We start from the raw sequence: 461,373 nt of genomic DNA, 5'->3' as shown, positions 1-461,373 counted from the left end.
GATGTTCAAATACCCGCTGACCAAGTTTCAGAAACTCATAGATCTTTTGCCAGTCGGTAGTTTCAAGGGCGATAACGTCATCAATATGATCTGCTTCGCTAAACTCGTTGCCGCCAAGGTTGCTGTTGTTGTTAAGCCAGATAGCTTTTGCACCCAGGTTTTTTGCCAGCAGCACATCGTTTTTACGATCGCCGATGGTAAACGAATTTTTCAGGTCGTATTTATCCGCATCTAAGTATTGCGTTAACAGTGCAGTGCCCGGCTTACGGGTGGGGGCATTATCACGCGCAAAAGTACGGTCAATGATCTGGTTAGCAAATTTTACGCCTTCACCTTCAAAGGTTTGCAGGATGAAATTGTGGACAGGCCAAAATGTATCTTCAGGATAAACAGAAGTTCCTAAACCGTCCTGGTTGGTAACCATTACCAGTTCAAAATCAAGTTCTTTGGCTATTTTGGGCAGATAGGTTAACGCGCCCGGATAAAACTCCAACTTGGAAAATGAATCAATTTGCTCATCAGCAGGCTCTTTGATCAGGGTGCCGTCGCGGTCGACAAATAATATTTTCTGTAAACTCATTCTTTATAATTAGTGAATTAGCGAATTATTGAGTTAGTGATTTTTTTATTTAAAGTTTTGAAGCGCTTCGAGTAAAATAGTGTTCTCATCTGGTGTGCCTACAGTGATGCGCAGACAGCCCTCGCAAAGCTCAACTTTTGAACGGTTGCGCACTATAATGCCCTGTTTTACCAGGTAGTCGTAAATACCGTTAGCATTGGTGGTTTTTACAAGGATAAAGTTGGCATCTGAAGGGTAAATATCTACCACAAACTCAAAATCTTTCAGTTGTAAAACCAACCTGTCGCGTTGTGTAAGGGTTTCTTTAATCCATTCATTAACCTGACCAACGTTTGCCAGGGCAGCCAATGCCAGCTGTTGTGAGGACTCGTTAACGTTATAAGGCGGCTTTACTTTGTTCATCACCTCAATGATTTCCTCGCTGGCGAAAGCCATACCAACACGTAAACCGGCCAGGCCCCAGGCTTTGGAAAGGGTTTGCATTACCACAAGGTTGGCACATTCGGTCAATTCCTGTATAAATGACTTTTGACGGCTGAAGTTGATGTAAGCCTCATCAACCACTACAATTCCGCTGAAGTTGGCCAGCAGGGTTTGAATATCATCGCGGTTGATAGAATTGCCAGTCGGGTTGTTGGGCGAGCAGATAAAGATGAGCTTGGTGTTTTTGTCGATAGCTTCGGCAATTCCCTCTAAATTTAGCTGATAATCTTCCGTAAGGTTTACTTTGCGGGCCTGGATATCGTTGATATTGGCCGATACCTCGTACATGCCATAAGTAGGCGGCACCAATATCACATTGTCAACACCTGGGTTACAAAAGCTGCGGAACAGGATATCGATAGCTTCATCACTGCCGTTGCCTACAAAAATATTGCGCGGCGGTACGCCTTTAATTTCGGTAATGCGTTTTTTAAATTGTACTGTAAAGGATCAGGGTAGCGGTTAAACTGCTGATCTAAAGGAGAGCCAAAAGCATTTTCGTTGGCATCCAGGAAAACGCTTGCTTCACCCTGGTATTCATCGCGTGCCGATGAATAGGGTACAAGACGTTTTATATTTTCTCTGAGTATATTATTTATGTCGAACATTTTAATTGTAAGGCTTAAAATCCTTTGTGAATTTTCTTAATTTTTTATTCTCTCCGTCAAAATAGATGGTGTCATTTTTTAAATATGGCGCTGAAAAATAGTTGGCATCATCTGTTTCGATATAATCATCAACCAAATAATAATTCGTGGTTTTCTTGGTAACCGGATCATATTTAGCAGCCGATATACTGTTATTACCTGTTGTATCTATTTTTTTATTTGCCAGAAATAAATGTTGCCGTTTATTACAGATGGTGAAGAAAAATAGTCATTAAAGTCAGTTATAAACGCTGACAGATTTTGTTTTTTACCATTTACGACCATTATATAACTGCCCAAAGACCCACTGATTGATTTTTGAGATTTCTGTGTTTTCGAAGTATCATCTTCTCCCGACCCTGTACCTGTTATTGTTAGATACAAATAGTTATCGTTGCCAATTTTCTCAATTCCGTAATATTTGTCAATAGTATCGGCAAGCTTTCCGTTTCTTGTTACAACGGCATAGCTGCCTCCCATAACAGTTGCATCAAAAATACCTGTGTCAATTACAATGTAGTCTTTATTAAGCTGATAAGGCTTAAACGAGGTAGTGGTATCTCGTTTAACTGTATCAGATATTAATTGTTTATGATTACCGTTGTGACAAGCAGTGAGTGCAAACAAACTCAAAAGGTATGCAAGCTTTTTCATGATCAACTATTGTTTCTGACACTCACAGCATTCCTGTGTGCATGTAAACCCTCCAATTCGGCCAAAACTTCAACTGTTGGACCGATGTTTTGGATCCCTTCGCGAGTGATATGCTGAAACGTGATCTTTTTCACAAACGAATCAACTGACACACCCGAATAAGCCCTTGCATAACTGCTGGTTGGCAGGGTATGGTTGGTTCCTGATGCATAGTCACCTGCGCTTTCTGGTGTTAAGTTTCCTAAAAATACTGAACCCGCATTGATGATGTCTCCGGTGATCTGTTCCCAACTGTCGGTTGCCAGGATCAGGTGCTCAGGAGCATATTGATTGCTGAAACTCATTGCTTCGTTCAGGTTATCAGTGATCACCACATATGAATTATCGATGGCCATTTTGGCTATCTCCCCACGGGGCAATACAGGCAGTTGTTTTTCAACTTCGGCAATGGCTTTTTCGGCAACATCAACGGAGGTACAAACCAATACAGCCTGGCTGTCGATGCCATGCTCGGCCTGGGCCAGCAGATCGGCTGCAATGTATGCCGGAATAGCCGTTTCATCTGCAATAACCAATACTTCCGACGGGCCCGCAGGCATATCAATTGCCGTTGTGGTGGTTGACTGGATAATGGTTTTAGCTTTGGTTACAAACTGGTTGCCGGGCCCGAAGATCTTATCTACCTTAGGGATGCTTGCAGTTCCGTAAGCCATTGCCGCCACAGCCTGCGAACCACCTGCCAGGTAGATCTTATCGATCCCCAGCATCAGCGCTACATAAGCTATAAAGGCATTTACCCTACCGTTTTTTTGCGGGGGTGAGCAAACTACTATTTCATGGCAACCGGCAATACATGCCGGGATTCCCAGCATCAAAAACGTACTTGGCAATACAGCAGAGCCACCGGGGATATACAAGCCTACTTTTTCAATCGGCCTTAATTCGCGCCAGCAGGTTACGCCGGGCATGGTTTCAACTTTGTCCTCGGTTTTTAGCTGCGTTTGGTGAAACTTGTAAATGTTGTTATACGCTGTTTCCAACGCTGCTTTCTGATCGGCAGATATGGCTTTGGCAATTTCTTCCAGTTCGGCTCTATCGAGGTAAAGCTTGTTCAGCTCCACCTTGTCAAACTTTAAAGCATAATCAAGCAGGGCCTTGTCGCCATGCTGCTGCACGTTGGCAATCACATCTTCAACAATAGTCCTGATCTCATTGGCCGGGTCAACATTACGCTGAACCAGCTTCTGGATATCGGATGCAGTAAGTTCTGAATAATTGTATGTCTTCATTCCAGTTTGCAGTTATCAGTTTGCAGTTTGCAGTTTGCAACAATCAGCAATTTACCATAGTGCAAACTGCCAACAGCCACTGCCAACTACTATAAAATGATCTTCTCAATAGGCATTACTACAATGCCTTGCGCGCCGGCCTGTTTAAGCTGGCTTATACGGTTCCAAAAATCACGTTCGGGAATTACGGTGTGTACTGCTACCCAGCCATCTTCGGCCAATGGTACTACCGACGGGCTTTTTACGCCCGGCAATAAAGCAATAACGGCATCGAGGTTTTTTTCTCAACGTTAAGTACCACGTATTTAGTTTCTTTAGCGCGTAAAACTGATTGAATACGCTGGATCAGTTCCTGCACAAGGTCGCTTTCGGCAATGGCCTTGCTGCCTATCAGTACCGCTTCAGATGACATTACATCGGCAAAAGGTTTCAGTCCGTTGCTTTTAAGGGTACCGCCTGTTGATACCAAATCGCAAATGGCGTCGCTAAGACCTAAGCCTGGTGATATTTCAACCGAACCGGAAATGGTGCGGATATCTGAAGTAATATTTTGTTGTTTTAAAAACTTGCCTAAAATGGCAGGGTAGGTGGTAGCAATTGCTTTGCCGTGTAAATCGGCCAGTGAGTTGATATCGCTGTTGTTGGGCACTGCTATCTTGAGCGAGCATTTACCAAAACCAAGGCGCTGCAGATAGCTTACTTCAACTTCGGTTTCCTGGATCACATTTTCGCCTACGATACCTAAATCGGCAATACCATCCTGCACATATTCAGGGATATCATCATCACGGAGGAAAAGGATCTCTAAAGGGAAATTGGATACCGGAGAGATAAGCGAGCTTTTGTAGTTTTCAAAGTTTAAGCCGCAATTTTTTAATAATTCAACAGATTTTTCGTTGAGCCTACCCGATTTTTGGATAGCTATTTTAAGTGTTTTCAAAAGATTGAATTTAAGAGACTATGATAAAAAAGAATATAAACGGAGGTTGTTATTTCGCGTAGAAACATACATATTAGCTGATCACCACATGGTGGTGATGCAGATGAAGATGATGTAGTGCGATACCGTTCATTTTTTATATAGTAAAACTATAGATTAGCGGTGCAAATATAGACAGATGTTTTTTAAATCAAAATTTAATGTAAAAAAGTATACGGGTGCGTGAAATTTTCAAGAAGTTTTATGTCCGATTGAACGAGCTTTTAGAATTTAATTTTGTTAACCTTTGCCGTTGTTGGTGACAACAGCAACCGCAGATTGCAATGAGAGGGGGTTAACAGGGTTAAGATAAATTTGAATATTCGAAATTAAGTTACTAGCTGTCAATTACTTGATTTAGATAGGGGGTTACGGCAAAAGATTTGTTAAAATATTAAACTTGTGGTCAGCTTGTCATCACTTTTGCCGTTGTTGGTGTTGTCACCTACAACTTTTACGCTATGCATAGCGGCCTTATAGGTTCATAAAAAGATACGGGAACAAGTTGTTGGTGACAACACCAACAATGGCGGGAGCGTGTCATCACCAATAACGGTGGGAATGGAATTCATGGTAATCCTAAAATCCTATAAATCATGGTTCAGACTTATATTCATAAATCGCCCCTTCTTCGCCAAAATCCTTGATCTTTTTAAGGTTTTTAACTTTTTGAATATCCTTCAGGTTGATCAGTTCAGGGTTCTCCAATACATTAAACCAAATAAGATAATAATGTTTCACCTTATAAAACTTATCGATATCCTTAGTAAAGAAACGGTGCGGCACCAGGTATGATGACATGCCCGAGAAAAAGTAAACGGCTTCATGCGCGTCGGTATAGATTTTGACGCCGGGTTTAAACAGGCTGTGGTCTGTACCCCTTAAATAGGCTGCAAATTCCGAATCTATCCAGCTTTCGTCGGTATAGCCGGGGTTACCGTATTCGTCGGCTACCTGGTCGTTGTACCGGGCTTTATCTATCAAAAATTCGCTGGTGATAAAACCCAGCATCAGCATAATCATTACAGCACCGATAATGCGCCGGGTAGTGGTATTGTTTATTTTTTTCAGCAGGAGCAAAGCCCAACTGGTATATCCCCATAAAGCCGAAATGTACAATGGCGATAACAGGCGGTGATTGATCCGTTCATACCTTGAGAAAGTAGATGAGAGCACAATAAAAGCCCCGTAAACCAATGCGAAAGTAATGGCCAAATTTTCAAAGCTATCCAGCTTGCGGCGATAATAATTAAATGCCAGGGCAGCGATAAAGCCCAGGAAAATAATAATAGCTATAGGTGTAGCAGCCCAGTATTGATTGGGAGTGAGACCCATCCAGTCGCACATTACGGTGCCGAAGTAATACAGGTTTTTGCTAAACGGAGTGATAGATGGCTCCCGCGGACCGGTTGTTGTACCTGTCACAAAAGCATTGAATACGAGGTTACTTACCAATAGCGAGATACAAATTAGCCCGTAAACAATGATATGGGTAATCTTCTTTTTAAGGGGCAATACCCTGTCCAATAGCAAAAGTAAACCGCCTGTACCTACAATGGTAACTGCCGCATACCTGGTTATGCAACTTATTGCTGCTATAACGGCTGCCACTATAAGTGCTTTAAGCGTGTGTTTTAAAAGGTATTCGCGGAAAGCAACCAAAAAAAACAGGATCTCAAGAATGAACAAGGTCTCCGACCATAAGTATGAATATACCTGTAACAACGGTGGACTGAGGATAATTGCCGCCAGCATCAGCCATTTATAAATTCTTGAGGCAGGTACAAAGTGTTCCATGATCCAGCCGCTGGTGAAAATGAGTGTGGCGAACATGATGCCATTCAACATTGCGCCAAACTTAACAGGATCTATCTGGGTGATAACTGAAATTATACCAAGATAAATAGGATAGAAAACCGGAAAGTCAACAATAGGTACATGGTTAAACGTTAGCAGGGTACCGTGGTCTTTAAAGCTCCTGGCCGCGCTGGTATACATGATACTATCCGGAGAAACTCCTACACCGCTATACCTGAAAAACAAGCTTAATATAAACCAGCCGATTAAGGCGGCTATTACAGCATCAAGGTTTTTTAAGTAGCGGCTTTTTTGCATAGGATAATATAAATATTTGTAAAAAGCGGGAGAGAAGAAAATGTTTTAGGGAAAGGGCTTTATTTTTATGTCATTGCGAGGAGGAACGACAGAGCAATCTCGTAGCCAAGCAGATCGGAAATGCATTGGCTACGAGATTGCCGCGCTACGCTCGCAATGACATATGTTTTTGCTTTTACAGTATCAGATCCAGCACCGTACTGATCGGCTGGTCGCTGTCAATCAGGATGCCTTTTACCCCGGCAGCAGTTCCCGCTTCAACATCGCGTTCACGGTCGCCTATAAAGTAAGATTTTGACGGATCAATGTTATATTTAGCTATGCCTTGCAGCAGGAGCCCCGGTTTTGGTTTGCGGCAATCGCAGTCGCCGGTAAAGTTGGGGTGATGCGGGCAGTAAAAAAGTCGGTAAGTTCAACGCCGTGTTCATGATAAACCTGTTTCAGGTGAGCGTGCATTTTTGCCAGTTCCTCTTCGGTATACCAGCCTTTGGCCAAACCACCCTGGTTGGTAGCAACAAGCAGCATATAGCCGCGATCCTGCAGGGTTTTAAGGGCATCAAAGTTATCAAGTACATGGAAATCCTCAAAACGGCGAACGTAATCACCCATTTCCTGGTTTAACACACCATCACGATCTAAAAAAACAGCTTTAATTTTATCAGGCATCTATTTTAATTTTTTGGCGAAGGTACGTTTTTTAGTCCATAGTCGATGGTCTATAGACCATGGTTTATAGTTCATAGATCATGGTTGGTGGTTTAAGGAGCATGGGTAGTTTGCTTCGATTACTTAAATTGAAAACGGAGTTTGCGTTGGTTAATAGCGGATACCGGCTATGTTTCTGACCTGGATTAAACGGATTTTAGGATTTGCTCTTAATTCAGATATCATTAGCGATTGTATATGCAAAGAAACTAATCTCTAACCTCCAGCCACTAATCTCTGATCACAACCATTGATCTCAAAAAATAAAAACAGATATTTACGTAATATCGTTAACCATACTACATCTAAATAAAAATCAGGCCGGTTAAATTGCTGGCTAACAAACTTAAACTAAAAATGGATACATCACTTATTACTACCAGTACAGCCTTAGATGGCTACAGGGTTACCAGGCATTTAGGCGTTGTACGCGGCATTACGGTGCGCAGCCGCAGCGCCTTGGGCAATATTGCCGGCGGTTTTCAATCGCTGTTTGGCGGCAGGCTTTCAATTTATGTTGAACTGTGCGAAAACGCACGCGAAGAGGCTTACCAGCTTTTAATTCAGCACGCGCAGGCTATTGGTGCCAATGCCATTATTAACATGCGTTATGATGCCAACGAAGTAATGCAGGGCGTTACAGAAGTGCTTGCTTACGGTACCGCTGTCGTGGTTGAAAAGGTTTAATAAAAAAGGAAAAACCACCCTGGTATGATTTTAGGGTGGTTTTTCTGTTTTATAGAGTACTGCTTTACTTTATTTAAAATATGAAAGTGGGATGGTTTTCCACATGCCGTGGGCAAGGTGGCCTATCAACAGCTCATATATCAGGTAAACAGGCCAAAATATGTAATGGATAATAAGTAAAATAACACTGTGATTGTAATACCAGCTTATCATTAAACTATATAATCCTAAAACAAGATATAGTATACTGGTTTCGCGCTTTTCCATTTTCTTGACCTTTTATTTTTTAGCTAATTTATAAATTGCGTTTAAATTAACGGCAATTTTTCATGCTGTAAATTATTGTATAATCAGCTGTGCTGTTGGTTTGTTGCTTGCCGGTTTTGGGATCGTACCTGTAAGGCTTTTGGGCAAGCTGGTTACCCCTTAGCTGAAACTCTACGCTCAGCGTATCCGTGCGGCCTTCCTGCCCGTAAGTCCATAAGGCTTTAATAACATTGCCGTTTAAATTGCCCATCAGGCTGCCTTTGCGGGCATCTTTTTCTTTGGGCAGCCAGTCCATATCGCCGGTAACTTTATTGCCGTTAATATGCAGGTTAACTTTTGTAGTATCCTGGCTGGCGGTACCTTCAGTAGTATAAAAGCAATACTCCATATTTACAGCCGGCGCGTCGGGTGCATTAGCCATGGCAGTGTCTTCCTTTTTTATTGCCGTGTCGGCATCATTTGTTGAATGATTGCCCGAGCAAGAGGCAACCGTTATTGTGATAAGGGAAACAAAGCCTAATTGAAATTTCATAACTGTGGTTAATTTTTTTGTTATGACAATTAAAATACTAAAAGGTTCAATCACTCCGGGCTACCGCCACGAAATAGTTACAATGTAACGACTATATACTATTACGGGCCGGCAAGTTTAAGGGGTTGCATAATCCGATTAATTGTGATAGTAAAAAGCCTTGTGCTGTTTAATTAACTGTCACAATGACTATATTTAGCCAGTAAACCAACCCAAAAAACCTCATGAAACGCAGAAACTTTGTTCAAAGCTCGGTACTGGCCGGGGCTTCACTTTTTACCACAGGTGTTTTAAAAGCCTCCGCGCTTACCGGTTGCGCTCAACCTACAGGAGAAGTAGCTGCTGTAGTCGGCGATAAACCTTTTAATCTTAACTATGGTATTCATGACGGCATGTTTAAAAGCCATGCAGGCGATGATTTTATCGACCAGATAAAATTTGCTTACGATAAAGGTTTCCGCGCTATTGAGGATAACGGCATGAGCGTCCGACCGGTTGAGCAGCAAAAAAGATAGGTGATACGCTGGCGAAGCTGGGCATGGCAATGGGCGTTTTTGTGCAGCCAGGCTTGGGCAACGATAGTAACATGCTGGCAACAGGCAATGCCGACCAGGTTGAAAAGTTCATCGCCTCCTGTAAGCAGGCGGTTGAGGTAGCCAAACGCATAGGCAGCAAACTGGTTACTGTAGTCCCCGGCGATTTTGCGCGGAAACTCCCTATCGGCGTGCAAACAGGCAATGTTATTGAAGCCGTAAAAAAGGGAGCTGCTATACTGGAGCCGCACGGCGTTATTATGGTTTTGGAGCCGCTAAGTGATAATCCAGATCTGTTCCTGCGTACACCCGACCAGGCTTATGCCATCTGTAAGGCTGTGGGAAGTCCGTCATGTAAGATCCTGTATGATATGTATCACGTTCAACGTAACCAGGGTAATATTATCCCGACACTTGATTTGGTTTACGATGAGATAGGCTATTACCAGATAGGAGATAACCCCGGCCGTAAAGAACCGGGAACCGGCGAGGTTAATTATAAAAACATATTCAAACACATTTATAATAAAGGCTATAAAGGCGTAATGGGTATGGAGCATGGCACAGCCGGAACAGGAAAAGAAGGTGAGCTTGCATTAATTAAAGCGTATCGCGAAGCGGACAGTTTTATTTAAAATGCCGCTATTGCAGCCGGTTATTAACATTATTTATGCTTAGTCCCAACTTTAATCCGTTTCCTGTTTTGGTAACTGAGCGCCTTATATTAAGGCGTTTTACCCGTGATGACGCTGCCGATTTGTTTGAAATGAGATCGAACGAAACCGTGATGCAGTACATTCATCGGCCAATCAACAAAACCATTGATGATGCCATTTCGCTGATAGACGTGATAGAAGACCTGCTTGGCAAAAACGATGGTATTACCTGGTGTATCTGCCTGAAAAACAATAATAAATATATTGGGAGCATAGGTTTTTGGCGGATAGAGAAAGACAGTCACCGTGCCGAGATCGGGTACCTTTTAAACCCGGTATACCAGGGGCAGGGGCTCATGCAGGAGGCAATAACCGCCGCTATCGACTATGGTTTTAATGTGATGAAACTGCATTCTATAGGAGCTTATGTAAGTCCGGCGAATTTCGCATCAATTAAATTATTGCTCAAAAACAATTTTGTGCAGGAGGCTTATTTTAAGGAAGATCATTTGTATAACGGTCGTTTTGAGGATACGATGGTTTATTCGTTATTAACACAAACTTAAATCTGTTAACAAATTATTTATCCCAGCTATTTTTAATTAAAAAAAATGATGCATGTTTACGCATAGAAACCAATTATACCTGTGCTGAAAACAATTCAGTTTAAATGGGGTTAACATTAAAAAACAAAAGAAACTTATCATGGCAACAGAAAAAGGAAGTGGCATCACCGCTTATTCAGTGAAAACAAAAACTAAAAATGTACCGATGATCAATCCCGTTATCGACGTAAAATCGGGCAGGTACATTGCAACAGGAACTGACAGTGAAGGTAACAAAATGGCTGCCATCATGGGCAAAGCAACTGCCGAAGAGCATATCAAAAATGGTAATGCTAAAAAAGGCTCTGGCTGGTAAATAAAACTAAACATAAAAATGCCCTGTATTTGTTGAAAATGCAGGGCGCTTTTGTTTAGTAACCATTTGAAACTTTCTATTTATCCGAAGGATTCTTCTTTTTATTCTGCAGCATTTCCACCATTTTAGTTAAGCGGTCCTGGCGGGTTTTTTCCTGTTTGGCTGTAAGGATCCAAAGTACATACTCCTTTTTATGGCTGTAAGCCAGCGATTGAAAGTAGTCAAGCGTTGCCGGATGTTGCTCCAATGTTTCTTTTAAGTAATCAGGGAGGGTTACTATTTTATTATCCACGTCAATATAATCGCCGTACTCATTATTTCGTACAGCCTCATTTCGTCCTTCAGAAACTTTTACAGATTCAACCGGCCGAAAGCGTAATGCAGTCCATACTTCGTTAACAGCAGCTGATGCTACAGGCCGTAAGCCGTACAGAGCCGGGGCGTCCCAACTGCTCATCATTTCCAGATCTGTTTGGATACTTGAACTTTTCTTAGGGTAGATAATCCAGAAAACAGTATCGTCTTTAAGTAAGGGGGTGATTACCTTAAGTTCGGATGTCAGTTCTGTACTGTTGGTCACAAATAGCTGGATACCGTTAAATTCGCCTTCGGTGTTAAATACAAGGCTGGCATTATCCGGCAGGGGAGACAAGCTATCCTGGTAACCTGCGGGCGCATTTTGCAACAACCAGCGTGAATTTGGTTTGATCAGCAGTTTTTTAGCAAGGGCATTCATTGTAAACGTTTTATAATGGATAAAGCTAATGTAAGCAATAAATTAAAATTGAATGACAAGCCCAAACCCTGCTGCATGGTATTTTTAATAGCTTTGCCTTGATGGAACATGTACTTGATAACCCGGCCTGGAACGCCCTTAGCACCGGTAATAAAGCTTTTGCGGGCGGTAATAATATAGTTAAATATTTCCCGAAGAAGGTTTCGCCTTTTGTTGCTATTCCTGAAATATCTGCTGAAAATTTTAACCTGCTTTACGATATAATTCCTTTTGAGAGCCATTTTATCTTTATTGCCCCGCACGATATTGTGATCCCGGAGCAGTGGAAAATAGTACATTACCTGAAATGCCTGCAGATGGTTTTTGAGGGAGAAGTACCTGCTAATTTTGCTGATGAAGATTTGCTACCGCTTACAGCTCAACATGTGCCCCAGATGCTTGAACTTACCCAATTGACCAATCCTGGTCCCTTTATAGAGCGAACTATTGAGTTTGGACATTATCACGGCATATTTGATGGCGATAAGTTGGTTGCTATGGCCGGTCAGCGTTTAAACCCTGCACCTTATGCCGAGATTAGCGCTGTTTGTACACATCCCGATTATCTGGGGCGTGGTTATGCCGGAAAGTTGTTGTTAAATCAAGCTAAACGCATTAAAACTGCTTCTGAAATTCCATTTCTACATGTGAAAAGTGAAAATGAAAGGGCTATTAAAGTGTATGAAAAGCTCGGTTTTGTAACGAGGAAGGAAATGTCGTTTTATGTGCTGAGGAAGTAACCCCCTCTAAATCTCCCCCGAGGGGGAGACTTTAAGAAGCATTTTTAAGCCCTCTCCTTTGGAGAGGGTTTGGGTGAGGTTCTATATCGCCATTTTGGCAAAAAAATCCCAGAGCACTATCCCTGCCGATACTACAATATTAAACGAATGCTTGGTGCCAAACTGGGGGATTTCGATACAGGCGTCAATCGCTTGCATTACTTCGTCGCTTACGCCGTTTACCTCGTTGCCAAAAATCAGGGCATATTTGCCATCTTCGGCAGGTTTAAACTCGTGAAGCATGGTGCTGTTTTCGGCTTGTTCAATGGCTATGATTTGGTAGCCATCGTTACGTAATTGTTCAACAGCCTGCAAAGGAGTTTCGTAATAAGTCCAGTTTACTGATTGGGTTGCGCCAAGGGCTGTTTTTTCAATTTCGCGGTGAGGGGGCTGGGCTGTAATACCACAAAGGCAGATTTGTTCAACTGCAAAACCATCGGAGGTGCGGAAAATAGAGCCGATGTTGTGCATACTCCGCACATTATCCAGCACTACTGCTACCGGCAATTTATCCTGTGCTTTAAATTCATCAACCGTAGCCCGGTTCAGCTCGTCCAATTTTAATTTGCGCATACTCTTTAGTTCATGGTTCATAGACCGTAGTTCATAGCCAATATTTGTTTAATAACAGGCTATGAACCATGAACTATCAACTATGAACCAAATGCAAAAATACAAAAAAGCGGTTAGTTAGCTACTGAAGCCAGTTCGCCTACACCATCGCCAATAAGCGAGCTATAAACTGAAGGTGCATAGCCAATTTTTTGCGTGTAATATTCGGTTACTTCCTTGCTGAATTTGTCGAAAGCATCACCTTTTACCAATGCTATAGCACAACCGCCAAAACCTGCTCCCGTCATACGGGCGCCCGCAACATCAGGGTTGGTTTTGCTGTATTCGGCAACCGCGTCCAGTTCAACACCGCTTACTTCATATAAATCGCGCAGGGAATCATGTGAGGCGTACATCAGCCTGCCAAATTCGGTCAGGTTGTTATCTGCAAGGGCTGTTGCGGCCAGTTTTACACGGTCGTTCTCTTCAATTACGTGTTTTGCGCGTTTCAGCACAACCGGATCGGTTATCAGGTGTTTGTATTGTTCAAAAGTAGCGCTATTGATCTCGCAAAGATATTTAATGTCCAGTTGCTGTTGCAAGGCCATTAGGGCTGCCTGGCATTCTTCTACGCGTTCGTTGTATTTTGATTCGGCCAGTTTGCGGGGTTTATTAGTGTTGATAATGGCAAGTACATAATCGCCAAGATTGCTGTCAACCGCCTGGTAATCCAGGGTATCGCAGTTAAGCATCAGGGCTTTGTTCTTTTCGCCAAAGGCAACTGCAAACTGGTCCATGATACCGCAGTTAACACCTATAAAGTTGTTTTCTACATCTTTTGACAGTTTAACCAGGTCGAGCTTGCTGTAGCCGCTGTTAAACAGGTCGTTAAGTGCATAGGAGGTAACCACCTCGATTGAAGCTGATGATGACAAACCTGAGCCAATTGGGATATCGCCATAAAATAGCATATCCAGGCCTTTTAACGGATGACCATCCTTTATAAAGCGGTCAATAACACCGATAGGAAAGTTAAACCAGTTTTCACCGGTTTTTTCATAACTGATTTGCAGCGGAATATCTTTTTGCTCACTAAAATTTAAACTCCTGAACCGGAAGATGCCATCCTCATTAGGGGAGGTTAGTAAATAAGTACCAAAAGTAATAGCACATGGCATAACCAAACCACCGTTATAATCAATATGTTCGCCAATAAGGTTTACACGACCGGGCGAAAAGTACGCGTTGTCTGCTTCTTTGTTAAAGATCTTAATAAATTCCTGGTGCAAATTATTCTTCATTATTCAGGTTGGTTTTTCGGAAAACAAATATTGTAAAAATTGTCAACTTTACAGTTATAAATTTAATTTAATTTTTAATTCATTTTAATGGGATAGTTTTGCAGATATTCGGATCTGATAAAACATGCAGGCGCCAAAGCTGCAGGCATGTATTTAAGTACCAATTAAAATAGATATCCATGAAACAATACCTCGTTACCGCCTATGATTATACCGATGCCGAAGCATTTGAACGTCGGTTAGGTGCCCGCCCTCATCATCTTGATGGTGCCAGGGCTTTAAAAGCCAATGGTAATTTTGTGTTAGGAGGAGCTATGCTGAACGAAGAAGGCAAGATGATAGGCTCAACCATGATAGTACAGTTTGAAACCGATGAAGAGATGGAAGCCTGGAAACAAAATGATCCGTATGTTACTCAAAAAGTATGGGAAAGCGTTGATGTAAAGCCCTTTAAAGTGGCAGACGTTTAAGCCGGTTTGCAGTTATTAGTGTACAGTTTGCAATGACAGAAAGAAGCTCCGCTGTTCGAAGTCAGAGACTTCGGACAGCGAATATCACAGAATGTCAAACAGATTTTCACTGCAAATTCAAAACTGCCCACTGCCTACTGTTCCGACCATCTGCTCATTTGCCAGTATCCCTGAGCATCTTTGGCATAAAAAGCAGTATAACCCTTGCCCTGCATCGTAAAATTAAAATCAAACTGGTTTACCGAACTGTCTTCCGGCAAAAAATTGGCGACTACATTATCAGCTACCGCGGCTATCATAGCACCGAAGTCATCCTGTGCCTGTTCCTTAGCCTGGGTGCTCGCCATAAAATCATTAAAAGTTTCAAACTCGTAAGCTTCGTTGCGGTGTTTCCTTGCTGCATTAAAAGCCGCTTCGGCCCATTGTTGTTTGTAGGCTTCCATGGCGTTGAGCAGGTCTTCGGCTGATATTTCAGGCAGGCCATCCTTGCCTGTAGTGTTATAGTTGTTTAGTATTTCTTCTTTACTTTTCATTCAGGACTAATGTTTCATAATAGCTGCCGGTGTTCATCCTTTTCAATTTGATTCAAAATTAAAAGGATGCCAAATTAATGACATCCTTTTAATTTTAGCTCTTCAAATGTTTTATTTATACTTCAGACAGGCTGTTCAATACATCTATATCATCATCTGACAGCTGAATATCGGCGGTTCTCATATTCTCCTCCAAATGTTTAACACTTGATGTGCCGGGGATAAGCAGGATGTTTGGCGAATGATGCAATAACCAGCTTAATGCCACCTGGTGAATGGTAGCATCATGTTTGGCCGCAATACGGCTTAATATGTCTTCGCCCTGTACGTTGCCGCCGCCAAGCGGGAACCATGGAATGAAGGCGATGTTATGATCGCGGGTGTATTCCAGTTCGGCCTCCCATTTGCGGTTATCAACGCTGTACATGTTTTGTACTGATACTACTTCAAAGTATTGCTGGGCCAGCTTGATATCGTCGACGCTTACTTCAGATAAGCCTATATGCCTGATCTTACCTTCCTGCTGTGCTTTTTGCAAAAACTCAAATGATTTTTCGGCTGGAACTTTAGGGTCGATGCGGTGTAGCTGGTACAGATCTATACGATCAACCTGGAGGCGTTTCAGGCTGCCTTCAAGAGCTTCCTTCAAATGCTTTGGCGAAGCATCCACAGGCCATTCGTTGGGACCGGTACGTAATAAGCCGCCTTTGGTACCTATCAGGAGGTCGGTAGGGTACGGGTGCAGGGCTTTGGCAATTAATTCTTCCGATACATTTGGCCCATAACTATCGGCCGTATCAATGAAGTTTACGCCCAGCTCGACAGCGCGTTTTAATACACGGATGCTTTCGTCTTTATCTTTCGGCGGTCCCCAGATGCCAGGACCTGTAATACGCATTGCGCCGTAACCTAAACGATTAATGGTAATGTCGCCACCAATGGTGAATGTCTTTTCAAATGAACTTGTTGTGCTTGCCATGGTAATGTATTTTGGATTGACTACTGTAAAGTTCAACTAAAAATCACCAGTATTGTTCATAAAATGTATAACATCAATGTCATTTTGAATCTACACCAATTGCACTAATGGGTGTAAATAAATTACACGAATTAACGCTCGTTGACTATTTGTGTAATTCGCATAAAATCGTTTTCTATTAGTGAATAATCATCCTATCTCCAGGCACCTAATATCAACCCCATCAGGGTTAAAGACACTACGCTATAGCCGCCGTTTATGAATATCAGCCGCCAGCTTTTGAGCTCAAAAAGGCTGTGGATTGCAATAGCGCAGAATGTCCAGATACCGGCAAGGAAACCTGCTGTAGCTCCCCAGGCAAGATCGGTTTTTGCATCGGCTAAAAACATAGCAAGGTTAACAGCCATAATAATTGAAAAGAAAGCTGTGAAGCCAAAGGCCCTGCCTTTGTTGGAAGCCTGTAATTCGGCACTGGTTAGTTTATTATCTGCCATCCATGCATTGGCAAACAGGGCAGGAGAGTACCAGATACCGCCAACTAAAAACGCGGATAATGCTGCAACCATAACGGCCAGCCAGTTGATAAGTTGAAAATTCATGATGATAATGTTTAAATTAATTGGTTGTACTAATATAAACTATTAATAGGTAAAAGCTGAATGCACAAGGCTTAAAGCTTTTAAAAAAAACACTGAATAGGTATAAATGGAAAACCCTGATTGCTGCTTAAGCGATCAGGGTTTTCAAAATATAATAACCGGGGTTGTATCTTATTTTACGTTATAATGTATCACACTTCGGCCGATATTACCTTCGGCGTCAATCCCTTCAATTATAGCACGGTATGAGCCGCGCTGATCGCTGTTAAAGAAGCTGATGGTTGCAGTGCCGGTTGCTTTATCGGTAATTACGTTAGGTTTCCAATAAATAGTATTACGTAAGTCGCCGCCAAGTGTGCCTGCTTTGGTTACATCATATTTAGGCGAGTAAAACTCTTTGGCTTTAGTGTAACCCTGCACTGCAAAAGTGATCACATTTTGTTTGGGGATAAGTTCCTGTAATTGTGCGAGGGTTATCTTTTGTTTTTTAACAACCTTTTTGTTAATCACCAGTACGCCCTTGGTTTGGGTACTACGGTTAATGCCGCTTACCCCATCATTTAAAAAGATCTCCACAGATTCGACCTCGCTCGATGGGATGCTCGATAAAAAGTTGGCATCAACAGGCAGGCTGCCTACATATACCTGCACCGGGGTGCGGCCGCCGGCATTGTAATCGCGGGTAACGTAAAAATTGTTGTCGATATATGTAAGGCCCATTGCCATGGTTGATAAACAGTTTAACAACAAAGGGCAGCCCTGTAATTGCTGTGCAGATACTTCATGATCGGCCTGCATAGGTAAACCTGAGAACGTGCCATAATCAGCATGGCTGGCTTTTTTTACGATCTTGGTTGATTTTACAACAACTTCTTTTATGGTACGTGAGCTTTGATATTGCTTATAGCTGTTTTGTAAATAAGGGCGGAAAGTACTGTCAATGTTCAGGATCTCATCGGGAATGTTGTTGTTTTTGCTCAGTTTTTGATAAGCTTCGCCATTAACCGATATGACCATGTTGCGTCCGTTAGGATTGTTGCGGGCACTCAGTGTAATTTTTGATGTATCCGGCACATTCACGTTTGAGAATTTAAAATTGCCCGACATATCGGTAATTGTTTCTGCCGAAAAGTTTTTATCTGGAATCAGCAACCTTAAGCTGCCTTTGGCTACCGGGAGACCTGCATTGGTCCTCAATGTTCCTGTTATGTCAATGCCTTGCTCCGGCATAAGGTATATAGGCGGATTTTTGTCAGCCAGTATATCCTCATAATCAAAACGACGGTAACCCTGGGTAAGCATCAAAATATCCAGGTTGGCCAGTTTTTCATCATCGGTTTTATTGAAGTAATAGTTCGGTTTTTCGATGTATCCTTTCAGATCGGAGGTGAGCAGCATATTACTCAATATGGTTGATTCTGCATCTTCATTTGACGGTACTGTACCATCATCAACAACAGCTACCGAAAAGCTGCCTTCGGCCGGGGTTGTATTGTTTTTTGCCGATACAGTGATCTTAACGTTGCCCCTTGTAGTGTATGATGGTTTATCAGTTTTAAGGGCCAGGTTCATCTGGTCGTTATGCTGAATAAACACAATCCGTTCGCACAGAGCATATCCGCCCGATGAAAACAACGTTACCTGCACAATACCCGTAGGGAACTTACTTTTAGGGATATTGGCCGAATAAACCGTGCTTTGTAGTACAGTTTGCGCTGCATAGTAAATAACACCGCCGCTTTGCGCTACCAGGTAAAAACTTTTGTTTTGTTTGCGCTGAAAAAACAAATCGTTAGCCGATATTTTTACAGTGAGATTGGTTGGATCATTGTTGTAAACGGCAATATTTATTCCCATTGATTGTACGCGAGGCAAATTATAGGTAGCCTGTGATCCATCGGGGAAAGTAATGTTTGCTTTGTACGATCTTTCGATGTCAGGAGTGATAGCGAAGATGCCCATTCCTAAATGAGCACTGCTGATCTGGGCAACCTCAGCGCCTTTATCATCAACAATGGTTCCTTTGATATCTACGCCCAGTCCGCTTGAGGCTATAGCCTTAAAAGCAACTTTAGTGCGGATCCCGTTGGTTAGCTGCCCTCCTTCCGGAAAAAACTGCACATCATAGCCTTTAACGGCTGTACGCATAGAAAAGCTGCTGCTGATAGTTTTACGGTCGCCAACGTCAATGGATGTAACCAGGATACCGCCGGTAATTACATCGGCCTGGCTTTCGGGCAGGTCAACCTGCAATACGCCTTTATCGTCTGTAACGCCGTGGCCTTTGCTTACGGGGTCGCCGTTTTTCATCAGTTGCCAGTTTACTTTTTTGTTGGCATACGGACTGTTGTCCGGCCCTTTGTAAAGGATGGTGGCATCAACTTTAACGCCAGTTCTTTTGCTTGAACTTTTATAAGTGATGTTGGTGCGTACCTGGTTATCTATGGCATTGCCAACACTAAAAGTATGGTCATAAAAATAATCCGGGTCAAAATTACGCATCCAGTTGGTGTAGCTTCGCAGGCGGTAAGCTCCCTGTTTATAAGTATCGCCGTTAAGCACAATGTTACCACTTGCAAAACCGTTTGTAACTGCAATGCGCTGACTCTCAACTACGGAATCGCGGTTGTTAATCAGGTCGACGTAAACTATACGGCTTAGTGCTGATGGCTGGCGCTTTTCAATGGTTACATAGGCTTTAAACCAAATGGTATCACCAACAGCATAATAAGGTTTATCTGTATGCAGGTAAACTTTCTCGATAGGGTAGCTGCTGATAAACTTGCTTGTTTTTTCGATTATGGTTGTTAGGGGGATGCTATCCTGCTGGGCAAAAACAGATGCGCCAAATGCGGTTAACAGGCATAATAGGAGTAAAAATCGACGTATGATCATCAATATAAGTTAAAGAAGTAACAGGGGCTAATATAAACATTTAGCCGTATTGCATTTTTAGCGGCTGTTTATTTAACACTTTTTTACAAATGCTTTTTTTAGCCGCTTGCGAAAGTTAAACGCTAAAAGCTATACACTTGTAAAAAATAGCACAATTGTTACTTGGCTGCAGTTTTGGCCTTGCCCTCAACATGTACCGAGACGATGCTTGAGTGGATGATGCCCAGGGTAGTACCAGGCTTTACATTAAGGTAAAATTTAAAGTAGCTGTCCACAACCGCTTTTGAGGTATGGATATAATCAGCCTCTCTTTCCTGGTCGCCGTTAAATCCAACAAGCGGGGCGCCGTAGTACAACTTGCCCTTATCATCAACATACATGGTGAAGGAAAAATAGAAATCCTTATAGGCATTTTTGATCACAATGTCGTAAGTAGGGTCGAGGTAGTCATCAGAGTTGTCGAAATTATTAAGTATGTCCGGTTTGGTAGTGCGGCGGGACACTGTTACCAGCGGGCTTTTGCTGGTTATAATAGCCGGCTGTCTGGCTGCAAAAGCCTTGGTATAATCTGCGGTTGCTTTAGCGGCAAGCGAACGGATGAATACAGTATCGGCATGGCTTGGCCTTCTTAATGTAGTGGTATCGGTGTGCAAAACGTTTTTTACATAATTATCGGCAAAAAAGCGCATGAACACCTTGGTGCCTTTAACATCAAGTGAATCCCCTTTCTGGATCAGGATCTCCATGGTTATGCTGTCCTTATTGATCTGCCTTATCTTTAACCATGAACGCGCTGCGTTGAAGATTGAATCATAGCCACGTGTTAGCGGGAAATTAATAAAAGCATTTTTTGTTGGACTGAAAATGCTTATCGAATCTTCTGAAACAAATTTTAGCTTCCATTGTGGCTCCAATTGATAACCGTATTCGTTAAACGAAAGACCGTTTTTTTGACGCCTGGATACTTCGGAATAATTGATGCCATTGTAAGGTTTAAAGGAGATCAGCTCTCTTTTCTTTTACCTGAAGGACCGCTGCCGCAACCTGAAATAAAGGCAGATATGATGAAGAGCAGCCCAAATGCTGCCGTTTTTAACATTTTGAAATTGATAAGTAGCATTGCTGCTAAAGATATAGATAATTTGATAAATGGTTAAAAAATGGACCGATATCATTACAAGCTACTTTTGCCGGTAACGTTTACTGCAATCTCGCTGGTATGCACAATGCCAAGCGTACTGCCCGGCTTTACATCAAGATAAAACTTGAGGTAAGTCTCCATTACGGCTTTTGAAAGATGGGTATTGCTTACCCTTTGAGTTTCTTCGAAAAATACCCGTAGGGGTTTACCATAATGCATCCGCCCCACGGGGTCAACAAAAATTGAGAACGAATAGTAAAAGTTTGCATAGGCTTTATCAATGGTAATGTCAAACTCGGGTCGCATATAGTCGGATGGATTAAAATTGTTGAGCATGGTTGGCTCGGTATGGAGTTTTTTTATTTTTATCCGGTTGCTGCTGCTGCTAAGCTCGACCGGTTGCCGCGCTGCAAAGGCTTTTTCAATGTTTTTGTTGGCAACGTCGGCTAATCGCTTTATATATATCGAGTCTTTGCGGTTTGGGCTTTTACATTTACTCAAATCACCGTGAAGTGTGTTTTTAATATAATTATCGGCATAAAAAACCATATAAACCTTTGCGCCACGGGTATCAACCGAATCGCCGCGGGCTTTAAGCATTTCGATGATCATGCTATCCTTAGTCATGGTTTTAACTTTTAACCAGGTGCGGGCGGTATTAAAAACAGAATCATATCCGCGGGTAAGCGGAAAATTGATGAATTGTTTTTTAGCCGGGCTATAAATCTTTGTTGAGTCATCGGAAACGAATTGCATTTTCCATTGCGGCTCTAATTGATAACCGGAGTTATTAAATGACAGCCCATTATCTGATCTGCGCGCTATCTCTGTATAGCTGATACCCAATACAGGTTTAAAGGAAATCAGGTCTTTTTCGCCATTGTGTTTAACAATGTTACGTTGTTTGCAGCCCATGCAAAGCAAAGCCAAAACGATGCAGGTTAATTTTGCTATAGGTTTGTTAGTTATCATATAGGTATTTGTTAAATATATGACGTATTATGAACGCTAAAATGAGGAGGTTACATAACCCCGTGACTTAAATCTACACGCCCCGGTTTCCTGTAACATGAACGGCTATCTCGCTGGTATGCACTATACCAAGTGTTTTACCGGGAATAAAGTTCAGGTAGTATTTAAGGTAACTGTTCATTACCGCTGTAGAGAGGTGAATATAATTTTCCTCGTAGCTTTTTTCTGTAAATACCGTAAGGGGTTTTCCATAATGTATTTGCCCTGCCGGATCAATAAACATGGAGAATGAATAGTAAAAATTGCTGTAGGCTTTATCGATGGTAATATCAAACTCGGGGTTCATATAATCATAAGAAGTATCGAAGTTGTTAAGCATGGTTGGCTCTGTATGGCGTTTACTAAAAGTAACATGCGGGCTTTTGCTTTCGAGTTCAACAGGTTGTCTTGCGGCAAATGCTTTGGTAAAATCTTTATTGGCTGCATTGGTTAATGATTGTATGTAAACAGAGTCTTTTTTACTCGGGCTTTTGCATTTGCTTAAATCGCCATGAAGTACATTGTTTATATACTTATCCGCATAAAAAACCATGTAAACTTTAGCGCCGCGAGTGTCAACCGAATCTGCATAGGCCTTTAGCAATTCAATGATCATGCTGTCTTTTGTCATGGTTTTAACTTTGAGCCAGGTGCGGGCCGTATTAAAAATAGAGTCATAACCACGGGTAAGGGGAAAATTGATGAACTGTTTTTTTGTTGGGCTATAGATGCTGGTCGAATCATTTGAAACAAATCGCATTTTCCATTCCGGTTCTAACTGGTAACCAAAATGGTTAAATGATAGCCCGTTTTGTGAACGCCGCGCAATTTCGGTATAGCTGATGCCAAAGACAGGTTTAAATGAGATCAGATCTTTTTCGCCGTCATGTTTAACAATGTTGCGGTGTTTACAGCCAAGGCAAAACAAAGTCAATACAATGCAGGTTAAATTTGTAAAAGGTTTAGCAATTAGCATATAGGTTCGATATATTATAAATATATGATATTTACCAACTCCCAAATGTTAAATAATGCTAAAATTGCAGATTGTAAGTAAATCTGATATAAGCTGATGGCAATTGAAATAGAACGTAAATTTTTGGTAGATCAGGAGAAATGGCAGCTGGTAACAAAGCCTGAGGCAATGCATTTCAGGCAGGGGTACATTTTTAGTGATGAAAAGAAAACAATTAGGGTGCGGGTTACTGATACAGAAGCATATATCACTATAAAAGGGAGTACAGCAGGTTTTAGCCGGAGCGAGTTTGAATACACTATTCCCGCAACCGATGGCGTTCAGTTGCTTGATAATTTTGCCACTTCCGAGTTGGAAAAATACCGCTACCGCATTACTTATGCCGGTAAACTTTGGGAAGTTGACGAATTTTTAGGCGATAACCAGGGCTTACTGATGGCCGAAATTGAACTTGGCAGCGAGGATGAAGAGTTTGAACTGCCGCCATGGGTAACAACTGAGGTAACCGGCGATGATCGGTATTATAATGCCAGGTTGAGCATTTATCCTTTTAAAAACTGGTAGCAACTTTTCAGGCGCATTCCGGTAAGCCGAGCAGATAGTCGGGTTTCGATCTCGTCGTAAACGGTCTTAACATACTTGTTGCCCTTGGGACAAAGAGCAGGGATCAAGCTGGTTTTATTGCCTTTGTCATCAATAATGTAAGCCTCACCATCCTCATGTTTTATCCAGTCATAAAGTTTCGACCTTTCGGTGAGGCCTTTTACATTGATCCGCTCGTTGATCCATTCAAGTGAGTCGATGGCCACATACGGGTTATCGTGCGGTGCGCTGTCGGTTTTTATAGATACTATACGTACTGCCATTGTATTAAATTGCATTAAACATTCAGGTGGATAAAAATATGGTAAAAAGCAATACCCCGAAATAGGTATAATCACCCAATTTTCACTACGTAAAATTACCTATGGTATAGGCGCTGCCGCTTGCTAACCATATCGCTTATTTGGCGAATAATGAAATGATTTGAGGATAGGGTGTATTGCATATGCTTGTAAATAAGTATGTTGTAAGTAAAGTAGCACCCTGTAGGTGCGTGTTGCGTCTTTTTAAGAAAATTAAAATAAATATTGCGTAACCAAATGGTTTCATTTATATTTGTAACCGAACGGTTTCATGTTTCCGTTCTGTTACTATGCGAAGAGATGTTTTCCAGGCCATCGCCGACCCAACCCGTCGTGAGATCATTAACCTGCTGGCCAACCGGCAAATGAACCTTAATGCCGTGGCCGATAATTTTGATATCAGCAGGCCGGCCGTATCCAAACACATAAAAATATTAACCGAATGCGGTTTGCTCATTATTAAGCAACAGGGGAGGGAACGCTATTGCCATGCCGATTTGAAACAGTTAAAGCAAGTTACAGACTGGGCAGAGCAATACCGCCGGTTTTGGACGCAGAAACTGGATGCCCTCGACGCTTTTTTAACCAACGAACAAAATACAGATAACCATAAAAACAGCAAACTATGAGCACACAACCATTTGTAATTGAACGTGTATATTCGGCGCCCATTCAAAAGGTATGGGAAGCCATTACCGTTAAAGAAAAAATGAAAGAATGGTATTTTGACCTTGCCGAATTTAAACCCGAGGTAGGATTTGAATTTGAATTTACGGCGGGAGATAAGGATAATTTTCAATATCGTCACCTGTGCCGGGTAACTAAAGTTGTTGAGGGTAAAACCATTGCTTATACCTGGCGATATGATGGCTACGAAGGCGACTCGGAAGTTACGTGGGAACTTTTTCCTGAAGGGAATGGCACCAAATTAATCCTCACCCATAGCGGTCTGGAAACTTTCCCGCCATTGGATTCCTTCAAAAAAGAAAATTTTGTTGCCGGTTGGACACATATTACGGGTATTTCGCTTAAAGAATACCTTGAAAAGTAAACAAATAACGTAAAAACAACAAAGCCTGGCAAACGCCCGGCTTTGTTGTTTTTATGAAAAAGGAGAAAAGAAACTAACCTCTAATCTCCAACCTCTAATCACTAACTTAAAACACCTGGTCAAACTGGTTAACAGCGTCTTTACTTTCCAGCAGAGAGTGGCCCATTAAAAACTCGTCAACCTTGCGGGCAGCTTCGCGGCCTTCAGATATAGCCCAAACCACCAGTGATTGTCCGCGGCGCATATCGCCTGCTGTAAACACTTTGCTTACGTTGGTACGGTAAACACCTTCTTTGGCTTTAACGTTTTTACGGTCGTCAATTTCAACGCCAAGCTGGCTGATGAAAGTATCATGCTGTGGATGTAAGAAACCCATAGCCAGGAATACACGCTGACAAGGGATTTCACGCTCCGAACCTTCAACCACATGGAATTTTACAGGGCGACCCATAAAATCCTGTTCCCATTCAACATCAACTACTCTCAGGGCACGCAGGTTACCTTCTTCATCGCCTAAAAACTCTAAAGTATTAACACCCCAGAAACGGTCGGCACCTTCTTCGTGTGAGCTTGTTGTTTTCAGTACCATTGGGTAAGTAGGCCATGGCATATGTTGTGTACGCTGAGCAGGCGGCTGGAACATCACCTCAAATTGTTTGATAGATGCTGCACCCTGGCGGTTTGAAGTACCCACACAGTCAGATCCGGTGTCACCACCGCCAATTACTACTACGTCTTTACCGGTAGCTATGATATCTTCGGCAGTAACTTCAATATTGCTAACACGTTTGTTTTGCTGTTTCAGGAAGTCCATTGCAAAATGGATGCCTTTTAATTCGCGGCCCGGAATGTTCAGGTTACGCGGGATGGTTGAACCACCTGCTAAAATCACGGCATCGTTGTTACGTACCAGTTCATCAGCAGCTACATTTACGCCAACCTCGCTGTTGTATTTAAATACAACACCATCTTTTTCCATCACCTCAACACGGCGCTCAACAACCCATTTCTCCAGTTTAAAATCGGGGATGCCATAGCGAAGCAAGCCGCCTGCACGGTCATCACGTTCGTAAACGGTAACGGTGTGGCCAACTTTTACCAGTTGGGCTGCAGCGGCAAGACCCGCAGGGCCCGAACCTACAACGGCTACCTTTTTGCCCGTTTTAACAAGCGGTGCAGTTGGTTTTACAAGGTTTTTCTCATAAGCGATCTCGATGATGTGGCGCTCAATTTCCTCAATAGCAACAGGCGGCTTGTTGATGCCTAACACACATGCTGATTCGCATGGGGCAGGGCAGATGCGGCCCGTAAACTCGGGGAAGTTATTAGTTGATGATAATATATGGTAAGCTTCTTCCCAGTTTTTACGATACACGGCGTCGTTAAACTCAGGAATGATATTACCAAGGGGGCATCCCGAATGGCAGAAAGGGATCCCGCAATTCATACACCTGGCCGATTGCTGGTTAAGCTTCTCTTCAGTATATAAATTCACAAATTCGTTATAGTTCTTAACGCGTTCAGCAGCCGGAACTTTTGATGGAAGTTCGCGATTAAACTCCTGAAATCCTGTAGGTTTTCCCATTTCTTAGCCTATGGTTTGATATTGTAATTTCTCTAATACTTTTTTATACTCTCTCGGGAATACTTTCACAAACTGGGTTGATGCTTCATTCCAGTTGTTTAGTATCTTTTGCGCCAGCTTGCTGCCGGTTAAGGTGATGTGTTTACGCAGCAGGGTGAGGATCTGCTCTTCGTCTTGTACGCTTAGCGGGTCAAGGTCAACCATTTCGGTATTGCAATTTTCTGCAAAAGTACCTTCAGGGTTATAAACCCAGGCTATACCGCCGCTCATACCGGCTGCAAAGTTCCGGCCTGTTTTACCAAGAATCAATGCACGGCCACCGGTCATGTACTCGCAACCGTGGTCGCCAATACCTTCAACAACCGTGGTGGCACCTGAGTTACGTACCGCGAAACGTTCACCGGCCATACCGCCTACAAACAACTCGCCAGATGTAGCGCCGTAAAGGGCCACGTTACCGATGATGATGTTATCTTCAGGTACAAATGTTGCATTAGCTGCCGGATAAACGGCTATCTGAGCGCCCGAAAGACCTTTACCTACATAGTCGTTAGCTTCGCCTTCCAGCTCGAAAGAAACACCTTTAGTGGTGAAGGCAGCAAAGCTTTGACCAGCCGAACCTTTAAATTTGAAGTTAACGGTATTATCTGGCAGACCAGCCGAACCATAAACTTTAGAGATCTCGTTAGATAACAAGGTACCGATGGTACGGTCAACGTTGATCACATCAAATGAGGCAAATACCGGGGTTTTATCTTCAATAGCAGGCTTCGCAGCTTCCCATAGTTTCCAGTCGAGGATATTGGCCATGCCATGATCCTGTGATTCGCTGTTGTAAAGCGTCATGCCTTTAGTATTGGTAACCGGGTGCAGGATGCCGCTCAAGTCGATCTTTTTGGCTTTCCAGCTTTGCAGGTTATCTTTCACTTTCAGGAACTGTACGCGGCCAACCATTTCATGAATAGTACGGAAACCAAGCTCAGCCATGATCTCGCGCAACTCTTCGGCCATAAAGCGGAACAGGTTAACGATATGCTCAGGTTTGCCTGAAAATAATTTACGTAATTCAGGATCTTGGGTAGCCACACCTACAGGGCAGGTGTTCAGATGGCATTTACGCATCATGATGCAGCCGCCTGCAACAAGCGCAGCGGTAGCCACGCCCCATTCTTCGGCACCCATCAGGGCTGCGATTGCCAAATCGCGACCAGTTTTCAATTGGCCGTCTGTTTGTAGTACCACACGGCTGCGCAGTTTATTACGTACCAGTGTTTGGTGAGCTTCGGTTAAACCAAGCTCCCATGGTAAACCAGCATGTTTGATAGAGCTTATAGGCGATGCACCAGTACCACCGTCATAACCGGCAATAAGGATCACATCGGCGTGGGCTTTAGCTACACCGGCTGCGATTGTACCTACACCTGCTTTTGATACCAATTTAACGTTGATACGGGCAGCGCGGTTGGCATTTTTAAGATCGAAGATAAGCTGCGCCAAATCTTCGATAGAGTAAATATCGTGGTGCGGTGGGGGGAGATCAAACCTACACCCGGAGTAGAGTGACGGGTTTTAGCGATCCAGTCGTCAACCTTGTGGCCCGGCAGCTGACCCCCTTCACCTGGTTTTGCGCCTTGTGCCATTTTTATCTGTAACTCATCGGCGTTGGTAAGGTAGTTTGAAGTTACCCCAAAACGGCCTGATGCTACCTGTTTAATAGCCGAACGTAATGAATCGCCATTTGGCAATTTTTCGTAACGCATTTCATCCTCACCACCTTCGCCGGTGTTGCTTTTACCGCCAATGCGGTTCATAGCAATAGCCATGGTGCTGTGTGCCTCGTGCGAGATAGAGCCGAATGACATGGCACCTGTAGCAAAACGCTTCATGATGCTTTCTGCTGGTTCAACCTCGTCAATACTGATTGATTCGCGGTGGTGTGCAAAGTCAAGCAGGCCACGGATGGTGAAGTGTTTTTCAGTTTGCTCGTTTACTGCCTTAGCATAGTTTTTATATACCTCGTAGCTGTTGCTGCGTGTAGCATGTTGCAACAGGTGAACAGTAGTAGGATTAAACAAGTGGGCTTCACCTCGGCGTTTCCACTGGTAAATACCGCCTTCAGGTAACAGGTTGTCTGCCCCTTTGGCTTCAAAACCCATTTTGTGTTTACAAAGCGCTTCGCGGGCAATTTCGTCGAGGCCTAAACCGCCTATACGGGTAACTGCGCCGTGGAAGTACTTGTCGACAACGGTTTTGTTCAAACCAAGGATCTCGAATACCTGTGCACCATGGTATGACTGCAATGTGGAGATCCCCATTTTTGAGAAGATCTTCAACAAGCCATCGTTAATAGATTTAACGTAGTTATTGCGCAGCTTTTTGATATCGTAGCTGGTTTCAAGGCTGCCATTATCTTTAAGGGTTTCAATAGTTGAAAGCGCCAGGTACGGGTTGATAGCTGTAGCACCAAAGGCCAGCAAGCAAGCAAAGTGGTGTACTTCCCAGGCATCGCCGGTTTCAACAACCAGGCCAACAGCGCCACGGCGACCTTTGCGGATCAAATGGTGGTGTACTGCTGATACAGCCAGCAGGGTAGGGATAGGGGCATGCTCAGAATCAACCGCACGATCCGAAAGGATCAATACCTCAAAGCCGTCATCAACAGCATCCTCGGCGTAGCGGCAAAGGCGTGCAATGCCTTTTTCCAGTGAACCCGGCAGGCCGTCAGCCTTAAAGTATGTTTGCAGTGTTTTAGCGTGGAACAGGCCGGTATCGATACTGCGCAGTTTTTCTAACTGATGGTTTTTCAATATCGGGTGTTTCAATACCACGCAATGACAATGCATTTTATCCTCATCAAGCAGGTTGCCATTGTTGCCGATAAAGGTAGCAAGGCTCATCACCAAACGCTCACGGATCGGGTCGATTGGCGGGTTGGTTACCTGTGCGAAGAACTGTTTGAAATAGCTTGACAGGTGCTGAGGTTTGTCCGAAAGGATAGCCAAAGGCACATCGGTTCCCATTGAGCCTACAGGCTCTTTGCCATCAAGGGCCATCGGTTTAATGATGGTGTCGATATCCTCGCGGCTGTAGCCGAATACCTGCTGGTAACGATATACAGAGGCTTCAGACAGGTTGGCGAAAGCCAGGCGCGGTTCTGAAAGCTCGCTCAGGTTAATTTTATAATTCTCTAACCAACGGCCATATGGCTGTTGTGATGCAATTTGTTGCTTGATCTCTTCATCAGTGATGATGCGGCCTTTTTCAGTATCGATCAATAACATTTTACCAGGCTGTAAGCGGCCTTTGCGTAAAACAGTGCTTTCGTCGATAGTTAAAGTACCTGCTTCAGAAGCAGCTATTACACGACCATCATTGGTGATCACGAAACGCAGTGGGCGCAAGCCGTTACGGTCAAGCAAAGCTCCTACCAGTTTACCATCGGTAAAGGTAATTGCGGCAGGTCCATCCCATGGCTCCATCAAAGTAGCGTGAAATTCGTAAAACGCTTTTTTAAGCGGATCCATAGCTTCGTTGCCGTCCCATGCTTCAGGTACCAGCATCATCATTACATGTGGCAATGAACGGCCGGAGTGTAACAATATTTCAATGATATTATCCAGACAGGCAGAATCCGACTGGTTGTTATCAATCACCGGCAACAACATATCCATTTCTTCGGCAGTAAAGTACGACGAAGCGTATGATTTCAGGCCGGCATAAAACCAGTTTAAGTTACCTGTAAGGGTATTGATCTCGCCGTTATGCGCAATTAAGCGGAATGGTTGGGCCAATTTCCATGAAGGGAAAGTATTGGTAGAGAAACGCGAGTGGATCATGGCAAAGCCCGATGCAATACGCGGATCAGAAAGATCAGTATAGTATTTACGCAGTTGGTAGGTAGTAAGCTGCCCTTTGTAAATAATTGTTTTACAGCTTAACGATGTAAAATAAAAATTATCAGAAGCGCCGGCTACCGTTTCAGTAATGGTTTTGTTGATATACCTTCTGAGCACGAATAATTTGCGTTCAAAATCATCGGCGTTGGTAATATGATGTGGCCTTGCGATATAAATTTGCTCAATATCAGGCTCGGCCTGGCGGGCTGTTTCACCAATAACTGATGAATCAACGGTAAGCTTACGCTCGCCCAGCTTATGTAAACCTAATTTTTCAATAGCATTGTTAATAATGGTACGGCAGGCCTTTTTCTGGGCCGAATCTTTAGGTAAAAATATCATACCTACACCATACTCGCCGGGTTCCGGCAGGCTGATCTCGAGGTTTGAGCATTCTTCCATTAAAAACTCATGGGGCAATTGTATTAAAATTCCCGCACCGTCCCCGCTCTCGGGGTCGCATCCGCACGCACCGCGGTGTTCCATGTTTTCGAGCATGGTTAACGCGTTATCAATAATTTGGTTGGTTTTATGACCGTTGATATTGGTTATAAATCCCGTTCCGCACGAATCGTGTTCAAATTCCGGTCTGTAAAGACCCTGGTGGCTATCAGTTTGATCCATTGTTTAAATTAAACCGTTTACAATTTTATAAGGGGTGTAACCACGAAGTTACCAAAACTCAAATAAATTATAAAATTTACGGTAATTTTTAAAGATTTCTAAAAAATCAATTATTTAAATCATAATTATTTAACATTATCTCAACAAAAAGAGATAAATATTATGATGTACAAAATGAAAGTACGAAAAAAATTATTTAGAATCAATATAAAGTTATACCAAACTTGTGCAATACATTTATTAAAGCTGACTTTTTAGCTATAACCAAATTAAATTTTGTGGTGTTTCCCTATGTGATTAGTAGGATTTGGGAGGGGAAAAGTCCGGGGGCAGTAAGTCGGCAAGTCCAAAGTTGAATTTTGAACAATCTCCTATCAAGGTATAGATAAAGTTCTGGGAGTGGATAGGTCTATATAACTTTTGATTTCGAATTATTGTCTGAACTCGAATTTTTAGAATTTAAGGAATCAACATGATGCTATGCAAATTCTATAAATTTTCAAAATTCGTTCAATTCGAGTTCAGACAAAATCAACTATCTGTAAGTACACAAATACGAACTCTGCACTTCTGTTTTAACTTTAAATGAAGTATTTGCTTCAACCTCAAATACTTGTCCGTTGGTAAAAGTTTGCCATTGGCTTTGGCCTGGTAATAAAGCTTCAAGGCTGCCTTCAATTACGGTCATGGTTTCGTGGCTTGATGTGCCAAATTCATATTCGCCGGGTTCAATAACGCCGATAGTTGAGCGCCCTTGCGGAGTGGTGTATGCCAGTGATTTCACGGCACCTTCAAAATATTCGTTTACGTTGATCATGTTTAAAAATTTCGGCCTAATATGGTTAAATAAAATGAATTGTATTATAATTGGGGCTTAACTATTAAAAGCCGCCGTGCCGGCGAATGTTAAAATATGTGAAAAAAGTAATTTCGGTTGTGATTATTACTTCTTAAACATCGTTATTTGCATAAAATTTATATATGAGGAAAATCCAACTATTAATGCTGTTCGTTTTATCAGCTATAATATTCCAGGGCTGTAAAAAGGACGTTGTTACTTCTGCTTCCACTACTTCCGACCAAATACTTGCCGCAACTATAAATGGTACATCATGGATCCCGGATGATGTTACCGCTACTATAAATTATGATGCTACTGCTAAAACAAAATCATTTAATGTAGTTGGTACTGCTGACCTGAAAAGAGTAAAATGGACGATTACTTTAAGTGATGCTAATGCTACCAATGTCAATACTTTTCCGGTGGCTACTTATAAGGTTGATGCTACCAACAAGGTAAATATGGCTTACTTTACATCAACTGGCGGTACATCCTATAATCAGGTGGGTGTGGTTGAGCCAGGTTCGGGTTCTATCATAATTACCTCTATAGATCCATCAAAAAATGTGATAACCGGTACCTATAGCATGACCACGAAAAAAGTAAACTATAATGATGATGGTACCATTGCCTCTATTGAAACGTCGCAGATATTAGGTGGTACATTCACTAATCTACCTTATACCTTTACCCAGGTCAGTAATTAAATAAATTAGAAAATAAAACATGAACGCCCCGGGTTGCAATATCCCGGGGCGTTCATGTTTTAAAACCGATATATGATTATTGACCAGGGTTTGCTGGCCTGGTTGGGCTCGACGGATTAGGTGTCGGGCTTGGTGTTGTTGGGCTTGGCGTATTTGGTATAGGGCTTGGGTTAGGCGTATTTGGCTGCGGCGCCGGGTTAGGAGTATTAGGTGTTGGTGAAGGGTTTGGTGTTGGCGTTGGCGCAGGAGTTGGTACCCGAGTTGGATCAGTAGGCGTTGGTGTTGGACTTGGCACAGGATCTGTTGGTTTTGGTGTGGGCACCGGCGTTTTTGGTTTCTTTTTATTTTTATCTGGCACAGTATCCGTGGTCAATGTGTACTTTGTTACTGATACACCGTTATTTTGAGCTTGGTGTCCGTTAGCTAATGCCAAAGAGCCGGCTAATGACAGGGCGATAGCTGCGGCTGTTATTCTTAAATTTTTCATATTTTTTTCTTTTTATTTATGAAAAGTTAACTATTAATATAACTTGACAGGAAAGAAATAGTTTTTGAAATTTGAAATGAATCCAAGTCGAGTGCATTAACCACACCTATTGAAGTAGATGACCTGGGAATGCGACAGAATTATGACAGAGTTTGCATTGTTGATGAGTGGCCGGTTAAATATTACAGAAATTGAAATTTTAAGAGTATTTCAAGCCGACAGCAAGGGTAAAGGCTTTGTGCTGTCTTTTAATAATTTCAGTTCGGCAACAATGATAAAGCTTACAATTACCAGGAAGGCCCAGGAGCTTATTTTCTGATAATTTACCACTGTCCAGGCATGGTGCTGGTAGGCATAACGCCAGGCCCCAAGCCGGGTAGCTATATTTTCGGCAAGCCAGATGAAAAAGCCAATAAGCATAAATGATATTATTGTTGGTATGCGACAGGCTTTTCCTTGTAAATGAAAAACTACTACCGACCGCCTGAAAAAATAAAGGATCAGCACGCCTATGCCATAGCGGATATCGGGCATAAAATGATTGCTAAAAAAATTAAAGTATATCAAAATACCTATAGTGCGGGCAATATAACGGTTAGGCCAGTTTTGTATTTGCACGTTAAGCCTCCGCCACGCCTGGCACATATAACTGGCAACGCTGGCATACATAAAGCCGCTGTATAACGGTACGCCGCCTATTTTCAGATAAGCAAATTCGGGGTAAGTCCATGAACCATAATGAACCTTAAAAAGTTCCATCACGAGGCCCAGCAGGTGAAATATACAAATCACCAGCACTTCGTCTTTAGTCTCGATCCCTGTATAATATAGGGCTGCCTGGATAAACAGGCAGGCCATCAGCATAAAATCGTATCGGGGCAAAACACCGGTAAACAAATGAGAAAGTGCCAGCATGGTAAATACCAAAACGGGAAACAGGCAGGAAAACGCCTGCTGTTGAACAAAAATGCAGAAATGTTTAGCAGTTGTTTTCATAGATCAATTTAGGGCATATGCCTGGTCCATCCCCTGGATTTGGGTTTTATATTGCACCGGGAGCAGGGCATCCCTTAAAAACTTTCCGGGTTTTAGGTTTTTTACTGCTTTGTATACTTTTAAAATGGGCCACAGCCAGGCTGTTTTACCCAAAGGCAGTTGTTGACTTACCTGTATGGGCACGGTTAATAGCTGGGCTTGTTTCAGGATCTGGTAACGGATAAAACCAAGATGCTTTTTGTACTGATGATATAAATCGGCGGTAAAGGCGCTGTTAATTAAGTTGTTTTGAAGGTGTTCCTCGCGCATTTGCAGGTAGTGTTGATAATCTGTCGGCAAACCTGTTAACTGCATCCGTTTTCCAACTTTATTAAACACGTCAAATACTTCCGTTTTTTCGGTAATGCTAAGCGGCTTTTCCAATAGCTCATATGAACGAATGGAAAGATCGATCAGAAGAAATAGCACATCCCGGTAAGCCCAGTCGGGTATTTGAGAACCGCGTGCCGTTTCAACTCCTTTGTGTATAGCGTTTATTTTATCGATAGCCTTTAATGCTTCTTCCCGCTCCGAAAAAATGATCTGCCGGGAATAAGCTACGGTGCTAAACAATCGTGCCAATGGATCAGCCGGGAGTTTTCCGGTGAAATAAAGCCAGTCGACAGCCTTATTTAAAGCAAATTCGGCTGCGGCACCGGCAAAAATGAACAGGATGGTATCTGCCTTACCCCAAATCCTGCGCACTATCGAATGTTCATCTACAAAAAGATCCATGTTATATATTTTTAGCTGCTTTTATTTTGTTATTTATAAAAGTACTTTGTATTTCAAAGTTATTAGAATGATTTAAAGGTTGCAACAGAAATTGAAAATAAATTTCGGTTTAGGAAGGGAACTAAAGTCGAATGGAAACTAATATCCTAAATCTAATTATGTAGAAATTTAGTGATATTTATTAATTATTGTGATTTCATATGTTTAAGACGAAAAAAACGTTATAATTACACGTTTTTATACTTTTGCTATGTTGATAAGAATTGTTTTGGAGAACTTTCTCTCTTTTAAAGAGACTACGGAGTTTAATATGCTTACCGGCGATATTAGACGCCACTCTCATCATGTACATAAAAGTACAAATATTGATTTACTAAAATCAGCAGTAATTTATGGATCAAACGGAGCTGGTAAGTCCAACTTAATTCATGCTGTAGACTTTTTGAAGGATTTTATAATTGAGGGGGAAAACAATTTCTCAAATGAAAGCAAATTTAAGCTGGGATTGACTACTGAAAAACCGACCTTCATAGGTGTAGAATTCGTTAATAAGAATAAGGGGTATTACTATGGGATTGTATTTAACGAAGGCTCCATTTTAGAAGAGTTTCTTTATTTAGTTGGTTATGGTAAAAAGCCTGACGAATTGGTTTTTGAAAGAAAAGTATCTAAGAAAGGTAAATCTAAACTTAGCTTAAATCAAAAATATCTTAAATCTGAAAAAAATAAGATATTGATTGAGGTTTATGAAGACGATTTGTTAGATAAAAATGTCCCATTTCTTCATTTAGCAAGAGATAGAAAATTTAAAGATATATCAACCGCATATTTGTGGTTTGAGAAACAGATTTTAATAATTTTCCCAAGAGCTCGTTTTGTTGGATTAACAAATCTATTTATTGTAGATGATGATCTCAAAACTTTTACTAACGATATTATTAGGGAATTTCAAACAGGAGTAGACGAGATTGGAAATGGTAACATTGGATTTTGATTCTTTTTTTGGAGAAGACAATATCCAAGAGAAAGAAAGACTGTTGAAAAAAATCACATCTGGAACTCTTGAATCCATTGAAGGACACGGACCTAATACAGTAGCTTTATTAGAGAATGGAAAGCCTGTAGTAAAGAAGATTGTTTCGTTACATAATAATATTTTAGGTGAGAAAATAAAGTTCGAGCTTTTCGAGGAATCAGAAGGGACACTAAGGCTTTTGGATTTTATACCTGCTCTATTTCTAATAATAAACTATGATGTAACTGTATTTATCGACGAGAATAGATCAAAGCATTCATCCATCATTGTTGAAAGAATTTATAAGGAAAATTCTTTCAACTTCAGATAGAAAAGGGCAACTGATTTTTACAACTCATGAATCCAACCTTTTAGACTTAGACATTTTTAGGCAAGATGAGATATGGTTTGCAGAAAAAAATAAAGAGGGCGCAACATCTTTTTATCCTCTGAGTGATTATGAGATAAGAACCGACTTAGATATACGTAAAGGATATCTATCAGGAAGATTCGGAGCGATACCCTTTTTAGCTAATTTAAAAGATTTAAATTGGGCTAAAAATGAGTAGAAAAATTAATCGTGGATATAAAAAGGGTTTACCCTTTAGAGATTATAGAAAGTTTATTATTATATGTGAGGGGGAAAGGGAAGATGATTATTTTAAAGAGTTTAATAATATCAATAGACGGATTCAAATTCATGTTGTAGAAAGAGATAAGGGTAAGTCAGCAGTCAAATATCTATTGAACAGAGCTGCTAATTATGATGAGCAATATGGGATTGAACTTGAGGATTTTTTATGGTTTGTTTTAGATGTGGATCGCTGGCCAAAAGAACAAATTAATGAACTATTTCAAAATTGTGAACAAAAACAAAATTGGTTCATAGCAATTAGCAATCCTTGTTTTGAAGTATGGCTTCACTATCATATTTTAAAATTAATTCCTGCAGAATTGGATTCGCCCGCAAAATTGAAAAATAATTTATCTAAAATTATACAAGGTGGATATAATGTTAAAAAGGTCTATGCATTAATTGAAAATGCTATTTTAAATTCCAAGGCAGTTGACAGAAATGAAGATTATTATTTCCCGGAAATTTTTGTTACCAAGATTTACAAATTAGGTGAAATGATGGTCGCATTTCTGGGGAATAATTGGAAATAAAGCTATCCATAGAAAACATACACTTCCCTAAAAAACTAATTTTCCTCTCTCAACAATATTTAACATTCCGTTTTGCCAACCTAATGTCATTAAATCACCGTTGATTTCGTATTAAATAATTGTTATTCTATTTTTTTTACTTTCGCTTTTTATTAGCTCCCTGGGGTAAATTAGGTTTGATCAACTCCTGCCGGTCAAGCCTTTGGGGAAACTAAAGCAAAGCGTTTTTCATGGAAAGTAAATTGAGGTTGGCCGAATATAAAGTACTTTTATACAGGCTGTTTTTGGGGTATTTGTTTTATTTTATTGCCAGGGTATTGTTCTTTGCATTCAATACGCACCTGTTCGCTGTTGATAGCTTTTGGGCGCTGCTTAAATTGTGCTATTACGGTATGGCCTTTGATACCACGGCTTTACTGTACATCAACAGCCTGTTTATCCTGCTCAGCGTTTTGCCCTTAACTGTAAATACCCGGCCGGCTTTTCAAAAAGGTATGGCTATCCTGTACTTTGTTACCAATTTGCTTGCTTACGCCACCAACTTTGTTGATATCATTTACTATCGCTTTAGCCAGGTGCGTTCAACCAAGGCAACACTTGACGTATTGGCCGATGAAAATAACAAGAAACTGTTATTTACCCATTTTTCGGAAGCTTACTGGTATGTGATCATCATATTCATATTGTGTTCTGTTTGCTGGATCTGGCTCTATAACCGGGTGAAGCTAACACCTGCCGCAGCACGGGATAAAAAAGTATATTTCTTATCATCTATAATATCGTTCGTGCTCATTCTGGCGCTGGTTATCGGAGGCATTAGGGGCGATTTTGCACACAGTACCCGGCCTATTAATATGGTTGATGCTTATAAACACATCACGGTGCCCAACCAGGGTGATATTGTGCTGAATACCTCGTTCGCTATTTTCAGGACACTGGGCACCAACAACTACAAACTCCAGCACTGGACGGATGAGGCTTATATTAAAACCAACATCAAACCTATAAAACAATACAACACCAAGCCGGCTAATAAGCCTAATGTGGTGATCATTATACTCGAAAGTATGGCCCGCGAGTATTGGGGCAGTATGAACCGCGACGTTAATATACCGGGATTTAAATCCTATACACCTTTTTTGGATTCAATCTCCGGCAGCAGTCTTATATTTACCAATGCCTACGCAACGGGCAGGCAATCAATCCATGCCATGTCGTCGGTATTGGCGGGGATTCCCTCGTTTCAAAATGCTTTTACCTCATCGCCATATGCCAAACAGCAGATCCAGTCGATAGTGTCGGTTTGCGACAGCATGGGGTATCAGACTTCGTTCTTTCACGGGGCAGCCAACGGGTCGATGGGCTTCCAGGGCTTCGGCAGTATTTTGGGATATCAGCACTATTATGGCCGTACCGAATATAACGACGATAAAGATTTTGACGGCATCTGGGGCATTTGGGATGAATATTTTTTCCAGTTTATGGGGCATACGCTGAGCAATCAGACACAACCCTTTATGGCTACGCTGTTCACGCTGTCATCCCATGATCCATATCAGCTGCCCGAAAAATATAAAGCGAGGTTTAAGGGTGGTCCGCTGGCTATTGATAAATGTGTTCAGTATACGGATAATTCACTGCGGATTTTTTTCAATTATGCGAAGACCCAGCCCTGGTTTAACAATACCATTTTTGTGATCACGGCCGATCATACCAGTCAAACTTATTATCCTGAATATAGTAAGCAGGTTAACCGTTTTGCTGTGCCTATCCTGTTTTACAGCGCCAACAGCGCTTATAATCTGAAAGGTGTGCGTACTGATCTGGCATCGCAAATGGATATTTACCCAACTGTGGTGGATTTGATTGGTTATAACAAGCCCTTCAGATCATGGGGGAGGAGTTTGGTAGGCAACCATCCTGATGAGCAGCCAAGGGTGATCAACTCAACAGGTAACATCTACCAGTTTATGCAGGGTAACTATACCTACCTGTTTGATGGCAAAAACTTCACCGGCATTTTTGCCGTGGCCGACAAAGGACTGGAAAAAAACCTGATGACAGCGCAACCCAATGCCGAAATGCAAAAAGGCATGCAGGATTGTAAAGCCCTGATACAAGATTATACAGATAGGATTGTGAACGGGAAGCTGTTGGCGAGGTAGGGTTTCGATAGAAGCGGATACGCCTAATCAGTGTGGCAGGTACACTTATTTGCTACATATCCACACCACCCCAACTTTTCAACAATACCCTAAAACCCCCGCTAATGCATTAACTTTACCCGATTAACAGAAGGAGTAACCGCTTGGCTAAAGATACTACCAAAGAAACCCCCTTAATGCAGCAATATAATGCTATCAAAGTAAAGTATCCAGGTGCTTTATTGCTGTTTAGGGTGGGCGATTTTTATGAAACATTTGGCGAAGATGCCGTGAAGGCTGCCGGTATTTTAGGCATCGTGCTTACCCGCCGGGCAAACGGCGCCGCTACACATATTGAGCTTGCCGGTTTCCCCCACCATTCGCTTGATACTTACCTGCCTAAACTGGTACGTGCGGGACAGCGTGTGGCCATTTGCGATCAACTGGAAGATCCTAAAACTACCAAAACCATCGTTAAACGCGGTGTAACCGAACTGGTTACCCCCGGTGTCGCCACTAACGATAACATCCTTCAGCAAAAAAGCAATAACTACCTGGCCTCGCTGCATTTTGAAAAGAATACGATAGGCATTGCCCTGATCGATATCTCTACCGGCGAGTTCATGACCGCCCAGGGTAACAGCGATTATATTGATAAGCTGCTGCAAAGCTTTTCGCCCAGTGAAGTGATCTATCCCAAAAGCCGTACACGCGATTTTAAAGATACTTATGGCGATCGCTTTTACACCTATGCCCTTGACGAATGGCCATACAGCGGCGATTACGCCACTGAAACGTTGCTTAAGCACTTTGGTGTAAAATCGCTCAAAGGCTTTGGTATTGATAAACTGAATTTAGGCATCATCGCTGCCGGTGTTGCTATTCATTATTTGAATGAGACAGAACACCGTAACCTCGGGCATATTTCGGCCATCAGCAGGATTGAGGAGGATAGGTATCTTTGGCTCGACAGGTTCAGCATTCGCAACCTCGAACTGGTGGGTTCGGCCAATGAAAACGCCATGACACTGGTTGATGTGCTTGACCACACCTGCTCGCCTATGGGCGCGCGTTTGCTGCGTCGCTGGATTGTGATGCCTTTAAAGCAAATCAAAGCTATCAATGACCGCTTAGGCGTGGTTGAATACCTGATAGAAAACGAAGAGCTGAGGGAAGAGTTGCTCCAATATCTACGCCAGATAGGTGATTTGGAAAGGCTCATCTCAAAAATAGGTTTACAAAAAGCCAATCCACGTGAGGTTTGCCAGTTAAAAAAGGCCCTAACCGCCATAGCCCAAATTAAACGCATAGCCGAATCATCACAAAGTGCCCCGTTACGCGCCATTGGCGAGCAGCTTAACCCCTGTGCACTAATTTGCGAAAAGATAGAACGTGAATTAAACCCCGAGCCTCCGGTGATGCTGGTAAAAGGTTCGGTGATGAACGAGGGTATTAACGAGGAGCTTGACCGTTTGCGTAAGATCGCCTTCGGCGGTAAAGGTTACCTGCTGGAGATTCAGAAGCGCGAAGCTGAATTAACGGGCATCCCATCGCTTAAAGTATCGTTTAATAACGTGTTTGGCTATTATTTGGAGGTTACACACAGCCACCGGGATAAAGTGCCAACCGAATGGATCCGCAAGCAAACGCTGGTTAATGCCGAGCGGTACATTACCCCCGAACTTAAAGAATATGAAGAACAGATTTTAGGCGCCGAAGAAAAAATCTTCGCGCTTGAAACGCAGCTTTATAACGACCTGCTTTATTCGCTTGCCGAGTATATTAAACCTATCCAGTTGAATGCCCAACTGATAGCCCGTTTGGATGTGTTGCTCAACTTTGCAACCATCTCCATTAAAAACTACTACGTTAAGCCCGAGATTAATGAAAGCAAGGTACTTGACATTAAGGGCGGTCGCCACCCTGTTATTGAAAAGAACCTGCCGATAGGCGAGGAGTACATCACCAACAGCGTTTACCTCGATTCGGAAACCCAGCAGATCATCATTATTACGGGCCCTAATATGGCGGGAAAGTCGGCTTTATTAAGGCAAACAGGCTTGATAGTACTGATGGCCCAAATGGGTTGTTTTGTGCCGGCTAAAGCTGCGTCAATAGGCCTGGTCGATAAGATCTTTACCAGGGTAGGTGCCTCGGATAACCTTTCATCCGGCGAATCGACCTTTATGGTGGAGATGAACGAAACTGCCAGTATCCTCAATAACCTGAGCGACAGGAGCCTGATCCTGCTGGATGAGATCGGTCGCGGTACTTCAACGTATGACGGGATCTCCATTGCATGGTCAATTGCCGAGTATCTGCATAATCACCCTACGGCAAGGGCTAAAACGCTGTTTGCAACCCACTATCATGAGCTTAATGAACTCAGCAATTCGTTTAACCGCGTTAAAAACTTTAATGTATCGGTTAAAGAAGTGGGGCAGCAGATCATCTTTTTACGTAAACTGGTACCGGGTGGCAGCGAGCACAGCTTTGGGATCCACGTGGCTAAACTGGCAGGTATGCCTTCAAAAGTACTTTCCCGTGCCAATGAAATTTTAAAGAAACTGGAAAATGAACGCACCGGCGGCGAGCATATCAAAGAAAGTATCCGCAAGGTTCAGAAACAAGCTGTACAAATGCAGATGTTTTCAATAGATGACCCCGTATTGGTGAAGATACGCGATACCCTGAATAACCTTGATGTAAATACATTAACCCCGGTTGAGGCATTGATGAAGCTGGACGAAATCCAAAGGGTGGTGAAGAGTTGATTTTCGAAGTCCGAAAGTCCGATGTCCGTAAAGTCCGAAAGTTTTGACCTCTTGCCCGAAAGCCAGGAGCAGTTTTAATGAGTTATGCATTTTTACTTCCGGACTTTCGGACATCGGCCTTGCAGACTTCTTCCACCCATGTTAATATGTTAAAAACATCCGCATCCTCTCAATAAACATTAAAGTTAATTTTACTTTATGAGCATATACCTGCGTCGTAGTTTTTATTTGTTTATACTTTTCCTTTCCCCATTTATATTAAGTTCATGTCACTCGCGCAAGGCCGCTATGCGCGGCCAGCCGGGTGAGGTGGTTAATCCGTCACCTGATATCGCTTCAAAATATTCCGAAATTATGGAGGTTGATAAGGGCAGTATTCAAAATGGTCGCCTTTACGCTTTTATTGATCAATGGATGGGAACACCCTATAAATTTGGTGGATTAGATAAAGACGGGATCGACTGTTCAGGGCTGACTTTTTTGCTGGAACAGCAGGTTTATGGTATTACCATTCCCCGCATGACCAGCAAGCAGATATCCGTCATCAAACGAAAATATGAAGACGAGCTAAAGGAAGGCGACCTGGTGTTTTTTGATTTCGACGGAAAGCAGTTTAGCCATGTGGGTGTTTACCTGCAAAATGGCTACGTAGTACATGCCAGCTCACGTCGCGGGGTTATCATCGTAAAACTGCGCGATCCATCATTATACAAGTACTTTTCGAGGGCAGGTTCTATTGAAAATGTACCTACAAGCATGAATTAGGTAATACAAATTTTAGGAGGATTTTTGCGAACTACACCAATATAAAGTTTAAATCGCCTTCATGTAATTCGTTAAAATTTGAGCCAATTTGTGCAGTAATTTTCAATAATTTTGCACCATCATGGCCGACAAAAAAAGATTACTCATTCTGGACTAAGTACAAGCGGTTCGCAGGCACCGAGATCATGCTTTATGTGATCATGGTGCTTGGTATTATCCTCGGTATCGTGATATTTAGTTACCTTTAACTAAGGTAACGTTATCATTATCTACATCCGCAATTGACTGGTAAAAATCAACAAGGTCCTGATAGGTGTCTTTACTATATGTACCATCTATGATCTGTAGCTTGCGACTGTATACCAGCTTATCCCCATTTACAGTTGCACTTGATTCAAACTTTCCGAAAGGTTTTTCGATACTTACTTTTTTAGGGCGCATATCAACCTTGTATCCTGCGGGTAGGGTATAAGTGATCTCATCCTCATCGGTATATCCACGGTTAATGTAAACATCGTTATGTCGGTTACGGACCTCACGTAACGGCGAACTTACACGGTTGGCCGGGTTGGCCAGAAAAATTATTTTTCCGTCAGATACCGAGCCATAGTCTGTAGCCGAAATTTTTAACGTTTCGGTGGTGTATGGTTGTTCAACTTTAAACTGCTTCAGATCTGCACTTTCAATATCAAGGTTATTAATGGGATAAATCTTCTTCAGATCTTTGATCTGTTCTGTTTTCGATTCATAGATCACATGATCACGATCTTCATAATTAGTGCCCTTGAAATTGGTAACCATTGTGCCTGACAGGTTACCGTTGGCACTTAATGTAAAATTGGCTTTGCGTTGTTCAAGATTAGCCTGGGCCGTGTATTTTGGCGTATGCATTAATTTGCCACCTTGCGGTGTACAGGCCAGCACAATACGGTCATCAGTGAAATCGCCTAAAAAGCCAAACGGTATGTTCTGACTGGTACATTCTAAAAAGGTGGTATCATTTTTAAAAGGCAGGCACAAAATAACATGATTGCCCTGGTCCATGCTTGCAAAGTCGGGCTGAAAGTTTACTTTGGATGGTCCTGCTTCCACTACGCAGTAGTATGAATCAATGTTGATAGCCTTTAATAAGGCCTGCGTGTAGTTAACCAGGGCTTTGCAATCACCATAATTTTGAGCATCAACATCTGATGCCAGGAAGGGTTGATAACCGCCTATCCCTACTTGTATACTAATGTAATGCGTTTTGCTTTGCATGTATTCATAAACCTTGCGCGCTTTGGCTTTAGGGTCGGTTATTGAACTTGTAAGCTCTTTTACTTTCGCCACTGTTTGAGGCGAAAGCTGCTGGCGGCCTGCGTTAAGCTTGTCATATTGCCATTGCCCAAGTTCTTTCCAGTTGGTAAATGAGCCACTGATACCACGGTAAATGAATTTTTCGGGCGCTATTTCCAGCCTGGGCATTATTGATCGGTAAACAGGGCTGTAAGGTTCATGCTTTAAAGCTTTCAGGTTGCTAATTTGCCAGTTGTATGTTTGTAGCCCAAGCTTATTGGTGCCAATTGTTACCTTAACAGGTAAATTGGTTTGTTTGTATTTGATTTTAAAATCGGGCTTGCAGATAAATGTATACGAGCTTTTTTCAACTGCTATACCATCCGAAGGAATAGGTTGCCAGCTCTCAAGGTCAAGTGATTGTTTTGACTTTACATCATACTCATAACTTACGGTGTAAGGATAATCATTTACCCTGGGTTGATAATGTTTTATCTTTAGGTCGGTAAAAAGTGAAAAGCCATCGTGATTGCTGTCATCATCAAAGTCGCTTTCTGAAAATTTACCTGTGGGCTTGCCCCATTGGTTGTAAATCATTCCTTTTATATCCTTAATATAACGACTTTTGTCATGCCATATCGCTATATCAACGTCATCGTCACCATTTTTATTGAGTACGGTTATTACTTGTTTTACGTGACAAAGTGTGTTATCTAAGTCTTTAACCTCAACAGTAACTTCCTCATTACGCACTATTGAGCTGGCATAAGGCAAAAGGTCTTTTGAAATGAGCGATACGTCGTAGTTTTCCTGTGCTTTTACACAGGTTACCGCCAAAAAGATAAAAAGGGTAGTTAAAAATGCTTTCATTATTTTTTCTTGAAGATCATATCTCCTTTTTCCGTTAGAATGATCTTATTAAACAGCTCCTTAAGATAAGGGTATTCGGCCGAATCATAAACCGACTTGTTAAACTGGGTAATGTTTGAAAAGGTAAAACTGTTATTGTCCTGGCTCTCAAACGTGGTAGCAAACATGCCGCCTTTGTTTGGTAATGAAAACGCTACTATCTGGGGCGGGGTTTCAATGATATATTGCGCAGGCAGGTGCATCACCAAAACAAGCCTCTTGTCTGAGGCAAAGGCCCAGTCAACAGGATAATCACGTTCGGCAAGTTTGAACGGGTTGGTGGTGCGTTTTTCCCAAAAATAAGGGTTAAATGCAAGCTTATCATGATTGGTATTATCAAATGCATCTATCTCCACTTCAAAGGTTTCACGTAGCGGGTTGTCAAGACTGTCGAGATTTGCTATGTCTGACTTAAGTACTTTTAATTTAGGTTGTTTCTCGTCAAAATCTTCAACATATTCATCAACAGTATTAAACTTTTTAATGACTTTGCGTTTTTCGTAAGCGTCGTAACCTTTGTAGTAATTGGTTATTGTACCTTTTAGCTTTCCATTATCAAGCAGTGTAAGATCGAACATCCGTGTGGTGGCCGCTTTTTGCTGAGTGCTTAACTCTATCCAGTATGATGGTTTATTAAGGCTAATCACCCTTCCCTTATCGTTTATACATTTAAGAGGGAGTAAACCGAAGGACAATAACGGATCGGTAGCATCGAGCAGGTAGGTTTGATCGCCAATAGTTAACCTGGCTATAACGTAGTTAAAGTCGCTAAGTACCGGGTAAAGGTTATTCACCATTCCATGGTCGCGGGTTGAAAGCAATACGGCATCGGCGTTAAGGCCAGCAGCGCTTAGCGCGGTAATAAGTGTCAGATTAATATCGGCGATACTGCCGGTGTGAGTATCAAGGGCTTTCTTAATACCTTCGTTACTTTCTATACCGATATAATCGTTCCATTTTAACTGTTTTTGTACCCAATTGTAGATGGTTTCAGCTTTATCCAGATCATCCGTTTTACCCGCAATAACAGGGGCTATGCGTTCTTTAAGCAAGCTGGTCCGTTTTAACTGGGAGCCAAATCCGTCTGATATTTTTAACTGGCGGTCAACGTCACTCCATTCCTTGCTTATAACACTTTTAACATTGGTATAAGGATTTGTCCATTCAACCAGTTCGAAAAATATAGCTGACAGGAAATTTTTACGCGCCGTCATATAATCTTCTTCAACAAAGGCCGGGATATCTTTCATGGCATAAGTAATGTGCGAGCAATCGGCTTTGGAGCCTCCGGATGAGAAGCATTCGCGTTCAACTTCCGAAGTGCTTTTAGTGAGTTTCAGTGCTCCGCGTAATGACGCGTTAAAGTTCCAAAAGCCTGGGATATGTACTTCATATTGAGAGTATACTTTAGGAACATCATCCTGGAAATTCCATCCATGAAATAAATCCCAATACGGAGATACAACTTCGTATTTATATTCAATGACACAGCCGGGGCGTAAGGCAGGTAATACAAATTTTACTGTGCTGCCATACTTATAATCTTTTACGGTATAAACTTTTTTGGTGTCCAGTTCGACCTGTTGAATTATGCCGTTATCATCCTTGTAATAAGTTGTTCCGCTAATGTTTTGAACTTCTTCAAAACTATTATCGCCGTTATGGATGGGAATTGCGATAGTACCTTTGTTAAGGCCTTCTTTACTGAAGATCTTTATTTTGGTATGATAGGTAAATACCATCCTGATATGGTCACTGACTTCATCAATTCTGGTTTTGCCAAATTCGTTAAAAAAACGGCATTTGCCTGCGGATCTTTATCATATTTGGCCATTTCAATCTCCTGGTCGGTGATTCCGGTTTCAAAATCCTGTGCGGCAGCTTTGAGTGATAAGCTGATAAAAATCAAAAGAATAAGAGTGATTTTGTTCATACAAATTGTGATAATTAGGGATAATCAAATTAAATAATAAATTGGTATATTAAATAAATTAAAAAATTTATTCTGCTGATTAATTTTAGGACATTTGCGACCTTTGCATCTCTGAACACTTACAAATGAAATTAAATTTAAAACGGCCCCTGGCTTTCTTTGATCTTGAAACAACAGGTACCAATATCGGTGCCGACCGTATAGTTGAAATATCTGTTATCAAGCTTAATCCTGATGGCAGCGAAGAAGTGAGAACGTGGCGTGTTCACCCGGGCATTCCTATCCCGCTCGAGTCGTCGCTGGTGCACGGCATCTACGATGAGCACATACAAAACGAAAAGCAATTTAAAGAGCTTGGCCAGGAAATAGCCGATTTTATTGGTGATAGCGATTTGGCCGGATACAATTCAAATAAGTTTGATATCCCCATGATTATGGAGGAATTTTTACGTTCCGGAGTGGATTTCAACCTGGATGCCCGCCATTTTGTTGATGTACAGAACATATTTCATCAAATGGAGCAACGCACGTTAAAGGCTGCCTACCAGTTTTATTGCAATAAAGTAATTGAAAACGCCCATTCGGCCGAAGCAGATACCCGCGCTACCATGGAAGTTTTGCTGGCGCAGATTGAGCGTTATGAAAATGTAGAGTGGGAGGATAAAAAAGGTAATAAAATAATCCCTGTTGTGGGCGATGTTGAAGCGCTGCACGCATTTACTAACCTGAGCAAACCGGTTGATTTTGCCGGTCGTATGGTTTATAATGAACAGGGCGAGGAGTTGATAAACTTTGGCAAACATAAAGGCAAACGTGTTGAAGACGTGTTGAACGCCGAGCCAAGTTATTACTCATGGATGATGCAGGGTGATTTTCCGCTTTATACTAAACGCAAACTCGAAGAAATTTACACCCGCTGGAACGCCAAAAAAGCAGCCGAACGCCAGGCCAACAAAGCTGCCCAGCCAAAACCGGCAGATCAACAGCCCGCTGCTTCTAAACCTGAGTACCAGAAAAAAGAGTATACCAAGCCCGATCATACCAAAAATCAGCAGTATCAAAACAAACCTTTTAAAAAGAAGGATGAGCCAGCCCAGCCGGTTAACGATGATATGCTGGCCCAGTTAGCGTTGAAGTTTAAAAAAGGATAATATTTTGAACCCTGATTTTAGGATTAAAGGATTTTAGGATTTTTTATTGAAACCCTTGCATAAATAATTGCAAGGGTTTTTTGTTGATATTATTTTGAAACCAGAAAAGGAAGGATACGTTAACCTTTAACCTTTAACCTTTAACCTTTAACCTTTAACCTTCAAAAAATCGATATTTCGTTTCAATCCACTAAATTTTGTGCGCTTAACGGCCGAATTTTTAAATACTTTTTGAAAAATATCCTGTGTAATGTCCTGCCAGTCGGCGGTTTTCAAGTGCAGTAAATCAGGGTGCGGAGTAAAGGCTGGTTCGGTATTTAGCACCGAGAAGCGGTTCCAGGGGCAAACATCCTGGCAAACGTCACAACCAAACATCCAGTTATCCATCTTACCTTTAAACTCCTGTGGAATTTCGTTTTTAAGTTCGATGGTTAAATAGGAGATACAACGGCTGCCATCAACTACGTACGGCCCTACAATAGCATCAGTAGGACAGGCGTCGATACAATTGGTGCAGGTGCCGCAATGATCGGCTGTGGGAGCTATATCGTACTCCAGTTCAAGGTCAATGATCAGTTCGGCCAGGAAAAAGAACGAGCCGGCTTTTTTGTTGAGCAGGTTGCTGTTTTTGCCAATCCAGCCCATTCCTGCTTTACGTGCCCATGCCTTATCAAGTACCGGTGCCGAATCAACAAACGCACGGCCGCCTACTTCACCAATTTTATCATTAATGATTTGCAGTAATAGCCTCAGCTTATCTTTAATCACCGTGTGGTAGTCAATTCCATAAGCGTATTTAGAGATTTTGGGCGATAACGGATCATCCTGCTGCTGATCGGTATAATAATTAATGCCTAATGATATAACCGATTTAGCCCCGTCAACCAACAAACGCGGGTCAAGGCGCTTATCGAAATGGTTTTCCATGTACGCCATTTCGCCATGCATGTTTTTATTGAGCCAGGATTCAAGACGCGGGGCTTCGTCTTCTAAAAAATCTGCTTTGGCAATACCACAAAACAAAAAGCCAAGTTTTTGTGCCTCGTTTTTAATGAGTTGACTGTATATGGCTTTGTTTTGCTGCATTTATGCAAAGATAGTATAAATTGAAATTGGTGCGCGAACGGTTATGCTCTTCAATAAGGTTTAATCAATCATGGTATACTTGTATAAGGAGATTATTCGTTATTATAGTTTACTCCGTTTTGCTATAAGTTTACTATTGGTGCAGTTTTTGTATCTGATAAAAAAAGGGATTTATAGCATGCTTGAGCATATTAAATACTTGCCTGCGCATGTGTTAGGAATGCATGCAGCCGGCCACGTTACTATTGGCGATTATGAAAAGGCCTTAAGACCATTGCTTGAGCAACAGGTAAAACAAACTGGGCGAATAAACTTTTTACTGGTGCTGGAAACTAATATAAAAAATTTTACAGCAGGTGCCTGGTGCGGCAATATCAGGCTGGGCCTTAAATATTTTACCCGGTGGAACAAAGTTGCTGTTGTAACCGATCAGGACGGTGTTCGGGAGTTCAGTCATTTGTTTAAATATATTTTACCGGGCAAGTTTGCGGGCTATAAGCTGGAAGAATTGCACGAAGCCGTAAAGTGGGTAACAGAAGTTAAATAAATAACCATTATGGAAACAATACATAAAACAGCAGCGATGAATAATGATGATTCAGATCTGCACAATGATGAGTTAGGTGAAAATACCGGCGATGATACGATTATTGCTGAAATACTTCATTTGAAACCCGGCGAGAAAGATATCAGCAAAATGCCCTCATCAAATATGGGACAAGGCCCGGCGGGTGAGGATTTGTGAGCCGTCCGTCTTCTAAAGGGAAGATACGGGTGATATTAAACAAGAACTGCCCGCTCTTTGAGCAGGCAGTTCTTGTTTAAATGTGTTGAGATTAATAATGCTATCCAACCACACCCTTTAGGGGGCTAAAAGCTGTTCCTGATACTGTTGCTTAACGTTTTGGTGCTCCAGTATCCGCTATCTAAAATACGGCGCACAGTCATTAATGGATCGGCTTGATCACGTTTATCAGCTAATTGGAAAGCCATTTTAAAACCGCGTTTCCTAAGCTCAGGCAAAGCAGCTTTGTTCCAGATGCCAAATGGATAAGCAAAGTAGTCCATTTTTTTGCCGGTGATTTCTTCCAATGTTTTAGTTGGTTTTTCGATTTGGGTAACCCAGTCGTCCACCGGGCGATTGGTTATTTTACCATTTTTGCCAATGATCTTAAGGGTTGATGTATGTGAATAACGGTCAACACGGTGGTGGTCCCAGGTGTGGCTGGCAATAACGTTACCTTCGTCAGATAGTTGTTTTACCTGCTCTTTGGTCATGTAATGCGGACGGCCTAACGATACGGTCATCACAAAATAAACCGCTTTAAAACCATACTTTTTAAGGGTAGGATTGGCAATGGTGAACTGATCAAGGTCGGTATCATCAAACGTAAGCATGATAGGCTTTTTAGGCAGCGGCGCGCCCTTGGTAAGGTATGCATAAAGCTGATCGGGCAGTATGGTGTGGTAACCGCTGTCGGCCAGCATTTTGATGTGTTCTTTAAAAGCAGCAATTTGGACAATATAATCCTTGGCGTTTTTTGAATCGGTAGGCTTCCAGTCGCGAATTTGGTGGTAGCAGAGAATAGGGACTTGCTTGCGGGCTAAAATGGCAGCGGCATCACCTTGTGAAGCAGCATTGGCAGCCGGAACTTCAGCAACCGGGGTAGCAGTAGTTGATTTATCTGATGGCTTCGACTGGCATGAAACAGCGCCGAAAGCACAAAGGGCCAGCATGGCTAACGTTTGTTTTATCATATTATAGGTTGGTTTTATTCCTTAATTAACGGCAGCTAAAATAATAATTATATAACACGCAAGCCTTGCGATGTAAACAAAATTAATTAAGACTTTAAGTGTGATAACCGGATAATTATTCGCTTTTATTGATGATCTGCTTCAGGCCCGGCTCGCATGTAAGCAGGTGCCATCCGCCAAAAACTACAAACACTTTGTTATGGGTTTTAAGCAGATTGTCAATGGTGCGAAGCAGGCTTTGATCCCTGATCTCTTTGGAGGCTCTGCCAATTTCCTGAAATTTTCCTTTGGGGTCAAACGGATTGGTAGGTTCCAGCTCCTCGAGCTTAAAAGGGCGGTTAAGCAGTTTTTGATAGGCGGCTTCAAAATAATCCAGGGTTTGCTCAGCCGGAGAAAGCTTTACTCCACCTGTTTTCATGATATAGCCTTGTATAAATTTAGCATAATTTGCTTTAAATGTCGCGCTATCGGTAACAGGAGGCCGTTGGCCCCACATTAAACGTTCGGTAACTATATAAGCTAAAAATTCGCTGGTAGTGTATCTCTTCAATAGCTCTTTAAATTCAAGGCTATCGGTCATGTCGCCGTTAACGGTTATAATTTTAAGGCTATCTGCAAGGGTTTTGGTAAGCCCTATTTCACCATCTTTTTGAATGGCTTCTTTTTTTGAGGCGAAAACCTTTTTTGAAACATCTCCTCCTTCGTTAACACATACATCAGGTCTGAATTCAAAAAATGCCTTTTCGATCCCCTTAAACATCGGATTTTCGGTGTCGTTGTTATCTGGCAAATGGTTAACGCCACAAAAAACAATCTCCTTTTTGTCGTTTTTAAACCTTAAGATGTAGGGATTGGCAGGCAAGTGCCCGGCAGCATCAAGTTTGATCTTTAAGTAACTAACCGTTGGGTAAACCTCAGCGGATGCTTTGTCTTTTTTGGTTCCGCAGCTTAACAAGGCCGAGGAAAATAACAGTAATAAAGTTATGTATTTCATCGGCCCTGTTGTGTTTGTTATAAAACTATACGCTTTCCTTCTTTTATTGACCGCTTGGCGGCATCCAGGATTTGCATAACAATCATATTGTATTTTAATGATGAACGGTCATCCGGGTGCCTGAGCGGATTTGCGAGGGCTGAAGTAAAATAGGCTACCGGCGCATCAGCTGGTGCTACCAGTGGGGCAGCTTTATAACCTCTTACACGGTTATTAACTTTTATTTCAACACTATCCTTATCGAAGGCATGGATATAACCCTTAGCACCGAAAATCTCCATATCCTTGATACTGAAAGGCCAGTTCCAGGAGGCTTCAATCTGCCCGGTGGCATTGGCGTATTCAACCAATATGGTGGCATCATCCTCAACCTTCGGATATACGGTTGGTTTATAATGCCTTGCGATGGCGGTTACTGCTATCGGGCGCTGGCCCTTCATTAGCCAGGTCATCAAATCAGCGCCATAGCAACCAAAATCATTCAGTGCGCCCGCACCATTTAATACAGGATCTGTTAACCAGCTCAAAAATCTTCGCTGCAGCCAATTTCGCGTGGCCCCTGGTGCCCGTCATGTACCACCATTTTACGGATCAAACCTATGCTGTCCTGCTTAACGGTGTTATAAGCATCCTGGAACGATGGGTACCAGGTAGTTTCATAATTGGTTAATACTTTGACGTAGTATTTAAGGGCCAGAAACTCCATACGTTTAGCCTGCTCAAGGGTGGCGGCCAACGGTTTTTCAACCATTACAGAAATACCTAAGGGTGCGCAGGTCTCCACAATATCCACATGTTTGCCAACAGCGTTGTAACCCAACACAATAGCAGGCTTACGGGTGGTGCACATTTTCCTTAGGTCATCAAAAAACAGGGAATCGGGCAGGTTATATGCTTTGCCAAATTTTTCCCAAAGCTTTTTATCAGGTTCGGCAATGCCTACAATATTTACGTTCCCTTTTCGGTACTCACTTAATATGAGGTGGATATGGTCATGGTTTAAGCCCATAATACCTACTTTTAGTGTCGGTACGGGCTTGTGTATCACTGGTATGGTGTCTTTTTTTGCCTTGTTAACTGAATCGGCAGGTGCCGTAACCGAAGGGGCTGGTGCTGTACCCGGTGGCGGTGGTGTTGTTTGTGCCGATGCGATAGTTATGCAGCTTAAAAAGAGCGTAGTTGTAGTGAGCAGTTGTTTTAATTTGGTTTTCATGATTGGTGGCGATGTATACGTTTATCTCAAAATAAGGATGGATTTCCTCCCAGCTTTATCTTTCCTAAATGTTTGTAGGCAGCCTCAGTAGCTTCACGGCCGCGGGCCGTACGCATTAAAAAGCCTTCCTGTATTAAAAACGGTTCGTAAACTTCTTCAATTGTGCCCTCGTCTTCACCAACTGCTGTTGCAACGGTTTTTAAACCTACCGGACCGCCTTTAAACTTATCAATAATGGTAAGCAGGATCTTGTTGTCCATTCTCGTCCAGTCCGTGACTATCTACATTTAAAGCGTTCAATGCGTACTGGGCAATCTCCGTATCAATCTTGCCATTTCCTTTTATTTGGGCGAAATCACGTGTGCGGCGAAGTAATGCATTGGCAATACGGGGGTACCACGACTGCGGCGGGCGATTTCGTAAGCACCTTCATCAGTAATAGGTGTTTTAAGTATCGATGCCGAGCGTAGTACAATGGTGGTAAGCAGTTTGGCATCGTAATATTCCAGGCGCGAGTTGATGCCAAACCTGGCCCTTAGAGGCGCAGTAAGCAAGCCGGAACGGGTAGTTGCGCCTACCAGGGTGAATGGATTAAGCGAAATTTGTACCGAACGGGCATTGGGGCCGCTCTCCAACATAATATCTATCTTAAAATCCTCCATGGCCGAGTAAAGGTATTCTTCAACCAGCGGACTTAAGCGGTGAATTTCATCAATAAAAAGGATATCCCCGGTTTCAAGATTGGTAAGCAAACCAGCCAAATCGCCGGGTTTATCTAAAACAGGGCCTGAGGTGATCTTAATGCCTACACCCATTTCATTGGCGATAATGTGCGAAAGGGTAGTTTTACCTAAACCCGGAGGGCCATGCAGCAGCACGTGATCAAGCGCTTCACCGCGCTGACGGGCAGCTTGTACAAAGATCTTTAAATTGGCTAATATTTTATGCTGACCGGTAAAATCCTCAAATTGCTGCGGGCGTAATACTTTTTCAATATCACGTTCGGCCGGACTGAGACGTTCGCGTTCAGGGTCAAGATGCTCATTCATTGCCAACGAAATTAGTAATTTTTTAGGCTAAAGGTGAAAGGTTAAAGGTAAAAGGTTTGTTTCTTTTGAGGAAGCGAAAGGTTAAAGCTAAAAGGCGAAAGGTTTTTTTTCAGTCGATAGATTAATTTGCTTTAAATACAAAAAGTTAAAGTTTTGTTATGTAACCTTTAACCTTTCGCCTTTACCCTTTCACCTTTAAAAAATCACCCCTCCGGATATTTCCTGAAGATGCTGTTGATCTTCATTTGGATCACGCCCAAAAATGCCTCGCGAAAAATTCGGGTTGACATTTTAGAGGTGCCAGCCGTGCGGTCGGTAAATATGATGGGTACTTCTACCAGCTTAAAACCGTGTTTAAGGGTAGTATATTTCATTTCGATCTGGAAGGCATAGCCAACAAATTTGATTTTATCCAGGCTCACGGTTTCAAGTACTTTACGCTTGTAGCACATGAAGCCGGCGGTAGCATCCTGCACCTTCATTCCGGTTATAAAACGAACGTATACCGAGGCAAAGTAGCTCATCAGCACCCGGCTCATGGGCCAGTTAACCACATTTACACCGGTTACATAACGGGAGCCTATTGCCGCGTCGGCACCGTCGATACAGGCTTGCCTTAGCTTTAACAAATCATCTGGGTTGTGTGAAAAATCGGCATCCATCTCAAAAATATAGTCGTAATGATGGGTTATGCACCATTTAAAACCATGTATATAAGCAGTGCCCAATCCCTGTTTCCCGGCTCGTTCTTCCATGAAAAGACGACCTTCATATTCGGCCTGCAGGCTTTTTACTATCTGTGGCGTGCCATCAGGCGATCCGTCGTCAATGATCAGGATATGAAAATCATGAGGCAAAGAGAATACCTTGCGGATCATCCGCTCGATGTTTTCCTTTTCATTATAGGTGGGTATGATTACGACGCTATCAGGCACTGAACGTTATTTTAGAAAATGAGTTAAATGTTTAAGCTGCGAAAATAATCAATTTATAGAGCATCAAAACAAAAAAACAGGAAAGCACATGCAGTCCTGTTTTTTCGAAGTCATATTTTATAGGTTATTCGTGTCGGCGATAACCTCGTTTTCTATATAAGGGTCGGTGATATAGTTTCTTTCTTTAAGGCGAGGCGCAACAAACATGAAGATGATGATAAACACTCCAATAAAACTTACGAAAAACCACTCATAGTTGGCGCCCGCAAGATTTTTGGCCCACCAGCCACCGTCTTCAATAAGTCCGTTAACAAGAGCTGTGATCAGGTTGCCAAATGAAACAACCAGGAACCAGATTCCCGACATGGTACTTTTCATGGATTTTGGAGAATGGGTATAAGCGTATTCCAGCCCGGTAATTGACACTAATACTTCTGCAGCTGAGAGTATTAAAAAGGCCAGCACCTGCCACCACATCGATGGTGAGCCACCATGATCAATACTAACATGTGTAAAACCGATAACTACAAACGATAATGCTGTTAAAACCAAACCGGCACCCAGCCTGCGCAAAGGTGTTGTTTTTAACCCGATCTTATCTAAATTGGGATAAATTACATAGTTAAACAGTGGTATGAATAACAAAAGGAAAATGGTATTAAATGTAGACATTGAACCTGGTTCTATCTGGAATGAGGTAAAACCAAGATTGATGTTTCGATCCATTTTTGCGGCATATAGCGTCCATTCTGAAAGGCACTGGTCCCAAACAGCCCAAAATGCCAATGCAAAAAAGAATACGGAAATCACACGGTATACTGCTTTAACTCCTTCAACCCGTTCCGGATCATAGCTTTCTTTGGCAATATCAAGTAATGATTGGCCTGGTTTCTTTTTACTTAAATGGGTAAGTGCATACCATGTAATAAACACCAGGTTATTTCGGTTTACGCCCTGCGGAGGCACTTTTACATATTTTTTGCGGCCCATAAAAAATATAACAGTTGCCAAACCCATTAATATCCCGGAACACCAAAAGCCCATTTAGGGCCGTAATATTTGTAAATGGTAGGGATAGCAATCGTTGATAACATAGAGCCTGCATTGATGCTAAAGTAAAACCAGCCGTAAACTTTTGAGAGCAAATCCTGATTGCTGGCATCAAACTGGTCGCCTACGTTGGCCGAAACGCACGATTTGATACCACCCGCACCGATGGCGACAACAAGCATACCTATTTCAAAGCCACTAAGGCTTGTATCAAACATCGCCAGCAACAGGTGTCCAAAGCAATATACTACAGAAATATAAAGGATGAGCTTGTATTTGCCGGTAAACCAGTCGGCCACCATGCCGCCTACAAATGGTAAAGCGTAAGCCACCATAACAAATAAATGGTTCAGCTTATTGGCATGGGCATCAGCCTGTTGGGCTAACGCGGGATTACCTGCAGGGTTAAAGAATTGTTTTACCAAAAAAAGGGTAAGTATCGAACGCATGCCATAAAAGCTAAAACGTTCAGCGGCTTCATTGCCAATAATGTAAGGGACGCTCTTGGGGAATTTTGATTTTAGGGGAGCAGTTTTTTCTTGCATCAGTTAACTTAAAAATTTGCTAAAGGTAATATAAATCTTATAAACCGAAATTTAATACCGAAAATGAGATACTTTCTGTAACAAAATGGTTAATTTTTGATTATTGCTGTTATTTAATTTCTTAGTGCCTCACCGGTAACAGTGCCCGATCTTTTGCGGCTTGTTTTTTAGGGTCGATATATTGATTATCGGTACTGGTACCATCAGTAATGTTGCGCATATCGATGTTTTCTACATAAGTCCAGCGACCATCTTTTAATTTATAGCCGTCATAACTCAGGTCGGGGCCAAAGGTTTCAGGTTTATCCTTGCTCCGGCCGTCGGGAGCCGAAAGATGATCAAATACAATAATGTTTTGCTCGGGTACAAACCTTAACAGCATAGATACCTGCCGGGCGTATTCAAATATTACCCTGTTGCGGGTTTTGCTGTTACCATTAAATACTGGCATCCCAAACTGCGGTACGCCATTGTTAAACGAAATTACATCGATCACTTTTTTCGTCGATTTTACCGTATTGCCTTTCCAGCCTAATAATACATAATAAGGTTTGGGGCCATAAACAGGCATTATCTTATAGTATTGAGCGCCGTACCATTTATGACTATCGGTTACCGAATCTTCAGGGTTTTTCAATAATGGTGAATAATCCTCAAGCGGAAACATTTTAAGCGGGCCGCCGGTATTTATTTGCACCGTGCCGTAAAAACGGTAGCTGCCATCAAGGTTCATCACATGCCAGCTCAGGATGCGGAAGCGGTTGTCGGGCGAGTTAATAATACTGACACTCTTAACCGAATCAAACGGAAACAGGAAGGAATTGTTGATCTTTAACGCCTGTACCAATATTTTAATGAATTGGTAATTGGCATTTTTACGCTCCATATCGTTCTCATCATTTACAATCTTTTTGCCCAGGTGGGTAAGACTATCCTGGTATTCGTTAAGTTTTTTGAGCCTTGTACCTTCGTCATGGTATTGCGCAAAAGTTTGCATGCAAAGCAGTATGGAGAAGATAGTAAGAAGGATTTTTTTGTCACTATTTTAATTTAATTAGTTGAGCTTTTTTTTATGTCTTTGCGAGATGGCTTTGCAAGTTTCTTTGTATAGAATGAGATTGTTTCGTTTCTTATAATGACGTAATAGTAGACCGTTGGTTAGCGTTGTATTTTATAATCTATTTTATAAATACGGGCGTTGCCTGAGGCCCGGGCTTTCCGTTACAAGTCCTCGCGTTGCATGCCCGCGACCCAACCCGCGCTGTGGGCTTTTCACTGCAATCCCTAACGCGCCCCACGCGCAACATCACTAAAATACATTTTGCTTATAATGACGTTACTTATAAAGTACTAACGTAAATTTTCGATAACCATTGCGCTGGCACCGCCACCTCCGTTACAGATACCGGCAGCGCCGTATTTGCCGTTGTTTTGCTTTAATACGTGTAAAAGGGTAACAATGATTCGTGCACCCGAAGCGCCGAGAGGGTGGCCTAATGAAACAGCACCGCCGTTAACGTTTACTTTTTCCGGGTCGAGGTTCAAAAGCTGGTTGTTGGCTATTGATACTACAGAGAAGGCTTCATTGATCTCAAAGAAGTCGATATCGGAGTTTTGCAGGCCCGCCCTGTGCAGTGCCAGCGGAATGGCTTTTGACGGTGCGGTAGTAAACCATTCGGGCGCCTGCTGTGCATCGGCGTAGGAAACCACCTTAGCCAATGGGGTTATACCGAGTTCATCCGCTTTTTCGCGGCTCATAAGCACTACAGCTGCGGCACCATCATTCAGGGTCGAGGCGTTGGCGGCCGTAACCGTACCATCTTTTTTAAATACGGGTTTTAATGAGGGGATCTTGTCAAACTTAACTGTTTTGGGTTCCTCATCTTCAGTAAACATGGTGATATCGCCTTTTTTGTCTTTAAGGCCAACCGGGGTAATTTCGTCTTTAAATTTACCGTCTGCCTGTGCTTTTTGGGCGCGCTGGTATGATAATATGGCATATGCATCCTGTTCCTCCCGGCTGATGTTGCAGTCGGTAGCGCAAAGCTCGGCTGCTGAGCCCATATGATAGTCGTTGTAAACGTCCCAAAGACCGTCTTTTACCAAACCGTCGATGATTTGCCCATTACCTAAACGGTAACCGTTGCGGGCCTTATCCAGGTAATAGGGTACGTTGCTCATGCTTTCCATGCCGCCGGCAACAACAATATCGTTTTGCCCTATGGCTATGCTTTGGGCGGCTAACATAATGGCTTTCATACCCGATGCACAAACTTTATTAACGGTTGTTGCGGGCAAATAGGGGAGCCCGGCAAAAATAGCTGCCTGTGTTGCCGGCGCCTGCCCAACATTGGCCGACATTACATTGCCCATATAAATTTCCTGAACCTGATCGGGCCGTAACCCCGCTTTTTCAACTGCCGATTTGATGACTGCCGCGCCCAGCTGTGTGGCGCCGATAGCAGCCAGGCTGCCTCCAAAACTACCTATAGGTGTGCGTGTAGCCGCTACTATTACTACTTCTTTCATGTGTCCCTCATTAAAATTGGTGGCCAAATTTAGTGATTTGGATGAAAGAAAATACTATGCATGCATAATAAAATTAGTTGAGCAAGAGATTAGAGGTTGGAGGTTAGAGATTAGGGTTTTCGCTTATCCGAACCAGAATTAAAAGACTTAAGAATCTGGCATTTTGTCCATTTATATAATGGGTATTCAACTAATCTCTAACCTCCAACCTCTGATCACTCTTCTTCTTTTTTCTTTTTAACTCCTTTTTTCCTCGCATGCAGGGCTTGTTGCATGAGGTATTCGATCTGGCCGTTGGTGCTCCTGAATTCTTCGGCTGCCCAGCTTTCAATCTCCTTCAGCATGTCGGGATTAATACGTAATACAAATGCTTTCTTTTCGGCCATATCAACTTGCGGCCGCTGCCTGGGCCTGTTTTAACAAAACTAAATTTATGCCCAGTAACGCCAGCAAAGGCAGTTCTGGTATTTTTTTGATCATGTCGAGGTCCATTTTTACAATAAATGGCTTTTTCCGGCTCCATATTTTGGTTTCTACATTCAGGATATCGCCCAATTGCTCATTTACCCAGGTGCAGGTGCGTGAAAGGACCTTTTTATTATAAAAAGTAGCCACGAGCCCATTGTTTAAATTGAGCGTTATCTTACTGCTCCAGATCTCTGGTGTCACCAAACCTGTTTCTATGCCATCGGGTTGCTCAATAACAAGTTTTCGGCCTATCCAGTTCTTGCGTTTTACTACCCAGTCTCCATTTGCTGTTTCGAGTAAGCAAGTGCGTTTTAAAGCTCCGGTATAGGTAAGCTTCCCATAGCTAAACTGCCCGTCGGTAAGTTCGTACCATGGTCGCCAAAAACCATGCCTCAATACTGGTAATTCCGACACGCGGAGTTGGTCAAAGCTTCTGAATTGGTCCATGGTATTAATGGTATAAAGTACCGGTATTAACAACAGGGTTAACGGCTTTATCGCCGCAAAGTACAACCAGTAGATTGCTTACCATGGCTGCCTTGCGTTCCTCGTCAAGTTCAACTATGTTTTTTTCGGATAGCTTGTTCAGTGCCATTTCAACCATGCCAACGGCACCTTCAACTATCAGCTTACGGGCGGCTATTATGGCCGATGCCTGCTGTACCTGCAGCATGGAATGGGCAATTTCAGGAGCGTAGGCCAAATGGGAGATGCGGGCTTCTAATACCTCAATGCCGGCGCGGTCAAGCCTTTCGTTCAACTCCTTCTCCAACATTGAGCTTACCTGTTCGGCGCCACCGCGTAGAGTAATGGCTGCAGTTTCATCCTCCAGGTTATCATAAGGGAAAGAGTTGGCCAGGTGCCTTACTGCAGCTTCGCTCTGGATATTTACATATTGAATGTAATTTTCAACCGCAAATACGGCAGCGGCGGTATCTTTTATCTGCCATACTATAACCGCTGCGATTTCAATAGGGTTGCCAATGCTATCGTTTACTTTCAGTTGTTGGCCGTTAAGGTTAAAGGCTCTTAATGATACTTTTCTTTTTACGGTGAAAGGGTTCACCCAAAAAAAGCCATCTTTTTTTACAGTACCCAGGTACTTGCCGAAAAGGGTAAGCACTTTTGATTCGTTAGGATTAACGACAACAAGTCCCGGAGCAGAAAAACGAAGCCGATGATAGCTAACATAGCGCCAATAGGTTCTTCACCCGCCCAAAAGCAAAGGGCAGCTATTACCAGTAATGCAAGGAATACAATAAGCACAGCAAAGCCGGATGGCGGGTTGATGGTTTTTTCAGGATTCATGATTTAGTTTGATTTTAAAATGATATCATAAAGATATCAAATTTATTTTTACAAAAGCAAGAAAAACTGCATATAACAGAAACTTATATTATTTTTGACAGGTTAATCATTTAAATGGCAAAACTATCCACTTCGCGCCAAAAGGCTTTACTGCGCAAATACGCCCGTAATGTTAAGTTTTTGATGATGCTGATTAGTATCGTGCTTATTGTTTACTTTTTACCGAAGCAGGCAAAATTTAGCTACGAGCACGAAAAGGGGAGGATCTGGAACCAGAAAGACCTGGTATCGCCCTATAATTTCGCCATATTAAAAACACCTCAGGAAATCATGGCCGATCAGAAATCGGCCCTGGAAAGTATTACGCCTATATACCAGCTGGATGCCGCCATGCAAAACCAGCAGATTGATGGTTTTAAGGCCGACCTGGAAATTAAATGGCATAATGCCGGTATCAATGACAAACTCAAGTCGAAGTACATTGCTGTCGGTACCGATTTATTGACCGAAATTTACCAGACAGGGGTTTTTAAACCCAATGCCAAATATCAGCAAAGCTCCGAAAATTACCCCATACGGATCCTGGATAAGAATGTGGCCACTGATAAAAACACCAGTGAGCTGTTTACCAAAGAAAAAGCGCAGGCTTATTGTGATAAGGTATTGAGCAGGCACACAGATTTAGATAAAGCCTTCCTGCTCGATGTGATCAGTAACCGCCTCCAAAATAATCTTGCCTATGATAATAATCTTACTTCAAGGCTGGAGAAGGAAGTTATAGATGGCCTTTCGGTAACACGCGGAATGGTACAAAAAGGAGAAGTGATAGTTTACAAAGGCTCGGTAGTTAATGATGATGTTTATCAAAAACTTGAGTCATTTAAAAAAGCCTTTGAGGATAACGCCCGTGTTAACGGTAACAGGAACTTAGTGCTCTTGGGGCAATTTTTCCTGGTGGCTATAGCTATATCGCTGCTCATGATTTTCCTGTATCTTTTCCGTAAGGATATTTACGCCGATAACAGGTTGGTAAGTTTAATATTATTGGTAATTACTACCATGCTGGCCACTTTATCGCTGGCTATAAAATTGCAGTTTCCTACTAATTTATACTATATCCCTTATTGCATAGTACCCATCATCATTCGCATATTGTTTGATACCCGTTTGGCACTTAACATCCATTTATTGGTGGTGCTGATAGCAGGATTTTTGTGCCCAATAGCTTTGAGTTTGCCTATTATGAGATTACGGCCGGCATGGTATCAATTTATAGCATTAAAAACCTGGTACGGAGAGAGCAGTTCCTGATCTCGGCAGTGATTATCATTTTTACTTATTTCGTAGCATTTTTAGGGATTACCTTTATCCGAGAAGGCGACTTCCTGAACATCGACTGGATGGACTTTTTGCCGTTTGTAGTTAGCGTACTGCTTACCCTGCTGGCTTACCCGCTTATTTATTTGTTCGAGAAGGTTTTTGCCATCACTTCCGAAATTACACTCATCGAACTAACCAATACCAATGCGCCATTGCTGCGCGAACTGGCTTTTAACGCACCGGGCACCTTTCAGCATTCGCTGCAGGTAGCCAACCTGGCCGAAAACGCTATTTATGCAGTTGGCGGCAACGCCTTGCTGGTTAGGGCGGGGGCGCTTTATCATGATATTGGCAAAATGGAGAACCCTTTGTTTTTTATCGAAAACCAAAGTTCGGGCTTTAACCCGCATGATAAACTGCCTTATGAAGAAAGTGCCCAAATCATTATCCGCCACGTGAGCAGGGGGATTGAAATGGCACGCAAGTCCAACCTGCCCGAGGTGGTGATTGATTTTATCCGTACCCATCATGGTAATACCCGCGTGGATTATTTTTACCAGTCGTCATTGAAAAATTTTCCGGAAAAATTCATTAACGAGAACATTTTTCGCTATCCCGGCCCCATTCCTTTTACCAAAGAAGGTGCCGTTTTAATGCTTGCAGACTCTGTTGAAGCCGCATCGCGCTCATTAAAAGAGCCCGATGAAGAATCCATCAGTGTACTGGTAGACCGTATTGTGAAATACAAGCTTGATCAAAACCAGTTGAAAGACAGTAATATAACTTTGAAAGATATAGAAACAATCAAGGCTATTTTTAAGCGCATGCTGATGAGTATTTATCATGTTAGGATAGATTATTAAAAAATGTAATTTTTTTTGCGGGGATACTTGAATTACTATATTTGCAGTCCCTGAAAAAGGGATACAGTTAAAAAAACAAAACGGAGAGATGCCTGAGAGGCCGAAAGGAACAGTTTGCTAAACTGTCGTACTGGAAACGGTACCGAGGGTTCGAATCCCTCTCTCTCCGCCAGTTTCAATAACAAAGTGCATTAAAAGCCTGCAAATCAAATGATTGCAGGCTTTTGTTTTTGGGCTAAATGCCCATTTTATCCACCATTTCGCATATAAAAAGTGCGTTATTCGGTGAGTTAATTTTTGAAAATACTCACTCATCAATATCTACGTATTATTCTGGTAGTCAACCTGTTAAAAAGTTGAACATCTTGTACGGATCTGATTGCAAGCTTAATTTTGTTTCACTTTTTAATGTCAAAACATTATGAAAACTAACTTCAGCTTGCTTTTTTATTTAAAGAAGCCAAAAAACCATCAAAACGGCCTTGTGCCTATTTATTTGCGGATTACTGTTAATGGTAAACGGGCAGAAACCAGTACAGGCCGGGAATGTGAACCTACTCTATGGAACAGTACCGCAGGACGCTTTAAGGGAACTAAAGAAGAAATCAAATCTTTTAACGCCTACCTTGATAACCTGCAAGCCCAGGTGTACGAAGCGCATGGCCAATTAACCGAAACTGGCGGTATGGTTACTGCCGAAAGTTTAAAAAACAAGCTATTGGGTAAGAGCGAAAAATCCCGGATGCTTATCAGCTTGTTTAAAGACCACAATAAAAAGGTTTCGGCTTTGGTTGGTGATGAGTATGCTGCAGGGACATTGGAACGCTACGAAACCTCTTTAAGGCATACCCGGAGCTTTTTAGAATGGCAGTACAAAGTTTCGGATATAGACATTAAGCAGATTGACCATGATTTTATAACCAATTATGAATTTTATTTGCGATCCGAACGTAAGTGCGCCAACAACTCCGCTATCAAATACATTAAGAACTTTGGCAAGATCATCCGCATTTGTTTAGCAAGTGGCTGGCTTGATAAAGACCCTTTTGTAAATTACAAAGCCAAAGTTAAACGGGTTGACAGGATATTTTTAAACCGGGAAGAATTACAAGCCATAGCAGATAAAGTATTTCCAACCGAACGGCTCAACCAGGTGAGGGATATTTTTCTTTTCTGTTGCTTTACAGGATTGGCCTATGCCGATGTGAAAAAATTGAAGCCGGCTGAAATAGTAAAAGGCCTTGACGGGGAAATGTGGATATATACCAAACGAAAAAAACAGACACACCAAGTCGTATTCCTTTACTGCCATCTGCGTTGAGTTTGTTAAAAAGGTATGCAGACCATCCGCTTTGTTGCAATACAGACAAGGCGCTGCCCGTATCTACCAATCAAAAAATGAATGCGTATTTGAAAGAGATTGCAGACGTTTGCGGCATCAATAAAATACTTACCTTTCATATTGCACGGCACACGTTCGCCACAACTGTAACGCTGTCTAATGGTGTACCTATTGAAAGCGTATCGAAAATGTTGGGCCATACTAATATCAAAACCACCCAGCACTATGCCAAGATTTTAGATTTAAAAGTGGGACAGGATATGGCATTGCTTAGGCAAAAGTTTGTTATTGATTAACCCAATTATCAGTTTTAGGCAGCTTGGTTTTTCATTCCTTATTCACTGCTACAGCGAAGATAGCCCACGCCGGGATAAAACGTCAAGGGTATATAAACCCCGATGATAGGATCGGGGCCCTTGACATTTTACCCGGCCTTGCGCTGTTGGTTGCTTAACGGTTGAATAAGGACTGGTTTGTTCAATCGGACGGCGTTTTGCACTGTTTATTTTGAAGGGCGAATACATTAAATTCTCAAAGTACAAACGCGGCAGCGGGGAGCAAGCGGAAGTTGGGCTCTGCCCAACTTTGCTTGCCGTTTGCGCTGCAAACGGGGTTTTGAGTATACCCAAAGTATACTTTGCCCACCTCATTGTAGTTTAAAGGCCGTTTTTACCATGGTAGTGAGTATACTTTAAATTTGTAATTTGGAATATACCAAACTTTAGTCAGGCTTTGTTCACATAAAAAGCGCTACGAATTTCTATCCAGTCCGTCTATGTATCCCAATTCTTTCAAGCGGGATTTTAATTGCGCGTCAACTTTATTTTTAGCAGTATAAAACGCCAGAATTTTCAATTTTAATGGTAACGGTTGTTGAATAAACTTTTCAAAATCTATATCTGTCCTGTAGACCCTCAGTTGATGAAGTTCTGGAAGATTTTCGATACCAGTTAGAGAACCAAGCGTTTTACAGTTAAGAACCTTTATATCGGTCAAATTTGTAAATTCCTTGCCAAAATGAATTTTCGGCAAGCGAATATGGTCTTGAACTAATAATGTTTTTAACTTATGGAAGCGGTTTATGTTTTCTAAATCATTTAATCCTCTTATCCAAGTGAGATTTAAATTTTCAATGTTATTACCCTCAATCTCGTTGATATTATCTCTGCCTCCAAGTATGATGTTCAAAGTGTGCAGAACTGGCAATTCGTTTACAAATGATAACGGAACTTTTGATATGCCGTTTAAGTTGAGATGTTCTAATCTTTTTAAAGAGCCTATCGCTTCTATATTCTTGGTGTGACCCGCAACAATTAAATAATCCAAATTTTTGTAGCTGGACAAATAATCCAAGTTTAAAGCCTTTGTTTTGGTGTCCAAAATGTACAATCTGTTTAAGTTTTGGAAATTCTTAGCACTTAGTATATCTGTTTCTTTGAGCTCGAATACGCCTATCCCTAATTTTTTCAGGTTTTTTTAAATAAGTAATGCTTTCTAAATTATGAGCTTGCCTTAAGCAGTCAATACTCAATGATTTTACTTCCGGTATCTGGTCAACAATACTACAATCAAATGAGCTGCTATAATGTCCATAAAACCGTATAGTGAGATTTTCATCATACTTGCCAGTCAGTTCATTGAGTTTTGACAAGATATGACTGTTATAGACTTCCGAAGAGAATTGTACAATTACTTCTTTATTTCTGTCCAGTAGTCTGCTAATAACATTTTCATCAATTACATCAGGGTCTTGAATTCTGTGCTGCTTTCTCATTAGCCTTGTTATGTTATAGATTAAGGTTTGTACAACAAAACTATCTTTTTTTAATGATTCCAATTATTGACTGCTATTACATTTGCATGAGCGTTCAAATTGACTATATAGTTTGGCTAAAATCAAATCACCACAGTAGTAACGTGAAGCTTGTTTTATTAAAATAAGTCGCAATTGATGAATTTATAATTCGTATAGTAACGTCCATTGCAACCATCGGGAGCAATGGCAAGTTTGCCCCGAGCCGCAGGCATCGGGGGAGTTTTTGTGGTAACAAAAACACAAACTTGCTACTTATCGGCGGACTACTTTATAAAACCGGCATAGTCGTTCAGGTAATCTTCTGTTAAGCAACAAAAAGCGGAAGAAGACAGGGCTGTCAAGGGAACGTGGAATAAATGGCCAAGTGCGTGAAAGGCTTGTGGGTTTATGCCGCGAAAGCCCTTTACTGCCCTGGCTTCGCGGGCTACCTTTGCGGTTACAGATGATCACCATGATAAGTTACGATAAAATGTGTTACAAATCCAAAATTGCTATATTTGCACTATAAGATTTGCAATTAATCTGTACAAAAAAAGTGGTGAGTATTTCGGTGAGTAAGAAATAAAATCCATATAAAATATTGAATATCAGGTCGGTTTAAGAGGTAAACAAATCCCTCTCTCTCCGCTTCGCAAGAGGATCGCAAGTTGCGGTCCTTTTTTGTTGCTATAGGTCCCGTCATAAAAGCCGACACTGTTTACTTACATCCATTAAACGCTTACATTTGCACAAATGGAAGCTATAATATTTTGCGGAATTCAGGCGACAGGTAAAACTACTTTCTTTAAAGAGAGTTTTTTTAACACCCACATGCGTATTTCCTTAGACCAGCTAAACACAAGAAATAAAGAATTGAGGTTTATAGAAACTTGCATCCAAACATCCCATCCATTTGTAATAGATAACACTAATTCTTCCCTGGAAGAAAGAGCAAAATATATAACTATCGCGAAAGCAAATAACTTTAAAGTGATTGGATATTATTTTCAATCTAAGATAACTGATGCCATAAAGCGGAATAATCAACGTGTTGGTAAAGAAAATATCCCTGAAATTGGCATACGGGGAACTTTTAAGCGTCTTGTCTTACCGCAGATAGCAGAAGGTTTTGATGAACTTTATTATGTAGTAGCGGAAAATAATACATTTACAGTAAACAAATGGTTAGATGAAGTTTGATGATTTAGATGAAAAAATGAGGATATATGAGACCTCACAAGACCGCTGCGTACTCCCTGATATGTACATTGTAGCCAGAATTGATGGACGAAGTTTCACCAGACTTACAAAAGAAACACACAAATTCGAAGCACCTTTTGACGAAAAATTTCGGGACTTGATGGTTGAAACAGTAAAACACCTGATGAATTGCGGTTTCAATGTGATATATGGTTATACCGAAAGTGACGAAATATCACTGCTCCTGCACCCAAACGAAAATCTTTTTGGCCGAAAGACCAGAAAATACATTTCCATATTAGCAAGCGAAGCCAGCGCCAAATTCTCCGCATCGCTGGGCAGCGTGGCAGCTTTTGACTGCCGCCTCTCAGAGCTTCCCAATAGAAATTTAGTGGAAGATTATTTTAGATGGCGTAATGAAGATGCACACAGAAACGCCTTAAATGCACATTGTTACTGGCGGCTAAGACAAGATGGTTTTACCATGAATGAGGCAACTTCAAAAATCGAGGGGATGAGCATTGCTAATAAAAATGAATTATTATTTCAGTATGGCGTAAATTTCAACAATCTTCCCGCTTGGCAAAAAAGAGGAATAGGTTTGTATTGGAAGGATTTAAAAAAGGAAGGATTTAATCCGAAGACCGATGAACACGTGTTAATTAACCGACGTACACTTTATATAAACATGGAATTGCCCATGCGGGATGAATACAATAAATTTATACATGATCTGGTAGACAAGTACTAAAAGCAGGACTGAGTTTACACTTTCTTAATACTTTTTACAACCTCCAAAATCCCTTCCAGGTGTTCTAACAGGTTTCCACCCGCTGATATTGATTTGTATCTGTTAAAAAATTTTAAATCAAATGGTTAAATGATTTTGCTTTATGTCAAATACTCAAAGTTGCCATCAATTCGCATCATAAAGGAGATCTGGAAAAACCATTTTTGATTCATCCCTCTTCACCAATTTCATTTACATTCTTAACTATTTGATTTTGATAACTAAAGGTGGCCAAAACCAAATTGGCCAACAGGGTCAATATGTTGTGGTTTATCCATTATCGATAGAATTCTAAAAAACCGATTTACAAATGGTGTAAACGCTATGTGCAGTCATATACAATTTAGTACCATTATTTTACTCTTGTTGTTTCTTTAAAAACATACTTATAATTTGGTTATGTAATCTAAATATCAGTCACTTTTGTATCGGCATCATTTGATTTTCGATAAGAGGTTAGTACATATTAACGTGCTCTGTTAATTGCTATTTACCTGGGCTGATATAACCGATTTAAATTAAGTAAATAAATTTTAAACCAATCATGATTGAACAGGGCTCTTACCTAAAATCGAAAATTTATGATTTAATGAACCTGATGATTAACGACGAAAGCGGGTTGTTTGAAGTAGGCGATTTGGATGGTTACATTGATAAGTTAATTGAAAAAGCATGTATCATAACTATTATGGCACAAGATGCTTTACAGGGTTTTTTGGCTTATTATGCCAACGATTATGAAAATAAAGTTGGGTTTATTTCCATGCTGATCATCGATCCTTCTACAAAACGGATGGGGTATGGCCGAAGGCTTGTTGAATTTGCATTAAAAGATTTAACAATGAAGGGGTTTGAAAAATGTCGTACCGAGGTGAATGCTGACAACATTAAAGCAGTAAATATTTGTAAAAGGTTAGGCTTTACGTATGTGGGCTGTAATAATATATACATCGTGTTTGAAAAACAGCTATAGTTCCCTCAAACAATCCTGATCTATTTGCCTTGGAAATTTAGTTGTTACTTTCATTTCGAAACGTTTTTTAAAACGTAGAAAAGCGGCTCTTTGATATTATAACTGAAAGGGCCAAAATCAAAAAAGGCATTTCCAATAAGCAGGTCGGGCTTTCCATCACCGTTTATATCACCGGCATCAAGAGTTACCGCGCGTTCAAACTTTGTATCGGCAGGAAATGCATATGGGACAAAGTTTAAGTTGCCGGTGTTTTTTAGATATACAAAGCCTTCTTCGGGTTGCTTTGCATCGGTAAAAAGGCTGATTGTTGCAAGATCAACTTCTCCGTCACTATCAAAATCCTTAGCGATGGCTTTATAGCAGCCGTTTATCGGATAAAAATATCGCTGTTTATAATTGTCTTTTCCATCGTTCAAAAAATGTAGATACCATGGTATGGTTTTAATACCAGCGTTGCATTCCCGTTATCGCCGCAGGTGTAAACTATGTCTTTATACCCGTCATGGTTCATGTCAACCATTTCAAAGTAGGACGACCCATAAATTGGCGGAAACCTTAAAATTTCCTTTGACTCAAATTTGCCGCTCCCTTTGTTTTCGAAATGGAAAATCCCTTCTTCTCCCTGTGCAAAAAGCACGTACAGGCCAGGTAATTTTTTATCCTTATAATCAATATATGCTTTTATGGCTCCGGGTAAATTACTTATTACATGTTTGGTAAAAGCGCCGGTACCCAAATTTTCCATCCAACAGAGCTCGCCCGTTATACTCCCAAATTCACAAATAACATAGTCGGTTTTGTTGTCATTATTTAAATCGGCCGCCAGTATTTGAACCGGGCGACCAAGCTTATTGAATACAGGCTGAAATGCTAATTGCATTTTGCCTTCGGCGGAAATGGTTAATGGGGTTATAGTCCCCAGTTTATCGCTGTTGGCACCTAATTCATTGCCTATGGTGCAAATCATGGTATTGCCATGGTCGAAAAGCATATCAACCACAGGGCCGGTTGTTGATACCGAATCGATGATATTTAATTGACCTGATAAAAGATAAAGCTTTTTTGTTTGCCCGTTGGCAATAAAAACACGAGCGGGCTTAGCGCTGTTGTCAATTCTTACATAGCAGCCCAGCACCTGTTTGCCGTCAAATGATTGCTGTGATTTTTGGATGTTAAAAAAGGGGAGTTCCCGTTTAATAGCCATGGGCCTGTTTTGTGCAGGTAAGGCGATAGGGGCGGTGTTCATGTAATAATCGATAATATCTTGCCATTGTTCCTCATTTAATGCGGGCTTGTCGGGCACAATCAAATCGTCGCCCTTAATTGTCCCTACGTATGACTCACCTCTGTGGGCTTTAATGCCCATACGTAAACCCATTTGCGGAAATACATTTTTCCATTTAAACCTGTTAAGCAACGCTGGTTCGGGCAGCATATGGCACGAGCGGCAATATTGTTGTGATAATATCTTACCCCTGGCAATGCTTTGAAGGGTTGCCGTCGGGTAATCGGTACGTAGATCTGTACCGGCATTATCCTGTTTGTTTTCAGAGAAATGCCATATTGAATAAACTACCAAAACGGTTATGACCAAAACAATCGAACCAACAATTACAACTTTGCGATTTTTTGCAGGACGGTGACTATCAGGTTTATTATTCATGAATATTTTAAAAGGCAGTTAATATACAAAAGCTAAAAGCAGAATGCACAAAGCTTAAAGCTAAAAAATATTAATCGGTGAGAGTTGTCTTTAAATACATAACCCCTGGACATTTGCCCCGGGGTTATGTAAAATCAAGGTATTAATCTTTTAGTATCCTGGGTTTTGTACCAGTTTTTTATTCTTGTCAATTTCCGCTTGCGGAATTGGCATCCAGTTTTGCCGCTCGAAGAAGGTATTGGTGAATATCTTGACCGTGGTGTACGTTAGCCCTGACCCACCGGCTTCGATCTTCATTCCATATTCCGGCGTGGTAAGCACACCGTTTGTGCCGGTAGTTATCAGCCATCGGCGAATATCAAACCATCGCTTATCTTCAAAAGCCAACTCGATACGCCGTTCGCGACGAATATATACACGCATTTGATCCTTGGTTAAGCCGGCTTTTACGGCAGGCAATGCAGATCTCGCCCTTACTTTATTAACCGCGTCATAAACCGATGCATCTGGCCCAACCGCTTCATTTTGCGCTTCAGCATAGCTTAACAGCACTTCCGCGTAACGGAAAATAATGTAATTGGCAAAGCTTGGCGCCAGGTTGATACTGGTTTGCCCGGTGATGCTTTCATCCAGTGTTTTACGGGCGTAATAGCCGGTATTGGTGATATCGCTTGACGAGCCAAGGTCTATCTGGTTACTGCCGCCTATTCGCGTTTTTATTATATCTCCCTGCCATGCTGCACCATCATATAAGATTGACTGATAGAAACGCTGCTCACGATGGGCGTAAGGGGCTTGAGGATTATAGCCAGAAGCCGCATCTGTAATAGGCAACCCATTATCCATCGAATAATCATCAATCAGGCCCTGTGTTGGAGCAAGGTTTCCCCATGACTGCTGAACACCATTCACGTATACCGGGCCCAGATAACCTTCCCGGTGACTGCCCTTTGCAGGCCCGGTTGCATAACCGCGGGCAAAAATGGTTTCAATATTCCAGTTGTTTGCCGATAAAAACTGGTCGGCATAAGAAGTAGCCGAAGTGTTGAACAGGCTATAAGTACCCATATCCATCACTGATTTGTTGGTAGCCGCTGCTTTACTCCATTTCCCTGCGTCATTGGCTGTGTTTACCAGCGGACTGGCTGCAAAAAGCTCTACCCAGCCCTTAAGTGTTAATGCGGCGCCTTTTGTGGCTCTCCCGGTTTGTGCTGCTTTTGTAGGTAAAACAGCGGCAGCAGCGTCACAATCAGCCTCAATAAAGGCAACAGTCTCATCAATAGTGCCCCGGGCAGTAAAAATATCAGTTCCGTTCCGGTTATCAAGCGGTACGGTAATAATAGGCACCCCTCCGTAAGCTGTGAACAACAGGGAGTAGAAGTAAGCTCTTAGAAACGTAACCTCCGCAACGCGCTGCTTGTACCAATCGTCGGTATACTTCGCTTTATTTAAAGCCGCCTGTTGTAGAAATACATTGCATTTTCGTATTTTGCTATAGTTACCTTCCCATGACCACATACCGCCGGGGCCGGTTGGTACGTTACTTGGGCCAATGGAACCCGCCCTTACAGTTGCCTGACCGTTTTCCCAGGCTGCCCCGCAAAAACTGTTATCGGCATATTGTTCTGTTAGCTGATAGTCATTGTTGACGTCGGGGATTTGATTATATATGTCATTTACAAAAAGATCTGCATTACTTTGCGAACTGAATGTAGCTACATCAGTTAGAAATGCTTTATTTGTCACATTTAAAGAATCATCTTTTTTACATCCACTGATACTTACAACAAGCAAAGCAAGTAAAAAAGCTCTCTGTATTTTTTAAAAATCTGTTTCATCGCTTTCTTATTTTAGTTAGAATGTGGCATTTAAACCTAATGAAAATACACGCTGTTGATAGTAGTTGGTGTTATTGCCACTATTTTCCGGGTCAATAATTTCCTTTACATGAGGTAAATGGTTAATGACATTTTGCCCTGCAACGTAAATTCTTATAGACTGGATCTTATTCCGCAACAGCTTGTTTGACAGTGTGTAGCCAACTTCAAAGCTCTTTAACCTGATGTAGGAATCATTTCTGACAAACCAGGACGAAGTTTGCGTGTTATTTGATGTTGGTGTGCCGGTAACCCTTGGGTATAAAGCATTTGGGGTTGATGGCGTCCAGTGGTCGTCATACACCAACTGAGAGGCCGAACCGGATGCGTTGAAAGGAAAAGCAAAATAGTTGCTGATAACAATGTTGCTGTTACCCGAACCCTGGAATAAAACATCAAGATCAAAGTTTTTGAACGTTAACCTAGGTTCTAAACCATAGATGATCTCTGGCGTATTAGGATGGCCTATTACAGTTTGGTCGTTAGCATCGATCTTGCCGTCTGGTTTTCCGTCAGGTCCGCTTAAATCAGCATATTCAATATCGCCTGCCTTAACAGGTCCGAAAGAAGGAACTGGTAAACCAGCTTTGAGTGATCCATCTGCGTTAAAATCCGTTGTTTTGAAATAACCCAACGCCTGGTATCCAAATATGGTATTTAAAGGCCTGCCTGTTATTCTCCTGTTTGGATTGTTCGCTGTTGCGTTTGTCTCATAAACTTGTAATAGTTTATTCCTGGCAAAGGTGAAAGTACCTGTAACATCTAACCGCAGGTCTTTTGAGAAGCTATGGGAGCTTTGCAGTGTCAGATCGATACCGTGATTACTCATGATGCCGCCGTTTACAAGCCCTACGCCGAGGCCGTATTCACCGGGTAATGTATTCCCAATGCTTACAAGCATATTGCCCCTTTTTTCATAGAAGTAATCGGCTTCAATGCTTAGTAAACCTTTCCATAACGTAGCTTCAAATCCAATATCTGTTTTAGTCGCTTTTTCCCAGCCGATATTAGGATTGCCCTGCAATGCCTCGTTGATTCCCTGTGTTGCACTGCCATTAATAACAGCGGAGTTTGCATAAGGGTTATAAGGGTTTAGATACTGGTAAGTTTGAATATTGTTATTAGTTCTTGGATAGGCCCCCGATTTACCCCAGGAAGCCCTAAGTTTTAAGTTATCAAGCCAGAGAATATTGTCTTTAATGAATTTTTCTTCGGACAGTCGCCAGCCGGCAGAAAAAGCAGGGAAAAAGCCATAACGATGGCCTGGAGCAAACAGGTAGCTTCCATCATATCTGCCCGTTGCTTCAAACAGGTATTTTTTATCGTATGAGTAGCCTACTCTGTACACATAACCAATTTGTTTTTGACCGCTTGATCGACCAAAGTTAGTTGCATCCGCAGCTGCCGGACCGCCAAAATCCAATTCATCAATATCAAGGTTGTAGTTATATTTAGTGGCTCCAAATGTTTGATACTTTACGCGGCGGCTTTCAAAAACGCCTAAAGCGGTAATATCGCTTTTGCCAAATGAACCTGCATAAGATAACAAGCCCTGAATGGTCAATGTGTGGTTTTGGCTGTAATTTTCTGAAAATGTAGCCTTTGAGTTACCTTGTATCCCCTGTTTATAAGTGTAAGGGGTGGTAGTAACGTCAACATTATAGAAAGGTATAGGGGTAGTATAAATACGCTGGAACGAGGTTTGATTTCCTGTGAATAAAGGATCCGGCCCATTATCATAGCTGAGCACACCTTTCAAGCTTAAACCTTTGATAGGAAGCTTCTGGTCAATTGTAAACTGCGACAATACGGCCGTATTTTCATTGAATTGATAACCGCTGTGATAAATTTCGCCTATAAGCGACTGACCGATATAACCAGACCATAATCCGTTACTGTAATAAATAGGCGTTGTCGGCGCCTGGCGTTGTGCCTGCCCAATAATTGTGGCAGCACTTTGGGATGGAAAGTGCTGATCTTCTACATAACTGTTAACAGAGAGGGATACCGTTGTGGTTTTAGTGGCGTTTGCAGTTAAGTTTAACGAACCATTATATTTATCAAGATAGGTTGTGCTCCACATACCTGCCTGGTGAGTATATCCAAGGGCTGCAAAATACTTGATATCATCTGTACCTCCCGAAAGCGTTACATTGTGATAAGTGATTGGACGGTTTTTCTGGATAATTTGCTGCAAAGGATGGCCATCAGGATGACCATCAGGATCTGAGTGGTCTTTAAATTTTTGAATATCGTCTGCGGTGTATGCCGCTGGCTGGCCATCATTGGCATTGGCCTCATTACGCAGAAGCGCATATTCATATGAGCCAACAAATGTGGGTACTTTGGTCGGATTCTGGATACCATAGTAGCCGTTATAAGTTAAAGTCGGTTTGCCCGATTTGCCTTTTTTGTTGTAACCAGGATTACGCCATTTGCGCCGGCCACACCATACGGGGCAACGGCGGCGGCGTCTTTCAATACAGAAAAGGTTTCTATGGTATTAGGGTCAAGGCGGCTGAAATCGCGTGGTACACCATCAACCACAAGCAACGGCGAACTACCACCATTGGATCCAATACCCCTGATCAGGATGTTTGAACCATCATAGCCTGGTTCACCACTGCTTTGGGTTATAATTAAACCCGATGCACGACCAACAAGGCTGTTGGTTAAGTTAACCACCGGTTTTTTTGCAATTTCGGTAGTTTGAATGGTTGACACGGCCGCGGTTGAAGATGTTTTCTTTTGGGTACCGTAACCTACCACGATAACCTCGTTCAGGTTCTTGGCGTTTACCTGCAGCCTGATGGTTACCGAGGTTTGTCCGTTAAGTGGAAACTCAGCCTGTTCGTAGCCTATATAGCTAACTATCAGTACAGCATTAGGATCGGCGTTAAGCGCGAAACTACCGTTTACATCGGTAACGGCACCTGTACTGGTTCCTTTGATTTTTACGGATGCGCCTATGATGGTTTCACCGGTGGTTTTGTCAATTACTTTACCTTTAATAGGTACAGCGGCGGTATATCGGTTAAGTTTTATTCCGCTGAAAGAGTTAAAGGCATTAGCTGCATAGCTGCTTGTTTGCATAGCTATCAGCAGGATCAGTGATAAAACTACTGACCCGGATTTTCTTCTCAAAGATATTTTATCAGGTAAAAAATATTGCATAATTGGGAGTGATTAGAATTTAAAACTTGGCATTTGTTAATGCGTCTGGATCATGGTCCGTTTTCCTTTTTAGTTTTTCTGTCTTGCCATTATTTTTTTATTTAGGTTATGAAATGAGTTAATAGAATAATTGTTAAAATAACAGTTTAAATTCAGGTCGAAATTCAGGCGGTAATCTCAAAGAACAATGGTAGCTTTCCGTTTTATGCCGGCGTTAATAATTGTAGCCTGGTGTTTCTTAAAACTTAAGAAGCTATATTATTGCACAACATCAGCAGGCAATTTTTTAACAAATAAAAAATCTGTACGAAAAAGCCGTATAATTTTTGCAGGGGATAACAAACAGTCTATGTTAATTGGTAGCCACAATTAAGTGCTATTTTTTTGCAAAAAAAGGGGTAAAGCTGTAAAAAAAGGGGATAAAATCCATTATATGCAACGTTTTTAAAATAAAACGGTCTTATGTCCCTGTTTTTGGTTAGGAATAATGTATATATGACAATTTTAAAAGGCAGCAAACAAAATGTACTGATCCAGCGCTTTATTTTTTTTGATACACCCTAACGTAATCAACTTCAAACCGTTTAGGGAATTTTGTAGCAGATGCGTCGCCACCGTTGTCGCTTCCTATTGCAAGGTTCAGCAATATATAATGAGGCTGCATAAAAGGGTTAAATTGAGTGCCGTCCTGATTAACAAGATCTTTTAGCTCGATACGATTGAGCAAGCTGTCATCAACATATAAACTTATAGCTGTGGCATCCCAATCCATACGCCAGGTATGAAATTTCTTACTCCAGTTAGCTTTGAAAGTATGGAGGGCTTTGGTGTTACTATACCATTTGGCTTTATAAGGGACCGCCGTACCACAGGCAATATTAGCCAAAAGCTTACTCTGGTAATATTCCATAATATCAATTTCTCCGTTGGCAGGCCAGGGCTTTTCTATACCTAAGGTCCAAAAAGCGGGCCATAGGCCGGCATCGGTACTTATACGGCCTCGCATAATGAACCGGCCGTATTGGAAGCTGTGCTTGCCCCTTGTGTTAATGCTTGATGAGGTATAATTTATAAATTGTCTTTTCTGTTTCCAGTTGGTACTGTTAGGTACGTACCCAGGATTTATCAGGTGTACCCTCTGCGCTTCGATTATCAATTTGCCGTGGCGGCAAATTGCATTTTGTTCCTGATACCATTGATCTTCATTATTCCGTACAAAACCGGATTCAAATGCCCAATTATCCGGATTGGGAGCACCGTATTTGTTAAACTCATCTGCCCAAACCAATTTATAGCCGCCCAGCGTATCCTGCTGACATTTACCGAGAACCGGAAGCGCTATAAGCAATATGGCAGTTATTATTTTAGTAATCATGATAACGAAATAGTTATAAATCTTAAATGAGATTGTCGATTTTGTCAGAAACAAAGTAAGGCATAGTTTAAAGTATAAAAGAGGGACATAACTATAAATTAAAGGGCGAGAAAATTATATTCAAGGTTGTTTTTCTGTTTTTAAGACAGCCTGATGTTTCTTCTACTCGCCTTTGTCCAATTGATATTTAATTTACCTGAGGTTTTTCAAACTCGTTTAATCGATAGGAGACCTGGAAATTTGCCCGGTGTTTTCTGATAAACTCTGATGGATTGACGCCGAATTGTTTGTGAAATTGTTCCCTGAAATATTTGATATCGCTGATCCCTACCTGTATTGCCGCCTCGTTGATATTACAATTGGTTTGGATAAGAAGCTCGGCAGCTTTACGCAGGCGAACAAACCTGATAAAGTTATTGATAGACTGACCGGTAGTGCTTTTGATCCTTTTAAATAATGTTGGATAGCTAATGCCGACTGCATCGGCAAGGGCATAAACATCAAAATTGTCGCTGTTGAAGTTTTGCTCAATAACAGCAATACAGTTGTTGAGCAGGTCTTTATTTTCCCGCGAAATATTAATGGCTATGTTTTCCTTCGTAACCTCCTTATAAAAATATTGCTGAAGTTTGGTTTTATTCCTCAACACACTTTTAACCCTTGCTGTGAGCAATTCTTTATCAAATGGTTTTCGCAAAAAGTCTATTGCGCCTTGTTCAAGGCTTTTAACCATAATATCGGGTGTGGTATCGCCGGTGAGCAAAATAACCGGGATATGCTTTATCGCCGCATCTTCCATAATCATTTTACATAAATCCAACCCGTTTATTCCGTCCATTACAATATCGCTGATGATCAGATCTGGTATATATTTTTTAATCAGCTCAAGACCGGTTGCTCCATCTTTTGCTTCAAGAACTAAATAGTCGGCAAAAAATATTTTTTGATATATGTCCTGATCTGTTCATTATCGTCAATAACAACGAGGGTATGCTTTTCCTGGCTAAACAGTTCAAGCTTCTGTAATTCACCATTCTCTTCAATCAGTTCTTTACTGTCATGATCTATAAGGTCATTTACAAAATTATAGTCAGGAACTGTTACAATATTTATCTCCTCTGCCGAAAAGTGTTTTATTCCTTTCGATAGCTTTAAGGTAAAGGTTGTTCCGCCATTTTTATTATTTAAATAATTTATCGTGCCCTTATGGTAATCAATAAATACTTTAACCAGGTACAAACCGATACCAAAGCCCTTTTTAAAATAATTATTGTCCTTTACCTGATAAAATTTATCAAACAGTTTATCGCCGGTGTCGGTATTGATACCAATGCCATTATCTGATATTTTAAAGTAAACATGTGTGTCATCTTCTTCTACAAAAATCTTGATGGTGCCATGATCAGGTGTAAACTTAACCGCATTCGAAATAAGGTTAAACAATGAGATCTCTATTTTTTCGACATCGGCAAATACCGCGATATTCCTGCTGGTTGTTTCAATGTTAAAATTCAGGTTTTTGATTTTAGCCTGATGTGCAAAGCACGAAAATACCTCTTCGCATACCCGTACAAAATTTATCTCACTTATATTTAACTGCGCGTTTTCGCTTTCAGTTTTGCGAAACAGCAGTAGGTGATCTACTAATCCTAATAAGCGGCGGGCATTCCTATATACTGTATTTAGCTCGTCCGAATGGCTTTTATTTTTGTCCAGCAGATCTTTGACAGGATTAATGATTAGCGTAAGTGGCGTTCTGAACTCGTGCGAAACATTGGTAAAAAAAGCGAGCTTTTTTCATTCAGTTCTTTTTCCTTTTCAACCTTTAAGTTAGCCAGGTTAATTTCAAATTTAAGCTTTGCCTGCTTTACCCGATATAAAAGATAAAGGTATATTATCCCAAAGATAATAACCAGGTATACCCCGTAGGCCCACAACGTTCTGTACCATGGCGGAAACACAATAACTTTAACACTGATCTGTTTCGGCATCCAGTTTCCCCGGGTGTCTGTAGCTTTGATCCTTAGCCTGTAGCAGCCTTCATTTAAATGAGTGTAATATGCAGATTTGGTCTTGCCCACATAGTTCCACCCATGGTCCCATCCCTCAAGATAATAAGCATATTCAATTTTATCCGGAAACGAATATTCGAGCGCCGTGTAATGAACGGTAAGCGCAGCCTGTTCATAATTAAGCTGGATTGTTTTAAGATCGGCTACAGATTGATTTTTGAGCAATTCGCTGGAGCCATCGGTTTCTAAATTGTCAATTTTCAGGCCGGTAATACGAAGATCGGGCCGATGGTCTGCTACCTGTATGCTGTCGGGATTAAAAATGTTAAATCCATTAATCCCTCCAAAGGCCATGTTGCCCGATTGAAGCCGGATAGCCGCGTTGTAATTAAATTGGAGGCTTTGCAAACCATCAGAAACAATATAATTTGTAAACTTATTTTTTGCCAGGGAAAACCTGCTTAAACCATTGTAAGTACTGCACCATAGGTTTTCTTTATTGTCGATAAGAATGTTAAGGATTGAGTTACCTGGCAAACCATTAGCCTTGGTATACCTCACACTGCTCATATCAGGAAGGTTGAATTTTAGCAATCCACCACCCTCAGTGCCAACCCATAAATGGTTTGAATTATCAGCCGCGATGGTTCTGATGCCATAGCCCACATTAAAAAAATGATGAGCCTTCTTAACGGTATCTATTTTAATGAGCCGGGTGTAATTACCTGCCCATAAGTTTCCATTACTGTCTTCAAATATAGCGTGTATGTTAACCAGGTTTTCATCAAATAGTTCAAAGCGGTCATTTTTTCGGTTATAAAGATATAATGGGCCACCCCTGGTAGTACCTGCCCATAAATGGTGCCTGGAATCTTCAAAAAGTTTCCATAGGTTTCTATCGGTTGTTTGGGTTAATGTATTATAGCAGTTGTAATGCTTGAATTTGCCGGTAGCTTTGCTAAACTGGTCAATACCACCGTTGAAAGAAGCAACCCATATTTTATTATCGAAGGTTTTAAGTATGCTTACAATAAAATCGGTACTTAAGCCTCCGCCGGTTGATGCATGAGTATAGCCGGTGTATAAATTATTTTTAATGTCCCAGTAAGAAAGCCCGCCGCCATCGGTGCCTATCCATAGGTTATGCTTTTCATCTTCGCAAAAGGAAAGAATAAAATTGTTGATCACACTGTTTTTGTTGAAGGGATCGTTGTTAAAAAGTGCAAATGGCTTTTTAAAATTGTCCACCACGCTAACCCCACCGCGCAGCGTTGCTATCCACTTTCTTGATTCCCTGTCATTATAAACAGCGGTAACAGCCCCACTGCGCAATGAACCCGCTTTGTTACCATTGGTAATAAAAGTGAGTTTGCCACTATCTGTATTTAAAATATTGATGCCGCCACCGTCGGTAGCTATCCAGATATTACCTTTTTCGTCGAGAGTTAAATTGGATATGTTATCGCTGGTAAGTTTATCAATAGCCAGTTGAAACCTCTTGATAGCTCGTGTTTTACTGTCAAATATAAACAAGCCGTTTTCAGTGCCTATCCAAAGGTTGCCCGCTTTATCTGAAAGCAGGCAACTGGCATTGTAAAGTTGAGTATTGATGATATTTATACGATCAGATTTTGGATCGTATAAACCCAGCCCGCGGTTTTTTACAAATACCCAAACGCCTGCCCGGGTAGGGCATAATGCTTTTACACTATAATTATATTGGTCGGTAAGCCTCGTTTGCAGGTAAAGTTTCCTGGTTTTATCATATCTCAATAATCCCAGCTCATCGGATCCTATATATATACTGCTATCCTTACCGGTTACAATAACATTTATATTTGAAGCTATTTTTAACCGGCGCCCGCTGTTGTGCTCCCGGAAATATTCCGGATAAAAATAAGAGTCGGGGTAATTATAAAAAACAAGCCCGCGTTGTGTGCCTATCAATATTTTGTTACCAACACCATTTAAGGCACTTATATGATTGTATGGGAGGGATTTGTTGTTGTTCCACTCGTTTCTGTAGACTTTAAATTCATCGCTGTCATACCGGTTTAAGCCATCATAAGTACCCATCCACATAAAACCATATTGATCCTGGTAGAGAGATGTAACCGCATTATTAGATAGTCCGTTTTCGATACCAAGATACCGCACGGGCTGCCCGGCTGTGAAACCAAAAACATTTAGGTAAACGAAAAGGAACAGGAAACTAAAGTATATTTTCGGATTTAAGATGTTATTTATCCTACTATGCAACATAAATTATTAGTTAATAACTGGTAAGTAAAAATATCAAAATGATTTACAAAAGTGTCTTGTTTTTTAATCCAAGTGATAATGTTACAAAGCAAGGGCAGAGTAGTGTTCAGGGTGATGTTTTGAGTATATGTTTATAAGCTAATTGCTTCTATACTACCAGATAGGTTTCTGTATCTTGATTTTTACAGGCAATTTATTTTACCCCCTTAAATTTAGGGTTTTACCCCTTTTTTTCTAATTCTATTATTGCATTTTTGATCAGCAGCCGATTAAACCGATATAGCAATCTGCTTTTTTATCTTTCGGGCAATAAACTAATAGTTAGATAATCAAAAAATATGTCATGATAAAGCGTGGACTCACTTTTTCAATACTGAATGTTTTATTTTTAATAAGCCTGCCCATATTGCTGGCGTTGAAAAGCCCGGACCCAAAATTGAAAGTTAAGTGGGAACAGCTTTTTAACGGAAAGGATTTAACGGATTGGACTGTTAAAATCAGGAAACATCAATTAAATGAAAATTTTGGTAACACCTTCAGGGTTGTTGATCATAAGATCCAGGTAAATTATGATCAATATGAAAAATTTGATGACCAGTTTGGGCATTTGTTTTACAAAAAGCCTTTTTCATATTATCTTATAGGTGTGGAGTATCGTTTCACAGGTAACCAGGTAAAAGGTGGCCCCGGATGGGCGTTTCGCAACAGCGGAATTATGATACATGGTCAGGATCCTAAAACTATGAAGGTAGACCAGGATTTTCCAATATCCATTGAGGTTCAGTTGTTGGGCGGCAATGGTAAAGATAAAAGGCCGACCGCGAACGTGTGCACCCCCGGTACACAGTACGTTTTAAATAACTCGGTTGTTAAAAGTCATTGCCTGGATTCAAAATCCGAAACCTTTCATGGCGATCAGTGGGTTAGGGTGGAGGCTCTTGTTTTGGGCGATTCGCTGGTGGTGCATTATGTAAACGGAGAAGAAGTGTTACGTTATCAGCGCCCGCAACTGGACCCGGTTGGCAGTACAGAGGAGGGTGCGTTGTTAAAAAGTGGTACAATTTCCCTGCAAAGCGAAAGTCATCCTGTTGAGTTTAGGAAAGTTGAAATTGTTGATCTTGAAAAATACGCGCATGATCGTCAGAAATTGGCCGACGTAGTTAAGCAGTTAACCGCTGAGAAACGGATTCCTAAACAATAAATAAAATAAAAAGACTAATTTGACTGCCTTTTACCTGTATAATTAAAAATAAAAATGTTAAAGTTTTCCTTAACCCTATTCCTCTGTTTATCTTTCTTTTTGACGTTCAAATATTTTGCAAATACCCGCAGTAACGAAGCGGGACCCACTAAACCAAATACTTTGGCTTCAATACGAGGACAAAGTCATTCTAAGAGCGATTCGCTCCATTGGCCAGCCGGCTTTACAATCACCAGGTTTGCCGGACCTGAGCTTACACCAAGTCCGGCTTGTTTAGCTGTGGCTGCCACAGGCGAGGTGTTTGTTGGCGTTGATATGATTGGTTCGCTGGGTAAAGACCCCGGAAAAGGGCGGATAATTAAACTTATCGATAGCGATAATGATGGTAAGTTAGATAAACATACAGATTTTGCTGATGTTGATGATCCGCGCGGTATACTCATCATGGGCGACCAGGTTTTTGTGCTTCATACAGTTTTTTCAAAAGAAACTCTTAAGGCAACTGGTATGATCCTTGAAGTTTTTGAAGATAAAGATCATGATGGCATAGCCGACGGGCCGCCAAAACCACTCGTCGAGCACCTGAGTAATGCTCACATGCTGGTTGAACGCGGAACAGACCATGCCACTAATGGCATCCGTATGGGGATTGATGGATGGATCTACATAGCTGTTGGCGATTTCGGCTTTCATGATGCTACCGACCGCGATGGTAAAAAACTGACCATGCTTGGCGGCGGCATTATAAGGGTAAGGCCTAATGGCGAAGAAATGGAGGTTTATACTCATGGTACCCGCAATATTTATGATGTTGCTATAGATCCGTACATGAATGTATTTACCCGAGACAATACCAATGATGGCGGCGGATGGAACATCCGTTTTTCGCATCATATTCAATCGGGCGAATATGGTTACCCCTTATTATTTCAGCATTTTACAGATGAGATTCTGCCCGCCCTGGTTGATTTGGGCGGAGGTTCAGGCACAGGTTCGCTATTTATGGATGAACCTACCTGGCCCGAAAAATATAACCATGTACCTATGACGGCCGACTGGGGACGGAGCGAACTTTATATTAATAGGGTAAAACCAGATGGTGCCAGTTTTAAACAAACTGAGGAACCGTTTATTGAACTACCTCAGATCACTGACCTTGATGTTGATGGTTCGGGGCGGCTTTATCTTTCAGCTTGGGATGGCGCGGGATATTCGGGCAGTGCATCAAAGGGCTATGTTATCAGGGCCATACCTAATGGATGGAACTATAAAGCATTTCCTGATGTTAAAGCGCTGGCCGTAGCTGATTTGGCCAATATGTTAAAATCAGAAAGCGCAGTGGCGAGATTAAATGCTTCACAGGAACTTATTACCAGGCCGGCTGACGAAAGCAGCAAGGCAGCTTTTGCCATAGCATCAGATGCGAGTGTTGCTTTATATGCACGGGTGGCTGCTCTTTTTACTTACGGACAAATTGCCCGGGAGAGCGGAATAGCTAACCTTGTACAACTTACGGAGGATAATGCTCTGAGGGAATTTGCATTACGAGCCTTAACAGACAGGAAAGAAGGAATAGCACAAGTGCCAATAGCTCCCTTTTTGAACGGGCTGAAAGATCCGTCTCCGCGCGTGAAAGCTGCGGCAATTATAGGTTTGGGTCGTCTTGGCCGTTTAGAAGCCGCTCCTCAATTGCTTAAAACGCAAGTTCCTGCAAGTTTTGCAGCACCTGCTAAAAATACCGAAGGGCCGCACGCCACGCCCAATTCGGCCATAATACTGCCCCATCTGGCTGTGAGGGCACTTGTAAGCATGAATGCGGTTGATGAATGCGTTAGTGCAATTGGAACTACCAATTCGACATTAGCATTATGGGCATTGCGGTATATGTACGATACTAAAGCGGTAAACGGTTTGATTGTCGCTTATCCCAAAATCAAAGATGTAAAAACAAAGAAACAAATATTGGTAACCCTGGCACGCCTTTATAAGCAGGAAGCTCCCTATGATGCATCCTGGTGGTGGGGAACCCGGCCCGATTCACATGGCCCAATTTATAAGGGTATAACCTGGGGTGGCTCGGCTCGTATCGAGAAGTTCCTGACGCTTGAACGAAGCAAAGCAGGCGCTGCCGGCAAGCAATTTTATGCTGACCTGAATGAGCGCCACCAAATGGGGATCACGGCTTTTGGCGGCGAGGAAAAAAGTGTTCCAACAAAAGAGATTAAAGTAGATTTGTCAAAGATCCTGAACAAAAAAGGGCAGATCGGTAATTCATCTATTGAAGATGTGATGTTAATGTTAGCCAAAGTTAAAGGAGATCCAAAGAAAGGAAAGGCACTCTTTACGCAGCAAGGTTGTGTAGCCTGCCATAGCCTTACCCGTGGCGAAAAATTAAAAGGCCCGTTTATGGGACAGATAGGATCTATCATGAACCGCCAGCAAATTGCCGAATCCATCTTAAAACCCAGCGCTTCTATTTCGCAGGGATTTGCCACTGTGATGATCACAGCTAAAGGGAATAAAAATTATATGGGATTTATTACAGATGAGTCTGCCCAAAAAATAGTGATGAGAAACATTACCGGAGATGTATTTACCATTAAATCCAGCGATGTGATTACCAGGAAGGAACTGAAAACATCTATGATGCCTGTTGGGCTTGCCAATGCATTATCATATGATGAATTTGCATCACTGGTTACTTTTCTATCTCAGCAAAAAAATTAAAGATGAGGAAGAAGTCTGAAGCTGCTTGAAAACCAGCGGTTATAAAGTATCTTCGTGTTTAATTAGTTGGCAACTTGCTTCTTATTTAGCAGGTTGCCTGCTCAAATTTAAACTACACTATGCAACACAAAGCTATATCGCTTAGGCCATTCATCGGCGCTAAAGATTTTGAAATATCGCGAAGTTTTTATCGCGACCTGGGATTTGAAGAGGTTGTACTGGATGCCAATATGTCGGTGTTCAAGACAGGTCAGCTGGCATTTTATCTTCAGAACGCTTACGTTAAAGATTGGGTTGATAACACCATGTTGTTTCTGGAAGTTGATGATGTTGCCCGCTACTGGAACGAGTTGCTGGCTCTTGATCTGCCTGCAAAATATGCCGGCGTAAGATTAACCCCAATCCGTGTAGAGCAATGGGGTAGGGAATGTTTTTTACATGACCCTTCCGGAATCCTCTGGCATTTTGGTGAATTCTTTAACAAGCCTTAATTTTTTTCTGTGCCCTAAAGCCGGAAAATAATGGGCCCACCACATCCCAATTTCGGGCAAGCTTCAGTGATTTTTGATACTCTGGATTGATCGATGTATTCGTAGGAGAACAACGTGCTCTGCTTGTAGCAAATGATGTAAAAAATCAATGAAATCTCCGGTGAGTACTTACTGTATCATAAATCATGATCAGCCTCTTCTTTTTTTGCCTTACTCAGATTCTTAAGCGATATATAGTTTTGGATTGACTGTACTAACAGAAGGGTTAACAGGGTTAACACAATTTAGGGTTGTTTTGCATATCTGATTAATAATCATTTAATTGTGTGTTTTTTTCCGGAAACATGTTAACCCCCTTTTGAATAAATATTATCGGTTAGATTTCAATTCTTAGGTAAGGATTGTCTGTTTAATTTTTATACAGCCTTAATCTATTTATCCAAAAGAATCCAACTACTCCTGCCTTTCTATCTAATATTAATTATCATGTCACTGCATAGTAATAATTTGTACAAATATTTAAAACAAATGTTTTAATCAAACGATTGATTAATTTGTGCCATTATTTAAGACAAAAAAATTTATCAAATGGCCGAGTCAGGATTTAAAAAGTGGATCATTACCATCACGGTAATCATTGCTTCATTGTTAGAATTAATAGATACCACCATCGTTAACGTTTCCATTCCTCAAATTCAGGGTAACCTTGGGGCCACCATAACTGATGCTGCCTGGGTAGTTACGGGTTACAGCGTAGCAAACGTTATCATTTTGCCCATGTCGGGCTGGTTGAGTAGTTTTTTCGGTCGTAAAAACTATTTTTTAACGTCCATCATTGTATTTACCATTGCCTCGTTTTTATGCGGTAATTCCAGCAGTCTTACGGAGCTTGTTGCTTTCCGGATTTTACAGGGCTTAGCAGGTGGCGGTTTGCTTTCAACATCACAGGCTATCCTGATTGAAACATGGCCGGCAGAACAGTTAGGCACTGCAACAGCTTTATTTGGATTGGGCGCAGTAGTAGGGCCAACCATAGGCCCTACAATTGGTGGTTACATAACAGACCATGCGGCATGGCGTTGGATCTTTTACGTGAATATCCCTGTAGGCATCCTTGCATCGATATTTACAGTGATGTACGTAAAAGTGACATCCCGAGATGGCAAGGACAAACCTATTGACTGGTGGGGGATTGCTTTGTTAGCAATTACGGTAGGAAGTTTACAAACAATATTAGAGAAGGGAGAGGATGAAGACTGGTTTGCCACTACTTATATTATTGTACTCAGCTGTACAGCGGTTATCGGCCTGCTGCTTTTCTTGTGGCGTGAGTTAAGCACCGATCATCCTATTGTTAATTTCAAGATCATGCGGCACCGCAGCTTTTCGGCCGGGATGGTTACTTCCTTTATACTTGGTGTTGGCTTGTATGGGTCGCAGTTCGTTTTTCCGGTTTTTTGTCAAAACCTGCTGGGGTTTTCGGCACAGCAAACCGGCGAGATCCTGCTGCCGGGTGGTTTGTTCACCATTATGATGATGCCTTTTGTGGGTATTATGCTTAATAAAGGTTTACCTGCACAGTTTATGGCTGTGGGGGGCATGATATTGTTCTTCATTTTCTCCTGGTTTATGAGCGGCTCGACGCTGGTATCAGGTACCGGCGATTTCTTTTGGCCTTTGGCTATCAGGGGGATCGGTTTGTCACTCCTTTTTGTTCCGCTTACTACTATTGCCATCGGTGGCTTAAAGGGGGCTGAGATAGGGCAGGGAACCGGCTTAAATAATATGATGCGTCAGCTTGGCGGTTCGTTTGGTATTGCCGGGTTAAATACGCTGATCCATATCCGCGTGGCAACGCACCGCAATAACTTGTTAAGTAATATCAATCCGTATAATAACTATTTTACCGATAGATATAACGCACTTTTGCACGGGTTTATGGCTAAAGGGAAATCTTTTTTTGATGCTTCAAAAATGGCCTATGCCGCTATTGACGGTACTGTAAACAAGCAAAGCACACTGCTAAGTTATAACGACGCTTACATTGTGGTTGGTTGGGTGATGCTGGCAGCCATTCCGCTGATATTTTTAGCGCCGATTGTAAAAGGGCAAAAGGCTGTGGCTGATACACATTAATCAGCCCCGGATGATATATGTTTTTGAATGACTAAATTTGAAACATATATCATCCATGACTACAATAGCCGAAACAACAACCGAAGAAAAATACTGAATGCTGCAAGGAGCATCTTCACTAAAAAGGGCTTCCTGGCAACTACTGTACGGGACATAGCTACCGAGGCCAATACCAACGTGGCATCGGTTAACTATTATTTCCGCAGTAAGGAAAATCTTTTTGAGTTTATCATGGACGAGAACCATAAAAAAGCTTTTTGATAAAATTGAACCGGTTTTAAACGACGAGGCTTCTACCGCTATTGAAAAGATAGAGATTTGCGTAGGGTATTATATCGACCAGCTTTTAGAAAATCCTGATTTTCCATTTTTTATGGTAAACGAAGTGCTTGCAGGGCACACCACCTTGCCCATGGTCGAAAAAATTAAGACATTAACCGATTCTGTTTTTGCCAGGCAGCTTTATGCATTGCAGGCCGATGGCGTCATGAAATTTCATCCCATTAACCTGATGTGGAATATTGCCGGTATGATTGTTTTCCCTTTTCTTGTGCGACCGAGGCAATTGGAGGCAGGCTATTTTGATGCCGCCGAATTTACAACGATGATAAAGGAAAGAAAGAAGCTGATTCCAATTTGGATAGCACAGGCTTTAAAGGGTGTGTAGGAATATTGATATTATCAAAATAATTTATTCCCCAACGGCCTTCATGGTAAACATGCTGCTGTAATACTTACGGTAGCGTAACCCAGCAGCAGGTTAGGTACTGCAAGTGTAACACCCATGAGCCAGCCCGATGTCGCACTAAAAACGTATGAAACAATAAAGCATTTAAACTGACCGGGAATAATACAACGGTCGAAAACGGCGCGTAACGATTAAATATCAATGATAGTCCGCTAACTATTTGTATGACATTTTGCATAGGATAAAAAATATCCCTTGCCTTTGGGCGTGCTATGAAAGCCACTGCTTTGCCTGCGTGAAGCGATTGATAGGTTATGAAATGTAAAAAGTAATTGAGCCCGAATATCAGATAAAGCGAGTCGGGCAGTACACGGTAAATCAACGTTGTGTTTTTCATGAAGTGTTAATAGCCAGGCTTAATTTATTGAAGATTCCGCGGTCAAAGTCATATTCCGAAAATATATGATTGATCTTCCTGGAAAATAGAAATAAGCAACTTGGAGAGCCCAATAGCTCCAGGGAAAGTTTTACCTCGCGATAATATGCAAATGCTCTTCTTTTAAAAAGTCATGCAAATCAACTTCCAAAACCTTTGCTATATCAATGAGTCTGGCAAGGGTCAGTTTAACATTTCCTAATTCAATTTTACTGAACGTGTTTTGTGATACGTTGAGCTTGTAGGCAACGTAAAACTGAGTGTAATTTTTTCTTGCCTTACTGTACGGATCCTGTTGGCTATAAGTTTTTCGGTGAGCATTTGTTGTTGCTGGTTTCAATTATAAACGTAATTGTGAACGCCCCGGATTGGAAATGCATGTAATAAACAGGTGAGTTGTTTATTATGCCGAAAACTTAGCTTTACTCTAAAATAGGGTATTATTAACTTGTTGATAATTAGATTTTTGTGTGTATTTTTGATTGATTGTAAATCTGTTAGCTGCCGTGAATCGTAGTTTCTTCCAAACTAATTGAAATAATAATTTATGAAAAAAATGATCATCGCGGCCTTTGCATTAGTAGCTTTTGCAGTAGTCCCTAAAGTCAACGCTCAAACCAAAATGGTAGGCGGCGCGGCTATGTACCCCACCAAAGATATTATTGATAATGCTGTAAATTCAAAAGATCACACTACACTTGTTGCCGCTGTTAAGGCAGCGGGCCTGGTTGAAACCCTAAAGGGCGAGGGCCCGTTCACCGTTTTTGCGCCAACTAATGAAGCATTTAGTAAACTGCCGAAAGAGACCGTTCCAACTTTATTAAAACCAGAGAATAAAGCAACGCTGACCAAGATCCTAACTTATCACGTAGTAGCAGGCCGTTTAAGCTCGGCAGATTTATGGACTAAAGTTAAGGCAGGTATGGGGAAAGCTGAACTAAAAACTGTAGCGGGCGGTACACTTACTGTTATGGCAAAAGGCAAAAAACTATACCTTGTCGACGAAAAAGGTGATAAATCATGGGTCACCATTGCCGATGTGTTTCAAAAAAATGGTGTTATCCATGTAGTTAATACTGTGCTGATGCCTAACTAATAGAAGCCCAAATATAAAAGAACGAAGCCCTGTTGCTTAAAAAAGCGCCGGGCTTTTTTATTGGGGTACGCCAGTACACGAGGCGAATTAAATTGTATTTAGTTGATTTTGTATGGATTACGCCGGATTTAGTTTAAATTAGGTTAAAAGTATCCATATGGAAAACTACTGGCAGGAAAAAAGGAATGGCTCAATAAATTGACCCTGGAAGATGCAAAGTTCATATTTGAACAGGCCGAAAAATCATATAACTACACCATAGAAACTGCAAAGGGTATTTATGAACGATCAAACGGATTATTAACCCTGGTTTCAGGTGTTTTAATTGGTCTTGTGGCTTATGCTATCGGAAAATGGAAGGATACACCTCACCTGGATAGTTTGTTGTTTACAGCAATTGTAGGGATCTTTTATTTTTTGATAGTAGGTTTAATGTTTGTACTGCAAGGCTTAACCCCAAGTGAATATCTTTTGCCAGGTACAAATCCCAAAGTATACTTTGATAAGGCATTTTTCCATAAGGATATTGCTGATGATGAAAGGATCCTGAGGTTTTACAAAGTTGAGATCATCAATTACCAGGAACGGATTGAGCAAAACACAAAGAAAAACGATTATAGATGGAATATTTACGTACTTTGTTTACGGGCAATATTTTTTTCGCCCATAGTTATGGGGATAGCTTTTGCTATTGCAACTATAGCTTCCTGACTACTCCGCTCCCAGATAATCCGCCTGATCAGACGATGACAGGTCGTTATCATCCCATAAACCGGGGGTATCTATATCCCCTTCCAAATAGGGCTCGCTGTCTTCGGCACAAGGCATGGCCTCATCAAGGTTAATGTCTGACCTGCCCACACGGCCCTTGCCTGATGTTTTGATATCCCATATATCAGGGATATTTCCACTGTCTTCTTCAGGGGTTGGGGTTTCGTCAGGATCTGGAAATTGGCTCATAATCAAATAATTATTGCTAAATAAAGTTAAATGATAATTTGCATAATACCAAATTGAAATATATTTCCAGGTTCTTAGAACAGCTTCCTCAGGGTCTGTCGAAAGAGTCCTCTCAATGTTTATCTCATGCGTTCTTTAATGCCGACAAATCACATTGCAGATCTTTATCCCAATTACCCGTTTTAGCCGCGGCGTCATACGTGGATTGCAAAAATTGAAGCAGAGTCCGTTCCGGGTCGGCCGATCGGGAAACAACTTCGTAGGTCAATAAAAACTCACCCATTTCCCCGCTGTAAAATGCTTCGGGAGGCGATACTTGCTGTTTGGCAAAATCTTCGGGAGTAGGGTAGCAATATGCGTAAAAAACGGGATGAGGGAAGGCATCTGAGCCTGGCCAAAAGCCGCATGAGCTTACTTCCTGCGAATAGGCTTCCTGCATTACTATCGCGGGCATATTGGGAACGCTGCCCTGGTGTTTTGGTGCAGGCCTGCCCGAAAAGCGGGTGACCGCCAGGTCAAATCCTCCCCAAAAGAAATGTACCGGGCTATTTTTTCCTTGAAACCCGGCCCTGAACTCTGTGAAAACATTATGGATCCTTACCAGCGCCTGCCAGTAATCATGCATAATGGAAGCATTATAGTTACATGGCGTATGATTTTTGGCAAAAGGAATAGCCGGCTCCACTTCATTCGGCACTGCATATATTTCTACGCCTGCATTAACTGAAGCAATGCTATTCATCAGGGAACTGTAAAAGGCGGACACGCTTCCGGTACCGAGCCCAAACGATCGTTTTTCTCCGGTACTGGTGGATATATTCAGGGTATGACTGATAAAATCAAGATCTATCTGGAAAACGCCGCCCTCAAATGGCATACTTCCGGTAGTTAGACCGGTTGAACTTACATAAAGGGTTACCTGCCATGAATGATTGATCCAGGGCATTTGTTTTAGTCTTACCTTACCAATGATTTGAGTCCACATATGAACACTTGCAAGGGTATCTTTAAGATCATGGTAATCGAGCCTAGGCCAGCGTGTTGTTGTCGGGTTGCTCATAGGTGTAATTTGTTGAGTTAAATCGCTTAATCCTAAATTACAAATGTTTTGCGGGATGTTAGCTTTAATTTTCAGTCAAATAAAAATTAAAGCGGACACCTCAATTTTTGCTTCACTGTCACATTTTTATATCATTTGTTCCTGTTAACGGTGAGCTAACATGAGTGGGCTAAGTTGGCTGCCGAAAGTATTACAAAATAAAAAGATCGACAAAATTACTTATGGTACTAACCACTAACAGGAACATTGGACTGTTAATTAAAACCGGTTTAATAATTATGGTTGCGGGCTGCATCAGCGGTTCGGCATTGGGGCAATCGGCCCATGTAAACCCCTGGGCTCAAAAACCGCTGGGTACACTGCCGCCGCCGGCCAGTCTCAGTCAGGGTATCTGGCTTAAAGGCGAGCTGCATATGCACTCCAGGCATAGCAAGGAGTCGTCAAATAATTCAATCAGCAAGATCATTACTTTTTGCAAGTTGGTAGGGATCGATTTCCTGGCTATTACCGATCACGATAATCATGTAGAAGGCGACGTAGCCCACAATACCTGGGCTGATCCGGAGTTTAAATCAGATTCGGTATTGCTGCTTTACGCTGCCGAATGGACAACTACCCGCGGCCACGGCAACGCCTTTTCGGCCAGGCCTTATAATCATCAGCAGTTATACGATGTGCGCGATCAGCGTGATACTGTTGTTGGGCGCATAAAGAATAAACTTGGTATTCACCTGTCGGCAAACCATCCCAGCGGTAAAGATCATTTTGGGTATTCGTATGATATGGTTAATTCTATCGAAGTATGGAATTCGGCCATCTGGTCAAAAAATGCCAATGCGATCATGATCTGGGATGATATGCTTTCATCGGGCCGAAAGCTAACCGGCAGGGGAGGGAGCGATGCTCATCACGGCGTGCCTGTAGGGGATGAAAAACCAGGCCCTAATACTTACCAGGCTAAAGCCAATTATGCAGGAACGCCTACTACCTGGGTATTTGCAACTGCACGTACTAAGCAAGCCGTTATTGACGCCTTAACCAACGGACGGGTATCCATAAGTTCAAACCCATATGCTCCCCGTGTTGAGTTTTATGCTGATTTAAATGGCGACGATAAAATGGATATGATGATGGGGGATAATGTAAAGGCAACAGGTAAGCCGGTTAAATTTAAAGTTCAGTTAACCGGGAACAGTATAAAGGATACTACCTACACTATCAATGTGGTAAAAAACGGCAACCCGTTTGGTGCTTTTAAAATGGAAGGAAAAATGCCCATGATTGAATTTACCGATACACCGGCAATAGCCGGCCGTACTTATTACCGGGTGACGGTAGAAGGGCCGTCTACACCTTACCCTCAGGTGCCGCAATCAGCAGCACTGAGCGGTAATATGGTAGGATTGTCAAACCCGATCTGTTTTAATTTTGATCCGAATTTCTGACAACCGAATATAATAGGGAAAACCGTACACGAGCTTACTGTGTACGGTTTCTTGTTGTAACTATTAACTAAAAGAACGAAGCTGCAGTTAAAAGTGTTGGTGTTTTATAATAATTGTTAAAACCCCAATTCAATACGGATTTGTTTAGTTTAATAAGGTCAGTATGTCATCAATTATGTGATGTAACAGGATATAAAAAGAGCCGCATTATGCAATGCAAAACGGCTCTTTTTTGATTTTTTATTATTTGTGTTTGATAGTTTCTTCAATAACACGATCACCTGTACCGGCTGGGTACCTGTAATTTAGTATGAAGCTTTTAGTCGCAGGGTCATAAATGCTTTTCTTCCCGGCAACAGGTAATAACGGTTGGGTTGCACTAACATTACCAGAAACGGTTACCTCGTTTGTAGCTTCATTTACAGTCAGGGTCATTGATCCGCCAATATCACCAATTTCTGTGCTTACGGCTGTAGCACCAGCTGTAGTAAGGATTTTATCCCGATCAATTGCTCGGTCGCCATTCACAGGATGGTGAAAAATACCAGTTGAGTGGTATTCACCATCATACTTGTTTTTGATAGCGAAGAAGGTGTATAGCGTGTCCTTGCTTTCAGCATGGACGGTTAAACCGGCAGCGTCACTGATTATATAAGCAAGCGCGTATTTTTTTGTCAGATCAAATTTACTTCCATTTAATTTGATGGTAAAATAGTTCTGGAAGTCGCCAGGAGCAAATTTAGCATTTAGGTTTCCCGAAGTTCCGGCAGTAACTTTGGTGCTGCTTATTGTATACAGACTTGTTGGCAGTAATTCATACTCCGTATCGTTATTTTCGTTGTATTTATCAATTGCGTCTGGAATTGCTTTTAAGACCACAGTTTGATCTTTTTGCAAATCAGCAGCGCTTTTTGCGTCGCGTTTGATAGAAAATACATCAACAGTTTTAATGTTTGTGAATGGATCAAAGAAATGCTGTTGTTCAAGACCGTCTGGAAAGCCGACAAACGACTTGCCATTGTCCATAGCCTGCCCGCCAACCTTATCAGCAATGGTTTCTTTCCGGCAGCCTGAAAAAGCAATCGCAGATCCGATACAGGCAACAAGCAAATATTTATTGAATATGTTCTTTTTCATGTTGTGTCAATTTTTAAAATGATTATTTACCACCATCCCACCAAACTCTTGTATCCTGAGTATCGCCGCCCATGCGTGTAACTGCCGCGCTAACGTTTGCGCCGTTGGTATTGTACTCTGAAGTAGCATACACAAACCTCCTTACAATTTGCTTTGATGCGTTTGTAGCATCAGGAGCAGGCGTAAGTACTGGGTATCCACTTTTCCTCCAGATATCCCAGGCCATATGGCCGTCAGGGTAACTTGCCACCCAACGCTGAGTTGAAATTAGCTGAATGTTAGGTGTGCCTAAGCCTTGTGCGAAAGTTTTACCCGCAGCAGATGTTAGCCCCCACTGTACGAACGATTCACCTATACCATTTTGGAAATCGATGGCTACTGTTTCAGATGTTGTTGGAGTGATCCAGCCCAGGTTTACAGCTTCGGCCCTTGCCAGCCACACCTCTGCAGCTGTGATCAGGGTTACTGATCCGTTTTCAAGCCTGAAGTCGCCGCGTAAAACACGTGCCCATTTTGGGTTAGCGTCGGTAAAAGAGGTCACCGCTAAACGCGCTAAGCCGTATGGAACGCCAATATTTGATGTCGTAACGTTACCCGCCTGCTCACTCTCGCCGCCAAAAGCTGCCTGGCGCGGATCGCTGGTGCTCGCGGTATAATCGGTAAGGGTTTTTGATTCGGCAAAGTCCTTACGTCCGTTATACAGGTTCCACCATGCGCTTTTGTAATTACCTCCAGGATATTGAAGTTTGAAGTTTTGATCGGTAGTAGTTATTACTCCTCCATTAGCTGGGGTAATAGCTTCGTTGGTTGCCGCAGATGCGATGGAAGAAGAAGCGGTTACCTTTGACATTTGAATTGCAACAAGCAATTTAAGGGAGTTTGCCATTCTTTTCCATGATGCCACATCACCACCATAAATGATGTCACCGCTTATTGGCGATGAATCAAACGAATTTATAGCCGTAGTCAGCGTGGTAAGTATGCCCTTATAAATGGTTTCCTGGGAATCATATTTAGGCAATATGTTAGCCGCCCCTTTGAGTGCGTCGCTGTAAGGAACATCGCCCCACGAATCCGTTACTATCCAGAAAATATATTGCTGCAGTATTTTAGCCACATTAACCATGTTTTTACTTGGGTTTTGGTTAATGATAAGCTGCAGGTTATTAAGATTACCTGCATAATTGCCTGTAAACCCGTTTTGAGGCAGGTTGTACAATGAAGTACCTGAATACTGCGTTTCAGTAAAATATTGAGCATACTGGCCACCGCTTATTGCCTCGGTACCGGTTGATGCATAACCACCCAAATTTGCCTCAACGTTTGATAGCAAGGCCGAAGGGATAGGCGTTACTGTTGCTGCAGGATTGTTGTTTACGTCGCCAAAATCCTTTAGCTTATTGCAGCCCGCGCCCAAAAAGGTGAACGCGCCTGCTAATGTATATAGATATATCTTTTTCATTTTTTCTTAGTCTAATAATCCTTGTTCGCTTAGAATGTTACTTTTAGGTTGAAACCAAAACCCCTCGTACCTGGGTATTGGGCAGTTTCACCTTCTGTCGCGGTGATCTCTGACGGATCGAAATCCTTAGATTTAGCGTATATCAACAATAAGTTACGGCCGGTTAAATCAATCCTTGCCGATTGGAATACATTTCCTAAACCCCATCTTTTAATCGGCAGGTTGTAACCTACAGCAACCTCGCGAAGTTTGATGAAAGTCAAGTCGTAGATGTAGGGATCGTAAGTTTTATTGTTTGTTAAACCCTGATAGTATGATTTTGCGTCGACGTAATAGGTCACGGCTTTATTGTCGGCATCAACACCGGTAACTTTAACACCGCCACCATCAGCAACAGGGTCGCGTACCGACATGCCTTTATCGTTAAGTGCCGCCGTATTAGCCGTTAAACCGCTATATTGACCCCAACGGTTTGATAATGAAGCGAATTTGCCACCAAACTGATAGTCGATATTTGCGCTCAACACAAACTCTTTAAATAAAGTGAATGTATTTTGTATACCACCGGTATATTTAGGCAACGCACTGCCGAAATATACGTTAGGGTCATTGATGTAAGCGCCGGATGAAGTAAGAATTGGGACCCCGGCAGCATTGCGTTTGATACCGTTACCGTAAATTTGGCCCCACCATTTGCCTTTTTGATTGATCAGGTAAGGCATGTCTGTACCCCATACACCTGCAACCTGCACACGGTCAACACCGTATTTATTGCTGATCTCTACTACTGTATTATCCAATAACTGTGCAAAGTTGGCATTAATTGTCCAGCTAAAGTTTGGTAACCGGATAGGGGTACCGCTTGCAGTTATCTCCAAACCTCTCCGTTTGATCAAACCTACGTTGGTCAGGATAGATGATACACCACTGGCAGCGTTAACCGCTAAGCCCAATGGAAGGTCTTTGTCATCTGCAGCCCAGTAAGTAGCGCCAAAAGTTAAACGGTCGTTAAAGAAACCTAAGTCTAAACCAATCTCTTTTGAAGTAGTGGTTGTGCCATGTAAGGCAGGGTCAACAAATTGGGTTGGGCCACCTTGCAATAAGGCGCCATTCCATTTATTTGGAGCGATACCGTATAGTGTATTGTTCCTGTATGCGCCAAATGTTTCAGTTGAGTTACCTAAGGCTAATGGTACCTGGCCCCATGATCCCCTTACTTTACCATAGTTTAACCAGTCTTTAAATTCAGGCAATACCTCGCTGAATACGAATGACCCACCAAATGATTTTGACAACACTGAGTTAGCGTTGTTTATAGTAGAGATGGTTGAAAACCAGTCGTTACGTAAAGTCGCATCAGCATATACAATCCTTTTGTAATTGGCAGAAGCTTTTGCAAATACCGCTCGGTATTGCTCCTGGATCCTGGTATTGCTGGCACTGATCGGATCGACAGAGTTTGCTAATGTATACAAATCCGGAACGCTTAAACCATTGTTGGTGTTTGCACCGTTGTCTTTGTAACTCCAGTTGTAAAAATCGCTACCGGCATTAACATTCAGGTGGAAATCTTTGATCTGCTTATCATAGTTAAGCAAGGTTTCGTAGTTTTCGCGGTTTGAGTATGATGTTGAAGTGCCATAACCTGCTTTTTGACCTGTTTGAGTGCCGCTTGCCTGTATTTCAGACGAAATTTTGCCTTCGTTCCAGGTGTTGGTTTGATTGCGGCGGTAGGTAACCTTGAAGCTTAAATCATTATTGATCTTGTACTGTAAGTATATGTTTCCGTACAAACGGTCGCGGGTGTTAAGGTTTTGCCATTGTTTTTGCCATAAATAAGGGTTGTACCAATAGTTACCCGCATAAAACGAGCCCGGGTTTGATGGATCGTATGAGTTAGGGTTTTGGTGGTTCCAGCTTACATAGGTGCCGTCAGGTGATTTTAGATCCTGTAATTCTTTCATGATACCCATGTCCAAATCACGGTGGAACCATGAGTTGAACGAGCCACTTGAAGCGCTTGCGTAAGCATCACTGATCTGGCCATGAAGTTGTGTACCCGAAAAGTTAATACTTGCACCTGCTGTGAGGTGTTTGTTAAGATCGTAGTTGGCGTTTAAGGTGAAGTTGTTTTTGTTTAGCCAGGTTTCAGGCACTATACCTGTAGTGTGCTGGTTATTGTATGACATCCTGATGTTGTAATCATCAGCTGCTTTAGTAAATGCCACACTGTTATTTAAAGAAACACCGGTGCGGAAGAAATCCTTTGCGTTATCGGGCTGTGGGGTCCATTTGGCAGTTTTGAAAGAGTATTTGGTACCAGCAGCCCATGCATACCATGGAATATATTCCTGGCCAACCATTTTAGGGCCCCAACTACTGTCGTCGGTATAATCCGGGTAATATTTGCCATCTAAAGCTTTCCATCCTTCAGGATCGCCGTCTTTCCAATGGTATTGAATGAAATCTGCAGAAGCACCGCCACCATAACTGTTTTGGTAGTTAGGCAGAATATAAGCCTTGTCGAAATTGGCACCAAGGTTTAATTCAACACCAACGCCCTTTGTTTTTTTACCCTTTTTAGTTGAGATAACGATAGCGCCATAAGCTCCCTGTGAACCGAACTGAGCAGATGCTGCAGGACCATTCAAAATACTAATGTTGTCGATGTCGTCATTGCTCAAATCGTCGGCGTTTGGCATTATTGTACCGTCAACAACATATAAAGGGTTGTTACCGCTACCAAAGCCTGTAGCACCACGAAGCCTGATGTTGGTATTGCGGCCCAAAGCTGCAGCCGACTGGCTACGTACCTGAACACCTGCAACCTTACCTGCCAATGCGTTGTTAACGTTAGGCTGGCGGATAGTGTTCAATGCATCTGACTTTACTACCTGTGCTGCATATGAAGCCGATCGTGATGACTGTTTGGTGCCATAAGCACCAGTAATTACCACTTCTGATAGTTTATTAGCGCTGCTTGTTAGTTTAACATCTAATGGTGTCGAAGTGATTTCAACTGTTTGAGATGTAAAGCCAATAAAGCTAAAGCCTAAAGATTTTGCAGAGGCAGGAACAGATAAAGAAAATTTACCATCTGCATTTGTTTGCGTACCGAGCGTGGTACCTACAACTCTTACGGACACGCCTGGCAGCGGTAGTCCATCGTCTTTTGAAGTTACCCGGCCGGTAACCGTTTTGTTTTGTGCATGTACCACACTAAAAAATAGCATGAACAAACACCAGCTTGCGAGTAGGAGTTTTTTCATTGTTAAAAAATCAGTTTTAGTTAATATCCAAAACTACAATTTTTGTAATAAAATGAAAAAAAAGTTAAAATTTTTTTAAAGTTTTTTATATATATTAAAATATTTATAAAAAAATTGATAAAACGTTAATGCAAAATAAGTGAAATGTGGTTTTTTTTGAATTCTTCATATGAAATTCATATAAAATTTATATGAATTTTAATTTTCAGGGCGGTTGGTACGATGTTTATGGAAAATGACATGAAATATTACTTTATAAAGCCAGTATTAATGAGATATGTAAGTAATAATTGAAAAAGCGTGTTCTTTTTTAAATTAAAAAACTAAATATACGTTTGAGAAAAACGTTTTAGTTTACTTTTTTAAAAATAATAATATTTTTTGTAAAAAGAAAGTGACAAATGACTGAATATTAAAAAATTAATGGGTGAAAGCTTTTGCTTGTAATACCCGAATTGCTTTTATAAATATTTAATTAATTGATTGTTAGGTTTTTAATTATTTGTATTCTGTATATATTATTATTTTTTGTCAGATTCTGTTTTTAAATAAAATGTTTTAAAAGGAATTTAATTGTCAAACTGTAATAGCAAGGTATTTTGATTGCAGCCATTTTTTGTGGTTTAATAAAAATGGGGGGCGGCACTTAGCACTTCAATGCAGCTTAATTACTTCATTAATTGCCAGATAGCAAATATCCGCCGCCATGAAGTTGTCATCTGCCGATTATGCAACCTTAAAGGATTGTTTGTAATAGTTGCAGGCAGGAGCAAAGAAGCTTAAATTGCATTGTGAGCAAAAGGCGTTTGCGACATCTGTATCTTTTTCAGTATTTGATTGAATAGTTGGGTTAGACTTTGGTTGTAATACTTTTGTCCTGTTAAAATTTGAGGGATAGACGCGCCTGGCTGTTGATGATGTCGCTAATGAACCTGTTTGAGCTCCATATTCACTAACAAGTAATTGAGGGGATATCCGCGAAATAGAGTGGGAGGCTTGGTTGTATTTAAGTAACCGGTAATCTCTTCGGTCTGGAAGTTTGCTCTGAGGTCTTGGTAAAACTATCCCGTTGTCATAAGATTTATCCTGTAATAATGCGATTATACAAATCAGCATTATTATAAATGTGCTAATAAAGTATTCCATCACTTTTTTCTGTTAATAGATTTCGGTATATATTGGGTGCAGTAACCGGGTAAGCATAATTCATATAAATAAGATGTGCGATGGCTTTTCATTTTTTTAAGTTTGTTTCGGTAGAACAATTTTATGAACAGAGGCTGGGATGCACAATACAAATCAGTTGGTATTTTATGAAATAAAGATAAAATATAGATTTACAGTGAATTTATTATATGGAAAGCACCGTGGAAAAACTATCAGTAATAATAGCAGATGACCATACTTTATTTATAAACGGCTTACACATGTTGTTGCAGGGAGAGCCAGATATAGAGGTAATGAGCGTTGCAGCAAACGGTAAGGAATTATTACATTTGTTACACACCCAAACACCCAACCTCATATTACTTGATATCAATATGCCGGGTATGAACGGGTTCGACGTACTTAAGCGCATAAAGGATTACTATCCTAAAGTTAAGGTAATCATGCTTTCTACATATAATGAGGAGCACCTCATTGAAAAAGCAAAGGCTGAAGGAGCCAGCGGCTACTTGTTCAAAAATGTCGGGAAGGCTGAACTATTACAGGTAATGCGCTCCGTAGCGCAAGGGCATCTGTGTTTTCCCTGCAAACAGCCGGTTGTTAATTCCATGCCTAATGAACCGGATCCTTTTTTAAAGCAGTTCCAGCTTACTAAGCGGGAAACTGAACTTTTACAATTTATAAAACAGAATTTTACCAACCAGCAAATGGCCGATCATCTTCACTTAAGTATTTATACTGTTGAAACACACCGTAAAAATATTATGCAAAAGCTTAATCTGAAAAATCCGGTTGAGCTTAACCGGTTTATAATGCAATATAACTTATAAAGGTTTATTGGTGAGTGGGATATAAATAGAAACAAGTGTCCCCCTGTTAGGATGCGAATCAAATTCAACCCTGCCTTTTAAAAAATTTATCCGCGACATTAGATTGTTTAAGCCCATGCCTTTAAAAATATCAGGATTGGTTGCGTCAAAGCCTATGCCATTATCTTCAATAGTGAGGCTGATGTTTTCATCGCTTCTTATAAGTGAAATGTCAACCCTGTCGGCATGAGCGTGCTTCATTACATTGTTTACACTTTCCTGTAATACCCGGTATAAAATGATCTCGATGGTATCGTCAAACGGCGAATCAAACCCCTGGCAAAAAAGTTTATTGCAATATTATTGTTCTTGATATTCTCAATAAATTGTTTAATTACTTGTGCTAACCCTGTTTTATGAAGTGCCCAAGGCATCATATTATGTGATATCGTTCTTACCTCTTTAAATCCATAGTCAACAAGGTTAATTGCTTTTTCAAAACGGGTTCTTTGCTCTTCATTTATGAAAGGTAATTCACTGCCTATAACTGACAGGTTTATTTTTGCCGCCGATATTATTTGGCTCACACTATCATGTAAATCCCTGGCAATTCTTTGTCTTTCACTTTCCTCAGCCGCAATTATAGCCTGCATTGCCATATTGCGCTGTTTTAGCTTGTTTTGTTTATAATAAAAAAAGCCTGTAAAGAACATTAAAAGTATAAAAACACAGATACCCGCCATCCAGTAATTACGCTTTGTTATTTCAAATTGCTGTTGCAGTACCTGATCTTCACGTTGTTTTATTTCGTATTTTGCCTGTAGTTCATCAATGGTGCTGTTGCCTGAGGTTTTAATTGCTGCATGCTTTTTTAAGTAAATCAGCGATTGCTTATAGTCGCCCAATTGCTCATACAAATCAGCTATTTCATTTGTGGCGCTTCTTTGCATATCTGCATAATTTATTTGTGTGGCAAACTGAAGGCTGTTTTTTAATGCATCGAGAGATTGTAGATATAACCGTTTGTTTTTATACAATACGCCAAGGTTAAAATAGTTAATTGAAAGCGCAAGGGTATCATTTAATGATTTTTTGACATCGATGGTTTTTAAAATTTCCTGTTCTGAGTCGTTTGGTTTAATACTTCCCATAACATCCCCCATAAATTTATGGCTGTATGCTTCAGAGGTGTTTTCATTTGTTTGCCGGGCAAGGTTTAAAGAGTCTTTTATGTCGAAAGCCTGCCTGGAGTAATTTAAGGCCTCCCGGTAATTGTTTTTTGCCTCATATAACGTCGCAGCCAGGTTTAAGGCTTCTGTCAATTCTGTACGGTCACCGGTTTTTGGGGCATATGAAATTGCCAGCATGCAAAATTCAAGCGCTTTTTTATGATTTTTTAATTTTACATACGCTTTCGCTAACCTGTTGTAACCATCGGTTAAAATGTACTGTTGATTTATTTTGTTGAGTGCAACGGCGGCAATGTTGTAATAATATGATGCGGAATCATATTGATTAGTTTGGAAATAAGCTTCTCCTAAAGTTTGCGATAGTAAAGTAATTGCTTTTTTATTGTTTAGCTTATGTGCAAGGTTCAGTCCTTCTTTTGCAACAATGATGGTTTTGGTCGGATTTGTTTCAGCCGCATAGTTGGCAATCTGAGTAGCGGCGGTTAAGCGTTTTTGTGTGGGTGATTTGCTGAAAACAACCTTTTTTAAACTATCAATATTTTGACCGCAACACGGAATTACAGCCAAAATAAGCAGAAAAAACAAAGGGTATTTCATATCCGGGTTTTTGGTCCCGGTTAAAGATAGTAATTTGATATTTATCAGCAAAAGTCGTTGGGCCTGGGGTTGTTACCGGTTAATGTGTTTTTAAAATCTGGATATGAATATTATTAAAGCAGATAATACGGCTAACACGAAAAACACAATTTGCCGTTGCCTGGCACTGATAATGTTGGGTATTTTGCCTGTTCCCTGCAATTTTTCGAGCTTAAATTTATACATAGCTGATAATCCCATAAAAGTTAGGGAAACAAAGCCCGCGAGGTAATTTAAAGTACTTTCCATGGTTTTTTAATTTAGATGAAACGCGATGAATTAATTTGTTCAAAACCATTTATGGCTTTGTTTTATATTATTTCACCATCGTGCTTGACAGTACAATTTTATAGAGAGGCCGAAATTCACACAATACAAAGCAGTTGGTATTTTGGAGTAACACCATAAAGCTTATTTTTACAGATGAAATATTGGAGGTAAGTATATCATGTAGAAACACTATTTAGTATTATACAGATAGCATATATTGGAAAGCCGTGTGCCGTAATCGATAAAAAGGACTAACTTTAATAATGATTTTGCAATATAATTCTAACCTATACCTAAAATCATTATTGCTCATTAACAATCAATAAAAATTAAATTAATAAGCTATTATTCACCAAATAAAACTGACTGATTGTATTGAAAGCAATCGCTTTCTGCATAAAGATAATTAAATGGAAATGTCATACATCGTCCAAAAAAGGAGAGAAACCGGCGACTCAACAGCCTAATACCATGCTTTATTTGGTTATTAGTTGCCTGGGGGGCTTAAGTAATACTATGGCCCAGAGCCGCAATAATCAGTCGGACTGGAACGTGCCGCCGCCATTAACCCCAGGTACAATTACCAAAGGAAACACCCATGGCAGTGGTTCGGCGGGTAAGCCGATTATACTTACGCTTACGGATATCCCGGTAATTGCTCAGCCCTTTGTTTCAGCAACTCAAATGCCTGTGCTGGCTGCAGTTGGCTCAACGCCGCCTGTGGTTGATGCACCCGACCAACCCGATGTTAATGGTGCAACTGCGGGGTTACCTGAAATTCCATCACCTGAAGCGCCAGAAGCTCCGCATTTGCCAAAGCAAACAATGCAGGACCTGCAGTTTTCAGCTGTTATAGACCTCCCTTTGCCAGAATCGCCGGAATTGCCGCCAGCGCCTGTTGAGCCAACCGTATCAGGCCAGGTGAATATTATAAAAGGCCCCATTCCGATAATGCCCGATATAACAAGTACGGTACCGCTTTTACAGCCTTCCGAAAATTTTACACCCTGGTCTATCCCGGAAATTCCCGAAAGCGAGAGCTTTAAAATGATATCGCCTGGGGGAACGAAGGATGATAAGTTAAAAGGCAAACCCCAATCAAACAGGAAAAAACACTAACTGTGACATAATGTCAAATTATTAAAGGCATTATAACAAGAATACTAAAATGAAAAGTACCCCAATTGAGTTAAAATATATATTTGTTATAATATTAGCTTTTGCGAGCGGTGTTACCTATGCCCAGGGCAGATTTAAACAGGGAGATGAGTTTCAAAGGCAGGTAAATACAAAGTCAAATTGTGTTTTACAGCGCGGCAGCCAAACTTTGCGTGTTGGTTCGGTTTCAATAGTTGTTAAAACCTACAAGGTAACCGATGCTTCTGAAAGGGGGCCTCTTTTACTATTACTACTGATAAGCTTATCGATACCATAAATGCAATGAACCAGGACCTGGTATATAACTCAGGTAAACCTGCCGACCCAAATTCTGTTATCCAGGTTGGTTTGCAGAAGATGTTCCATAATCAATCGATAGTTTCAGTAAACAACAAAGGCGAGATCCTGAATTTAAAACGCCCGGCTGTTGCCAATGATACACTGTTATCTTTTGCCGGCATCCAGCCCGAACGGCTGTCGCCAGGGACTACAATACAGTTAATGGTTGATTTTCCGGTTGGCATCACACTTAAAAAGGGCTATTCATGGAAGGTTACTACTTCATCGGCCGAAACCAACTATACAGTTTATGCTATAAGCAGCACAACTACTGTTGTTACTTATAAAACTTCGGTTTTAGGCGGTAGCTTAAATAGCCGGATAAACGGATCAATACTCATAGATAACAACACCGGGGTTATTTTAAAACGCTATTCGCAAAGCGTTTCTACTGGCTATGAAATGGTAAATGGAATAGTTTACACCGCCACCCGCCGTACTGCAGTTACGGAGATCTGTAATAAAAAATAGACTTTTTATCTCCTTTGATTTATTTAAAAAGCGCCGCTGTAAATTTGTAGCGCATTGAAAAAGTCATCTCGTGGCAGGGGATAAAAAAGGAGCAGAAATTATGAGCCGGGTTTTTGAAAATAATGTTATCGCCTTTAAAGTATTAATATTTAGTTGTTTTTTAACCCGATCTGGTGGTTGCCATAATCGGTTAGGTATTCATTACTGATGAAAAAATCGAGACTGAAAATGGTACGGTAATCACCCGTATTATTGGGGTTTTGCACTTCTGTTAGGTTTCCCGTGCTTGATGTTGTATAAGTATAAACAAAGCCCTTGTTGGTAGTTATGGTTACGGTCGAATTTGCGGGAAGGCTGCCTACTGAATTGGTTGCCAGCCTGTCTTCAATTACAGTAGTTGATGGGGTTCCGGTATCAAACAAAATCTGTCCGGAGATGGTCTTTCCACTGTAAGTAATAGTTGCGGGGATATTAGGCGAGTATCCGCCGCTGTTTGAATAAGAAAGCGGGTGCATAATGAATCCAGTTGATGAAAGATCGCTGTTGCTTAAGCCGATAGTTAACAGATTGCTTACATAAGTTCCACTGGTAGAAAATAAGCTTTTATTTAACGTGGCCAGCTTAAATCCGCTTGTAAGACCTGTGCCGGTGCTAAAGGATCTTAACGGGCTTTGAATCAGGCTGGTTACATAACTTGTGCCGGGGCCAACACCAAAAACATCGCTGGCATGGGCCGATAATTGCGCACCAGTTTCATCAACTATTTTGTAGTATAAAAAAAATGGCACCCTTTTTAACGTAAGGTTGCCCTGAGCGTCGCCGATGGTGATATTAGCGTAGGCTAAATTGCCGTATTCTTTCGTAGAGCTTAACTGGTCGCCAAAGCTTATCGTGCCCTTGGTATTAGTAACCGTAATGCCGTTCACAACCACCGAATCCCCGGTAAACTGGATGCCTGACGAGGTGATCATTGATGCAGGCAGGATACCTGCGGCATCAAGTGTCATCCCTGATGAACCTGTATCAAACACGGTATAATAAGTCACTGCTTTTGTGCCTACCAGCGTAATGGGTAAAAAGATCCGTTTGTTTACCCCGCTGGCGTATTCATATAAACCAAGCGTAACAGGACTAACTTGTGTTTGAGGCGCTACGGTTTTATCTTTTTTACAGGAAAAAAGGCAACCGTTATTAATAAACAACCAATAATTTTGGAAGTAAAAAGTAAATGTTTTGCAGTCATATATGTCTGTATATAAACCCGGTTGGTAATAATTACGATAAAAGTGCCGTTTTAGTTGAGCTTAAAATTAAGATAACAATTTGATATACCGGGTTAATGAATCGATAAAACGGGGTGTTGAACCGATTAATTATCCGGACATATAAACGGACGGAGAACACTGCTATTGTGTAAGTTAAAGCAAATGATTGGTTTCTTTGATAATATCCATTACAAAAGTGCTTTTTGAGTGGCCAATACCCTTTACTTCGCTTAGCTTATTTACAAAAAACGAATGGTAACTATCCATACTTTCAGAGACAATTTTGAGCATAAAATCAAAATCGCCCGATATGTTATAGCATTCTATCACTTCGTCAAATTCCAGTACAGCGTTAATAAAATCGGCACCTGCTTTGCGGCTATGTTCGCGCAGGGTTACCATGCAAATCACCATGATACGTTTGTTCAGCATCCGCTTATCTAAAATGGCGGTATAGCTTTTAATAACCCCCGCTTTTTCGAGGCGTTTAATGCGTTCATGTGCGGGCGTAGGGCTTAGGTTGATTTTAACGGCAATTTCCCGCACGGTAAGCTTGGCATTCCGTTCAACCAGCCGTAATATTTCGTAATCTTTTTCATCAAGATGGATGCCGGCTTTTTCTTGTTCTGTTTGTGGGGCCATAACGGTGTGTTAATTGGGCGTTTGTTCTTTTTTAGTGCTTGAATTTTTAATTATGTTCCAAAATTATAATAAATAATATTGTTAATTTCTATTAGCATAGTTTTGAAAGGACAAAAATCAAAATTATGGCACTAAAAAAGAACAAGGTCCTGATCATATCCTCTATGGCCATATTTGTCGAAGCGCTTGACATCGCCATCATTAACCTCACCATTCCGGCAATACAAAAGCAGTTTGTGGTCACTAACGACCAGGTTCAATGGCTTCAAACGCTCTATGTGCTATTGTACGGCGGTTTCCTGATTATAGGAGGAAAGCTGTCTGATGTTGCCGGACCAAAGAAGGTCTTTATTACCGGTGCGGTATTATTCCTGGCAACTTCATTAGGTGCCGGCTTATCAGGTACTTTTGTGTTTCTTAGTTTATCGAGAGCCGTACAAGGCTTGGCTGCAGCGTTGATCATGCCATCGGCACTTTCCATCGTAACGCATACTTTTACCGAAGAACGTGAGCGGAGCAAGGCTATCGGAATCTTTAGCTCATTCGCGGCGGTTGGTTCAGGAAGCGGCCTTTCCATCGGCGGAATCATCAGCACTTACTTAGGCTGGCATTGGGTGTTTTTGATTAATGTGCCAATACTGGTTTTTATTATTGTTATAGGCTGGCTGTGCCTGGCTAATGACGCTCCTGAACAAAGGCAGTCGTCTCCCGATCTGTTTTCGGGCATTTTATTGGTGATGGGTTTGCTGATGCTTAGTTACGGTGTACACCAGCTTGCGGATATCAAACAACAATATACTTTTATTATAATTTGTGCCATAGGCGTGGTTGTTTGCATGAGGCTGTTATATGTTCGTTTAACCCGATGTGCAAATCCGCTGATAGATCTTTCGGTTTTTAAAGCATCATCAGTTATTACCGCAAATGGCGTATTCATTTTATTAGGCGCGTTTTTTACCGGTTACCTTTTCATTATATCTCAATTATTGCAAAAAGATATGCATTACACCGCAGCACGGTCGGGCTTGTTACTGGTACCTTTTAGTTTTTTATCAGCTATTGTGGCTAAGTTTATGCTACCCGGCATCATGAAACGGTTAACAACCGAACAAACAGGATTGTTGGGTATGTGTTGTATGTTAACCGGGGGACTGGTTTTAATTTGCGCGGTATTTACAGGTTACTCTCTCCCTTTACTGCTGTTATCTGCTGCTTTTATATCCGGTTTAGGTATGACCATCTGTTTTACAAGTTTGTCTGTTCTTGCTGTAAAAAACATCCCCAAACAACACTACGGGTTGGCATCAAGCCTGGGTACTACCGCTTACTTTTTAGGTGCCGGAGTAGGTTTATCTATACTCACACTTTTTATGCAAAAAAGCGATGAAGGCGCTTCCGTGAGCACTTTATCGCTTGTTATACTTAGTATGTATGCTTTAATCGGTTTGCTGTGGCTCATTATTTACGTTGTAAATTCGGTAGCCAGGAACATGCAGGTATCATTAAACGAATCACAAAGGCTGCCCGACGTTTTTTAACTGGTGAATGTGCTTCTGAGTATGATAGCAAATAAGATAGAGCCATTCTAACCGGGTAAGTTCACCAAAAAAGGAACTACCAGGTCAGTACTAATGGCATAAAGATCTTTGGAGTTAATTACTTCTTTAACCTGGATGATAACTGTTTGTAATAATTCGATAAGCTCAGATTTATTGTGCGGCCCATCTGATGGCAATATGTTTGATGCTGATTTGAATTTAGCCTCAAAATCAAGAAACAGGTCTTTTATCATTTTGACTTTTTCGGCCGGATCTCTTTTTGCTGCTTTGTCTGCACTGTTAAGTACCGGAACAAGTTGTAAAGCTGATTTAAAAACATGCTCCGCTATCTGTCCGGCTGTCCATCCGCCGTGGGGTGGTACAATATTAATTTGTTGCTCATTGAATAAAGCAATGGTTGATAAAGGTTGCTGGCAGTATCCTCAAATACTGCCAGTAAGTTAATGCGTGCATCGGTTTGGAGGGTGGTGGTTATTTGATTTTCCATGATGTTTTGAAAATGATTTATACAAATCTCCATGCAAAATCAAAATTTACACCTTGTCGTTTGTGCCATAATTGGGGTGGTTTTGCGCCATTGCGTGTGCAGGCATTTATCTTTTCTTTTCACCCAATGAAAACCAATTACCCGAGTCGTCTTTGAATAAAGCTTCAAAGCCGTAAAACTCTTTGGTGGGGGCTTTAGTAAACTCAACACCTTTCGCTTTTAACTCTTAGTAAGTAGCTATAAGGTCGTTGCATTCAAAAACTCCGAACCCAAAGGTACCGCGCTGTACCAATTCGCGCATTTGATGTGCCGACTGTGCGTCGAACATCATTCCCTCCGTTACAGCCATGAGTGATATTTCCAATTCGGGCTGTCCGGGAGCACACACAGTGAGCCAGCGCATTCCCGGCCCCATGGCAGCATCTGTATTTACGGTAAAGCCTAATTTGTTTACATAAAAATCATAAGCGCTGTCCTGGTCAAGTACAAATACGCTTACATGGTTTAATTTGGTTATCATGTTAATGTTGTTTGATAAACCAAAAGTCGTTATCAAAAAAGAACCGGGCTTATTGAAAATTGCGATTTCGCAGCCATTCTTTTTTCCGGGCAAAGCAACCGGGTATAAATTTGAGAGGCGATTGCTGCATCTCCGCTTGCCGTTTAAGTTCTGTTTGCTGGTAGTTGGCAGGAGAACAGGAGGTGATCTTTTTAAATAAAGCAAAAAATGAAGTAACACTGCCAAAACCTACAGCATAACAAACATCGGCAACGGGAAGGCCTTTTTTTAATTGCAGCCGGGCGTTTTCAACCCGCACCTGGATGAGGTACTGATGCGGTGTTTTACCATAGATGTTCTTAAACAACCTGATGAAATGATATTTGGAAAAATACGCTTCGTCGGCAATATCGTTCAGGTCGATCGGTTCATGATAGTTTTATCAATGAACAACTTAGCCTGTACAAGCCTGCGGTAAAGGTATATTTTGGGTAATTGATCGGTCATTTCAGGTATAAATATCGGCTTTTATTATTTGAAAACGCGCTACCTGTTAAAACCGAACAATTGAACATGTTCGTTCTTTCTCTCCATGATAAGATCATGGAGAATTTCGGCAGCAATTACGCTAAAAGTGATACCATTACCTCCAAAGCCAAGCGCAAAATAAGTGTCCGGTCTTTCGGGGATGCAGCCAATATAAGGCAAGCCATCTTTAGTGATTGCAAAAGCTCCGGCCCAGCTAAAATCAGCTTTTAATGGGATGTGCGGCATTTTTTTGAGAAAAGCCTGCTGTAGCATATCCGCCTTTCGTTTAATAACAGAAGGAGGTATATGCGGATGATGAAACTGGTCATCGCGGCCTCCAATCAGGATTCGGTTTTCGCCCACGGCCCTAAAATACATGTAGGGTACGGCAGTTTCCCAAATCAAACTGTTCTTATACCAGAAACGTACATCGGGTAAAGGCTCAGAAACCAGTGCGTAAGTTGAGTTTATTTCGGCTATTTTTTTAGGAATGTATTTTAAACTTTCGTAACCGCATGCAATAATCAGCTTTTTAGCTTTGATAACTGAGCCGTTGGCGGTTTGCAGCGTTATGCCTTGTTTATGATGCTCAATGGTTTTAATATCGGTATTGCTGTATATTTTATGACCGGCTTTGCCAAAATTTGTAAGTAAAGCATGGGTAAGCAAGTATGCGTCAACCTCACCGCCATCTGTGGAGAAAATAGCCCCGGAAGCTTTAAACCCAAATTTCTGTTCAATTTCATCAGCTTCGAGCCATTGTACCTCAAAGCCATGTTTTTTACGGAAGTTATATTCCTGATTTAGTGAATTTGTATGTGTTTTGAAGCTGGCATACTGCAAACTTGGCCTCAAGCTAAAATCAAAGCCAGGTTTAAGCGATTTACATAAATCAGCAATGTCATAAATAGCTTTGCGGCAAAGTTGATAGCTTGTTACGGCATTTGCTTCGCCAACCAGATCTTTTAAAGATGTAAGGGGCGTATCAATTTCATATTGCAGGAACGCAGTGCTGGCCGCGGTACTGCCCATACCAACGTGGCGCTTATCAAAAACAGCTATACTTAAACCCGAGTTGCGGAGCTGCCAGGCTGTTAAAGCGGCGCTGATGCCGGCTCCAATAATGGCCACATCCAGCTTCAAATCTTTTTGAAGAGAAGGGTAGGAGGCAACTATGCCATCTTTTATTAGCCAGTAAGGCTGTTGTTCATATAAATTCATGGATTTGAACTGCTATAGCATAACAACATGCAATCCTTTTTTAAGTTTTTTGGAGAGAAATCAAGTGTAATAGCAAGATTGTTCGATATTGTGAGAAACCATAAAGAATTTAATTTAAGGCAATATTTTGTTAATGAGCAGATTATAGGCAGGCTTGCAAAATCTTTCAAAAAAAATTTTGCAACTTAATTTAAAATCATACTTTTGCACACCCAATCAGGGAGACGGGATGTAGCGTAGCCCGGTATCGCGCCACATTTGGGATGTGGAGGCCGCAGGTTCGAATCCTGCCATCCCGACTAAAGCGATACTAAGTATCAAAACCCTCTAAATTGAATTTTAGAGGGTTTTCTTTTCTGATTGGTGGAATCATAATACCCGGCGAAAGCCAAAGCGGGATGTAGCGTAGCCCGGTATCGCGCCACATTTGGGATGTGGAGGCCGCAGGTTCGAATCCTGCCATCCCGACAAAAGCGATACCAAGTATCAAAACCCTCTAAATTGAAATTTTAGAGGGTTTTCTTTTTACAGATTCATGTTTATTTGCTTCCATGCTTGATCTTCTTTAATGGTGAGCAACCAGAGTCATTTCTTCGCTTACAAGCATATTTTGTCGCAATTCTCCCCTAAGTAGTCGTTTTTGCACGCTATCAAACCCTGAAATGAGTTCCATTTTTGTATTGATAATAAAATCAAACTTAAACGCCATGAAAAATTTACTCCATGTACTTGATGCTCTTAAATCAATACTGTTCATTGTAATTATGTTTGCAACATCACGATCAAACGGACAACAAATAAAGCCTTCCAACAGTGGCTATGCGCCTGTGAACGGTATCAAAGTTTATTATGAGGTATATGGCGAGGGTAAACCGCTCATTTTACTGCATGGCGCTTTTATGACAATTGACGGAAACTGGGCCGAATTGATCCCTGAACTATCAAAAAACAGGAAAGTAATTGCTATTGAATTACAGGGACACGGACATACACCGTTTTCGGATAGAAAGTTATCATATGCTACCTTAGCGCATGATGTAGAAGGAGTGATGGATTACCTGAAAATTGACAGTGCCGACGTAGCAGGATATAGTATGGGTGGCTCTGTGGCTTACAAGTTTGCTATACAAGCCCCTAAACGGTTAAAAAAATTAGTGATCATTTCTTCTACTTATAAAAGTAGCGGCTGGCTGCCTGAAATAACCAATGCATTTAAATCCTGGAAGCCCGAACTTTTTATGAATACTCTTATGAAAGCCGCATACGATGCAATAGCCCCAGATAAAACAAAATGGTCAAAGTTTATAGGGCAGATGATCGCTTTCGCGCGGGAGCCGTTCGACTTTGGTGATGTAAATATTTCGAAAATTTCTGCGCCGGCATTGATCATAGCAGGTGACAACGACGGGTTGGACAAATTTGAATTGGCAAAAACATATAAATTATTGGGAGGCGGCGTTTCTGCTGATTTAGCGCCAATGCCAAAATCGCAATTGGCCATTGTCCCTTCGCAAGGACATGTAAGCCTGATGATGCAGACAACAACACTGTTGACCTACTTAAGCAATTTTTTAAAGTAAGCTGATGCAAATGCATGCTAACAGAAAAACGTTATCAGAATTTAGCTTTTTGATCAGGCAGCTTCTCTAATAAGGATATTGGCTTCGCAAGTATTTGAAAGAGTAGGTCAAATGATCTTTTGAAGAAATGCTTTGAACTTCTTGTCGCTCAATCAACACTCTTTTCAATCAAATCTTCATTATAATTGTTGTTGCCTAAAAAGGAGGAAGCATGCCCTGGTATAACGGAGACTACCCGCCATCTTACAAAAATCAACCTCCCAAATTGCGGGAAAAGGCCGTAGAAATTGCTAATGAAATTTTGAAGGAAAGCGGGGATGAAGGCCTGGCCATAGCCACAGGTTTAAAAAAGGCACGGGAATATTTTAAAGATCATCCCGAAGAAGCTGATGCTGACAACGATTAAATTGTTCAGGAGGCTATTAAAACATCGCTGCGCTTTTGGGGGTTACTTTACCGATCCTTTTATCCCTGCGCGAAACAAGTTCGCAAAGCTGGATTGCCGAATTCTCAAAATCATCGTGGCTGTCACTAAGCAGGAGCCAGGCTGTATCAAAGCCCTCGTCTAATACAAAATCAGTGACGGCCGGTATTTCCCTTTTGAGGCTGGCATGATTTTCCCGCGTGGTAGAGATCCAAATACCGTTATGCTGCGGATTTTTACTAACCTTTCGGAAGATCAGCACAATCTTTTTTCGAAATAGATATAGAACATGCCTACCGCCGGCTTGATGATTATACCTGTCGGCAGGTAATCGAGCAGGAAGTCAAATGGCACGGGTTTTTTCATGGTTTTTCAACGAATGTGCAATATAGTATACCTGATGAAAATAGAGGGCTTTTCATTTGGTTTGGCAGACCGACGGTGAACGAACTCATGTCATAATATGCCGCTTAAATGTCACTAATGCACCTTGTCTGTCCATGAAAAACCAATTAGTTTTGAGGTAGTTAATAAGAAAAATCAGAACAGATTAGGGTCTTGAGTTCTTAGTCCGGATAAAGGCTGCAAGGTGAAGCCTTAACCGGCGGTGCTGCCTGTAAAAACAATTAACGCTTACAATTTTTTATTATATATCACCACTAAAATCATTTACCCATGTTACCCATCAAACCACACATCTGGTTCGACCAGGATAAAGCCCGGGAAGCTGCCGAGTTTTATGCAACCTTAATGCCCGATTCGGCTTTAAACTATGTTAATCATTTTCCAATGCCCGGCGGAGAGTGCGAAATAGTTGAATTTACCTTTGCCGGCCAGCCATTCCTGGGCATCAGCGCCGGGGATGGATTAAAGATCAGTCCCTCTATTTCTTTTATGATCAATTTTGATCCGTCGCGTGACTCGGATGCCGCAGGGCGTATTGACGAAGTTTGGAGCAAACTGTCAGAAAACGGAAAGATAATGATGCCGCTCGACCGCTATCCTTTCAGCGAGCGTTACGGTTGGGTAAGCGATAAATATGGCGTGTCATGGCAACTGATACTGACCAATCCGGCAGGTGAGGAAAGACCAGTGATTGTTCCGTCGCTGATGTATACGGACTTGGTGGCCGGTAAAGCTAATGAAGCCATCGACTTTTATTGTTCTGTATTTAAAGAAGGCAAACGGGGTATTACAGCCCCACGTCCAGAGGATATGGGGCCTGATAAAGCCGGCACGCTTATGTTTGCCGATTTTCATATCGACCAAACCTGGCTGGCAGCGATGGACAGCGCGCATCCGCACGGTTTTAGTTTTAACGATGCAGTGTCACTATTGATTCCTTGTGAAACGCAGGAAGAGATTGATTATTACTGGTCGGCGCTTTCAGCTGATGGCAAACCCGGCCAATGCGGTTGGCTGAAGGACAAATATGGCGTGTCCTGGCAGGTTGCATCAACAGTTATGTTAAAAACACTGAAAAACGGCAGCCCCGAACAAATTGCACGCATTACGCAGGCTTTTATGACGATGAAGAAAGTTGACGTCGCAGCCCTGCAGCGGGCTTCTGATGGCCTGTGACCGGTATCGGCGTGATGCTGCTATTAGCTGTTAACTTCCCGGACTTGGCATATTCCGCAGCATTAGGTTCCTATAGTTCAATTTTATTGCCTTCAGGATCCATCCAATGTACAAAGTTGCCATAACCGGCTTTCTCTACTGAATCGGTCGGCAGGATGCCGGCTGACTTAAGATTGGAATCATAAATCGGCGCATCTGCAGCTTCAGTACCGTATGCTTTTACTGTTGTTGTTTTCATAATCGTTTATTTTGAATATTGATCATCACTTACTTTCTCCAGCCAGGTAACCACCTCGCCGTTAACGGCTTCCTGAATGGCTATATGACTCAAAGCTTTACCCGGCGATGCACCATGCCAGTGTTTCTCGTTTGGTTCAAACCAAACTACATCACCCGGCCCTATATCTTCGATTGGCCCACCTTCGCGTTGTACCCGGCCGAGACCGGAAATAACAATAAGTGTTTGACCTGCCGGGTGGGTGTGCCAGGCTGTTCTGGCGCCGGGCTCAAAGGTGACCAACGCACCCGCGCCTTTGGTAGCTTCTTTTTGCAAACAGGGGATCTATACGCACGGCGCCGGTAAACCAGGCTTCCGGACCTTTTACTGATGCTTGCGCACCGTTTTTAATTATTTCCATAATAAATAGATTGAGAGAGTTTATATGGTTTTGACATCAGTGACATAACGATAGCGTGCTTTTTCAGCCATTGTATTTTCCTGGCTTCATTAACTTATTCTGCCTTAATAACCTGTATTTGTGAGTAAATGTTATTGTCTGTATAGGAATTAACTTTTTAAGTTTCCGATATGCCGCTGCACCGTTATTCTTTATGGTTCAATGGTTTTTAAAATTTTTGCAGGAATACCCCCGACAACAGTATTTGCCGGTACGTCCTTGATAACAACCGCACCAGCGGCAACAACTGCATTCTCTCCAATGGTTACACCCGGCAATATAGTGGCACCCGCGCCAACCCATGCGTTGCGCTTGATAACGATAGGTTTGCAAATCATACCCCGCCGGTTAACCGGGTCGAGTGGATGATTTTCAGTGATCAGGTTTACCTTAGGGCCGAGGAGCACGTGATCTTCCAGCGTAATACCGCCCATGTCAAGAAACGAGCAGGCATGATTAATAAACACATGCTTGCCAATACTAATGAAACGGCCAAAGTTGGTATGGAAGGGTGCGAACAAAGTGGTGCTTTTGTCTATTGTTGCGCCAATAATGTTGCTAAGCTGTTCGCGGAGCTGCTCAACGGTGGTAGCTGCATTGAGTGCAGGCGACAACGCCAGAGTGCGGGCCACCACATCATTTACCTTGTGAAATTCCGGGTCAGTAAGCGGAACAAATTCCCCTGCTTTCAACCGTTCGAAAATATCTTTCATAATAATGTTTTTATTTAACGCTATTGTATTCATTATCAGAAATATGTAGCCATATCGCAATGCCTTTTTCTATATTGAAATTGATTGCTATTTGCGTAAAGCTGTTTTGGAACGTAGTACCATGCCAGTGTAAGATGCCCGACAGAAATGGTGACCACATCACCTTTGTGTAGAAATTTTTGCGTCGTGGCACTTAGTGAAAACAGACTACCTGCACCTAAAATCATCAGCTGCAGTATGATGGAAGTTTTGTATCTGCCGATGTTTTTCATTTTGCAAAGTTAGTGCTGTTGCCAACTTTGTTGTTTAAGAAAATCAAACCAATGCTTATGAAAATCAAACTTCCATGGTGCGAAGCGAGCTTGGATTGGTGCCCGTCATACGTTTAAAATAATTGTTGAAGTAGCTGGGATATTCAAAGCCAAGTGCATAAGCAATGTCGGCTATGTTCCAGTCAGTATGTTGTAACAGTGCTTTTGCTTCGCTAATAATCCGCTCTGCAATGTGCGCAGATGTTGGCCTGCCGGTAACTTCCTTTACCATACGGTTGAGGTAATTTACGTGAAGGGCGAGGTTTTGGGCGTAGTCCTGGGCCGTCTTCAACTGCAACGGCTTATTTGGGCTTTCTACAGGAAATTGTCTTTCAAGCAATTCCATAAATACAGCAGCTACCCGGTAGGCAGCGTTTTTATGCTGATCAAAATTTTCAGAGGGCTGCATTTTCATCGCTTCATGCATGATCAGGTTGATGTAACTACGTATCAGGTCGTCTTTATATACGTAACTACTGTTTTGCTCATCTATCATCTTCTGAAAGAGGATGTTCAGAGACGCTCTTTGCTGTTCGGTGATCTTTAATACCGGTGTGCCGCCGATCTTGAAAAAGGGTGATTGCTGCAGCATATCGGTACGTTCTGAAACGCACAGAAATTCTTCGGAAAAGAGACAGGTATAACCCACATAAGTGGTTGATATAGTTTCCCAGGAATATGGAATATGCGGATTGCCAAAAAACAAAACAGTGCCCTCCACTTCAAAGCTGCGGTCGGCATAGTGAATCTTGCTTTTGCCTGTTGTTAAGCAAATTTTGTAAAAGTCTTTTCTACTGTAAAACCGGACAGCCTGATCGTCTTCTTCTATCTGGAAAACATTGAAGCCTTTTAACCTGAGTTCATTGTTAAAGGGAGAAACCGATCGCGCTATTTTATTGTCCATGATGTAAAGTTATGAAACTCAAACTTTCAATTTCCAATTAAAAGGACAAGCGCTGACCTTTGATGTAATAGTATATCCTGTTCCCGAATTGCAAACAGGCGGTTCCGCTATATTAAGCAGCGCTGATCGATTTAAGCAAAAATTACTCTCCCATATAACTTTTCACATTAAAGCTTACTTATTTTGTAAAGATTGCCATTGTCCGTAACACCGTATAATGCGCCGTCTTTGCCGGTAACAAGAGAACGCCAGCGTTCGCCCTTGTCTTTCAGCAGGCGTTCTTCCGCTACAATCTTATTGTCTTTGATAATAAGCCTGATGATATGTGATCCACCTAAGGCGCCTACAAATAGATTTCCTTTCCATTCGGGAATCAGGTTGCCTGTATAAAAGGTTATGCCGCAGGGTGAAATACTTGGGTTCCAGTAATAGATGGGTTGGGCCATGCCTTCTTTTTGCTGTATGCCATCGCCAACTTTTACACCCCTGTATTCGATACCATAAGTAATAACCGGCCATCCATAGTTCTTTCCCGGCCGGATAATGTTAATTTCGTCACCTCCGCGCGGACCGAATTCCGATTCCCATAATTCGCCGGTATTTGGGTTCATCGTCATGCCTTCAGGGTTTCTTAAGCCATAAGCGTAAATTTCGGGCAAAGCGCCGGCTTTTTGCGCAAATGGTCCATCGGGTACCGGTTTCCCGTCACGGGTTATGTGCAATACTTTTCCGATTGCGGTATTCAGGTCCTGGGCCTTGACGCGCATTTCATCATCCCCATGTTCGCCTGTGCTTACAAACAGGTTACCCTGTTTATCGAAAACGATTCGTGAGCCGAATTGCAGGTGACCGTTATAGGCGGGTTTAGCATGATAGATCACCTTTACGTTTTCGAGCCTGCTGTAATCGGACGAAAGTACACCAGTGGCGACAGCCAACTGGAATCCCTCAGGAACTTTTTCGGAGTATGACCAAAATAACATCCGGTCTTTTACAAAAGAAGCATCAAAATTAACATCTAACAAACCGCCCTGGCCACCCACCGCTACTGCCGGTAAACCTTGAATGTTCTTGTCTAAACCGCCATCAGCCTTTAATATCCGCATGGTACCGCCTTTTTCTGTAATTAAAAAGCGCCCGTCGGGCATACAGCGTAAAGCAAAGGGTTGCTTCAGCTCATGATTGATGACGTTTACACTGAGTTTGGTTTTAGTTTGTGCGCCAGGGGCCCTTGTCTGACCCGGAAAAGCAGGCTTGTAGTCGGCCGTTGGTGATTGCGTTTCAACGGGCGGCAGTGACTGGGCAACAGCCTGCGTAATATCAAAAAAGAGCAAAGTGAAGCAATTGCACAGGTAACTAACAAGGGTTTGATTGTTTTTGACATGGGTAATATGTATTTGTTGTGAAGATAAATAATATGCCGGCAAATGTTAAAATGTGTTGAACAAATAAATCTGCCTGCTCCGATGATATTAAACGGCCATCAGGTTGTAACAGAGCCCAAGGACAATGATTTATTATCAGTACATATAAAGAGCGCTGCGATGTTTGAGATATCTCCCCTGGCCGATATGAAATTGGCTGGTTAGTGTCTACAGCTTAGAATTTAAGTGCCCGCGGTATTTTACACCGGCATTTAAAAAGGTAAGCGGCCAAGCACGTCAGGAATATAGAACATTGAATTGAGAAACGGCCGGATCGGTTCACCCTGGCGCCAGATTTAACCTGCAATAGATTTAAAGAAAAATAACTATTTTATTTACACTGGTATTCCTGGTAGAAATATTTAAATTTAATTATTAATTCCCGATCTCAAGCCTAACTTAAACTCTTCAATATGATAGCGATAACAATCAATGGGAAACAGCTGGAGGTTGCCGCTGACCCGGACATGCCTTTACTGTGGGTTATTCGTGACCTTTTAGGTCTTACCGGCACCAAATTCGGTTGTGGCGTGGCGCAGTGCGGAGCATGTACTGTACACCTGAACGGCGAAGCTGTACGGTCATGCGTAACAAAAGTGAGCCGTGCGGCAGGGCAGCAGGTCACTACAATTGAAGGACTGTCTAAATTAAATGACCACGCTTTGCAAATTGCCTGGGCCGAACTCGATGTTCCGCAATGTGGTTATTGCCAGTCGGGTCAACTCATGTCTGCAGCTGTTTTGCTGCGGGAAAATCCCAACCCAACAGATCAGGATATTGACGATGCGATGTCAGGTAATATTTGCCGTTGCGGTACTTATCCCCGCATCCGGTTGGCTATACACAAAGCTGCAGAACTGCAGCGGGAAGGAGCAAAATCATGAACAGGCGTAACTTTATACAATCAGGTGCATTATTGAGCGGTGGCTTGCTCATCTCATTTACTATTCTAAAGGCAAATAAGCTTGCTGCCCTTGCAGATACGGCTGATTTAAATGTGTTTGCCCCTAATGCATTTTTAAATATAGGTACAGACAACAGCATTTCGGTATACCTGAGCCATGTGGAAATGGGGCAGGGGATCTGGACTACACTGCCCATGCTTATCGCGGATGAGCTTGATGTGGATCTGAAAAAAATCAATATTAAACATGGCGGTGCCGATAAGGCGTTTAACCATGTTATTTACGGTGCCCAAATTACCGGCGGGTCAAGTACCACCTGGTCTGAGTTTGACAGGTATCGTAATGCCGGCGCAACCGCGCGGACGCTCTTGCTTCAAACAGCCGCTACCCGTTCGGGGATTGCTGTTGAAAGCTGCAAAACGGAAGATGGGTTTGTTATTGCCGGGAGCAAAAGATACACTTATGGAGAGTTAGCTAACGATGCCGCAAAGTTACCTGTACCTGCAAAGGTTCCGCTGCGTTCACCCGCCGACTGGAAATACATCGGCAAAGGAAGCAAACGGATGGATGCCCGAGTAAAGACTGATGGTACTGCAAAATTTGGCTTAGATATCCAGTTTCCCGGATTGCTTACCGCAGTTGTTGCCCACGCACCTGTTTTTGGTGGTAAAGTTAAATCGTTTGATGCCGGTAAGGCGAAAGCAGTTCCCGGCGTAAGGGAGGTTGTACAAATTCCGACGGGTGTGGCTGTCATTGCCGACCACTTCTGGGCCGCCCAACAGGGACGGAAGGCCTTACAGATAACCTGGGCTCACGGCGCCGGCGTGCAGTTAAATACCGGTATCCAAACTGCGGCTTACCGAAAACTGGCTGCATCGGATGGCCTCCTGGTTCAGGAAAAAGGTGATGTTAAAGCAGCGTTTACAAAAGCGGTAAAAACCATTTCGGCAGAATATGTTTTTCCTTACCTGGCCCACGCACCTATGGAGCCACTGAATTGCACAGTAAAAATTGAAAATGATAGCTGCGAGATATGGACAGGCACACAGTTGCCAGGAGGAGAACAAGCTGCCGCAGCAAAAATTCTTGGATTTAAGCCGGAGCAGGTAAAAGTAAATATACCATTCCTTGGGGAGGCTTTGGCAGGCGTGCTACACCTGCCTGCGATTTTGTTTCGGAGGCGGTTCATATTGCGAAAGCAAGCGGTAGGCCGGTAAAAATGGTATGGACACGGGAAGATGATATGAAGAGCGGCTTTTACCGGCCTTTTTATGTCCATAATGTAAAGATTGGTGTTGATAAGGACGGTCTTCCCATTGTGTGGAACCATAATATTGCAGGTCAGTCAATTATGGCGGATGCGGCAGTGCTTTTGGTCCGCCTCCGGCAATAGATGATACAACGGTGGAAGGAGTAAAAGGATCACCATACCTGGACGAGAATACCAAATCATTTTGTCGGCCTTCACACCACTAAAGAAGTAGTGCCTGTTTTGTGGTACCGGTCTGTAGGTGGGACGCACACTGCATTTGTAATGGAAACGCTTATAGACCAGCTTGCCCACGATGCAGGTATCGACCCTGTGGAGTACCGCCGCGGGTTATTTAAAAATCACTCGAGGCACCTGGCTGCACTTAATCTTGTGGCTGAAAAAGGCAATTGGAACCGAACACTGGCTCCAGGGCGGTTTAAAGGCATTGCGGTACACGAGGCTTTTGGCAGCGTTGTGGCGATTATAGCCGAAGTAAGCGTTGAAAAAGGAGTTACGAAGGTACATCAGGTAGATTGTGCAATTGAGTGCGGCCTGGCCGTGAACCCCGACGGTGTAAAAGCCCAAATGGAAAGCGGGATCATTTTCAGTATCTCGATGGCAATGTACGGCGAGCTGACGTTCGTTAATGGAGAATTACAACAAAATAATTTTTATGATTACCGGATCACCCGGATGTATGAAGCACCGCGGATCAATGTTTACATTGTGGATAGCAAGGAAAAAATGGGGGTGCCGGAGAATGTGCAGTTCCGCCAACAGCACCGGCTGTAACTAATGCAATTTTTGCAGCAACCGGAAAACGGATTTACAATTTACCTATCGTTAACAACCGACTCGAAAAACAGGCATGAAAAAACTAATAATCACCATGATCGTTTTGTTTATGTCAAGCGCGGTCATATTATCGTTCAAAGAGGAAAATTCAACATTTAATTATGCGGCACTACCTAAAGATAGTGTGGCTTCTGTTGCAGCTTTTAAACAAGTTTACACTGTATTGATGAGTGCCCGCTGTATGAATTGTCATCCATCAGGTAATATACCACTGCAGGGCGACGATAATCACTTGCACACCATGTTTCCCAAAAGAGGGGTGGATGGTAAGGGTGTTTATGCCATGAAATGCGCCAATTGCCATCAGCCAACAAATACTCCGGGCTTGCACACGCCCCCGGGTAATCCCAATTGGCATCTCCCACCGGCCGATATGAAAATGGTTTTCCAGGGGAGGACACCCCGCCAATTGGCAAAACAAATCATAGATCCGAAGCAAAACGGGCATAAGGACATGCAGAAGCTCATTGCACATGCAGATGATGGACTGGTGCTTTGGGCCTGGAAACCGGGGAGGGCCGTAAACTTCCACCAATGAGCCACGCAGCATTTAAGAAAGCCTGGCTTACCTGGTTAAAAACCGGCGCGTATGCCCCGGCTAAATAAAGTGCGGCAAAGCCGGGATTACTAAGGATGGACAGAAGCGGGGTTTTTAATATCATGGCTATCTAAGTTATTGATTTATAATGTTGCATTATTTAAATGCAGTTTAGTTAATAATAAAGCGCGTCCCTGATCGGCGTTTTATTATTAACCTGCTATTAAAATTGCCGGCAACCTCCTGCAATAGTTCGTCGGATAGCTATTTATAAGACAAAAAAAGCCCGATACATTTTGTACCAGGCGCTGTTAGTTAGTTGTTTGTTATTATTAATTGCCACTGACCGTTTTATTATCAAGCTGACTTAGGGATGCGGTATTAACGGTATTAAGCATCCCGTTTATAATGCGCTGATTGATGTAAGCTGAAAACTTTAAAGCTCCTTTGAAATTCAAATGCCCAAAATCGGCAAAGTCATCATTTTTTAGCGGAAAGTTATTGAAGTCCAGGAATTTTATATCGTTAAAGTAACGCTCACGGATCAGCGAAAATTCGGCCTCATTATTTCTGTACTCATACAAAGGATGTTGCGGGCTCCTGATAAGGAAGACACTTTTATGCATTCCATTGCAATAATCTATTATTTTTCTTAGATATTGAATATTGGTTGTTGAGATTACACTTTTATTTGATGCTGTTTTAATATTTTTGCCCGCCGGATTATTTGAAGGTAAAAGCCTGGAACCTTCTATTTTAAAATATCCTCCTGTTTTTCCTGTATAATCGTAATTAAATGAAAGCGCTTTAATAAAATTGGTACGTGCAGCTATGCCTACACAATTCATAAAATATTTTGAATTGTGCTTAGCCAGCAATTCAAAATCGGCCGGGCTCATAAAAGAGGCATATTGCGGAAACATGTTTGACATGTAGGTATATCCCCATGTCCAGTCATCCATCTTTGTGTCAATCTGGTTATTTGAAAATTCTATAAGTACGGTGGTTATCTGAGGGTTTTGCGACAGGTATTTTTTAACTTTTTGAAAGGTGTAAAAGTAAGATTCGGCAGAGTGCGACAGATTGGTTAGTTTGGGTATCAGGGTATCATTGTAGGCACATTCTGAATGTGAATGACCAAAAAGTGCAATAGTATTGTCTTTCTTTACCCTAAACTTTGAAAATTTATTTACCATATAACCCGGAATCAGGGCAATAGCCAATATGAGCAGGCAGCTCACTAAAACAAATGATATGGTTTTAATTAAAAAGCGGTGCATTGCTTAAAATTGAAAGTAAATAAACTGCTGCTCTTTTCCTGTAAATAAAAAAATCACTATCACCAATGTATAGTAAAAGGTCAATCTGTACCCTCTTTTTCTTAACCAGCTTAACTTCTCAATGGCATATTGGTTTTCCCGCCCCTGCCACTCAACAATTATAAAACATAGGATAAGAGTGATCACCTCAAGCAATTGTGCCTTGTTAACATCTAATTGAGGTATTGAAAAAAGAGATCGTGAAAAAATCCGGCCGATGTATTTAAATGCTTGTGTAACGCTATCAGCCCTAAAAAAGATCCATGCAAAAATTACCTGCAGAAATGTAGCTATCATTTGCATGAATTCGGTGAACGTTGGCATAGCTTTGCCTTTGGCTGCAATTTCGAGGTGGTTTCTGTTTGTTTTTAAAAGGATAGAAGGGAGAATGAATAAAGCATTTAGAAGGCCCCAGATGATGAAGGTCCAGTTGGCGCCGTGCCAAAAGCCGCTAACCAAGAAGATGATTAATGTGTTTCTTACTTTGAGCCAGGTGCCTGTTTTGCTGCCCCCAAGAGGTATGTATAAGTAATCTCTAAACCATGACGATAGTGAGATATGCCATCTGCGCCAAAACTCGGCCATATCTCTTGAAAAGTACGGGAATGCAAAATTTCTAAGTAGTTCAAATCCAAAAAGTTTTGCTATGCCTAATGCCATATCAGAATATCCTGAGAAATCGCAATAGATTTGGAATGCAAAAAATATAGCGCCTAAAACCAGGGTACTGCCTGAATAATGCGAACTATTTGCAAATATCATGTTGGCATAGTCGGCACATTGATCGGCAATTACAGCTTTTTTAAACAGGCCCCATAGAATTTGTCTCAAGCCATTAATTGCGTCCTGGTAGTTAAACTCTCTCTTTGTTTTTACCTGGGGCAAAAGGTGTGTTGCCCGTTCGATAGGGCCCGCCACCAAAAGCGGAAAAAAACTTACGAACAATGAATAGTCGATGAAGTTCCGTTCGGCTTTAATACGGTTTTTGTAAACATCAATTACATATGATAAACCGTGAAATGTATAAAAAGAGATACCGACAGGCAGGATTACATTTAGGGTAAACGGGCTTAAATGGATCCCTATACTGGCGCATATGCTGGCAAGCGATGCTGCAAAGAAATTGTAGTATTTAAAAACACCCAAAAAGCCCAGGTTTACAGATATGCTTAACCAAAGCCAAAAGGTTTTTAGGCGATGTGTTTTTGCCTGGTACATTTTTAGCCCGGTAAAATAATCTAAAAGGGTCGAAAAAATTAACAGTAAAAGAAACCGCCAGTCCCAGCAAGCGTAAAAAAAATAGCTTGCAGCTAGCAGTAACAAATTTTGCTGTTGCAGTTTTCGGTTAAGTACAAACCAATAAAGCACAAAAACCACAATCAGAAATATTCCGAACCCAAAGGAATTAAAAAGCATGATGGTGAATTTTAAAAAATAGCCAAAGTGGCCGACTTAGGGATATTCAGTATGTATAGAGGCTGGGAAATAGGTAGATGTAGATGTATAACAAAAGGCAACAAAAATTGATCGCTGTTTTGCAGCAACCAACTTACAACTGTATAAAAAAAGTGAGTAAAAGCTTTTTGTCAATATAATAATTTTGTGAAATCTGGAAGCCATCAATCTGGCTTTAGTGTGTTTTCGTTACGTAACGCTTCATTGAATTTTTCAAGCAATTTTATATACTTGTCCATCCAATAATATATGGCATCAAGCGGAGCCTCTTTTGCTTCATGGGTTTCGATATCCTTTTCGGCATTAGGTGAGTTAAATCTCAAAGCAAATTCATTGGGAAATTCCTTTGAAAAATCATGCTCAATAACGATACCGATCTGACAAATTATATCAAAGCTAAGCCTTTTGGTATTGAACCAATTGTATAAGGTTCTGCGGCTTACGTTGAGTTTCCGGGCGATTTCACTTATCCCCATATGGTCACGTCTAACAATTCGCTCTACAATTTTGCCAAAATGTAAATCTTGAGTGTCATTAATACCAATAGATCTTTGATCATTATTGATATATGAGCTAACAGGGTAATAAACTTTGCTGTGCATAAGATTAGATTCGATTAGGTGTCAATTTTTAGTTGGTTAGCATAATTAATTTAGGTTATAATAAACTGCAAATTACTCATAGATACTTATGATCATAAATATCGGGTCTCGGATTTTTTTGAATCATGATTTAAGTTTAGGTTACTCATTTGTTTGGTATTTAATGCTTCACATTCGTTTATCAATAAACAAGCAATGACCTTGTTGATAATTCATATCATCGTTTGTGAACTAAATTTATGTATACTTCCTATCTTAATTCAACCTATAAAAGGTCAAATTATACCTGTAGAAGGCGTTAATGCACGTTAATTAGGAATGGTAAAAATGGCTCTGCACGTTTTTGGGGTCAATATTTGCCAGTTTTTGTGAGTGGTAGTTAAGTTATTAAACTGCTATCCATCCAATAAAGTGTTATTTTAGTTAATTTTACTAAAGGTGTAATTTTTTTCAAAATAAGATAAATTTAATACATGGCGCTAATGTAAACACATAAACTCATAAAATATTGGCGAATTATCATTTTTTTTATCTACCGATTGGAGATCATTACGATAAAATATTTTTCTAAACAGCTCAATCCGTCAAAAAGTTGGCTGTTTTAAATGGTGAAAGAGGAGTGATATCCAGAAGTATTCCTGATAGCTTTTTACACTTATTATTTTGAAATTCAGGATAACCAATAATTCTTATTTTTCTTGAATTACCTTTGGCGGTTATCATATCAACTTCAATATCAAAAGAGCTTCCGTATTTTAATGCGTCTTTTAAAGCTTTTTTACTGAGTCTCTCGCTTTTACCTTGTTTAAAAAGCTTCCATATCGTTTTTATATCAGGTACAAAGTACTCAGGTACTTCAAGGATGCTTTTTATAACATTATCCCATTGCATGGTATGGGTAAGCAGATCCCGTGTCCAGGTACCTATTTTTGACAAGGTTGCAGCTCTTTTTAAAAGCTTCTCGGCCTGTTTGTTTTCTTTCTCTATGGCTTTAATTTTGGAGATATCTTCGGTATGGATAAATAGTCCGCCTGTTTCTCCCGAAGTTGTAAACCAGGGGTGAATATTCCACTTTAGCCAAACGCGGGTACCATCATTTTTTTAAGAGCAGGCCATCACATTGATATATATTACCTTTTAAGCAATGATTATGGAGCTTTTCGCATTTCTTTTTTGTGGCTGGTAAAACTTCATAAATACTTTTTCCAATAAAACCTGTGTTTTCAAGTTTATATTCGGCAACCCATCTTTTTGAAGCAGCAATAAATTGCATCTGGTTATCGAACATGGCAATAGCAATAGGGGCCTGTTCTATAAGCGTTTTATTATGCGTATTATCTTCTTTTTGTGTTTCGATGAGCTCACCATCGGATGATTTTTCTTCTAAATATCTATGATAGCATGCCGAAAAGTTTGACGGGTTGGAAAAATTAAGCATTACTGCCATTTGGTTTTTATTGCAGCGCTTTTCCCTTATATATCTGTCTGCAATTTCCATTTGCAGATACCGGTAATAGGAGAAAATAGTTTTGCCGAAGTTTTGCTTAAAATCCCTTTTTAATTTCGACTCAGATACAAAATGTTGTTTTGAAAGTGCAGAGATACTCGGAAACCCGATAAACAGGTTCTCATTTAGTGTTTTTGCAACATTTTCAAGGAGCTGGTCGTTTTGAGTTACAAACTCAGGTAGTTTTTCTACTCCTGTTTTATTATCGTGGGATTTATTATTTAAGGGGCTAATGTCTGCCATATGCGCATAAAAACCCTTTATTTCACCTTCAACATAGTTAGGATGATAAGTTATCCGCACGTTTTTTGCTTTGCCCGAATACAAATGAATTACCTGGTCAAAAACCTGTATTTTACCGCCTAACACACCATTAATATAAGGAAGCTGCACGTCAAATAATGTTCCCAAAATCTCCGAAAGATGTGATTTATTGATCATATGCTCGGGGGTTATCCCGAACCAATCGGCCGTAGCTTTATTGGCATACCGGCAAATCAGGTTTTTATCCCAATAAGCCAGCATGGCCTCAGTATGCTCCGTCACGTTGAACGCTATCTCAAAAAAGTCAGAATTCGGATCAAAGGACATTGGATTTCCTCTTTAAAAAATAACAATCATCAGCTTTGCCCATTGTAATACGAATGGGATCTTAGGTTATAATCTGCTTAAATCTGCAAATTATTATTGAAAACCTATAAGATTAATCATATAAATTACAAAAAAAGCTCAGTTTACCATTTGTTTGTCAATCAATTTTACATCGAGCTTTTCATATTGGGAATTATTGCTGATGTAATCAGGCAATATGGTTTTCATTTTCGATACCATCAAGTCAACTTCATTATGCAGGTTAAGTTCCAAAAGGTCCTTTATTAAATTATTGATCTTAGCGTAACTAACCGGGATGTTTTTGGAGATTTTGATGTCTTTGTTATAAGTAGGTATTACCTCTTCTTCCGCATTTAACAACTCTTCATATAGTTTTTCGCCGGGCCGCAAGCCGGTATAAACAATCTGGATATCTTTTCCCGGAACAAGACCAGCCATTTTTATCATATTCGCCGCCAGATCGGCGATTTTTACTGGCTCGCCCATGTCAAACAAAAATATTTCACCCCCATTACCCATTACGGCTGCTTCAAGTACCAGTTGTACAGCTTCGGGTATAGTCATAAAGTATCTTGTGATATCCGGGTGGGTAACAGTAACAGGCCCGCCTTTTTCAATTTGTGCTTTAAAGCGAGGGATCACGGAGCCGTTTGATCCAAGGACATTACCAAAGCGGGTTGTTATAAACCTGGTTTGGTTGCCTTTTGACGGATCAGAGTTGAAAAAATGCTCTTCAAACAACAGGTTATTTAACGATTGAATATACATTTCGGCTATCCGTTTTGAGGCCCCCATGATGTTTGTTGGACGCACCGCTTTATCTGTTGATATCATTATAAATTTTTCGACATTAAATTCTATTGAAATATCTGCCAGGATTTTTGTGCCCCATACGTTGGTTAAAATAGCTTCGGTTGGATTATTTTCCATCATCGGTACGTGCTTGTAAGCTGCCGCATGAAATACTATTTGAGGCCTGTATAAATTAAACAGTGTTTTTATACGACCAGAATTTTGGATATCAGCAATAAAGATCCTGGTGCGGTTTCCGTACAAACCGTCTTCAATTTCCATTTGAATATCGTGCAACGGGGTTTCGGCCCTGTCACATAATACAACAAATTCCGGACTATACATTAACACTTGCCTTACGAGCTCAGAACCTATTGAACCGGCAGCACCCGTGATCAAAATCCTTTTACCTTTAATGTCATCTAAAATATGTTCATTGCAGATTTTTATGGGTTTTCGCTCCAACAGGTCTTCTATTTTTAAGTCTTTAAACTGATTTAGGTTTGGCTTGCCATTGATCCACTGGTCTGATGACGGCACAACAATTACTTTTATGCCAAGTTCAATGCATTTTTCAACCGCCTTTCTTTTCCCATCGATTTTTATATCCTCGGATGTTATCAGCATTGACTTTATATCATAGCGTTTTTTTAGCATATCAATTGATTTGATAGGATAAACCTGCTTTTGCTCAATGCATTTTGATATTCTGTCAACCCCGGTGTCGATAAAGCCCTGAACATTGAGTATAAATCCTTTTTGTGCTTCAAGGGCATTTTTAATTAGTATGGAAGGTTCGGTGGAGCCGTAGATGAGTACATTTTCTTTTTCAACTTTATAGCTTGTTGTCTCAATGTATTTAAAAACATCCTTTATAATAATACGCATACACATAAGCATAGACGAAGTGATAAAGAAATTGATCAGCAGCACATCCATCAATCCGCTGACATCTATTTTAAGATAGAACGCGAAGAACAAATGATAAAACAGCAGAAAAGTAACGTTACTTGCCAGTACGGTTATTAAAATCCGCATCATATCCCGTGTGTTGGAATACCTGATAATACATGTATGTATTTTCATTATCATAAAAACCAGCACCGCATTGCTGCAATAAAAGAGCATATAATAAAGACTGATGGGATCAAACTGAAGCCGGTTTTTAAAATATAGAGATGTCCATAATGATAACAAAACTACCATCAGGTCAATTACCAGGATTAACCATCTTGAATGGAACTTATCCTGGAATAACAAATTTTTGAGGTATATCATAACTGGTTTATTTAGGTATTATCTTAAGCGTATCTGTATAGCGGAAAAAAGTCTACTTCGGCATTTTCTTCAATGCCCTTATCCTGCAAAAGCTTTTGGTACATTTCGGGATTGGCAATATATCTCCATGTTTTAAAGTCAAGATGGAGGTTGGAGAAGGCGCATTTCCAGTCAAAGAGCTTGTCGTTTTTAAATCCAAGGCCACCGCCCAGGTTGTAATATTTCATTCCTTTTTCTCTGCCAATCTGCGTTATGCAATCGGCCAGAAATTTGGTTGGGCTATGATGTAAATATTCTGCGCGGGCACCAACTAAATGGGCTTGAATAATGCCATTTGTAAAGGCTATTATGGTGCTTGCAATTGCAATGTCGTTGTAGTAAACAGTAAGCAAACGGGCCTCATATTCAGAGGTGTTTAATATTTCTGAAAAGTATTTTTCATTAAACAGGTAGTAGCTACTGGCGCCAACGCGTTTCATGTTTTCGGTATAAATTTCGACAAAGGTGTTTAAGCCGTCAGCATTTGTTCTCGTCCTTTACTTTAAACCCCATTTTCCATGCGTGCTTAATAGCATCCATGGTTGATTGCCTGTATTTTTTGCGCTGTTCATCAATAGGCACTGAAAGGTCAAGTACTACCGTTTTTCCGTTTTCGTGAACACCTCCAAATTTCTCCAGTAATTTTTGCTGCTTATAAAAAGGATGAAGTCTTACAAAAACAGATACGTACCTTTCCTTTATAAGGAAATTGTTGAAAGCGCTTTTAAAATTTTCCATCAAGTCCTCATCTATCTCATCAATCCTTTTGTTTGAAAACGGACCCGAAAAACCATATACACAGGTTAGGTCGCTATAATCAGAACCCGGAATTTTTCGCTGCAGTAGGGGGAAGCCGATGTAGGTATCTGACTCCTCATAAATAAATAAAACAGGATCTCCAGCTGTTTCAAGGGAGTGATAATGCCATGTATGATAAAAATCATATTCGGCCGAATTACCGACGTAAAAAATCCATTTATCTTTATTGAGCAGGGTAAAGATCTTAATCATTGAATTAAAGTTTATGATAGTAATTATGACTGTTGATTTTGAAGGCAAACAAATTTACTTTTGGTAATACTCATTGTAATCAAATCATTTACCTTACCTGTAATTTCAAATCCGGCCTTTTCATAAACAGTGATTGCCGCGATATTTGCAGGGTGGACCTTTAAATAAATCTCATCCAGTTCCTTTATTAAAAAGCCATACCGTATCATCTGTACTGTTGCCTGGTAACCAATTCCTTTACCCCAGTAAAGTTTGTTACCAATAAACAGGTGCAGTTCTGCGTCATGATCAGTAATATCAAGCAGTTGGATATTACCTATATATGTATTAAGTTCTTTAACACAAATTGCAAATCTAAGCTGATCGGGCTTGGCCAGCTTTTCACGTAACCAGGCTGTTTCTATTTCCGAACTAATATAATGAGTGGGTTTGTAGCCTGTATAAACCCATATCAATGGGTCGTTACGCCATGCGTAAGATACGGACGCATCTTCTATTACAAGGGGGCGTATGTAAACTGAAATGGTCATAAAAAAGTCTTAGCGTATTTAACATATAAAACATATCCTGAAGGTCATACCGTTGATCGATTGGTAATGGTACTAAGCACCGGGCCAGGTAATTTTCGTTGGTGTTTTTCTTAGTCCACTTAAATACATTAGGCCAGTAGGTAGCAACATATATTTTTTTCTGTATCAGATGTACTTTTAAGTGCCGGTCATTAGTTAAAAAAGGATAAACCAGCGGTACTGTATGCTCATCAGCGGCATCAAACTTGAGCAGGTTAAATTCAGCAAGGTGCTTATGCAAAAAATTAAAGTTTCGTTGCCTTGCAAATACACATTCGTTGTAATTAATGCTTGTAAGTATCTTTCGGGTTAATAACGACATGGACCTGATCTCGTTGTTTTCCAGGTCCTTGCTGTTGTTAATGTAGTCAGAATACCCGGCTTCTATACCTGCGTCTATACTTTTTATGAGGTGCGAAAACCGGTTTACTGAGCTATCTACGGGTAACTTTTTAGTGAGTTTTCTTTTAATGCTTAAGTATGCTCCGTCCGGAACGCCAAAAAACTTACGGCACGAGTAAAATGTATCAATGCCGGCAAGGGGCTCTGAAAAAAAGGCTTGCGAATTATCAATTATAAGATTTTTGATTTTGACGCTAAGCTCTGATGCTTTTTTTGTTTTATACCAAAGTAATTGGTATATAAAAAACAGGCGTCAGGCTCAATCTCAAAATCAATTATGGGATCTAACTGCCGATCAATATGATAAAACTGGTATTGAATGCCTATTCGTACAATTGGTTCAAGCAATACATCGCAGGTGAAATAAGGAATATAAATTTTATGATATTTTTTTTGTATCAGTATGTATTCTAATGCATTACGTCCTGTGTTTAACCTAACCAAATCGGGATAGTATTCATTCCCTTTGGGCAGTTCCAGCTCCAAATACCCGCCTATGGGTTTTAACGCGGCTTTATTTTTTTGCATGACTGTAAATTGAGTGTGAAAAATAAAGTTGTTATCCCTGGTCGCTTTTATACATTCTTAAATGAATGGGCTGATAATATTCTTCCAGGCTTTCTGGGATACGTGAATTATAACCCAATACCTGCCGCTGATCTGCACTAAGCTTATCAATAAAGTCGTAGCCTAATACCCTTGGATAGTCCATTTGTGGTTTAATAAAAGGGCGGGTGAATCCCAGCGTTAACGCCCGGCGTTGCTTAATTGTCTTATTTTCGCCGGCAGCATGCCATATATTGGAGTCGAAAAGGATGATACTTCCTTTTGGTGTTACCGCCCTGTCGGCGGTTTCGTAGAAATAAGTTTCGTTAGGTCTGATATCTGTTTTATGTGAGCCCGACAGGAAATAGGTAGCACCGTTTTCTTCGGTAAAATCATCAAGGGTAACTATCATTTGCACTAATAATTTCGTGTCGCCTAAAAATGTGCGCACATCACGGTGCATGTTACTTACATAAGGATGTTGCTGCTGGGTGTGTATTACAGCATTAAAGCCATTAAGTATATAATTACCACTCAAAAAATAAGCAATCTCATCGGCACAATACATTTTTTCAATAAACGGTAAGCTGAAATTGTCCTTTTCAACAAGGTGGTGAAGTGTGCCGACCATATTAGAGCCTATCCCGTTTTTTTCCTGAATGGCTCGTCGTTTTACGTACCCTTCCTTTAAGTCCTCATTAATAACTGCAACAAAATCGCTGTCTAAAGCATTCTCAAAAATAACCCATCCGTAATCACGCATCGCAACGCGGAAATCTTCAAAGTGCCTGTCTCCGTAGTTAAGTCTATTTCTCATGAATTTGTATTGTTGATTTTCGGCTAATTAGTTCAGGTCCATAATCTGCATCATCATAGCATTTACTTTATGCACATCAAATTTTTCCTTTGCCAAGGCCAGTCCGTTAAGCCCAAAACTGCTGATAGCTTCCTTGTTGGTTATGAAATACTCCATTTTTTGCACAAGTTCGGCTGTGTTTTTTACAGGTATTAAAAATCCATTGCTGTTGGGTGACGTTTCGACAGTTTCCCTGCAACCAACAGAATCGCAGGTTATAATGGCACGCGCCATAGCCATGGCTTCAAGCAAACACCGTGGAATTCCCTCCCGATAGTATGAAGGCAGTACCACAACAGATGAACTGCTTATATATGGTCTTACATCATCAACGGCGCCCAGGTAATTAATTACACTCCGGTGCTTTATTTCCGAAAATAAGTCGGGGTGAATGGCATCGACATTATCATCATAGGATCCGATTAGTTTGAAAGTTACCTGCGGGTGTTTTAGGAATACAATTTGCGCCGCTTCAAAATATTCGCGGATCCCTTTGGCATTGATTAGCCTGGATACCATGATAAAGCTTATATTATTAATATCCGGCCGGGTAGGGGTATAGTAGCTCAAATCAACTCCCGATCCGTTAACTACTGCAGTTTGATGCTTTGCCGATATTATTTTAGAATCAAGCAGCGTTTGTACATCATCTTTATTTTGAAAGATGACAGACAACCCCTGTCTGTTTTTAAGGCTGAACTTAAGTAGTAAGCGTGTAATTTTGCTTGTTAAAGATGTGTTACCGTTAACAAAGTTATACCCAAGACCCGAAAGCATCGGGGTTATTTTTCGCACATCGCCCAGTTTGGCTGCAAGTGTTCCATATATAACCGGTTTAAGAGTGTATGGAAAAAAACATCCGGCTTTAGCTGTTTAATGAGTCGGTAAAGTTTCAACGCGTATTTCAGATCAGATAAGATCGATACATTACTGCCGTTTAGATTGTTTTCAAATAAAACGATGTTTAGCAATGCCAGTTTTGCGCGTTGCTCGGGCGGTATTGCAGGGATAAAAGCATAAACAGTATGTTCTCTCCGCATCAGCTCAACTAATTTACCTCTAAAATCAATCAACGATTTGGCCGAATCGCAGGCGATCAGCACTTTTTTGCTTGCCATGATGGTATAATAAGCAATAGGTTATGAGCGAGGATTTAATTGGGGATGTAATGCCGTTCAAAGACAATGCACCGTTATCGGCGGTGGTATTTTAGTGAACAAGGACCGGCTCGGGCCTGGTGCTTTTAATATGGTAATATTTTTTATACCATGCAATAAATCGCTCAACCCCTGTATGAACAGAAACCTGAGGCTTGTAGTTCAGCATTTCATCTAAATTTGAAACATCGGCACAGGTTTCAGCAACGTCGCCATCCTGCATTGGCATTAGTGTTTTAATTGCTTTTTTGTTCACTTGTGCCTCAATTTCGCTTACAAAATCAAGCAGGTTAACCGGTGCTCCTCTGCCAATGTTAAACACCCTGAAAGGTGCAGATGATGTAGCCGGATCAGGATCTTTGGCATCCCACAGAAAATTGGGCTCTGCCGGCTGATCAATAACATGCATAATGCCTTCAACAATGTCATCTACGTAGGTAAAATCGCGAAGCATATTACCGTTGTTAAAAACTTCAATAGGCCTGCCTTCCAGAATTGCTTTGGTAAAAATAAATAAAGCCATATCCGGCCTACCCCACGGCCCATAAACTGTAAAAAAACGTAACCCTGTAGTTCGCAGGTTAAATAAATGGCTGTAGGTATGGGCCATCATTTCATTGGCTTTTTTTGATGCTGCATATAATGAAACCGGATGATCGGCGATATTATGCTCGCTGAAGGGCATTTTTTTGTTTAAACCGTAAACGCTTGATGAACTGGCGTAAACAAGGTGATTAATCTTGAAATGTCTGCAGCATTCCAGGATGTTTAAAAATCCTTTTACGTTTGTGTCAATATAAACATCGGGATTAGTAAGGCTGTAGCGCACACCGGCCTGTGCGGCCAGGTTACAAACGGCATCAAACTGATAGTTTTGGAATTGCTGCTGCAGATTTTCCTTATCCGTTATATCCAGTTTAATAAACGTATAATTTGGATGTTTTGTGCTGCAAACAGGTTTGTTATAAACCATTCCTGATACTTTTATGCCGGCATCCTGCAATCGGGCGTGCTTTAACTTTACATCGTAATAATCGTTAATATTATCAATGCCTACAACGGTGTCACCGCGTTTAAGTAATTTTTGGGTTAAATGATAGCCGATAAATCCCGCAGTGCCGGTAATTAAAATTTTCATAAATAAGTGAAATTAGGTTTGAATGAAAGCCTGAGTGGAAGGCGTTGATTATTGGTTGATTATAAGCGCGAACGCTTAAATAATGGTAAATGCCTGTATCAAAGAATCAGGAACGGTAACGAAAAAGGCAGGTAGATGTACTTGTTGCAGAATACTTTTGAGTAAGGAGTTTATCAAATTGCGCGCGTTTGAGTGTGATTTGATAAATCTTACTTCATGGTGTAAGTGTATTTTCTCCCGTTTGTAAGTGGATTACTATTGTCTGACGTTGAGAAATACAATGTGTTGCCCCAATGGCTAAATTGTCCCAGTCCAAAATTGCGGATATCACGGTGGGTAGAGTGGGCCGGCCCCAGTTCAACACCATTTTCAAACAGCCTGAGCTTTGAAACAGTTGGAGAGGTGTTTGAATCCCCAATTTCAGGTAAATCATAGCCAATTTTGTAACAAAAGCCGCTATCGACTCTCAACCCTATCAAGCTTATCGATTTGATAGATCTCGTCCTGTGGTGTTGTAACAGGAGGAGTAGTTGTAGGCGGTGTTGTAGTTGGTGTTGGTGTCGGCTGGTCGGCTTTTTTACAGCCGTTAATAGCAGATAGCATGGCTACAATTGTTATTATAGGCAACACAACATTTCGGGTGGATTTAATAATTGTTTTCATAAAATTTTTATTTTAGTTAGTTAAAGTTGTTGCGCTACTATGTATAAGTCAGGGGCCGTTTATACCAGTGCATTCAGTATCGACTTGATGAATATTTCGGGGGTACGGTCCTCTACGTATTGCATTATAAGGTCTTTATGATTGCTATTAGTGCTGAGGGCGGTGTTCACCGCTGTTGTTAACGAGTTTACATTATCGGCTTCAGCCAGGTAAATGCCCGGAATCTCATCGATACCTCCCGCGCAATTTGTGCTGATTATAACTGGGTTCAGGATCATCATTTGCAGCAATACGTTCGGAAAACCCTCTTTGATTGATGATATAACGCAGGCTTTTGCATGCTTAAAATAAGGCATTGGGTTTGCGATCCACCCTTTTAATACTACCCGGCCTTCCAATTTTAATTCACTGATCAGTTTTTGAAGCGAGGTTTGCTCCGGGCCTTCGCCAAATATCAGGAGCTGCAAATTGGGGTGGGAAGCTTTAATTTCATCAAAAGCCATAATTAGTATATCAAAACCCTTTTCAGGGATCAGCCGCCCAGCTGCGCAAATAAATTCAACAGCGACATCGGCGGCGGGCAGTGCTTCTTCGGCCTTTATTAGGTTTTGTTCAATGTCGATCGGGTTTTTCTGAATGATAACCCTTCGCTTGTCGATGTATGGGAGATGCTGTATAAAGCTATCCCGCATGCTGCTGGTTTGGCATACAACCAAATTTGCCCCTGGGTAGCCAAGCCGATACGCTATCTGGTAACTCAATTTTTTTAAACCGCTGTACCTGGTTAAAACAGATGAGCATTCCCTTACTATGAGTTTTGATTTTAAATATCCAATGCGTTTTAAAAAACCAAGGAAAGCATTTAAGTAAGGATGTGTACTAAAAATAATATGATCTGTGCGGTAGGGGCTTAAGCTTTTTATTAACCTGGAAAAGCCACTTAATATGCTTCCGTTGCTCACATATTCAACTTGTTGATCGCTGGGGATATTTAACCCGCCGCTTTCAACTTTCTTTAAAAATAGCAGAGAAGCGTTACTTGCACGGGCGGCTTGTAACAGTACGTTCTCGGCTCCGTTTGCCTTGTTGGTAATTGAAACAAAAAGTAATTTAGGCTTCATCTTGGGCACTAGTTGGGATTATTAAGGCTCTTCAGCTTCCTGATCACTTTTTTAAATGGCCCCATTGCACTCAATACTTTGCGTTTTCCGTCAACAATTAATAATCCATCTTCAAAATTTATAGTATGCAATCCTTCATCATAAGGTGCCTGGGGAAGTAGTTCAAAAGCAGTATGGTATTGAAAATCTGTTTCGGTTATAGTGGTTATTTCATTGATCATTACAGAGCCGCCATAACACCTTTTTGGATTTTGGCTGGGCATATAAAGCTTTTGACCAACAACGAATAACCTGCCTGCCGACCGGCTCACGTTTGACGCCACATTTATCGGGTTTTGTTTATGTGCCTTAAATGGAGCGTCGAGGGTATCGGCATAAAATAAATACAGTACACCGTGTTCTCCCGAAACACTTGTAAAGAGCCAGTATTTGTTGTTGTAATGGATAATGGAACTGTCAACAAATGCCTGGCCTTCCAGCAACACCCTAATCTTTTCAAACTTATAAGGGTTATTCATATCAATTTGATAAAGAGCCACCTGTTTAGCTCTGCCTGTTTCCGGAATACAGTATAGCCGGTTACTGTCAGTGAACATGTGAGGATAAGAGAGGTGTATTTCGTCTTCCATGATGCCATTTACTTTTTCTTGTTTTTGAAATGCATGTCATCGGTCATCATGATCTCGCCTTTTCCCTTCCAGAAATTAAGCTCTTCATAATAGAGATGTAAACGGCCATTGATATTTGCAGTAAAAGGATCGGCTGTATAATCCACTTTATCTTCTGATAACCAATTGATTTTTCCGTTTAGCTGCTGAGTGTGGATAAGGTTTTCGGGAGATTGTGATATATAACCTATATTCCATTTGTCATAACTAAACACTTTGTGAATAAATGAAATGAATGAGGAGATAAGGTCTTTCATAAATCGAATTTTTTTTAAAAAATGACAGGAGTGTTAGTGACATAGGCAGATAGTCGGTTTCCTGCAGCAGGCTTCCGCCAAAACTATCTTTGAATTTGTTGATCTTTAAAAGTTCGGTATCCGATGTATTGTAAGCATAGCCACCCAAATCATATATTTTAAACCCAAGCTGTTTAAAAAAGCGGATATCTTCAAAATGCAGCAGGCGGTTTGCCCGGCCTGTAACAGCCCTTAACTGGCTGTCATTTTCATTTCTGAACAGGGAAGCCGAATGCAATAGCCTTACTCTTTGTGATGAATGATCGCGGATGTAAGCGTGCATAACAATATCCTGATCCTGGTAAACCGCTTTGGTGATAAACAGGTGCGGCTTGTATTTATAAAATTCTTTATTAATTTTTTTCAGGCCTTTGGTAACTGCAAATGCATTGTAAAAGTCAATAAAGGCTTTAATGCCGGTACCCATCACGGTTGATACGCCATCTTTAATGGCCCTGCGTATTTCGTAAGATGTGTTTTTATCAAAATTGGCTTCAATATCAGGTACAGGTACGGTTATATCAATTATTTTGGTAAAAAAATCCTCTTTGCGATATCCCGGAACAGCTTCACTGCTTTTACTTTGTTTATAGTATTTTAACAGGCAGCCCCATAAATTTGGCTTAGCGGCAAACCACACAACTGTGTATGGTACTATACGCATAGCCCTGTTGTTAATCTGGATCATAAGGTTTAGAGTATTTTAAGCTACCTGGTATGTTGAAATTGCTTTTGAACGCTGATCTTTAAGCCATTGTGTATACACAAGCAGTTTCCAGATCTGCGTTGCCCTGTTCCATTTGCCGCTCATGTGGTCGTTTATCATGGCAAACGATTTTTGTACGTTAATACCAGGGATGTTCTTTAACTCGCTGATTGAAAGATGGTCCATTACGTGATCTCTCAATTCGTTTTTAAACCAATGGCTTAGCGGCATTGTAAAGCCGGATTTTGGCCTGTCAAACAGCTGTGCCGGCGCATATTGGTATAGGATATCTTTCAAAATCCTTTTTTGAATGCCGTATTTAAACTTATAGCTGTCGGGCAGGGTTTGAGCAAATGCAATTACCCGGTAATCCATAAGCGGCGCCCTTGCTTCTAACGAAAAGGCCATTGTGCCCCTGTCGACCTTAGTATTTATGTCACCGTTTAAATAGGTCTTGGTATCAAACGCCGACAGCTTTTGAAGCATGCTTGTTGATTTTGACGACCAGATATCCATGAACGGAACCTGCAGGCCAATGTTAGGATTTTCGAGCCATGAGTATTCCAGGCCGCCCAGCATAAGCCCGTAAAGTGATTTAACCTCCGGATTGCAGATCCCCATTGCAATTAACTTATGGCGATAGTTAGGGGAGATGCTAATTATATCGGCTATTCTTTTACGCAGCGCCAACGGGCATTTAAACAGCTGATTAACCATGTTAAACCATTTGTAACGGCTGTATCCTAAAAAGCTTTCATCGCCACCATCACCGCTTAAAACCACAGTAACGTGTTTTTTGGTGTGTTTACTTAACAGCAGGGATGGGATGGCGCTTGAATCGGCAAAAGGCTCATCATAATAGCGGCCGAAACTCTCAATCAGTTCGAGGCCTTCTTCTTTATTACATTCAATTGTATGATGGTCTGTTTTTAAATGATCGGCAATTTTTTGGGCAAAAACGCTTTCATCAAAACCTTTTTCTCTGAATTTTATGCAAAAGGTTTTTACATTGTTATAGTTTTTTGAAGCTATGGCCGCAACAAGTGATGAGTCGATGCCGCCTGAAAGATATACACCAAGCGGCACGTCGGCATGCATGCGTATATCAACAGCGTTAGTAATCAGTCGGGTTAAATCGGCCTGTGCTTGCTGGTATACTCCTTCATAGCGTTCGGCATGGTTTAAGTCCAGTTCCCAGTATTTTCTTGTTCTGAAACTGCCCGTGTTGCAATCAAAACAAAATGAATGCCCGGCCTCAAGCTTTTGGATTTCGTTCCAGGCCGATTTGGGTTCGGGAACGTATCCCCATACAAAATATTCGTTAATAGCTTGTTCATTAATAGTAACATTCCGGCCTATACATATTTGCGATGGCTGGCTGGCAAATTCAAAATCTAAACCATTTTGGGTATAGTAAAATGGTTTTTTGCCAAGCCTGTCGCGGGCGCCAAAAAGCTGGAGCGTGCGGGTGTCAAAAATTACAAAGGCAAACATGCCGTTGAAATGGTTAACACAGTTTTCGCCATATTCAAGATAGGCGGCTGTAATAACTTCTGTATCCGAATCGGTCTGGAATCTGTAACCCAGGGCGGTGAGCTTTATCTTTAAGGTTTTATAGTTGTAGATTTCGCCATTAAATACAACTTTAAGGTGTTTGTAAGTTAAGGGTTGATCTGACCGGTGATCCAGATCAACAATAGCCAACCGGTTATGGCCTAAGGTAACCGGACCATTGTGTTCAAAGCCAGAATAATCGGGGCCCCTGAAATCGGCCCTTGCCAGTTTTTGAAATATGATGTTATCGTCATACCTCACTGTTGATCCGTAAATGCCGCACATAAAAAAACGTTAGGGGTTAATAGTTTTGTTTAATTAGCAAGCAGGGTTTCATATTCCATGCCTATTTTCTCGAGACTAAAGCGATCAACGATATCGGCTTTGATATTAGGATGCTGCCAGGTTTGATTGCATGCCCTGATAATTTGATGGCGTAGTGTGCAAAGATCATTTTGTTCGGCTATAAAACCGTTAAAGCCTTCCCTTATCAGTTCGTTAACCCCGCCAACTCTGAATGTAACTACCGGAACGCCTACCGACAGTGCTTCGAGCACTACATTAGGGAAGCCTTCGGTAAATGAGCTTAAAACCAGTAAGTCATGCTTAGAAATAACATCGGCAACATTTTTAATTTCGCCGATGAACTTCACGCGTTCGTTGAGGCCAATATTTTGTACCTCTGCTTTTAAGGTATCCATCAGCGGGCCCTTGCCGGCTATAGTTAGAACATAGTTTTGAGGTAGTGCTTTCATAACCTCAAGCAAGCGAAATAATCCCTTCTCTTTGATGAGCCGGTTAACTGCAATAAGCCTCTTTAATCCTGAAATTTGATTTTGAGGTTTTATTGCGTTCGTTATAATAACCGGGTTATGAATAACAATAAGCTTGTTTAGGTTAATATTATAAAACCGGGCTATGGATTGCTTCATTTCTTCAGACTGGCAAACTATTGAGTTAAAGCGCACAAACAAAAACCTTGAAAAGTAATTGTAAAAGCGGGATTTAAATTCGTAAAACTGCGCCATTTGTTGCGGATTGTTAGATGCCCTGGCTATTAAATTAGGCACTTTAACAAACATTGAAACAAAGGCTACCAGGATATTAATATGATCAGTAGTTGAAAAAACAGCGTATGGTTTTTCATCTTTCAGCAGCTTGCGAAGTTTAAAAAATGAGCATGAAGCTTTTATTGTTTTCAGGTTTAAAAATCTGATACCTGCTATTTCTGTTGAGAAACTGCACTCGTCTCCATTAAGTAACACTACAACTACCTCATAATCGGGCTTGTTGAAATATTGCGATAGCAGCCAGTAAACACGCTCAGAACCACCTGTACCAAGGGAACCAAGAACAAGGAAAATCTTCTTTCTCATTATAAATAAAAATCTGGATCAAGTTTTAAGCGACAGCTAATTCTTCCTGCACTGGTTCGGTTTGTTTTACGGGGTCTTTTAACCTGTTGTAGTGTAATACGGCGAAATAAATAAATATAGTAGGGCCGTCCACGCTCATCAGCCACCCGTTATGCGACAGCGCATTTAATGAAATTGCTATGAATGTGAAAAATATAGCTACATAAATTGCACTCCCTTTATGTTTTACGTTTTTTATAGTTTGCCAAAACAGTCGGACAGTTTTGTAATATATGGCCCATAGCAACCCCAGCCCCAAAAACGGGCCGAGCAGGGTAATAAACATCAGGTAGGCATTGTGCGATGACAGGCCGAATGTAAACAAGGGGTTTCGGTAAGTTACGTCGTTCCAGGTTTTGCCATAAAATATAAGCCCGAAAGGATAATCTGCAAATATTTTAAGGTTTTCGGCAGCCATGTCGGCCCTGTTAAAATCATTGGCCTCTTTAGCCTGATTTTTTGACAGGATGTTGTTTTTATCGTCAGTGTTATCTTTTAATACATAAGTGTACAAACCAAAACATATGATCACTGTAGCTGCAACCAGGAAAACGGCTCTATAGCGATAGTAAATAAACAGAAAGAGCGTTACACCGGCTCCAAAGCTTATAAATGCCGACCTGTTCATGCCGAGGTAAATGCAGGCAACGCAGGCTGCTAAAACCAAAACCCTTACTATAAGATATTGCCCTGTGGTACATGAGGCAATGAAGGCAAACGTTGTAATGGCCACAACCTGGTATCCGAAGTTAAATTGTGTTACTGCCAGCCCTGCAGGGCTTTGTTTAACCGGTTCGCCCAAAAGCATGCTCCTGATCGGGTCAATGGTGCCTGCCATGCTGTGATCAAGTACCATAATGATCATAGAGCACATGAGCAAAAAGAAGAACATTAATATTGAAGCGTAATAGCGCGATTTATTTGCACCTACAAAATAATTAAAGTATAACGAACATGGTATTATAGTAAGGAGAATGGCAAAAAAGGTAATATAATTGCTCATCCCTACTACCTGGTATAAAAAAACGCCGATTAAAAAAATTATTAACTCCTTGGTATAGCCGAAATCCAGCAAAGGTTTTTGCACAAAGAATAGCAGCATGCAAAAAATTACAGGCGCAGGAATCCTCAAAGTATCTGTCATGAAAATGTTAAAAGCAAGTGTGTACAGATAGAAGAGCATTAAACCGTAAAAGAGGCACTTTTTAAGCAGCATAATAAAGTGGTGCTATTGAAAAATTCGTTTTATTGTAGAAAATATAATCTTCAGATCCATGAGAAGATCCTGGTTGTCAATGTATTCGAGGTTCTTGCTGATCTTTGATGGAACTATTACCTTGATATACATATCTTCAGGATCATCGCTGCCGGCCAGGATATCATTTTCATCAAAATATTTGATAGATGCCCAGTCTGTTACTCCTGGTTTAACACTTAATACCCTTAGTTGAGCTGGTGTATACAGGTTTACATATTTCCGTACTTCGGGGCGCGGGCCAACAAAGCTCATGTCACCTTTTAACACGTTTAGTAATTGCGGCAGTTCATCAAGTTTATATTTCCTGAGCCAGTAACCAACACTGGTGATCCGGTAATCTTTACTACCTATGGTTAGTAATCCGGCCTTGTCCGAGTTTATGTACATGGTGCGGAATTTGAACAGTTCAAACTCATTTCCATCTTTCCCAACCCTTGTTTGTTTATAAAATGCGCTTCCCCTCGAATTTATTTTAATAGCTATGGCAATTAAAATAAACAATGGCAGCAACATTATCAGTGCTATAAGTGATATGCCAATATCAAAAAGCCGTTTAATCATAACTCTATTTTATAATTCAACTTTTGCAAGTTCTTTACATTCTTCCAGCACAGAGTTTACTGAGTTTATTACCGTAGTAACTATGAAATCAATCTGCTCGCCGGTAAGTTGAGGATAAATGGGCAATGAGATTTCATTTGCGTAAAGGGCATAAGCTGATGGATACTGAGCTATCTTATAACCCAGATCTTTAAAAAGAGTAAGCATTGGCAGCGGGGTAAAATGTACATTGGCCATGATCCCTTCAGCCATAATGCTTTCAATTATATGGTCACGCTGTGCCTCTGATATGCCTTTGATGCGCAGGGCAAACAAGTGGTAGGATGATTCCCTTTGCTCGTTTTTTAGTGGTGGTTCAATAAACCAGTCCATCGATTTGAACCTGTTACAATATATGGATGCAACATGCTTGCGCATAGGGAGCAAGCTGGCTTCATAATTTCTGAGTTGGCCGAGGCCTATTGCTGCACAAATGTCGGGCATGTTGATTTTGAGGCCCATAAACAGGATGTCGTATTTCCAGCCGCCGCCATTACTTTTGGTAAAGGCATCTTTGGTTTGGCCGTTAAGAGTATATAGTTTTAAATACCGGTGTTCCTCGGCCGGATTAAAGCAGGCAGGCAAATTGATGCAGATACAACCTCCTTCGGCTGTAGTGATGTTTTTCACCGCGTGAAAAGAAAATATCGATACGTCACTATACTTTGCTGCCGGTAATTCATTTATGGTTGCACCGATTGAGTGCGCTGCATCGGCAATTAAGAGGATCCTACCTAAAATCTTTTGCTTGGGACTTTCAGCAACAAATAGTTTTTTAATTTCAGGTTTATTGATAATCGCCTTTAATTCTTCGTAGTTGCATGGCCAGCCGGCTATGTCAACAGCAATAATTGCTTTTGTTTTTGGGGTTATTGCTTTGATTGCAGCTTCTGTGGAGATGCAGCAATCGTCATCAACATCAACTATCACCGGCGTAGCCCCGCAATGCAGTACACTTAAGGCGGTAGCACAATAGGTGTATGCTGGTATGATAACCTCGTCGCCTTCCTTTATGCCGAACCATTTCAGCATTAGGATAGCTCCTGATGTCCAAGAGTTTACGCAAACAGCTGCATCCGAAGCTGTAAGCTGCTTCATTTGCTGTTCAAGTGCGGCTACTTTGGGTCCGGTGGTTATCCAGCCAGAGTTAAGCGTGTCCATAACCTCGTTTATAACAGCCTGGTCAATGTAAGGTGGCGCAAAAGAAATTTTCATATCAGGTTTAATAGAGTTAGTTTCCGGCGGGGACCCGTTCCAAAAAAGCGATTGCTTTTTGAGCGTAATCACGGGCTAATCGTTTATAAATGCAATATTTTTCGGCAAGGGCATCTGCCCAGGTATAATTTGAAAAATCGAGGTCATCCAATGAAACAAAAACGTGATGGTTTTTTTCTAAGAAAATTTCAAGCTCAGCAAATGTTTTGTCAGAACAGGTTTCGGGATGATAATTGAATGTCCAGGTGTATTTTGTTTTTTGTTCAACTTCTGATAGTTGAACAGGTACCCAATTAAAGCCAAATCTTACATAAGGTGACTTAAGCAGGCCGTCACTTATTATTTTAATGTTGGTGTATTCGTGTAAAGCAAGCAATGTATTACGGTCAAAAGTATGTGCAGGGGCAATAAAAACAGTGGGGTTGATATTTTCACGTTTGAAAATTTCGGCCGCTTTTCTTATTTTTTCTTTTTGTGTTTGCAATGGTAAGCCTGCAAATTCCGACCGGTTATTCATCTTCAGTAGGCCGGAGTTGTGATTTATGTAATAATGATCAAAACCGTGCATGCCTATCACATAATTTTTATTTTGAAGTTCGCGCACCAACTGCCAGTAGTAAGGATTGAAATTACCGCAGGCTTTTAACTTTGGGTCTTTATTTGCCGGTATAACAGCAATTATGGGTTTTATGTCATACTTGTCAAACAGGATGAAGAAACGCTCCCATTTTTGGAGGTTATTTGTCGGGCATAAATCATCCAAACGAATTAAGTACTGTAGCATATTAACAGTTTGATAGTTTTATAAAGCTGGTTGGCTGTTTGTTAGTTGTGCCGCTGTTGCAGTTGCAGCAATGTGCTTTTTGATTAACGTTTCCCATTCTCCCAGGATCTTATCGGGATGGTTGGTTTGAGATATTACGCGGGCCTGATTTCCAAGAGTTGTTTTTAAAACTTCGTCGCCGGCCAAGCGGTGCATTGCATCGGCTAAATCAATTATTGACCCTCTCTTTACCAGTATTCCATTTTTGCCGTTATTGATAATCTCCGAAGGTCCAAAATTGCAATCAACTGCTATAGAAGGGCATCCGAAGCTCATAGCCTCAACTAAAGCGTTGGGATATCCCTCGTTGCGCGATGGCAAAACAAACATTTCGGCCTGGTTATAATAATCCTGGAGGTTGTTTTTGCTGCCAGGCAGCAACACCCGTTCTCTTAACCCGAGATTAAAGATCTGGCAAACAAGGTTAGCGCGTTCTTCGCCATCGCCAACGATTATCAGATCGACGTCGGTAAGGCCTGATTTTGCATAGGCTTCAATAAGGATATCAAAGCCTTTTACATAAGCCAAACGGCCAACCCCCAAAATAAACCTCCGATGGTGAACCTTCTCCTCTGACGGTAATGGGAAAATAGTAACAGCATTTGTTATGCGCACGATATTAGTGAGTACTTTAAAGTCTTTATCCTTAAGCAGGCAGTCCTCTACTCCTTTAGCACTTACTACAACTGCTTCGGCTCTTTTATATAAGTTTAAAGCCAGTTGTTTACGTAAATAGTTAAACCTGATAACACTTCTATCGGGCGAAGTGCGCTCTGAAACAATGTAAGGCACCCGGGTTAACCAACAGGTAATGCCAGTCCAAACATTGGCGGATGTAATGAACGATAAAGCGCACACCGGTTTTTGAGTCCGCAATAACTTGATAAGTTTAAAAAAAGTTTCGGCAATATGATACAACCTGTAAATAAATGAGCTTTTTTGACGGTCAGTTAGGTAAAATACCTTAACATCGTCATCAATTTCATATGCTGGAACATCATTGTTTAAAGAAATAAGTACCGACTGGAAGTTGTTTTTATTAAAATAATTAGCAAGCGAAATGATAACTCTTTCTGCTCCTCCGCCTTTAAGCGACGGAATAATGAAAAACAGAACGGGTTTTGAAAAGGGGGCGGCTTGTATGTTCATGTTAATGTTAAATGCGCTGGCAGTTATAGGAGGTATTTTACCGTATCGTACGCTTTACGAAACCGCTTGTTTTGTAATTCAAAAAGCAGATAGCGTTTTATATAAAGCAGCAAAAGTCTTTTTTTAGCGATCGCGGAGTATGTGAAATTTTTGATGATTAAATTGAAATCACTTATAACCATTTCCATACGTGCTTTGGCGTTGATCATGCTCCATACGCCGCCCTCATGATTGCGGTAACAGCTCATTACCTCGGGTATTACGTAAATTTTACCGCCAGTATGCTGAGTGGCCCATAGCTTAAACATTTTATCTCCGGCAAAACATTCAAAAAACCAGGGGGCAGTGAATAACTGAAGGGTTTCGGGAATATTGCGATAAACAACTGTTGCCGTTTTTGTTTCTTCCTGTTTCCCCGCCAGCAAATCGGCATATGTATGTATCAGTGGTGTTGGGTTAGGGTGTACGTAAAGTGTTTTGTTATTAACGTTTATCACTTTGTGGTAATGGCAGCAAATAACGAAGTCGGCATTGTTTTCTAAAAAATCAACCTGCTTTTGCAGTTTATATTCATTTATCCAGTAGTCGTCGCCCTCGCAAAGAGCTATGTACCTGCCCCTGCACTGTGTAACACAATTAATTAAGTTTTTATGTGTGCCTAAATTGGCAGGGGAGGCTATAAGCTTGATCCTGCCGGGATAGGTTTCTGAGTAAAATTTAATTATTGACTGGGTTTTATCTGTCGAGCAATCGTCGCCAATGATGATCTCAAACTTAAAGTTGGTTTTCTGCATCAAAAAGCTTCGGATAGCCTCGGAAATGAATTTTTCATGGTTGTAAGTAATACAGATAATACTTACCATTATTTCATCATCATTCATACCGTTCCATTTACATTCGCCGCCCTAACATTTATTTCAGATTCAATTTTATCAGTCACCAGTGTGCCAAAATGTTTCGGTTTAAAGTTGTTGTCGAAGTTTTGTGCACGGAGCAGTAACCTGCAAATAAGGTCAAGATCTGACAGCGATAGCGTATGGTATAAGGGAAGGCAAACCACCCTTGAAGCTATCGAATCGCAAACAGGCATTGGTTGGCTTTTTACGTATGGCAATGATGATAGTGAGGGGTAAAAATACCTCCTGCAATAAATCTGTGCTAACTCTAATTTTGCTTTACTTTGATGCATCAGCGCCTCTGTTTGAAAAACGACCGGGAAATATGCATAATTGTAATCCTGTTCGTTTTCAAGTTTTTGAAACTGAACATTCAGGTTTTCCAGGCGCTGCAGATATTGCTCATACAAATACTTTCTTTTTTAAGTATCTCGTCAACATGGCGCAGGTTGCATAAACCCATTGCTGCGTGAAACTCGCTGTTTTTGGCGTTGATGCCTTCCTCCGAGAAAGTATCAACACCTGAATATCCGAAGTTGCGCATCAGTGCCATGGTTTTTAATAACTCCGGATCCTGGGTAAATACAGCGCCGCCTTCGATTGTGTGATATAATTTGGTTGAGTGAAAGCTGGTTACACTGATGTCGCCATATTCAAATATGGAGCGGTTTTTATAAAAAGTACCGAAGCAATGTGCGGCGTCATAGATCACCTTAAGGTTATGTTTATCAGCAATAGCCTGTATGGCTGTTATATCGCATGGGTTACCGAATACGTGTGTTGCCAGTATAGCCGATGTGTTGGGTGTGATGGCCGCTTCTATTTTAGCCGGATCAATATTCAGTGTCTCAGGATCGATATCCACAAATACAGGTTCGCAACCCTGCCATACTATGGTGCTTGTAGTAGCAACAAATGAAAATGGCGTTGTGATAATTTCTCCGCTTAAGTTAAGTGCTTTGATGGCCAGTTGTAAAGCTATTGTACCGTTTGTTACAAACAGCATATGACTAACGCCCAGGTATTGCTTTAACTTTAATTCGAGCGTGTTTACAAGGGGCCCGTTGTTAGTGAGCCATTGCCTTTCCCAGATACTTTTAACATAGGCTCTGAATTCCTTTTCGGCAGGGAGAAATGGTTTGGTTACTGGAATCATCTTTTTAGGATTAATTGGTTAAAATCTTTAATAGCGGAGAGCTTAATTAACAAACTGGCACTATAATAAACCGCGATGAATACTATGAGTAATATGCCAATTTGCATAGTTGGGATGAAAAAATCATTGATCACCAACTTGTCGAGGAAATAACAGCAGAGGCCAATGCCTCCGGCTAACACCACTGTAGGCAAAATATCTTTTATTTGCTCGGTAACGGGGTAGTCAATTAAACGCCCGCTGTAAATAGAGTTGATATAATAGGCTATTACATTAAAAAATAATTGGAAATATAACAAGCCATAGATGCCGAAGGGGATAAAACACAGGATCCCGACAACGCTCAAAACTTTTTTAATAACTTCCAACTTTAAAAACAGCGCGCTTTGCCCCATCACTTTCAGCACATTTAAGTTGTATGAGTGCAGGGGATACATGATACCTCCAATACACAGTAACTGGAAAATAGGGACGGCCGGTAACCACTTGTCTGTTAGTAAAATATGAAACAGTGGTTTGGCAATGATACACAGCATGATGAGTGCCGGTGCATTCCAGAATACTACCTGTTGCATGAGTCGTTTATAAACATTTTTTAACTGTACCGGGTCGTCTGATATTTCGGCAAACATTGGGTAGGTAACCTTATTTATAGCAGCTGAAATGTTACTTATCGGTAATTGGCTTATCGAATCGGCCCGGCTGTAGTAGCCAAGCTGGGCTGCCGAAAAGAACTTACCTATGATTATCAGGTAAATGTTTTGATAAACGGTATCAATTAAACCCGATAATGTCATTTTATAACCAAAATGAATGTGTTTCTTAAAGCATGCTTTATCAAAGATCAGCGCTGGTCTCCAGCTTGAGGTGATCCAGTGTATGGCTGTTGATAAAAATGAGGTGCATAAACCCATCCAAACAAGGCTCCAAACGCCGTATCCTAATTTTGCAAGTATGATGCCTAATATTCCGCCGCCAATAGCCGATGGGATTTGAATGTTAGTTTGTTTTTTAAACTTCAGATCCTTAACCAGCAAGGTGCTTTGTACACCAAAAAATGCGTTTATGATCAAAATTAAGGTGTAAACCCGCACAACAGAGGTTAACAACGGTTGATGATAAAAAGCAGCGATAAGCGGCGCTGTTATAAAAAGTATCAGGTAAAGGATACTGCTGCCAATGATATTAAAATAGAAGACGGTTGAATAATCGCGCTGATCGGCATCGGTTGTGCGGATCAGCGAAGCAGTAAGGCCGCCATCCAAAAGACTATTGCCTACCGATATAAAAAGATACAGCATAGCTATCAAACCGAATTGTGATGGCTCCAGAATCCGTGCCAGAAATATGGATATGCCAAAGCTTACCACTTTTGAACTTAATTGCTGCCATAGCGCCCACACTATGCCAGATACCGCTCTTTGTTTATAGCTCATAATTTTTAAAGCCGGGCGTTAACAACCTCTTCCGGTAAAAACGCCTTCAGGTCATACAATACGGCATTAGGTTTGCAAAGCGCTTTTACATTCATTTCTTTAAACTCCTCATGGGCAACCGCAAGTAAAACCCCATCATAGGTACGGGTTTTTGATTCGCCGTTTTCGCAGATGATGCCATACTCTTTTTTAGCATGTGCCGCGTTGGCCCAGGGATCATGGATATGCACTTTTACCTTATACTCCTTCAACCGTTTAACAATGTCTATCACACGGGTATTCCTTACGTCGGGGCAGTTTTCTTTAAATGTGAAACCAAGTATAAGCACCTCACTATCTGTTATTGAAGTACCGCGACAAATCATCTGTTTAATAAACTGATCGGCAACATATGCACCCATAGAGTCGTTGATACGCCGACCAGCCAAAATAATTTCAGGGTGATAACCTGCTTCCTGGGCCTTTTGTGCAAGATAATATGGGTCAACCCCGATACAGTGGCCGCCAACAAGGCCCGGGCGAAAATTCAGAAAGTTCCATTTAGTGCCCGCTGCCTCCAATACTTTATGGGTATCGATACCCAGTTTATTAAAGATCATGGCCAGCTCGTTCACAAATGCAATATTTATATCGCGTTGCGCATTTTCAATTACCTTGGCAGCCTCAGCTACTTTTATCGAATGCGCTTTAAATGTGCCGGCTGTAATAATTGATTGGTAAAGCTTATCTACAGTTTCGGCTGTTTCCGGAGTAGAGCCTGATGTAATTTTGCGGATTTTTGAAACGGTATGTAATTTATCTCCGGGATTGATCCTTTCAGGCGAGTAGCCTGCAAAAAAATCAACATTATAGGTAAGCCCCGATACTTTTTCTAAAATAGGCATACATTCATCTTCTGTTACCCCAGGATATACGGTTGATTCGTAAACTACGATATCATTCTTTTTTAACACTTTGCCTACAACCCTGCTGGCATTTATTAACGGAGAGAGATCCGGCCGGTTATTTTTATCAACAGGGGTTGGCACAGTTACAATGAATATGGAACATTGCTGTAGTTTTTCAATTTCATCAGTAACGTATAAACCGGTTGCGGTTGTGCAAACAGGCGTAATTACTGCATTTAATTGGTCAGAGTCGATCTCTAAAGTGTGGTCAATGCCCAATTTGAGCTCATTAATGCGACTTACATTAATATCATAGCCAATAACTTTGTATTTTTTTGCAAATTCAACGGCCAGGGGCAAGCCTACATAACCAAGACCGATAATGCCTAATTTAGGTTGGTAATTCTCAATTTTCATGATTTCTGCTGATGTTATGAACTGATAAGTTTTGGATTGAAACACGTGTTACCAAAGCGCAATTGATGGTTTCAAAAATCATTAATACATTTTTGCCCTGTATCTGCAGCACCTTACCCATTTGATTTACAAGAGCGCCATCTTTTATTTTAACTGTATCACCAACAGTGAGGTTGTTAAGGCTCACAATTTCCATGTCTTTGTAGCGTACAAGATTTGTCCTGATCTCGTCTATTACGTTGTCCCTCACTACAGCAGGTTTACCCATATAGTAAACAAAGCCTAACGCCCCCATTACATAAAGTGCCCTTGACTGCTCATAAGCATCGACATGAACAAATACGTAGGAGCTAAACAGAGGGACACTGATCTCCTTTTTCCTGTCAGACCATTGGCTTACTACATCTCTGACCGGGCAATAGCATTCAATGCCATTTTGCTTTAAAAGCTTGTCCACCTTTTTTCCCATCGGGGCTTGGTGTAAATAACAAGCCATTTTTTTTCATGATAATTTGTCATGCGAAATTGCGGTGTTCTTAATTGGGTTTCCATAAAATGAATAAAGTTGGATCGGGGAATTAATAAGGGCTTATTATAGCTTCGCCAACTCACTCACATGGCGCAAGTGATGATGGTTTTAAAAAATAGTATTTGAAAATTACTAACCTGGTTATCTGATTTATTACAGACGCAGCCTGTGTTGGCTGTGGCTCCGCCAATCCAGTCACATGGTTAGGCGGTTAATAAAAAATAATCGAACTAATGGTTTATAATATTCGCCGGTTTTTCCCGTTTATTATAGAATATAACAGGCGTTCTAGTCTCTCTGCGGCTTCGCCAATCCAGTCACACTGGTCAGGCGGTAAAAAGGCAAGCTAACGGCTTATAAAGTTCTCCGGTTTTACCCGGTTATTGGTTCATAACAACTGCAACTTATGTTGCTTACGGCTCCGCCAATCCAGTCACATGGAACAGCGGCGATCAAATAAACAGTCTAACTAAAAGTTTAAAACACAAATTAGCATTAACCTTATACCATTGTAAAAATGATGGTTATCAACTGCCATATGCTGATGCGTATCCATAACCGCCATAGGCATAGGCCTCCCGGTTTTCTTTTTTCGCATCGTTAAACACTACCATAAGGTTATTTAGTTTATCATTATCATAAATATCTCTGAGGATACTTAATTGCTCGGTATTAGTATAGTTATACCGTACAATATAAATACTCAACTCGGCGTATTTGGCCAGGCTAAAAGCGTCGGCAACGGCACCAACAGGCGATGTGTCAAGTACGATATAATCAAACTCAGTTTTGCACCAGTTAAAAAGCAGGTCAAGCCGTTTATCTGACAATAGCTCGGCAGGGTTAATTGCTTTACTACCGCTCCCCATTACAAAAAGGTTATCTGATTCATTATAGGCCTGGATGCATTCGGCCGGTGAATTGGTGTCACCCATTAAAAAATCTGTAATGCCTTTGGTTTGCTCCATGTTGATATTTTTAAGCAAATCGGGCTTACGCAAATCAAACTCCATAATTAATACGCGTTTATTGAGCATGGCAAGCGTTAAGCCCAGGTTGATGCTAAAAAAGGTTTTGCCTTCGCCTTTCATAGACGATGTAACAAGCATCGTTTTGTGCTGCGTTCCCTGGTTCAGGAAGCCAATATTGCTCCTGATATACCTGAATAGTTCTGAAATGTTGGTATTGCTACCGTTAGAAATTACTACCGGGCTTTGACCTTCGTTATTATGGCATAATTCGCCTAGGATCTTTACTCCCTTTATATTCAACAGGCTTGACTGATTCCTGATTTTCAGGCTAAATTTATCTTTCAGGAAGATGAAAATTCCCGGTATGAACAACCCGGCTATAATAGCGAATAAATAGGTGAGTTGTTGCTTAGGAAATTCAGCTATCGGATTAGCGGCAGGTTTATCAATCAATTGCGATGAAGGAATTGTAGCTGATAGCGACAACGCTGTTTCTTCTCTTTTTGCAACAGGTACTGGTATAAATTAGTTTTTACCCCCTGTTCACGGCTCCGCTGCAAAAGCCCCCGTTCAAGCGACGGGACAGAGCGGATGCGGGAGTCATACTGTGCAGAATTTTGACTAAGTAATTTGTGGCTAATAGAAAAGCCTTTTTTAATATTATTGAGATTTTCCATGATATTTACGCGAAGGCTGGCTATCTGGCTGCTCAGGTTTTGAATAAGAGGGTTGGCTAGGTTTGCGCTGCCCAGCATGCGGTTCCTTTCCAATTGCAGGTCGTTGAAACGGCTAACCAGTGTATTTAACGCCGGATCTTTCAATCCCATGGTACTGGGTACAGCATCATATTGGTTAGCCGAGTTTTTTAAATATGCTTCAATGGAATTCACAATACCCAACTGAGTATTTGATTCTTCAAGCAGTTGATTATATTCCGCAGATTTTGTCAGATTTACCTGTGTGCTTGCATTGATCTCTGCAGCTCCATTCCTTTGCTTGAAAGTTTCAATGTCACCTTCGGTGTATGACAGGTCCTGTTCTAAATCATGTAATCGTTTATCAATGAATAATATGGTGTTTACGGCTGTAACGTTTTTCTTAACAACGTTTTCGGCATTATAGGTAGATATGATGTTGTTAAGAATATCAATCCCTCTTTCGGGCACAGCATCAACCAGGCTTAAGGTTAAGGTGTTTGATTCTTTAACTACAGGGTTAACCTGTAATAATCCAGCGCTGTAAGCTGCTGCCAGCCCGGTAAGGTTTTTAAACTGGATCAGTATAGGGGTTTCGTTATCTGCACGGGCCGGGCCTTTTTCTACTTTAAAGGAATAATCCTTGTGATTAACCAGTTGGTTATAGCTGTAAATCCATGTTTTGGTTTCCTCTTTTAACAAAAACTTACTTTGTGAATATGGCTGGATATATAGTTTTTTCAAATAGCCGGTTTTCCCTATTCTCTTTATCGTAACGGTGAAAGGCAGCTCATTACCATACAGTTCTTTTACTTTAAAGCCGCTTTCATCAAAATAGGAAGTTTCCAGGTTAAGTTTTTTGAATACGCTATAAATCAAATCTTTTGATCGCAATACCTCCATTTCATTATCTACGGTTTTAGTTTCCTGAAACATGTTCAGGTCACTGAAAGCAGTAGCTTTTAAAATACCATCGCCTTTTTTATCATCGGGGATTTGCAGTGTACTTGTTATTTTATACAGCGGGGTAACATAGTTAAGGTATGTCCAGGCTGCTGCAAAACAGATAACCATGCTTATCAGGAATAAATACCAGCCATTTAAATAAGGCTTAACGTTGTTCCTGAACTTGTTGCCCGGCAAAGGTTCTTTTAAAATAAAATTGTTATCCATGTCAGCTATTCTTAGGTATCTCTAAAACTGTATTTTATCTTCTTAAAAGTACTGCCGCCAATACGGCCAATGCCGAAATTGAGGCTACTACTATTGGTGCTAAGCGAGTGCTTTGGCTATACTCAACCGCCTTTGATTTGTCGGGCTCCACATAAACGATATCATTTTGTTTAAGGTTGAAGTAAGGCGAATCCATTGATTCAACTTTATTAAGGTTAAGGCGGTTCATTGTTCTGCGTCCGTTTTCTGTGCGGATCACCAATACATTTTCCCTGCGTCCATAAACTGTCATATCTCCGGCCATACCTAATGCTTCAAGTAAGTTTACATTTTCATCGGTTATTATAAATGTTGATGGTTTGTTAACCTCGCCTATAACGCTTATTTTAAAATTCAGCAGCTGGATGTCAACTACCGGGCTTTTAACAAAAGCCGATAGTTTTTTACCTATTTCGCTTTGTGCTTCCTCAATGGTTTGCCCTTCAATTTTATAGTCACCTATAAGTGGTAAATTCACAAATCCATTTTCGTTTACTTTATATCCGCCGCGGGTTGATTGATTGTTTAAGCCCACATTTTTGTTGCCATTGAACAACATGTTCGATTCGGGGTTTAAGCTGGTAACAGTTACATTTAAAATGTCTTTCTGATGAATGACTACTGTTCCGTTTGTATTGTTGTTTGCAGCACCCGTATTTGCCATGTTGCTGAAGTAAACAAGATCCCGACTTCCGGCACATCCGGTTATCAATAGCAATGTTGTAATGAAACAGTATATATTAATTTTTTTCATCATCAATAGTTTAAGAGAGTTTAGGGAACTATTTTGAACTGGTTTATTTGGTTAGTCAAATTTATCTATTTGGGCATCGATAGTATACGGTTTTAGCTGATTGCCGCTTTTTTGTAAACCTGTATCTCAGTCTTTACAGAACATGTAAAGCAGCAATACAGGCATGTGTAAAGGGTTGAGAAAAAAGCATCTGAGTTGGGCATTTTGGGCTACACTTTCATATAACAGTTGTTACACCCAGTAGTAACAGCACAAAAAAAGCAGACCTGAGCCTGCTTTTTTTATGGAGTTTGTTGGTTAATTATTACGAATTATTCTACAGTAACCGATTTGGCCAGGTTACGGGGCTGATCAACATTACAGCCCCGTTTTACGGCTATGTGATAGGAGAGAAGTTGTAGCGGGATAGTAGCCAGCAGTGGTAAAAAGGCTTCGTCGGCGTCGGGTATTTCAATGCAGTAATCGGCCATGTTTTTCACTTTAACATCACCACGGGTGACAATAGCTATAACTATTCCTTTCCGGGCTTTAACCTCCTGTATATTGCTGATCACTTTTTCATACGATGAGTTTTTTGTGGCGATGAAGATCACCGGCATCTGCTCGTCAATTAACGCGATTGGCCCGTGCTTCATTTCGGCGGCGGGATAACCTTCGGCATGGATATAGGAGATCTCCTTCAGTTTTAAAGCTCCTTCCAAAGCTACCGGGAAACCGAAACCACGTCCTAAGAACAGGCAGTTAGGGGCATTCTTTATTTTGCAGGCAATGTCTTCAATCAATTCATTATCCTGCAGCAGCATTTGTATTTTATCCGGTATGGTATCAAGCTCCGTTAATAAATTGGTGAGCCTGCCTGGTGTTAAAGTACCTTTGTGCTGTGCAATATATAAAGCAATTAAAGTTAAAACAGTAACCTGCGCTGTAAAGGCTTTTGTCGAGGCAACGCCTATTTCCGGGCCGGCATGGGTGTAAACTCCTGCATCAGTTACGCGCGGAATTGAAGCGCCAACAACATTGCAGATCCCCAGGATGGTTGCACCCCGTTCTTTAGCTATCTCAATGGCGGCTAATGTATCGGCAGTTTCTCCCGATTGGGATACCGCCATTACAATATCCTTATCAGTAATTATGGGATTACGGTACCTGAATTCGGAAGCATATTCAACTTCTACCTTAATGCGTCCGTATTCTTCAATAAGGTATTCGCCTGTTAGGCCGGCATGCCACGAGGTACCGCAGGCAATAATAATTATTCGCTCGGCATTTTTAAGCTTGTCGGTATATTGTTTAATGCCACCTAACTCAACCTTGCCTTCAAGCGGAAAGATGCGGCCACGCATGCAATCCCTTACAGAACGCGGCTGCTCAAAGATTTCCTTCATCATAAAGTGCTCAAAGCCGCCTTTTTCTAACGATTCAAGTTTTAATTCCAACTCCTGGATCAATGGGGTTTGAACAACATTATCAAGCTTCTTTATTAAAAGCCCACTGGGTTTAACCTGTACTATTTCGTTATCTTTTAAATACACTACGTTTTTGGTGTACTCGATAATAGGAGTGGCATCTGATGCAATAAAATATTCGCCATGGCCAACACCAATAACCAATGGACTGCCTTTTCGGGCGGCGATCAGCTGATCGGGGTTTTCCCGGTCCAGGATAACTATAGCGTAAGCACCTATCACTGTATTTAAAGCCAATCGGACAGCCTCCAATAAATCAGTTTGTTCGATATTTTGAATTTCCTCAATTAAGTGGATCAGGATTTCGGTATCTGTTTCACTTTTAAAGGTGTGCCCGCGAGCAAGCAGTTCTTCTTTAAGGATCAGGTAATTTTCGATAATCCCGTTATGGATAATGTGCAGGCGGTTATCATTTGAGCTATGCGGATGCGAATTTGCATCAGATGGGGCCCCATGGGTGGCCCACCGGGTATGTCCTATGGCAATATGCCCGCTCTTGTCTTTATCGGCTGTGTGCTCCTCAAGACATGCCACTTTTCCGGTTTTTTTATAAACGCTGAAGCCTACATTATTTATAATAGCAATACCGGCGCTATCATAACCACGATATTCTAATCGTTTGAGGCCGTTCAACACAACGGGCCACGCATCTCTTGATCCGATGTAACCAACAATTCCGCACATAGTTTTAGGTCTTTAAATGATAAATTAAGTTTATTTGTTACTTGGTGAGTAAAATTATTTAATTGACTATCAATTAAGTATGAGCTAAGTTCAATTGCCCGTAAATTGTAAATCTGACGCCATTTTACACGTTTAAACTGTAAAAGGATATAAATCGCTTTACATTTTAGTTGTTGTGTTATATGATAAGCCGGTTGAAGGTTTTTTATCAAATGGTTGGAGAATCAATTCACTTTGGGGTTACAGTGCATGTATTCCTGAACTTGCAATGTGCTGATCAGATTTTGGCTGTGAAGTTTGTTGCCTGATTTTACAGAATGATTTACGATCGCAGTGCCGCTATTTTATATCATTTTATTTTCAGTTAGGTTTAATTAACCAAAAAGAACCTGGCGATGATATTTAACTCATTTACTTTTCTGCTGTTTTTTCCTGTGGTAACGGCTTTATATTTTCTGGTGCCGCATAAATTTAGGTGGCTGCTGTTGCTTATAGCAAGCTGCTATTTTTATATGTTCTTTAAAGCCATTTATATCCTCATCCTGTTTTTTACAATAATTATCGACTATACCGCGGGCATTTACCTGGAAAAAGTTAATGACCTTAAGAAGAAGAAGCTTTTGTTAATATTAAGTCTTACGGCAAATATTGGCGTACTGGCGGTATTTAAGTATTTTAATTTTTTTAATGCCAATTTATCGGGATTGCTATACTGGATGGGGTACACTAACCCAATTCCGTTTTTACAGATCCTGCTTCCGATAGGGTTGTCATTTCACACTTTTCAGGCCATGAGTTATACTATTGAAGTTTACCGGGGCCATCAAAAGGCCGAACGTCATTTCGGTATTTATGCTTTATACGTGATGTTTTATCCGCAATTAGTTGCCGGCCCTATTGAACGTCCTCAAAACCTGTTACCGCAATTTAAAACCGAACATCATTTTAATGCCCTGGATGTTTCTGAAGGGTTAAAACGAATGTTGATCGGTTTTTTTAAAAAGGTTGTTGTTGCCGACAGGTTATCTTTATATGTAAAAACTGTTTTTAACAATTATCCTGAACATGGCTCGGCCACAATTGTACTTGCTTCATTGTTTTTTGCCGTCCAGATCTATTGCGACTTTTCGGGCTACTCGGATATTGCGATAGGCAGTGCCAGGGTGATGGGCTTTAAACTGATGGAAAATTTTAAACGACCTTATTTTGCAAAAAGCATAAGCGAATTTTGGAGCAGGTGGCATATATCACTTTCTACGTGGTTTAAAGATTATGTGTATATCCCCTTAGGAGGCAACCGGGTTAGCAAAGGCCGGTTGTATTTAAATTTATTTGCCGTGTTTATGATCAGCGGTTTGTGGCATGGCGCAAATTGGACATTTATTGTTTGGGGCGCTTTACACGGGTTTTACCTCATCTGCGGAATGGTAACGCAGAAATGGAGGACGGCAACAGCAAGTAAATTAGGGTTAGGCAGCGGAGTATTTGCCAATTTCTTAAATATATCTTTTACAATATTCCTGGTTACTATAAGCTGGATCTTTTTCAGGGCTGTATCATTAGAGCAGGCCTTGGGTTTGTTAAAAGGTGTTTTTATTTATAAACCCGGCTTTTTCATAGGCGAACCTTCTTATTTTTTGTATGACTTGATGGCTATAGCCGCCTTGTTTTTTTACGAAGTAAAGCAGGAATATGGCCTTCATTCATTCCGGTTTCTTCACAATGAAAATTGGGGGATCCGTATGGCTTCCTATTTAGGGTTGGTTTTTATAATCCTGTTGTTTGGAGTTTTTGACGGCGGACAATTCATTTACTTTCAGTTTTAAATTATGAAGCAGTTGAAAGAAAACAGCAATAAGTTTTTTATCAGGTTGTTATTGATGATTGTGGCTTTTGTGGCTGTTGATCAGGCAGCCGGTATGTTCCTTTATTATTTTTTTACACACCAGGTTTCCGGCGAATACGCTGTCGCTAATCACGTTGTGTATAATTTAAATGAAGATGTGTTGGTTTTGGGAAGCTCAAGAGCTTCTCATCATTATAACTCATCGATTATAAAGGATGGTTTACACCTAAGTTGTTTTAATGGCGGCCGGGATGGCGAAGGGCTTTTATATAGTACAGCAATTTTTGAACTGGCATTACAGCACCACGTTCCTAAGGTTGTTGTATTAGATGTAACGAGCGATGTGTTAAGTGAAAAGGAAGATGAAAAGAACAGGCTTTCCATTTTACTGCCTTATTTAAAACAATCGTATGTTATCGGCAATATGATTGAAAAGAAAGACCGGTTGGAGCTAATAAAAAGTCATCTTCAAACATATCGCTACAATGGCCAGGTGGTTTCTATATTTCAGCATTACTTTTTATCATCAGGAAACACCGTCATGGGATTTAATCCTTTGGATAATAAAATGGACGTCAGCCGGGTTTCAACCCATACATCGCTTAAGCCATATTCAGACAGCATATCGGCCGATAATGTAAATGCACTGAATTTGTTTATAAATGAATGTAAGCGGCAAAAAATTCAATTGTTTGTTTTTGTATCGCCAAGGTATAACGATGATACCCAACAGAATTCCTATTTAAAATTGAAAAGTATTTGTAACAGTAACAAGGTTATTTTTCACGATTTTACCAACGATGTATATTTTAAAAACCCAGAATACTATTCGGACAGGGCGCATTTAAACGGCAGAGGAGCCGATTTGTATACAGATACTATCGTGGCTTTTATGAAAAAAAGATTAAGCCCTGCAGCTAACGTTCAATACTTCAGTAAAAACCAGGAACCCCTGCGTGAGAATTGAATATTGTATCGGAGCCGGGATCAATAAAAAGGGAAAGGCCGCTTTTATGATAATTCATAAAGCGGCCTTTCACTTAGCATAGGGGTGAATAATTTAGTTAATTTACTGTTTTAACGCCAGCACCTGCTGTTACCACTGCCGGAACGTTTGCAGCAGCATCAAGCAACGTACTATAAGCGTAAGACGGTACCCAACTTGATAAAGATGAGGTGATGTCGTTGGCACCGCAATTAGAATAAATGTTGGTTGATATACCGCTGAAGTAACCTACAGGGTCGCCATCTAAGTTAGTAGTAAGTGGCTTCCTGCAGCCTGAGAAATATTCATTATCTGTCCTTACTGTACCACCGTACCTTGCACCGATGGAATAACCATCATTGTTTAAGTGGTAGTTATTGTACATGTGGATGGTACCGAATACCAAAGTTGGCTCCCTTTCAGACACATTGTACCAGTAGTTGTGGTGCAATGTAACGTGTAGTTTGCCGGTGTTGGCTGTAACAGCATCGCTTGTTACTGAACCAATAAGCAATGACAGGTAGGTGTCATGGAATTTGTTCCATGAAATGGTTACGTAGTCAGAACCTTCGGCAACACCGATGTCTTTACCCCAGTAATCCCAGCCATGGCTGCGGTCTGTTGCAAAATCGCAATGGTCAATCCAAACGTGGTTCGACTGGAATTTAACGTAAACACCGCATTCGGTTACGTAATTTCTAAACGTAACATTTTGGATAATGATATTGCTTACAGTAAACAGGTAAAGGTTCAGGCTTGATAAAACGGCGCCGGTTTTACCGATGATGGTGGTATTTGAACCAACATACACAGGAGTTAAGCCTGATCCGCTAATTGTACCGGAAACATACACAATCTTGGGCGAACTGCCTGACACAGCAGATTTGAACGCAGCCAGTGTGTTTACAGTTACTGTAGTACCACCTTTACCACCGGTAGTAGTACCATTAACAGCAGCGTAACCGGTTAATACTGTACTCAAAACAGAACCTGATGCGGTTGTTGTTGAAGTACTTGTAGTTGGAGCAGTTGTGGTAGTGGTAGTCGTACCGGTAAGGGTGTAAGTGTACTTTCTTCCGTTTGTCAGAGGGCTGCTGTTGTCGGAAGTTGAGAAATACAATCCGGTATCCCAGTGGCTGTAACGACCTTTACCAAGGGTCCTGATGTCACTGTGAAGAGAATGGGCCGGACCTAACGCAACACCATTTTCATAAAGTTGGAGTGTTGATGCTGTTGGCTGCGTGTTTGAATCGCCGCTTACCTGAACGGGGCTGAATTTGTAAGCGTAACCTTCATCTAACCGGATTGAAGATGTGGCCATCGTGTAGACGGTGGGGGCTGTTGTTGCCAGGCTTTTGCTGGCGTTTAAATCATTAATTGGAACGGTTACTGGTTGGTCTGCATTTTTGGAGCAACTTCCGATGAGGATAATTGCGCTCAGTGCCAAACTGCCAAAAGTCATTTTTTTAAGGATTTTGTTTTTTGCATGTTATAATTTTTAATTAAGCCCTCGAAACGCGGTCTTATATTAAAAATTACCGTTGATTTTTTCCTAAAGATATAGACTAAAAGCTTAAATAGTTCAAAAACGTCGATTCTGTTGTTTGAGCCTGTAAAGTTATGTGTATTTGTGACACGTATAGTTGTGAAGTACTTCACACTTCATGACATTTGGATGACAATTTTAGTTCAGAAGAAAAAACAATTTTCGTCGATTATTGTCTTACGTCACTTTAAAACCAAGTTTTGCCCAGTATTTTTAACTTGCAATTAAAGCATTAAATTGTGAAAGCAGCTTTACAAAAAGCTGGTGCATAACGTGGTCACTATCGCGCTTTTTTTCAATATTCTTATTGAATTTTAACTTCTCCTTCAAATGATTTCACAAATAATTTTGGAGAAAATGATGACATAAATTCTTCGGCTTTGAGCACCATATCCATTGAGCCAATAAATATTGAGGATCGCTGGTGTAGTTCCCTTACTTCAATTTCCATAATTCTTTTGTATCCATCTGATGCTTTGCCACCGGCTTGCTCAATAATATAAGCCATAGGGTTACACTCGTAAATCAGCCGCAGTTTTCCCTTTTTTGCGCCTGTAGTAGGGGGATAAATAAAAATTCCGCCTTTTATTAAGGTCCGGTGTATATCCGCAACCATCGATCCTGTGTACCTGGAAGTATATGGTCGGTTAGTGTCCGGATCTTCTACCTGGCAATATTTAATATATTTTTTTACCCCATCCGGAAAATGAATGTAATTGCCTTCGTTTATTGAGTAAATTGTTCCTGCTGCCGGAACAGTCATGTTAGGGTGCGAAAGGCAAAACTCGCCGATTGAAGGATCAAGGGTAAAGCCATTAACACCCTTGCCTGTGGTATATACAAGCATCGTTGAAGATCCATAAATGACATATCCTGCAGCTACCTGCTCGGTACCAAGCTGTAATACATCCTCGTTTGTAGAATGTTTCCCTGTGTCTGATTTTCGTCTGTAAATAGAAAATATAGTTCCTACACCTACATTGACATCGATATTGGATGATCCGTCTAAAGGATCAAGTGCAACAACGTAATTTGCTTCGTTTGAAATATCCGAATCTATAACCAGGTACTCATCATTTTCTTCCGAAACAACTATACAACATTCCCCACCGCTTCTTAATGCTGCTATAAACTGCTCATTGGCATAAATGTCAAGCTTTTTTGTGACTCTCCCTGGATATTGGAGGAGCCGGCATCACCTAAAATATCTACCAGGCCGGCTTTATTAATTTCCCTGTTTACTATCTTGGCAGCGATACCAATATCACGAAGTAGCCGCGAAAGCTCGCCTTTTGCATAAGGAAAATCTTTTTGCCGTTCAATAATAAATTGTCCAAGAGTTTTAAATGCCGTCATATTTTCAAGGTTTAATATTTTCTAATTCGGTTGGGGTAAAAGAGGGTTTAATTAAAATTAATAAAAGAATACGCGTATCAATTGCCAATTATAGTATTCGATTTGCCTTTTTTATCTCCAATTCCGTTAATTATTTACGCAAACGTTTGCGTTTTTGCATAAATGGTTTATTTAATAAAAAGTTACTTTTTTAATTGATAAACAGTTTGTTAACTTAAAAGGGGGCTTTTATCAGGCATATAATTTAATTGCATACTCACCAGTTGATTTCGCGCGCTATCACCGCCGATCAGTAAATAATTCATTAAAGCTACCAGCCCCCAGCGGCTTGAAAAAATGCTGCCGGGGTTTGTATAATTTGTTAACTGCATATTCTCAGTATGTGTTTAAAATATACACGAAACCGGTGATTATTCTTGCTAATGTTAATGTATGGTTATCAGTTGATTAACGATTTTGTAAAGGCGGGTTTATTCAGTATTACTCCAGATTTAGCACGGTGTTTTGGCAAAAAACACGTGCCATATGATCAATAAAATTTACCTGTTATTCCTGTTAACCTTATTCACAACTGCTGCCTCTGCACAAACAGGGGGGATAAAAGGACAAATAATTGATGCGCAAACAAAAGAGCCTTTGAGTGGCGCCTTCGTCCATTTTGATAATAGAAACGGAGGTTCGGTTACCGACGCGTTTGGTAATTATGCTATCACCAGTGTTGATGCCGGCCAGTATAAGCTTAAAGTAAAATATATAGGCTATACAGAGTATAAGCAGGATATCACCATTACAGCCGGCAAGGTGTCTGTAATGAATATTCCATTATCAGAAAAACCCGAAGAGCTTAAAACAGTTAAGGTTTACGGAACAACCAATGCCGAGTCAGAATCGTCATCCCGCCGTAAGGAAAACAAGGCAGACAATATTATTAATGTGCTGTCTGCACAGGCGATGCAAAGGTCGCCGGATATTAATGCTGCAAACGCCCTGCAACGCGTTTCTGCAGTAACCATTCAGCGTAATAGCGGCTCGGATGAAGCATATGCCGTTATCAGGGGTTTGGAGCCGCGTTACAATAACACCTTACTTAACGGTGTTAAAGTGACTAGTCCCGATCCGGTTTCGCGGTTTATATCATTAAGCATAGTTCCTTCAGACCTGCTGGAAAGTGTTGAAGTAAGTAAAAGCCTTACGCCCGAAATGGAAGGCGATGCAATAGGCGGAACCGTGAACCTGGTTTTTAAAGATGCACCCGAGTATGAATATTTTAAAGCGAACGGCTCGATAGGCTACAGTGCTATCTTCTTTAACCGCAGGTTTGATAATTTTTATCATGGTGCAGTTCAAAGCAAAAGCCCAACCGAAAGGTTTGGAGCTGCTTATAATGCCCCTCCGGGATATTTTTCAAGGGCCAACCTCGACTTTACCAAAAAGAATGCACCGCCAACTTCATTGCTTGGGTTTACTTACGGGCGCAGGTTCCTTAAAAATAAACTGGGATTTATTATTGCCGATAGTTATCAAAACCAGTTTTATGGTACAAATTCAGAATTTAACGTAGCCCAGCCCGATATAAGGGATGGTAAGAACTTTCAGCCGGTTATTGCCGATGTAGCTAATCGCACTTATTCAACCCAACAATTGAACAACGGGCTTTCGGCTCACCTCGATTATAAGTTTGATGATAATAACAAGGTAAGCGTTGATAACGTTTTCCTGTACACCCATCTTGCACAAACACGTTTAAGTATCGATACCTCGATATTAGGAGGTAACGGAGGCAGGATAGGGCCTGGTACAGGTACCGTTTTCAACGATAACCGTTCAAATATCCAGAACCAGTATGTTGAAAATCTTAAACTAAGCGGTAAACATGTCATCGAAAAACATTTCCTTTTTGATTGGGCAGGTGTTTACAGTAATGCTATTCAAAACGCGCCAGACAGGGCCGATATATCTATCAACCATTTAATCAACCCCGATTTTACAAGTACTCCCAACTATTTTGATAATATATCAAGGATATGGCAAAAGAGCGGCAATAAAGACCTTAGCGCTATGGCCAATATCGGGTACAAAACAGGCTTGGGCGAAAAAAGCGCTATCGAATTAAAAGCCGGTGGTCTTTACAGGCATAGTACACGTTACAACCATCAAAACGAATACATTTTGCGACCTGCAGCAACTGCCAATGGTGGCAAAAGTGGCTTTACCGATATATATTCGGCCGATTTTGTAGTGTACAATCAAACAGGTACCGATCAGAGCGACAAAACCAATTATACAGCTTACGAAGATATCACTGCAGGCTATGGCGAAGTGAAACTCGTGCTGGATAATTTAGCTGTTATCGGCGGTGTACGTGTTGAAGGTACTAAACAAGGATATGACACCCATCCTGTTGTTTTGGATATCCGCAGTAATGCCAAAAAAACTTACACCGACGTTTTACCAAGCGTTCAGTTAAAATATAAGCTCACGGAAAATTCAAACTTACGGGCATCTTATTTTAAATCGATAGCACGTCCGGCATTATATGAGTTGGTACCAACGCCAACCCTTGGTGAAAGTACCGACGTTACCGGTAACCCGCTTGTAAAACACACCGAAGCCGATAACTATGATATTCGTTATGAACTGTTTCCCGGTAAAGAAGAGCAATTGTTTGTCGGCGGGTTTTACAAAAATATCATCAATCCCATTGAGTTTGCTTTAAATGATTCACAAAATGGGCAGCTTAATACATCCCCGCAAAATTTTGGTACTGCTAAGGTTACAGGTGCGGAAGTAGTTTACAGTAAGTATTTTGGAGATCTTGGCGTATCAGGTAATTACACGTATACCTACTCAAACATAAAAACCACAAAAATTTATACCTCTACGGATGCGAATGGGGTTTCTACCTCCGTTCCGAGATTGCAAAGCCGGCCCCTGCAAGGACAAACTGGTGATGTATTAAACCTGTCGTTATTGTACAAAAATGATAAGCAAAAAGCTTTTGTTCAATTAGCCTATACCTATACCAGCAAAACGTTGTCGCTGATTTATCCAAACTACGGATATGATTACTATCAGCAGCCGCAATCGTTCCTGGCCTTATCGGGCGAAAAGCAGGTGGCCAAGCATTTTGTTTTAACAGCCAAGGTGAACAACCTGCTCAACACACCTACAACAGTATTGATCAATAATCTTGTTCAATCAAAAGATTTGTACAACGTGAGTTTCAACTTAGGTTTCAGGTATTCATTATAAAAGCATCAAATCATGAAAGTAAAATATATATTAATGTTGGCAGTTGGTTTTGTAGCTACTGTAACCTTTAACAGCTGTAAAAAAGCCGAACTGACTACGTTTACGCAAATTAAGATCCCTACATCAAGTCCGATACAGCCAGGCAATATCAGCGGCTTTGTAAAAGGTACTTTAGTAACCGGCGAAACCTATACCGTAACGGCTGATGTTACTGTAAAAAAAGGCGATACACTTTATGCACAGCCAGGTGCAAATGTTATTGTGAAAAACAATTCGCAGATTAATATTCAGGGTGTATTAAAGCTGGTTGGTACAAAAGATCAGCCGGTGTACTTTAATTCCGACTCGAATAAGCCCGGTACCTGGGGCGGTTTTCAATGCGACACAGCGCAGGCCATAACCATCATCTGGACGCACGTTGATAACACCGGCGGACCCGATGCTTCCGGAAGTGCACGCGGTACCTTGAAGGTAAAAGCTCCTATCAAGGTAGATATTGAAGATTCATGGTTTACCAACGGGCAGGACGATTTGATGGCCTTAGGCAACGGCGCCAAGATAACCATTTTAAGAAATACCATCAGCTCATCAGGTAGTACCGATGGGGAAGGCATTAACCTCAAAACAGGTGTTACCGGTACTGTAGCATATAACGTAATTTTTAGCCAGGCGGGTTCAGGTGTTAAACTCGAAACCAGTTCGAGTAAGCCCTTTCCGCAAACCGAGGTATCTGTATACAACAATACCCTGGTTTCAAATGGCTGGCGAAGAGGCTCGGCCGAGCCGGGGCGTGCCGTTTCTGTTGGTGTAAATGCCATTGGCCACATCTTTAATAATATTATTGTTAATGATTACCATGGCATTGAGTTATTTGATGACGGTGACATAGCGCACACCACTTATGGTAATAACCTTTTTTATGCTACGGTTGATACTTATGCCGATTTGGTTGACCCTACTTTAAAGATCAACATCAGGGATGGGTTTTACCCTCCATCAGGCTTGGGAAAACCTCAGCCTACCGATCTGATCTCAAAAAAGATAGGGGATAAGGACCCGATGTTTGTAAAGTTTGATGGCACGGTGGCCGCCCCTAACGGATACCCCAATACCAACGATTTTCACCTGCAAAGTACATCGCCTGCATTTAGTGCGGGCAATACGCAATACAACCTTGATCTGGGTGCTTATACCAGCGATGACAAAGGGAACAAACATTAAGCATCAGTATTTAATATAAATCAACATGAAAAAAATAGCGTTTTTCTTTCTTTTAAATGTCGGCCTGTTTTTAGGTTTATCAAAGGCATCTGCTCAAAATTATGTATTGGATAAAACCATCGCTTTGCCCGGCAATGGCGGTTACGACTATGTATTTATCGATCAGCCCAATCATACCTTATACGCATCGCACGGTACCGAGGTAAATGTAGTTGACCTGAAAACCGAAACGGTTAAAGGCACCATTGGCGATATGAAGGGTGTGCACGGTATTGCTGTTGACAATGAACTTAATAAAGGTTTTATAAGTGATGGTAAAGCCGATGAAGTTATCGTGTTTGATATCAAAACACTGGCTGTGATTACCCGCATCTCGTTAGATCATAAGGGTGCTGATGCCATTATTTTTGACCCGTATTCAAAAAGATCTTCACGTTTAACGGGCATAGCAGTAGTTCATGTGTTATTGATCCCGCTTCAATGAAACAGGTAGCATCAATTGATATGGGAGGCGCTCCTGAATTTGCTGTTGCCGATGGTAAAGGGACTATATACAATAATCTGGAAGACAAAAGCAGCCTGAACGTAATCGATACCAAAACACTAAAGGTTTCTAAAAACTATACGCTAAGCCCTTGCGGTGGCCCAACAGGTATAGCTATGGATAAAGCAAACCAAAAGCTGTTTACCGTTTGCCGCGAAAACAAGGGGCTTAGCATAGTCGACATTCCTACAGGTAAAGTTATCCAAACCCTGCCTATCGGCGCAGGCGTTGACGCCGTTGTGTATGACCCGACTCAAAAAATGCTTGTGGCCTCAAATGGCGACGGAACCGCCAGCATCTTTAAACAAAATACCCCCGATACTTATAGCCCTGTGCAAACTTTAAACACACAGTACCGCGCTAAAACCATGGCAATTGATATGGAAACACATAGGCTTTACTTTCCGGTTGCCGATTATGAACAGGGAACTAAAACCATGAAGCCCGGCACTTTTAAGTTACTTGTTTATCGCCAGCAATAATATTGAAATGAAAAGAAGGGATTTTGCGCTGGACGAGAAAAGATTAAATGTAAGGGCGATAAATTACAAGGGAGAGGTGCTTTATCAAACCGAGCTTACTAAATAGAAACTGAATTTGCCCGGGGAATTTCCTTGTGCAACCAGGTTTTTCAACCCAAGTTTACAGCTTATCAAATGGTAAGCTGTAAACATTATAACCAATATTTGCCCACTATGATTGACAATCCTATTTTAATATGGGAGAGGTTTTAAGTGCTTTAAGCGTTGCGTTATTAAGCCTGTGTTAAGTTTTGGTTATGTATTATTCTTAGGCCCTTTTATTCAATTTTTCTCCAGTTTTCAGCGGGTTTCTTTGCGGAAAATTAAACCCGTTGTTCATGAAATACACCTACTTTATTAACAGGCTATTGTTTTTATTTTCAATATGCCTGCTATTTTCCGTTTCGGCTAATGCCCAAACCATAAGGGGAAAGGTAACCGATACTAAAACCGGCGAACCCCTTACCGGAGCAACAGTTCACTTAACCCAGGATGGGGTTAGCAAATTTGTTGCGGTTAACCTTAATGGCGCTTATAGCTTTAAAAATTTAAAGAATGGGCCATACAAAATACAGGTAAATTATGTTGGTTATGGTCCTTCTAAAGTTAGAGAGGGCAATATTACGTCGGCCAATGAGGTGATTACGGTCAACGTAGCCTTACAGGACGCTGATATGCAGATGACAGAAATACAGGTTAAAGCCCAGACAAACAAAGAATCTGATGGCGCCGTACGCAGTATTGAAAAAATGCACCGATGGTTATCAACGTACTTTCGGCAAATGCAATTAAGTTATTGCCTGACGTTACTGTGGCTAACGCTTTGCAGCGTGTTAGCGGTGTAACCATTCAGCGTTCGGCAAGTGGCGAAGGTCGTTATGCCATTATCAGGGGTATGGACCAGCGTTACAACTCAACATTGGTAAACGGTATTAAAATACCAAGCCCGGATGCTCAATACCGTTTTGTGCCTATGGATATATTCCCTTCAGAAATGCTGGAAAGGCTTGAAGTGATCAAGGCCCTTACCCCAAGTATGGAAGGCGACGCCATTGGCGGTGTAATGAACCTGGTGATGAAAAGTGCGCCAAGCCAGTTTACTTTCAGCGCTAACGTTTCGGGTGGTTTTTCTACCCTGTTTTCATCAAGCAGGCCATTTGTTGGTTTCAGCGCATCTCCTAATGGCAAATCTCCGGCAGCAATCAATGGTAACAGCTATGCCGCTACCTATGCCGATTTTAGCAATAAAGCGCTTACAAGCGATAAAAATATTTCAACTCCTTTTAGCTCAACCGCCGGTATCACTATTGGCGACAGGTTTTTGAATAAAAAATTAGGCGTTATCGTATCTGCAAGTTATCAGAACATATACCGCGGCTCTAACTCAAAACAGCTTACGCCAAACGCGCAGCCATCAGCTATCCCGCTGCCAAACTCACCACAGTTTTCTGATGCTTATGACCGTACTTATTCAACCCAAACAGAACGCGTAGGTATCCACAACAAAATAGATTACGCAATTAACGACAAAAACAAGATCTCGTTATACAACCTTTATATCCATCAAAGCGAATTTGAATCGCGCTTTACTTCTGATACCCTTGGTTTGGGCTTAAACTCAACCGGCTTAAGCAAGCAGATCACCATCTCAAACAGAAGTATGTTAACTAAGCAAAATATCTATAACTCAACCTTGCATGGCGAACATTGGCTTGGCAACGAGTGGCGTTTAAACTGGGATGGAGTATATTCAGAAGCTACCAGGCACCAGCCGGATAGGACTGAGTTTTTCTATGATGCCAATAAAACCCTCAATAACTCAGGAGCCGTAACCGCTGAAGTTGATAACAATACCCAGTTAGATCATCATTGGGAAAACAACCGAGATAAAGACATTTCAGGATATGCAAACCTGATCTATACTCCTACAATTGCCGGTAAACATGTTGAGTTTTCAGCAGGTGGTTTATATCGTCATAAAGTAAGGGATGCTGATTACATCACCTATTCGTTAACCGGTGGTAAATCAACCTTGTTTAACAATAACTTTAATTCTATTCCTTTTGCATTTAATTCGGCTGCCGATGGTATTGGAGCCAATAACCCCGATTTGCAAAACAACTATCACGTAAGGGAAAACGATAATGCCGAATACTTACAGGTTAAATTTGACTTGTTCCCAAAACTGCAGGTATTAGGTGGTGTGCGTATTGAAAACACCGATTTAACTTACGCTACTCAATCGCCCGAAACGGTTACACAAAGAAGCGGCAATATTAAATACACAGATGTATTGCCAAGTATCCATTTAAAATATCAGTTAACAGATAATCAAAATATCCGTGCATCATACTTTGCGGCAATTAGCCGTCCGGGTTTTGGCGAACAGGTACCATATAAGGTTACCGGCGAATATTTTGACCAGGTAGGTAACCCTTACTTAAAACACATCACTGCCGATAACTACGACGTACGTTATGAATTTTTCCCAGGCGGTGCCGATCAATTATTTTTGGGCTCTTTCTACAAAAAGATCTATAACCCTATTGAGTACTTTGTTGTTCGTGATGGCGGGCCAAGCTCACAGGTTATTAAGCCTCAAAATGATCCGGGTAATGCTACCAACTACGGTTTTGAAGCTTTGGCTACTAAATTCTTTGGTGTGATAGGCTTCTCGATCAACTATACCTACACCCACTCAAGGATAACTACTAACAAGCTGCTTTACTCAAATGATCCTACTTTGGGATTACAGCAAACCAATGTGAACGAAACACGTCCGCTGCAAGGTCAGGCAGACCATGTGGGCAATGCATCTGTATTGTACAAAAGCGCTAAGTTAGGTTTGGATATGCAGCTGGCCTTTGTTTACACAGGCGAGCGTTTGGCCCAGGTATCTCCATATTATAACCTTGACTTTTACCAGCACGCCTATAATCAGTTAGATTTTTCTTTCGAAAAAACTATAGCTAAAAGGCTTTCATTTTATGGCAAGGTTAACAACATCACCAATGCGGCCAGTAAAATCTATTTAAAATTCCCGCATGGTAGCCTTGACGCAAAACAACAGGAGTTTTTAGGCAAACAAGACATTACATCTCAAACGCTTGTTCAAAGCGACTATTACAAAACACTGTTCCTTGGTGGTTTCAGGTATAAATTATAATAAACGTAACGATGAAAAAATATATAATCCCAGTTATTTGTATCCTGATGGCGGCGGCATTTTCCGGTTGCCAGAAATGGAAAGGTGAGCATACCGATATTTACACCTATACACCGCCGGCAGCAAACCCGGTAAGCGATAAAGCTCCACTATCATGCAGCACAAGCGGCTCAACCGTTATCCCGGTAAAAGGTACTATGCTTAGCGGTAAGACTTATTCTGTTGAAGATGGTTGCGATTTGGTAATTAACCCAACTGATACGTTGTTAATGCAGCCGGGCGTTACATTAAACATGGGTGCAGGAAGCAGCCTCATAGCACTTGGCACCCTGGTAAGTAACGGCTCTAAGGATCAGCCAAATTGGATCACCGTTCCGGGGATCGTAAAAAATGATGCACCGGGGGCCTCACCGCCGCTGCCGATCCTGCATACGCAGGCAAGTGGAAAGGTATTATTGGAGGCCCTACCTGTAACTTACTGGTGTTACGTTGGACACACGTTGAATATGCCGGTTTAACTGAAGGTAAAGCTACATCAACCATTGCAGGTTCGGGTACAGGCAATCAATACAGTATCTTATTTGCCAATTATAATGGCAACTTTATTATGGAGGATTCCTGGTTGTATGGTGGTGTGGATGACCCGATCCGTATTTCGGCAGGCAAAATCGCCATCTTCAGAAATACTTTTGAGAAGAATGGTGTTAGCGGTGGCGACTGCCTGAATGCTAAAGGTGGCACCGTAGGTACTATGGCTTATAATATGTTTATTGGTACTGCTACCAACGGCCAAAAAGCTTCAAATAAAGGGCAGGCTACCGGTGCGCCGCAAACCAACATCGTTATGTACAACAATACATTTGTTAGCGGTGGTTATCGCCAGGTGCAAAGCGGCCGTGGTGGTTGTATCAACTTTGAAGAAGGAGCAGCGGGTATGTATTACAACAACGTGGCCATCAACTGTAGGTTTGGTTACCGTGTAGTAGGCAGTCCGGTTGCTGATGTTGCGCACCTTTCATACGGTAACAACTATCAATGGGCCGATTCTTTGAGTGTAGCTAACCAGTTTTATCCAACAGGTTATATCACCCAACCGCAAAGCACCGATATCCCTTCAATCACGACATCGGCAAAATATCTGCCTGCAAATTATACCTTAGGTTCTATTTATGATGGCAGCGACGTTGTGCAAAAAAATAACCCGATGTTCCTGAACTTCCCGCTGCCTACAGTTGGGCATCCACTATATCAGTACAGTGCTATCGGGAACTATAACTTCCATTTGCTGGCCAGCTCACCGTTGATTGGCAAAGGTAATACCACCATAAAGCCATTAATTACTGTGCCTCTTGATAAAATTTATGGTTTATCAGATGCAACATTACCCGGTATTGATCTTGGTGCGTATCAGTTAAACGGCTCAGGAAACCAACATTAATAACAAAACTTACTCTTTTAAGAATAGCCGGGATCAACCCGGCTATCTTTTTTTATACGCTCAAGAAATGAAAAAGCTTATTTGCATTTTTAGTTTATCAATTATCTCATCGTTAACTGCATTGTCAGTCAATGCCCAATCAGCCGATTTAAAGATTGTATTTATCCGTCATGCCGAAAAGCCCGTTAAAGGTGATAATCTGAATTGTCAGGGGATAAACAGGTCATTAAAGCTGCCTGCTGTATTAACGACTAAATTTGGTGTTCCTGCCAATATATTTGTTCCGGCCCTGGGGTTGGGGGAGGCGACCAAACACTCCAGAATGTTTCAAACCATTGTGCCGCTTGCCGCTAAATTCAATTTAACGATTAATACCACCCGTACTGAGAAAGACTCGTTAGGTTTAGCTGCCGATTTAAAAAGCCGTAGCGGTGTAATACTTGTGGTATGGGAGCACGGTGGGATATCTCCAATTGTGCGCTCATTGGGCGTAAAACAGGATAACCTGAAATGGCCTGATGATGATTATGACAGCATCTGGGTTGTGACCTTTAAAAATGGGATAGCCAGCCTGGTGCGTGATAAAGAAAATATCGATCCCGGAAAAGATTGTAATTTTTAATTTAATGAATCAGCCCCGGTTGCAAAGCCGGGGCTGATTTTGTTTAAATGGCTTTGCTCATAATTACTACAGAATGTTCCTGTAATATTGATGATAAAGGCTTTGCATGGAATTTAACAGATCTTTTTTCATTACCCACCCATCGTCAGTCCAAATATTGATTTTCGGAGGATTGATAACTTCACTCTGGCTTGCAGAAGGTTTAATATTGTCAATACCTGTCCGCAAAAAATGGAGGCACACCTTTACAAATATGTTATTTATTGTAACAGCGTTGCCGGTGCAGCTCTTCATGACCATGTTTGTATTGCTTGAGGCAACCTGGATAAGCCGAAATCATTTAGGTTTGTTAAACCTGTTGCCCTGGCACCAAAGTATATTAGTGAAATACTTAATAGGGTTTATCATACTTGACTTTTGCGAATACCTGTACCACGTTATTATGCATAAGGTCAAAGTACTATGGAAATTTCATCTTGTACACCATACTGATCAAAAGCTTGATGTTTCAACAACTGTAAGGGAACATCCAGGAGAAACTTTTTAAGAATGTGTTTTTTAATGTTATGGATTGGAATAACGGGAGCATCGTTTGAACTGCTTTTGTTAAGACAAACAATTCAAACCGTTTCAAATATCACATCACACACGCAATTCCGTTTGTCAGATGGTATGGATAAGTGGTTAGGGTTGATTTTTGTAACGCCCAATATACACCATGTCCATCACCATTATCAATTGCCTTATACTGATTGTAATTATGGAGATGTATTATCAGTATGGGACAGGATATTTGGAACTTACGGGAAATTAAAGCCGGATGATACTGTATTTGGGATAGATACCTATCCTGATAAAAACGTATGCAGGAGTTTTATTAAAGTTTTACAGATTCCATTTGTTTCAAAACGTGCTTAACCGAATGAGGGTTTGTAAAGCTTCTTTTTTATTGTTGCCGGGGCTGTTGCTAATGACATTGCATGTTAATGCCCAAACCGAAAAATTTACGTCGAGGCTTTATTTTCCTGGTGGAGTAGGTATAAATATACCCTCAGGAGATGAGCAGGTAAGTATGAAACGGGGATCTGTTTTGAATACCGCTGTTGAGTACCGCCCTGCTTATATGAATACTGTCTTTTTCCGCTTTAACTACGACGCCCTAAATAACAAATATAAAAGTAAAGCCGGCGAAGTTCCAACTAACGTAACAGAGGGAAAGCTATCTGCCAGTTTTTTCCTTTTGGGCGTAGGTTACCGCCGAAAATTAAACAGGTTGGGGATATATGCGTTGTTGCAGTCAGGTTATAATAGCTCTGGGTATAATAATACATCTGTTAACTCAAACGGTATTACCGTAAGCAGTGTGAGCACTAAACATCCGGCGGTAAAGATATCTGCAGGGGTGGAATATTACATTGTACCACATTTTGCCCTTGTATTTGAACCGGCCTATTATCATTTGTATAAGGCCAAATCACCATATATTTTAAACCCTGATTATGTAAGTTATAGCATCGGGTTTACCACCACGCTATTTTAATGCTATATAAAAAGGTTTTGCTTAAAAGTCCGGAGCGAAACTAAATTTAACACCATATTTTGCGGCGCCCGGGTGGTCAAGGTAGTTAAACCTTTTGATCCCATCTATTCGCAAAAATTTGAAGATATTACCTATACCTACACCGGCTTCTATATAGGGTTTAGTGCCTAAGGCGTAAGTGCCATTTGCTCCATTGCCACCCGTAGGGAACCGGAACAAATTAGGTGAATAAAGCGGATTATTTTCGTTACGCAAGCCGCCGAACAGTATTTTGGCCGATAGATATTCTCTCCATTTCAGGTGCCTTATCAATGGGAACTTGTTCAGTAAAAAACCGCTGAAACTATGGGTTAAGTTGATGCCCGCGTAATGGTCGCTTACAAATTCGAGGTAGGTTTGTTGGTTATACGCATCCTCATCATAAGCAAGTGATTGGTTTGCCGGGGCGATGCTCAGGAGCGGGAAAGGTACTTTCCCAACTAAATAATTTCCAAGCAATGTGATATCAGTAAAGCCAAGCTGAGACAGGTAAAAACGCTTGAAAATACTCGCTTTAACACTCGTAAAATCATAAGAGCCGTTGAATAATCCTTTAAACCCGTGGTTGATCTGCAGGTTCATGATAGGGTACTTGCTGTAAACGGTATGGCGATAAACCGATCCTTGTAAAATTTGTTCGTGCGGTGCATACCTGAAAGCAAGGTTCAGCTCGCTGGTGGTGAGGTCATGAACCAATGTATTAGCCTCGTTGTTGTATTGAAATGCCAATGATGCGGCAGGGCGTTGGTTCCAGTTTCTGAATGCAAGATCAAACGAAAAATGGTTTTCAAAATCCTTTACATATTCAATTTTAGCAACCTTACTGTAAAGCCAGTATATTGTTTTTCCTGTTGAGAATGATGAAAGGGCTGCCTGCTGGTTAATGGTTGAAAGGTCCCTTCCCGGTACATCAACATCATATAAATAGCTTGCCTTAATGTAGTCATTAGGGTAGCGATAAAATGGTGTTTTATTAAATGAGTAAAAGGTAGCAATATTGTACTTGAATGTTTTGTCGCGCGTGCCATAAGCACCAAAACCTTCAAAATAAATTGATTTGCTTAAATCGGTGTTGGTACGCCCGCCAAGCTGAAAGCGGGAGCCCTCCTGGCTATCACGTGAGTAAATTGTACCAATAGGGCCAATCATCACTGGCCCGGCCTTAGCATAACCTCCGGTAAAAGTGGCCGCGAACCAGGTTGCCCTTTTAAATTGCGGCATTTTTTCTAATCTGGCAATTCGGGGGTACATTTTTGCCTGATGATCAGACAGCGTATCAGGCCGTTGATGTGCCCAGTATGAGGTATCCGGTTTGTCGGCATCAGGAGCTACCTGCAATTCTTTGCCATCATAAAATGCGGCAGGAAGTGGTTTGTCAGCTATGTAGTTAGAAAAAATTACCGTTCGCTCACCCATTAGTCCGAGGCCTTTGTTTTTTAAGATCCCGAAGTCGGCTTTAACATCGCTTTTGCTTAAAAAATATTTGCCGTTAGGATTCTGCTCAAAATCAAGTGTGATCTTGAGTGCCCTCATGAAATTGATATTGATTTGCTTGTTTACATTAAGCTCACAGCCCCGTACAGCATAGTTGCCTGTCATACTTACAAGCAGCTTACCTTCAAAAAGCAGGTCGCCTTTGGTGCGTGGTGTGAAGCTTAGTTCAATCAGTTTTTCTTTAGCTGTTTGTATGGTATCCGTAATAAAGAATTTGTAATAATTTGGCGAGTGATCGGCAATGGGGCTAAGGAACTGGTTGGTTATGATAAAAACGTTGTTATCATAAATATCAATGATATTACCGTAAAGACGGTTCATGTATACATCCAAACCGGCAGTATCAATAAATTTAAGAATATTAGCCTCTTTTTGCGCCTTAAGGATCCGGATAGATTTAGATGGCTCTTTGCGGTAGTAATTTTGATATTGTTTTTCGCTGAGATAGGTGGGGAGCAGCACCTGGGTTTGCCCGTTATTTTTCACTGTATCAAGCATAAACTGGTACATTTTAAAATAACGGCTGTTCATCATTTTGGCAGGAACATCAATAAATGATAGATTGATCCGCTCATACTGGTCATATTGCAAATAATCGGCGCTTTCCATCCGGTTTTGCTTTTTATGGTCAATAACCTGCTGAATGAGCTCAACTGCCGGGTTCCCTTTATTGCGGTACCGTTGTTTCTTGCCCGAAACTACAGTAACTTCTTTCAATTGGGTTTGGCTGCCATGCAATCTTATATGAAGCACATTAACCTGTCCGGGTTTAATTACTTTGATAATAGTTTGATAACCGATGTACGAAAAGGACACATGCGTAAAAGTTCCGGGAGCGTTTAACTCAAATTTTCCATCCGGGTCGGCAATGGTTCCGTACCTGCCGCCTACAAGTTTAACATTAATACCCGGTAGCGGTTGCCCGGATGCGTCATCTACCACCTGCCCGCGGACAGTTGTGATTAATGGCGTTGAAGTTTTTTACGCTATCAGGTTGCTGTGCTAAGCCGCATATCGGAAGCAATACCAAAAAGAGTAATAAAGTTGAAATATAAGGAGATAGGCGTCTTATTGAGTTTGACGTTTGGGAAGAAATCTCAAAAGAAGATAACAAATTGTGGTAGATTAAAAATACAAAAAGGGTTCAGTTTTATTCATATTCCGGGTTTGAGCCCGGAATATGCCTTCAATTTTCCTAAACGTACAAATTAAATTTGAATTGTCTCTGAAGAATGTATTATTTTAAGATTAACAGGAATATGACGTTGAATAATTAATCAACTTTCAAAAATTTCCCCTTTTCATCAAATAAAAGGTCTTTCCCTTTGATCTCCGCCTCAAACATCTTTTTGCCTGCAGCATCGGTCACACGCCCGGCTTCCTTAACTTTTGCACCCTTGTAGTTGGTTTTAATGTAATCAAAAACGGCAGGAGGCAATTGATTAACCGGTATGGCGTCTACTTCTTCTACAAACTCACCTTTCGGGGTAAAAGTCACTGAGGTATCCTCGCCCGATTTGCCTCCCCAATTGGCTTCATAATTTCCTTTTTCTTTTTCCCAGGTAACTTTGGTTGCATTAGGGTATTTTTTGGCGAGGCTTTGTTTCACAGCTGCCGGAACATCTAATGCGTTGGCTGCTTTTGCAGCAATTCCGATACTGAACAGGCAGGCAGTAGCGGATAATAAAATGGTCTTTTTCATAAGTGCTCTTATTTTGATTTACACTAATGTAAGGGAGCAATCTGGAGGAATATGGTACATGCAAAACAGCTTGATTTTAATTGAAACAAACTTGAATGGGTTTGAACCGGTGTTTGTAATTGCCACCGCTAACTTTGTTTTGCAGATAGTGAATCCAATAATATACACTTAACCATTTTACCATGAGAATTTTAACTTTCCTGCTTGTGTTGTGCTGCTTTTATAGCGGTGTAAGCGCTCAAAGCAATTTTTTCAATAGCAAAAACGCTTATCTTGGGCAAAGTCCGCCTAACGATACTCCCCGTGTTTTTGCGAAACAAATGTTGGTGCCCGATAGTGGTATAGCCATGGGGCGGTCGGCCTTTTCGGCAGATGGTAAGGAGTTTTATTACGGCAACTCTATGCATTGGTTTAATGCAAAAGGCAATAAGATCCGTTATTTTAAATATGAGCGTAATGGGTGGCAAGGCCCTTTTGTACTTAACTATGATTATAGCACACCAACTTTTTCTGTTGATGGCAGGAGCATGTACTTTGCAGGTAAAGGTGATGGTAAACATTCCTACGTTTGGATATCACATCGTAATAAAGCCGGTTGGACAGATCCTGTAGTCTTCCTAAAAAAAGATTATGGCCTTTACAATTTTATGCCAACCAACAGCGGAACTTTTTATGCTGGCAGCAACGCCAACGCGGGAAGTGTGAAAGATTACAGCACTTACGATTTTTGCAAGCTCACCATATTCAAAACAGATATAGTTATCAAAAGCTTAGGACCGGTTATCAATACACCGGCATTCGACGGTGATTTCTATGTAGCGCCCGATGAGTCATATATGATCATCAGCTATAAGGAGAAGCCGGATTACGAGTGTGAGCTCGGGATCACTTTTCGTAAGCCTGATCATCATAGCTGGACAGCGCCGTTAAACCTCGGTCCGCTGATTAATGATGGAGATGCCCACCGTTGGGGCGAATATGTTACCCCCGACGGTAAATACCTGATTTATACCAAGGGCACCGGTGAAAAGGATTGTTGCCTTTACTGGGTACGGTTTGATACTTTGAAGGCTAAACTAAAAAGGAGGCTTTGGGCAGATAATGTCTATTCTTATTTTATTTCCGGTCCATAAAATTTCAAACCTAAAACGCCCGTCATGATCAGCAACATGAAAAATATTTCCATGTAGGAGAGGCGCTGATTTAAAAACGAAACCTCTACTAATTTGATCAGGATAAGGGTTACGGCCGTCCATACAGCATATGCTACGGCTGTTGGCACCAGTTTTATTGCCAGCGAAAAGAAGTAGATATTACCTATACCAAAAACGATATAACCTACAAAGGGTAACCATACTGGCAGGCCATGTTGCAGACTTAAAACAGAATTAAGACGGAGTGCCTTCAGATCGCTGAATTTCATGAATTTTAGCGAGAATGTCCAAGCCGCTTCAAATGCGGCTGCGATTAAAATATATAGCCAGGCCAATATGTTATTAGTTTTGTTGTAGTACGTTTTTTTGTTCGGATACTAAGGTAACGGGTTGTTGCTCAGTATCCAATTGATGCGCATTGTTTATTTTAGCAGGAAGTAAAGTTTTCATCCAATTCATAAACCGTGGTCGCAGGTGGTAATACCGATTAAACCAGCGGTATTTGAGCAGTGTTTTTTCATCAAAGCGCTTTACGCTGAAGGCATGCTGTAAAAAGTAATCTTTAGGGTAATCATAATAAAGTCCCCAGTTTTCGGGTTTGTTGCCGGGTGCGTGACCTGGGTTATATGCGGTACCGAACAGGTAATCCCAAAAAGAGAACTTGGTTGCAAAGTTGGCATGAAAAACTTCCTGGTAATTGGCATGGTGCCATAAATGCAGTTCGGGCGAGTTAATAATATACTTAAGCTTGCCCATATTTACCTTGATATTGCCGTGTATAAACATGCCAAACATGGCATCTAACATGGCTTTTATCGGTATAACTATTGGGTCTGCACCTAACAAAATGATAGGTGCAAACTCAATAGTTTGGTTGATGATGATCTCCATGATGTGCGAACGTGAACCGGCCAAAAAGTCAACCTCCTTGCCTGAGTGGTGCGCCTCATGAATGCGCCAGAAAAATTTATTGGAATGCTGAAAGCGATGAAACAGGTAAATATAAAGGTCATGTGTAAACAGGAAGAATAATACCTGTAACATCACCGGCCAGCTGCTTACAAATTGAAAATGCGATAGATCAAAATGCGCTTTTAGGGGCGTAATGATATAATCGAAAATGATAATCTTTAAAAAGTAGCTTTGTATCAGCGTATACCATACCAAATCAATCCAAAATCCTTCCCTGAAAAATTTAAGGCCTTTTCTGTAAGGCGATATTCGTTCCCAGGCAATGATGAATCCTATCCAGCAAAAAAGGATAATGGATGTAATTATGGTAGTTAATTTTTCCGGAGACATTATATATTATTTAACGCTTGGTTTTTCTTTGTATTCGTCGCTGATGTTTACCCTTAAACGTTTCATCGGCGCAAGTTCTGATTCATAAACGCGTTTTTCGCCGTCACCGGCTGCAGTTTCAACGTCCCTGATATCGCGTACCAAACGTTGTAAGCCCTGAGGCTCAACAGAAGCAGCGTGGTCAGATCCCCACATAGCACGATCAAGTGTAAAGTGGCGTTCAACAAAGGTTGCGCCCATTGCTACTGCACCTACTGTAGTTGCCAAACCTGTTTCGTGGCCCGAATAACCGATAGGGATGCCCGGATATTTGTTTTCCAGCGTTTGGATCATTTTAAGGTTAAGCTCCTGCGGAGGGCATGGATAAGCCGAAGTTGAATGAGCGATAAACAACGGATAGTTTTCATCAAAAGCATTGATATAGTCCATAGTTGTTTCGATCTCTTTCATTGTCGACATACCGGTTGAGAGCATTAACGGTTTGCCGGTTTCCAGGATGCGCTGGATCAAAGCGAAATCTGTTAACGATGCCGATGCTAATTTATAAAGGATGGTATCAAACTGCTCCATAAAATCAACAGACGGTGCGTCCCATGCAGATACAAACCAGTCGATACCCACTTTTTTGCAATATTGGTCGATGGTTGCATATTCGGCTATGCCAAATTCGGTTTTACGTTTGTAGTCGATATAAGTGATACGGCCCCATGGGGTATCACGCATGATTTCCCATTGATCGCGCGGCACACAAATTTCAGGTGTGCGTTTTTGAAATTTAACGGCGTCGGCTTTGGCAGCTACAGCTTCGTCAATTAACTTTTTGCAAATTTCGAGCGAGCCGTTGTGGTTAATGCCAATTTCGGCAATGATATAACTTGGCTGTCCTTTGCCAATTACCCGGCCATTTTGCAAAGTAATGCTGCCGTTCCTGGTACCTGCTAAATATTTGTCGCTTTTGGCTTCGATGATCAGCTCGGCAAACTCACGGAAACAACCATGACCACCGTTTAATGAACTTACAAAATCTACCTGTGCTTTAACATGCGGTAAGGCATCGGCAGGAGAGGCGGTAAGGCCGGCCAGCTTCATTATTTCCAGGTCGTTGTAATCGTCGCCTATAAAAGCAACTTCATTTGGTTGCACATTTAAGCGGATGCAGATTTCTTTGAAAACGGTGGCTTTGTCTTTTATACCTAAATGAAGTTCGGTGATATGTAATTTCTCAGCCCTTTTAATTAATGAAGGCGAGTTTTCGCCGGTAATGATACCTGTATTTACGTCAGCAAATTTGCGAAGGCGTTCAACCCCCATACCATCGCGCATGCTAAATTTTTTTAAAAGCTCGCCATCGTGATTGTAGTATACTCCGGCATCTGTTAAAACCCCATCATTGTCGGTTAGCAATAGTTTAATGCCAGCCGCTTTTTGTTTCAAAATCTCGTTCATAATAGTAAGTTTAAATTAAATAGCTGTCCATCCTCCGTCAACAACCAGGTTTGCGCCGGTCATATATGCCGATGCTTCGCTGGCCAGGAATATAAGTGCGCCCTGATAGTCTGACGCTTTGGCCATGCGGCCCAGTAAAGTTTTTGCCGAATAATTGCCGATAAAATCTTCCGTTTGGCCGGCCTCAACACCACCAGGCGAAAGGGTATTTACCCTCACGCCGGTATGCCCCCAATAGGCGGCCAAAAAACGGGTGAAATTGATAATAGCGCCCTTGGTTACCGGGTAAGCTGCCGACTTGTAAAAAGTTTGCTGGCCTCTTGAATCGCGGTAGATACTTTGATCGGGCCCAACCATACCATAGGTCGAAGCTATGTTGATTATACTGCCGCTACGGTGCAGGGCCATTTGTGTACCAAATACCTGCGAGCATAAAAATACACCGGTAATATTTACATTAAGCGATTGCTGGAAAGCCTCTAACGGATAGTTTTCAAACGCTGATAGCTCCTTGGCCATGGCCGGGTTCTCAAATTTATCGTTAATGGCGGCGTTGTTTACCAGTATATCAACAGCATCATATTTATCAAGCGTTGCGTTGAGTGCGTCAATCAATGAATCCTTGCTGGTAACATCTACGCCCAAACCTAAGTGGTTGTCGCCAAGCTGCGCCGCAAATGCTTTGGTTTCTTCGGCATTAATGTCAGCAACTATTACGTTTGCGCCAGCTGCTGCAAGAGCTTCGCAATGTTTACGGCCAATGAGGCCTAAAGCACCCGTTACTACGGCGGTTTTCCCTTTTAATGAAAACAGATCCATGATTTAGGCTATGCTTTTAGGTTTAATGTTGTAATTGCTTACCTTGCGGAAAACTGCCTCTAACACTTCGCCTTTTAGTTGATCTTTGATATTACCGCTTTCGATAGCCGCCTTTAACAACGGTAACACATCACGGTAAGCCGCAAGGATATAATCGATATCCTCGGTAGTGTGGCTATAGCACATGTTGTGGAAGCCGGCCCAAAGCACACCGCGTTTTATCATTTCCTGCTGCATAAAGGTTTTTACTTCCAGTCCGTTGCCGGCATCGGGAGTAAAAGTTACCATGCTGCGGCAGTTAAAGCCTACACAACGGGTGTATTTATCAATGCCTAACTCAATGGCAAGGCTGTTGTAACCATCTTTTAATAAAGCACCGTGCTCATCAAGGTATTGTGGTACCTTTTTATCACGGAGTTCATTGATGGTAGCAATACATGCTGCTAATGATAAAGCTTCGCCACCAAATGTGGTATAGCTAAATACTTCGGAGTTGAAAAGCTCCATCACATCAGCACGACCGGTTAATAAAGCAATAGGCATACCGTTGGCACATGCTTTTGAAAACACAGCCAGATCGGCTTTAACATTGAAATATTCCTGCGCGCCACCAACGGCTACACGGAATCCTGTCCACATTTCATCAAAAATGAGCAGGGTGCCGTTTGCTTTACAAACCTCGGCAAGTTCCTGCAGGTAGCCCGGTTTTGGTGCCTCAAAAATGAAAGGCTCCAGTATCAGCGCAGCAACAGTTTCATCTAAAGCGGCTTTTACTGATTCAATGTCATTATATTCAAAAGTGTAAGTTAAATCCTGGATAGCTTCAGGAACGCCTGAGTTACGGCTGGTTATGCCGATATACCAATCATGCCAGCCATGGTAGCCACAGCAAAATACTTTATCCCTGCCGGTAAATGCACGTGCTACGCGGATAGCAGCCGAACAAACATCTGCACCCGTTTTAGAGATCTTTACAGCTTCGGCATTAGGCACAACCTGCTGCACCAGCTCAGAAAGTTCAACCTCTAAAGGGTGCATCAATGAAAAGGTAATACCGTCGTTTAATTGCTGACGGATAGCCTCGTCAACAGCAGGGTAGGCGTAACCCAAAGAGATTGGGCCGATAGCCGAATTTAAGTCGATGTATTCGTTACCATCAACATCCCATACGTGCGATCCTTTACCTCTTACAAGGTATTTTGGCGCTACACCTTTGGTAAACTGCCCCGGGCCTTTAGCCAGGGTTTGGGTAACCGGTTTCTGAACTTTTAAAGCGCGTTCATATAATTTATCCGATTCGGTGATGTTCGGATAATCGTTGTTTAGCTCAATTTTATTAGCCATGATCAATATTTTTATTCTGAAAATTCAGGTGTTAAAATTTGTGGTTGGTTGTGTGTTGTTTGATACCCCAGTATTTTCTCGGCAATTTGTTTACCTGTAAAGCCTTCATGCTCCAATACCGAAGGAAGTAAAGTTGGCCTGAACCATTTTTCGTTCAATGCCATAGGCAGTACATTGGCGGTTGTGCGATGTTTTAATAAAACCTCGGCCACAATGGTGTAAAGACCACCGGTTAAAAAATGGTCTTCAAGCGTAACTACCAGTTTGCTTTGTGCCGATGCTTTTAATATAGCCTGCTCATCAACAGGTTTAAGGCTGCGCATGTTGATCAAACCAACAGAAAGGCCTTCGCTTTTCAGTATTTCAACTGCGATCAGTGCCTGCTCAAATAATAAGCCGTAGGTTAAAATGGTTACATCGCTGCCCTCAGCTATCACTTCGGCTTTGCCTATGGTAAAAGGCTCGTGCACATAGGCGGTTTTGCGGGTATTAATTCGGGTATAGGCAGGGTTTTTGCTTTCCCATATCTGTGGCAGCATTTTTACCAGGTCGTCTTCATCGGCAGGGGCAAAAACGGTTACGTTGGGGATACCACGCATGATAGAGATATCTTCAATAGCCTGGTGGGTAGGGCCGTTACCGTCTGATAAAAAACCAGGTATGAATGAGCTTAGTTTAACCGGCAAATTGGCGATTCCAACATCGGTGCGTACAAACTCAAAAGCCCGCATGGTTAAAAAAGCGGCAAGGGCATGTACAACAGGCGTGCGGCCACGTAAGGCTAAGCCGGCCGCCGCACCAATCATGGTTTGCTCGGTAATACCGGTATCAATAAAACGTTTGCCTAATATACCGGGCAGGTTACGTACCAGCGCGCGGTTTTCGGCGGTCATTACAATCACCTGCTCGTTGGCAAGGGCTGTTTGGGTTAAAAGTTCTTCGTAACTCATCTTATCGCACCACTAAAGTTTCTGATGTTAATGTTGTTTGATGTTCGCCGTGCAGCTCTAATAAAAGTTGCTGAATCTCGTCTGCATTGAAATTACAAAACCACCTGTCGGCGCGTTCCTGTATGCTTGGCAGGCCTTTGCCGCGTAGGGTATCGGCAATAATTACATTCAGTTTCCCGTCATGGAAAGGGAACGCGCCGAAAGCTTCGTCAAGCTCGGCAAAACTGTGTCCGTTTATTCTTTTAACGGCTGCGCCAAAGGCTTCAAACTTATCGGCAAGCGGCTCCAGCGGAATCAGGTCTTCCGTACGCATATTGGCCTGGAAGTGGTTGCGGTCAACCACGAATAGCAGGTTATCCAGTTTATAAGCGTTGGCTACCAGCATGGCTTCCCAGCAGGTGCCTTCGTTCAACTCGCCATCGCCCAAAATGCAAACAACTTTGTTTGTGCCGCCGCTGATTTTCAAATCCATAGCAACGCCAATAGCTACCGAAGGCAAATGACCTAAAGAACCTGAGTGAAATTCAATACCCGGGATTTTGGTGTTGGGGTGCCAGTAAATATGATCATTAAGTAGCAGGTGGTTTTTTAAACGTTCTTTTTCCAATAAACCCAGCTCGGCAAAGGTGCCGTACAGGGCGGGTACATCGTGGCCTTTTGACAGAAAAAGGTAATCGCGGTTTGGATCATCAAGATTATCCTTTTTAATGTTTAAAAAGCGGCTATATAAATAAACAATAAGGTCCACCGCCGATAGCGATGCACCTGTAAAACACCCGCCATCGGTAGACATGCGGATGATGTGCTCCCGTACCTTCAGAGCGGTGCCTGTTAATTCCTGGTAATTGTTGTTCTCCACTGTTATCATTCGCTTGTTATAATTCCTGTAAGTTTTTTGTGGGTGCCTGTTTGGTTTGGGCAGATGTAATGGTTTTTAGCTCATCTACATGGTGCCTGTACCAGTTTACCCCGGCATATTGTGCATTGATATTATAGATCTCGGGTTTTTGAGTTAGCAGGTTAAGGATATCATCGCACGAGAAATTATTGTTATCTGCATATAATTCGCGGAATACCCGTTCTATAAAATAATAGTCTTCTGCATAGTCAATCGTAAACCGGTGCGACATGGAATAATCCAAATCGGCAGGCCAGGTTACGTTACCAAGCCTGAATAATTGAGGATTTTCCCATATATAAGGAGTGGTATGCTCCAGTTCCAGCTCCCGGCTTGCTTGTTCCCAAGCTTTGGTGAGGCAATCCATGGTCATGATCTCCACATCGTTGCCATCGGGATATGTAGCCGGGTGCAGATTGCTTACAAAATCAAAGCTGTTTTGGTTGGCAAAAAAGTAATCCAGTACATGGTCCACAATACGCGGATCAATGAGCGGGCAATCAGAGGGGATCTTTAATACAATATCTGCATTACGCAATTTCGCTGCCTGGTAATGCCTGTCGAGCAGGTTATTCAGACTGCCGCGATAATAAGGGACACTTATGTTGATAGCTTCATTGATGATGATATCATCAGCCGGCGTTTCGGATGTGGCGATGATCACTTCAGCCTCGTGACTGATCATTTTAAGCCGCTCAATCATCCTTGCCAGCAGGCTTTTACCCAATATAGGCAGCATTACCTTACCCGGTAAACGGCTCGAAGCCATGCGGGCCTGTACTACAATTAATATTTTCTGTTTCACGGTAAATGATTACCAGTTAGCTATTAGTTCTTCGGTTAATTGCGTCTCTGGCTTATTAACCTGGTATTTATCCATAGCCGCGTGCGGGTCAAAGCTTTTTTATCGCCATCGTGGTTTAAAAAACCGCGGCAAATGGCAGCGATATTTCTTGCCGATACGCCATCATTTTGTATCGGTGCAAGCCTTTTAAGCTCATTAACATCAAAAAGCGAATGAACTTTTTTACCTAAGGCAATACCAGTATAAACTACGGTTGAGTATTGGGTTATAAGCTCACAACAATTAGCTATCATGTGGTTAGTATTGCCTTTGCTGTATACCAATGTACCGGCCGGCGTATTGGCGTAGATTTCTTTTTCCGCACGCTCGACATTCTCATTCGGATGAAGCTTAAAAAGTAATGGGCGGCCGTCTGCAATTTTTACCGCTTTTTTAATAAAGGCAATCCTGTTTTCAATACGAAAGGTTTCGCGCATATCTGTGGTGGCCACCATTACATAGTTATGGTGCGGAAAATCATTATTAACGTGCTGAACCAGGTTATCATAGTTTGGCATGCCTGTTACCACAATTTTGCGTTCGCTGGTACCTTTACCTGTAAAGTACTGTTTGTAACCTTCTGATGCGGCACAATAGACATCACATATGTTTGACGAACCGTTTAACGAGGTGTTGCCGCAAAGCGTGGGGGGTAGCTTTAGGGCTTTAACAACACTGCTCCACGGAGTGTAACGATCAATCATACCTTCCTGCACCCAAATGGTTTTAATATTACGCATGCGCGGGGGCACAATCAAATCGGTACAGAATACAACAAGGTCATATTTGTTTTTTTGTGCCCTGAAATCAATTTGTAAAGCATGTTTTTGAAGGTACTCTTCAGAAATAAGCCTGAATTTGGTAGAGAGTACAGTGCCACTAAGCAGGGCGGTCTTATTAATAATAGTATTTAAGGTAGTATTATCAGTAAACAACTGGCTAAACCAGCAGTCAAACTCAGGCAGCTCATTAGCTATCTGGTGCATTTGAGTGGTTTGGTTAATTGAACCGGTAATGAATAATATTTTCTTCATCCTTTTATTTCAATTAGCTTTAATTCCCGAAATTTTAATTGTGAAAGGCATTAAGGTATAGACCGATTTTGTATAGATTCTGTAGTTAGCCGTTGTGAAAAGAAATTGGCCGGATAACATAGTAATATTGTTAGGTTGAGTAGTTGTCATATCAAATTTCAAAATGTTGCATGGCTAATTCTTTACAAAATCCTGATTCAGAATTTAAATAAGAAGCTGCCATATCCGGCTAAAACTTATGATTTGATAAATGTAGGAGGGTAGTTTTTAAATAATGAAAACCCAAAGTTATCAAATCGTTAAGCCGTATTTCTCAGTAAATTATTTATTAACAAACGCGCCGCTCTGTTAATTGCTTTAAACAGAGTGTTATAGTGCAGGAGATAGAACTAAAAAACGTAAAATGCAGTAAGGTTAATTGAATTACAAGTTACAATCAATTTACACTATTGCAAAATTTTTCTTACAAACAGTAAATAGATATTATAATTCCTAATTTAACTGGTTTTTTTAGGGGAATGTAATAATAAAAGCATTGCCAGAGGCTCAGCCCGTTTTTAGGTGCATTAAATATTGCAGAACTTTTGTGATTGGTGATCATATGAAAGTTTAGCCTATATAATTAGGTGTGGCTAAACCATTACCTTAAATATGATTAAGATGGCGGTAAGAAATAATACGATCATCCCAGCCAGGAAAAGGTAATCGGCCACGGCTTCCGAACGTCCACCGGGTTTTATATTTCCCCGGATAGACAGAAAAGACAGTATACAGCTTAGCATAAAGAAAACAAGTGCTATGGTTACTGTTCTCGTCAATATAGGTCCGGTCGGACATTTTCAGGAATTTTAATGAGGTAAGCACCACAAAGCACAAGCCCAGTAAATTTGATGCTGCGTTAAGGATGTGTGGCGATTTATCGTTGCGGGTCATACAATCATAAAACTAATAAAATTTAATATGTAGAGACTGTTTGCTTTCAAAATCTTTGTCGGTCAATATCAGAACGGTAATAACATAACCGCCTGCCTGAGGTGTAAAATGATTACAGATTGATTATTTTTATACCTGTGCAAGAGTTTAAAAAACTATTAAGATAACAGCCATATTGTTGTGTTATTCAGAATTACCTTTTAAAATAACGATATATCGCCACTTGTTTTTGTGTTGATTTTTATTAAGTGTCTGTATTTTAGATACTTGTGTGTTTGGTATGTCTCTTGTTAACAGTTAGTTTATTGTATTTTAAGTCCTGCATCTTAAACACATCACCTCATGACAAAAAGGATACTTACTATTTTATTTCTTACGGGCTCGGCATTGTATGCTAATGCCCAGGCTATTGCGCCATCGGCCTGGCAAAAATTTCCGGATAGCACTGTTGTAAGTGTTCACGCCTCATATGATGATGTAAGCGGGATTCACCGTTGGCTGTTCGGCGAAAACTATCGTAAGGACTGGGCCATGAAAGTGAAGCTTCCCGTTATAAAACTATCGCAAATAAATGGCGGGCTATCACCTATTAAACAGGGTGGTGGTATGGAATCAAAGTCATTACGTTTGGAAGATAAAACCGGCCGCGAGTGGGTATTGCGCAGTGTTGAAAAAACACCGGATAAACTGTTGCCCGAAAATTTGCAGGGTACCTTTGCTGTTGATTGGGTCGGCGACGAGTTTAGTGGCCAGCACCCATATTCGGCCTTGATTGTGCCGCCTCTTGCTGAAGCGGCGCGTGTGCCGCATGCTAACCCGGTTATAGGTGTTGTGGCCGAAGATCCCGCACTTGGACAATATAGTAAGTTATTTGTTGGTACCGTATGTTTGATAGAGGAAAGGGAGCCAGTTGGTTCATCAGATAATACCCTTAAAATGGAAGGGCAACTGCTTAAAAGCTATGATAACAGGTTGGATGGAGAAGGCTTTTTGCGTGCCCGTATGCTTGATCTTTTAATGGGCGATTGGGACAGGCACGAAGATCAATGGCGCTGGGCTGATACTAAAAATGGTAAAGGTAAAACCTATGTTGCTGTACCACGTGACCGTGACCAGGTATTTCATGTTACACAGGGTGTGTTTCCGAGTATTGCTGCGCTACCCTGGATAGATCCCTTACTTGAAGATTTTACAGGGGATATTCCGCATGTGAAATATTCTCTTTTTAAAACAAGGTTCATGAAGCAGTATCCGGATGCACAAATAAGCTACGAAAGATGGATGCAGATTGCCAATGAATTTGTTAAAGCCGAAACTGATGCGGTGCTTGAAGAAAGTTTAAGACGCCTGCCTGCAGAAAGCTATAAATTGAGGCATAAAGAGTTGCTTGCCATATTAAAACAACGCCGGGATAATATACCGGCAGCTATGAGTGAGTATTATAAATTCACTAATAGGATAGTGGATATCCGCGCTACTGATAAAAGCGAACTGATCACCGTTGCCGATGCTCCCGACAAAGCTTTGCGTATAACAATTAATAAGCTGAATAAAGATGGTGAAACCAAAGATCAGTTTATGGATATGATGTACAAACCGGAGATTACTAAAGAAATAAGATTGTATGTTTCTGCCGGAGATGACCGCATAGTTATTAATAATGCCAATTCGCCCATTAAGTTAAGATTGATTGATAGTGTGGGTAGTAAAACTGTTGAGGTTAAGCAATCTGCACAAGCGATAAAGTTTTATGGTCGGCGAGATAGCACCAATTTTACCGGCAACGTCGGCCAATTAAATAAGCATCTTTCAAATGATACCTCAAATACTCAGTTTTTACCCACCAATTTATACAATGTGTGGATGCCGCTTGCCACTGCAGCATTAAATAAGGATGATGGCTTTTTACTTGGCCTGGGTTTTCAATATACCGGTCATGATGGTTTCAGGAAATTGCCTTATTCAACATTACAGCAGGTAATGATCACCCATTCGTTTGCTACGGATGCTTTCAGGATCAAATACCGGGGGGAATGGATAGATGCCATTGGTAAAGCCGATTTCACGATCCAGGCCAACATCCAGTCGCCTGATAATACGGTGAACTTTTTTGGCCTGGGTAATGAAAGCCCGTTAAATAAATTTCCTGGTTATCGTACTTACTACCGTACACGGTATGATATTTATCAGTTTGATCCGGCTTTACGCTGGCATACGGGCAAGAACAGCGATATCAGTGTTGGTCCTTCGTTTCAGTTTTATCATCTTGATCTTTCACAAAATACCGGGCGGTTCATTAACCAAACATCGCTTATCAATTCTTACGATAGCTTAACGGTTGGAAAAGATAAAGCACATCTTGGCGCGCTGATAAATTATACCACAAACCAACGTGATAATAATATCCTGCCTACCAAGGGCTACTATTTTACTGTAACGGTACAAGGTTATGAAGGACTTAACAGTTATTCCAAATCTTTTGTACAGATCAAGCCAGAGTTTACTTTCTATCAAAAACTAACCCCTGGCGGTGCTATTGTATTATCTGATCGTGTTGGTGGCGGTGTAAGTTTTGGAAAGCCGGCCTTTTATCAATCAATGTTTTTGGGCGGGCAAGGCAACCTGTTGGGGTATCTGCAAAACCGGTTTGCAGGCAAGCATATGGTGTTCAATAATTTACAGGCAAGGGTTAAACTTGCTGATATAGCCAGTTATATTTTACCGGGCCAGTTGGGATTGGTAGGCTTTTATGATACGGGTCGTGTTTGGATACAAAATGAGCATTCGGATAAGTGGCATACCGGTACCGGCGGCGGGTTATATTTTGCACCGGCAAGTTTAACAGTATTGCAATTGCTGGCCGGTCATTCAAGCGAAGGATGGTATCCTTACATATCGCTCAACTTCAGGTTGTAATGAATCTTTGTGGAAGTTGGCAGAGGTAAAAAAACAAAAAAATTGCAACGTTTTTTTTGAAAAAGCGTCATATTCTTAAACACGCGATCATGAAAAAACTAATCTTCTCACTTATGGCTTCGTTACTAACGGTTTCGATAGCTTTTAATGCTTCCGCGCAAACTGTAACCCGCAATGTATCCGGTTATAACGGTATTGCCTGTGGTGGCCCGTTTAACGTATTTATTAAAATTGATGGAACCGAAAGCCTGAAACTTGATGTTGACGCCAATGTAGTTGATGATATTAAAACTGAAGTAGAAAACGGCATATTAAACGTTGAATTTAAAGATCACTGGAAAAATCATCGCAATATGCAGCGAGCCAATATCTACATCACCGCCAAAAGCCTTGGATACCTTGCTAACAGCGGTTCAGGAAATGCAACTGTTGATGGTACGATGACTGCCGAAAATGCCAAAATTGCGTTAAGCGGTTCGGGAAATATAAAAACTGCTGTTAAATCAGGTACTTTGGACCTGAAAATCAGCGGATCGGGTTCAATTGATGTTAAAGGTAGTACCGGTATGGCCGACTGTCGTATTTCAGGCTCGGGAGAGATTAACGGTAAATCATTGAGGACGGAAACTGTTGAAGCTTCAATTGCAGGTTCAGGAAATATCAATTTGATTGCCAGTAAAACAGTTTCTGCGCGTATTTCTGGTTCAGGAAGTGTTGTATATTCCGGTACCGCAACAATTGGTACAACCCGTTACGCGGGATCAGGCAGGGTTAGCAAAGCTGATTAAAACCTGGTTAACTTACTATATAGAAAGACTGCTTCTTCAGAGCGGTCTTTTTTTGTCATTGGTGTATCGAATTAAAAGTATTTATCGTATTGATAGGTAAAACCTTCACTTTATGATTAAGCCTGTATTGATATTTAAGAATTTAACTGTTTGCCTGTTGCTATCGGTTTTGTTTTCTCTTGGCGCCTGTAAAAAAGACAAGGCGCAGCAACCCGTCCAAAAAAATACATCCCTTTTTGGCCAGTGGTATATTCCGGTTAAAGAAGGGGAACAAGCGCGTTATTTAGTATTCTCGTCGGATAGTACTTTTATTTTGGCCGATGTAACTTATAAAAATGGTAATTCAACAACGGTTCAGTACACCGGGAAATTTCATACTAAAGGGGATGGATTAAACATTGTTATCGCAAAAAAATGGTAAGTGAAGGTAGTAATGTTATCAGTACCGATCCTTCTAATGCTCAATTTTATACCAATTCGGCATTTGTTGTAGACAATTATAAATTGACCATAAACTATAAAGACAATACCGGGGCTGCTATGAAAAGTATTTTTTCAATGGTACTTCAGGATAAAGTTATTTGATTTAGTTTTGTTTTTTAGGCACCCCGGTCGGGGTGTTTATTTGTTTTATACTTTATCAATTTCGCCTGACACCCGGTACGCCGAGCGGATACATGACTCCATAGATAAGTACCGGCAAATATCAATTCACATGGCCGGGGTAAACCCTTTGCCTTGGCCCTTTAGTTTAATCGCCTGGTATATCATAATTACAATAAATAATACCAGCATGATCAAAAGCCCCATTTTTACTACAGGAGAGTCAGGCCCTTCAGCCAGTGGTTGTTCAACTGGGAGCCTGGTGAGCGTTTCAACTACGGCAGGTACTAATGAGAAAAATAAGGTGGCTGTCATGCCTATAGTTTGTACACAATCGGCCTTGCTGCCAAAAATGCGTAGGTAGGGCGCATAGTAAACAACAGGCAGTAATATTAAAATAAGAAACGAGAGGTTGTGGGCACTGCTCAGGTGACCGGTTTTCATAACCAAAAATGAGGATAAACAGGCCAGCACGGTAAAAACACCGTAAAGCCTGCCGTTTTTTGTTTTAGGGGCGATTTTCCCGTCCTGAAACAATGCAATAAAACCAATGGCAACTCCCACAAGACTTATGGCTGTATGAATAACTCCTAATGTTGATAAATGATTTGGCATAACAGTGATTTTTAAGGTTAATAATATTTTTAAAAGTGATTTGCTTAAGAATAAACAGGATTTATCAATACTTATGCCTTTTTGTTATATTATTGATAATAAGTTGTTTGTAATCTGTTTGACTTTGAAATGACGAAATCTCGTCACGATTTGCCATTACTAACGGAATACAGCAATTGTGAGTTATAAAACAGTAAAACAAACTTATCTGCGGCGTTAAGGTTAGTTAAAATAGTTGCATGCTAAATCTGAAACAAATGTTGAGCATTTATTATAAGATCTGGGTTGATGCCGTTACGCAGGAAAGGACGAAGAAAGGAGAAAATGTCAAGTATTGGAAGGCATTTACAATTATCCCCTTGTGTTTGATTCAGGGGTTAACCTGCTAACATTATTGTTTGTCCTTCGTTTTTTAAACGGTTATGATCTGATTTTTGATGGCAAAAAGTACCATGCCTGTTCTTGATTTAAGCCCAAACTTTTGAAATAACGATTCGCGATAATTATCAATAGTATGCGGGCTCAGGTTCATTCTCGTCGGCAATTTGCCTGTAGGTAAGTTCAGAACAGCTTAGTTTCAGAAATGTAAGTTCATTGGAGGTAAGCTCTTTGGATTTATCGACGGGTGTGTTTTTATTTTGCATGGTATAAAGCAATTTGCCGCTTACCAGTTCATTTAGATAAAAGCCGTGCTTTTGGATAGTTTGCATCGCATAAACTACGTCTCTTATCTTCGATTCCTTAAGCATATAGCCAACAGCTCCGTTCTTAAGCATGTTTATAATAGGTTTATCATCGTCAGACATGCTTAACGCCAGCACTTTTACTGTAGGGTGATTTTCACGTAACCAGGCGGTAGCCGCGTAACCATCCATTACCGGCATAGTTATATCCATCAATATAATATCAGGTAAGGAGGTTTTTTTAGCTTGCTGATCATATCCTCTCCATTTTCGGCGTCGAAAAGGATATTGATCTCTTTAAAATCGCCCAGTAAGCTGATCATTCCCTGTCTAAATAAGGTATGATTATCAATTATGGCAATTTGTACAGGCCCGGTAAATGTTGAAGTGTGCATTAATATTAGGTGTATATGTTAACTGATGTTAATCATATTGCCAAAGTAAAAAAAATAATGAACTTATATTTCATTTTACCATGCCGTTTAAAGCAAAAAAGGGTGGTTTCACCCTTTTTAGTTCTTAATTGTCAAGCGAGATTTGGGTTGTTGAAAGAAATATGCCCGACTTTTAATTTGCACTGCTGATAAAATAAATATTCAAGTGCTTCGAAGAGGCGTTGGCATATTGAAATTACAGTTCAAAACTATATTAACTGAATTTAAGGAAGCCCTAAACCTTTTTTCTCAATTATTTAATATGGATATTTAGCCCATTATAAGAGCCATCGGCTTTGGTAATGGGCTATTTCTTTTACAGCCGCCTGTCTTCTTCTTTGATGGGCAGGTCATTGATGCTGGCATAGCGCTTTTGCATCAGGCCGTTTTTGTCAAACTCCCAGTTCTCGTTTCCATAAGCACGAAACCATTGGCCTTCAGCATTATGATATTCGTACTCAAAACGTACTGCAATACGGTTATCTGTAAAGGCCCACAGTTCTTTTTTTAATTTATAATCGAATTCTTTTTCCCATTTGCGGGTTAAAAATTCCACTACCTGTTGGCGCCCGTTTACAAATTCCGAGCGGTTGCGCCATTCGGTGTCAATGGTATATGCTAAAGAAACCCTTGCCGGGTCTTGGCTGTTCCAGGCGTCTTCGGCTAATTGCACTTTTTGGGTGGCTGTTTCAAAGTTAAATGGCGGTAATGGCAGCTTTTGTTCCATGATGGTAATAATCTGATTTGATATATCAAAGTTAAGACGATGCGGGGTTATTTAATGGTACTATTCAACGTTCCTTTGGTATTATGTTTTCTTTTTTAAATTTAAATAGCCCCTCTTAACCAATTTATTACCTGTTAATCATGAAAGCCAAAAGTACCAAACCAGTTGTCCTTGCCGACTCGGCAGGGGTAGACAGTTACATGCAAAAGCTTGATCATCCATTGAAGGAGGTGTTAGGAGCGCTGAGAAAAATTATCCTGGCTATTGACGATGAAATTGGCGAGCATATCAAATGGAATGCACCGAGCTTTTTATATATCGGGGAAATGAAACCCTTTGATCCTAAAGAGTATAAAAGATATATTATCGTTTCGAACGTGTACCAAAAAGATTGTATCAGACTGGTATTCCCCTCAGGGGCAAAGATCAATGATACATCCGGTTTGCTTTCCGGCGATTATGCCGACGGCCGCCGGTTGGCTTTTTTCACAATATGGAAGAAGTTAAGGCAAAAGAAGAAGCTTTGCGAAACGTTGTAAAAACCTGGTTGACTTTGCTGGATAAATAAAAGGAGAGAGCTATGATCAAATTTATTCAGCACATAAAAGAACTTAACGTTGGAGCTGTTAAAGTGATGATCGAAAAAGATCACGGCTGGCTTACCTGGGCTGAAGATAGCGGTAAAAACGCACTTCATTACCTGTGTGGTATTGAAATCGCAAAACGTCCTGCAAAAGCCGAAGAAAGTTTGATCATGCTTAAGCTATTGCTGTCAAAAGGCATGGATATCAATTCAAACCACCGGATAAAAGAGGAATGCAGCTTTTTTCCGGCCAGCCCGCTTTGGTATGCTTATACCCGCGGAAGAAATAAGCTGTTATATGAATATTTGCTGGCTAATGGCGCCAATCCCGAGCATTGCATGTATGCCATAGCCTGGTATAATGATGTGGAAGCCGCCGGTCTGTTTAAAAGCTATGGTGCACAAACAGACCCGGGTGCTGGAGATGACAGCCCGTTTATGGCCGCATTCAACTGGAAACGCTTTGAAGTGGCCGAATGGTTTTTAAGCAATGGTGCCGATGTGAATTTTTCCGATAAATACGGGAATACTGCACTTTTTTATGCGGTGAAACGAAAGTACAAACTGGATCAGATCAGGTTGTTGCTGAAATATGGCTCCGACTATAATATAGAGAATAAACAGGGGATATCAGCTAAGAAATTGGCAGAAAAAAATAATCAGACCGGGGTTTTGAAGTTGTTTACGTCTTGAGTTGAATAATTATTCTTATAATGAATGTCTAAAAAGTAGTGTTGACCCGGGGCTTTTTTTAATTGCAATAATCGGGTAAGAAATGATTATAGGCATGTTTTTAAGCATGTGGCTCATAACAATATTTGAATCTCAGTACTCCATAGCTGTGTCCTGTTTTTAGCGCCCATTATAAATTGCTGTTGATTCTGTAGGTGGCTCCTAATCTACGTGTAAACATCGCCATTTTAGTATTCGCAATCTGCCCATTTTATTTAATTTTGCCGAATGGATTTTATCATAGAAGCGGCCGTAAAAGCAGTCAAACAACTATACCAAACTGACATTGAACTGGCTGCCGTTAGCATACAGGAAACCCGTAAGGAGTTTGAAGGACAAGTAACCATTGTAACCTTTCCGTTTACCAAATTTTCGCGCAAAGGCCCTGAACAAACCGGTACCGAAATAGGGGAGTATCTTAAACACGAATTGAAGGAAGTTGACTCCTTTAATGTGATTAAAGGCTTCCTTAATCTTTCTATAACCGACGAATACTGGATCGGTCGTTTATATAACAACATTACTGCCGATGATTTTGCGGTAGCAAAGCCCAACGGACAAAAGGTAATGGTAGAGTATTCATCTCCAAATACCAACAAACCACTGCACCTTGGTCATATCCGCAACAACCTGTTGGGTTATTCAGTTGCTGAGATACTGGCTGCTGATGGTTACGAGGTGATCAAAACCAATCTGGTTAACGACCGCGGAATCCATATCTGTAAATCTATGCTGGCCTGGCAAAAGTTCGGCAATGATGAAACACCTGAATCATCAGGCATGAAGGGCGATCACCTGGTAGGTAAATATTATGTGCTGTTTGATAAAGAACTGAGGGAACAGCTTAAACCTGTTTTGAGTCAAGTTTACGAGAAGCATGACCTTTCGGCCTTTAAAGAAAATCAGAAGACCAAAATAGAGGACTCGTTAGCTACCATAGCAAAGGTTAAAGAAAAACGTGCTCAAACCGACGAGGTAAATCAGAAGCTTATTGGCGAACTGGACGATAAAATTGCCGGCGAAGAAGACAAGATCAAAGAGATAGCCAAAAATGCTACTCCTATCATGATCGAAACCCAGCAGATGCTGCAAAAATGGGAAGCAGGTGATGAAGAGGTAATGAACTTGTGGAGAACCATGAACGGTTGGGTGTACGCTGGCTTTGCCGAAACCTACAAGCAACTGGGTGTTGATTTTGATAAATACTACTACGAGTCTAACACTTACCTGTTAGGTAAGGATATTATTGAAGAAGGTCTTGCAAAAGGCGTATTCTTTAAAAAAGCAGATAACTCGGTTTGGATAGACCTTACCTCAGAAGGCCTTGACGAAAAACTGGTGCTTCGTGGAGATGGTACATCGGTTTACATTACCCAGGATATGGGTACCGCACAGTTAAAGTATAATGATTACCAGATGGATAAGTCTATCTATGTGGTAGGCAACGAGCAGGATTATCACTTCAAGGTGCTGTTCCTGATATTGCAGAAGTTGGGAAAAACAGGTGCAGATGGATTGTTTCATCTATCATATGGTATGGTTGATCTTCCATCTGGCAAAATGAAATCGCGTGAAGGCACAGTGGTTGATGCTGATGACTTGATGGCCGAGATGGAAGCAACCGCTAAAGAGCAAACCGAAGCCATGGGCAAGGTTGATGCGTTTAACGAAGAAGATAAGATTGCATTATATCATACCATTGGTATGGGCGCACTTAAATACTTCCTGTTAAAAGTCGATCCAAAAAAACGTTTGCTGTTTGATCCTAACGAATCGGTAGATTTTCAGGGACATACCGGACCGTTTATTCAATATACCCACGCCCGTATTAAATCGGTATTAAGCAGGGCCGATTATAATGCTGAGCTTAAACCCATAGTAACTGAGCTGGCAGGTGTTGAACGCGACTTAATTGTATTGCTTGATAAATACCCCGAAACGGTTAAGGAAGCTGCAAAAGGTTATAGCCCGGCAGTAATAGCCAACTATATATATGAACTTGCTAAAACATATAACAAGTTCTATCATGAAAAGTCGATCTTACAGGCCGAAGATGAGGATTCAAAACAATTCCGTTTGGCTCTATCTGCATCATCAGCCAAGGTGATCAGCAAAGGTATGAAGCTTTTGGGGATTGAAGTGCCTGAGAGGATGTAATTGCCCCTAACTCCCTAAAGGGGGAACGAGCGCGGTTAAAAGAAAAGCCTTTAGCAGATAAAATTGCTAAAGGCTTTTCTGTTTTAAAACTCTCCTTTTAGGGGGCCGGGGGCGGAGATTATCTCCAATATCCCCTTACCCAAACATATCCCCGATTGGTTGGTTGCCAATGTCCCTGAACATATACCCGGTTATATCTTGGCCTTGCATAAAAGCCCTGGCGGTAAACGTAATGGTTACCGCGCCAAACCCATTCGCCGGGTACCCAGACAGCATTAGGGTAGGGTGCTACCGGACAGAACATACACCGGTTCAACCGGCTGCTCTGTTACGTAGGCCTGACTTGAGCATGATGCAAATAATGAGCCTGTTAAGGCAAGTACTATTCCTAATTTAGCAATGGTTTTCATTTTTAGATGTTTTTAGTTGTTCAGTATAATAACTATTGACAACATCCAACATCGAAAGTTTAACGGCGCTTAGGCCATGAATTTATCGGCTACAACCAAATCTTTGCTGCCTGCGGTGTATTTATAAAATCCACTGCCTGTTTTAGCTCCCAAGTGCCCTGCGGTTACCATATTTACCAGTAGTGGGCATGGAGCATATTTGGGATTGCCAAAACCATCATGCAATACCTTCAAAATAGCAAGGCAAACATCCAGCCCGATGAAATCGGCTAATTGCAGTGGTCCCATTGGGTGTGCCATGCCGAGTTTCATCACTGTATCAATTTCCTGTACGCCGGCAACGCCTTCGTATAAGGTATAAACAGACTCATTTATCATCGGCATTAAAATGCGGTTGGCTACAAAGCCTGGATAGTCATTAACCTCAACCGGATCTTTGCCCAAAGTGCGCGAAAGTTCCATAATGGTTTCGGTAACGGCATCAGTAGTGGCATATCCCCGTATTACCTCAACGAGCTTCATAACCGGCACCGGGTTCATGAAATGCATGCCAATTACGTTGCCTGGATGCCTGGTAACCGAAGCAATTTTAGTAATAGAGATAGATGAGGTATTGGATGCCAGTATTACGTTTTCATTGCAAATTTCGCTGAGCTGTTTAAACAGTTTTAGTTTTATTTCCTGGTTTTCGGTAGCAGCTTCAATTACAAGGCCGGCATTTTGAGTGCCTTCGGCCAAATCTGTAAAAACACGGATACGGTTCATCGTTTCTGTTTTCGCCCCTTCGGTGATGGTGCCTTTTTTTACTTGCCTGTCGAGATTGTTGCTGATGGTTTGTAAAGCCTTGCTCAGGGCATCGTCGCTGATATCCACCAATGATACTTCAAAGCCATATTGCGCGAAGGTGTGGGCAATGCCGTTGCCCATAGTGCCGGAGCCAATTACAGTAATGTTTTTCATAGTATTTGTTTACGAAACCGGCAAAACATCGGTTTATATAATCTGCCGGTATTACAAGGTAATAAACTTACCGGCCTCTTTAACAGTTTTTTTGTTGATAGTTTTAAACTCAGGGATCTGTCCCAGATCGGCAACTTCTGAATAATCGAGGATATAGCTTTTTGAATAGATATCCTTATCACCGTTAAAAATTACCCCCATAACAGGAATGCCATATTTTTTTAATGCATGTAAGGAAAGCAGGGTATGATTAATACTGCCTAAATAGTGTTTACTTACCAGTATTACCTTTGCATTAAGCTGTTTAATAAGGTCGATAATAAGAAAGTTATCATTCAACGGTACCATAAGGCCACCGGCGCCCTCAATAATTAGCTGGTTATCAGTTTTAGGCAGAACGATGTTTTCCAGGTCGATAGTCACTTTATCAAGGGCGGCAGATTTATGAGGGGAGAATGGCTGAGTTAAAGCATAGGCCTCCGGGAAAAACTGGGTAACCGGATTTGAGATAAGGTTTTTAACTTTCAGTGTATCGCTGTTATCAAGGTCGCCCGATTGTATGGGCTTCCAATAGTCTGCGTTTAGTTTTTCAGTTAAAATAGCCGAAACCAGGGTTTTACCTATTCCGGTATCAATACCGGTAATAAATATCGGTTGCGTATCAAGCATGTAGTAATATAAATTTGTTAAGAGTTACAGCCAGCAAAGTTACTTCATTTTCCGTATTAAAGCTGTGCAGGCAAATCCTGATCCGCTCGGTGCCCTGTGCAACCGTAGGGCTTAAGATGGGCCGCACATCAAAGTTGTTCATTTGCAGTTGTTTAGCCGCTTCCCTTGCCATTTCATTGCTTTTGAGTACGATACATTGAATAGCGCTATCACTATTTAGTAAAGTGAAATTTTTGCCCGTGTTTACTTGCTGTTTAAACAGGTCAATATTCTTTTTCAGGCTGATGGTAGCTTCGCGGGAATCTTCTAATAGCTGATAGGCCATTTTTATAGCTGCCAGCTGGTGGAAAGGTGCTGCAGTAGTATAAATAAAGGAACGAGCAAAATTGATTAGATATTTTCGTAAGGTATTACTACCGAGCACTACAGCCCCGTGACTGCCCAGTGCCTTGCCAAATGTTATTATACGGGCAAAAATCCTTTGTTGTAAACCAAGTTCGCAAACCAACCCTTTGGGATAAAGACCTACAGCATGTGCCTCATCAACTATGAGGGCGGCATTATATTTTTCAGTGAGGCTGAGGATTTCAACAAGGGGAGGAGTATCTCCGTCCATAGAATACACGCTTTCAATAACCACATAGCAATTGCCCTTGGCCAATTTTAATTTAGCTTCTAAACTCTCCAGGTCATTATGCCGGAAGCTATAGCGATTGGCATAGCTTAATCTTGCGCCATCGATGATTGACGCATGCACTAACTCATCTAAAATTATGGTATCGACACGCTGGGCAAGCGATGACAGTAGTCCCAGGTTAGCATCATAGCCCGAATTAAAAAGCAGGCCCGCTTCACTTTGGTGATAGTCAGCTATTTGATTTTCCAGGTCTTCGGCATATCGGATGTTGCCCGATAGCAGTCTTGACCCGGCTGCACCGTTTAAGCTAAGCGGATTGGTGTTTACTTCCTGAGCGATGCTTTGCTTTAAAACTAACGAACGGGCAAAACCGAGATAATCGTTTGAACAAAAGTCAGCCCTACTGTTTTCGGGTTTCAGTTCACGGTAGTTGCCAGCTTGTTGTCGCTCCTGCAGTTTGCGTTTTAAAAAATCTTCGGCTGGGTTCAATGTGCTTCGTTTTGTGCAAAAATAAAAAAAGCGACCATTGGTCGCTTTTTTCTATGTGATAATGTTTACTGGCCACCGCCGCCCTGGCGCATACGGTCCATTCTTTCTTTCATTGCCTTATCGTAAGCCGCAGCTTGTTCGGCTGTTAAAATAGCTTTGATTTTGGTGTTGGTTGCTTCCATCATTGGGCGCATCGCAGAGCGCATCGCATCCCTGTCGCCATTGGCCGCAGTACGTACGCTATCCATTTTAGTTGCCTGCTCTTTGTAAACCGCAGTGATCTTGGTTGTTTGATCATCCGTTAATTTAAGCTGGGTTTGCAATTCTTTTGCTCTTTCTTCCGGGCTTCTTCTCATGCCACCCTGTGCGTAGCTGGCTGCTGAAATTCCTAAAAGGAAGCAGCACATTAACAATAATTTTTTCATAGCTTTTTAATTTAATTTACGTTTTATCAGTATGATAAAGATAGATCGTAATGGTTTAAAAAAGCCGATGTAACTTAATTGTTGCCTTGCTGTAAGTTAGATATAGATCGTTGCATCTGGGCCATCATTGCTGTAAGGCTTTCCATGGTAGGCTCCGGTGACGGTGATGGCAATTGGGTGGAGATATAACCTTTTGCTTTCCACAGTTCCAGTACATCCTCGCCCGATATTTCATAAGGTTCGTAAACGGGGTTATCAGAAATAAGCTTTAGCTTTTTGTTCTCTTTAAATTTATTGCCAATGCGTTTGTAAACCACGCCGTCATTTTTAGATATTACTACATAGGTTTCGCCGCTTTTTACATCGCCCCAGTTTTCTACGTATTCACCTATTATAATAGTGCCCGATACAAGCGGAAGCATGGAGTCGCCTTTGATCTCAAAAGCTCGGTAAGTACCCTGTTTAAACATAGGCAGGTAAAACTTCGGAAGCTGTGCCACGTATTCAGGATCGGCATAACCATTAAGGTAACCGGCGCTGGCCTTTACAGGTACCATTTCTATATTTTCATTTTCTTCCTTATCAACAGAAATACTCAGGATTCGCAGGTTAGCAGGGTTGCCTTTTGGTTTTGGCTGCCATTTTTCGTTGATGGTTTCGTTGATGAAGTCATCAATAGTAACATCAAAATAGGTTGCTAATGTTTTTAGTAAGTCGTATTTAGGGTCGGCCCGGTCTTCTTCGTATGCGCCTACTAATGAACGTTTTATACCTAATTCTGTCCGCAAATTGCTGCTGCGTTAAACCCTTCTTTTTGCGGAGAAACTTAATATTTTGTGAAATTATTGACATAAAATTTGGATTTGCTAAATTTATTAGTAATTTTATGCTCATAAAGTTAGTAATAATTATCTGTTCACCAAATTTTTTATCATAAAATGAAACGTTTTGTTTATATCATTACCGACAGAAACCGTAAAAATCTGCATGTAGGCTTATGTTCAGACCTGATGAAAACCATCCAGTTTTACAGCGAAATGCCAACTTTGTTTTTCGATAATGCGCAACATCTTAACCGTTTGGTTTACTTTGAGGAGATCAATACCGAAGAACAGGCTATGGAACGTTTTAAAGTGGTGAGCACTTATACCCGTCCGCAAAAAGAAAAAATGATCAGATCTGTTAATGCCGACTGGATAGATTTGACCATTGGGTTAAAATATGAGCAGGGCTTACGTGTAAGGCCGCAGCTACGCCCGTCATTAAATGCGAACCGCAGGGTTATGGCTTTTTAATAAATTTTAAAGCCCCTGAGTTCATGCAGTACCTTTTGCCGCCGCGGTTGGCAGGCCCGTCATTAAATACGTGGCCAAGGTGTAAGCCTGTACTTTTTTCAATAACTTCATCACGGCTCATGCCGTAGCTGTTATCAGTAATTATTGCTACTTTTTCCGAGTCGACAGGTTTAACAAAACTTGGCCAGCCCGTACCGCTATCAAATTTGTCGTCGGAGGTGAATAGCGTGTCGCCGGTTGCGGCACTTACGTAAACACCTTTTTCATGATTGTTCCAATACTCGTTCTGATAGGGTGGCTCGGTGCCGCTTTCAACCATAATGTGATATTGGTTGGATGTAAGTACTTTTTTCCATTCAGCGGCAGGTTTGCTCAGTTTGCGTTTAGTATCCTGTCCATTGGTATTTTGGCATCCTAAGGCCGTAAGGATGCTTAAAGCTATCACTGTTAAGATGAGTGTTTTCATAACCCATTATGTTTTGATGTTATCTTAATTATAGATGCTGCCTTTTTATTGTCGGAAACTACTATATGCTATAACTCAAATACGTAATTTTATTATATGAGGATTGTCATTTGGCAGTCTGTTTATATGAGCTTCTTTTTAGGTACCAGTACTTTATTTACCAGATGTACTATGCCGTTGTTTTGTTTAATATCAAACTGACTGATCGTACTTTTACCTCCATTGCCATCAATCAAAACGATATTGCTGTTGCTATCTATTTTAGCGAATAATTTACCGCCCGAAAGTGTGGTAAATGTGGCTATGCCTTTTCCTTTATTGATCTTTTTCTGAATGTCTCTTGCCTTTAGCTGCCCGGCAATGGCGTGATAGGCTACTAAATCTGTAAGTTCCCAAATATGCGCAGGTTTGGCAAGGGAGTCGAACTTACCGGTAGGCATGTCGCTAAACCCGCCATCAACCGGTACAAATACGGTGATAGGCCCGCGGCTTGTGTAAGTGAGTGCGAGGTTTGTTTTTTGAATGAAAAAATAAAATGTATGCGTATTGGGCGCTACAGATATGTTTTTTACAATATCATTGGCAGGAATCATTGTTGTTGTATTACTGCTTTTGCTGCCGGTTTGGGCCAGCAATAATGCCGGGCAAAATACAATGGATATTAACAGCAGTAACTTTTTCATAGTGTGTAGGTTATAGGTTAAACATACAAAATATAAATAGGTTTTAAAATGGATAGCCAGCTTGTAGATTATAAGCTACCTTTGTTAACCTATGGAAATCTTCCCTACGCAATACTCAACCTTATCATCAAAAGCACTAAATATAAAACTTCAGGAAAGTTATGGTTTAAGCCATACAACATGCCGGTTATTGATACGCAATGTGAGCGACACTTATATTATAGAAAATACAGCCGAAAAGTACATTTTTAAGATTTACAGGGATGCGCACCGAAAGCTGGAAGAGATCAAGGGCGAGGTAGAGCTGTTAACTATCCTGTTTGAAAAGGGCGCCAAAGTATCAAGGCCAATTTCTGATATATGTGGCGAAATGTTGCAGGTTTTCAATGCTGCCGAAGGGATTCGTTATGGCGTGTTGTTTTCGTGGGCACAGGGAGGTGTTGTTTCTGCTCTTAGTGAGCAACATCTTGAAGTAATAGGTATGGAGATGGCAGCCATACATAACATTGCCTCTTCAATTGAACTTAGCCATCAGCGTAAAGCATACTCAATGAATACGGTTATAATTGATCCCATCAAAGTTATTGAACCTGCATTTGCCGGACTTGAAAACGAGTATGAATATCTGAGAAATACTGCTCTCGATGTAATCGGCCAATACAACCAATTTGACGGGGAGTTCAGCTGTGGATATTGTCATTTTGATTTTCTCCCTAAGAACTTTCATTTTACCAACGCAGGTGAGATCACTTTTTTTGATTTCGATTTTGCAGGGAAAGGATTATTAGCTTACGATATCACCTCTTTTTTTATTCACTATTTTATGGAGGTTACCTACGGAAAAATTACAGAACAACAGGGACGCGATGCATTCAAAGCCTTCATTGCAAATTACCGTAAAGTTAGGCCATTATCAGATAAAGAAATTAATGCCATTCCATATTTAGGATTCGGCTTTTGGGTATTTTATCTTGGTTTCCAGTATGAAAACTTTGATGACTGGTCAAATTTCTTTTTCGGGCCAAAATTTTTAAAGGATAGGGTCGCGCTAATTAAAAAATGGATGGAGACAGCTCATCTTTTATTGTCATAGCTTATTGTTAGGCAATATAAAACAGAAAAGCGGCTGCATAGCCGCTCTTCTGTTTTATCATCGTAATAAGTACTATTACCAACCTGGTGTAAAACCTAAACCAAACAACGGTTTTTTAACATCGCTGCGGTTAAATGGAACAGCCAGGTAAGGCTCTAATATAAAAGCACCAAATACGTTAATTCGCAGGGAAATACCGGCACTCAATGCCGGTACCCGACCGTAAATGTTTTGTGTTGTAGTAGTGCCGTCAGAATTTATAAAGTCCTGCTGACCAATCACCGGCGGATCTTTCTGAAAATAGATATGATCACCAGAATTCCAGGCTAAACCTGCATCAAAAAACAAGTTAAGATCGGTAAACAGGAATTTGGATTTAATAGCAGCCAATTTTTCGGGACCGGTAAATGGCAAGCGCACCTCAAAGTTAAATACAGCCAAACGACTGCCTGATAATTGGTCGATAGTAAAGCCGTTGGTTGTAGCCTTACCGTTATTATAAAATGTTTGCCCTTCGTAACCCCTGATATAAAAAGGATAACCCACAAATAATGGATAAAGCCCTTTATCATCGCCGAAACGGCCTGTAGCAAAGAACCTGGCCGCAAAGGTTACCGGTGCGGTACGTACGTATTTCCTTACATCAATTGTTGGTGCAAAGAACTTATAGGTGCCGAAATTATAACCGGCTTCCAGCCTGTACCTGAAACCATTTAACGGTGCTGTAACACCAAAAAATGAGTTGTCGCCAATTAGCGCGGTTGAAAGCGTTAAAATGGAATATGATTTTAAGTTATAGAAATAAGTGGAACCGTAGTTTTGATTAAGGGTTGCAGACTCTTCTTCGTTAGGGATTTTTTCCTGTCAGACGTAATATAATTACCTATGCCGATTTGCTGTTTGCCATTTACTACTGCAGTATCAAGCAGGTAATAATCGCTGTAACGGTCAACACGGTAATAGTTGTGTGAGGCTGCTCCGCTCACTTCAAAGCGTGTTGTCCTGGAAATAGGGTATGAGGTAAACACCCTGCCCGCATCCTCAAAATTGCGGATAATGTCAATGTTATCAGAATAAACGGTTTGATTTTTACCGCCCACATTCCTTACCGGGTAGGTGGTTGTATTGAAGCCGAACTGGTAAGGGATGTGAGAAACGCCCACACCAAGGTTCCAGCGGCCGGTTTGGTTTACATAAGTTACCGCAGCGCCTGAATCATAGATCTGCCCGTTCACCGATGCTGCTGCAAAGATCTGGTTGCGGCCCAAAATATCACTAAATACGCCCTGGATCCCGCTTGAAAGACTTGTGCCATAGAAGTTACTTACACCAACACCAATGCCGCTTCCTGCAAGGTAATCGAGCTTGAATTTTGAGCGAAACGGAATAGCCTTAACCGAATCAGTCGGGATTTTACGATAGGCCAAAAAGTTGTTCAGGTTAGAGTTGATCAGGTCGACGCCAACGGAGCGGTTTGGCGGCAGCGTGCCTGCTGCAAAGTTGACTTCACCCGGCTGCACAACAACAGGAGTAAAGTCGGACGCTTTGGCGTTATAAATGGAATATTTTTGCGCACGATAGTAAGAGTAAACCACGTCATCATGATTGGAAATACTTAATGCTGGTGAATATTCCGTAATGCCAGAGATGCCCGTGAACAGGTTTGTCATTTGTTCTATCTGACCCGACGCGATAGTATAGCGGTAAAGGTTACGGAAGCCATCACGGTTTGACAGGAAGTAGATCTGCTTGCCATCGGCTGAGTATTGCGGGTTCAGGTTGTTAGCGCCGTTAAAAATTTTTATGTCGGTTACCTTTCCCGTTGCCAGATCAAGTTCGGCAAGGTTGAAAGGGATGTCCTGTTCAAGGCTTTGGTCATAGGTGGTCCTATCGCTTGAAAAAATGATCTTTTTACCATCCGGCGAATAGCTTGGTTGGTAATCAGAAAACTTATCGTTAGTAAGCTGCGTAATCTTTTTGGTATCGAAGTTATAAGAATACAAATCGCTCTGCCCTTCAACCAATCCCTGGAAAACAATATCCTTGCCATTGGGCGACCATGAAACGTTACTGAACTGACCTACCTGCTCCATCGAAATATCGTCAATTACATTGCCGCTTTTCAGGTCAACTACATCGAGCCTGTTACGCCCTTTGCTAAATACACTAAATGCGAATTTAGTTCCATCGGGCGACCATGCACCTGCCGATTCGATGAAGTTAAACTCATCAATATGGGTGTTGGATACCTTACTCGTGAGTTTTCGTAATATGCGCCCCGATTTAGCATCGGCCAAATAAAGATCAATACTGAATAAACTTTTGGCCGATAGAAAGGCAACATATTTACCATCGGGACTAACGGACGGGGCAACCACAAGGTCGCCACCGTTTTTACTGTCAACCAGTTTGATGCCTTTAGGTGTTTGAGTGGTATCCTTTAAAAAGGGTTTATAGGTAGCCTCAATAGAATTTTTCCAAAGGCGGGAAAGGGTTCGGTCATCATAACCAAACGTACGCCTGATGCCATACTCTAAACCAAATTTAGCCGCGTTTTTAAAGAAGGGTATTATAACCGTATCACCATAAGTTGAGCCTATGAACGACCAGAATGCCTCGCCATAACGATAAGGGAAGTATTTGCTGCTTTCGGTAAGATCACGAACGGTAGGGATATCATGGTTCAAATATGCGTCACGCATCCACATGGCTGTATAGCTGTCCTTTTTACCTAAGGACAGGTACTCGGCCATACCCTCTATCATCCAAAGCGGAATGTTGTTTATATTTTCATATTCGGACGAGATCATGCCCCAGCAATAAACGGTACTGGAAAGCGTGTACCAACTCGTGCCCGATAACGTGCCTCGTGGTTTGGTTAGTTTCCATCACCGGCATTACCACCCGATTTTTAAGGCCTTCGGTAACACCGCCGGTACCTACACCGATCTCGCCATCAATAGCGGTTGTTTGCTGAAAATCGGGATGGTTGGCATATAGTATTATTGGATTGGCATGCTTAAATGTGTCCCTGAAAACCTGTTGATGGAGCGTATACCAAAGTTCACTTTCCTGGGCAAAGCGTTTTACCATACTATCATTTTTCAGGTAATAGTAAATCTCGAAGTGAGGGGTTTTATAAACGTTAAATTTAAGGTTTTTGTACCTCACCTTGTTTTGGCCAAAATATTGCGCCCTGGCATTGATGCTTATCAACAGCGAGCCGACAAAACAAATGAATATAATAGTGTGCTTTTTAACTCTATTGAAAAGTGAGTAAACTTTATTCATATATTATTTAACTAAATAGATATGGCTAATTTAATAAAATAAGGTTGTTCTTAGTTCAAAAAACAACCTTATTCATTTTCTCTTCACAGTATGAAAAAAACGCCTCTACCTGTTTACCGTTGGTTATTAGGCGGTGTGCTTTCCGGGTTTTCCGGATTGTTTTCCTGTACAGGTGTTACGCCCGTTGTATCAATAGGGTTGCTTATGCTATCAGTTGAAGTTGTATCTTCTTCAATATGCGGCGATGGGCAATTATAAGTTTTGGTGATCTTGGTCCATGGTTTGGGGAATGGTCCGTAAGTATAACCTAACGACTGATCGGCATATACTTTTTCCATAAACCTGCCGAAGATAGGCAACGCCGTATGTGAGCCTTCGCCGGTTTCGGATGTGGTAAAGTGTACTGACCGGTCATCAGCACCAACCCAAATGCCTGTTACCAGATCTTTGGTGATACCCATATACCAGCCATCCACATAATCGGATGATGTACCGGTTTTGCCGCCTATCTGGTTGTCTTTTTTCCAAAGGCCGTTGTATTCCCACAGCGCCTGTGAGGTTCCGCCGGGTTCTTCCATCCCCCACGGAACATGTAAAGCATCAGCCAGGCAGTTTCCTCGCTTAACACTTTCTCGGTTTTAAGCTTAAACTCCTGTATCACATTGCCTTGCTGATCGGTGATTTTAGTGACCAGCAACGGATCCAATTTTTCGCCTTTGTTAAGAAACGTACTGTAAGCTCTAACCATTTCATAAACCGAAACATCATTTGAACCCAATGATACCGACGGAACTGACTTCAAAGGGCTTTCGATGCCGCAGCGGTGAGCATATTCCACAATTTTATCCCAGCCCACTTTTTCGGTTAGTTGTGCTGTAATGGAATTTACAGATTTACCCATAGCCCAGCGCAGTGACATTTCACGATAGGAGAAATGGAAGTCGGCATTGTTAGGCTCCCAAACTTTGTCCTCGCCATTGTCTTTGTACTTGATGGATACCGGCTTGTCGGTAAACTTATCGCAAGGGGTAAAGCCATTATCAAGCGCTGTTAAATAGGCAAATGGCTTAAAGGTGGAGCCTGCCTGTCTGCGGCTTTGGTTTACGTGATCGTAATTAAAGAAACGATGATCGATACCACCAATCCAAACTTTTATTTTACCGGTTGATGGCTCCAGTGTCATCATGCCGGTGTTCAGGATCTTAGCGTAATATTTTATAGAATCTATAGTAGAAAAAGTAGTGTCCTGTTCTCCGTGCCAGGTAAACACAGTCATCCGCTTTTTCGTTTTAAAGTAACCCTGGATCTTTATCGTATCACCGCCGTATTTTTTTCAAGTAGCTTGTAAATAGGAAGCCTTTGTTCGTTTTTGAGAATGAAATCTTTGATCTCAACGCCTTTTGAATCGCGCCACGGATTTTTGTTTCCCCAAAGGTTATAGAAGCGTTTTTGTAGCATCTTCATTTTTTCGGTAACAGCTTCTTCGGCATATTGCTGCATCTTTGAGTCGATGGTGGTGTAGATCTTCAGACCATCCTCATAAAGGTTATAATCATTTTCCTTACACCATTTGTCCAGCCATTTCTCAACGGCGCGGCGCAGGTACGAATCGCCGTGGGAGTCGTCTTCAACATAACTCAGGTCGAGCCCGAGGGGTAACGCGACGTTACTTTTATACTGGTCGGCAGTGAGGAACTTGTATTTTTCCATCTGTCCCAATACCGTATTGCGCCTTTCGGTAGCACGCTGCGGATTTTTAATGGGATTGTAGCTCGATGTGGCTTTCAGCATGCCAATAAGTAGGGCTGATTCGGAAGGATTTAAGGTGCCTGGCTGCTTATTAAAATACTTTAACGATGCTGTTTTAATACCGTACGAATTATTGCCGAAGGGCACGGTATTGAAGTATAACGTCAATATTTGCTGCTTGTTGTAAACGTGCTCAATTTTAAAAGCGGTAAGCCACTCCTTGCATTTATAAACAATAGTGTGCAGCACCGGGATATGCTTAATGACGCCCTGCGATTTCTTTTTACGCGTTTCAAAAAGGTTTTTGGCTAACTGCTGGGTTATGGTACTGCCGCCGCGGCGGTCGCCTTTGGCTGTTGAGAGCACACTGGTAAAAAAGGAGTAAAAATCTACTCCGCCATGACTGTAAAACCGCACATCCTCAGTTGCCACAAGGGCGTTTATGAGGTTGGGGGAGATCTCTTTAAATTCAATTGGTGAGCGGTTCTCCTTGTAATACTGGCCTATAAGTTTGCCATCTGCAGTGTAAACTTCCGATCCTACCGAAAGTACCGGGCTTTTAATGTCCTGCATGTCAGGTGAGTATCCGAAAAGCCAAAGGAAATTAAGCTCAATAGAACAAAAGAAAATAATTACGAAGTAAATGAATATGACAAAATATCTCAGAAACCGGTTGCGTATACGTCTGAACATTGGGTAAAAAATGTAAAATTATGACACTATATCATAGTGCAGTTTAACAAATATAAACAACGTAAAATAGACAGGTAAATTTTAGGTTAACGCTGGCATAATACATATTTATGATGTGCAAAGTACACAATAAATAAATCAAAAGCTGTTTGGATAAAAAAATCGCCTGTTGAAGGTTGCAACGTATATTTGAAATCAAGTTGCTAAAACTTTAATGTTGTTTTTGTACTTTGTATGGATATCTATTTATATGAAAAGTTTGACAGAGCAATTTAAGGTACCAAGTAATACCAAATTTTCGCTGAGTGATCATGATCCTGCATTTAGCTATGGTTACGAAAAAGAAGATGCCGGGTCTGTTTTGGATGAACTGATAGCTGAAACGTCTAAATTGGAGGCACAACTGTATGCCTCAAATAGTTATTCATTGCTTATTATTTTTCAAGCGATGGATGCTGCCGGAAAAGACAGCGCTATAGCGCACACCATGTCGGGCATAAATCCTCAGGGGTGCCAGGTTTACAGCTTTAAACAACCCAGTTCAGAAGACTATGATCACGACTTTTTGTGGCGGCATTACAAAGCCCTGCCCGAAAGAGGGCGTATTGGTATCCATAACAGGTCGCACTATGAAAATGTGCTTGTCGTTAAAGTCCATCCCGAACTTGTTTTAAAGGAAAATAATCCAACGATAAAGCAAGTAAAGGATATTGACAAGCAGTTTTGGGAGCAACGATATGAGAGCATCCGCAATTTTGAAAAGCATATCTGTAACAGCGGCACTGTTGTGATCAAATTTTTCCTGAATGTTTCAAAACAGGAGCAAAAGAGGCGGTTTTTAAAGCGAATAGATAACCCCAAAAAAATTGGAAGTTCCAGGCCGGCGATATTGCGGAACGGGAGCATTGGGATGAGTATATGAAAGCTTATGAAAAAGCCATTAACGAAACCGCTACAGATGATTGCCCCTGGTATGTTATCCCGGCTGATAAGAAATGGTTTACGCGCATCGCGATATCAACTATAATTAGGGATACCTTGAAAAAGTTGAGGCTGGAGTTCCCTGTTTTGCCTAAAGACGAGAATGGAAAAACTACAGGAGGCTAAACATTTGTTAGAAAAGCAATAACGGAAATCTTAAGACTTACGAAGTTTTTGAAACTTCGTAAGTCTGCGATGGCATTCTGAATCTTAAATACCCGAAAACATATTTTGTGCGGGCTCTCCAATAAGCGGCATCGGTTTTCTTTCGCCATTAACAGCACCAATTAAGCCGATAACCCATATGATCAGTAAGCCTAAACGTATAATCCAAAGGATTGACGCACCTATGAATATTCCTGATGTTACAAAGGCCATGCCTATAATAAAACCGGCAAGCCATGAAATTACGATTGAAACCAGGTGAAACAATAGTGTTTGTCTCATCTGGTAGGCTGCCAGCGGTGTTTTATTGTTGGTTTATAATGCAAAATAGGCAATAAGCCACCCGATAAGTGTAAAATAACTAATGATGCCGGCGGTCTTCCGTCGTCAGAGGTAGGTTTGTAATTTTCCATGTGTGGTAAAGTTTTTTGTATAAAGCTAACCGTTTAAAAATGAAATAGTTTTATTCATTTTTAAATGATTAGCTATGGCAAAACTTCAATCATTTGCATATACACACATCTAAAATCACTCCACGGTTATCTCATCAGCAAAAATGTAGGACTGGCTGCCTTTATTCTCATGCCAATCTGGAAGCGGGCCGTATTGCTTGGCTATCAGTTTAATATAACGGGCATTGGTGTTTAACGGCGCGGTAAATTCCTGGGTTTGCACGTTGGTATCTTTAATATCAACTTTGGTGTTAACGGTGGTCGCCAGTTTGTAAGTTTTGCCATCATTTGATGTCCAGAACTGTACATATTTAGGGAACACAATCCAGGCGCGGCTATCCTGCAAGGTACTGACGCTGATTTGTTTGATGGGTTTAACGGCGCTCATATCAACAATGGCTATAAAATCCTTTCCCTGGTAACCCTGCCAATTGCCTAAACGCCAGTTGGTAGTGCCGTGCTGTCCATCAATTAATGATTCATCGCCTTTTGCTGCGTAATTAGGCAGGTATTTATTCAGTATAGTTAGCTTAATATCGTTGCGGAGTTTGATGAAACTTGCCTCATCAACAAAGCTGCTTTTGCCCTCCTTTATCGCGATAGCTTTTACCGTGATATTATCGCTAATAGTAATTGGCTGTGTATAAGGCGTTGACGATGCAGTAGGAGCAGAGCCATCGAGTGTGTAATAGGTTTTTGCATCGGTATCCTGATCTTTGATTTCAAGGCTGAAAGGCTGTTTGAATGATTTAGCAGGTGCAATGATATATGGGTTAGAAATAATCAGGTTATCCGTAATTTTTGAAACAGGTTTTTCCGGGTCCTGGGTAAAGATCTTATTAGCCAGCCTGCCGGTAAACACTTCAAAATCCCCGCCTTTGGTAATATCATCGTAGTTGATAAAAAGCTTACTGTATACCTTTTTATCAAGGTTCATGCCTTGCAGATAGATATTGCTGCGGGTAATGCCGGCGCCGGGGTTGATAATGCTGAATTTTTTGCCGTTCTCCAAATTGATCACTGCCTTATCAAACTGCGGGATACCAATCTGAAAATCCTGCTGACCGGGTGCAATGTTGTAAATTCCTAAAGAACTCATCACATACCAGGCCGACATTTGCCCGCAATCCTCATTACCGGCTAAACCATCAGGTTTGTTGCTGTATTCTTCCCGCAAAATACGGCTCACATAAAACTGGGTTTTATCCGGCGAGTCGGTAAAATTATATAAGTACGCCATGTGATGACTTGGTTCGTTGCCATGTGCGTATTGGCCTATCAATCCGCTTACATCGGGAATGTCACTGCCGCTAAGTTTTGATTGTGTACTGAACAATTCATCGAGCTTGTTTTCAAATGCCTGTTTGCCTCCCATTTTATCAATCAGTGTTTCTACATCGTGGGGTACCAGGAACGAATACTGCCAGGAGTTGCCCTCGGTATAATTGCTGTTGATCTCTGCAGGGTCGAAAGGCTCAAACCAGCCGCCGTTAGCACGTGCCTGCATAAAAGTATTCTGGTTGTTGAAAACATTTTTCCAGTATTGTGCCCGCTGAATGTATTGGGTATAGTCGTCGGTTTTATTGAGCATTTTTGCCATTTGAGCTATACACCAATGGTCATAAGCATACTCCAATGTTTTAGACACAGACGCATCTTCTTCGTCTGATTGAACTGCTCCGTTTTTGCGATAATTATCCAGCCCAAACTGGTTACGGTTTACGGCGGCTTTCATGGCGATAAAAGCTTTCTCGGCATCAAAATCACGAATGCCCTTCGCGTAAGCATCCACAATGACCGGGATTGAATGATTGCCGATCATGCAATAAGTTTCGGTACTCGCAAGCGGCCATATCGGTAATAAGCCGCCCTGATCATACATCGCCATAAAACTCTTGATAAAATCGAGCGTGCGCTTGCGGTCTATCAGCGTAAGCAGCGGGTTCTCGGCCCGGTAGGTATCCCATAAGGAAAACACGGTGTAGTAATCAAATCCCTGAGCTGTATGTACCTGTTGATCCATACCACGGTATTGCCCATCCACATCACTGTAAATATTGGGGGCAACCATGCTATGGTATAAGGCGGTATAAAATATGGTTTGTTTGATTTTAGCATAATCGGGCTGCACCACTTTTTAGCAGGAGGAGCATAACTGTATGGGCTTGTTCCGCCTACGGGTTGGGTTTGGGTTGCCGGGGCCGGTGCGCCGCCCTCAACCTGAATTTTATTCAATTCATGGTTCCAGGCTATTTTGGCATCTTTCTGAATTTTTTTAAAGTCGAAATCAGGTATTTCTGCATCCAGGTTTTTTAAAGCACCTTCGGTGCTTACCGACGAGATACCCACCTTGCTGATTACTTCGCCGGGATTATTAAACTGCAAAAACAACTTTACATTTTTGCCCTGTGCTTTGCTTTGGCCATTTTGTACCTCGTTATTTAAAGCAATACCGTAAGTTTTAAAAGGCTTTGAAAACTTAGCGTAAAAATATACCTGCTGTTTGTCGGCCCATGATTTCGACATACGGAAACCACGTAATTCATGATCATTTACTACTTCTATCCATGAATCCAAAACCTCATCGCGGTGCTGCAGATCGATAATAATATTTGCCTTATCGGTTGACGGGTAAGTGTAGCGATGCATGCCTACACGGGTAGTTGCAGTTAGCTCAACGCCAATATTATATTTATCGAGCAGTGTTTTATAATAACCTGGTGTAGCACTCTCATTTTTTTGCTAAAGTGCGACCGATAATCTGTGTTTTTAAATTTAGGATCGCCGGTGGTTGGCATAAACAATACATCACAGTAATCAGGGACACCGGCACCGCTCAGGTGCGTGTGCGAGAAACCATATACCAGGCTATCGGTATAATGATAACCGGAACAGCCATCCCAACCCTCCAACCGGGTATCCGGACTAAGCTGTACCATGCCGAAAGGCATCACCGCACCGGGATAAGTATGCCCATGTCCGCCAGTACCTATAAATGGATCAACCAGTTGGGCGTAGTCTTTTTCCTTCTCTTTTTTCTTTTGTGCCGATGATAAAAAAGGCAGAACAAGCAACAGGGTGACCGGCAAAGCAGAGCGGAATACGGGTTTGATCAATGACATATTATTTAAAACCAATTATATGATTTGAGTGTGCACAAATTACACTAATTACCACGAATATTTACTAACAGGAAAGTTCCCTATTTTATTATTAGTATAATAAATGGTCACTAAAAACAAATAGCGACGGGCATATCCCCATCGCTATTTGTTTTAGAATAACTAATTCGTGAAATTCGATTTAATTCGAAATAATTAGTGTTCAGTTTTATCCTTTTATCATACCTACTTTTTTCAGCAGTTTACGGTTTTCACGACGGTGTATTAAACGGTACACGATTGCGTAAATAATAGGTAATATCAATAAGGTTAGGATGGTAGATGTCACAAGCCCACCTATAACTACTATAGCCAACGGTTTCTGAGTTTCCGAACCAATACCGGTTGAGATAGCTGCCGGCATTAAACCAATGGCAGCCATCAGCGCGGTCATCACTACCGGGCGCACACGTGATATCACGCCTTGCATAATGGCCTCATCGAGGTGCATTTTTTCTTCAATGTTTTTCTTGAACACCGAGATCAGGATCACACCGTTCTGTATACATACACCAAACAAGGCAATGAAACCAATACCTGCTGATATACTAAAATTTGTATTAGTAATATGTAATGCTAAAATACCGCCTATCAACGCAAACGGCACGTTCAGGATAACCAACACTGCATCTTTAGCGTTACCGAAGGTGATGAACAGGATCAGGAATATCACCAGTAAACACACAGGCACTACGTGCGCTAACGTATTTGATGCCCTGATCTGGTTTTCAAACTCACCGTTCCAGGTAAATGAATATCCCTGGTCAAGTTTTACGGCGGCGCCTACTTTTTCCTGCGCTTCGGCTATAGTGCTACCTAAGTCGCGGCCACGCACCGAGAATTTCACAGCGATGTAACGCATGTTATTATCCCGGTAAATAAATGCAGGGCCGGTTAATGTGGTGATTTTAGAAATCTCTTTAATCGCAATTTTTGAACCGTTTAATGTAGGTACCATCAGGTTCTCAATTTTGCTTTGAGTATCCCTGAATTGTTTTTGGTAACGGATCCGGATATCAAATTTACGTTCGCCTTCATAAAGCTGTGAGGCCGCTTTACCGCCTATGGCCATCTCAATAACCGAGTTGGCATCGGCAGTAGACACTCCGTAAAGTGCCATCTTGCGCTGATCAAGCTCGATGCGGAACTCCGGCTGACCGAGGTTTCGTAAAATACCAAGGTCTTCAACACCGTGGATCTTCTTGAGCACAGCCATTACCGAGTCGGCCTTCTGATCAAGCACCTGGAAATCGGGCCCGAATATTTTTACTGCCATAGATGCAGGTACACCTGCAACAGCCTCAGCTACGTTATCGATAATAGGCTGCGAATAGTTAAATACAATACCCGGAAACTGGCTCAGCTTTTTATCCATTTCGGCTATCAGCTCTTCCTGGCTGATGCTTCGTTTCCATTCCTTTTTAGGCAGCAGGTCAACCTGGATCTGCACGTTAAAAAAACCTTTCGGGTCGGTACCGTCGTTGGTACGGCCCACTTGCGACAGGGTTTGTTTCACCTCGGGGAAGGTTGACAGGATCTGCCTCATTTTATCAGTTACCTTAACCGAACTTTCCAGCGAGGTACTCATTGGCAGCTGCGCGGTTACCCACAGGGCGCCCTCGTTAAGCTGCGGAAGGAATTCCGAGCCTAAAAATTTAGCCGAAAAGAAGGTAACCGACATAAACGCTACCGCTACTATCAGGCTCAGCTTTTGATTACGGTATGTGTAACTAAACATACGGCGGATACCGTTTTCAAAGAATATTACTACCGGGTTATGTTTTTCCCTTACATTTTTGTTAAGCAAGATGCTTGACAAAGCTGGTACCAGCGTGAGTGTAAAGATTAATGCGCCAAGCAAAGCAAAACCCAAAGTGTAAGCCAGCGGAGAGAACATTTTGCCTTCAACCTTTTGGAAAGCGAAAATTGGTACCAAGCAGGTGAGGATGATAAGCTTGGAGAAAAAGATAGCTTTACCCATCTCGGCGCCGACATTTTTGAATAGGCCAAGTTTAGCCAACCCGTTGAATTTTTGCATCCCTACTTCCTTAGCCCGGTGATCCAGCGCCACAAAGATCCCTTCAACCATCACCACCGCCCCATCTATGATGATACCAAAATCGACTGCACCCATAGAGAGCAGGTTGGCGCTCATTCCCTTTAATCGTAAACAGATGAAAGCAAACAATAATGCCAGCGGTATAATGATCGCAACAATGAGCGTTGTGCGCCAATCGGCCATAAACAAGAATACTATAACGGTTACCAATATGATACCCTCGCATAAATTATGGATCACCGTTTCGGTACAAAAATCCATCAGGTTGGTACGATCATAAAAGGTGGAGATCTTTACATCGGCAGGTAACACGCTTTTGTTGAGGTCGACAACCTTCTGGTTAATGAGCTTTAATACCTCGGCAGGGTTTTCACCTTTACGCATTACCACAATACCTTCAATAACGTCGTTGTTTTTATCCCGGCCCACCTGGCCTAAACGCGGTAAACCGCCTTCTTTAATCTCGGCAATATCACGGGCCAAAATCGGAACGTTATTAACGTTTTTGATAATAATATTCTGAATTTCTTCGATATTATTGATTAAGCCAATACCACGTACTACATAAGCCTGGTCGTTTTTTTCGATGATATCACCACCTACGTTAATGTTACTACGGTTAAGGGCCGTGTAAACATCAAGCGAGGTAAGACCGTATTTTTGTAACAGCGAAGGGTTTACACTCACTTCATAAGTTTTTTCCTCGCCGCCAAAGCTGTTCACATCAGCTACACCGGGGATTGATTTAAACTGGCGGTCAAGCACCCAATCCTGTATAGCGGTAAGGTCATGTAAAGATTTGGTGTGGCTTTTTAGGGTGTAACGGAAAATTTCACCTGTTGGGCCGTATGGCGGTTCAACCTCGGGTTTAACCCCATCGGGCAAATCGGCATTGCCAAGTCGGCTTAATACCTGTTGGCGGGCAAACGCATCATCAACATCATCATCAAAAATAATACGGATGTATGATAAACCAAAAGACGATGTGGTACGGAGGTTAGCCTTTTTTTGCACCGAGTTTAAAACGGTTTCCATTGGTATGGTAACCATTTTTTCCATCTCTTCGGCACTGCGCCCCGGCCATTGGGCTATAATTATGATCTGTGTATTGGTAACGTCGGGAAAAGTCTCGATAGGGGTGTTGGTGTAACTCCACACACCCAATGCTACCAATACAAGTGTCATAAAAAACACAAAGTAACGGTGCCTGAGCGAGAAGTATATTATATTTTTGATGAACTTGTTCATTGTAGTCTTTGTATTTTAAAAACGTAAATGCCCTGGTTAAAACCTGGCAATTTTTGGTTTACCCACCTGTTAGTTGTTGCCGGCAATGGCATCATAAAAAAGCAGCTGGTTTTTTGAGATGATCTTATCACCGGCTTGCAAACCTGACGATATATAGGTGGTGTCTTCAACGGTTTTGATAACCGCTACCTGGCGTACCTTCAAATCGTCTTTACTGTTATAAACCACTACAAAGTTTTTGCTGTTGTCATAAACAACGGCTTTTGCTGGTATAGCAACCGACTGCGCTTTTTCACTGTTGGCTATTACCACACTGGTGAACATCTCCGGCTTAAGCAGCATGCCATCGTTGGGCAATACGATTTTAATCTTCAATACTTTGTTGTCCGGATCGAGCACAGAACTAACGGCGTCAACCTTGCCGGTAAAAACTTTATCGGGGTAGGCAATCGTAGTAACTTTGGCTGTATAACCTACTTTAACACGGCTAATGTCTGACTCAAACACGTTGGCCCAAATCCAAACATCTTTCATGTTGGATATTGTAAACATGCTGTTGTTATTATCCGGACGGATATAGCCGCCTGCTGTAATATTTTTTTCAACCACAAAACCGCTTTCAGGCGCTTTGATTACCAATGTACCGCCGGGGCTGGTATTACCACCGCCGTTGATTGCAATCTGCTCTTTTACTTTGTTGTAGGCAGCTTCGGCTTTGTTGAAATTTTCTTTAGCCTCAGTATAATCGCGCTCGCTTGAGATGCCGTTTTTGTACAGATATTCGGCCTGTTCAAGCTGACGTTTGTAAATAGCAAGGTCGGATTTTGACGAGCTAAGGTCGGTATAATTACCTGCAACATCGGCACTGCGTACGATGGCGAGAGTTTGACCTTTGCTCACTTTATCGCCCAGTGAAACTTTTACATCCAACACCTGCCCGCTTGAAAAAGGAAATACTTTAACAACGGTGTTGTCATCATATGATACCTCGCCCGAAAGTGTAAGCTCATTTTTTATGGTAGCGATCCTGGCAGTATCGATTGTGATAATTTTAGCCATTGAATCACTAACAGTTACCTGTTTGTTTTCAACAGCAGGAGGTGTCTTGCCTTTGCAAGCGGCAAGTAGTAGCAAAGCTGAGATGCCGGAAAACAGCGTTTCTCTTTTCATCATAGTAAGTCTTAAAATGTTAGTCAGGATTTTATTACGGTAGTGCCAACAGCAAAATTGAGGTCGGCAATTGCTTTTTGCAGGTTGAATTGTTGTTGCAATATTTTTAATTTGGTGTCCTTATAGGTGTCAAAAAAGTCTACAAACTCCACAAGGCTTATCTGGCGCTGCTGGAAGCTCTTGAGCATTGCGCCAAACAGTTTATCGTACTGTTCATTAAAGGCGATTTGCTGAGTTGAGAACAGCTGCACGTTTAGCTTATACTGGTTAACAGCTGCAACTACATCATTTTTAAGCTGGAATTCATTTTGTTTCAGGGTGCTCTCCTGGCTTTTGATATTGTATTGTGCCGACTTGATATTGCCCTGGTTGCGGTTAAACAACGGTATCGGAAAACCAACTTGTAAGCCATAGTAATGACGGGCATAACTACTGTTTTGATCGTATGATACACCTAAAGTTACGTCAGGCACGGCAAGGGCTTTTTGATAAGCAAGATTATGGGTAGCCGAATTTAATTGATACTGGTTCGATAAATAATCGGGCCTGTTGGTCATGGCTTGGCTAATGAGCGATTGCACATCAAGATCAACAGTTTCAACCGGCTTGTCATTTATGACAGGTTGAACAAATGTGGTTTCCTTTGTTTGCAACAATGTTTTAAGCTCTGTTTGCAGATCGTTGATCTGGCGGTTATTTTCAACCATATCATTTTGCAAACCGAACAAAAGGGCTTTCAAACGGATGAGGTCCTTCATTGAGGTATTACCTACATCAAATGATTTTTGAATAGCATTAACCAGTTCAGTGGCCGATTTAATTTCATTTTGATAAACTAATTGTTGCGCATTCAAGGAACCTAACTGGCTAAAATCAAGCTGCAGATTATAACGCAGGTTACGCATCAAGTCATTAAAGGCGGCTTCCTGAACTTTAGCATCGTCTTCGGCTACTTTTACCTGTTTGCCGCGTTTGCCGGCAGTGGCAAACACCTGGTTTAACTGGACAAATATTTGTCCGCCTCCGTTTGAGTGGTTGAAAAATTTATTGGTGCTACCGTCATGGATATTCTGGTCGGTGCTTAACACAGGGTTGTCCCATAGTTTGGCTTGTTGAATGAGCGCCTTTGAGGCATCAACATTATACTTTTGGGCAAGCAGGCTTAGGTTATTTTCAATGAACTGTTTTTCAGCATCAGGGAAAGTGATCTTTAACGTATCTGTTTGTGCTTCGGCCTTTTGTGTTAATAAACTAAAAAATAACGGTGATATAAATAGCAGGGATTTTATAGTACGCATGTTTCCTTCTTCAATTCTACAGTACAAAAATTCAAAACGGTTATGAATTTTGTATGAAGTGAAGGAAAACTAATGGTAGAGGAACCTTGATTGGTAGGATTTAAGGATTGCCTTGGATAGAGGATGTAAAAATCTTATTAAATCAAAAAATCCTTAAATCCTATGAATCAGGGTTAGATATTGATTTCAAAATCATCCGCATCTTTTAAAAACGGTAGTGCACGGCGAACTTTTTCAACCTCATCACCTATGATACTGAAAGTGTAAAGGTCTTCTTCATCACGTTTATAGTAAACTACCTTACCGTTAGGATCGATACAGGTGGAATCGCCGCTATGGTAAATTTCGTTTCCATCGTGGCCTACGCGGTTAACTGCTATCACGTACGACTGGTTTTCAACCGCACGGGCAGGTATCAGGGTACGCCAGTGCGCAGCCCTGCGCTCGGGCCAGTTAGCAACCACAATGAGCAGATCGTAAGGATTAGCTTCTATATTACGCAGCCACACCGGGAAACGCAGGTCATAACAGATTACCGGGCAAATTTTCCAGCCGTTAAGTTCAACGAAAAGCTTTTTGGTGCCGGCGGTGTAGGTATTATGTTCCTGGCCAAGTGCAAAGAGGTGACGTTTGTCGTAATGTTCATGACTGCCGTCAGGGCGCATCCAGATTAACCGGTTGTAGTACTTGCCACCTTCTTTAATAATAATGGTCCCGGTTATCACACAATCATATTGTTTGGCTATTTTTTCCATCCATTGCATGGTTTTGCCATTCATAGGCTCAGCCAATTCGGCGGCGTTCATGGTAAAACCCGTACTGAACATTTCGGGCAGTATGATGAGATCTGTTTTTTCGCGGATCCCTCCCGATAACCTGAGGGTAATATTCTGAAGATTTTTATCGGTATTTTCCCAAAAAAGGTAGCCTTGAAAAACAGTAATTTTAAGATTCTCCATAATATTTGGTTCATAGTTGATGGATCATGTATCATGGCAAAAATGCATGATGGTTGGTTGATCCATTCGGATAAAACTTATACAATTTGGCTATGATCCATGAATTATAGACCATGATCCAAAATCAAACTTATGATCTGGCTATGATCCATGAACTATAGGCCATTAACCAAAAATTAAACTCGAATTAACCTATCAACGGCTTTATCTAAAGTTTCTTGCCTTTTGGCGAAACAAAACCTTAACACATGGTGATCAATCCCCTTGCTGTAAAAGGCCGAAACAGGTATGGACGCTACCCCAAATTCCTTCGCCACACGGATAGAAAAGTCGGCATCTTTTTCGTCGGTAATAGCGCGGTAACTTACAGACTGAAAGTATGATCCTGAACATGGCAAAAGCTTAAAACGGCTTTGTTCAAGGCCTTTTCTGAAGTGGTCGCGTTTTTCCCTGAAAAATTCGGCCAGGCCAAGATAATTTTCTTCGTTTTTTAAATGCTCGGCGATTGCATACTGAATAGGAGTGTTTACGGCGAATACCAAAAACTGGTGAATTTTCCTGAACTCATTCATCAAATAAGCAGGCGCCATGCAATAGCCCACCTTCCAGCCCGTAGCATGAAAAGGCTTGCCAAACGATGCTACGATGAAGCTGCGCTGCTGCAGATCAGGGTAGCGGGCCATGCTGTGGTGGGTTTCGCCATCATAAATCAGGTGTTCATATACCTCATCGCTAAGGATCAGGATATCCTGGTTTTTTACCAGCGCGCTCAACTCGTCAATATCCTCCTTATGCAAAATGGTTGCGGTTGGGTTATGAGGCGAGTTAAGGATGATCATTTTTGTTTTTTGGTTGATCAACCGCTTAACCATGTCCCATGCAATGCGGTAATTAGGAGGCTCAAGGGCAAGCGATTTTACAACGCCGCCCATCAGTTTTATGGCAGGGGCATAACAATCAAAAGCTGGCTCGAATATAATCACCTCATCGTTGGGGTGAATTACAGCGCTTATAGCTGTAAAAATGGCCTGTGTACCACCGGCAGTGATGGTGATCTCGGTTTCGGGGTTATAAACCGCGCCGTAAATTTTTTCGGTTTTTTCGGCAATACGTTCTCTTAAAGCCATAACACCAGCCATGGGCGCATATTGATTATGACCCTCTTTCATGGCCTTATTTACAAGCTCTATCAGCTCAGGTGAACAGTCATAATCAGGAAAACCCTGCGATAGATTTATTGCACCCAACTCGCTGGCCAGGGCCGACATGACGGTAAATATGGTAGTTCCGGTTTGGGGTAATTTTGAAACAACAGGTATCATCAACGGCTAAAGTAGGGAAAAATCATTATGAACTTATCCCCATAACCGGGTATTTTTTGTATTTGGAAATATTTTAATTTATAGGTTTAAACATATTACTGTGCCGTGATTTTTAGGATTGGAAGATTAACAGGATTTTTCGAATCGGGAAGATTACCCAACAAAGTCAATCTTATCCATCCTTAAATCCTAAAAATCATGGTTCAATGAGGATGCTGTCGGTAATCTTAGCTATATCGTAGCTGATTTTATTGATAAAACCCAATTGTTCTTTCATCAAAGCATCTTCGGGTTGGGGTACCGGCTTCTGGGCTTCGGGGTTAACAGGTAGAATTTTACCTATATTAAATTCAATATTTTCAGCATGTAATTTTTGACCGGTATCGTTCAAAACGGTTATACTTTTTTTGATGAGCTTCATGGCTTCAGGGTGTGCAACCGGGATTTCCTTTTTGCTTTGTGCCGATGCAATGGTAGCGATGTACGAGGAAAGGATATGGTTAAGCACCACAAATTTATGTACATCCTTAATTTTGCGCTGTTTGCTTTTAGGTTCTGATGTCATGCGCTCAAATGCGGCCGAAAGGTTGGCCGATTTTACATAAACCTCTTTACGCGCCAGTTTGTAACTGGTAATACTGATCATTTTACCCGATATACTTTCGGCAATGGTAACCAGGTAATTTATGTTGGCCACTAACACATCCCTAAGTGCTTCCTGAATCTGTTCAAATTCCCAGGTAGGGAATATCAGGTAACTGGCCACCAACGCGATAGTTGAACCTATGACGGTATCCAAAATTCTTTCCTGGGCTACATTGAGCAATCCAACGCCCAGGAACTTGAACAATATAAGTACATAAGGCGTCATGAAAATTACGCTCACTACATAATTAAGGCGTTGAAAGCTGTAGGCACCCATCATAAAAATCACCAGGAAAATAAACTGCACGGTGACGTTAGGGATAAAGGTAAGTATGGCTATCCCAATAACGCCCCCGCCAATGGTACCTATTAAACGCTGGTAGTTACGCTGTTTTGAAAGACTGAACCCTGGCTTCAATATTACAATAATGGTAAGCAGCACCCAATAGCTGTGATGGCCTAATGATACTAATTTAGCCGTGATAAAGCCTATCAAACACACCAATGCTACACGCAGGGCATGTTTGAATGCGCCGGATGCCAGCGTAAAGTTGTCGAAGAAAATATGCGGTGCAAAATCCTGGTGGGTAACAAAAGCCGAATACTCTACATCGCCCTTGGGCTCGTTTAATGATTCGGCGGCTTTTGAACTATAGTACTTATAGATATTGTTGATCCCCTCGCTAAGTGAACGCAGGTTTACCAGCACCTTTTTAAGCACCAGATTGCTGGTTTCCTGGTTGTTTTTTCCGATGGAGTCGATTTTTATTTTTAGTTTTTCCAGTTCGATATTAAAATCAGTGAGATGGCGGCGACGCGTATTTGATAATATAATGTAGGCTATATCATCAAGCTCATCGGCCATGTTATGGATAATACGGGCTATTTCGGTAAGTACACCAGTGTCTTTAAATTTTTCGCGAATGTGGCTGTAATCATAGTGTGTGGCCATGATCTGTTCGTAAATATCAACAAGGTCCACAAAAGTAAGCACCAGGATTCTGCTTGGAGCTGTTGATTCGCGGGCCATGATGCGGCTTTTAAAAAGCAGTTCGCGCACGGCATCCTGGTGCTGGCTCACCTGGATCTGTTTGGAAACCAGCTTGCGGTAGTTTTCATCAATATCGGTATCCGACAAATAAAAATCGGCTTTGATGCGTAAAAAACGAGCTATATCGGTAACATTTTCGCCAAGGGCCTGCTGTGCCGCGCGGTAAGGGCGGATACCGAAAAACAATAAACTGAAGATCATATACCAAACGCCACCCGCTAAGATAGTTGCACTGTAACCCAATACCTCGGGAGCTGCCAATGCCTTATCCATCATAAAGATCATGATCAGTAAAGATGAAGTGCCTACGGATGCTGCCCTGTTGCCATAAACTGTAAACATGGAAAACAAAAAAGCGAAGAAGGTGATCTCGAAGCCAAGCGTAAATACATTGAGCCGGGCAAAACCGGTAATAGCAGCAACCAAAAACAAACACAGGTTGCCGGCCGCCATAGCATTACGCTTGTGCGACACCGGGCCGGGAGTATCTATAACGCAGATACACAATGCACCCAGTGAAAGTGTAAGGCCCAGATCAAACTTATCAAACTGCATTAGCAGGAGGGAGGGCAGTAAAATGCCTATACAAATGCGGATCCCATCAGAAAAATATTGACTGTAAAAGAAACTTTTTATTTCCCTGGTGTTTATAGACATGGTAGCAGTAGCTTTGTAAATAACAGAACTATTATAAGCAATTTTGTTTGTTCGGCCTGTTTTTATTAAATATAATTTATTGGCCTAAAATGACGTTTCAAATTTACATAATTTTAATTTATGTATCTGTTTTTGATAAAAATGGCATTAATTGAAGATTTGTGTTAATAAATATTTACTTTTTGATGAAATTAAATTAAAGATCAGTAAATTCACCCCCGGAAAAGGCCAAAAGCTAAACCAATCAATTTTACCTCAATTTAATTTTTTACTATGTCGCCAACGTTAAAACTCAGCCAAAGAGAAGCAGCCTTCAATAACGAGGTTGTTACCCGATTTGAGTTATATAACAGTTTGTTTCAAACACTTCCGTTTTACCAGGTAAAGGATACAGGGATCTTATTACCGTTTTTTAGTTCACATTGTGAGAAAGGCGCTATCACCCATGATTCGCCGACAGATATTATCGAGTCGTTTTTTGAAAAGTATGTACCGGATATCGATCATCGCGAGCAGATTAACCGCATGTTCAGGTTTATTCAGTACATTGAACGGCAGGTGGTTTTATTTGACGCCATTGAAGATTCGTCATTTAATAAAATAGGTAAGTTTGATGACAGTGGTACCCTGCAAAGCTTGTTGCAGCATGCAGCCATCAGTGATGAAAGCCGGCAGGATATCAGTGAAAAATTAAAAGATTTTTCGTTACGCCTGGTGCTTACTGCTCACCCTACGCAGTTTTATCCAGGTACGGTGCTTGGCATCATGACGGATTTAATTGAAGCTGTAAAAACCAACGATATTAATAATATTGATGTATTGCTGCAGCAATTAGGTAAAACGCCATTCTTTAATAAAACATCGCCGACACCGGTTGATGAGGCTATCAGCCTTTCCTGGTTCCTGGAAAATATATTTTATCATGCCGTATCTGGGATCCAGTCAAAACTGGAAGAGGAGTTTGATATTGACGCTGCAAGCCGCCAGATATTGGAGCTTGGTTTTTGGCCGGGCGGCGACCGTGATGGTAATCCTAACGTAACAACTCAAACCACTAAAGAAGTTGCCAGCTTTTTAAGGCAGCGCCTGTTCAGGTGTTACTACCGCGATTTCAGGGTACTTAAACGCCGAATTACTTTCCGCGGTGTTGAGGAAGCCATGACTAAACTGGAAACGCTGTTTTACAAAAACGCTAACGAACAATTAACCCCGGTTGATCTTCAAGGCGAACTGTTGGAGCTGCTGCTTTCTATAAAAGAAGTTATCCTTCGGGATCACGATGGTTTGTTTGTGAATATTGTTGAGGACATGATCCAGAAGGTACGCCTTTTTGGATGTTATTTTGCAACACTTGATATCAGGCAGGACAGCCGTATTTTACGTAAAGTGTTTGAATATGGAACCCAAAATATTGACACAGGCGTAGCGGAAGGTTATTCGGAACTAAGCGAAGAAGATAAAATAAAGAGCATCACTTTTAAAGAGGCCGATTTTGTTTGCCCTAAAGAGGAAAAAGATGCTATGATCCACGATACACTGGATACCATCAGGTTGGTTAAGCAAATTCAACAGGGTAATGGTGAAAGGGCGTGCCAGCGTTTCATTATCAGTAACTGTCAGCGCGCTTCGGATATTTTGCAGTTGATTAACCTGTTTTTATGGAGTGGGTGGAAAAAAGACAGCTTAAGTATCGATTTTATGCCGCTGTTTGAAACCGTGAACGATCTGGAACATGCTGCAAGCATCATGGAACAATTATATACCCATCCGTTTTATGCCGAGCACCTGAAAAACAGGGGGAGCCAGCAAACTATTATGCTTGGCTTTTCGGATAGTACTAAGGATGGCGGTTACCTGATGGCTAACTGGTCAATATATAAAGCTAAAGTTGAGCTTACCGCGATGGCCCGCAAATACGGCATCCAGCTGGCGTTTTTTGATGGCAGGGGAGGGCCACCTGCCCGCGGTGGTGGTAAAACACACCGTTTTTATGCATCGATGGGTAAAGAAATTGCTAACGAGCATATCCAGTTAACTATACAGGGGCAAACCGTTAGTTCGCAATATGGTTCGGTTGAAACTGCCCAATTTAATATGGAGCAACTGATCAACGCAGGTATTATCTCAGCTTTGCACCCTAACCGTAACGATCTGCTGGATAACCGTCATAAGGAACTCATTCAGCAAATGGCCGATGTAAGCTATAAGCTGTTTATTGATCTGCGTGCACATCCGCTGTTTGTTGAATACCTCGAAAAATTCAGTCCACTGAAATTATTATCAAGGATTAATATCAGCAGCCGCCCAACTAAACGTAATGCAGGGGCTCAATTGAAACTGGAAGACCTTAGGGCTATCAGCTTTGTAACTTCATGGAGTCAGTTAAAACAAAGTATCCCCGGTTTTTATGGTGTGGGTACAGCACTTAAACAGGTTAAAGAAACTGGCGGTTGGGACGAGATTAAAGAGCTTTATCAAACTTCGGGTTTCTTTAAAACTATGCTGGATAACTGTATGATGTCGATGTCGAAGTCGGACTTCAGGGTTACAGCGTACCTGGAACAGGATGAAAAATTTGGCGCTTTCTGGAAAATGCTTCGCGATGAGTTTATTCTTACCCGCGAAATGTTGCTTGAACTAACCGGCAGCACCGTACTGATGGAAGAATATCCGGTTGAACGTCGTTCTATTGCTATTCGCGAAAAAATAGTGTTACCGCTGGTGATCATTCAGCACTACGCCCTGCAATGTATCAATTATGAAAAGGATACCGAGCTTAATGATGTTTATAACAAGCTGGTGATCCGTACGGTTTACGGTATTGTAAATGCCGGGCGCAATTTGGCTTAAGAGTTTATTGTTTTAATTTATATCCCCATCCACCTGTTAGCAATAGCAGGTGGATTTTTTTGATTTAATTGTATGATCATGATGGGCTGTGTCAAAAGCTTTCAAAGGTTTTTGACATTTAGTCTGAAAAGCCTCTGCACTTAAACTTTAAGAAAAAACCGTGAGCTATTATAAAGTTAAAAGCAGAATACGTATAGCTTAAAACCAATAGGTTGATTATTCGTGTTTGTTCAATTGCTTTATATGTAATAAAAAAAACCGCATCATTTGTATTTGATGCGGCCTCTTTTGTATTTAGGGGAAAGGATTTATTGCAATTCGAGTGTTACGATTGATTTTGCAGGCAGACTTACTACCAGTTTGTCACCGTCTTTTTTAGCTCCGGTAAAAGTGTTCAGGTGGATTTTATCGGCATCTTTAAATGTATTAACATCAGTTAACTTAGCCGAGGTTAATACCTGACCGCTAACGGTTTGCCATTTTATATCGCTAAGGCCGGTTGTAATGGTAATAGTATTGTGCGGATCAAGGTTAACTAATGAGATGTGTACCTTGCCGGCCGCATCCTGCGAAGCAGATGCATTTACAGCTTCAATTTTTTTGCCGTCAACTTCATAATCAGGCGCGCTCAACTTAATGGGCAGGTATTTGGCATCCTGGTGCACCTTGTACATATCAAACACATGGTAAGTAGGGGTGAGCACCATTTTTTCTTTATCAGTTAATATCAAAGCCTGCAGCACATTAATGGTTTGTGCAAGTGCGGCCATTTTAACACGGTCGCTATGGTTGTTAAATATGTTTAGCGTTGTGCCCGCTATTAAAGCGTCGCGCAAGCTGTTTTGTTGGTAAAGAAAACCAGGGTTTGTTCCTGGTTCAGGATCAGTCCAAACACCCCACTCATCAACAACAAGGGCCACTTTTTTTCAGGGTCATATTTGTCCATAATGGCCGAATGTTTGGTAACCAGCTCCTCCATTTTAAGGCAGTTTACCATAGTGCTGAAGTATTCTTTTTCGTCAAAGTTAGTTGCCGAACCTTTTTTGCCCCAATTACCTGTTGGTATGGTATAATAATGCAACGATAAACCTGCCATCATACCGCTCGAGATGTTTTTCATACAAACTTCTGTCCAACGGTAATCATCAGAGTTTGGCCCGCTGGCTATTTTTTTCAGTTTAGCACCTGGGTAATCCTTGGCAAATGATGCATAGCGTTTAAACAGGTCGGAGTAATATTCAGGTGTCATATTACCGCCACAGCCCCAGCTCTCGTTGCCCACACCCCAATAAGTTACTTTGTAGGGTGCCGGGTGTCCGTTCTTTTTACGCAATTGCACTACAGTACTGCTGCTATTTGAGTTTAAGTATTCAATCCACTTCGACATTTCATCAACCGTACCGCTGCCTACGTTACCTGCTATATAAGGCTCACAGCCCAACAAGTCGCAAAGTTCCAGGAATTCATGTGTACCAAAGCTGTTATCTTCGGTAATGCCGCCCCAGTTGGTATTTACCATACGCGGGCGTGCAGTTGCGGGGCCGATGCCATCGCGCCAGTGATACTCGTCGGCAAAGCATCCGCCGGGCCAGCGCAGGTTAGGGACCTTTATCTTTTTAAGGGCATCAACAATGTCAAGCCTGATGCGGTCCTGCTTTTTTACAGGTAGGGTTTTATCAACCCAAAAACCTCCATAAATGCCATGACCGAGGTGCTCGGCAAACTGGCCGTAAATGTGCTTGCTAATGGTTGTTTTTGAATCGGTACTGATATTAAGTGTACCTGTTTGCCCGAAGGATGCCGAGCTCAATAAAGACAAAGCGATAACGCCGAGTTGTAAAAACGGGTTCTTTTTCATTGAAACTTAGGATTTAACTGATTGTGCAGTAAAGAAAAGAAAAATTTGTTAATAAGTGTTAAAATAACAATAAAAATTACCGTTGATGTTTTGATTGCATGGATTTCGCTGATGCGCTGCAGGACTGGCCAACGTTTTTGGGATTGACAGCGTGTTATTTTAGAAGAATGATCTTGGATATTTAGCCCTTAAAACCTGATTGATGTATTCAAGGAAAAATCAACGGAATCAGTGAAATTAAATTAATCAACGGTTGTTCCTTATAAACTCTTCAAACTTTTCATTGCTATAATCTGCCGCGCCGGAGTGCTTATAAATAAGCTTGCCCTCTTTATCAAATACGAGGGTAGTAGGGATAGTTCCATCTAATAAAGTGCCGGGTACATTGCTCTCCTGTGTATATAAAGGTAGGTCATACTCGTTTTTAAGCATAAAAGCTTTGGCTTTAGGCAGATCGTTATCTACATCAACCAAAAGAAAGGCTACTTTTGGATCGTTCCTGAATTTTTTGTAGAGTTCATTTACCTTAGGCATTTCTGCGATGCAGGGAGGGCACCAGGTAGCCCAATAGTTTATAAATACCACTTTAGATTTTAGGGTGCCTAACGATATGGTATTACCGCCTGCATCTTTAAACTGGATATCCGGTACGTTGGTAAAGTTTTCGTGATGCTTAACGTACCCTCCGGGATCGGGCTGGAAAAAATCCAGCGACATGAGGCCCCTGATCAGATAACCTTTTGCATTTGGATTAAAAATTACCAACAACGCCAATGCCATAATGAGGATGCTGAAAATATTTGAAACCGGGATCTTTTTTTGTTGGATCATAAAGTGATATTTAAGGGTCTGTAAATATTTCGCTGCTTCGCGCCTTTGCATGAACTTAATTTAATGTGGTAATTTTTCTCTGAGCAAGCCATAAACCCATGTCCCCAAAATAGCGCTTAAAAGCGTAACCGCAGTAACTGCAAAGCCACTTCCACTTACAATCTGCGCAAACAGCGGACCAGGGCAGGCGCCTGTAATTGCCCAGCCTAAGCCAAATATCAGCCCGCCATATACATTGCCCCAGCTAAATTTTTTGTCGGGAATAACAATAGCGTCGCCGGTAAGGGTTTTGATCTTAAAATGTTTAATAATCATAACGGAGATCATCCCTACAATAATAGCGCTGCCAATGATACCATACATATGAAACGATTGCAGCCTGAACATTTCCTGGATCCTGAACCAGGAGATCACCTCCGATTTTACCAGCAATATGCCAAAAAGCAGGCCTGCAAACAAATATTTAATGTTTTGCATATTATAAACGTAAAAGGTAAGGTAAAATAAACCAGCTCATGATGAAACCTCCTGCCATAAAACAGCAGGTTGCCACCAGCGATGGCCATTGCAGGTTCGAGATTCCCATGATGGCGTGGCCGGATGTGCAGCCGTTGGCATACCTGGTGCCAAAGCCCACTAAAAAGCCCCCTGCCACCATAAAAATAAAACCCCTTAAGGTAAGCAGTTCACCAAAACTGAAGATATCCTTTGGTAATAAACCATTAAAATCTTTAACTCCCTGTTGTTGCAGCAATGCATGGGTTTGCGGATTGATATTAACCGGATGATTAGCAGAAAGATATTGTGCAGCCAGAAAGCCGCCCAAAACAATGCCGACTACAAAAAACATGTTCCAGTTTTCTTTTTCCAATCATACTTAAAAAAGGATATATTGGCTGGAATACATGCCGCACAGATGTGCTTCAGTGATGACGAGATACCAAAAGTTTTATTCCCGATAATAAGTAGGGCTGGTACAATAAGGCCTATTAGCGGACCGGATACATACCAGGGCCAGGGTTGAGTTATCAGATCCATAGTTTACGGGTTAATAACCGCAAATATATCTAATGTGAATTGGCAAAATCCTAATCAGGCTGGCTTTTAATTGTAATTGATACAATTTTACTTTTTATTTGTTTTAACAATATTGTTACATATATTTACTGGCAATTATATACCCTAACAAAATTTATTTTGGTGAAGAAGCTTATAGCGATACTTTTATTAAACGTACATCTGTTCAATTTGGGCGGATACAGTTTAGTATTTGAGTATTTTATTCACCGGTCCGAAGTGCAAATTGTTAAGCAGATCTATGAAAATAAGGTTGACGCTACCAAACTTGTAGAGATCAAGATTCCTGTACATCTTCCAAAAATCCACAGTTGGAGTGGGTATGTTCGTGATCAGGGGCAATTGCAGCTAAAAGGGGTATACTACAATTACCTGCGGTATAAAGTTACACAGGACACTATGTCATTTATTTGTATAGCCAATAGCGTTAAAACCCGTTTGGTTAATGCAAACCTCATTATTGCCAAAGAAATAAGCGATGTGCCCTTAAGTAAAAAGGGACACGATTCATCGCAAAAAAGATAAACGCCGGGGGCGAATACAGCTTCCAGGTTATGCATTATCAATTCTTATCTTACGGAAGGACATTAAAGGTAAAACCACGCCCTATAGCCTACCATGTAAATTCACCCTTCATCGAGTCGCCCGGCAAACCTCCAAACATTGCCTGCTGATTATTGCCTGTAAATTATGAGTTAAATTAATTTGTGTGCCTGTACTTTAAGGGACGCAAAGGTTTTTTATCATTTTGTTGTTTGAATCTGCACATCACCTGTGCTGCTAATTTTAGATACAACAATTTCATTTACGGCTTTGATCATGCTCACTAATGCTGATGTATTATCAACAAATCGGTGGTTAAGCGATTTCAGTTGATAATGTTGATCCGGCTTTTGTTTTACCAATTTAGTTATACCCTTTATTTAAACGTAATGAAATTTATGTCGCTGTATTTTTACAGATGTTGTATTGTAGTTTCTTTTTTATTGGCTGTTGCACAATGTGCCAAAGCCCAAACCGATGCTGATGCATTGATGATCCCTAAAAATTATTTTTGTGCCGCCGCAGTATATACCCATGGGAGTTGGGACCATTACTGGGAAGGTACTTTTAAACGGGATAATCCAAATTTGGGTACCGTGAGTACAAATGTTTACAGCCTGGGTGGTAATTACGGTCTTTCAAACCGGATCAACCTGCTATTCATGGTTCCTTATGTAACTACCAACGCTTCGGCCGGTACTTTAAGAGGCGAAAAGTCATTTCAGGACCTTATGGTTTCGTTTAAATGGATGGCCGTAAAAGAGGAGATAGGCAGTGGTTTATTTAGCGTTCATGCCATAGCTACGGGTTCATTGCCTTTAGCCAATTATCAAGCCGATTTTTTGCCTTTATCTGTAGGCTTGCATAGCAAAAGCGTAGCCTTACGCGCCTTGCTTAACTATCAAACAGGCAGATTCTTTGTGGCAGGCTCAGGTCAGTACATTCGCCGCGATAATATTACTATCGACAGAAATTCATACTACACTACCGAAATGCATTACACCAATGAGGTGCAGTTACCAAACGCTACCAACTTTATGTTTAGCAGTGGCTACCGCAGCCTCAAATTTAATGCCGAGGCCACTTTTACAAAGATTACAAGTACAAGCGGCTTTGATATCCGTAAAAACGATATGCCTTTTCCAAGTAACCGCATGAATAGCACAGCTGTTGGTTTAATATTGAAATACAGTTTCCAGTCTATCAGCGGACTTGAGTTTACTGCAGGCGGTAACTATGTTTTAAACGGACGTAATGTAGGCCAAACCCGGTCGGGATTTGCAGGTGTGTACTATGTGTTTAGCACCAAAAAGGAGAAGTAATTAGCAGTTGGATAATCAATGATCAATGAAATGAAAAAAACGATACTTAATATATTTACAATTACAGCGTTGGCAGCGGCAACGTTTAGTTCGTGCAGGAAAGATATTTTAGACCGCACTGCGTTATACCCGGCGCTTAAACCCTCAAATCTTGACCTTACTGCCGATACCTGGAACCCGGTGCTGGTTAAAGATTTTAGTGTGTTGAACGTAGCCGCGCCTGATGCTGTTACATCACCGGCCTATGTAGCCGATCTGAACGAGATTAAAGGATTACAGAAAAATCTAACCAGTGATCAGCAGTCAAAGATCCAATATTGGAGCGCGGGCTCTGTATTAAGATGGAATGAGATTTTGCGCGAGCTTGTAGCCAAACATAATATACCACCATACCAGAACCCTGATGGTACTTATCCGGCTCCAAGTTCTACCAATCCTTTTAATTACCCTGAATTTCCGTTTTCAAACCCTCCTTATGCTGCACGTGCCTACGCTTATGTAAGTGCTGCACAATATGATGCGCTGATAGCTGCATGGCATTTCAAAAACGTTTATAAACGTACGGCGCCATATAAAAACGACTCAGGTGTTAAAGCACTGATCCCGGCATCCGAACTGCCTTCGTACCCAAGCGAGGACGCGGTAGTATCTGGTGCGACATCTGAGATCATGAAATTATTATTTCCTGCGGATGTAGCCTTTATACAACAAAAGGTTGATGAAGAAAGATTATACAGGATGGCATCAGGAGCTAATACCCGTGGCGAATTTGCTGCCGGCGAATCGTTAGGCAGGCAGGTAGCCGCCATATTTGCTACCCGCGCCCGTAATGACGGTGCAGGCAAAGCCGGCGGTTCTCCCGCTATCTGGAAAAACTTTGAAACCATCACCGCTGCAAAAGGCGAGCAATTTTGGGTGAGCCTGGAAACCCCCAAAAGGCCACCAATGCTGCCGTTGTTTTCAAAAGTTACGCCTTTCTTGTTCGATTCAACTACTGTAGCTGCAATCAGGCCCCCGGCTCCATACGCAACAAATTCGGCCGAGTTTAAAAAAGAAACAGAAGAAGTATTGTCATTCAGTAAAGACCATAGCCGCGATCATGAAGAGCTGGTTGCTTTCTGGGCCGATGGTGCCGGTACTTATACGCCTACAGGTCACTGGAATGCTATTGCAGCTGATGAATTTGTAAAACAAAATTACAGCGAAGTACGCTGGGCACGTAACTTTGCGTTGTTGAACATGGCCCAAATGGATGCCGCTATTGTATGTTGGGATACTAAATATTTTTACTTTAACCAGCGCCCGTCGCAGGCTAACCCAAATATCAAAACATTAACTGGGGTGCCAAATTTTCCGGCGTATACGTCAGGTCACTCTAACTTTAGCGGTTCGGCTGCTACTGTACTAACCTATTTGCTGCCCGATAGGGGGAGTAAGTTCACCGATATGGCGCATGCGGCGGCTATGTCAAGGTTGTACGGGGCTATTCACTATCGGAGCGACTGCGAAGTTGGTTTGGTAACCGGAAATAAAGTTGGCCAGTATGCAGTTAACAGAGGTAAGGCTGATGGGGCAGACGCAAAATAACAGGATGTTGAATTGAGGACGAATAAACAATGCGCAGCTTAACAAACGATCAGAAAATATATCACACGCTTCGGCTCGCGGTAGCTATGTGCTTTATAGGGCACGGTTGCTTTGGTATTATAACCAAACAAATTTGGTGTAACTACTTTGGTGTTGTCGGCATAGGTAAAGAAATGGCCTATACACTGATGCCTTATGTAGGTACCGTGGACATATTAATGGGCATTTCTATGCTGGTTTATCCAACCCGTGCCATAGCTGCATGGCTGGTGGTTTGGGGACTGGCTACTGCATCTATGCGCCCACTGTCGGGCGAACCTTTTGCCGAGTTCATTGAACGTGCCGGCAACTACGGTGCACCGTTTGCTTTACTGTTGGTACAGGGAGGGTTCCCATTAGGTAAAAAACAATGGCTTGCCCGTATGGATGATAATGTTAGTATCAATGCCGAAACCCTGGCTAAAGTTATTACCTGGTTAAGGGTATTTGCATTTTTGCTGCTAATAGGCCATGGCTGGCTCAACCTTATCCAAAAGCAAGGTTTATTAAGTCAATACCATACGCTTGGTTTTGCTGAACCGGCTAAAACGGCCCAGTTTGTTGGCTTGTTTGAGGTGCTGGCTGCGTTAACAGTGCTTATTCGTCCCTTTAAAAATATACTCCTCGTTTTTATTATATGGAAAATATCCAGCGAGCTCTTTTATCCAAAATACGAAATGTTTGAGTGGGTAGAACGCGGCGGGAGCTATGGTGTATTGCTGGCCTTGTGGTTTGCGGTTAAAAAAGCACCGGCTGGTTATATTCTCTGGCCTTTTAAACATACATCACATTTAAGAGCAAGTTAATCCATCAAAACATAAAAAAGCTTATTGAACAGGGTAAAAAGTTACCCTGCTTTGCAAACATATTAACTAAACAATTGCACAAAAACACTTTTAATAATACTATGAAAAAACTGGTACTGAAATTTATTGGCGTTACAACGGTTATCCTATTTACAACCTTTGCCAAGGTAAATGCGCAAGGTTGTGTCGCTATTAGAAGCACAGGCGGTTTATGCACTATGGATGAACATCCCGATAGTGTTTCCAACAATGGCAGCTGGTTGTTAAACAGCAATAACCGTTACTTTCGCTCGTATAAACACTTTGTTGGTACCAAGGAGCAAAAACAACGAATTCAACAAGGAACCAATGTTATTAATCATTCCTATACGCAGGATTTAACTTTAACCCGCATATTTAATAATCGGTGGTCGTTTGCTGTTGATTTACCTATAGTTGATAACAGCCGTTCATCATTATATGAGCATGGAGGTAAGGAGCGTTTGGAAACACATTCCTTTGGTTTGGGCGATGTACGTTTAACAGCATATGCCTGGTTATTAAACCCTGTAAAGGCCCGCCGTGGCAATATCCAGGTTGGCCTGGGTATCAAGCTGCCAACCGGAAACTACAATTACCAGGATTATTTTTACCATACTGCTGCCAACGATGGCAAAACGCTTGGTCCTGTTGATCAATCTATCCAATTGGGTGATGGTGGCACAGGTATCACCACTGAGATCAATACTTATTACAATTTTACACACAGGTTTGGCCTATACGGCGGGTTTTACTATCTCATCAGTCCAAGGGAGCAAAATGGTGTATCATCGGCCCGTGGCGGTGCACCAAGTGCCAAAGCGGTTGCCAACGGCAGTGATGTTATGAGCGTGCCCGACCAGGTAATGATCCGCGGCGGTGCAAGCTACGGCGTCAGCAAGTTTGATTTTTCGGCCGGTGTACGTTATGAATGTTTGCCCGTGCATGACCTTGTAGGAGGGAGCAATGGCTTCCGCAGGCCCGGATATATCATCTCTGCCGAGCCGGGTGTTACTTACCGTGTTAAATCATTTTCAATTTACGCTTTTGTACCTGTAGCATTAAAACGCGACCGCACGCAAAGCGTACCGGATAAAATTACAACCAACTTAACAGGAACTTATACTCAGGGCGATGCCGCATTTGCCGATTATGCCATCAACGTGGGGATAACTTTTAGAATTAAATAGAAAATTGTTTTGGTTGATTTTAAAGCCGGCATTGAGACCCCGGCTTTATTCAACCACTGCTTACAAGTTGCAATTACACTTAAACAACATATTATGAAACATACTTTACAATTTCTCTTTTGCGTAGCGACGTGCCTGCTGCTTACCTATAACCGTGTACACGCGCAAGGCTGCGTTGCTATTAAAGGAGATGGCCCATTCAGTAACATGGAACATACTACGCAGGATACTTCATACAAAGGTTGGGAGCTTACCGCTTCATGGCGTTATTTTAAATCGTTTCGCCACTTTAAAGGTAGTGACGAGCAGAAGCAACGCCTGGTGATAGGTAACGAGGTGATCAACCATCAACATACTTTTGATCTAAATCTTACCCGTAATTTTAACCAGTATTGGTCAGTATCTGTTGGTGTACCTTATCTTGTTAATACCCGCTCTTCATTATATGAGCACGGCGGTAAAGAGCGCCATAATTCATACTCGCAGGGTATTGGCGATGCCCGCATCGTTGTTAACAGGTGGTTGTTTGATAGCCGTAAAACGAGGGGAAATATCCAGGTTGGTTTAGGTATCAAGTTGCCTACCGGTGATTTTAATTATAAATCACATTTTTACAACGTCATCCCTTCCGAGCGCCCTGTTGATCAATCCATTCAGTTAGGGGATGGCGGTTTGGGTATCATTGCCGAAGCAAACGGTTACCTGGGTTTTGGCAGCGGCTTTAGCGGGTATAGTAACCTGTATTATATGAGCAACCCGCGCAATACCAACGGTACCCGCACTTATCGTGAAACTTTGAGCGCAACACTGGCCAACGAAGCTATTTCAAGTGTGCCCGATCAGTACCTGGCCCGTTTAGGTGTTAATTATACCATAGCGCATGTGTTCACTATATCAGCTGGTGGCCGTATTGAGGGGATCCCCGTTCATGACCTGATAGGTAAAAGCGACGCTTTCCGCCGTCCGGGTTATATCATTTCTGCAGAGCCTGCCCTGAGCTACGCATTTAAAAGGGTAAATATCTTTGCCAGCGTGCCCATCGCCCTGAAGCGCGACCGCACACAAAGTGTTACTGATAAAGAAAACTCGATAGCCACCGGTAAATACGTTATCGGCGACGCTGCATTTGCCGATTATGCTATCAATTTTGGAGTGTCGTTTAAATTTTGAGATTATATATACTACTTAGTTGATTTGGTGAAGCCGGGAGTGAGATCCCCGGCTTTTTTATTTAGTACTAATTTTCCGAATCAGATCGAATTACCTAAAATCTGCTATTTGCAGAACAAACTTTGAATTCGAATTTCCGAATAAATTAATTGTGCGAATTATTTTTAGCTCTTTTAATTCGTGTAATTCGAATAAATTCTGTCCTGTAGGCAGCATTCGCGTAAAATTATTTTTTATGGACACTTTTTTACTTAAAAACAATAGTTTTACGTTCATGAACACTCCCGAAGAAAACTTTGCAGCGCTGGGATTAAACCTGCCGCCTGCACCAAAACCACTTGGCGTTTATAAACCATGTTTAGTTGATGGCAAATATTTATACCTGTCGGGCCATGGTCCGGTACAGGATGATGCTTCACTGATTATTGGCCGCATTGGTGAAACAGTAAGCCAGGAAGATGGCAAGCTTGCCGCGCAACAGGTTGGTTTAACTATGCTTGCTACCATTAAAGCCAACATCGGCAGTTTCAATAAGATAAAACGTGTTATAAAAGTGCTGGGTATGGTTAACTGTACACCCGAATTTGAAAAGCACCCATTTATCATAAATGGCGCCAGCGAACTTTTTGCCAAAATTTGGGGCGAGGAGAACGGCATAGGCGTACGCAGCGCGGTGGGTATGGGCTCATTACCTGATAATATCCCTGTTGAGATTGAAGCTCTGTTTGAATTAGAATAAAATCTACAATTTCCATTCTGTAGAGACGCATAATTGCGTCTCCCTTTTGCAAGGGCACTATGCAGACGGCTTTGGATGTTCGGAGTCGCAATTATGCGCCTCTACATGAAAAAATACTTAATCCATGACCCCCAACTGGTATAATATACAGGATCTTGATAAGCTGGATACCCCGGCACTGGTGGTTTATCCCGACAGGGTTAAAACAAACATAGCCATGCTTACCGGCATGATTGATGATATTAAGCGTTTGCGCCCACATGTTAAAACCTATAAAAATGCCGAAGTTACCGCTTTGCTGCTGGAGGCAGGCATCAGTAAGTTCAAATGTGCCACCATTGCCGAGGCCGAACTGCTGGCCATGAGCAAAGCTCCTGATGTTTTGCTGGCTTATCAACCCCAGGGTCCTAAGCTGCACCGGTTCATCAGGTTGATCCATGCTTATCCGCAAACGCGTTTTTCATGTTTGGTTGATAACTCCGCGTCGGCAAAGGAAATCTCTGACGAAGCGGTAAGATTTAATGCTAATATCGACGTATATCTGGATTTGAACGTAGGTATGAACCGCACAGGCATAACGCCAGGTTTTGAAGCCCTTCAACTTTATATGGATTGCCGTGTACTGCCAGGCATTAGCCCCGTGGGTTTGCATGCTTATGATGGTCACATTCACGATGTAGACCTGCAGAAACGGGCCGAACGCTGTAACTTTGCATTTGATCCTGTGCTTAAGTTGCAGCAAACTGTAAAAAGTAAAGGCTATCCCGAACCGGTCATCGTAGCCGGAGGTTCACCAACCTTTCCTATCCATGCCAAACGTCATTATGTTGAATGTAGTCCTGGCACGTTTGTTTACTGGGATAAAGGTTACCAGGTGGGTATGCCCGAGCAAGGTTTTTTACCCGCGGCACTGGTTATTACGCGGGTAATTTCTCTGCCTGGCCCAACAAAGCTTTGTCTGGATGTGGGTCATAAGTCGATATCAGCCGAGAATGAATTGAGTAAACGCATTTACTTTTTAAATGCACCCGGACTTTACCCGTTAAGCCAAAGTGAGGAGCATCTGGTAGTTGAAGCAGGGGCTAACCACCAATATCAGGTGGGTGATATACTTTATGGTATTCCGCATCATGTTTGTCCTACTGTAGCGCTGTACGAGCGCGTTTATACTATCGAAAACGAAAATGTTACCGGTGAGTGGCTTAACAAGGCCCGCGACCGCAAAATTACCATTTAAATACCCCTGATACCATGTTTGTTATAGATGCCCATTTAGATTTAAGCATGAACGCCCTGGAGTGGAACCGCGACCTTACGCGCCCGCTTGTTGAAGTAAACCAACGCGAAGAAGGCTTAACCGACAAGCCAGATCGTGCCAATGCTGTTGTTACCCTGCCCGAATTGCGTAAAGGGAATATTGGCCTGGTAGTAGCTACCCAGATTGGGCGTTATGTAGCACCTGGTAACCCGTTGCCCGGCTGGCACTCGCCCGAGCAGGCCTGGGCGCAAACCCAGGGACAGGTAGCCTGGTACAAGGCTATGGAAGATGCCGGCGAAATGGTGCAGGTGAACGATCTGCCATCGCTTGACAAACATTTAGAACTTTGGAATGATGGTACCCCGTCAGAAAAAAGCCGGTTGGGTATATTTTGAGTTTGGAAGGTGCCGATTCGATAGTGACCGTGAAGCATTTGGAGCGCGCTTATAATTATGGCTTGCGGGCTGTTGGCCCTGCGCATTATGGCCACGGCAGGTATGCCCAGGGTACTGATGCTACTGGCTATATGGGGCCTAAAGGTCATGAACTGCTTAGAGAAATGGAACGCCTGAATATTATTTTAGACGCTACCCATCTTTGTGATGATAGTTTTTGGGAAGCACTCGATCATTTTAGCGGGCACGTTTGGGCAAGTCATAACAATTGCCGGGCACTGGTAAATCATAACCGCCAGTACAGCGATGAGATGATCAAAGCATTGATTGATCGCGGAGCAGTTATAGGCGCGGCCCTTGATGCCTGGATGATGGTGCCCGGATGGGTAAGGGGCGTATCTACCCCAAAAGGTATGAATTGTAATATGGAAGTTATGGTTGATCATATCGATCATATTTGCCAGATAGCCGGTAATGCCCTGCACGTAGGCATGGGTACCGATCTTGACGGCGCTTTTGGCAGGGAGCAGTGCCCTTATGACCTGGAAACAATTGCCGATTTGCAAAAAGTACCGGATCTGTTAAAAAAACGTGGCTATACGGATGCGGATATCCAAAATATGATGCATGGCAACTGGCTCAGGTTTTTAAGGAATGCCTTGGCATAAATCAGTTGGCAGTTTTTAGTTTGCAGTGGGTTGTTCTCCGAAAAAGGCTGCATCGATTGGACAATGGTGGAAGTTTAGCGGTAGCGTAACTTAGATCTATAATTATGGAAGCATTCTGCTTCTGTAGCGGAGCTTGTAAGCTAATTTATGAAATCGTAGCATAGGGTATCGTAGTTAAGCTGAAAGCTTAACTTATTTTGGGTCGAAGTTAAGCTACCGCTAAACTTCGACCAGACAACAAAAAGCGATTTTAAAAATACCACGCTCCAAATCCTTCGCTTTCTTCATTAAACAGTAAAACCTGCCTTTTATATCTGTAACTTTCCTTAATTAAATCTACTTTGCGAAACACTTACCTTAAATTAGGGATAGTGTAAATTGTCATCTATACTATGAATGCAGAACAATCAAGGTTAAAGGATACAGGCTGGAAAAAATGGGGGCCTTATGTAAGTGATAGGCAGTGGGGTACCGTGAGGGAGGATTACAGTGCAAATGGTGATGCCTGGAACTACATAACCCATGATATGGCCCGCAGCAAAGCTTATCGCTGGGGCGAGGAAGGTATAGCCGGTATCTGCGACAGGCAGCAATATCTGTGTTTTGCAATAGCATTGTGGAATAAGAAAGACCCTATAATTAAAGAACGATATTTTGGTTTAAGCAACCCCGAAGGTAATCATGGCGAGGATGTGAAAGAGATGTACTACTATCTGGATAGTACACCTACACACTCGTACATGAAAACGTTGTATAAATATCCGCAAAACGAGTTTCCGTACAAATGGTTAGTTGATGAGAACAAACACCGCGGCCGCCAGGATCCAGAATTTGAACTGATGGACACGGAGATATTTGATCGCAACGAATATTTTGATGTTTTTACCGAATATGCCAAAAGCGCGCAGGAAGATATCCTCATTAAAATAACTATTCATAACCGGAGTGAAGAGGATGCCCCGCTTAATGTAATGCCTACTTTATGGTTCCGCAATACCTGGGCTTGGGGATATGATTCGCGCAAACCAGATCTTTGTGCTTCTTCGGATAAAGTGATCAGCATTTTTCATAAAGACCTTGGGCAGATGTGGCTGCACGTCGAAGGGCAAGCTCAACTCCTGTTCTGTGATAATGAAACTAACTCGCGCAGGCTTTATAATTATGACGATGGCCGAAAGTATTATAAGGATGGTATAAACGATTACATTATTCATGCTGCCGATACTGTAAATCCTAAAAACATGGGTACCAAAGCAGCTATAAACTACGATTTAAATATCCCGGCGCGGCGAAGCGTAACCATACGCTTGCGACTGTCTGAAGACGCAAATTATAGTTTTGAGGATTTTGACGAAGTTTTTGCTGTTCGCCAAACAGAGGCCGACCAGTTTTATAACGATATTCATGGCGCTACCATGAACCCCGATCGCCGCCTTATTCAGCGGCAGGCTTTTGCCGGCATGTTATGGAACAAGCAGTTTTACTATTCAGATATCCGCCATTGGCTTAGCGGTGATAAGGGGATGCCCCGCCCGCCTGCGCAAAGGCAAAAAGCCCGAAACAGTAAATGGACGCATCTTAATACCCGCGATATTGTTTCAATGCCCGATAAGTGGGAATATCCCTGGTTTGCCGCCTGGGACCTTGCTTTTCACTGCCTGCCGCTGGCAACCATTGATATGGCCTTTGCCAAAAATCAGTTGATTTTGCTTACCCGCGATTGGTATATGCACCCTAACGGCCAGTTGCCGGCCTATGAATGGGACTTTGGTGATGTTAACCCTCCGGTACATGCCATGGCTGTATGGAACGTTTATAAAACCGATAAAGAAAACAATAACGGTAAAGGGGATACCTATTTCCTGGAGCGGGTTTTTCACAAACTCATGCTAAATTTTACCTGGTGGGTTAATCGTAAGGACCAATCGGGGAATAATATTTTTGAGGGTGGTTTCCTGGGCATGGATAATATCGGTGTTTTCGACCGTAATATGCATTTACCATCCGGGCAGCATTTGGAACAGGCCGATGGTACCAGTTGGATGGCCATGTATTCGCTTAATTTGCTGCGTATTGCCACCGAGCTTACCGAAACCGACAAAGCTTACGCTGATATTGCTTCAAAGTTTTTTGAGCATTTTATTTATATTATAGGGGCCATGTCAAACCTGGGCGAAAACAATGAAGGCCTTTGGGATGATGACGATGGCTTTTTTATGACCAGATCCGTTTTCCTGATGATGGTTCTGTAAAAATGCGGGTACGAAGTATAGTAGGATTGATTCCTCTGTTTGCTACTGAAGTGCTGGACGAGAAAGATATTATGGAGAGCCCGGTATTTAAAGATCGTATGAAATGGTTTGCCGAAAACCGGCCCGATCTTGCCTCGCTGGTTTCGCGCTGGAACGAGAAGGGAAGCAACGGTAAACACCTGATTAGTTTGCTGCGCGGCTATAGGATGAAATCATTGCTCAAATACATGTTGGATGAAAACGAGTTTTTGAGCGATTATGGGATCCGTTCACTTTCAAAGTATCATCTTAAACATCCTTATTACGTTTCGGTAAATGGAGTTGAATTTGGCATATCCTATGTGCCGGGCGAGAGTGACAGCGGTTTATTTGGTGGCAACAGTAACTGGCGCGGCCCTATCTGGATGCCTATCAATTACCTGATCATTGATAGTTTGCACCGGTTCCATATGTTTTATGGAAATGAGTTTAAAATAGAATGCCCGACCGGATCTGGCAACTTTATGAACCTGAAAGAGGTAGCCAACGAACTATATGCCCGGGTTTCCAAACTGTTTATGAAAAACGAAAATGGTGAACGACCAGTTTACGGCAAAAATCCAAAACAGCAAACCGATCCGCATTTTAAAGATCACATTTTGTTTTATGAATTTTTTGATGGCGATACAGGTCTTGGTTTAGGTGCCGCACATCAAACCGGCTGGACGGGCTTGATAGCCAATTGTTTGTACCTGGAGTAGCGTTTATGTATATGATAAACCCGGCGCAGCGCTATAAATCAACATTGTGTCGTGGTGGGATTGCTGCAGATAAATATTAAAGCTTCCGTCTGTCAATCAACTTTCAGCATGATACTTTTAGCTTGATATGAATTATTGTGTAAAAAGACACAATAAAATTTCCTGGCTTATTATTAATTAATTAGCTTTACTGTACCAGTTAATTATTAACCATTATCAAGCATGATTTACAGCAGAAGAAATTTTATTAAAGGCACCGGTGCATTGGTGCTTGGCGGCATGGCTTTATCGGGTAAAGCAGCAAGTTTTTTGAGTAACATGGAGCATCATCCTGTAGGACTGCAGTTGTTTACTTTTTTCGGCGTTATTGACGAAGATGTAAAGGGCACGCTGAGCAAAATTGCGGCTATAGGATACAAGGAATTGGAATCGGCTTTTAGTAAAAAAGGCGGCTATTATGGTATGAAGCCTAAAGAATTTAAAGCTATGGTGAATGACCTGGGTATGAGCTGGACCTCGCACCATGTTCTTGGCGCTCCGTTTAAACTGCCACCGGGAGCAAAAATGCCTGCAGGTGCAGATGGTAAGCCGATGGTATTGCCTCCTGTATTGAACCTGCGCGATAATATGCAGCAGGTGATTGACGAGGTTGCTGAAGGCGGCGTTCAATACCTGGTTTGTGCCAATTCGCCTACGGCTACGCTTGATGAAATAAAATCGACCATTGAGGTGCTGAACAAAACGGGAGAAGCTGCTAAAAAAGCCGGCATCCAGTTTGCATATCATAATCACGATATGGAGTTCCACGCGGTTGATGGTAAAGTGCCTTATGATTTATTATTAAGCGAAACAGATGCAGGTAATGTAAAAATGGAGCTTGATTTGGCCTGGGCTGTTAAGGCAGGTAAAAATCCGGTAGAAATGTTTAAGGAACATCCCGGTCGTTTCCCGCTTTGGCATGTGAAAGATTTGGATGCAGGCAGGCAGAATATACAACCTGTAGGAGGCGGCACTATTGATTTTAAACCAATTTTTGCAGCGGCTAAATCAGCAGGTATGCAACACTTTTTTGTAGAGCATGATATGCCTAAAGATGCCTTTGCAAGTATTACAGCCAGTATGGGATATTTGAAGGATAAGCTGATGGTGTAAATAGGGGAGTGATATCCTAATCGTTAACTATTAATTGTTTTATAATAGAATTGCAGCCGATAAATTAAGTTTTATCGGCTGTTTTGTTTGCTAACGATTGTTGTTTGCCTCTTATTTTAGTTTATGAGCTTTTTTGTAAAAGAAGACGCCGGAACTTGTTGTATTTTTCGGAAAAGTATGGCTTAACAATTCCATAATGTACCGTAATTTTGATTTAACCTGCCTGTTGAGTAATTTAAGGCGATAAAATATTATTTATAACGGCGGCGCATGGCAGAAACATCTACAGAACATTTAAAAAGGGTTTTGAAACCTATCCATTTATGGGCCATAGCCGTAGGTCTGGTTATTTCGGGCGAATATTTCGGGTGGAATTTGGGATGGGCTGTATCCGGCACTATAGGTTTGCTCATAGCCACCCTGGTTATCACCTTGATGTATATTACATTTATTTTTAGCTATACCGAACTCACCGCCTCCATACCTCATGCGGGAGGCGCTTTTGCTTATGCGTATCGGGCTATGGGACCGTTTGGCGGGTTAATTGCCGGTTACGCTACCCTTGTTGATTTCCTGGTGGCTACGCCTGCTGTAGCAGTTTCTTTAGGAAGCTACCTGCATTTTTTATACCCGGCTATCCCAATAGCAGAGGCCGCTATGGGCTTTAATGTTCTTTTTATCCTTTTAAATATGCTTGGGGTAAAGGAATCGGCTACGTTTTCGGTGTTCATTACTGTACTTGCCGTAATTGAGCTGCTGCTTTACCTTGGTATTGTATCGCCACATTTTAAAATGGTAAACTACCTCACCAATCCTATGCCCTTTGGCTGGGCTGGTGTGTTTGCAGCCCTGCCTTTTGCGGTTTGGTTTTACCTGGCCATTGAAGGTGTTGCGATGGTGGCCGAAGAAGTGGAGAACCCCAAAAGGAATATTCCCCGCGGCTATATATCGGCTATTATAACGCTGGTAGTGTTAGCGCTGGGTGTAATGATCATAACCGGCGGATTGACCGACTGGCGCAAGCTAAGCCATTTAGATTACCCCTTGCCCGAGGCTATCGGGATAGTATTGGGTAAGGGTAACGGCTTAACCAAAATATTTGCCAGTATAGGTTTGTTTGGGCTGATAGCATCGCTGCATGGTATTATTCTTGCCTCTTCGCGGCAGGTGTTTGCTATGGCCCGCAGTGGTTATTTGCCCCGGATGCTATCCGATATTAACCACAGGTTTAAAACGCCTCACTGGGCGCTTGTTGTAAGTGGTGTAGTAAGCTCCATCTTCATTTATAAGTTTAAGACGGATCAGATCATCATGCTCTCGGTACTTGGTGCAGTGGTTATGTATATCATGAGTATGCTGAGCCTGTTTATACTGCGAAAAAAGGAGCCCCGTTTAAGCCGACCCTTCTTGGCCCCGGTGTACCCGGTTTTCCCGGCAATAGCTTTGGTTATTTGTGTGATATGTTTAATAGCAACAATCTATTTTAACCCAGATATGAGCCTCATTTTTGCAGGTGGATTAGTAATTGTTTTACTGATTTTTATAGTGATGGGCAAGCATAAAGTGGCTTTAACAGAAGATATGATGAGCGCACCAATGGATGAGGAGGTCATTAATCATTGAGTCATCAAATCATTTGCTTGTTCGCTTTTTGATTAATGAACCGATGACATAATGATTGAAAAAAATGATCCAATGACCAGTGAAATAATGATATAAAGAAATGTACCGCCACAACATACATCACCGGGTTTATAAGTTTCCCGACCTGAAAACATTGCTGGGCAAGGCGTCACCCTACCGCTCGGGCGATGAACTGGCCGGGCTTTGCGCCGGCGGGTATGAGGAACGAGTGGCTGCACAAATTACCCTGGCCGATGTGCCGCTTAAAAACTTTTTAAATGAAGCGGTAATCCCTTATGAGGACGATGAAATTACCCGCCTGATCATTGACGATCATGATAAGGCTGCCTTTAGTCACATTGGCCATTTAACCGTTGGCGAATTACGTGACTGGTTATTAAGTGACGAAACCGACTGTGCTATTTTAACAACTATAGCTCCCGGCTTGACACCCGAAATGGTTGCTGCAGTATCCAAACTGATGCGCAACCAAGACCTGATTGCTATGGCCAATAAATGCCAGGTGGTTACCCGCTTTCGTAATACCATAGGCTTAAAGGGACATTTCAGTACGCGTTTACAGCCCAATCACCCAACTGATGATCCGCGGGGAGTAGCGGCCAGCATCATCGACGGCTTATTATTTGGTAGCGGCGATGCTGTTATAGGCATTAACCCGGCGACTGACAGTCCGGCGGCGGTGAGCAGTTTATTGACGTTGATGGATGAGTTACGGCACCGTTTCGATATCCCTACACAAACCTGCGTGCTAAGCCACATAACTACCACATTACAATTGGTTAACGAAGGTGCTCCTGTAGATCTGTGTTTTCAATCCATAGCCGGTACAGAGAAGGCCAACGCCAGTTTCGGGGTTAATTTAAGCTTGATTGAGGAAGCTTACCAGGCCACACTATCGTTAAAGCGGGGTACTGTTGGTAATAATGTAATGTATTTTGAAACCGGACAGGGTAGCGCCTTATCGGCCAATGCCAATTTCTGTGTTGATCAGCAAACCTGCGAGGTGCGGGCCTATGCCGTCGCCCGTAAGTTTAATCCTTTGCTGGTGAATACTGTAGTTGGTTTTATTGGCCCCGAATATTTGTATGATGGCAAACAGATTATTCGTGCCGCGCTTGAAGATCATTTTTGCGGAAAACTGCTTGGCTTGCCCATGGGAGTTGACGTTTGTTATACCAATCATGCGGAAGCCGATCAGGACGATATGGATAACCTGCTTACGTTGCTTGGTGTAGCGGGTTGCAACTTCGTGATGGGTATTCCGGGCTCGGATGATATTATGCTTAATTACCAGTCAACATCGTTTCATGATGCCCTTTACCTGCGCAAAGTATTAGGTTTGAAACCAGCCCCCGAGTTTGAGGGGTGGTTGATAAAGCAGGGGATTGTTGATGATAAAGGCTATATGCTGCCTGTTAGGGAGCATGGGTTGTTGAAAGGTTTTTGATTGAAGGCAAAAGGGTAAAGGCGAAAGGTAAAAGGTTTTTTGAACTGACGAAAAATAAAAAATACGGTATCATCCTCCGCCGTCGCTCGGCTCCGGCCGAGTGTCAGCTATCTTACGGCCTCTGGCCGACGTGAAACCTTATGATACGCAGGCCGGAGGCCTTTTAATAGTTGTCACTCGGCTGGAGCCGAGCGACTAAGGCGATATATAAAAATGAAACGAAACATCCCACATGAAATTGAACCTTTGAAAGCCTTGCAAGAGTTTACTTCTGCAAGGATAGCTATTGGCCGGGTGGGAACGAGTATCCCCTTAAAACAGTCGCTTGAGTTTAAACTGGCACATGCGCATGCACGTGATGCTGTATACTCTGAATTAAATTCAGGCAAACTAACTAATTCCCTTAAACACTTTGAACAGCCTATCCTGCACCTGCATAGCCAGGTAACAGACCGGCGGCAATACCTGCAACGGCCCGATCTTGGGCGTAAACTTAATGAGGCCTCATTGAATGAGTTAAACGGCTACAGTATTGAAAGTGATGTGGCTATTATGATAGTTGATGGTCTCTCTGCAACGGCGGTAAATGAAAATACAATTGGTTTGCTCGATGCGCTAATTCCTTTGTTGGTTGCCGATAGTTTAAAGCTTGCGCCAATAAGTCTGGTTGAACAAGGCAGGGTAGCTATTGGCGATGATATTGGGTATGGCCTGAAGGCTAAACTGTCTTTGATCTTGATTGGTGAGCGCCCTGGTCTAAGTGCCGCGGATAGTCTTGGTGCATATCTTACCTATAATCCCAAACCCGGTTTGACAGACGAATCACGAAACTGTGTTTCTAATATCCGCCCCAAAGGTTTAACCTATAAAAAGGCAGCAAAAAGATCTTCTATTTAATTAATGAGGCGTTTAAACGGAAACTGTCGGGAGTGGAGCTGAAGGATAATGCGGGATTGATAGCTGAAGGTTAATGAGCTAAACGCTGAAAGCAAAAAGCCCAAAGCATTATGCTCCGGGCCAATTTTTTAAGCTTTAAGCTTTTCCTACTTATTTCCTCCTCGCTTCAATGTAACCATTAAATGATATTGGGTCGCGGTTACTGCTGATCACTTGCAGGGAGCCGTATCCATCCTGCGAAATACTTAGGTTAAATGTTTGCACATCGCGCCAGTCGGCTATGTTTTTTTCTTTGGGTTTAATGGTGATGTTCCAGCCTTTGCCTTTTGGGGTCGACGAGTACGTAAACTTTGTCGTGTTAACTTTAATACCGCCATCTGTTGTTCCCGGAGGAGGCGCTACATAAGCCCGGCCAAAATAAGGTAAAAATGATACAATGGTATCTTTACTTATCGTCATGTCATAATCAGAGGTAAGCGGCCTGGTACCGCCCCGCATCGGTAAAGCATAATTTGCCTTAAATACAAAGTTTTGGTCCTCTACCATCTTTTTGATTTCAGCCTGCTTCGCTGCCTTTTTCTCAGCTTTGGTTTGAGCAAAGCTTACGTTAACCCCAATAAATATGAAAGCAGCCAAAAGGGCTATTTTGTTTAAGGTTTTCATGATATAAATGTTTAAGTGGTTAGACAGTAAAGAGTTATTTAGGTTTAAGTACATTCAAATTTAAGCAATCTTTAAACAAAAAAGCCACCCGTTTCGGGTGGCTTTTGAAAGAAAAATATAAAAAAGGGTGGCTTGTGCAATTCCTCAAGAAGCGACTTGAAAAATTATATTAAGCTCACGCTGCGTTTAACAAACTCGGTTAAATCGGCACCTGTCAATAAACCTTGTGATAACAATGCTAAGTCAAAAGCTTGTTTTGAAAGCTGGGCCTGTACAGTTTCGTCTTCTTCCTGCAAAATACGGCTTACCAGTTTGTGATTACCGTTTACAATCACCTTGTAATTATCAGGCATGTTGCCATAAAAGCTCATACCACCACCCATAGCTGCCATATCTTTCATGCGGCGCATAAACTCATCCATAGTTACGGTAACCGGTAACTCGTCGGGGTTAAGGCTTTCTATCTGAACGTTGTAAGCTGGCCTGTTGATGGCTTTGTCGAAAATGCTTTTTACCTGGGTGCTCTGTTCTTCGGTAAGTACAGTTTCAAGCGCGTCATCCTTTTTAATCAGTTTATCAGCAACATCAGCGTCAACACGTTTTAATGATGTTTTCTCTAATTTTTGCTCCAACTGGCTAATAAAGTGGTTGTCGATAGGAGAGTTCATCACCAATACATCATAGCCTTTTTTATTGGCCGATTGGATAAATGAATCCTGTTTTGCCGGATCATTGGTGTAGATGTAAACCAACTGACCGTCTTTATCTGTTTGGTTTGCTTCAACTTTGTCTTTATACTCAGGCAGGGTGAAGTTTTGTTTTTCGGTGTTGGTAACCAAAACAAAGTCTTTTGCTTTGTCATAAAACTTGTCTTCGCTCACCATACCGTATTTTACAAAGAGGCCAATATCTGTCCATTTTTCTTCGTAAGCTTTGCGGTCGGCTTTGAAAAGGTCTGCCAATTTATCAGCTACTTTTTTGGTGATATAGCTGTTGATCTTTTTAACGTTGCTATCGGCCTGTAAAAAGCTGCGTGATACGTTAAGCGGGATATCGGGTGAATCGATAACGCCATGTAACAGCATCAAAAATTCAGGAACAATGTCTTTTACCTCGTCGGTAATAAATACCTGGCGACTAAATAATTTGATCTTGTTTTTCTGGAATTCAAAATCGTTTTTCAGTTTAGGGAAGTATAGTACACCTGTCAGGTTGAAAGGATAGTCTACGTTAAGGTGGATCCAGAATAATGGGTCTTCACTGAAAGGATAAAGTTGTTTGTAAAAGTCGAGGTAATCCTCATCTTTTAGTTCAGATGGTGCCTTTGTCCAGATAGGGTTAGTGGTGTTGACGATGTTATCAACTTCAACTGAAGTGTATTTTGGTTTACCTTCTTCATCAACGCCATCTTCAACAGATTCTGTTTTGGTGCCGAATTTGATAGGCACCGGCAAAAATTTGCAATATTTATCAAGGATCTCTTGAAGTTTGTATTGACTTAAAAATTCAGCCGATTCATCGTTGATGTACAGTGTAATTTCGGTGCCACGCTCTTCTAAAATACCTTCGCCAATTTCAAATTCGGTGCTACCGTCGCACACCCAGAAAGCAGGTTCTGCACCTTCCTGGTACGACAGGGTTTGGATCTCTACCTTATCGGCCACCATGAAAGCCGAATAAAAACCTAAACCAAAGCGGCCGATGATCTCGTTGGCATCCTTAGCCTCCTTGAATTTCTCCATGAATTCGGTGGCGCCTGAGAAAGCGATCTGGTTGATGTATTTTTTGATCTCTTCAGCGGTCATACCGATACCATTATCGCTAATGGTGATGGTCTTTTTGTCTGCATCAAAAGCAACCTCAACACGGAGGTCACCAAGTTCGCCGGTGTACTGGCCTAATGAAGCCAAACGTTTAATTTTTTGGGTAGCATCTACCGCGTTTGATACCAGCTCGCGCAAAAATATCTCATTATCAGAGTATAAGAACTTCTTAATGATCGGGAAAATGTTCTCGGTGTGGATCGAAATGCTGCCTTTTTCTTGCATAACTATATTTAATATGGTTGATTTAATGTTTGTCGCAATTGTGTTATCAATGAATGTTCCAATTGTTAATGTATTGTCAAAATGGCAGGTGAGGGAGGATTTAGTCAGATTGGTTGTGGAGGTAAGGCCTATCCACCCGTCATTGCGAGGAACCATCAGGTCAGAACCCCAAAAAAATATAATAACGTATAAACTATGTTTTAAGGATATTGTGCGGGGGCGCGTTAAGGATAGCAGCGAAAAGCCCACAGCGCGGGTTGGGTTTGCGGGCAGGAAAGGCGAGGACTTGTAGCGGATAGCCTGGCCGCAGGCAACGCCCATATCACAAAATGGGTTTAATAAATATACTTAATAATCAATAACTTACGACAATGTCATTATAAGGTACAAAGACAACCGACCGAAGGGAGCTCATTAATACCTATAAAAAACAAATTATAATTATTAATAATCCCCAATTTTACAAGCGGCTATGCAAGTGCCCCTGCAGAGTTCGCGATTGCTTCTGTCGTTCCTCCTCGCAATGACGATTTTCCAGAGGCGATAGAAAAAAATAAGGGATAAACATTAAGCTTATCCCTTACTATATCAAGGTTGATTAAGATATCTTAATTGGCCATCATTTTAATAAACGAGGCTAATTTTTCTTTCATTTCTCTCCTGTCGACAATGAAATCAAGGAAACCGTGCTCCTGCACAAACTCGGCAGTTTGGAAACCTTTAGGAAGATCTTTTTTAATGGTTTCTTTAATTACCCTTGGGCCTGCAAAGCCGATTAATGCACCTGGCTCAGCAATATTAATATCGCCTAACATGGCGTATGACGCTGTTACGCCACCGGTGGTTGGATCGGTAAGTAAAGATATATAAGGGATTTTTGTCTGTGAAAGCAAGGCAAGCTTAGCCGATGTTTTAGCCATTTGCATCAATGAAAATGCCGCTTCCATCATGCGCGCACCACCCGATTTTGAGATCATCAGGAACGGAACTTTATGCTGGATACAGTAATCAATAGAGCGGGCTATCTTTTCACCAACTACCGATCCCATTGATCCCCCAATGAAGTTAAAATCCATACAGGCAATAACAAGGTCCTGACCGTCAATTTTACCTGCACCCGCCCTTATTGCATCTTTCAAGCCTGTTTTGTGCTGAGTTTCCTTAAGTCGGTCGGTATACTTTTTGGTATCTTCAAAATGAAGCGGATCGCCGGAAGTAAGTTCAGGGAAAAGTTCTGTAAATTCGTTATTATCAAATAGTACCGAAAAATATTCTTTTGAACCTATGCGCAGGTGGAAGCCACAGTAATGGCACACATATTGATTTTCTACCTGCTCAGAATAGTGTAAAGGTTTTTTACAATTAGGGCATTTATTCCAGATGCCATCGGGGGCTTCCTTTTTTCCTCAGTAGTCGTAATTATCCCTTTCAACTCTCGTTTAAACCATGCCATATCTGTGTCTAACTCTTTCAATTGGGTACAAAGAAACAAAAAATATTAAACATGTGGTGCCGGTATATAAAAAGTTATAGAGGGCAAATGTTTGCTTGAAAGTTTAATTGCTTATTTAATGCTATTTTTGTAATAAAAGGATCGGATTGTTAATTGATTATATCATATTTTTAAATTAACCCTATTTTTACTACCGTTTTAATATACTTTTAAGATTGCTTATCCGAATTCAATAAATTTTATAACTTCGAGCCCCAAATAAACGCTAATGGATTTAAAAAATTATAGAGGTGTTCTGCACGGCGATCAGGTGCAGGAACTATTTGAAGCAGCAAAAAAGCACCAGTTTGCTTTACCGGCAGTAAATGTTATTGGTACTAATACTATCAATGCAGTTATGGAAACAGCTAAAGCTGTTAACTCACCGGTTATTATTCAGCTGTCAAATGGCGGTGCACAGTTTTACGCCGGCAAATCATTGGATAATTCAAAACTTCAGGCCTGTATTTTAGGTGGTGTATCTGCTGCAAAGCATGTTCACCTGTTGGCTGAGCATTATGGCGTTGCGGTTATCCTGCATACAGACCATGCTGCCAAGAAATTGTTACCGTGGATTGATGGCCTGCTGGATCATGGCGAGAAATTTTTTGCCGAAACAGGTAAGCCTTTATTTTCATCGCACATGCTCGACCTTTCAGAAGAGCCTATTGAAGAGAATATCGAAATTTCGGCTAAATACCTTGAGCGTATGGCTAAAATGGGCATGACCCTTGAAATTGAGTTGGGTGTAACCGGCGGGGAAGAAGATGGTGTTGACAACTCTGACGTTGACAGTTCACGTTTATATACCCAGCCAGAAGAGGTTTCTTATTCATATGAGCACCTTTTAAAAGTAAGCCCCCGTTTTACTGTAGCTGCTGCTTTTGGTAACGTTCATGGTGTGTACAAACCAGGTAATGTTAAGTTACAACCGGTTATCCTGCATAACTCACAGGAGTATGTTAAACAAAAATTTGGTTTAACTGCCGAAAAACCGATCAACTTTGTATTCCATGGTGGTTCTGGTTCAAGCCAGGAAGAGATACGTGAAGCTATTTCATATGGTGCTATCAAAATGAATATTGATACTGATATGCAGTGGGCTTTCTGGGAGGGCATTAAAGATTACTATAAATCAAAAGAAGGCTATTTGCAAAGCCAGATCGGCAGCCCGGATGGTGAGGATTCTCCAAACAAAAAATATTATGACCCGCGCGTTTGGTTACGCAAAGGCGAGGAAACCTTTGTTAAAAGGCTTTCTGCTGCTTTCGAAGATCTTAACTGTATCGACGTACACAGCAAATTATAATATTCATTATAAACTAACTAACAAAAGCGCCTGTACATTTGTTGTACAGGCGCTTTGTTGTTTACAGGCAGCAGGCGATTCGCCCCCCAAAAAGATAAAGGCTGCTATATGGTTGAAATTAATAAGAAGAAAAAGAATTTATTTGAACGCTTTGCCAACTGGGCCACTATGGCCACGGGTAGTTCGGGAGCATTTATCACGGCTTTTGGTATCATCATTGTTTGGGGAATAACCGGACCATTATTCCATTATTCGGATACCTGGCAGTTGGTTATCAATACCGGTACTACTGTAGTTACTTTTCTGATGGTTTTTTTGATTCAGAAATCACAAAATAAAGATTCGAAAGCTATACATTTGAAACTGAATGAGCTGCTTGCCTCGCATCAGGGGGCAAGTAACCGGATGGTTGATATTGAAGATATTACCGAAAAGGAGCTCGATCAATTGCATAAATTTTATGTGGAACTGGCCGGACTTGCCGAAGAGGAAAGTGATATCACCTGTACACACTCTATTGATGCCGCGAGGGAAAACCATACCACAAAACTCAATCATTTCAAAACAAAACCGCATTATATCGATGCCCGCAAAAACCATAGTAAAAAAAGTAACGGAACAAGCTGATCTTGATATCGTACATGCCATAAGGAGGGAAGTGTTTGTTGTTGAACAAAATTGCCCGCCCGAACTGGAATATGAGCATGAAGATGTATCTCATCATTTTTTAGCTACCGTTGATGGAGAACCGGCCGGTGCCTGCCGCTGGCGTAAAACCGAAAATGGTTATAAGCTTGAGCGGTTTGCCGTATTGAAAAGGTTCAGAGGATTTGGGATAGGAGGAGAGCTGGTGAAAGCGGTGTTAACTGATTTGCCGGCCGATGCGGATTATGTTTATCTTAATTCGCAAACCCATGCTGTGCCTTTTTATGAAAAACTGGGCTTTGAAGCATCAGGGCCGGAGTTTGAAGAAGCCGGGATCAAACATTATAAAATGGTGAAGAAGTAAAAAAACTTTGTCATTTCGACGAGAACTGGGTTAAGGTACGTGCGTTGGAGGAGAGGAGAAATCTTCTACACCAAGTAAGCCGCTTTATAAAATTCGTTGAGCATAGCTAATAAGATTTCTCACTCGTTCCTTGTTTCGAAATGACATCTTGTTGTATTTGAATCGAAAGAGATAAATATTATAGGCAGGGCTACTGTTATTTACTTCTTTTCCTCTTTTTAGATGCCTCTGCCAGCGGATTAAATGCAAGGCACAGGTTGATCCAGTAATTCAGCTGGGCGGTGGTTTGCAGGGTGAAATCTTCAACATAAACATAGCCTTTCATTACTCTTTCGCCGCTTACCATTTGGTTACAGTTTCCTTTCTCAAGTTCAATAGCCGCTTGTTGTTCGCCAATGCGGCACAAAATGCTATTGTCGCGTACGCAAACACATAACTTATCATCTACCATAAAACAAACTCCCTGGAACATTTTCTTTTCTTCCACCACCGGAAGGTCCATTAATGCTTCGCGAATACGATCGGCCATTCGTTCGTTATATGCCATAAGGGTTTATATTTTTTCACGCAGAGGCGCTAAGACAGCAAGCGGAAATCCGGCGTCTCAGCGCCTTCGTGAAATAAAATTACAATTAATTCTTATCAACAAATTTGTAATTAGCCTCATTATACCTGTCGCCGGTATCCGGGTATTTAGCTAAAACGGTTTCAATATCCCGTAAATCATTGGCGGTTAATTCCACATCAACCGAGCAGGCATTGTCCAGAAGGTATTTTCTCCTCTTTGTTCCTGGAATAGGGATAATGTTATCGCCTTGTGCCAGCACCCAGGCAAGGGCTAACTGGGCAGGTGTGCAGTTTTTTTGAGCCGCAAGTTGTGCAAACTCATGAGCCAGGCCCATATTATTTTCGGCGTTGGCATCCTGATAACGGGGCAGGCTTTTCCTGAAATCATTATCAGCCAGTTTGGTTACATCCAACGCATTAGTAACCAAACCACGCACCAGCGGACTGAATGGCACAAATGAAATCCCAAGCTCTTTGCAAACCGGCAAAATCTCGGCCTCAACATCGCGGGTTAATAAAGAATATTCACTTTGCAAGGCACTGATTGGATGCACCGCGTGTGCACGACGGACAGAGTTTGCCGAAGCTTCAGACAGGCCCAGGTATTTTACTTTACCTTCTTTTACCAGGTCGGCCATGGCACCAACCATGTCCTCTACGGGCACATTTGGATCGATGCGGTGAGCATAGTAAAGATCAATCACATCTGTTTTTAAGCGTTTTAAACTTTGCTCAACAGCAGTTTTGATATAGGCGGGTGAGCCATCAAATTCTGTTAGCCTGCCATCGGCACCTGCTTTAAATCCAAATTTGGTGGCAATGAAAATCTTATCGCGATTTGGTACTAATACTTTTGATACCAGCTCCTCATTTCGGCCGTTAGCATAAACATCAGCCGTATCCCAAAAGTTAATGCCTATTTCTATTGATTTTTCAAGTGTTGCTATTGATTCATCGTCATCCGGCTGGCCGTAAGCATGGTTCATGCCCATACATCCCAGTCCAATAGCCGAAAGCTCAATTCCGGTGTTTCCTAATTTTCTGTATTTCATAATGTGGTAGTATTTTTTACTATCAAAGTACGCGAAATAACAAAAGCACATCAACCTCCATTTATAAGTATTATGTAAGGTTATACATTGCAGATTAACTTTTTCTGGTTAATTTGAAAAAAAATCGAGTGGTTGTCCAATTCATCTAAACCTGATCGTCTTTTGGTTTTTAACCATTAAATTCAAAAAACATGAACGAGTTCTTATTGATCTTCAGAAGAGACGCAGAAGCCACTGCAGCGCAGCGGTCGCCCGAACAGATGCAAACCATGATGAATTACTGGCGCGAATGGATTGGCGGGATTGCCGCACAAAACAAACTGGTGGCCGTAGGCAATAGGTTGGATACCTCCGGCAGCGTAGTAAAACCCGACAATGTGGTAACAGACGGCCCTTATGTTGAAGTTAAGGAAGCTATAGGCGGTTACAGCATTATCAAAGCGTCGTCGCTGGAAGAAGCCGCGGAGTTATCAAAGGGCTGCCCGATCCTGTCGGTAGGGGAAGTGTTGAGGTGCGTCCTATCATCCCAATGGAAGTATAATTGATTTGCAGCCTCCCATATACGGGAGGCTGCTTGTTTTATGCAGCAAGATCAGCTTCTACCACATTTGTTCCGCTCCGAATATCAAAAGATAATCGCGGTATTATGCCATTATTTCGGCTTTGAACGTATAGAAGCCGCCGAAGATATTGCCAGTGATACTTTTCTCACAGCTGCCGAAACATGGGGGATCAAGGGGTTGCCGGATAACCCTAAAGCGTGGTTATATACAGTGGCCCGCAATAAAGCAACCGATTATGTAAGGCGTGGCTCCAGGTTTAAGCAAAAAATAGCCGAAGGGATTGTTGCAGAGGATAATTACGGGGCAGAGATCGATCTTTCTGACCAAAATATTAGCGACAGCCAGCTGCAAATGATGTTTGCTATTTGTCACCCGGTATTGCCGGCCGAGGCACAGATTGGCCTTGCATTACGTATCCTTTGCGGTTTCGGAATTGATGAAATTGCCGAGGCTTTTTTATCGAATAAAGAAACCATTAATAAACGCCTGTTCAGGGCTAAGGAAAAGCTTCGGGAACAAAAAGTAAAGATCGTTTTTCCTGAACCGGCTGATATTGTTAACCGGCTGGACATCGTACTGAAAACTTTATACCTGCTGTTTAATGAGGGCTATTACTCCAGCTGCCAGAGCACTACATTGCGAAAAGATTTGTGTTTAGAAGCCATGCGGCTTAACTATCTCCTTATAGAAAACAAACAAACCAACCTGCCCGAGGCGAATGCCTTGTTATCATTGATGTGTTTTCATGCTTCAAGGTTTGATGCCAGGGTAGATGAACATGGCGAAATGATTCGCTATGATGACCAGGACAGAATGCTTTGGAATGATGATTTGATAGTAAAAGGACGATACTATCTAAACCTTGCCTCAAAGAAAGGAAACGGCGCCGGTAAATATCATATTGAAGCTGCTATAGCTTATTGGCATACGATTAAAACTGATACTACCGAAAAATGGGAAAATATATTAATGCTCTACAATAGGTTACTTATTACTGCTTATTCGCCTGCGGCTGCGTTGAACAGGGCTTATGCTTTGGCAAAGGTAAAAGGAAAGGAGAAAGCCATTATTGAGGCCGAAAAGTTAAAACTGGATACTAATCATTTGTACCATGTACTGCTTGGTTACTTGTATACAGGGGTAGATCGTAAAAAGGCAGTATTGCATTTGCAAACTGCCCTGAAACTGGCTAAGACCACTACCGATAAAAGTAGAATTACGAAGGATTTAAAGGCTTTATTATGAAATAAATTGCCGTGTTTAAAAAAGCCTAATTGCAAGGCACTAAACAATGTCCTCATCGAACAGTTGGGATTGCTTCGTATTCTAAGACTTTTACAAAAGTTTTTTTCTAATCATTATTTTGAAAAATCTGCACTTCCCTCACATGATTTCCTGTTCTGTCTCGGTCAGAAGAAGCAAGCTGTTATATAGTGTTGATTGATGGGGCAACCTTCATCTGTAAACGGACGCTGATCGTTCGTTTACGATACATAAATCTCAATCATGGTAATAATAATGTATTGCCTATCAATCAATTACATGAGTGGCATGACGATGGTTTCTCAGGTTTAAATCATAATTATATAATTTCACCCCCAATGAACCGAATATTACCTAAGATTAAAACGCTATTATTATTAACTTTCTTTTATGCGCCAGCTGTAAATGCGCAAGTAGCAGATTCTACTATTGTCCGGTTGATGAAGGATAAGCATATTCCCACATTGGGATTGGCCTTTGTTGATAAAGGCGAAATCTTCTTCTCAAAAGTGTACGGCGAACTTAACACGGGAGTTTCTGCGCCTGCTAATACATTATTTAATGTCGCCTCAATCACCAAAACAGTAACAACAATGGTAACACTGTGTCTGGTTAACTCTGGTGACTGGGATCTGGACGAGACCAATCTATCATTACTGGACTGATCCTGATGTTGCAGCTGATCCGAGGAGTAAAAAGCTCACTACTAAACATATCCTGACGCACCAAAGTGGGTTTCCAAACTGGCGATGGATGACGCCTTCAAAAAAGTTGGCCTTTGAGTTTGAGCCCGGTTTAAAGTTCCAGTATTCCGGCGAAGGGATGGAATATTTGCGGCACGCACTTGAAAGTAAATTTCACCGGTCGTTGGAACAATTGGCTGATTCCCTGATTTTCAAACCCCTACATATGAACGATACGCATTTTATTTGGAATGATAGGATGTTAGATCATTTTGCTGTTGCGCATAATAGCAATGGAGAGCCATTAGAGATCATAAAAAATAGCAGTCCCAGTGCGGCCGACCAACTAAAAACAACTGTAGCGGATTACAGCAAATTCCTGATTTGGATAATAAAAGGGGGTGGTTTATCAAAGGCGCTTTATCGGCAAATGACCAGCCCGCTGTCTATGATAAAAGAGAATAAGTTCATGGGCTTAGGTTGGGCCGTTTATCCAGATTTGGGACGAGAATTTTGCTTATCGCACAGTGGCATTGATCCGGGCGTAAATACAATCGTCTTTATTTTACCAAAAACCAGTCGCGCTTTATTGATCTTCACTAATTCAGATAATGGCCCTCAAATATATACCGATCTGGTTAAGATCTTTTTGAAAGAACAGGGCAATGCTATAATTGCTACCGAAATGAAAAATTAACAAAACTATAATATGAAAACAATGAACAATTTTTTTACTACTGCGCTTTTAGTCGCTTCAATTTTTTTACCTGTACTGGTGCAGAGGCACAAACATCCGGGCCATTGTTCAATGAGATAGCACAACAGGATTCGCTTCAATTCAGGGACTTCAATAGCCGCAATCTTGATCAGCTAATGAATCACTTCGATAATAGTCTGGAACTTTACCAGGACAACACCGGCGTACGAAACTTTGATCAAACAAAACAAGCCTTCGGTGGACTGTTTAAAATGAGTTATGTATTGAATCGGAAATTGATTCCTGGGTCAATGGAAGTATATCCAATTAAAGATTATGGTGCTATCGAGACCGGAATGCACACCTTTTCTCATGTTGAAAACGGCAAATTGCAGGTGTTTACGTATAAGTTTATGCAGATCTGGCAAAAGAAAGACGGCATTTGGAAAGTAACCCGGGAAATCACCTACGGTCACTAAAATGACATGGTTGCTTAAAAGCAGCCATGCCATTTTGGTAAACTAACGCATCAGGGAGTAACATTGCTAATATCTCGCGTTCGTTTCAGCTTATTCGTAAACCATAAAGTTTTTATTTTGGCTACTAATCTAAAGGTGCCTTGCAATGAGGCTTTTATGTCTATTTCTATAAAACCGTTTTCTGACAGTGTCTTAATTAGCCACTTTAAAATCAGCTACCAACTTTTCATCGGCCGAGCTGCTGCCCAGTACTATTTTGTAGCTGCCGGGATAAAGCTTCCATTTGCGTGTGGCAAGGTCCCATTTCTGTAAATCCTGAACAGGGATTTTCAAAGTAACGGTACCTTCTTTATCCTGCTCCAGGCTTATGCGTTTAAAGCTTTTTAATTCTTTAACAGGCATCCTGTCGATGTTGGGATATTTAATATACGCCTGCACTACTTCATCACCATTAAATTTACCGGTGTTTTTAACGTTTACTGTTACCGTAACGGTATCGGTTTTTTTGTAGGTAGTTTTTAATTTACTGCCTAGGGTGTAGCTGAACGACGTATAACTTAAACCAAAACCAAAAGGATATTGCACCGGACCGGTATAATAACGGTAAGTGCGGTTTTTCATGTTGTAATCGCTGTAATCGGGCAAATCGCTCATACCTTTATAAAAAGTAAGCGGCAGGTGACCAGATGGCGAAACTTCGCCAAAAATAATATCAGCTAAAGCGTTACCGCCTTGCTCGCCGGGGTACCAGGCAAATATAATGGCATCGGCATAAGGCTCAATAGCGGATATGTCAACATCGCTGCCTGCGGTAATTACAGCAATAAGAGGTTTGTTTTTTACACTTTTGCGCAGCTCTTTCATAAAGGCAATTTCACTGGCAGGCAGGCTCAGGTTTTTTATCGCCGCCGCTTTCAGACAGGAAAGCGTCGCCTGCTTCGCCTTCCAAAACGGGGGATAGGCCTATCACAGCAACGGTAGCATCAGCATTGCCCGCGGCCCAGGTGCCGCCAAAATGGGTGGTGTCTTTATAGTCGCAACCCAAATCGTATTCAACACGGGTAGCTTTGTCAACCGCGCCGGTTATACCTTCAACAAAGTTAATTACCTTACTGCTGGTGCCGTGGTAATTAGCTATCATAGCATCGAGCGAGGCCGCGTTTGGCCCAACCACCATAATGCTGGAGTAGCTGCTTTTTTTGAATGGCAAAACATTGTTGTTATTCTTTAACAATACCATGCTTTGCTGGGCCACTTTACGGGCCAAAGCCAAATGTTGTTCATTGTGAACACTGTCGGCGCCGTAACCATGATAAGGATTAGCGGCCGGGTCGTCATAAAAGCCCAGTTTAAATTCGGTGCGTAAGATAGCGCCCAGGGCCTGGTCAATATCTTTTTCGGTAAGCAGGCCTTGTTTAATAGCTTTAATACCATCGTTCTGCAAAATGGACGAGCAATCCAGGTCAACACCAGCCTTAATGGCAGCCGCTGCTACTTCAACCGCAGTTGGTAGCGTTTTGTGGGTAAGGTATACATCGTCCAAGGCACCACAATCAGTTACCACGTGGCCGCTAAAGCCCCATTCTTTCCGTAATATGTCGGTAAGCAGCATTTTATTTATAGAGTTTGGTACACCGTTAACGCGGTTGTAGGCGCTCATTACCGATTCAACGTGGTTTTTGACCAGTTCGTGAAAGGCATACAGGTAGGTTTCGCGAAGGTCTTTTTCATCAACCTTGGCGTCAAATTTATCGCGGGTGGCTTCGGGGCCGCTGTGTACGGCAAAGTGTTTGGCCGTGGCAGATGTTTTCAGGTATTTAGGATCATCGCCCTGCAAACCTTTAACAAAGGCTGAGCCCATACGGCCGGTCAGGAATGGGTCTTCGCCATAAGTTTCCTGTCCACGTCCCCAGCGCGGGTCGCGGAAAATATTGATGTTGGGTGCCCAAAAGGTGAGGCCCATGTATTGCAGGTGCCTGTCTTGTGCAATGGCCAGGTTGTATTTGGCGCGGGCCTCAGTTGATATAGCCGTTGATACCTGCTTTAACAGATCTTCGTTAAATGTAGCCGACATACCGATAGCCTGCGGAAATATGGTTGCTTCCCCGGCGCGGGCTACGCCATGCAAAGCCTCATTCCACCAGTTATAGGCAGGGATGCCTAAACGGGGCACTGCCTGGCTGCGGTAGCCTAATAAGGAGATTTTTTCGTCGATGGTTAATTTCGATAAAAGATCTTTTACGCGTGAATCAATCGATTGCGAAGCATCTTTATAAAAAGGAACCTGCGCATTTGCGGTAGAAAACTTTAGTAATGCCGCAAGCATTACCAAACAACATAGGAGTTTGTGTTTTATGGTGGAAGCCATTTTTAGATGATTTATTTTTTGAGTTTAAAGTTAATATTTATTCCGTAAGTATGGGTTGGCGGCAGGCTTGCTCCTTCAATTCCTGCATATTTTATATCCGGCGAAAATCCAGATTCCGGATCGATATTGGCCGAGCGCTTCATAATTGTCCACAAGTTTCTGCCTACCAGTGAAAAGGTTATGCCTTCAAATAGTGTTTTATTAAGAAAGCCCTTTGAAAAAGTATAGCCAAAAGTAACCTGCCGTAATTTAATAAACCTGCCGTCAAGCACATTTAATGCAGATACATTTTGGGCCAGCGCCTGGTAATAGTTCTGCGCAGGTACAGCAATGGTATTCTTTTCACCATTGGCGTTTACTCCATTGCCAACAACGCCGTTTTCCCTGCCTGCAAGGGTAAGCTGGTTAAAGCCCCTGTAAATACTATTATAATTTGTAGCCGATAATATCTTATTACCAAAACGGTAATCGATCAAAAATGAGAGGCTTAGTTTGCCAAATGCAAAATTGTTGTTTAATCCACCGTATATATTAGGTACCACGCTACCCATAGGTACACGCGGGCCGGCCATGGGTAAACCATTTTCGTCAAAAATGATCTGTCCTTTATCATTTTTTAGGTAATCGTTGGCCATAATCTGAGGCCCTGGCAAGCCTTTAACCAGTGCCGTAGCAGCGTTTAGCGGGCGGTAAGTACCGAAGCTTATGTTAGCCGACTCGGGAGTGCCGTCTGTTTGAAGGATCTTGTTTTGTACATAAGTAAAATTAAACGATGGCGACCAGGTAAAACCGGTTGCTTTAACAGGAGTGCCGCTTAGCTCAATTTCAATGCCGTTGTTTTGGGTTGAGCCCGTAGGGATAAACCGCCGTGCAAAACCGGTTGCCAGATCAAGGTCGCCTTTAATGATCTCATTTTTTGTTTTACGGTGAAAATAGGCTACATCAATTCCAAGCCTGCCGTTTAAAAATTTAAGCTCGGTACCGGCTTCCATTTCGGTAAGCGTGTAAGGCTTAAGAAATAAATTGGGCAGGCTGTCGCTGAAACTCCCGATGGCAACACCGTTTATTGAATAATTTGTTGTGTAGTATTGGGTTGTTACATATGCATCAGTTGGCTCGCCGCTCGTTTGCGCATACGATAACCTTAATTTTCCGAAGTCAAGGCTGGGGATATGAACGAGATCGGAAAATAAAAGACTTGCCGATACCGAAGGCGTAAAGATACTCCGGTTATCACTTGGCAACGTGGAGTAGGTATCGTAGCGGCCGGTAGTAGTTATTGTTAAATAGTCTCTTAATGAAAAATCAACAGCATAATAGCTTGAATGCGTTTCGGTACTATTATAGTTGTAATTGCTGTTTTTGATGTTCAAATTATTATAGCTATAAAAATATGGTATAATGAATGGGCCTCCAAAAAGCTTCGTGTACTCGTATGTGTTTTTACGTAGGTTAGTCCCTGCAGATATGTCAAAACTCAGCACTTTAGCAATAATGTCATGTTTGGCACCTATTAGCAGGTCACTGTTTAGTTCAGATCGTCGCGTGTTTGACTGTTCATCAAGTCCTCCCATTCCGCCGGCGTAATAAGCGGTTCCGGTTGGGGTAACCGTTTTTCGTTTATCGTAAAGGATGTCGTTACCTAACCTCAACTGTGCATACATCCAATTATTGAAATTGTATTTACCCGATAATGCGGCTATTAAGCGGTTACGGTTTACATCATTAATAAACCGATTAACAGTAAAATAAGGGTTTGTAGTAAAGGTGTCGCTATTCCATCTTATTTCACTGCCATCTGGGGCATAACCCGGCGCAAGGATAGCCTGATCTTCGTTGGCTGCCAGGTATTGAATGTTATTTACATTAAAAGGCCCATCGCTCAGGTTGGGTTTCAAATTAGAAGTTTCGTTGATAAAATTAGCTACAACATTAATATTCAGTTTTTGGGTAACATTTTGACTTGCCGATAAGTTGAACGTTTTGCGATTGAGATCACTGTTACGCACTATTGAGCCGTTGCTAAGGTTTGATAACGACAACCGGAAATTACCATTGTCGTTACCGCCGCTAAATGCAGCAGTGTTGGTAAAAGTATAACCTTGCCGGTAAAACTTACTGATATTATTTTTTACGGCGGAGTAGGGGTAATATTCGCCATCAAACTGAATTGTGGGTTTACCATCCAGTTTTTCACCCCAGCCATAGTTGCCTGAGGATATTGCATTGGTTACGGTAGTCGGCCTTATCCCATACAAACCCTGGCCGTATTGTGTTTGATAATCAAAGGTATTAATTGCCTTATCAGTTTGGTAATTGGTATTAAACTCAACACCAAATGGAGTGTTTTTTTCCTGTTTTGGTAGTTATTAAAATTACGCCATTGGCCGCTCTCGCTCCGTAAAGTGCCGATGCCGCCTGGCCCTTTAAAACGGTCATATTTTCAACATCGTCGGGATTTATATTGCTGATGCCGTCGCCAAAGTCGGCCCCGCCCCATTCATTGGCTGATCCCCTTTGGGTATTATCCATGGGTACCCCATTAATGATAAAGAGTGGCGCGCTTGCACCAAAACTTGTAACGCCTCTTAGTAAAATACGCGCAGAAGATCCTGGTCCGCCGTTTATGCCATTGATACTTAAACCTGCTACGCGCCCCTCCAACGAGTATGCTACATTTGATTCCTTGGCTTTATCAAGCACCTCACCACTAATAGTAGTTACTGAATAACCCACCTTTTTTTGTTCCTTGTTAATGCCAAGTGCCGTTACAACCACTTCGTTTAGCACGTTACTTACCGTAAGCGAAATAGTTACCGGTACAGCGCCAATAAGTTTTACCTCTTTTGTAACGTAGCCTACGAAACTCACTATCAATGTTGACCCGGAGGGTACTTCAAGCAAAAACGCCCCCTTCGCGTCGGTGAGTGAGCCCATGGTTGAACCTCTTACCCTAACTGTAGCGCCTGCAAGCGGCGCGCCATTCTCATCAACAACAACGCCCGTTACTTTAACTACATTAACTATTTCATCAATCGGGGCAATTACTATCAGGTGATTGGCAAGCTCGGTATAAGCGAAGCCCGAATTGGCCAAAATTTTATCTAAAATACTTTTAACATCTTCATTATCAGAATCTATGTCAACTTTGTTTAAAGCAGGGATTTTTCTTTCACTATAAACAAAATGATAAATGCTTTGATGTTCGATGGCTGAGATCACCTTTTTAAAATCGGCCGATTTTAAATTGATAGTGACGCGGGTTTGTGAATATACAGTTAATATAGCCAGTAAATTGAAGAATAATATTAACGTAAACCGTATTTTCATTTATACTGATAACCTAAACCTGTCGCCGACATCCATTGGGGATGCCTAAATTTACATAAATTTTATAATTAGCACAGGTAATAGTGTAAAATGACCGAATTGGTAGGTAACAATTACGAATATTGTAAAGCCACAGCCAATTGGTGGGAACAAATGTACTGATAACTAACTGTAGAATTATCAGTTAATAGATATAAATGGCGGCATTTTTAATTTTATAATGAAAATCTTCGGTAATGCGTAATGCGTCAAGAGCCTGAGTAATGGATTCTTTTTCATAAGTGCCGCTGAAACGGTACTTTTTCATTTCATCATTTTTAAATTTGATCTCAACACCATACCAGCGTTCCATGCGCATGGCGAGGTCGGCAAAGCTTTCATCCCTGAAAATGAGTTTATTCTGTGTCCAGGAGGTTTCTAAAATGGCACTGTCGTCCTGATGAAGACGGGTAAAACTGGTTAAGACATATTGCGTACCGGCACTGCTGTCGGTAGGTGGTGAAAGCTTAGCCTGGTTTTTACGTACAGTAGTAAACGAGCCCTTTTTAACAATCAGTTTTTCACTTGGTTTTAAAATGATCCTGTCCGATGGCCGGTCGTCAAGGGTAACTTCAATGGCGCCCCTGATCAGGGTTGTTTCACTTGACGGATCATCGGGGTATGATTTAACGTTAAAAGCGGTACCCAGCACCTTAATATTCATTTTTTCGGTATGGATAATGAACGGATGTTCATGATCTTTATGTACATCAAAAAAGGCTTCGCCGCTTAAATAAACTTCGCGGGTTTTGCCTGTGAAGTTTGTTGGATATCTTAACGAACTTAGCGAATTAAGGGTGATACGCGTACCGTCGGTTAATACAATGGTTGATTTATCGCGGGCAGAAGTGTTTTTATTTTGCCAGGCGCCGGATGTTGCGCTTGCAATTCCGTGGCCCAAAGTAACTGTTTTTGAATAAAAAAGGTACGCGCAACCTGCTATTAGAACAACAGCGGCCGCAGCACGCCAAAGATAATGCATCGTGCCCTTTTTAACGGGGTTAATGGCCGTTGCAGGTTCAATAACTTCCTGTGCTTTAATTTTTGACTTTATTTTTTGAAAGGCGAGGGCATTGTCAGCATATTGGGCATCGCTATGTTTCCAGTAAGCAGAAAGGGCTTCGTATTGTTCACGAAGGGAAGCATCATTAGCTAAGCAACGCTGAAATTCATTATTTTCATCAGAGCTGATTTCATTCGACAGTTTTTTGCCCACCAGCTCTATAAATTTATCATTGCCCATCGTATAATTGCATCCTTATTTATGATAGGACAACTTATTTAGGTTAATTACTTACAAGGTTAAAAAAAATAATTGAAAATTACAATTGTGCTTCCTAAAATGTTGATTGTATTGGTTTTAATACAGCTTCGTGGTGCTTGTTGTATTGTGTCAAAACAACACTAAGCTTCTTGATCGCTCTGAAAAGTTGCGTTTGTACCGTGCGGGGCGAAATATTAAGAATTTCGGCCACTTCCTTATACTTCATACCGTCCTCTTTTATCAGTCTGAAAACGATGCGGCATTGTTGCGGTAAACCGGCTATGGCCTGGTCCATCCTAAAAATAAGCTCTTTGTTTTCAATTTCCTTTTGAGGGTTATAAGTGTTTACAAATTCTACCGAATTGGTTTCTTCAATTTGTACAACGTGAATAGTTGAGTATTTTTTGATGTGGTTTAGCGATTGGTTTTTTACCGCTACAAATAAATAGGTTTCAGGGTTTTGAATTTCGGTAAGGTTTTTACGGTTAAGCCAGCATTTTACAAATACATCAGAAACTATTTCTTCGGCAATCTCCCGTTGATGTACATATAGTACACAAAATTTAATGAGCGAGTTGTTAAGGACATGGAAAAACAACTCAAAAGCGTTCTCGTCATCATTGTTGCAAATGAGTTTCCATAATTTTAGCGTATCAACTTTTCTGTCTCTCAAACCGAAGGATTTTTAATTAATCAACTAAATTTAAACTTAATAATGGTGTAACAATAATAACATATTAAAATCGAAAAATGAAATTAATTGATGTAAGTTGCAATGTTTTTTAAAAAATTTTAAAAAGTGTGTAAGCAATACACCATATAAAATTGTCAGTAATTAATAAAATAATAGCTTGATGAAACGATTATTTACAGTATTTCTTTTGGTTTTCGGCTGCTTTGAGGTGTTTGGACAGCAGCACAATATGTCAAAGCAATATGTCCCTGCAGGCGACCCTGCAGTTGAGCAAAAAATTGCAAATTGGCAAGATCTTAAGTTTGGTTTGTTTATGCACTGGGGTACCTACAGCCAGTGGGGGTAGTTGAAAGCTGGAGTATTTGCCCCGAAGATGAAGGCTGGACACAACGTCGCGGCCCGTATGGCGCAACTTATAATGGTTATAAAGCAGCTTACGAAAATTTGCAAACCACTTTTAACCCAACCAAATTCAATCCCGAAAAATGGGCGAAGGCTGCTAAAGATGCCGGTATGAAATACGTAATTTTTACCACCAAACACCACGATGGCTTTTGCATGTTTGATACCAAAGAAACCGATTATAAGATTACAAGCAGCAAAACACCTTTTTCAAGCAACCCGAGGAGCAATGTAACTAAAGAGATCTTCAACGCTTTCCGCAAGGACAACTTTATGGTGGGTGCTTATTTTTCAAAACCCGACTGGCACACCGAAAATTACTGGTGGCCATACTTCCCGCCAAAAGATCGTAACGTAAATTACGATCCGAAAAAATACCCTGATCGCTGGCAGAAATTTAAAGACTTTACCTACAACCAGATCAGCGAACTGATGAGCGATTATGGCAAGGTTGATATTTTATGGCTTGATGGAGGATGGGTGCGCCCTAAAAGCAGTGTTGATACTACTATAGACTGGCAACGCGGAATTAAATTTGACCAGGATATCGATATGCCGAAGATAGCCGCAATGGGCAGGCAAAAGCAACCAGGATTAATAGTGGTCGACCGTACCGTAGCCGGCAAATATGAAAACTACACTACTCCCGAGCAGGAAGTACCCGAAGTGCCACTTGACCATCCATGGGAGAGCTGCATAACCATAGGTAATTCATGGAGCTATGTTCCGGGCGATCATTATAAATCGGTACAGCAAATAGTGCAGCTATTGGTAAAAATCGTATCGCGCGGTGGCAACCTGCTCATGAACATTGGCCCCGGCCCGGATGGTGACTGGGACCCGGTTGCTTACGAACGCCTGCAAGGTATCAGCCGATGGATGAAAATCAACGGTGAAGGTATTTATGCCAGCCAGTCGGTTGCACCATATTCAACAGGTAATATATACTATACTAAAGCTAAGAACAGCAATACCATTTATGCCTTTGCCTTGAGCGATCAGGAAAAAGTGGTTTTGCCTGCTACTGTATCTGTAAAATTGAAAGACATTAAAAAGGTAAAGAAAGTTACCCTGCTTGGCAGCGCTCAAAGCCTTAAATGGAAACAGGTGGCCGATGGTATCGATATCAATATCCCGGCAAAATTACAAAAAGCCAGCGGGCTTAATGAAGCGGCCGGTTTTAAAATAGTTTATTAATATTTCATAACAACCAAATAACCACAATGTCATTTCGACGATCAGGGTAGGGCTAAAAAAGGTGAGGAGAAATCTTGTACAAGAGACGGGCAAATTTCCAGGGTGTACAAGATTTCTCCTGATTACTACCAAAAATGCCCTGTATACTCGTCTAAATGACAATTATACCGACAAAATCCCATATTATATAGCCAAGTTTTTACAGCTAAAATGATTTGGCAGTTCTTAATTTTGATCATCCATCCAACCCAAATAAATGACAACAACCCGTTCGGCAGGCAGATCTGCATTGTTTAAATTTTCATTAGTGTTATCCGTCCTTGCTTCTGGCGTTTATCAAAACGCAGGGGCGCAAACCAGCTACGAGCTTAATAGCGGCTGGAAATGTACGTCAATAAATAGTGTTAAAGATAATGGCACTATTATATCCCAAGCCAATTATGATCTGGCTGCATGGAATCCTGCAGTTGTGCCTGGAACGGTGCTTACAACCCAGGTAGCCAACAAACAGGTACCTGATCCATTTTACGGGATGAATAATGAAAAGATCCCTGATATATACAAGGTAGGCCGCGATTACTATACCTATTGGTTTGCCAATGATTTTAAAGAAGCCGTACCAGCCGGCAGTAATCAAACCTATCTTAACTTTCGTGGTGTAAATTATAGCTGCGACGTTTTCCTTAACGGGCATAAGCTTAACAGCAAGCTGCATAAAGGCATGTTTTTACGCCAGAGCTATAACATTACCAAATGGTTGAGCAAAAACGGCAATAATCGTTTGGCGGTTATCGTGTATCCTCCGGATGCTGTTGGTAATCCCAACGGCGGTCAGGGCGGTGATGGTACTATAGCGCGTGGCGTAGGCATTCAATATACGGCAGGGTGGGACTGGATCCAGCCCATCCGCGACCGCAATACCGGCATTTGGGATAAAGTAACCATTGAGCATACGGGTGCTGTGGTTATTAAAGATCCGCATGTGGTTACCCTTGTTCCGGGTGTTCTGTCAGCCGGAAGGTGCGCAGCAGCCGGCTATTGTACAGGTGTCTGCCGAGGTTGAAAATGCTACAGGCGCTGCAGTGAGCGGTACTTTACAATATAATTTAGATGGCAAGTTGGTATCACAGCCGGTTACACTAAAAGCAAATTCAAAACAGGAAGTTAAACTGGCTGACTACAGCCTTAAAAACCCTAAGCTTTGGTGGCCTAATGGCTACGGTCCGCAAAATTTGTATAAGCTTAATTTGCAGTTTGTGGCAGGTGGCAAAGTATCCGACCAAAAAAATATTGAAGTTGGTGTACGCCAGATCACTACCGAATGGAACAGTAAAACCGAAAGCCGCCAGGTTAATGTGAACGGCCAAAAAGTATTTATTAAAGGCGGTAACTGGATCATATCGGATCAGATGTTGCGTTTCAGCGATGTCCGTTATGATGCGGAAGTTCGTTTTCATCGTGATATGAACCTGAACCTGATCAGGGTTTGGGGTGGCGCACTGATTGAGCGCCCTGAGTTTTATGAGGCTTGCGATAAATACGGTATGCTGGTTTTCCAGGATATGTGGGGATCGGGCGATTGCAATGGTCGCTGGATAGATCCAATGAAAGCTGATGACCAATGGACCCGTCGTAAATATCCGGATGATCATGACCTTTATTTAAAATCAGTTGCCGATCAGGTTAAACTGGTACGTAACTTCCCCTCGCTGGCAATCTGGTGCGGTGGTAATGAGATCACTCCGCCCGAAGATATTTTTGCGGCCCTGCGTGATACCATTATGCCTAAGCTCGATAATACCCGTTGGTTTATCCCGTATTCAAACTCCGAAGAAATGTCGCGCAATGTACAGGGCGGAAACGGCGATGGGCCTTACGGCATCCAAAGCCTTACAACTTTCTGGGATCACCAAACTTATCCGTTCAATTCGGAAGTAGGGTCGGTTGGTGTTAGCGATTATGAGTCATTAAAACGCTTTATTCCTGCCGAAAATATGGTTGTGCCTGAGTTTGATGCATCTACCGGCAAAACTAAAACAGACCCGGTTTGGGAATATCATAAATATATTGGCTACGACGGTTTTGTTGATAAATACGGAAAAGCCAAAAATGTTGAAGACTTCGCAACTAAAGCACAGTTGGTAAATTATGATCAGTATCGTGCCCTCATGGAAGGTTTTAGCTCTCATATGTGGGATTGGTATACCGGTACTATCATCTGGAAAACCCAAAACCCATGGACAGCCATGCGCGGCCAGATGTATGATTATTACCTTGATCCTAATGCTTGTCTTTACGGCTTGCATAATGGCAGCGAACCTTTACATATCATGTATAACCAAACAGATGGTATGGTAATGGTAGCCAACAATACTTTTAAAACGCATAGCAATATGCTGCTGGTAGCTAAAACCTATGATATGGATGGCAAAGAGAAAGTGTTAACAAAGGTTTTTGCTGATGTAACGCCAACTACTACCAAACGCTATTTATCACTTAAGCATGAGATTGAAAAAGAGGCAAAAGACAAAGGTGTTTTCCTTTGCCTGCAACTGCTTAAATCGGATAAGGAAGTGATCAGCGAAAATATTTACTGGTTGCCCGATGCTAACGGTGATTTTTCCGGCTTACAAAAAATGCCGAAAGGTACTTTAGGCGCGTCTGCTAAATATTTAAAGAATGGTAAAGTAGAAGTAACGCTGACTAACGAGGGTGATGGTGCGCTGGCATTTTTCAACCGCCTGTCTTTAGTTAATGCTGAGACCAAACAACGCATTCTACCGGCCTTTTACAGCGATAACTATGTAACGGTGCTACCGGGTCAAACTAAAAAAGTTGTTATCGATCATAACCCAGGTGCAGATAAAAACCTTGCAGTAACTATTGGAGGCTGGAACATAGCAGAACGTACTATATCTATCGACAAATAACAAAAAGAAGACAATGAAGACTATTTCAAAATATTTGTCGGCAGCGGCATTGGCCCTTATCTGTACCGGTGCTGTTAGCGCCCAGGAAACAGCAGCAAAATTTCCGTTGATACCTTATCCTGCTCAATTAACTGCGGGAGAGGGATCATTTACTATCACCTCTAAAACGGCCATTGTAAATGCCGGCGCTTTTAATACCGAAGCCTATGCCTTGAAGGATTTGTTACGCAAAGGTTTAGGCACGCCTGTTGAAGTGAGCAAGATAAAGAAGGCCCGCGCCATAAATCTTGTTTATGATGCAAGCATAACTACTCCCGAAGCTTATCGCATGAGTGTTACTAAAGAGCAGGTAGTTATCCGCGCAAAAGACCCGGCAGGGGTATTTCACGCTGTAGAAACCATTCGCCAGTTATTGCCTGTTGGTATAGAAGCTGGTGTTGCTCAAAAGCAACTGACACTGCCGGTTGTAGCTATTGAAGATGCACCTGTTTACGGATGGCGCGGTATGCATTTGGATGTATCGAGGCATTTTTTCTCAGTGAGCTACCTGAAAAAGTTTATCGACCGGATGGCTTTGTACAAAATGAATAAGCTGCACCTGCACTTAACCGATGATCAGGGCTGGCGCATCGAAATAAAAAATACCCGCTGCTTACTGAAGCCGGCGCATGGCGTACGTTCAATAACCAGGATTCGGCCTGTATGAAAAAGGCTAAGGATAATCCTGATTTTGTGATCGATAAAGAGCATATCATCCAAAAAAATGGTAAAACATTATACGGCGGTTTTTATACGCAGGAGGAAATGAAAGGCGTGGTAGCTTACGCAGCAGCAAGGCATATCGATATCGTTCCGGAAATAGATATGCCGGGGCACATGATGGCTGCCATTAATTCATATCCTTTTTTAACCTGTGATGGCGAAAATAAATGGGGCGAATTGTTCACCAAACCTATCTGCCCATGTAACGAAAGTACTTTTGAATTTGCTGAAAATGTATTTACCGAGATCATGCAAATCTTCCCGTCAAAATACATCCACATTGGTGGTGATGAGGTTGACCGTACCAACTGGGGTAAATCAGATGCCTGTAGAGCTTTAATGGCCAAAGAAGGTATTAAAGACTTGGCCGGATTGCATAGCTACTTCATCAACCGCATGGAGAAATTCTTCAACTCCAAAGGCCGCAAATTGATAGGCTGGGACGAGGTAATTGAAGGTGGCATTAGCCCAACAGCTATTATTATGTACTGGCGCACATGGGTTCCTGATGCACCGGTTAAAGCTGTGAAGAATGGCAATACCGTGATCATGACGCCAGGCGAACCGCTTTACTTTGATAACCAGCCCGATCAGTATTCTGTTAGCAAGGTATATCACTTTAACCCGGTACCAAAGGTATTGAATGCCGAAGAAGCGAAATCAATCATTGGCGCTCAGGCTAACCTCTGGTCAGAAATGATCCCGTCAGAAAAACGTGCCGATTATATGTACATGCCGCGCCTAACTGCATTATCTGAAATGCTGTGGACGCATAAGGAAAGTGAATACGATTCATACCTGCAGCGCTTAACTCAGCAATACAAAAGGATGGACGCGATGAAGATCAACTATCGTTTGCCCGATCTGCCTAACCTGCTTAACCAGTATGTTTTCACCGACGAAGGCAAGCTAAGCATAGCGTCTCCATTGCCAAGCCTTACTATCCGCTACACTACCGATGGTACTTTGCCAAATGCTAAATCACCTGTATTGCCATCTCCATTAACTATTTCAAAGTCGGAATTGGTAAGGGTTGCCGCGTTTACACCAACCAGGACACGTGGTGATGTTTATAATTTGAACTACACACAACAGCAAATGCTTGGTCCGGTAAAAATTGCTCCACCTAAACCCGGGCTTACAGCTACTTATTATAAGGCTTTCTTTAAAAAGACTGCGTTAATGCAAAATGCAAAGGTTGACAGCACGTTTAGTACTGATAAAATAGAAGTACCTGCTACGGTTAAAGCTCCGTCATTTGGTATCACTTACAAAGGTTACATTGATGTGCCAACTGATGGTATTTACAGCTTTTATTTAACCTGCGATGATGGTGGCGTACTTTACATTGGCGATAAAACCGTCGTGGATAACGATGGCAACCACTCAGCGCAGGAACGTAGCGGCCAGGTTGCCCTAAAAATGGGTGCACATCCGTTTAAGCTTGATTTTATTGAAGGCGGTGGCGGCTTTAAGCTGTTGCTGAAATATAGTGTTAATGGCTCGGCCCCACAGGATGTGCCGTCATCATGGTTCAAAAACTAATTATCTGATACCAATTATGAAGAAGTTTACAGGCATTGCCTTATTATTACTTACGGCCGGTTTAAACGGTTTCGGCCAAACTGCTCCTAAACCTTATGGCGTATTGCCTACACAAGGGCAGCTTAACTGGCAGGAAACCGGGATGTATTGCATTATCCATTACGGCGTTGATACTTATACCAACAAGGAGTGGGGCTTTGGCGATGAAGACCCAAAGATTTTTAACCCATCGCAGTTTAGTGCACTGCAGATTGTGGCAGCTGCAAAAGCCGGCGGTTTTAAGGGTGTAGTTGTGGTTGCCAAACACCACGATGGTTTTTGTATTTGGCCAACTAAAACTACGGAGCACAATATCACCAAAAGCCCATATAAAAATGGCAAGGGCGATATGCTGAAAGAATATCGCGAAGCTTGCGATAAACTCGGCATGAAACTGGGTGTATACTGCTCGCCATGGGACAGGAACAACCCCAACTATGGCACTGCCGAATATGTTAAGACTTATCGTGCGCAATTGAAAGAGTTGTATACCAATTACGGTCCGTTGTTTATTTCATGGCATGACGGTGCTAATGGCGGTGATGGTTATTACGGTGGCAAACGCGAAGTAAGAAAAATTGACCGTTCAACTTATTATGGCTGGGATACTACCTGGGCTATAACCCGCAAATTGCAACCAAATGCTGTTTTATTTGGCGATGTTGGTCCGGATGTGCGTTGGGTAGGTAATGAGGAAGGTCATGCGGGCGAAACCTGCTGGGCAACTTATACACCACATGCTCCTGATGAAGGCAAGATTCCTGCTAATGGTTATGTAAAAGATTATGAAGGCACCGAAGGTACCCGTAACGGCGAATACTGGATGCCGGCCGAATGTGATGTATCGTTGCGTCCCGGATGGTTTTATCACAAAGCACAGGATGAGGGGTGAAATCACCTTACACCTTGCTTGATCTTTATTACAAAAGTGTAGGCCGTGGTGCAGCGCTTGATTTAGGTTTATCTCCTGATCCGCGTGGTATTATTAACGAGATCGATGTTAAATCATTAACCGAGTTTGGTAACCTGGTTAAACAAACTTTCGCAGTTAATTTGGCAAAAGGCGCAACACTAACAGCCAGTAATGTGCGTGGTGGTAACAAAGCCAAATTCGGTCCGCAGTTTTTAGTAGATGACAACCGTTACAGCTATTGGGCAACTGACGATAAAGTAACTACGCCAACTTTAACTATTGATCTGCATTCGCCAAAAACATTTAACGTGATCCGCCTGCGCGAAAATATTAAGCTTGGGCAGCGTATTGAGGCCGTTGCCGTAGATGCTTACGTAGATGGCAAATGGGAGCAAATAGGTGAGGCTACCAGCATTGGCGGTAATAGGTTGATCCGTTTAACGCAAAATATCACAGCAAGCAAATTGAGACTGAGGGTTACCGCTTCGCCGGTGGCTATTGCATTGAGTGATTTCGGGATTTATAAAGAGCCTGTACATTTAACTGCGCCAAAAGTGTCACGCAATAAAAAAGGTGAAGTAAGCATTATTACCGAAGCACCGGTAAGCGCAATCCGCTATACGCTTGACGGGCACGAGCCAACATCGAGCTCGCCGGTTTATACTAAGCCGTTTGTGCTTAATGAGGGCGGAGTAGTAAAAGCCCGGAGCTTTGAAGGTAAAGGTCAACAAAGTGAATGCGCTTATGCATCATTCGGCTATGCTAAAACCGATTGGAAAGTATTGGATGCCACAGCGCCTAATGAGGATTGGGGACGTGCAGAGAATGCCTTTGATGAAAATACCGGGAGTCTTTACAGCACGCTAAAAAAGAAAGCGCGCAATTCCCGCAGCAGATCAGCGTTGATTTAGGAAAAGAGCAAAAGATAAAAGCATTTGGCTATTTGCCAAGGCAGGATAAACAAGCTGATGGTATAGTTGATAGCTATGTGTTTTATATCAGTAACGACGGTAAAACCTGGGAAAAAGTAGCTTCGGGCGAGTTCTCAAATATCAAATCGAATCCTATTGAACAACCTGTAGCATTAAAGCAGGAAGTAAAAGCCAGATATTTTAAATTTGAAGCCGCGCATGTAATTGCAGGCAATGGTATTACTGTTGCCGAATTAAGCGTTTATTAATAATCTATTAAGTATTGGGGTTTAATTGGCAGCAATATAAACCTCAATACTACCATTTAAGTAAAGAATGAAAAAGCAACTCGTTTTGGCCGGTTTACTGGCACTTGTTAATTTAAGCTCGCAGGCACAAAGGCACCAATCGCAGCCCATGAAAAAGGCCGGCGGTTTAACGCAATATGTCGATCCGTACATCGGTACCGGTTTCCACGGTCACGTTTTTGTGGGCGCAAACGTTCCCTTTGGTGCCGTGCAGTTAGGCCCAACCAACATTTCTGAAGGCTGGGACTGGTGCTCCGGCTATCACATTTCTGATTCTACCATCATCGGCTTCCAGCACACGCATTTGAGCGGCACCGGTATCGGTGATCTGGGTGATATTTCTTTTATGCCTACAACCGGGCCAATTAACGTATATAAAGGCAGCAACAAAAATCTTAAAGCTGGTTATGTGTCGTTGTTCAGCCATAAGGACGAGGTTGTAAAACCAGGCTATTATAAGGTGAAACTTAAAAAATACGATATAGGCGTTGAGCTTACCGCCAGTACCCGTGTTGGTATGCATAAGTACACTTTCCCGGCAACAAAAGATGCTCACATCCTTATTGATTTGCAGGAAGGCATAGGCTGGGACAGGCCAATGGAAACCTATATCAAACAGGTAGATAAAAACACGATCTGCGGCTATCGTTTTTCAAAAGGCTGGGCAGAGGATCAGCGTATTTACTTTACAGCTGTGTTTTCAAAGCCCATTGAAACTTTCGCGGTTTATGACAGTACGGCCAACGTTAAAGGTACTGAGTTAAAAGGGGAAAAGGTAAAAGGTGTTATCAGTTTCACCACTACCAAAGGCGAAGTAGTTTATGCTAAAGTGGGCGTCTCGCCGGTGAGCGCCGAAAATGCCATGTTGAACATTAAGGCCGAAATACCGGGCTGGGATTTTAATAAGGTAGTTACCGATGCTGATGCAGCCTGGAATAAACAGTTTCAGAAAATTGTGATCAAGGCCGATTCATTATCTCAGATGAAGAAGTTTTATACCGCTTTTTATCATACTATGATAGCGCCATCTATCTTTAACGATGTGAACGGCGAATACTGGGGAACTGATAAAAAAGTGCACAAAAACGAAGGTTTCAATAATGTAACCACCTTTTCTTTATGGGATACTTATCGCTCCAACAACCCGTTGTCAACCATTATCCACCCAGAGCATGTGAACGATATGATCAACTCTATGCTGGCTATTTATCAGCAGCAGGGAAGCTTGCCGGTTTGGCATTTAATGGCTAATGAAACCAATTGTATGGTGGGCTACAGCGCAGTGCCTGTTGTTGCCGATGCTTTGTTAAAAGGTTACAAAGGCTTTGATGCCAATTTAGCTTACGAGGCCATGAAAACCACCGCCATGGGCGACGACCGTGGTATCAAATATGTGAAAAAATATGGCTATATCCCGGCAGATAGCAGCCGGGAATCAGTTTCAATGGGTCTTGAATATGCCATTGACGATTGGAGCCTGGCGCAGGTAGCAAAAAAGCTGGGTAAAACTGAAGATTATGCTTACTTCAGCAAACGTGGTGCTTATTACAAAAACTACTATGACGCCAAAGCAGGCTTCATGCGCGGCCGTTTGTCGCAGGATGCATGGCGTACACCTTATAGTCCGTTCATTTCTATCCATGAAACCGGCGACTTTACCGAAGGCAACGGTTGGCAATACACTTTCCTTGTTCCGCAGGATGTGGAAGGCTTAATTGATATGCTCGGCGGCGTTGATAAATTCAATACCAAGCTCGATTCATTGTTTATTGCGCAAGGCGATATGGGCAAATTTAAATCGCCGGATGTTTCGGGTTTGATTGGTCAGTATGCGCATGGCAACGAGCCAAGCCACCCTATGAGCTACTATTACGCTTATTCTGGCAAACCATGGAAAACAGCCGAAAAGGTAAGGTTCATCCTTGACGATTTTTATACTGATAAACCAGATGGCATTATTGGTAACGAAGATGTTGGCCAGATGTCGGCCTGGTACGTGTTATCCGCAGTTGGTTTTTACCCGGTTAACCCGGCTAACGGTCTGTATGTATTCGGTAGCCCGGTGGTAAATGAAGCTACGCTACAATTGCAAGGCAATAAGAAATTCCATGTAGTGGTTAAGAATAACGGCCCTAAAAACAAATACATCCAGGCCATGACGCTTAACGGTGCCAACTATACCAAAACTTATATCAAACACACAGATGTTATGCAGGGTGGAGAATTGGTGATTACTATGGGCGATAAGCCCGGTACAGTTTGGGGCGTTGGTGAAGCTAATAAAGCGGTTTCGGTGTTGAAGTAAATACAAACAATATTATTATTCCCCCCTGTCATTTCGACGAGCAACGGGCAGGGGAGAGCATTAGGGCGAGGAGAAATCCTATACGTGCAACTAAGCAAATTTGCATATCGAACGTATAGGATTTCTCCTCGCCCTTTCTTTTGCCGGGCTTCACTCGTCGCAATGACAGTGGGAATGTTTTAGGTGCGGTCGGTGTTATTATCGCACGCCTGGCCGCTTATCTTTTTCAATCAAACAGCATTTATCAAATTATGCGATAACATGATAACATAGACAGCAGGAGGGGGTTAAAAGGGTTAACATAATTTTGACTGATATTGTTTATATAATTGATAATCATATGATTAAAAGACAGAAGGGGTTGCACGAAAGATTTCCAAAATATTCAGCTTACGGTCGGTGTTGTTACACTTGAGCCTTTAGGAAATATCTCCATAAGATAAATCCCTAATTAAAACTTAATCTTGCCTTGACATGTTATCTCAACATGAACCGTCTCCTCAAAAAGCTCGAAAAAATTGGCCGCGATCCTAAGATTACTGCAAAGGCAGTCGGCCTGCGTTATGTTTCTGATTCATCATCAGGTTATACCCGCAAAAAATCGGGCAAGGGTTGGAGCTATTATGATGCGGATGGTAACCTTATAAAGGACAAGGAGCTGATAGCAAGGTTTAACAAGCTGGTGATCCCCCGGCTTATACCAACGTTTGGATCTCGCCTTATGAAAACGGTCACTTGCAATTTACAGGTACAGATGCCGCAGGGCGCAAACAATACCGTTATCACACCTATTGGAACCAGATCCGCAACCAATCCAAATATTACCGGATGCAAACTTTTGCCGCGCATTTACCGGAAATTCGGGAGCAGGTAGATAAAGATTTGGCAAGGCGCAACTTTGATCATGAAAAGGTGGTAGCACTGGTGGTAAGGTTAATGGAATTGACAAGTATCAGGGTAGGGAATGAGTCGTACAAAAAGTTGTATGGATCATTTGGTTTAACAACCTTACAAAACAGGCATGTAAAGGTTGAAGGTTCTAATTTACGATTTGAGTTTAAAGGCAAAAAAGGTGTGTTTCATAAGGTATCGCTCCAGAGCCGTAAGCTGGCCCGTTTAGTAAAGCAATGCCGGGATATTCCGGGAAAAGAACTCTTTCAATATTATAATGAGGATGGAACAAAGTGCAGTGTTGGTTCAGGCGATGTCAATAACTATCTGCGCGAAATAACCGGCGAGGATTTTACAGCCAAGGATTTCCGTACCTGGGCCGGCAGTGTGAGTGCGCTATACGCCTTTAAAGAAGCCGGGGAGTTCAATAGCGTAACAGAATGTAAAAAGAAGATTGTGAGTGTTTTGGATGAAGTAGCGATAAACCTTGGGAACACGCGTACTGTTTGTAAAAAGTACTACGTGCACCCATCGGTTATTAAAAGTTATGAAGAAGGCACCATTTTTAAGTATATCAGCCAGCTTGATGAACGCGAAGATGTAAAAGCCGCCGAACTTAATATTGCTGAGAAAGCATTACTCAACCTACTTGAAACGGAAAAACTGGCCGAGGCCAGTTGAAGGTTGAGTATGTTTACCGGGTTGATTTTAGAGCGGTATAAAGAACGGTTTAACTATTAACTGATCTCTGTAAAACCCAGGCTCAAATCAACCAATTATTTTTTGCGTGTACTGATCATTACTACACCGTTTTTAGCTTTATCGCCATATTTTTTTGTGCCCTCGTCGCTTTTCATTACTGCTATACTATCTATCGTATTTATATCCATTTTTTTAAAAGCATCCAATGTACTGGTTTTTCCATCGATAATTACCAACGGATCTTTCTTACCGTCGATCATGATGTTCATTCCGTTAACCTTTAGTGCCTTAACGTTTGCTTTTTTACCATAACCGGTAACAACTACATCACCACCTCCTGCTACTGCGACATTATCATCTGAAGTTATACTATAGGAGAGCGCAACCGGTTTGGCTTTTACGCCGTTTACAGTTACTGTACTGCTACTGCTTGCACTTGTTGATCTGCTTAACCCTTTAACTACAACAACGTTTTTAAGTCTTTTTACATCTACGTTTTTGTTATCAGGTACGATAGTTAAGGTGTTGACATTTACATTGTTGTTGTCATCGTCTAAAAGTACATCGCCACTCGCATTGGTAGTGACAACTTTACTGATCCCCCTTGTTTTGGCTACTTCCTTTTCAAGCTCTTCTTTATTTGGTGCATCTTTGGTAATTACGTAGACTACCTTAACAGGTTTGTCATCTTCAATTTTCGCAAATTTCCGAACTCTATCACCAGCAAGAATATACACATTGTCAATTTTCGTTGCATCGAGGTTTTTACCAGTTGATATCGCGCCATTCACCATAAGTATGAGCGAATCTTTTTTCTGATCTCCTGTTATTCTGTACTTTTTGTTGGTGTCGAGCTGGATTGCCAAAGGAGCTACGGCCACAAGCGGACTTAATGCAACTTTAGGCAGTACCACCGGAGAGGCAGGAATTGCAGCTTTAGAAGTTCTTGCTTTCGATACAGGTTTTGAAGCTTTCGCAGGTTTGGCATCCTGTTTAACAACCTCTTCGGGGTTGATGTTAATGATCCTGGCCAGGGGTTGTACCGCGGCGGCAAGGGTGATCCTCACCGGTTTGGCAAAGTCAGCTTTTGAAATGCTGAATACCAGCAACAGGGCCATAACGGCCGGCACTACAAAAACGTAGCGGGTGAGGTTAAGTTTCGACGATCTTTTCGCGTTCATCATGATTATCCGTTTTTTTATAGTTGAAATATTGAAATGGTTTACAATGCTGGGTTGGGTATTATTAAAGCTCACATTAACCAAACTATATTGGTAGGTTTTACTATCGATACCATTTTTAAGGATCTTGCGGTCGGTAATAAACTCGATGTTTTCCCTTACCGCCCGCTTAATAAGCCAGATGCCGGGGTTAAACCAATAAAAGATGCTGCTTAGCTCAGCCAACAAAATATCGGCAGTATGCCACTGGTTTACGTGTACCTGCTCATGCAGCAGGATTGATTTCAGATCGGCGGGTTCATGTTTGGCTGGGTTAACATAAATGCTTCGCCAAAATGAAAACGGGGCGGCGTCTTTGTCCATCACCCTAACTAAATGGTCGCCTATGTATTGAGGTTTGGAGTTTTTATACAATCGTAAAAGGGAAAAAAGCTGCAAGGCCAGGCGGATGAGCAGCAAGCCGGCACCCGTCCAGAAAATAACACTCAGCCAGTACCAATAATCAAATGTTTGAACCGGCTGGCTTACCAGTTGAGCCGGCGACTGCCAGTTAATGGCTATTTGCTCCATAGGTTTAGCCAGTTCTTCGTGCCGCTGCACAAAGGCCGAAAAATTGATTTGCGGGTAAATACTGGCAAACAGGATGGCTGCAAGTAAATAGATGCGGTTAAGCGTATAAAAGGTTAAGGGTCTTAACACCAGGTAATAGCCCGCGCAAAATAGTAACAAGGCTATGTTCACTTTCAGTAAAAAAACAAATGTTGCCGGCATGGTTGTAAGGTTTATTGTTTTTCAATGAGTTTAATGATCTCTTTCAGGTCGGTAGCGCTGATCTTCTTTTCGTTGGCGAAAAACGTTACCAGGTCTTTATAGGAGTTTTGAAAATAGTCGCTCACAAAACCACTCATAAAGCGCTTTTTATATTCTTCTTCCTGTATCACGGGCAGGTAACGGAACGAGTTGCCCATTTTTTCGCTTTTTAAAAATCCTTTGCGCTCCAGGTTCTTTATGGTAGAGGCAAGGGTAGTGTAAGGGGGCTTTGGTTCGGCCAGTTGATCTAAAAAATCTTTGATAAATCCCGGGCCCGATTGCCACACAGCCTGCATTGCTTCTTCCTCTTGTTGCGATAGTTTTTCCATTGTATTTACGATTGTTTCGTAAATCTACGAACTATTCGTAGTAAAGCAAATTTATTTTCAGTTTTTAACAGAATTTAACGTTTGGTTTAAAAGGTTAGTGGTTGGAGATCAGAGGTTAGGGGGATATAGGATTGAAGAGAGGTAACTATTTTCCTTTACCTATTCACTACTCACCCTCAAATCTGCGTTAGTGATAGGAGCGGATACCGGCCTGTGACTAAGGCCTGTGCAGTATGAGCGGATAGCCCGGGCCTGAGGCAACGCCCGTAATTTGAACCATGATTTTAGGATTAATAGATTGGCAGGATGCTGCTGAGTCAGGATTAAACAAATTTCAGACGACTTATTGAGCTTTCTTGTCATTCTATAAATTCTTTAATTCTAAGTAATTTCCGTTCAGATAAATAACCAATCAATATTTGATATTACTGCGACGATAACTAAAGCCCACCAACCCATCAGTAAAACTAATGCAAGCTTGCTAACAGCCTAACCTCTAATCTCCAGCCTCTGATCTCTAATTTCCGCCAACCATATCTTAACATAAATCTATCAATCACCAAATCAACCCTGTTAATTTCATAAAAACCACAACAAAAGTTGATCTTAACTTAATATAAAAACAAACAAAAAACTATATTTAAGCCTGAGTTGATTGTAAAACATAAATACGCGCTTATTGAAAACTATTACCCGCAGAGACTTTTTAAGTAAAGGTGCTATGCTGGCTGGCGGAGCTTATCCCGCTATGCTTGCCCTTGGCTTACTTAAATCCGCACCCGCGCATGCTTTTAACCTGGAAGGCAGCGGCAAAGGCAAACACATTATTATTTTAGGAGCCGGTTTGGCCGGTATGACCTGTGCCTATGAGCTTGGCAAGCTTGGATATCAATGTACCATTTTGGAGGCGCGGCAACGTACAGGCGGTCGCTGTTTTAGTATTCGTAATGGAAGTACCAATACCGAAATTGATAAACCTACGGCTACAGCCCGTTTTGATGAAGGTCAATATTTTAATGCAGGCCCATCGCGCATTCCCCACAATCATGAGCTCACGTTGCATTACTGCAAAGAGTTGGGTGTACCCATCCAGGTTTATAACAATGTAAACGAGGGCGCCTATTATTTTGCCGAAGGTAAGGGGCCTTTATCTAATAAAAAAATAAAGGTACGGGAGGTGCATAACGACATTCGCGGTTATATGACCGAAATGCTTGCCAAAAGCATTGACCACGGCGGTCTCGATAGCAGCTTTACCAAAGAGGATGGCGAAAAGATCATCGAATACCTGCAAGCCGAAGGTGGACTGGATATTGATAAATTGTACAAAGCGTCTGCTCGCCGCGGCTATACGGAATCACCTGGTGCAGGCGATAAGCCTGGCAAAATCGCTGATCCGCATAAACTGGCCGATCTGCTGCATTCGGGTTTGATGGATCCAGATTTCTATAATGTGGCCGAATATACCTATGAACTGCAGATGACCATGTTTCAGGCCGTGGGCGGTATGGATCAGATAGCTAAAGCGATGGAGAAGAAAGTAGCGCCATCCATAAAAATGGGAGCGGAGGTTACTGCCATTAATAATGTGCCTGATGGCGTTAAGATAACTTATAAAGACGCTACAGGGGAGCATATCTTAAATGGCGACCTGTGTATCTGTACCATTCCGTTACCCGTGCTAAGCAATATCAGCAATAATTTTAGCGGCGATGTTAGCCGGGCTATTGACTATATCAGCTATAACCAGACCGGAAAGATAGGCCTGCAGTTTAAGCGCCGCTTTTGGGAGGAGGATGAGCATATTTACGGTGGTATAACGCACACTAACAATGATTTAACGCAAATATTTTACCCGAGTTATGATTATTTGGGAAAAAAGGGTATCTTGATTGGATATTATAACTTTAACGAAAAAGCGCAAAAGATCGGCGCTTTAGGCTACGCCGAAAGGGAGAAGTTCGCGCTTGAAAAAGGCAAGCTGATCCACCCGCAGTATGACAAGGAGTTTGAAAACTCGTTTTCGGTAAGCTGGCATAAAACCAAATATAATTTAGGCGGATGGGCGGTGTATACTACCGAAACCCGCAAAACACAATACCCGGTACTGTTAAAGCCCGATAAGCAGGTATATTTTGCAGGCGAGCATTTGACATACCTGAATGCCTGGATGGCCGGTGCCTTTGAATCGGCCAGGAGCACGGTTGCCGCCGTACATGCAAGGGTTACAGGCCAGCGTACCCAATATCCGGCTCAAAAATAAAACGACGTTACAAAACATTAAATACCACCACCATGTCAAGTACAATTAACCGCAGAAACTGGATTAAATCCAGCGCATTTATGGCCGGAGGACTGGCCTTTTTTCAGGAACAATTGGTAAGCTGGCAGCCATGCCGGCCCGCGTATTTAAATTACAAAGCCGGGTATTAACCGATCAGGAAGCCGTTACCAATGCCGGCTTTGAATTGAAAGCAAGATTATTAGCCAATGAGAACCCTTTTGGCCCGTCGGCAGCAGCAAAAAAAGCTATCCAGGATGCTATTGATAAAAGTTATCAGTATCCTTTCATGACCCAGGGCACCCTGTACAATAAAATAGCCCAGTATGAGGGTATAAACTACAACAACATTTTAATGGAGTCTGGCTCATCGCCATTGTTGTTGGCAGCGGCGATCCATTACAGTAAAGGCGGTAAAAGCATCATTACCGGTGATCCATCGTATGATGATCTGCCTTCACATGCGCAACAATTGGAAGGCAAATGGATCAAGGTGCCCCTAACTGCAGACTATAAACTTGATCTTGACGCGATGGAGGCAAAGGTTGATGATAATACCGGTCTGGTATATGTCTGCAATCCCAACAACCCAACTGCAACTATATTGGATACTGCTAAATTGAAAGCCTTTTGTGAACGCGTATCTAAAAAAACAACAGTATTTGTTGACGAGGCTTATATCGATTACCTGCCCGATCCACAAGCCAGCACCATGATCAGCACCGTGAAAGCCGGAAGCAATGTTATTGTTGCCCGTACCTTTTCAAAATTGTATGGTTTTGCCGGTTTGCGTTGCGGTTATGTGATTGCCCAGCCCGATACTATTAAAACTTTATCGATGTATACTACAGGCTTTTCGCTTGCAGCAACTACTATTGCAGGCGCAATTGCGGCGTATCGCGAAGAGGAATTTTTAAAGGATGCACTCCAAAAAACGCTGGCCTCAAAAGAATACCTGTATTCGGTACTTAAAAAAGAGGGTTATGAATATATCCCTTCATCGGCAAACTTTGTGATGTTCCCGCTTAAAATGGACGGTAAAAAGTTTGTAAGCGAAATGATGAAACGCGGCGTAGGTGTCCGCAACTGGCAATTTAACGGCAAAGACTGGTGCCGAGTAAGCATTGGCCGTATGGACAGAATGGAAGCCTTTGCCGATGCGTTTAAACAGTTATCTTAAGTGGTGATTAGAGGTTGGAGATTAGAGGTTAGGAGTCGTTTTTATCCATTAGCCTATAATCTCTGATCTCCAATCTTTAACACAACCAACCTCTAATCTCTAACCTCCAATCTCTAAAATGAGAAACCTCACATTAACACTACTACTAAGTTCATCACTTTATTTTGCCCAGGCGCAAACTGTAAACCCTCGTCCGCTTACTATGGATGAGTATAAAAAGGCACAATCATTCACCATTGTTAATTTGGATAATGATACCTACATTAAATTTGAAAATACCTATGTGCTTGACCGGTACGAAAGCCGTAAACCCTATTTTATAACCGGGGCCGACGGGTTAAAAAAACGTATCGACCTGTATAAACTGGTTGCCAAAGAAGGTATGCAAGAAATAGGCCTCATGGTATTTTATACCAACGAAAAAGGCAAGCTTTACAAAGCCCTTGTGCCCGATTTTACTGCCGATGCCAAGGTTTGGGAGCAGTATTTCCAGGATATTGATAATATCAATAAAGTGGAGCAAAACTTTATCCTGAAGTTGTCGTACGTGCTGTCAAAGGAAGTCAGCTTTCAACAATATAAGGTGCTTAACGCCGGCAAGGATTTGAAGGAAGAGGCCGCTACCTATGGCAATGACATCTGTTTCCCGGGCGAAGAACTGGTTACCATGGCCAATGGCGATAAAAAGATGCTTAAAGCTGTGAAAAGTGGCGATGAGGTAATAACGGTTGATCCGTTGACTAAAAAAGTACCGCTGTAAAGGTAAAAGAACTTACCATACATGAGGCCAAAAACTACGCTTTAACGCAACTGGTACTGGTATCGGCCCAAACAAAAAACACAGCCGAAGGCAGGCAGGTAAAACTGAATAGCAAAGTGTTACAGGCAACTCCTAATCACCCTATGTTAACCAAACAGGGTAACATTAAAATTGGAGCGGTAGCAACCGGCCAGGAAGTACTTTGCCTGAACGAGCAAACCGGCAAATATGAAACTTTCACCGTATTGCAAAAAACAGAACACGCGGGCGGTGTACAAAGAGTATATAACATTGTAGCCGATGGCGGCAGTACCCTGCTCATGAACGGTGTAATGGTGATGCAGAAGTAATTTCGTGTTCCCTTTTTCTGCTTTAATCAAACTTAGTGTCTCCCTCGGGGTCTCTGTTGGGGACCCCTGAGATATTCATAAAATACCAGCTTCTTAACAATGTCGGCAACAATGCGTAGTCCTGCGAAGCATAAACTGTAGGGAAACATGCTTTTGTAATAATGAAGTTACCATGAATAATTCAATCATTTGCATCAAAATGTTGCAACATTAAAATCTATAAGTTAATTTAGATGACTTAAATATGACAATTATGCTTGTTAACAAAAAATTATTAGTTACGCTAGGTCTGCTATCCATAGTAGTGTTTGGCGCTATGACTACAAGTAAACCGCAGGACAGAAGGTTTTAAAAACCTTAAAGTTTTGCCTAAAAACATTTCGGGCGAGAACCTGCACAAGGTTATGGAAGAGTGGGAGCATTCATTAGGTGTACATTGCAACTTTTGCCATGCCCGTAATGAAGAAACTAAAAAGATGGATTGGGCAAGCGATGCCAAGCCTGAAAAAGCAATGGCGCGCGATATGTATAAAATGATGAACAAAATTAACCAGAAGTATTTTCATGCAAAAAAGGATTCTTTAGGCATGATCATGCAAAGTGGTGTTAACTGCAATACCTGTCACCGTGGTACAGCTCATCCAGAGGTTATGGTACCTGACGGAAAAGGTCCGGGTGGTCAGCCTGGTCCGCCGTCTGCTGGTCCTGCTCCGGGCAGCCCTGCGCCAACTAAGCCATAATTAACAAGTGTATTAGTATAATTAAATGCCTTTGGTAACCCCAGGGGCATTTTTGTTTTATAGTGGTTATTATCAGCTGTGTTTACCTGCAAAGTAAAAATTAGGTTAAGGATTTTGTTATTTAACTGTTGAATATTTATAATTTTTGACAGATAGCTTCAAACTGTATTCATGAAAAATTCATGCTTGGTAACGATCTTTATACACCATAGAGGTTCGTTGGTTTTATTTAGAGAATTGCTAGTTGATTTATGATCAAATTTGCAATGTTGATTTATGAAACCGGGGACTAATTATTGTAACCTTTAATATTATCATAATTAATAAATGACTGCTGAGTTTCAGATTAAGCCACAGGAGCAAGCTAATATCTCAACAAATTCCAGCGATTTATTTTGCCGGAATTGCAAAAACCGGTTGAGCCGTATCAAACGGAGCAGCCTGGCAAAATTTTTATTGTTGGGTTTACCCTTTAAAAAATACATCTGTTATAAGTGCTCCCGTAAAACCTACAGGTGGGCCCCCAAATAATACTTCAATCGTTTTTATAGCATTGGGCATATAGTATCTTTTTGTGTAAATCAATTACATTTGTTTTATGCAGAAAATACTGATTGCCAACCGTGGTGAAATAGCTTTACGAATTATGCGCTCGGCGCGCGAAATGGGTATTAAAACCGTTGCGGTTTATTCACATGCTGATCGGGACGCCCTGCACGTGCGCTATGCTGATGAGGCTGTAAATATCGGGGAAGCTCCATCCAGTCAATCCTATCTTATTGGAGAAAAGATCATAGCTGCATGTAAGCAAACCGGGGCTGAAGGCATTCACCCTGGATATGGATTTTTAAGCGAAAATGCCGGTTTTGCCAGGCTGGTTAAGGATTCGGGACTTATTCTTATTGGCCCATCTCCCGAGGCCATGGAAGTAATGGGTAACAAGTTATCGGCCAAAGCTGCGGCACTCAGGTATAATATTCCGATGGTACCCGGAACGGAGGAAGCCATTACTGATGTTAACGAGGCTAAGAAACGGGCTATTGAGGTAGGTTTTCCAATATTGATCAAAGCAGCCGCGGGCGGCGGGGGTAAGGGGATGCGCATTGTTGAAGGCCCGGCAGACTTTGAAGAGCAAATGCAATTGGCTGTATCCGAAGCTACCTCAGCTTTTGGCGACGGCTCTGTTTTCATTGAGCGCTATGTATCATCTCCCAAACACATCGAGATCCAGGTACTTAGCGATACGCATGGTAATATTGTGCACCTGTTTGAGCGGGATTGTTCGGTACAGCGCCGCCATCAAAAAGTAGTTGAGGAGGCGCCATCGGCAATATTAACACCCGAGATCAGGGAAAAGATGGGGCGTTGTGCGGTTGATGTAGCCCGGTCTGTAAATTATACGGGTGCAGGTACGGTTGAATTTATCATGGATGAAGGGTTGAATTTTTACTTTCTGGAAATGAATACCCGTTTACAGGTTGAGCACCCTGTTACAGAACTGATAACCGGTATTGACCTGGTAAAGGAGCAAATTAAAATTGCAAGGGGCGAGGCTATCAGTTTTAAACGGGAAGATTTGAAGATTCATGGTCATGCCATTGAACTGCGTGTTTATGCCGAAGATCCGGCCAATAATTTTTTACCGGATATCGGCACGCTGCAAACCTATATAACCCCAAAAGGGCCTGGCGTACGGGTTGACGATGGGTTTGAGCAAGGCATGGAGATTCCCATTTATTACGACCCGATGATAGCCAAGCTGATAACCTTTGCGGATACCCGCGCTGAAGCAATTGAGCGGATGATAAGGGCTATAGATGAATATCAAATCACCGGTATTACTACCACCCTCGGTTTCGGCCGTTTTGTAATGCAGCACGAAGCTTTTACCTCTGGCAATTTTGATACCCATTTTGTAAAAAAATATTTTTCGCCCGAGGTGCTGCTGGAAAGTCGCGAGGATGAAGCTATTGTAGCAGCAATAGTAATGGAACAGCTCTTGAGCAAAAAAGGGTTTCAATTGCTGCCCCGGTAGAGGTAGCTAACTCAAGCAACTGGATCAAGAACAGGAAGCAGATTTAATAATTGTTGATCGCGGCCAGTTCATCTATCAAAGCTGCCTGAGCAGGGTTGATCTTTATTTTTGCTGTCGCCATATCAAACCATTCGGCACGATCAATTTCATCAAAAGTTTGTTTTTTTCCTGAGCGAGGCGGCCATTCTATTTCAAAGGTATTGCTTTTGATATTTCCCGGATCAATATTGCCTTCAACAGCCCAGGCCAGTACTGTTTTACCCCCCTTTTGTTTTATAAAGTTCAACGCTATAAAATCCCCGGTTATTTCATGCCCGGTTTCTTCCCGAAATTCACGCTTTGCTGCCTTGAGGGGATCTTCGTCGGGAAGATATTCACCTTTGGGTACCGACCACGAGCCTTCATCCTTGTTTTTAAAGAACGGCCCGCCCGGATGTACAAGAAACACCTGCAAACCATGAGCTGCTTTACGGTATAATAAGATCCCTGCGCTTTGCTTTGGCATGTTTAAGATTTAAAGGCAAGTTAATGAAAGGCTTAATTATAATTGTTATTTTTGATACAAACGCCCCAAACCGATATACAATTATTATGGCAGACAACAGATGGAGCAAATTTAAAGTAACTGCTGATGTTGATACGGACGTACGCAGTATGTATGAAGCCTGGGCTACTCCCGAAGGCCTGGAAACCTGGTTTTTGCGTAAGGCTGATTTTTTTGCCATAGCAGGCCGTCAACGCGAACCGCAGGAGTTTATAAAAAAGAGGATACTTATACCTGGCATTGGCATGGGTTTGATGATACCATTTCCGAAAACGGACAGGTGCTGGAAGCCAACGGCGCCGATTTTATAAAATTTACTTTTACAGGCGGCAGTATAGTGAGTGTATCTATCACTGCTAAACTGGGCGTTGTTATTGTTGAACTGGTGCAGGAAAACATCCCCGAAGAAGCCGACCCCGAAAAAAATCTTTATGTGCAATGCCAACTTGGCTGGACATTTTATCTGGCCAACCTGAAATCGGTGCTGGAGGGCGGCAAAGATCTTCGCAATAAGCGTAAGGATTTGTTCTCGAGTTTCAAATAATTTCATTTACTGCTGACAAACCATAGTGCAAAATATTTTAGCTTTGGGTCAATCAAAATAGCCCCTTTCAACGGGCCGGGAAGCATATGTTTACAGGAATTATAGAAACTTTAGGGAAGATCACCGATCTGCAGCAGGAAAAAGGCAACCTTAATATTACAGTAGAATCGGCTATATCGCACGAGCTCAAGATCGATCAATCGGTAGCGCACAATGGTGTATGCCTTACTGTGGTAGCTTTAGCCGATGGCTTGCACGTGGTAACCGCGATTGAAGAAACATTAAATAAAACCAATCTTTCGCAGCTCAAAGTTGGCGACCCGGTAAACCTGGAACGCTGCATGCAAATGAATGCCAGGCTCGATGGCCACATTGTTCAGGGCCATGTTGACCAGGTGGCTGTTTGCACCGCGTTTAAAGAACTTGACGGCAGTTGGGAATATACCTTTGAATATGATGCAGCAAGCGGCAATGTAACCGTAGAAAAAGGATCTATCTGTGTAAATGGTATCAGCCTAACCGTGGTTAATTCGCATGCCAATAGTTTTTCTGTAGCTATTATTCCGTATACATTTGAGCATACCAACCTGCACAATGTGCGGGTTGGCAGCCAGGTTAACCTCGAGTTTGATATCATAGGCAAATACGTTGCCCGCTTAATGCAACGCTAAATTCCCAAAGATTTAATGCGCTCCCTGGAGTACGCTATATAAGTTTTTTGTGTCTCCTTTGGTTTACTTGCCAGGTACTTTTTATAGTACTTAATAGCTGTTGCCTTATTCTTCAGTTCGGTATCATACAGGGTTGCAAGTGCATAATAGGTAATAGGGTCGGGTTTATAAAGCAAGCTTTTCTGGTAAGCTTGAACTGCATTTTTAAGCTGGTGCAGCCTGTCGTACGAATCACCTTTTTCATTGTAATAGGAGCTCACCCCTGTAGATATTGCTTCTTCAATGGCCTTATCCAGGTAAGTTATCGCTTTTGAGTCGTTGTGCAGGGCTTTGTAGCTCATGGCTGTATAATAATATGAAGCTTCTGTGCCGGTATTACCGTCCTCCAATGTTTTGAAAGTTTTAATACAATCCGGATAGTTGCCGGTCATGTAATAAGAAGTGGCCAGCATGGATACAATGCTGCCGGCCTGCTCGCCCGCGTCTATTAGTTTTTTGGTAATGGCGATAGTTACTGGATACCTTTTTAATGCGTACGAGGCCTGGGCCTTGCCTTTCAGGAGCAGCAAATTGGCAGTATCGGCAACAAGTGCTTTGTCGATAATATTTTCAGCATTGCCATATAGTTTAAGGTTGATGAAGAAGGACGACAGGTCATAGGCTACATCAGGGTTAAGCGGATTGATCTTATTAGCTTTTTGCAGATATACAATGCTCCCCTCTATATCGCCTAAATTTTGCGACAGGTCTGCCAGTTGCTTATACACATCAAAGTTGGTGGTATCTTTCAACAGGATCTTCTTTACATATACGATCGCTTTTTTATTATTACCGCGCCTTTTAATGATCTCGCTCATGTTATATAGATTAATGAGGCTGGTGGTATCCGTAGCGTAAATGCGCTGGTAATAATTTTCGGCATCGGGCAGGCGGGATGCCATTTTTGAGGTGTAGGCGAGTTTAGCTAACACTTTAACATCGATAACGGGCTCGTGATATATTTTTTGAGGTAATCTGCCGCGTCGGCAAAACGCTGGTTTTGATAATAATCAAGCAGGAGCGAATCATTAACGGTTTGCTGAGCGTGTAGTTGCAATACTGATAAGATAAGGAATAGGGTTATAAATAGGTTTTTCATAACTAAATATTTAGTTGAACTAAGTTATTAGTTATAAGTGTTAATTCCAAATCTGAAACAATTTTTTATTGGTGTGGTTAAAATATAAAGTGATACTTAAAACCACACATTATGGATAAGTTAAAGAAATTTGGACTGATGGAAAAAATTGTCCATGAACTGGAAGACCTGAAAAACAGCCAGCAGGCTATTATTGCTAAGTTAACTAAAATAGAAGTTGATAATATCGAACTTGGTGATAAACGCCTTGAAAAAGATCTGCCCGATATGCACCAGCGTGTATCAGAAAACCTGGATACTATTGCAGCCATCCTTGAGGATTTTGCTAATCAAACCGCAAGCTATAGCGACAGCAACAATATAGCCGCCCTGAAAGAGCAGGAAGCATTAGGAAAATAAGTTAAAAATAAAATCCCCGTTCTCGGGGATTTTATTTTTATAGTCGTGGTAATACTAAAGCACCATTATTTCTTGTTGATTTTTCCACTATTCCGGTTATATCTTTTTATGGCCTGGAGATAATTTTTCCATTGGATGCTTTCAATAGCGTCAAGATCGTCACCAACCATAACCCGTAGATTTTCTTCGTTATATTGGATAATAGGCCCGTTGTTGAGCTGTATAGCAACGATGGATTTTGGATTGAACATTTTCCCTTCGGGGTCACTTAAAAGCGAGTATGCATTAATGGGGCCGCTTATAAATTTAAACATCCAGCAGCTATCATTAGCGATGCCTGCATAATAATGGGGGGCCAAAGTATTGGCATTTTTTTCAGCTGATGGAGGTGTAAGGTTTCGGGCTATTTCAATAGTTTGTTCAGGATATATCACTTGTTCCCTGTTTGTATCCGCTTTAGATAGTGACTGATCAACAAACAGCAGGTAACTTTTGTGTACATAGGCATCTACGTAAATTCTGGACTTAACTTCTTTTTAGATCCGTTGCGCATCGTTACCAGGAAAGTATACTCTGGGTTGTTGGTACTCTTGTTGTGATCACTCCAAAAGTCCCACATAGCGAGAGGCGTCTGTCGATCCATTTGTGAGTCCATGTTTTGCGTGTTAAATGTATTGTTAACAGCGGGCAATCCGTTTTGAGCAGAGGCACATTTTCCTAAAATAACAAAGGAAAAAGAGAAACATACTTTAATAAAAGTTTCATATATAAAGCTTAGATGGGTTAAATATATGAAACCAGTTTAACCGAAATGTTAACTTTTACCAATACTAAATAACTTATAACTTACGAAGCTTTTAAAGCTTCGTAAGTCTTATAGTTCATCACTACTGGTACTGAATATAAATAGGGGCAGGCTTCAGACTTAACACTTCCTTAGGCGTAAGCATCCTGTGTGGTTCGTTTTTTAAGTCGTTTTTATAAAAAAGTTTAAAGCCGGTGAACTGTACAGGCTCTTCTGAAATAAAATATTTGTAAGTGCCTTTTTTAAGTTCCGGACCACCCCAGCCATCCATATCCATCACTACCTGTACTTCGGGACGTAATTTAATATCCTTGTAGTTGGTTACCATGCGTTTGGTAAAGCGGTGTACAACAAATATTTTAGGTGGGAGGTCATTCTTTTTTGCCAGTTTGGCCAGGTAGCCGGTTACGTAGTTAATATCATCGGCATCAAAGGTACCTATGCGTTTGCCGGGCACACTGCCTTCCTTCATAGAAAATTCCGGGTCGATGCCTAAATGAACGTTTGGCATCTTCATGTATTTCTCTAATAAAGGCAATTCGGTTTGTACTGTGCTGAAGCCAACCTGGATATCTAAAAACACAAGTGCATTGATGCTTTTTGCCCAGCTAATCACGGTATCAATCTGGCTAAAGGGCATCCGTAAGTTATGCAGACCATTACGGCCGGCATCAGCCTGGGCCGTTACGCAGATATAATGTAAGGCCGGTACCACGTTAGTAGCTGTATCAGCCTTTTCCCAGTTCTTTACCTCTTCCTTTAATTTATTGAGCATGGTTTTGCGTGGGTATTGGCCCAGCACGCCCATGTTTTTTGAATAGAGGTTACCATAAAACGCTACAATGCGGTTAAATGGTAAAATAGCTCCGGGAAGCGGATATTCTTTGGTTTTTACCGGCCAGCGACCACTTTTATCGCCATTGGCCAGTTTTTTCATCAGCGAATCGTACTTTAAAGTATCCAGCATGGATGACCTTGCCGACGTATCGCGGAAATGTTTGCGGGTTGTAGAACAGGCCGTATTAGCAACGGCAATAAAAATAAACAGGGCTAAAGCAGAAATTGTCCTTTTCAAATTTTAAGATTTTTGACTTAATGAGCAATATCTGTGCCTATTCTATACTTTTGCCCTTCATAGCTGTACTTATTGCCTGATCCATTAAGCGTTCGGCAAACGGACGAGTGAACTCGTTAACCTCATCAATCGTTTTTAAAATCAGGTCTTTATCGTCGCTGGTGAGGGCCTCTTTCAGTTTCTGAACAAGTTTGGTAGTATCGGCAATTTCTGTAACCGAAACATAATCAGCATTTTTTTGCAGGAAGCGTTCAACGGTATAAACCATTTGTTCGCCTTCAGTGCGCGCCTCAATAAGCATCCGCTGATTTACATCATCTTTGGCGTGGGTAATGCTGTCCATCAGCATTTGTTCCACCTGTTCGTCGGTAATGCCATAGGTTGGTTTTACTTCAACCTCCTGCTTTACGCCCGAACGTAGTTCGATGGCCTGTATGGTTAGGATACCGTCGGCATTTAATAAAAAGTTAATATCAACTTTAGGGAAACCTGCAGGCATGGAAGGGATGCCTTTTAAATCAAACTCGGCGAGTTTACGGTTTTCTTTGATCAGATCGCGCTCGCCCTGGTAAACGGCAATTTTCATGTTTACCTGTCCGTCTATTGATGTCGTATATTGCCTGCCTCCCTTGGTTGGCACCTTGGAATTACGGGGAATAATAACATCCATCAGGCCGCCCATGGTTTCAATACCTAAGGACAGGGGGTAACATCTAATAGTAAAATATCTTTACGGTTGCCTGCTAAAATATCGGCCTGTATGGCGGCGCCTAAAGCAACTACTTCATCAGGGTTCACATCATCATGCACCGGGCGACCAAAAAACTCAGCAACCATACGTTTAACCAATGCCGTACGGGTTGAGCCGCCAACCATAACCACTTCATCAATTTGATCGATAGTTAGTTTTGCATCCTTAAGCGCGTTTTGGCAACTGGTGATGGTTTGCTGTACTTTTGGTAATATCAGTTCTTCAAAAGTAGTGCGGTCAAGTGTACACCAGATCTCGCCGATTTTATCATTAACCAAGCTTTGGTGTGCGAAGGCTTTTTTGGCTTCTTCGGCCTTTAGGCGCAGTTGCTGGGCCAGTTCGGTATTGGCAAGCACTTCGGCTTTATTAAGCTGGTTTTTCTCAATCCAGTAATCAACAATAATACGGTCGAAATCGTCGCCGCCTAAAAATGTATCGCCATTGGTAGATAGTACTTCAAAAATGCCGTTTTGTATTTGCAATATGGACACATCAAAGGTGCCGCCGCCAAGGTCATAAACTGCTATAGTTTTAGTTTCTTCGGGGTTTAGGCCTATCCCATAAGCCAAACTTGCCGCGGTAGGTTCGTTAACTATCCGCAACACATCAAGCCCTGCAAGTTTACCAGCATCACGGGTGGCCTGGCGCTGCGAATCATTAAAATATGCCGGAACAGTGATCACAGCACGGTTAACCGGGGTTTTAAGGGCATGCTCGGCACGGGCCTTAAGCTCTTTCAATATCTGGGCCGATAGCTCGATAGGGGTGTAAAATTTATCGCCTACTTTGATCTTTACCAGGCTTTCGGTATCGTCGTCAATTACTTTATAGCTAAAAAAGTCTTTGTAGTTTTCAATATCGTGGTAACTGCGGCCAAGCAAGCGTTTAACCGAAAATATTGTATTTTGTGGATCGGTTATCAGGAACTCTTTTGCCTCATTACCAACCAGCACATCGCCTGCATCACCAAAATGAACTACAGAGGGCACCAATACACCTTTGCCTGCATCATTAATTACCTGCGGGTTTTTACCAGGGTTGATGAATGCTACCAGCGAGTTAGTGGTACCCAGATCGATGCCTACAATGATCTCTTCTTTTTGCAATGAGCCTGTTGCCAGGTTGATAGAAACTTTAGCCATTATATTAAGTTAACAAAGCGCAAATGTACTTAGTTTTGGTTGAGGATATGTCTTCTCAATCTCTAATTTGTTAAGTTTTGTGCGTTTTGTAACATCATCGCAGGTTGAGCCTTTATTTCATTATACTGTCAAACAAATACGCTTAACACCGCTTTATCCCTGTAATACCCTAAATAAATTATTATGAAAAATCGTGAATTAGGAGCATCCGGCATATCAACAGCGCCATTGGTTTTTGGCGGCAATGTGTTTGGGTGGACTGTTAAAGGTAAAGATACGGGCCTTTTACTGGATGCATTTGTGGATGCCGGGTTTAATACTATCGATACTGCTGATGTTTACTCGCGCTGGGTTGAGGGCAATAAAGGCGGCGAGTCGGAAACCGAAATTGGTAACTGGCTTAGGCAAAGCGGCAAACGCGATAAAGTAGTTATAGCCACTAAAGTAGGCGCCGAAATGGATTCGGGCAGCAAAGGGCTTAAAAAGGATTACATTATTAAATCGGCCGAGGCTTCATTAAAGCGCTTGCAAACCGATTACATTGATTTGTATCAAACCCATTACGACGATCCCTCAACCCCGGTTGAAGAAACCCTGCGTGCTTATGATCAACTGGTGCAGGATGGTAAGGTGAGGGCTATAGGTACTTCCAATATGTCTGTCGAACGTTTGCATGAGTCGCTCAAAACGAGTATTGAAGAAGGCCTGATAGCTTATCAAACGCTTCAGCCCGAATATAACCTGTTCGACAGGGAAAAATATGAAACCACTTACGAGCCCTTTATTAAAGAGCAAAACCTTGGGGTGATCAGTTATTTTTCGTTGGCCAGCGGTTTTTTAAGCGGCAAATACCGTTCGGAAGCCGACCTGAAGGGAAGCAGCCGCGCGGGGATGGTTAAGAAATATCTTAACCAAAGAGGCTACAGGATATTAAAAGCCCTGGACGACCTTGCCGGGCAGTATCAAACCAGTCAGTCGGCAATTGCACTGGCGTGGTTAATTGCGAGGCCCGGTATTACAGCACCCATTGTTAGTGCCACCAGTTTGGAGCAGCTTAATGATCTTGTTGTATCAGCCGCTTTGAAATTAAATAATGAAGCTATTGAAATGCTGAATATCGCCAGTGTTTATTAAATATTAATTTATATTTCACTATATATAACAGCGCGCTTTTTAAATGAAAGCTGCGCTGTTTGCTTTTAGTTACCTGATTAGCATTCCAATCACTTACTTTGGATTACTTAATAATTACATTGATTTTTTAAATTAATTATTAAACAATAATATCCTGTTTTTTACTTTTTTAAACACTAAAGTTTTAAATATTTCCTAAAAAATAGTTTATTTACTAAACCGAACTCCCTGTTTTTGAGTATAAAGAGTTCTCTCTAATTAATTTTTTATTTTAAATGGAAAAGCTGAAGCGGATTATTGGCTACGGGATGCCTGATTTGTCGCTGGAGAATAAGCTGTTTAATGCGCTCTCATTATTCATTTGTGCCAGCAGCGTTTTTTCGCTAATCTGCAATTTGTTTTTAGGCTTAAGTTATAAGCTTGAGCTTGTTGAGCTTTTTGTGATACTGATGTCGGGCTGGGCTTTTTACAGGAGCAGGTTCGTAAAGTATAAAGAGGATGCAACCCTCATTTACATTTGCTTAGGGCTGTTTGCAATTATTCCGGGCTGGTTTTACAATGGCGGTATCTCCGGATCAACAACGCTTTCGGGAGTCTTTTTTATTGTACTTATAACCCTGCTTGTAAAAAAACGATATCATTATATTTTTATCGGCGCGCTAATAGCTATATTTTTAGGATGCTACTTTATCGAAAAACATTTTCCTGGTTTAGTACAGCCTTATGATAGTACCGCGTCAAAAGAATCTGACCTCATCACTTCGGCTGTGGTAAACATATTGACTGTTGGGCTGCTGGTAGGTTTTATTAAAAAAAGCCACGAAACCGATAAGCGCGACCTGATTCGTAAGGGTGAAGAGCTGCAAGCTTCTCAAATTGAACTTTCGGCCTCACGTGACCAGGCTGAGGCGGCCACGTTTGCCAAATCGAACTTTCTGGCCAATATGAGCCACGAAATTCGCACGCCACTTAACGGTATCATCGGTACCGCCCAATTGCTATCACGTACTAATTTACAGCCCGAGCAGCAGGAACTGCTTCAAACTTTACAATCGAGCAGTAATTTATTGATTAACATCATCAGTGATATTCTTGATATTTCAAAAATCGAAGCAGATAAACTGGTCCTTCACCCGGTTTCAACGCATTTGCGTAACTGCATAAAAACAGTTATTGAAATTACTGAACCGGCCATTACATCCCTTCACAAACCCCTAAGCTTAACCTATGATGTTGATGCTAATGTGGCAAACTATGTAATAGCAGATGAGGGCAGGCTTCAGCAAATCCTGGTTAATTTGATCGGAAATGCCATTAAGTTTACCGACGAAGGTTCGGTAAGTTTACGCGTCACAGCATCTGAGATCAGGAACAACGTCCAGGACATAACCTTTAGCATCAAAGATGACGGGATTGGCATAAGTGAAGAGGCATTAGCACAGTTATTTAAACCATTTACACAGGTAAATACTACCGCCTTGCGCAAATATGGCGGTACGGGGCTGGGCTTATCCATTTGCAAAAAACTTGTGGAGATGATGCACGGCAGAATCTGGGTAGAAAGTAAGGAAGCCCAGGGCTCATTGTTTAGCTTTACCTTGCCTTTACATGTTACCTATGGCATTATTGAACCGGAGATGCAACCGGATGAAAAGGAAGCTTTTCAGTACCGGCCGTTACGCATTTTATTAGCCGAGGATAATAAAATGAACCAGTTAATAGCCAGTAAGATTTTTAAAAAGGTTGGTTATAATATTGATATTGCCGAAAATGGATTGGCCGCGGTAAATATGGTTGAGCAGTGTAACTACGATCTGATATTCATGGACATTCAAATGCCCGAAATGGATGGTTTACAGGCTACCCGCCATATATTAACAAAGCATGGTAAAGGCGCTCCGCCTATTATTGCCATGACAGCCAACGTGCTTAGCGAAAATGAGCGTGAATGCACCCAGGCCGGTATGAAAGATTTTGTAAGTAAACCTTTTACTTTTGAACGGCTGGAAGATATCATCCAAAAATGGACGTGATTTATTAAAAAATTGTCAATCGTTGATTAGTACCATACAAAATAAAAATAGTACCATTAAGGGCAAAGCTATTGTGTGTAGTTTTGTGTCATGTTACAAAGCATTCCCACAATTGATATTTGCACACTTGCCGATGATATTAAACAGGACGACATCCTGATCAGCAGGTTTGCGTCTTATCTGGATGCTCATAAAAACCTTTTCTTCCCGCACCGCCACTCGTTTTACCACCTGGTATTGTTTACTGATGGCGGAGGATCACATACCATTGACTTTGAAAGCTTTGAGGTAAGGCCGGGGCAGATTTACTTTATGATTCCCGGGCAGGTGCATTCATGGGCTTTTGAAGGTTTTACTGACGGTTATATTATCAATTTCTCAAGCTCGTTTATCCAGTCGTTTTTATTACGCTCAGGCTACTTTGACAATTTTAACTTTTTGAACGGCAATCCAAAGGATGAGGTGGTTGACTTACCTGCCAACCAGTTACCCGAAATCATTACCCTTTTTGAAAGGATTGTATCTGAAGTTGAAAAGCCTGCAGTTTTGGGTAGCGATATGGTAAGGGTGCTTATGCTTCAGCTTTTCATTCTAATAAATCGTTGCCAGGGCAAAGGCGATAGCTTTGGCAAACAGGGCTATAATCAAACGCTGATCCGTAACTTTCAGAAGCTGATTGAACAGCATTATATCGATGTAAAGCTCCCTAAAGATTATGCAGAACTGCTTTATATTACCCCCAATCATTTAAACGCGGTATGTAAAGATGTGCTTGGCCTGTCGGCAGGAGAGGTGATCCGTAACAGAACTTTGCTTGAAGCAAAAAGGCTATTGACCAATCCGCGACTTAATATAAGTGAGATAGCTTTTAACCTAAATTTTAGTGATAACTCCTATTTTACCAAGTTCTTTAAAAAAATTGAGGGCATTACCCCCGAAGAATTCAGAAAAAAACCTTAAACAATAAATCATAACGTTATGGAAACCCCTAAATATAAATTATCCGCCTGGTCTGCCTTTGTAAACGCCAAATGTCCGCGTTGCAGGCGCGGCGACCTGTTTGCTACCGGTATGTATGAATTTAAAGGACAGGAGATGCATAAAACATGTTCACACTGCGGCCTGGTGTATGAGCGTGAACCCGGTTATTTTTATGTAGCCATGTTTGCCAGTTATGCGCTTAACGTTGCTGAGATGGTTACACTAGCAGTTGCTATCAGCGTTTTAACAGGCAGCAGTAACCCCTGGTTGTATGTAACTATTATTTTAGGAGTAGCGGTAGTTTTAGCGCCATTTAATTTCAGGTATTCAAGGGTGATGCTTTTGCACTGGCTTACACCGGGCTTACATTATCATCCGGAGATGAGCGAGGATAAAACGAAATAATTTAATTGACTGAAATACATACAGATGCCCTTGATTAAAAAATTAAGGGCATTTTCATTTAAACCAAAATCCGCCGCTACAGTCATAATAATAACAAGCTTGATTTATATAAATTAAATAAGTATTTGAAATTAAGCTGTTTATAATTGCTTAAAATCTATTATCATGAAAGCGAAACTTAAATCACTGAAAGCCGATCTATATAATGTATTTGTAGTTGGGAATGCCGATGACAGACAATTGGCAAAAGCATACTTTTTGTTGGCTATCCCTTTATTCGCGATATTTTTTGGCCTGGGTTCATTTCCCAAATTCTGATCATAAAAAAACAGTCGGAGCGTTCTGCTGCGACTGTTTACAACTGTTCCTAACTAACTAACTATTAAACTAAATTATTTTTCTATTGGGTTAAGGCCCAGGTAATTTGCGGCAATAAATAAATTGTTATTGATTTTGTGCCAGGCCTGGTGGTTGCCGCTTGTATACCGGTTTAAAACATCACGGTAATAAGAATCCGAGAATGTGAGCCGGGTGTTTGTTTCTGAATTATACAATGAATCTTTGCCTAAGTAGATGCCGCTGCGTTGCGCAGGTTTATCGATTTTTTTTCGGGTGTTGAGGAAAACATATTGGCACAAGCTACCAAAATGAGAGATGTCCCAACCAAAACAAGAAAATGGTAAAATAATTTCATAAGCAAGGTATAAGTCTTTAAAAGATGCCTCCGGATGTTCAGAAACATATTATGCTCCAAAAATAACCAACGCTATATAAAAAGTAATCAGGGATTTCACCGTTTTGCGTACGTAGTTTTACGCAATTTTTAATAGATGACGGCGAATATTTAAATGTACAAATAAAAAATCCATTATGTTACAAATTCTTTAAAAAAATTATGCCAGGCTGTTGGTAAGAGTTGGCCTGGGCACTATTTTTGATATGAACATATTACAAACTTTCTTCCTCAATATACCGGTGTTTTAACAGCCGATATTTTGATATAGCCTTTTTAACTTTTAAAGCAGAAAGTTTATACTCCAGTAAAGTACCCAAAGCAAACATAAAAAGAAAACCAGGCGGGTAAATCAAAGCCTCAATCGTACCCTCGCCGATGGATGCGGAAATAATACCGGCTGCAATCCCAATTACCAGCAATACTAACACTGCAGTACTCATGTTACTCAGCCTTAACCTGTAAAATAAATCAGTTGTGTTACGGGGTAGGTTGATAATCAGCTTTGGGAGATAGCGATCTATAAACGTGCGTGGGCGGGTAAAATGTATGTTGCGATTGCCTTCATAACCTAAAAGATTTTATCTGCTCCCATAGATACTTCTGATGATATAAAATCGAAATTAGTTTCACGCTTCGCTGCGAATTTGCGTAAAGCCTTTTCCAATTCAGCCTTTTCATCAGGGCTTAAAGAAACCGTTTTAATTGTGATCATGGTTTTATTCAGTTAAAGTAGCAAATAAATTAACATCATTATGCAAGGCGGCTAATAAACTTTTACTTTTGCCGGCGATATGAATGATTCGCTTAAAAATAAATACGACAGCATAATTTTTGACCTTGATGGTACCCTTTGGGATAGTACCGCTAATGTTGCCCTTGCATGGCAGGCGGCAATCAGTAAGGTAGAATATATTAACGAGGAAATGACGCAGGAACGCGTGCGTTCTATTACCGGCATGACCTACGATGCAATTTTTGATAAGTTATTCCCTGATCTTAATGCAGAGCAACGCAAAGAAGTGCAGGCTCTTTGTGCCGTAAGTGAATTGGAGATCCTGTTCACCAAAGGGGGCGAACTTTACCCTCAACTGGAAGATACCCTTAAATACCTTGCTGCAAATTACAAACTTTATATAGTGAGCAATTGTCAAAACGGTTATATCGAACTGTTTTTGGATCTGAACCAATTGCATGGCCATTTTCTTGGACACCAGTGTTTCGGCACAAAAGGGAACCCTAAGGCCGATAATATCAAAGATGTGGTTAATGATCACCAATTGAAAGCCCCGGTTTACGTAGGTGATACCATGGGCGATTATAATGCCGCCAAACAAGCCGGTGTACCTTTTATTTTTGCAAATTATGGTTTTGGCGTTGTGCCTGATGGCATGGTAGCAACCATCAGTAATTTTGCCGGGCTTAAAGAGCTGCTTTAAACTAATTGTGTTTTAATCATATTAGGGTTGAATAGTTGTTAAGCTCGTTGCCTGGAAAGGTAATGCAGTAAATTATTATACATAATTAAACGACTTTGTAATTGGCTTGCCGGTTTGGCTTTGTGTGTTCTGCTTTAAGCTTTCGTATAATGATAATCTTATTGTAAAACAATTTTCGGGTTTTGCCATTGTACTTTCAGCTTTACGGCTAAAAAGTTAATTTAGTAAAATGAAGTTTATCAAATATCTGCCGGTAGCTATAGTACTTGTTTTTTTCGTATCCTGTAAACCCAAAACCAAATCAATGCAGGTGCCTGTAGTTGGTTTTGTTGATGCTTTTGAAGATGCCACCATATCACAGGCCCGCAAAGGTTTTACTGATGCCTTGAACAAAAATGGTTTCAGCGAAGAAAAAAGACGGTGCAAATTGAATACAGCAATGCCCAGGGCGATATCCCAACGCTTACGCAAATCGTTAACCACTTTGTTACTGATAGTGTAAACCTGCTGGCAACTTGTACAACATTATCAACAGTAACAGCGCTTCAAAAAACAAAATATATCCCCGTTTTTGCCATGGTATCCCCAACTGCCGAACGCATGAAGGTAACTGATGCCAACGGGAAAGCGCCCGCCAACCTTTTCGGCGCAGTAGAAGAGTTAAACTATATTGATACTTCGTTCAGCATTATTCCCAAACTGCTTAAGCCTAAGGGCGCAAAACTGGTTATCGGGATGATCTATAATCAGTCGGAGCCGCAATCGGCCGATGCCTTAAACCGTATTAAATCATTGGCCGCAGGGCTAAACGTTGATATTGTAGCACTTCCGTTAAATACCTCGGCCGATGCGCAGCTGGTTACGCAGTCGCTGCTAAATAAAAACATCGACGCCTTTTTTGCTAATCCGGACAATACCGTTTTTGCATCTTTTGAAACCATCCTAAAAAACTGTAATCAAAAAAACATCCCGATTTTTACAAGCGAAGCAGGTTTGGTACAGCGTGGAGCCGTCGCTGCTTTTGGGGCTGATATTTATCAATGGGGGTACCAGGCCGGCGAGCAGGCAGCCCAATTTCTTAAAACTCATAAAACCGATGGCCTGCAACCCGAAATGGTAAAGATAAGGAAGAGGGTATATAACCCTGCTGCTGCAAAAAAATATAATATTACCATTCCGCCAAATTTTGAGCCTGTAAAATAAATGGATTTTTACCTTACCGCTTTACTACAGGGCCTATGCTTTTCGGCCATAGCGCTGGGGATTTATATATCCATGAAAATCTTCAATATTCCGGATATCACAACCGATGGCAGTTATACACTGGGCGGCGTGGTTACGGCAGTATTGCTGACCAATCATCAGCCCACCTATGTTATTTTACCTGCTGTGATTTTGGCAGGCGCAGCAGCGGGGGCGCTTACCGGTATTATTCATACCAAATTAAAGATCAATGCACTGCTGGCCGGCATCCTGGTCATGACGGCGCTTTACTCGGTTAACCTTACTATTTTAGGCCGCTCAAATTTACCGCTTATCAATTTGCCTTCGTTATTTACTATAGTAAGTGTTGTGAGCGACCTTAATCAAAATACATTCTGGATCCTTGCCATTTTTGTTATCGTGATCACTTTTCTGATCGGCCATCTGCTCAAAACCGATTTTGGCATAGCCATGCGGGCTACTGGTAACAGTGAATCCATGATCCGTTCATTAGGCGTAAATACTGACAGGATGAAAATTACCGGGCTGGCACTGGCCAATGCGCTCACGGCTTTGAGCGGTTACCTGGTAGCCCAGTTCCAGGGTTTTGCAGATATCAGCATGGGCATTGGGATTGTGATAGTAGGGTTAGGATCGGTGATCATTGCAGAAACATTAATTAACTGGTTTAAGCTTACCTCGGTATGGTTAAGTCTGGTATTGGTATTAGCAGGGGCAGTGATATTTCAGCTGGTTTTGGCGTTTACACTCTCAGTTGGTGTCGACCCTAAATTACTTAAAATAGTTACCGCCGGTTTTGTGCTGGTAATTGTAAGCCTGCCGCGTTTATCCTTATTAAGATCATCATGATAACGATAACCGACGTGCATAAAACATTTAATAAAGGTAAAGCCAACCAGGTAAACGCGGTTAATGGCATTACACTGGAGATCAAAGACGGTGAGTTTTTGGTGATAGTTGGTTCGAATGGCTCAGGCAAGACCACCTTGCTTAATTTAATTGCCGGCAGCGTATCGCCCGATAATGGCACTATAAGTATCGACGGAAACGATGTAACCAACATGCCTGATTACAAACGCAGCCGGTGGATTGCAAGGGTATTTCAAAACCCATTGAGTGGCACTGCGCCCGATTTGAGCATATTAGATAATTTCCGGCTGGCATCTATCCGCACAAAAAGAAAAGGTTTATCCGTTGGGGTAAATGATGCTTTTAAAAAACAGGTTCAGGAAAAAGTAGCCGGCCTTGGCATGGGTTTGCAGGATAAGATAGACCAGCCGATGGGTACTTTGTCGGGCGGGCAGCGGCAGGCGCTTACCCTGCTGATGAGTGTGATGGATAGTTGTAAAGTTTTATTGCTGGACGAACCTACCGCGGCCCTCGACCCACGCTCGGCCGACGTGGTAATGCGGACAGCTGATACACTGATCCGCGAATTTAATTTAACGGCGGTATTCATTACGCATAATTTGAAGGATGCTTTTAATTATGGCACAAGAATAATACAAATGGGCGAGGGGTTGATTATTAACGACTTATCGGGTACTGACAAAGCTTCTTTAAAACAAAATGACTTGTTCGACTGGTTTGCATAAAAATTGGCAAAGTAATTGTATAGTTACCTGCACTATGAAAAACAATAATTTTGAAACCATATCCGACGCTTACCAGTTAGTAAGCGGTGCGAAAATAAAAGGCAAAAAGCACGACGAAATATTTGAACTTGGCGCATATGATGCGCTAAAGCGTGGTTACGTACTTTATCCGCTTGAACACGGCGTTAAGTTTGATGATTTCAGCGTAATGATATCTGAAAAGGAATTAAAAAATAACTTCCTTATTGAGGCAGTTAAACAAAACGCAATAGCAGCTTAATTTCAAGCTGCTATTTTTATTTGGCGCCGTTACGTCATGTAACGGCAATAAACCTCATACACAGTGCTGTTTACGTTGTGCAGCAATTTCATTTCTTGCTTTTCTCATCCAATAATTGTAGGTTTGCACATATAAAGTACAAACCGATGTTGTTTAATAAATCATTCTGCTCAATAGTAATGTGGCCCATGGTGCCGCAGCAGAAGGGTTTTGCATCGATAATTCTCTTCTCAACTCCGGTATAGCGGTTTCGAAGCACCCAAACCGATCCTACATTTACCACATTAGTTTAACATTAAGCATTACTTAAACGTAAGCTTAATTGAATTTGAAATTTTATATGGACAATTATTATTCAATAGAAGAAAAGTACCTCCGGGCTGTTGATGAACTATCGTTCGGAGAAACACCTAAGGGCTTAAACATATTAAACCAGATCATTACGGATGAGCCCTTTTTGCAAGGGCGCATTACCAGTTGGGGATGATCTACTATTACAAGATCCAGGATTACCAAACCGCAGGTTATCATTTTAAAACCTGTATGGAGCTGGAGCCATCGTTTCCGGATAATTACACCCATTATCTTGACCTGGTAGTATTCCTGGGAATGGATAAGCTGGTTTCAACCATTTCGGCCCAGGCTTTAACCACACCGGGGGTGAACAAGGCCCGCACCTTTGAGCTGCTTGGCTTGTTTTATGAAAAACAAAAGGACTGGAATAAATCCTTAGGTTATTACCAGGAAGCCTTTATGGAAGTGACTGAAAAAGACGAGCGTAAAGATATTGAAGATAGTTTTAAACGCGTACGCTCAAAAATGAAGCAAAAACAGGCTTACCTCTATTTCATTACCGAATAAACTTGAATAGCTGTTCAAGTGGATACTTAACGAACAAGCCCCTAATAAAGGGGCTTATTCGTTAGTAAAAAAATCATAATTAATAACGTATGTTTAAAGATAAGCTATTGTCGTAAGTTGCTGTTATACAATAAAGACACAATTTTTGTGAAAAATGTGCAGAGGCTATAAATTGCATTGTAATAATTAAATTGTCCTCTTTATATCTTAATCATGATTTAGCCATGCCTAAATATTTAGTTAAGCAATTGTTATTACTCGCAGTTATAGCTGTAATTGTTTTCCTCTTCAAGTATCTGATAGCGTTGTACGCTGTTAACAGATGAATTTAAATAGCCGGTAAATGCACCTCAGCCATCATACACCTTGCACTGCCGCCGCCATTAGTTTCAATGGTATTGATATCGGCATAAACCAGCTTTCCATACTGTTGTAAAGCGGAACGCTGTGCTTCACTCAAAGCGCTGAAAGCGTTTTGCGACATCACGATCAACGTTTCGCCCGCTTTGTTTTTCACTTCAAGCATATTACCGGCAAACTGGTTCATCTGCTCAAAAGTGATTTCAATAATTTCTTTGTGCGAAGATTTCAATGAATCTATAACAGTTATCCTTTCATGTGGGTTGGGGATGCTATCCAAACAGATTACTGCAAATTCAGTTCCAATGCACATCAGTACATTGGTATGGTAAATGGCTTTCCCTTTTTCATCAACGGCCTCAAAACTGATCGGTTGATAACCAGCTTGTTCACAGAAATAGTTAAGCACCTCTTTATCTGTACGGGGCGAGAGGCAGGCGTAAGCTATTTTATTATCCCTGTCAAGCACCATACTGCCGGTGCCTTCTAAAAAGCGATGGTCATGTTCAAAGCGGCTCAGGTCAATTACATGGGCAACTTTAAATTTATCCTCCAAATCGGTTATGATATCTTCCCTGCGCTCAAGCCTGCGGTTTTCGGCCTGCATAGGGTAAAGGAAAACGCCACCGTCATTATGAAACGATATCCAGTTATTCGGAAATATCGAATCGGGCGTATAAGGCTGTAGGGTGTCATCTATAACAGTAACATCTACACTATTATGGCGCAAAATGTTAACCATACTATTAAACTCACTCAAGGCCCTTTCCTGTACACCATTTTTTTCGGCATTAGCGTTTTGAAAAGCGTTACTTGTAGCAGTTTCTTCATTAAACCCGAAATTAACCGGGCGGATCATTAATATATGTGATGTTGATTGACTCATGATTTTTGTCATTATTTCATTGAGTCATTGAGTCATTTTTTTAATAAATCATGCAAAGCAATGACTTAATGACCAGACGACTCAATGACAAATTAAATTACAGTGTCCCTGAATACCGGCATGCTCATGCAATGGAAACCACCGCGGGCACGGGAAAGTTCGGCCGACGGCATTAATATCAGCGTATCAGTTAAACTTTGTGGATCAAGTTCATTATTTTCAAATTTTTGAAGCAGTTCGGCTACCCGGATCACATTATAACCACCTTCTTTAAAAGCCTCTACAGTTTTATCATTCCGATCGTATCCAACAACAACGCCTTCTTTTAGGGCCAGCAGGTTGCAGGAGTCTGTCCACTGTTCACGGGCATCAAAGGGGAAGGTGTTGTTGCCCGAGTAAATAAACTTGGTTTTTACACCGCTTTTGAGGTCGTTCTCGCTGATGTCGGAAAGCAGGTCCTCAATACAACCAAATAGCCTTGGTTTTTCATCTTTTTCAAACTGAACAATTTCCGCCCGTTCTTTTTGTTTTTTATCAGCAAACCATGATATCGGCTCCCGCTCCTCAATAGGGGCTTCGGCCACCGCAAGCGAGCGGAGTAGTACCCAGGTATCGCGCTTTACCTGCGTAAAAACAGTATCGATATGCATATAATCACGCTTGTTTGGAATTTTTACGATGGTTACCTTCTTCACAACATCGTATTCAAACAACAGCCTGATAGCTTCATTAGCACCGCTGACAGATGTCCGCTCGCTGCAGCCAATCACTAAATGATCAGGACTTACCATCATCACATCGCCGCCTTCTAAAGTTGTGCGGCCTTCAGCGTCTTCGCCCGGACGTAAAAAATGCTGCGCGGTTTCAGGGATCTCCAAAATATTATCGCGATAAGCTTCAAACAGCGGATGATTGAAAAATATGTAACGCATCAGCAAAGTTTCGCGGAAACGGGCTTTCTTTGCCGGCTTATTGAGCAGCATATGATTATTAACCGCTATACCCAAATCCCTCGAAAAAATAAGATTGGGGATAGGGGCAAAGATCATTTCTTCGGTTGTTAACGAGCCCGAAATAAAGATTTTAGCCAGCTCAACCGGATCCGTGTCTGTAAGTTGCTGCTGCAAGCGATAGTTGCAGCTTTCAACGGCACAAACTGCAGCTACCAGTTTTTTGCGGATATCCGGCTGCTGTAAAATATCAGCCAGCAGGGTTTGGATCTCGATAACTTTATCTGACGAATGGAAGCCTGGATTATCAGGTTTAAAAAATGAACGGCGGGTTGCTTCATCATCAATTTGATTAAGCTTGCCTTTTATTTTGTCGGGGTCAAGAAAATAGAGCAGGAGCTTTACATAATAATCGTATTCATTCCGGCGCACGGTATCCAGGTGAATTATATCTTCAAAAAGCCAGTCCTGCGCCTTTGAAGGCACAACTTTGCCTAAACCGCTATCCGGACTATGAATAAGCAATGTGCGGAGTGTGCCAATTTCGGAGGTTACATCTATTTTAAAATCGGAGTTGGTTATTGTCATAAAACACTATAATCGTAACACAAATCTATCAGAAATTAAATTACAAAACGGGCTTACCCGGCAAAATTAGGCCGGGTAATATTTGCCTGTTCTTTTAATTCAATATAAAACGTTTTATGTGTCGATTATATGTTGCTGCTTTCTAATCGGCAATCTCCCGGTAAGTGTTCCTTTCCATGCTTACGTTTAGCCTTTGCAACATAGCCTTCATATCAAAGCCCTGTTGCTGATATAGCTGCTGCACTGCCTCTTTAGCTTTTTGTAAAACATCTTCGTTTTGCCAAATGGCGGTTGTAATGCAAATGAGGTTGCCTTGGTCATCATCGCGCTCAAAGGCACGGTCTTCAATAAATCCGTCGAGCTTTTTTATAAAGTCGCGGTTGACTTTCATACGTCCTTTAAATTCATGTTGAGCTGTTGCGGGAACAATGAATTGATCTATAAATATCTGTTTCATGATTATCCTTGTTTTTTTCAAAAATCGGGATAATGGAAGCTCAATACTTGTAAAAAATCATTGATTTACCAGGCTTGCGGTATTTTAAAGAAATCGGTAGGATTTAACCCGGTAAACAGTTTAAATTCCTTATTGAAATGCGGCTGGTCAAAGTACCCGGCTTCTAAAGCTACCTGGCTGAGCGAACCGTTTTTAGGTTTACTATCAACTATCGACCTGATCTTAATAATATTGGAAAACTGCTTTGGCGAAGTACCAACCACTCGCCTGAAGCGTTTTTCAAATGCATCCTGGCTTATATAATGAGTATCGGCAAGGTCCTTAATTTTGATCATGCCTTTTGATAAGCGGATCTTTTGCAGGGCAGATATGATCAGCTGGTCCCGTTTGTGGCTTTCAATATGTTTAAGCAGAAATTGTTCGGTGATGATTACCCGTTGCTGATTATTGGGTGCTTCTGCCAGTTGTTCTTCAGTTAAGGATAATTCACGCAGGTCAATAAAGTTATCAAGCGGCAGAGTTGCCTCAAATAATTCATGAAGCGGATTTTTGAACAACGCTGCCGCGCCGGCTGCTTTAAATAAAACCAACATATTGTCCGTGCCCGGTGCATAATTAATTAGCCTGGGCGATTTTTTTAAGCCGGTGATTAAAGAGGAGGGGAGCTTACCGCTATGTGCCTCGGTAATATCGCTAATCTTGCCACCGTATCTGAACGCCATTACCAGCGATGTATCAGGCAAAATACGATTAACCAGATCATTTGCAGTCTCGATAAAAACGTATTGCCGTATAAAAGGCTTTAGTATTTCGCCGGGCGTAAAGCGTTCAATATGCATTTAACTAAGATACAGAATTTGTTAATCAGAAAATTCCCGTCCGACGCGACTCAAGATCGTATTAATACGGATCAACGTCGGGCTGTACAATACTGCCCGTGCTAAGTTTGGTTGTATAATATTGAGTGATCACATCCCTTAAAACAGTTTTTGCTTTTATGATAGAGATCCCATCCTTCTCAAATTTGAGCATAATGCTTTTAATGTAATAATTGCGGATCCTGCTGATGAGCGGTTGCTCCGGGCCAATCACCCGCTCGCCAAAATGCTCCCGGAGCCGCGCGCCGAGGTACTCTGCCTGATTATGGAGCACATCGGGATTTTTATGCTTGATATCGAGGTTAATGATCCGGTAGAAGGGAGGGTATTTAAAGCTTTTCCGCTCTTCCATCTCGGTAAAATAAAGATCGGCGTAGTTGTTATCAATCACCTGCTTTAACACCCTGTGATAAATATCATAGGTTTGCACAACTACTTTGCCCTGCTTACCCCGGCGGCCGGCCCTGCCGCTTACCTGTGCAAGTAGTTGATAACCACGCTCGTTTGCCCTATAGTCAGGGAATTTCAGCAGGCTATCAGCATTAATAATACCAATCAGTGTCACATCTGAAAAATCAAGCCCTTTGGCCACCATCTGGGTGCCAACCAATATATCTATCCTTTTCTCTTCCAGATCGTTGAGGATAGTTTGCAGGGAATTCCGTGATCGTGTAGTATCAAGGTCCATCCGGGCAATCCGGGCTTCGGGCAATAAAACGCTCAGTTCATCTTCAATTTTTTCGGTACCGAAGCCTTTATATTCCAGGTGGGTAGATCCGCAGGCGGGGCAAATGGATGGCGTATCTTCCTTGTAACCGCAGTAGTGGCAATGCAGCTTGCCGCTGCTTTTATGATAAGTAAGGCTTACATCGCAGTTGATACATTTGGGAGTATAAGCACATACTTTGCACATCAGGATGGGGGCATATCCGCGGCGGTTTTGGAATAAAATTACCTGCTCTTTATTTTCAAGTGCCTGCTTGATGCCCTCCATCAGCACACTGGTAAAGTGCGACTGGATAGTTTTTTGTTTGGTTTCATGAGCGATGCTTACTACCTGCACATCGGGCAGCTCAACGCCGCCAAAGCGTTCAGTGAGCTCTGCAAAACCGTATTTGTGAGTACGGGCATTATAGTAGCTTTCAAAGGATGGCGTGGCCGAACCCAAAAGCACTTTACCCTGGTGCATGTTAGCCAAAAAAATCGAGGTGTCGCGTGCGTTGTAGCGCGGCGCCGGATCAAATTGCTTGTATGATGTTTCGTGCTCTTCATCAACAATGATCAATCCCAGATCGGCAAAAGGTAAAAACACGGATGACCGCGCGCCGAGCACAATCTTATACTCTCCGCTTAAAACTTTCTGCCAAACCTCAACCCGCTCATTGTCATTAAAACGCGAATGATAAACACCGATATCCGCACCAAAATACGTCCGTAACCTTTCAATAATATGTGTTGTTAGGGCTATTTCAGGCAAAAGGTAAAGTACCTGTTTCCCGCTGCGTACAATCTCTTCTATCAGCCTTACATATAATTGTGTTTTGCCTGATGAGGTTACGCCATGCAACAACGTTACTTCTTTTTCTTTAAACTGCCCGCGGATGCTTTGAAGTACCTCCGTTTGCTGTTCGCTCAATTCAAAGTTGTTGCCTTCTTCTCCTTCTTCCTCAAAATGCAGGCGGCTAACGTTTCTGTCCTCCGAAAAGAAGATCTCTTTTTCAATGAGCGATTTAATGCTTGATTCACCTGCACCGCTCTCTTCAATAAGTTCGTTTTTGGTGATGTTTTTTTGATGACGGGAAAGCTTGATGTAAGCTAATAGGGCATCGGCCTGTTTAGGCGCGCGCTTTTCTAATATCGGGAATAGCTCCCGCAGATTATCCTGGTTGTTATAAACCGGGTTAAGTGTAATAAAAGTGCGTTTGCGGGGCTTATAACGTTCGTTTACTTCTTCGGATATGTTGATGATGTTTTTTTCAAACATCAGCTTCAATATCGGCATTACAGTTTTCTGTCCCAAAAGCTTGGTAATATCGCTTATGGTAAGCTCCAGCTGAATTTCGAGGGCTTCAACAATTAAAAACTCTTTATCGTGAAGCGTGGCTTTATCTATCTCATATTCCCGGTTAAGCATGATGCGGGTTTCGCTGGCCAGCTTCAGTGCCGATGGCAGCGCGGCGTTCATAACTTCGCCTATGTTGCACATATAGTAATCTGCCAGCCACTGCCAAAATTCGAGCTGCTTAGGAGTTACAACCGGGCGGTCATCCAGGATCTCGATGATATATTTTGCTTCGTACTTTTCGGGCGCCAGTTTCCCTATCTCTTTAACAATGGCTGTATAAAGCTTGCTTTTGCCGAACTGCACCACCACTCTTTTGCCAATGGCAACAGCATCATTTTGCTCATAAGGAACCCGGTAGGTGTAGTTTTTTGAAATAGCCAATGGCAAAATCACTTCGGCAAAAAGTGTTTCACGGTCGGTATGTTCAATTTCGGCAAACTCTAACATCGTTTATTATTTGTTGCGGATAGCAGCTAATGCCAGCATCAGCCAGCCCAAAATGAACAACAAACCACCAATGGGTGTAATTGGCCCCATGGCTATAAGCCAGTTCCAGCCAAGCAGATCGCGGCATGATAACAGGTACAGCGAACCTGAAAAGAATATAATGCCGAAAGTGAACAGGTAGTAAGCTGCCGATATTAAGCCCCCGCTCTTTTCGCGCGCAAAAACTGCTAAAAAAAGCAGGGCAAATACATGATAGAAGTTGTATTGTACAGCAGTATGCCAAACCTCAAGCTGGGCGGGGGCAAGCAACGCTTTTAAACCGTGGGCTCCAAAAGCGCCGGTGATAACGGCCAGCATACCTAAAAACGAAGCGGTAATAATTATTTGTTTGTTCATGCGATATAAAAAGCTAAGTTAACCAATTGAAAGTATTACTTTAACGCCGTGGGGTAAAATTCTATATTTGCTGCACGCCCCTGCTATGAAACGACTGATAGTAACCACTATATTTTTGATTATAGCTACCGTGTTGGTAACGGTGTTATATTTTAAAAATTTAAGTCCGCCGGGAGTGCGTACCGGGCAGGTTATGCGCGCTATTCCTGATAATGCGGTGGCAGTATTTGAGTTTGGTAATGAAAAGGGATTTTATGATATTTTTGCCGGCAACCAGCTCTTGAGCACTTTTGTTGGCCCCGGCAAATTACATGAACTTGACACCTTACGCAAGTTGCTTATTGCCTCTCCACAGCTTGATCAATTTTTTACAGGCCAAAACATTTTCGTTTCCCTTCATCCTACAAATAATGATAATATAGATTTGCTCGTAACCACCTCGGCATCAAAAGCTTTTTCGGCAACTATGTTTAATCATTTAACAGGCAATGCCAAAAGCGCTTTACAAATAGCGCCTATGCAAATAGCGGCAAGCCAGGGTTATAATATATATGTTAAGCCGCTCAATAAACATTTTTACCTCATTAAAACCGGCGACAATATATTTTCGGGCAGTTTTTCAAAAGATTTGGTTGATCATAGCGCCATCTACCAGCAGGATAAAGGCCATAATGGCTTTGTACCGTTGCCTGAGCAGCAAAACGCCAATTCACTTGCCAATCTTTATATTAATTACAACCAGCTTAATCAGTTTTTTGATCAGCTCTTCCTTAATAAAACTACCGATCTTTTTAAGAGCTTTAGAATGCTGCCGGCCTATGCGGCATTAAACTTAAATTACAAAAGCGATGCTTTGATGTTTAACGGGTTCACCACTAAACGAAATAATGCAACCAGTTATTTAAACATTTTTTCGGCCCAGCAACCTGTCGAGAATCATTTAAAAGATATTTTCCCGGCCACAACTGCCTACAGCACAAGCTTCGCCGTTTCAGATCCTAAAAAGTTTGAAACCGACCTTTCACAGTGGCATGATAAAGCGGGAGTGGGCAAGGAAAAGAATGAACTTTTGAATAAGGTAAAATCAGAAGCAGGGCTGTTTGTAAAACCCGAGTTTGAAAAGCTGCTCGGTAACGAGTTCGCGATAGTTACCACGCGGTACTTTGAAAAATTTGCCATCATTTCTGTTAAGGATGGCTCAAAGCTTTTTCCGGTGATGATGAACATCAGTAATATGGTTACCGATAAAGTTGGCCAGTTTAATTATGAAAAATTGCCTTTCTTTTTATTGGGCGATGCATTCAGCATTTTCCGGAAACCTTACTTTATGATCATTGATAATTATCTCATACTTGCCACTTCGGTATCCGAGTTAGAAAGTTATAACGACACCTACTTCAACCGCAAATTCATAGGAAAAACCGATCAGTATACCCAGTTTGATAATTTGCTGGCCGAAAGGAGCAATGTGGCCTTCTTTATTAACTTTAAAAACATGCAGCCTTTATTAAAACGCGATTTAAAAAGGCCTTTTTACGATGCTTTTGAAAACAGCGACCCCGGTTGGAAAAATTATTATGGTGCTGCCTTCCAACTCACTGCATCCGACAGAAACTTTTATACCAATTTTTGTATGCGCCTAAATGTTCCGGATACAAGTGCAGTTAAAAAATAAATTTATTTACGTTTACACAACAATACCCGCCAAATTTCGTAAAACATTACAAATAGCAATTTGTAAAAAATTTACAGACAATCAGCTTTGAGTTCTTTTCTTTAAGTAGATTCGGGGCAAGATATGTGAGCCAATTATGAATAAAATCTTCTTTACTATTCTTTTCTTTATTTTTTGTTCTTTATCCGTATCGGCTCAACAGTTTTCGCAATATAATACCGGCACGCTTTACGATTCATTTGAAAATCCTTCACAAAGAGCCTTTATCCCCGATTCGAGCCGGGGGTAGCATTCAATTTTTTCATCCCGAATTTCGATGCTAATTTTTATGTAACCGGCAATATACAACGGCCGCTGAAAAGCCGCGCATTTGCAAGCCCTTCTTATTATAATACCTCATCATTGCGCATCGGCCGAAATGCTTTAAATCATTTCAATGTAAACGCCAATTCATATGCGGTAATGGTTAAACTTTTCACCAGCTTAAACGGCAATGTTGAAATGGGCTTTTCGGCCCAAACCAAAGTGGAAGGTAAAGGCCTGGTTACCGATGAGTCTATAGCTTTTCTTGATGGACCGTCAAATTTTGCGCGTGATAATTATGATAATATATTCAACAACCATTATAGGATGCAGATGTATGACCAGTTAAGTTATATCTACCGGGAGCAGGTTAATAAACAACTCTCCTTAGGTTTTAAGCTGAGCTACCTGTCTGGTGTTCAATATAACAAAATAGATGTGGAGGAGTCGAGCCTGCAGATTAACCGGGTCCCGGCAAATCCTGACAATGACAATGCCGACGTTTATATGAGGGGACGGTATTACAGGAGCTATGTGCCCGGCAGACTGGATGGGCGTGACTTTTTACCAACGTTTCGCAACCCAGGTGCGGCGATATCAATGGGTGCAACTTACCGAACAGAGGATGGGATCCTGATACAAGGTAATATAAAAGACCTTGGCTTTATTCACTGGAACAAGCGCTCAACCATTACTGATTTTAATAACACAACAAATATAACAGATATTACATCCAAGCATCGTGATGAGAATATATATAATGCTGTATATGAATTGGTCAGGGGTAACGGAATGGTTACCTCATTTAACACAAAAACAAATGCCAAAGCCGAATTGAGCGTATCCAAAAGCTACTGGCTTGATGATGAAAAAACATACAGATATTTCCCAACGGTTGTAGCCCAAAAAGAAATGTTCTTTTCCGGTTTTACCGGAGCAATGGTTAACTCGGTACAGAAAAACAACCTGATAGCTACCTTAACGGCCACTTATGACGATTATAAATTATTTAATCTCGGCGCACAAATTATGGTAAAATCCCCTAATGTCGAATTTTTTATAGGTTCCGAACGCTTACTAAATACGGGCCACCTTACTCTGGCCGCTTTAAATAATACCAATCAAATAAATAGGGTAGGCAACTATAGCGGGGCGGATATCTTCCTGGGCTTTTCATTGAAATTTGGACGGGTAATTGAACATCCCATGAACTCCAGCTATATCCCTATGGGCGAAAAAGGATTTTTGGGCCGTTTGTTTGGCCGTATTTTTAAAACCAATAATTAAAGCGCTTTTTTCCCGGCTATAAAATCCTTAAGGTAGTAAGGCTCGTAATAAGCTACATCTTCAAATGCGCCATCAGTAAATTTTTGAGCTGCTTTTTGGGTAAGATATGTTGCCGAGTTTACAAAATCATCCAAAAACAAGGCATTTGGGCTTTCACTTAAAACACCTTTGCACTTTTCGGCACCATCACCCAAAAACAGGATCTGATGGTCTTTCAAATAGTTGGCAAAACTGTTTCCTTCTATAATATCAGCAGCTGTTTCACGCACTCTGTTGCCGGCAGCATCAAATAATGCTGTGTAAACCTCCATTCGGCGGGCATCTATCATCGGGCATAACAGCATATTTCCATCAGCAGCATCCCCCAGGCTGTTAATAACGCCATAAGCCATAGCCTCAAGTGTTTCAACCGCTATCAAAGGTTTATCAAGGGCGAAGCACAATCCTTTGGCGGTAGATACACCTATTCGTAAACCGGTGTATGACCCCGGACCGCTGCTCACAGCAATAGCATCAAGCTCGTTATAAGTTACTCCCGATTTATTCAGCAATTCATCGATATATAAAGTAATAACTTCAGCATGGATATTACGGACATTTATTTGTTTAAAGTCCAAAACCTTGCCATCGCGGGCAAGTGCTACCGAGCAGGATGTTGTTGCTGTTTCTATTTGAAGTATAAGGCTCATATTATAAATTTATGGTACCGGATCATGCCCATGACCACCCCAGGGATTACAACTGGCAATGCGCTTTATGGTTAACCAACCACCTTTAAAAGCGCCATACTTCCTGATGGCTTCAACACCGTACTGCGAGCAGGTGGGTGTATACCGGCATGATGCAGCTGAAAGCGGCGATATAAAATATTGGTAAAATTTGATAAGGATGATGAAAACTCCCCCAACTATTGCTTTTAAAAACCTGGTGATTGTATCCATAAGCCCATTCATGTTAATTAGCCGTGACTGGTATTGCAGCAGTTAACTCACCTGAAAGCTGGGCAAGCATCCTCAGCATTTTTTTCGATGAAAAGGTATGGTTCAATTTGTTTGCCTACATAGCCTACCGAAATAATTATCTTTTTATCCGCTTGCTGCAGAATATCATAAAGATGCTGCTGTTTGTGGAGCCTGTACGCTTCGCGCATCAGTCGTTTTACCAAATTACGGTCAACGGCGTGTTTATAACGCTTTTTAGGAACGGAAAAAAGAATTTGCGCAGGATAGGGCTGTGGCTCGGGATTGACAAGCCAGGATACCCGGAAGGGATAACATAAAAAAGAAGAACCGTTATGAAAAAGCTTGTCAATAAGCCTTTTGTTACATAACCGTTCTTCTTTTTTAAAAGTATACATAGTTGCCATTTTTGAACCGAAGGATAAAGCAGATAAGCGGTTCCAAACCCTTATAAATAGGGTAGGGCAACCTCAATTATGCTTTGTGCCTGCCTTCGTCAGAAACAGTTAACCTTTTTCTGCCTTTAGCTCTTCTGGCTGCTAATACTCTTCTACCGTTAGCAGTTGACATGCGTTCACGGAAACCGTGTTTATTTCTTCTTTTTCTTTGAGAAGGCTGAAACGTTCTTTTCATGGCTATATTTTATTCTATTCGTCTTTTTAAAACAAGAGCGCAAATGTAGTTATTTTATTTAATAATTCAAACACTATTTTTCTTATTTATAATAACATGTGTGCTGCCGCCCGGTGGCTGCAAATCAGTGGCACTTTTTCCGGAAAACTAATTGTATACGCAATAATTAAATTCGAAATCCTGTTCATTGTCTGAACTAAATAACAGCGCTAAGCTATCATTACAAATCATATTAAATAAAAAGTTAAATTTAACATTAATTATTTGTTACAGATTCAATTTTGCAACAATGTGCAATCGCGAACTACGGCATTTGCTAAAAAAAGCTGAATAAATAGTTCCGAATCATTAACAAAGTGTAAATTCAACAGGTTGTCCTAACAAATGAAATTAATCCTCTCCATACTTTTTATTTCCTTATCGGCTGTTACCATAGCGCAGGAACTACCTGCAACACATTATAAAATTTACAGCACATCGGCACAAAAGATCATCACGCCCGATGATATTGTTAATGACATGGCCAATGCTGATGCGCTTTTTTTGGCGAAGAGCATAATGATTCAACGGCGCACTATCTGGAGTTTAGCTTGTTCAAAAAGCTTTCGGAAAAATATCCGCAGAAAACGGCGCTTTCCATGGAGATGTTTCAAACTGACTGTCAGCTGGTGCTGAATGAATATCTCGCGGGGCTTATTCGCGAAAAAATCTGGTAACAGATGCACGTACCTGGCCTAACTATAAGGATTACAAACCGCTTGTTGAACTTGCCAAATCCAATCATCTGCCGGTAATAGCAGCCAACGCTCCAACCCGCTATACCAACATGGTTACACGCGGGGGCCTTGATGCTTTAAAGCAGCTTGATGCGCAGGCTAAAAGCTATCTTGCGCCGCTGCCTATCGATACTGCTACCGGGGCCTATTATGATAAATTTGCTAAAATAATGGGAGGTCATGCCTCAATGCCGGGCATGCAGATTTACCAATCGCAAAACCTTTGGGATGCTACCATGGGCTGGTCGATAGCGAAATTCCTGAAAAACCACTCCGGCTTTAAAGTATTGCAGCTTAACGGCGGCTTTCACAGTGAAGAAAAACTGGGCGCGGTAGCCCAACTTAAAAAATACGCACCCAAATTACGCGTGCTTAACATATCAACCTACATGGATGATAGTTTTGACAAGCCCGACTGGAGCAAATTAGCCGGCATGGCCGACTATATCATTTTAACTGATCCTAAGCTGCCGAAAACTTTTTGATAGTTCATGGTTGATAGTTCATAGTCGATGGACCATAGTTCATGGTTTTTGTGCTATATGGCTATATATGAACCATTAACTATTTCCTAACTATCAATCATGGTTACCAAATTTTATGGTTCGCGGTTTTTCTTATAGCTATGAACTATGAACCATCAACTATGAACTAAATTCCATTAAGCTTTCTTAGCCAGTAAATCGCGGATTTCGGTAAGTAAAACTTCTTCTTTAGTTGGTTCAGGTGGCGCTGCCGGGGCTGCTTCTTCTTTTTCTTCAAAGAGTTGATACCCTTAACAATTAAAAAGATACAAAAAGCAACGATTAAAAAATCAATTACATTATTGATAAATAAACCGTAATTAATCGCGGTTTCGGGTGTTTTATCAACAGCCGGTTTAAGTACGTACTTTAAATCTTTAAAATCAATACCCCCGGTTGCCATGCCAATAGGTGGCATAATAATATCTGCAACCAGCGAGGTAACAATTTTACCAAAAGCAGCGCCAATGATAACACCCACAGCAAGGTCAACCACGTTGCCCCGCATTGCAAATTCTTTAAACTCTTTTACTATTGCCATAAATTAAAGTTTGGTTACTTAAAGTTAATAATATTACATAAACTATCAATTCATATAGTTTTTTTGATAGCGCTAAAACAATTGGTATGCCTAAAACATTTAACAACTTTAAAGCAGATACCTCAAGTAATTTTTAGTTGATATTAATTTGATGTATTTTTGGCTACATCTTAATTATGCTTAAACAGAACCTTCAACAAAAACTTTTACAAAAACTTTCGCCCCAGCAAATACAATTTATAAAATTGCTGCAGGTGCCTACTGTTTCGCTTGATACCCGGATAAAAGAAGAACTGGAAGAAAACCCCGCGCTTGAAGATCTGAGCCTTACCAACCTAAACGAACCCGAAGAACAATATCCCGACCGCGACCCCGACGAAGATAATTATAACAACGATGAGGAAAAGGGCGAGATGGATGAATTTAATATTGACGACTACCTGCAGGAAGATAACGTAAACGATTACGGATCTCGCTATGATCAAAATGGTGACGATGAGGATGAGCGTAAAGAGATCCCTATTGCTGTGCAAAGCTCATTTTTTGAAAGTCTGCAAGCCCAGTTAGACCTGCTTCCCCTAAGTGATAAAGATTTCATGATCGGCAAGCAAATCATAGGCAGCCTTGATGACGACGGCTATCTGCGCCGCCCCATCATGTCGCTAACCGACGACCTTGCATTTTCACAAAATGTATTGGCTGAGGATGACGAAGTAGAAGAGATGCTCAAGGTAATCCAGGGCTTTGACCCCCTGGGGTAGGCGCGCGCAGCTTACAGGAATGCCTGCTGATCCAGCTTCGCAAAAAAGATGCAAGCGACCCGATCGTAAAAAAGCCATACAGGTTGTTGAACATTATTTGGATGAGTTTACCCGTAAACATTACGATAAGCTTGAAAAATCATTGAATATGAACTCCGTTGAGTTGCGTGCGGTGGTCAATGAGATCTTAAAACTCAATCCCAAACCCGGCGATTCAAACGAGATCAACACCAAGCAAATGCAGGTGATCCCTGATTTTCATATCACTAACAATGATGGCGTGCTCATCCTTACCCTCAATTCAAAAAACGCCCCCGAACTTAGGGTAAGCCGCTCATACCAGGAAATGTTTCAGCATTATGACAAGGCTTCCCAAAAGGATAAAAAGCTGAAGGAAGCAGTGCAGTTTGTAAAGCAAAAGCTTGATTCGGCCAAGTGGTTTATTGATGCTATTAAACAGCGCCAGCAAACGCTGCTTAAAACCATGAATGCCATTATGCAGTACCAGTATGAGTTTTTTCTTACCGGTGATGATAAAAACCTGAAGCCGATGATCCTGAAAGACATTGCCGACAGGATTGGAATGGATATTTCAACGGTATCCCGGGTAGCCAACTCCAAGTATGTACAAACCGAGTTTGGTACCTTTCTGCTGAAATCTTTCTTCTCCGAAGCCATCCAAACCGAAAGCGGTGAGGAAGTATCCAATAAAGAGGTTAAAAAGATTTTGGAAGAGCATATCGGCAAAGAAGATAAACGTCACCCGCTTGCTGATGAAAAATTGACCGAAATACTCAAAGACGCCGGCTACAACATAGCCCGCCGTACCGTAGCCAAATACCGCGAACAAATGAACATCCCGGTGGCAAGGTTGAGGAAGGAGTTGTAGCTTTTTAGAGATTAGAGGTCGGAGATTAGAGATTAGTTGCAAATCAGATTTGCTTGGCAGTGTGCTTAGCGTATGAGGCGCTGAAACAAATTACCCATGACAACTTAAAAAAGGGGTGTCATACTGAGCCCGTCGAAGTATGGCGGGCGGGCCTCTGCGCACGAGTCTTCGACAGGCTCAGACTGACAGGCCCTCTTTGTTATTTCACCTTCAGAGGCCCCGGATTTAAGTTACTTAGCATGCCCCTGCCAAAGTAAAACGCCTTAAGAACCAAGTTCTTAAGGCGTTTATATTAGCGTATTTTCAAGCTTATACATTCACAGCACAAAGCTCACGAACTTTGGCTACTACAAAATCAACTTCTTCTTTTGTATTATACTTTGAGAACGAGAAACGTACCGATGGCCGTGAAGAGCTGGCTCCGATAGCAGTTAACACGTGCGAACCAATATCGCTACCCGAACTGCAGGCGCTGCCACCCGAAGCGGAGATCCCGGCAATATCAAGGTTAAACAGCAACATATCGCTCATTTCCATCTCAGGGAAGGCCACGTTCAATACTGTATATAAACTTTTGTCAGGGGCGGTTTCTCCGTTAAAATTTACGCCCGGTACGTTGGCTATCAGTTGCTCCATCATGTATGATTTTAAGCCCTGAATGTGGTTTTGGTGCTGTTCCATTTCGCCGTAAGCAAGTTCAAGCGCTTTGGCCAAACCAACTATGCCGTAAATATTTTCGGTACCGCCACGCATATTGCGTTCCTGGGCACCACCGTAAATAAAAGGTTTTATTTTGATTTTATGATTGATATGCAGGAAACCCACTCCCTTAGGCCCATGCAATTTATGGCCGGCACATACCACAAAATGAGCTTTAAGCTTGCTCAGGTCATGCTGGTAATGGCCCATGGTTTGCACAGTATCACAATGATAAATGGCATTGTATGCTTCGCACAGGTCACCAATACGTTCCATGTCCGATAGGGTGCCTATTTCGTTATTGGCATGCATTAATGAAACAAAACTGCGTTCATTTTCTTTCAATAATGTTTCCAGATGATCATAATCAATAACACCCTTGCTGTCTATATTTACCAGGCTCAATTTAATAATGCCCGATTTTTCCATTGCTTCCAGCGTGTGGAGCACTGCGTGATGCTCGGTGGGGCTGGTGATAGCATGGGTAATTTTGTGATCAATGATCCCACACCTGATAGCCGTGTTATCGGCCTCCGTACCGCTTGATGTAAAAAAGATTTCGGCGGGCGAGGTGTGCAGTAAACCGGCAATCGTTTTCCGCGAACGCTCAATTAAAGTACGGGCTTCCCGGCCGTGGGCATGTATTGACGACGGATTACCAAACTGGCTTTCCATCACCTTATACATCTCCTTCATCACATCCGGATCAAGCGGCGTAGTGGCGGCATTATCAAAATAAACGCGCATTTTTTTTAAATTTATAAATTAATGGATCAGTAACTTCAAAAACACATGCCCGGTAATTATATATAAGCAAGCAACCAACGGTATTTACCGCCGGTTGCCTGCTATTTTTAATACCAGTAAAATTAACCTTTCAGTTGTAAGATCTCCTTAATATCGATGATGATCTTATTGGCCAAACCGTTTGCCACGGTTTCAGAATTACCTTCAGAGTAGATCCTGATAATGGGTTCGGTGTTTGACCTCCGCAAATGTACCCATTCTTTATCAAATTCTATTTTCAGGCCATCAATTGTTGAGTGGGGCTGCTTGATGTATTTTTCTTCAACTTTCGCCAAAAGGGCGTCTATGTCCATTTCGGGTGTTAACGTTATCTTATTTTTTGAAATAAAATAACCCGGATATGACGCACGCAAACTCGAAACCGATTTACCATATTTAGCCAGATGAGTTAAAAACAACGCGATACCGACTAAAGCGTCACGGCCATAATGTAACTCAGGGTAAATAACCCCGCCATTACCTTCGCCGCCAATAACAGCGTTAACTTCTTTCATTTTGTTAACCACGTTAACCTCCCCAACCGCAGCCGCATGGTATTCGCCGCCTGCTTTTTCAGTTACGTCGCGCAGCGCACGGGTTGATGACAGGTTAGATACTGTATTGCCCACATTGTTTTTCAAAACATAATCGGCTACGGCAACCAGCGTATATTCTTCGCCAAACATGTTACCATCTTCGCAAACAAAGCAAAGGCGGTCTACATCCGGATCAACAGCAATACCCAAATCGGCACGTTTACCCACAACCTCTTTTGATAAAGCTATCAGGTTTTCAGGAAGCGGCTCGGGATTATGCGGAAAATTGCCATCCGGCTCACAATACAGTTCGTGAACGGTTTCAACGCCTAAAGCTTTCAGCAAGGCCGGTACAAAAATACCGCCTGTTGAGTTAACACAATCTATTACCACTTTAAAGTTGGCTTTCTTTATAGCCTCAACATCAACCAGCGGCAAGGCCAGTACAAGGTCGATGTGTTTTTGAAGCCAGGTATCATCATGAGTAACTTTACCCAAATCGTTTACATCGGCATAATTAAAGTCGCTGTATTCGGCAATTGTTAGCACTTCCTTGCCATCGGCATCACTGATGAACTCGCCGTTTGCATTGAGCAGTTTAAGGGCGTTCCATTGTTTTGGGTTGTGGCTCGCGGTTAGGATGATTCCACCTGCTGCCTGCTCACCCGTAACGGCAACCTCAACAGTCGGTGTAGTTGATAAACCAAGATCAATAACATCAATCCCCAAACCCTGCAGTGTGCCAATAACAAGATTGTTCACCATAGCACCCGATAAACGGGCATCACGGCCTACTACAATCTTTTTAATCCCCGATTTTTTTACAGCCCATGATCCGTAGGCCGAAGTGAATTTTACAATATCAAGCGGTGTTAAACCATCGCCAACAGCACCGCCTATGGTGCCGCGTATTCCTGAAATAGATTTTATTAATGTCAAAATGCGAAGTTTTTGGTGTGGTAAAAGTAAAAAATATAAGCTACAAATGATATTGTTTTAAGGATTTACGCAAACGCTTGCATATAAGGTTACGGTTAATTTATTGTTTTTAATACGGTGCAGGGTGGTTTTAATTGTCATCCCTGCGCATTATTTTATGCTTAACGGGATAATGCTGCTGCTAAGTATTAAAATTTGAAGGTTTTTTTAAGCTATTTGATAACTTTGGAAATTACAGCAAACAAACACCTATAGTAAAAAACAATGCCCGACTATCTTTTAAACCTCGACCGGCATTTATTTTATTTCATTAATCATGACTTGTCCAATTCGTTTTTCGACTGGATCATGCCCTTGTTACGTAACCCCAAATTCTGGATCCCGCTGTATATTTTCATCATTGTTTTTTGTTTATGGCGATATAAAAAAACAGGCGCTATTATTATAATGCTGCTGGCGGCATCGGCAGGCGTTGCTGATTTCACCAGTGGAGTTATTATCAAGCACAATATTCAGCGGCTTCGCCCTTGCCGTGATCCGGTTGTATCTGCAACTGATATCAGCCGTGTGCCTTGTGGTAGCGGGTACAGTTTTCCATCAACCCACGCCACCGATCATTTTGCCATGGCGATATTCCTTGGCTTTGTGTTTTTCAGAAAATGGAGGTGGGTATGGCTTTGGGCGATACTTTGGGCAGGCAGCATTTGCTTTGCACAGGTATACGTGGGGGTTCATTTCCCGGTAGATGTATTGTGCGGCGCTTTATATGGGGCCTTTGTTGGATGGCTGTTTTCATTATTGTTTAAAAAATTACAACCTGCCTTTTAATGGGATATTGGAAAATTCTGCTGCTTTTTTTGCCGCCTTTTTTGGCGGTACTTCTGTATTTTTATTTAAGGGCGATAACCATAAAACGCTGAAACTGGTACTGTCGTTTAGTGGAGCTTACCTGTTTGGTATTACCGTTTTGCACCTGATTCCTGATGCCTATCATGGTAATGATAACTATGTTGGCGTATTCATCTTGGTCGGCTTCCTGTTCCAGATTGTGCTTGAACAATTTTCGGACGGGATTGAGCACGGCCACATGCACAAACACCCGCATGATCTGGCCGTTTTCCCGATTGGTATCATGGCAAGCCTTTGCCTGCACGCTTTTTGGAGGGAATGCCGCTTGCCCAGGGCAATCAGGATCAATTAGCTTACGGCATTGCCTTACACCATATCCCGGCAGCCTTCGCGTTGGCTACAGTGTTGCTCACTAACAAACAAGGTAAAAACAAAACCATACTTTTTGTGGCGGTATTCGCGGTAATGGCGCCGGCAGGTTATTTTTTCAGCGATGCGTTAAGCAGCGGAAACATTGGTAACCTGCAGCATTATTTTAACAGGATCATGGGGGTTGTTATCGGCATCTTCCTGCATATCTCCACTACCATCCTCTTTGAATCGAGTGCTGATCACCGTTTCAATATGCGTAAAATGATGGCAGTATTAGCTGGTGTAGCCATTGCGCTGCTGGGTTTTTTGAAGGAGTTGTAGATTATTAATCCTATTACTTTATGTAAAATAATTTCTATATAAAGTTTTTATTTTTCCAGCTCCAGGCCCCAGTCTTTCCCTTTATCAACTGCAGGTACTCCCTTATCCATCCAAACCGGCATTGGCGCGCCTTTTAAAAAGTGATCGAAGAATTGCTGCTCACGTATAGTAATGTCTTTGCGGTTTTGGCGCAGTACCAGGTTATGAGCCTCGCCATTGTATTGCAGTAACCAAACAGGTTTACCTAAACGGCGTAAAGCTGTAAACATTTCAATCCCCTGGTACCAGGGCACAGCGCCATCGGCATCGTTACTCATGATCATTACCGGTGTTTTTACTTTGGGCAACTGGAACAAGGGCGAGTTTTCGATATACAGCTCAGGCTTTTCCCAAAGCGTGGCGCCAATGCGGCTTTGTGATTTTTCGTACTGAAACTGCCTGTTCAGGCCCGATTCCCAGCGGATCCCCCCATAGGCCGAAGTCATGTTGGCAACAGGCGCGCCTGCCCAGGCTGCGGCATACATATTGGTTTGGGTAATGAGGTAAGCCACCTGGTAACCGCCCCAGCTTTGGCCTTGTAAGCCAATATGTGCAGCATCAACCCATGTGTGTTTCTTTAAAGCCTCAACACCCGAATTTACAAACTCGACCGCAGATGCCCCCGGATGGCCGGTTTGATAGCTGATATCAGGTGCGAACACAAGATAACCGTTGCTCACAAAAAATGAGATAGGCAGGCGGGAAGGGGTAGGAGCAGGTGCTATATAGTTAAAAAGCCCGTCCGAAAGTCTCTCATAAAAATAAACTATCATCGGGTACTTTTTGGCCGGGTCAAAGTCTTCAGGCTTATACAAGATGCCTTGCGACTGATAGCCTTTAGGTGTCGTCCACCTCACAAGCTCGGCAGTGCCCCAGTTATATTCACTTTGCTGCGGGTTGATATTGCTTAGCTTGATCTCCTTTTTTAAATCGTATGAAAAGTATAAGTCAGGCGATTGTTTATAGCTTGCCTTGGTGTAGATGTAAGCATCGGCGTTTTTAGCTTTCAGCAGGTTATCATAACTCATTGGGGCCATGGTCACTTTCTCAGGCAGGTTGTTAGCCTCAGGAAACTTCCTGAAATATCCCCATTGTTTGGTTTCTTCGTTTTGGGTTAACAGCCACATCGGCTCTTTCAGTGGGATGAATTTTTGCTCCGGGTCAGTTTGATCATACCTCATGATCAGTTTGTTTTTGCGCCCGATGCCTTTGGTAAAGTTAAACGCGTCGCCCGTTGCCGGGTCAAAACGCCATATGTCGTACCGGTCATAAATAAATACCGCCTTGTCTCCTGCTAACCAGCCGGCCATACCATAGGCCGAAGCATACCCTGGCACATCGTTCAGTTCGTCGCCCATTTTGGTGCCGGTTGCTTTGCTCAGGTTTATTTTTTGCCCTGTTGCAATGGTATAACAGTACCATGCCTGATCTTTAACATCAAACCACAGCACATAATTGCCCTGCGGAGAGACATAATAACGGCCCAAAGAGGCATTAATAAACCTGTGATTGCCGCTCCGGGTATCAATTAAAATGGCTTGTTGCCGGGTACTTCCTTCCCACTGGGCCGATACGCGTGCGCCGGTATCCGTAAGTCCTAAAACATAGCGGGCATCTTTATTTTCGGCAGTTAATATTTCTGGGATGGCCTTGTTACCTAATTGAACAGTTTTGGCGTTCGTTTCTTCAGGTTTTATCACAGCAAGATAGCTACGCTTTAGGTCGGTTTGCAGGTTTTTGAGCTGCTGGGGTTGCAGATAATCATCTTTGTAGTTCCAGATATCCAGTTTGGCTACCTCAAAATCAACCAGGGTGGTATCGGCAGGTTTGGGGATAGGCGCAGTGCCAAAGAAAAGGCTATTGCCGCTTTTGCTAAAGCTCACTTTGCCATCGCCACTTACCGCCCAGTTATTGGATATGCCTGCAGTTCCGGCAGCGGCAATAACTTCCGCGCTATCTTTTGCCGTGTTGTAGTAATAAAGCTTAAAAGGTTTTACCAGTGCCTTTTCCGGATTTTTTCGGCAGTAAAAGCTACCTGGCGCCCGGCATCATCAATGCTGATGTTACGGTAATTACCCCTGCCGGTGCTTAATTGTTTAACCGTGTTTTTTTCCGAATCAAATAAATACAGACCAGATACAGTCTCTTTTTGTTTAGCCGGCGCTGTTACAGCAAACGCAATCCATTTTCCATTTTTACTGACCTGGTATTCGGTAACATATTTAAAAGAGCGTTCGGCGGCGGTTTTTAACTTTTTAATAGTTAAATCTGCACCTTCATGTGTAGGCGGGGCTACAGTTGCAGCTACCGCTTTTTTTGTGGTATCGCCTGATGCAGGTTTTTTAAGCGTATCGGCTGTTGCGAGGTAAGCAATAATAGCCGCATCTTCGGCTATTTTAAATGAACGGATGGCCGGGACTTTCCTTACGGATGATGATCCTAAAGTAATTATACCTAAAGTATCTTTAGGGAAATCCGATTGTTTTTTCTTCTTTATTTTGGCCTGCCTGGTATCCTTATAAAACGGACGGATAAGGCATACAGCAAATTTTGAATCGCTGCTTATCTTAATTGTGTCAGCTCTCGGAATTTTTACCAAAGTAGCGTTCCTGGCGTCTTTTATAATCAGTTCAGCATCGCCCTGCTGCGGCTTTATGACATAACCTATCCATTTACCATCATTGCTGATGCGTTGCCCTGCTATACTTTGCCATCCGTCAAACACAGTATGATCTAAAGGTTTTTTAGCTGTTTTTTGAGCAGATACATGAAACCCAATAGCTAATAACAGGCAGGCTGATAGTAAAAGTTTACGCATACAGGAAAGATGTCAAACCTAAATATGCTGAAAACTTATGGTTAAAAGAAATTAGTTACTGTAAAGTTACAATTGAGGTGAAAGGTGAAAGGTGAAAGGTGAAAGGTGAAAGGTGAAAGGTGAAAGGTGAAAGGTGAAAGGTGAAAGGTGAAAGGAATTATGTTAAATAACCAAAAACAACCTTTGGCCTTTTAGCTTTCGCCTTTCACCTCAAAAACACCTCAAAAATTAGCACATTGCTTTATTCAAAGCGCGGATCGCCTCATCGAAATCTTCGCGGGCTATCAAAAACTGGATATTGACCATTCTTAGTGCAAAGCCACAGCTTTTGATATTGATCCCTTTTTGGGCCAATGCTGTTGCGGATTTGGCAAGTAAACCCGGCTGATCCATGTTGGAGCCTATCAGGCAAACCATCGCCATTTTTTCAACAGCAACTTTTTCGTAATTATCTTCCAGTTCGCCAATCAGTTTTTTATTGTAGTCCTTCTCCCATATCACTATAGAAATGCTGTTAGCGCTGGTGGCTTTGAAGCTATAGCTAACGCCAAACTTGTAAAACAACTGCATGATATGAAAATCGGTACCTACGTTACCAACCATTGAGGGATCGTAAATATCGATCATGATCACCTTATCGGTGCCGGTGATAACCTCAACACGCTTTTTATCACAAATATATTCGCGGGTAATCAGAGTACCCGGGTGTTCCGGTTGAAAGGTGTTTTTGATCCGCAGGTCGATATCATTTATTTCCAGCGGTTTTGACGCTTTTGGGTGGATAGCTTCCATGCCCACGTCGGCCAGCTGATCGGCAACATCATAGTTGGTGTTACCTACCGGAAAACAGTTTTCAACGCCAACCAGTTGAGGGTCGGCAGTGCAAAGGTGGTATTCTTTATGGATGATGGCTTCCTGTGGTTGTACAGCCACGGCAATTTTACTGAAAGTAACTTCCGAATAGCCGCGGTCGAACTCGCGCATAATACCTTCCGTGCCTTTGGCGTAGCCGGTAACAACGGTAATGGTTTTTGAAAAATCAATATGGGCAAGGTCTTTCTTAATGCGTTGATCAATGGTTAATGCACGGTGGTCATGAAAACCGCTCAGGTCAACCAAAGTAGCATTGATACCCATATTTTGCAGGATATTGGTAAAGTTAAATGCCGAATGGCTTTCACCTATAGATGCCAGGATCTCTCTCGCAGCCTGTAAAATGCCTTCTTTACCTACATACCCTGATGCCAGAATATTAGCCAGGTTCTCCAGATAGGTTTGAGCATCGTTGATCCTTGTTTCAATGTACTTATCGGCTTCGGCTATATTCAAGCCAAGGGCTTCATAAGTTTTATTGATCTGCTTTAAACGCGTAATTAATTGTTTTAACGGCGTATGGAAGTCCTTATAATTGGCAAGCTTGTGATATACGCCCGGCGCGCCTGTCTTTTTGTTTTCGAGCAGGAGGTTGGTTACCCCCGAAAATGCCGATACTACAAATATGCGGTTGTAAAGTTGTTCCCCGCTGCGTTCAAACAGGATAATGTTTTTTATCACATCACCCAAAGCGGTCATGGATGTACCGCCAATTTTTTCTACTGTTAACATTTTATATTGAAAAGATCAGCAGTCAAATACCATAACCATATCAATTGTTGTAGCTATTTATTAATTGGTTGAATGTAAATAGCTTGTATCTGAACTGCTTTTTTAAAATAACTCATTTTGATATACGCTATCAAAACGATTGAAATATAATGATTAAAAGCTTTAAACCTTCGGCATTAAGCTTTCTGCTTAAACTAACTGTCCTTTTTATACAAATCACCTGCTTTTTCGGCCGACAGACGGATGCCTTTGATCATGGCCGAACTGAAACCGTGGTGCTCCATTTCATTTAAGCCGGCAATAGTACAGCCGCTTGGCGAGGTTACCTTATCAATTTCCTGCTCGGGGTGCGATGCCAGTTGTAGTAACAAGTCGGCCGCTCCCTTGGCTGTTTGGGCTGCCATCTTTAAGGCGTCATGCGCATGAAAGCCAATCTCTGTTCCGCCTTGTGAAGCAGCGCGGATCGACCTTAAAAAGAAAGCGATACCACAGGCACAAAGAGCTGTGGCCGAGGTCATCAATTCTTCATTGATCTGGATAGTTACACCAACCGTATCAAACAATGATTTGGTCATGTTGATATTTTTATTGGTGCCGTTATCTGTAGCGATACAGGTCATGGAGTGGCCTATCGCAATCGCGGTGTTCGGCATTGCCCTGATCACCTGTACATTTAGGTCAAGGTGCTGGCGGATATCGGCACAGCTAACGCCAGAGATAACTGAGATCAATAATTGCTTATCCGGCTTTAACGAAGGTTTGATTTCGTCTAACAGTTTATTGAGTTGTTGCGGCAGTACGGCCAGCACAATAATATCGGCTTTGCGCACGGCACGCAGGTTATTGTCTGACACATGGTACCCCTGCTCGGCATATTGAGCCAGCGCAGCTACGTTACGACGGGTTAATGATATTTGCTGGGGTTTACAAATACCCTTTTTAACCAAACCTTTGGCTAATGAAAGCCCTATGTTACCGGAGCCTAATATTGAAATGTGCTGTTGTGCGTTCATGCGCTTTTTGTTAAACGTGTTCCAAATGGTTTGTTATCTTTCAATTGGCCCAGATCATCTGATTTGCCAATAATTACTGCCTTCACACCACAAGCAATTGCGGTAAAAGCGTTGTCAAGTTTAGGTAGCATACCACTGTGTATTATCCTTTCCACTTTTAGTTCCTCGTAGTGCTGCGGGTTAATTTCCCTGATCAGCGATTCTTCGTCATTAATATCCTTTAGCACACCCTTTTTTTCAAAGCAGTATATGAGGGTGGTTTCATATAATCCCGATAACGATACCGCCAATGCCGAAGCAATGGTATCTGCATTTGTATTTAGCAGCTGCCCTTCGCCGTCATGCGTTATAGCACAGAAAACGGGGGTAAAGCCTGCTTCCATCAACCGGCTTATATTTTCGGGGTTGATAGAGTCTTTAACAATATCGCCCACAAAACCATAGTCAATAGTTTTTACCGGCCGTTTAACCGCTTTAATAAAGTTGCCATCGGCACCGGTCAGGCCTATGGCGTTGTTGCCAAAACGCTGCAACTGGGCTACAATATTTTTATTGATGAGGCCTCCATAAACCATGGTGACCACCCTCAGCGTTTCAATATCAGTGATGCGCCTGCCATCAACCATTTTCGATTCAATACCTAAATCTTCGGCCATTTGTGTGGCCACTTTTCCACCGCCGTGTACCAGGATCTTCAGGCCGTCGAGCGCTTCAAAGTCCTTTAAAAAATGATATAGGTTTTCAGAGTTATCAATAACGTTTCCACCTATTTTGATTATATAAAGGCTCTTCTTTGATGGTAATTTACCCGTTTTGATATGATCTGTATCAATTTTATTCATTCCAGCTGTTAATATAACTCTTTTAGTGCCAAATTTCCACTTTTTTAAGCGGAAAACTGTTAAAATTACGAAAATATAGCGTGTTTTTTCAAAAATTGATTTAAAAATGAATAATGGGACTTGCAGTTTAAGTTTACAATTTGATTATGAAAGAATTAGTAATATTGGAAAACTTTAAGGCATTATCCTTGCTTATAACTATCTATGGAGCAAAAAAAGAATACCAGGCCGCGGGTGGCAATTATAGGCGGAGGATTTGGCGGGATCCATTTAGCTAAAAAACTAAAAGATGCGCCCGTTGATGTACTGATGATTGACAAGCATAATTATCACACGTTTCAGCCTTTGTTGTACCAGGTAGCAGGAGGCTCCATAGCTGCCGATTCAATTGGCTTTCCATTGCGCCGGATCTTTACCAGGCAAAAGAATTTTCGATTCGCACTTGCTGAGGTGCAAAAGATCAACCCCGAAACTAATACGCTTGATACTGACATCGGTACCATTTATTACGATTACCTTGCTATAGCTACCGGCTCCAATACCAACTTTTTTGGTAACAAAGAGATAGAGCATTTTGCTATGCCGATGAAGAATATCCCTGAGGCATTAAACTTAAGGAGCCTGATCCTGCAAAACCTCGAAATGTCGCTCGTATCTAAAGATCCGGAAGAAAAAGCGGCGCTAATGACCTTTGTGGTTGTAGGAGGAGGGCCAACCGGCGTGGAGCTATCTGGTGCACTCGCCGAAATGCGCGAGCTGATATTAATGAAGGATTATCATGGTTTGCGCAAACACAGCATGAGTGTTTACCTTGTTGAGGGTAAAGCGGAACTGCTGGCCGCGTTTTCGCCGGGGGCGAGGGCCAAGGCGAAAAGGTTTTTGCAGGATATGGACGTAACCATTTATAACAGCGCACACGTGGAAAGCTATAATGGCTATGAACTCAAGATAGATAACGGCACATCGCTGTTAACCCGTAATGTACTTTGGGCGGCAGGAGTAAAGGGGGAATTTCCTGAAGGTATTTCTGCCGATAATATAGCGCGGGGTAACCGCATCCTGGTTGATGAATTTAACAAGGTAAAAGGTTACGAAAATATTTATGCAATAGGTGATGTAGCTGCCATGATTACGGATGAATATCCAAACGGGCATCCGGGTGTTGCACCGGTAGCTATCCAGCAGGGACAAAATCTGGGTGAGAACGTGTACCGAATGTTTGACCGTAAACCGTTGGTGCCATTTAAATACAAGGACAAGGGTTCGCTTGCAACCATAGGCCGAAATAAAGCGGTGGCCGACTTGGGGAAAATTCATTTCCAGGGATTTTTTGCCTGGCTGGTGTGGGGATTTGTACACATCATGTCGCTTGCAGGCTTTACCAATAAGGGTATCATATTTTTTAGCTGGGCCATCAACTATTTTACCAAAAATAGCGACAACCGACTCATCGTACGCTATTTTGATACCGAAACCCGAATGACGGATCCCGAATCGAGATAAAAACAAACAATAATCCTTTTAAATCCTTACTTGTAAGTATTTATGGATCTGTTTGTTGTAATAGCTTTGCTGGTTATTGTCAGCGCGATATTTTCGTACCTTAACGCCCGCTTTATTAAGCTGCCGGGCACTATTGGCATTGTGCTGCTGGCAACCATTACTTCTATCACCATACTTATTGTAGATAAGATTGATTCGTCGATAGCGGATTACCTGGGTACACTTGCCAAAAATATCAACTTTTCAAAAGCGGTATTGAATGTGCTGCTTGGTTTCCTGCTTTTTTCAAGCTCATTTAACTTAGATGGCCGGAAGCTGAAGAGAGAAATGCGCCCCGTATTTGTACTAAGCACATTGGGGGTTGTTATTTCGACTGCGGTGTTTGGATGCCTGTTATTTTATGTAGCCCCGTTTTTTCATATCCATATGCCGCTGATCTATAGCCTGTTGTTCGGCGCTTTGATTTCACCCACCGATCCGGTGGCGGTTGCAGCCATTATCCGTAATTCAAAGTTACCTGCCAATCTTGAAACCATTATTTCGGGCGAATCGCTTTTTAATGATGGGATAGGGCTGATCCTGTTTGTGATCATCCTGGAGGTGGCGCGGGTAGGAGAAGAGAAAATTGAACTGGCTAAGGTTGTAGCGCTTATTGTTAAAGAAATTATTGGCGGGATAGTAGCCGGGGGAATTTTAGGTTATGTCGCTCACCGGTTGATGCGCTCGGTTAAGGATTTTCAAACTATCGTATTGATCTCGCTGGCCTTAGTAATGGGTTTATCCGTATTGGCCGTTTTGCTTGATTTTTCAATTCCATTATCAGTTGTTACAGCTGGACTGTTTGCCGGGAGCCAATCTATTAACCAGGATAATAAAGAACGTTCGCACGAGGCGCTGGAGAAATTCTGGAAGCTGGTTGATGAGATACTGAACACCATTTTATTTGTAATGATTGGCTTGCAACTGGTTAACCTGCCTTTTGTAAATAATTACTGGGTAACGGGAAGCCTTTCTATAGTTACAGTTTTAATAGCCCGTTGGCTGAGTATTATGCTGCCGCTAACGTTTTTAAGGCATACTCTTAAAGTGAACTATAGCAATATCAACATTATGACCTGGGCCGGTCTGCGCGGGGCTATATCTATAGCCCTTGCGTTGTCTTTACCCAATACGCCATACCGGCACCTGATTTTGTCCGGCAGTTATTTTATTGTGATATTTTCGGTAATAGTTCAGGGATTGACGTTGAACAGAATGATAAACAGCGCTTCTAAAAAGATAGAAGAATAAACCATGCTGCGCGGGTTTGGTGCAGCGTAACCCGGTAGGATATTATTTAAGACGCGACATGTATTTGCCAATCTCCGCTTCAGTAGTGTCCGTACTTTTGCCTAATGCATTGATGATGTTTTCCCGTTCCGTTTCGCTACGGTTTTGACTAAGTTTTTGTTTGCCTTGCAGGTCGTCAACTATGATTTCGAAGGCTACTATACCTTTCATCATCCGTTGCTTATATTCGTCTGGTAAATTGTTCCATTGGGTAAGATAATCGGCCTCATAATTACCGATCATCTGTGCTAACAGCTTGGCTGTTTGTTCGCCTTCAGGCAGGATTGTTGCTTTGCCGTAAGCGTGTACCGCGATATAATTCCAGGTAGGTACGTTGGTTCCCTTTTCGTAATGTTTGGGTGAGATATAAGCGTGAGGCTCAGTAAAGATCACCAATATTTCCTTTCCAATAATTTCAGCAGCCTGCGGGTTGGCCTTGGCGAAATGAGACGACAAAACAATTTTATCATCGCGTTTGCTTACCAGGAAGGGAAGATGCGTAGCAAACGGAACGTTATCAGTAGCTGTTACAATTGTTGCAAAGCTATAGCGCTGCATAAAGCTGATTGCTTCCTGCTCATTCGTTAACTGGAAATGTTTTGGCGTATACATCGGGAGGAAAGATTTAAGACGAGAAGAAGCAAGAACCAAGACAGATTTGCTTTGATTCTTGCTTTTATATGAACAACAATTACTTACAAACTTTCCAGCATCTGTTTGAGCACAGCTTGCGCAGCCCAAACACGGTTGCCGGCTTCGTGTACAACGATTGAGTTTGGCCCGTCTAATATTTCGTCAGAGAGCTCCAGGTTACGGCGCACCGGTAAGCAATGCATTACTTTGGCATTGTTGGTTTGCTCCAGCTTTTTGTTAGTAAGCATCCACTCTTCGTGTTTGCCTAATATATTGCCATAAGGCTCATACGCCGACCAGTTTTTTACGTAGATGAAATCCGCGCCGGCTAAAGCCTCATCCTGATCATAAGAGATATTTGCACCCTGGGTAAAATCGGTACAAAGCTCATATCCTTTAGGCTGCACGATAGTAAAGTCGACATCCGCCTTGCACATCCACTCCGAGAATGAGTTAGGAACAGCCTGCGGCAAAGGTTTGATATGCGGCGCCCAGGTTAAAACCACTTTAGGACGCGCTGTTGTTTTCAGCTCTTCAATAGTGATCAAGTCGGCCAAACTTTGCAGCGGGTGGCGGGTAGCTGATTCCAGGCTCACAACCGGCACTTTGCAAAATTCAACAAACTTATTGAAAATCATTTCGCTGTAATCTTCCTCACGGTTCCTTAAGCCAGGGAACGAACGAACGCCAATAATATCAGCGTATTGGCCCATAACGCCTGCGGCTTCACGGATATGCTCAACAGTAGTGCCATCCATGATCACGCCGTCGCGCAGTTCAAGTGCCCAGCCTTCTTTATCGATATTGAGCACCATTACATTCATGCCCAAATTGATAGCAGCTTTTTGTGTACTCATTCGGGTACGTAAACTTGGATTTAAAAACACTAATGCAAGTGTTTTATTTTTACCAAGCTTTTGGTGGGCAAAGGGATCCTGCTTAAGCGCCAATGCCTCTTTTACAAGTGCGTTAACATCAGCAACATCATTAACAGAAGAGAATAGTTTCATGAACTTTACAATTAATTGGTGTGTTTTCTGTCATCTATTTTTTTAAGTCTCCCCTTTAGGGGAGATTTAGAGGGGCGTCTATTGATTCAATACATTTACAAAAGCTTCCAGGAACCTATCGGCATGAGCTTTAGTTAAGTTCAAAGCAGGTAATAACCTGATCACGTTTGGTTTAGCTTCACCAGTAAATATATGGTGCTTGTTTAACAGTTCTTTACGGGCATGGGCCAATTCTTCGGGCAATTCTATACCGATCATTAAACCACGGCCACGAACTTCTTTAACCTGTTCCAGCTTGTTAAGCTCCTTTATTAAGTAGCCGCCAACTTCAGCAGCATTTTGCAACAGGTTATCCTGTTCCATAGTTTCAAGAACGGCTAAACCTGCAGCGCAAGCCAGATGGTTCCCACCAAAAGTAGTACCTAACATGCCATATACCGGCTGTATTTTAGGCGAAATGATGATACCTCCCACAGGGAAACCATTACCCATGCCTTTAGCCATACTGTAGATATCAGCATTAACACCGGCAAAATCATGCGAAAAGAATTTACCTGTACGGCCGTAACCGCATTGTACAGAATCGGCAATGAATACTGCATTATATTCATCGCACAGTGAGCGAATCTTTTGCAGGAAGCCCTCTGGTGCAACCTGGATACCACCAACACCCTGAATACCTTCGATAATTACTGAAGTGATTTCGTTGTTTTTGAATGCTTCTTCCAGCGCTGCTTCATCGGCCCATGGCAAAAAAATCACGTTATCAGTTTCGTTGATAGGAGCGACGATCTTCGGGTTGTCAGTAACCGCCACAGCCAATGAGGTACGGCCGTGGAACGATTTGCTGAATGCAATTACTTTCTTTTTTCCATTGTAAAAAGAAGCCAGTTTTAAAGCATTCTCATTAGCCTCGGCACCGGAGTTGCACAGAAATAACTGGTAATCTTCCTTGCCTGAAACTTTTCCCAACTTTTGAGCTAACTCTTTTTGAATAGGAATCTCGATAGAATTAGAATAAAAGCCAAGTTTATGCAATTGATCTTCTAAACGTTTTACGTAGTTTGGATGGGTATGACCGATAGAAATTACGGCGTGGCCACCATACATGTCAAGGTATTCAGTATCGTGAGCGTCATAAACTAAACTGCCCTGGCCCCTAACTATATTAATTGGATTTATAGGATAAACATCAAATAATTTCATTTCTTAAATGGTATAAAAATTTAGTACTTAATTAATAACAGAACTTTCAGAATTCGGCGAGCAGCTCTTCTAAAAGCCGATCGCCTTAAGTCGTAAGCCTGCGCGTTCGTCCAGCCCGAACAATAAGTTCATGTTCTGTACTGCCTGGCCGGAAGCGCCCTTAAGTAAGTTGTCCATTATGCTGATAATGAATATTTTGTTGTCGTGTTTTTTTACCTGGATAAAGCATTTATTGGTGTTTACAATTTGCTTTAAATCAATATTGCGATTGGTGACATGCGTAAAAGGATGCCCATCGTAGCAGCTTTGGTAAAGTGCTAATGCTTCTTCCTCGCTCAAATCGCTCTCAGTATAAATTGAAGCAATAATGCCTCGGGTAAAGTCGCCACGGTAAGGAATAAAGTTGATAGCCTTATCAAAACCGGCTTGCAACTGCCTTAACGACTGACCGATCTCATTTAAATGCTGGTGACTGAATGCTTTGTAAACAGAAAGGTTATCATTACGCCAGGTAAAGTGTGAGGTCGGCGATAAACTTTGTCCTGCACCGGTTGAACCTGTTGTAGCAGTAACGTGTACTTCGTTGTTTAGCAAACCTTTTGAAGCCAGTGGAAGTAAACCCAATTGCAAACAGGTAGCAAAGCAACCGGGGTTAGCAATATTAGAGGCTGTTTTAATAGCCTCACGGTTTAACTCCGGCAAGCCGTAAACAAAGCTTTTACCGTTTAATGTTGAGTTTTGGTTCAGCCTGAAATCCTGGCTTAAGTCAATGATCTTAACCGAATCGGGGATAACGTTTGCTTCCAGGAACTTTTTGGCGTCACCGTGACCAACGCAAAGGAATAACACGTCAATATCTGTAGATAATTCGGCAGCGAATTTCAGATCGGTATCACCAAACAGGTCGGTATGTACCTGGTAAACATAGTTACCCGAGTTGCTGTTGCTATGAACAAAAGCTATCTCCACGTGAGGATGGTTGATCAGGATCCGGAGCATTTCGCCACCGGTGTACCCTGCTCCGCCAATTATGCCTGCACGCACCTTATTTGATTTCAATTCTGTCATTATTTGTAGATGGATATGAATATAAAATAAACTCGAGGTCGCTCCGGTCGTTATTGCTGATGAAATGCTTTTGACCCGGATGGATCTCGATACCCTGTTCGGGCTTCAATACCGTAACCTCGCCGTCTATCGAAAATGTAGCACGGCCCTTTAAAATAAAAAATACCTGCGTGGCTTTCTCGTGGTAATGCAATTGTTCGGCAGTGTCTGGTGGCATTAACTCCTGTTTAACAGATAACGCGTCTGTATCAATGAAAGTCCAGCCATGACAATCATCGCCCCAGTTATAGTGCTTTAAGCAGTCACCTTTTGAAAACGCCGTATTAATCATTTTGGCTGTTTACTTTATGATAGATCATTACCTGGTTACCAAATATTTTGGAGAACCCTTTAACGTCTTCGCCGCTCCAGGCGTTGTTCATTTCGCCGTAGCTGCCAAACTTGTTCGACATCAGATCGTATGGTGATTCAATGCCTACCACCTGGAAGCGATATGGGTGCAACTGAACAAATACTTTACCTGTAACGTTTTTCTGAGTATCGGTTAAAAAGGCCTCGATATTGCGCATGATCGGGTCATGAAACTGACCTTCATGCAGCCAGTTGCCATAGAAAGATGATAACTGATCTTTCCATGAAAGCTGCCATTTGGTTAGCACATGTTTCTCTAAAGTATGGTGAGCTTTAATAATCACCATAGGAGCGGCGGCCTCAAAGCCTACACGGCCTTTAATACCGATAATGGTATCACCAACGTGAATATCCCTGCCAATGCCATAAGGCTGAGCAATAGCCTGTAAGGCCTGGATAGCTTTTGTTGGATGATCGTATTTTTCATCACCGATGGCTACCAACTCGCCTTTTTCAAAAGTAAGCACAAGATCTTTTACTTCAGAAGCAGTTACCTGTGTAGGCCATGCTTCTTCTGGCAGGCCAAGGTTTGAAGTCAAAGTTTCTTTACCACCTACTGATGTACCCCAGATCCCTTTGTTGATAGAGTATTTGGCTTTCTCGAAGTTCATATCAACACCATGTTTTTTCAGGTATTCTATCTCTTCTTCGCGGCTTAGTTTCAGGTCGCGGATAGGGGTGATGATCTTTACTTCAGGTACAAGGATGTTAAAGATCATGTCGAAACGCACCTGGTCATTACCTGCGCCTGTACTGCCATGGGCAACAAATTCAGCACCAATTTCTTTAGCGTAGTTAGCAATAGCTGTAGCCTGGCTTACGCGCTCGGCGCTTACCGATAGCGGATAGGTGTTGTTTTTTAATACATTGCCGTAAATTAAAAAGCGTACGCAGGTATTGTAAAAGTTTTCGGTTTCATCAACCACATGGTGAGAAGTAACGCCCATTTTATAAGCGCGTTCTTCAACGCCTTTTAACTCTTCCTCGCTAAAACCGCCGGTATTTACAATAACCGAGTGAACCTCATAACCAAGGTCCTGTGTTAAATAAATACAGCAAAAAGAGGTATCTAAACCTCCGCTATAAGCTAATACTACTTTTTTCTTCATGTTTTTGGTGAGCTTAAAGCTAAAGGCACAAGGCTTAAAGCTTTACTTATCAATTATGGTGATCTGTTTTATTAATTTACAGGTGTTAACCTTTTACCTAAATCCTAAACATCATGTTTTATACGTTTCTTTATGGCGTTCTCAATACGCTCAAGCAAAGTCGCTTTGTGCGTAATGCGCTGCATTTTCTCCTCGTATTCCTTTTGTTTTTCGGCAGGATCAAAAAGCATGGCGGTGCACATGCAGTTTTTGCGGTTTTTGCTGGTTAAAATGTCAAAGTTTACGCAGCTTTTGCAGCCGGCCCAAAAGTTTTCGTCCTGGGTTAGTTCTGAATAGGTAACGGGCTCGTAACCAAGCTCCGAGTTGATCTTCATTACCGCCAAACCGGTTGTTAACCCAAATATTTTGGCATTAGGGTATTTGGTACGCGATAACTGGAAAATTCGGTGTTTGATGGCTTTTGCCAATCCCGCCTTACGGAACTGCGGATTAACAATAAGTCCCGAGTTAGCAACAAAGTCGCCATGGCTCCAGGTTTCAATATAGCAGAAACCGGCCCAGGTACCGTCTTTATGCAGGGCTATAACAGCCTTGCCTTCCAGCATTTTATTAGCAACGTATTCGGGCGAGCGTGTAGCTATACCAGTTCCGCGCGCCTTGGCCGATTCGGCCATCTCATCGCAAATCATAGTGGCATAATCTACATGCTGTGCAGTAGCAACCTGAATATCAAAATCTTGTATTGTCATTTAAATAGATAATTACCGTGAAATTAATTGGCTTTATAAGCCTTAAATAATTAGATGGTTTTTTTAAAAAGACGTTTAAAAAACTCTTTTTGTGTGGACAGGAGAAAAATTAATTCAAACCCGTGGCATGTAGGTCCTTCGTCGGAGAGGGCAGTTTAAAAAAACAGTTGAACCCAAGGCAGCAGCAACCGGAGCAAAATTTGCTCTTGTAGCGGGCTTATTTAAGCTTGGTGTATTCATTTTTTTGTTGAATTACTGTGTTTTTAATTTGCTGCAAATTAGGCTATAAAATTTTATTTATACAAGAAAAAAATGTGATTATTTGTTGGTTGGTGAATGGTTGATTAAGTTTATTGAACGAGTGGTTGGTTTGTTGTTGTAACTCGCAGATTTACAGCAATAACCATTCACCTAATCAACCCAATCAACCATTCATTTCTTTTCAACAATATCATTGATGATCATATCAGCGTGAATGCGCGAGTTTTCGATGAACCAAAGATGGGTATCAAGGCCGCCGCAAACCACACCTGCAAGGTATAAACCAGGCATATTTGTTTCCATGGTTTCGGGGTTGTATTGCGGAATAAATTTATCTTCAGAAAGAATAATACCGAGCTTTTTCAGGAACTCAAAATTGGGCTTGTAGCCCGTCATCGCCATTACAAAATCGTTGGGAATGGTGATCAAGCCTTCCGGGGTTTGAATATCGACTTCATTTTCGCGGATGGCTTCGAGGTTTGAATTGAAATAGGCTTTAATGCTTCCTTCTTTGATGCGGTTAATAATATCCGGCCTTACCCAATATTTAACCCGGTTGCTTACCTCGCTGCCGCGGATCACCAGTGTTACCTCGGCACCTTTACGGTAGGTTTCCAGGGCCACATCAATGGCCGAGTTGCTTGAGCCAACTACCACCACTTTTTGCAGGGTATAATAATGAGGGTCTTGGTAGTAGTGTTTTACTTTGGGAAGGTTTTCGCCGGGGATATCAAGATTTACCGCGATATCATAAAAGCCGGTTGAAAGGATCACGTTTTTAGCCTGGTAGGTTGCCTTTTTTGTGGTGATGGTGTAAAAGCCATTTTCCGGCTTTACTTCAGTAACTTCTTCAAAAAGATGAATGGGCAAGTTATTTGAAAGTGCTACGCGGCGATAATATTCCAAAGCATCATTGCGGGTAGGCTTGTTATGTACAGTAACAAAGGGAACGCCGCCGATCTCCAATTTCTCAGATGTGGAGAAAAACGTCATGGTAGCGGGATAGTTGTACAATGAATTTACAAGCGTGCCTTTTTCGACAATTACGAAACTTAAACCGGCTTTTTGAGCAGCAAGTCCGCAAGCTAAACCTATCGGGCCACCGCCAATAATAAATATATCAAGCATTTGATGTACTTTATGAAATTTAAGAAATCATGAACCTGTGCAGGTTCGGGGCATTTTTGCCGGTGCGGCAAAAATAAGAAAATAAAAAAGGGTAAGCTACTTTTATCGCGCCGCTCAACTCTCTACCCTTGCTGTGTTCCCACCCTGGGGGAGTTCAAGAGGAGCTGGCCGTAAAAGACTTACCCCGGCGCAAATATAGAAAAAGGTAGCGTTTATGGTTAAGAAAATGTTAAAAAAGGCTTATCTGTTGATTTATAGATGGATAATTTTTAATTTGCCTTGCTATTGCCAGGTTATCATACTTCGTTAACACGTTTTCATCTCCCCGAAATTCAAATTCCCGATAAGTTTTGGCATGTTGGTCGAGATCAAGCAACAAATTTTTTAAAATAGTAAGCCGGTTCACAACAAATTTTACCTTCATTTCCCTTTTTTGAAAATAGGGCCAAAGCAGGTTAAATTGTTCGGGCGTTATGGCCCTTGCTATGGTAATATGAGGTATGGTACTGCTATCGCCAACAATACCCTTCAATAGTTTAATCCAATATTTATTTTGTTCGGTGAGCTTAAGCCTGGCAAAAATGGTTTTGTTATAGTCATTACTCTCATTAAAGCAATCAAATCCATCTGTTTCAAAAACAACGGGAGGCAGCAAACTAAGTTTACGGCTCAAAAACGAGAAGCCCTGAACGTCTACATCAAGCGGTTTGCGCGGATAATTGTTTATGGTGATATGCGACCGGGCATGCATGCTGGGATAATTACCGATAACACGTTTTGCTTCGCTTTTTAATTTCCGGATCATAACATCTACATGATCAGGTATCGGGAGGATAAAATGATAAAATGCGTAGTCCATGATTGTTAAATTTTAAATGAATAAATTGATCTGATCAGGGTCGCCGGCTTTAAGTAGTTCCAGTTCATCGCGGGTATAGCCGGGGCCGGTCATGTTTTTAAATTCAAAAGTTTTAAACTTATCCCATTTGGCAAAGGCGTCAAGTGTATCGCGTTTCAATATGGTAAGTTCTTTGATCCAAAAAGGCTCCACCAATTTTTTATGCTTAAAATGCGGCCAAAGTGTGTCGAAATCTTTTTCGGCAATATCACGCACAACCGTTACATGTGGGATAAGATTTTTTTAATGCGCAGCTTCTTTTTAAGGTGTTAAACCATTCGTCGGTAGCGGGTGTTGCGCGGATGTTGGCATAAATGGTCATGCGGCTGTGCAAGTGGGTAAAATGATAAAAACCATCCATATGCAGCAATACCGGTGGCATGGTATTCAGGGCCTGTTCCATCAATTCCAGGTTTTTATCGGCCATAAAGGGCTTTTGCCTCTCCAGGTGTTGTATAGAGATATGAGCAGGCGAATCCATGCTTTGGTAACTGCCAATAAGCCTCGCCGATGCCTTTTTGTAACGCGCAATCTCATGCTTCACCGTGTCGGGAGGCGATAATAACAGCAGGTAGTCTTCATATATACTCATTTGCTTCACAATTTCTATATGTCAAATATGCTAATAAAATTAGCAAAATACAAAAAATGTTAGCATTTTTGGTATGTGGAAGCTAAACGTTATATTGTTCATATCGATCTTGATTCGTTCTTCGTTTCAGTAGAGCGGAAGTTTCATCCTGAACTGATCGGTAAGCCTGTGATCATAGGGGGCTCGGCCGAAAGGGGAGTTGTGGCTTCCTGCAGTTATGAGGCGAGGGCTTTTGGTGTGCATTCGGCTATGCCTACCCGGCAAGCTTTAAAGCTTTGTCCGCATGCCATTCTTATTCGCGGTTCGCACGGGCGCTATGGCGAAGCCTCACGCGAGGTTACGCAGATCATTCACGATACGGTACCCCTGTATCAAAAAACATCGGTTGATGAGTTTTACATTGATTACACCGGTATGGACCGTTTTTTTGATTGTTACCATGAAGCCACCAAACTTAGGCAGAAAGTAATTAAAGAAACGGGCCTGCCTATATCCTTCGGTATGGCATCGGGTAAAACGATAGCCAAAATGGCCACTAACCAGGCCAAGCCTAACGGACAAATGTTTGTAAAGCATGGTGATGAGCTGAAGTTCCTGGCGCCGCTTAACATTGGTAAGATACCCGGCCTGGGCGAAAGTACCCGCAATAAGTTATATCAATACGGCATCGAAAAAATAGGTGATCTGCAACGTACCAATATCCGTTTCCTGGAAACAGTTTTTGGTAAATACGGGCATTCGCTTTGGGAAAAAGCCAATGGTATCGATCATAGCGAAATCGTTCCGCATTCCGACAGGAAATCCATCAGCACCGAGCATACTTTCCATACTAATGTGTCTGATCACCGCACACTTGAAACTACTTTAGTATCCATGACCGAAGAGCTGTCATCCAAACTACGACGGGAAAATAAGCTTTCATCATGCATGGCTATTAAGTTGCGATACGGTAATTTTGAAACCCATACCCAACAGCAAAAAATAGCACTTACGGCGGCAGAACACATCCTGATTCCCGGTGTAAAAAACCTGCTTAAAATGGCCTGGGACCAGCACCGGCCCATCAGGTTGATAGGTGTGCGGTTGAGTGATCTTTGTACGGGCAGTTACCAGATCAACCTGTTTGAGGATAATGAGGAACGCATCAAACTTTACCAGGCCATGGACCAGATCAATTTCAAGTTCGGCGATAAAACCATCTGCCGGGCGGCAGGGATGGAAATTGGTACAAGGAATTTTAATCCGTTTATGCGCGGCTGACCGTTGACTGTTTTGATTGCGTTGATTACGTTGATCTTTTTGTGACGAGTTGATTATTTGAAAAAGCGCCGGATTGTGCGATTCCCTCCCTTGGGAGGGTGTAGGGAGGGGTTTCATCGCCTCGCTTGTTCCTTTGAAATAGCGGATAAACTCCGCCGCCGCTCGGCTCCAGCCGGGTGGCAACTATCACGCGGCCTCTGGCCGCCGTGGGAAATGTTCTTGTTTTCAACCAATGGTCAAAGGCTTTTTACCATTGGTCAAAGTAATTTTATGGGGCGGTAGGTTGTGACTTCTTTTGATAAAAAAGAAATCATGGAAACCACACAACGTCAAACCTACCTCGATTGGTTGAGGATCTTATCCATATTGGGGGTGTTATTTTTTCATTCGGCAATGCCTTTTGTTGCTGAGGATGGCTGGCACATCAAAAACCACGAAACCAGCAACCTGATGATGGAATCAAATCACTTTTTGCACCTTTTTCGCATGCCGCTGCTCTTTTTTATTTCAGGTACCGTGAGTTACTACATGATGCAGCGGCGCTCTACACTCAGTTTCATCGGTTTGCGTTTCCGCCGTCTTTTTATTCCGCTTTTGGTGGGCATGTTCATCATTGTGCCACCGCAAATTTACATGGAACGATTGGCCAATGGCTACAAAGGCTCATTCCTGGATTTTTATCCCAGTACATTTAACTTTCAGCCATATCCCAAAGGCAATTTCAGCTGGCACCATCTTTGGTTTATTGCCTATCTGTTTCTTTATGACCTCATCTTCGCGCCTTTATTTGCCTGGATGATCTCGCCCAAAAGCAATGGTTTTAAACAAAAGCTTGCCATTTTGGCCCGGGGGAAATGGGTTTACCTATTAATGCTGCCCGGAATCCTTTGGTTTACCTTCACCAGTTGGGACCTGCCCGAAACCAACGACCTGATCCATGATGGCAGTTACTCTGTTTACTGGTTATTGTTCCTCCTGGCAGGTTTTATCTGTATCCTTCAATCTAAACTGATGGATAGCCTTGAGCGCAACCGCCGTTTTGCTTTAACCATCGGTTTTTTAAGCCTGATGACATGGGAAGTAATGCGCTGGAACGGTATCGAACCCTTGCATCCCCACTGGCCTTTTCAAAATATCGCATTCTCCTATGCTTTTACCGCATTGCGCCCAATTATTGCCTGGGGATGGGTGTTGGCGCTGGTTGGCTATGGCAAACATTATTTAAATAAGCCTCATAACGCGCTCAATTATTTAAACCAGGCGGTATATCCGTTTTACATATTGCACCAAACCGTTATTGTATTAATTGCCTATTATATTGTGCAAACGCAAAATGAAAGCATCCTATCAAAATATATTTATACGGTGGGTATTACCTTTTTTGTAACGGTGCTTACCTATCATTTGTTAGTACGCCCTTATGCTTTAACCCGGTTTTTATTCGGTATGAAACCAAAGGAAAAACTCAAAACTGTGCCGATCCGGGAGATAGTAGAGACAAAACCCGAACCTATTCTTTCTGCCTTAAATTTGTAATTTGCTGATATGAAATTTTTCAGGAAGTACATTTTTCCGGCACTGTATGGCCTACTGGTTTATTTTACCATCAGGCTATTGCATGATACTGACATTGGTCAGCATTTTTGGGAAAGAGATTTTTATGTTAATGGCATTGAAATGGCCTGTTCAATATTGGTTGGCTATTTGGCAATCTATATTTTTGAACGGCTTTTTAAGTACTATGACAGGCACCGGACGGTACAGCTATCCTACGGGGCTGTAGTTAGGGAGTTGGCCATATTGGTGGGAGCAAATTTGATATTAGTGAACGTCGTATTTGTTCCGATGGTCATGGCTCTGCACGTAAGCCAGGGCATAGATGAGCTAATACCCTGGGCAGATGTGGCTGATATTAACATGATCCCCACTTTGTACGCTATTGTTTATTATGGAATTGCACGTAGCAGTACCTGGCTAAAGGCTTATGTAAATAATAAGATGCAACTGGAAAAGTTAACCAACGACCAGCTGGAAACTGAATTGAAGTTTCTAAAAGCTCAATATCATCCGCATTTTTTATTTAATGCCCTGAATACTATTTATTTCCAGATGGATGAAGATGTGCCCGGCGCAAAAAAGAGTACCGAGTTACTATCGAGCCTGTTGCGCTATCAGCTTTATGACCAACACCAGCAAGTGCCCGTTAAGCAGGAGCTGGAGTATCTTGAAAATTATATCCGCCTGCAGCAGATCAGGGCGAGCAGCAAAATGCAGCTCAGTGTTAATTTTGAAGGATGTTTAACGGATCAGCTCATCTTTCCGCTGCTTTTGCTTCCACTGGTTGAAAACGCCTTTAAATATATAGGTGGTGAATATAAAATAGCCATTGAAGGCTGCATTATTGACAATAGATTTGTTTTTAAAGTTTATAATGATGTACCCGCGAATATGAAAGCCCCCGATAATTACAGCGGTATTGGTTTGGAAAACTTAAGCCGCAGGCTGCAATTGCTTTATCCGGATAAACATAAACTAACTGCTGGCCGCGAAGAAGATCATTATACAGCAATACTTGAATTGAATATTTAGAAGATGGCATTAATCAGCTGCATTATTACCGACGATGAACCCTTTGCCCGTAAGGGCCTGAAGGCTATGTTAAAAAAGCTGGCTTTTTCGACCTGAAAGCGCAATGTGAAGATGCTATGGAATTAGGAGCGTTGTTAGCGCAGCAACCTGTAGACCTGCTGTTCCTGGATATCCAGATGCCGCATTTAACCGGCGTTGAATTTATTCGTTCGCTGCCCAACCCGCCAAAAGTGATTTTCACTACTGCTTTTAAAGAATATGCTACTGATGGTTTCGACCTGGATGTGCTCGACTATCTCCTTAAACCTATACCTTTTGAGCGTTTTATGAAGGCAGCCTTTAAAGCTAAGGATTACTTTGATTTGAGGAACAATACAGATAGTGTAGATTATCTGTTTGTTAAAAGCAATGGTAAGCTCGAGAAGATAATTTTTGACGAAGTGTTGTTCATTAAAGGCATGGAAAACTATGTTGAGGTTTATACCCCGGCGCGTAAGATTATAACCCACAGTACCCTGCGGGCCTTTGCCGAAAAACTGCCTCCACGTAAATTCATGCAAACCCATAAGTCATACATTGTAGCCAATAATAAAATTACATCGATAGAAGGAAATATGCTGCATATAGGCACATTTGAGGTGCCAATCAGCAGGCAGCTTAAAGAGCAGGTGATGCATGCGTTGATTAATCAGGGCAGATAGTAATCAAGTTTTAACAATAGGATCAGAAATTTCTACGCGAATTGTTTTTCATACTTGTCTCAATTAATCGAATTACACGAATTTTTCAATGGCGTAAATTTGAAATTAGTGTAATTAGGTTAATTCGGAAAAATAGTGCGGGAGTTTTTATTTGTTCGATTCTTCTTAGAAACTGTCAAAGCTTGAAGAATATCGTTTAGAGGTAGATAAAACTTCATTGCCGTTGGTTTTAACCAACGGAATAATGAGTAGCAACATGAGGGCTTCAGCCCAAATTCGCTTGCATAATTAGGCTGAAGCCAAGACTTTTTAGCTTTTTATTCCGTTGGTTAAAACCAACGGCAATGAATATTCTGTTTTTTTAAACAGCTGCTCACCATGCATTTTAAAGTAATTTCCCTGTGTATAATTAAAACTATTTTGTAATATGCATTATTCTACTGACGCATTACTTACAAAACCTCATGGGCGGCAAAAAACTGTTCAACGCTTTATCCTTTTTTTAACGGCAGGCTTGTGCTTAGCCGGCAATATTTCATATGCTCAAACCCCTGCCGATAGTATTAAACTGGCCATTGAGCCATCTTATAATAATGTAAGCGGTACCCACCAATTTTTTTAGGCGATAATTACCGCAAGCTTTGGGCGGCACCCGTCACCTTGCCGGTATTTCACCTTACCGCCGAAAAGGGTGGACTTAAAATACTGCAAAGAGGCGGGGGAAGCAAACAAAATCATTACGCCTGCAGGATCCTACCGGCCAGCAATGGGTACTGCGCACCATTCAAAAGTATCCTGAAAAAGGTCTGCCTGTTGATCTGCGGCCAACGGTAGCCAAAGATATCCTGCAAGATCAGGTATCGGCCGCACATCCATTCTCGGCACTCACAGTACCGCCGCTGGCCGAAGCGCTTGGGGTTCCGCATTCTAATCCTAAAATTTTTTATGTACCCGATGATCCTGCTTTTGGTGAGTATCAAAAGGATTTTGCTAATCAGGTGTTTTTATTTGAAGAGCGTGAGCCGCTCGATGCCGAAAAAACGGATAATACCGAAAAGGTACAACGCAAACTGCAGGATGACAATGATAACCGTGTTGACCAAAAGATTGTGCTGCGTGCCCGCTTGCTTGATATGCTTTTGGGCGATTGGGACAGGCACGAAGACCAATGGCGCTGGGAAAAAATAGATGGAAAACATGAAACCGTATATGAACCCGTTCCGCGCGACCGTGACCAGGTGTACTATAAAACTTCGGGCGTATTGCCCTGGATAGTAGCACATCAATGGCTTAAATCAAAATTTCAGGGTTATAGTGACGAGATCAGGGATATCAATGGATGGAATTTCAATGCCCGCTATTTCGACCGCTATTTCCTGAACCAGTTGAGCGAAGACGACTGGAAAGAACAGATAGCCTATGTACAAAACAAACTGACCGATGACCTGATCAAAAAAGCGGTGCATTTAATGCCCGATACCATCTACAAACTTTCGGGGCCTGAGATCATCAGCAAAATGATAGCGAGGCGCAACATCCTGCAAAAACAGGCACTCGAATATTATAAATTCATCTCCACATATGTAGATGTACCAGCGAGTGATAAAACGGACAAATTTACTGTGGCTCATGAAACTAATGGTGACATCACGCTTACTATAAATAAGATAAAGAAAGACGGCAGCGTTGATAAGGTTACCTACCAGCGTACTTTTAAACCCGATGTTACCAAAGAGATCAGGATGTATGGTTTTGATGGCGATGATTTATTTAAGGTGACGGGCTCAACGCCATCACCCATAACTGTGCGGATGATAGGGGGCAGGGCATGGATACGTTTGCTGTAGACAGCAGTTTAAATAATAAAGGCAAAACCTATATTTATGATCGTTCGGATCAAAAAAATGTACTTCCTCCTTCATCGCTGGCTAAAAACCGTACATCAACAGACACGGCGGTAAATAGCTATGATAAAACTGCCTTTAAGTTCGACAGGTTTGAGCCTATTATCCTGGCTAATTACAGTAATGATATTGGCATTTTGTTGATTGGAGGTTTCTCATACGAGCGGCACGGGTTTCGCAAGGAACCCTATGCTTTCCGCGAAGAATTTTTGACCAATTATTCACTGGGGCGTAAATCATTTTTGTTTACCTATACCGCCGACTGGAAAAAAGCCGTCGGTGAAAACGACCTGAAGATTAACCTGCTTTCGCGCGGGCCAAGCAACCTCAGCAATTTTTTCGGAATAGGAAATAACACTGTTTTTGAGAATAAGGACGACAGGAAGATCTCCTATTATCGTAATCGCTACGACTATGTTACCGGCGACGTTTCCCTGCACAGCAGTTTTGGAAACCTACACGTGAGCGCCGGCGTTGCAGGGCAGTTTTACAACAGCAAAGCCTCCAACAACACCGAAAGATTTTTGAATGGCTATAATGCCGCGTTTCCGGATGAGAAGGTATTTGGCACTAAGGTCTACGGCGGCTTAACAGCTAATGCAACGGTTGATACGCGGAATAAACTGATCATCCCAACACAAGGCATTTTATGGACAACCACTGTAAGCGGCTTTAGCGGCGGCGGCTCGGGAAGTCACAATACTTACGGCCAGGTGTTATCGGAGTTTAGTTTCTATTTAAATCCCGACAAGGACTCGGTATTGGTAATTGCTAACCGCACCGGGTTAGGTACTACGGTAGGTAATGCAGCATATTTTCAGCAGATGAAATTAGGCGGGGCGCAAAACTTCCGCGGCTTTCATACCAACAGGTTTACCGGTCGTACTATAGCCTATAACAACCTGGAGATGCGGTTAAAAGTATTGGATTTTACTTCATACCTGTTGCCGGGCTCATTGGGTTTAATCGGTTTTAATGATATAGGCAGGGTATGGGTCCCCGGCGAATCATCGGACAGGTGGCACGATGGGTATGGCGGCGGTTTGTATATTATTCCAGCGCAATTGGTGCTGATTGAAGCCGTAATGGGCTTTTCAAAAGAAGGCTCGTTGCCTTATATATCTATTGGGTTTAGATTTTAAAATAGCTGCCGCGGGTTTAGCGCAGCGTAACCGGTGGTTGAGTATGTTAAAAGCCTTCAGCTTTAGCTAAATTAACCGCATTTTTTGGTGGCGGCGTTCTGTCAGCACCTTTCGGTCAATTTTAAGTTTTAGGAAAAAAATCAGAAAAACAACCAAAAAATCACCCAAAAGCGGGGGTAAAGAAAGTGCTTTTTGAAACGCATGTTTTTATTCTCAAAAGTTTTATTCTTTGATTATCAGCTATTAGTGGTGTTTCGGGTGGAATATTAAATTATTGATTATCAGTGTGTTTAATTTTCAATGTGTTTCATGTTTTTACACTCAAAAAATGGAACAGTTAAAAAACGGAGTCTGCATGATTTCATTTTTTTATGGAGAACGGCGATTTTGGGACAGGCACTTTTTTACAATTATATCATAAAAATAATTACACTATCAGTCCCATAGATTACCTGCTTTTATATATTTGCATATGAATCACCTCATAGCACCATCTATCTTAGCGGCCGATTTTGCCAACCTGCAACGCGATATTGAAATGATCAATAACAGCGAAGCCGACTGGATCCACGTTGATATTATGGATGGCATGTTTGTTCCAAATATCTCTTTTGGCTTCCCGGTTGTAAGCGCAGTAAAAAAACACGCTTCCAAACCGCTCGATGTTCACCTGATGATAGTTGACCCCGATCGTTATCTTAAGGCATTTAAAGATGCCGGTGCCGATAGTATTACTGTTCACCAGGAAACCTGTCCGCATTTGCACCGCACCATTCAGGCTATTAAGCAATTAGGTTGCAAAGCCGCCGTGGCTATTAATCCGGCCACACCTGTATCTACTTTGGAAGATATCCTTGCGGATTTGGACATGGTTTTGATCATGTCGGTTAACCCCGGCTTCGGCGGACAGCATTTTATTGAAAATACCTATAAAAAGATCAAAGAACTCAGGACACTAAGTGCCAAAAAAATCCCGGTCTGTTAATTGAGATTGACGGTGGGGTGGATGCCAACAATATCACCAAACTGATAGAAGCAGGAGCAAATGTGTTTGTTGCAGGCACTTCAGTGTTCTCGTCGGCCAACCAGGTGGCCGCAATTTCAAAACTCAAACATCCCTAAAAGTTATTATAATGATAATAATTAAACCAGCCCTGTAGGGTTGGTTTAATTATTTGCAATCAAAGGCCCGTTTGTTGATTAATTGTATATTTTTTCAAAAAATGTAAATAATGTCTATATATTTTGTCAAATTAATTAACTTCGGCCCAACAAAATACAAACTTCCTAATAGTGTATTTAGAACCTACAATTCGTTAATATTATGAAACATAATTTTGGTGCCGGACCTGGCATTCTACCACACGAAGTTTTAAAGCAAGCTTCAGAAGCAGTTATTGATTTTAATGGTACTGGACTCTCTTTGCTTGAAATTTCGCACCGATCAAAAGAGTTTGAGGCCGTTTTAGACGAAGCTGTTACCCTGGTAAAAGAATTGTTCAACGTTCCTGAAGGTTATTCGGTATTGTTTCTGCAAGGCGGTGCCAGCACCCAATTTGCTTTAGCTCCTTACAACCTGTTACCAGAAGGCGGCAAAGCTGCTTATGTGGAAACCGGTGTTTGGGCTAACAAAGCTTTAAAAGAAGCCAAGTATTTTGGCGAAGTACAAATTGTAGCTTCATCAAAAGAGGCCAACTTTACTTACATCCCTAAGGATTTTGAAATCCCGGCTGATGCTGCTTATATTCACATTACTTCTAACAATACCATTTACGGTACGCAGTTACAGGAGTTCTTTAAATCGCCAATTCCGGTGGTTTGCGATATGTCGTCAGATATTTTCAGCCGCGTGGTTAACGTTGCCGATTTTGGTTTGATTTATGCCGGTGCTCAGAAAAACATGGGTCCTGCAGGTGTTACTTTGGTTATTGTTAAGGACGACCTGCTGGGTAAAACCGGTCGCAAAATCCCCGCAATGTTCAACTACCAAACTCAAATTGAAGGTGGTTCAATGTATAATACCCCACCGGTATTTGCTATCTACGTATCAATGCTTACCCTTAAGTGGCTAAAAGCAAAAGGCGGTGTACCGGCAATTGAGCAGGAAAACATTACCAAAGCACGTGTACTTTACGAAGAAATTGACCGCAACCCATTGTTCAAAGCAGTGGCCGCCGTTGAAGACCGTTCAAAAATGAATGTATGCTTCGTAATGGAAAACCCTGAGTTGGAAAAACCATTCCTGAAACTTGCCGAAGAACGCGGTATAGTAGGTATCAAAGGCCACAGGAGCGTAGGTGGTTTCCGCGCCTCAATTTACAACGCATTGCCAATAAGCAGCATCTATGTGCTGATTGACGTAATGCAGGAATTTGCTGAAAAGAATAAGTAGCCCCTAACCCCCTAAAGGGGGAACAACAATTTTAAATAATTACCCCCGGCCCTTAAAGATATGGAATAATCACTCCCCCTTTAGGGGGCCGGGGGCAAAACTTTAGACATGATCAAAATATTAGCTAATGACGGTATCGACCCGATAGGTAAGAAAATGCTGGAAGATGCCGGCTTTTTCGTTGATACCAACAATATCCCACAGGACGAGCTTCCTGAAAAATTGAAAAACTATGATGCTATTACCGTACGTAGCGCTACTAAAGTACGTAAGGCATTGATCGACGCTACCCCTAATCTTAAACTGATTGGTCGTGGTGGTGTAGGTGTTGATAATATTGATGTTGATTATGCCAAAGAAAAAGGCATTGGTGTTTACAACACGCCAGCATCTTCTTCATTATCAGTTGCTGAGTTGGTGTTCGCCAGCTTATTTGGCGCTGTACGCTTTTTACCTGATAGCAACCGTAAAATGCCTGTTGATGGCGGTACCAAATTTAACGACCTGAAAAAGCTTATGCTAAAGGCGTTGAGCTTCGCGGTAAAACTTTAGGTATCGTAGGTTTTGGTCGTATCGGCAGGGAAGTAGCTAAAATAGCTATCGGTGTTGGTATGGATGTTTTAGCTTATGATCTTTTTGATTTTAACCCCGAGCTGGATCTTGTTTTAGGCGGTGGTATCACTGTTAAAGCATCTGTTAAAAAAGCTACTCTTGATGAAATCATCACTACTGCAGATTTCATTACCCTACATACTCCATTTATCGACAAAGCCCTTTTTGGTGCTGAGGAATTGGCTAAAACTAAAAAAGGTGTTGGCCTGGTAAACATCTCACGCGGTGGTTTAATTGATGAACTTGCTTTGGTTGACGCTCTAAACAGCGGCCAGGTTTCATTTGCAGCACTTGACGTGTTCGACAATGAGCCAGCCCCTCGCGCTGAAATCTTAACCCATCCAAAAATTTCCTTAACCCCACACATTGGTGCTGCTACCAATGAGGCTCAGGAAAGGATCGGTGTAGAGCTTGCAAGCTTAATTATCGAGCATTTCAAAAAAGCATAACACGAATTTGCTCTAATTAGAGCGAATTACACGAATACAAACTATAAAACAAACAGCACGAATTTCATCAATTCGTGCCGTTTGTTTTATATCTTATGTCATTAGGAGCGTAGCGTGGCAATCGCATGCTTTACAGGGCAGCTATGCTTCCGTGCGATTGCTTCGTTTCTCGCAATGACATCGAATATTATGTATTTAAATTATATAACTAACACCTTTCTCCGGCAAAGTAACTCCGTAGCCTTCTTTTTCAAGGTCATTGGCTAATAGCTGCATACTTTCACCTTCACCATGTACCAGGAATATGTGTTTGAGCTTTGCTTTATCAATGGCTTTTACGGTATTCATCAGGTCGTCATGGTCACCGTGGGCGCTTAGTACGTCGGTTTGTTTGATGGTGGCATAAACGGCCAGTTCACGGTCTTTAATGTGGACGATAGAATCTCCCCGTAACAAACGATGGCCTAATGTTCCTTTGGCGCAGTAGCCAATGAACAGGATGGTGGCGTAGTAATTTTGGATGTTATAAAAAAGATGGTCCTGGATGCGGCCGCCTTCAAGCATTCCTGCAGATGAGATAATGATGCAGGGTTCCCAATAATTGGAGATCTGCCGGCTATCCTTTAGTGTTTCTACGTAAGTGAGGTTATCAAGCTCAAATTCGTCGCCACGTTTTTGGTAAAACTCCTGTGCTTCCTGGTTAACCTGATTATGGTATTTTCTGAATACCTCGGTAGCCTGTGTAGCCATCGGACTATCAACAAAAACTTTAACCGGCGGCAGTAAACCAGTGCTAAAGATCTTGTTCAACGTATAAACCAAAGATTGTGTACGCCCGATGCTGAATGCCGGGATAATTAAACGGCCCTGCTCTTTAATACAGGCTTTTTCAATAACTTCTATCAGGGTTTGCTCAACGGATTTGTCCTTACTGTGGTAGCGGCCGCCATAAGTTGCTTCCGAAACCAGGAAATCAACAGGAGGGAGGGGCTGCGGATCATTCAAAACAGGGTAATTCTTCCTGCCAATATCGCCGGTAAAAGCGATGGATTTTTCTTCGCCTTTATCATTTACTTTAAATACAGCTGCTGCTGCGCCCAACAGGTGGCCTACCGGTACAAAAGTTAGCTCAATATCGCCGGTAATCCTAAACGGTTTGTTAAATCCTATGGTAACAAAGCGCTCAACCGTGTCCATCACATGCTTTTGCATGTATAGTGGTTGGGCATGCGTATTGAATTTGCCTCTGCCACGTTTGTGGTGACCGCCCTTACTTGCCGCTTTGCGCATGAATATGTTTACAGAATCGAGCAGCAATAATTCAGTCAGGTCTGCCGTGGGAGGGGTGCATAAGATCTGCCCCTCAAAACCTAAGCGGATCAGGGTAGGCAGGTTGCCCGAATGGTCGATATGAGCGTGGGTAAGTACTACCACGTCAATGTCTTCGGGCCGAAAAGGAAAGTTTTCGTTAGATATGATACTGCGGTCCTTTTCATAATCAAGTCCGCAATCCACTAAAATTTTATATTGTCCAACCTCGAGCAAATGCATGCTCCCGGTTACCTGCCGGGCCGCCCCGTGTATAGTTAGTTTCATTTTTATAAGTGATACCTGTGCTAAAGCGGGTATCGATAATTATATTACGTTGTAAGTAATCTTCAGTTTGTGAATATAACGGTTTACACCCGCTTTATTGCGAGTGTAAACGTATTAATGCTTTATAAGTTTAGTTATAAACCAATAAGTTTTAAGGAGTGTTGCTAAGCCTGATTGCTTTCAAACTGGAGCTGGCTTAAGTATTTATAAAGACCTTGTTCATTGCCAATGAGTTCGACGTGGCTACCGCTTTCAACTATATGGCCTTTTTCAAGTACGATGATCTTATCTGCTTCGCGAATGGTTGACAGACGGTGGGCTATGATGATAGATGTACGGTCTTTCATTAACTCTTCCAGCGCCTCCTGTACCAGGCGTTCTGACTCTGAATCTAATGAAGATGTAGCCTCATCAAGTATCAGTATAGATGGGTTTTTAAGGAGCGCCCTTGCAATGGCAATCCGCTGTCTTTGTCCGCCTGATAATTTAACACCACGCTCGCCAACAATAGTTTCATAACCTTCGGGGAAGGACGAGATAAATTGATGCGCGTTGGCACGTTTGGCGGCTTGTATGATATCCTCTTTTGATGCATTGAGCCTGCCGTAGGCAATGTTTTCCATTATGGTGCCTCCAAACAATAATACATCCTGCGGAACAATAGCTACCTGGTTACGGATATCAGTAAGGGTGTAATTGTCGGCTGGCTTGCCATCAAATAAGATATTTCCGTTTTGTGGGTGATAAAATTGTAAGATCAATGATGCCATGGTAGATTTACCGGAACCACTTGGCCCAACAATAGCTACACGCTGCCCGGCATCTGCACTAAAAGAGATGCCTTTTAAAACGGTAATTTCCTGGCGGGATGGGTAGGCGAATACCACATTGTCAAAAGCAAGGTCGCCTTTAATGGGTTGTTTAATGCCATTTTCGCTTTCAATAATCGAAATATCTTCGCCCTGTTCGTGAAGGATTTCCAGTACACGTTCGCTGGCGCCAACCGCTTTTTGCAAATTGGCGTACAGATCTGGAAAGCTACCCATAGCGGCGCCTACAAATATCGAGTACATTATAAAAGTAGTAAGGTCGCCTACATATATTTCATGATTAGCTACCAGCACCGAGCCATACCAAATTACGCCTACAAATGTGCCAAACAAGCAAAATACGATGAATGAGGCAAAGGTACCCCTGAATTTTGCACCGCGAACGGCGATGTTCACCACTTTGCGTAAAATCTTGTCGTACCGATTAGCTTCGTAGGCCTCGTTAACAAATGCCTTTACATTGGCAATGCCTTGCAGTGTTTCCTCAACTATGGTGTTTGATTCGGCTAATTTGTCCTGCGCCTCACGTGATAGCTTACGGATAAATCGCCCAAAGAATACAGCGAATGCAACCAGGAATGGCAATATAGCTAATAGCGCAAGTGTAAGTTTGATAGACACGATGGCCAGTAAGGTAGTGCTGCCTATCATGATCACCAACTGGCGGATCATTTCGGCAAAAGTGGTGGTCAACGTATCCTGGATTTGGGAAAGATCGGCAGAAATACGGCTGTTCAATTCACCAACCCTACGATTGGCAAAAAAGTTCATGGGCAAGGTAATAAGCTTAAAATAGGTATCACGCCTGATATCGGCTAAAGATTTTTCGGCCACCTGTACAAACCAAACCACCCTGAAAAACGACACAAAAGCCTGTGCAAATAATATAATAAAACCCATGATGGCAATGGCATTTAAGCCATGCGGCAGGTACTTGTATTTATAAATGCCTTGTGCTGCATCAATCAATGCGCCCAGAATGGCGGGGAATGCCAAGCCTACCAGGCTTGACAGAAACAGGAAAACTAATCCGGCTATGAATTTAACCCGGTAAGGTTTTAAGTAAGTGAGCAGTTTAGCTACGTTGCGCAGGCTGCTCCTGTTTATTTTTGCTTTAGGTAATTCTGCTTCGGCCTTGCTGCCACTGTTCAGTCGTCCTCTTGCCATGTATGCGTTTGAATGTTATAAGCCGCGAATTTACGCTTTAACACGGTTCTTTTTAACAAGCAGAAATAAAATTGACGCAATCATGAAAAGTATCACTAACACAAATATGTTTTGCCGGGTTTTGAAGTGCTCTTCTGAATTGTTTAACTGTTGTTTAAGATGCGCATTTTGTTGCTTTAACCTGTTAATTACCTGTATATAACCGGCAGCTGTAGTTTCTGCCTCCTTGCTGTGACTTTGGATCTGCCTTTGCTGAAAATCACGGTATTCAAGCAGGATCTTGAGCTCTTTAAAAATAGCATCGTCTGTTTTGGCGATATCCATCAGGATGCCGGCCGAACGTCGGACATCACCTTTGGTTTGAAAGCCGAAAATGCCGGTATGCTGGCCCAGGCTTTGGTCATATTGCCCGAATTTTTGTTTACGGGCCGCCAGCATATTATTTATTTTTTTACGCTGAAGCTGGTAAGCTACAGAATCGGAGTTAACGGGGATTTGGGCCGATGCCCAACCGATTGTTATCAAGCAAAATAAAAAAATCAGTACAGTTTTTTTCATTTATATAAATACCTTATTGAAATTCAATGATCACCTTATCATTCAGGTTCAGGCCCAGAAGGCCACTTGCATTGCCTTTATTTATGGCAATTTCCAAATGGTCACTGATACCAAACAAACAAAGTTTTTCGCCAACGGGTACTTCATTATAATGCCAGCTTAAATGGTTTATGGTTTCATTGCGCTTAAAATTGAGCACAAAACGCCTGCCTTGCTGCACGCTGTTAAAAAACTCCTTGGTTATATTGGTTATCACATTCTGAAATGAATCGATATAAATTACAACACCTTTGATCATGTTTTTTTCAATAACAGGCTGCAAATTCATTTTGTTTTCAATATCGCTCACCGGCAGGCCTATTTCATCCAGCTTGCCGCCTTTGGCTAAATGGCAGGCCGTTTTAACAAAGATATCGGCCAGGGGGAAGTGGAGGAATTTAAGGTCCTGCATAATGTTGATCTCAACTATCTCTTCAGGCTCCTGGTCAAACATCAGCGAAAAAATACCGTTATCAGCCCCCACAAAGTAGTGCTTTTTGTAGCGGATAGCGAGGTATTTGGTATGGTCATTATAAACGGTATCAATACCGATAAGGTGTACGGTATCTTCAGGGAAATAATGAAAACTGTTTTTAAGTATAAAAGCGGCCTGCTGTACATTAAAGGCTGCAACACTGTTGGTAATATCAACAATATTTACTGTAGGCAACAATTTGTAGATACTGCCTTTTAACGCAGCCTGGTAAATATCTTTATCGCCTAAATCAGTAGTTAATGTTATAATTGCCATTAATTTTATAAATATTTATTGCTAATCTTGTAGTAGCATTTGAAGCTACAAATATTCAATTTTTAATTCATAAAAATCCGTAACTAAAAAAATCAAATTAGTATTGAACGAACTTAAGCTATCAATTGAAAACGTAAACCCTGCAGTACTGTGGGGCCTAATAATGATCATTTTGAGATCATTAAGAAACAATACCCCAAGCTTAAAATAGTTGCCCGCGGCAGTGAAGTGAAGGTTTTGGGCGATGATAACGAACTGAATATTTTCCAGGAAAAATTTTCCCATCTGATAAATCATGTTGAGAAATTTGAAAATCTCAACATAACTGATCTCGAGCGGATCCTTGGTTCGAAGGTTAATAATGCAACCACATCCGAACCCGCTGCTGCAGATAAATTTGCGAGTGGTGAAGTGATTGTGTTTGGGCCTAACGGCGTAATGGTTAAGGCGCGTACCACCAATCAGCGCCGCATGGTTGATAGTATTAACAAAAGCGATATCCTTTTTGCAATCGGGCCTGCGGGTACCGGTAAAACGTATACCGCGGTGGCATTGGCCGTAAGGGCACTTAAAAACAAAGAGATTAAACGCATTATACTAACCCGCCCGGCGGTTGAAGCAGGGGAGAACCTTGGTTTTTTACCCGGCGACCTTAAAGAAAAGATCGACCCATACCTGAGGCCGTTATATGATGCGCTTGATGATATGATCCCGGCCGAAAAACTGAAGGTTTACCTGGAGAACCGCACCATTGAGATTGCACCGCTTGCCTTTATGCGTGGCCGTACCCTTGATAACTGTTTTGTTATTTTGGATGAAGCCCAGAACGCTACGGATATGCAGCTCAAAATGTTCCTGACCCGTATGGGGCCATCAGCTAAATTTATTGTAACCGGCGACGTAACACAGATTGATTTGCCAAAAAAACAACAATCCGGCCTGCACACTGCTTTAAGGATCCTGACCGATATCAAAGGTATCGAGATAGTATACTTAAGCGGCGAAGACGTAGTAAGGCACAAATTAGTACGTAAGATATTAGAAGCTTACGGGGATATACAGTAATTAGTTGATTAGAGGTTGGTGGTTAGAGATTAGTTGCAAAGCTCATGTCTAACTAACAACCTTTAGTCTTCAATATAAAGTGATTTGAGGCTATTGAAAGGGAAGCAAACTTGCAAATCCTAATCTCTAACCTCCAATCTCTAATCACTAAAAACAATGAACTCAATAAAAGAAACACATTTCAGCTTTCCGGGGCAAACGGCTTTTTACAAGGGGAAAGTACGCGATGTTTATACGATAGATAATAAATACCTGGCCATGGTTGTTACCGACCGGATTTCGGCTTTTGATGTTGTATTACCTGAAGCTATTCCGTTTAAAGGACAGGTGCTTAACCAGATAGCAGCCCGTTTTTTAAAGGCTACAACCGATATTGTTCCGAACTGGGTTATTTCTGTTCCGGACCCAAGTGTTACCATTGGTCGTATTTGCGAGCCGTTTAAGGTAGAGATGGTGATCCGCGGCTACCTGGCCGGCCATGCTGCCCGCGAATACAGCGCAGGCAGGCATCATGTATGTGGAGTGGCTTTGCCTGAAGGCTTAAAGGAGAATGACATATTGCCTGAGCCTATCATTACGCCGACAACCAAGGCGTCGGTAGGACATGACGAAGATATTTCACGCGAGGAGATCCTGTCAAGAGGCATTGTATCGGAAGAAGATTATGTAAAGCTTGAGGCCTATACCCAGGCGCTATTTAAACGTGGTACCGAGATTGCAGCCAAACAAGGCTTAATATTGGTAGATACCAAATATGAGTTTGGTAAAGTTGATGGTCAGATTTACCTGATCGACGAGATCCACACGCCTGATTCTTCGAGATATTTTTATAAAGAAGGGTACGAGGAACGTCAGCAAAAAGGTGAGCCGCAGAAACAGCTTTCTAAAGAGTTTGTGCGCAAATGGCTTATCGAAAATGGCTTCCAGGGTAAAGAGGGGCAAGTAGTGCCGGTTATGACCGAAGAGATTGTTAATTCGATATCTGAGCGTTATATAGAGCTTTACGAAAAGATTATCGGCGAGGCATTTGTTAAGCCTGCCGAAGGGAATGTATTAGCCCGCGTTGAAACGGCAATTAATAACGCGTTGAGCGTTATGTAATTTTAAAATATCCATAAAATATTTATCTTAGCTTATTAAATTTAATAAGAATGAAATTTACTGTAGATAAACATGAGAAATATATATTATTGAAACTTAATGAATCAAAATTAAATTCAATAGTAACGCCTCAGTTAAAATCAGAACTGATTTTGATCAATACAGAGGGGCAGCGCAACATCATTCTCGACTTGTCGCAGGTGAAATATGCCGATTCATCAGGCTTAAGCAGTTTGCTGGTTGGTCATCGCTTGTGTAAAAATGCTACGGGTTCATTTATTTTGGCGGGTTTAAATGACGCGGTTGCGCGTTTAATAACCATATCACAATTGGATAATGTATTAACCATTGTCCCAACCGCCGAAGAGGGTGTCGATCTTATTTTTATGGAAGAGATTGAAAAAGAATTAAAAAAGGAAGCAAGATAAACCATTTGATTGTTTACCTATTATGAAATTTGAGGTAACAATACTTGGCAGCAGCTCCGCAACCCCCATCTTTAACAGAAATCCTACTTCACAGGTGCTCAATATCAATGAGCGCCTGTATTTAATAGACTGCGGCGAAGGCACTCAGCAACAAATGCTCCGTTTTGATATCAAAGCCAGTCGCATTGATCATATTTTTATAAGTCATCTTCACGGCGATCATTATTTAGGCCTGGTTGGTTTATTATCATCCATGCATCTTAACGGTCGTAAAAAGGCGCTTAAACTGGTATGCCCTGTGCAGTTGAAAGAAATAATTGATCTGCAATTAAGATATTCAGATACCGAACTGCAATTCCCTGTTGAATATATATTTACCAATGCCCAACAAAGTGAAGTGGTGATCAATAATAGTGATGTTGTAGTTGAAACGATACCGCTTGATCACCGCATTGCCTGTACCGGCTTTTTGTTTAAGGAAAAGAAAAGACTTCGTAAATTTATTAAGGAGAAAATAGAAAGTCTCGACATCCCGGTTGCCTATTATTCGGTATTGAAAAAGGGGGGATTATACTGATGAAAAAGGCAAAGTTTACAAAAATGAGGAGCTAACTATCGATTCGGCCGAGCCTAAAACCTATGCCTACTGCTCCGATACGATGTATAATGAAAACTATTTTGGCCAAATCGCCAACGCCACGTTGCTTTATCACGAGGCTACTTTTTTAAACGATATGCTTGACCGGGCAGCTATAACCCATCACACCACAGCGTTACAAGCCGGAGAGATAGCCCTGAAAACCAACGCCAAAAAACTGCTCATAGGCCATTTTTCGGCCCGTTATAAAACCCTGAATGAGTTACTGGATGAGGCTAAAATAAATTTCCCCTCAACTGAACTTGCAATTGAGGGGAAAACCTTTTTTATAGAATAAAGCTAAAAGCTTAAGGCAGAAAGCCAAAAGCAGGCTTTTAGCTTTCCTTAATCCTTCTTACCACCAAAAACAGAGAAGCTCACATAACGTTTTGGATGTGCCTTCAGATCAATAAACAGGTTATTGAGATTGTTTGATGCATCTGTAAGGTTTTTGTACATTTTATCGTCATTAAGCAAAAGGCCCAAAGAACCCTGACCGGAGTTGATTTTGGCAATAGTTGCCTGCAAATCGGCCATAGCTTTATTTGCATTATCAAGTGTTTGTTTCAGGTTAGCAGCAGCAACGTCGTTACTTACTTTTTCAAAGTTAGCTGTCATTCCGTTTAGGTGTGCTGTGCTTGTCTTTAAGCTGCCTGATACTTCCTCGGCATTGGTAAGTATGGCGTCGATATGTCCGGTTTGTGAACCTACCAGGTGGTCTATTTTTTTGGTAGTGCCTTCAAGCGTTTGCAATGAGTTCGCAATGCTCATGAAACTGCGGTCAATGTTTTTCTGAAAGTTAGGATTCAGGATCTTGTTAACAGCGCTCAGTGACAGAATCGAGTTTAGACATCAGCATCTCTGCCTTTTTTTGTATGGGCTGCAGGCTTTCCGCAAGGCTGCCCTGGATATCGGCTTTAAGTGTATCCTGGTCTTCGGCGGGCACATTGCTGTTACCTAACTCAAAAACAATGGCTTTACTGCCCAGCAGATCGGTACTTTCGAGCTTGGCGAGGGTGTTTTTAGGCACAACCACATCTGGCTCAATTTTAAATTCAACCACGGTACGCCCGTCTGGCTGAAGCTTCATTTTAGAGATGCGGCCTATCTGGTAACCGTTTACCAATACTGGTTTTGAAACGGTTAAACCTTCAACGCTGTTATAAATAGCATAGTATTTATTTGATCCTGAAAAAACATCATTACCGCGTAAATAACTGTAACCTAATATGAGTATGGTAATTGCTATTGCCGTAAGTGCACCAATTTTGGTTTCGTTAGAGATTTTCATTAAGTAGAGTTTATGCGTTAATTGTGTTTAAGGCTATAAACCTGCAACCAGGCTTATATGTTTTATGATGTACGTTTTATTTGCCAGGAAGTAACAGTCTGGCTTTTATAATTATTGAGAAATCTGTTCCATTTCTTTTTTATAGGTTGTTAATGCACGGATAATTGAAGCTACAATCTCATTTTGTCCTTCTTCCGAGTTAAGGTACTTTTCATCGTCGGGGTTATTGATATAGCCGGTTTCAACCAATACTGATGGCATTGCGCTGTGGCAAAGTACGTAAATGCCCTGCTCCCTGATCCCTTCGCTACGCCTTCCATCGGTATCAACAAACTCGCCGTTAATTAAAGTAGCCAGCTTGATACTCTGCTGCCTGAACTTTCTTTTGTACTCGTTTGTTAAAATAATGGTCATGGGGTCGTTCGGGTCCAGTGCGCCGCCGTCGAGTTCGGTCTCTTCGCCAACCTGGTTTTTTTGAATGGCGTTTTCCTCTTCGCGGGTACGGTGTAAACCATAAACCAAAATCAGTACGCCTTTGCCCGACCTGTCCGGTACCCGAACGGTACGGTACACCGCTTTATGACGTTTGGTACCAACCTTTTCGCGAATTGTTCTGTCGGATAGCGAATTGCAATGCAGGGAAATGAAGAGCTGCCCTTTGTTTTCATTGGCTATTTCAGCCCTCCGTTCAAACGAAACATCATCTTCGGTAGTACGGGTCATTACAGCTTTCACGCCGCTTAATTCTTTTTCTATAGCGGCTTGCAATTTAAAGCCAATAGCCAGCGTTACATTCCTTTCTGACGAATAAGAGCCCGATGCACCGTGTGAATAATGACCTGTAGAGGCTGATGGTTTGCCGCCATGCCCGGGGTCGATAATAATGGTTTTGATCTTAAAACCGGTACTGTTGACAACAGTGTCGGTTTGACGGGGAAGACTATTGGTTAAAACAGAACTGTATGATTTAAAAGGAAAAAATGAAAGGAGAACCAGCAACACCCACAAACTATAAATCAATCTTTTCAATGCCTTATTTTTCATTATTTTTGAACGCTGTTAACTATATCTGCAAAAATACTATTCATAATCAATTTTGAAATTCATAACCTTTTTTTTCTGCTTGCAATTATATTAATAGTAAACGGACTTGCTGCTAATGCCGGCACTGTTTTAAATAACAGCCATGGCAGGAGGCCTTTAACTGATACTATTATCAAACTTGATTCGCTTCGTGATAAGAAACTTCTTAAAGGTAAACAATCCGGCTCAATAACGCCGCTACGAAACGGTAAGCCTGTAAATTCTTTACCTGCAAATGATACCACTAAAAAGAATAAAGGTGGCCTGCAATCAGAAGTAAAGGCAACTGCCGAGGACTCGACCCACTCAGACCGGGAGCACCAGGTTACCTATTTTTACGGCAAGGCCCGTGTAACCTATGAAGATTTCGAGCTTGATGCAGATTATATCAGGGTTGATGATAAAAACCACCTCATATTTGCTCGGGGAAGCATTGATCCTCGTACGCACCAATATATCCGCAGGCCTATCATGAAGCAAAAAACGGATAAGCCCGTAGCATCCGATTCGCTGATTTTTAATTATCAAACAAAAAAAGTAAAGATCTATAATCCTGCATCCGAACAGGAAGGCAACTTTATTTCGGGCGGGCAGGCAAAAAAACTCAATGATGATGAGGTTGCATACCGTAACGTTATTTTTAGTACCTGCGATTTGCCTTATCCCGATACCCACTTTGGTATAGTGATTACCCGTGGCATCGGCGAAAAGAAACGTATTATATCCGGGCCCGCTTACCTGGAGATTGAAGGGGTCCCTTTACCGCTTGCCATTCCGTTCGGTTTTTCCCTAAGCCGGATACCAGGACATCAGGTGTTATTTTGCCAACTTTTGGTGAGGACAACACCTTGGGGTTCTATTTAAAAGGGCTTGGATACTATATTGGTATAAGTGATTATGTTGATTTGACTACCACCGGGTCTATCTACTCAAAGGGCTCGTATGAACTAAGCAGCACGGCACGATATCTTAAACGTTATAAATATACGGGCAACGTTACGCTAAGCTTTGGCTCGCATAACTATGGCCTTGAGGGCGACCCGGCCACTAAAGACGCTCATATTTACTGGTCGCATGTGCAGGATGCCAATGCTAACCCAGGTTCAACTTTCAGTGCTTCGGTTGATGCAGGTACTTCCGGTTTCTTCCGGAATACGCCATCGGCAAGTAACTATAATGTTAACTCCATTGCCCAAAGTAGTTTACGCTCAAGTATCGCTTATGGTAAAACCTGGGCAGGTACACCGTTTAACTTAAGTGTAGGCATTTCGCATAGCCAGGATATAGCCCGTAAAACGGTGAATATCGAATTGCCGACTATTGCCTTCGGTATGTCGTCAATAAACCCATTCGACTCTAAAAACAGGGTTGGCGAACAAAAATGGTATCAAAAAATTACCGTGAGCTATAATTTGGTAGGTACCAACAAGCTTAACGATATCCCCGAGTCCCAGTTATTTAAAGGCGAAACTTTATCAAAACGGTTACAAAATGGTTTTCAGCATACCATCCCGGTTAGTTTGGGCTTAAACGTATTAAAGTACTTTCAGTTTAATAACAGTGTTAACTATACCGAACGCTGGTATTTTCAAAGCATTAATGAAAGATTTGAAAGGGGAAGCATTGCCGGTTCAAATCAATTAATTATTGATACTATACCTGGTTTTAAGCGTGCCGGCGAGTATAGTATCAGTACAGGTATATCAACTAAATTGTACGGTACCATAAACTTTAAACATGGTAACCTGAAAGCAATCAGGCACGTGGCTACACCGTCAATAAGTTTTAGCTATCGTCCCGACTTCAGCGACCCAAGCTTTGGCTATTACAAAACAGCTGTTAGTACAGCCACGGTACCTTATCCGTATACCTATCAAAAATATTCTATTTTCCAGAACGGAGTTTACGGCGGCCCCTCAGCGGGTAAGCAGGCGGGTTTAAATTTCTCGGTAGATAACACGATAGAAGCTAAGGTAAAAGCGAAAAGCACGGATACATCCGGCACCGACCGAAAAATCATGATTTTACAAGGTTTGTCGTTCTCCACCTTTTATAATTTCGCAGCCGACTCAATGAAACTTTCGGATATCTCATTTTCGGGGCATACCGCTATTTTTAATCAAAAATTAAGTATCAGTTTTTCGGGAGTGTTTAGCCCATATGTAACCAAGGTAAGCGATTCAATCTCCAATAATCAGATTGTAAGAACAAGCCGTTATATAAACAGGTATGCCTGGCAGGACGGCAAATTTCCAACTTTATCAGGTTTAAACATTTCTATGGGTGGGAGCTTGAATTCAACTAAAGCAACTCCGGGAAATGCCGCCCTGAATACTATTGCAACCATGAATCCTACCCAGGCTCAGAGATTGGCCCTGGTAAACAGCGATCCGAACGCATATGTTGACTTTAACGTACCGTGGAATATCTCGCTCAACTACAGTTTTAGCTATCAAAACTACTTAAACAACAAAACAACCAGTAATACGCTCCAGATTTCGGGCGATGTGAACCTTACGCAAAAGTGGAAGATCCAATATTCTACTACGTATGATATAAAGGCGGCTAAATTTGCAAGCGCTACCTCGTTTTCAATATACCGCGATCTGCATTGCTGGGATCTGGCCTTTCAATGGATCCCCTTCGGTGTATACAAAATGTATAACGTAACTTTAAAAGTGAAGGCTTCTATTTTGCAGGATTTGAAACTAAGCAAGAAAAGCGATTACAATCCACAATCATCTTTTTATTAATATAATAATGCTGGCAGAAATAATTACCATCGGCGACGAGATACTTATCGGACAAATTGTTGATACCAATTCGGCCTGGATGGCCACCGAACTTAACAAGATAGGGATAAGGGTAAAGCAGATCTCATCAATAAGCGACGATAAAGAACATATCCTGAAGGCATTAGCCGAAGCTGCAAGCCGGGCCAGTATCATTTTTATTACCGGTGGACTTGGCCCTACAAAAGATGATATCACCAAAAAAACATTAGCCGAATACTTTGGTGTTGAACTTGTTGAAAACGAGGATGCATTTGCTAATGTAGAACGCATTTTTGCCAAATATAACCGCCCGTTACTGGAGATCAACAGGCAACAAGCGCTTGTTCCTGCCAATTGCGAAGTTGTGCTTAATGAAAACGGCACTGCTCCGGGTATGTGGTTTAATCACAATGGAGTTATCTACATGTCGATGCCAGGTGTGCCATTTGAGATGATGTACATGATGGAAGGGCAGGTATTGCCTAAAATTAAGGCTACCCTGAAGCTTCCCGTGATCATTCATAAAACGCTGCTAACCGTTGGTGAGGGTGAATCATTTTTGGCCGAACGGATTGCAGATATCGAAAATGATTTGCCATCGCATATTAAACTAGCCTACCTGCCAAAGTTAGGACAGGTGCGTTTACGATTAAGCGCTTTTGGCGAAGATGAAGCTGCTTTGCAAAAAGAAGTTGATGCATTTGCCACCAGGTTTATTGAGCGCATAGGTTCACCGTTTGTTATTGATCAGGACATCCCGCTTGAAAAAGCCATCCTTGATTTGATGGAAAGTAACGGCCTTACTTTATCAGTAGCCGAAAGCTGTACCGGCGGTTATCTTTCGCACTTGTTTACCCAACATCCGGGGTCATCGCAGGTGTTTTTAGGCGGCGCGGTTTCTTATTCGTACGAGTTAAAGGAAAGTATTTTGGGAGTAAAGAACGAAACTTTGTGGCAACATGGAGCCGTTAGTGAAGAAACTGTAAAAGAAATGGTAGAGGGGGCACTGTTGAATTTCAAATCGGATTTGGCCGTAGCTATAACCGGCGTTGCCGGCCCGGGGGCGGTACGGAAGATAAACCCGTTGGTACTGTGTGGATTGCAGTTGCCTCAAAAGAGAAATCATTAATAAAAAAATATACATTTGGCAGTAAACGCAGGCAAAACATTGAGCGAAGTGCTGTGATGGCCCTGTCAATGTTGAATACTTTGCTTACTCAAATTAAAAAGTAAAGATTTAAATACCTAATTTTGGAGTTAAACTATATTCTACTGTATGGCCAAATACCAGCTGTTATTGCCAAAAATGGGGGAAAGTGTTGCTGAAGCAACCGTTATCAAATGGATAAAAAAGCCGGGTGATAAGGTGAATGCCGACGATGCTGTAATGGAAATCGCTACCGATAAAGTTGACTCGGATGTGCCTTCGCCTGTAGCCGGTAAGTTAGTTGAACAACTGTATCAGGAAAACGATGTGGTACAGGTTGGCGCAGTTATAGCGATCATTGAAACTGAAGAAGCCGAAACTGCCCAGATAAGTGTTCAGCCGGAAGAAACTCCAGTTCCTCAATCAGCCGAAGAACCCCAAATAACGGAAACAACATACCAGGAAGCTGTTCAGTTAAATGAAGCCGAAAAAGTTCCTGAAGCCGGAATAAACGAAATTCAATCTTCAGATTTATCGGGTATTCCCGGGATAGATCAGCTTGAGCAAAAAAGCTCGCCTGCTGCTTCGGTATTTAAATCCGAAGGCCGTTTTTATTCGCCCCTTGTAAGAAATATTGCCACACAGGAAGGTATCACTATTGGGGAGTTGGATAGCATCCCCGGGACGGGGTCGGATGGCCGTTTAACCAAAGATGACCTGCTGAACTATCTGCAGGCAAAAACTCCATCAGTTCAAAATACGCATCAGTTAGCTCATGTTGAGTCGTTTACTACTCAAACTGCCGGGCAACCTGTAAAAACAGTTGAGCCTGCTAAAGAAGCACGACCGGCTGCTGAACCAGCGCCGCAACCAATAATTACTGCGGCTCCTGGACCTGCAAAAACGGAAACGCCAAAAGCTGCCCCTGTTGAGCAGCAGCCTGCTCCGGCTGTTTCTGTAACCGGCAGTGATGAGATCATAGAGATGGACAGGATGCGCCGTTTGATTGCCGATCATATGGTGATGAGCAAACAAACATCGCCGCATGTTACCTCATTTGTTGAAGCCGATGTCACTAACCTGGTGTTATGGCGCGAAAAAGTAAAGAACAGCTTTGAAAAACGTGAAGGCGAAAAAATAACCTTTACGCCTATATTTATTGAGGCAGTAGCGAAAGCGATCAAGGATTTTCCAATGATCAATGTATCTGTTAACGGTACTCAGATCATAAAAAAAGCGGCAATCAACATCAGCATGGCTACGGCTTTACCAAACGGTAACCTGATTGTACCGGTAATTAAAAAAGCAGATGAGCTTAACCTTGTTGGTTTAACAAAGGCCGTTAATGACCTTGCGAACCGTGCACGCAATGGCAAGTTATTGCCCGATGATGTAAAAGAAGGCACATTTACGATTACCAACGTTGGCTCATTTGGTAACGTAATGGGTACACCTATAATCAACCAGCCGCAGGTTGCCATTTTAGCTGTTGGCGCTATCAAGAAAAAACCTGCTGTTATTGAAACAAAAGAAGGCGATATGATCGCTATACGCCACATGATGTTCCTTTCATTATCATATGATCACCGCGTTGTAGATGGAGCTTTGGGTGGCTCGTTTGTAAGGCGTGTGGCCGATTATTTAGAGAAGTGGGACAGTAACAGGGAGGTATAGGTTCTTAATTACATAAAAACATGACACGCCGGGCAAACTGTTCGGCGTGTCGTGTTTTTAGACCATGCGTTTCATTATTGACAAAATTGAATTTTAAATTTGTACTAATGAAGCACATAAATAACCACCAGGGTCCAAAACCCCGTAAATGATGCTTATTGGGTAAATTGTGTGAAAATTCGTATTAACTTTGCCTTTGAAAATGGCTTACAAGTATACTGATAATTACCGCGAACAGGGTGCCCGTAAAAGGCTTGTGGATGTTTTGAGAAAGAAGGGGATTGGCGACGAACACGTTTTAGAGGCTATTGGCAAGGTAAAACGTCATTGCTTTTTTGATGAAACTTTCTGGAACCAGGCTTACAGGGATATTGCGTTCCCGATAGGCGAAGGACAAACCATATCGCAGCCCTATACTGTGGCCTATCAGACCGAGCTATTGCATATCCGAAAAGGAGATAAAGTACTTGAAATAGGCACAGGCTCGGGATATCAAACCTGTGTCCTGCTTGAACTTGGAGCTAATGTTTACACTATTGAACGCCAGGAAAAGCTCTATCACCGCACCAAATACGTATTGCCAAATGAAATGGGTTACAATGCCCGTTTTTTCCTGGGAGATGGCTCTGTTGGAATAGCCGAACACGCACCTTATGATAAGATCATTGTTACCGCCGGAGCACCCACCGTGCCCGAAGTGCTGTTAAAGCAACTAAAAATAGGCGGCATCCTGGTTATCCCGGTTGGGGATGAAGAAACCCAAAAGATGGTTACAATACTAAAAGTGGGAGATAACGATTATGAAAAGATTGTGCTGGACACCTTTAGGTTTGTACCATTGGTAGGGGATAAGGCTTGGTAGGAGATTTCGGATTTCGAATTTTCGATTTCGGAATTAAGAATTATCATGATTTCATTTAAATAAATCCTAAATCGAAATTCCCAATTCCGAAATCAATTTACCTTTTCATCACTCTGTCCAGTTCAATCTTGGTATCGCGTTCCTTCATGGTTTCGCGTTTATCGTATGTCTTTTTACCTTGTGCAAGGCCAATTTCAAGTTTGGCAAATCCCCGTTCGCTGATAAATAACGCCAGGAGGACTATGGTCAACCCCCGTTCTTCGCCACGGGTCTGGAGTTTTTTTAGCTCTTTTTTATTTAACAGCAGGATGCGGTCGCGCTTGGCCTCATGGTTATAGAACGAGCCGAATGAATATTCAGAGATATGCAGGTTGCGTACATATAACTGGTTATTAATGAATGTACAAAAAGCGTCATTAATGTTAGCCTTCCCCTGCCTTATCGACTTGATCTCGGTGCCGAGCAACTGTATGCCTGCCACATACTTATCAAGTATATGATACTCAAAGTAGGCTTTTTTATTTTTTATATAGATGTTATCCTGGCTCATAATTATTCAGCCGCAAACTTACAAAATTAGTTTGACTGTGGCTTTACCACTAGTACCGGCACATTAACCTTGTGCCTTACAGAGTTTACAGTGGTGCCAAATATGAGGTCTTTCAAAGCTTTGTGTCCGTGCGAGCCCATGACAATGAAATCAATTTTTTCATTCTTTACAATTTCGGCTATGGCACTGGCCGGATTGCCGTAACCAATTTGTCCCTGGGCATTGTAGCCAAGGTTTTTTAATGTGCAAACATATTTATCGAGGTTGTTAAAATCAATTTGGGTTTCATTATCCAGCACCTGGCCGCCATAGTAACGCGCACCAGCAGTTTCAACAACGTGTATCAATGTATAATCGGCTTTTTTACCTCCCTGCATAATAGCATGCCGGAGGCAATCGGTATCATTCTTTGAAAAATCTATGGTTATGGCTATGTGGCTGTAAGTTATCGCATCAAGCTCGGTAATGGCATTGGCTATCCCATGTGGTACAATAGCCGGCCTGTCATGATGTTTAAATAATAATGGCCGTATAAAAACGTAGATCAGTAATAGCGCTATGCCGATAACAATGGGAACCACTACGGCATAAATCCATACCGGTGATGGGGTTCCGTTTACCCAATCGCCAATTTGTTCATATACCAGTTTGGCGTTTAATGCAACGATTAATAAAGCACTTGCCCAGGCCAATGCTCTTGTTTGGAAATTGATGGTAAACTTGCCCATTCTTTTTCGGTCGGAGGTGAAATGGATGAGGGGGATTACCGCAAAACCCAACTGAAGGCTTAATACAACCTGGCTTAAGATCAGGAGTTTTCCTAAACCTTCCTCGCCATAAAAAAGTATGGTGAACACTGCCGGTACAATAGCCAATACACGGGTAAGCAGGCGGCGTAACCAGGGCTCTATCCGCAGGTTAATATGCCCTTCCATAATGATTTGGCCGGCAAGTGTACCGGTAATGGTTGAGCTTTGACCCGAGGCAATAAGCGCAATGGCAAATAAAGTAGGCGCTATTGCACCGAAAATATGCTCCAGCAGCTTGAATGCATCCTGGATCTCCGCTACTTCAAAATAACCGTTCCTGAAAAAGGCGCTTGCTGCTAATATCAAAATAGCCGCATTCACAAAAAAAGCAAGATTTAGGGCTACAACAGTATCAAAAAGATTAAACTTAATCGCCGCCCTGAAGCCTTCTTCGCTACGGGTTATTTGGCGGGTTTGCACCAGTGATGAATGCAGGTATAAGTTATGCGGCATTACTGTAGCGCCAATAATGCCTATAGCTATATAAAGCATTTGCTGGCTTATTTTATCACCTTTAAACAGATTGCCGGGAATAAAACCCTTTGCTACTTCTATTACATCGGGCTTAACAATAAACATTTCGACCAAAAAAGAGAGCCCGACTATAAAGATCATCGAAATAATAAAACCTTCGAGCTTGCGCATACCCTTATTCATGAGGTAGAGCATCAGTACAGTATCGGTGATGGTAAGCGATACACCCCAGATTAACGGAAGGTGAAACAGTAGCTTTAACCCAATGGCCATGCCAATAATTTCGGCCAGGTCACATGCTATAATGGCTATTTGTGCCAGTATATACAGGCAAAAGTTTACAAAACGGGGATAGGCATTTTTGGAGGCCTGTGCAAGGTCGAGCCCGCGCACTATCCCCAATCGGGCTGCCAGTGATTGCAGCAGAAGGGCAATCATGTTGGATATAAACAATACCCAGATCAGCTTATATCCAAAAGCACTGCCTCCTGCGATATCCGTTGCCCAATTTCCCGGATCCATATAGCCCACGCTCACCAGGTAAGCCGGGCCCAGGAAAGCCATCAGCTTACGCCAGCCGCTTTTGTTTTCGGTGGTTACTGATCCGTGTACATTGCCTAAAGATTCGTTGTGTGTATTGTTCATAGGGCTATAAGCAAGTTGTTGGCTACTTCGCGGCTGATATGCACTTCTTTATTGCCGGTTTGTACCACTACCGAATGGTCATATTCAATAATATCAGTTATCATTATTTTGCAGCCGATAGTAAGCTGTTTTTTATCGAGGTATTGTAAAAAGGATGAACTATGGTCACGGACGCCTGAAATTATACCGCTTTGGTTAACTGTTACTGCCGAAACCGGTTTTAACTCGTGCGTGTTAAAACGGCCGTTACAGTCAGGTATAGGGTCGCCGTGTGGGTCATGTTTTGGATAACCCATAAACTTGTCAAGGCGGTCAATTAACTCTTCAGACGAGATATGTTCCATCTCTTCGGCAAGGTCATGAACCTGGTCCCATTTAAAATTGAGTTTCTCTACCAGAAAGTACTCCCACAGCCGGTGTTTGCGGATAATGCTTATCGCTATTTTCTCGCCGGAAGGGGTGAGGCTTACTCCCTGGTAGGGGGTGTAATTGATGAGCGCTTTATCTGCAAGTTTTTTAAGCATGTCGGTAACCGAAGACGCTTTGGTATTTAGCGAGGATGCGATCTGATTTGTACTCGCATTTCCATCATTTACAGAGAGATGATAGATGGATTTTAAGTAGTTTTCCTCGGCTAAAGTGTTCATTTAAACAAATCTAATAAAAAATTTAGACTAATCTAAAAAAATAAACGTTAGGAAATATGTTTTCGTTGAAGTACTTTAACGAAAAATTAAATTTTGCGAAGCAAGGAAAATACTATATTTGCATACAACTATGGCCGCCGAATTAGATAAAATAGACCTACAAATACTCAAGATTTTACAGGAAAACGGAAGGATAACCAACCTCCAGTTGTCTAACGAGATAGGGCTTTCGCCAGCACCTACTCTTGAACGCGTGCGTAAACTTGAGAACGCAGAATACATTAAAAGCTATCATGCGCTGGTAGATGAAGAGAAGTTAGGATTAGGAATCAAAACCTTTATCCAGATCTCCCTTGATTTTCATCAGAAAAACACCATTCAAACTTTTTTGGATGAAATTAAGAATATTAAAGAGGTAACCGAGTGTCATCACGTAACTGGCCAGTGTGATTTTCTGTTAAAGGTATACGTACGCGACATCAAATCATACGAGCAACTCATCATGGAAAAGATTAGCCGTATTACTGTGGTGAAAACTTTCCAAACAATGATGATCATGTCTACCAGTAAAAAAGAGCCTATAGTGCCGCTGGAGTATTAGGTAAGAGTCAAGACTATAAGAATCAAGAGTCAAGAAGAAGGATTAAATATCTTTTATTTCTTGACTCTTTTTATTTTCAGACTTTTTTAAATCTTGTTTCTTGACTCTTGGCGTCTTGTCTCTCGCTCAATGTATTTGCCAGTCAATCTCTTCTTTCCCTTCCTTTTTCAATATCTCATTAGTTTTTGAAAATGGTTTGCTGCCAAAAAAACCACGATCGGCTGAGAAAGGCGAGGGGTGCGGAGAGCGAATAATAAAATGTTTCTTCTCGTCAATCAAAACCGCTTTTGATTGGGCAAAAGCTCCCCACAGTATAAACACGATACCTTCTTTTTTATCGGAAATGGTTTTGATTACTTCATCGGTAAATTCTTCCCATCCTCTTTTTTGGTGCGAACCTGCATTGCCTGCCCTAACGGTTAGTGTAGCGTTCAGTAACAACACACCTTGTTTAGCCCATTCTTCGAGGTTGCCATGTGCGGGGATTTTAAATCCGGGAATATCGTTTTGCAGCTCTTTGTAAATGTTTATTAATGATCGGGGAATAGCAATGCCCTTTTGTACTGAAAAGGAAAGACCATGGGCCTGGTGAGCGCCATGATACGGGTCCTGCCCTAATATAACTACTTTAACATCATCAAAAGGTGTAGTATTGAAAGCGTTGAAAATTTCGCCGTTTTTGGGATAAACAACTTGCCCTGATTGCTGCTCTTCTTTTAAAAATTGTTTAAGTTTTATCATGTAAGGTTTGTCAAATTCCTGTTGTAAAACCTCAAGCCATGATGGTGGTAATGCAATCGCCATAAATATTTATATAGAAGTTGGTTTAGCGTACAAATAAACAGATATTTGCGCTAATATTAGTATCACAAATTATGTCAAATATTGTTCGGTTAGTTATTGCTTGTGTAGTGATGGGTGCGGCGGTTGCCCTTTGTGCATTCGGTTTTTGGGGATGGGGTATTTTTGTTCTGTTAATGGGCGGTATTATACTGCTTAGCTTCTTCTTTAACGAGAATATGATCATCGCCCAGTATTTTTTGCGTAAGGAAAATTCTGAAAAGTCAGAAGTATGGTTGTTGAAAATTACCGATTACGAAAAACAGCTGCACAAAAACCAGCACGGTTACTACAACTTGCTGATCGGTTTGATCGAATCACGCAAGGCGCCAATGAAATCAGAGAAATACTTTAAGAAAGCTCTGTCGCTGGGTATGAAAATGTCGCACAATATAGCTTTGGCGAAGTTGAGCCTGGCCGGCATTTCAATGGCTAAGCGTAACAAGCGCGAGGCGCAAATGTATTTGTCAGAAGCTTCAAAAGATGACAAGAACAAGTTGCTTACCGAACAGATCAAAATGATGAAAGGCCAATTAGCCCAGATGGATAAGCAAGTAGTAAGAGGTGGATATCGTCAGTTCTAAGAAAAAGAACAGATAGGAAAAGGTATAAAAAATAAAAGGGACGCGAAAACCGCGTCCCTTTTATTTTTCTTCAATGGCGCTGAAATAATCAGGCGTAGCTGAATGGTTTTGATAAGGCTGAACGTAGCTGTCTGTGTATGATGAATATTCAGATTCTTCAGACGGGTTGGCCACTTCAACAAGCTTCAATAAACTCCTGATGAACGACAGGTTAAAATTGCTCCTGTTAAGTTTGATCAGGTATTCGTTTTCGGTGATCTCTAATATTGAGTTGGTCATGATATTTGTAATATATGTTTATTACAATAATAGCTAACTCTTTTTAAATGAAAGTATTATTTTTTTTAAGCTTTTGTTAAGAAATTATAACCGCTGAATGGAGGGATTACGCTGATTGCGTTGATTTTCTTGATTGAAAGATTTTACGATTGATTATAAACTAAAATGGCCTGCACGAAGCAGGCCATTATTAAATATCAGGGTAATCCGAAAATCCTACAAATCAAGGTTTAATTATTCAAACCAAGCCATTACCTCTTCTTTGGTTGGCATGGTAATATCGAGTTTTAGTTTTTTACGCATCCCGCCAAGATCATTAAATACCTTGTTGGGGTTAGCTGCTTTTAATTCTTCAACGGTATTAAAGCCCATTTTATTCAATACCGGTACCCATTCAGCTCGTACGCCAATATTTATAAAATCATCGGCGGTAGCTACTTTAGCTTTTTCTCCGGGCGCATTTGCGGGAAGAACAATACTTCCTGGATGGTGCTTTGATTGGTCATCAGCATTACCAGCCTGTCGATACCGATACCTAAACCAGATGTTGGCGGCATGCCATATTCAAGCGCACGTAAAAAATCGTCATCCATGGCCATAGCTTCGTCATCACCGCGACCGGCCAGGATCAGCTGCTCTTCCAAACGCTCACGCTGGTCGATAGGGTCATTCAGCTCCGAGTAAGCATTTGCTATCTCTTTACCATTTACGAATAACTCAAAACGCTCAACCAAACCTTCTTTAGTACGGTGCTTTTTGGCAAGAGGGGTCATTTCGATAGGGTAGTCGGTAATATAAGTAGGCTGGATCAGGTGATGCTCAACTTTAGCGCTGAAAATCTCGTCGATCAGTTTGCCTTTGCCCATGCTTGGGTTTACTTCTATTTTTAGTTCTTCGCAAACATCGCGTAAGCCTGCTTCGTCCATTGCAGATACGTCAATACCGGTGTATTTCAGGATCGAGTCATACATCGATAATTTTTCGTACGGACCTGCAAAGTTAATTTCATTGCTGCCAACCTGTACAACCGGGATTCCGTGAACTGCTTTGGCAACAGTTTCCAGGCATTCCTCAACCATGGCCATCATCCATATATAGTCTTTATAGGCTACATAAATTTCCATGGCGGTAAACTCCGGGTTGTGGGTGCGGTCCATGCCCTCATTACGGAACATTTTGCCAAACTCATAAACACCGTCAAAACCGGCAACGATAAGTCTTTTTAAGTAAAGCTCGTTGGCAATACGTAAAAACAAGGGCATATCCAGCGTGTTATGGTGCGTTGCAAACGGACGGGCCGCTGCACCACCATGCACAGGCTGCAGGATTGGGGTTTCCACTTCCATCCATCCCTGGGTATTAAAGTAATCGCGCATAGCGCTGATCACTTTCGAGCGATTGATAAAGATCTGTTTGTAATCCGGGTTAACGGTTAAATCCACGTAACGCTGGCGGTAACGCAGTTCAGGGTCGGTAAAACCATCATGGATAGTTCCGTCCTCTTCGCGCTTAACAACTGGCAGCGGTTTCAGAGATTTTGAAAGCACAACGAGCTCACGTACGTGAACCGAGATCTCGCCCGTTTGAGTGAGGAACACATAGCCTTTTACGCCAACGTAGTCACCAATGTCCAGCAGTTTTTTGAATACAGTATTATATAAGGTCTTATCCTCGCCAGGGCAAATATCATCGCGTTTCAGGTAGATCTGCACACGACCGGTTGAATCCTGCAGTTCGGCAAAAGAAGCGCTGCCCATAATACGACGGGTCATGATGCGGCCGGCAATTACAACATCCTGGTAGGCCTCGGGTTTATCCTTAAAATTATCGGCTATATCCTGTGCCCAGGCGTTAACATTAAAAGCTTCGGCAGGGTAAGGGTTAATTCCCAGTGCACGTAGCTCCTGTAAAGATTTGCGGCGAATGATCTCCTGTTCGGATAATGCAATACTCATGTGATGTACGGTATTTTAATAAAGGTGCAAAAGTAAGGTTTTTTAAGTTATCACGCTATCACACCGATCAAAAATGTGTTTGGTAAGCGTAGTCAGGTGGGTTTATCTTCAATCCTACAAAACTACCACTTGTATCAAATATTTTACTCCTTTAAAATAATCGGTCTCAAAAACATATTACTTTAGCAAAACCATTATAACATTCCGTAAACCATGAAAAAAGTCTCTACTTTCATTTTATTGATATCGGCGCTCTCTGTTAAAGTGTTTGCACAAACCGATGCCAATTTGTACGACCCCAATACAAAACCCCAACTGGTTGCCAAACAATTCTCCTTTACCGAGGGGCCGGCTGTCGATAAAAAAGGCAATGTGTTTTTTACAGATCAGCCCAACAACAAGATCTGGAAATATGATACCAATGGCAAGCTTTCTGTTTTCCTGGATAGTGCTGGCCGCTCAAACGGGATGTATTTTGATAAAAAGGGAATCTCATTAGTTGTGCCGATGCCGATGATCAGCTTTGGTCTATCAGCCCTAAAGGAAAGGTTACTATTTTGCTGAAAGATTACCAGGGGCATAAGTTTAACGGCCCTAATGATGTTTGGGTGCGCCCGGACGAGGGCATCTATATAACCGATCCCTACTATCAGCGTGATTACTGGACCCGTAAACAACCCGACCTCGACGGACAAAAATTATACTTCCTGGCCAAAGGCAAGGCACCGGCTGTTATGGTTGATGATAAGTTTGTGCGTCCTAACGGCATCATCGGAACTCCGGATGGTAAGACTTTGTATGTAGCCGATATCGGCGATAACAAAACCTATCGTTACGATATCAATAAAGATGGTACATTAACCAACCGCACCCTGTTTATCGCTATGGGCTGCGATGGTATGACAATAGATGAGCATGGCAATATTTATATGTGCGGCAAAGGAGTTACCATAGTTAACCCTAAAGGCGAAAAGATTGGCCACATAGATATCGATGAACCGTGGACTGCCAACATCTGTTTTGGCGGAAAAAACAAAGATGTATTATTTATAACCGCATCAAAGGCAGTTTATACCTTTAAAATGAATGTAAAAGGAGTGGATTGATCCGGTCACTATACTATCAGTATACCCATGACAAAATAAAGTAAGGGTCATCCTGAGTGATTTAAATCCGCTGGAGTCTGAAGGCAATGACATCTCTTCCACGTCATTGCTGAGTTACGAAGCAATCCCTTTATCGGCAGAAAAGGTGCTTAGTGGTATTGAACTTGCATTGTCGCGCTCTTAGCCGCGCGGGGCCAGGTACTTTTGTCTTGATACAAAAGTACCCAAAAATCAAGTCAGCAGGGAGGCTTCTTTGCGCTCACCCACTCCACAGCCCGTCGCGCGGGCCTTTGCCCTGCAAAACGGGCAGAACCACGGGCTGCAATTATTTTGCCCCGCTACGCTCGCGCTTTCCCAATGCTTCTGCAAAAACTTGCTATGCCCCTTCCTGCACTCAAGACCACCATTGTTCTGCCCGCTTTCACCCGAAGCTTACCTGCTGACGGGAGCATCCTTAATTTAATTATGTCATGGGTAGCTTGTCGAAGCATGGTGGGTGGGGTGTGATGGTTTATCCGGACAGTTGATCTGTCATGATTTATAAAAGTAAAAATAAATAACTTGTTGTTTGTTTGTGGTGTTGAAATGTGGGAAACTCGGAGAGTTTTCCATATTTCAACACGTTTTTCTTTTTTTGCTTCTTTTTTCTTTTTATCGGGCCTCCGCTTTTTGTGGATAACTTGCCTTTCGCTCAAACGCCATCGGGCTGATATAGCCTAAGGCTGAATGTCTTCGGATAGGGTTATAGTACATTTCAATATATTCAAATATCTCGCTGCGGGCATTTTCTATATTTTCAAAAGAGCCGTCCTGCAATAGCTCGGCTTTAAACCGGGAGAAGTACGATTCCATAAAAGCATTGTCATACGGATTGTCCGCATCGCTCATGCTTTGTAGTACATGACACCTGGCAAGCCATCGGCGGAATATATTCCCTGCATATTGTCCGCCACGATCTGAATGAACGATCAACCCCTTATCAGCTTTACGATTGCTATAGGCCTTCTGAAACGCCTCCAGTACAAGGGCCTCTTTCATGTGGTGCAACAACTGCCACCCGATCACTCTGCGGGAAAACAGATCCATCCATACCGCCAGATAGCACCAGGATCCTTCTCTTAGCGGGATATAGGTGATATCGCCAACCCATATCTGGTCTATCCCTGATGGCGGTAACCTGTCTTTCAACCGGTTGGGGCTGATTGGATATGGATGTCGGCTATCTGTTGTCCGGGGCACAAATGATCTGGGTTGAATCGCTTTCAATCCATTTTGATGTAAGATACGCCGTACCCGGTAATGACCTATCTTTAATCCCTGGTCTGACAACTCCGGGACTAACCTACGGATACCATAACGGTGTTTATGTAACCGGAAGGCTTCAACTACCTGCGCTTCGATCTTCTTTTGAACTGAGCATTCAGCCTGCTCATCCTGCTTACGATAGGCATAGTAACAGCTCCTGCTCACCGATAATACATCACACATCCTTATCACCGGAAAAAACAGCTCCTGTGATAAAATAAAAGCGTACACCTGCTTTAAGTTGTCCGGCTGAAAATGCCCAATGCTTTTTTAAGATATCCCTTTCCTGCTCCACTTCTCGCAGACGTACCTTCATTCGTTCATATTCTTCTACCGATACAATCGGCGTTTCTGACCCTGGCGATTTCAGCGCCGATGATCCCGTTGTTTCTTTATAACGGCTTTTCCATTTGTGGATCAAATTCTCCCTGATCCCCAACGAAGCGGCCACGTCCACAACCGAACGACCACTAAAAACCATCTTCAATACATCCGACCTAAAATCCGCATCGTAAACACGGCGGCTTGACTTTTTCTTGTCCATTGATTTGCTAAGTTAAGCATCTCGACTGTCCGGCTTTACCGATGCATCTCAGGGCGGGACTCTGCGCGCGAGTCTTCGACAAGTTCAGACTGACAGGCCTCTTTTGTCATTTCACCTTTGGAGTTCACAGGATTTAAATATTTAGCAAGACAAACACCAGGTGTTCAATTTTTAAAAGTGTGAACACTTGTTGTTTTTGTCTAAATTTTAACCGCTGATAATCAATGTTTTATAAATATAAAGAAACGCCCAATAAGAGAATTTGAACATCTTGGTGCTGATAGTCAATGTGTTATGATATTGAGCTTCTGAAAGTTGAACACCCCTTTTTTCAAAAATTGAACACCCGCGAAAAAGCCAATAAAAAAGCCGGAAATATTATATACCCCCGGCTTCCTTTTTCAATTACCAATTTCTTATGTTCCCGAGGCTCCGGTATCTACCTTAACTTCAAGCGCTGTTCTAACCGCAGTTGGCAGGCTTGAGAGCAGGGTATAACCTGTTGCTCTTTCAATATCCTTGATAGTTGTTATGTACTTGGTCCAGTCGGAGTTGATGGTGTTAACATTAGGGGTGTTTATCGCGATAACCCTGGTTGAAGCGGTAACCCTCGCAACGTCGCCGTCACCTTTGGGGATGATCAGGGCGACTTTCCAAACGTTGCTGGGTACATTTACGTGGCCATTATTGATGGTACTGGCAGTCCCGTTTGAGCCTGTTCCCCCTGTACCATAGCTGCCCATAATTATGTAAACCTCGTTACCGGCCGCCACTTGTTCGCGTAGGTAATTTTCAAGATTGGCCCAGGTTTGCTGGTTATTTTGAGGCGCCTGCGGTATCATATTGGTCATCAGGAAGGTTGATGAGTTAGCGTTGGTTGAACTGGTACGATCGGCCGAGGGACAGTTATGCCCCCTGTCGAACCCGCTGCCCGAATAGCTGTTGCTTTCTACCTGGTACCAACCAGCAGGAATCCCGCTCCAACCTGCAAAATTATCCAAACGACCAGTCGCATTGGTGGTATTGGTCGCGTCAAGGTGCCAGCTTACCCAGTTTGGTTCGCCTTTGGTGGCGTTGTATGATTCTACGTAATACTTCTGGTCTATCAGGTAGTTATCCTTAGATGCCAGTGTTGAAAGGGCATTTGAGGGGTTGCCAAAAAGCAGGTTGCTATTATCGCCGCTTGCAGGCGGGGCGTCGGCGCCGGCAGTAACGTCCCTTGGTGTTGCTGAGTTTGATGTGCCGGTAGTATCGCCGCCGCCTGTATCGGGTATGCCAACGGTGATGCCCGGATCGCCGGTACCCTTAAAGGTAATATCGTCAATATTGATGCGGGTTGTGCCAGCTTTTTTGATCTCAAACCTAACTTTACCCGTAACGCTCACTTTAAATGAGTCGGTTACCAGTGTGGTATTGGTTTCAGTAATATCGGTACCTACCTGCGTGTAATTCGCCCCGCCGTCTGTCGACATTAGCAACTGCCAGGTCGATGTGGCATCGCTGCCATATTTACCGTGTTTAATGTATAAAGTAGTAAGGCCTTTGATATCAAAATTCATCGCGATATCCCCGGTACGCAGCCTTACAGATTTACTGCCATCTTTAAGGTCGGCAGCGAGATTGCCTATCAGGGCATCGCTAAAATTCCAGCTTCCGGTGCTTAGGGTTACATCGGCTGCTGCGTAGGCGGTTTTACTGCCCTGTTCAAAACCTTCGGTAATGGAATAAGGAACCGGGGCAGGAGGGCTTGCTGTAGTATCGCCGGTTTTGGGCGGGATAGGCGAGTTTTTAAGGTCTTTGGAACATCCGGCAAGGGTTAAAGCTAAACCCAGGCCAATAAGTAGGTTGTTAATTTTCATAATGTTGTTTTTTATGATAGATAGATAATGCATAGCAAATGCGTTTACGCTGCGTAAATTTTTAAACCGGAAAGATTTAGGGGAACTAAAAGAAACAGGAGTAGGCATTCACATGCTCCTCTTGAGATATTATTGTGGCTTTACAAGGCCGGTGCAGTGCTTGCACACTAATAGTTAAAACTTAAATATTACCGTCACCGCATTTGGCAGTTGCCATAAGCACTATATCAACTTTTCAAAATTGAACTTTGTGTATTCAATTTAGGTTAAATCAATGTTAGTAAATAGGTTTTGAATAGTAACTTTTCAGTTGCAAAGCAGCGGTACAAACAACACCAGCCGGGTTGGTGCTTGATTGTAAAGGATTGATTTTTAAAATAAAAACCCTTATACCGGTTAAGGTATAAGGGTTTTATCCGCCAGTTGTTAGGTTAATTTATTGTTTTGGCTTGCCATCGGCATCAAGTTCAACAATCGGGTAGCCCAGTTTTTGCAGGCCCGGATAGATCCTTGCCTTATCGCCAACAACCAAAATGATCATGTTGTCGGGATTGAGGTATTTGGAAGCAAGCCCATTGATCTCGGCGGGAGTAATGGTCGATAGTATCTTGCTTTGCTCGTCAACAAAAGTAGGTTTAAGGCTGTACTCCTGGATGCGCGATAAAAACGCCGCTTTTTGCGCGTTGGTTTCATAACGACGGGCATCACTCTGGCCGATAGAAGTTTGGGTGAACTTCAATTCTTCGGGTGTAATCCCGGTTTTTTGGTAGTTGGTGATCTCCTTCATAAACTCAACCACCGAGCTATCGGTAGCCGTAGCCAATACGCCGGCCGAAGCGGTGAAGTCGCCGCCATATTTACCCGAACTGAAAGATGAACGGGCTCCATATGTCCAGCCTTTTTTCTCACGCAGGTTAAGATTGATGTGACTGTTGAAAGCGCCTCCTAAAATGTAGTTAGCTATGTTCAGCTTATAATAATCGTCTGTTGCATCATAGTTTAGTTTATCCAGATACCCAATACGGATCTCAGATTGTGCCGCGCCTGGGATATCAACCAGGTATAAAGTGGTTTTATCAAATGTTTTACCCTCAGCAGGAGCCGGGATGGTCACCTTTTTATCCTTCCAGGTATTGAGGAAAGCGAGCGCGCTTTTTGCAGATGCCTCGCTAACATCGCCTACCACAACAATTTTGGTTAACGATGGCGAAAAGTTTTTATCGTAATAGTCCTGAACATCCTGCAATGTTATACCTGCAACAGTTTCTTCATTACCGCCCGCGGCGTAAGTGCGTACGTTATCGGTACCATAAAGGATTTTGCTGTAAACTGTGCTGGCTACGCCTGCAGGTTGGGTTTTAGCTTGTTTAAAGCCTTCCAAAGTTTGCTTCTTGATCCTGTCGAGCGCGTCCTGGGTAAATTTCGGGTGATATAACCTTTCTTCGAGCAGGGACATTGTCTTGCCCAGGTTTTTGGTAAGCGACGATACCTCAGCATCAATCTGATCTAAACTGGCATAAAAAGTGATACTGCTGCCCAGTTTATCCAGTTCGGAGTTGAAATCTTCGGCAGTGTATTTCTGGGTTTCTTCATTCATCATACGGCCGACAATACCTGCCAAACCCGCTTTTGATGGGTTGTTGATGGCAAACAAACCACCGCCTTTAATAGAGATCGACATAGATACCGATGGGATCTCGTTATTTTGAGTACCGATGATATTGATGCCATTTGGTGTATTGGCCGACCATATAGCCGGAACTTTAATGGCCGGGTTAGGGCCAACGCCCGGTTTTGCGGCACGATCAAAACTATCTTTAGGCTTGTGATAGGTTAAACCATTATAGCCATAATCCGGTGCTTTGTAACCTGTGGTATCAACAGTAAAATTATCGGGTGCTACAGGTTGCAGGTTACCGCCTTTAGGCAATACGCTTAATATTACCGCCGGTTTACCTTTAATGTACTGGTTATAAACGCGCATTACATCCTCTTTGGTTACCGCCCGGATAGCAGCCAGTTCGCGGCCGATCTGGTTAGGGTTACCGGTAAAAGTTTGCGCCTGTGCCAGTTCAGATACTTTACCGCTTACGCTCGATAAGCTGTTGATGTAATCGGCTTCGGCGGTGGCTTTAAAGCGGGCCAGGTCATCGTCACTTACACCTTTTTTCTCAAACTCGGCTAATGATTCGTCTACCAGTTTTTTGGCATCAGCCAAAGTTTGACCAGGGAAAGGTATAACCCGCATGCTGATCTCACCGGCCAGTTCAGTATTGGATGAACTCATGGTGGCCTGTGCCGCCTTACGGGTTTTTACAAAGTTTTTGTAAAAGATAGAGTTACGGCCCTGCCCGATGATGGCCGATAAAGCATCAAGCGGCGACATGTCTTTATCATAGATCTTTACGCCGGGATAACTTACAGATAACAAGGGGAACTTGGCGTAATTATCCGTGTAGGATACATACCTGTCGGCCTTTAACACAGGTGCAGGTAAATACATATTCTTTACCACAGGACCTCTTGGGATGCTGCCGAAATATTTGCTCACCCAGGCAAGGGTTTGTTTTGGGTTAAGATCGCCGCCAATGGTTAGCGTGGCATTATTAGGGCCGTACCATCTCAGGAAAAAGTTTTTAAGATCGTTTACGCCTACTTTATTCAGCTCCTCAATATAGCCAATGGTAAGCCATGAATAGGGGTGGCCGTATGGATAAAGTGTTTTTGATGCATACTGGCTAACTAAACCGTATGGGCGGTTATCGTAGTTTTGCCCGCGTTCGTTTTTTACGGTTGCACGCTGCACCTCAAATTTTTGCTGGGTAACAGCGTCGAGCAGGAAGCCCATCCTGTCCGATTCCAGCCAAAGCATTTTTTCCAGCTGATTGGCGGGTACGGTTTCATAATAGTTGGTACGGTCGCGGTTAGTTGAACCGTTTAGGGTACCGCCTGCTTCGGTAATGATCTTAAAATGATCGCCATTGGCTACATGATCTGATCCCTGGAACATCATGTGCTCAAAAAAGTGAGCGAAGCCCGATTTACCGATCTCCTCACGCGCCGAACCTACGTGATAGGTGATATCCACATGAACCAGCGGATCGGAGTGGTCTTCGGCCAAAATAACCGTAAGGCCATTAGGTAATACATATTTTTCATAGGGGATCACCAGCTCGGTTCCCTTACGGGTAACCTTTTCAATAAGCTTTGGTTGCGCGGCGGTTTGGGCAACCGCGTTAAACGCCAGTACAGCAATTGATGGAGTGATCAATGCATGCTTTAAAAGTTTGATCATTTGTGTTAATTGTTTAAGTATTAGTCAGTCAACCGGTGCTTCGTTTGGTAAACACCGGAACCACTATATTAAGCAATATATACTACTGGTTAATATTATTGCGATGTAATTTGATTTGTGTAACGGATTTGTGACGGGTGTGGCGTGTATTTTTCAATTCCCTCCCTGAAAGTTTAAGCTCACCCGCAAAATAATGGTCAAATAGCTGTTGCCAATTTAGTAATCAGGTTAGTTGAACCCCTCTGGGGTTCGGATAAGGGTAGGATGCTATTCTACAAACCTTTTCCCCCTCTGGGGGACTTTTACTATTTAACAGACCGGTATTACTTTAGACGCGCTTAAAAACAGGTGCACCAGAGGTGCAAAAGGTTTGTAGCTGAAAAATAGAAATATCCTTTGCCCCAGAGGGGCAAAACAAACGCCTTGCTGATTATACGCAACAATTTTGTGGGCAGAGAGGCGGCGCGCAGGAAAAGAGCGACGGCAAGGGTGTTTCTGCTGCGTGTTTAGCAAAAATGCTGAAACACGCCCTACAACCTCTCAAGAGGGGAATCGCACATTTCCACGCTTTTGATGACCCATAGAAACAAAAAAAGGTACCTAAATAAGTACCCTTTTTCTATTAACATTAACTATCTATTTATCTCCAGCCGCCGCCCACAGCCTGGTATAAATTAACCGAGCTTAAGAAAATATCCCGCTTAATACCGGCCAGTTCAAGCTCGGCATCAAGTACGCTGCGTTGCGCGGTGATAATTTCAAGGTAATTGGCCCGGCCAACAAGGTATAAATCGTTAGCTACGGACAAGGCATTGTTTAGCGATTGCAGCTCCTGTTGTTTAAATTCAAAAGCGCGGTTAAAATTCTCTATCCCGCTCAAATTATTTTTCACTTCCTGGAAACCTGAAAGGATACTTTTTTGATAGTTGTAAACCGCTATTTTCTGTTCAGCTATAGTCCGCTCATATTCGGCTTTGATAGCCTTGCGGTTGAAAATAGGAGCGGTGATACCCCCTAAAATACCATAGGTAAATGAAGCCGGATCAAACAAGAGGTTTGCCCTGAAGCTATTATAGCCAACATAAGGAGTTAAAGTTAAAGTGGGGAAAAAGTTTGCCCTTGCCGCTTTGATATCCGCGTTCATGGCGGTAAGCTCCAGCTCCGCGCTTCGGATATCCGGGCGGTTCAGTAACATTTGCGATGGAACTCCTGTACCAACAACCAATGGTAGTTTCGTTTTCATGATAGAAGTGTCCCGTGTTACCGTTCCGGTATAACTTCCTGTTAAAAAACGAAGCTGGTTTTCAGTCTCGGTAATCTGCTGCCGGGTAGTGTATTCCAAACCTTTGGTTCGGGCCAGCTGAGCCTCAAACTGCTGTACAGCCAATTCCGTAGCGCGGCCGCCCAGTTTTTGGATTTTAACGATTTCCAGGGCATGCTCCTGTAGCTTAATATTCTTTTTGATGATGCCTAATTCGGTATCGTAAGCCAGTAACTGGTAATAAAGCCCGGCAATTTGGGCTGTAAGTGCGGTTGTTACCAGGTGGTATCCGCTTTGACTGGCCAGGAAACGGGCAAAGGCGGCCTTTTTCTGGTTATTCAGCTTGCCCCAAAGGTCAACCTCCCATGAGCTTTGAAAGCCCAGGAAATAGTTAGGTACAGGATTGGGGATATGCTGATCGCTATTGATGTTGTTTGAAAAATTGGTATCGTAATTACCTACGCCGTTTTGGGTATAATCACCATATTTTTCAACCCCTGCGTTGGCGGCGAGGTTTATGGTAGGTAAAAGCTTTGAGGCGTTGAACCGTAGATTGGCCCGCGCGGCTTCAACCCTTTGCAGGGCGCTTAACAAATCGGGGTTTGCTTTAAGGGCTGTGTCAATGAGGTTAACGAGCCTCTGATCGGCAAAAAACTGGCCTATTGGTAAGGCCGCAATGGTTGCCGTATCAGTACTGTTATTGAATGACGACGGCAGATTAGCGGCCACTTCCTGCCCCGTGACCGGTTTGTAGCTTTTACAGCCGGCCATGATTACCATCAAAAGTGCCGTATAGAGTATATGGAAAATTGCTTTTTTTAGCATTGCAGATCTTGATTAATTATTAACGATATCGAGCTCATGGTGAGCTACTTCTGTGGCTGGTTTTTGCTTTTTATTGCGTTCGGCCAAACCCGCGAAGATGACATATAAACCCGGAATAAGGATCAATCCGAAAATAGTTCCCATCAGCATACCTCCGGCAGCAGCGGTACCTATCGACCGGTTACCCATTGCACCGGCGCCACTTGCTACGCAAAGCGGTATCAAACCGGCAATGAATGCCAGCGAGGTCATGAGGATTGGCCGTAAACGGGATACTGCACCTTCAATAGCGGCTTTTAGCACGCTCAATCCTTCTTTTTGCCGCTGGATAGCAAACTCAACTATCAGGATGGCGTTTTTACCTAACAAGCCGATAAGCATTACCAGTGCCACCTGGGCATAAATGTTGTTTTCGAGTCCCGTGATTTTCAGAAAGAAAAACGCGCCGAAAATACCGGTAGGCAATGAAAGGATAACCGGAAGCGGCAGCAAAAAGCTTTCATACTGGGCAGCCAGCAACAGGTAAACAAAGATCAAACAGATCACAAAAATGTAAATAGCCTGGTTACCGGATAGGATCTGCTCACGCGTCATACCCGACCATTCAAAGGCATAGCCTTTCGGCAGTTTTTCGGCAGCAATACGTTCAATGGCTTTAATGGCATCGCCGCTGCTGAAGCCTTTGTCTGCATCGCCGGTAACCATGGCCGATGTATACATATTATAGCGGGTGAGCTGTTCGGGGCCGAAAACCTTCTCCATTTTAATGAATGTGGAGAACGGCACCATTTCGCCTTTATCGTTCTTAACCTGCAGGTTTAAAACATCCTCGGGGCGCGACCTGTATTCGGGCGAGGCCTGTACCATCACTTTATACATCTGCCCGAAACGGATAAAATTGGAAGCATAGAAACTCCCCATCAATGTTTGCAGGGTCGACATGGCTTTATCAATCGTAATGCCCTTTTGAGCCGCTGTTTGCTGATCGACAGAGATCATATACTGCGGGAAGTTGGGGTCAAAGCTGGTGAATGCTCCGGCAATCTCCGGTGAGGCGTTAAGCGCATTTACAAAGTTTTTGGTTACATCGGCAGCTTTCTGCAAATCGCCCTGGCCGCTTTTATCAAGTACCCTTATCTCGAAACCGCTGGCGTTACCAAAGCCCGGCACGGTAGGCGGGGGAAGAACTGGATAGAAGCATCGCCGATATTCTTGGTTTTTGCGGTTAGTTCGGCAATAATATCATCCAATGATTCACTGCGCTCATCCCATGGTTTAAGGTTGATCATGGCCATACCGTAGGAGGCACCGGCAATCTCATTCACCAAACTGTAACCTGAAAGGGTTGAAACCGATTCGATAGATTTCATCGATTTGGTTTTGGCTTCGATCTCTTTCAGCACCTGTTCGGTACGCTCAACTGTAGCACCTGCCGGGGTGGTTACGTTCACGTAAAGCATACCCTGGTCTTCAGTTGGGATAAAGCCCGTTGGCAAAATAGCGCTGGTTCCCCAGGTGAGGATAAAGAAACCCGCCAGCAATATCAAAGTAATACCCTTGCGCGGCGACAGATAGGTCATGAAGGTTGAATACCTGTTCTGTAATCCATCATACCGTTTATTGAAACCGCCAAAAAAGCGCTGCATCAAACTTTTCTTTTTTGAAGCAGGGCTATGTTTCAGCATGATAGCACAAAGGGCGGGGGTAAGCGTCAAAGCATTGACGCCCGATATCACAATGGAAATAGCCAGCGTAAGCGAAAACTGCCGGTAAAATACCCCAACAGGCCCCGACATAAAGGCAACCGGCACAAACACCGCCGACATGACCAGCGTAATAGCCACAATAGCACCGCTGATCTCGCGCATGGCGCTTACGGTGGCATCCATGGCGTTCATGTGGTTTTCGGTCATTTTTACGTGTACGGCTTCCACTACTACAATTGCGTTATCCACCACAATACCGATGGCTAACACCAATGCGAAGAGCGTGAGCAGGTTGATGGAGAACCCCAGCATCTGCATAAAAAACAGCGAACCGATGAGGGCTACCGGGACCGCCAAAGCCGGGATCAGTGTCGACCGGAAATCCTGCAGGAAAATGAATACTACAATGAAAACCAGGATGAAAGCCTCAACCAGCGTACGTAATACTTCATGTATTGATGCATCCAAAAAGCGCGATACATCATAGTTTACGTTGAAGGTCATCCCGGCCGGAAATGAGCTTTCCTTAAGCTCGGCCATGCGGGTTTTAATGTTATTGATCACCTCGCGGGCATTAGAACCGGGGCGTTGTTTTATCATGATTGATGCCGAAGGCTTGCCGTCAGTATTGGAAACCATACTGTAGGTTAGGGAACCGAATTCAACATCAGCAATTTCTTTCAATCTTAATACCGAACCGTCTTCCTCGGCGCGGATCACAATATTTTCATATTGTTTAGGCTCAAAAAATTTGCCCGGGTAGCGCAATACATATTGCAGCATTTGCGGGGTTTTATCCGAGCTTTGGCCGGTTTTGCCCGGCGCGGCCTCTACGTTCTGGGCACGGATGGCATCTATCACCTCATCGGTTGATACCTTGTAGGCCATCATTCTGTCGGGTTTAAGCCATACGCGCATAGAGTATTCTTTAGCGCCCATGATCTCGGCACGGCCTACACCATCAATTCGTTTAAGTTCCTGTAAAACGTTGATATCGGTGAAGTTATAAATAAATTTTTCGTCCATGCTGGTGTCCTGGCTCATGATGTTCAGGTACATCAGCATACTGTTTACTTCTTTTTCTGTAGTAACACCGGCTTTGATCACTTCTTCCGGCATTTCGTCAATAATGGTGGCTACGCGGTTTTGAACGTTCACCGCGGCCTGGTCGGGGTCAACCCCAACGTTAAAGTAGATCTGGATCACCGTTAAGCCATCGTTACTGCAAACGGTCGACATGTAGGTCATCCCCGGCACACCGTTAATGGCACGCTCCAACGGAGTTGCTACGGCTTTGGCACATACCTCGGCATTGGCACCGGTGTAGTTGGCCGTTACTGTTACCGATGGCGGTACAATATCAGGAAACTGGGTAACAGGCAGCGTTATCAACGCCAGCACACCCAGCATGGTAATTATCAATGAGATAACAAGCGACAGCACTGGTCGCTTTATAAAAGTTTCGAACATAGTTTGTTAGGGTAAGTGTACAATAAACCCGCGCCGCGCGTTTTACGCGGCCGGAAAAAGGAAACCTTGGCGATAATTATTTCATTGCCAGCAATGAATCTTTTGCCATTTTCCTTGGTTTAATGATCATGCCGTCACGTACGTTCTGCGCTCCCTGGTACAAGATCCTGTCGCCCGCTTTTAGACCGTCTTTTACTATATAATAGGTAGAAAAACGGGTTTGCGGCGAAAAGGCCTGCATGTGCAGTTTATTATCCTTATCAACTATGTACACGTAACTTTTATCCTGGATATCAAACACCGACTGCTGCGGCACCATGACTACGTTATTGGCTTTGGTAGATATGAAAAGCTTACCGGTAGCACCATGCCTCAATAGCTTGTTCGGATTAGGGAATTTTGCCCTGAAATTGATTGAGCCCGTTTTTTGCTCAATTTCAGCTTCTACCGTTTCTATTTCGCCCTGGTAGGGGAAGTCCAGGCCATCTGCTAATACCAGCTTAACCTTATCACTTGTTTGGCCCGGTGCTGATTCCTTTTTGCGGATATATTGCAGGTATTCATTTTCCGGAAAGCTAAAATAAGCGTACATGGAGCTGATATCCGACAGACTGGTAAGCAATGTGCCTTCATCAATCAAACTGCCCGATTTAAGCGGGATCCTATCGATGATGCCATCAAACGGCGCATGGATGTAAGTGTAAGCCAGTTGGTCTTCGGCGCTTTGTACCATAGAGCGTGCTTCTTCAATGGTTGCCCGATCTGCGCTCATTTTTGATTCGGCAACTTCCAGTTCAGACTTGGATATTACTTTCTTGTCAACCAGTAGTTTAACCCTTGCTACCTCAAGTTCGGTTGCTTTGGCAGCGGCCACGGCATTACTTAACGCGGCTTTAGCTTTTGACAGGTTTACTTTAAATTCCTGGTCGTTAAGTTTAAATAAAAGCTGGCCTTTTTTAACCTGCTTTCCCTCATCGATATATATTTTTTCGAGGAAGCCGCGAACGCGTGAACGGATCTCGATATTTTTTTGTGCCTGGATATCGGCAACGTATGATTTTTGAAGAACGGTATCCTGCGTATTTAACGTAAGTACAGGCAGCTGAAGCGTATCGGAAGCGGCAGCTTCGTTATTGGTTTTGGCTTTGGTTGAGCAACCCGTGACAAGTATGCCGGCGGCCATGGCCAGCAAGGGTATATAAATGATGATCCTTTTCATTTTTTTCCGGATAGATTATAGGCATAGCAGTGCTAATCACGTACTGTTAGCCAATGTTAAAATTTGATTTATAAAAACATGGATTTGCCGCAAAGGGCATCTGAAACGGAAAAGGGATCAGAACGGGCTGAGCCTGAAAAGGAAATTGTAATATGCAGGCAAAAAGCCTTTGATGGATTTATTCTGGTTTTGTCGTTTTTCGACTAATGATATAATATCGGCAAGTGAGGCCTGCTGACCAGGCATTAGTGCCGATGAATAATTTACCCGACTGGGTAAAAAGCGTATGATGGTACGGTTATGATGAGCTTCGTTAGTATCCGAATCGGGTGAATCGTCCTGAACCTCCTGCTGCTGAATTTGACCGATGATCCTTTGATGGGTACGGGAAATTAAATCGGCAGCCTGGCCGGATTTTTTGTAATGGGTTAAAATTGATTCGGCGTTAGCAGGGGCTACAGCTATTGCAAGCTGGAAAAAAATAATGCGAAGAATATTTTTTTTATTGTCGGCGCCATGATTGCGAAAATACTAAAATATTTGAAGCTATCGAAATAGGTTTGTATTTTTTTTGATATAAAATGACTTTATTTTTATTTTTTGTTGCTGTTTTTTAGGATTTTATCTTTTTATAACTCAATTTTTACTTCGGTAGTTTTTATTTAATGATTTCATAACAGCAAAAACGGTTATTTGTTCATGCTTACTTAATACTACCTAGTAATATAACTTGCAAGCTTTACTCAACGAATAATTGTATTTTAGCTACATGCTGCATCACGTTATTATTCAATGTGCCTGCCTGTTGGTAGTTATCCTTTTTGTGGTAATGCTTGGGCAAAAAATCAAAATAGCTTATCCCATACTATTGGTTTTAGTCGGTTTACCTCTTGGTTTTGTTCCTTTTCTGAAAGGTATCGAAATACAGCCCGATCTGATCTTTGTTATTTTTCTACCGCCTTTGTTGTATGAATCGGCGTGGAACACTTCCTGGAAGGATTTCTGGAAATGGCGCAGGGTGATCTCCAGCTTTGCATTTTTGATCGTTATTTTAACGTCATGTTTAATCGCGGTTGTGTCAAACAGCCTGATAGCGGGTTTTACCCTGCCCCTGGGTTTTTTGCTCGGGGGGATAATTTCCCCACCCGACGCGGTGTCGGCAAGTACTATCCTGAAAAATATAAAAGTGCCTAAGCGGTTTATTGCTATTGTTGAGGGTGAAAGCTTATTGAACGATGCATCAAGTTTAGTAATATTCAGGTTTGCGCTTGCCGCGGTGGTTACCGGGAAATTTGCATTAGGACAAGCCACGCTAAGTTTTGTACTGGTGATTGTAATGGGTATCGTTATAGGATTGGCAGTAGGTTTGGTTTTTACACCATACACCGATGGTTGCCAACTACGGCCAATATTGATATTATCCTTACGTTTATTACACCGTATGCTATGTATATGGCAGCCGAAGAGTTCCACTTTTCGGGAGTGCTGGCTGTAGTAAGCGGCGGGTTGTTCCTGTCGTCACAACGGCACGTGATATTAAGTTACCGCAGCCGGTTGCAGGGAGTTAATGTTTGGGAAACAGTAGCTTTTGTTTTAAACGGGTTTGTGTTTATCCTGATAGGATTAGAGTTTCCGGTAATTATCAAGGCGCTTGGGCCCGAAGGCCTGAAACCGGCGATAAATTATAGCCTCATTATAACCGGTGTACTGATACTGGCCCGTTTAGCCAGTACTTTTGGGGCCTCTGTATTTACCGTATTCATTAGCCGTTACATCACTACAGCCGATCCGAGCCCGGGCTGGAAGGGGCCGTTATTGCTGGGCTGGGCAGGTATGCGGGGCGTGGTTTCACTTGCCGCTGCCTTGAGTATCCCCGAACTTTTGCCGTCGGGCGCCGCCTTTCCTCAACGCAACCTCATCTTGTTTATCACATTCGTGGTGATCATGTTTACCCTGGTGGTTCAGGGCCTTACGTTGCCCTTATTGGTGAGGTTTGTAAATATGCCCGATCGTGATTACATAGGTTCGCACGAGCAGCAAAAGCAATTAGTCAGGAAAAAGTTATCGAAGTTGGCATTACAAATACTTGAAGATAAATATGCGGACAGATTAGACGGTAACGATATGATCAAGGCATTTAGGTTAAGATTGAGTGCTGATATGGAACTGCTGAAAGACTGGGAAAAAGATGGCAGTGAACAACGCGCCGATAATTTTTATCATGACTACCGCGTAATTTTAAATGATGTAATGGATCAGCAGCGGGCCTTGTTACTTACACTGAATAAAAAAGAAAACATCAGCGATGATATTGTAAAGCAGCAATTGGATCTGCTTGATTTGGAAGAAGAGAAATTAAGGCAGCATTTTGAGGTGGTGTAGCCTATTATTTCTTTCATGCATAATGGCTACTTTTGCCGCTCTATATACATCAAACTATAATGAACTGGGATCAACTGTTATCGGCAAAACGCTGGGGTTACGAAGATAAATATATTGCAAACCATATCGATGCACGATCGGAGTTTCAGCGGGATTACGACCGGATAATTTTTTCATCACCCTTCAGGAGGTTGCAAAACAAAACCCAGGTATTCCCTTTACCCGGAAGCATTTTTGTACATAACCGGCTTACCCATAGTTTGGAGGTAGCCAGTGTGGGCCGCTCGTTAGGGCGGATGCATTTTAACAGGATGCTTAAAGAAGATCCGGATGTAGAAAAGAAATATCCGCTTATCAGTGAGATCGGTAATATGGTGGCTGCAGCCTGTTTAGCCCATGATTTGGGTAATCCCGCCTTTGGCCATTCAGGCGAATCAGCCATTTCACATTATTTTGCAGAAGGAGCAGGTAAGGATTATAAAGACACTGTTACTGCGCAGCAATGGGAAGATCTCACTCATTTTGAAGGCAACGCCAATGCCCTGAGATTATTGACGCATCCGTTTGCCGGTAAAGGCCGGGGAGTTTGGCATTAACTTATTCAACCATCGCTTCTATTGCAAAATACCCGTGTTCATCTGTCGCCGGGCATAAAAAGGGTATCATCTACCGAAAGAAATATGGTTTCTTTGCTTCCGAGCAACAGGACTTTGAAAAGATAGCCAATGATTTGGGTTTGATCAGGGTAGAGGACGATGAACTTATTTACAAAAGGCATCCATTAGTATACCTTGTTGAGGCGGCTGATGATATTTGCTACAATGTCGTTGATCTGGAAGATGCCCATCGCCTTAAAATACTCTCCTATGAGGAAGTGAAAGCATTGCTAATGCCATTGTGTACTATTCCCAGGATGGAAGAGCGACTGGAAGAGTTTGATGATACAGACGCCAAAGTTGGCTATTTGAGGGCAATAGCAATAAATACCCTGGTAAATCAATGTTCAAATCTGTTTTACGACAAACAGGAAGAGATCATGAATGGTGATTTTAATTCGGCACTGATGGATGCAATTGAAGAACCACTCCGGTCTGCCATGAAAGCGATCGAAAAGGTTTCTGTAAAAAAGATCTACAACTATAGCCCGGTAGTGCAAAAGGAAGTTGCCGGTTATAAGGTAATGGGTGGTTTATTGGAAGAGTTTGTCCCTGCTTATTTAAAAAATAATTCAAAATACCACGAGAAACTGATCGAACTGATCCCTAAACAGTTTTTAACCAAAGCCAACGACGATTATTCAAAGATCCAGACCGTTCTTGACTTTGTTTCGGGCATGACCGATCTGTATGCGGTTGAGTTGTTCAGAAAAATCAAGGGGATTTCGTTCCCGTCGATGAGCTGATATACACGAATGCCCGGACGAGGCGTAATAATTCGTGCAAATAATAGTTATTATTGCTTACTATGCCGAAAGAGATCCGACCTGTACAGATGCATACTATGGAGCAATTGCTTGCTCCGCTTGGTGTTACCAATCAGTATAAAGGCCTGCATATTATGTCGTTTAATCCGGGGGATATTGAGGTGCCTATTTTGCACCCCTTCCGGTCAGACCATTTTTTTAACGCTTGTTCATGAAGGTGAGTTATCAATTAATGCCAACCTTTTGGAGTATAACTTAAAAAAGAACAATATCCTGATGGTAGCTCCCAATACCGTTCGCCAGTTTCTGAATGTTTCGCCAGATTGCAGGCTTACCTCGATCATATTTACCTCGGCTTATCTATCTGCTACCAGTATCCACACAAAAAATGTAGAAGCGTTTGATTTTTTATCATCGCAGGTAAATCCGTTACTGGTTATTGATCAGGAGCCGGCCGATAACCTTATATCAATTATGAAAATCCTTGAAAGTAAAATGGATAATCGTAATGATCTGGCATTCCAGGATGAAGTTGTGCTAAGCATTTTTACCGGTTTTATTTATGAGATAGGCGCGCTATATCAAAAGCAACAAAAAATAGCGGAAGTAAAGGGTACACGAAAGGAGGAACTGACTTTTCGGTTTCTAAAAATCCTTCCGCAGCATTTTAAGGAAGAAAGAAGCGTACAGGCTTATGCTGCCATGCTTAATATCACCCCTAAATACCTTTCGCAAACTGTAAAGGAAATAACCGGCAAAACCGCGGGCGAGTTCATTGACGAGATTGTGATCCTGGAAGCTAAAGTCGCCCTTAACGACCCCTCGTTAACCATAGCCCAGATTGCTACCTATCTCAACTTTGCCGATCAGTTCTTTTTTAGCAAGTTTTTCAAAAAACAATGCGGTACCAGTCCCAGTAAATACCGTCAAACGCCCTGATAATAAACGATTGTCATTTCGAACGAGCCTTGGGTGGGATCGTGCACCGGCGGTGAGGAGAAATCTTCTACGAGCGTCGCTGCGGTTATACATGGCGGATAAGATTTCTCCTCGCGCCCGGCTTTTCCCTGCGCTGGCTCGTTCGAAATGACATTTTTTTACATGAAAACTTGTGGGCACATTGTAGCTCTCCGGAGGAGTTCTCTTCGCCCAATCTCAAAGATCCATCAAATAATCCTTGCTGTTATACTTTTAATTGCAAATGATAAGTATCGTTGCAACGCTGTAATTATTATTACCATTCCATTACAATGTTTTTAGTGAAAACGACTTTTTGACATATTGCGCCATCCTTTAAACATTCTGCAAAAACGATAATTGAGCCACTTTTGCCCTGTCATCAGTTGTTGATGCAGCCGGGCGTAATAGTGTGCCCGGTTAAACGCCAGGTTTGTTTATGCCGATAAGGGACACAGGTGCCGAACAATTAATTAAGGACACCGCTAAAAACATTTTTTTGCTGAGGGCCGGCTCCATGCCAATACCCAGGATATCGCCGACGCGGCCGGTGTAAGCCGCACCTTGTTAAATTACTATTTCCGCACTAAGGACGTTTTAATTGAACAGGTGTTTAAGGAAGCAATGCTTGCTTTAACAACCCGTCTCGACGCTGTTATGGCATCTGACATGCCATTTAAAAGCAAGGTTGAAAGCTTTATAGAATTGTTTTTAACTGAGGCCAACAATTATCCTTACCAGGAAACTTTCCTGATCACCGAGATCAATTCAAACATCTGTAAGTACACAAACGAGGCCAGGCCGCACCATATCAATAAGTTCATGGAGCAGATCAGCGCCGAAATGGAGGCAGGTAATATTGAACAGATGGACCCCATGCATTTTGTGCTGAACCTGTTTTCGCTGATGTCATACCCGCTTATCATGGGGCCAATATATAAAAAGGCGTTTAACCTGAGCAATGAAAGTTATACCTGCCTCATTAATGAGCGAAAGAAGATGATCTGTAAAATGATTTTCCAGTAAAAAATTTATCCGGTGATTAACGCAATCGTCAAACAAAATAATTTAACACACATCACAATGTCTTCAATATCAATTCACTCTAATAACTACAAGTTAATATTTATGAAAAATACAGTTCAACTGCTAACTGGCTTTGGGGCCGCCTTAATTCTACTGTCGTCATGCGGCGGCAGCCAAAACCAGGGCGGTGCCATGGCTGCGGGAGCTCCCCAGCCACCGCAAAGCTACCCGGTTTTTAAGATTAGTTTACATGACGCTACGCTGAACAACGAATATCCTGCCACGCTTCAGGGGCAGCAAAATATAGAGATCCGTCCTAAAGTTGATGGTTATGTTGATAAGATCTACATTGACGAGGGCAGTGTTGTAAAAAAGGGCCAGCTGCTTTTTAAGCTCAGCGCGCCGCAATACGCCCAGGACGTAAACACCGCGACCGCGGCCATAGCCAGTGCCGAAGCTGATGTAAGCGCTGCTCAACTGCAGGTTAACAAAACCAGGCCGTTGGTTGAAAAAGATATCATCAGCCATTATGAGCTTGAATCGGCCGAGTACACGTTAAAAGCCCGCAAGGCCACCCTTGCCCAGGCAAAAGCCAGTTTAGCAAACGCCAAAACCAATTTAGGTTATACGGTAATAACCAGCCCGGTTGATGGCGTGGTAGGGGCCATCCCTTATAAATTAGGTAGCCTCATCACCGGTTCAACAGCGCAGCCATTAACAACAGTATCCAATATTGGTAAAGTGTATGCCTACTTCGCGCTGAATGAAAAGCAGCTGCTTGATTTTTCGAGAACGGTAAAAGGAAAAACCATGAATGAAAAGCTGGCTAACACGCCGCCTGTTTCACTGGTATTGCCGGATGGCAGCACCTATGCCGAAAAAGGTAAAGTGGAAACCATCAGCGGTTTAATTAATACCGAAACCGGATCGGCAAGTTACCGGGCCGCATTCCCAAACCCTGTTGGCCTGATCCGCAGCGGCGGAAGTGCTACTATACAGATCCCCCAGACTGTAAAAGATGCCGTGCTGATCCCTCAAAAGGCCGCTTATGAGCTGCAGGGAAAGCATTTTGTTTACGTGGTTGACGGCAAAGGAGCGGTTAAAAATACAGAAGTGAGCGTTATGGACCTCACCACAGGCCAATATTATGTAGTTACCGAAGGCCTTAAAGCAGGTGATACCATTGTTACCGATGGCGCAGGCAGTTTAAAAGACGGTATGGTTATCAAACCGGAAGTACAGGAGAACGCCGTGGTATATAAAGATCTAAAATAATTTTCACAACACCAGCCGGATTCCTTTTTACCCGGCATCAACATAAACAATATGTTACGTACATTCATTGAACGACCAGTACTATCTACCGTAATATCGGTAATTATAGTCATACTGGGTATCCTGGGCCTTACAACCTTGCCCATATCAGAATACCCCGATATAGCACCGCCTACCGTGCAGGTATCCGCATCATACCAGGGCGCTAATGCCGAAGTGGTAATGAAAAGTGTTATCGTACCGCTCGAAGAGCAAATTAACGCCGTGGAGAACATGACCTACATGACCTCTACTGCAAGTAATGACGGCAGCGCTGTTATCACTGTTTATTTTAAACAAGGTACCGACCCCGACCTGGCGGCGGTAAACGTGCAGAACAGGGTGTCAAAAGCCACCAGTTTATTACCGGCCGAAGTTACAAAGGCGGGTGTTACCACCAGTAAACGGCAAAGCAGTATGGTGGTGGTATTTTCCCTGTCGAGCGATAATAAAAGCTACGACGAGAAATTTTTGCAGAACTATGCCAACATTAACGTGCTGCCGCAGATCAAGCGTATCAGCGGTGTAGGTGACGCGTCATCATTTGGCATACAGGATTATTCCATGCGTATTTGGTTAAAGCCCGATGTAATGGCCACCTACGGCCTTGTACCAGATGATGTGAACAGCGCCCTGGCCGAGCAGAACATTGAAGCAGCGCCGGGTAAAGTAGGAGAGAACGATAATCAGTCATTCCAGTATGTATTGAAATATAAAGGCAGGCTTACCAGTGTGCCCGAGTTTGAAAACATCGTGATCCGCTCATCAACCAAGGGGCAGCTGTTGCGCCTGAAAGATATAGCGCGGGTTGAGCTTGGCGCGCAAAGTTACGCCAATGCTACTACCATGAATGGCAAACCTGCAGTAGCTATAGCCATTTATCAAACTGCTGGTTCAAACGCGCATGAGTTAATTAAAAACTGCGAGCAGACTATTGAGGCCGCGTCGAAAACGTTCCCCGCTGGCATTAGTTATACTTCCCTTTTTAGTGTTAATGACTTTTTAGATGCCTCGATAGAAAAAGTTGTGCACACCCTGATTGAAGCATTTGTACTGGTGTTTATCGTGGTGTTCGTATTCCTTCAGGATTTCCGTTCCACGCTGATCCCGGCTATCGCGGTGCCTGTGGCTATTGTGGGTACTTTTTTCTTTCTGCAACTGTTTGGTTTTACCATTAACCTGCTTACGCTATTTGCCATGGTGCTGGCCATTGGTATTGTGGTGGATGATGCCATTGTGGTGGTTGAGGCCGTACACGCTAAGCTTGATCATGGGGCTAAATCGGCAAAAGCGGCTACAATCAGCGCCATGAATGACATCAGCGGCGCTATAGTATCCATCACTTTGGTAATGGCTGCCGTGTTTATCCCGGTAACATTCATTACCGGTTCAACCGGGGTGTTTTATAAACAGTTTGGTTTAACGCTTGCTGTCGCGATTTTTATATCTGCAGTAAACGCTTTAACATTAAGCCCGGCATTGTGCGCGCTGTTATTGAAACCGCATCCCGAAGGCGAGCATCATAAAACAGGCCTGTTACAAAGATTTTATACAGCCTTTAATACCAGTTTTGATACAATTACCCGCAAATACAAAAAATCTGTAAGCTTTCTTGCGGCCAAAAAATGGCTCTCGATTGCCGGTATTGCGGTTTTTGGGTTGATATTTTGGTTCCTGCTAAAAACAACGCCATCGGGCTTTGTGCCTAATGAAGATCAGGGTTTTATTATTGGCGATATCTCATTGCCGCCTGCCGCGTCACTGGAGCGTACTACCGAGGTTATCGACAAGGTATCAGGTATGGTAAGGTCCCTGCCCGAAGTGGAGTCGACTATCAGGGTTGCCGGCCAGGGCATACTGAGCGGCGCGGGTGGTTCATATGGCTTAATCATGGTTAAGCTGAAACCCTGGGACAAACGCACGGCCAAAGGGTCTGATGTGAACACCGTTATCGGCAAACTATTTGGCATGACAGCCGGAATTAAAGGTGCTACCGTCCTGTTCTTTGCCCCGCCAACTTTGCAGGGCTTTGGTAACAGCAGCGGTTTCGAGTTCCAGGTGCAGGACAAAACCGGCGGCGATATTGTGAAATTTGCCGAAATAAACGGCAAGTTCCTGGGCGCATTAAACCAGCGTCCCGAAATTCAATATGCGTCTACGTTTTTTAACACCAACTTCCCGCAGTTTTTGGTTGATGTCAATGTGGCTAAATGTAAGGATGCCGGTATTACTGTAAATTCGGTATTAAGCGCTTTACAGGGATATTTTGGCGGTGTTTATGCCTCCAACTTCAATGAGTTTGGCAAGCAATACCGTGTAATGATCCAGGCAGATGCCGCTTACAGGGGTACCACCGGCAGCCTGAACAATATGTATGTACGCAATGCCAATAATACCATGGCGCCTATATCTGAGTTTGTTACGTTGAAAAAGGTTTACGGCCCTGAATCAGTTAACCGTTTTAACCTGTTTACTTCTATTTCGGTAAACGGTGCTCCGAAACCGGGCTTCAGCACGGGCGATGCCATTAAAGCCATTCAGGAAGTAGGCGCAAAAACATTGCCTGCCGGTTATGGGTTCGAGTTTTCGGGCCTTACGCGCGAGGAGATTGCCAGCGGCAGCCAAACTATTTTTATTTTCCTGCTGTGTTTGGTGTTTGTATACTTCTTATTAAGTGCGCAGTACGAGAGCTATATCCTGCCATTTGCTGTATTACTGTCACTGCCTATAGGTTTGGCCGGCGCGTTCATTTTCGCTAAGATCTTCGGCATTCAAAATAATATTTATTTGCAGATCACCCTTATCATGCTCATCGGTCTGTTAGCCAAAAATGCCATTCTGATAGTTGAGTTTGCGGTAGCCCGCAGGCGAAACGGCGAAAGCATTGTGCAGGCCGCTATTGATGGCTCGGTTGCCCGTTTAAGGCCTATTTTGATGACCTCTTTCGCATTTATACTGGGCTTAGTCCCGCTAATGATTGCATCAGGAGCAGGTGCCGAAGGTAACCGCTCAATAGGTACAGGCGCTGTAGGCGGGATGCTGATCGGTACCATATTCGGTGTGTTTGTGATCCCGGTACTGTTCATCATCTTCCAATCACTCCAGGAACGCGTAAGCGGTAAACCTGTTGGAAAAGAAATAGAGATTGAGACCGAAACGGTAGCCTCAGAGCAAAATTTTTAAAACGATAAATAAGCAAAAAAATGATCCATTCATATAAACGGCAAATACTGGCTACGCTGGCAGCAACCGCGGTACTTGCCTCATGTGTTACAAAAAAATACCAGCAGCCGGTAGTAAATACCGATAAGTTGTATCGCGATACCACTATCAGCGATACCACATCAATGGCCAGCATGCCGGTAAGCCAGCTATTTTCTGATACCGTACTGGTAAACCTGATCCAGGAGGGGCTGCGTGAAAACCTCGATTTAAAAACTGCCGTACAGCGCATTAATGAGGCCCAGGCAACATTTAACCAAAGCAAGGCGGCATATCTGCCAAGCCTGGAAGGGAGCGGAACTGTTACAAGAGCAAAGACATCAGCAGCAAGCTTAAATTTTCCGCCTGAGTTTGCCAACTCGTTCAACCTGAAAACAACCACCTACCAGGCAGCGTTAAGTACCAGTTGGGAGGCCGATATCTGGGGTAAATTAAGCAGTTCGAAAAGAGCGGCGCTGGCGTCATTGCTGCAAAGTGACGCTGCTAAAAGAGCGGTTCAAACCCAGCTCATAGCCGATATAGCAAACGCTTATTATAACCTGCTGGCGCTTGATGAGCAATTGGCTATCACTCAGCAAACGCTTACCATACGGGTAAAAGATGTAGAGACCGTAAAAGCCCTGAAGGAAGGTGCTGTGGTAAACGGCGCGGCCGTTGTACAAAGCGAAGCTAACCGCTATGCCGCCGAGGTTACCATACCCGATCTTAAACAAAGCATCCGCGAAGCCGAGAACGCATTAAGTATTTTACTGGCAAGAGCACCCGGTACTATCAAACGTACAACGCTAAGCGAACAGAAACCTGTGGCCGACCTGAAAACGGGCATCCCATCCCAGCTCTTAAAAAATCGCCCGGATGTGCAGGAAGCTGAGTTTGCCTTCAGGAGTGCGTTTGAGAATACCAACCTGGCACGTACTTATTTTTATCCGCAGCTTACCATTACCGGGCAGGCCGGTTTATCAACCCTGCAGTTGAAGAACTTTTTGATCATTCCATATTTTACAACTTTGTTGGCGGCATTACCCAGCCCATTTTTAACAAAGGTCAAAACCGGGCGCGTTTAAGAACAGCGCAAGCCCAGCAACAGGAAGCTTATTATGCTTATCAAAAATCATTACTCACGGCGGGGCAGGAGGTAACCAATGCGTTGTTCTCCTACCAAAACGCCATTGAAAAACAAGGCTCAAGGGTTAAACAGTTGCAGGCGCTTGAAAAATCGGTTGATTATACCAAAGAGTTGCTGCGTTACAGCTCGGCAACTAACTATACCGATGTTTTAACTTCAGAACAAAACTTGCTTGCTGCCCAGTTAAGCGGCGTTAACGATCATTTGCAGGAATTGCAAGCCATAGTTAACCTTTACCGCGCTCTAGGGGGCGGTTGGAAATAGATGATATTGGCACCATGTTAATCATGAAGCCCGGTTTGCAATTGAGCTGCCGGGCTTCTTTTATAGTCGGTGGTGATTTTGACATATTTTGAAGTTGTTTAAACATTTATTATCTATGCCAACTAATTGATTTTTGTAAAGCCTGTTATCATACAATCATCTAAACCAAATTGATAATTTAATTATGGTTAATTATTTATTAATGAATAAATTAAAGTGAATTTTGCTTGTGATTGAGAGGTTAAAACATGGGAAGTAAAGAACGGATATTGCGGCAAAAGGATGATACCCGCCGAAAAATACTGGACGCTGCATTGGATATGATCAAGTGTGAGGGATGTGATGCGTTAAGTATGCGGAAACTTGCTGAGCATATCGAGTACACGGCTCCTGCTATTTACGAGTATTTTGAAAGCAAGGAAGCTTTGTATACCGAGCTTGCCCGCAAGGGGCACCTGAAGCTGGCAGCTATGGTAAAGCTGGCAAAAGAGGCACATACAGACGCCATTGAACAGATGGAGGCTATGTGGTTGGCTTACTGGAACTTTGCAATTGCCTATAAGGAGCTTTACCAGCTGATGTTTGCTGTTGGTACAGGTTGCAGCCCGGTAGAAAACCGGATAGCGGAAGCATTGGTTTTTCCGGCGATGGTTTCTGAAGTGATACGGGCGCTGTATGCACCCCGGGAGGTAAGTGAGGAGGAAGTTCAAAAAAATACTACACCTACTGGGCCGTAATTCATGGATTGATAGCCATTAACATGATCCAGCTCACGCGGGATGAAAAAATGAACCAGGAGATCCTGATTGGCGCTATCAGGGGGATCACCGCTTTGATAACTACCTAACGCTATGATTGAGAAGGAGCGGGTTTTAAATGGGAGTGAAGCGCTTTTTCTTGAAGCAGGGATAAAAAGCATTACCATGGATGATATTGCCCGGCATCTGGGGATCTCCAAAAAAACAATTTACCAGCATTTCAGGGACAAAAATGAACTTGTTACTGCTCTTGTAAAAAAGCGGCTGGCCGATGATGAGGCAATGCTTTGCTCAATTATTAGTGACACGGGTAATATGATGGATGAGATGGTTGAGCTCACCAAATGTACAGGGGAGATCTTTTCGAGGGTTAACCCTGCTGTTTTGTTCGATCTGCAAAAGTACCATCACGAAGGCTGGATGTTATACCTGAAATTTAAAACAGGCTTCATGGTCAATATCATTGAGAAGCTGTTAAAAAAGGTATCGATCAAGGGTATGTCCGTCCCGAAATTGATACCAGAATAATTGCCATTATGCGGGTTAACCAGATTGAACTTGGTTTTAACGCCTCCGTATATCCTCATGCCGAATTTAATTTATGGGATGTCCAGCTGCAGCTTTTAAACCATTTTAACTATGGCGTTTGTACGTTAAAAGGTATCGCCGTTTTAAATAATGCCGACTGATAGTTACCGTTGAGGCCTTATGGTCCGGATACCATTTTCGCCTGCAATAATTGCCCTGCCGGCCATTTGGTAAAATAAAGAGTGTTCAACAATACCCGGTATCATTTTAACCAGGGTATTTAATTTAACCGGTTCGGGCAGTTCAGTAAATTGTACATCGATCAGCATATTACCATTATCTGATATCAAAGCCCCATCTTTCTGTGTGCTCATACGTTGGGTAAGCGTAGCCTGGGGAAATAGGATTGCCAGTTTTGCCAGTACAATTTGTAAAGCCTGGGGTAATATCTCTATAACCAGCGGATATGTAGCGTTAAGTTGGGCTGAGAATTTTCCCTCATCGCCCAGCAAAATAAATTCATGCGCCATTGAGGCAAGGACCTTTTCGGTAGTATGGATCCCGCCGCCGCTTTTCAGGGCGTTTAGTTCGCTGTCAAACTGGTCGCAGCCATCAAAATAGATATCGAGTTTATTAAGCAAGGCAGGCGACTGAATGCGCAAACCGTATGTGCTTAGCAGTTGAGTTGTTTTGAATGATGATGAGGTAAATATTAAGGAAGCCGCAAGCTTACGATCCTGGGCTAACATATTAACCAAATGAGCTATGGTGCTCCCGGCTCCCAAACCAATAATTTGATTGGGGGTAATCAAGGTTAAAGCGGCTTTAGCTGCTTCCAGTTTATAATCCGTCATGGCGCTAAGATACAGCACCTGCCGCTAATAACCTTTGTTAATTTACTCTTTTAGTCGTCTATGCCCTCCCACAACTGACTATGTGCTGTTGATATGATATGCTTTTTCATGTTATTGTTTATTTAATGATTTTAACCTTCTTTAATAATGAAGACGAATCAAAACCGGGAACATTTTAAAACAGCATAAATTTTTTGTAATCTGTCAGGATGGTATTATCGCATATCAAAATACACCACGTAAGTGTTAAAACCTGGTTATAAAAACAGCGTTAGCAGATGTGACGCTAATTTTGCCCTCAGTATTTTTAAAGAATTGTTTACCTGCTTTCTAACAGTTAAGGGGCTTATCTCCAATATTTCGGCAATTTCGTTGTGCGACAGGTTTGAATCCCTGCTTAACTCAAATATCAGTTTCATTTTTGGAGGTAAAGAGCTTACTTCGGCCTTAATCAGGGCAATAAGTTCTTTATTTCTTAAATTTTCATCCGTTGTAGATTCGCAGGTTTCCTTAAAATTAATTAATGAGGTAATGTAATTGGCTTTTACTTTCTCGTGCTTAAAAACGTTTAAAACCTTGTTCCGTATAGCGGTACATAAATAAGCCTGCAAACTGCCTTTAATATCAATTGATGTTCTTTGGTCCCATAAATGGATAAAAAGCTCCTGTAAAATATCTTTAACAGTATCCCTGTCCGGCAATCTTTTATACGCATGCTGATATAACGCTCCGTAATAGCGCGAATGAATCGCCGTAAAAGCAGATATGTCATCTTGCCTTAACAGCGTTATCAAATCGTCGTCACTATATTTACCGTACAAAGCCATTAAAGTTTACATTGATTATAAATTTGCAAAGCGATATTTATTGATTGATGACCATTGAGGCCCGGGATAAACGAATCGCCTGAAACCGGGTTCCTGTTTATCTAATCGTATAATTGTTGTTACAAATTAAGAGGACTGGAGTGATTTTAAGCGCTAAAGTTCTACGCAACCGTTTGCGTTAATTTGGGCGAATCAGCTTTAACAAAAAGGTTCTTGCCCTCAATGCGAGCGCTATGTCGCTTTAATCCGCTGATTAAGAGCGCTATTTTTAACTGATTGGTAAAGATTTTACCGTCGGGGTAATTAATACAGGCTTTCAATAACAACACTTCGCGGTTATAAAACTCAAAAAACATATTTATGAGCCTTGTTACGATAAACAAACGTTTGCGTTGAACTTATTTTTGACAAATTCTTATGTCTGAAAGCATTAACGACACTATCCGGCAACTTGGAATAGCTAAACCAAAAGTCAGTTTTCAATAAGCTTTCTTACAGTAATAGGAGGTGATACCTTCCCCAACCTATCATCGGGTAAATTATTTTCAATTTTTTAATTTTTATCTACTCCCTCCCCCGGTAGTAGTTGTATATAGGGTAATAAGGATGATATATCCTTTAACGATTATGCAACCACAAGACATCGAAGATTTAATAGAACGGTATAACAGCGGCATGACTACTCCGGCAGAGAACGCTTTGGTTGAAAGCTGGTATTTAAAATACAAGCACGGCGATCCTTATTTGTCGCAGGAGCAATTGGAAGAAGATCAGAAAGAGAGCCTTGATAATCTGCTGAATGAAATACAGGGAAGGACAAAAAGGATACAATTATCGCGTTGGGCAATTGCTGCTTCAATACTTTTTTTATGGCTGTGGGGGGATACTTTTTTAGCATTAATAATAATTCCCGCCGGCAAATAGCTGCAGTTAAGCCTCAAAAACAGGATGTGGCCCCGGGCGGAAACAAAGCCATATTAACATTAGGCGATGGAAGCACTATCGTATTAAATGGTGCAAAGATTGGAAAACTCGCACGTCAGGATAACATCCTTATAAAAAAAGCCGCCGACGGCCAAATTAGTTATAGGGATGTTGTTGTGGACTTCCATCCGTCAAAGAACATTATATATAACACCGCTACTACGCCGCAAGGCGGGCAGTATCAATTTATTTTGGCCGATGGTACTAAAGTATGGTTAAACGCATCGTCATCAATAAAATACCCGGTAGTTTTTAATGGTAACGAACGCAGGGTAGAACTTACCGGCGAGGCCTATTTTGAAGTTGCACACAATGCCAAAAAGCCCTTCAAAGTTATTTCAAACGGGCAAACAGTGGAGGTATTAGGCACCCACTTCAATATCAATGCCTATAATGATGAGCAGGCTGTTAAAACTACCCTGCTCGAAGGCAGTGTAAAAGTATCGGCCGGGAAAGTGAGTAATATCATTAAACCTGGGCAGCAGGCAAGGTTTGACCACGGCCTGATCGATGTTATGAATGTAGATGCGGATGAAGTGGTGGCCTGGAAAAATGGATTTTTCTTTTTGAAGACAATAATATTCAGGAAGTAATGCGGCAGCTTTCGCGCTGGTATGGTGTTGAAATAAAATATGAAGGACAATTACCCTCACGAAGATTCTCGGGCGAAATTTCCAGGAACGTCAATCTTTCACAAATACTGGATATTCTGAGTTTTAAGCAAATACATTACAAAATAGATGGGAAAACAATTATTGTAATGAATTAACACCTGTAATTAACCAATTATTCACCTAAAAAGACGAGAACCCTATGGAAAAATAAATACACATCCGGCCTTCAAAATTTGGGCCCATCCCCACAAGGTTAACTCAAAAAAAACGCATCCCGAGGGCAATCGGAATGCGGTTAAATATTGAGTTAACCCTCCCCGCAAAACGGGAATATGTTTAGTGTCTCTAACTATCTGTTAACCCAACTCAACAAAAGTATGAAATTAAATGCTTTTTTAATGGCCATGCGTTGTCCGTGGCCGCGCAAAATGTTATTAGTTATGAAATTGACTACCTTGATCATGTTAGTTGCCCTTCTTGAATGTAGCGCAAAAGTGTATAGTCAAAAAATTAACCTGGATGAAACAAATTCCTCACTGAAAAAAGTACTTAACCAGATAAATAAACAAACAGGATATGTGTTTTTTTATGATTCAAAAGATGTACAAAATAAAAGTGTAACCATTCATCTGAAAGATGCCTCAATAGATGAGGCATTAAAGGAATGTCTTAAAAATCAGTCCTTAACTTATAAAAAGGTTAATAACAACATTGTTCTTCAGCAAATTGAAAAGACTGTTGATAATGTGGTTACCAGCTTAAATGTAAGCCCGGTTAAGATAAGCGGGCAGGTATTTGATAACAAAAATATACCGCTGGCCGGCGTGACTATTTCAGTAAAGGGAAGTCAAGCCATCACAATATCCGACGCCAGTGGTAAATTCAACATAGAGGTTCCGGATGGGAACGCAACACTTGTTTTTTCATTTGTTGGCTATGTGAAAAAAGAATTGCAGGTTACTCCCGGTACACCTATGCTGGTAAGGATGGAAGCCGATGTAAGCGGGCTCAGCGAAATAGTTGTGGTTGCCTATGGTACGCAGAAAAAGAAAACCTGACAGGTGCAATAGGTGTAATTAAATCATCTGCACTTGAAAACCGCCCTACATCTTCCCCAGCCAATTTGTTGCAAGGCCTGTCACCAGGCGTTACCGTTACTACGCAAGGTAGTTATCCTGGCGCAAGCGCTAATATTAAAATCAGGGAGTCCTCAACCTGGCAGGGCGGGACAGACCCGCTATACGTGATAGACGGTTTTGTAAGGGATGCAACAACATTTGCCACCATTAACCCGGCCGATATCGATAACATCAGTATCCTGAAAGATGCCGCGTCAACCGCGATTTATGGTATCAGGGGCGGTAACGGTGTTGTTTTGATTACAACAAAACATGGCGTAGCCAATAAAACCTTTATATCCTACAATGCATCATATACCATGAATAACCGTGAAATTACACCGCGGAGAATGAATGCTTTTGATGCTTATACTTTTGCCAATGAGGCATTTGCCCAAAAAGGTTTGCCGGCAAACGATCCAAGCTACTATACACCTGACGAGTTAGATTATTTCAAAACACATTCGTACGATTGGTTAAAAGATACCTGGCGTAATCCATGGAATACTTCACATAACTTAGCCGTAAGCGGTGGTTCGCAAGCAGCCAGGTACTATATCTCGGCAGGGTATTTCCAGCAGGAAGGGGCAACCTCAAATTCCTTCCGTAAATATAATTTAACAGCAAAAATAGATGGACAAATTTCTGAGCGATGGAGCTATAATTTAAATATCCAAAGCGAATGGAATAACGGCAGCCGTCCGTTCTGGGCCTATGATTATGGGGATTTCAATTTGTCGAACATGTACAACAGGCTGTTAATGGTAAATCCCGGCCGGCCCTCTTTTATTAATGGCCTTCCTGTTGGCAACTTTGATAACACCAATACCGCCAACCTGGCAAAGGGAAATGGTGGCTACACCAAGCCGTCGGGCAATAATATTACCCCGGTTTTTCAATTGAAATATGATATCCCAGGAATAACCGGACTATCGGCAAAGGGTACTTTCGCTTACAATACCACTAATAATTACACCAAAGCATGGCGTAATGCACCTTACATTTATTATTTCCAAACCGGTGGCGACCATAACCACATCGTTACCGATAAATTGGATTTAACACGATCAGGAGGCTATCAGATATTAGACCAGGCCCAGATTTCCGGAATTGGTGCACCTACCGAATTGCAGGAGTCATATTCGCAGTCATCTAATTACCAACTGGATTTGATGTTGAATTATGACCGATCTTTTGGCCTTCATAATATCAGCGCGTTTGCCGGCTATGAGCAATCGGCATACCGGGGCCATTATTCAACCATTTGGGATGACAATTACAGCAACCCTAACTATCAGCAAATTAACGGCGGATCAACCAATAGCACCGACTGGTATATCAGGGGCGATCAGAACCAGCCTACAGGCTTCGCTTCCTATTTTGGCAGGGTTGATTACAATTACGCCTCAAAATATTTGCTTGGCTTTACCATGAGGGCCGACGGTTCTTATATCTTTCCGTCAAATAAGCGTTGGGGATATTTTCCGGCCGTTTCAGCAGGCTGGAATATCGCCAATGAAAACTTCTTTGCAAATTATACTAAAGTCCTTGATGTTTTGAAGCTGCGTTTTTCTTACGGTATAACCGGTACAGATAATACAGCTCCATGGCAATGGCAACAAACCTACAACTTTAACGCAAACTCAGGTATTTATATAGGATCCGGGCTTCCGCCTTCAACAACGTTGGGTGCAACTATCAACCCCAATATCACATGGGAAAAAAATCATAACTACAACCTGGGTTTAGACTTTGGCATGCCAAAAAGAATCCTTACCGGAACTGTTGATTTATGGTACAAAAAAACCACCGATATTCTTGGTGCACGTGTAGCATCGGTCCCAAGTACGGTTGGAGCAAGCTTGCCTGCAGTTAATTATGGGATAGCATCGGCACGGGGTATTGAGCTATCTCTTAGCCACGAACGGCACATCAATGACTTTTTCTATCGCGTGTCTGGCAACTGGTCATATTCTGCCAACAAATATCTGAAGGTTGACCAGGCAGCGTCAGTTCGTGGTTACCAGAACCTGATAGGACAACCCATTAACGGGATTATATGGGGTTATGTATCCGATGGAATTATCAGAACACAGCAGGACGTGGATAATATTTTAAAAGCTAACGGCCCCAATTTTACCATATTTGGCAGCAAGCCACAGCCCGGGATGTTGATGTACAAGGACATCAGGGGCCCGCTGGGTACCGATTCGCCTGATGGGAAAATTGACGGGAACGACCAGCAGATCATTTCAAAAAACGGGATACCGCGTGTTAATTATGGCTTCAACTTCACATTTGGCTGGAAAGGACTTAACCTCACCGCTGTATTTGCTGGTTTGGGCCGTTACGACATTATGCCTACCGATGTTTACTACAGGCGGCCTTTACCTGGCAATGATAATTTAACCATCTGGAAAAATGCATGGACTCCGCAAACAGCCTCTACCGCTACCATGCCAAGTCCTATTATGACCGACTGGCAAGGCACAAGCAACAGCGAGGTGTCATCTACATTCTGGTTAAAAAATGGCGCTTTCCTGCGGTTAAAGTCCTTAATTGTTGACTATAGTTTGCCGGTAAGCTTGTTGTTGAAAATAAAAGTTAAAGCTGTGAAGGTTTATTTCAGCGGCGAAAACCTGTATCAATGGAACCATGTAACCGATTGGGACCCTGAACTGGGCGGCGACTTTAGAATGTACCCTGTATTAAGAGGGTTTACCTGCGGGCTTAATGTAACACTTTAAACATTAAATTATTAGATCATGAAACTTAAATTCAATATACTATTCGTTTTATTGGGGATAATTGCTTTAACAATATCCTGTAAAAAGGTATTTGATGTTGATCATCCGGGAGGCCCAATTACGCCAGAGCAGGAATGGGGCAGTCCTGATTTTGTAAAAGGATATGTAACCAATTTCTATAATATTTTACCTTCCTGGAACAGAAATGAAGAACTGGCCGGCGAAGCTTATTCTGGTGGCAGCGGCGGCAATGGCCTTAACTCTTTTCTTAAAGGCACTTATACAAGCCAAAGCGGTTACCCCGACAGGGTTTGGGACTGGGGAAGGGTAAGGTCTATCAATAACTTTTTGCAAATATTGATAAAAGTAAATCTGCTCTATCTGATGCCGATTATAAAAGCCTGAAAGGCCAGGCATACTTCTTCCGCGCATATTTATACTACAGGATGGTAAAAGTATTAGGAGGGGTGCCAATCATTACCGCGGTTCAGGACCCAACAGCCGATATAAATACTTTACTGGTAAAAAGAAATTCGTCACTTGAGTGTTTTGATTTTATTGGCAAACAGTTGGATAGCGCAATTAATTTATTGCCGGCTACCTGGGGTTCAAATGATATTGGCCGGGTTACCAAAGGCGCGGCTATGGCGGTAAAAGGCGAAGCCCTGTTACTAAAAGCAAGCCCCCTGTTTTGCAAAACACCTAATGCCACTTATTGGAATGATGCTTATAGTGCCTTGCTGGCCGCTAAAACTGAGTTAGATGCTGATGGTTATGGCTTATATACCGATAATACTGCAAAACCAAATGAAAACATGTGGTATGATAAGGCCGGGGCTGCTAAGGAAATGGTTTTGAGCTTACGCTACCATTATCCCGAAAAAACAAATGGCTTTCAACAAGGGCAAAGGCCTTTAACTGAAACCTCTGGCGCTGCAGGCTCCTGTGATCCTACCTGGGAGATGGTGCAGGCTTATCCCATGAAAAATGGTCTCCCAATTTCCGACCCGGCTTCGGGATATGACCCTACAGAGTTTTGGAAGGACAGGGATCCGCGCTTCTATCAAACAATTGTGTATAATGGCGCCAGGTATGATTTTGCGGATATTACACCACGTGTGCAATGGATTTTTAACACGATAGCCGGGGATGATGCCTACAAAGCCACACCCAATTATAATATCACTGGTTTTTATTGCCGTAAGGGGATTGATACCACATTGGGTTCAAGCGTTTGGAACCGCCAGGCTTTTGATTGGCCTATCATCAGGTATGCTGAGGTTTTACTTAACCTTGCTGAGGCTGCTAATGAAGTACAGCACCCGGCCGAAGCAAGGGCCTATATTATTCAAATCCGCCAAAGGGCCCATATAACAGCAGGAGCAGGAAATTATGGATTGGCTGCATCGGTTGGCTCTGATTATCAGGCCACATTGAACGCTGTTATGACCGAACGGGCTATAGAGTTTGCTTTTGAAGGAAAACGATTTTGGGATTTAAGGCGCAGGCGGATGTTTAATGTACTGAATAGCATGGGTACGCTGCACGCTTACGGGCCGTACTTTAACAGCGCGGCTGCATCCTCTCAATATGGTATTAATATTACGCAAAGTAATAGCGGGATTGCCGCACAGCTTTCTAATCTGATAGTCAATTCACCGGCATCGTTTGATCGTAACGCTTTTCTTAAGGCTATTACCAATTACAAATATGAGCCGATAGATCCTGGTGCCACCAGTCAAATCAATATACCCGATGCCTATTATTTCGGTCCTATTGATCCGCAGTATATTTTACAAAACAAAAATCTGCAGCAAAATATAGGATGGGATGGCGGAACATTTAATCCGGTGATACAATAGGTGCCGAATGTGTTTTATTTTTTAAGTGTACTTCCGGTAATGAGACTACATGAGGTTTAGTTGAAGAGGCGTCCCTGTATGGTGGTACAGGGCGCCCTCTTTTATCATTGATCAGAAAGCGGTACTTAGAAATTGGAAATGCTTTTTAGTTAATTATATATGAGTTTTTATAACATGATAAATAAATTGAACACAGGTTTTTTAGTTCTCCTGGCGTTCAGTATGATGCTGGTAATTCACCCGCAGGCAAATGCACAAACCATTACTTTAAACACAAAGTTTGTCACGCTTAGTATAAACAAACGTGGGTTCATTACCAGTATTAAGGATAAATCATCCCATAAAGAATATTGCCCTGCCGGTAAAGTTTCTGCCTTGCTTAGTCTGTACAAAGGCGAAAACTATATACTGCCGGTATCCGCTGCATTTAACACGCTCAATAAGCGTATAACGCTACACTATCCTAATGGTTCGGTGGCAACGGTGCAAACTGATGAAAAAGGGGAGTATGTACGATTGAAACTGGTATCGCTTAAGCCGCGAAACGGGGTTGATAATATCGTTTGGGGCCCTTATAAATTAACTATCTCTAAAACAATAGGAGATATCCTGGGCGTAGTGAGAGATGATGATTTCGCATTTGGCATACTGGGTTTAAATGACAATACCACCGGCGGCCCTCCAACAGGAGGCGACATGTCTTTCATGTACTATTTTATTCATTCGCCTGATCCCCTGAAATACCCCTTGCCTCCAAATCTTAAGGAAGGTCAAACTTTCACAATCGGCGGAGATGGGATAAATGATGTGGCGTTTTATTCACATCCGGAAGAGTATTACCGGATGAACTACGGAAACGGGGCAAGACTTGAACCCGCTTTTGGTTCTACAGTTTGCATGCATTCAAGAGACCGGAGAAAGGAACAGATGATACGCTTCCCGGTGTTGCCCGATAATTTGGATGGGAAGGTAAATTCGGCCAGGTACCAGTTGGTGCCGCCGGTTAATGCCGATTACATCGGGTCGTCGGTTGCTTTGCTTGCCTGTCCCGATTCTGTCGGGCTCCGCACTATCGAACAAATAGTTTTAAAGGAAGGGCTGCCGCATCCCGAAATTGATGGTCAATGGATCAAAGACCCTAAAGCATATCGCCCTGATATTGCATGGCATGGCGCTCATGACAGCCTGATCACCTATGCTCATCAATTAGCCATCAAAGGCGTACAGGATGAAGGATGGGGCGAATATTATCCCAACCCGCAAAATCGCTGGACTAACAGAAAAATAAATTTCAACAACGCGGCTCCCATGAACATTCCGGACTATGGTGCATTGATGAAGAAAAATGGGATCAGGTATGGACTGCATACCCTGTGCGAGTTTCTGCAGCCTGATAATAACAGCGATGTGGCCCCGGTACCGAGCGATAGCCTGGCCATTATGCAGCGCACTTCCATAACCAAAAATCTTACTGATCAGGACACGGTTATAACGGTGGCCGACAGGGCCTATTTCAACGAGTTTGGTGGATGGGAAGGTAACCATACCAATGTGCTGAAAATAGGGAAGGAGCTTATAGAATACAATGGCATTAGCGAGAGCAAGCCTTACACCTTTTTACATATCAAAAGGGGGCTTTACGGAACAAAAAGAGGTACCTATAAAAAGGGTACTACAATAGTAAAGCTGCAGCCTAACTGCTATCGTGGTTTTGTTCCGGATATGAATTTGCAAAAAGTATATGCAGATTATTATGGCAAGTGGCTCACAGAAGGAGGGATGGATTATATTGATTTTGATGGCCTGGAGAGTTGTATATACCAGGGACAGGGGCAATATTCCTTTAAACAGTTTTTCAGGAAATTATTTGATACCTATGCAAAAAATGGAGGTGATTACCTCCGCGTAATGGGAAGTGCGGTTTATGAAGGCAACTGGCATTATATGAGCGTTTGCAATGTTGGCGGCGGCAATAATATGTTTAATCCGGTATTGAACCAATGGGGAATAGAGGGGAAAGATATGCGATATGTTTTTGAGAGCAGTTATTTACCTGCAACATTCGGAATAGTTGATTTGCACAGTGATTGGAGTTTATATGACGCAGAAAACCTGGAAGCCAAATCAATTGGTTGGAATGCAACTTATATGCTTGGTTTGAGCCAGCACACTGTTGAAAATTGCCCGGAAAAGAATAACATTTTCAAGGCATACCGCGCCTGGGAAAATGCAAGGGCCTCGAATGTTTTCACCAAAGCGGTAAAAGAGCGTTTAAAAAATTTAAACTATAAATTTCACCTGGTGCAAAACGGCGAAAAGTCTTTCGTTTTATATCCTGTACGTGAAACCCGCTTTCCTGACCAGCAATACACTATCGAAAAAAATACCTGCCGGTTAAATAATGAATTTGATGCGCAGCCGCTGGATTGTGCGATACGGATATCATCAACCGAAAAAGACGGATATGCTGATGGCATCAGGATCACTTTTCAGGACGGTACAGAACTTTCAATCGACAAAAAAATTACCAATGGCGAATTTATTATCCTGAAGGATAATGCTCGCTATGTAGCGGATAAGAACAGAAAGAAGATCGCTGAAATTCCTACTCAGGGCAATTTGAGCCTTCCGCACGGGGCATCGTCAATCCAGGTTAGCGCCTTGCATAACAGCAATCAAAAAGTAAATATGGAACTGCTGGTTTCATCCGTAGGTCCGGGTATAGCACTTTGATGATTTAACATGAACTTTAACAAAAAAAGCTGCCTTTCCGCATTCATAATTTATACATGCTTAACAGGCATTGCCCACGCGCAGGGAGCAAAAAAGCTTATAACTCCGGATTTTTTAAAAGCGGTGCATGGAAATATACGTGTAAGCGCTATCCAATATGAGGGCACCAAAGCATTAAATAAATTTGTGTTCGGGAACAACAGCCTTACAACAGACAGTGCCCAGTGGTTGCTTAACTTAACCGCAAAACAGGGTGCAAGCGCCGGGATACTGGATATCACCGCTGATATTAAGTTAAAAGAAGGCCATGCAGCTGCCACGGCCCTGGAGGTATCTTTTGACTTCAGCCGTTGGAGCAGGAAGAATTATGTTATGATGCCTGCAAGTATGTATAACGGGAACAGGTATCCTGCTATTGGAAACGGGTACAATCCACCCTACACCAGGGACATGTACTATAACCCCAAAGTACCGCTAACCATTTCAAATAACCCCAGGTTATCCGCAGAACCCGATAAAGCATCGCTGGTGCAGTTACAAACCGGCAATGCAGCAACGCCGGCAATGTGCTTCTATTCACCATCGCTAAAGAAAGGCTTTATCCTGTTGACCACCCAGCAGACCCAGTTGGGCAACAGTGGCCTTACCATTGCAGAAAATGCAAAACAAGATAGTTGCAGCTTTCGCATTTCGGCACCGGCGGTGCGCAGACTGGCGCCCGGGTTTGGGGATTTTCATGAAAGTGGCGATAAAGCACGCGACTGGAAACCCGGCGACCATGTAACCATCGCGATGAGATTGTGCGTATTTGATGCCCGCAACATACCCGATTTGCTTACGAAGTTTATGCAGGTACGTAAGGATATAACCGGGCCAAATAGCCCCCGCAATATATTGCCTATGAGTAAGGTACTTGCAGTAGGTTCGGCTATATGCAGCGGTAATTTTATACATGTTCCTGCCGGTAGTTATTACAAGCCCGAAAATAATGACGATTTTCAGTTGGGTTGGGTGAGCGGTATGATGAATACCTATCCTATGCTGGCGCTTAATAATGCAAAAGAACGTGAGCGGGTGGCGGAAGAGATCGACTTTGTTGTGAATAAACTTCAGGGGAAAAGCGGCTTTTTTTATGGCGGAATAGAAGCAAATGGCCGCCTGCTTTTTGAAAAAATGCACCCCGATTTCGCGGAAGGCCAGGCTATGGTACGCAAAAACAGTGACGCTTTATTGTGGCTGATGAAACATCTGTTGCTGCTGAAAGCGCAGGGTTTTGGAAATATAATTAAGCCCGAATGGGAGTCGGCCGCTAAGAAACTGGCCGAAGCTTTTACTAACACCTGGAAAAGATACGGCGAGTTTGGGCAGTACATCGTACCCGAAACTGGCGAGATAGCCGTATTTAACTCCACGGCGGGAGCGATAGCGCCCGGCGGGCTCGCCATTGCGGCAAATTACTTTAATCATCCGGAGTGGCTTGGAATAGCCAGGGATGCTGCCAATTATTATTACCAGCGCGATGTGGTAAACCAGGGCCTCACCGGCGGCGACTGCGGGGATATTAGCATGGATGCTAATTCAGAATCGGCATTTGGTTTTTTAGAATCATTGATGGCCTTATATAACGTTACCGGCGATAAAAGCTGGTTGCAAAAAGCTGAGGTAGAAGCGGCGCTTTGCTCAACCTGGGTGTTGTCCTATGATCCTGTTTTTCCAGCCGGCAGCCAGATCGCGAAGTTGAACTGCCATATGGCCGGGGCAGTTTGGGCCAGTATTCAAAATAAACATTCGGCTCCGGGTATTTGTGAAGCCTCGGGCGATTACCTGTTCAAATTATACCGTGCAACAGGTAACAAATTATATGCAGATTTGATAAGGGATATTCAACATGCGCACGCCGAAGCAGTAAATATGCCAGGTCATTATACTACAAACAACCTTATCGGATCGAGCATGGAACGAATTCAGCCCAGCGACGCCGAAGGCGGGGAGCGTTGGCAATTTCATAAACACCCGGAATTCGTGGACGGAAACCAACGGTATGTTAATGGCGATTGAATTGCCCGGAATTTATCTTCAGACAGATAAGGAAAAACTCCTGGTTTTTGATCATGTGCACGCTGCTGTTTTGAAGAAGGATAAGAAATCGACCACGTTGCTGGTGAGCAACAACACTGGGTATGATGCCAACGTAGCCGTTTTTGCAGAAAGCAGCGCCCAGGCTCAGAAGCCGCTTCCGTATACCGCGTTTTTACATTGGCCTAAAGTGATGGTAAAAGCAGGACAAAAAGTACAGTTGCAAATCACCACGGGCAACAAAATTTTGGCCATTAAAACACTCAACTAAAAACATGACAAACACTGTCGACTCAAAAAAAGGCGGGACCTGGTAAAGGGGATAGGCTTGCTCGCCATATCATTGCCATTGGGAGTAAAACGCGAACCGAATGCTTTGGCCGGTCCGCATGAAAAGAAACGGGTATTAAGGGTAGCGCATATTACAGATGTACATATCCGCCCCGAATACAATGCACCTGAACGTTTCGGGCGCTGCATTGAAGAAATAAAGAAGCATAAGGTCGATTTTTTCTAAACGGAGGTGATTCCATATTCGCTGCCGACTATAATAATATTACCCGTGAACGGGTCAACGAACAGTGGGCGATATGGAAAAACGCCCGTGAAAGATTTAAGGGATATGAAGTATACAGTTGTTTGGGTAATCATGATATGTGGTGGGCTTGCCCTGACAAATCCGACAGCATGTATGGCAAACCGCATGTTATCGCTCAGCTTGAAATGCCGGGCCGCTTTTACAGTTTTGAAAAGCATGGGTGGCATTTTATCATTCTCGACAGTAATAATGATAATGCAGGTTCATTAGATGCTGAACAGCGAAAATGGCTGGAGAACGACCTGGCGTCACTGCGGCGCGGCACCCCTGTTTTGTGTATGAGCCATTACCCGATTTTGGGCGTAAGCACCATAATGGAAGGTGGCAACCATACAGATGCGAGATATATCACTAATTTATTTAATAAACATCGCGACAAAACAATCACGTGTATAAGCGGCCATATCCATTTACTTGATGAGGCCGGTTATGATGGCGTTCGCTACTATTGTAACGGCGCCTTAAGTGGATTTTGGTGGGAAGACGGCGATAGTGATTCGGCGGCTAAATGTTATTACCGCGAAACCCCGCCCGGCTATGCTATATTAGATTTATTTGAGGATGGAAGCGTAAGTAACCGCTATTATCCGCATTCGTTCTGACTGAACAGGTTATCCGTATAGTGTTGCTTTTAAATTATTGAACAAATTGAAAAGAAATAAATGAAAAGAAAGCTGTTTTTTTCGACGATTGCTTTTTGGGGCATCATCAACATCGCCAGTTCACAAGAAGCGAATAATAAATTACCTGTCTGGAAGGAAAATAACAGGCCGATCCTTTCTCAGGATTGGCTGGTAAACCCGGTTCAGCAAAAAGCCGATGTTTATGCTGATGGTAAAAACATTATTTTGAGCAATGGTTTAGTAAAAAGGACCTTCCGGATTCAGCAAAATGTGGCCTGCATTGATTACAGCAATATGAGCAACGGCCAGCAATTGCTGAGGGCTGTAAAGCCCGAAGCAAAGTTAACCGTTGATGGCAGGGAATATAATATCGGAGGCCTTTACGGGCAAAAGGAGAATGCCTATCTGCTGCCCGAATGGGTTAGCGGATTCAAAGGCAATGAAAATGATTTTCAGTTTCAATCCTTTTCGGTAACGGATATTCCTCCCTACATCCGCTGGAAACCGCGGGGATGGGCACTGAATACTGTTCCTGGCTCCGGTAAAATGCTGTCATTTACCTATAAATCAAATGTTGACGGTTTAAAAGATCTGCTTGTTACTGTACATTATGAACTGTATAATAACATCCCTCTTATTGTAAAATGGCTTTCGGTTCAGAATAAAGGAAATAAAGCGATGACGTTAAACAGGGTTATAAATGAGGTGCTTGCAACGGTAGAGGAGGAGAGTGCCGTAGTTGGCTCGCCGGCGCAAATGGAAAAACAGCATGGCCTCTATTTGGAGACTAATTATGCCTTCAATAACTCTATGCGATATGATATCAGCGACCAAACTACCCATTGGAAAGCCGATAGTAATTATACATCACAGGTAAATTATAATTATCAGACCCCGTGTTTATTAGAGGTATACCCGGAAAAGGCTACTGGTATAGCGTTGGGAAAGGGGCAGGTTTTTAACTCGGTTCGCACTTATGAGTTACTGTTGGATAGTTATGACCGCGAAAGGCGGGGATTGGCTATCAGGAAAATGTACAGCACCATAGCTCCATGGACAACCGAAAATCCCATTTTTATGCACCTCGTAAGCCGTAACGATGATGATGTAAAAAAAGCTATAGACCAATGCGCGGAGACAGGGTATGAAGCCCTGATCCTCAGTTTTGGAAGCCATTGCAATATGGAAGACAGCTCGGCTGTCAACATCCAACGCTGGAAAACACTGTCAAATTATGCGCATAGTAAACACATCCTGATAGGGGGCTATTCTTTATTTAGTTCGAGGCGGATCAGCGATGAAGATGATGTGATCGATCCGGTAACAAAAAAGCCGGATGCCGCTGCTTTCTTTGGTAATGCCCCTTGTTTGGGCAGCAAATGGGGCCTGGCTTATCTGGATAAGTTAAAATACTTTATTAGTAAAACCGGGTTCGACATTTTTGAAAATGACGGCCCTTATCCCGGCGATGTTTGTGCTTCAACTACACACCCCGGCCATAAAAACCTGGATGATAGCCAATGGCAGCAAATGGAACTGCAAAAAGGTTTATATCATTGGTGCAATGAGCACGGTGTTTATGTAAACGCTCCCGACTGGTATTTTCTGGATGGCACCAATAAAATTGCCTTAGGCTACCGCGAAGTTAACTTTTCTTTGCCGCGTGATCAGCAAATGATCCTGAACCGTCAGAATATTTTTGATGGTACCTGGGAAAAGACCCCTGCCATGGGCTGGGGATTTGTACCGCTTACCCGGTATCAGGGTGGTGGCCCCGAAGCCGTGCTGGAACCGCTTTCGGATCATTTGAAAGATTATGAACAATTGATGGTGCAATATTACGGGGCGGGAGTTCAGGCCTGTTACCGCGGACCAAGATTGTATGATACCGAAGCTACCCGGAAGATGGTGGTAGGTGTCATTGATTGGTATAAAAAATATCGCAGTATCCTAAATTCTGAGATTATTCATCTTCGCCGGGCCGATGGCAGAGATTGGGATGGTTTGCTGCACGTGAATCCGAAACTGGGTACAAAAGGAATGATCATGCTTTACAACCCGCTTAAAGTTGCGATTACAAGAACCATTAAGGTACCCCTATACTACACAGGTTTAACAAGTTCGGCCCTGCTTAGGGAAAAGGGAGGGATAGCCAAAAAGTATCCTGTTGACAGGAAATATGAGATCACGCTAACCTTCAACATAGCGCCCGGGAGTTATACATGGTTTACTATTGAATAAATGCTACGGATATGGTTAAAACCACCGGAGAAGCGACAAAACTACCCCTCCAGTTTTCTTAATTGTTATTTACAACCACATCGAAATTCATTTGAATGATCTCAACAAAAAAATTAATCACGTACATCACGTTCTTTGTTTTAATACAATCGGGCCTGCACGCCCAGGTGAATAATATTGCGCCGAACATTATACCGGCGGTTCATCAGTGGCAGGCAGGTAACGGTAGTTTTATTATCAGCGCTGCTACGCTATTTAAGTTTAAGCCATCTGTTTCAACGCAAAAAACCGTTGCGATCTTCCTTGAAGACATGGCTGCGTTGCGGGGCAAGGAGCGGCAATCCGGGTTACAGGCAAAAGGAGGGAAGAATGATATCATCATAAAAATAAAACCCCAGCCTCACTTAACTCAACTCCAAAAGGAATCTTATCACCTGGAAATCAAACCGGATAAGATCATTATAAAGGCAATGGATGAGGCAGGTGTTTTTTACGCTACCCGGACTTTGTTGCAGTTAATTGAAAAGAGCGCCGATAAGCAAAGTATTCCTTGCTATATTATTTCAGATATCCCTGCTTACCCTTTTAGGGGATTTATGCTGGATGTTGGGCGCAAATTTTTCCCGGTATCGCAGCTGAAAGATTACATATGCCGCATGAGCTGGTATAAAATGAACCAATTACAATTGCATTTAAACGATCAGGCTTTTCACGGCCAGCATTACGCGGCTTTCAGGATCCAAAGCGAAACATATCCTCAGCTGACATCAACAGATGGGTTTTACACACAGCAGGAAATCAGGGAATTGATCCAATACGCCGCAGATCGTAGCATAAATATCATCCCGGAAATTGATGCGCCCGCCCATGCCATGAGTATTTTGGATATTGCCCCCGAGCTAAAAAATGAGAAGTTGCAGGACGGACAATTAGATGTATTAAATCCCAAAACCACCGTTATAATGGAAAAAATATACGATGAATTTGTGCCGTTATTTCCATCACCGTATTTCCATATCGGAACTGACGAATACAGGTTTAAAAAGGCTACTACGACAGAAGACCGTAAGGCTTTTGCAGCAGGGTTTTGTAACTATATCAATCATTTCAACAGATACATAGGTGCTAAAGGGAAAAACGTAATGATATGGTCCGGATACAACGAAATGCCGGGATTTACCCCTATTGATAGCAATATAATGATTGATATGTGGTTGGGTAATAATGCGAAGGAGGAGATTAAAGCGGGTCACCAGGTAGTACAATCAACTGACGGGTGGCTGTATATTGTTCCGGGTACAAATTACTATGGCGTAGATAATAAGTTTTTGTATGAAAAATGGGCACCGAATGATTTCGGGCCAAACCAGCAGCTAAACCCAGGCGAACCTGATTTGTTAGGGGCGAAGCTGCATGTATGGAATGATCTTGGGCCAATGGGTTTTACCTATCATGAAACGGCAGACGAGGTTGCGGTGGCGTTACCCGTAATGGCCGAAAAACTATGGGGCAATAAAATGTCACCTACTTTTGATGAATTTATAAAGAGAGTTGACGGTCTGAAAAACGTACCTCAGGTAAATGATACAAGGCTGCTGGATGTTTCCAAAAACAGCGATCCAATCATTAATGTTGACTTTAAAGAACATAGTTTACCCGACGCTGTAAATAAACACCTAATAAAATCTTTAACCGGTTACGAATCAAAATCTGTATTGGCGCTTGATGGGCATGATTTTGTTCGGCTAAACTTACCAGCCGACGAGTTAGAACAACCCTGGACATTGAGCTTCCGGGTTAAAAAAACTGATGCCCGCGATACAACGACGGTACTGTTCGAATCGCCCTACGGAACAATTTTCCTAAACCTTAAAGATAAAAAATCAGGCAAGACCGGTTTAGGTATTGCCCGGACTGTTGGCTATAAAGAGTACGCAGGTGAGGGTGAAGATTTTTACCGGCAGGTATTTAATAGCATTGTCCCTGTAAATAAATGGACGCAGATAACCTTGACCGGCGGGCATAACAACTGTACTTTGTATATCGATGGCAAAGAGACAGAATCAGTCGAAAAGCAATTCGTTTGTCCGCTAAAAACAATAGGAAGCAGCTGCGGCCATCTTTCAGCTTTAGCGTTTTTAACTAATATAAAAGTATTCGGCCGGATATTGAACAGAGATGAAATAATGGCATTGTATTTAAATGCTAAACTATTAGTCGATTAATTAAAGAAAATCATTGGTAATAACAACAGCAGGATCGGCCTCAAAAGCAAAAGCTGCGGAATTAGCAGGTTTTGAAAATGTAATTAATTTGGAAAATGAAAGTATTAACGAAGGCGTTATGCGTATTACCGGTGGAAAAGGGGTTGACATCGTTATTGATAGTGTTGGTGGTAATTTAACCGGCAACGCTATTAAGGCCCTGGCCAAAAATGGCATCATCGTAAACATTGGGTATTCTGCAGGGGCACAGTTTACAGCAAACATTACTGATTTTGTGTGGAAGGGCCTTCAAATGCGGGGGCAAAGCCTTTCGGGCTGGTTTACAGCCGAGCAACAGCAATATGTATGGAACCAGCTATTACCATTACTTGCTAACGGCTCTGTAAAACCAACGGTAGCAAAAGTGTTTGATGCCGCCGATGCACCGGAAGCCCAGCGTTATTTAATAGAGGAAAAGCCTTTTGGAAAGGTGTTAATCAAATTTTAAATCAGTTCATTGCATATAAAACACTTAAAGCCGCTTTAACTACCGGCCTTTAGGAGTTTATTTATCGTTTTGGTTACGAATTTTAGCACGGGGAATTGATCTTCCGGTAGCCCGCAGATGATCATCAAGCTTATTTCACGCAATGAGATGAAAAAGCGGCTGAATGCTTACATTTGGCTATCTGACTATGAAAACGACCTTACTGGCGTATCCTTGCGTCTTTGTTTTGATATGCTGTGCTTTTGTACAGCAGGAGCAGCCCCGCCGCTTCGAGCTGAAGGGGTATGCACAAGGTACCACATATAGTATCGTGTATTATGCGCCCGACAGCCTGGTGAATACAGCGCAAACGGATAGTCTGTTAAAGCATTTTGATCAGTCGGTGTCCCTATATCAGCCTAATTCGCTTATCTGTCAGTTCAACCGTTCTGCAAAAGGTATCCGTATAGATGAAATTTTTCGTGTGCTGATCACCCGTGCGCTGCAGATCAGCCACGCAACCGGGGGCTGGTTGACCCCACAGTGAAACCTTTGGTTGATGCCTGGGGATTTGGTGTAATTAAACCGGCACATGACCCTGATCGGAAAGAAGTGCAAAACCTACTTCATCATGTAGGAGCGGATAAAATCAGTTTGAAAGGTACTTTTTTACACAAGACCCAGCCAGAAGTACAACTGGATCTCAACGGCATCGCGCAGGGCTGTTCTGTCGATCTGCTGGCTTCGTTATTGGAACAGCATTCCATTCATAACTATCTCATCGAATTGGGTGGCGAATTACGCATTAAAGGCCATAAACCCGGCAACGAGCCGTTTAAGGTAGGCATTGAAGGCATCAGTGGTGATGACCTGAACCCGGCCCCGATGCGTAAAGTGATCGAACCGGGAGATGGCGCCATTACTACATCCGGCAATTACCGCAAACATCATGAAGCAGGCGGCAAACAGGTTTCGCACCTGATGGATCCGTTAACAGGTTACCCAATACAAAACGAAATGATCAGTGTTACCGTTTATGCAAAAGATGCAATAACAGCGGATGGTTATGATAACGGGTTTATGACGATGGGATTAAAACGCACGTTGAGCTTCCTGAAAAACCGGAAGGATCTGGGTGCTTATATTGTATACCGGAAGCCGGATGGCCGTATAGCAGATACGGTTACTGCTTACTTTAAAGGATATCAACAATAAAACTGGATAAATGGAGAGAAGAACTTTTTGAAAAATACAGGCCTGCTAACAGGCGGACTATTGCTAAACCAAAACCTGAGCGCAATACAGCCCGGGGCCGATCTCGTTAAAATTGCAGTGGTAGGCTGTGGCGACCGTGGTACCGGGATTATGAATATCCTTAACGGAATGCCCGATCAGTTCCGCATTACTGCCTTGTGCGATGTGCTCGATTTTAGGCTGACAGCAGCACAAAAGCTGGTTAAGCCTGGTTCAGTAAAAATATATACGGATTACCGTAAATTAATTGATGATAAGCAGGTGGAGGCGATCATCGTTGCTGTTCCGCTGTACCTGCACTACGCTGTGGCTGCTGATGTTATCCGCTCGGGCAAGCATTTATACCTGGAAAAAACGATGACCTATACCATTGATCAGGCGCTTGAACTTGTGAGCCTGATGCATGGGCGCAGCAACCAGGTGCTGCAGGTTGGTCACCAGTACCGCTATTCGCCTTTATATTACCGGGTTAAAGATATGATCAATAAAGGCTACCTGGGCAAAGTGACGCAAGTGGATTGCCGCTGGGACCGCAATGGCAACTGGCGCCGCCCGGTGCCTGATCCTTCACTGGAACGGGCCATCAACTGGCGCATGTACAAAGAATATTCGGGCGGACTGGCGGCCGAACTGCTTTCGCACCAGATTGATTTTATTAACTGGGTTTTTGATACCCATCCGCAGGAATTTTTTGCTACCGGCGGGATAGATGTGTTTAAAGATGGCCGGGAGACCTATGATAACGTACAACTGATGTTACGTTACCCGGACCTGGGCCTGATCGGTAATTTCGGCGCGATGTGCGGCAATGCGCATGACGGGTATCTTTTCAAGATTAAAGGTACCCTGGGTACTGTATCCCTGCTAACCGACCAGGGCATGTTTTACCCTGAGAAAAAACTATTGAAAGAAAAAGGGACAGTAGACGGCGTAACCGGTGCAACACGCATTGTATGGAATAAAGAAGGAGGCACACCTATTCTGCCCGAGGCCACGAAAGACGGTACCTGGTATGCATTCAATGATTTTTATCAGAAAATACAGCATAATGAGCTACCGGATAGTAATGTATTTACAGGAGCCCGCACCGCCATCAGTGTGCACCTGGGCAACCAGGCGCTGTACAGCAAAAAGATCTGCAACTGGGATAACAGTTATAAGATTGGATAATTAGAAGCCCCGATATCGCAGACATCGGGGTTTTGTGTTTATAACCAAAAAAATCAAAATAAATTTGCGAAACCAATTAGTTGCGCATATATTTGCAACCAATCAGTTTCTTATTTAAATAAACCAAACCATGAAAACTAAAATCCTATTTGTTTTATGCCTGTTAACCGGGCTAATGTTTATCAACGCCGGTTGTGACAAATTTTTTCATTACATGCCCATGCCTAAAGAAATGCCTGAAAAAATGGTGAAAGCGGGCCAGGCCTTTATGCAAATAGGCTGGCTCATGCCGCTGGTTGGTGCCATGGAAATCCTTGGCGGTTTATTATTGATTATTCCAAGAACCAGGGCGCTCGGCGCATTAGTACTTGTACCTCTTTTAACCGGTATTTTATTGGCTAATATTAGTATGGCTCCATCAGGTTTACCTATCGTATTAGTATTGATCGCAATTGTTCTTTGGGTAATTATTGACAATTGGGAAAAATACCTGCCCATGATCAGGAAATAAGTTTTAAATGAACCGGCGGTCTTATTAACCGGTTCGTAAATAGTACTTCAATGAGAAGAGACATTTTTCAGGCTGTTGCCGATCCTACCCGCAGAGCTATTATCGCTTTAATAGCATTGCAGGCAATGACACCCAATGCTATTGCCGAACATTTTGATACTACCCGACAGGCAATTTCAAAGCATTTGCGGGTTTTAACCGAATGTGAACTGGTGAAACCGGAGCATCGGGGCCGGGAGATTTACTATCTATTGGAGATTGACAAAATGAAAGAAATAGACAAATGGCTGGAGCAATTCCGGAAAATATGGGAGACCCGGTTCCTGCAACTCGATAACCTTTTAGCAACCTTAAAAAAACAACAAAAATGAAAAATAACTTGCACTTCGATTTTATTGCCGACAAAGTAAAAAATACGCTGACCATCAGACGTGAGTTTTTAGCCGACAGACCATTGGTTTGGGACTGTTATACTAAAAGCGAATTGCTCGATCAATGGTTTGCACCCGCGCCCCTAACCACAAAAACCAAATCAATGGACTTTAGCGAAGGTGGCCACTGGCACTATGCCATGGTGGAGCCTAACGGCACAGAATATTGGGGCTGGACAGACTATCTGAAAATCAAGCCTATTGATTACTATACATCATTGGATGCTTTTTGTAACGCAGAAGGTGAAATAAATAAGGATCTTCCCCGTGCGGAGTGGTTTGTGAATTTTACCGATAAAGGAGAAAACGCTTTGGTAGAAACCATTGTAACTTACAAATCGCTTTCAGATTTGGAAACGGTTATCCAGATGGGCATGGAACAGGGAATGATGGCAACCCTCGAAAAACTCGACCAATTATTATTGACCTTAAAAAAGTAAAAAATGAGCAATAAGATCACTGTTGCCGCTACGGTAAGTGCAGATGCTAAAAAAGTTTGGGATTATTACACCAATCCCGAACACATTACAAAATGGAACTTTGCAGATCCTTCATGGCAATGTCCTGCTGCATCAAATGATATGCGGGTAGGCGGAAAATACTCGGCAAGAATGGAAGCTAAAGACGGGAGCTTTGGTTTTGACGTTGAAGCTACTTATGACGAAATTGTTGATGGCGAAAAGTTTACCTATACCATGTCAAACGGCAGGCAGGCCTTGGTTGCCTTCAAAGCCAATGATAATCAAACTGAAGTTGAGGTAGCTTTCGATCCTGAAGATCAAAATCCCCTTGAAATGCAAAAACATGGCTGGCAGGCGATACTTAACAACTTTAAAAAATACGCCGAAGAAAATTAACGTGCTCAGGAAAGTTACCGTTAATGGTAGTTTTAAAAAAGCTGGATGGAAACATTCAGCTTTTGTACTTTTTACTCTGCCCTTAGTTTAGGAGTAGGAAAATGTATCCAACAAAACTATCATTCTTTTTACAAAGTCCACGCTTCCTGTCCCGCCTGTACACTTCAATATTCTCACGTAGCATGTTAGTATTGTTACATTTATCAAGCCACATATTTTATACATTGTACAGGTAAATCAATCATGTTATGTTGTTTAAGATCAAAATGCTTTGTGCCTGCATTACATTATCGGTATGCTCTGTGCTTTCATTTGCGCAGCAAATAAATTATCCTCCTGTTGATAAGGTTGCTGCCGATTTTAAAAAACTGCTGGAAAGGCCGCGTGTTCCGTTAAATCCATCTTTTACTATCACTCATACAGATTCAGTTATTATAGAACACGGTTTTATTTATAGCGAAAAGAATGAGCTGGTGCCTATTCTTATTTATAAGCCGGTTACCGGGACCAAGCCATATCACGCTGTAATTTTTTTACATGGTACAGGTGGTAAAAAGGAAGACAGCAAAAAGATGTTGTACCAATTGGTTAAAAGAGGGATCATGGGCGTAGCCATTGATGCCCGCTTTCATGGTGAACGCATTGCCGGAGGCGCGCACGGCTCAAAAGAATATGTTGCAGCTGCTACCGCTGCCTGGGAAAATAAGGACAAAGCCCATCAAACGCATCCATTTTTGTTTGATACCGCTTTCGATCTTTGGAGGGTAACCGATTACCTGGCAAGCAGGCCTGATGTAGATGCTAACCGCATCGGTATGGGCGGCATATCCATGGGAGGGATGGAAACATGGCTTGCGGCATCAATAGATAAGCGGATAAAAGTAATTGTGCTGGATATTGCAGTGCAAAGTTTCAAATGGTCGTTAGATAATGATAAATGGCAGGGGCGTGCAGGTACTATTCAGGGAGCGCATTTGCAGGCAGCCAAAGACCTTGGCGATTCGGTATTAAACAAGCATAATGTACAGGCTGTATGGGATAAACTATTACCCGGTATCACAGGCGAGTTCGACTGTCCGTCGATGCTGCGATTGATAGCGCCACGTGCCATGTTGATTGTAGGCACAGAAAATGATCCCAATTGCCCGCTTCCCGGAGCAAACATAGCTTACGCTTCGGCCATACAAGCATATAGATCGAAAGGGGCAACCGATAAGATTATGCGCGATGTAACGCCAAAGCTATTCCATACATCTACGCCTGAACATTTTAAAATGACGTTGGATTGGTTTAGCAAATGGTTGTAATACAGCATTGTAATATTAAGGGAAGCCATTAAGTATTTCTAAGAAGCTGTTTAAAGAGTGATTTATTCATTGCCTTTGGCTTCAGCCAACGGTAAAATAGCCAATGAGGAGAGGGCTTTAGCCAAATTCAGATGGTATTTTGGCTAAAGCCCCTTAAATTTACGGCATTATTCCGTTGGCTGAAGTCAACGGCAATGAATTTTATTGAATAATTAATAAGTCGCTAATTTAAACACAGCTAAGTCTAAAAAATAAAATTAACAAAAATTTGCTAAATCGATTTTATTATATAATTTGGTCGTGCAATAACCAATTAATAAATACCGGTCAATTTTAGTTCTGAAGGTTTATCTGTCATAAAAAACTTACGGTAAACTAAACTTTCTATCCGGTACCGCTATTATGAACATAACTACACTACCAGCCTTAAAAAAATGTTTAATAACCGTATTTGCCGCGGGTATGTTGTTTATTCCGGCAACAGTGCTGAAAGCGCAAAATGCGGCTTCCTATGTTAATCCTTTTATAGGAGCCAGCACCAGTGCCGATGGAGCAGGGGTTTACCATGGCTTAGGTAAAACGTTTCCGGGCGCTGCCTCACCTTACGGGCTTGTACAGTTAAGCCCAAACACCATAACCGGAGGCGACAATGGCTCGGGCTATAGCTATGAACATAAAAGTATTGAAGGCTTTGCCTTTACTCAAATGAGTGGCATTGGCTGGTATGGCGATCTGGGGAATTTTTTGGTAATGCCTACAGCGGGGCCAATTAAAACCAGTGCCGGTAAACCAGGCACTACAGGGGTTGGATATCGTTCTGCTTACGATAAAAGCACTGAAAAAGCATCGGTCGGATATTACAGTGTTCTGCTAACTGATAATCATATCAAGGCCGAAGCCACTGCCGCCCCTCATAGCGGCATGTTGCGCTTTACCTTTTCACAAAATAAACAATCGAGTATCCAGATTGATCTGGCCCGGAGGGTAGGGGGAACGTCAACGCTGCAATATGTAAAAGTAGTTGATGACCACACTATTGAGGGCTTTATGAAATGCACCCCTGAGGGTGGCGGCTGGGGCAATGGTGACGGACATGCAGATTATACAGTATATTTTTATGCACAATTCAGCAAGCCGCTTAAAAACTATGGCATCTGGAGTGCCGATATTCCAAGCGACTGGGGCCGTAAGCTGGACGACGTTACCGGCGATAAATACCAGGAACGCGTAGCTAATGCTGAGATCCTTAAAGGATTGAAGGAAAAGCAGGGAAAGCACCTTGGTTTTTATAGCGAATTTGCTACCAAAGCCGGTGAACAGGTATTGCTTAAATCGGGTATTTCATTTGTGAGTATAGCCGGTGCCAAATCCAATTTGCAAGCCGAAATAAAAGACTGGAATTTCGATGCTGTTCATCAGCATACCGTTAACCTCTGGAATAACGCCTTATCAAAAGTAAGTATCCAGGGTGGCACCACAGGGCAAAAAACGGTGTTTTATACAGCATTGTACCATACCATGATCGATCCCCGCATTGTAAGCGATGTTACAGGGCAATATATGGGCGGCGATGGCAAGGTGCATCATACTACAACATTTAAAAAACGCACCATATTTAGCGGATGGGACGTTTTCAGGAGCCAGATGCCTTTACAAACTATTATTAACCCTTCGCTGGTTAATGACCTGGTTAATTCGCTGGTTACCCTTGCCAACGAAAAAAGAAAGATTACCTGGAGCGCTGGGAGTTATTAAATGCTTATAGCGGATGTATGCTTGGCAACCCGGCTGTAGCAGTAATGGCCGATGCTTATGCTAAAGGCATTCGTAATTATAATATACCAGATGCCTATAAATTAGCGGTGGGCACCGTTGAAAAATTTGGCAATGGCGATAAAGGTTTTACTCCGGGTGGTGGCAGCATAAGCTATACGCTTGAATACGCCTATAATGATTGGTGCGTTGCACAGCTTGCAAAAGCGCTTAACAAAACACACGACGTAAAAAAATACGGCGAAAGGGGAGAAGCCTTTAAAAACATTTTTGACGCAGATAAAGGTTGGTTCCGGCCTAAGGATAGCACCGGCAACTGGCTTCCATGGCCTGCGGAGGGGCGCATTAAACAATGGTATGGCTGTATTGAGAGCAACCCTTATCAGCAGGGATGGTTTGTACCGCAGGATGTTGATGGTATGGCAAAATTGATGGGCGGCCGCGACAAAGTGATAGCTGATCTGAACAATCTTTTTGAAAAAACGCCCGATAACATGATGTGGAATGATTACTACAATCATTCCAATGAGCCTGTACACCATGTTCCATTTTTATATAACAGGTTGGGCGCTCCATGGCTTACCCAGAAATGGACCCGTGAGATCTGCCGCCGGGCTTATAAAAACTCCGTAGAGGGTTTGGTGGGCAACGAAGATGTGGGGCAGATGTCGGCCTGGTATGTATTGGCAGCGAGTGGCTTGCATCCCGTTTGTCCCGGCGATATCAGGCAGGAGATCACCAGTCCGGTATTTAATAAAGTAACGTTAAAGCTTGATCCTAAATACGCAAAGGGTAAAACCTTTACCATCATCGCCAATAATAATTCGGCAAAAAATATTTATATACAGGGGGCAAAGCTTAACGGCAAAGCCTATAATAAATGCTATATCGATTATAAGGATATTGCAGCAGGCGGCACCCTTGAACTAAGTATGGGCGCAACGCCCAATAAAAACTGGGGGATCTGATAATTTAGAACATGAGTGAAGGAAAGATGAGCGGGGATTTTTTATACATAATTGCTAAATCGATTTTATAAATTGAATGATTTTACTGCACCGACCAAACATCAAACCAAATTATAAACCAAACCAAATTATGAAAACAAACCTGTTCACCTGTACCATGACGGCTATGGCCTTGCTGGCCTCGTGCAGCAAACAAGCTGCCGTTAAGTACCCCAAACCTTTTGTACGCACAGATTCTGTACAACTAACCAGCGGATCGCCGGTAAGCTCATACGGAACCTTTTTCATCACTAACGTGTTAAGCGGTAAAGCTATTGAAATTAATAGCAACGGTATGCTTAATGATGGCACCGGTGCGCAGCAAAACCAATACTCGGGCAGTGGTACGGCCACGGCCCCCAACCAAAAATGGATAATTGTACAACAGGGCGGCGGTGCTATAACCAGCACCACCAAATTTAAGATCATGAACGTAGCCAGCGGTAAATATCTGGAAGTACCCTTGGCCACCACGAATCCCGGTACAGGCCTATGGCAGGATAAAGCCAACACCAACAATGCCCAGCAGTGGTATATTCAGGCAGTAAGTACAGGTGTTTATAAAATTATTAATGTGGGTAATGGCCTGGCGGTCACTAATCATGGATCATCTGCTACTAATGGTACACCTATTACCCAGGAAGTATTTGTTGCCGGGAATACGGCGCAAACATGGCTGCTTAACGGGCTTATCGCTGAAGCGTACCGGGATGATGATGTAGTAAACTTTTTTCACCGTACCAATGGCACTGTGGCTTTTGATGAGGGAAAAAGTATCCCGCTTACCTATGGCACCAACAACGGAAAAGTGCTTTGGATAACTGAAGATGCCTATGAATCGTCACAGCTTCAAAGTAACGGACAGTTGTATTGCCAGTTTTTTAAGTATCATAATTCGGCCCTGCTGCAGCCGGCCAGTCACAGCTGGGATCAATCACTTACGCCAAATATCACTACCAATAATTCGCCGGTAAACAGCATGGAGATCATTGAAAGCCCGGGCGATCATAACTCAACCTATCGCTGGCCCGGCGCAGGAATTGAGGCCGGTAGCCACGTTTATCTTTACACATTTGAATCGGCCAACGGAGCTACGCCCGAAAACCAGGTGCTGTATGACTTAACTCAAAACACATCCGGACTTAACTGGGGTACAGCCGCGCGGTTAACACCTGCGGGTATGTCGGGCCAAACAGAAACCGGGTTTTCAAACGGGATGGTTAAAAACGCTACTAACGACTCGGTATATGTTTACGGAAGCAAAAGCGTTTTCTTTAATACGTCCAATGTATTCCTGGCCCGCTTCCCGGTAAGTAACCCGTCTAACTGGTCGTTCTGGACAGGCTCTTCATGGTCGTCAACCCGTACAACCGCTTCGGCGGCAGCTTTATCTGTAGGTGCGGGCAATACCACGCAGCAAAATGTGACCATATCAAAAGTGAACAATAAGTACGTAATGATGCAAATGGACCTGGGCTATTTTTGTGATCCGGCGAGCCATAACATTTATATTTCAACGGCCGATAGTCCTAAGGGGCCTTTCACTGCGCCCAAAATGGTTTTTACCATTAATGATGTTTACCAGGGCCATTTGGCTAAGTACTATACCCCGGCCATCCACGCTGAGTTTTTAAACGGCCATAACGAGTTGCTTGTTACCTATTGCCTTAATTATAACGGTGATGGCGGCAGCTGCAGCACAACCACCTGCGTAAATAATAACCAGGATCCTAGCTTTTACCAGGTAAAAGCAGTAAGGATCCCGTACAGCCTGGTGGGTTTATAGTTTGAATTTATTTTTTGCTGAACACATTATAATTAACAGTTAATGAAAAAGTTGATTTTATTATTAGTACTGATAGCAGCCCGGGGAGCAGTAACTGCCCAAAACATAGCGCCATTTCGCGCGGGCGACCGGGTGGCTTTTGTTGGCAACAGTATTACGGATGGGGGCCATTACCACTCGTACATATGGTTGTACTATATGACCCGTTTCCCTAACATGCGGATAACCTGCTATAACGCCGGCATTGGCGGCGATGTTGTAGGGCAGATCAACGATCGTTTTGAAGATGATGTGTTCAGCAAAAAACCAAATGTATTAACCCTTACCTGGGGCATGAATGATACCGGTTATTTTGAATGGTACCGCCCCGATGCACAGGATGTTATGGATAAAAGGATCCAGGGCTCATACGATAACTATACACTGCTGGAAAACAAACTAAAGCAACACCCTGAGATCCGTAAAATTTTTATTCTTGGTTCGCCTTATGACGAAACCAGCAAGTTTACTACCAAAAACATCTATCCTAAAAAAGTGCGGCTTTTTCAAAAGTGATCGATTTTCAGCAAGCAGCAGCGAAAAGAAATAACTGGGGTTATGTTGATTTCTATCATCCCATGACAGAGATCAACCTGCGTGAGCAAGCCAAAGATTCCACCTTCAGCTTAACGCCTAATGACAGGGTGCATCCTGACAATGACGGGCACCTCGTGATGGCTTATCTTTTTTAAAGGCGCAGGGCTTCAGCAATAAAGTAGTGGCTGATGTGGCTGTTGACGCTAAAAGTAAAAAGACCATTAAGGCGGTGAATTGTAAAGTAACTAACGTGGTTTCTTCGGCAGATTCCGTATCGTTCAATTACCTCGCAAATTCATTGCCTTATCCCATTGATACTATTCCGCGTGGTTGGGGAAACCGAAAAAACAAGCCGATGCGCTTAAGGTTGTGCCGTTTACCAAAGAAATGAACCAGGAGTTGCTTACCGTTAAAGGGTTAAAAACAGCTAATTATGATGTCATTATCGATGGAGAAAAAATGGGGAGTTGGTCGACTGAGCAATTGGGCGCAGGTATCAACCTGGCCGAGATCACTATAACACCGCAATATCAGCAGGCTATCCAGATCAGGGAACTAAACGAAGAACGCTGGGACATTGAAAGGCGTATCCGCATGTATACCTGGATGCAGTTTGACTTTTTAAAAGGCAAAGGCTTGTTGTTCCATGATACCAACGCCGCTATGGATACCATAAGCAAGTATGCCAAAAAAGACATTTTTGTTAATGGAAATAAAGATAATTATACCCGTGCCCGCTACAAAAGCCTGCGCGATGCCTGGCAAAAAGAAATGGATGTACTTACCAACCAGATCTATGCTATCAATAAACCGCAAAACCATCGCATCACCATCATCGCCTCAAAATAAAATCACTATATACTGATGAATATTAAAAAGTTACTATTTATTCCATTATTTATCGGCTTTGCAGTCTGCAGTTTGAAAGCTGCCGCTGCAACGGTTGATACGGTGCTGACCCACAGTGCCATAATGAACAAAGATATTAAGGCTGTGGTGATCAAGCCGGCCGATTATTCAAGCACCAAAAAGTACCCGGTATTATACCTGCTGCATGGCTTTAGCGGCAATTACAGCGATTGGATTAAAAAAGTCCCTGCTGTTGCCGGTTTGGCCGATACTTATCATTTTATCATAGTTTGTGCCGACGGCGACTTTGCGGGCTGGTATTTTGATAGCCCAACCATTAAGGATTCACAATACGAAACCTATGTAGGTACCGAACTGGTGAACTGGGTTGATAAGCATTATTCAACCATAACCGACCGGAAGGGGAGGGCCATAACCGGTTTGAGTATGGGCGGACATGGCGCGTTGTATATAGCGTTTAAGCATTTAGATAAATTTGGTGCTGCCGGGAGCATGAGTGGCGCAGTTGATATCAGGCCTTTTCCGGATAGTTTCGGCATCGAACGCGTATTGGGTAAATACAGCGAACACCCCGACAGGTGGGAACAAAACAGCGTGGTAAACCTCATTTACCTGTTAAAACCCAACTCACTTGCTATTACTTTTGATGTTGGTTATGATGATTTCCTTTACCAGGCTAACCAGGAGCTGCATGAAAAGCTGCTTGAACGCAAAGTCCCTCATGATTATACTGTAAGGCCGGGAGGCCATACCTGGGAATTTTGGGGCAATTCCATTAACTACCAGGCACTGTATTTTAGTCTTTTTTTTGGTGGAAAAAATAGTTAGTGCCGGGTTACCGATAAATTGCGCTACGTTTTTAGTTCAATGTACACGTTCAGGTATAAAAAAGAGAAAATCAGTCCAGTGGCTTCCGGTTTAGTATTATCGACTTAAATAGATAACGCTTTTATAATAACAATTACAACATTTTCAACCGATTGCAAATGTTGTAATTGTTAAAATTCCGGTATCGAAATTGTGATTTTAAAAATTATAAAAAAATAGTGTGAAAAATTTGCTAAATCGTTTTTATAAACTATATTAGTATCGGATTTCGACATCTGAATTATAAACCAATTAACAAACAGCTTTTAAAACGTTTGCTCCGCGGGTTAAAATATGAAATTGCTAAAACGATTTTATGTTTTTCTGTCGAAGCATGATGTTAACTAACCCTATAGTATGAAAAAACTTTACTTCAAGGTTCTTGCTTATTCGGTTTTCGGGGGCTTCCTTGTTTTTACTTCATGTAAAAAGGAAGGTTTCCTGGGGCAAACACAAACATCAAACCTAACCGGGGAGACAGTGTTTACCGATAGTGCCAATACCGTATCGTTTTTAGCCGGCATTTACAGCAATGTTGGTTTTAGTGCGGCGGCAGGAAGGTTTACCTACGGGCCAATACTTTCGCCTACGCCTAACGGCGGTATCGACGCTGCCTCCGACGAAGCGGAAGTATCAGCATCTGCCGGATCAACAGCCCTGGCATTTGAAACGGGCACCATCAATGCCGCCGTGGTTACCGATGATGCATATAAAACCTGTTATACCAATATCCGGTCGGTAAACCAGTTGCTTAAAAATTTGCCTAAGGCACCCATCAATAATTTCGTCAAAACACAAATGAAAGCTGAGGCGCGGTTTTTACGGGCCTGGTATTATGCTATATTACTGAAACATTACGGCGGTGTGCATTTACTTGGCGACAGTGTTTACACGTATACGGATAAGATCCCCGCTGCCCGCAATACCTATGCCGATTGCGTGAATTATATCCTTGCCGAGTGTGACGTGGCAGCGCAGGACCTGCCGACTGTGCAATCGGGGGTAAATTATGGAAGGGCATCAAAAGGGGCTTGCCTCGCTTTAAAAGCGAGAGTGTTGCTTTACGCCGCAAGCCCTTTGTTCAACGGGCAGTCTATCGGTGAGGGTAAAACGCTCGAATTGGCGGGATACCCGGCTTACGATAAAGAGCGCTGGAGACTTGCCGAACAAGCTGCGGCTGCCGTTATCTCAACTGGCGTATATAGTCTCAACGTTGACAATGCCACTGCCCCGGGTTTTGGCTTTCAAAAGCTGTTTACCAAGCGTGTAAATACCGAATATATTTTCCAGTTGATGCGCCCGACCGGCAACGTGGATTTAGAGAATTTATGGCAGCCGCCAACCCGTACGGGCAAAAACGGTGCTTTCCCCCTGCAGGGATTGGTTGATGCTTTCCCGATGAGCAACGGTAAAAGTATAACAGACCCTACATCAAACTATAATCCCAATAATCCATATGCTAACCGCGATCCGCGTTTGGATTATAGCATCATCCATGACCAAACACCTCTGCAAATCAGGCTTTCGTCGGGTACCTCGCCCGTAAATATTTTTGTCGGTAAATATAACGGAAATACAACAGGGCCTGATGCCGTACATGTTGGTACTACCACCGGATACTACACCAATAAAATGCTCGACCCGGCTGCCGTAGCCAACGATTTTATGCACCGGACAGATCGTTGCCTGCCATTGATCCGCTATGCCGAGATCCTGCTGAACTATGCCGAAGCTGCTAATGAATATGAAGGGCCAACCGCATTAGTTTATTCGGCAGTTGAGGCTATCCGTCAACGGGCGGGCTTAAACCCATACCAGTTGCCCGCAGGTTTGAGCCAGGCTGATATGCGTACAGCTATTCAAAATGAACGCCGCATTGAGCTGGCTTTTGAAGAGCACCGTTTTTGGGATGTGCGCCGCTGGAAAATTGCCGACCAAACGGACAACATTACAACCAAAGGCATGGAGGTTGACCGCGATGGTGCTGCGGTAGCCTATAAACAATTTGATGTGCGCAAACGCAATTTCCGTAAAGCGATGTACCTGTGGCCTTTCCCGCAAAGCGAGGTAGCCAAATCGCCCGAACTGATCCAGAACCCGGGCTATTAATCACCGACAGTATAGTAGTATTGATATGAAATATAATTACAAAGCAAAATGGTTTTACCTGCTGTTGATAGCTGTCTTTATGATGACAGTATCATCATGTAAAACCGAAAAGATAGTTCCCGGAAGCGAGGCCCCCAAGGATATCGCCGGCAACTGGCGGGTGATCAAAGCTACCCGTAATGGCACCGATTTAACCTCCATTATTGATTTTAGCCAGTTCAGGATCAGCTTTACCGATAAAGGGTATACACTGGTGAACAAATTGCCCTTCCTGGTAAGCAAGGACGGTGCTTTTGCACTTGATGATCCGCAGTATCCGTTTAAGATCACCTTTACTGCCACGGGCGATAAGCCGGTTTCAACAGCTTTTACTTATCCTATAGTAAACGGCAAGAGGCAGCTAAGCATAACCTTCAGTCCGGGCTGTACCAATAATACTTATGTGTACGTGCTTGAAAAAGCCAATTGATAAACTAAAAGCAACCGATAAATTATGAGATCATATTTACATATAAAAGGTAAAAATTTATGGAAGCTGTGTGCTTTGGTGGTGCTGGGTATTGCTTTAGCCTGCTGTGGCGAACAAATTACCAGTGTTGATCAGCCGGCCACAGCTACCGTAGGTTCAGTTGTGCCGATAACGGTACACTGTGATATCCCTACCGTGGGAGATGGAGGCCCCGACTACCTCATTTTTGGTTTTTGGTGCCTAAAGGCTGGAAGGCAGCGCAGAATACCACTATAACTTACACCAGCAAACAAGGTAACGGAACCATGTCCCTGATACCCGACGGTACTTTACCTAAAAAGGGCGACGGCCTTACCTGGTCGGCATACATGAAAAAAACTTTCGGTAACGGTGGTAACCTTATTGATGACATGGAATGGGTGGCTTACCAAACTGATAAAGCCTACAGCCATACCGGTGGGGTAGAGTTTATTGTCGACCTGAATATTAAAACAAAAGTAGGCGCTGATAATAATAACATGTTGGTTAAACTGGGCTATACCATAACCGACAGCGGTAACGGTTTTACCAGCGATGGCAACGGTACTTATTACAGTGTGCTGCTTGGTAATACCTGTTTTGAAGTAACCGGCGGCAGCGGTGACCTGGTTGACTTTTGTAACCCGCAGCTTACCACTATCGATCCGCCAAAATCATTGGATAACGATTTTGTAACCCTGACTTTTGATGGTACAGTTACCGATACACAGTTAAGCGGCGCAAGTGAAGTTTACCTGTGCGCAACGGCCTACACCAGCGATGGCAAAACCATAAAAGTTTGTGAGCAAACCACTAAAACATTATTGAAACAAACTACTGCCACCAGTAAAAAGTACCAGCTTACGTTTTGGCCGAGATCATTCTTTAATGCAGGGGATACGCAAACCATCACAAGAATGGAGTACTTCCTTACAGATAAAACGGGCAAGGTAAAGGTAGGGTATGGTAATACTGATGCCCCGTTCACCTATACATTTAAATGCGGTTGATCTGTAAATGAAATAAACAAGCAGATGCACTACACAATATTGCTTTTGCTAAAACGATATTTAAACCTTTTGCCAACAATTTTAAACCTGAAAAATATGGCTTATTGCTACATAAATAAATGTTTAACAGGTATCACGCTGTTGATGCTGCTACTGGTTAAAACCAGCTATGCAGCCATGCAGCAGGATACAGCTTCCGTGGCGCCTGCACGGCCCGGTCAGGTAAGCGGTATTGTACTTGATGAGTATGGTAACCCACTACAGGGTGTTAAAGTAATTAATAAAGGAAAAAATAGTACCCTAACTACCGGTAAAGACGGCATGTTTGCCATCAACGCCATAAAGGGAGATGCGCTGGTATTTACCGCCGCGAATTATAACGCCCGGCAAGTTACTGTTAAAAACACTGCTAAATTAACGGTGAGGCTCATAGATAGCTATATTCAGGCACCTAAAACCATCAATGTGCTTTATGATACCATCAGCACATCAAAAAATGTGGGTGCCATATCAACTATCTATACCAATCAGCTTACCAGCACTCCTGCAACTTTATATACCTATGCTTTACCCGGGCAACTCCCCGGTTTGTATACCCAGCAGTATAGCGGTTTCGCCGCACCTCAAACCGGCGTGCAGACTGTAAATGATTTTATCGGGGCGGTAGTGCAGCACAATAATTATTCGGCCAATGACAATACCGAGTTCGGCCTTTCATTAAGAGGACAGGGGCCGATAACGATTATCGATGGTGTTCAGCGTGAGATAGCGTCGCTTGATCCGGAAAGTATCGAATCGGTTTCGGTATTAAAGGACGCGCTTTCAAATATGATGCTGGGCATCAACAGTTCGCGCGGTACTTTACTTATTACTACTAAACGCGGTCAGGTGGGTACGCCGCATATTTCATTCACTGCACAAACGGGCACCCAGCAGCCTTTAGGCTTGCCAAACCCGCTGCCTGCTTATCAATATGCGTATTTATATAACGAAGCGTTACAAAACGATGGTAAGCCGGCCCTTTACAGCAGTGCCGATTTTAACGCCTACCGCAACCACACCGACCCTTTAAGACATCCGGATGTTAACTGGTTTAAAACCATATTACGCGATAATTCGCCGATGACCAGCTACAAGCTTAATGTTAACGGCGGTACCCAGGTAGCGCGGTACAGCGTGTCATTAAACTACCTTGACCAGGCCGGGATGTTCCGCACCGCATCAGCTGTACCCTACAACACCAATAATGATCTTAACCGCTATATCATTAACTCCGATCTCGCGGTTAACGTAACCAAAAAATTTACTGTCGATCTTCAGTTATTTGGCCGTATCCAGCAAAGCACGCAGCCAGGGGCAGGGTATGGAAACATATTGGGCGCTCTTTACAGCACGCCAAACAATGCATATCCGCTTTATAATCCAAATAACACATTTGGCGGTACAACAACATATACCAACAACCTGCTTTCGCAAACCGAGTTTTCAGGCTATCAGCGCACCAGCAGCAATGATGTACTGGCCAACCTCGATCTGAATTATAACCTCAGCAGCATAACACCAGGCTTATCGGCAAAGGCAAAAGGCAACCTTGCTTTTTCATCGCAAAGTTTTTTAAATCGCTCATTGCAAAATAATGCCTATTCTTTTAACGCCGACAGTTCTTATTCGGCAGTGGGCTCATCAGTTGCGCAAAACAATTCGTTCAGTACGGTTTCAAGCGCCCGCTACTCGTTTGCCCAGGCATCAGTTAATTACGACAGGACTTTTGGTAAAAGCAATATAACCGGTATGGCACTGTATGATGTACGCTCGGTTGTATTAAACTATGACCTTTCGCAGGTAACAACAAACCGTGCATTAAAAGCAGGTTATAATTATGACGGTAAATACTTTATTGAAGCGGCCGCCAACAGCAGCGGTTATAACCGTTATCCTCCGGGCAATCAATATGGCTTGTTTTACGCCGGCGGTATTGGCTGGCAAATGGGTAAAGAAGATTTTATTAAAGATAATTTCAGCTGGATAAACTCATGGAAATGGCGCGCCACCTATGGTAAAACCGGAAACAACAACGTAGATAATTACGGTTACTATAATTTTTTGCAAACCTACGGCCCTTCGCAGGGCTATTCATACAGCACAGGTACCAGCAAAAGCCCGGTACAGGGTTATTTTGAAAACACATTGGCCAACCCATACATCCGTTGGGAAAAAGCCCGCAAGCTGGATATAGGGGCCGATATCTCCCTGTTTAATAATCATTTCAATATTACTGCCGATTATTACCACGACAGGTATTACGATCTGTTGCAGGTTAGAGGAAACAGTATTGCTTTGTTGGGTACCTCATATCCTTATGAAAATTTAGGTATTAATCTTTACAAAGGCGCTGAACTTACTTTAACTTATCAAAATCACATCCAAAATTTCAATTACTTCATTTCGGGTAATGCCTCTATCCAATCGTCTAAAATTATTTTTAGCGACGAAGAGCCATATCCTTACCCATGGCTCAGGCACACCGGTCGCTCAACCAACGCTATTTATGGTTACACGGCTATCGGTTATTTCAAGGATGCCCAGGATGCTGCCACCAGTGCAACAACTACCGGTTACACCGCGCAGGCAGGAGATGTAAAATACAAAGACCTTAACGGCGATCATATTATCAACCAGTTTGATGTTTCGGCTATAGGCGGTAACCGGCCGCTGGTTTATTATGGCTTTTCGGCGGGTTTCAATTACAAAGGTTTTAGCCTGAGTTTCCTGTTACAGGGCGTAGCGAACCGTGAGCTGATGTTCAATAACTCGCAGGTGAACGGCTTTGCAGGTGTGGGTTTCCTCGGGCTTACTTACAGCGGGCAGGCGTACAACACCATTTTAGGCCGGTGGACACCCGAAACCGCTGCTACGGCTACTGCGCCAAGGTTATCAATAGGTAACGCCAATAATACCGCCAACTCAACCTTGTACCTGCGCAAGGGCAATTATGTGAGGCTTAAAAATGCCGAAGTAGGTTACAATCTGCCTTATGAGTGGGCGCATAAGCTCAGGCTATCGGGTTTGAGAATATTTGTGAACGGCGAAAACCTGTATACACTGTATGGCTACAAAGATTTTGATCCGGAGGTATACGGTACTGCTTACCCAATTCAAAGGGTAATAAATGCCGGCGTTAACATTAAGCTTTGATTTTGGCCATCATAAAAATATTACGATCATGAAGAGTTTCAACAAAATAATTTTAGCGGCCGCCGGCATCTTAACCATAATGGCCGGCTGTAAAAAATATGAGCAGTTCCCGGTTGATAAGGTTACTATCAATTACGTGTTTGATAAAAAAGATTCCTTAGGCACCAATGCCCAAATGTTCCTGTATGGGATTTATGCAGCGCTCCAAAACGGGCACAACAGGGTAGGGAACGACTACCTTGACGCGGCCAGTGATGATGCCATGTCATCGGCTTCGGTATCATCAAATGTAGTAACCATACTTTCAACAGCATCTTATAATTCATATACTATCCCCGCCGGCGAAAACCTTTGGGCTTATTATTACGCAGGCATCCGCAAGGCAAATGAGTTTGTGAATAATATTGATGTAGTGCCGGTGCTGGCCCAATATCATGGTTATTCCATGAAATATGTATGGAAAAGCGAGGCCCGTTTTTTAAGGGCGCTATATTATTTTGAGCTGGTTAAACGTTACGGTGGCGTTCCCTTATTGGGCAACAAGGTGTTTACTATAACAGATAATGTAGCCTTGCCCCGTAATTCCTTTGCCGATTGTATCAAATACATTGTAAGCGAATGCGATGCCATTAAGGACACCCTGATGAGCGCGCCGCTGAGCAACCCTAATGCTGATTATCACCGCCCTACCAAAGGTGCCGCCATGGCTTTAAAGGCCAAAGTACTGCTATATGCGGCAAGCCCGTTATTTAACGGACAGAATATTGATGCCTCAAATCCGCTAACCGGTTATACCGATTTCAGCTCCGACAGGTGGGCACAGGCTGCTGCTGCTGAGAAAGCGGTAATGGACCTGAATGTTTATTCGTTATTGCCCAGCTTTAAAGATGTATTTCTGACTCAAAACAGCTCTGAAAATATATTTATCCGGCAAACAGATAATTCATCCTCGATTGAAACCACTAACGGTCCCGTTGGATTTACCGGGGCAGTAGGCAAGGGGCAAACCAGTCCTACACAACAATTGGTTGATGCCTTCCCCATGAAAAGCGGTTTGGCTATTACTGATCCGGCATCAGGTTATAACCCGGACAACCCTTACCAGAACCGCGACCCGCGCTTAACATATACCGTGCTCTATAACGGTGCAAGATGGCTTAACTCAGATCTGCAATTGTACGAAGGAGGGGCCAGCAAACCCAACGGCTCATTACAACAAACCAAAACAGGCTATTACATGCGCAAGTTCATGGGCAATTTTGAAAACACCAATGCCTACGCCGCTCATGTCATAGACTGGCAGATCCTGCGCTATGCTGATGTTGTTTTAGGCTATGCCGAAGCACTCAATGAATCGGCCGGAGCAACTCCCGAGGTTTATAATGCTGTTATCAGCATCAGGAAAAGGGCAGGGATAGATGCGGGCACCGGCAATTACGGGCTTAAAGCCGGTATGAGCAAAGCGGAGATGCGCGCCATCATCCAAAATGAGCGGCGCCTGGAAATGGCTTTTGAAGAGAACCGCTACTGGGATATCCGCCGCTGGAAAATTGCTGAAACGGTTATGAACCAGCCGCAAAAGGGGATCAGCATTGTGAAGATAGGCTCCAGCCTTACCTATAACGTGGTGAATGCGCTCACTACCAAATTCGAAGCGCCTAAGATGTACCTGTACCCAATACCTTATGACGAGGTTTTGAAGAACCCGAATATGAAACAAAATCCAGGATGGTAATCTCAAAACTTCAGCCAGTTAAACCAAAAAAATTAAGCTTTATGAGAAAAATAATACTTCTCTTCCAGATATTAATGATCTTGCTCCCGGCGGTGTCATTTGCGCAAAGCAGGACCGTAACAGGTACTGTACGCGATATTACCGGGGTATTGCCAGGGGTATCGATAATTGAAAAAGGTGTTCCGAATAATGGTGCTATTACAGATCAGGGTGGTAAGTTCAGGCTTGTTCTTAAAGGGCAGTCAAATACCATCATTGTGCGTTTTATTGGTTATATCCCGCGTGAGCTCCGTGTATCGGAATCGGGCAGGATGGATATTATCCTGCAAACCAATACCAACGGTTTGGATGAAGTAGCCGTAGTAGCTTACGGAACCAAAAAAAGGATCACTAATACCGGTGCTGTAAGTTCCATTTCGGCCAGTGAGATCCGTACCGTGCCAACGGCCAACGTGCAAAATGCTTTAACCGGTAAATTGCCGGGCTTTTTTCGCAGCAGGGTTCGGGCCAGCCGGGTAAGGATGCTTCCGATTTTTATATCCGCGGGGTAAGCTCGCTAAACCCGTCGGGTAACCAGCCACTGATTATTGTAGATGACATCGAGTATAGCTATGACCAGCTGCAGCAGATCAATGTTAATGAGATAGAGAGCATCTCGATTCTGAAAGACGCGTCAACTACAGCTATCTACGGTATCAAAGGCGCTAACGGCGTATTGGTGGTGACCACCCGCCGCGGCAAGGCCGGCACCCCTAAAGTGAACCTTCGTGTGGAAAGCGGCATCCAGCAGCCTACTAAAACGCCGCAGTTTTTAGATTCATATAATACAGCGGTATTGATTAATGAGGCCCAGCATAATGACGGCATCCCGCTTAGCTTTACCCAGCAGGACCTTGACCTCTTTAAAAATGGATCCGATCCATACGGTCACCCCAATGTTGATTGGTATAATAAAATTTTTAAGAAGTACACCTATCAAACCAATGCCAACCTGGATATTTCGGGTGGTACAACCGGGGTAAAATATTTCATCTCGGGTGGCGCGCTAAACCAGAATGGCCTGGTACGTGATTTTGCCGATCCGCAAAGTTTGGTGAATACCAATTACTATTTTAAACGCTATAACTTTCGCTCAAACCTCGATCTGAAAGCCAATAAAACGCTTGATCTGCGACTGGACATTACCACCCGTTTTTCGGATCTGAACCAGCCTTATAACCAGAACGCCGTAAGCGAGGTATATAATTTTACCAAGGAAACGCCTTTTACGGCGCCATATCTTAATCCTAACGGAAGTTATTCATACGCCTATTCATCATTTAATCCCGATCACCTGCCAACGCTTAACGCCAGGCTGGCAACAGGAGGCTATCAACACTCCCGCCGTACCGATTTTAATGTACTTTTTGGTGCTACGCAAAGGCTTGATGCTTTAACCAATGGCCTTTCGGTAACGGGCAGGGTTGCTTATTCGAGCATTGCACAATTTACCAAGCAAATTTTTAACGGTGGTATCCCTGCCTATCATTACGATCCGGCTACTAATCAATATTCCTTAAGGCCGGGTGCTACTTATGTGTATCAAACTTATGCTTTAACGGGCAGCACCGATATCAATACCAATAATTACAACCTGCAGCTTTATGCCAACTACGACAGGACATTCCGTGGTTCGCACCATTTTTCGGGATTGTTGTTGTTCAATCAAACTTCGCAAACGTATTTCACCTATCCGCTACTTGATGGCGCGCAGGTTGGTGTGCCGCAAAAGTTCCGCGGTATATCGGGCAAGGTGGGATATGACTTTAAACAGAAATTTCTGTTCGACTTTAACGTAGCCTATAACGGCACCGACCGCTTTGCCGCTAATCATCGCTTTGGGATTTTTCCGGCTGTGAGCTTTGGTTATAACATCGCCAAAGAGTCGTTCTTTGAAAAGGCTCTCCCTATGTTTAGTCTTTTGAAAATAAGGGGCAGTTATGGTTTGGTTGGTTCGGATGCAGCGCCGGGTAACCGTTATGTATATAACCAGGTCTACAATCAGGGCGGTGGTTACAATTTTGGCGAAACAGCTCAAAACTACAATACTATATATGAAGGCTCATTGGGCAATCCGAACGTAGTTTGGGAACGTGCCAAAAAGATCGACATAGGCCTGGATGCCAACTTGTTTAATGATAAAATATCCATCACAGCCGATTATTTCCACGATATCCGTTACAATCAGCTAATTACACCGGGGAGTATACCGGAGATTTTGGGTGTTGGTTTGCCTGCCGTAAACATCGGTAAAACCCGTAACCAGGGCCTTGACGGGCAGATCAGCTATCATAGCACGCTTGGCAAAGTACAATACAACGTTGGTTTCGTGTTCTCGTACGCTAAAAACAAGATCCTATATGAAGATGAGGCTACGCCGGCATATCCATGGCTGGCGCAAACCGGTCATTCAATCGGGCAGCAATATGGTTATCACTTTTTGGGATACTATACTGCTGCCGATATTGCCGCCATCAATTCGGGAAGCAAATCGGTACCCGTACCTGATAACGGTATCCCACTACAGCCCGGCGATCTGAAATACCAGGACTTGAACGGTGACGGCATTATTAACGTTTTTGACAAAAGGCCGATAGGCAATCCAAACCTGCCAAATACCATACTGGGTCTTTCATTGCAGGCTGTTTACAAAGGTTTTAGTGTAAGTGTGCTTTTGCAGGGATCGTTTAACTACAGTTTCGCGGTGATTGGTACAGGTATCGAACCATTTCAAAGCCAGTTTCAGCCCATTCACCAGGAACGCTGGACGCCCGAAAACCCGGTTAATGCCGCCTTCCCAAGGTTAACTACCAATCCAACTTCCGTAAACAGCCCTACGGCTTATTTTTCTGATTACTGGTTATTAAATGCACATTACGTGCGGTTAAAAACCGTTGATATAGGTTACCAATTGCCAACCAACCTGTTACCATTTAAGATTAATAACGCCCGCATTTATATGAGCGCATATAACCTGCTCACGTTTGATAACTACAAAAAATATCAGCAGGACCCCGAAATTGCTACCAATACCGCGGGCGATGCGTACATTAACCAGCGGGTGATTAACCTGGGCATCCAGGCCGGTTTTTAAAAACCAATAGATAAACCAAAAGGAGCTGGCGGTGCGGTGCCGGCTTCCTTTTTGATTTGGCAGATAAACTTTAAATTAGGATATGTTTCCGACCATCGGCGATCTGATATATTATCTCTTCCATATCCGGATTGGATTTCCTATCCAAACGCTTGGTTTTTTTATTGCACTCGCCTTTCTATTTGCCTACATAGTGTTTACTTCAGAATTTAAACGGTATGAAGCCATTGGAAAGATCAGTGCATTTAAGCGGAAGGTAATCATCGGAAAACCCGCTTCGGCAGCTGAAATGATCATTAATTTTTTGCCCGGTTTTTTATTTGGCTTTAAACTTTTTGGAGCCGTTTTTAACTACCAGGTTTTTGCTGCAAACCCGCGGGCATATATCCTTTCATTGCAGGGGAATTTAACAGCCGGCGTACTTATTGGAGGTGCATTTGCCTTCTGGATTTACCGCGATCGAAAGAAATTTGCATTGCCTAAACCGCAAACAACCGAATATACTGTACACCCTTATCAATTAATGGGGCTGATTGTTTTCAGTGTTGGATTTTTCGGTTTCATTGGCGCCAAGCTTTTTGATATCGTTGAGCATTTTGGCAGGTTGAGATATGATCCGCTGGGTACTATATTTTCGGCCAACGGATTTGCTTATTACGGCGGCCTGATCTTTGGCGCATTGACTTATTTGTATATCGGCCACCGGCGTAACATTAAACTGGTGCACCTTGCCGATATCGGTTCACCGGGCATGATGCTGGCGTACGGCATTGGCCGTATTGGTTGCCAACTGGCGGGTGACGGTGACTGGGGTAAGGTTAACCCACATCTAAAACCCGGTTTTTTAAGCTGGCTGCCCGATTGGATGTGGGCGTTCAATTATCCGCATAATGCTATCAATGCCGGTACACTGCTGCCCGGTTGCCTGGGTAACTATTGCAATCAACTGGCTAACCCGGTATACCCCACGCCGTTTTATGAGGCTGCACTTTGCATTGGTATGTTTTTGCTGATGTGGGTTTTTCGTAAACGGATAGTTACACCCGGTTTTATGTTTTTCCTGTATCTTGTGCTCAACGGTACCGAGCGTTTTTTGATAGAGCAGATCCGGATAAACCCGGTTTATCATTTTTTAGGTTTGCCATTTACCCAGGCCGGCTTCATTGGCTTTTTAATGCTGATGGGTGGATTAACAGGCTTTATTGCGCTGTTTGTTAAACGCAAAAGCCATCATCATAAACATTTACCAGTATAAATATTATTTAATGAAGAAAATTACCCTTGTTTGTTTAGCTTGTTTGGGCCTGGTTTTAACCAATAGGGCCTTTGCGCAAAAAGCTGATACCGTTAATCTTACCGATATTAAATTTAAGGTAGAGGCCGCGCCGGAATGGTCGGCCCTGTTAAAGCGTGATTCGGGCTGGTTTGGGGGCGATGGTATTTATACCATTCCTTTGAGTGGGAAGGAGACCGGCCAGGCAAAACATAGCGATAAAGTGCTTTTTGTTTTCAGCGACAGCATGATAGGCGCGGTGCGTGATAACACAACGGCGCCGGGAGCCATCATGATCCACAATGCGGTAGCTGAACTAAAAGGCAACGAGCCTTTGGATAAACAAATGAAATTTTATTGGGATAAAAATGCTAAAGGAAAACCGGAGTCTATTTTTATCCCCCATACACCTAAAACAGGAGCTACAGATTACTACTGGCTTGGCGATGGCTTTGTAAACCAGGCATTGAATAACAATATCTACATTTTTGGGTACAGGGTGCATAACGTAAGCAACGAAGCATTTGGTTTCAGGGAAGTTGGCAATACACTCATCAAAATCCCCGCAAACAGTAAGCCGCCGTATAAAGACCTGAAGCAAATGGATACGCCGTTTTACCTGGTAGATCAGAAAGGGGAAAGCGGCTCTTTTGGTGCCGGCATTTACGTAAATACCCAAGAAGCCGGTGCGCCAAAGCCCGATGGTTATATTTATGTTTATGGGGTACGTGGCATGGCCAAGCACCTGATGGTTGCCCGTGTACTGCCCGGGGATTTTGAAGATTATAGTAAGTGGACTTTCTATAATGGCAAAGCCTGGGTTGCCGATATGGAACAGGTTGCCAATGTAACAAGCAGCGTATCAAATGAGTTAAGTTTTAGTCCGCTGCCTGATGGGCGTTACGCGCTGATATTCCAGGTAGGGGGATGACCACATCGGTGGGGATGCGCATAGGTGCGAGCCCGGTAGGTCCGTTTGGCCCGATCATTAAATTATGGGATTGCAAGCCTGACCTTATCGCCAAAACGTTTGTGGTTTATAATGCCAAGGCGCATCCAAGCTTATCAAAGCCCGGTGAACTGCTGATCAGCTACAATATTAACTCCGTTGATTTTTTAAACGATCTGAAAAAATACCCTAACCTGTACAGGCCAAGATTTATCAGGGTAAAATTTAATGAACACGAATAGGCTCGAATTGAAGGAGCACGAATGGAATTAGTGTTTAATATAACCCAATGAAAATACGTTCGCTTATTTGCGCAGTTGCGCTTATGTATGCCGGAAACCTGTTTGCGCAGAAGGCTAACCTTGTTAAGTATGTGAATACCCGGCAGGGCA

424 protein-coding genes, 3 tRNA genes, 1 other RNA gene and 32 pseudogenes (2 of these 460 cut by a window edge) are annotated in these 461,373 nt (G+C 42.2%); 222 read left to right on the top strand and 238 right to left on the bottom strand.

Annotation, left to right across the window (positions count from 1 at the left end; genetic code table 11):
- The 8 genes and pseudogenes from hisB to ACRQ5D_RS29780 all read right to left on the bottom strand — a co-directional run.
- A protein-coding gene (gene hisB, locus ACRQ5D_RS29815; protein ID WP_090526576.1) for a bifunctional histidinol-phosphatase/imidazoleglycerol-phosphate dehydratase HisB crosses the window boundary here: on the bottom strand, positions 1–580 show its 5' portion. The gene continues 560 nt to the left of window position 1, outside the view; 580 of the gene's 1,140 nt are visible here — the first part of the coding sequence; it begins with the start codon at positions 578–580; the stop codon falls past the left edge of the window.
- 45 nt (positions 581–625) lie between these two features.
- Positions 626–1,671, bottom strand: a pseudogene (hisC, locus tag ACRQ5D_RS29810) (histidinol-phosphate transaminase).
- Between the two features lie 207 nt (positions 1,672–1,878).
- Positions 1,879–2,364, bottom strand: coding sequence for a hypothetical protein (locus tag ACRQ5D_RS29805; protein WP_431198623.1), 486 nt, complete (start codon positions 2,362–2,364; stop codon positions 1,879–1,881).
- 2 nt (positions 2,365–2,366) lie between these two features.
- Entirely contained in the window at positions 2,367–3,653 is a 1,287-nt protein-coding gene (gene hisD / locus ACRQ5D_RS29800; protein ID WP_090526582.1) for a histidinol dehydrogenase, read from the bottom strand.
- 89 nt (positions 3,654–3,742) lie between these two features.
- Positions 3,743–4,593 (bottom strand): annotated as a pseudogene (hisG, locus tag ACRQ5D_RS29795) (ATP phosphoribosyltransferase).
- A 633-nt stretch (positions 4,594–5,226) separates the two neighbouring features.
- The gene (locus ACRQ5D_RS29790; protein ID WP_091162335.1) at positions 5,227–6,747 is read right to left on the bottom strand and encodes a hypothetical protein; all 1,521 of its coding nucleotides are present in this window, start codon (positions 6,745–6,747) and stop codon (positions 5,227–5,229) included.
- A gap of 175 nt (positions 6,748–6,922) precedes the next feature.
- A pseudogene (locus ACRQ5D_RS29785) lies at positions 6,923–7,087 on the bottom strand (HAD hydrolase-like protein); the annotation flags it as partial.
- Positions 7,066–7,356 (bottom strand): hypothetical protein, encoded by a 291-nt coding sequence (locus ACRQ5D_RS29780; RefSeq protein ID WP_431200896.1) that lies wholly within the window; start codon positions 7,354–7,356, stop codon positions 7,066–7,068. The gene ACRQ5D_RS29780 and the pseudogene ACRQ5D_RS29785, both read right to left, overlap by 22 nt.
- 453 nt (positions 7,357–7,809) lie before the next feature.
- On the opposite strand from ACRQ5D_RS29780, the gene ACRQ5D_RS29775 reads away from it, so the two are divergent.
- Complete coding sequence (locus ACRQ5D_RS29775; protein WP_090526590.1) at positions 7,810–8,139, top strand: YbjQ family protein; 330 nt, start codon at positions 7,810–7,812, stop codon at positions 8,137–8,139.
- Positions 8,140–8,208: 69 nt separating this feature from the next.
- On the opposite strand, the gene ACRQ5D_RS29770 is transcribed toward ACRQ5D_RS29775, so the two are convergent.
- Complete coding sequence (locus ACRQ5D_RS29770; protein ID WP_090526592.1) at positions 8,209–8,406, bottom strand: hypothetical protein; 198 nt, start codon at positions 8,404–8,406, stop codon at positions 8,209–8,211.
- 46 nt (positions 8,407–8,452) lie between these two features.
- Positions 8,453–8,938, bottom strand: coding sequence for a hypothetical protein (locus ACRQ5D_RS29765; RefSeq protein WP_091162338.1), 486 nt, complete (start codon positions 8,936–8,938; stop codon positions 8,453–8,455).
- A gap of 224 nt (positions 8,939–9,162) precedes the next feature.
- Between ACRQ5D_RS29765 and ACRQ5D_RS29760 the strand changes: the two genes are divergently transcribed.
- The 4 genes from ACRQ5D_RS29760 (at position 9,163) to ACRQ5D_RS29745 (ending at position 11,048) form a co-directional block, all read left to right on the top strand.
- Positions 9,163–9,453 carry a hypothetical protein gene (locus ACRQ5D_RS29760; protein WP_432327536.1) on the top strand — a complete coding sequence of 97 codons (291 nt, stop codon included), beginning with the start codon at positions 9,163–9,165 and terminating at the stop codon, positions 9,451–9,453.
- A gap of 29 nt (positions 9,454–9,482) precedes the next feature.
- Positions 9,483–10,106, top strand: coding sequence for a hydroxypyruvate isomerase family protein (locus ACRQ5D_RS29755; RefSeq protein ID WP_432327534.1), 624 nt, complete (start codon positions 9,483–9,485; stop codon positions 10,104–10,106).
- A gap of 35 nt (positions 10,107–10,141) precedes the next feature.
- Positions 10,142–10,693 carry a GNAT family N-acetyltransferase gene (locus tag ACRQ5D_RS29750; protein ID WP_091162342.1) on the top strand — a complete coding sequence of 184 codons (552 nt, stop codon included), beginning with the start codon at positions 10,142–10,144 and terminating at the stop codon, positions 10,691–10,693.
- Between the two features lie 139 nt (positions 10,694–10,832).
- Positions 10,833–11,048, top strand: a complete 216-nt coding sequence (locus tag ACRQ5D_RS29745; RefSeq protein ID WP_090526601.1) for a hypothetical protein — start codon at positions 10,833–10,835, stop codon at positions 11,046–11,048.
- A 76-nt stretch (positions 11,049–11,124) separates the two neighbouring features.
- Here the strand turns inward: ACRQ5D_RS29745 and ACRQ5D_RS29740 are convergent, their stop codons facing one another.
- The gene (locus tag ACRQ5D_RS29740) at positions 11,125–11,784 is read right to left on the bottom strand and encodes a YdeI/OmpD-associated family protein (RefSeq protein WP_091162345.1); all 660 of its coding nucleotides are present in this window, start codon (positions 11,782–11,784) and stop codon (positions 11,125–11,127) included.
- Positions 11,785–11,885: 101 nt separating this feature from the next.
- Between ACRQ5D_RS29740 and ACRQ5D_RS29735 the strand changes: the two genes are divergently transcribed.
- Positions 11,886–12,563 carry a GNAT family N-acetyltransferase gene (locus tag ACRQ5D_RS29735; protein ID WP_091162347.1) on the top strand — a complete coding sequence of 226 codons (678 nt, stop codon included), beginning with the start codon at positions 11,886–11,888 and terminating at the stop codon, positions 12,561–12,563.
- Positions 12,564–12,644: 81 nt separating this feature from the next.
- On the opposite strand, the gene ACRQ5D_RS29730 is transcribed toward ACRQ5D_RS29735, so the two are convergent.
- A complete protein-coding gene (locus ACRQ5D_RS29730) occupies positions 12,645–13,175 on the bottom strand; it encodes an RNA methyltransferase (RefSeq protein ID WP_091162906.1) in 531 nt (176 codons plus the stop codon).
- A gap of 113 nt (positions 13,176–13,288) precedes the next feature.
- Complete coding sequence (locus ACRQ5D_RS29725) at positions 13,289–14,455, bottom strand: galactokinase (RefSeq protein ID WP_091162349.1); 1,167 nt, start codon at positions 14,453–14,455, stop codon at positions 13,289–13,291.
- Positions 14,456–14,634: 179 nt separating this feature from the next.
- Here ACRQ5D_RS29725 and ACRQ5D_RS29720 point away from each other — a divergent pair, with 179 nt between their 5' ends.
- Positions 14,635–14,925, top strand: coding sequence for a YciI family protein (locus ACRQ5D_RS29720; RefSeq protein WP_091162351.1), 291 nt, complete (start codon positions 14,635–14,637; stop codon positions 14,923–14,925).
- A 134-nt stretch (positions 14,926–15,059) separates the two neighbouring features.
- Here the strand turns inward: ACRQ5D_RS29720 and ACRQ5D_RS29715 are convergent, their stop codons facing one another.
- From ACRQ5D_RS29715 to ACRQ5D_RS29685, 7 genes are all read right to left on the bottom strand, one after another.
- Positions 15,060–15,458, bottom strand: a complete 399-nt coding sequence (locus ACRQ5D_RS29715; protein WP_091162353.1) for a hypothetical protein — start codon at positions 15,456–15,458, stop codon at positions 15,060–15,062.
- A 115-nt stretch (positions 15,459–15,573) separates the two neighbouring features.
- Positions 15,574–16,437 (bottom strand): aldo/keto reductase, encoded by an 864-nt coding sequence (locus ACRQ5D_RS29710; RefSeq protein WP_091162355.1) that lies wholly within the window; start codon positions 16,435–16,437, stop codon positions 15,574–15,576.
- A 194-nt stretch (positions 16,438–16,631) separates the two neighbouring features.
- Positions 16,632–17,036, bottom strand: a complete 405-nt coding sequence (locus ACRQ5D_RS29705) for a DUF1761 domain-containing protein (RefSeq protein WP_091162357.1) — start codon at positions 17,034–17,036, stop codon at positions 16,632–16,634.
- A 171-nt stretch (positions 17,037–17,207) separates the two neighbouring features.
- A complete protein-coding gene (locus tag ACRQ5D_RS29700) occupies positions 17,208–19,931 on the bottom strand; it encodes a hypothetical protein (RefSeq protein ID WP_091162358.1) in 2,724 nt (907 codons plus the stop codon).
- A 158-nt stretch (positions 19,932–20,089) separates the two neighbouring features.
- Positions 20,090–20,845, bottom strand: coding sequence for a hypothetical protein (locus tag ACRQ5D_RS29695; protein ID WP_432327530.1), 756 nt, complete (start codon positions 20,843–20,845; stop codon positions 20,090–20,092).
- 260 nt (positions 20,846–21,105) lie between these two features.
- Positions 21,106–22,044 (bottom strand): hypothetical protein, encoded by a 939-nt coding sequence (locus ACRQ5D_RS29690; protein ID WP_091162362.1) that lies wholly within the window; start codon positions 22,042–22,044, stop codon positions 21,106–21,108.
- A 73-nt stretch (positions 22,045–22,117) separates the two neighbouring features.
- Positions 22,118–23,059: a hypothetical protein gene (locus ACRQ5D_RS29685; RefSeq protein WP_091162364.1), complete on the bottom strand. Its 942-nt coding sequence runs from the start codon at positions 23,057–23,059 to the stop codon at positions 22,118–22,120.
- A 96-nt stretch (positions 23,060–23,155) separates the two neighbouring features.
- Here ACRQ5D_RS29685 and ACRQ5D_RS29680 point away from each other — a divergent pair, with 96 nt between their 5' ends.
- Positions 23,156–23,623, top strand: a complete 468-nt coding sequence (locus tag ACRQ5D_RS29680) for a CYTH domain-containing protein (protein WP_091162366.1) — start codon at positions 23,156–23,158, stop codon at positions 23,621–23,623.
- Here the strand turns inward: ACRQ5D_RS29680 and ACRQ5D_RS29675 are convergent.
- On the bottom strand, positions 23,602–23,925 hold the full coding sequence (locus ACRQ5D_RS29675; protein ID WP_432327528.1) for a hypothetical protein: 324 nt from the start codon (positions 23,923–23,925) through the stop codon (positions 23,602–23,604). The genes ACRQ5D_RS29680 and ACRQ5D_RS29675 overlap by 22 nt on opposite strands.
- A gap of 329 nt (positions 23,926–24,254) precedes the next feature.
- Between ACRQ5D_RS29675 and ACRQ5D_RS29670 the strand changes: the two genes are divergently transcribed.
- Both ACRQ5D_RS29670 and ACRQ5D_RS29665 read left to right on the top strand, forming a co-directional pair.
- A complete protein-coding gene (locus tag ACRQ5D_RS29670; protein ID WP_432327526.1) occupies positions 24,255–24,593 on the top strand; it encodes an ArsR/SmtB family transcription factor in 339 nt (112 codons plus the stop codon).
- Positions 24,590–25,015 carry an SRPBCC family protein gene (locus tag ACRQ5D_RS29665; RefSeq protein WP_091162372.1) on the top strand — a complete coding sequence of 142 codons (426 nt, stop codon included), beginning with the start codon at positions 24,590–24,592 and terminating at the stop codon, positions 25,013–25,015. Before ACRQ5D_RS29670 ends, ACRQ5D_RS29665 begins: the two co-directional genes overlap by 4 nt.
- A gap of 106 nt (positions 25,016–25,121) precedes the next feature.
- Here the strand turns inward: ACRQ5D_RS29665 and ACRQ5D_RS29660 are convergent, their stop codons facing one another.
- The 3 genes and pseudogenes from ACRQ5D_RS29660 to ACRQ5D_RS29650 all read right to left on the bottom strand — a co-directional run bounded on the left by ACRQ5D_RS29660 (position 25,122) and on the right by ACRQ5D_RS29650 (position 31,937).
- The gene (locus ACRQ5D_RS29660) at positions 25,122–26,600 is read right to left on the bottom strand and encodes a glutamate synthase subunit beta (RefSeq protein ID WP_112655527.1); all 1,479 of its coding nucleotides are present in this window, start codon (positions 26,598–26,600) and stop codon (positions 25,122–25,124) included.
- A 3-nt stretch (positions 26,601–26,603) separates the two neighbouring features.
- A pseudogene (gene gltB / locus ACRQ5D_RS29655) lies at positions 26,604–31,120 on the bottom strand (glutamate synthase large subunit).
- A 535-nt stretch (positions 31,121–31,655) separates the two neighbouring features.
- Complete coding sequence (locus ACRQ5D_RS29650; protein WP_091162376.1) at positions 31,656–31,937, bottom strand: pyrimidine/purine nucleoside phosphorylase; 282 nt, start codon at positions 31,935–31,937, stop codon at positions 31,656–31,658.
- A 164-nt stretch (positions 31,938–32,101) separates the two neighbouring features.
- Between ACRQ5D_RS29650 and ACRQ5D_RS29645 the strand changes: the two genes are divergently transcribed.
- Entirely contained in the window at positions 32,102–32,668 is a 567-nt protein-coding gene (locus ACRQ5D_RS29645; RefSeq protein ID WP_432327523.1) for a hypothetical protein, read from the top strand.
- 76 nt (positions 32,669–32,744) lie between these two features.
- Here the strand turns inward: ACRQ5D_RS29645 and ACRQ5D_RS29640 are convergent, their stop codons facing one another.
- From ACRQ5D_RS29640 to ACRQ5D_RS29630, 3 genes are all read right to left on the bottom strand, one after another.
- On the bottom strand, positions 32,745–33,155 hold the full coding sequence (locus ACRQ5D_RS29640) for a hypothetical protein (RefSeq protein WP_432327521.1): 411 nt from the start codon (positions 33,153–33,155) through the stop codon (positions 32,745–32,747).
- A 210-nt stretch (positions 33,156–33,365) separates the two neighbouring features.
- Positions 33,366–34,151 (bottom strand): DUF817 domain-containing protein, encoded by a 786-nt coding sequence (locus tag ACRQ5D_RS29635; protein WP_432327519.1) that lies wholly within the window; start codon positions 34,149–34,151, stop codon positions 33,366–33,368.
- 3 nt (positions 34,152–34,154) lie between these two features.
- On the bottom strand, positions 34,155–34,925 hold the full coding sequence (locus ACRQ5D_RS29630; protein WP_432327517.1) for an oxygenase MpaB family protein: 771 nt from the start codon (positions 34,923–34,925) through the stop codon (positions 34,155–34,157).
- A gap of 310 nt (positions 34,926–35,235) precedes the next feature.
- Between ACRQ5D_RS29630 and ACRQ5D_RS29625 the strand changes: the two genes are divergently transcribed.
- The 7 genes from ACRQ5D_RS29625 to ACRQ5D_RS29595 all read left to right on the top strand — a co-directional run bounded on the left by ACRQ5D_RS29625 (position 35,236) and on the right by ACRQ5D_RS29595 (position 42,790).
- A complete protein-coding gene (locus ACRQ5D_RS29625; protein ID WP_432327515.1) occupies positions 35,236–35,919 on the top strand; it encodes an AAA family ATPase in 684 nt (227 codons plus the stop codon).
- A complete protein-coding gene (locus ACRQ5D_RS29620) occupies positions 35,900–36,271 on the top strand; it encodes a hypothetical protein (RefSeq protein WP_432327513.1) in 372 nt (123 codons plus the stop codon). The genes ACRQ5D_RS29625 and ACRQ5D_RS29620 overlap by 20 nt, the downstream gene beginning before the upstream one ends.
- On the top strand, positions 36,231–36,509 hold the full coding sequence (locus ACRQ5D_RS29615; RefSeq protein ID WP_432327511.1) for an AAA family ATPase: 279 nt from the start codon (positions 36,231–36,233) through the stop codon (positions 36,507–36,509). The genes ACRQ5D_RS29620 and ACRQ5D_RS29615 overlap by 41 nt, the downstream gene beginning before the upstream one ends.
- Positions 36,502–37,107, top strand: coding sequence for an RloB family protein (locus ACRQ5D_RS29610; RefSeq protein WP_432327509.1), 606 nt, complete (start codon positions 36,502–36,504; stop codon positions 37,105–37,107). The genes ACRQ5D_RS29615 and ACRQ5D_RS29610 overlap by 8 nt, the downstream gene beginning before the upstream one ends.
- Before the next feature lie 230 nt (positions 37,108–37,337).
- Positions 37,338–39,272 (top strand): LTA synthase family protein, encoded by a 1,935-nt coding sequence (locus ACRQ5D_RS29605; RefSeq protein ID WP_432327508.1) that lies wholly within the window; start codon positions 37,338–37,340, stop codon positions 39,270–39,272.
- A gap of 143 nt (positions 39,273–39,415) precedes the next feature.
- The gene (gene mutS / locus ACRQ5D_RS29600; protein ID WP_091162391.1) at positions 39,416–42,025 is read left to right on the top strand and encodes a DNA mismatch repair protein MutS; all 2,610 of its coding nucleotides are present in this window, start codon (positions 39,416–39,418) and stop codon (positions 42,023–42,025) included.
- Positions 42,026–42,223: 198 nt separating this feature from the next.
- Positions 42,224–42,790 carry a C40 family peptidase gene (locus tag ACRQ5D_RS29595; RefSeq protein WP_176844331.1) on the top strand — a complete coding sequence of 189 codons (567 nt, stop codon included), beginning with the start codon at positions 42,224–42,226 and terminating at the stop codon, positions 42,788–42,790.
- Between the two features lie 234 nt (positions 42,791–43,024).
- Here the strand turns inward: ACRQ5D_RS29595 and ACRQ5D_RS29590 are convergent, their stop codons facing one another.
- The 3 genes from ACRQ5D_RS29590 to ACRQ5D_RS29580 are packed head-to-tail and all read right to left on the bottom strand — an operon-like array spanning position 43,025 to position 46,907.
- The gene (locus tag ACRQ5D_RS29590; protein ID WP_091162393.1) at positions 43,025–44,935 is read right to left on the bottom strand and encodes a DUF3857 domain-containing protein; all 1,911 of its coding nucleotides are present in this window, start codon (positions 44,933–44,935) and stop codon (positions 43,025–43,027) included.
- The gene (locus ACRQ5D_RS29585; protein WP_432327505.1) at positions 44,935–46,716 is read right to left on the bottom strand and encodes a DUF3857 domain-containing protein; all 1,782 of its coding nucleotides are present in this window, start codon (positions 46,714–46,716) and stop codon (positions 44,935–44,937) included. Before ACRQ5D_RS29585 ends, ACRQ5D_RS29590 begins: the two co-directional genes overlap by 1 nt.
- On the bottom strand, positions 46,689–46,907 hold the full coding sequence (locus ACRQ5D_RS29580) for a hypothetical protein (protein WP_432327503.1): 219 nt from the start codon (positions 46,905–46,907) through the stop codon (positions 46,689–46,691). Before ACRQ5D_RS29580 ends, ACRQ5D_RS29585 begins: the two co-directional genes overlap by 28 nt.
- A 125-nt stretch (positions 46,908–47,032) precedes the next feature.
- Here ACRQ5D_RS29580 and ACRQ5D_RS29575 point away from each other — a divergent pair, with 125 nt between their 5' ends.
- Positions 47,033–48,058, top strand: coding sequence for a 3'-5' exonuclease (locus ACRQ5D_RS29575; protein WP_091162396.1), 1,026 nt, complete (start codon positions 47,033–47,035; stop codon positions 48,056–48,058).
- A 147-nt stretch (positions 48,059–48,205) separates the two neighbouring features.
- On the opposite strand, the gene queG is transcribed toward ACRQ5D_RS29575, so the two are convergent.
- Positions 48,206–49,144 (bottom strand): tRNA epoxyqueuosine(34) reductase QueG, encoded by a 939-nt coding sequence (gene queG, locus ACRQ5D_RS29570; RefSeq protein ID WP_091162398.1) that lies wholly within the window; start codon positions 49,142–49,144, stop codon positions 48,206–48,208.
- A 178-nt stretch (positions 49,145–49,322) separates the two neighbouring features.
- On the opposite strand from queG, the gene ACRQ5D_RS29565 reads away from it, so the two are divergent.
- Both ACRQ5D_RS29565 and ACRQ5D_RS29560 read left to right on the top strand, forming a co-directional pair.
- Entirely contained in the window at positions 49,323–49,691 is a 369-nt protein-coding gene (locus ACRQ5D_RS29565; protein ID WP_218134327.1) for an STAS/SEC14 domain-containing protein, read from the top strand.
- Between the two features lie 9 nt (positions 49,692–49,700).
- On the top strand, positions 49,701–49,889 hold the full coding sequence (locus ACRQ5D_RS29560; protein WP_091162402.1) for a hypothetical protein: 189 nt from the start codon (positions 49,701–49,703) through the stop codon (positions 49,887–49,889).
- A 125-nt stretch (positions 49,890–50,014) separates the two neighbouring features.
- Here ACRQ5D_RS29560 and ACRQ5D_RS29555 read toward each other — a convergent pair whose 3' ends face one another.
- From ACRQ5D_RS29555 to ACRQ5D_RS29495, 13 genes and pseudogenes are all read right to left on the bottom strand, one after another.
- The gene (locus ACRQ5D_RS29555) at positions 50,015–50,902 is read right to left on the bottom strand and encodes a polysaccharide deacetylase family protein (RefSeq protein ID WP_091162403.1); all 888 of its coding nucleotides are present in this window, start codon (positions 50,900–50,902) and stop codon (positions 50,015–50,017) included.
- Between the two features lie 115 nt (positions 50,903–51,017).
- Positions 51,018–51,896: a hypothetical protein gene (locus ACRQ5D_RS29550; protein ID WP_091162405.1), complete on the bottom strand. Its 879-nt coding sequence runs from the start codon at positions 51,894–51,896 to the stop codon at positions 51,018–51,020.
- Between the two features lie 17 nt (positions 51,897–51,913).
- Entirely contained in the window at positions 51,914–52,423 is a 510-nt protein-coding gene (locus tag ACRQ5D_RS29545) for a Gfo/Idh/MocA family protein (protein ID WP_432327499.1), read from the bottom strand.
- Positions 52,420–53,109: a Gfo/Idh/MocA family protein gene (locus ACRQ5D_RS29540; protein ID WP_432327497.1), complete on the bottom strand. Its 690-nt coding sequence runs from the start codon at positions 53,107–53,109 to the stop codon at positions 52,420–52,422. Before ACRQ5D_RS29540 ends, ACRQ5D_RS29545 begins: the two co-directional genes overlap by 4 nt.
- A 26-nt stretch (positions 53,110–53,135) precedes the next feature.
- Positions 53,136–54,158: pseudogene (gene ruvB, locus ACRQ5D_RS29535) on the bottom strand (Holliday junction branch migration DNA helicase RuvB).
- Positions 54,159–54,361: 203 nt separating this feature from the next.
- Entirely contained in the window at positions 54,362–55,093 is a 732-nt protein-coding gene (locus ACRQ5D_RS29530; protein WP_091162408.1) for a polyprenol monophosphomannose synthase, read from the bottom strand.
- A 117-nt stretch (positions 55,094–55,210) separates the two neighbouring features.
- Positions 55,211–56,361, bottom strand: a pseudogene (locus ACRQ5D_RS29525) (MFS transporter).
- A gap of 448 nt (positions 56,362–56,809) precedes the next feature.
- Positions 56,810–57,685 carry a hypothetical protein gene (locus ACRQ5D_RS29520; protein WP_091162411.1) on the bottom strand — a complete coding sequence of 292 codons (876 nt, stop codon included), beginning with the start codon at positions 57,683–57,685 and terminating at the stop codon, positions 56,810–56,812.
- Positions 57,686–58,038: 353 nt separating this feature from the next.
- The gene (locus ACRQ5D_RS29515) at positions 58,039–59,217 is read right to left on the bottom strand and encodes an acetyl-CoA C-acyltransferase (protein WP_091162413.1); all 1,179 of its coding nucleotides are present in this window, start codon (positions 59,215–59,217) and stop codon (positions 58,039–58,041) included.
- Positions 59,218–59,432: 215 nt separating this feature from the next.
- Positions 59,433–59,603 (bottom strand): ribbon-helix-helix domain-containing protein, encoded by a 171-nt coding sequence (locus ACRQ5D_RS29510; RefSeq protein WP_091162415.1) that lies wholly within the window; start codon positions 59,601–59,603, stop codon positions 59,433–59,435.
- Position 59,604: 1 nt separating this feature from the next.
- On the bottom strand, positions 59,605–60,132 hold the full coding sequence (locus tag ACRQ5D_RS29505; protein WP_143020666.1) for a hypothetical protein: 528 nt from the start codon (positions 60,130–60,132) through the stop codon (positions 59,605–59,607).
- 4 nt (positions 60,133–60,136) lie between these two features.
- Positions 60,137–60,808, bottom strand: a complete 672-nt coding sequence (locus ACRQ5D_RS29500; RefSeq protein ID WP_432327495.1) for an SPFH domain-containing protein — start codon at positions 60,806–60,808, stop codon at positions 60,137–60,139.
- Complete coding sequence (locus tag ACRQ5D_RS29495; RefSeq protein ID WP_432327493.1) at positions 60,772–60,993, bottom strand: hypothetical protein; 222 nt, start codon at positions 60,991–60,993, stop codon at positions 60,772–60,774. Before ACRQ5D_RS29495 ends, ACRQ5D_RS29500 begins: the two co-directional genes overlap by 37 nt.
- Positions 60,994–61,107: 114 nt before the next feature.
- On the opposite strand from ACRQ5D_RS29495, the pseudogene ACRQ5D_RS29490 reads away from it, so the two are divergent.
- The 5 genes and pseudogenes from ACRQ5D_RS29490 to ACRQ5D_RS29470 all read left to right on the top strand — a co-directional run.
- A pseudogene (locus tag ACRQ5D_RS29490) lies at positions 61,108–62,426 on the top strand (HD family phosphohydrolase); the annotation flags it as partial.
- Entirely contained in the window at positions 62,403–63,176 is a 774-nt protein-coding gene (locus tag ACRQ5D_RS29485; RefSeq protein ID WP_431200895.1) for an HDIG domain-containing metalloprotein, read from the top strand. The pseudogene ACRQ5D_RS29490 and the gene ACRQ5D_RS29485, both read left to right, overlap by 24 nt.
- A gap of 82 nt (positions 63,177–63,258) precedes the next feature.
- Positions 63,259–63,348 (top strand) — tRNA-Ser (locus ACRQ5D_RS29480).
- Between the two features lie 249 nt (positions 63,349–63,597).
- Positions 63,598–64,497 carry a phage integrase SAM-like domain-containing protein gene (locus ACRQ5D_RS29475; RefSeq protein WP_431198608.1) on the top strand — a complete coding sequence of 300 codons (900 nt, stop codon included), beginning with the start codon at positions 63,598–63,600 and terminating at the stop codon, positions 64,495–64,497.
- On the top strand, positions 64,494–64,814 hold the full coding sequence (locus ACRQ5D_RS29470) for a site-specific integrase (RefSeq protein WP_431198607.1): 321 nt from the start codon (positions 64,494–64,496) through the stop codon (positions 64,812–64,814). The genes ACRQ5D_RS29475 and ACRQ5D_RS29470 overlap by 4 nt, the downstream gene beginning before the upstream one ends.
- Before the next feature lie 454 nt (positions 64,815–65,268).
- Here ACRQ5D_RS29470 and ACRQ5D_RS29465 read toward each other — a convergent pair whose 3' ends face one another.
- Together ACRQ5D_RS29465 and ACRQ5D_RS29460 are read right to left on the bottom strand one after the other, a co-directional pair.
- Positions 65,269–65,898 (bottom strand): hypothetical protein, encoded by a 630-nt coding sequence (locus tag ACRQ5D_RS29465; protein WP_143020667.1) that lies wholly within the window; start codon positions 65,896–65,898, stop codon positions 65,269–65,271.
- Between the two features lie 31 nt (positions 65,899–65,929).
- On the bottom strand, positions 65,930–66,292 hold the full coding sequence (locus ACRQ5D_RS29460) for a hypothetical protein (protein ID WP_432327491.1): 363 nt from the start codon (positions 66,290–66,292) through the stop codon (positions 65,930–65,932).
- A gap of 774 nt (positions 66,293–67,066) precedes the next feature.
- Between ACRQ5D_RS29460 and ACRQ5D_RS29455 the strand changes: the two genes are divergently transcribed.
- The 3 genes from ACRQ5D_RS29455 (at position 67,067) to ACRQ5D_RS29445 (ending at position 69,276) form a co-directional block, all read left to right on the top strand.
- Positions 67,067–67,513: an AAA family ATPase gene (locus ACRQ5D_RS29455; RefSeq protein ID WP_091162425.1), complete on the top strand. Its 447-nt coding sequence runs from the start codon at positions 67,067–67,069 to the stop codon at positions 67,511–67,513.
- Complete coding sequence (locus ACRQ5D_RS29450; RefSeq protein WP_091162427.1) at positions 67,503–68,264, top strand: tRNA(His) guanylyltransferase Thg1 family protein; 762 nt, start codon at positions 67,503–67,505, stop codon at positions 68,262–68,264. The genes ACRQ5D_RS29455 and ACRQ5D_RS29450 overlap by 11 nt, the downstream gene beginning before the upstream one ends.
- A gap of 583 nt (positions 68,265–68,847) precedes the next feature.
- On the top strand, positions 68,848–69,276 hold the full coding sequence (locus ACRQ5D_RS29445) for a GNAT family N-acetyltransferase (protein WP_091162429.1): 429 nt from the start codon (positions 68,848–68,850) through the stop codon (positions 69,274–69,276).
- Between the two features lie 50 nt (positions 69,277–69,326).
- Here the strand turns inward: ACRQ5D_RS29445 and ACRQ5D_RS29440 are convergent, their stop codons facing one another.
- From ACRQ5D_RS29440 to ACRQ5D_RS29400, 9 genes are all read right to left on the bottom strand, one after another.
- Positions 69,327–69,692, bottom strand: a complete 366-nt coding sequence (locus ACRQ5D_RS29440; protein WP_431198606.1) for an FG-GAP repeat domain-containing protein — start codon at positions 69,690–69,692, stop codon at positions 69,327–69,329.
- Positions 69,689–70,939 (bottom strand): FG-GAP repeat domain-containing protein, encoded by a 1,251-nt coding sequence (locus ACRQ5D_RS29435; protein WP_431198605.1) that lies wholly within the window; start codon positions 70,937–70,939, stop codon positions 69,689–69,691. The genes ACRQ5D_RS29440 and ACRQ5D_RS29435 overlap by 4 nt, the downstream gene beginning before the upstream one ends.
- Positions 70,940–71,089: 150 nt before the next feature.
- Positions 71,090–72,685: a RagB/SusD family nutrient uptake outer membrane protein gene (locus ACRQ5D_RS29430; RefSeq protein ID WP_431198604.1), complete on the bottom strand. Its 1,596-nt coding sequence runs from the start codon at positions 72,683–72,685 to the stop codon at positions 71,090–71,092.
- A 108-nt stretch (positions 72,686–72,793) separates the two neighbouring features.
- Positions 72,794–75,178 carry a SusC/RagA family TonB-linked outer membrane protein gene (locus tag ACRQ5D_RS29425; RefSeq protein ID WP_431200894.1) on the bottom strand — a complete coding sequence of 795 codons (2,385 nt, stop codon included), beginning with the start codon at positions 75,176–75,178 and terminating at the stop codon, positions 72,794–72,796.
- A 20-nt stretch (positions 75,179–75,198) separates the two neighbouring features.
- On the bottom strand, positions 75,199–75,960 hold the full coding sequence (locus tag ACRQ5D_RS29420; protein WP_431198603.1) for a carboxypeptidase-like regulatory domain-containing protein: 762 nt from the start codon (positions 75,958–75,960) through the stop codon (positions 75,199–75,201).
- A gap of 571 nt (positions 75,961–76,531) precedes the next feature.
- Positions 76,532–77,365, bottom strand: a complete 834-nt coding sequence (locus tag ACRQ5D_RS29415; RefSeq protein ID WP_091162436.1) for a glycoside hydrolase family 16 protein — start codon at positions 77,363–77,365, stop codon at positions 76,532–76,534.
- A 187-nt stretch (positions 77,366–77,552) separates the two neighbouring features.
- On the bottom strand, positions 77,553–78,233 hold the full coding sequence (locus ACRQ5D_RS29410; RefSeq protein WP_431200893.1) for a helix-turn-helix domain-containing protein: 681 nt from the start codon (positions 78,231–78,233) through the stop codon (positions 77,553–77,555).
- Positions 78,234–78,283: 50 nt separating this feature from the next.
- The gene (locus ACRQ5D_RS29405; RefSeq protein WP_432329904.1) at positions 78,284–79,102 is read right to left on the bottom strand and encodes a sensor histidine kinase; all 819 of its coding nucleotides are present in this window, start codon (positions 79,100–79,102) and stop codon (positions 78,284–78,286) included.
- A gap of 2 nt (positions 79,103–79,104) precedes the next feature.
- Positions 79,105–81,639 (bottom strand): ligand-binding sensor domain-containing protein, encoded by a 2,535-nt coding sequence (locus tag ACRQ5D_RS29400; protein ID WP_432327486.1) that lies wholly within the window; start codon positions 81,637–81,639, stop codon positions 79,105–79,107.
- 343 nt (positions 81,640–81,982) lie between these two features.
- On the opposite strand from ACRQ5D_RS29400, the gene ACRQ5D_RS29395 reads away from it, so the two are divergent.
- The 6 genes from ACRQ5D_RS29395 (at position 81,983) to ACRQ5D_RS29370 (ending at position 88,861) form a co-directional block, all read left to right on the top strand.
- A complete protein-coding gene (locus ACRQ5D_RS29395) occupies positions 81,983–82,840 on the top strand; it encodes a 3-keto-disaccharide hydrolase (protein ID WP_091162440.1) in 858 nt (285 codons plus the stop codon).
- Between the two features lie 162 nt (positions 82,841–83,002).
- Positions 83,003–85,567, top strand: a complete 2,565-nt coding sequence (locus ACRQ5D_RS29390) for a DUF7133 domain-containing protein (protein WP_218134329.1) — start codon at positions 83,003–83,005, stop codon at positions 85,565–85,567.
- Between the two features lie 119 nt (positions 85,568–85,686).
- Entirely contained in the window at positions 85,687–86,058 is a 372-nt protein-coding gene (locus tag ACRQ5D_RS29385; RefSeq protein ID WP_091162444.1) for a glyoxalase, read from the top strand.
- Between the two features lie 588 nt (positions 86,059–86,646).
- The gene (locus tag ACRQ5D_RS29380) at positions 86,647–88,194 is read left to right on the top strand and encodes a DHA2 family efflux MFS transporter permease subunit (RefSeq protein WP_091162446.1); all 1,548 of its coding nucleotides are present in this window, start codon (positions 86,647–86,649) and stop codon (positions 88,192–88,194) included.
- Between the two features lie 27 nt (positions 88,195–88,221).
- A complete protein-coding gene (locus ACRQ5D_RS29375) occupies positions 88,222–88,455 on the top strand; it encodes a TetR family transcriptional regulator (protein ID WP_432327483.1) in 234 nt (77 codons plus the stop codon).
- A complete protein-coding gene (locus tag ACRQ5D_RS29370) occupies positions 88,415–88,861 on the top strand; it encodes a hypothetical protein (protein WP_432327481.1) in 447 nt (148 codons plus the stop codon). Before ACRQ5D_RS29375 ends, ACRQ5D_RS29370 begins: the two co-directional genes overlap by 41 nt.
- Before the next feature lie 548 nt (positions 88,862–89,409).
- Here ACRQ5D_RS29370 and ACRQ5D_RS29365 read toward each other — a convergent pair.
- A complete protein-coding gene (locus tag ACRQ5D_RS29365) occupies positions 89,410–89,658 on the bottom strand; it encodes a helix-turn-helix domain-containing protein (RefSeq protein WP_431198600.1) in 249 nt (82 codons plus the stop codon).
- 207 nt (positions 89,659–89,865) lie between these two features.
- On the opposite strand from ACRQ5D_RS29365, the gene ACRQ5D_RS29360 reads away from it, so the two are divergent.
- A complete protein-coding gene (locus tag ACRQ5D_RS29360) occupies positions 89,866–90,414 on the top strand; it encodes a fasciclin domain-containing protein (protein ID WP_091162452.1) in 549 nt (182 codons plus the stop codon).
- Positions 90,415–90,612: 198 nt separating this feature from the next.
- A complete protein-coding gene (locus ACRQ5D_RS29355) occupies positions 90,613–91,125 on the top strand; it encodes a hypothetical protein (RefSeq protein ID WP_431198599.1) in 513 nt (170 codons plus the stop codon).
- Here the strand turns inward: ACRQ5D_RS29355 and ACRQ5D_RS29350 are convergent, their stop codons facing one another.
- On the bottom strand, positions 91,126–91,374 hold the full coding sequence (locus tag ACRQ5D_RS29350; protein WP_091162456.1) for a hypothetical protein: 249 nt from the start codon (positions 91,372–91,374) through the stop codon (positions 91,126–91,128). It lies immediately after the preceding gene.
- A gap of 124 nt (positions 91,375–91,498) precedes the next feature.
- The gene (locus ACRQ5D_RS29345) at positions 91,499–92,434 is read right to left on the bottom strand and encodes a DUF5996 family protein (RefSeq protein ID WP_176844332.1); all 936 of its coding nucleotides are present in this window, start codon (positions 92,432–92,434) and stop codon (positions 91,499–91,501) included.
- 221 nt (positions 92,435–92,655) lie between these two features.
- Between ACRQ5D_RS29345 and ACRQ5D_RS29340 the strand changes: the two genes are divergently transcribed.
- Positions 92,656–93,879, top strand: coding sequence for a CehA/McbA family metallohydrolase (locus ACRQ5D_RS29340; RefSeq protein WP_091162460.1), 1,224 nt, complete (start codon positions 92,656–92,658; stop codon positions 93,877–93,879).
- Positions 93,880–94,122: 243 nt separating this feature from the next.
- On the opposite strand, the gene ACRQ5D_RS29335 is transcribed toward ACRQ5D_RS29340, so the two are convergent.
- From ACRQ5D_RS29335 to ACRQ5D_RS29320, 4 genes are all read right to left on the bottom strand, one after another.
- Positions 94,123–95,016, bottom strand: coding sequence for a BT_3987 domain-containing protein (locus tag ACRQ5D_RS29335; protein WP_091162462.1), 894 nt, complete (start codon positions 95,014–95,016; stop codon positions 94,123–94,125).
- A gap of 22 nt (positions 95,017–95,038) precedes the next feature.
- Complete coding sequence (locus ACRQ5D_RS29330) at positions 95,039–96,478, bottom strand: SusD/RagB family nutrient-binding outer membrane lipoprotein (protein ID WP_091162463.1); 1,440 nt, start codon at positions 96,476–96,478, stop codon at positions 95,039–95,041.
- Between the two features lie 29 nt (positions 96,479–96,507).
- Positions 96,508–99,747: a SusC/RagA family TonB-linked outer membrane protein gene (locus ACRQ5D_RS29325; protein ID WP_091162465.1), complete on the bottom strand. Its 3,240-nt coding sequence runs from the start codon at positions 99,745–99,747 to the stop codon at positions 96,508–96,510.
- Positions 99,748–100,473: 726 nt separating this feature from the next.
- Positions 100,474–100,893 (bottom strand): hypothetical protein, encoded by a 420-nt coding sequence (locus ACRQ5D_RS29320; RefSeq protein ID WP_143020670.1) that lies wholly within the window; start codon positions 100,891–100,893, stop codon positions 100,474–100,476.
- A 209-nt stretch (positions 100,894–101,102) separates the two neighbouring features.
- Between ACRQ5D_RS29320 and ACRQ5D_RS29315 the strand changes: the two genes are divergently transcribed.
- Positions 101,103–101,744, top strand: a complete 642-nt coding sequence (locus ACRQ5D_RS29315; protein ID WP_091162467.1) for a response regulator transcription factor — start codon at positions 101,103–101,105, stop codon at positions 101,742–101,744.
- On the opposite strand, the gene ACRQ5D_RS29310 is transcribed toward ACRQ5D_RS29315, so the two are convergent.
- From ACRQ5D_RS29310 to ACRQ5D_RS29295, 4 genes and pseudogenes are all read right to left on the bottom strand, one after another.
- Positions 101,739–101,984, bottom strand: a complete 246-nt coding sequence (locus ACRQ5D_RS29310; RefSeq protein WP_431198598.1) for a sensor histidine kinase — start codon at positions 101,982–101,984, stop codon at positions 101,739–101,741. The genes ACRQ5D_RS29315 and ACRQ5D_RS29310 overlap by 6 nt on opposite strands.
- 8 nt (positions 101,985–101,992) lie before the next feature.
- Positions 101,993–102,874 (bottom strand): sensor histidine kinase, encoded by an 882-nt coding sequence (locus ACRQ5D_RS29305; protein ID WP_432329902.1) that lies wholly within the window; start codon positions 102,872–102,874, stop codon positions 101,993–101,995.
- An 87-nt stretch (positions 102,875–102,961) separates the two neighbouring features.
- A pseudogene (locus ACRQ5D_RS29300) lies at positions 102,962–103,510 on the bottom strand (tetratricopeptide repeat protein); the annotation flags it as partial.
- 90 nt (positions 103,511–103,600) lie between these two features.
- Positions 103,601–103,798: a hypothetical protein gene (locus ACRQ5D_RS29295; protein ID WP_091162470.1), complete on the bottom strand. Its 198-nt coding sequence runs from the start codon at positions 103,796–103,798 to the stop codon at positions 103,601–103,603.
- 537 nt (positions 103,799–104,335) lie between these two features.
- On the opposite strand from ACRQ5D_RS29295, the gene ACRQ5D_RS29290 reads away from it, so the two are divergent.
- Genes ACRQ5D_RS29290 through ACRQ5D_RS29280 form a run of 3 tightly spaced genes read left to right on the top strand, consistent with a single transcriptional unit; the run spans position 104,336 to position 105,787 of the window.
- Complete coding sequence (locus ACRQ5D_RS29290) at positions 104,336–104,938, top strand: hypothetical protein (protein WP_091162472.1); 603 nt, start codon at positions 104,336–104,338, stop codon at positions 104,936–104,938.
- A gap of 49 nt (positions 104,939–104,987) precedes the next feature.
- Complete coding sequence (locus ACRQ5D_RS29285) at positions 104,988–105,254, top strand: hypothetical protein (protein ID WP_431198595.1); 267 nt, start codon at positions 104,988–104,990, stop codon at positions 105,252–105,254.
- Positions 105,255–105,259: 5 nt separating this feature from the next.
- Complete coding sequence (locus ACRQ5D_RS29280; protein ID WP_431198594.1) at positions 105,260–105,787, top strand: hypothetical protein; 528 nt, start codon at positions 105,260–105,262, stop codon at positions 105,785–105,787.
- Between the two features lie 149 nt (positions 105,788–105,936).
- Here the strand turns inward: ACRQ5D_RS29280 and ACRQ5D_RS29275 are convergent, their stop codons facing one another.
- Positions 105,937–106,989, bottom strand: a complete 1,053-nt coding sequence (locus ACRQ5D_RS29275) for a hypothetical protein (protein ID WP_432327475.1) — start codon at positions 106,987–106,989, stop codon at positions 105,937–105,939.
- A 216-nt stretch (positions 106,990–107,205) separates the two neighbouring features.
- Positions 107,206–107,694 (bottom strand): Lrp/AsnC family transcriptional regulator, encoded by a 489-nt coding sequence (locus tag ACRQ5D_RS29270; protein WP_091162477.1) that lies wholly within the window; start codon positions 107,692–107,694, stop codon positions 107,206–107,208.
- A 125-nt stretch (positions 107,695–107,819) separates the two neighbouring features.
- Here ACRQ5D_RS29270 and ACRQ5D_RS29265 point away from each other — a divergent pair, with 125 nt between their 5' ends.
- Complete coding sequence (locus ACRQ5D_RS29265) at positions 107,820–109,232, top strand: MFS transporter (protein ID WP_431198591.1); 1,413 nt, start codon at positions 107,820–107,822, stop codon at positions 109,230–109,232.
- Between the two features lie 47 nt (positions 109,233–109,279).
- On the opposite strand, the gene ACRQ5D_RS29260 is transcribed toward ACRQ5D_RS29265, so the two are convergent.
- The 5 genes from ACRQ5D_RS29260 to ACRQ5D_RS29240 form a co-directional block, all read right to left on the bottom strand.
- Positions 109,280–109,486 carry a hypothetical protein gene (locus tag ACRQ5D_RS29260; protein WP_431198590.1) on the bottom strand — a complete coding sequence of 69 codons (207 nt, stop codon included), beginning with the start codon at positions 109,484–109,486 and terminating at the stop codon, positions 109,280–109,282.
- Positions 109,487–109,578: 92 nt separating this feature from the next.
- Positions 109,579–109,740, bottom strand: a complete 162-nt coding sequence (locus tag ACRQ5D_RS29255) for a hypothetical protein (RefSeq protein WP_431198589.1) — start codon at positions 109,738–109,740, stop codon at positions 109,579–109,581.
- A 226-nt stretch (positions 109,741–109,966) separates the two neighbouring features.
- Positions 109,967–110,260, bottom strand: coding sequence for a VOC family protein (locus ACRQ5D_RS29250; RefSeq protein ID WP_256337314.1), 294 nt, complete (start codon positions 110,258–110,260; stop codon positions 109,967–109,969).
- A 49-nt stretch (positions 110,261–110,309) separates the two neighbouring features.
- Positions 110,310–110,606: a helix-turn-helix domain-containing protein gene (locus ACRQ5D_RS29245; RefSeq protein ID WP_432327472.1), complete on the bottom strand. Its 297-nt coding sequence runs from the start codon at positions 110,604–110,606 to the stop codon at positions 110,310–110,312.
- Positions 110,607–110,785: 179 nt separating this feature from the next.
- Complete coding sequence (locus tag ACRQ5D_RS29240) at positions 110,786–111,988, bottom strand: NAD(P)/FAD-dependent oxidoreductase (protein ID WP_091162483.1); 1,203 nt, start codon at positions 111,986–111,988, stop codon at positions 110,786–110,788.
- 225 nt (positions 111,989–112,213) lie between these two features.
- Between ACRQ5D_RS29240 and ACRQ5D_RS29235 the strand changes: the two genes are divergently transcribed.
- The 4 genes from ACRQ5D_RS29235 (at position 112,214) to ACRQ5D_RS29220 (ending at position 113,974) form a co-directional block, all read left to right on the top strand.
- Positions 112,214–112,287: transfer RNA gene (locus ACRQ5D_RS29235), tRNA-Pro, on the top strand.
- Positions 112,288–112,382: 95 nt separating this feature from the next.
- A tRNA-Pro gene (locus ACRQ5D_RS29230) sits at positions 112,383–112,456 on the top strand.
- Between the two features lie 239 nt (positions 112,457–112,695).
- Positions 112,696–113,568, top strand: coding sequence for an alpha/beta fold hydrolase (locus ACRQ5D_RS29225; protein ID WP_091162485.1), 873 nt, complete (start codon positions 112,696–112,698; stop codon positions 113,566–113,568).
- 211 nt (positions 113,569–113,779) lie between these two features.
- Positions 113,780–113,974, top strand: a complete 195-nt coding sequence (locus ACRQ5D_RS29220) for a hypothetical protein (RefSeq protein WP_091162486.1) — start codon at positions 113,780–113,782, stop codon at positions 113,972–113,974.
- Positions 113,975–113,990: 16 nt separating this feature from the next.
- Here the strand turns inward: ACRQ5D_RS29220 and ACRQ5D_RS29215 are convergent, their stop codons facing one another.
- A complete protein-coding gene (locus ACRQ5D_RS29215; protein WP_091162495.1) occupies positions 113,991–114,254 on the bottom strand; it encodes a hypothetical protein in 264 nt (87 codons plus the stop codon).
- Positions 114,255–114,667: 413 nt separating this feature from the next.
- Here ACRQ5D_RS29215 and ACRQ5D_RS29210 point away from each other — a divergent pair, with 413 nt between their 5' ends.
- Positions 114,668–115,573, top strand: coding sequence for a VOC family protein (locus ACRQ5D_RS29210; RefSeq protein ID WP_431198587.1), 906 nt, complete (start codon positions 114,668–114,670; stop codon positions 115,571–115,573).
- 70 nt (positions 115,574–115,643) lie between these two features.
- On the opposite strand, the gene ACRQ5D_RS29205 is transcribed toward ACRQ5D_RS29210, so the two are convergent.
- From ACRQ5D_RS29205 to ACRQ5D_RS29180, 6 genes are all read right to left on the bottom strand, one after another.
- The gene (locus ACRQ5D_RS29205) at positions 115,644–115,811 is read right to left on the bottom strand and encodes a hypothetical protein (protein WP_176844334.1); all 168 of its coding nucleotides are present in this window, start codon (positions 115,809–115,811) and stop codon (positions 115,644–115,646) included.
- 6 nt (positions 115,812–115,817) lie between these two features.
- Positions 115,818–116,126, bottom strand: a complete 309-nt coding sequence (locus ACRQ5D_RS29200) for a (R)-mandelonitrile lyase (protein ID WP_432327469.1) — start codon at positions 116,124–116,126, stop codon at positions 115,818–115,820.
- A 276-nt stretch (positions 116,127–116,402) separates the two neighbouring features.
- Positions 116,403–116,963: a DapH/DapD/GlmU-related protein gene (locus ACRQ5D_RS29195; protein ID WP_091162910.1), complete on the bottom strand. Its 561-nt coding sequence runs from the start codon at positions 116,961–116,963 to the stop codon at positions 116,403–116,405.
- A gap of 35 nt (positions 116,964–116,998) precedes the next feature.
- Positions 116,999–117,235 (bottom strand): hypothetical protein, encoded by a 237-nt coding sequence (locus ACRQ5D_RS29190; protein ID WP_432327467.1) that lies wholly within the window; start codon positions 117,233–117,235, stop codon positions 116,999–117,001.
- A gap of 64 nt (positions 117,236–117,299) precedes the next feature.
- Positions 117,300–118,178, bottom strand: a complete 879-nt coding sequence (locus ACRQ5D_RS29185) for a helix-turn-helix domain-containing protein (protein WP_091162504.1) — start codon at positions 118,176–118,178, stop codon at positions 117,300–117,302.
- Between the two features lie 167 nt (positions 118,179–118,345).
- A complete protein-coding gene (locus ACRQ5D_RS29180; protein ID WP_432327465.1) occupies positions 118,346–119,605 on the bottom strand; it encodes a PQQ-dependent sugar dehydrogenase in 1,260 nt (419 codons plus the stop codon).
- Between the two features lie 410 nt (positions 119,606–120,015).
- On the opposite strand from ACRQ5D_RS29180, the gene ACRQ5D_RS29175 reads away from it, so the two are divergent.
- The 4 genes and pseudogenes from ACRQ5D_RS29175 to ACRQ5D_RS29160 all read left to right on the top strand — a co-directional run bounded on the left by ACRQ5D_RS29175 (position 120,016) and on the right by ACRQ5D_RS29160 (position 123,152).
- Entirely contained in the window at positions 120,016–120,486 is a 471-nt protein-coding gene (locus tag ACRQ5D_RS29175; RefSeq protein WP_091162506.1) for a (2Fe-2S)-binding protein, read from the top strand.
- A pseudogene (locus tag ACRQ5D_RS29170) lies at positions 120,483–121,900 on the top strand (molybdopterin cofactor-binding domain-containing protein). The gene ACRQ5D_RS29175 and the pseudogene ACRQ5D_RS29170 overlap by 4 nt, the downstream one beginning before the upstream one ends.
- A gap of 90 nt (positions 121,901–121,990) precedes the next feature.
- Positions 121,991–122,551 (top strand): molybdopterin cofactor-binding domain-containing protein, encoded by a 561-nt coding sequence (locus ACRQ5D_RS29165; protein ID WP_432327463.1) that lies wholly within the window; start codon positions 121,991–121,993, stop codon positions 122,549–122,551.
- 76 nt (positions 122,552–122,627) lie between these two features.
- A complete protein-coding gene (locus ACRQ5D_RS29160) occupies positions 122,628–123,152 on the top strand; it encodes a hypothetical protein (protein WP_432327462.1) in 525 nt (174 codons plus the stop codon).
- A gap of 332 nt (positions 123,153–123,484) precedes the next feature.
- Here ACRQ5D_RS29160 and ACRQ5D_RS29155 read toward each other — a convergent pair whose 3' ends face one another.
- From ACRQ5D_RS29155 to glmS, 36 genes and pseudogenes are all read right to left on the bottom strand, one after another.
- Positions 123,485–124,432 carry a hypothetical protein gene (locus tag ACRQ5D_RS29155; RefSeq protein WP_091162512.1) on the bottom strand — a complete coding sequence of 316 codons (948 nt, stop codon included), beginning with the start codon at positions 124,430–124,432 and terminating at the stop codon, positions 123,485–123,487.
- Between the two features lie 3 nt (positions 124,433–124,435).
- A complete protein-coding gene (locus ACRQ5D_RS29150) occupies positions 124,436–125,689 on the bottom strand; it encodes an MBOAT family O-acyltransferase (RefSeq protein WP_223266063.1) in 1,254 nt (417 codons plus the stop codon).
- 401 nt (positions 125,690–126,090) lie between these two features.
- Positions 126,091–126,528: a helix-turn-helix domain-containing protein gene (locus ACRQ5D_RS29145; protein ID WP_091162517.1), complete on the bottom strand. Its 438-nt coding sequence runs from the start codon at positions 126,526–126,528 to the stop codon at positions 126,091–126,093.
- Positions 126,529–127,104: 576 nt separating this feature from the next.
- Complete coding sequence (locus ACRQ5D_RS29140) at positions 127,105–127,419, bottom strand: hypothetical protein (RefSeq protein ID WP_431198585.1); 315 nt, start codon at positions 127,417–127,419, stop codon at positions 127,105–127,107.
- Positions 127,420–127,621: 202 nt separating this feature from the next.
- Positions 127,622–128,581: a PAS domain-containing protein gene (locus ACRQ5D_RS29135; protein ID WP_432327459.1), complete on the bottom strand. Its 960-nt coding sequence runs from the start codon at positions 128,579–128,581 to the stop codon at positions 127,622–127,624.
- 183 nt (positions 128,582–128,764) lie between these two features.
- Positions 128,765–130,480 carry a polysaccharide biosynthesis protein gene (locus ACRQ5D_RS29130; protein ID WP_256337315.1) on the bottom strand — a complete coding sequence of 572 codons (1,716 nt, stop codon included), beginning with the start codon at positions 130,478–130,480 and terminating at the stop codon, positions 128,765–128,767.
- 260 nt (positions 130,481–130,740) lie between these two features.
- On the bottom strand, positions 130,741–131,196 hold the full coding sequence (locus ACRQ5D_RS29125; RefSeq protein ID WP_432327457.1) for a GNAT family N-acetyltransferase: 456 nt from the start codon (positions 131,194–131,196) through the stop codon (positions 130,741–130,743).
- Between the two features lie 37 nt (positions 131,197–131,233).
- The gene (locus tag ACRQ5D_RS29120; RefSeq protein WP_432327456.1) at positions 131,234–131,767 is read right to left on the bottom strand and encodes a hypothetical protein; all 534 of its coding nucleotides are present in this window, start codon (positions 131,765–131,767) and stop codon (positions 131,234–131,236) included.
- Positions 131,768–131,790: 23 nt separating this feature from the next.
- The gene (locus ACRQ5D_RS29115) at positions 131,791–132,297 is read right to left on the bottom strand and encodes a GNAT family N-acetyltransferase (protein WP_090526775.1); all 507 of its coding nucleotides are present in this window, start codon (positions 132,295–132,297) and stop codon (positions 131,791–131,793) included.
- A gap of 612 nt (positions 132,298–132,909) precedes the next feature.
- The gene (locus ACRQ5D_RS29110) at positions 132,910–133,266 is read right to left on the bottom strand and encodes a hypothetical protein (RefSeq protein WP_432327454.1); all 357 of its coding nucleotides are present in this window, start codon (positions 133,264–133,266) and stop codon (positions 132,910–132,912) included.
- 31 nt (positions 133,267–133,297) lie between these two features.
- On the bottom strand, positions 133,298–134,101 hold the full coding sequence (locus tag ACRQ5D_RS29105) for a phytanoyl-CoA dioxygenase family protein (RefSeq protein ID WP_091162526.1): 804 nt from the start codon (positions 134,099–134,101) through the stop codon (positions 133,298–133,300).
- 27 nt (positions 134,102–134,128) lie between these two features.
- Positions 134,129–134,935, bottom strand: a complete 807-nt coding sequence (locus ACRQ5D_RS29100; RefSeq protein WP_431198583.1) for a glycosyltransferase — start codon at positions 134,933–134,935, stop codon at positions 134,129–134,131.
- Positions 134,923–135,258, bottom strand: coding sequence for a hypothetical protein (locus ACRQ5D_RS29095; protein WP_431198582.1), 336 nt, complete (start codon positions 135,256–135,258; stop codon positions 134,923–134,925). The genes ACRQ5D_RS29100 and ACRQ5D_RS29095 overlap by 13 nt, the downstream gene beginning before the upstream one ends.
- Before the next feature lie 91 nt (positions 135,259–135,349).
- Positions 135,350–136,435 carry an NAD-dependent epimerase gene (locus ACRQ5D_RS29090; protein WP_091162528.1) on the bottom strand — a complete coding sequence of 362 codons (1,086 nt, stop codon included), beginning with the start codon at positions 136,433–136,435 and terminating at the stop codon, positions 135,350–135,352.
- Positions 136,436–136,644: 209 nt separating this feature from the next.
- Positions 136,645–136,914 carry a hypothetical protein gene (locus ACRQ5D_RS29085; RefSeq protein ID WP_432327451.1) on the bottom strand — a complete coding sequence of 90 codons (270 nt, stop codon included), beginning with the start codon at positions 136,912–136,914 and terminating at the stop codon, positions 136,645–136,647.
- On the bottom strand, positions 136,892–137,065 hold the full coding sequence (locus ACRQ5D_RS29080) for a hypothetical protein (protein WP_432327450.1): 174 nt from the start codon (positions 137,063–137,065) through the stop codon (positions 136,892–136,894). The genes ACRQ5D_RS29085 and ACRQ5D_RS29080 overlap by 23 nt, the downstream gene beginning before the upstream one ends.
- A 92-nt stretch (positions 137,066–137,157) precedes the next feature.
- Entirely contained in the window at positions 137,158–138,219 is a 1,062-nt protein-coding gene (locus ACRQ5D_RS29075; protein ID WP_091162529.1) for a glycosyltransferase, read from the bottom strand.
- Positions 138,220–138,227: 8 nt separating this feature from the next.
- Positions 138,228–138,848 carry a glucosamine inositolphosphorylceramide transferase family protein gene (locus ACRQ5D_RS29070; RefSeq protein ID WP_432327448.1) on the bottom strand — a complete coding sequence of 207 codons (621 nt, stop codon included), beginning with the start codon at positions 138,846–138,848 and terminating at the stop codon, positions 138,228–138,230.
- 8 nt (positions 138,849–138,856) lie between these two features.
- On the bottom strand, positions 138,857–139,144 hold the full coding sequence (locus ACRQ5D_RS29065) for a hypothetical protein (protein ID WP_432327446.1): 288 nt from the start codon (positions 139,142–139,144) through the stop codon (positions 138,857–138,859).
- Entirely contained in the window at positions 139,095–139,871 is a 777-nt protein-coding gene (locus ACRQ5D_RS29060) for a hypothetical protein (RefSeq protein ID WP_432327444.1), read from the bottom strand. Before ACRQ5D_RS29060 ends, ACRQ5D_RS29065 begins: the two co-directional genes overlap by 50 nt.
- A gap of 15 nt (positions 139,872–139,886) precedes the next feature.
- Positions 139,887–141,728 carry an asparagine synthase (glutamine-hydrolyzing) gene (gene asnB, locus ACRQ5D_RS29055; protein ID WP_091162531.1) on the bottom strand — a complete coding sequence of 614 codons (1,842 nt, stop codon included), beginning with the start codon at positions 141,726–141,728 and terminating at the stop codon, positions 139,887–139,889.
- A 29-nt stretch (positions 141,729–141,757) separates the two neighbouring features.
- On the bottom strand, positions 141,758–142,819 hold the full coding sequence (locus tag ACRQ5D_RS29050; protein WP_091162532.1) for a glycosyltransferase: 1,062 nt from the start codon (positions 142,817–142,819) through the stop codon (positions 141,758–141,760).
- A 25-nt stretch (positions 142,820–142,844) separates the two neighbouring features.
- A complete protein-coding gene (locus ACRQ5D_RS29045) occupies positions 142,845–144,002 on the bottom strand; it encodes an O-antigen ligase family protein (protein ID WP_176844336.1) in 1,158 nt (385 codons plus the stop codon).
- 84 nt (positions 144,003–144,086) lie between these two features.
- Positions 144,087–144,677, bottom strand: coding sequence for a sugar transferase (locus ACRQ5D_RS29040; RefSeq protein WP_091162534.1), 591 nt, complete (start codon positions 144,675–144,677; stop codon positions 144,087–144,089).
- A 9-nt stretch (positions 144,678–144,686) separates the two neighbouring features.
- Positions 144,687–145,931 carry a DegT/DnrJ/EryC1/StrS family aminotransferase gene (locus ACRQ5D_RS29035; RefSeq protein WP_091162535.1) on the bottom strand — a complete coding sequence of 415 codons (1,245 nt, stop codon included), beginning with the start codon at positions 145,929–145,931 and terminating at the stop codon, positions 144,687–144,689.
- 16 nt (positions 145,932–145,947) lie between these two features.
- Positions 145,948–146,715, bottom strand: coding sequence for a DUF2334 domain-containing protein (locus tag ACRQ5D_RS29030; protein WP_432327440.1), 768 nt, complete (start codon positions 146,713–146,715; stop codon positions 145,948–145,950).
- 18 nt (positions 146,716–146,733) lie between these two features.
- Positions 146,734–147,903, bottom strand: coding sequence for a glycosyltransferase (locus tag ACRQ5D_RS29025; RefSeq protein ID WP_091162537.1), 1,170 nt, complete (start codon positions 147,901–147,903; stop codon positions 146,734–146,736).
- Positions 147,904–147,926: 23 nt separating this feature from the next.
- Positions 147,927–148,784, bottom strand: coding sequence for a glycosyltransferase family 2 protein (locus ACRQ5D_RS29020; protein ID WP_256337316.1), 858 nt, complete (start codon positions 148,782–148,784; stop codon positions 147,927–147,929).
- Positions 148,781–149,955 (bottom strand): annotated as a pseudogene (locus ACRQ5D_RS29015) (DegT/DnrJ/EryC1/StrS family aminotransferase). The gene ACRQ5D_RS29020 and the pseudogene ACRQ5D_RS29015 overlap by 4 nt, the downstream one beginning before the upstream one ends.
- Positions 149,952–151,391 carry a lipopolysaccharide biosynthesis protein gene (locus tag ACRQ5D_RS29010; RefSeq protein WP_091162539.1) on the bottom strand — a complete coding sequence of 480 codons (1,440 nt, stop codon included), beginning with the start codon at positions 151,389–151,391 and terminating at the stop codon, positions 149,952–149,954. Before ACRQ5D_RS29010 ends, ACRQ5D_RS29015 begins: the two are co-directional and overlap by 4 nt.
- 5 nt (positions 151,392–151,396) lie before the next feature.
- Complete coding sequence (locus tag ACRQ5D_RS29005) at positions 151,397–152,695, bottom strand: nucleotide sugar dehydrogenase (protein WP_091162540.1); 1,299 nt, start codon at positions 152,693–152,695, stop codon at positions 151,397–151,399.
- Entirely contained in the window at positions 152,685–153,164 is a 480-nt protein-coding gene (locus ACRQ5D_RS29000) for a UpxY family transcription antiterminator (protein ID WP_431198575.1), read from the bottom strand. The genes ACRQ5D_RS29005 and ACRQ5D_RS29000 overlap by 11 nt, the downstream gene beginning before the upstream one ends.
- 587 nt (positions 153,165–153,751) lie before the next feature.
- Positions 153,752–154,648, bottom strand: a complete 897-nt coding sequence (locus tag ACRQ5D_RS28995; protein ID WP_432327437.1) for a polysaccharide biosynthesis tyrosine autokinase — start codon at positions 154,646–154,648, stop codon at positions 153,752–153,754.
- On the bottom strand, positions 154,645–156,063 hold the full coding sequence (locus tag ACRQ5D_RS28990) for a GumC family protein (RefSeq protein WP_432327435.1): 1,419 nt from the start codon (positions 156,061–156,063) through the stop codon (positions 154,645–154,647). Before ACRQ5D_RS28990 ends, ACRQ5D_RS28995 begins: the two co-directional genes overlap by 4 nt.
- Before the next feature lie 34 nt (positions 156,064–156,097).
- On the bottom strand, positions 156,098–156,766 hold the full coding sequence (locus ACRQ5D_RS28985) for a polysaccharide biosynthesis/export family protein (RefSeq protein WP_223266065.1): 669 nt from the start codon (positions 156,764–156,766) through the stop codon (positions 156,098–156,100).
- Positions 156,767–157,167: 401 nt separating this feature from the next.
- Entirely contained in the window at positions 157,168–159,006 is a 1,839-nt protein-coding gene (gene glmS, locus ACRQ5D_RS28980; RefSeq protein ID WP_091162544.1) for a glutamine--fructose-6-phosphate transaminase (isomerizing), read from the bottom strand.
- A 395-nt stretch (positions 159,007–159,401) separates the two neighbouring features.
- On the opposite strand from glmS, the gene ACRQ5D_RS28975 reads away from it, so the two are divergent.
- Entirely contained in the window at positions 159,402–160,832 is a 1,431-nt protein-coding gene (locus ACRQ5D_RS28975; RefSeq protein ID WP_091162545.1) for an MBOAT family O-acyltransferase, read from the top strand.
- 3 nt (positions 160,833–160,835) lie between these two features.
- A complete protein-coding gene (locus ACRQ5D_RS28970; RefSeq protein WP_091162546.1) occupies positions 160,836–161,819 on the top strand; it encodes a hypothetical protein in 984 nt (327 codons plus the stop codon).
- A 97-nt stretch (positions 161,820–161,916) separates the two neighbouring features.
- Here ACRQ5D_RS28970 and ACRQ5D_RS28965 read toward each other — a convergent pair whose 3' ends face one another.
- Together ACRQ5D_RS28965 and fbp are read right to left on the bottom strand one after the other, a co-directional pair.
- Positions 161,917–163,299: a pectate lyase family protein gene (locus ACRQ5D_RS28965; RefSeq protein ID WP_432327433.1), complete on the bottom strand. Its 1,383-nt coding sequence runs from the start codon at positions 163,297–163,299 to the stop codon at positions 161,917–161,919.
- 388 nt (positions 163,300–163,687) lie between these two features.
- A pseudogene (fbp, locus tag ACRQ5D_RS28960) lies at positions 163,688–164,739 on the bottom strand (class 1 fructose-bisphosphatase).
- Positions 164,740–165,264: 525 nt separating this feature from the next.
- Here fbp and ACRQ5D_RS28955 point away from each other — a divergent pair.
- The 11 genes and pseudogenes from ACRQ5D_RS28955 to ACRQ5D_RS28905 all read left to right on the top strand — a co-directional run bounded on the left by ACRQ5D_RS28955 (position 165,265) and on the right by ACRQ5D_RS28905 (position 177,043).
- Entirely contained in the window at positions 165,265–167,991 is a 2,727-nt protein-coding gene (locus tag ACRQ5D_RS28955; protein ID WP_091162551.1) for a TonB-dependent receptor, read from the top strand.
- A 12-nt stretch (positions 167,992–168,003) separates the two neighbouring features.
- Entirely contained in the window at positions 168,004–169,212 is a 1,209-nt protein-coding gene (locus tag ACRQ5D_RS28950; RefSeq protein WP_431198571.1) for a right-handed parallel beta-helix repeat-containing protein, read from the top strand.
- A gap of 25 nt (positions 169,213–169,237) precedes the next feature.
- Complete coding sequence (locus tag ACRQ5D_RS28945; RefSeq protein WP_432327430.1) at positions 169,238–169,696, top strand: YncE family protein; 459 nt, start codon at positions 169,238–169,240, stop codon at positions 169,694–169,696.
- Entirely contained in the window at positions 169,693–170,238 is a 546-nt protein-coding gene (locus ACRQ5D_RS28940) for a YncE family protein (RefSeq protein ID WP_432327428.1), read from the top strand. Before ACRQ5D_RS28945 ends, ACRQ5D_RS28940 begins: the two co-directional genes overlap by 4 nt.
- A 377-nt stretch (positions 170,239–170,615) precedes the next feature.
- Positions 170,616–171,122 carry a carboxypeptidase-like regulatory domain-containing protein gene (locus tag ACRQ5D_RS28935; RefSeq protein ID WP_432327426.1) on the top strand — a complete coding sequence of 169 codons (507 nt, stop codon included), beginning with the start codon at positions 170,616–170,618 and terminating at the stop codon, positions 171,120–171,122.
- Entirely contained in the window at positions 171,035–173,443 is a 2,409-nt protein-coding gene (locus ACRQ5D_RS28930; RefSeq protein WP_432327424.1) for a TonB-dependent receptor domain-containing protein, read from the top strand. Before ACRQ5D_RS28935 ends, ACRQ5D_RS28930 begins: the two co-directional genes overlap by 88 nt.
- 11 nt (positions 173,444–173,454) lie before the next feature.
- Positions 173,455–173,961: a hypothetical protein gene (locus ACRQ5D_RS28925; RefSeq protein ID WP_431198570.1), complete on the top strand. Its 507-nt coding sequence runs from the start codon at positions 173,455–173,457 to the stop codon at positions 173,959–173,961.
- Positions 173,925–174,881, top strand: a complete 957-nt coding sequence (locus tag ACRQ5D_RS28920) for a hypothetical protein (protein ID WP_431198569.1) — start codon at positions 173,925–173,927, stop codon at positions 174,879–174,881. Before ACRQ5D_RS28925 ends, ACRQ5D_RS28920 begins: the two co-directional genes overlap by 37 nt.
- A 67-nt stretch (positions 174,882–174,948) precedes the next feature.
- Entirely contained in the window at positions 174,949–175,503 is a 555-nt protein-coding gene (locus tag ACRQ5D_RS28915) for a histidine phosphatase family protein (RefSeq protein ID WP_091162556.1), read from the top strand.
- 106 nt (positions 175,504–175,609) lie between these two features.
- Positions 175,610–176,421: pseudogene (locus ACRQ5D_RS28910) on the top strand (sterol desaturase family protein).
- Between the two features lie 52 nt (positions 176,422–176,473).
- A complete protein-coding gene (locus ACRQ5D_RS28905) occupies positions 176,474–177,043 on the top strand; it encodes an outer membrane beta-barrel protein (RefSeq protein ID WP_432327422.1) in 570 nt (189 codons plus the stop codon).
- A gap of 21 nt (positions 177,044–177,064) precedes the next feature.
- Here the strand turns inward: ACRQ5D_RS28905 and ACRQ5D_RS28900 are convergent, their stop codons facing one another.
- Positions 177,065–179,539, bottom strand: coding sequence for a DUF5686 family protein (locus ACRQ5D_RS28900; protein WP_431200891.1), 2,475 nt, complete (start codon positions 179,537–179,539; stop codon positions 177,065–177,067).
- Positions 179,540–179,849: 310 nt separating this feature from the next.
- Complete coding sequence (locus ACRQ5D_RS28895; protein ID WP_091162560.1) at positions 179,850–180,278, bottom strand: PepSY-like domain-containing protein; 429 nt, start codon at positions 180,276–180,278, stop codon at positions 179,850–179,852.
- A 182-nt stretch (positions 180,279–180,460) separates the two neighbouring features.
- Here ACRQ5D_RS28895 and ACRQ5D_RS28890 point away from each other — a divergent pair, with 182 nt between their 5' ends.
- Positions 180,461–181,411 (top strand): hypothetical protein, encoded by a 951-nt coding sequence (locus ACRQ5D_RS28890; RefSeq protein ID WP_432327420.1) that lies wholly within the window; start codon positions 180,461–180,463, stop codon positions 181,409–181,411.
- Here the strand turns inward: ACRQ5D_RS28890 and ACRQ5D_RS28885 are convergent.
- From ACRQ5D_RS28885 to ACRQ5D_RS28840, 10 genes are all read right to left on the bottom strand, one after another.
- Positions 181,390–181,767 carry a DMT family transporter gene (locus ACRQ5D_RS28885; RefSeq protein ID WP_208645530.1) on the bottom strand — a complete coding sequence of 126 codons (378 nt, stop codon included), beginning with the start codon at positions 181,765–181,767 and terminating at the stop codon, positions 181,390–181,392. The genes ACRQ5D_RS28890 and ACRQ5D_RS28885 overlap by 22 nt on opposite strands.
- A 7-nt stretch (positions 181,768–181,774) precedes the next feature.
- On the bottom strand, positions 181,775–182,734 hold the full coding sequence (locus ACRQ5D_RS28880; RefSeq protein ID WP_091162563.1) for a sterol desaturase family protein: 960 nt from the start codon (positions 182,732–182,734) through the stop codon (positions 181,775–181,777).
- A 6-nt stretch (positions 182,735–182,740) separates the two neighbouring features.
- Positions 182,741–184,180, bottom strand: coding sequence for an N-acetylneuraminate synthase family protein (locus ACRQ5D_RS28875; protein WP_091162564.1), 1,440 nt, complete (start codon positions 184,178–184,180; stop codon positions 182,741–182,743).
- Between the two features lie 15 nt (positions 184,181–184,195).
- Positions 184,196–184,999 carry an SDR family oxidoreductase gene (locus tag ACRQ5D_RS28870; RefSeq protein ID WP_091162565.1) on the bottom strand — a complete coding sequence of 268 codons (804 nt, stop codon included), beginning with the start codon at positions 184,997–184,999 and terminating at the stop codon, positions 184,196–184,198.
- A 3-nt stretch (positions 185,000–185,002) separates the two neighbouring features.
- A complete protein-coding gene (locus ACRQ5D_RS28865; protein ID WP_091162566.1) occupies positions 185,003–186,343 on the bottom strand; it encodes an aminotransferase class III-fold pyridoxal phosphate-dependent enzyme in 1,341 nt (446 codons plus the stop codon).
- 11 nt (positions 186,344–186,354) lie between these two features.
- Positions 186,355–187,293 (bottom strand): transketolase family protein, encoded by a 939-nt coding sequence (locus tag ACRQ5D_RS28860; RefSeq protein ID WP_091162567.1) that lies wholly within the window; start codon positions 187,291–187,293, stop codon positions 186,355–186,357.
- Position 187,294: 1 nt separating this feature from the next.
- Complete coding sequence (locus ACRQ5D_RS28855; protein WP_091162568.1) at positions 187,295–188,161, bottom strand: transketolase; 867 nt, start codon at positions 188,159–188,161, stop codon at positions 187,295–187,297.
- Positions 188,162–188,168: 7 nt separating this feature from the next.
- A complete protein-coding gene (locus ACRQ5D_RS28850; protein ID WP_256337318.1) occupies positions 188,169–188,996 on the bottom strand; it encodes a glycosyltransferase family protein in 828 nt (275 codons plus the stop codon).
- A 35-nt stretch (positions 188,997–189,031) separates the two neighbouring features.
- On the bottom strand, positions 189,032–190,069 hold the full coding sequence (locus ACRQ5D_RS28845; protein ID WP_431198566.1) for a hypothetical protein: 1,038 nt from the start codon (positions 190,067–190,069) through the stop codon (positions 189,032–189,034).
- Between the two features lie 645 nt (positions 190,070–190,714).
- Positions 190,715–191,002, bottom strand: a complete 288-nt coding sequence (locus ACRQ5D_RS28840; RefSeq protein WP_431198565.1) for a hypothetical protein — start codon at positions 191,000–191,002, stop codon at positions 190,715–190,717.
- Between the two features lie 342 nt (positions 191,003–191,344).
- On the opposite strand from ACRQ5D_RS28840, the gene ACRQ5D_RS28835 reads away from it, so the two are divergent.
- From ACRQ5D_RS28835 to ACRQ5D_RS28820, 4 genes are all read left to right on the top strand, one after another.
- Entirely contained in the window at positions 191,345–193,918 is a 2,574-nt protein-coding gene (locus tag ACRQ5D_RS28835) for a BamA/TamA family outer membrane protein (protein ID WP_091162571.1), read from the top strand.
- Between the two features lie 89 nt (positions 193,919–194,007).
- On the top strand, positions 194,008–194,706 hold the full coding sequence (locus ACRQ5D_RS28830) for a head GIN domain-containing protein (protein ID WP_143020672.1): 699 nt from the start codon (positions 194,008–194,010) through the stop codon (positions 194,704–194,706).
- 112 nt (positions 194,707–194,818) lie between these two features.
- Positions 194,819–195,127, top strand: a complete 309-nt coding sequence (locus tag ACRQ5D_RS28825) for a hypothetical protein (RefSeq protein WP_432327416.1) — start codon at positions 194,819–194,821, stop codon at positions 195,125–195,127.
- Positions 195,121–195,291, top strand: coding sequence for a hypothetical protein (locus ACRQ5D_RS28820; protein ID WP_432327415.1), 171 nt, complete (start codon positions 195,121–195,123; stop codon positions 195,289–195,291). The genes ACRQ5D_RS28825 and ACRQ5D_RS28820 overlap by 7 nt, the downstream gene beginning before the upstream one ends.
- A 126-nt stretch (positions 195,292–195,417) precedes the next feature.
- Here ACRQ5D_RS28820 and ACRQ5D_RS28815 read toward each other — a convergent pair whose 3' ends face one another.
- The 5 genes from ACRQ5D_RS28815 to ACRQ5D_RS28795 all read right to left on the bottom strand — a co-directional run bounded on the left by ACRQ5D_RS28815 (position 195,418) and on the right by ACRQ5D_RS28795 (position 197,768).
- The gene (locus tag ACRQ5D_RS28815) at positions 195,418–195,924 is read right to left on the bottom strand and encodes a hypothetical protein (RefSeq protein WP_091162574.1); all 507 of its coding nucleotides are present in this window, start codon (positions 195,922–195,924) and stop codon (positions 195,418–195,420) included.
- Positions 195,925–196,336: 412 nt separating this feature from the next.
- Positions 196,337–196,456 (bottom strand): LuxR C-terminal-related transcriptional regulator, encoded by a 120-nt coding sequence (locus tag ACRQ5D_RS28810; protein ID WP_431198563.1) that lies wholly within the window; start codon positions 196,454–196,456, stop codon positions 196,337–196,339.
- A complete protein-coding gene (locus ACRQ5D_RS28805) occupies positions 196,431–196,820 on the bottom strand; it encodes a response regulator (protein WP_431198562.1) in 390 nt (129 codons plus the stop codon). Before ACRQ5D_RS28805 ends, ACRQ5D_RS28810 begins: the two co-directional genes overlap by 26 nt.
- Entirely contained in the window at positions 196,820–197,002 is a 183-nt protein-coding gene (locus ACRQ5D_RS28800) for a hypothetical protein (protein ID WP_431198561.1), read from the bottom strand. Before ACRQ5D_RS28800 ends, ACRQ5D_RS28805 begins: the two co-directional genes overlap by 1 nt.
- Positions 197,003–197,357: 355 nt before the next feature.
- The gene (locus ACRQ5D_RS28795; protein ID WP_091162576.1) at positions 197,358–197,768 is read right to left on the bottom strand and encodes a DUF1348 family protein; all 411 of its coding nucleotides are present in this window, start codon (positions 197,766–197,768) and stop codon (positions 197,358–197,360) included.
- A gap of 140 nt (positions 197,769–197,908) precedes the next feature.
- Between ACRQ5D_RS28795 and ACRQ5D_RS28790 the strand changes: the two genes are divergently transcribed.
- The 3 genes from ACRQ5D_RS28790 (at position 197,909) to argS (ending at position 201,240) form a co-directional block, all read left to right on the top strand.
- Positions 197,909–198,307 carry a DUF1801 domain-containing protein gene (locus ACRQ5D_RS28790; RefSeq protein ID WP_431198560.1) on the top strand — a complete coding sequence of 133 codons (399 nt, stop codon included), beginning with the start codon at positions 197,909–197,911 and terminating at the stop codon, positions 198,305–198,307.
- Between the two features lie 41 nt (positions 198,308–198,348).
- Positions 198,349–199,044, top strand: a complete 696-nt coding sequence (locus ACRQ5D_RS28785) for an ankyrin repeat domain-containing protein (RefSeq protein ID WP_091162578.1) — start codon at positions 198,349–198,351, stop codon at positions 199,042–199,044.
- 267 nt (positions 199,045–199,311) lie between these two features.
- Entirely contained in the window at positions 199,312–201,240 is a 1,929-nt protein-coding gene (gene argS, locus ACRQ5D_RS28780; RefSeq protein ID WP_091162579.1) for an arginine--tRNA ligase, read from the top strand.
- A 118-nt stretch (positions 201,241–201,358) separates the two neighbouring features.
- Here the strand turns inward: argS and ACRQ5D_RS28775 are convergent, their stop codons facing one another.
- From ACRQ5D_RS28775 to ACRQ5D_RS28745, 7 genes and pseudogenes are all read right to left on the bottom strand, one after another.
- The gene (locus ACRQ5D_RS28775) at positions 201,359–201,544 is read right to left on the bottom strand and encodes a hypothetical protein (protein WP_432327412.1); all 186 of its coding nucleotides are present in this window, start codon (positions 201,542–201,544) and stop codon (positions 201,359–201,361) included.
- Positions 201,516–201,650 (bottom strand): hypothetical protein, encoded by a 135-nt coding sequence (locus tag ACRQ5D_RS28770; protein WP_432327410.1) that lies wholly within the window; start codon positions 201,648–201,650, stop codon positions 201,516–201,518. Before ACRQ5D_RS28770 ends, ACRQ5D_RS28775 begins: the two co-directional genes overlap by 29 nt.
- A 69-nt stretch (positions 201,651–201,719) precedes the next feature.
- Entirely contained in the window at positions 201,720–202,610 is an 891-nt protein-coding gene (locus ACRQ5D_RS28765) for a 3-hydroxybutyryl-CoA dehydrogenase (RefSeq protein ID WP_091162581.1), read from the bottom strand.
- A 51-nt stretch (positions 202,611–202,661) separates the two neighbouring features.
- Positions 202,662–203,279 carry a dethiobiotin synthase gene (bioD, locus tag ACRQ5D_RS28760; RefSeq protein ID WP_091162582.1) on the bottom strand — a complete coding sequence of 206 codons (618 nt, stop codon included), beginning with the start codon at positions 203,277–203,279 and terminating at the stop codon, positions 202,662–202,664.
- Positions 203,272–204,405: an aminotransferase class I/II-fold pyridoxal phosphate-dependent enzyme gene (locus tag ACRQ5D_RS28755; RefSeq protein WP_091162583.1), complete on the bottom strand. Its 1,134-nt coding sequence runs from the start codon at positions 204,403–204,405 to the stop codon at positions 203,272–203,274. The genes bioD and ACRQ5D_RS28755 overlap by 8 nt, the downstream gene beginning before the upstream one ends.
- A gap of 65 nt (positions 204,406–204,470) precedes the next feature.
- Positions 204,471–204,830: a hypothetical protein gene (locus ACRQ5D_RS28750; RefSeq protein WP_091162584.1), complete on the bottom strand. Its 360-nt coding sequence runs from the start codon at positions 204,828–204,830 to the stop codon at positions 204,471–204,473.
- 74 nt (positions 204,831–204,904) lie between these two features.
- Positions 204,905–205,682, bottom strand: a pseudogene (locus ACRQ5D_RS28745) (XRE family transcriptional regulator).
- A gap of 86 nt (positions 205,683–205,768) precedes the next feature.
- Here ACRQ5D_RS28745 and ACRQ5D_RS28740 point away from each other — a divergent pair.
- Positions 205,769–206,125 (top strand): nuclease, encoded by a 357-nt coding sequence (locus tag ACRQ5D_RS28740; protein WP_091162585.1) that lies wholly within the window; start codon positions 205,769–205,771, stop codon positions 206,123–206,125.
- Here the strand turns inward: ACRQ5D_RS28740 and msrB are convergent.
- A complete protein-coding gene (msrB, locus tag ACRQ5D_RS28735) occupies positions 206,112–206,591 on the bottom strand; it encodes a peptide-methionine (R)-S-oxide reductase MsrB (protein WP_091162586.1) in 480 nt (159 codons plus the stop codon). The genes ACRQ5D_RS28740 and msrB overlap by 14 nt on opposite strands.
- 122 nt (positions 206,592–206,713) lie before the next feature.
- Entirely contained in the window at positions 206,714–207,274 is a 561-nt protein-coding gene (locus tag ACRQ5D_RS28730) for a fasciclin domain-containing protein (RefSeq protein WP_091162587.1), read from the bottom strand.
- A gap of 91 nt (positions 207,275–207,365) precedes the next feature.
- Here ACRQ5D_RS28730 and ACRQ5D_RS28725 point away from each other — a divergent pair, with 91 nt between their 5' ends.
- Complete coding sequence (locus ACRQ5D_RS28725) at positions 207,366–208,367, top strand: phosphotransferase enzyme family protein (RefSeq protein WP_091162588.1); 1,002 nt, start codon at positions 207,366–207,368, stop codon at positions 208,365–208,367.
- 75 nt (positions 208,368–208,442) lie between these two features.
- Here ACRQ5D_RS28725 and ACRQ5D_RS28720 read toward each other — a convergent pair whose 3' ends face one another.
- The 6 genes from ACRQ5D_RS28720 to ACRQ5D_RS28695 all read right to left on the bottom strand — a co-directional run bounded on the left by ACRQ5D_RS28720 (position 208,443) and on the right by ACRQ5D_RS28695 (position 213,980).
- Positions 208,443–208,913, bottom strand: coding sequence for a hypothetical protein (locus tag ACRQ5D_RS28720; RefSeq protein WP_432327407.1), 471 nt, complete (start codon positions 208,911–208,913; stop codon positions 208,443–208,445).
- A gap of 242 nt (positions 208,914–209,155) precedes the next feature.
- Positions 209,156–211,177, bottom strand: a complete 2,022-nt coding sequence (locus ACRQ5D_RS28715; protein ID WP_432327405.1) for a DPP IV N-terminal domain-containing protein — start codon at positions 211,175–211,177, stop codon at positions 209,156–209,158.
- On the bottom strand, positions 211,158–211,658 hold the full coding sequence (locus ACRQ5D_RS28710) for a hypothetical protein (protein WP_431198554.1): 501 nt from the start codon (positions 211,656–211,658) through the stop codon (positions 211,158–211,160). Before ACRQ5D_RS28710 ends, ACRQ5D_RS28715 begins: the two co-directional genes overlap by 20 nt.
- A gap of 113 nt (positions 211,659–211,771) precedes the next feature.
- The gene (locus ACRQ5D_RS28705) at positions 211,772–212,236 is read right to left on the bottom strand and encodes a hypothetical protein (protein WP_432327403.1); all 465 of its coding nucleotides are present in this window, start codon (positions 212,234–212,236) and stop codon (positions 211,772–211,774) included.
- The gene (locus tag ACRQ5D_RS28700; RefSeq protein WP_432327401.1) at positions 212,164–212,934 is read right to left on the bottom strand and encodes a penicillin-binding transpeptidase domain-containing protein; all 771 of its coding nucleotides are present in this window, start codon (positions 212,932–212,934) and stop codon (positions 212,164–212,166) included. Before ACRQ5D_RS28700 ends, ACRQ5D_RS28705 begins: the two co-directional genes overlap by 73 nt.
- Before the next feature lie 32 nt (positions 212,935–212,966).
- A complete protein-coding gene (locus tag ACRQ5D_RS28695) occupies positions 212,967–213,980 on the bottom strand; it encodes a transglycosylase domain-containing protein (RefSeq protein WP_432327399.1) in 1,014 nt (337 codons plus the stop codon).
- A 334-nt stretch (positions 213,981–214,314) separates the two neighbouring features.
- Between ACRQ5D_RS28695 and ACRQ5D_RS28690 the strand changes: the two are divergent.
- Positions 214,315–215,207: pseudogene (locus ACRQ5D_RS28690) on the top strand (polyphosphate kinase 2 family protein).
- A gap of 84 nt (positions 215,208–215,291) precedes the next feature.
- On the opposite strand, the gene ACRQ5D_RS28685 reads toward ACRQ5D_RS28690, so the two are convergent.
- The 10 genes and pseudogenes from ACRQ5D_RS28685 to ACRQ5D_RS28640 form a co-directional block, all read right to left on the bottom strand.
- Entirely contained in the window at positions 215,292–215,528 is a 237-nt protein-coding gene (locus tag ACRQ5D_RS28685) for a hypothetical protein (RefSeq protein WP_091162591.1), read from the bottom strand.
- Positions 215,525–215,659 (bottom strand): hypothetical protein, encoded by a 135-nt coding sequence (locus tag ACRQ5D_RS28680; RefSeq protein ID WP_431198553.1) that lies wholly within the window; start codon positions 215,657–215,659, stop codon positions 215,525–215,527. Before ACRQ5D_RS28680 ends, ACRQ5D_RS28685 begins: the two co-directional genes overlap by 4 nt.
- Before the next feature lie 115 nt (positions 215,660–215,774).
- A complete protein-coding gene (locus tag ACRQ5D_RS28675; RefSeq protein WP_432327396.1) occupies positions 215,775–217,769 on the bottom strand; it encodes a GH92 family glycosyl hydrolase in 1,995 nt (664 codons plus the stop codon).
- A gap of 188 nt (positions 217,770–217,957) precedes the next feature.
- A pseudogene (locus ACRQ5D_RS28670) lies at positions 217,958–218,649 on the bottom strand (hypothetical protein); the annotation flags it as partial.
- Between the two features lie 379 nt (positions 218,650–219,028).
- Positions 219,029–222,166 carry an efflux RND transporter permease subunit gene (locus tag ACRQ5D_RS28665; RefSeq protein WP_091162593.1) on the bottom strand — a complete coding sequence of 1,046 codons (3,138 nt, stop codon included), beginning with the start codon at positions 222,164–222,166 and terminating at the stop codon, positions 219,029–219,031.
- Positions 222,167–222,235: 69 nt separating this feature from the next.
- Complete coding sequence (locus ACRQ5D_RS28660) at positions 222,236–223,339, bottom strand: efflux RND transporter periplasmic adaptor subunit (protein WP_223266271.1); 1,104 nt, start codon at positions 223,337–223,339, stop codon at positions 222,236–222,238.
- Between the two features lie 20 nt (positions 223,340–223,359).
- A complete protein-coding gene (locus ACRQ5D_RS28655; protein ID WP_091162595.1) occupies positions 223,360–224,634 on the bottom strand; it encodes a TolC family protein in 1,275 nt (424 codons plus the stop codon).
- 173 nt (positions 224,635–224,807) lie between these two features.
- A complete protein-coding gene (locus ACRQ5D_RS28650; RefSeq protein ID WP_091162596.1) occupies positions 224,808–225,593 on the bottom strand; it encodes a nitrilase family protein in 786 nt (261 codons plus the stop codon).
- A 176-nt stretch (positions 225,594–225,769) separates the two neighbouring features.
- A complete protein-coding gene (locus ACRQ5D_RS28645) occupies positions 225,770–226,915 on the bottom strand; it encodes a methionine aminotransferase (RefSeq protein ID WP_091162597.1) in 1,146 nt (381 codons plus the stop codon).
- Positions 226,916–227,111: 196 nt separating this feature from the next.
- The gene (locus tag ACRQ5D_RS28640; protein WP_091162598.1) at positions 227,112–229,268 is read right to left on the bottom strand and encodes an FUSC family membrane protein; all 2,157 of its coding nucleotides are present in this window, start codon (positions 229,266–229,268) and stop codon (positions 227,112–227,114) included.
- Between the two features lie 273 nt (positions 229,269–229,541).
- Here ACRQ5D_RS28640 and ACRQ5D_RS28635 point away from each other — a divergent pair, with 273 nt between their 5' ends.
- Positions 229,542–232,118, top strand: coding sequence for a phosphoenolpyruvate carboxylase (locus tag ACRQ5D_RS28635; RefSeq protein WP_091162599.1), 2,577 nt, complete (start codon positions 229,542–229,544; stop codon positions 232,116–232,118).
- A gap of 308 nt (positions 232,119–232,426) precedes the next feature.
- Here ACRQ5D_RS28635 and ACRQ5D_RS28630 read toward each other — a convergent pair whose 3' ends face one another.
- The 5 genes from ACRQ5D_RS28630 to ACRQ5D_RS28610 all read right to left on the bottom strand — a co-directional run bounded on the left by ACRQ5D_RS28630 (position 232,427) and on the right by ACRQ5D_RS28610 (position 235,678).
- On the bottom strand, positions 232,427–233,038 hold the full coding sequence (locus tag ACRQ5D_RS28630) for an alpha-L-arabinofuranosidase C-terminal domain-containing protein (protein WP_431198551.1): 612 nt from the start codon (positions 233,036–233,038) through the stop codon (positions 232,427–232,429).
- Positions 232,939–233,976, bottom strand: a complete 1,038-nt coding sequence (locus ACRQ5D_RS28625; RefSeq protein ID WP_431198550.1) for an alpha-N-arabinofuranosidase — start codon at positions 233,974–233,976, stop codon at positions 232,939–232,941. The genes ACRQ5D_RS28630 and ACRQ5D_RS28625 overlap by 100 nt, the downstream gene beginning before the upstream one ends.
- Before the next feature lie 246 nt (positions 233,977–234,222).
- Positions 234,223–234,807: a TlpA family protein disulfide reductase gene (locus ACRQ5D_RS28620; protein WP_176844340.1), complete on the bottom strand. Its 585-nt coding sequence runs from the start codon at positions 234,805–234,807 to the stop codon at positions 234,223–234,225.
- A 60-nt stretch (positions 234,808–234,867) separates the two neighbouring features.
- Positions 234,868–235,284, bottom strand: coding sequence for a DUF6691 family protein (locus ACRQ5D_RS28615; RefSeq protein WP_091162602.1), 417 nt, complete (start codon positions 235,282–235,284; stop codon positions 234,868–234,870).
- 1 nt (position 235,285) lies between these two features.
- Positions 235,286–235,678 carry a YeeE/YedE family protein gene (locus tag ACRQ5D_RS28610; RefSeq protein WP_431198548.1) on the bottom strand — a complete coding sequence of 131 codons (393 nt, stop codon included), beginning with the start codon at positions 235,676–235,678 and terminating at the stop codon, positions 235,286–235,288.
- 329 nt (positions 235,679–236,007) lie between these two features.
- Here ACRQ5D_RS28610 and ACRQ5D_RS28605 point away from each other — a divergent pair, with 329 nt between their 5' ends.
- The 16 genes from ACRQ5D_RS28605 to eutC all read left to right on the top strand — a co-directional run bounded on the left by ACRQ5D_RS28605 (position 236,008) and on the right by eutC (position 253,751).
- Positions 236,008–236,409 carry a hypothetical protein gene (locus ACRQ5D_RS28605; protein WP_431198547.1) on the top strand — a complete coding sequence of 134 codons (402 nt, stop codon included), beginning with the start codon at positions 236,008–236,010 and terminating at the stop codon, positions 236,407–236,409.
- Between the two features lie 407 nt (positions 236,410–236,816).
- Positions 236,817–237,749, top strand: a complete 933-nt coding sequence (locus tag ACRQ5D_RS28600; protein ID WP_208102495.1) for a transporter — start codon at positions 236,817–236,819, stop codon at positions 237,747–237,749.
- 30 nt (positions 237,750–237,779) lie between these two features.
- Positions 237,780–239,336: a phosphatase PAP2 family protein gene (locus ACRQ5D_RS28595; protein ID WP_091162915.1), complete on the top strand. Its 1,557-nt coding sequence runs from the start codon at positions 237,780–237,782 to the stop codon at positions 239,334–239,336.
- A 29-nt stretch (positions 239,337–239,365) separates the two neighbouring features.
- The gene (locus ACRQ5D_RS28590; RefSeq protein ID WP_091162605.1) at positions 239,366–240,181 is read left to right on the top strand and encodes a hypothetical protein; all 816 of its coding nucleotides are present in this window, start codon (positions 239,366–239,368) and stop codon (positions 240,179–240,181) included.
- Positions 240,182–240,282: 101 nt separating this feature from the next.
- The gene (locus ACRQ5D_RS28585; RefSeq protein WP_091162606.1) at positions 240,283–241,389 is read left to right on the top strand and encodes a hypothetical protein; all 1,107 of its coding nucleotides are present in this window, start codon (positions 240,283–240,285) and stop codon (positions 241,387–241,389) included.
- A 93-nt stretch (positions 241,390–241,482) separates the two neighbouring features.
- Complete coding sequence (locus ACRQ5D_RS28580; protein WP_091162916.1) at positions 241,483–242,559, top strand: hypothetical protein; 1,077 nt, start codon at positions 241,483–241,485, stop codon at positions 242,557–242,559.
- Between the two features lie 235 nt (positions 242,560–242,794).
- Positions 242,795–243,298 carry a RidA family protein gene (locus tag ACRQ5D_RS28575; RefSeq protein WP_223266270.1) on the top strand — a complete coding sequence of 168 codons (504 nt, stop codon included), beginning with the start codon at positions 242,795–242,797 and terminating at the stop codon, positions 243,296–243,298.
- A gap of 124 nt (positions 243,299–243,422) precedes the next feature.
- A complete protein-coding gene (locus tag ACRQ5D_RS28570) occupies positions 243,423–244,535 on the top strand; it encodes a D-TA family PLP-dependent enzyme (protein WP_091162608.1) in 1,113 nt (370 codons plus the stop codon).
- Between the two features lie 14 nt (positions 244,536–244,549).
- A complete protein-coding gene (locus tag ACRQ5D_RS28565; protein ID WP_431198546.1) occupies positions 244,550–244,951 on the top strand; it encodes a hypothetical protein in 402 nt (133 codons plus the stop codon).
- Positions 244,948–245,619 (top strand): dipeptidase, encoded by a 672-nt coding sequence (locus ACRQ5D_RS28560; RefSeq protein ID WP_431198545.1) that lies wholly within the window; start codon positions 244,948–244,950, stop codon positions 245,617–245,619. The genes ACRQ5D_RS28565 and ACRQ5D_RS28560 overlap by 4 nt, the downstream gene beginning before the upstream one ends.
- A 392-nt stretch (positions 245,620–246,011) precedes the next feature.
- Positions 246,012–247,871 (top strand): MGH1-like glycoside hydrolase domain-containing protein, encoded by a 1,860-nt coding sequence (locus tag ACRQ5D_RS28555; RefSeq protein ID WP_432327389.1) that lies wholly within the window; start codon positions 246,012–246,014, stop codon positions 247,869–247,871.
- Between the two features lie 2 nt (positions 247,872–247,873).
- Complete coding sequence (locus ACRQ5D_RS28550) at positions 247,874–248,611, top strand: MGH1-like glycoside hydrolase domain-containing protein (RefSeq protein ID WP_432327387.1); 738 nt, start codon at positions 247,874–247,876, stop codon at positions 248,609–248,611.
- A 222-nt stretch (positions 248,612–248,833) separates the two neighbouring features.
- The gene (locus ACRQ5D_RS28545) at positions 248,834–249,763 is read left to right on the top strand and encodes a sugar phosphate isomerase/epimerase family protein (RefSeq protein WP_091162611.1); all 930 of its coding nucleotides are present in this window, start codon (positions 248,834–248,836) and stop codon (positions 249,761–249,763) included.
- 270 nt (positions 249,764–250,033) lie between these two features.
- Positions 250,034–251,386: an ethanolamine permease gene (gene eat / locus ACRQ5D_RS28540; protein WP_091162612.1), complete on the top strand. Its 1,353-nt coding sequence runs from the start codon at positions 250,034–250,036 to the stop codon at positions 251,384–251,386.
- Between the two features lie 100 nt (positions 251,387–251,486).
- Positions 251,487–252,854 (top strand): ethanolamine ammonia-lyase subunit EutB, encoded by a 1,368-nt coding sequence (locus tag ACRQ5D_RS28535; protein WP_091162613.1) that lies wholly within the window; start codon positions 251,487–251,489, stop codon positions 252,852–252,854.
- 213 nt (positions 252,855–253,067) lie between these two features.
- Positions 253,068–253,751 carry an ethanolamine ammonia-lyase subunit EutC gene (gene eutC, locus ACRQ5D_RS28530; RefSeq protein ID WP_432327384.1) on the top strand — a complete coding sequence of 228 codons (684 nt, stop codon included), beginning with the start codon at positions 253,068–253,070 and terminating at the stop codon, positions 253,749–253,751.
- Positions 253,752–253,901: 150 nt separating this feature from the next.
- On the opposite strand, the gene ACRQ5D_RS28525 is transcribed toward eutC, so the two are convergent.
- The 3 genes and pseudogenes from ACRQ5D_RS28525 to accD form a co-directional block, all read right to left on the bottom strand.
- On the bottom strand, positions 253,902–254,414 hold the full coding sequence (locus ACRQ5D_RS28525) for a DUF4251 domain-containing protein (protein WP_176844341.1): 513 nt from the start codon (positions 254,412–254,414) through the stop codon (positions 253,902–253,904).
- 164 nt (positions 254,415–254,578) lie between these two features.
- Complete coding sequence (gene htpG / locus ACRQ5D_RS28520; protein ID WP_091162917.1) at positions 254,579–256,462, bottom strand: molecular chaperone HtpG; 1,884 nt, start codon at positions 256,460–256,462, stop codon at positions 254,579–254,581.
- 608 nt (positions 256,463–257,070) lie between these two features.
- Positions 257,071–257,915, bottom strand: a pseudogene (gene accD / locus ACRQ5D_RS28515) (acetyl-CoA carboxylase, carboxyltransferase subunit beta).
- A 268-nt stretch (positions 257,916–258,183) separates the two neighbouring features.
- Here accD and fbaA point away from each other — a divergent pair.
- The 3 genes from fbaA to ACRQ5D_RS28500 all read left to right on the top strand — a co-directional run bounded on the left by fbaA (position 258,184) and on the right by ACRQ5D_RS28500 (position 260,272).
- Complete coding sequence (gene fbaA / locus ACRQ5D_RS28510; protein WP_091162617.1) at positions 258,184–259,263, top strand: class II fructose-bisphosphate aldolase; 1,080 nt, start codon at positions 258,184–258,186, stop codon at positions 259,261–259,263.
- Between the two features lie 108 nt (positions 259,264–259,371).
- Complete coding sequence (locus ACRQ5D_RS28505; protein WP_091162918.1) at positions 259,372–259,890, top strand: low affinity iron permease family protein; 519 nt, start codon at positions 259,372–259,374, stop codon at positions 259,888–259,890.
- The gene (locus ACRQ5D_RS28500) at positions 259,847–260,272 is read left to right on the top strand and encodes a GNAT family N-acetyltransferase (RefSeq protein ID WP_091162618.1); all 426 of its coding nucleotides are present in this window, start codon (positions 259,847–259,849) and stop codon (positions 260,270–260,272) included. Before ACRQ5D_RS28505 ends, ACRQ5D_RS28500 begins: the two co-directional genes overlap by 44 nt.
- Positions 260,273–260,468: 196 nt before the next feature.
- On the opposite strand, the gene ACRQ5D_RS28495 is transcribed toward ACRQ5D_RS28500, so the two are convergent.
- On the bottom strand, positions 260,469–260,819 hold the full coding sequence (locus tag ACRQ5D_RS28495; RefSeq protein ID WP_091162619.1) for a TfoX/Sxy family protein: 351 nt from the start codon (positions 260,817–260,819) through the stop codon (positions 260,469–260,471).
- An 85-nt stretch (positions 260,820–260,904) separates the two neighbouring features.
- Positions 260,905–261,891, bottom strand: a complete 987-nt coding sequence (locus ACRQ5D_RS28490) for an aldo/keto reductase (RefSeq protein WP_091162620.1) — start codon at positions 261,889–261,891, stop codon at positions 260,905–260,907.
- 191 nt (positions 261,892–262,082) lie between these two features.
- Here ACRQ5D_RS28490 and ACRQ5D_RS28485 point away from each other — a divergent pair, with 191 nt between their 5' ends.
- The 5 genes from ACRQ5D_RS28485 (at position 262,083) to ACRQ5D_RS28465 (ending at position 265,576) form a co-directional block, all read left to right on the top strand.
- Positions 262,083–262,436 (top strand): YciI family protein, encoded by a 354-nt coding sequence (locus ACRQ5D_RS28485; protein WP_431198544.1) that lies wholly within the window; start codon positions 262,083–262,085, stop codon positions 262,434–262,436.
- A 36-nt stretch (positions 262,437–262,472) separates the two neighbouring features.
- On the top strand, positions 262,473–263,699 hold the full coding sequence (locus tag ACRQ5D_RS28480) for an RNA polymerase sigma factor (RefSeq protein ID WP_091162622.1): 1,227 nt from the start codon (positions 262,473–262,475) through the stop codon (positions 263,697–263,699).
- Positions 263,700–263,977: 278 nt separating this feature from the next.
- Entirely contained in the window at positions 263,978–264,382 is a 405-nt protein-coding gene (locus ACRQ5D_RS28475) for a serine hydrolase (protein ID WP_432327380.1), read from the top strand.
- Positions 264,339–265,097, top strand: coding sequence for a serine hydrolase domain-containing protein (locus tag ACRQ5D_RS28470; RefSeq protein WP_432327378.1), 759 nt, complete (start codon positions 264,339–264,341; stop codon positions 265,095–265,097). The genes ACRQ5D_RS28475 and ACRQ5D_RS28470 overlap by 44 nt, the downstream gene beginning before the upstream one ends.
- Before the next feature lie 104 nt (positions 265,098–265,201).
- On the top strand, positions 265,202–265,576 hold the full coding sequence (locus ACRQ5D_RS28465) for a nuclear transport factor 2 family protein (RefSeq protein ID WP_431198543.1): 375 nt from the start codon (positions 265,202–265,204) through the stop codon (positions 265,574–265,576).
- Positions 265,577–265,768: 192 nt separating this feature from the next.
- On the opposite strand, the gene ACRQ5D_RS28460 is transcribed toward ACRQ5D_RS28465, so the two are convergent.
- The 6 genes from ACRQ5D_RS28460 to ACRQ5D_RS28435 form a co-directional block, all read right to left on the bottom strand.
- Positions 265,769–266,440: a glycoside hydrolase family 3 C-terminal domain-containing protein gene (locus ACRQ5D_RS28460; protein WP_431198542.1), complete on the bottom strand. Its 672-nt coding sequence runs from the start codon at positions 266,438–266,440 to the stop codon at positions 265,769–265,771.
- Between the two features lie 10 nt (positions 266,441–266,450).
- Positions 266,451–267,944, bottom strand: a complete 1,494-nt coding sequence (locus tag ACRQ5D_RS28455; RefSeq protein WP_432327376.1) for a glycoside hydrolase family 3 protein — start codon at positions 267,942–267,944, stop codon at positions 266,451–266,453.
- A gap of 11 nt (positions 267,945–267,955) precedes the next feature.
- Positions 267,956–270,202: a TonB-dependent receptor domain-containing protein gene (locus ACRQ5D_RS28450; protein WP_431198540.1), complete on the bottom strand. Its 2,247-nt coding sequence runs from the start codon at positions 270,200–270,202 to the stop codon at positions 267,956–267,958.
- Positions 270,203–270,272: 70 nt separating this feature from the next.
- The gene (locus ACRQ5D_RS28445) at positions 270,273–271,274 is read right to left on the bottom strand and encodes a TonB-dependent receptor plug domain-containing protein (RefSeq protein WP_431198539.1); all 1,002 of its coding nucleotides are present in this window, start codon (positions 271,272–271,274) and stop codon (positions 270,273–270,275) included.
- Between the two features lie 184 nt (positions 271,275–271,458).
- Positions 271,459–272,556: a FecR family protein gene (locus ACRQ5D_RS28440; RefSeq protein WP_091162627.1), complete on the bottom strand. Its 1,098-nt coding sequence runs from the start codon at positions 272,554–272,556 to the stop codon at positions 271,459–271,461.
- A gap of 94 nt (positions 272,557–272,650) precedes the next feature.
- A complete protein-coding gene (locus ACRQ5D_RS28435) occupies positions 272,651–273,250 on the bottom strand; it encodes an RNA polymerase sigma-70 factor (RefSeq protein ID WP_091162628.1) in 600 nt (199 codons plus the stop codon).
- A gap of 181 nt (positions 273,251–273,431) precedes the next feature.
- On the opposite strand from ACRQ5D_RS28435, the gene ACRQ5D_RS28430 reads away from it, so the two are divergent.
- The 11 genes and pseudogenes from ACRQ5D_RS28430 to ACRQ5D_RS28380 all read left to right on the top strand — a co-directional run bounded on the left by ACRQ5D_RS28430 (position 273,432) and on the right by ACRQ5D_RS28380 (position 286,155).
- Positions 273,432–273,617, top strand: coding sequence for an alpha-L-fucosidase (locus tag ACRQ5D_RS28430; RefSeq protein ID WP_431198538.1), 186 nt, complete (start codon positions 273,432–273,434; stop codon positions 273,615–273,617).
- Entirely contained in the window at positions 273,608–274,870 is a 1,263-nt protein-coding gene (locus ACRQ5D_RS28425; RefSeq protein ID WP_431198537.1) for an alpha-L-fucosidase, read from the top strand. The genes ACRQ5D_RS28430 and ACRQ5D_RS28425 overlap by 10 nt, the downstream gene beginning before the upstream one ends.
- A 256-nt stretch (positions 274,871–275,126) precedes the next feature.
- Complete coding sequence (locus tag ACRQ5D_RS28420; RefSeq protein WP_432327372.1) at positions 275,127–275,933, top strand: glycosyl hydrolase 2 galactose-binding domain-containing protein; 807 nt, start codon at positions 275,127–275,129, stop codon at positions 275,931–275,933.
- Complete coding sequence (locus ACRQ5D_RS28415; protein ID WP_432327370.1) at positions 275,851–277,800, top strand: glycoside hydrolase family 2 TIM barrel-domain containing protein; 1,950 nt, start codon at positions 275,851–275,853, stop codon at positions 277,798–277,800. The genes ACRQ5D_RS28420 and ACRQ5D_RS28415 overlap by 83 nt, the downstream gene beginning before the upstream one ends.
- Before the next feature lie 13 nt (positions 277,801–277,813).
- Positions 277,814–279,592, top strand: a pseudogene (locus tag ACRQ5D_RS28410) (family 20 glycosylhydrolase).
- A 68-nt stretch (positions 279,593–279,660) separates the two neighbouring features.
- Positions 279,661–280,107, top strand: coding sequence for a PA14 domain-containing protein (locus ACRQ5D_RS28405; protein ID WP_432329900.1), 447 nt, complete (start codon positions 279,661–279,663; stop codon positions 280,105–280,107).
- 16 nt (positions 280,108–280,123) lie between these two features.
- Entirely contained in the window at positions 280,124–281,038 is a 915-nt protein-coding gene (locus tag ACRQ5D_RS28400) for an alpha-L-fucosidase (RefSeq protein WP_431198536.1), read from the top strand.
- Entirely contained in the window at positions 281,035–281,970 is a 936-nt protein-coding gene (locus ACRQ5D_RS28395) for a chitobiase/beta-hexosaminidase C-terminal domain-containing protein (protein WP_432327368.1), read from the top strand. Before ACRQ5D_RS28400 ends, ACRQ5D_RS28395 begins: the two co-directional genes overlap by 4 nt.
- Complete coding sequence (locus tag ACRQ5D_RS28390) at positions 281,955–282,239, top strand: discoidin domain-containing protein (RefSeq protein ID WP_431200889.1); 285 nt, start codon at positions 281,955–281,957, stop codon at positions 282,237–282,239. Before ACRQ5D_RS28395 ends, ACRQ5D_RS28390 begins: the two co-directional genes overlap by 16 nt.
- A 67-nt stretch (positions 282,240–282,306) precedes the next feature.
- A complete protein-coding gene (locus tag ACRQ5D_RS28385; protein ID WP_432327366.1) occupies positions 282,307–284,583 on the top strand; it encodes a GH92 family glycosyl hydrolase in 2,277 nt (758 codons plus the stop codon).
- An 828-nt stretch (positions 284,584–285,411) separates the two neighbouring features.
- The gene (locus ACRQ5D_RS28380; protein WP_432327365.1) at positions 285,412–286,155 is read left to right on the top strand and encodes a DNA topoisomerase IB; all 744 of its coding nucleotides are present in this window, start codon (positions 285,412–285,414) and stop codon (positions 286,153–286,155) included.
- A gap of 95 nt (positions 286,156–286,250) precedes the next feature.
- Here the strand turns inward: ACRQ5D_RS28380 and ACRQ5D_RS28375 are convergent, their stop codons facing one another.
- Together ACRQ5D_RS28375 and ACRQ5D_RS28370 are read right to left on the bottom strand one after the other, a co-directional pair.
- Positions 286,251–288,128, bottom strand: a complete 1,878-nt coding sequence (locus ACRQ5D_RS28375) for a M56 family metallopeptidase (protein ID WP_091162635.1) — start codon at positions 288,126–288,128, stop codon at positions 286,251–286,253.
- Positions 288,129–288,139: 11 nt separating this feature from the next.
- On the bottom strand, positions 288,140–288,496 hold the full coding sequence (locus ACRQ5D_RS28370) for a BlaI/MecI/CopY family transcriptional regulator (RefSeq protein WP_091162636.1): 357 nt from the start codon (positions 288,494–288,496) through the stop codon (positions 288,140–288,142).
- 679 nt (positions 288,497–289,175) lie between these two features.
- Between ACRQ5D_RS28370 and ACRQ5D_RS28365 the strand changes: the two genes are divergently transcribed.
- The 6 genes and pseudogenes from ACRQ5D_RS28365 to accC all read left to right on the top strand — a co-directional run bounded on the left by ACRQ5D_RS28365 (position 289,176) and on the right by accC (position 295,842).
- On the top strand, positions 289,176–290,759 hold the full coding sequence (locus ACRQ5D_RS28365) for a flavin monoamine oxidase family protein (RefSeq protein ID WP_218134330.1): 1,584 nt from the start codon (positions 289,176–289,178) through the stop codon (positions 290,757–290,759).
- A 130-nt stretch (positions 290,760–290,889) separates the two neighbouring features.
- Positions 290,890–291,957, top strand: coding sequence for a pyridoxal phosphate-dependent aminotransferase (locus tag ACRQ5D_RS28360; protein ID WP_432327363.1), 1,068 nt, complete (start codon positions 290,890–290,892; stop codon positions 291,955–291,957).
- 118 nt (positions 291,958–292,075) lie between these two features.
- Positions 292,076–292,717: a hypothetical protein gene (locus ACRQ5D_RS28355; protein ID WP_432327361.1), complete on the top strand. Its 642-nt coding sequence runs from the start codon at positions 292,076–292,078 to the stop codon at positions 292,715–292,717.
- Positions 292,718–292,860: 143 nt separating this feature from the next.
- Positions 292,861–293,067 carry a hypothetical protein gene (locus tag ACRQ5D_RS28350; protein ID WP_432327359.1) on the top strand — a complete coding sequence of 69 codons (207 nt, stop codon included), beginning with the start codon at positions 292,861–292,863 and terminating at the stop codon, positions 293,065–293,067.
- Between the two features lie 350 nt (positions 293,068–293,417).
- Positions 293,418–293,807, top strand: a pseudogene (locus tag ACRQ5D_RS28345) (c-type cytochrome); the annotation flags it as partial.
- A gap of 598 nt (positions 293,808–294,405) precedes the next feature.
- Positions 294,406–295,842 carry an acetyl-CoA carboxylase biotin carboxylase subunit gene (gene accC, locus ACRQ5D_RS28340; RefSeq protein ID WP_431198533.1) on the top strand — a complete coding sequence of 479 codons (1,437 nt, stop codon included), beginning with the start codon at positions 294,406–294,408 and terminating at the stop codon, positions 295,840–295,842.
- Between the two features lie 43 nt (positions 295,843–295,885).
- Here the strand turns inward: accC and ACRQ5D_RS28335 are convergent, their stop codons facing one another.
- On the bottom strand, positions 295,886–296,347 hold the full coding sequence (locus tag ACRQ5D_RS28335; RefSeq protein ID WP_091162640.1) for an NUDIX domain-containing protein: 462 nt from the start codon (positions 296,345–296,347) through the stop codon (positions 295,886–295,888).
- A gap of 86 nt (positions 296,348–296,433) precedes the next feature.
- Here ACRQ5D_RS28335 and ACRQ5D_RS28330 point away from each other — a divergent pair, with 86 nt between their 5' ends.
- From ACRQ5D_RS28330 to ACRQ5D_RS28320, 3 genes are all read left to right on the top strand, one after another.
- Entirely contained in the window at positions 296,434–296,697 is a 264-nt protein-coding gene (locus ACRQ5D_RS28330; protein WP_431198531.1) for a hypothetical protein, read from the top strand.
- Positions 296,667–296,930, top strand: coding sequence for an SRPBCC family protein (locus ACRQ5D_RS28325; RefSeq protein WP_432327356.1), 264 nt, complete (start codon positions 296,667–296,669; stop codon positions 296,928–296,930). The genes ACRQ5D_RS28330 and ACRQ5D_RS28325 overlap by 31 nt, the downstream gene beginning before the upstream one ends.
- An 86-nt stretch (positions 296,931–297,016) precedes the next feature.
- Positions 297,017–297,601, top strand: a complete 585-nt coding sequence (locus tag ACRQ5D_RS28320; protein WP_091162641.1) for a riboflavin synthase — start codon at positions 297,017–297,019, stop codon at positions 297,599–297,601.
- Here ACRQ5D_RS28320 and ACRQ5D_RS28315 read toward each other — a convergent pair.
- Positions 297,598–298,572 carry a tetratricopeptide repeat protein gene (locus ACRQ5D_RS28315; RefSeq protein ID WP_431198529.1) on the bottom strand — a complete coding sequence of 325 codons (975 nt, stop codon included), beginning with the start codon at positions 298,570–298,572 and terminating at the stop codon, positions 297,598–297,600. The two genes, ACRQ5D_RS28320 and ACRQ5D_RS28315, sit on opposite strands and share 4 nt — an antisense overlap.
- Positions 298,566–298,739: a hypothetical protein gene (locus ACRQ5D_RS28310; protein ID WP_431198528.1), complete on the bottom strand. Its 174-nt coding sequence runs from the start codon at positions 298,737–298,739 to the stop codon at positions 298,566–298,568. Before ACRQ5D_RS28310 ends, ACRQ5D_RS28315 begins: the two co-directional genes overlap by 7 nt.
- Before the next feature lie 111 nt (positions 298,740–298,850).
- On the opposite strand from ACRQ5D_RS28310, the gene ACRQ5D_RS28305 reads away from it, so the two are divergent.
- Complete coding sequence (locus ACRQ5D_RS28305; RefSeq protein ID WP_091162643.1) at positions 298,851–299,138, top strand: hypothetical protein; 288 nt, start codon at positions 298,851–298,853, stop codon at positions 299,136–299,138.
- A 65-nt stretch (positions 299,139–299,203) separates the two neighbouring features.
- Here the strand turns inward: ACRQ5D_RS28305 and ACRQ5D_RS28300 are convergent, their stop codons facing one another.
- The 3 genes and pseudogenes from ACRQ5D_RS28300 to hscA all read right to left on the bottom strand — a co-directional run bounded on the left by ACRQ5D_RS28300 (position 299,204) and on the right by hscA (position 302,911).
- Positions 299,204–299,572, bottom strand: a complete 369-nt coding sequence (locus ACRQ5D_RS28300) for a hypothetical protein (RefSeq protein ID WP_432327353.1) — start codon at positions 299,570–299,572, stop codon at positions 299,204–299,206.
- Positions 299,573–300,025: 453 nt separating this feature from the next.
- Entirely contained in the window at positions 300,026–301,018 is a 993-nt protein-coding gene (locus tag ACRQ5D_RS28295) for a hypothetical protein (RefSeq protein WP_090527015.1), read from the bottom strand.
- Between the two features lie 37 nt (positions 301,019–301,055).
- A pseudogene (hscA, locus tag ACRQ5D_RS28290) lies at positions 301,056–302,911 on the bottom strand (Fe-S protein assembly chaperone HscA).
- Positions 302,912–303,094: 183 nt separating this feature from the next.
- Between hscA and ACRQ5D_RS28285 the strand changes: the two are divergent.
- From ACRQ5D_RS28285 to ACRQ5D_RS28265, 5 genes are all read left to right on the top strand, one after another.
- Positions 303,095–304,045 carry an aldo/keto reductase gene (locus ACRQ5D_RS28285; protein WP_091162646.1) on the top strand — a complete coding sequence of 317 codons (951 nt, stop codon included), beginning with the start codon at positions 303,095–303,097 and terminating at the stop codon, positions 304,043–304,045.
- 275 nt (positions 304,046–304,320) lie between these two features.
- Positions 304,321–306,078: an ATP-binding protein gene (locus ACRQ5D_RS28280; protein WP_091162647.1), complete on the top strand. Its 1,758-nt coding sequence runs from the start codon at positions 304,321–304,323 to the stop codon at positions 306,076–306,078.
- A gap of 90 nt (positions 306,079–306,168) precedes the next feature.
- The gene (locus ACRQ5D_RS28275) at positions 306,169–307,038 is read left to right on the top strand and encodes an AraC family transcriptional regulator (RefSeq protein ID WP_431198527.1); all 870 of its coding nucleotides are present in this window, start codon (positions 306,169–306,171) and stop codon (positions 307,036–307,038) included.
- Positions 307,039–307,056: 18 nt separating this feature from the next.
- Positions 307,057–307,464 carry a DUF983 domain-containing protein gene (locus tag ACRQ5D_RS28270; protein ID WP_091162649.1) on the top strand — a complete coding sequence of 136 codons (408 nt, stop codon included), beginning with the start codon at positions 307,057–307,059 and terminating at the stop codon, positions 307,462–307,464.
- Between the two features lie 165 nt (positions 307,465–307,629).
- Entirely contained in the window at positions 307,630–307,782 is a 153-nt protein-coding gene (locus ACRQ5D_RS28265; RefSeq protein ID WP_167516102.1) for a hypothetical protein, read from the top strand.
- A gap of 630 nt (positions 307,783–308,412) precedes the next feature.
- Here the strand turns inward: ACRQ5D_RS28265 and ACRQ5D_RS28260 are convergent.
- Entirely contained in the window at positions 308,413–308,640 is a 228-nt protein-coding gene (locus ACRQ5D_RS28260) for a hypothetical protein (RefSeq protein WP_432327350.1), read from the bottom strand.
- A gap of 128 nt (positions 308,641–308,768) precedes the next feature.
- Positions 308,769–308,912 carry a hypothetical protein gene (locus tag ACRQ5D_RS28255; protein WP_432327348.1) on the bottom strand — a complete coding sequence of 48 codons (144 nt, stop codon included), beginning with the start codon at positions 308,910–308,912 and terminating at the stop codon, positions 308,769–308,771.
- Between the two features lie 79 nt (positions 308,913–308,991).
- Between ACRQ5D_RS28255 and ACRQ5D_RS28250 the strand changes: the two genes are divergently transcribed.
- The 8 genes from ACRQ5D_RS28250 to ACRQ5D_RS28215 all read left to right on the top strand — a co-directional run bounded on the left by ACRQ5D_RS28250 (position 308,992) and on the right by ACRQ5D_RS28215 (position 313,596).
- On the top strand, positions 308,992–309,636 hold the full coding sequence (locus ACRQ5D_RS28250; protein WP_091162652.1) for an HAD family hydrolase: 645 nt from the start codon (positions 308,992–308,994) through the stop codon (positions 309,634–309,636).
- 229 nt (positions 309,637–309,865) lie between these two features.
- The gene (locus ACRQ5D_RS28245) at positions 309,866–310,138 is read left to right on the top strand and encodes a hypothetical protein (RefSeq protein WP_431198526.1); all 273 of its coding nucleotides are present in this window, start codon (positions 309,866–309,868) and stop codon (positions 310,136–310,138) included.
- Positions 310,057–310,839, top strand: coding sequence for an ABC transporter substrate-binding protein (locus tag ACRQ5D_RS28240; RefSeq protein ID WP_431198525.1), 783 nt, complete (start codon positions 310,057–310,059; stop codon positions 310,837–310,839). The genes ACRQ5D_RS28245 and ACRQ5D_RS28240 overlap by 82 nt, the downstream gene beginning before the upstream one ends.
- A complete protein-coding gene (locus tag ACRQ5D_RS28235; RefSeq protein WP_091162654.1) occupies positions 310,840–311,709 on the top strand; it encodes an ABC transporter permease in 870 nt (289 codons plus the stop codon).
- A complete protein-coding gene (locus ACRQ5D_RS28230; RefSeq protein WP_091162655.1) occupies positions 311,706–312,455 on the top strand; it encodes an ABC transporter ATP-binding protein in 750 nt (249 codons plus the stop codon). The genes ACRQ5D_RS28235 and ACRQ5D_RS28230 overlap by 4 nt, the downstream gene beginning before the upstream one ends.
- Positions 312,456–312,489: 34 nt before the next feature.
- Positions 312,490–312,735: a hypothetical protein gene (locus ACRQ5D_RS28225; protein ID WP_091162656.1), complete on the top strand. Its 246-nt coding sequence runs from the start codon at positions 312,490–312,492 to the stop codon at positions 312,733–312,735.
- A gap of 340 nt (positions 312,736–313,075) precedes the next feature.
- Positions 313,076–313,222, top strand: a complete 147-nt coding sequence (locus ACRQ5D_RS28220; protein ID WP_432327344.1) for a hypothetical protein — start codon at positions 313,076–313,078, stop codon at positions 313,220–313,222.
- Positions 313,219–313,596 (top strand): hypothetical protein, encoded by a 378-nt coding sequence (locus ACRQ5D_RS28215; RefSeq protein ID WP_432327342.1) that lies wholly within the window; start codon positions 313,219–313,221, stop codon positions 313,594–313,596. Before ACRQ5D_RS28220 ends, ACRQ5D_RS28215 begins: the two co-directional genes overlap by 4 nt.
- A gap of 328 nt (positions 313,597–313,924) precedes the next feature.
- Here the strand turns inward: ACRQ5D_RS28215 and ctlX are convergent, their stop codons facing one another.
- The 6 genes from ctlX to ACRQ5D_RS28185 form a co-directional block, all read right to left on the bottom strand.
- The gene (gene ctlX / locus ACRQ5D_RS28210) at positions 313,925–314,842 is read right to left on the bottom strand and encodes a citrulline utilization hydrolase CtlX (protein WP_256337320.1); all 918 of its coding nucleotides are present in this window, start codon (positions 314,840–314,842) and stop codon (positions 313,925–313,927) included.
- Between the two features lie 92 nt (positions 314,843–314,934).
- Positions 314,935–316,380 (bottom strand): arginine deiminase family protein, encoded by a 1,446-nt coding sequence (locus tag ACRQ5D_RS28205; RefSeq protein WP_091162658.1) that lies wholly within the window; start codon positions 316,378–316,380, stop codon positions 314,935–314,937.
- Positions 316,381–316,522: 142 nt separating this feature from the next.
- A complete protein-coding gene (locus ACRQ5D_RS28200; RefSeq protein ID WP_091162659.1) occupies positions 316,523–316,837 on the bottom strand; it encodes a hypothetical protein in 315 nt (104 codons plus the stop codon).
- Positions 316,838–316,902: 65 nt separating this feature from the next.
- A complete protein-coding gene (locus ACRQ5D_RS28195; RefSeq protein ID WP_091162660.1) occupies positions 316,903–317,676 on the bottom strand; it encodes a helix-turn-helix transcriptional regulator in 774 nt (257 codons plus the stop codon).
- Between the two features lie 61 nt (positions 317,677–317,737).
- Positions 317,738–320,227 (bottom strand): replication restart helicase PriA, encoded by a 2,490-nt coding sequence (gene priA / locus ACRQ5D_RS28190; RefSeq protein ID WP_091162661.1) that lies wholly within the window; start codon positions 320,225–320,227, stop codon positions 317,738–317,740.
- A gap of 6 nt (positions 320,228–320,233) precedes the next feature.
- Positions 320,234–320,623 carry a DUF423 domain-containing protein gene (locus ACRQ5D_RS28185; protein ID WP_090527050.1) on the bottom strand — a complete coding sequence of 130 codons (390 nt, stop codon included), beginning with the start codon at positions 320,621–320,623 and terminating at the stop codon, positions 320,234–320,236.
- An 85-nt stretch (positions 320,624–320,708) separates the two neighbouring features.
- Here ACRQ5D_RS28185 and ACRQ5D_RS28180 point away from each other — a divergent pair, with 85 nt between their 5' ends.
- Positions 320,709–322,298, top strand: a complete 1,590-nt coding sequence (locus ACRQ5D_RS28180; RefSeq protein ID WP_091162662.1) for a hypothetical protein — start codon at positions 320,709–320,711, stop codon at positions 322,296–322,298.
- Between the two features lie 402 nt (positions 322,299–322,700).
- Positions 322,701–323,888 (top strand): DUF5723 family protein, encoded by a 1,188-nt coding sequence (locus tag ACRQ5D_RS28175; RefSeq protein WP_431198520.1) that lies wholly within the window; start codon positions 322,701–322,703, stop codon positions 323,886–323,888.
- Here ACRQ5D_RS28175 and tsaB read toward each other — a convergent pair.
- From tsaB to rpmH, 4 genes are all read right to left on the bottom strand, one after another.
- On the bottom strand, positions 323,885–324,577 hold the full coding sequence (tsaB, locus tag ACRQ5D_RS28170; protein WP_091162664.1) for a tRNA (adenosine(37)-N6)-threonylcarbamoyltransferase complex dimerization subunit type 1 TsaB: 693 nt from the start codon (positions 324,575–324,577) through the stop codon (positions 323,885–323,887). The genes ACRQ5D_RS28175 and tsaB overlap by 4 nt on opposite strands.
- Positions 324,578–324,586: 9 nt before the next feature.
- Positions 324,587–324,829 carry a membrane protein insertion efficiency factor YidD gene (gene yidD / locus ACRQ5D_RS28165; RefSeq protein WP_167516103.1) on the bottom strand — a complete coding sequence of 81 codons (243 nt, stop codon included), beginning with the start codon at positions 324,827–324,829 and terminating at the stop codon, positions 324,587–324,589.
- Between the two features lie 47 nt (positions 324,830–324,876).
- Complete coding sequence (locus tag ACRQ5D_RS28160) at positions 324,877–325,245, bottom strand: ribonuclease P protein component (RefSeq protein WP_432327336.1); 369 nt, start codon at positions 325,243–325,245, stop codon at positions 324,877–324,879.
- Positions 325,246–325,321: 76 nt separating this feature from the next.
- Complete coding sequence (rpmH, locus tag ACRQ5D_RS28155) at positions 325,322–325,480, bottom strand: 50S ribosomal protein L34 (protein ID WP_083878950.1); 159 nt, start codon at positions 325,478–325,480, stop codon at positions 325,322–325,324.
- A 384-nt stretch (positions 325,481–325,864) separates the two neighbouring features.
- Between rpmH and ACRQ5D_RS28150 the strand changes: the two genes are divergently transcribed.
- Positions 325,865–326,155, top strand: coding sequence for a hypothetical protein (locus ACRQ5D_RS28150; RefSeq protein ID WP_431200983.1), 291 nt, complete (start codon positions 325,865–325,867; stop codon positions 326,153–326,155).
- Positions 326,071–326,741 (top strand): annotated as a pseudogene (locus tag ACRQ5D_RS28145) (ChaN family lipoprotein). Before ACRQ5D_RS28150 ends, ACRQ5D_RS28145 begins: the two are co-directional and overlap by 85 nt.
- Before the next feature lie 176 nt (positions 326,742–326,917).
- Here the strand turns inward: ACRQ5D_RS28145 and mscL are convergent.
- Positions 326,918–327,321 (bottom strand): annotated as a pseudogene (gene mscL / locus ACRQ5D_RS28140) (large-conductance mechanosensitive channel protein MscL).
- A gap of 176 nt (positions 327,322–327,497) precedes the next feature.
- Here mscL and rpoN point away from each other — a divergent pair.
- A pseudogene (rpoN, locus tag ACRQ5D_RS28135) lies at positions 327,498–328,971 on the top strand (RNA polymerase factor sigma-54).
- A 309-nt stretch (positions 328,972–329,280) separates the two neighbouring features.
- On the opposite strand, the gene ACRQ5D_RS28130 reads toward rpoN, so the two are convergent.
- The gene (locus tag ACRQ5D_RS28130) at positions 329,281–330,417 is read right to left on the bottom strand and encodes a cysteine desulfurase family protein (protein ID WP_091162669.1); all 1,137 of its coding nucleotides are present in this window, start codon (positions 330,415–330,417) and stop codon (positions 329,281–329,283) included.
- A 122-nt stretch (positions 330,418–330,539) separates the two neighbouring features.
- The gene (gene glmM, locus ACRQ5D_RS28125; RefSeq protein WP_090527070.1) at positions 330,540–331,931 is read right to left on the bottom strand and encodes a phosphoglucosamine mutase; all 1,392 of its coding nucleotides are present in this window, start codon (positions 331,929–331,931) and stop codon (positions 330,540–330,542) included.
- A gap of 264 nt (positions 331,932–332,195) precedes the next feature.
- Here glmM and ACRQ5D_RS28120 point away from each other — a divergent pair, with 264 nt between their 5' ends.
- The 3 genes from ACRQ5D_RS28120 to ACRQ5D_RS28110 are packed head-to-tail and all read left to right on the top strand — an operon-like array spanning position 332,196 to position 333,473.
- Positions 332,196–332,759, top strand: a complete 564-nt coding sequence (locus ACRQ5D_RS28120; RefSeq protein ID WP_091162670.1) for a phosphatase PAP2 family protein — start codon at positions 332,196–332,198, stop codon at positions 332,757–332,759.
- 7 nt (positions 332,760–332,766) lie between these two features.
- Positions 332,767–333,132: a hypothetical protein gene (locus ACRQ5D_RS28115; RefSeq protein ID WP_432327332.1), complete on the top strand. Its 366-nt coding sequence runs from the start codon at positions 332,767–332,769 to the stop codon at positions 333,130–333,132.
- Positions 333,099–333,473 carry a ZIP family metal transporter gene (locus ACRQ5D_RS28110; protein WP_432327331.1) on the top strand — a complete coding sequence of 125 codons (375 nt, stop codon included), beginning with the start codon at positions 333,099–333,101 and terminating at the stop codon, positions 333,471–333,473. The genes ACRQ5D_RS28115 and ACRQ5D_RS28110 overlap by 34 nt, the downstream gene beginning before the upstream one ends.
- A 47-nt stretch (positions 333,474–333,520) precedes the next feature.
- Here the strand turns inward: ACRQ5D_RS28110 and ACRQ5D_RS28105 are convergent, their stop codons facing one another.
- The 5 genes from ACRQ5D_RS28105 to argB all read right to left on the bottom strand — a co-directional run bounded on the left by ACRQ5D_RS28105 (position 333,521) and on the right by argB (position 339,790).
- Positions 333,521–335,395 carry an alpha/beta hydrolase family protein gene (locus ACRQ5D_RS28105; protein ID WP_432327329.1) on the bottom strand — a complete coding sequence of 625 codons (1,875 nt, stop codon included), beginning with the start codon at positions 335,393–335,395 and terminating at the stop codon, positions 333,521–333,523.
- 110 nt (positions 335,396–335,505) lie between these two features.
- On the bottom strand, positions 335,506–336,330 hold the full coding sequence (locus ACRQ5D_RS28100; protein WP_431198514.1) for a hypothetical protein: 825 nt from the start codon (positions 336,328–336,330) through the stop codon (positions 335,506–335,508).
- Between the two features lie 228 nt (positions 336,331–336,558).
- Positions 336,559–337,935 carry an aspartate kinase gene (locus tag ACRQ5D_RS28095; RefSeq protein WP_091162673.1) on the bottom strand — a complete coding sequence of 459 codons (1,377 nt, stop codon included), beginning with the start codon at positions 337,933–337,935 and terminating at the stop codon, positions 336,559–336,561.
- 194 nt (positions 337,936–338,129) lie between these two features.
- Positions 338,130–338,948, bottom strand: coding sequence for a pyrroline-5-carboxylate reductase (proC, locus tag ACRQ5D_RS28090; RefSeq protein ID WP_090527080.1), 819 nt, complete (start codon positions 338,946–338,948; stop codon positions 338,130–338,132).
- On the bottom strand, positions 338,945–339,790 hold the full coding sequence (gene argB / locus ACRQ5D_RS28085; protein WP_091162674.1) for an acetylglutamate kinase: 846 nt from the start codon (positions 339,788–339,790) through the stop codon (positions 338,945–338,947). Before argB ends, proC begins: the two co-directional genes overlap by 4 nt.
- Positions 339,791–339,994: 204 nt before the next feature.
- Here argB and ACRQ5D_RS28080 point away from each other — a divergent pair, with 204 nt between their 5' ends.
- Together ACRQ5D_RS28080 and ACRQ5D_RS28075 are read left to right on the top strand one after the other, a co-directional pair.
- Positions 339,995–341,293, top strand: coding sequence for an NAD(P)/FAD-dependent oxidoreductase (locus ACRQ5D_RS28080; RefSeq protein ID WP_143020676.1), 1,299 nt, complete (start codon positions 339,995–339,997; stop codon positions 341,291–341,293).
- 42 nt (positions 341,294–341,335) lie between these two features.
- Complete coding sequence (locus tag ACRQ5D_RS28075; protein ID WP_432327326.1) at positions 341,336–342,583, top strand: cation:proton antiporter; 1,248 nt, start codon at positions 341,336–341,338, stop codon at positions 342,581–342,583.
- 42 nt (positions 342,584–342,625) lie between these two features.
- Here ACRQ5D_RS28075 and ACRQ5D_RS28070 read toward each other — a convergent pair whose 3' ends face one another.
- From ACRQ5D_RS28070 to ACRQ5D_RS28015, 12 genes are all read right to left on the bottom strand, one after another.
- Positions 342,626–343,234, bottom strand: coding sequence for an FMN-binding negative transcriptional regulator (locus tag ACRQ5D_RS28070; protein ID WP_431198509.1), 609 nt, complete (start codon positions 343,232–343,234; stop codon positions 342,626–342,628).
- A gap of 83 nt (positions 343,235–343,317) precedes the next feature.
- Positions 343,318–344,265 (bottom strand): N-acetylornithine carbamoyltransferase, encoded by a 948-nt coding sequence (locus tag ACRQ5D_RS28065; protein WP_091162677.1) that lies wholly within the window; start codon positions 344,263–344,265, stop codon positions 343,318–343,320.
- Between the two features lie 78 nt (positions 344,266–344,343).
- Entirely contained in the window at positions 344,344–345,471 is a 1,128-nt protein-coding gene (locus ACRQ5D_RS28060) for an aspartate aminotransferase family protein (protein ID WP_091162678.1), read from the bottom strand.
- 69 nt (positions 345,472–345,540) lie between these two features.
- Positions 345,541–346,539, bottom strand: a complete 999-nt coding sequence (gene argC, locus ACRQ5D_RS28055; RefSeq protein WP_091162679.1) for an N-acetyl-gamma-glutamyl-phosphate reductase — start codon at positions 346,537–346,539, stop codon at positions 345,541–345,543.
- On the bottom strand, positions 346,517–346,870 hold the full coding sequence (locus ACRQ5D_RS28050) for a cupin domain-containing protein (RefSeq protein WP_091162680.1): 354 nt from the start codon (positions 346,868–346,870) through the stop codon (positions 346,517–346,519). Before ACRQ5D_RS28050 ends, argC begins: the two co-directional genes overlap by 23 nt.
- Entirely contained in the window at positions 346,863–348,059 is a 1,197-nt protein-coding gene (argG, locus tag ACRQ5D_RS28045; RefSeq protein WP_091162681.1) for an argininosuccinate synthase, read from the bottom strand. Before argG ends, ACRQ5D_RS28050 begins: the two co-directional genes overlap by 8 nt.
- Before the next feature lie 104 nt (positions 348,060–348,163).
- Positions 348,164–348,808 carry an N-acetyltransferase gene (locus ACRQ5D_RS28040; RefSeq protein WP_090527097.1) on the bottom strand — a complete coding sequence of 215 codons (645 nt, stop codon included), beginning with the start codon at positions 348,806–348,808 and terminating at the stop codon, positions 348,164–348,166.
- Positions 348,809–349,240: 432 nt separating this feature from the next.
- Entirely contained in the window at positions 349,241–350,197 is a 957-nt protein-coding gene (locus ACRQ5D_RS28035; RefSeq protein WP_091162682.1) for a YpdA family putative bacillithiol disulfide reductase, read from the bottom strand.
- Positions 350,198–350,283: 86 nt separating this feature from the next.
- Positions 350,284–350,382, bottom strand: an RNA gene (gene ffs, locus ACRQ5D_RS28030) — signal recognition particle sRNA small type.
- 44 nt (positions 350,383–350,426) lie between these two features.
- Positions 350,427–351,056: a hypothetical protein gene (locus ACRQ5D_RS28025; protein ID WP_091162683.1), complete on the bottom strand. Its 630-nt coding sequence runs from the start codon at positions 351,054–351,056 to the stop codon at positions 350,427–350,429.
- Positions 351,057–351,068: 12 nt separating this feature from the next.
- Complete coding sequence (locus tag ACRQ5D_RS28020) at positions 351,069–351,311, bottom strand: hypothetical protein (RefSeq protein WP_431198508.1); 243 nt, start codon at positions 351,309–351,311, stop codon at positions 351,069–351,071.
- Positions 351,304–351,687: a 2'-5' RNA ligase family protein gene (locus tag ACRQ5D_RS28015; protein ID WP_431198507.1), complete on the bottom strand. Its 384-nt coding sequence runs from the start codon at positions 351,685–351,687 to the stop codon at positions 351,304–351,306. The genes ACRQ5D_RS28020 and ACRQ5D_RS28015 overlap by 8 nt, the downstream gene beginning before the upstream one ends.
- Before the next feature lie 75 nt (positions 351,688–351,762).
- Between ACRQ5D_RS28015 and dinB the strand changes: the two genes are divergently transcribed.
- The 10 genes and pseudogenes from dinB (at position 351,763) to ACRQ5D_RS27965 (ending at position 362,736) form a co-directional block, all read left to right on the top strand.
- A complete protein-coding gene (dinB, locus tag ACRQ5D_RS28010; RefSeq protein WP_091162685.1) occupies positions 351,763–352,947 on the top strand; it encodes a DNA polymerase IV in 1,185 nt (394 codons plus the stop codon).
- Between the two features lie 312 nt (positions 352,948–353,259).
- Entirely contained in the window at positions 353,260–354,483 is a 1,224-nt protein-coding gene (locus ACRQ5D_RS28005; RefSeq protein WP_432327321.1) for an acyltransferase family protein, read from the top strand.
- A gap of 9 nt (positions 354,484–354,492) precedes the next feature.
- Positions 354,493–355,536, top strand: coding sequence for a sensor histidine kinase (locus ACRQ5D_RS28000; RefSeq protein WP_091162687.1), 1,044 nt, complete (start codon positions 354,493–354,495; stop codon positions 355,534–355,536).
- 89 nt (positions 355,537–355,625) lie between these two features.
- Positions 355,626–355,859 (top strand): annotated as a pseudogene (locus ACRQ5D_RS27995) (LytR/AlgR family response regulator transcription factor); the annotation flags it as partial.
- A 3-nt stretch (positions 355,860–355,862) separates the two neighbouring features.
- On the top strand, positions 355,863–356,237 hold the full coding sequence (locus tag ACRQ5D_RS27990; RefSeq protein WP_432329897.1) for a LytR/AlgR family response regulator transcription factor: 375 nt from the start codon (positions 355,863–355,865) through the stop codon (positions 356,235–356,237).
- Positions 356,238–357,235: 998 nt separating this feature from the next.
- The gene (locus tag ACRQ5D_RS27985) at positions 357,236–358,084 is read left to right on the top strand and encodes a hypothetical protein (RefSeq protein ID WP_431198506.1); all 849 of its coding nucleotides are present in this window, start codon (positions 357,236–357,238) and stop codon (positions 358,082–358,084) included.
- A complete protein-coding gene (locus ACRQ5D_RS27980; RefSeq protein ID WP_432327319.1) occupies positions 358,066–359,283 on the top strand; it encodes a hypothetical protein in 1,218 nt (405 codons plus the stop codon). The genes ACRQ5D_RS27985 and ACRQ5D_RS27980 overlap by 19 nt, the downstream gene beginning before the upstream one ends.
- Before the next feature lie 472 nt (positions 359,284–359,755).
- Positions 359,756–360,405 (top strand): annotated as a pseudogene (gene rpe / locus ACRQ5D_RS27975) (ribulose-phosphate 3-epimerase).
- Positions 360,406–360,607: 202 nt separating this feature from the next.
- Entirely contained in the window at positions 360,608–361,675 is a 1,068-nt protein-coding gene (gene serC / locus ACRQ5D_RS27970; protein WP_091162690.1) for a 3-phosphoserine/phosphohydroxythreonine transaminase, read from the top strand.
- Between the two features lie 108 nt (positions 361,676–361,783).
- A pseudogene (locus ACRQ5D_RS27965) lies at positions 361,784–362,736 on the top strand (D-2-hydroxyacid dehydrogenase).
- A 195-nt stretch (positions 362,737–362,931) separates the two neighbouring features.
- Here ACRQ5D_RS27965 and ACRQ5D_RS27960 read toward each other — a convergent pair.
- The 4 genes from ACRQ5D_RS27960 to ACRQ5D_RS27945 all read right to left on the bottom strand — a co-directional run bounded on the left by ACRQ5D_RS27960 (position 362,932) and on the right by ACRQ5D_RS27945 (position 367,677).
- A complete protein-coding gene (locus ACRQ5D_RS27960) occupies positions 362,932–364,332 on the bottom strand; it encodes an MBL fold metallo-hydrolase (RefSeq protein ID WP_432327317.1) in 1,401 nt (466 codons plus the stop codon).
- Between the two features lie 164 nt (positions 364,333–364,496).
- The gene (locus ACRQ5D_RS27955) at positions 364,497–366,329 is read right to left on the bottom strand and encodes an ABC transporter ATP-binding protein (protein WP_091162692.1); all 1,833 of its coding nucleotides are present in this window, start codon (positions 366,327–366,329) and stop codon (positions 364,497–364,499) included.
- A gap of 30 nt (positions 366,330–366,359) precedes the next feature.
- The gene (locus ACRQ5D_RS27950; RefSeq protein ID WP_256337322.1) at positions 366,360–366,887 is read right to left on the bottom strand and encodes a hypothetical protein; all 528 of its coding nucleotides are present in this window, start codon (positions 366,885–366,887) and stop codon (positions 366,360–366,362) included.
- A 13-nt stretch (positions 366,888–366,900) separates the two neighbouring features.
- Entirely contained in the window at positions 366,901–367,677 is a 777-nt protein-coding gene (locus tag ACRQ5D_RS27945) for an SAM hydrolase/SAM-dependent halogenase family protein (RefSeq protein WP_091162693.1), read from the bottom strand.
- A 103-nt stretch (positions 367,678–367,780) separates the two neighbouring features.
- Here ACRQ5D_RS27945 and ACRQ5D_RS27940 point away from each other — a divergent pair.
- From ACRQ5D_RS27940 to ACRQ5D_RS27920, 5 genes and pseudogenes are all read left to right on the top strand, one after another.
- Positions 367,781–368,742 (top strand): annotated as a pseudogene (locus tag ACRQ5D_RS27940) (PhoH family protein).
- Between the two features lie 156 nt (positions 368,743–368,898).
- Positions 368,899–369,843 carry a phosphoribosylaminoimidazolesuccinocarboxamide synthase gene (locus ACRQ5D_RS27935; protein WP_091162695.1) on the top strand — a complete coding sequence of 315 codons (945 nt, stop codon included), beginning with the start codon at positions 368,899–368,901 and terminating at the stop codon, positions 369,841–369,843.
- A 50-nt stretch (positions 369,844–369,893) separates the two neighbouring features.
- The gene (locus tag ACRQ5D_RS27930) at positions 369,894–370,271 is read left to right on the top strand and encodes an STAS domain-containing protein (protein WP_090527130.1); all 378 of its coding nucleotides are present in this window, start codon (positions 369,894–369,896) and stop codon (positions 370,269–370,271) included.
- A 22-nt stretch (positions 370,272–370,293) separates the two neighbouring features.
- Positions 370,294–370,848, top strand: a complete 555-nt coding sequence (locus ACRQ5D_RS27925; RefSeq protein ID WP_431198504.1) for an MBL fold metallo-hydrolase — start codon at positions 370,294–370,296, stop codon at positions 370,846–370,848.
- 82 nt (positions 370,849–370,930) lie between these two features.
- Positions 370,931–371,206 carry a hypothetical protein gene (locus ACRQ5D_RS27920; protein ID WP_431198503.1) on the top strand — a complete coding sequence of 92 codons (276 nt, stop codon included), beginning with the start codon at positions 370,931–370,933 and terminating at the stop codon, positions 371,204–371,206.
- Between the two features lie 47 nt (positions 371,207–371,253).
- Here ACRQ5D_RS27920 and ACRQ5D_RS27915 read toward each other — a convergent pair whose 3' ends face one another.
- The 3 genes from ACRQ5D_RS27915 to ACRQ5D_RS27905 form a co-directional block, all read right to left on the bottom strand.
- The gene (locus ACRQ5D_RS27915; protein WP_432327314.1) at positions 371,254–371,679 is read right to left on the bottom strand and encodes a hypothetical protein; all 426 of its coding nucleotides are present in this window, start codon (positions 371,677–371,679) and stop codon (positions 371,254–371,256) included.
- Positions 371,680–371,725: 46 nt separating this feature from the next.
- Entirely contained in the window at positions 371,726–372,199 is a 474-nt protein-coding gene (locus ACRQ5D_RS27910; protein ID WP_432327312.1) for an MlaD family protein, read from the bottom strand.
- A gap of 111 nt (positions 372,200–372,310) precedes the next feature.
- Complete coding sequence (locus ACRQ5D_RS27905; RefSeq protein ID WP_091162697.1) at positions 372,311–373,243, bottom strand: N-acetylmuramoyl-L-alanine amidase family protein; 933 nt, start codon at positions 373,241–373,243, stop codon at positions 372,311–372,313.
- A 510-nt stretch (positions 373,244–373,753) separates the two neighbouring features.
- Here ACRQ5D_RS27905 and ACRQ5D_RS27900 point away from each other — a divergent pair.
- From ACRQ5D_RS27900 to ACRQ5D_RS27880, 5 genes and pseudogenes are all read left to right on the top strand, one after another.
- A complete protein-coding gene (locus ACRQ5D_RS27900; RefSeq protein WP_431198502.1) occupies positions 373,754–374,146 on the top strand; it encodes a putative LPS assembly protein LptD in 393 nt (130 codons plus the stop codon).
- A complete protein-coding gene (locus tag ACRQ5D_RS27895; RefSeq protein WP_431198501.1) occupies positions 374,104–376,035 on the top strand; it encodes a putative LPS assembly protein LptD in 1,932 nt (643 codons plus the stop codon). The genes ACRQ5D_RS27900 and ACRQ5D_RS27895 overlap by 43 nt, the downstream gene beginning before the upstream one ends.
- 7 nt (positions 376,036–376,042) lie before the next feature.
- A pseudogene (locus ACRQ5D_RS27890) lies at positions 376,043–377,289 on the top strand (competence/damage-inducible protein A).
- Positions 377,290–377,332: 43 nt separating this feature from the next.
- Positions 377,333–378,877 (top strand): dihydrolipoamide acetyltransferase family protein, encoded by a 1,545-nt coding sequence (locus tag ACRQ5D_RS27885; RefSeq protein WP_091162700.1) that lies wholly within the window; start codon positions 377,333–377,335, stop codon positions 378,875–378,877.
- Positions 378,878–379,079: 202 nt separating this feature from the next.
- On the top strand, positions 379,080–379,739 hold the full coding sequence (locus tag ACRQ5D_RS27880) for a protein-L-isoaspartate(D-aspartate) O-methyltransferase (RefSeq protein WP_091162701.1): 660 nt from the start codon (positions 379,080–379,082) through the stop codon (positions 379,737–379,739).
- A gap of 97 nt (positions 379,740–379,836) precedes the next feature.
- Here the strand turns inward: ACRQ5D_RS27880 and smpB are convergent, their stop codons facing one another.
- Genes smpB through ACRQ5D_RS27865 form a run of 3 tightly spaced genes read right to left on the bottom strand, consistent with a single transcriptional unit; the run spans position 379,837 to position 382,864 of the window.
- Positions 379,837–380,289: an SsrA-binding protein SmpB gene (gene smpB / locus ACRQ5D_RS27875; RefSeq protein WP_432327310.1), complete on the bottom strand. Its 453-nt coding sequence runs from the start codon at positions 380,287–380,289 to the stop codon at positions 379,837–379,839.
- A gap of 26 nt (positions 380,290–380,315) precedes the next feature.
- Positions 380,316–382,217 (bottom strand): Nramp family divalent metal transporter, encoded by a 1,902-nt coding sequence (locus ACRQ5D_RS27870; RefSeq protein WP_091162702.1) that lies wholly within the window; start codon positions 382,215–382,217, stop codon positions 380,316–380,318.
- The gene (locus ACRQ5D_RS27865) at positions 382,214–382,864 is read right to left on the bottom strand and encodes a metal-dependent transcriptional regulator (protein WP_091162703.1); all 651 of its coding nucleotides are present in this window, start codon (positions 382,862–382,864) and stop codon (positions 382,214–382,216) included. Before ACRQ5D_RS27865 ends, ACRQ5D_RS27870 begins: the two co-directional genes overlap by 4 nt.
- 130 nt (positions 382,865–382,994) lie before the next feature.
- On the opposite strand from ACRQ5D_RS27865, the gene ACRQ5D_RS27860 reads away from it, so the two are divergent.
- On the top strand, positions 382,995–383,465 hold the full coding sequence (locus ACRQ5D_RS27860) for an Lrp/AsnC family transcriptional regulator (RefSeq protein ID WP_022832833.1): 471 nt from the start codon (positions 382,995–382,997) through the stop codon (positions 383,463–383,465).
- A 126-nt stretch (positions 383,466–383,591) separates the two neighbouring features.
- Here ACRQ5D_RS27860 and ung read toward each other — a convergent pair whose 3' ends face one another.
- Positions 383,592–384,269 (bottom strand): uracil-DNA glycosylase, encoded by a 678-nt coding sequence (ung, locus tag ACRQ5D_RS27855; RefSeq protein WP_091162704.1) that lies wholly within the window; start codon positions 384,267–384,269, stop codon positions 383,592–383,594.
- A 71-nt stretch (positions 384,270–384,340) separates the two neighbouring features.
- Here ung and ACRQ5D_RS27850 point away from each other — a divergent pair, with 71 nt between their 5' ends.
- Positions 384,341–384,889 carry a hypothetical protein gene (locus tag ACRQ5D_RS27850; RefSeq protein WP_091162705.1) on the top strand — a complete coding sequence of 183 codons (549 nt, stop codon included), beginning with the start codon at positions 384,341–384,343 and terminating at the stop codon, positions 384,887–384,889.
- Between the two features lie 60 nt (positions 384,890–384,949).
- On the opposite strand, the gene ACRQ5D_RS27845 is transcribed toward ACRQ5D_RS27850, so the two are convergent.
- Positions 384,950–385,168 carry a hypothetical protein gene (locus ACRQ5D_RS27845; RefSeq protein WP_090527160.1) on the bottom strand — a complete coding sequence of 73 codons (219 nt, stop codon included), beginning with the start codon at positions 385,166–385,168 and terminating at the stop codon, positions 384,950–384,952.
- Positions 385,169–385,402: 234 nt separating this feature from the next.
- Positions 385,403–387,123 (bottom strand): annotated as a pseudogene (lysS, locus tag ACRQ5D_RS27840) (lysine--tRNA ligase).
- Between the two features lie 213 nt (positions 387,124–387,336).
- On the opposite strand from lysS, the gene ACRQ5D_RS27835 reads away from it, so the two are divergent.
- Complete coding sequence (locus tag ACRQ5D_RS27835) at positions 387,337–387,687, top strand: SMP-30/gluconolactonase/LRE family protein (protein WP_432327306.1); 351 nt, start codon at positions 387,337–387,339, stop codon at positions 387,685–387,687.
- Positions 387,618–388,229, top strand: coding sequence for an SMP-30/gluconolactonase/LRE family protein (locus ACRQ5D_RS27830; protein WP_432329895.1), 612 nt, complete (start codon positions 387,618–387,620; stop codon positions 388,227–388,229). The genes ACRQ5D_RS27835 and ACRQ5D_RS27830 overlap by 70 nt, the downstream gene beginning before the upstream one ends.
- Positions 388,230–388,880: 651 nt before the next feature.
- Here ACRQ5D_RS27830 and ACRQ5D_RS27825 read toward each other — a convergent pair.
- From ACRQ5D_RS27825 to ACRQ5D_RS27795, 7 genes and pseudogenes are all read right to left on the bottom strand, one after another.
- Positions 388,881–389,717 (bottom strand): IS3 family transposase, encoded by an 837-nt coding sequence (locus ACRQ5D_RS27825; protein WP_431200279.1) that lies wholly within the window; start codon positions 389,715–389,717, stop codon positions 388,881–388,883.
- Complete coding sequence (locus tag ACRQ5D_RS27820) at positions 389,710–390,078, bottom strand: transposase (RefSeq protein ID WP_431200280.1); 369 nt, start codon at positions 390,076–390,078, stop codon at positions 389,710–389,712. Before ACRQ5D_RS27820 ends, ACRQ5D_RS27825 begins: the two co-directional genes overlap by 8 nt.
- Before the next feature lie 416 nt (positions 390,079–390,494).
- A complete protein-coding gene (locus ACRQ5D_RS27815; protein WP_091162709.1) occupies positions 390,495–391,937 on the bottom strand; it encodes a DNA/RNA non-specific endonuclease in 1,443 nt (480 codons plus the stop codon).
- Positions 391,938–392,373: 436 nt separating this feature from the next.
- Entirely contained in the window at positions 392,374–395,232 is a 2,859-nt protein-coding gene (locus ACRQ5D_RS27810; RefSeq protein ID WP_091162710.1) for a M16 family metallopeptidase, read from the bottom strand.
- Between the two features lie 640 nt (positions 395,233–395,872).
- Positions 395,873–397,318, bottom strand: coding sequence for a TolC family protein (locus tag ACRQ5D_RS27805; RefSeq protein WP_091162711.1), 1,446 nt, complete (start codon positions 397,316–397,318; stop codon positions 395,873–395,875).
- Positions 397,319–397,330: 12 nt separating this feature from the next.
- Positions 397,331–400,434 (bottom strand): annotated as a pseudogene (locus tag ACRQ5D_RS27800) (efflux RND transporter permease subunit).
- A 136-nt stretch (positions 400,435–400,570) separates the two neighbouring features.
- Positions 400,571–401,713, bottom strand: a complete 1,143-nt coding sequence (locus tag ACRQ5D_RS27795) for an efflux RND transporter periplasmic adaptor subunit (protein WP_091162713.1) — start codon at positions 401,711–401,713, stop codon at positions 400,571–400,573.
- Between the two features lie 769 nt (positions 401,714–402,482).
- On the opposite strand from ACRQ5D_RS27795, the pseudogene ACRQ5D_RS27790 reads away from it, so the two are divergent.
- The 12 genes and pseudogenes from ACRQ5D_RS27790 (at position 402,483) to ACRQ5D_RS27735 (ending at position 414,874) form a co-directional block, all read left to right on the top strand.
- Positions 402,483–404,095 (top strand): annotated as a pseudogene (locus ACRQ5D_RS27790) (Na+/H+ antiporter).
- A 59-nt stretch (positions 404,096–404,154) separates the two neighbouring features.
- Positions 404,155–405,497, top strand: a pseudogene (locus tag ACRQ5D_RS27785) (deoxyguanosinetriphosphate triphosphohydrolase).
- A 62-nt stretch (positions 405,498–405,559) separates the two neighbouring features.
- The gene (locus ACRQ5D_RS27780; RefSeq protein WP_432327304.1) at positions 405,560–405,733 is read left to right on the top strand and encodes a hypothetical protein; all 174 of its coding nucleotides are present in this window, start codon (positions 405,560–405,562) and stop codon (positions 405,731–405,733) included.
- A gap of 28 nt (positions 405,734–405,761) precedes the next feature.
- Positions 405,762–406,457, top strand: a complete 696-nt coding sequence (locus tag ACRQ5D_RS27775) for a helix-turn-helix domain-containing protein (protein ID WP_431198495.1) — start codon at positions 405,762–405,764, stop codon at positions 406,455–406,457.
- A gap of 552 nt (positions 406,458–407,009) precedes the next feature.
- Positions 407,010–407,501: a TetR/AcrR family transcriptional regulator gene (locus ACRQ5D_RS27770; RefSeq protein ID WP_432329893.1), complete on the top strand. Its 492-nt coding sequence runs from the start codon at positions 407,010–407,012 to the stop codon at positions 407,499–407,501.
- A gap of 102 nt (positions 407,502–407,603) precedes the next feature.
- Entirely contained in the window at positions 407,604–408,776 is a 1,173-nt protein-coding gene (locus ACRQ5D_RS27765; RefSeq protein ID WP_091162717.1) for an efflux RND transporter periplasmic adaptor subunit, read from the top strand.
- Between the two features lie 51 nt (positions 408,777–408,827).
- Positions 408,828–411,998 (top strand): efflux RND transporter permease subunit, encoded by a 3,171-nt coding sequence (locus ACRQ5D_RS27760; protein WP_091162718.1) that lies wholly within the window; start codon positions 408,828–408,830, stop codon positions 411,996–411,998.
- Between the two features lie 20 nt (positions 411,999–412,018).
- Complete coding sequence (locus ACRQ5D_RS27755; RefSeq protein WP_432327301.1) at positions 412,019–413,101, top strand: TolC family protein; 1,083 nt, start codon at positions 412,019–412,021, stop codon at positions 413,099–413,101.
- Positions 412,996–413,427: a TolC family protein gene (locus tag ACRQ5D_RS27750; RefSeq protein WP_431200886.1), complete on the top strand. Its 432-nt coding sequence runs from the start codon at positions 412,996–412,998 to the stop codon at positions 413,425–413,427. Before ACRQ5D_RS27755 ends, ACRQ5D_RS27750 begins: the two co-directional genes overlap by 106 nt.
- 248 nt (positions 413,428–413,675) lie before the next feature.
- Entirely contained in the window at positions 413,676–414,164 is a 489-nt protein-coding gene (locus tag ACRQ5D_RS27745; RefSeq protein ID WP_432327299.1) for a TetR/AcrR family transcriptional regulator, read from the top strand.
- Positions 414,165–414,278: 114 nt separating this feature from the next.
- Complete coding sequence (locus tag ACRQ5D_RS27740) at positions 414,279–414,713, top strand: TetR/AcrR family transcriptional regulator (protein WP_432327298.1); 435 nt, start codon at positions 414,279–414,281, stop codon at positions 414,711–414,713.
- Positions 414,714–414,721: 8 nt separating this feature from the next.
- Positions 414,722–414,874 carry a hypothetical protein gene (locus ACRQ5D_RS27735; protein ID WP_432327297.1) on the top strand — a complete coding sequence of 51 codons (153 nt, stop codon included), beginning with the start codon at positions 414,722–414,724 and terminating at the stop codon, positions 414,872–414,874.
- Between the two features lie 3 nt (positions 414,875–414,877).
- Here the strand turns inward: ACRQ5D_RS27735 and rpiA are convergent, their stop codons facing one another.
- Both rpiA and ACRQ5D_RS27725 read right to left on the bottom strand, forming a co-directional pair.
- Positions 414,878–415,567, bottom strand: coding sequence for a ribose 5-phosphate isomerase A (rpiA, locus tag ACRQ5D_RS27730; RefSeq protein ID WP_091162721.1), 690 nt, complete (start codon positions 415,565–415,567; stop codon positions 414,878–414,880).
- Positions 415,568–415,824: 257 nt separating this feature from the next.
- Entirely contained in the window at positions 415,825–416,394 is a 570-nt protein-coding gene (locus ACRQ5D_RS27725) for an RNA polymerase sigma-70 factor (protein ID WP_091162722.1), read from the bottom strand.
- Positions 416,395–417,021: 627 nt separating this feature from the next.
- On the opposite strand from ACRQ5D_RS27725, the gene ACRQ5D_RS27720 reads away from it, so the two are divergent.
- The 41 genes and pseudogenes from ACRQ5D_RS27720 to ACRQ5D_RS27520 all read left to right on the top strand — a co-directional run.
- Positions 417,022–417,318 carry a hypothetical protein gene (locus tag ACRQ5D_RS27720; protein ID WP_431198488.1) on the top strand — a complete coding sequence of 99 codons (297 nt, stop codon included), beginning with the start codon at positions 417,022–417,024 and terminating at the stop codon, positions 417,316–417,318.
- 26 nt (positions 417,319–417,344) lie between these two features.
- Positions 417,345–417,971 (top strand): FecR family protein, encoded by a 627-nt coding sequence (locus ACRQ5D_RS27715; RefSeq protein ID WP_432327294.1) that lies wholly within the window; start codon positions 417,345–417,347, stop codon positions 417,969–417,971.
- Positions 417,971–418,147, top strand: coding sequence for a DUF4974 domain-containing protein (locus tag ACRQ5D_RS27710; RefSeq protein WP_431198486.1), 177 nt, complete (start codon positions 417,971–417,973; stop codon positions 418,145–418,147). Before ACRQ5D_RS27715 ends, ACRQ5D_RS27710 begins: the two co-directional genes overlap by 1 nt.
- Positions 418,148–418,453: 306 nt before the next feature.
- On the top strand, positions 418,454–419,050 hold the full coding sequence (locus ACRQ5D_RS27705; protein WP_431198485.1) for a carboxypeptidase-like regulatory domain-containing protein: 597 nt from the start codon (positions 418,454–418,456) through the stop codon (positions 419,048–419,050).
- Positions 418,942–421,857 (top strand): SusC/RagA family TonB-linked outer membrane protein, encoded by a 2,916-nt coding sequence (locus ACRQ5D_RS27700; protein WP_431200885.1) that lies wholly within the window; start codon positions 418,942–418,944, stop codon positions 421,855–421,857. The genes ACRQ5D_RS27705 and ACRQ5D_RS27700 overlap by 109 nt, the downstream gene beginning before the upstream one ends.
- 18 nt (positions 421,858–421,875) lie before the next feature.
- The gene (locus ACRQ5D_RS27695; RefSeq protein WP_432327292.1) at positions 421,876–422,262 is read left to right on the top strand and encodes a hypothetical protein; all 387 of its coding nucleotides are present in this window, start codon (positions 421,876–421,878) and stop codon (positions 422,260–422,262) included.
- Entirely contained in the window at positions 422,214–423,719 is a 1,506-nt protein-coding gene (locus ACRQ5D_RS27690) for a RagB/SusD family nutrient uptake outer membrane protein (RefSeq protein ID WP_432329890.1), read from the top strand. Before ACRQ5D_RS27695 ends, ACRQ5D_RS27690 begins: the two co-directional genes overlap by 49 nt.
- Positions 423,720–423,893: 174 nt before the next feature.
- Entirely contained in the window at positions 423,894–426,452 is a 2,559-nt protein-coding gene (locus tag ACRQ5D_RS27685) for a hypothetical protein (protein WP_091162727.1), read from the top strand.
- A gap of 9 nt (positions 426,453–426,461) precedes the next feature.
- Positions 426,462–428,510 (top strand): hypothetical protein, encoded by a 2,049-nt coding sequence (locus tag ACRQ5D_RS27680; RefSeq protein ID WP_431198482.1) that lies wholly within the window; start codon positions 426,462–426,464, stop codon positions 428,508–428,510.
- Positions 428,500–428,799, top strand: coding sequence for a hypothetical protein (locus ACRQ5D_RS27675; protein ID WP_431198481.1), 300 nt, complete (start codon positions 428,500–428,502; stop codon positions 428,797–428,799). Before ACRQ5D_RS27680 ends, ACRQ5D_RS27675 begins: the two co-directional genes overlap by 11 nt.
- A gap of 57 nt (positions 428,800–428,856) precedes the next feature.
- The gene (locus tag ACRQ5D_RS27670; protein ID WP_432327289.1) at positions 428,857–429,045 is read left to right on the top strand and encodes a hypothetical protein; all 189 of its coding nucleotides are present in this window, start codon (positions 428,857–428,859) and stop codon (positions 429,043–429,045) included.
- Positions 429,046–429,059: 14 nt separating this feature from the next.
- The gene (locus ACRQ5D_RS27665; protein WP_432329888.1) at positions 429,060–429,728 is read left to right on the top strand and encodes a metallophosphoesterase family protein; all 669 of its coding nucleotides are present in this window, start codon (positions 429,060–429,062) and stop codon (positions 429,726–429,728) included.
- A 60-nt stretch (positions 429,729–429,788) separates the two neighbouring features.
- Positions 429,789–431,990, top strand: coding sequence for an alpha-galactosidase (locus ACRQ5D_RS27660; protein WP_218134331.1), 2,202 nt, complete (start codon positions 429,789–429,791; stop codon positions 431,988–431,990).
- A 95-nt stretch (positions 431,991–432,085) separates the two neighbouring features.
- Complete coding sequence (locus ACRQ5D_RS27655) at positions 432,086–434,215, top strand: family 20 glycosylhydrolase (RefSeq protein WP_091162730.1); 2,130 nt, start codon at positions 432,086–432,088, stop codon at positions 434,213–434,215.
- Between the two features lie 13 nt (positions 434,216–434,228).
- On the top strand, positions 434,229–434,702 hold the full coding sequence (locus ACRQ5D_RS27650) for a quinone oxidoreductase family protein (protein WP_091162731.1): 474 nt from the start codon (positions 434,229–434,231) through the stop codon (positions 434,700–434,702).
- Between the two features lie 163 nt (positions 434,703–434,865).
- Positions 434,866–435,896: pseudogene (locus ACRQ5D_RS27645) on the top strand (FAD:protein FMN transferase).
- Between the two features lie 27 nt (positions 435,897–435,923).
- A complete protein-coding gene (locus tag ACRQ5D_RS27640) occupies positions 435,924–437,105 on the top strand; it encodes a Gfo/Idh/MocA family protein (RefSeq protein ID WP_431198479.1) in 1,182 nt (393 codons plus the stop codon).
- A gap of 130 nt (positions 437,106–437,235) precedes the next feature.
- Positions 437,236–437,616, top strand: coding sequence for a MauE/DoxX family redox-associated membrane protein (locus ACRQ5D_RS27635; protein ID WP_091162734.1), 381 nt, complete (start codon positions 437,236–437,238; stop codon positions 437,614–437,616).
- A 50-nt stretch (positions 437,617–437,666) separates the two neighbouring features.
- Entirely contained in the window at positions 437,667–437,987 is a 321-nt protein-coding gene (locus ACRQ5D_RS27630; protein WP_091162735.1) for an ArsR/SmtB family transcription factor, read from the top strand.
- Complete coding sequence (locus tag ACRQ5D_RS27625; protein WP_091162736.1) at positions 437,984–438,487, top strand: SRPBCC family protein; 504 nt, start codon at positions 437,984–437,986, stop codon at positions 438,485–438,487. The genes ACRQ5D_RS27630 and ACRQ5D_RS27625 overlap by 4 nt, the downstream gene beginning before the upstream one ends.
- 3 nt (positions 438,488–438,490) lie before the next feature.
- A complete protein-coding gene (locus ACRQ5D_RS27620) occupies positions 438,491–438,904 on the top strand; it encodes an SRPBCC family protein (RefSeq protein ID WP_091162737.1) in 414 nt (137 codons plus the stop codon).
- 248 nt (positions 438,905–439,152) lie between these two features.
- Positions 439,153–440,211, top strand: a complete 1,059-nt coding sequence (locus tag ACRQ5D_RS27615) for an acetylxylan esterase (RefSeq protein ID WP_432327285.1) — start codon at positions 439,153–439,155, stop codon at positions 440,209–440,211.
- Between the two features lie 402 nt (positions 440,212–440,613).
- On the top strand, positions 440,614–441,966 hold the full coding sequence (locus ACRQ5D_RS27610; RefSeq protein ID WP_431198478.1) for a GH92 family glycosyl hydrolase: 1,353 nt from the start codon (positions 440,614–440,616) through the stop codon (positions 441,964–441,966).
- A 17-nt stretch (positions 441,967–441,983) separates the two neighbouring features.
- Positions 441,984–442,952 (top strand): glycoside hydrolase family 92 protein, encoded by a 969-nt coding sequence (locus ACRQ5D_RS27605; RefSeq protein ID WP_431198477.1) that lies wholly within the window; start codon positions 441,984–441,986, stop codon positions 442,950–442,952.
- A gap of 130 nt (positions 442,953–443,082) precedes the next feature.
- Entirely contained in the window at positions 443,083–444,777 is a 1,695-nt protein-coding gene (locus ACRQ5D_RS27600) for an RICIN domain-containing protein (RefSeq protein ID WP_176844349.1), read from the top strand.
- 42 nt (positions 444,778–444,819) lie between these two features.
- Positions 444,820–445,332, top strand: coding sequence for a GDSL-type esterase/lipase family protein (locus ACRQ5D_RS27595; RefSeq protein ID WP_432327283.1), 513 nt, complete (start codon positions 444,820–444,822; stop codon positions 445,330–445,332).
- Positions 445,329–445,508, top strand: coding sequence for a hypothetical protein (locus ACRQ5D_RS27590; RefSeq protein ID WP_432327281.1), 180 nt, complete (start codon positions 445,329–445,331; stop codon positions 445,506–445,508). Before ACRQ5D_RS27595 ends, ACRQ5D_RS27590 begins: the two co-directional genes overlap by 4 nt.
- Before the next feature lie 175 nt (positions 445,509–445,683).
- On the top strand, positions 445,684–446,202 hold the full coding sequence (locus ACRQ5D_RS27585) for a hypothetical protein (protein ID WP_432327280.1): 519 nt from the start codon (positions 445,684–445,686) through the stop codon (positions 446,200–446,202).
- 15 nt (positions 446,203–446,217) lie between these two features.
- Entirely contained in the window at positions 446,218–447,051 is an 834-nt protein-coding gene (locus ACRQ5D_RS27580; RefSeq protein WP_091162742.1) for an alpha/beta hydrolase, read from the top strand.
- A 396-nt stretch (positions 447,052–447,447) separates the two neighbouring features.
- On the top strand, positions 447,448–449,199 hold the full coding sequence (locus ACRQ5D_RS27575; protein ID WP_091162743.1) for a RagB/SusD family nutrient uptake outer membrane protein: 1,752 nt from the start codon (positions 447,448–447,450) through the stop codon (positions 449,197–449,199).
- 25 nt (positions 449,200–449,224) lie between these two features.
- The gene (locus tag ACRQ5D_RS27570) at positions 449,225–449,668 is read left to right on the top strand and encodes a DUF5004 domain-containing protein (protein ID WP_091162744.1); all 444 of its coding nucleotides are present in this window, start codon (positions 449,225–449,227) and stop codon (positions 449,666–449,668) included.
- Between the two features lie 24 nt (positions 449,669–449,692).
- Positions 449,693–449,944, top strand: coding sequence for a hypothetical protein (locus tag ACRQ5D_RS27565; protein ID WP_432327277.1), 252 nt, complete (start codon positions 449,693–449,695; stop codon positions 449,942–449,944).
- A complete protein-coding gene (locus ACRQ5D_RS27560) occupies positions 449,905–450,696 on the top strand; it encodes a DUF4961 domain-containing protein (RefSeq protein ID WP_432329886.1) in 792 nt (263 codons plus the stop codon). The genes ACRQ5D_RS27565 and ACRQ5D_RS27560 overlap by 40 nt, the downstream gene beginning before the upstream one ends.
- Before the next feature lie 96 nt (positions 450,697–450,792).
- On the top strand, positions 450,793–453,891 hold the full coding sequence (locus ACRQ5D_RS27555) for a SusC/RagA family TonB-linked outer membrane protein (RefSeq protein WP_091162928.1): 3,099 nt from the start codon (positions 450,793–450,795) through the stop codon (positions 453,889–453,891).
- Positions 453,892–453,919: 28 nt separating this feature from the next.
- Complete coding sequence (locus ACRQ5D_RS27550) at positions 453,920–455,626, top strand: RagB/SusD family nutrient uptake outer membrane protein (protein WP_091162929.1); 1,707 nt, start codon at positions 453,920–453,922, stop codon at positions 455,624–455,626.
- Positions 455,627–455,667: 41 nt separating this feature from the next.
- Positions 455,668–456,177, top strand: coding sequence for a carboxypeptidase-like regulatory domain-containing protein (locus ACRQ5D_RS27545; RefSeq protein ID WP_432327274.1), 510 nt, complete (start codon positions 455,668–455,670; stop codon positions 456,175–456,177).
- A complete protein-coding gene (locus tag ACRQ5D_RS27540) occupies positions 456,102–458,759 on the top strand; it encodes a SusC/RagA family TonB-linked outer membrane protein (protein ID WP_432329884.1) in 2,658 nt (885 codons plus the stop codon). Before ACRQ5D_RS27545 ends, ACRQ5D_RS27540 begins: the two co-directional genes overlap by 76 nt.
- Before the next feature lie 82 nt (positions 458,760–458,841).
- Entirely contained in the window at positions 458,842–460,014 is a 1,173-nt protein-coding gene (locus ACRQ5D_RS27535) for a prolipoprotein diacylglyceryl transferase (RefSeq protein ID WP_091162746.1), read from the top strand.
- A 10-nt stretch (positions 460,015–460,024) separates the two neighbouring features.
- The gene (locus ACRQ5D_RS27530) at positions 460,025–460,963 is read left to right on the top strand and encodes a hypothetical protein (protein ID WP_431198472.1); all 939 of its coding nucleotides are present in this window, start codon (positions 460,025–460,027) and stop codon (positions 460,961–460,963) included.
- On the top strand, positions 460,960–461,223 hold the full coding sequence (locus tag ACRQ5D_RS27525; protein ID WP_431198471.1) for a hypothetical protein: 264 nt from the start codon (positions 460,960–460,962) through the stop codon (positions 461,221–461,223). Before ACRQ5D_RS27530 ends, ACRQ5D_RS27525 begins: the two co-directional genes overlap by 4 nt.
- Positions 461,224–461,270: 47 nt before the next feature.
- Positions 461,271–461,373, top strand: partial view of a GH92 family glycosyl hydrolase gene (locus ACRQ5D_RS27520; protein ID WP_091162748.1) — the 5' end (the start) only. It continues 2,174 nt past the right edge of the window; 103 of the gene's 2,277 nt are visible here — the first part of the coding sequence; it begins with the start codon at positions 461,271–461,273; its stop codon lies off the right edge, out of view.

Source organism: Mucilaginibacter sp. P25, from assembly GCF_050859465.1.
GTDB classification, from domain to species: domain Bacteria; phylum Bacteroidota; class Bacteroidia; order Sphingobacteriales; family Sphingobacteriaceae; genus Mucilaginibacter; species Mucilaginibacter gossypii.
This window is presented reverse-complemented; position numbering and strand designations above follow the sequence as displayed.

Coding starts and splice junctions, on each gene's coding strand:
- ACRQ5D_RS28625 (WP_431198550.1), bottom strand. CDS start 233,976: ATGAAAAAGAACCCGTTTTTACAACTCGGCGTTATCGCTTTGTCTTTA.
- ACRQ5D_RS28650 (WP_091162596.1), bottom strand. CDS start 225,593: ATGGAGAATCTTAAAATTACTGTTTTTCAAGGCTACCTTTTTTGGGAA.
- ACRQ5D_RS29475 (WP_431198608.1), top strand. CDS start 63,598: ATGAAAACTAACTTCAGCTTGCTTTTTTATTTAAAGAAGCCAAAAAAC.
- ACRQ5D_RS29030 (WP_432327440.1), bottom strand. CDS start 146,715: ATGCTACAGTACTTAATTCGTTTGGATGATTTATGCCCGACAAATAAC.
- ACRQ5D_RS28840 (WP_431198565.1), bottom strand. CDS start 191,002: ATGACCCGCAACGATAAATCGCCACACATCCTTAACGCAGCATCAAAT.
- ACRQ5D_RS28185 (WP_090527050.1), bottom strand. CDS start 320,623: ATGAACAAACAAATAATTATTACCGCTTCGTTTTTAGGTATGCTGGCC.
- ACRQ5D_RS29285 (WP_431198595.1), top strand. CDS start 104,988: ATGAAAAGTACCCCAATTGAGTTAAAATATATATTTGTTATAATATTA.
- ACRQ5D_RS29035 (WP_091162535.1), bottom strand. CDS start 145,931: ATGAAAATTTCTTTTGCGCCACCTTACATTGACCAGGCTGTTATAAAC.
- ACRQ5D_RS29175 (WP_091162506.1), top strand. CDS start 120,016: ATGATAGCGATAACAATCAATGGGAAACAGCTGGAGGTTGCCGCTGAC.
- serC (WP_091162690.1), top strand. CDS start 360,608: ATGAAACATAATTTTGGTGCCGGACCTGGCATTCTACCACACGAAGTT.
- ACRQ5D_RS29625 (WP_432327515.1), top strand. CDS start 35,236: ATGCTTACCGGCGATATTAGACGCCACTCTCATCATGTACATAAAAGT.
- ACRQ5D_RS29130 (WP_256337315.1), bottom strand. CDS start 130,480: ATGATGCGGATTTTAATAACCGTACTGGCAAGTAACGTTACTTTTCTG.
- ACRQ5D_RS27525 (WP_431198471.1), top strand. CDS start 460,960: ATGACCACATCGGTGGGGATGCGCATAGGTGCGAGCCCGGTAGGTCCG.
- ACRQ5D_RS29755 (WP_432327534.1), top strand. CDS start 9,483: ATGGGCGTTTTTGTGCAGCCAGGCTTGGGCAACGATAGTAACATGCTG.
- ACRQ5D_RS28000 (WP_091162687.1), top strand. CDS start 354,493: ATGAAATTTTTCAGGAAGTACATTTTTCCGGCACTGTATGGCCTACTG.
- ACRQ5D_RS29435 (WP_431198605.1), bottom strand. CDS start 70,939: ATGAATAATAAACCTGATAGTCACCGTCCTGCAAAAAATCGCAAAGTT.
- argS (WP_091162579.1), top strand. CDS start 199,312: ATGGATTTTATCATAGAAGCGGCCGTAAAAGCAGTCAAACAACTATAC.
- ACRQ5D_RS28025 (WP_091162683.1), bottom strand. CDS start 351,056: ATGGACTACGCATTTTATCATTTTATCCTCCCGATACCTGATCATGTA.
- ACRQ5D_RS29265 (WP_431198591.1), top strand. CDS start 107,820: ATGGCACTAAAAAAGAACAAGGTCCTGATCATATCCTCTATGGCCATA.
- ACRQ5D_RS27835 (WP_432327306.1), top strand. CDS start 387,337: ATGAAAAAAGTCTCTACTTTCATTTTATTGATATCGGCGCTCTCTGTT.
- ACRQ5D_RS29520 (WP_091162411.1), bottom strand. CDS start 57,685: ATGCAAACTTTTGCGCAATACCATGACGAAGGTACAAGGCTCAAAAAA.
- ACRQ5D_RS27900 (WP_431198502.1), top strand. CDS start 373,754: ATGAAGCAAAAAACGGATAAGCCCGTAGCATCCGATTCGCTGATTTTT.
- ACRQ5D_RS29610 (WP_432327509.1), top strand. CDS start 36,502: ATGAGTAGAAAAATTAATCGTGGATATAAAAAGGGTTTACCCTTTAGA.
- ACRQ5D_RS28925 (WP_431198570.1), top strand. CDS start 173,455: ATGAAAAAATATATAATCCCAGTTATTTGTATCCTGATGGCGGCGGCA.
- ACRQ5D_RS29045 (WP_176844336.1), bottom strand. CDS start 144,002: ATGACAGATACTTTGAGGATTCCTGCGCCTGTAATTTTTTGCATGCTG.
- ACRQ5D_RS28495 (WP_091162619.1), bottom strand. CDS start 260,819: ATGGCATATAACGAACGAATGGCCGATCGTATTCGCGAAGCATTAATG.
- ACRQ5D_RS28680 (WP_431198553.1), bottom strand. CDS start 215,659: ATGGAAAATTACAAACCTACCTCTGACGACGGAAGACCGCCGGCATCA.
- ACRQ5D_RS28895 (WP_091162560.1), bottom strand. CDS start 180,278: ATGAAAAAGACCATTTTATTATCCGCTACTGCCTGCCTGTTCAGTATC.
- ACRQ5D_RS28455 (WP_432327376.1), bottom strand. CDS start 267,944: ATGGCTTCCACCATAAAACACAAACTCCTATGTTGTTTGGTAATGCTT.
- ACRQ5D_RS29065 (WP_432327446.1), bottom strand. CDS start 139,144: ATGAAAGACCTTATCTCCTCATTCATTTCATTTATTCACAAAGTGTTT.
- ACRQ5D_RS28860 (WP_091162567.1), bottom strand. CDS start 187,293: ATGAGTTACGAAGAACTTTTAACCCAAACAGCCCTTGCCAACGAGCAG.
- ACRQ5D_RS29505 (WP_143020666.1), bottom strand. CDS start 60,132: ATGGACCAATTCAGAAGCTTTGACCAACTCCGCGTGTCGGAATTACCA.
- ACRQ5D_RS28220 (WP_432327344.1), top strand. CDS start 313,076: ATGGACAATTATTATTCAATAGAAGAAAAGTACCTCCGGGCTGTTGAT.
- argG (WP_091162681.1), bottom strand. CDS start 348,059: ATGAAGAAAAAAGTAGTATTAGCTTATAGCGGAGGTTTAGATACCTCT.
- ACRQ5D_RS29770 (WP_090526592.1), bottom strand. CDS start 8,406: ATGGAAAAGCGCGAAACCAGTATACTATATCTTGTTTTAGGATTATAT.
- ACRQ5D_RS28035 (WP_091162682.1), bottom strand. CDS start 350,197: ATGCTTGATATATTTATTATTGGCGGTGGCCCGATAGGTTTAGCTTGC.
- ACRQ5D_RS27935 (WP_091162695.1), top strand. CDS start 368,899: ATGAACTCAATAAAAGAAACACATTTCAGCTTTCCGGGGCAAACGGCT.
- ACRQ5D_RS27990 (WP_432329897.1), top strand. CDS start 355,863: ATGAAGGCAGCCTTTAAAGCTAAGGATTACTTTGATTTGAGGAACAAT.
- ACRQ5D_RS29575 (WP_091162396.1), top strand. CDS start 47,033: ATGAAATTAAATTTAAAACGGCCCCTGGCTTTCTTTGATCTTGAAACA.
- ACRQ5D_RS29395 (WP_091162440.1), top strand. CDS start 81,983: ATGATAAAGCGTGGACTCACTTTTTCAATACTGAATGTTTTATTTTTA.
- ACRQ5D_RS29400 (WP_432327486.1), bottom strand. CDS start 81,639: ATGTTGCATAGTAGGATAAATAACATCTTAAATCCGAAAATATACTTT.
- ACRQ5D_RS29560 (WP_091162402.1), top strand. CDS start 49,701: ATGGAAACAATACATAAAACAGCAGCGATGAATAATGATGATTCAGAT.
- ACRQ5D_RS29295 (WP_091162470.1), bottom strand. CDS start 103,798: ATGGAAAGTACTTTAAATTACCTCGCGGGCTTTGTTTCCCTAACTTTT.
- ACRQ5D_RS28705 (WP_432327403.1), bottom strand. CDS start 212,236: ATGGAAGAACCCGGCGGAACCTCACAGGCGCTGTGGGAATACAACGGC.
- ACRQ5D_RS27925 (WP_431198504.1), top strand. CDS start 370,294: ATGAAATTTGAGGTAACAATACTTGGCAGCAGCTCCGCAACCCCCATC.
- ACRQ5D_RS29620 (WP_432327513.1), top strand. CDS start 35,900: ATGGTAACATTGGATTTTGATTCTTTTTTTGGAGAAGACAATATCCAA.
- ACRQ5D_RS28800 (WP_431198561.1), bottom strand. CDS start 197,002: ATGCACACTTCAACATTTACCGGGCCTGTACAAATTGCCATAATTGAT.
- ACRQ5D_RS28675 (WP_432327396.1), bottom strand. CDS start 217,769: ATGGTTGCCCCCAATATTTACAGTGATGTGGATGGGCAATACCGTGGT.
- ACRQ5D_RS28255 (WP_432327348.1), bottom strand. CDS start 308,912: ATGATCACAATTAAAACGGTTTCTTTAAGCCCTGATGAAAAGGCTGAA.
- ACRQ5D_RS29220 (WP_091162486.1), top strand. CDS start 113,780: ATGCCCTGGTATAACGGAGACTACCCGCCATCTTACAAAAATCAACCT.
- ACRQ5D_RS28065 (WP_091162677.1), bottom strand. CDS start 344,265: ATGAAACTATTCTCTTCTGTTAATGATGTTGCTGATGTTAACGCACTT.
- ACRQ5D_RS28160 (WP_432327336.1), bottom strand. CDS start 325,245: ATGTATACTTTTAAAAAAGAAGAACGGTTATGTAACAAAAGGCTTATT.
- ACRQ5D_RS29635 (WP_432327519.1), bottom strand. CDS start 34,151: ATGAAAACAACTGCTAAACATTTCTGCATTTTTGTTCAACAGCAGGCG.
- ACRQ5D_RS27885 (WP_091162700.1), top strand. CDS start 377,333: ATGGCCAAATACCAGCTGTTATTGCCAAAAATGGGGGAAAGTGTTGCT.
- ACRQ5D_RS27860 (WP_022832833.1), top strand. CDS start 382,995: ATGGCCGCCGAATTAGATAAAATAGACCTACAAATACTCAAGATTTTA.
- ACRQ5D_RS27675 (WP_431198481.1), top strand. CDS start 428,500: ATGGCGATTGAATTGCCCGGAATTTATCTTCAGACAGATAAGGAAAAA.
- ACRQ5D_RS27765 (WP_091162717.1), top strand. CDS start 407,604: ATGAAAAATACAGTTCAACTGCTAACTGGCTTTGGGGCCGCCTTAATT.
- ACRQ5D_RS29040 (WP_091162534.1), bottom strand. CDS start 144,677: ATGATTAAACGGCTTTTTGATATTGGCATATCACTTATAGCACTGATA.
- ACRQ5D_RS28180 (WP_091162662.1), top strand. CDS start 320,709: ATGAAACGACTGATAGTAACCACTATATTTTTGATTATAGCTACCGTG.
- ACRQ5D_RS29115 (WP_090526775.1), bottom strand. CDS start 132,297: ATGACCATTTCAGTTTACATACGCCCCCTTGTAATAGAAGATGCGTCC.
- ACRQ5D_RS27795 (WP_091162713.1), bottom strand. CDS start 401,713: ATGAAAAGGATCATCATTTATATACCCTTGCTGGCCATGGCCGCCGGC.
- ACRQ5D_RS29315 (WP_091162467.1), top strand. CDS start 101,103: ATGGAAAGCACCGTGGAAAAACTATCAGTAATAATAGCAGATGACCAT.
- ACRQ5D_RS28040 (WP_090527097.1), bottom strand. CDS start 348,808: ATGACAATACAAGATTTTGATATTCAGGTTGCTACTGCACAGCATGTA.
- ACRQ5D_RS28195 (WP_091162660.1), bottom strand. CDS start 317,676: ATGCATATTGAACGCTTTACGCCCGGCGAAATACTAAAGCCTTTTATA.
- ACRQ5D_RS28535 (WP_091162613.1), top strand. CDS start 251,487: ATGTACCGCCACAACATACATCACCGGGTTTATAAGTTTCCCGACCTG.
- ACRQ5D_RS29700 (WP_091162358.1), bottom strand. CDS start 19,931: ATGATCATACGTCGATTTTTACTCCTATTATGCCTGTTAACCGCATTT.
- ACRQ5D_RS29210 (WP_431198587.1), top strand. CDS start 114,668: ATGTTACCCATCAAACCACACATCTGGTTCGACCAGGATAAAGCCCGG.
- ACRQ5D_RS28940 (WP_432327428.1), top strand. CDS start 169,693: ATGAAACAGGTAGCATCAATTGATATGGGAGGCGCTCCTGAATTTGCT.
- ACRQ5D_RS28825 (WP_432327416.1), top strand. CDS start 194,819: ATGATTAAGCCTGTATTGATATTTAAGAATTTAACTGTTTGCCTGTTG.
- ACRQ5D_RS29095 (WP_431198582.1), bottom strand. CDS start 135,258: ATGGCAAGCAAAAAAGTGCTGATCGCCTGCGATTCGGCCAAATCGTTG.
- ACRQ5D_RS28830 (WP_143020672.1), top strand. CDS start 194,008: ATGAAAAAACTAATCTTCTCACTTATGGCTTCGTTACTAACGGTTTCG.
- ACRQ5D_RS27565 (WP_432327277.1), top strand. CDS start 449,693: ATGAGATCATATTTACATATAAAAGGTAAAAATTTATGGAAGCTGTGT.
- ACRQ5D_RS28075 (WP_432327326.1), top strand. CDS start 341,336: ATGGATCTGTTTGTTGTAATAGCTTTGCTGGTTATTGTCAGCGCGATA.
- ACRQ5D_RS29640 (WP_432327521.1), bottom strand. CDS start 33,155: ATGAAAAATTTAAGAATAACAGCCGCAGCTATCGCCCTGTCATTAGCC.
- ACRQ5D_RS28820 (WP_432327415.1), top strand. CDS start 195,121: ATGGTAAGTGAAGGTAGTAATGTTATCAGTACCGATCCTTCTAATGCT.
- ACRQ5D_RS28275 (WP_431198527.1), top strand. CDS start 306,169: ATGTTACAAAGCATTCCCACAATTGATATTTGCACACTTGCCGATGAT.
- ACRQ5D_RS28785 (WP_091162578.1), top strand. CDS start 198,349: ATGATCAAATTTATTCAGCACATAAAAGAACTTAACGTTGGAGCTGTT.
- msrB (WP_091162586.1), bottom strand. CDS start 206,591: ATGAAAACACTCATCTTAACAGTGATAGCTTTAAGCATCCTTACGGCC.
- ACRQ5D_RS29645 (WP_432327523.1), top strand. CDS start 32,102: ATGAGGAAAATCCAACTATTAATGCTGTTCGTTTTATCAGCTATAATA.
- ACRQ5D_RS29320 (WP_143020670.1), bottom strand. CDS start 100,893: ATGGAATACTTTATTAGCACATTTATAATAATGCTGATTTGTATAATC.
- hisD (WP_090526582.1), bottom strand. CDS start 3,653: ATGAAGACATACAATTATTCAGAACTTACTGCATCCGATATCCAGAAG.
- ACRQ5D_RS28440 (WP_091162627.1), bottom strand. CDS start 272,556: ATGGGCAATGATAAATTTATAGAGCTGGTGGGCAAAAAACTGTCGAAT.
- ACRQ5D_RS29540 (WP_432327497.1), bottom strand. CDS start 53,109: ATGAAAACCAAATTAAAACAACTGCTCACTACAACTACGCTCTTTTTA.
- ACRQ5D_RS29730 (WP_091162906.1), bottom strand. CDS start 13,175: ATGCGCAAATTAAAATTGGACGAGCTGAACCGGGCTACGGTTGATGAA.
- ACRQ5D_RS28505 (WP_091162918.1), top strand. CDS start 259,372: ATGGTTGAAATTAATAAGAAGAAAAAGAATTTATTTGAACGCTTTGCC.
- ACRQ5D_RS28480 (WP_091162622.1), top strand. CDS start 262,473: ATGCAGCAAGATCAGCTTCTACCACATTTGTTCCGCTCCGAATATCAA.
- ACRQ5D_RS28790 (WP_431198560.1), top strand. CDS start 197,909: ATGAAAGCCAAAAGTACCAAACCAGTTGTCCTTGCCGACTCGGCAGGG.
- ACRQ5D_RS28620 (WP_176844340.1), bottom strand. CDS start 234,807: ATGATCCAACAAAAAAAGATCCCGGTTTCAAATATTTTCAGCATCCTC.
- ACRQ5D_RS27805 (WP_091162711.1), bottom strand. CDS start 397,318: ATGCTAAAAAAAGCAATTTTCCATATACTCTATACGGCACTTTTGATG.
- ACRQ5D_RS29160 (WP_432327462.1), top strand. CDS start 122,628: ATGAAAAAACTAATAATCACCATGATCGTTTTGTTTATGTCAAGCGCG.
- ACRQ5D_RS28265 (WP_167516102.1), top strand. CDS start 307,630: ATGAAAGCGAAACTTAAATCACTGAAAGCCGATCTATATAATGTATTT.
- ACRQ5D_RS27810 (WP_091162710.1), bottom strand. CDS start 395,232: ATGATCAAACTTTTAAAGCATGCATTGATCACTCCATCAATTGCTGTA.
- ACRQ5D_RS29155 (WP_091162512.1), bottom strand. CDS start 124,432: ATGCACCGCTTTTTAATTAAAACCATATCATTTGTTTTAGTGAGCTGC.
- ACRQ5D_RS27815 (WP_091162709.1), bottom strand. CDS start 391,937: ATGAAAATTAACAACCTACTTATTGGCCTGGGTTTAGCTTTAACCCTT.
- ACRQ5D_RS28050 (WP_091162680.1), bottom strand. CDS start 346,870: ATGATTAATACGGCGTTTTCAAAAGGTGACTGCTTAAAGCACTATAAC.
- ACRQ5D_RS29750 (WP_091162342.1), top strand. CDS start 10,142: ATGCTTAGTCCCAACTTTAATCCGTTTCCTGTTTTGGTAACTGAGCGC.
- ACRQ5D_RS29145 (WP_091162517.1), bottom strand. CDS start 126,528: ATGCACAGCAAAGTTTATTACCCTGTTAGCTCATATATCAATAATGAT.
- ACRQ5D_RS29720 (WP_091162351.1), top strand. CDS start 14,635: ATGAAACAATACCTCGTTACCGCCTATGATTATACCGATGCCGAAGCA.
- ACRQ5D_RS28525 (WP_176844341.1), bottom strand. CDS start 254,414: ATGAAAACCTTAAACAAAATAGCCCTTTTGGCTGCTTTCATATTTATT.
- ACRQ5D_RS28570 (WP_091162608.1), top strand. CDS start 243,423: ATGACCCCCAACTGGTATAATATACAGGATCTTGATAAGCTGGATACC.
- ACRQ5D_RS28695 (WP_432327399.1), bottom strand. CDS start 213,980: ATGCAGGACATTAAAAGCCCGGTACTTTCGGTAGGATCGGAAGTTTAC.
- ACRQ5D_RS29630 (WP_432327517.1), bottom strand. CDS start 34,925: ATGGATCTTTTTGTAGATGAACATTCGATAGTGCGCAGGATTTGGGGT.
- ACRQ5D_RS27705 (WP_431198485.1), top strand. CDS start 418,454: ATGTTAGTTGCCCTTCTTGAATGTAGCGCAAAAGTGTATAGTCAAAAA.
- ACRQ5D_RS28795 (WP_091162576.1), bottom strand. CDS start 197,768: ATGGAACAAAAGCTGCCATTACCGCCATTTAACTTTGAAACAGCCACC.
- ACRQ5D_RS28955 (WP_091162551.1), top strand. CDS start 165,265: ATGATCAATAAAATTTACCTGTTATTCCTGTTAACCTTATTCACAACT.
- ACRQ5D_RS29415 (WP_091162436.1), bottom strand. CDS start 77,365: ATGATTACTAAAATAATAACTGCCATATTGCTTATAGCGCTTCCGGTT.
- ACRQ5D_RS29760 (WP_432327536.1), top strand. CDS start 9,163: ATGAAACGCAGAAACTTTGTTCAAAGCTCGGTACTGGCCGGGGCTTCA.
- ACRQ5D_RS28905 (WP_432327422.1), top strand. CDS start 176,474: ATGACATTGCATGTTAATGCCCAAACCGAAAAATTTACGTCGAGGCTT.
- ACRQ5D_RS28400 (WP_431198536.1), top strand. CDS start 280,124: ATGAAGAAGTTTACAGGCATTGCCTTATTATTACTTACGGCCGGTTTA.
- ACRQ5D_RS29585 (WP_432327505.1), bottom strand. CDS start 46,716: ATGGTATTTACCTATCATACCAAAATAAAGATCTTCAGTAAAGAAGGC.
- ACRQ5D_RS29225 (WP_091162485.1), top strand. CDS start 112,696: ATGAAAAATTTACTCCATGTACTTGATGCTCTTAAATCAATACTGTTC.
- ACRQ5D_RS29190 (WP_432327467.1), bottom strand. CDS start 117,235: ATGAAAAACATCGGCAGATACAAAACTTCCATCATACTGCAGCTGATG.
- argB (WP_091162674.1), bottom strand. CDS start 339,790: ATGAATAAAATTGATACAGATCATATCAAAACGGGTAAATTACCATCA.
- ACRQ5D_RS29070 (WP_432327448.1), bottom strand. CDS start 138,848: ATGGAAGACGAAATACACCTCTCTTATCCTCACATGTTCACTGACAGT.
- ctlX (WP_256337320.1), bottom strand. CDS start 314,842: ATGAGTCAATCAACATCACATATATTAATGATCCGCCCGGTTAATTTC.
- ACRQ5D_RS27710 (WP_431198486.1), top strand. CDS start 417,971: ATGCGGCAGCTTTCGCGCTGGTATGGTGTTGAAATAAAATATGAAGGA.
- ACRQ5D_RS28350 (WP_432327359.1), top strand. CDS start 292,861: ATGTTAACCAAACAGGGTAACATTAAAATTGGAGCGGTAGCAACCGGC.
- ACRQ5D_RS27930 (WP_090527130.1), top strand. CDS start 369,894: ATGAAATTTACTGTAGATAAACATGAGAAATATATATTATTGAAACTT.
- ACRQ5D_RS28320 (WP_091162641.1), top strand. CDS start 297,017: ATGTTTACAGGAATTATAGAAACTTTAGGGAAGATCACCGATCTGCAG.
- ACRQ5D_RS27600 (WP_176844349.1), top strand. CDS start 443,083: ATGAAAACAAACCTGTTCACCTGTACCATGACGGCTATGGCCTTGCTG.
- ACRQ5D_RS29665 (WP_091162372.1), top strand. CDS start 24,590: ATGAGCACACAACCATTTGTAATTGAACGTGTATATTCGGCGCCCATT.
- ACRQ5D_RS28120 (WP_091162670.1), top strand. CDS start 332,196: ATGCCCGACTATCTTTTAAACCTCGACCGGCATTTATTTTATTTCATT.
- ACRQ5D_RS27865 (WP_091162703.1), bottom strand. CDS start 382,864: ATGAACACTTTAGCCGAGGAAAACTACTTAAAATCCATCTATCATCTC.
- ACRQ5D_RS29270 (WP_091162477.1), bottom strand. CDS start 107,694: ATGGCCCCACAAACAGAACAAGAAAAAGCCGGCATCCATCTTGATGAA.
- ACRQ5D_RS28230 (WP_091162655.1), top strand. CDS start 311,706: ATGATAACGATAACCGACGTGCATAAAACATTTAATAAAGGTAAAGCC.
- ACRQ5D_RS29590 (WP_091162393.1), bottom strand. CDS start 44,935: ATGAAAGCATTTTTAACTACCCTTTTTATCTTTTTGGCGGTAACCTGT.
- ACRQ5D_RS27555 (WP_091162928.1), top strand. CDS start 450,793: ATGGCTTATTGCTACATAAATAAATGTTTAACAGGTATCACGCTGTTG.
- ACRQ5D_RS28370 (WP_091162636.1), bottom strand. CDS start 288,496: ATGGAAAAACTATCGCAACAAGAGGAAGAAGCAATGCAGGCTGTGTGG.
- ACRQ5D_RS28225 (WP_091162656.1), top strand. CDS start 312,490: ATGAAAAACAATAATTTTGAAACCATATCCGACGCTTACCAGTTAGTA.
- htpG (WP_091162917.1), bottom strand. CDS start 256,462: ATGCAAGAAAAAGGCAGCATTTCGATCCACACCGAGAACATTTTCCCG.
- ACRQ5D_RS29375 (WP_432327483.1), top strand. CDS start 88,222: ATGACTAAATTTGAAACATATATCATCCATGACTACAATAGCCGAAAC.
- ACRQ5D_RS29125 (WP_432327457.1), bottom strand. CDS start 131,196: ATGAAACGCGTTGGCGCCAGTAGCTACTACCTGTTTAATGAAAAATAC.
- ACRQ5D_RS28100 (WP_431198514.1), bottom strand. CDS start 336,330: ATGCGTAAACTTTTACTATCAGCCTGCCTGTTATTAGCTATTGGGTTT.
- ACRQ5D_RS27615 (WP_432327285.1), top strand. CDS start 439,153: ATGTTGTTTAAGATCAAAATGCTTTGTGCCTGCATTACATTATCGGTA.
- ACRQ5D_RS29650 (WP_091162376.1), bottom strand. CDS start 31,937: ATGATCAACGTAAACGAATATTTTGAAGGTGCCGTGAAATCACTGGCA.
- ACRQ5D_RS29685 (WP_091162364.1), bottom strand. CDS start 23,059: ATGCTAATTGCTAAACCTTTTACAAATTTAACCTGCATTGTATTGACT.
- ACRQ5D_RS27945 (WP_091162693.1), bottom strand. CDS start 367,677: ATGGCAATTATAACATTAACTACTGATTTAGGCGATAAAGATATTTAC.
- ACRQ5D_RS28730 (WP_091162587.1), bottom strand. CDS start 207,274: ATGAAAAAGTTACTGCTGTTAATATCCATTGTATTTTGCCCGGCATTA.
- ACRQ5D_RS29510 (WP_091162415.1), bottom strand. CDS start 59,603: ATGGCCGAAAAGAAAGCATTTGTATTACGTATTAATCCCGACATGCTG.
- ACRQ5D_RS29110 (WP_432327454.1), bottom strand. CDS start 133,266: ATGCAAAAAAATAAAGCCGCGTTAAAACCCATAGGCGGGTATTTGGAG.
- ACRQ5D_RS28360 (WP_432327363.1), top strand. CDS start 290,890: ATGCCGGCCCGCGTATTTAAATTACAAAGCCGGGTATTAACCGATCAG.
- ACRQ5D_RS29340 (WP_091162460.1), top strand. CDS start 92,656: ATGGTACTAACCACTAACAGGAACATTGGACTGTTAATTAAAACCGGT.
- ACRQ5D_RS28205 (WP_091162658.1), bottom strand. CDS start 316,380: ATGACAATAACCAACTCCGATTTTAAAATAGATGTAACCTCCGAAATT.
- ACRQ5D_RS27780 (WP_432327304.1), top strand. CDS start 405,560: ATGCCGAAAGAGATCCGACCTGTACAGATGCATACTATGGAGCAATTG.
- ACRQ5D_RS28385 (WP_432327366.1), top strand. CDS start 282,307: ATGAAAAAGCAACTCGTTTTGGCCGGTTTACTGGCACTTGTTAATTTA.
- ACRQ5D_RS28740 (WP_091162585.1), top strand. CDS start 205,769: ATGAAACGTTTTGTTTATATCATTACCGACAGAAACCGTAAAAATCTG.
- ACRQ5D_RS28615 (WP_091162602.1), bottom strand. CDS start 235,284: ATGCAAAACATTAAATATTTGTTTGCAGGCCTGCTTTTTGGCATATTG.
- ACRQ5D_RS28870 (WP_091162565.1), bottom strand. CDS start 184,999: ATGGATCTGTTTTCATTAAAAGGGAAAACCGCCGTAGTAACGGGTGCT.
- ACRQ5D_RS28865 (WP_091162566.1), bottom strand. CDS start 186,343: ATGGCTAATAAAATTGAGCTAAACAACGATTATCCGAACATCACCGAA.
- ACRQ5D_RS29725 (WP_091162349.1), bottom strand. CDS start 14,455: ATGAAGAATAATTTGCACCAGGAATTTATTAAGATCTTTAACAAAGAA.
- ACRQ5D_RS29330 (WP_091162463.1), bottom strand. CDS start 96,478: ATGAAAAAGATATATCTATATACATTAGCAGGCGCGTTCACCTTTTTG.
- ACRQ5D_RS29460 (WP_432327491.1), bottom strand. CDS start 66,292: ATGAGAAAGCAGCACAGAATTCAAGACCCTGATGTAATTGATGAAAAT.
- ACRQ5D_RS27740 (WP_432327298.1), top strand. CDS start 414,279: ATGATTGAGAAGGAGCGGGTTTTAAATGGGAGTGAAGCGCTTTTTCTT.
- ACRQ5D_RS29455 (WP_091162425.1), top strand. CDS start 67,067: ATGGAAGCTATAATATTTTGCGGAATTCAGGCGACAGGTAAAACTACT.
- ACRQ5D_RS29025 (WP_091162537.1), bottom strand. CDS start 147,903: ATGAACATACAAGCCGCCCCCTTTTCAAAACCCGTTCTGTTTTTCATT.
- ACRQ5D_RS27570 (WP_091162744.1), top strand. CDS start 449,225: ATGAAATATAATTACAAAGCAAAATGGTTTTACCTGCTGTTGATAGCT.
- ACRQ5D_RS28555 (WP_432327389.1), top strand. CDS start 246,012: ATGAATGCAGAACAATCAAGGTTAAAGGATACAGGCTGGAAAAAATGG.
- ung (WP_091162704.1), bottom strand. CDS start 384,269: ATGGCGATTGCATTACCACCATCATGGCTTGAGGTTTTACAACAGGAA.
- ACRQ5D_RS27610 (WP_431198478.1), top strand. CDS start 440,614: ATGAACATAACTACACTACCAGCCTTAAAAAAATGTTTAATAACCGTA.
- ACRQ5D_RS28575 (WP_223266270.1), top strand. CDS start 242,795: ATGGACACTTTTTTACTTAAAAACAATAGTTTTACGTTCATGAACACT.
- ACRQ5D_RS28060 (WP_091162678.1), bottom strand. CDS start 345,471: ATGAAATTATTTGATGTTTATCCTATAAATCCAATTAATATAGTTAGG.
- ACRQ5D_RS28080 (WP_143020676.1), top strand. CDS start 339,995: ATGGAGCAAAAAAAGAATACCAGGCCGCGGGTGGCAATTATAGGCGGA.
- ACRQ5D_RS28935 (WP_432327426.1), top strand. CDS start 170,616: ATGAAATACACCTACTTTATTAACAGGCTATTGTTTTTATTTTCAATA.
- ACRQ5D_RS28380 (WP_432327365.1), top strand. CDS start 285,412: ATGCAAACTTTTGCCGCGCATTTACCGGAAATTCGGGAGCAGGTAGAT.
- ACRQ5D_RS29305 (WP_432329902.1), bottom strand. CDS start 102,874: ATGGGAAGTATTAAACCAAACGACTCAGAACAGGAAATTTTAAAAACC.
- ACRQ5D_RS28260 (WP_432327350.1), bottom strand. CDS start 308,640: ATGAGTACTGCAGTGTTAGTATTGCTGGTAATTGGGATTGCAGCCGGT.
- ACRQ5D_RS27720 (WP_431198488.1), top strand. CDS start 417,022: ATGCAACCACAAGACATCGAAGATTTAATAGAACGGTATAACAGCGGC.
- queG (WP_091162398.1), bottom strand. CDS start 49,144: ATGCAGCAAAACAAAGCCATATACAGTCAACTCATTAAAAACGAGGCA.
- ACRQ5D_RS28975 (WP_091162545.1), top strand. CDS start 159,402: ATGATATTTAACTCATTTACTTTTCTGCTGTTTTTTCCTGTGGTAACG.
- ACRQ5D_RS27760 (WP_091162718.1), top strand. CDS start 408,828: ATGTTACGTACATTCATTGAACGACCAGTACTATCTACCGTAATATCG.
- ACRQ5D_RS29380 (WP_091162446.1), top strand. CDS start 86,647: ATGGCCGAGTCAGGATTTAAAAAGTGGATCATTACCATCACGGTAATC.
- eutC (WP_432327384.1), top strand. CDS start 253,068: ATGAAACGAAACATCCCACATGAAATTGAACCTTTGAAAGCCTTGCAA.
- ACRQ5D_RS28130 (WP_091162669.1), bottom strand. CDS start 330,417: ATGCGCGTTTATTTTGATAATGCCGCCACTACGCCGCTTGATCCGGAT.
- ACRQ5D_RS29150 (WP_223266063.1), bottom strand. CDS start 125,689: ATGTACCAGGCAAAAACACATCGCCTAAAAACCTTTTGGCTTTGGTTA.
- ACRQ5D_RS29715 (WP_091162353.1), bottom strand. CDS start 15,458: ATGAAAAGTAAAGAAGAAATACTAAACAACTATAACACTACAGGCAAG.
- ACRQ5D_RS28310 (WP_431198528.1), bottom strand. CDS start 298,739: ATGAAAAACCTATTTATAACCCTATTCCTTATCTTATCAGTATTGCAA.
- ACRQ5D_RS29385 (WP_091162444.1), top strand. CDS start 85,687: ATGCAACACAAAGCTATATCGCTTAGGCCATTCATCGGCGCTAAAGAT.
- bioD (WP_091162582.1), bottom strand. CDS start 203,279: ATGCTTGATACGCAACCGATATTTATTACCGGTATTGATACCGGAATA.
- ACRQ5D_RS28015 (WP_431198507.1), bottom strand. CDS start 351,687: ATGAGTATATATGAAGACTACCTGCTGTTATTATCGCCTCCCGACACG.
- ACRQ5D_RS28460 (WP_431198542.1), bottom strand. CDS start 266,440: ATGAAAGAGCTGCGCAAAAGTGTAAAAAACAAACCTCTTATTGCTGTA.
- ACRQ5D_RS28270 (WP_091162649.1), top strand. CDS start 307,057: ATGGAAACCCCTAAATATAAATTATCCGCCTGGTCTGCCTTTGTAAAC.
- ACRQ5D_RS27980 (WP_432327319.1), top strand. CDS start 358,066: ATGGATACGTTTGCTGTAGACAGCAGTTTAAATAATAAAGGCAAAACC.
- fbaA (WP_091162617.1), top strand. CDS start 258,184: ATGGATTTAAAAAATTATAGAGGTGTTCTGCACGGCGATCAGGTGCAG.
- ACRQ5D_RS29595 (WP_176844331.1), top strand. CDS start 42,224: ATGAGCATATACCTGCGTCGTAGTTTTTATTTGTTTATACTTTTCCTT.
- ACRQ5D_RS29075 (WP_091162529.1), bottom strand. CDS start 138,219: ATGAAGCCTAAATTACTTTTTGTTTCAATTACCAACAAGGCAAACGGA.
- rpiA (WP_091162721.1), bottom strand. CDS start 415,567: ATGACGGATTATAAACTGGAAGCAGCTAAAGCCGCTTTAACCTTGATT.
- ACRQ5D_RS29710 (WP_091162355.1), bottom strand. CDS start 16,437: ATGGCAAGCACAACAAGTTCATTTGAAAAGACATTCACCATTGGTGGC.
- ACRQ5D_RS28005 (WP_432327321.1), top strand. CDS start 353,260: ATGGAAACCACACAACGTCAAACCTACCTCGATTGGTTGAGGATCTTA.
- ACRQ5D_RS27680 (WP_431198482.1), top strand. CDS start 426,462: ATGAACTTTAACAAAAAAAGCTGCCTTTCCGCATTCATAATTTATACA.
- ACRQ5D_RS27905 (WP_091162697.1), bottom strand. CDS start 373,243: ATGAAAAATAAGGCATTGAAAAGATTGATTTATAGTTTGTGGGTGTTG.
- ACRQ5D_RS28565 (WP_431198546.1), top strand. CDS start 244,550: ATGTTTGTTATAGATGCCCATTTAGATTTAAGCATGAACGCCCTGGAG.
- ACRQ5D_RS28890 (WP_432327420.1), top strand. CDS start 180,461: ATGAGAATTTTAACTTTCCTGCTTGTGTTGTGCTGCTTTTATAGCGGT.
- ACRQ5D_RS27950 (WP_256337322.1), bottom strand. CDS start 366,887: ATGAAAAAAACTGTACTGATTTTTTTATTTTGCTTGATAACAATCGGT.
- ACRQ5D_RS28235 (WP_091162654.1), top strand. CDS start 310,840: ATGGATTTTTACCTTACCGCTTTACTACAGGGCCTATGCTTTTCGGCC.
- ACRQ5D_RS28930 (WP_432327424.1), top strand. CDS start 171,035: ATGGTTATCAACGTACTTTCGGCAAATGCAATTAAGTTATTGCCTGAC.
- ACRQ5D_RS28665 (WP_091162593.1), bottom strand. CDS start 222,166: ATGAACAAGTTCATCAAAAATATAATATACTTCTCGCTCAGGCACCGT.
- ACRQ5D_RS27755 (WP_432327301.1), top strand. CDS start 412,019: ATGATCCATTCATATAAACGGCAAATACTGGCTACGCTGGCAGCAACC.
- ACRQ5D_RS28660 (WP_223266271.1), bottom strand. CDS start 223,339: ATGATGAAAAGAGAAACGCTGTTTTCCGGCATCTCAGCTTTGCTACTA.
- ACRQ5D_RS28710 (WP_431198554.1), bottom strand. CDS start 211,658: ATGAATAAAGTTTACTCACTTTTCAATAGAGTTAAAAAGCACACTATT.
- ACRQ5D_RS28445 (WP_431198539.1), bottom strand. CDS start 271,274: ATGAAAATACGGTTTACGTTAATATTATTCTTCAATTTACTGGCTATA.
- ACRQ5D_RS27870 (WP_091162702.1), bottom strand. CDS start 382,217: ATGAACAATACACACAACGAATCTTTAGGCAATGTACACGGATCAGTA.
- ACRQ5D_RS29010 (WP_091162539.1), bottom strand. CDS start 151,391: ATGAGCTATAAACAAAGAGCGGTATCTGGCATAGTGTGGGCGCTATGG.
- ACRQ5D_RS29250 (WP_256337314.1), bottom strand. CDS start 110,260: ATGATAACCAAATTAAACCATGTAAGCGTATTTGTACTTGACCAGGAC.
- ACRQ5D_RS29335 (WP_091162462.1), bottom strand. CDS start 95,016: ATGAAAAAGAACATATTCAATAAATATTTGCTTGTTGCCTGTATCGGA.
- ACRQ5D_RS28855 (WP_091162568.1), bottom strand. CDS start 188,161: ATGATAACAGTGGAGAACAACAATTACCAGGAATTAACAGGCACCGCT.
- ACRQ5D_RS29090 (WP_091162528.1), bottom strand. CDS start 136,435: ATGAAAATTTTAATTACCGGCACTGCGGGATTTATCGGCTATCATTTA.
- ACRQ5D_RS28655 (WP_091162595.1), bottom strand. CDS start 224,634: ATGCGTACTATAAAATCCCTGCTATTTATATCACCGTTATTTTTTAGT.
- ACRQ5D_RS29780 (WP_431200896.1), bottom strand. CDS start 7,356: ATGGGTGATTACGTTCGCCGTTTTGAGGATTTCCATGTACTTGATAAC.
- ACRQ5D_RS29350 (WP_091162456.1), bottom strand. CDS start 91,374: ATGAGCCAATTTCCAGATCCTGACGAAACCCCAACCCCTGAAGAAGAC.
- ACRQ5D_RS28700 (WP_432327401.1), bottom strand. CDS start 212,934: ATGACTGTGTTTACCTGGCACGGAGAACAGGACACTACTTTTTCTACT.
- tsaB (WP_091162664.1), bottom strand. CDS start 324,577: ATGAGCCTTATACTTCAAATAGAAACAGCAACAACATCCTGCTCGGTA.
- ACRQ5D_RS28685 (WP_091162591.1), bottom strand. CDS start 215,528: ATGAGACAAACACTATTGTTTCACCTGGTTTCAATCGTAATTTCATGG.
- ACRQ5D_RS28765 (WP_091162581.1), bottom strand. CDS start 202,610: ATGAAAAACATTACTGTAATTGGCTCCGGCACTATGGGCAACGGCATT.
- ACRQ5D_RS28590 (WP_091162605.1), top strand. CDS start 239,366: ATGCGCAGCTTAACAAACGATCAGAAAATATATCACACGCTTCGGCTC.
- glmS (WP_091162544.1), bottom strand. CDS start 159,006: ATGTGCGGAATTGTTGGTTACATCGGATCAAGAGATGCGTGGCCCGTT.
- ACRQ5D_RS28550 (WP_432327387.1), top strand. CDS start 247,874: ATGCGGGTACGAAGTATAGTAGGATTGATTCCTCTGTTTGCTACTGAA.
- ACRQ5D_RS28810 (WP_431198563.1), bottom strand. CDS start 196,456: ATGAACCTGAGCCCGCATACTATTGATAATTATCGCGAATCGTTATTT.
- ACRQ5D_RS27655 (WP_091162730.1), top strand. CDS start 432,086: ATGATCTCAACAAAAAAATTAATCACGTACATCACGTTCTTTGTTTTA.
- ACRQ5D_RS28805 (WP_431198562.1), bottom strand. CDS start 196,820: ATGGATATAACTATGCCGGTAATGGATGGTTACGCGGCTACCGCCTGG.
- ACRQ5D_RS28405 (WP_432329900.1), top strand. CDS start 279,661: ATGCTTGGTCCGGTAAAAATTGCTCCACCTAAACCCGGGCTTACAGCT.
- ACRQ5D_RS27530 (WP_431198472.1), top strand. CDS start 460,025: ATGAAGAAAATTACCCTTGTTTGTTTAGCTTGTTTGGGCCTGGTTTTA.
- ACRQ5D_RS29260 (WP_431198590.1), bottom strand. CDS start 109,486: ATGATAAAAGACCTGTTTCTTGATTTTGAGGCTAAATTCAAATCAGCA.
- ACRQ5D_RS27955 (WP_091162692.1), bottom strand. CDS start 366,329: ATGGCAAGAGGACGACTGAACAGTGGCAGCAAGGCCGAAGCAGAATTA.
- ACRQ5D_RS29325 (WP_091162465.1), bottom strand. CDS start 99,747: ATGAAAAAACTCCTACTCGCAAGCTGGTGTTTGTTCATGCTATTTTTT.
- yidD (WP_167516103.1), bottom strand. CDS start 324,829: ATGGATACAATCACCAGGTTTTTAAAAGCAATAGTTGGGGGAGTTTTC.
- ACRQ5D_RS29445 (WP_091162429.1), top strand. CDS start 68,848: ATGATTGAACAGGGCTCTTACCTAAAATCGAAAATTTATGATTTAATG.
- ACRQ5D_RS29670 (WP_432327526.1), top strand. CDS start 24,255: ATGCGAAGAGATGTTTTCCAGGCCATCGCCGACCCAACCCGTCGTGAG.
- ACRQ5D_RS28280 (WP_091162647.1), top strand. CDS start 304,321: ATGGAAAAGCTGAAGCGGATTATTGGCTACGGGATGCCTGATTTGTCG.
- ACRQ5D_RS27960 (WP_432327317.1), bottom strand. CDS start 364,332: ATGAAACTAACTATACACGGGGCGGCCCGGCAGGTAACCGGGAGCATG.
- ACRQ5D_RS28490 (WP_091162620.1), bottom strand. CDS start 261,891: ATGAAATACAGAAAATTAGGAAACACCGGAATTGAGCTTTCGGCTATT.
- ACRQ5D_RS28420 (WP_432327372.1), top strand. CDS start 275,127: ATGACAACAACCCGTTCGGCAGGCAGATCTGCATTGTTTAAATTTTCA.
- ACRQ5D_RS28355 (WP_432327361.1), top strand. CDS start 292,076: ATGAGAAACCTCACATTAACACTACTACTAAGTTCATCACTTTATTTT.
- priA (WP_091162661.1), bottom strand. CDS start 320,227: ATGTTAGAGTTTGCCGAAATTGAACATACCGACCGTGAAACACTTTTT.
- ACRQ5D_RS28645 (WP_091162597.1), bottom strand. CDS start 226,915: ATGATACCTGTTGTTTCAAAATTACCCCAAACCGGAACTACCATATTT.
- ACRQ5D_RS29050 (WP_091162532.1), bottom strand. CDS start 142,819: ATGAGAAAGAAGATTTTCCTTGTTCTTGGTTCCCTTGGTACAGGTGGT.
- ACRQ5D_RS29555 (WP_091162403.1), bottom strand. CDS start 50,902: ATGATAAAACAAACGTTAGCCATGCTGGCCCTTTGTGCTTTCGGCGCT.
- ACRQ5D_RS27735 (WP_432327297.1), top strand. CDS start 414,722: ATGCGGGTTAACCAGATTGAACTTGGTTTTAACGCCTCCGTATATCCT.
- ACRQ5D_RS28545 (WP_091162611.1), top strand. CDS start 248,834: ATGATTTACAGCAGAAGAAATTTTATTAAAGGCACCGGTGCATTGGTG.
- ACRQ5D_RS27580 (WP_091162742.1), top strand. CDS start 446,218: ATGAATATTAAAAAGTTACTATTTATTCCATTATTTATCGGCTTTGCA.
- ACRQ5D_RS29705 (WP_091162357.1), bottom strand. CDS start 17,036: ATGAATTTTCAACTTATCAACTGGCTGGCCGTTATGGTTGCAGCATTA.
- ACRQ5D_RS27845 (WP_090527160.1), bottom strand. CDS start 385,168: ATGACCAACTCAATATTAGAGATCACCGAAAACGAATACCTGATCAAA.
- ACRQ5D_RS28600 (WP_208102495.1), top strand. CDS start 236,817: ATGAAATTTATGTCGCTGTATTTTTACAGATGTTGTATTGTAGTTTCT.
- ACRQ5D_RS29450 (WP_091162427.1), top strand. CDS start 67,503: ATGAAGTTTGATGATTTAGATGAAAAAATGAGGATATATGAGACCTCA.
- ACRQ5D_RS29185 (WP_091162504.1), bottom strand. CDS start 118,178: ATGGACAATAAAATAGCGCGATCGGTTTCTCCCTTTAACAATGAACTC.
- ACRQ5D_RS28985 (WP_223266065.1), bottom strand. CDS start 156,766: ATGGCAAATACGGGTGCTGCAAACAACAATACAAACGGAACAGTAGTC.
- ACRQ5D_RS29680 (WP_091162366.1), top strand. CDS start 23,156: ATGGCAATTGAAATAGAACGTAAATTTTTGGTAGATCAGGAGAAATGG.
- ACRQ5D_RS28990 (WP_432327435.1), bottom strand. CDS start 156,063: ATGGATAACAATTTTATTTTAAAAGAACCTTTGCCGGGCAACAAGTTC.
- ACRQ5D_RS28150 (WP_431200983.1), top strand. CDS start 325,865: ATGAAATTAATCCTCTCCATACTTTTTATTTCCTTATCGGCTGTTACC.
- ACRQ5D_RS29675 (WP_432327528.1), bottom strand. CDS start 23,925: ATGGCAGTACGTATAGTATCTATAAAAACCGACAGCGCACCGCACGAT.
- ACRQ5D_RS27685 (WP_091162727.1), top strand. CDS start 423,894: ATGATAAATAAATTGAACACAGGTTTTTTAGTTCTCCTGGCGTTCAGT.
- ACRQ5D_RS29805 (WP_431198623.1), bottom strand. CDS start 2,364: ATGAAAAAGCTTGCATACCTTTTGAGTTTGTTTGCACTCACTGCTTGT.
- ACRQ5D_RS29790 (WP_091162335.1), bottom strand. CDS start 6,747: ATGCAAAAAAGCCGCTACTTAAAAAACCTTGATGCTGTAATAGCCGCC.
- ACRQ5D_RS28305 (WP_091162643.1), top strand. CDS start 298,851: ATGGATAAGTTAAAGAAATTTGGACTGATGGAAAAAATTGTCCATGAA.
- ACRQ5D_RS27545 (WP_432327274.1), top strand. CDS start 455,668: ATGAGAAAAATAATACTTCTCTTCCAGATATTAATGATCTTGCTCCCG.
- ACRQ5D_RS29775 (WP_090526590.1), top strand. CDS start 7,810: ATGGATACATCACTTATTACTACCAGTACAGCCTTAGATGGCTACAGG.
- ACRQ5D_RS28250 (WP_091162652.1), top strand. CDS start 308,992: ATGAATGATTCGCTTAAAAATAAATACGACAGCATAATTTTTGACCTT.
- ACRQ5D_RS29580 (WP_432327503.1), bottom strand. CDS start 46,907: ATGAACAAAATCACTCTTATTCTTTTGATTTTTATCAGCTTATCACTC.
- ACRQ5D_RS29195 (WP_091162910.1), bottom strand. CDS start 116,963: ATGAAAGATATTTTCGAACGGTTGAAAGCAGGGGAATTTGTTCCGCTT.
- ACRQ5D_RS28815 (WP_091162574.1), bottom strand. CDS start 195,924: ATGCCAAATCATTTATCAACATTAGGAGTTATTCATACAGCCATAAGT.
- ACRQ5D_RS29740 (WP_091162345.1), bottom strand. CDS start 11,784: ATGAATGCCCTTGCTAAAAAACTGCTGATCAAACCAAATTCACGCTGG.
- ACRQ5D_RS28500 (WP_091162618.1), top strand. CDS start 259,847: ATGCCCGCAAAAACCATAGTAAAAAAAGTAACGGAACAAGCTGATCTT.
- ACRQ5D_RS29020 (WP_256337316.1), bottom strand. CDS start 148,784: ATGAATGATGATGAAATAATGGTAAGTATTATCTGTATTACTTACAAC.
- ACRQ5D_RS28095 (WP_091162673.1), bottom strand. CDS start 337,935: ATGTTAACAGTAGAAAAAATTGGCGGTACATCCATGACCGCTTTGGGT.
- ACRQ5D_RS28725 (WP_091162588.1), top strand. CDS start 207,366: ATGGAAATCTTCCCTACGCAATACTCAACCTTATCATCAAAAGCACTA.
- ACRQ5D_RS29660 (WP_112655527.1), bottom strand. CDS start 26,600: ATGGGAAAACCTACAGGATTTCAGGAGTTTAATCGCGAACTTCCATCA.
- ACRQ5D_RS28485 (WP_431198544.1), top strand. CDS start 262,083: ATGAACGAGTTCTTATTGATCTTCAGAAGAGACGCAGAAGCCACTGCA.
- ACRQ5D_RS27635 (WP_091162734.1), top strand. CDS start 437,236: ATGAAAACTAAAATCCTATTTGTTTTATGCCTGTTAACCGGGCTAATG.
- ACRQ5D_RS28245 (WP_431198526.1), top strand. CDS start 309,866: ATGAAGTTTATCAAATATCTGCCGGTAGCTATAGTACTTGTTTTTTTC.
- ACRQ5D_RS27550 (WP_091162929.1), top strand. CDS start 453,920: ATGAAGAGTTTCAACAAAATAATTTTAGCGGCCGCCGGCATCTTAACC.
- asnB (WP_091162531.1), bottom strand. CDS start 141,728: ATGTGCGGCATTTACGGATCAACAGTGAGGTATGACGATAACATCATA.
- ACRQ5D_RS28775 (WP_432327412.1), bottom strand. CDS start 201,544: ATGTTCTGTCCGGTAGCACCCTACCCTAATGCTGTCTGGGTACCCGGC.
- ACRQ5D_RS29005 (WP_091162540.1), bottom strand. CDS start 152,695: ATGAAAATTGAGAATTACCAACCTAAATTAGGCATTATCGGTCTTGGT.
- ACRQ5D_RS28375 (WP_091162635.1), bottom strand. CDS start 288,128: ATGCCGGCAACATTTGTTTTTTTACTGAAAGTGAACATAGCCTTGTTA.
- ACRQ5D_RS28430 (WP_431198538.1), top strand. CDS start 273,432: ATGAAACGATTATTTACAGTATTTCTTTTGGTTTTCGGCTGCTTTGAG.
- ACRQ5D_RS27910 (WP_432327312.1), bottom strand. CDS start 372,199: ATGAAAATCTCTAACGAAACCAAAATTGGTGCACTTACGGCAATAGCA.
- ACRQ5D_RS28915 (WP_091162556.1), top strand. CDS start 174,949: ATGAAAAAGCTTATTTGCATTTTTAGTTTATCAATTATCTCATCGTTA.
- ACRQ5D_RS27660 (WP_218134331.1), top strand. CDS start 429,789: ATGAAAAGAAAGCTGTTTTTTTCGACGATTGCTTTTTGGGGCATCATC.
- smpB (WP_432327310.1), bottom strand. CDS start 380,289: ATGAGCCAGGATAACATCTATATAAAAAATAAAAAAGCCTACTTTGAG.
- ACRQ5D_RS27535 (WP_091162746.1), top strand. CDS start 458,842: ATGTTTCCGACCATCGGCGATCTGATATATTATCTCTTCCATATCCGG.
- ACRQ5D_RS28715 (WP_432327405.1), bottom strand. CDS start 211,177: ATGATCTCGTCCGAATATGAAAATATAAACAACATTCCGCTTTGGATG.
- ACRQ5D_RS29120 (WP_432327456.1), bottom strand. CDS start 131,767: ATGATTAAGATCTTTACCCTGCTCAATAAAGATAAATGGATTTTTTAC.
- ACRQ5D_RS28415 (WP_432327370.1), top strand. CDS start 275,851: ATGTGGTTACCCTTGTTCCGGGTGTTCTGTCAGCCGGAAGGTGCGCAG.
- ACRQ5D_RS29345 (WP_176844332.1), bottom strand. CDS start 92,434: ATGAGCAACCCGACAACAACACGCTGGCCTAGGCTCGATTACCATGAT.
- ACRQ5D_RS29105 (WP_091162526.1), bottom strand. CDS start 134,101: ATGAGAAATAGACTTAACTACGGAGACAGGCACTTTGAAGATTTCCGC.
- ACRQ5D_RS27825 (WP_431200279.1), bottom strand. CDS start 389,717: ATGTGTGATGTATTATCGGTGAGCAGGAGCTGTTACTATGCCTATCGT.
- ACRQ5D_RS28635 (WP_091162599.1), top strand. CDS start 229,542: ATGTCGCCAACGTTAAAACTCAGCCAAAGAGAAGCAGCCTTCAATAAC.
- ACRQ5D_RS29605 (WP_432327508.1), top strand. CDS start 37,338: ATGGAAAGTAAATTGAGGTTGGCCGAATATAAAGTACTTTTATACAGG.
- ACRQ5D_RS27820 (WP_431200280.1), bottom strand. CDS start 390,078: ATGGACAAGAAAAAGTCAAGCCGCCGTGTTTACGATGCGGATTTTAGG.
- ACRQ5D_RS29515 (WP_091162413.1), bottom strand. CDS start 59,217: ATGAAAGAAGTAGTAATAGTAGCGGCTACACGCACACCTATAGGTAGT.
- accC (WP_431198533.1), top strand. CDS start 294,406: ATGCAGAAAATACTGATTGCCAACCGTGGTGAAATAGCTTTACGAATT.
- ACRQ5D_RS28200 (WP_091162659.1), bottom strand. CDS start 316,837: ATGAAACAGATATTTATAGATCAATTCATTGTTCCCGCAACAGCTCAA.
- ACRQ5D_RS28640 (WP_091162598.1), bottom strand. CDS start 229,268: ATGTCTATAAACACCAGGGAAATAAAAAGTTTCTTTTACAGTCAATAT.
- ACRQ5D_RS29000 (WP_431198575.1), bottom strand. CDS start 153,164: ATGGGAAAAAAGGTGGACAAGCTTTTAAAGCAAAATGGCATTGAATGC.
- ACRQ5D_RS28330 (WP_431198531.1), top strand. CDS start 296,434: ATGGCAGACAACAGATGGAGCAAATTTAAAGTAACTGCTGATGTTGAT.
- ACRQ5D_RS29060 (WP_432327444.1), bottom strand. CDS start 139,871: ATGATCCAGATTAACAACAGGGCTATGCGTATAGTACCATACACAGTT.
- ACRQ5D_RS29360 (WP_091162452.1), top strand. CDS start 89,866: ATGAAAAAAATGATCATCGCGGCCTTTGCATTAGTAGCTTTTGCAGTA.
- ACRQ5D_RS28880 (WP_091162563.1), bottom strand. CDS start 182,734: ATGTCTCCGGAAAAATTAACTACCATAATTACATCCATTATCCTTTTT.
- ACRQ5D_RS29290 (WP_091162472.1), top strand. CDS start 104,336: ATGGCCCAGAGCCGCAATAATCAGTCGGACTGGAACGTGCCGCCGCCA.
- ACRQ5D_RS27595 (WP_432327283.1), top strand. CDS start 444,820: ATGAAAAAGTTGATTTTATTATTAGTACTGATAGCAGCCCGGGGAGCA.
- ACRQ5D_RS29735 (WP_091162347.1), top strand. CDS start 11,886: ATGGAACATGTACTTGATAACCCGGCCTGGAACGCCCTTAGCACCGGT.
- ACRQ5D_RS29745 (WP_090526601.1), top strand. CDS start 10,833: ATGGCAACAGAAAAAGGAAGTGGCATCACCGCTTATTCAGTGAAAACA.
- ACRQ5D_RS27725 (WP_091162722.1), bottom strand. CDS start 416,394: ATGGCTTTGTACGGTAAATATAGTGACGACGATTTGATAACGCTGTTA.
- ACRQ5D_RS27850 (WP_091162705.1), top strand. CDS start 384,341: ATGTCAAATATTGTTCGGTTAGTTATTGCTTGTGTAGTGATGGGTGCG.
- ACRQ5D_RS28110 (WP_432327331.1), top strand. CDS start 333,099: ATGCCGCTTGCCCAGGGCAATCAGGATCAATTAGCTTACGGCATTGCC.
- ACRQ5D_RS28580 (WP_091162916.1), top strand. CDS start 241,483: ATGAAACATACTTTACAATTTCTCTTTTGCGTAGCGACGTGCCTGCTG.
- ACRQ5D_RS28950 (WP_431198571.1), top strand. CDS start 168,004: ATGAAAGTAAAATATATATTAATGTTGGCAGTTGGTTTTGTAGCTACT.
- ACRQ5D_RS29140 (WP_431198585.1), bottom strand. CDS start 127,419: ATGCAATGGGATAATGTTATAAAAAGCATCCTTGAAGTACCTGAGTAC.
- proC (WP_090527080.1), bottom strand. CDS start 338,948: ATGAACGCACAACAGCACATTTCAATATTAGGCTCCGGTAACATAGGG.
- ACRQ5D_RS27695 (WP_432327292.1), top strand. CDS start 421,876: ATGAAACTTAAATTCAATATACTATTCGTTTTATTGGGGATAATTGCT.
- ACRQ5D_RS29690 (WP_091162362.1), bottom strand. CDS start 22,044: ATGATAACTAACAAACCTATAGCAAAATTAACCTGCATCGTTTTGGCT.
- ACRQ5D_RS28965 (WP_432327433.1), bottom strand. CDS start 163,299: ATGACTTTTGGCAGTTTGGCACTGAGCGCAATTATCCTCATCGGAAGT.
- ACRQ5D_RS28335 (WP_091162640.1), bottom strand. CDS start 296,347: ATGCCAAAGCAAAGCGCAGGGATCTTATTATACCGTAAAGCAGCTCAT.
- ACRQ5D_RS28770 (WP_432327410.1), bottom strand. CDS start 201,650: ATGAAAACCATTGCTAAATTAGGAATAGTACTTGCCTTAACAGGCTCA.
- ACRQ5D_RS29205 (WP_176844334.1), bottom strand. CDS start 115,811: ATGAAAACAACAACAGTAAAAGCATACGGTACTGAAGCTGCAGATGCG.
- ACRQ5D_RS28070 (WP_431198509.1), bottom strand. CDS start 343,234: ATGTATACGCCAAAACATTTCCAGTTAACGAATGAGCAGGAAGCAATC.
- argC (WP_091162679.1), bottom strand. CDS start 346,539: ATGACAGAATTGAAATCAAATAAGGTGCGTGCAGGCATAATTGGCGGA.
- ACRQ5D_RS28595 (WP_091162915.1), top strand. CDS start 237,780: ATGAAAAAAACGATACTTAATATATTTACAATTACAGCGTTGGCAGCG.
- ACRQ5D_RS28845 (WP_431198566.1), bottom strand. CDS start 190,069: ATGAAGAAAATATTATTCATTACCGGTTCAATTAACCAAACCACTCAA.
- ACRQ5D_RS28215 (WP_432327342.1), top strand. CDS start 313,219: ATGATCTACTATTACAAGATCCAGGATTACCAAACCGCAGGTTATCAT.
- ACRQ5D_RS28585 (WP_091162606.1), top strand. CDS start 240,283: ATGAAAAAACTGGTACTGAAATTTATTGGCGTTACAACGGTTATCCTA.
- ACRQ5D_RS29495 (WP_432327493.1), bottom strand. CDS start 60,993: ATGAATCCTGAAAAAACCATCAACCCGCCATCCGGCTTTGCTGTGCTT.
- ACRQ5D_RS27575 (WP_091162743.1), top strand. CDS start 447,448: ATGAAAAAACTTTACTTCAAGGTTCTTGCTTATTCGGTTTTCGGGGGC.
- ACRQ5D_RS29765 (WP_091162338.1), bottom strand. CDS start 8,938: ATGAAATTTCAATTAGGCTTTGTTTCCCTTATCACAATAACGGTTGCC.
- rpmH (WP_083878950.1), bottom strand. CDS start 325,480: ATGAAAAGAACGTTTCAGCCTTCTCAAAGAAAAAGAAGAAATAAACAC.
- ACRQ5D_RS29310 (WP_431198598.1), bottom strand. CDS start 101,984: ATGAAGCACGCTCATGCCGACAGGGTTGACATTTCACTTATAAGAAGC.
- ACRQ5D_RS29550 (WP_091162405.1), bottom strand. CDS start 51,896: ATGAAATACATAACTTTATTACTGTTATTTTCCTCGGCCTTGTTAAGC.
- ACRQ5D_RS27630 (WP_091162735.1), top strand. CDS start 437,667: ATGAGAAGAGACATTTTTCAGGCTGTTGCCGATCCTACCCGCAGAGCT.
- ACRQ5D_RS29255 (WP_431198589.1), bottom strand. CDS start 109,740: ATGGAAAATCAAATAACCACCACCCTCCAAACCGATGCACGCATTAAC.
- ACRQ5D_RS28875 (WP_091162564.1), bottom strand. CDS start 184,180: ATGAACGAGATTTTGAAACAAAAAGCGGCTGGCATTAAACTATTGCTA.
- eat (WP_091162612.1), top strand. CDS start 250,034: ATGGCAGAAACATCTACAGAACATTTAAAAAGGGTTTTGAAACCTATC.
- ACRQ5D_RS28835 (WP_091162571.1), top strand. CDS start 191,345: ATGACAAAAAGGATACTTACTATTTTATTTCTTACGGGCTCGGCATTG.
- ACRQ5D_RS28285 (WP_091162646.1), top strand. CDS start 303,095: ATGAAAAATCGTGAATTAGGAGCATCCGGCATATCAACAGCGCCATTG.
- ACRQ5D_RS27625 (WP_091162736.1), top strand. CDS start 437,984: ATGAAAAATAACTTGCACTTCGATTTTATTGCCGACAAAGTAAAAAAT.
- ACRQ5D_RS27920 (WP_431198503.1), top strand. CDS start 370,931: ATGTATAATGAAAACTATTTTGGCCAAATCGCCAACGCCACGTTGCTT.
- ACRQ5D_RS28970 (WP_091162546.1), top strand. CDS start 160,836: ATGAAGCAGTTGAAAGAAAACAGCAATAAGTTTTTTATCAGGTTGTTA.
- ACRQ5D_RS27880 (WP_091162701.1), top strand. CDS start 379,080: ATGGCTTACAAGTATACTGATAATTACCGCGAACAGGGTGCCCGTAAA.
- ACRQ5D_RS28945 (WP_432327430.1), top strand. CDS start 169,238: ATGAAAAAAATAGCGTTTTTCTTTCTTTTAAATGTCGGCCTGTTTTTA.
- ACRQ5D_RS27620 (WP_091162737.1), top strand. CDS start 438,491: ATGAGCAATAAGATCACTGTTGCCGCTACGGTAAGTGCAGATGCTAAA.
- ACRQ5D_RS27605 (WP_431198477.1), top strand. CDS start 441,984: ATGCTTGGCAACCCGGCTGTAGCAGTAATGGCCGATGCTTATGCTAAA.
- ACRQ5D_RS29280 (WP_431198594.1), top strand. CDS start 105,260: ATGAACCAGGACCTGGTATATAACTCAGGTAAACCTGCCGACCCAAAT.
- ACRQ5D_RS29240 (WP_091162483.1), bottom strand. CDS start 111,988: ATGAATTTATATGAACAACAGCCTTACTGGCTAATAAAAGATGGCATA.
- ACRQ5D_RS28750 (WP_091162584.1), bottom strand. CDS start 204,830: ATGAAAAAATTATTGTTAATGTGCTGCTTCCTTTTAGGAATTTCAGCA.
- ACRQ5D_RS29565 (WP_218134327.1), top strand. CDS start 49,323: ATGCTTGAGCATATTAAATACTTGCCTGCGCATGTGTTAGGAATGCAT.
- ACRQ5D_RS27915 (WP_432327314.1), bottom strand. CDS start 371,679: ATGAGCATTGCGAACTCATTGCAAACGCTTGAAGGCACTACCAAAAAA.
- ACRQ5D_RS27745 (WP_432327299.1), top strand. CDS start 413,676: ATGGGAAGTAAAGAACGGATATTGCGGCAAAAGGATGATACCCGCCGA.